Source organism: Bradyrhizobium sp. CAR08, from assembly GCF_052871955.1.
Window position 1 is genome coordinate 1 of sequence record NZ_JBIXJX010000003.1, and the last position, 455,986, is coordinate 455,986.

General features: G+C 64.3%; 419 protein-coding genes, 6 tRNA genes, 4 pseudogenes and 1 riboswitch (1 of these 430 cut by a window edge). Of the genes and pseudogenes, 203 read left to right on the forward strand and 226 right to left on the reverse strand.

The window, feature by feature from the left end:
• A partial coding sequence (locus tag ACIPUD_RS07435) for an OmpA family protein (RefSeq protein ID WP_446480328.1) occupies positions 1-1,846 on the forward strand: 1,846 nt, incomplete at its 5' end.
• Between the two features lie 143 nt (positions 1,847-1,989).
• On the opposite strand, the gene argG is transcribed toward ACIPUD_RS07435, so the two are convergent.
• From argG to ACIPUD_RS07465, 6 genes are all read right to left on the reverse strand, one after another.
• Entirely contained in the window at positions 1,990-3,327 is a 1,338-nt protein-coding gene (gene argG / locus ACIPUD_RS07440) for an argininosuccinate synthase (protein ID WP_446480329.1), read from the reverse strand.
• Between the two features lie 93 nt (positions 3,328-3,420).
• Positions 3,421-4,197 carry a phosphatase PAP2 family protein gene (locus ACIPUD_RS07445; protein WP_018459768.1) on the reverse strand — a complete coding sequence of 259 codons (777 nt, stop codon included), beginning with the start codon at positions 4,195-4,197 and terminating at the stop codon, positions 3,421-3,423.
• A 56-nt stretch (positions 4,198-4,253) separates the two neighbouring features.
• A complete protein-coding gene (locus ACIPUD_RS07450; RefSeq protein WP_018459767.1) occupies positions 4,254-4,748 on the reverse strand; it encodes a hypothetical protein in 495 nt (164 codons plus the stop codon).
• 157 nt (positions 4,749-4,905) lie between these two features.
• Positions 4,906-6,108, reverse strand: a complete 1,203-nt coding sequence (gene rlmN, locus ACIPUD_RS07455; RefSeq protein ID WP_018459766.1) for a 23S rRNA (adenine(2503)-C(2))-methyltransferase RlmN — start codon at positions 6,106-6,108, stop codon at positions 4,906-4,908.
• A 169-nt stretch (positions 6,109-6,277) separates the two neighbouring features.
• Positions 6,278-6,940 carry an invasion associated locus B family protein gene (locus ACIPUD_RS07460; RefSeq protein ID WP_018459765.1) on the reverse strand — a complete coding sequence of 221 codons (663 nt, stop codon included), beginning with the start codon at positions 6,938-6,940 and terminating at the stop codon, positions 6,278-6,280.
• Positions 6,941-7,057: 117 nt separating this feature from the next.
• The gene (locus ACIPUD_RS07465; protein WP_085359651.1) at positions 7,058-7,897 is read right to left on the reverse strand and encodes an SDR family oxidoreductase; all 840 of its coding nucleotides are present in this window, start codon (positions 7,895-7,897) and stop codon (positions 7,058-7,060) included.
• Between the two features lie 214 nt (positions 7,898-8,111).
• On the opposite strand from ACIPUD_RS07465, the gene ACIPUD_RS07470 reads away from it, so the two are divergent.
• From ACIPUD_RS07470 to ACIPUD_RS07480, 3 genes are all read left to right on the forward strand, one after another.
• Entirely contained in the window at positions 8,112-9,086 is a 975-nt protein-coding gene (locus tag ACIPUD_RS07470) for an NADPH:quinone oxidoreductase family protein (protein WP_018459762.1), read from the forward strand.
• 407 nt (positions 9,087-9,493) lie between these two features.
• On the forward strand, positions 9,494-10,336 hold the full coding sequence (locus ACIPUD_RS07475; RefSeq protein WP_247368305.1) for a hypothetical protein: 843 nt from the start codon (positions 9,494-9,496) through the stop codon (positions 10,334-10,336).
• A gap of 18 nt (positions 10,337-10,354) precedes the next feature.
• On the forward strand, positions 10,355-11,539 hold the full coding sequence (locus tag ACIPUD_RS07480) for a TAXI family TRAP transporter solute-binding subunit (protein WP_446480330.1): 1,185 nt from the start codon (positions 10,355-10,357) through the stop codon (positions 11,537-11,539).
• A gap of 144 nt (positions 11,540-11,683) precedes the next feature.
• Here the strand turns inward: ACIPUD_RS07480 and ACIPUD_RS07485 are convergent, their stop codons facing one another.
• Positions 11,684-12,073, reverse strand: coding sequence for a YkvA family protein (locus ACIPUD_RS07485; RefSeq protein ID WP_018459760.1), 390 nt, complete (start codon positions 12,071-12,073; stop codon positions 11,684-11,686).
• A gap of 91 nt (positions 12,074-12,164) precedes the next feature.
• Complete coding sequence (locus tag ACIPUD_RS07490; protein ID WP_018459759.1) at positions 12,165-12,467, reverse strand: 4a-hydroxytetrahydrobiopterin dehydratase; 303 nt, start codon at positions 12,465-12,467, stop codon at positions 12,165-12,167.
• Between the two features lie 154 nt (positions 12,468-12,621).
• Here ACIPUD_RS07490 and ACIPUD_RS07495 point away from each other — a divergent pair, with 154 nt between their 5' ends.
• Together ACIPUD_RS07495 and ACIPUD_RS07500 are read left to right on the forward strand one after the other, a co-directional pair.
• Positions 12,622-14,067, forward strand: coding sequence for a TAXI family TRAP transporter solute-binding subunit (locus tag ACIPUD_RS07495; RefSeq protein WP_085359645.1), 1,446 nt, complete (start codon positions 12,622-12,624; stop codon positions 14,065-14,067).
• Positions 14,068-14,169: 102 nt separating this feature from the next.
• Complete coding sequence (locus ACIPUD_RS07500) at positions 14,170-15,711, forward strand: alkaline phosphatase D family protein (protein ID WP_085359677.1); 1,542 nt, start codon at positions 14,170-14,172, stop codon at positions 15,709-15,711.
• 10 nt (positions 15,712-15,721) lie between these two features.
• Here the strand turns inward: ACIPUD_RS07500 and ACIPUD_RS07505 are convergent, their stop codons facing one another.
• Complete coding sequence (locus ACIPUD_RS07505; protein WP_085359643.1) at positions 15,722-16,123, reverse strand: response regulator; 402 nt, start codon at positions 16,121-16,123, stop codon at positions 15,722-15,724.
• A gap of 154 nt (positions 16,124-16,277) precedes the next feature.
• Between ACIPUD_RS07505 and ACIPUD_RS07510 the strand changes: the two genes are divergently transcribed.
• From ACIPUD_RS07510 to ACIPUD_RS07535, 6 genes and pseudogenes are all read left to right on the forward strand, one after another.
• Positions 16,278-17,042 carry a Crp/Fnr family transcriptional regulator gene (locus tag ACIPUD_RS07510; protein WP_018459755.1) on the forward strand — a complete coding sequence of 255 codons (765 nt, stop codon included), beginning with the start codon at positions 16,278-16,280 and terminating at the stop codon, positions 17,040-17,042.
• Between the two features lie 79 nt (positions 17,043-17,121).
• Positions 17,122-17,835, forward strand: a pseudogene (locus ACIPUD_RS07515) (prolipoprotein diacylglyceryl transferase); the annotation flags it as partial.
• Positions 17,819-19,249 (forward strand): radical SAM protein, encoded by a 1,431-nt coding sequence (locus ACIPUD_RS07520; protein ID WP_446480331.1) that lies wholly within the window; start codon positions 17,819-17,821, stop codon positions 19,247-19,249. The pseudogene ACIPUD_RS07515 and the gene ACIPUD_RS07520, both read left to right, overlap by 17 nt.
• On the forward strand, positions 19,246-19,515 hold the full coding sequence (locus ACIPUD_RS07525) for a hypothetical protein (protein ID WP_368508999.1): 270 nt from the start codon (positions 19,246-19,248) through the stop codon (positions 19,513-19,515). The genes ACIPUD_RS07520 and ACIPUD_RS07525 overlap by 4 nt, the downstream gene beginning before the upstream one ends.
• A 256-nt stretch (positions 19,516-19,771) precedes the next feature.
• Complete coding sequence (gene typA, locus ACIPUD_RS07530) at positions 19,772-21,598, forward strand: translational GTPase TypA (RefSeq protein ID WP_085348520.1); 1,827 nt, start codon at positions 19,772-19,774, stop codon at positions 21,596-21,598.
• A 125-nt stretch (positions 21,599-21,723) separates the two neighbouring features.
• Positions 21,724-22,968 carry a flavin monoamine oxidase family protein gene (locus ACIPUD_RS07535; RefSeq protein ID WP_446480468.1) on the forward strand — a complete coding sequence of 415 codons (1,245 nt, stop codon included), beginning with the start codon at positions 21,724-21,726 and terminating at the stop codon, positions 22,966-22,968.
• A gap of 88 nt (positions 22,969-23,056) precedes the next feature.
• Here ACIPUD_RS07535 and ACIPUD_RS07540 read toward each other — a convergent pair.
• From ACIPUD_RS07540 to ACIPUD_RS07555, 4 genes and pseudogenes are all read right to left on the reverse strand, one after another.
• Positions 23,057-23,468: pseudogene (locus ACIPUD_RS07540) on the reverse strand (thiol-disulfide oxidoreductase DCC family protein).
• A complete protein-coding gene (locus ACIPUD_RS07545; protein ID WP_446480332.1) occupies positions 23,468-24,787 on the reverse strand; it encodes a DoxX-like family protein in 1,320 nt (439 codons plus the stop codon). Before ACIPUD_RS07545 ends, ACIPUD_RS07540 begins: the two are co-directional and overlap by 1 nt.
• Before the next feature lie 8 nt (positions 24,788-24,795).
• On the reverse strand, positions 24,796-25,263 hold the full coding sequence (locus ACIPUD_RS07550; protein ID WP_446480333.1) for a DUF2269 family protein: 468 nt from the start codon (positions 25,261-25,263) through the stop codon (positions 24,796-24,798).
• Positions 25,260-26,159, reverse strand: a complete 900-nt coding sequence (locus tag ACIPUD_RS07555) for a dienelactone hydrolase family protein (protein WP_085359635.1) — start codon at positions 26,157-26,159, stop codon at positions 25,260-25,262. Before ACIPUD_RS07555 ends, ACIPUD_RS07550 begins: the two co-directional genes overlap by 4 nt.
• A gap of 262 nt (positions 26,160-26,421) precedes the next feature.
• On the opposite strand from ACIPUD_RS07555, the gene ACIPUD_RS07560 reads away from it, so the two are divergent.
• On the forward strand, positions 26,422-26,931 hold the full coding sequence (locus ACIPUD_RS07560; protein ID WP_007598725.1) for a GNAT family N-acetyltransferase: 510 nt from the start codon (positions 26,422-26,424) through the stop codon (positions 26,929-26,931).
• Between the two features lie 175 nt (positions 26,932-27,106).
• Complete coding sequence (gene ppa, locus ACIPUD_RS07565) at positions 27,107-27,643, forward strand: inorganic diphosphatase (RefSeq protein ID WP_007604168.1); 537 nt, start codon at positions 27,107-27,109, stop codon at positions 27,641-27,643.
• A 37-nt stretch (positions 27,644-27,680) separates the two neighbouring features.
• Here ppa and folD read toward each other — a convergent pair whose 3' ends face one another.
• The 3 genes from folD to ACIPUD_RS07580 are packed head-to-tail and all read right to left on the reverse strand — an operon-like array spanning position 27,681 to position 29,231.
• Positions 27,681-28,565: a bifunctional methylenetetrahydrofolate dehydrogenase/methenyltetrahydrofolate cyclohydrolase FolD gene (gene folD / locus ACIPUD_RS07570; protein WP_446480334.1), complete on the reverse strand. Its 885-nt coding sequence runs from the start codon at positions 28,563-28,565 to the stop codon at positions 27,681-27,683.
• A 10-nt stretch (positions 28,566-28,575) separates the two neighbouring features.
• Entirely contained in the window at positions 28,576-28,920 is a 345-nt protein-coding gene (locus ACIPUD_RS07575) for a DUF167 domain-containing protein (RefSeq protein ID WP_018459744.1), read from the reverse strand.
• A gap of 20 nt (positions 28,921-28,940) precedes the next feature.
• Positions 28,941-29,231, reverse strand: coding sequence for a YggT family protein (locus ACIPUD_RS07580; RefSeq protein WP_007598721.1), 291 nt, complete (start codon positions 29,229-29,231; stop codon positions 28,941-28,943).
• 204 nt (positions 29,232-29,435) lie between these two features.
• Between ACIPUD_RS07580 and ACIPUD_RS07585 the strand changes: the two genes are divergently transcribed.
• Positions 29,436-29,511, forward strand: a tRNA-Ala gene (locus tag ACIPUD_RS07585).
• Positions 29,512-29,619: 108 nt separating this feature from the next.
• Here the strand turns inward: ACIPUD_RS07585 and ACIPUD_RS07590 are convergent.
• From ACIPUD_RS07590 to ACIPUD_RS07620, 7 genes are all read right to left on the reverse strand, one after another.
• The gene (locus ACIPUD_RS07590; RefSeq protein ID WP_085359633.1) at positions 29,620-30,432 is read right to left on the reverse strand and encodes an enoyl-CoA hydratase; all 813 of its coding nucleotides are present in this window, start codon (positions 30,430-30,432) and stop codon (positions 29,620-29,622) included.
• A 109-nt stretch (positions 30,433-30,541) separates the two neighbouring features.
• Positions 30,542-31,336: a glutamine amidotransferase gene (locus tag ACIPUD_RS07595; protein ID WP_026233871.1), complete on the reverse strand. Its 795-nt coding sequence runs from the start codon at positions 31,334-31,336 to the stop codon at positions 30,542-30,544.
• A 127-nt stretch (positions 31,337-31,463) separates the two neighbouring features.
• Positions 31,464-32,243 (reverse strand): SDR family NAD(P)-dependent oxidoreductase, encoded by a 780-nt coding sequence (locus ACIPUD_RS07600; RefSeq protein ID WP_026233870.1) that lies wholly within the window; start codon positions 32,241-32,243, stop codon positions 31,464-31,466.
• A gap of 231 nt (positions 32,244-32,474) precedes the next feature.
• Positions 32,475-32,963: a tellurite resistance TerB family protein gene (locus ACIPUD_RS07605; protein WP_446480335.1), complete on the reverse strand. Its 489-nt coding sequence runs from the start codon at positions 32,961-32,963 to the stop codon at positions 32,475-32,477.
• A gap of 287 nt (positions 32,964-33,250) precedes the next feature.
• Positions 33,251-34,660, reverse strand: a complete 1,410-nt coding sequence (locus ACIPUD_RS07610; RefSeq protein ID WP_204512894.1) for an adenylate/guanylate cyclase domain-containing protein — start codon at positions 34,658-34,660, stop codon at positions 33,251-33,253.
• A gap of 50 nt (positions 34,661-34,710) precedes the next feature.
• On the reverse strand, positions 34,711-36,078 hold the full coding sequence (locus ACIPUD_RS07615; protein ID WP_018459738.1) for a cytochrome P450: 1,368 nt from the start codon (positions 36,076-36,078) through the stop codon (positions 34,711-34,713).
• A 34-nt stretch (positions 36,079-36,112) separates the two neighbouring features.
• Positions 36,113-37,480, reverse strand: coding sequence for a hydrolase (locus tag ACIPUD_RS07620; RefSeq protein ID WP_446480336.1), 1,368 nt, complete (start codon positions 37,478-37,480; stop codon positions 36,113-36,115).
• A gap of 150 nt (positions 37,481-37,630) precedes the next feature.
• On the opposite strand from ACIPUD_RS07620, the gene ACIPUD_RS07625 reads away from it, so the two are divergent.
• Positions 37,631-39,319, forward strand: coding sequence for an MFS transporter (locus tag ACIPUD_RS07625; protein WP_018459736.1), 1,689 nt, complete (start codon positions 37,631-37,633; stop codon positions 39,317-39,319).
• A 24-nt stretch (positions 39,320-39,343) separates the two neighbouring features.
• Here the strand turns inward: ACIPUD_RS07625 and ACIPUD_RS07630 are convergent, their stop codons facing one another.
• A complete protein-coding gene (locus ACIPUD_RS07630; protein ID WP_018459735.1) occupies positions 39,344-39,556 on the reverse strand; it encodes a hypothetical protein in 213 nt (70 codons plus the stop codon).
• Between the two features lie 180 nt (positions 39,557-39,736).
• Positions 39,737-40,048 (reverse strand): hypothetical protein, encoded by a 312-nt coding sequence (locus ACIPUD_RS07635; RefSeq protein ID WP_018459734.1) that lies wholly within the window; start codon positions 40,046-40,048, stop codon positions 39,737-39,739.
• Positions 40,049-40,303: 255 nt separating this feature from the next.
• Between ACIPUD_RS07635 and ACIPUD_RS07640 the strand changes: the two genes are divergently transcribed.
• A complete protein-coding gene (locus ACIPUD_RS07640) occupies positions 40,304-41,350 on the forward strand; it encodes a polysaccharide deacetylase family protein (protein WP_446480337.1) in 1,047 nt (348 codons plus the stop codon).
• 75 nt (positions 41,351-41,425) lie between these two features.
• On the opposite strand, the gene ACIPUD_RS07645 is transcribed toward ACIPUD_RS07640, so the two are convergent.
• Positions 41,426-41,809, reverse strand: coding sequence for a hypothetical protein (locus tag ACIPUD_RS07645; protein WP_085348532.1), 384 nt, complete (start codon positions 41,807-41,809; stop codon positions 41,426-41,428).
• 523 nt (positions 41,810-42,332) lie between these two features.
• Here ACIPUD_RS07645 and ACIPUD_RS07650 point away from each other — a divergent pair.
• On the forward strand, positions 42,333-44,351 hold the full coding sequence (locus ACIPUD_RS07650) for a hypothetical protein (RefSeq protein WP_157643122.1): 2,019 nt from the start codon (positions 42,333-42,335) through the stop codon (positions 44,349-44,351).
• A 194-nt stretch (positions 44,352-44,545) separates the two neighbouring features.
• Here the strand turns inward: ACIPUD_RS07650 and ACIPUD_RS07655 are convergent.
• From ACIPUD_RS07655 to ACIPUD_RS07670, 4 genes are all read right to left on the reverse strand, one after another.
• Positions 44,546-44,621: transfer RNA gene (locus tag ACIPUD_RS07655), tRNA-Thr, on the reverse strand.
• A 100-nt stretch (positions 44,622-44,721) separates the two neighbouring features.
• Complete coding sequence (locus ACIPUD_RS07660; RefSeq protein ID WP_446480338.1) at positions 44,722-46,521, reverse strand: heme biosynthesis HemY N-terminal domain-containing protein; 1,800 nt, start codon at positions 46,519-46,521, stop codon at positions 44,722-44,724.
• A gap of 36 nt (positions 46,522-46,557) precedes the next feature.
• Positions 46,558-47,820 carry a COG4223 family protein gene (locus ACIPUD_RS07665; RefSeq protein WP_446480339.1) on the reverse strand — a complete coding sequence of 421 codons (1,263 nt, stop codon included), beginning with the start codon at positions 47,818-47,820 and terminating at the stop codon, positions 46,558-46,560.
• A gap of 69 nt (positions 47,821-47,889) precedes the next feature.
• The gene (locus ACIPUD_RS07670) at positions 47,890-48,636 is read right to left on the reverse strand and encodes a uroporphyrinogen-III synthase (protein WP_085359617.1); all 747 of its coding nucleotides are present in this window, start codon (positions 48,634-48,636) and stop codon (positions 47,890-47,892) included.
• A gap of 163 nt (positions 48,637-48,799) precedes the next feature.
• On the opposite strand from ACIPUD_RS07670, the gene tsaD reads away from it, so the two are divergent.
• From tsaD to ACIPUD_RS07685, 3 genes are read left to right on the forward strand one after another with little or no spacing between them, the layout of a single operon-like run.
• Positions 48,800-49,873, forward strand: a complete 1,074-nt coding sequence (tsaD, locus tag ACIPUD_RS07675; RefSeq protein ID WP_018459700.1) for a tRNA (adenosine(37)-N6)-threonylcarbamoyltransferase complex transferase subunit TsaD — start codon at positions 48,800-48,802, stop codon at positions 49,871-49,873.
• 2 nt (positions 49,874-49,875) lie between these two features.
• Complete coding sequence (locus ACIPUD_RS07680) at positions 49,876-50,856, forward strand: NAD(P)H-dependent glycerol-3-phosphate dehydrogenase (protein ID WP_018459699.1); 981 nt, start codon at positions 49,876-49,878, stop codon at positions 50,854-50,856.
• A gap of 2 nt (positions 50,857-50,858) precedes the next feature.
• Entirely contained in the window at positions 50,859-51,272 is a 414-nt protein-coding gene (locus ACIPUD_RS07685) for an EVE domain-containing protein (RefSeq protein WP_026233864.1), read from the forward strand.
• An 81-nt stretch (positions 51,273-51,353) separates the two neighbouring features.
• On the opposite strand, the gene ACIPUD_RS07690 is transcribed toward ACIPUD_RS07685, so the two are convergent.
• A complete protein-coding gene (locus tag ACIPUD_RS07690) occupies positions 51,354-52,448 on the reverse strand; it encodes an adenylate/guanylate cyclase domain-containing protein (RefSeq protein ID WP_166520814.1) in 1,095 nt (364 codons plus the stop codon).
• 101 nt (positions 52,449-52,549) lie between these two features.
• Here ACIPUD_RS07690 and ACIPUD_RS07695 point away from each other — a divergent pair, with 101 nt between their 5' ends.
• A complete protein-coding gene (locus tag ACIPUD_RS07695) occupies positions 52,550-53,005 on the forward strand; it encodes an SRPBCC family protein (protein ID WP_018459696.1) in 456 nt (151 codons plus the stop codon).
• Between the two features lie 11 nt (positions 53,006-53,016).
• Here ACIPUD_RS07695 and ACIPUD_RS07700 read toward each other — a convergent pair whose 3' ends face one another.
• A complete protein-coding gene (locus ACIPUD_RS07700; protein WP_085349210.1) occupies positions 53,017-54,186 on the reverse strand; it encodes a DNA topoisomerase IB in 1,170 nt (389 codons plus the stop codon).
• A gap of 400 nt (positions 54,187-54,586) precedes the next feature.
• On the opposite strand from ACIPUD_RS07700, the gene acs reads away from it, so the two are divergent.
• On the forward strand, positions 54,587-56,533 hold the full coding sequence (gene acs, locus ACIPUD_RS07705; RefSeq protein WP_166517635.1) for an acetate--CoA ligase: 1,947 nt from the start codon (positions 54,587-54,589) through the stop codon (positions 56,531-56,533).
• Between the two features lie 434 nt (positions 56,534-56,967).
• Entirely contained in the window at positions 56,968-57,483 is a 516-nt protein-coding gene (locus tag ACIPUD_RS07710; RefSeq protein WP_446480340.1) for a L,D-transpeptidase, read from the forward strand.
• Positions 57,484-57,538: 55 nt separating this feature from the next.
• On the opposite strand, the gene ACIPUD_RS07715 is transcribed toward ACIPUD_RS07710, so the two are convergent.
• Together ACIPUD_RS07715 and ACIPUD_RS07720 are read right to left on the reverse strand one after the other, a co-directional pair.
• On the reverse strand, positions 57,539-58,129 hold the full coding sequence (locus ACIPUD_RS07715) for a thermonuclease family protein (RefSeq protein WP_446480341.1): 591 nt from the start codon (positions 58,127-58,129) through the stop codon (positions 57,539-57,541).
• Between the two features lie 57 nt (positions 58,130-58,186).
• Positions 58,187-58,396, reverse strand: a complete 210-nt coding sequence (locus ACIPUD_RS07720; protein ID WP_085359609.1) for a DUF1674 domain-containing protein — start codon at positions 58,394-58,396, stop codon at positions 58,187-58,189.
• 186 nt (positions 58,397-58,582) lie between these two features.
• Between ACIPUD_RS07720 and ACIPUD_RS07725 the strand changes: the two genes are divergently transcribed.
• The 3 genes from ACIPUD_RS07725 to purH all read left to right on the forward strand — a co-directional run bounded on the left by ACIPUD_RS07725 (position 58,583) and on the right by purH (position 63,560).
• Positions 58,583-59,929: an RsmB/NOP family class I SAM-dependent RNA methyltransferase gene (locus tag ACIPUD_RS07725; RefSeq protein ID WP_085384732.1), complete on the forward strand. Its 1,347-nt coding sequence runs from the start codon at positions 58,583-58,585 to the stop codon at positions 59,927-59,929.
• Positions 59,930-60,085: 156 nt separating this feature from the next.
• Positions 60,086-61,804 (forward strand): heparinase II/III family protein, encoded by a 1,719-nt coding sequence (locus ACIPUD_RS07730; RefSeq protein ID WP_446480469.1) that lies wholly within the window; start codon positions 60,086-60,088, stop codon positions 61,802-61,804.
• Positions 61,805-61,863: 59 nt separating this feature from the next.
• Positions 61,864-61,945: riboswitch (ZMP/ZTP riboswitch) on the forward strand.
• 22 nt (positions 61,946-61,967) lie between these two features.
• A complete protein-coding gene (gene purH / locus ACIPUD_RS07735; RefSeq protein WP_446480342.1) occupies positions 61,968-63,560 on the forward strand; it encodes a bifunctional phosphoribosylaminoimidazolecarboxamide formyltransferase/IMP cyclohydrolase in 1,593 nt (530 codons plus the stop codon).
• Positions 63,561-63,723: 163 nt separating this feature from the next.
• Here the strand turns inward: purH and ACIPUD_RS07740 are convergent, their stop codons facing one another.
• Positions 63,724-65,112, reverse strand: a complete 1,389-nt coding sequence (locus ACIPUD_RS07740) for an MFS transporter (protein ID WP_446480343.1) — start codon at positions 65,110-65,112, stop codon at positions 63,724-63,726.
• Between the two features lie 99 nt (positions 65,113-65,211).
• On the opposite strand from ACIPUD_RS07740, the gene ggt (ACIPUD_RS07745) reads away from it, so the two are divergent.
• Positions 65,212-66,963: a gamma-glutamyltransferase gene (ggt, locus tag ACIPUD_RS07745; RefSeq protein WP_018459686.1), complete on the forward strand. Its 1,752-nt coding sequence runs from the start codon at positions 65,212-65,214 to the stop codon at positions 66,961-66,963.
• Between the two features lie 111 nt (positions 66,964-67,074).
• Positions 67,075-68,370: an MFS transporter gene (locus ACIPUD_RS07750; RefSeq protein WP_018459685.1), complete on the forward strand. Its 1,296-nt coding sequence runs from the start codon at positions 67,075-67,077 to the stop codon at positions 68,368-68,370.
• A 10-nt stretch (positions 68,371-68,380) separates the two neighbouring features.
• Here the strand turns inward: ACIPUD_RS07750 and ACIPUD_RS07755 are convergent, their stop codons facing one another.
• The gene (locus ACIPUD_RS07755; RefSeq protein ID WP_018459684.1) at positions 68,381-69,046 is read right to left on the reverse strand and encodes a glutathione S-transferase family protein; all 666 of its coding nucleotides are present in this window, start codon (positions 69,044-69,046) and stop codon (positions 68,381-68,383) included.
• 151 nt (positions 69,047-69,197) lie between these two features.
• Here ACIPUD_RS07755 and ACIPUD_RS07760 point away from each other — a divergent pair, with 151 nt between their 5' ends.
• From ACIPUD_RS07760 to panE, 4 genes are all read left to right on the forward strand, one after another.
• The gene (locus ACIPUD_RS07760) at positions 69,198-69,794 is read left to right on the forward strand and encodes a DUF2239 family protein (RefSeq protein ID WP_018459683.1); all 597 of its coding nucleotides are present in this window, start codon (positions 69,198-69,200) and stop codon (positions 69,792-69,794) included.
• A gap of 86 nt (positions 69,795-69,880) precedes the next feature.
• On the forward strand, positions 69,881-71,230 hold the full coding sequence (locus tag ACIPUD_RS07765; protein WP_446480344.1) for an MATE family efflux transporter: 1,350 nt from the start codon (positions 69,881-69,883) through the stop codon (positions 71,228-71,230).
• Between the two features lie 89 nt (positions 71,231-71,319).
• Complete coding sequence (locus ACIPUD_RS07770) at positions 71,320-71,934, forward strand: 2-hydroxychromene-2-carboxylate isomerase (protein WP_247474952.1); 615 nt, start codon at positions 71,320-71,322, stop codon at positions 71,932-71,934.
• A 186-nt stretch (positions 71,935-72,120) separates the two neighbouring features.
• The gene (gene panE / locus ACIPUD_RS07775) at positions 72,121-73,044 is read left to right on the forward strand and encodes a 2-dehydropantoate 2-reductase (protein ID WP_446480345.1); all 924 of its coding nucleotides are present in this window, start codon (positions 72,121-72,123) and stop codon (positions 73,042-73,044) included.
• Between the two features lie 12 nt (positions 73,045-73,056).
• Here the strand turns inward: panE and ACIPUD_RS07780 are convergent, their stop codons facing one another.
• The 4 genes from ACIPUD_RS07780 to ACIPUD_RS07795 all read right to left on the reverse strand — a co-directional run bounded on the left by ACIPUD_RS07780 (position 73,057) and on the right by ACIPUD_RS07795 (position 76,662).
• Positions 73,057-73,650 carry a c-type cytochrome gene (locus ACIPUD_RS07780; protein WP_018459679.1) on the reverse strand — a complete coding sequence of 198 codons (594 nt, stop codon included), beginning with the start codon at positions 73,648-73,650 and terminating at the stop codon, positions 73,057-73,059.
• A gap of 216 nt (positions 73,651-73,866) precedes the next feature.
• Complete coding sequence (locus ACIPUD_RS07785; RefSeq protein WP_085349220.1) at positions 73,867-75,147, reverse strand: PQQ-dependent sugar dehydrogenase; 1,281 nt, start codon at positions 75,145-75,147, stop codon at positions 73,867-73,869.
• 378 nt (positions 75,148-75,525) lie between these two features.
• Entirely contained in the window at positions 75,526-76,512 is a 987-nt protein-coding gene (locus tag ACIPUD_RS07790) for an NAD-dependent epimerase/dehydratase family protein (protein ID WP_085349221.1), read from the reverse strand.
• Between the two features lie 75 nt (positions 76,513-76,587).
• A tRNA-Gly gene (locus tag ACIPUD_RS07795) sits at positions 76,588-76,662 on the reverse strand.
• Positions 76,663-76,938: 276 nt separating this feature from the next.
• Here ACIPUD_RS07795 and trxA (ACIPUD_RS07800) point away from each other — a divergent pair.
• The gene (gene trxA / locus ACIPUD_RS07800; protein WP_446480346.1) at positions 76,939-77,862 is read left to right on the forward strand and encodes a thioredoxin; all 924 of its coding nucleotides are present in this window, start codon (positions 76,939-76,941) and stop codon (positions 77,860-77,862) included.
• A 31-nt stretch (positions 77,863-77,893) separates the two neighbouring features.
• Positions 77,894-78,571, forward strand: a complete 678-nt coding sequence (locus tag ACIPUD_RS07805; RefSeq protein WP_018459676.1) for an LON peptidase substrate-binding domain-containing protein — start codon at positions 77,894-77,896, stop codon at positions 78,569-78,571.
• 12 nt (positions 78,572-78,583) lie between these two features.
• Here the strand turns inward: ACIPUD_RS07805 and ACIPUD_RS07810 are convergent, their stop codons facing one another.
• From ACIPUD_RS07810 to ACIPUD_RS07825, 4 genes are all read right to left on the reverse strand, one after another.
• Entirely contained in the window at positions 78,584-81,085 is a 2,502-nt protein-coding gene (locus ACIPUD_RS07810) for a bifunctional diguanylate cyclase/phosphodiesterase (RefSeq protein ID WP_446480347.1), read from the reverse strand.
• A gap of 291 nt (positions 81,086-81,376) precedes the next feature.
• Complete coding sequence (locus ACIPUD_RS07815) at positions 81,377-81,970, reverse strand: cytochrome b/b6 domain-containing protein (protein WP_198959232.1); 594 nt, start codon at positions 81,968-81,970, stop codon at positions 81,377-81,379.
• Between the two features lie 47 nt (positions 81,971-82,017).
• Positions 82,018-82,296 carry a PepSY domain-containing protein gene (locus ACIPUD_RS07820; RefSeq protein ID WP_377828659.1) on the reverse strand — a complete coding sequence of 93 codons (279 nt, stop codon included), beginning with the start codon at positions 82,294-82,296 and terminating at the stop codon, positions 82,018-82,020.
• Between the two features lie 221 nt (positions 82,297-82,517).
• Positions 82,518-82,868: a hypothetical protein gene (locus ACIPUD_RS07825; protein WP_018459672.1), complete on the reverse strand. Its 351-nt coding sequence runs from the start codon at positions 82,866-82,868 to the stop codon at positions 82,518-82,520.
• 106 nt (positions 82,869-82,974) lie between these two features.
• Between ACIPUD_RS07825 and ACIPUD_RS07830 the strand changes: the two genes are divergently transcribed.
• Together ACIPUD_RS07830 and ACIPUD_RS07835 are read left to right on the forward strand one after the other, a co-directional pair.
• On the forward strand, positions 82,975-83,505 hold the full coding sequence (locus ACIPUD_RS07830) for a TetR/AcrR family transcriptional regulator (protein WP_018459671.1): 531 nt from the start codon (positions 82,975-82,977) through the stop codon (positions 83,503-83,505).
• Between the two features lie 61 nt (positions 83,506-83,566).
• Positions 83,567-83,764 (forward strand): Trm112 family protein, encoded by a 198-nt coding sequence (locus ACIPUD_RS07835; protein ID WP_007598651.1) that lies wholly within the window; start codon positions 83,567-83,569, stop codon positions 83,762-83,764.
• A gap of 118 nt (positions 83,765-83,882) precedes the next feature.
• Here the strand turns inward: ACIPUD_RS07835 and ACIPUD_RS07840 are convergent, their stop codons facing one another.
• Positions 83,883-85,103 carry a ubiquinone biosynthesis hydroxylase gene (locus ACIPUD_RS07840; RefSeq protein ID WP_085349222.1) on the reverse strand — a complete coding sequence of 407 codons (1,221 nt, stop codon included), beginning with the start codon at positions 85,101-85,103 and terminating at the stop codon, positions 83,883-83,885.
• A gap of 139 nt (positions 85,104-85,242) precedes the next feature.
• Between ACIPUD_RS07840 and tesB the strand changes: the two genes are divergently transcribed.
• On the forward strand, positions 85,243-86,106 hold the full coding sequence (tesB, locus tag ACIPUD_RS07845) for an acyl-CoA thioesterase II (RefSeq protein WP_018459668.1): 864 nt from the start codon (positions 85,243-85,245) through the stop codon (positions 86,104-86,106).
• Between the two features lie 40 nt (positions 86,107-86,146).
• Here the strand turns inward: tesB and ACIPUD_RS07850 are convergent, their stop codons facing one another.
• Entirely contained in the window at positions 86,147-87,037 is an 891-nt protein-coding gene (locus tag ACIPUD_RS07850; RefSeq protein WP_018459667.1) for a DUF4339 domain-containing protein, read from the reverse strand.
• 238 nt (positions 87,038-87,275) lie between these two features.
• On the opposite strand from ACIPUD_RS07850, the gene ACIPUD_RS07855 reads away from it, so the two are divergent.
• The 13 genes from ACIPUD_RS07855 to ACIPUD_RS07915 all read left to right on the forward strand — a co-directional run bounded on the left by ACIPUD_RS07855 (position 87,276) and on the right by ACIPUD_RS07915 (position 100,887).
• On the forward strand, positions 87,276-87,614 hold the full coding sequence (locus tag ACIPUD_RS07855) for a P-II family nitrogen regulator (protein ID WP_007598647.1): 339 nt from the start codon (positions 87,276-87,278) through the stop codon (positions 87,612-87,614).
• Between the two features lie 125 nt (positions 87,615-87,739).
• The gene (locus ACIPUD_RS07860) at positions 87,740-89,041 is read left to right on the forward strand and encodes an ammonium transporter (protein WP_018459666.1); all 1,302 of its coding nucleotides are present in this window, start codon (positions 87,740-87,742) and stop codon (positions 89,039-89,041) included.
• A gap of 41 nt (positions 89,042-89,082) precedes the next feature.
• Positions 89,083-89,397 carry an ArsR/SmtB family transcription factor gene (locus ACIPUD_RS07865; RefSeq protein WP_018459665.1) on the forward strand — a complete coding sequence of 105 codons (315 nt, stop codon included), beginning with the start codon at positions 89,083-89,085 and terminating at the stop codon, positions 89,395-89,397.
• Positions 89,394-89,768, forward strand: coding sequence for an SRPBCC family protein (locus ACIPUD_RS07870; RefSeq protein WP_446480348.1), 375 nt, complete (start codon positions 89,394-89,396; stop codon positions 89,766-89,768). The genes ACIPUD_RS07865 and ACIPUD_RS07870 overlap by 4 nt, the downstream gene beginning before the upstream one ends.
• Positions 89,769-89,809: 41 nt before the next feature.
• A complete protein-coding gene (locus tag ACIPUD_RS07875; protein WP_018459663.1) occupies positions 89,810-90,412 on the forward strand; it encodes an ATP-dependent Clp protease proteolytic subunit in 603 nt (200 codons plus the stop codon).
• Positions 90,413-90,847: 435 nt separating this feature from the next.
• Entirely contained in the window at positions 90,848-91,186 is a 339-nt protein-coding gene (locus ACIPUD_RS07880) for a P-II family nitrogen regulator (protein ID WP_007598642.1), read from the forward strand.
• A 38-nt stretch (positions 91,187-91,224) separates the two neighbouring features.
• Positions 91,225-92,673, forward strand: coding sequence for an ammonium transporter (locus ACIPUD_RS07885; RefSeq protein ID WP_085349226.1), 1,449 nt, complete (start codon positions 91,225-91,227; stop codon positions 92,671-92,673).
• Positions 92,674-92,878: 205 nt separating this feature from the next.
• On the forward strand, positions 92,879-94,477 hold the full coding sequence (locus tag ACIPUD_RS07890) for a caspase family protein (protein ID WP_446480349.1): 1,599 nt from the start codon (positions 92,879-92,881) through the stop codon (positions 94,475-94,477).
• A 119-nt stretch (positions 94,478-94,596) separates the two neighbouring features.
• Positions 94,597-95,001 carry a GFA family protein gene (locus ACIPUD_RS07895; protein WP_018459659.1) on the forward strand — a complete coding sequence of 135 codons (405 nt, stop codon included), beginning with the start codon at positions 94,597-94,599 and terminating at the stop codon, positions 94,999-95,001.
• 321 nt (positions 95,002-95,322) lie between these two features.
• On the forward strand, positions 95,323-96,537 hold the full coding sequence (locus ACIPUD_RS07900; RefSeq protein ID WP_446480350.1) for an aminotransferase class I/II-fold pyridoxal phosphate-dependent enzyme: 1,215 nt from the start codon (positions 95,323-95,325) through the stop codon (positions 96,535-96,537).
• Between the two features lie 9 nt (positions 96,538-96,546).
• Positions 96,547-99,021 carry a DNA translocase FtsK gene (locus tag ACIPUD_RS07905; RefSeq protein WP_204512914.1) on the forward strand — a complete coding sequence of 825 codons (2,475 nt, stop codon included), beginning with the start codon at positions 96,547-96,549 and terminating at the stop codon, positions 99,019-99,021.
• A gap of 151 nt (positions 99,022-99,172) precedes the next feature.
• A complete protein-coding gene (locus tag ACIPUD_RS07910; RefSeq protein ID WP_018459655.1) occupies positions 99,173-99,928 on the forward strand; it encodes an outer membrane lipoprotein carrier protein LolA in 756 nt (251 codons plus the stop codon).
• A 143-nt stretch (positions 99,929-100,071) separates the two neighbouring features.
• The gene (locus ACIPUD_RS07915) at positions 100,072-100,887 is read left to right on the forward strand and encodes an exodeoxyribonuclease III (RefSeq protein ID WP_446480351.1); all 816 of its coding nucleotides are present in this window, start codon (positions 100,072-100,074) and stop codon (positions 100,885-100,887) included.
• Positions 100,888-101,008: 121 nt separating this feature from the next.
• Here the strand turns inward: ACIPUD_RS07915 and ACIPUD_RS07920 are convergent, their stop codons facing one another.
• Together ACIPUD_RS07920 and ACIPUD_RS07925 are read right to left on the reverse strand one after the other, a co-directional pair.
• The gene (locus ACIPUD_RS07920) at positions 101,009-101,452 is read right to left on the reverse strand and encodes a cyclic nucleotide-binding domain-containing protein (RefSeq protein WP_007598631.1); all 444 of its coding nucleotides are present in this window, start codon (positions 101,450-101,452) and stop codon (positions 101,009-101,011) included.
• A 58-nt stretch (positions 101,453-101,510) separates the two neighbouring features.
• Positions 101,511-102,197 (reverse strand): response regulator transcription factor, encoded by a 687-nt coding sequence (locus ACIPUD_RS07925; protein WP_007598630.1) that lies wholly within the window; start codon positions 102,195-102,197, stop codon positions 101,511-101,513.
• 202 nt (positions 102,198-102,399) lie between these two features.
• Here ACIPUD_RS07925 and ACIPUD_RS07930 point away from each other — a divergent pair, with 202 nt between their 5' ends.
• On the forward strand, positions 102,400-102,969 hold the full coding sequence (locus ACIPUD_RS07930) for a L,D-transpeptidase family protein (RefSeq protein WP_085384735.1): 570 nt from the start codon (positions 102,400-102,402) through the stop codon (positions 102,967-102,969).
• Between the two features lie 6 nt (positions 102,970-102,975).
• Entirely contained in the window at positions 102,976-103,749 is a 774-nt protein-coding gene (locus ACIPUD_RS07935; RefSeq protein WP_446480352.1) for a 2-keto-4-pentenoate hydratase, read from the forward strand.
• Between the two features lie 138 nt (positions 103,750-103,887).
• Here ACIPUD_RS07935 and ACIPUD_RS07940 read toward each other — a convergent pair whose 3' ends face one another.
• A complete protein-coding gene (locus ACIPUD_RS07940) occupies positions 103,888-104,577 on the reverse strand; it encodes a YggS family pyridoxal phosphate-dependent enzyme (protein ID WP_085349232.1) in 690 nt (229 codons plus the stop codon).
• Positions 104,578-104,685: 108 nt separating this feature from the next.
• Between ACIPUD_RS07940 and ACIPUD_RS07945 the strand changes: the two genes are divergently transcribed.
• The 4 genes from ACIPUD_RS07945 (at position 104,686) to holA (ending at position 110,819) form a co-directional block, all read left to right on the forward strand.
• Positions 104,686-106,383 carry a diguanylate cyclase domain-containing protein gene (locus ACIPUD_RS07945; protein WP_018459650.1) on the forward strand — a complete coding sequence of 566 codons (1,698 nt, stop codon included), beginning with the start codon at positions 104,686-104,688 and terminating at the stop codon, positions 106,381-106,383.
• A gap of 197 nt (positions 106,384-106,580) precedes the next feature.
• The gene (leuS, locus tag ACIPUD_RS07950; RefSeq protein ID WP_446480353.1) at positions 106,581-109,205 is read left to right on the forward strand and encodes a leucine--tRNA ligase; all 2,625 of its coding nucleotides are present in this window, start codon (positions 106,581-106,583) and stop codon (positions 109,203-109,205) included.
• Positions 109,192-109,743, forward strand: a complete 552-nt coding sequence (gene lptE, locus ACIPUD_RS07955; RefSeq protein ID WP_018459648.1) for an LPS assembly lipoprotein LptE — start codon at positions 109,192-109,194, stop codon at positions 109,741-109,743. The genes leuS and lptE overlap by 14 nt, the downstream gene beginning before the upstream one ends.
• 47 nt (positions 109,744-109,790) lie before the next feature.
• Positions 109,791-110,819 carry a DNA polymerase III subunit delta gene (holA, locus tag ACIPUD_RS07960; protein WP_085349236.1) on the forward strand — a complete coding sequence of 343 codons (1,029 nt, stop codon included), beginning with the start codon at positions 109,791-109,793 and terminating at the stop codon, positions 110,817-110,819.
• 154 nt (positions 110,820-110,973) lie between these two features.
• Here holA and ACIPUD_RS07965 read toward each other — a convergent pair whose 3' ends face one another.
• The 7 genes from ACIPUD_RS07965 to hemJ form a co-directional block, all read right to left on the reverse strand.
• Positions 110,974-111,858, reverse strand: a complete 885-nt coding sequence (locus tag ACIPUD_RS07965; RefSeq protein WP_085384736.1) for a ParB/RepB/Spo0J family partition protein — start codon at positions 111,856-111,858, stop codon at positions 110,974-110,976.
• A 76-nt stretch (positions 111,859-111,934) separates the two neighbouring features.
• A complete protein-coding gene (locus tag ACIPUD_RS07970; protein ID WP_018459645.1) occupies positions 111,935-112,789 on the reverse strand; it encodes a ParA family protein in 855 nt (284 codons plus the stop codon).
• Positions 112,790-112,819: 30 nt separating this feature from the next.
• Positions 112,820-113,593 (reverse strand): 16S rRNA (guanine(527)-N(7))-methyltransferase RsmG, encoded by a 774-nt coding sequence (gene rsmG / locus ACIPUD_RS07975; protein WP_446480354.1) that lies wholly within the window; start codon positions 113,591-113,593, stop codon positions 112,820-112,822.
• A 7-nt stretch (positions 113,594-113,600) separates the two neighbouring features.
• On the reverse strand, positions 113,601-115,481 hold the full coding sequence (gene mnmG, locus ACIPUD_RS07980) for a tRNA uridine-5-carboxymethylaminomethyl(34) synthesis enzyme MnmG (protein ID WP_446480355.1): 1,881 nt from the start codon (positions 115,479-115,481) through the stop codon (positions 113,601-113,603).
• 434 nt (positions 115,482-115,915) lie between these two features.
• On the reverse strand, positions 115,916-117,274 hold the full coding sequence (gene mnmE / locus ACIPUD_RS07985; RefSeq protein ID WP_446480356.1) for a tRNA uridine-5-carboxymethylaminomethyl(34) synthesis GTPase MnmE: 1,359 nt from the start codon (positions 117,272-117,274) through the stop codon (positions 115,916-115,918).
• Between the two features lie 309 nt (positions 117,275-117,583).
• Entirely contained in the window at positions 117,584-118,849 is a 1,266-nt protein-coding gene (gene rho, locus ACIPUD_RS07990; protein ID WP_007598612.1) for a transcription termination factor Rho, read from the reverse strand.
• A gap of 247 nt (positions 118,850-119,096) precedes the next feature.
• Positions 119,097-119,531, reverse strand: coding sequence for a protoporphyrinogen oxidase HemJ (gene hemJ, locus ACIPUD_RS07995; protein ID WP_018459641.1), 435 nt, complete (start codon positions 119,529-119,531; stop codon positions 119,097-119,099).
• A 461-nt stretch (positions 119,532-119,992) separates the two neighbouring features.
• Between hemJ and ACIPUD_RS08000 the strand changes: the two genes are divergently transcribed.
• From ACIPUD_RS08000 to dnaQ, 4 genes are read left to right on the forward strand one after another with little or no spacing between them, the layout of a single operon-like run.
• Positions 119,993-120,832 (forward strand): pyruvate, water dikinase regulatory protein, encoded by an 840-nt coding sequence (locus ACIPUD_RS08000; RefSeq protein ID WP_018459640.1) that lies wholly within the window; start codon positions 119,993-119,995, stop codon positions 120,830-120,832.
• A gap of 18 nt (positions 120,833-120,850) precedes the next feature.
• Entirely contained in the window at positions 120,851-121,459 is a 609-nt protein-coding gene (locus ACIPUD_RS08005) for a Maf family protein (RefSeq protein WP_204512922.1), read from the forward strand.
• Positions 121,460-121,482: 23 nt separating this feature from the next.
• On the forward strand, positions 121,483-122,082 hold the full coding sequence (gene coaE, locus ACIPUD_RS08010; protein ID WP_204512923.1) for a dephospho-CoA kinase: 600 nt from the start codon (positions 121,483-121,485) through the stop codon (positions 122,080-122,082).
• Between the two features lie 28 nt (positions 122,083-122,110).
• Entirely contained in the window at positions 122,111-122,827 is a 717-nt protein-coding gene (dnaQ, locus tag ACIPUD_RS08015) for a DNA polymerase III subunit epsilon (protein ID WP_204512924.1), read from the forward strand.
• Here dnaQ and secB read toward each other — a convergent pair.
• Complete coding sequence (gene secB, locus ACIPUD_RS08020) at positions 122,824-123,306, reverse strand: protein-export chaperone SecB (RefSeq protein ID WP_007598595.1); 483 nt, start codon at positions 123,304-123,306, stop codon at positions 122,824-122,826. The two genes, dnaQ and secB, sit on opposite strands and share 4 nt — an antisense overlap.
• A 415-nt stretch (positions 123,307-123,721) precedes the next feature.
• Here secB and ACIPUD_RS08025 point away from each other — a divergent pair, with 415 nt between their 5' ends.
• Genes ACIPUD_RS08025 through ACIPUD_RS08035 form a run of 3 tightly spaced genes read left to right on the forward strand, consistent with a single transcriptional unit; the run spans position 123,722 to position 126,505 of the window.
• Positions 123,722-124,417, forward strand: a complete 696-nt coding sequence (locus ACIPUD_RS08025; protein ID WP_085349245.1) for a Tim44/TimA family putative adaptor protein — start codon at positions 123,722-123,724, stop codon at positions 124,415-124,417.
• Positions 124,395-125,918, forward strand: coding sequence for a murein transglycosylase A (gene mltA / locus ACIPUD_RS08030; protein WP_018459636.1), 1,524 nt, complete (start codon positions 124,395-124,397; stop codon positions 125,916-125,918). Before ACIPUD_RS08025 ends, mltA begins: the two co-directional genes overlap by 23 nt.
• Entirely contained in the window at positions 125,915-126,505 is a 591-nt protein-coding gene (locus tag ACIPUD_RS08035; RefSeq protein WP_085349246.1) for a Smr/MutS family protein, read from the forward strand. Before mltA ends, ACIPUD_RS08035 begins: the two co-directional genes overlap by 4 nt.
• Here ACIPUD_RS08035 and ACIPUD_RS08040 read toward each other — a convergent pair.
• Genes ACIPUD_RS08040 through hslV form a run of 5 tightly spaced genes read right to left on the reverse strand, consistent with a single transcriptional unit; the run spans position 126,502 to position 130,676 of the window.
• Positions 126,502-127,626: a hypothetical protein gene (locus ACIPUD_RS08040; protein WP_446480357.1), complete on the reverse strand. Its 1,125-nt coding sequence runs from the start codon at positions 127,624-127,626 to the stop codon at positions 126,502-126,504. The genes ACIPUD_RS08035 and ACIPUD_RS08040 overlap by 4 nt on opposite strands.
• A 28-nt stretch (positions 127,627-127,654) precedes the next feature.
• Complete coding sequence (hslU, locus tag ACIPUD_RS08045; RefSeq protein WP_018459633.1) at positions 127,655-128,959, reverse strand: ATP-dependent protease ATPase subunit HslU; 1,305 nt, start codon at positions 128,957-128,959, stop codon at positions 127,655-127,657.
• A 53-nt stretch (positions 128,960-129,012) separates the two neighbouring features.
• Entirely contained in the window at positions 129,013-129,630 is a 618-nt protein-coding gene (locus ACIPUD_RS08050; RefSeq protein ID WP_446480358.1) for a DUF2585 domain-containing protein, read from the reverse strand.
• Positions 129,627-130,112 carry a GNAT family N-acetyltransferase gene (locus ACIPUD_RS08055; RefSeq protein WP_085359563.1) on the reverse strand — a complete coding sequence of 162 codons (486 nt, stop codon included), beginning with the start codon at positions 130,110-130,112 and terminating at the stop codon, positions 129,627-129,629. Before ACIPUD_RS08055 ends, ACIPUD_RS08050 begins: the two co-directional genes overlap by 4 nt.
• A 3-nt stretch (positions 130,113-130,115) precedes the next feature.
• Positions 130,116-130,676: an ATP-dependent protease subunit HslV gene (gene hslV, locus ACIPUD_RS08060; protein WP_018459630.1), complete on the reverse strand. Its 561-nt coding sequence runs from the start codon at positions 130,674-130,676 to the stop codon at positions 130,116-130,118.
• A 189-nt stretch (positions 130,677-130,865) separates the two neighbouring features.
• Here hslV and hisB point away from each other — a divergent pair, with 189 nt between their 5' ends.
• The 8 genes from hisB to ACIPUD_RS08100 all read left to right on the forward strand — a co-directional run bounded on the left by hisB (position 130,866) and on the right by ACIPUD_RS08100 (position 135,973).
• A complete protein-coding gene (gene hisB, locus ACIPUD_RS08065; protein ID WP_007604059.1) occupies positions 130,866-131,459 on the forward strand; it encodes an imidazoleglycerol-phosphate dehydratase HisB in 594 nt (197 codons plus the stop codon).
• A gap of 66 nt (positions 131,460-131,525) precedes the next feature.
• Complete coding sequence (locus tag ACIPUD_RS08070) at positions 131,526-132,056, forward strand: DUF2628 domain-containing protein (protein ID WP_377786764.1); 531 nt, start codon at positions 131,526-131,528, stop codon at positions 132,054-132,056.
• Positions 132,053-132,703: an imidazole glycerol phosphate synthase subunit HisH gene (hisH, locus tag ACIPUD_RS08075; protein WP_018459628.1), complete on the forward strand. Its 651-nt coding sequence runs from the start codon at positions 132,053-132,055 to the stop codon at positions 132,701-132,703. The genes ACIPUD_RS08070 and hisH overlap by 4 nt, the downstream gene beginning before the upstream one ends.
• Positions 132,691-133,437 (forward strand): 1-(5-phosphoribosyl)-5-[(5-phosphoribosylamino)methylideneamino]imidazole-4-carboxamide isomerase, encoded by a 747-nt coding sequence (gene hisA / locus ACIPUD_RS08080; protein ID WP_166517632.1) that lies wholly within the window; start codon positions 132,691-132,693, stop codon positions 133,435-133,437. Before hisH ends, hisA begins: the two co-directional genes overlap by 13 nt.
• 10 nt (positions 133,438-133,447) lie before the next feature.
• Positions 133,448-134,224: an imidazole glycerol phosphate synthase subunit HisF gene (gene hisF, locus ACIPUD_RS08085; protein WP_085349252.1), complete on the forward strand. Its 777-nt coding sequence runs from the start codon at positions 133,448-133,450 to the stop codon at positions 134,222-134,224.
• A gap of 100 nt (positions 134,225-134,324) precedes the next feature.
• Positions 134,325-134,651 (forward strand): phosphoribosyl-ATP diphosphatase, encoded by a 327-nt coding sequence (locus ACIPUD_RS08090; RefSeq protein ID WP_007598445.1) that lies wholly within the window; start codon positions 134,325-134,327, stop codon positions 134,649-134,651.
• Positions 134,652-134,671: 20 nt separating this feature from the next.
• Positions 134,672-135,628: a type I pantothenate kinase gene (coaA, locus tag ACIPUD_RS08095; protein ID WP_007598451.1), complete on the forward strand. Its 957-nt coding sequence runs from the start codon at positions 134,672-134,674 to the stop codon at positions 135,626-135,628.
• A 105-nt stretch (positions 135,629-135,733) separates the two neighbouring features.
• Entirely contained in the window at positions 135,734-135,973 is a 240-nt protein-coding gene (locus tag ACIPUD_RS08100) for a hypothetical protein (RefSeq protein ID WP_085349253.1), read from the forward strand.
• A gap of 61 nt (positions 135,974-136,034) precedes the next feature.
• Here ACIPUD_RS08100 and ACIPUD_RS08105 read toward each other — a convergent pair whose 3' ends face one another.
• From ACIPUD_RS08105 to ACIPUD_RS08130, 6 genes are all read right to left on the reverse strand, one after another.
• The gene (locus tag ACIPUD_RS08105) at positions 136,035-137,093 is read right to left on the reverse strand and encodes an AI-2E family transporter (protein ID WP_085349254.1); all 1,059 of its coding nucleotides are present in this window, start codon (positions 137,091-137,093) and stop codon (positions 136,035-136,037) included.
• Positions 137,094-137,145: 52 nt separating this feature from the next.
• The gene (locus ACIPUD_RS08110; RefSeq protein WP_085349255.1) at positions 137,146-137,775 is read right to left on the reverse strand and encodes a histidine phosphatase family protein; all 630 of its coding nucleotides are present in this window, start codon (positions 137,773-137,775) and stop codon (positions 137,146-137,148) included.
• A 101-nt stretch (positions 137,776-137,876) separates the two neighbouring features.
• A complete protein-coding gene (locus ACIPUD_RS08115) occupies positions 137,877-140,102 on the reverse strand; it encodes an ATP-binding protein (protein WP_446480470.1) in 2,226 nt (741 codons plus the stop codon).
• 140 nt (positions 140,103-140,242) lie between these two features.
• Positions 140,243-140,710 carry a hypothetical protein gene (locus ACIPUD_RS08120; protein ID WP_085349256.1) on the reverse strand — a complete coding sequence of 156 codons (468 nt, stop codon included), beginning with the start codon at positions 140,708-140,710 and terminating at the stop codon, positions 140,243-140,245.
• A 119-nt stretch (positions 140,711-140,829) separates the two neighbouring features.
• A complete protein-coding gene (locus ACIPUD_RS08125; protein ID WP_018459621.1) occupies positions 140,830-141,171 on the reverse strand; it encodes a hypothetical protein in 342 nt (113 codons plus the stop codon).
• Positions 141,172-141,226: 55 nt separating this feature from the next.
• A complete protein-coding gene (locus ACIPUD_RS08130; protein ID WP_446480359.1) occupies positions 141,227-142,765 on the reverse strand; it encodes a YifB family Mg chelatase-like AAA ATPase in 1,539 nt (512 codons plus the stop codon).
• A gap of 228 nt (positions 142,766-142,993) precedes the next feature.
• On the opposite strand from ACIPUD_RS08130, the gene ACIPUD_RS08135 reads away from it, so the two are divergent.
• Together ACIPUD_RS08135 and ACIPUD_RS08140 are read left to right on the forward strand one after the other, a co-directional pair.
• Positions 142,994-143,239: a PilZ domain-containing protein gene (locus ACIPUD_RS08135; protein WP_446480360.1), complete on the forward strand. Its 246-nt coding sequence runs from the start codon at positions 142,994-142,996 to the stop codon at positions 143,237-143,239.
• An 80-nt stretch (positions 143,240-143,319) separates the two neighbouring features.
• Positions 143,320-144,105: a tetratricopeptide repeat protein gene (locus tag ACIPUD_RS08140; RefSeq protein WP_018459619.1), complete on the forward strand. Its 786-nt coding sequence runs from the start codon at positions 143,320-143,322 to the stop codon at positions 144,103-144,105.
• 69 nt (positions 144,106-144,174) lie between these two features.
• On the opposite strand, the gene ACIPUD_RS08145 is transcribed toward ACIPUD_RS08140, so the two are convergent.
• From ACIPUD_RS08145 to rsmI, 7 genes are all read right to left on the reverse strand, one after another.
• Positions 144,175-145,464 carry an AAA family ATPase gene (locus ACIPUD_RS08145; RefSeq protein WP_085349264.1) on the reverse strand — a complete coding sequence of 430 codons (1,290 nt, stop codon included), beginning with the start codon at positions 145,462-145,464 and terminating at the stop codon, positions 144,175-144,177.
• Complete coding sequence (locus tag ACIPUD_RS08150) at positions 145,461-146,195, reverse strand: CpaD family pilus assembly protein (RefSeq protein WP_018459617.1); 735 nt, start codon at positions 146,193-146,195, stop codon at positions 145,461-145,463. Before ACIPUD_RS08150 ends, ACIPUD_RS08145 begins: the two co-directional genes overlap by 4 nt.
• A 57-nt stretch (positions 146,196-146,252) precedes the next feature.
• Positions 146,253-147,770 carry a type II and III secretion system protein family protein gene (locus ACIPUD_RS08155; RefSeq protein WP_377786887.1) on the reverse strand — a complete coding sequence of 506 codons (1,518 nt, stop codon included), beginning with the start codon at positions 147,768-147,770 and terminating at the stop codon, positions 146,253-146,255.
• A 10-nt stretch (positions 147,771-147,780) separates the two neighbouring features.
• Complete coding sequence (gene cpaB, locus ACIPUD_RS08160; protein ID WP_018459615.1) at positions 147,781-148,584, reverse strand: Flp pilus assembly protein CpaB; 804 nt, start codon at positions 148,582-148,584, stop codon at positions 147,781-147,783.
• 363 nt (positions 148,585-148,947) lie between these two features.
• Positions 148,948-149,892: a glutathione synthase gene (gene gshB / locus ACIPUD_RS08165; RefSeq protein ID WP_377786752.1), complete on the reverse strand. Its 945-nt coding sequence runs from the start codon at positions 149,890-149,892 to the stop codon at positions 148,948-148,950.
• A 10-nt stretch (positions 149,893-149,902) separates the two neighbouring features.
• Positions 149,903-150,304, reverse strand: coding sequence for a YraN family protein (locus tag ACIPUD_RS08170; protein WP_085349269.1), 402 nt, complete (start codon positions 150,302-150,304; stop codon positions 149,903-149,905).
• Positions 150,291-151,241 carry a 16S rRNA (cytidine(1402)-2'-O)-methyltransferase gene (rsmI, locus tag ACIPUD_RS08175; protein ID WP_085349270.1) on the reverse strand — a complete coding sequence of 317 codons (951 nt, stop codon included), beginning with the start codon at positions 151,239-151,241 and terminating at the stop codon, positions 150,291-150,293. The genes ACIPUD_RS08170 and rsmI overlap by 14 nt, the downstream gene beginning before the upstream one ends.
• Before the next feature lie 345 nt (positions 151,242-151,586).
• On the opposite strand from rsmI, the gene ACIPUD_RS08180 reads away from it, so the two are divergent.
• Positions 151,587-152,840 carry a penicillin-binding protein activator gene (locus tag ACIPUD_RS08180; protein ID WP_446480361.1) on the forward strand — a complete coding sequence of 418 codons (1,254 nt, stop codon included), beginning with the start codon at positions 151,587-151,589 and terminating at the stop codon, positions 152,838-152,840.
• A gap of 51 nt (positions 152,841-152,891) precedes the next feature.
• On the opposite strand, the gene hemW is transcribed toward ACIPUD_RS08180, so the two are convergent.
• The 3 genes from hemW to rph are packed head-to-tail and all read right to left on the reverse strand — an operon-like array spanning position 152,892 to position 155,393.
• Complete coding sequence (gene hemW / locus ACIPUD_RS08185) at positions 152,892-154,046, reverse strand: radical SAM family heme chaperone HemW (RefSeq protein ID WP_377786747.1); 1,155 nt, start codon at positions 154,044-154,046, stop codon at positions 152,892-152,894.
• Positions 154,033-154,668: an RdgB/HAM1 family non-canonical purine NTP pyrophosphatase gene (rdgB, locus tag ACIPUD_RS08190; protein WP_018459609.1), complete on the reverse strand. Its 636-nt coding sequence runs from the start codon at positions 154,666-154,668 to the stop codon at positions 154,033-154,035. Before rdgB ends, hemW begins: the two co-directional genes overlap by 14 nt.
• 11 nt (positions 154,669-154,679) lie before the next feature.
• Positions 154,680-155,393, reverse strand: coding sequence for a ribonuclease PH (gene rph, locus ACIPUD_RS08195; protein ID WP_007598482.1), 714 nt, complete (start codon positions 155,391-155,393; stop codon positions 154,680-154,682).
• A gap of 181 nt (positions 155,394-155,574) precedes the next feature.
• Between rph and hrcA the strand changes: the two genes are divergently transcribed.
• Entirely contained in the window at positions 155,575-156,663 is a 1,089-nt protein-coding gene (hrcA, locus tag ACIPUD_RS08200) for a heat-inducible transcriptional repressor HrcA (RefSeq protein ID WP_007598483.1), read from the forward strand.
• 96 nt (positions 156,664-156,759) lie between these two features.
• On the forward strand, positions 156,760-157,377 hold the full coding sequence (gene grpE / locus ACIPUD_RS08205; protein WP_085349936.1) for a nucleotide exchange factor GrpE: 618 nt from the start codon (positions 156,760-156,762) through the stop codon (positions 157,375-157,377).
• Between the two features lie 141 nt (positions 157,378-157,518).
• Here the strand turns inward: grpE and pncA are convergent, their stop codons facing one another.
• A complete protein-coding gene (gene pncA, locus ACIPUD_RS08210; RefSeq protein WP_026233851.1) occupies positions 157,519-158,241 on the reverse strand; it encodes a bifunctional nicotinamidase/pyrazinamidase in 723 nt (240 codons plus the stop codon).
• Positions 158,242-158,387: 146 nt separating this feature from the next.
• On the reverse strand, positions 158,388-159,329 hold the full coding sequence (locus ACIPUD_RS08215) for a hypothetical protein (RefSeq protein ID WP_018459606.1): 942 nt from the start codon (positions 159,327-159,329) through the stop codon (positions 158,388-158,390).
• Between the two features lie 394 nt (positions 159,330-159,723).
• Here ACIPUD_RS08215 and dnaK point away from each other — a divergent pair, with 394 nt between their 5' ends.
• From dnaK to ACIPUD_RS08255, 8 genes are all read left to right on the forward strand, one after another.
• Positions 159,724-161,625, forward strand: a complete 1,902-nt coding sequence (gene dnaK, locus ACIPUD_RS08220) for a molecular chaperone DnaK (protein WP_007598490.1) — start codon at positions 159,724-159,726, stop codon at positions 161,623-161,625.
• Positions 161,626-161,900: 275 nt separating this feature from the next.
• Positions 161,901-163,034 (forward strand): molecular chaperone DnaJ, encoded by a 1,134-nt coding sequence (dnaJ, locus tag ACIPUD_RS08225; protein WP_018459605.1) that lies wholly within the window; start codon positions 161,901-161,903, stop codon positions 163,032-163,034.
• Positions 163,035-163,122: 88 nt separating this feature from the next.
• Positions 163,123-163,722 (forward strand): class I SAM-dependent methyltransferase, encoded by a 600-nt coding sequence (locus tag ACIPUD_RS08230; RefSeq protein WP_007598495.1) that lies wholly within the window; start codon positions 163,123-163,125, stop codon positions 163,720-163,722.
• 57 nt (positions 163,723-163,779) lie between these two features.
• Positions 163,780-164,358, forward strand: coding sequence for an NADPH-dependent FMN reductase (locus tag ACIPUD_RS08235; RefSeq protein ID WP_446480362.1), 579 nt, complete (start codon positions 163,780-163,782; stop codon positions 164,356-164,358).
• Between the two features lie 6 nt (positions 164,359-164,364).
• Positions 164,365-165,075, forward strand: coding sequence for an orotidine-5'-phosphate decarboxylase (gene pyrF / locus ACIPUD_RS08240; protein ID WP_018459602.1), 711 nt, complete (start codon positions 164,365-164,367; stop codon positions 165,073-165,075).
• A gap of 23 nt (positions 165,076-165,098) precedes the next feature.
• Positions 165,099-165,410, forward strand: coding sequence for a DUF1330 domain-containing protein (locus tag ACIPUD_RS08245; protein WP_446480363.1), 312 nt, complete (start codon positions 165,099-165,101; stop codon positions 165,408-165,410).
• A gap of 257 nt (positions 165,411-165,667) precedes the next feature.
• Positions 165,668-166,483, forward strand: a complete 816-nt coding sequence (gene dapB, locus ACIPUD_RS08250; RefSeq protein WP_018459600.1) for a 4-hydroxy-tetrahydrodipicolinate reductase — start codon at positions 165,668-165,670, stop codon at positions 166,481-166,483.
• Positions 166,484-166,564: 81 nt separating this feature from the next.
• Positions 166,565-167,188, forward strand: a complete 624-nt coding sequence (locus tag ACIPUD_RS08255; RefSeq protein ID WP_018459599.1) for a 2,3-bisphosphoglycerate-dependent phosphoglycerate mutase — start codon at positions 166,565-166,567, stop codon at positions 167,186-167,188.
• 94 nt (positions 167,189-167,282) lie between these two features.
• On the opposite strand, the gene ACIPUD_RS08260 is transcribed toward ACIPUD_RS08255, so the two are convergent.
• Positions 167,283-168,179, reverse strand: a complete 897-nt coding sequence (locus ACIPUD_RS08260; protein ID WP_018459598.1) for a methylated-DNA--[protein]-cysteine S-methyltransferase — start codon at positions 168,177-168,179, stop codon at positions 167,283-167,285.
• Positions 168,180-168,235: 56 nt separating this feature from the next.
• Positions 168,236-168,769 (reverse strand): DUF2244 domain-containing protein, encoded by a 534-nt coding sequence (locus tag ACIPUD_RS08265; protein WP_446480364.1) that lies wholly within the window; start codon positions 168,767-168,769, stop codon positions 168,236-168,238.
• Positions 168,770-168,791: 22 nt separating this feature from the next.
• Here ACIPUD_RS08265 and nth point away from each other — a divergent pair, with 22 nt between their 5' ends.
• The 3 genes from nth to ACIPUD_RS08280 are packed head-to-tail and all read left to right on the forward strand — an operon-like array spanning position 168,792 to position 172,330.
• Positions 168,792-169,544 (forward strand): endonuclease III, encoded by a 753-nt coding sequence (gene nth / locus ACIPUD_RS08270; RefSeq protein ID WP_446480365.1) that lies wholly within the window; start codon positions 168,792-168,794, stop codon positions 169,542-169,544.
• A 34-nt stretch (positions 169,545-169,578) separates the two neighbouring features.
• Positions 169,579-170,715 (forward strand): HlyD family secretion protein, encoded by a 1,137-nt coding sequence (locus ACIPUD_RS08275; RefSeq protein WP_247474983.1) that lies wholly within the window; start codon positions 169,579-169,581, stop codon positions 170,713-170,715.
• Positions 170,702-172,330, forward strand: a complete 1,629-nt coding sequence (locus tag ACIPUD_RS08280) for an MFS transporter (protein ID WP_247474984.1) — start codon at positions 170,702-170,704, stop codon at positions 172,328-172,330. Before ACIPUD_RS08275 ends, ACIPUD_RS08280 begins: the two co-directional genes overlap by 14 nt.
• A 52-nt stretch (positions 172,331-172,382) precedes the next feature.
• On the opposite strand, the gene ACIPUD_RS08285 is transcribed toward ACIPUD_RS08280, so the two are convergent.
• Positions 172,383-173,174 carry a phytanoyl-CoA dioxygenase family protein gene (locus ACIPUD_RS08285; RefSeq protein WP_446480366.1) on the reverse strand — a complete coding sequence of 264 codons (792 nt, stop codon included), beginning with the start codon at positions 173,172-173,174 and terminating at the stop codon, positions 172,383-172,385.
• 224 nt (positions 173,175-173,398) lie between these two features.
• Positions 173,399-174,139 (reverse strand): sulfate transporter family protein, encoded by a 741-nt coding sequence (locus tag ACIPUD_RS08290; RefSeq protein WP_247474986.1) that lies wholly within the window; start codon positions 174,137-174,139, stop codon positions 173,399-173,401.
• Positions 174,140-174,331: 192 nt separating this feature from the next.
• Between ACIPUD_RS08290 and ACIPUD_RS08295 the strand changes: the two genes are divergently transcribed.
• Both ACIPUD_RS08295 and ACIPUD_RS08300 read left to right on the forward strand, forming a co-directional pair.
• Entirely contained in the window at positions 174,332-175,525 is a 1,194-nt protein-coding gene (locus ACIPUD_RS08295; protein WP_446480367.1) for a CoA transferase, read from the forward strand.
• The gene (locus ACIPUD_RS08300; RefSeq protein WP_247474988.1) at positions 175,522-176,469 is read left to right on the forward strand and encodes a hydroxymethylglutaryl-CoA lyase; all 948 of its coding nucleotides are present in this window, start codon (positions 175,522-175,524) and stop codon (positions 176,467-176,469) included. The genes ACIPUD_RS08295 and ACIPUD_RS08300 overlap by 4 nt, the downstream gene beginning before the upstream one ends.
• 300 nt (positions 176,470-176,769) lie before the next feature.
• On the opposite strand, the gene ACIPUD_RS08305 is transcribed toward ACIPUD_RS08300, so the two are convergent.
• Positions 176,770-179,205, reverse strand: coding sequence for a heavy metal translocating P-type ATPase (locus ACIPUD_RS08305; protein ID WP_446480368.1), 2,436 nt, complete (start codon positions 179,203-179,205; stop codon positions 176,770-176,772).
• A gap of 50 nt (positions 179,206-179,255) precedes the next feature.
• Between ACIPUD_RS08305 and ACIPUD_RS08310 the strand changes: the two genes are divergently transcribed.
• Entirely contained in the window at positions 179,256-179,531 is a 276-nt protein-coding gene (locus tag ACIPUD_RS08310) for a metal-sensitive transcriptional regulator (protein ID WP_007598521.1), read from the forward strand.
• A gap of 103 nt (positions 179,532-179,634) precedes the next feature.
• Here ACIPUD_RS08310 and ACIPUD_RS08315 read toward each other — a convergent pair whose 3' ends face one another.
• Positions 179,635-180,612 (reverse strand): YiiX/YebB-like N1pC/P60 family cysteine hydrolase, encoded by a 978-nt coding sequence (locus tag ACIPUD_RS08315; RefSeq protein WP_018459587.1) that lies wholly within the window; start codon positions 180,610-180,612, stop codon positions 179,635-179,637.
• 192 nt (positions 180,613-180,804) lie between these two features.
• Here ACIPUD_RS08315 and ACIPUD_RS08320 point away from each other — a divergent pair, with 192 nt between their 5' ends.
• Positions 180,805-182,193, forward strand: a complete 1,389-nt coding sequence (locus ACIPUD_RS08320; RefSeq protein WP_247474990.1) for a flavin monoamine oxidase family protein — start codon at positions 180,805-180,807, stop codon at positions 182,191-182,193.
• Positions 182,194-182,335: 142 nt separating this feature from the next.
• On the opposite strand, the gene ACIPUD_RS08325 is transcribed toward ACIPUD_RS08320, so the two are convergent.
• The 3 genes from ACIPUD_RS08325 to pheS are packed head-to-tail and all read right to left on the reverse strand — an operon-like array spanning position 182,336 to position 186,616.
• Positions 182,336-183,106, reverse strand: coding sequence for a sulfite exporter TauE/SafE family protein (locus ACIPUD_RS08325; RefSeq protein WP_018455726.1), 771 nt, complete (start codon positions 183,104-183,106; stop codon positions 182,336-182,338).
• 22 nt (positions 183,107-183,128) lie between these two features.
• Positions 183,129-185,537: a phenylalanine--tRNA ligase subunit beta gene (pheT, locus tag ACIPUD_RS08330; protein WP_377828638.1), complete on the reverse strand. Its 2,409-nt coding sequence runs from the start codon at positions 185,535-185,537 to the stop codon at positions 183,129-183,131.
• Positions 185,534-186,616 carry a phenylalanine--tRNA ligase subunit alpha gene (gene pheS, locus ACIPUD_RS08335; RefSeq protein ID WP_027514765.1) on the reverse strand — a complete coding sequence of 361 codons (1,083 nt, stop codon included), beginning with the start codon at positions 186,614-186,616 and terminating at the stop codon, positions 185,534-185,536. The genes pheT and pheS overlap by 4 nt, the downstream gene beginning before the upstream one ends.
• Positions 186,617-186,766: 150 nt before the next feature.
• Between pheS and ACIPUD_RS08340 the strand changes: the two genes are divergently transcribed.
• The gene (locus ACIPUD_RS08340) at positions 186,767-187,177 is read left to right on the forward strand and encodes a hypothetical protein (RefSeq protein WP_247474992.1); all 411 of its coding nucleotides are present in this window, start codon (positions 186,767-186,769) and stop codon (positions 187,175-187,177) included.
• Position 187,178: 1 nt separating this feature from the next.
• On the opposite strand, the gene rplT is transcribed toward ACIPUD_RS08340, so the two are convergent.
• Positions 187,179-187,538, reverse strand: coding sequence for a 50S ribosomal protein L20 (rplT, locus tag ACIPUD_RS08345; RefSeq protein ID WP_007598538.1), 360 nt, complete (start codon positions 187,536-187,538; stop codon positions 187,179-187,181).
• 81 nt (positions 187,539-187,619) lie between these two features.
• Positions 187,620-187,820, reverse strand: coding sequence for a 50S ribosomal protein L35 (rpmI, locus tag ACIPUD_RS08350; RefSeq protein ID WP_007598540.1), 201 nt, complete (start codon positions 187,818-187,820; stop codon positions 187,620-187,622).
• A 270-nt stretch (positions 187,821-188,090) separates the two neighbouring features.
• On the opposite strand from rpmI, the gene ACIPUD_RS08355 reads away from it, so the two are divergent.
• On the forward strand, positions 188,091-188,495 hold the full coding sequence (locus tag ACIPUD_RS08355; protein ID WP_026233012.1) for a hypothetical protein: 405 nt from the start codon (positions 188,091-188,093) through the stop codon (positions 188,493-188,495).
• Positions 188,496-188,612: 117 nt separating this feature from the next.
• Here ACIPUD_RS08355 and infC read toward each other — a convergent pair whose 3' ends face one another.
• Positions 188,613-189,152, reverse strand: coding sequence for a translation initiation factor IF-3 (infC, locus tag ACIPUD_RS08360; RefSeq protein WP_085349942.1), 540 nt, complete (start codon positions 189,150-189,152; stop codon positions 188,613-188,615).
• A gap of 249 nt (positions 189,153-189,401) precedes the next feature.
• Here infC and ACIPUD_RS08365 point away from each other — a divergent pair, with 249 nt between their 5' ends.
• On the forward strand, positions 189,402-190,214 hold the full coding sequence (locus ACIPUD_RS08365) for an alpha/beta hydrolase (RefSeq protein ID WP_247474994.1): 813 nt from the start codon (positions 189,402-189,404) through the stop codon (positions 190,212-190,214).
• 144 nt (positions 190,215-190,358) lie between these two features.
• Positions 190,359-190,826 carry a nuclear transport factor 2 family protein gene (locus ACIPUD_RS08370; protein WP_018455732.1) on the forward strand — a complete coding sequence of 156 codons (468 nt, stop codon included), beginning with the start codon at positions 190,359-190,361 and terminating at the stop codon, positions 190,824-190,826.
• A 17-nt stretch (positions 190,827-190,843) separates the two neighbouring features.
• On the opposite strand, the gene ACIPUD_RS08375 is transcribed toward ACIPUD_RS08370, so the two are convergent.
• The 3 genes from ACIPUD_RS08375 to ACIPUD_RS08385 all read right to left on the reverse strand — a co-directional run bounded on the left by ACIPUD_RS08375 (position 190,844) and on the right by ACIPUD_RS08385 (position 193,673).
• Positions 190,844-191,641 (reverse strand): acyl-CoA thioesterase domain-containing protein, encoded by a 798-nt coding sequence (locus ACIPUD_RS08375; RefSeq protein WP_085349918.1) that lies wholly within the window; start codon positions 191,639-191,641, stop codon positions 190,844-190,846.
• A 200-nt stretch (positions 191,642-191,841) separates the two neighbouring features.
• A complete protein-coding gene (gene queG, locus ACIPUD_RS08380) occupies positions 191,842-193,032 on the reverse strand; it encodes a tRNA epoxyqueuosine(34) reductase QueG (protein ID WP_018455734.1) in 1,191 nt (396 codons plus the stop codon).
• Positions 192,981-193,673: a glutathione S-transferase family protein gene (locus ACIPUD_RS08385; RefSeq protein ID WP_018455735.1), complete on the reverse strand. Its 693-nt coding sequence runs from the start codon at positions 193,671-193,673 to the stop codon at positions 192,981-192,983. The genes queG and ACIPUD_RS08385 overlap by 52 nt, the downstream gene beginning before the upstream one ends.
• Positions 193,674-193,843: 170 nt before the next feature.
• On the opposite strand from ACIPUD_RS08385, the gene ACIPUD_RS08390 reads away from it, so the two are divergent.
• Positions 193,844-194,650 (forward strand): undecaprenyl-diphosphate phosphatase, encoded by an 807-nt coding sequence (locus tag ACIPUD_RS08390; protein ID WP_026233013.1) that lies wholly within the window; start codon positions 193,844-193,846, stop codon positions 194,648-194,650.
• Positions 194,651-194,683: 33 nt separating this feature from the next.
• Here the strand turns inward: ACIPUD_RS08390 and ACIPUD_RS08395 are convergent, their stop codons facing one another.
• Positions 194,684-195,649, reverse strand: a complete 966-nt coding sequence (locus tag ACIPUD_RS08395; RefSeq protein ID WP_446480369.1) for a complex I NDUFA9 subunit family protein — start codon at positions 195,647-195,649, stop codon at positions 194,684-194,686.
• 163 nt (positions 195,650-195,812) lie between these two features.
• Here ACIPUD_RS08395 and ACIPUD_RS08400 point away from each other — a divergent pair.
• The 5 genes from ACIPUD_RS08400 (at position 195,813) to ACIPUD_RS08420 (ending at position 199,383) form a co-directional block, all read left to right on the forward strand.
• Positions 195,813-195,899: transfer RNA gene (locus tag ACIPUD_RS08400), tRNA-Leu, on the forward strand.
• Between the two features lie 88 nt (positions 195,900-195,987).
• Positions 195,988-197,646, forward strand: a complete 1,659-nt coding sequence (locus ACIPUD_RS08405) for a tyrosine-type recombinase/integrase (RefSeq protein ID WP_446480370.1) — start codon at positions 195,988-195,990, stop codon at positions 197,644-197,646.
• 537 nt (positions 197,647-198,183) lie between these two features.
• Positions 198,184-198,501: a PilZ domain-containing protein gene (locus tag ACIPUD_RS08410; RefSeq protein ID WP_446480371.1), complete on the forward strand. Its 318-nt coding sequence runs from the start codon at positions 198,184-198,186 to the stop codon at positions 198,499-198,501.
• A 78-nt stretch (positions 198,502-198,579) separates the two neighbouring features.
• Positions 198,580-198,975 (forward strand): response regulator, encoded by a 396-nt coding sequence (locus tag ACIPUD_RS08415; protein WP_446480372.1) that lies wholly within the window; start codon positions 198,580-198,582, stop codon positions 198,973-198,975.
• 9 nt (positions 198,976-198,984) lie between these two features.
• The gene (locus ACIPUD_RS08420; RefSeq protein ID WP_446480373.1) at positions 198,985-199,383 is read left to right on the forward strand and encodes a response regulator; all 399 of its coding nucleotides are present in this window, start codon (positions 198,985-198,987) and stop codon (positions 199,381-199,383) included.
• 200 nt (positions 199,384-199,583) lie between these two features.
• On the opposite strand, the gene ACIPUD_RS08425 is transcribed toward ACIPUD_RS08420, so the two are convergent.
• The gene (locus tag ACIPUD_RS08425; protein WP_446480374.1) at positions 199,584-200,009 is read right to left on the reverse strand and encodes a hypothetical protein; all 426 of its coding nucleotides are present in this window, start codon (positions 200,007-200,009) and stop codon (positions 199,584-199,586) included.
• Positions 200,010-200,128: 119 nt separating this feature from the next.
• On the opposite strand from ACIPUD_RS08425, the gene ACIPUD_RS08430 reads away from it, so the two are divergent.
• Positions 200,129-200,365 carry a helix-turn-helix domain-containing protein gene (locus tag ACIPUD_RS08430; protein ID WP_446480375.1) on the forward strand — a complete coding sequence of 79 codons (237 nt, stop codon included), beginning with the start codon at positions 200,129-200,131 and terminating at the stop codon, positions 200,363-200,365.
• 112 nt (positions 200,366-200,477) lie between these two features.
• Here the strand turns inward: ACIPUD_RS08430 and ACIPUD_RS08435 are convergent, their stop codons facing one another.
• A complete protein-coding gene (locus tag ACIPUD_RS08435; protein ID WP_446480376.1) occupies positions 200,478-200,783 on the reverse strand; it encodes a hypothetical protein in 306 nt (101 codons plus the stop codon).
• 960 nt (positions 200,784-201,743) lie between these two features.
• Positions 201,744-202,382 (reverse strand): recombinase family protein, encoded by a 639-nt coding sequence (locus tag ACIPUD_RS08440; RefSeq protein WP_446480377.1) that lies wholly within the window; start codon positions 202,380-202,382, stop codon positions 201,744-201,746.
• 240 nt (positions 202,383-202,622) lie between these two features.
• Between ACIPUD_RS08440 and ACIPUD_RS08445 the strand changes: the two genes are divergently transcribed.
• Positions 202,623-203,630, forward strand: a complete 1,008-nt coding sequence (locus ACIPUD_RS08445; protein ID WP_446480378.1) for a hypothetical protein — start codon at positions 202,623-202,625, stop codon at positions 203,628-203,630.
• 282 nt (positions 203,631-203,912) lie between these two features.
• Here ACIPUD_RS08445 and ACIPUD_RS08450 read toward each other — a convergent pair whose 3' ends face one another.
• Positions 203,913-204,362, reverse strand: coding sequence for a hypothetical protein (locus ACIPUD_RS08450; protein WP_446480379.1), 450 nt, complete (start codon positions 204,360-204,362; stop codon positions 203,913-203,915).
• Positions 204,363-204,994: 632 nt separating this feature from the next.
• Between ACIPUD_RS08450 and ACIPUD_RS08455 the strand changes: the two genes are divergently transcribed.
• A complete protein-coding gene (locus ACIPUD_RS08455; protein WP_446480380.1) occupies positions 204,995-205,654 on the forward strand; it encodes a hypothetical protein in 660 nt (219 codons plus the stop codon).
• A gap of 607 nt (positions 205,655-206,261) precedes the next feature.
• Here the strand turns inward: ACIPUD_RS08455 and ACIPUD_RS08460 are convergent.
• Positions 206,262-206,654 (reverse strand): lysozyme inhibitor LprI family protein, encoded by a 393-nt coding sequence (locus ACIPUD_RS08460; protein ID WP_247413098.1) that lies wholly within the window; start codon positions 206,652-206,654, stop codon positions 206,262-206,264.
• Positions 206,655-207,521: 867 nt separating this feature from the next.
• Here ACIPUD_RS08460 and ACIPUD_RS08465 point away from each other — a divergent pair.
• From ACIPUD_RS08465 to ACIPUD_RS08510, 10 genes and pseudogenes are all read left to right on the forward strand, one after another.
• Positions 207,522-209,045, forward strand: a complete 1,524-nt coding sequence (locus tag ACIPUD_RS08465) for a hypothetical protein (protein ID WP_085349912.1) — start codon at positions 207,522-207,524, stop codon at positions 209,043-209,045.
• 147 nt (positions 209,046-209,192) lie between these two features.
• Positions 209,193-209,807 (forward strand): ribonuclease D, encoded by a 615-nt coding sequence (locus ACIPUD_RS08470; RefSeq protein WP_007598566.1) that lies wholly within the window; start codon positions 209,193-209,195, stop codon positions 209,805-209,807.
• Positions 209,808-209,950: 143 nt separating this feature from the next.
• The gene (gene lptC, locus ACIPUD_RS08475) at positions 209,951-210,679 is read left to right on the forward strand and encodes an LPS export ABC transporter periplasmic protein LptC (RefSeq protein WP_085362035.1); all 729 of its coding nucleotides are present in this window, start codon (positions 209,951-209,953) and stop codon (positions 210,677-210,679) included.
• 5 nt (positions 210,680-210,684) lie between these two features.
• Positions 210,685-211,395, forward strand: coding sequence for an LptA/OstA family protein (locus ACIPUD_RS08480; RefSeq protein ID WP_166517706.1), 711 nt, complete (start codon positions 210,685-210,687; stop codon positions 211,393-211,395).
• A gap of 266 nt (positions 211,396-211,661) precedes the next feature.
• Positions 211,662-212,660 carry an LPS export ABC transporter ATP-binding protein gene (lptB, locus tag ACIPUD_RS08485; protein WP_085349909.1) on the forward strand — a complete coding sequence of 333 codons (999 nt, stop codon included), beginning with the start codon at positions 211,662-211,664 and terminating at the stop codon, positions 212,658-212,660.
• Positions 212,661-212,750: 90 nt separating this feature from the next.
• A complete protein-coding gene (gene rpoN / locus ACIPUD_RS08490) occupies positions 212,751-214,364 on the forward strand; it encodes an RNA polymerase factor sigma-54 (RefSeq protein ID WP_446480381.1) in 1,614 nt (537 codons plus the stop codon).
• An 81-nt stretch (positions 214,365-214,445) separates the two neighbouring features.
• A complete protein-coding gene (gene hpf / locus ACIPUD_RS08495) occupies positions 214,446-215,063 on the forward strand; it encodes a ribosome hibernation-promoting factor, HPF/YfiA family (protein WP_026233016.1) in 618 nt (205 codons plus the stop codon).
• A gap of 238 nt (positions 215,064-215,301) precedes the next feature.
• The gene (gene ptsN, locus ACIPUD_RS08500; RefSeq protein WP_018455745.1) at positions 215,302-215,763 is read left to right on the forward strand and encodes a PTS IIA-like nitrogen regulatory protein PtsN; all 462 of its coding nucleotides are present in this window, start codon (positions 215,302-215,304) and stop codon (positions 215,761-215,763) included.
• A gap of 450 nt (positions 215,764-216,213) precedes the next feature.
• Positions 216,214-217,348: pseudogene (locus ACIPUD_RS08505) on the forward strand (O-antigen ligase family protein).
• Positions 217,345-218,367, forward strand: coding sequence for a glycoside hydrolase family 5 protein (locus tag ACIPUD_RS08510; protein WP_446480382.1), 1,023 nt, complete (start codon positions 217,345-217,347; stop codon positions 218,365-218,367). The pseudogene ACIPUD_RS08505 and the gene ACIPUD_RS08510 overlap by 4 nt, the downstream one beginning before the upstream one ends.
• 165 nt (positions 218,368-218,532) lie before the next feature.
• Here ACIPUD_RS08510 and ACIPUD_RS08515 read toward each other — a convergent pair whose 3' ends face one another.
• From ACIPUD_RS08515 to ACIPUD_RS08550, 8 genes are all read right to left on the reverse strand, one after another.
• Positions 218,533-218,805, reverse strand: a complete 273-nt coding sequence (locus ACIPUD_RS08515; RefSeq protein WP_007598581.1) for a BQ00720 family protein — start codon at positions 218,803-218,805, stop codon at positions 218,533-218,535.
• A 51-nt stretch (positions 218,806-218,856) separates the two neighbouring features.
• Positions 218,857-219,282 (reverse strand): Hsp20 family protein, encoded by a 426-nt coding sequence (locus ACIPUD_RS08520; protein ID WP_007598583.1) that lies wholly within the window; start codon positions 219,280-219,282, stop codon positions 218,857-218,859.
• Positions 219,283-219,576: 294 nt separating this feature from the next.
• Entirely contained in the window at positions 219,577-220,656 is a 1,080-nt protein-coding gene (locus ACIPUD_RS08525; RefSeq protein WP_446480383.1) for a sn-glycerol-3-phosphate import ATP-binding protein UgpC, read from the reverse strand.
• A gap of 5 nt (positions 220,657-220,661) precedes the next feature.
• Positions 220,662-221,510 (reverse strand): sn-glycerol-3-phosphate ABC transporter permease UgpE, encoded by an 849-nt coding sequence (gene ugpE / locus ACIPUD_RS08530; RefSeq protein ID WP_027514732.1) that lies wholly within the window; start codon positions 221,508-221,510, stop codon positions 220,662-220,664.
• Positions 221,510-222,391, reverse strand: a complete 882-nt coding sequence (gene ugpA, locus ACIPUD_RS08535) for a sn-glycerol-3-phosphate ABC transporter permease UgpA (RefSeq protein ID WP_018455751.1) — start codon at positions 222,389-222,391, stop codon at positions 221,510-221,512. Before ugpA ends, ugpE begins: the two co-directional genes overlap by 1 nt.
• A gap of 47 nt (positions 222,392-222,438) precedes the next feature.
• Entirely contained in the window at positions 222,439-223,755 is a 1,317-nt protein-coding gene (gene ugpB / locus ACIPUD_RS08540; protein ID WP_085349940.1) for a sn-glycerol-3-phosphate ABC transporter substrate-binding protein UgpB, read from the reverse strand.
• A 220-nt stretch (positions 223,756-223,975) separates the two neighbouring features.
• Positions 223,976-225,193, reverse strand: coding sequence for a CaiB/BaiF CoA transferase family protein (locus ACIPUD_RS08545; protein ID WP_026233020.1), 1,218 nt, complete (start codon positions 225,191-225,193; stop codon positions 223,976-223,978).
• A 176-nt stretch (positions 225,194-225,369) separates the two neighbouring features.
• Positions 225,370-225,795 carry an organic hydroperoxide resistance protein gene (locus ACIPUD_RS08550; RefSeq protein ID WP_007598424.1) on the reverse strand — a complete coding sequence of 142 codons (426 nt, stop codon included), beginning with the start codon at positions 225,793-225,795 and terminating at the stop codon, positions 225,370-225,372.
• Positions 225,796-225,950: 155 nt separating this feature from the next.
• Between ACIPUD_RS08550 and ACIPUD_RS08555 the strand changes: the two genes are divergently transcribed.
• Positions 225,951-226,412: a MarR family winged helix-turn-helix transcriptional regulator gene (locus ACIPUD_RS08555; protein WP_377786704.1), complete on the forward strand. Its 462-nt coding sequence runs from the start codon at positions 225,951-225,953 to the stop codon at positions 226,410-226,412.
• Positions 226,413-226,414: 2 nt separating this feature from the next.
• Here ACIPUD_RS08555 and ACIPUD_RS08560 read toward each other — a convergent pair whose 3' ends face one another.
• From ACIPUD_RS08560 to ACIPUD_RS08570, 3 genes are all read right to left on the reverse strand, one after another.
• Positions 226,415-226,651 carry a GIY-YIG nuclease family protein gene (locus ACIPUD_RS08560; protein WP_446480384.1) on the reverse strand — a complete coding sequence of 79 codons (237 nt, stop codon included), beginning with the start codon at positions 226,649-226,651 and terminating at the stop codon, positions 226,415-226,417.
• Positions 226,652-226,809: 158 nt separating this feature from the next.
• Positions 226,810-226,885, reverse strand: a tRNA-Ala gene (locus ACIPUD_RS08565).
• Between the two features lie 66 nt (positions 226,886-226,951).
• Positions 226,952-227,362: a TIGR02300 family protein gene (locus ACIPUD_RS08570; protein WP_007598417.1), complete on the reverse strand. Its 411-nt coding sequence runs from the start codon at positions 227,360-227,362 to the stop codon at positions 226,952-226,954.
• Positions 227,363-227,533: 171 nt separating this feature from the next.
• On the opposite strand from ACIPUD_RS08570, the gene aroA reads away from it, so the two are divergent.
• The 12 genes from aroA to ACIPUD_RS08630 all read left to right on the forward strand — a co-directional run bounded on the left by aroA (position 227,534) and on the right by ACIPUD_RS08630 (position 239,645).
• A complete protein-coding gene (gene aroA, locus ACIPUD_RS08575; protein WP_446480385.1) occupies positions 227,534-228,871 on the forward strand; it encodes a 3-phosphoshikimate 1-carboxyvinyltransferase in 1,338 nt (445 codons plus the stop codon).
• The gene (gene cmk / locus ACIPUD_RS08580; protein WP_018455758.1) at positions 228,868-229,506 is read left to right on the forward strand and encodes a (d)CMP kinase; all 639 of its coding nucleotides are present in this window, start codon (positions 228,868-228,870) and stop codon (positions 229,504-229,506) included. The genes aroA and cmk overlap by 4 nt, the downstream gene beginning before the upstream one ends.
• 266 nt (positions 229,507-229,772) lie before the next feature.
• A complete protein-coding gene (gene rpsA / locus ACIPUD_RS08585) occupies positions 229,773-231,479 on the forward strand; it encodes a 30S ribosomal protein S1 (RefSeq protein ID WP_027566167.1) in 1,707 nt (568 codons plus the stop codon).
• A gap of 264 nt (positions 231,480-231,743) precedes the next feature.
• Complete coding sequence (sppA, locus tag ACIPUD_RS08590) at positions 231,744-232,724, forward strand: signal peptide peptidase SppA (protein ID WP_018455760.1); 981 nt, start codon at positions 231,744-231,746, stop codon at positions 232,722-232,724.
• A gap of 172 nt (positions 232,725-232,896) precedes the next feature.
• Positions 232,897-233,202 carry an integration host factor subunit beta gene (locus ACIPUD_RS08595; protein ID WP_007598410.1) on the forward strand — a complete coding sequence of 102 codons (306 nt, stop codon included), beginning with the start codon at positions 232,897-232,899 and terminating at the stop codon, positions 233,200-233,202.
• A gap of 71 nt (positions 233,203-233,273) precedes the next feature.
• Entirely contained in the window at positions 233,274-233,666 is a 393-nt protein-coding gene (locus ACIPUD_RS08600; protein WP_446480386.1) for a lipopolysaccharide assembly protein LapA domain-containing protein, read from the forward strand.
• An 82-nt stretch (positions 233,667-233,748) separates the two neighbouring features.
• On the forward strand, positions 233,749-234,420 hold the full coding sequence (locus ACIPUD_RS08605) for a phosphoribosylanthranilate isomerase (RefSeq protein ID WP_018455762.1): 672 nt from the start codon (positions 233,749-233,751) through the stop codon (positions 234,418-234,420).
• A complete protein-coding gene (trpB, locus tag ACIPUD_RS08610; protein WP_446480387.1) occupies positions 234,417-235,634 on the forward strand; it encodes a tryptophan synthase subunit beta in 1,218 nt (405 codons plus the stop codon). Before ACIPUD_RS08605 ends, trpB begins: the two co-directional genes overlap by 4 nt.
• Positions 235,631-236,467: a tryptophan synthase subunit alpha gene (gene trpA, locus ACIPUD_RS08615; RefSeq protein WP_085349901.1), complete on the forward strand. Its 837-nt coding sequence runs from the start codon at positions 235,631-235,633 to the stop codon at positions 236,465-236,467. The genes trpB and trpA overlap by 4 nt, the downstream gene beginning before the upstream one ends.
• 124 nt (positions 236,468-236,591) lie before the next feature.
• The gene (gene accD, locus ACIPUD_RS08620) at positions 236,592-237,533 is read left to right on the forward strand and encodes an acetyl-CoA carboxylase, carboxyltransferase subunit beta (protein ID WP_018455765.1); all 942 of its coding nucleotides are present in this window, start codon (positions 236,592-236,594) and stop codon (positions 237,531-237,533) included.
• Positions 237,530-238,873: a bifunctional folylpolyglutamate synthase/dihydrofolate synthase gene (locus tag ACIPUD_RS08625; RefSeq protein ID WP_204513029.1), complete on the forward strand. Its 1,344-nt coding sequence runs from the start codon at positions 237,530-237,532 to the stop codon at positions 238,871-238,873. Before accD ends, ACIPUD_RS08625 begins: the two co-directional genes overlap by 4 nt.
• A 31-nt stretch (positions 238,874-238,904) precedes the next feature.
• Positions 238,905-239,645: a metallophosphoesterase family protein gene (locus tag ACIPUD_RS08630; protein WP_083926409.1), complete on the forward strand. Its 741-nt coding sequence runs from the start codon at positions 238,905-238,907 to the stop codon at positions 239,643-239,645.
• A 9-nt stretch (positions 239,646-239,654) separates the two neighbouring features.
• On the opposite strand, the gene ACIPUD_RS08635 is transcribed toward ACIPUD_RS08630, so the two are convergent.
• The 12 genes from ACIPUD_RS08635 to ubiE all read right to left on the reverse strand — a co-directional run bounded on the left by ACIPUD_RS08635 (position 239,655) and on the right by ubiE (position 257,796).
• Positions 239,655-240,668 (reverse strand): ATP-dependent DNA ligase, encoded by a 1,014-nt coding sequence (locus ACIPUD_RS08635; RefSeq protein ID WP_018455767.1) that lies wholly within the window; start codon positions 240,666-240,668, stop codon positions 239,655-239,657.
• A gap of 145 nt (positions 240,669-240,813) precedes the next feature.
• Entirely contained in the window at positions 240,814-241,134 is a 321-nt protein-coding gene (gene trxA, locus ACIPUD_RS08640; protein ID WP_007598398.1) for a thioredoxin, read from the reverse strand.
• Positions 241,135-241,196: 62 nt separating this feature from the next.
• Positions 241,197-244,706 carry a double-strand break repair helicase AddA gene (gene addA, locus ACIPUD_RS08645; RefSeq protein ID WP_446480388.1) on the reverse strand — a complete coding sequence of 1,170 codons (3,510 nt, stop codon included), beginning with the start codon at positions 244,704-244,706 and terminating at the stop codon, positions 241,197-241,199.
• Positions 244,700-247,846, reverse strand: a complete 3,147-nt coding sequence (addB, locus tag ACIPUD_RS08650; protein WP_446480389.1) for a double-strand break repair protein AddB — start codon at positions 247,844-247,846, stop codon at positions 244,700-244,702. Before addB ends, addA begins: the two co-directional genes overlap by 7 nt.
• Positions 247,847-247,973: 127 nt before the next feature.
• The gene (locus ACIPUD_RS08655; protein WP_018455770.1) at positions 247,974-248,696 is read right to left on the reverse strand and encodes a nucleotidyltransferase family protein; all 723 of its coding nucleotides are present in this window, start codon (positions 248,694-248,696) and stop codon (positions 247,974-247,976) included.
• Positions 248,697-248,820: 124 nt separating this feature from the next.
• Positions 248,821-249,138: a PilZ domain-containing protein gene (locus ACIPUD_RS08660; protein WP_018455771.1), complete on the reverse strand. Its 318-nt coding sequence runs from the start codon at positions 249,136-249,138 to the stop codon at positions 248,821-248,823.
• Between the two features lie 129 nt (positions 249,139-249,267).
• Positions 249,268-250,812, reverse strand: a complete 1,545-nt coding sequence (gene tsaE / locus ACIPUD_RS08665; protein WP_446480390.1) for a tRNA (adenosine(37)-N6)-threonylcarbamoyltransferase complex ATPase subunit type 1 TsaE — start codon at positions 250,810-250,812, stop codon at positions 249,268-249,270.
• Positions 250,809-253,313: a sensor histidine kinase gene (locus tag ACIPUD_RS08670; RefSeq protein ID WP_018455773.1), complete on the reverse strand. Its 2,505-nt coding sequence runs from the start codon at positions 253,311-253,313 to the stop codon at positions 250,809-250,811. The genes tsaE and ACIPUD_RS08670 overlap by 4 nt, the downstream gene beginning before the upstream one ends.
• 178 nt (positions 253,314-253,491) lie before the next feature.
• Positions 253,492-253,950 (reverse strand): dUTP diphosphatase, encoded by a 459-nt coding sequence (dut, locus tag ACIPUD_RS08675; protein WP_018455774.1) that lies wholly within the window; start codon positions 253,948-253,950, stop codon positions 253,492-253,494.
• Positions 253,947-255,407: a bifunctional phosphopantothenoylcysteine decarboxylase/phosphopantothenate--cysteine ligase CoaBC gene (coaBC, locus tag ACIPUD_RS08680; protein WP_446480391.1), complete on the reverse strand. Its 1,461-nt coding sequence runs from the start codon at positions 255,405-255,407 to the stop codon at positions 253,947-253,949. The genes dut and coaBC overlap by 4 nt, the downstream gene beginning before the upstream one ends.
• 56 nt (positions 255,408-255,463) lie before the next feature.
• On the reverse strand, positions 255,464-257,038 hold the full coding sequence (gene ubiB / locus ACIPUD_RS08685; RefSeq protein ID WP_446480392.1) for a 2-polyprenylphenol 6-hydroxylase: 1,575 nt from the start codon (positions 257,036-257,038) through the stop codon (positions 255,464-255,466).
• Complete coding sequence (gene ubiE / locus ACIPUD_RS08690; RefSeq protein ID WP_085362017.1) at positions 257,035-257,796, reverse strand: bifunctional demethylmenaquinone methyltransferase/2-methoxy-6-polyprenyl-1,4-benzoquinol methylase UbiE; 762 nt, start codon at positions 257,794-257,796, stop codon at positions 257,035-257,037. The genes ubiB and ubiE overlap by 4 nt, the downstream gene beginning before the upstream one ends.
• An 81-nt stretch (positions 257,797-257,877) precedes the next feature.
• Here ubiE and mutM point away from each other — a divergent pair, with 81 nt between their 5' ends.
• Positions 257,878-258,783 carry a bifunctional DNA-formamidopyrimidine glycosylase/DNA-(apurinic or apyrimidinic site) lyase gene (gene mutM, locus ACIPUD_RS08695; RefSeq protein ID WP_446480393.1) on the forward strand — a complete coding sequence of 302 codons (906 nt, stop codon included), beginning with the start codon at positions 257,878-257,880 and terminating at the stop codon, positions 258,781-258,783.
• 216 nt (positions 258,784-258,999) lie between these two features.
• On the opposite strand, the gene ACIPUD_RS08700 is transcribed toward mutM, so the two are convergent.
• On the reverse strand, positions 259,000-259,743 hold the full coding sequence (locus ACIPUD_RS08700) for a nucleotide-binding protein (RefSeq protein ID WP_446480394.1): 744 nt from the start codon (positions 259,741-259,743) through the stop codon (positions 259,000-259,002).
• A gap of 239 nt (positions 259,744-259,982) precedes the next feature.
• On the opposite strand from ACIPUD_RS08700, the gene ggt (ACIPUD_RS08705) reads away from it, so the two are divergent.
• Positions 259,983-261,662 (forward strand): gamma-glutamyltransferase, encoded by a 1,680-nt coding sequence (gene ggt, locus ACIPUD_RS08705; protein WP_446480395.1) that lies wholly within the window; start codon positions 259,983-259,985, stop codon positions 261,660-261,662.
• A gap of 77 nt (positions 261,663-261,739) precedes the next feature.
• On the opposite strand, the gene ACIPUD_RS08710 is transcribed toward ggt (ACIPUD_RS08705), so the two are convergent.
• The gene (locus ACIPUD_RS08710) at positions 261,740-263,098 is read right to left on the reverse strand and encodes a serine protease (protein WP_026233023.1); all 1,359 of its coding nucleotides are present in this window, start codon (positions 263,096-263,098) and stop codon (positions 261,740-261,742) included.
• Between the two features lie 229 nt (positions 263,099-263,327).
• Here ACIPUD_RS08710 and ACIPUD_RS08715 point away from each other — a divergent pair, with 229 nt between their 5' ends.
• Positions 263,328-264,131, forward strand: a complete 804-nt coding sequence (locus tag ACIPUD_RS08715; RefSeq protein ID WP_018455782.1) for a HesA/MoeB/ThiF family protein — start codon at positions 263,328-263,330, stop codon at positions 264,129-264,131.
• A gap of 9 nt (positions 264,132-264,140) precedes the next feature.
• Here ACIPUD_RS08715 and ACIPUD_RS08720 read toward each other — a convergent pair whose 3' ends face one another.
• Entirely contained in the window at positions 264,141-265,148 is a 1,008-nt protein-coding gene (locus ACIPUD_RS08720; RefSeq protein WP_018455783.1) for an aldo/keto reductase, read from the reverse strand.
• Positions 265,149-265,263: 115 nt separating this feature from the next.
• On the opposite strand from ACIPUD_RS08720, the gene ACIPUD_RS08725 reads away from it, so the two are divergent.
• Positions 265,264-266,175: a LysR family transcriptional regulator gene (locus ACIPUD_RS08725; RefSeq protein WP_247295885.1), complete on the forward strand. Its 912-nt coding sequence runs from the start codon at positions 265,264-265,266 to the stop codon at positions 266,173-266,175.
• A gap of 3 nt (positions 266,176-266,178) precedes the next feature.
• On the opposite strand, the gene ACIPUD_RS08730 is transcribed toward ACIPUD_RS08725, so the two are convergent.
• The gene (locus tag ACIPUD_RS08730) at positions 266,179-267,180 is read right to left on the reverse strand and encodes a 2-hydroxyacid dehydrogenase (RefSeq protein WP_018455785.1); all 1,002 of its coding nucleotides are present in this window, start codon (positions 267,178-267,180) and stop codon (positions 266,179-266,181) included.
• A 326-nt stretch (positions 267,181-267,506) separates the two neighbouring features.
• On the opposite strand from ACIPUD_RS08730, the gene ACIPUD_RS08735 reads away from it, so the two are divergent.
• A complete protein-coding gene (locus ACIPUD_RS08735; RefSeq protein ID WP_026233024.1) occupies positions 267,507-268,037 on the forward strand; it encodes an SH3 domain-containing protein in 531 nt (176 codons plus the stop codon).
• Positions 268,038-268,170: 133 nt separating this feature from the next.
• On the opposite strand, the gene irrA is transcribed toward ACIPUD_RS08735, so the two are convergent.
• Positions 268,171-268,662: an iron response transcriptional regulator IrrA gene (irrA, locus tag ACIPUD_RS08740; protein WP_018455787.1), complete on the reverse strand. Its 492-nt coding sequence runs from the start codon at positions 268,660-268,662 to the stop codon at positions 268,171-268,173.
• Positions 268,663-269,017: 355 nt separating this feature from the next.
• On the opposite strand from irrA, the gene fabA reads away from it, so the two are divergent.
• From fabA to fabI, 3 genes are all read left to right on the forward strand, one after another.
• Positions 269,018-269,539, forward strand: a complete 522-nt coding sequence (gene fabA / locus ACIPUD_RS08745) for a bifunctional 3-hydroxydecanoyl-ACP dehydratase/trans-2-decenoyl-ACP isomerase (RefSeq protein WP_007603915.1) — start codon at positions 269,018-269,020, stop codon at positions 269,537-269,539.
• Between the two features lie 39 nt (positions 269,540-269,578).
• Entirely contained in the window at positions 269,579-270,802 is a 1,224-nt protein-coding gene (gene fabB, locus ACIPUD_RS08750) for a beta-ketoacyl-ACP synthase I (RefSeq protein WP_026233025.1), read from the forward strand.
• A 155-nt stretch (positions 270,803-270,957) separates the two neighbouring features.
• Positions 270,958-271,758 carry an enoyl-ACP reductase FabI gene (gene fabI / locus ACIPUD_RS08755; protein ID WP_026233026.1) on the forward strand — a complete coding sequence of 267 codons (801 nt, stop codon included), beginning with the start codon at positions 270,958-270,960 and terminating at the stop codon, positions 271,756-271,758.
• 88 nt (positions 271,759-271,846) lie between these two features.
• On the opposite strand, the gene ACIPUD_RS08760 is transcribed toward fabI, so the two are convergent.
• The 4 genes from ACIPUD_RS08760 to ACIPUD_RS08775 form a co-directional block, all read right to left on the reverse strand.
• Positions 271,847-272,734, reverse strand: a complete 888-nt coding sequence (locus ACIPUD_RS08760; protein WP_240550533.1) for a hypothetical protein — start codon at positions 272,732-272,734, stop codon at positions 271,847-271,849.
• 72 nt (positions 272,735-272,806) lie between these two features.
• Positions 272,807-273,763, reverse strand: a complete 957-nt coding sequence (locus ACIPUD_RS08765; protein ID WP_446480396.1) for a hypothetical protein — start codon at positions 273,761-273,763, stop codon at positions 272,807-272,809.
• Positions 273,736-274,200, reverse strand: a complete 465-nt coding sequence (locus ACIPUD_RS08770) for a GNAT family N-acetyltransferase (RefSeq protein WP_018455792.1) — start codon at positions 274,198-274,200, stop codon at positions 273,736-273,738. Before ACIPUD_RS08770 ends, ACIPUD_RS08765 begins: the two co-directional genes overlap by 28 nt.
• A 7-nt stretch (positions 274,201-274,207) precedes the next feature.
• Positions 274,208-275,134, reverse strand: coding sequence for a hydrogen peroxide-inducible genes activator (locus ACIPUD_RS08775; RefSeq protein ID WP_018455793.1), 927 nt, complete (start codon positions 275,132-275,134; stop codon positions 274,208-274,210).
• Positions 275,135-275,248: 114 nt separating this feature from the next.
• On the opposite strand from ACIPUD_RS08775, the gene katG reads away from it, so the two are divergent.
• A complete protein-coding gene (gene katG / locus ACIPUD_RS08780; RefSeq protein ID WP_446480397.1) occupies positions 275,249-277,417 on the forward strand; it encodes a catalase/peroxidase HPI in 2,169 nt (722 codons plus the stop codon).
• A gap of 76 nt (positions 277,418-277,493) precedes the next feature.
• Here the strand turns inward: katG and pnp are convergent, their stop codons facing one another.
• The 8 genes from pnp to rimP form a co-directional block, all read right to left on the reverse strand.
• Positions 277,494-279,647, reverse strand: coding sequence for a polyribonucleotide nucleotidyltransferase (gene pnp / locus ACIPUD_RS08785; RefSeq protein WP_018455795.1), 2,154 nt, complete (start codon positions 279,645-279,647; stop codon positions 277,494-277,496).
• 376 nt (positions 279,648-280,023) lie between these two features.
• On the reverse strand, positions 280,024-280,293 hold the full coding sequence (gene rpsO / locus ACIPUD_RS08790; protein WP_007598346.1) for a 30S ribosomal protein S15: 270 nt from the start codon (positions 280,291-280,293) through the stop codon (positions 280,024-280,026).
• Between the two features lie 3 nt (positions 280,294-280,296).
• Positions 280,297-281,415, reverse strand: a complete 1,119-nt coding sequence (gene truB, locus ACIPUD_RS08795) for a tRNA pseudouridine(55) synthase TruB (RefSeq protein ID WP_018455796.1) — start codon at positions 281,413-281,415, stop codon at positions 280,297-280,299.
• Positions 281,412-281,843 (reverse strand): 30S ribosome-binding factor RbfA, encoded by a 432-nt coding sequence (gene rbfA, locus ACIPUD_RS08800; protein WP_026233028.1) that lies wholly within the window; start codon positions 281,841-281,843, stop codon positions 281,412-281,414. The genes truB and rbfA overlap by 4 nt, the downstream gene beginning before the upstream one ends.
• Before the next feature lie 156 nt (positions 281,844-281,999).
• A complete protein-coding gene (gene infB, locus ACIPUD_RS08805; protein WP_018455798.1) occupies positions 282,000-284,702 on the reverse strand; it encodes a translation initiation factor IF-2 in 2,703 nt (900 codons plus the stop codon).
• Positions 284,703-284,772: 70 nt separating this feature from the next.
• Positions 284,773-285,456 carry an RNA-binding protein gene (locus tag ACIPUD_RS08810; protein ID WP_446480398.1) on the reverse strand — a complete coding sequence of 228 codons (684 nt, stop codon included), beginning with the start codon at positions 285,454-285,456 and terminating at the stop codon, positions 284,773-284,775.
• Positions 285,457-285,478: 22 nt separating this feature from the next.
• On the reverse strand, positions 285,479-287,089 hold the full coding sequence (gene nusA, locus ACIPUD_RS08815; RefSeq protein WP_007603900.1) for a transcription termination factor NusA: 1,611 nt from the start codon (positions 287,087-287,089) through the stop codon (positions 285,479-285,481).
• Positions 287,090-287,091: 2 nt separating this feature from the next.
• The gene (gene rimP / locus ACIPUD_RS08820) at positions 287,092-287,871 is read right to left on the reverse strand and encodes a ribosome maturation factor RimP (RefSeq protein WP_018455800.1); all 780 of its coding nucleotides are present in this window, start codon (positions 287,869-287,871) and stop codon (positions 287,092-287,094) included.
• 364 nt (positions 287,872-288,235) lie between these two features.
• Here rimP and ACIPUD_RS08825 point away from each other — a divergent pair, with 364 nt between their 5' ends.
• Positions 288,236-289,318 carry a DUF2336 domain-containing protein gene (locus ACIPUD_RS08825; RefSeq protein WP_085362006.1) on the forward strand — a complete coding sequence of 361 codons (1,083 nt, stop codon included), beginning with the start codon at positions 288,236-288,238 and terminating at the stop codon, positions 289,316-289,318.
• On the opposite strand, the gene ACIPUD_RS08830 is transcribed toward ACIPUD_RS08825, so the two are convergent.
• From ACIPUD_RS08830 to murJ, 16 genes are all read right to left on the reverse strand, one after another.
• Positions 289,315-290,025: a tRNA (guanine(46)-N(7))-methyltransferase TrmB gene (locus tag ACIPUD_RS08830; RefSeq protein ID WP_446480399.1), complete on the reverse strand. Its 711-nt coding sequence runs from the start codon at positions 290,023-290,025 to the stop codon at positions 289,315-289,317. The two genes, ACIPUD_RS08825 and ACIPUD_RS08830, sit on opposite strands and share 4 nt — an antisense overlap.
• The gene (locus ACIPUD_RS08835) at positions 290,022-291,179 is read right to left on the reverse strand and encodes a M20 family metallopeptidase (protein ID WP_085362004.1); all 1,158 of its coding nucleotides are present in this window, start codon (positions 291,177-291,179) and stop codon (positions 290,022-290,024) included. Before ACIPUD_RS08835 ends, ACIPUD_RS08830 begins: the two co-directional genes overlap by 4 nt.
• An 85-nt stretch (positions 291,180-291,264) precedes the next feature.
• Positions 291,265-291,678, reverse strand: coding sequence for a helix-turn-helix domain-containing protein (locus ACIPUD_RS08840; RefSeq protein WP_007598327.1), 414 nt, complete (start codon positions 291,676-291,678; stop codon positions 291,265-291,267).
• A gap of 210 nt (positions 291,679-291,888) precedes the next feature.
• Positions 291,889-293,502 (reverse strand): apolipoprotein N-acyltransferase, encoded by a 1,614-nt coding sequence (gene lnt, locus ACIPUD_RS08845; RefSeq protein ID WP_446480400.1) that lies wholly within the window; start codon positions 293,500-293,502, stop codon positions 291,889-291,891.
• Complete coding sequence (locus tag ACIPUD_RS08850; protein ID WP_231189577.1) at positions 293,499-294,617, reverse strand: hemolysin family protein; 1,119 nt, start codon at positions 294,615-294,617, stop codon at positions 293,499-293,501. The genes lnt and ACIPUD_RS08850 overlap by 4 nt, the downstream gene beginning before the upstream one ends.
• Before the next feature lies 1 nt (position 294,618).
• The gene (ybeY, locus tag ACIPUD_RS08855) at positions 294,619-295,128 is read right to left on the reverse strand and encodes an rRNA maturation RNase YbeY (RefSeq protein WP_204513050.1); all 510 of its coding nucleotides are present in this window, start codon (positions 295,126-295,128) and stop codon (positions 294,619-294,621) included.
• 61 nt (positions 295,129-295,189) lie between these two features.
• On the reverse strand, positions 295,190-296,248 hold the full coding sequence (locus ACIPUD_RS08860) for a PhoH family protein (protein WP_085385549.1): 1,059 nt from the start codon (positions 296,246-296,248) through the stop codon (positions 295,190-295,192).
• Between the two features lie 4 nt (positions 296,249-296,252).
• Complete coding sequence (miaB, locus tag ACIPUD_RS08865) at positions 296,253-297,641, reverse strand: tRNA (N6-isopentenyl adenosine(37)-C2)-methylthiotransferase MiaB (RefSeq protein WP_446480401.1); 1,389 nt, start codon at positions 297,639-297,641, stop codon at positions 296,253-296,255.
• A gap of 192 nt (positions 297,642-297,833) precedes the next feature.
• Positions 297,834-298,514, reverse strand: coding sequence for an HAD family hydrolase (locus ACIPUD_RS08870; protein WP_446480402.1), 681 nt, complete (start codon positions 298,512-298,514; stop codon positions 297,834-297,836).
• Positions 298,515-298,970, reverse strand: a complete 456-nt coding sequence (locus ACIPUD_RS08875; RefSeq protein ID WP_007598312.1) for a Fur family transcriptional regulator — start codon at positions 298,968-298,970, stop codon at positions 298,515-298,517.
• 38 nt (positions 298,971-299,008) lie between these two features.
• Positions 299,009-299,491: a ribosomal protein S18-alanine N-acetyltransferase gene (gene rimI, locus ACIPUD_RS08880; protein WP_018455811.1), complete on the reverse strand. Its 483-nt coding sequence runs from the start codon at positions 299,489-299,491 to the stop codon at positions 299,009-299,011.
• Positions 299,488-300,186 carry a tRNA (adenosine(37)-N6)-threonylcarbamoyltransferase complex dimerization subunit type 1 TsaB gene (tsaB, locus tag ACIPUD_RS08885; RefSeq protein WP_204513051.1) on the reverse strand — a complete coding sequence of 233 codons (699 nt, stop codon included), beginning with the start codon at positions 300,184-300,186 and terminating at the stop codon, positions 299,488-299,490. The genes rimI and tsaB overlap by 4 nt, the downstream gene beginning before the upstream one ends.
• Positions 300,187-300,271: 85 nt before the next feature.
• Positions 300,272-300,841 (reverse strand): NifU family protein, encoded by a 570-nt coding sequence (locus ACIPUD_RS08890; RefSeq protein ID WP_354170455.1) that lies wholly within the window; start codon positions 300,839-300,841, stop codon positions 300,272-300,274.
• Positions 300,842-301,015: 174 nt separating this feature from the next.
• Positions 301,016-301,510, reverse strand: a complete 495-nt coding sequence (locus ACIPUD_RS08895; protein ID WP_018455814.1) for a universal stress protein — start codon at positions 301,508-301,510, stop codon at positions 301,016-301,018.
• Between the two features lie 109 nt (positions 301,511-301,619).
• A complete protein-coding gene (gene trpS / locus ACIPUD_RS08900) occupies positions 301,620-302,672 on the reverse strand; it encodes a tryptophan--tRNA ligase (protein WP_446480403.1) in 1,053 nt (350 codons plus the stop codon).
• A gap of 73 nt (positions 302,673-302,745) precedes the next feature.
• Complete coding sequence (gene murJ / locus ACIPUD_RS08905) at positions 302,746-304,296, reverse strand: murein biosynthesis integral membrane protein MurJ (protein WP_446480404.1); 1,551 nt, start codon at positions 304,294-304,296, stop codon at positions 302,746-302,748.
• Positions 304,297-304,421: 125 nt separating this feature from the next.
• On the opposite strand from murJ, the gene ACIPUD_RS08910 reads away from it, so the two are divergent.
• The gene (locus ACIPUD_RS08910; protein WP_446480405.1) at positions 304,422-305,423 is read left to right on the forward strand and encodes an adenosine kinase; all 1,002 of its coding nucleotides are present in this window, start codon (positions 304,422-304,424) and stop codon (positions 305,421-305,423) included.
• A gap of 133 nt (positions 305,424-305,556) precedes the next feature.
• On the opposite strand, the gene ACIPUD_RS08915 is transcribed toward ACIPUD_RS08910, so the two are convergent.
• A complete protein-coding gene (locus ACIPUD_RS08915; protein ID WP_446480406.1) occupies positions 305,557-307,251 on the reverse strand; it encodes an AMP-binding protein in 1,695 nt (564 codons plus the stop codon).
• Positions 307,252-307,330: 79 nt separating this feature from the next.
• Complete coding sequence (locus ACIPUD_RS08920; protein WP_085385547.1) at positions 307,331-308,524, reverse strand: serine hydrolase domain-containing protein; 1,194 nt, start codon at positions 308,522-308,524, stop codon at positions 307,331-307,333.
• A 347-nt stretch (positions 308,525-308,871) separates the two neighbouring features.
• Here ACIPUD_RS08920 and ACIPUD_RS08925 point away from each other — a divergent pair, with 347 nt between their 5' ends.
• The 3 genes from ACIPUD_RS08925 to ACIPUD_RS08935 all read left to right on the forward strand — a co-directional run bounded on the left by ACIPUD_RS08925 (position 308,872) and on the right by ACIPUD_RS08935 (position 311,643).
• A complete protein-coding gene (locus ACIPUD_RS08925) occupies positions 308,872-309,192 on the forward strand; it encodes a hypothetical protein (protein ID WP_007603877.1) in 321 nt (106 codons plus the stop codon).
• A gap of 122 nt (positions 309,193-309,314) precedes the next feature.
• A complete protein-coding gene (locus ACIPUD_RS08930; RefSeq protein WP_018455820.1) occupies positions 309,315-310,808 on the forward strand; it encodes an NAD-dependent succinate-semialdehyde dehydrogenase in 1,494 nt (497 codons plus the stop codon).
• 115 nt (positions 310,809-310,923) lie between these two features.
• A complete protein-coding gene (locus ACIPUD_RS08935; RefSeq protein WP_446480407.1) occupies positions 310,924-311,643 on the forward strand; it encodes a hypothetical protein in 720 nt (239 codons plus the stop codon).
• 11 nt (positions 311,644-311,654) lie between these two features.
• Here the strand turns inward: ACIPUD_RS08935 and ACIPUD_RS08940 are convergent, their stop codons facing one another.
• Positions 311,655-312,596, reverse strand: a complete 942-nt coding sequence (locus tag ACIPUD_RS08940) for a GlxA family transcriptional regulator (RefSeq protein WP_018455822.1) — start codon at positions 312,594-312,596, stop codon at positions 311,655-311,657.
• A gap of 221 nt (positions 312,597-312,817) precedes the next feature.
• Between ACIPUD_RS08940 and ACIPUD_RS08945 the strand changes: the two genes are divergently transcribed.
• A complete protein-coding gene (locus ACIPUD_RS08945; protein WP_204514041.1) occupies positions 312,818-313,651 on the forward strand; it encodes an alpha/beta fold hydrolase in 834 nt (277 codons plus the stop codon).
• On the opposite strand, the gene ACIPUD_RS08950 is transcribed toward ACIPUD_RS08945, so the two are convergent.
• The 3 genes from ACIPUD_RS08950 to ACIPUD_RS08960 all read right to left on the reverse strand — a co-directional run bounded on the left by ACIPUD_RS08950 (position 313,641) and on the right by ACIPUD_RS08960 (position 318,100).
• Positions 313,641-315,857, reverse strand: a complete 2,217-nt coding sequence (locus tag ACIPUD_RS08950) for an SLC26A/SulP transporter family protein (protein ID WP_446480408.1) — start codon at positions 315,855-315,857, stop codon at positions 313,641-313,643. The genes ACIPUD_RS08945 and ACIPUD_RS08950 overlap by 11 nt on opposite strands.
• 333 nt (positions 315,858-316,190) lie before the next feature.
• Positions 316,191-317,105, reverse strand: a complete 915-nt coding sequence (locus tag ACIPUD_RS08955) for a phosphoribosylaminoimidazolesuccinocarboxamide synthase (protein ID WP_446480409.1) — start codon at positions 317,103-317,105, stop codon at positions 316,191-316,193.
• A gap of 77 nt (positions 317,106-317,182) precedes the next feature.
• Entirely contained in the window at positions 317,183-318,100 is a 918-nt protein-coding gene (locus ACIPUD_RS08960; RefSeq protein ID WP_204513057.1) for a pirin family protein, read from the reverse strand.
• A 264-nt stretch (positions 318,101-318,364) separates the two neighbouring features.
• Between ACIPUD_RS08960 and ACIPUD_RS08965 the strand changes: the two genes are divergently transcribed.
• Positions 318,365-319,426 carry a helix-turn-helix domain-containing protein gene (locus tag ACIPUD_RS08965; protein ID WP_446480410.1) on the forward strand — a complete coding sequence of 354 codons (1,062 nt, stop codon included), beginning with the start codon at positions 318,365-318,367 and terminating at the stop codon, positions 319,424-319,426.
• Between the two features lie 144 nt (positions 319,427-319,570).
• Entirely contained in the window at positions 319,571-320,998 is a 1,428-nt protein-coding gene (locus tag ACIPUD_RS08970) for a serine hydrolase domain-containing protein (protein WP_247475046.1), read from the forward strand.
• A gap of 5 nt (positions 320,999-321,003) precedes the next feature.
• Here the strand turns inward: ACIPUD_RS08970 and ACIPUD_RS08975 are convergent, their stop codons facing one another.
• On the reverse strand, positions 321,004-322,371 hold the full coding sequence (locus ACIPUD_RS08975) for an MmgE/PrpD family protein (protein WP_446480411.1): 1,368 nt from the start codon (positions 322,369-322,371) through the stop codon (positions 321,004-321,006).
• Positions 322,372-322,489: 118 nt separating this feature from the next.
• Here ACIPUD_RS08975 and ACIPUD_RS08980 point away from each other — a divergent pair, with 118 nt between their 5' ends.
• Complete coding sequence (locus tag ACIPUD_RS08980; RefSeq protein WP_446480412.1) at positions 322,490-323,605, forward strand: FUSC family protein; 1,116 nt, start codon at positions 322,490-322,492, stop codon at positions 323,603-323,605.
• Between the two features lies 1 nt (position 323,606).
• On the opposite strand, the pseudogene ACIPUD_RS08985 reads toward ACIPUD_RS08980, so the two are convergent.
• The 12 genes and pseudogenes from ACIPUD_RS08985 to rpsT form a co-directional block, all read right to left on the reverse strand.
• Positions 323,607-324,256, reverse strand: a pseudogene (locus ACIPUD_RS08985) (2-hydroxychromene-2-carboxylate isomerase).
• Positions 324,253-324,741, reverse strand: coding sequence for a DUF2867 domain-containing protein (locus tag ACIPUD_RS08990; protein WP_085361996.1), 489 nt, complete (start codon positions 324,739-324,741; stop codon positions 324,253-324,255). Before ACIPUD_RS08990 ends, ACIPUD_RS08985 begins: the two are co-directional and overlap by 4 nt.
• Complete coding sequence (locus tag ACIPUD_RS08995; protein ID WP_085349723.1) at positions 324,738-326,132, reverse strand: MATE family efflux transporter; 1,395 nt, start codon at positions 326,130-326,132, stop codon at positions 324,738-324,740. Before ACIPUD_RS08995 ends, ACIPUD_RS08990 begins: the two co-directional genes overlap by 4 nt.
• A 261-nt stretch (positions 326,133-326,393) precedes the next feature.
• The gene (murA, locus tag ACIPUD_RS09000) at positions 326,394-327,689 is read right to left on the reverse strand and encodes a UDP-N-acetylglucosamine 1-carboxyvinyltransferase (protein ID WP_018455833.1); all 1,296 of its coding nucleotides are present in this window, start codon (positions 327,687-327,689) and stop codon (positions 326,394-326,396) included.
• A gap of 227 nt (positions 327,690-327,916) precedes the next feature.
• Positions 327,917-330,352 carry a DNA topoisomerase (ATP-hydrolyzing) subunit B gene (gyrB, locus tag ACIPUD_RS09005; protein ID WP_018455834.1) on the reverse strand — a complete coding sequence of 812 codons (2,436 nt, stop codon included), beginning with the start codon at positions 330,350-330,352 and terminating at the stop codon, positions 327,917-327,919.
• Between the two features lie 279 nt (positions 330,353-330,631).
• Entirely contained in the window at positions 330,632-332,800 is a 2,169-nt protein-coding gene (locus tag ACIPUD_RS09010) for a hypothetical protein (RefSeq protein WP_446480413.1), read from the reverse strand.
• A gap of 125 nt (positions 332,801-332,925) precedes the next feature.
• Entirely contained in the window at positions 332,926-333,669 is a 744-nt protein-coding gene (locus tag ACIPUD_RS09015; RefSeq protein WP_085385545.1) for a hypothetical protein, read from the reverse strand.
• Positions 333,670-333,788: 119 nt separating this feature from the next.
• Entirely contained in the window at positions 333,789-334,925 is a 1,137-nt protein-coding gene (recF, locus tag ACIPUD_RS09020) for a DNA replication/repair protein RecF (RefSeq protein WP_446480414.1), read from the reverse strand.
• Between the two features lie 90 nt (positions 334,926-335,015).
• Positions 335,016-335,381, reverse strand: coding sequence for an endonuclease domain-containing protein (locus ACIPUD_RS09025; protein WP_085349727.1), 366 nt, complete (start codon positions 335,379-335,381; stop codon positions 335,016-335,018).
• Between the two features lie 210 nt (positions 335,382-335,591).
• Positions 335,592-336,710, reverse strand: coding sequence for a DNA polymerase III subunit beta (dnaN, locus tag ACIPUD_RS09030; RefSeq protein WP_446480415.1), 1,119 nt, complete (start codon positions 336,708-336,710; stop codon positions 335,592-335,594).
• Positions 336,711-337,090: 380 nt separating this feature from the next.
• On the reverse strand, positions 337,091-338,503 hold the full coding sequence (dnaA, locus tag ACIPUD_RS09035) for a chromosomal replication initiator protein DnaA (protein WP_026233035.1): 1,413 nt from the start codon (positions 338,501-338,503) through the stop codon (positions 337,091-337,093).
• Positions 338,504-339,780: 1,277 nt separating this feature from the next.
• On the reverse strand, positions 339,781-340,047 hold the full coding sequence (rpsT, locus tag ACIPUD_RS09040) for a 30S ribosomal protein S20 (protein WP_007598259.1): 267 nt from the start codon (positions 340,045-340,047) through the stop codon (positions 339,781-339,783).
• Positions 340,048-340,451: 404 nt separating this feature from the next.
• On the opposite strand from rpsT, the gene ACIPUD_RS09045 reads away from it, so the two are divergent.
• The 4 genes from ACIPUD_RS09045 (at position 340,452) to ACIPUD_RS09060 (ending at position 342,498) form a co-directional block, all read left to right on the forward strand.
• Entirely contained in the window at positions 340,452-340,769 is a 318-nt protein-coding gene (locus ACIPUD_RS09045) for a hypothetical protein (RefSeq protein ID WP_007616084.1), read from the forward strand.
• Between the two features lie 129 nt (positions 340,770-340,898).
• Positions 340,899-341,555, forward strand: a complete 657-nt coding sequence (gene msrA / locus ACIPUD_RS09050) for a peptide-methionine (S)-S-oxide reductase MsrA (RefSeq protein WP_446480416.1) — start codon at positions 340,899-340,901, stop codon at positions 341,553-341,555.
• A gap of 14 nt (positions 341,556-341,569) precedes the next feature.
• Positions 341,570-341,746 (forward strand): hypothetical protein, encoded by a 177-nt coding sequence (locus ACIPUD_RS09055; protein ID WP_446480417.1) that lies wholly within the window; start codon positions 341,570-341,572, stop codon positions 341,744-341,746.
• A 5-nt stretch (positions 341,747-341,751) separates the two neighbouring features.
• Positions 341,752-342,498 (forward strand): polysaccharide biosynthesis/export family protein, encoded by a 747-nt coding sequence (locus ACIPUD_RS09060; protein ID WP_446480418.1) that lies wholly within the window; start codon positions 341,752-341,754, stop codon positions 342,496-342,498.
• A gap of 100 nt (positions 342,499-342,598) precedes the next feature.
• On the opposite strand, the gene ACIPUD_RS09065 is transcribed toward ACIPUD_RS09060, so the two are convergent.
• From ACIPUD_RS09065 to ACIPUD_RS09085, 5 genes are all read right to left on the reverse strand, one after another.
• The gene (locus ACIPUD_RS09065) at positions 342,599-343,081 is read right to left on the reverse strand and encodes a hypothetical protein (protein ID WP_377830701.1); all 483 of its coding nucleotides are present in this window, start codon (positions 343,079-343,081) and stop codon (positions 342,599-342,601) included.
• Between the two features lie 136 nt (positions 343,082-343,217).
• Positions 343,218-343,892, reverse strand: coding sequence for a dienelactone hydrolase family protein (locus ACIPUD_RS09070; protein ID WP_446480419.1), 675 nt, complete (start codon positions 343,890-343,892; stop codon positions 343,218-343,220).
• A 56-nt stretch (positions 343,893-343,948) separates the two neighbouring features.
• Positions 343,949-344,119 (reverse strand): hypothetical protein, encoded by a 171-nt coding sequence (locus ACIPUD_RS09075; protein ID WP_158091539.1) that lies wholly within the window; start codon positions 344,117-344,119, stop codon positions 343,949-343,951.
• 12 nt (positions 344,120-344,131) lie between these two features.
• Complete coding sequence (locus tag ACIPUD_RS09080; protein WP_085349731.1) at positions 344,132-344,467, reverse strand: hypothetical protein; 336 nt, start codon at positions 344,465-344,467, stop codon at positions 344,132-344,134.
• Between the two features lie 20 nt (positions 344,468-344,487).
• On the reverse strand, positions 344,488-345,252 hold the full coding sequence (locus tag ACIPUD_RS09085) for an alpha/beta fold hydrolase (protein WP_446480420.1): 765 nt from the start codon (positions 345,250-345,252) through the stop codon (positions 344,488-344,490).
• A 304-nt stretch (positions 345,253-345,556) separates the two neighbouring features.
• Between ACIPUD_RS09085 and ACIPUD_RS09090 the strand changes: the two genes are divergently transcribed.
• The 3 genes from ACIPUD_RS09090 (at position 345,557) to ACIPUD_RS09100 (ending at position 349,686) form a co-directional block, all read left to right on the forward strand.
• Positions 345,557-346,048, forward strand: a complete 492-nt coding sequence (locus ACIPUD_RS09090; protein WP_007616069.1) for a (2Fe-2S)-binding protein — start codon at positions 345,557-345,559, stop codon at positions 346,046-346,048.
• Positions 346,045-348,327 carry a molybdopterin cofactor-binding domain-containing protein gene (locus tag ACIPUD_RS09095; RefSeq protein WP_446480421.1) on the forward strand — a complete coding sequence of 761 codons (2,283 nt, stop codon included), beginning with the start codon at positions 346,045-346,047 and terminating at the stop codon, positions 348,325-348,327. Before ACIPUD_RS09090 ends, ACIPUD_RS09095 begins: the two co-directional genes overlap by 4 nt.
• A 264-nt stretch (positions 348,328-348,591) precedes the next feature.
• Complete coding sequence (locus tag ACIPUD_RS09100) at positions 348,592-349,686, forward strand: HD domain-containing phosphohydrolase (protein WP_446480422.1); 1,095 nt, start codon at positions 348,592-348,594, stop codon at positions 349,684-349,686.
• A 53-nt stretch (positions 349,687-349,739) separates the two neighbouring features.
• On the opposite strand, the gene ACIPUD_RS09105 is transcribed toward ACIPUD_RS09100, so the two are convergent.
• Both ACIPUD_RS09105 and ACIPUD_RS09110 read right to left on the reverse strand, forming a co-directional pair.
• Entirely contained in the window at positions 349,740-351,320 is a 1,581-nt protein-coding gene (locus ACIPUD_RS09105; RefSeq protein ID WP_446480423.1) for an AMP-binding protein, read from the reverse strand.
• Positions 351,321-351,427: 107 nt separating this feature from the next.
• Positions 351,428-351,847, reverse strand: a complete 420-nt coding sequence (locus ACIPUD_RS09110) for a VOC family protein (RefSeq protein WP_204513070.1) — start codon at positions 351,845-351,847, stop codon at positions 351,428-351,430.
• A gap of 125 nt (positions 351,848-351,972) precedes the next feature.
• On the opposite strand from ACIPUD_RS09110, the gene ACIPUD_RS09115 reads away from it, so the two are divergent.
• Both ACIPUD_RS09115 and ACIPUD_RS09120 read left to right on the forward strand, forming a co-directional pair.
• Complete coding sequence (locus ACIPUD_RS09115) at positions 351,973-352,947, forward strand: Bug family tripartite tricarboxylate transporter substrate binding protein (protein WP_018455852.1); 975 nt, start codon at positions 351,973-351,975, stop codon at positions 352,945-352,947.
• A 146-nt stretch (positions 352,948-353,093) separates the two neighbouring features.
• A complete protein-coding gene (locus ACIPUD_RS09120; protein ID WP_083926408.1) occupies positions 353,094-353,372 on the forward strand; it encodes a DUF3551 domain-containing protein in 279 nt (92 codons plus the stop codon).
• A 72-nt stretch (positions 353,373-353,444) separates the two neighbouring features.
• On the opposite strand, the gene ACIPUD_RS09125 is transcribed toward ACIPUD_RS09120, so the two are convergent.
• The gene (locus tag ACIPUD_RS09125; RefSeq protein ID WP_446480424.1) at positions 353,445-354,692 is read right to left on the reverse strand and encodes a S1C family serine protease; all 1,248 of its coding nucleotides are present in this window, start codon (positions 354,690-354,692) and stop codon (positions 353,445-353,447) included.
• A gap of 198 nt (positions 354,693-354,890) precedes the next feature.
• Between ACIPUD_RS09125 and ACIPUD_RS09130 the strand changes: the two genes are divergently transcribed.
• The 6 genes from ACIPUD_RS09130 (at position 354,891) to ACIPUD_RS09155 (ending at position 358,622) form a co-directional block, all read left to right on the forward strand.
• The gene (locus ACIPUD_RS09130) at positions 354,891-355,508 is read left to right on the forward strand and encodes a hypothetical protein (protein WP_018455854.1); all 618 of its coding nucleotides are present in this window, start codon (positions 354,891-354,893) and stop codon (positions 355,506-355,508) included.
• Positions 355,495-355,869 (forward strand): winged helix-turn-helix domain-containing protein, encoded by a 375-nt coding sequence (locus tag ACIPUD_RS09135; RefSeq protein ID WP_007616058.1) that lies wholly within the window; start codon positions 355,495-355,497, stop codon positions 355,867-355,869. Before ACIPUD_RS09130 ends, ACIPUD_RS09135 begins: the two co-directional genes overlap by 14 nt.
• A 31-nt stretch (positions 355,870-355,900) precedes the next feature.
• Positions 355,901-356,641 (forward strand): di-trans,poly-cis-decaprenylcistransferase, encoded by a 741-nt coding sequence (locus ACIPUD_RS09140; protein WP_085361990.1) that lies wholly within the window; start codon positions 355,901-355,903, stop codon positions 356,639-356,641.
• 121 nt (positions 356,642-356,762) lie between these two features.
• Positions 356,763-357,290, forward strand: coding sequence for a GNAT family N-acetyltransferase (locus ACIPUD_RS09145; RefSeq protein WP_085385541.1), 528 nt, complete (start codon positions 356,763-356,765; stop codon positions 357,288-357,290).
• 111 nt (positions 357,291-357,401) lie between these two features.
• Positions 357,402-358,088, forward strand: coding sequence for a DNA-3-methyladenine glycosylase I (locus ACIPUD_RS09150; protein ID WP_446480425.1), 687 nt, complete (start codon positions 357,402-357,404; stop codon positions 358,086-358,088).
• A 240-nt stretch (positions 358,089-358,328) separates the two neighbouring features.
• Positions 358,329-358,622, forward strand: coding sequence for a hypothetical protein (locus ACIPUD_RS09155; protein ID WP_007598221.1), 294 nt, complete (start codon positions 358,329-358,331; stop codon positions 358,620-358,622).
• 115 nt (positions 358,623-358,737) lie between these two features.
• Here ACIPUD_RS09155 and dinB read toward each other — a convergent pair whose 3' ends face one another.
• Positions 358,738-359,841 (reverse strand): DNA polymerase IV, encoded by a 1,104-nt coding sequence (gene dinB / locus ACIPUD_RS09160; protein WP_377787762.1) that lies wholly within the window; start codon positions 359,839-359,841, stop codon positions 358,738-358,740.
• Positions 359,842-360,008: 167 nt separating this feature from the next.
• Here dinB and ACIPUD_RS09165 point away from each other — a divergent pair, with 167 nt between their 5' ends.
• Positions 360,009-360,218 (forward strand): hypothetical protein, encoded by a 210-nt coding sequence (locus ACIPUD_RS09165; protein ID WP_377828581.1) that lies wholly within the window; start codon positions 360,009-360,011, stop codon positions 360,216-360,218.
• Positions 360,219-360,309: 91 nt separating this feature from the next.
• Here the strand turns inward: ACIPUD_RS09165 and ACIPUD_RS09170 are convergent.
• From ACIPUD_RS09170 to ACIPUD_RS09215, 10 genes are all read right to left on the reverse strand, one after another.
• A tRNA-Arg gene (locus ACIPUD_RS09170) sits at positions 360,310-360,386 on the reverse strand.
• Positions 360,387-360,460: 74 nt separating this feature from the next.
• Entirely contained in the window at positions 360,461-361,516 is a 1,056-nt protein-coding gene (locus tag ACIPUD_RS09175) for a sensor domain-containing diguanylate cyclase (protein WP_446480426.1), read from the reverse strand.
• A 1-nt stretch (position 361,517) separates the two neighbouring features.
• Positions 361,518-364,628: a bifunctional diguanylate cyclase/phosphodiesterase gene (locus tag ACIPUD_RS09180; protein WP_446480427.1), complete on the reverse strand. Its 3,111-nt coding sequence runs from the start codon at positions 364,626-364,628 to the stop codon at positions 361,518-361,520.
• A gap of 135 nt (positions 364,629-364,763) precedes the next feature.
• Positions 364,764-365,849 carry a branched-chain amino acid ABC transporter permease gene (locus tag ACIPUD_RS09185; protein ID WP_198959237.1) on the reverse strand — a complete coding sequence of 362 codons (1,086 nt, stop codon included), beginning with the start codon at positions 365,847-365,849 and terminating at the stop codon, positions 364,764-364,766.
• Positions 365,846-366,856, reverse strand: coding sequence for a branched-chain amino acid ABC transporter permease (locus ACIPUD_RS09190; RefSeq protein ID WP_446480428.1), 1,011 nt, complete (start codon positions 366,854-366,856; stop codon positions 365,846-365,848). Before ACIPUD_RS09190 ends, ACIPUD_RS09185 begins: the two co-directional genes overlap by 4 nt.
• On the reverse strand, positions 366,853-367,575 hold the full coding sequence (locus ACIPUD_RS09195) for an ABC transporter ATP-binding protein (protein ID WP_085361960.1): 723 nt from the start codon (positions 367,573-367,575) through the stop codon (positions 366,853-366,855). The genes ACIPUD_RS09190 and ACIPUD_RS09195 overlap by 4 nt, the downstream gene beginning before the upstream one ends.
• Positions 367,572-368,363, reverse strand: coding sequence for an ABC transporter ATP-binding protein (locus tag ACIPUD_RS09200; RefSeq protein ID WP_446480429.1), 792 nt, complete (start codon positions 368,361-368,363; stop codon positions 367,572-367,574). Before ACIPUD_RS09200 ends, ACIPUD_RS09195 begins: the two co-directional genes overlap by 4 nt.
• Positions 368,364-368,584: 221 nt before the next feature.
• Positions 368,585-369,769: a substrate-binding domain-containing protein gene (locus ACIPUD_RS09205; protein ID WP_166517560.1), complete on the reverse strand. Its 1,185-nt coding sequence runs from the start codon at positions 369,767-369,769 to the stop codon at positions 368,585-368,587.
• 218 nt (positions 369,770-369,987) lie between these two features.
• Positions 369,988-371,724 (reverse strand): putative bifunctional diguanylate cyclase/phosphodiesterase, encoded by a 1,737-nt coding sequence (locus ACIPUD_RS09210; RefSeq protein WP_446480471.1) that lies wholly within the window; start codon positions 371,722-371,724, stop codon positions 369,988-369,990.
• Positions 371,725-371,932: 208 nt separating this feature from the next.
• Complete coding sequence (locus ACIPUD_RS09215) at positions 371,933-372,898, reverse strand: sensor histidine kinase (RefSeq protein WP_446480430.1); 966 nt, start codon at positions 372,896-372,898, stop codon at positions 371,933-371,935.
• A 195-nt stretch (positions 372,899-373,093) separates the two neighbouring features.
• Here ACIPUD_RS09215 and ACIPUD_RS09220 point away from each other — a divergent pair, with 195 nt between their 5' ends.
• The gene (locus ACIPUD_RS09220; protein ID WP_446480431.1) at positions 373,094-373,936 is read left to right on the forward strand and encodes an SDR family NAD(P)-dependent oxidoreductase; all 843 of its coding nucleotides are present in this window, start codon (positions 373,094-373,096) and stop codon (positions 373,934-373,936) included.
• 99 nt (positions 373,937-374,035) lie between these two features.
• On the opposite strand, the gene ACIPUD_RS09225 is transcribed toward ACIPUD_RS09220, so the two are convergent.
• The gene (locus ACIPUD_RS09225; RefSeq protein WP_446480432.1) at positions 374,036-375,412 is read right to left on the reverse strand and encodes a cytochrome P450; all 1,377 of its coding nucleotides are present in this window, start codon (positions 375,410-375,412) and stop codon (positions 374,036-374,038) included.
• A gap of 64 nt (positions 375,413-375,476) precedes the next feature.
• The gene (locus ACIPUD_RS09230) at positions 375,477-376,712 is read right to left on the reverse strand and encodes an LLM class flavin-dependent oxidoreductase (RefSeq protein ID WP_018455870.1); all 1,236 of its coding nucleotides are present in this window, start codon (positions 376,710-376,712) and stop codon (positions 375,477-375,479) included.
• A gap of 230 nt (positions 376,713-376,942) precedes the next feature.
• Between ACIPUD_RS09230 and ACIPUD_RS09235 the strand changes: the two genes are divergently transcribed.
• Positions 376,943-378,355 (forward strand): MFS transporter, encoded by a 1,413-nt coding sequence (locus ACIPUD_RS09235; protein WP_446480433.1) that lies wholly within the window; start codon positions 376,943-376,945, stop codon positions 378,353-378,355.
• 140 nt (positions 378,356-378,495) lie between these two features.
• Complete coding sequence (locus ACIPUD_RS09240; protein ID WP_085385574.1) at positions 378,496-379,662, forward strand: extracellular catalytic domain type 1 short-chain-length polyhydroxyalkanoate depolymerase; 1,167 nt, start codon at positions 378,496-378,498, stop codon at positions 379,660-379,662.
• Between the two features lie 118 nt (positions 379,663-379,780).
• On the opposite strand, the gene ACIPUD_RS09245 is transcribed toward ACIPUD_RS09240, so the two are convergent.
• The gene (locus ACIPUD_RS09245; RefSeq protein WP_446480434.1) at positions 379,781-380,461 is read right to left on the reverse strand and encodes an MBL fold metallo-hydrolase; all 681 of its coding nucleotides are present in this window, start codon (positions 380,459-380,461) and stop codon (positions 379,781-379,783) included.
• 171 nt (positions 380,462-380,632) lie between these two features.
• Here ACIPUD_RS09245 and ACIPUD_RS09250 point away from each other — a divergent pair, with 171 nt between their 5' ends.
• Complete coding sequence (locus ACIPUD_RS09250; RefSeq protein WP_377787777.1) at positions 380,633-382,231, forward strand: alpha-amylase family glycosyl hydrolase; 1,599 nt, start codon at positions 380,633-380,635, stop codon at positions 382,229-382,231.
• Positions 382,232-382,388: 157 nt separating this feature from the next.
• Here ACIPUD_RS09250 and ACIPUD_RS09255 read toward each other — a convergent pair whose 3' ends face one another.
• Positions 382,389-384,086, reverse strand: a complete 1,698-nt coding sequence (locus tag ACIPUD_RS09255) for an alpha-amylase family protein (protein WP_204513088.1) — start codon at positions 384,084-384,086, stop codon at positions 382,389-382,391.
• A 258-nt stretch (positions 384,087-384,344) separates the two neighbouring features.
• On the opposite strand from ACIPUD_RS09255, the gene ACIPUD_RS09260 reads away from it, so the two are divergent.
• Entirely contained in the window at positions 384,345-384,833 is a 489-nt protein-coding gene (locus tag ACIPUD_RS09260) for an MmcB family DNA repair protein (RefSeq protein WP_085361950.1), read from the forward strand.
• A 119-nt stretch (positions 384,834-384,952) separates the two neighbouring features.
• Here the strand turns inward: ACIPUD_RS09260 and ACIPUD_RS09265 are convergent, their stop codons facing one another.
• Complete coding sequence (locus ACIPUD_RS09265; protein ID WP_007598178.1) at positions 384,953-385,507, reverse strand: ActR/PrrA/RegA family redox response regulator transcription factor; 555 nt, start codon at positions 385,505-385,507, stop codon at positions 384,953-384,955.
• Between the two features lie 103 nt (positions 385,508-385,610).
• Positions 385,611-386,921 (reverse strand): ActS/PrrB/RegB family redox-sensitive histidine kinase, encoded by a 1,311-nt coding sequence (locus ACIPUD_RS09270; RefSeq protein ID WP_446480435.1) that lies wholly within the window; start codon positions 386,919-386,921, stop codon positions 385,611-385,613.
• Between the two features lie 105 nt (positions 386,922-387,026).
• Here ACIPUD_RS09270 and ACIPUD_RS09275 point away from each other — a divergent pair, with 105 nt between their 5' ends.
• From ACIPUD_RS09275 to ACIPUD_RS09290, 4 genes are all read left to right on the forward strand, one after another.
• On the forward strand, positions 387,027-387,830 hold the full coding sequence (locus ACIPUD_RS09275) for an ABC transporter ATP-binding protein (protein WP_085349757.1): 804 nt from the start codon (positions 387,027-387,029) through the stop codon (positions 387,828-387,830).
• A 109-nt stretch (positions 387,831-387,939) separates the two neighbouring features.
• Complete coding sequence (locus ACIPUD_RS09280; protein WP_204513090.1) at positions 387,940-388,758, forward strand: ABC transporter permease; 819 nt, start codon at positions 387,940-387,942, stop codon at positions 388,756-388,758.
• 121 nt (positions 388,759-388,879) lie between these two features.
• Positions 388,880-390,208 carry a polyhydroxyalkanoate depolymerase gene (locus ACIPUD_RS09285; protein ID WP_018455880.1) on the forward strand — a complete coding sequence of 443 codons (1,329 nt, stop codon included), beginning with the start codon at positions 388,880-388,882 and terminating at the stop codon, positions 390,206-390,208.
• A 217-nt stretch (positions 390,209-390,425) separates the two neighbouring features.
• A complete protein-coding gene (locus tag ACIPUD_RS09290) occupies positions 390,426-391,265 on the forward strand; it encodes a M48 family metallopeptidase (protein ID WP_026233044.1) in 840 nt (279 codons plus the stop codon).
• Positions 391,266-391,440: 175 nt separating this feature from the next.
• Here the strand turns inward: ACIPUD_RS09290 and ACIPUD_RS09295 are convergent, their stop codons facing one another.
• Both ACIPUD_RS09295 and ACIPUD_RS09300 read right to left on the reverse strand, forming a co-directional pair.
• Positions 391,441-392,100: a hypothetical protein gene (locus tag ACIPUD_RS09295; RefSeq protein ID WP_446480436.1), complete on the reverse strand. Its 660-nt coding sequence runs from the start codon at positions 392,098-392,100 to the stop codon at positions 391,441-391,443.
• A 355-nt stretch (positions 392,101-392,455) separates the two neighbouring features.
• Positions 392,456-394,669 carry a transglycosylase domain-containing protein gene (locus tag ACIPUD_RS09300; protein WP_085349760.1) on the reverse strand — a complete coding sequence of 738 codons (2,214 nt, stop codon included), beginning with the start codon at positions 394,667-394,669 and terminating at the stop codon, positions 392,456-392,458.
• Positions 394,670-394,836: 167 nt separating this feature from the next.
• Here ACIPUD_RS09300 and ACIPUD_RS09305 point away from each other — a divergent pair, with 167 nt between their 5' ends.
• Positions 394,837-395,262, forward strand: a complete 426-nt coding sequence (locus ACIPUD_RS09305) for a DUF1330 domain-containing protein (RefSeq protein ID WP_085349761.1) — start codon at positions 394,837-394,839, stop codon at positions 395,260-395,262.
• Positions 395,263-395,339: 77 nt separating this feature from the next.
• Here the strand turns inward: ACIPUD_RS09305 and ACIPUD_RS09310 are convergent, their stop codons facing one another.
• The 3 genes from ACIPUD_RS09310 to ACIPUD_RS09320 form a co-directional block, all read right to left on the reverse strand.
• Positions 395,340-396,566, reverse strand: a complete 1,227-nt coding sequence (locus ACIPUD_RS09310; protein WP_085385519.1) for an ABC transporter substrate-binding protein — start codon at positions 396,564-396,566, stop codon at positions 395,340-395,342.
• A gap of 231 nt (positions 396,567-396,797) precedes the next feature.
• Positions 396,798-398,024, reverse strand: a complete 1,227-nt coding sequence (locus tag ACIPUD_RS09315) for an ABC transporter substrate-binding protein (protein WP_026233046.1) — start codon at positions 398,022-398,024, stop codon at positions 396,798-396,800.
• 135 nt (positions 398,025-398,159) lie between these two features.
• A complete protein-coding gene (locus ACIPUD_RS09320; protein ID WP_231189569.1) occupies positions 398,160-398,522 on the reverse strand; it encodes a DUF1304 domain-containing protein in 363 nt (120 codons plus the stop codon).
• A 90-nt stretch (positions 398,523-398,612) separates the two neighbouring features.
• On the opposite strand from ACIPUD_RS09320, the gene ACIPUD_RS09325 reads away from it, so the two are divergent.
• The gene (locus ACIPUD_RS09325) at positions 398,613-399,143 is read left to right on the forward strand and encodes a methylated-DNA--[protein]-cysteine S-methyltransferase (RefSeq protein ID WP_018455889.1); all 531 of its coding nucleotides are present in this window, start codon (positions 398,613-398,615) and stop codon (positions 399,141-399,143) included.
• A 94-nt stretch (positions 399,144-399,237) separates the two neighbouring features.
• Here the strand turns inward: ACIPUD_RS09325 and ACIPUD_RS09330 are convergent, their stop codons facing one another.
• Entirely contained in the window at positions 399,238-399,606 is a 369-nt protein-coding gene (locus tag ACIPUD_RS09330; protein ID WP_446480437.1) for a nuclear transport factor 2 family protein, read from the reverse strand.
• A 189-nt stretch (positions 399,607-399,795) separates the two neighbouring features.
• Between ACIPUD_RS09330 and ACIPUD_RS09335 the strand changes: the two genes are divergently transcribed.
• The gene (locus ACIPUD_RS09335) at positions 399,796-400,695 is read left to right on the forward strand and encodes a LysR substrate-binding domain-containing protein (RefSeq protein WP_446480438.1); all 900 of its coding nucleotides are present in this window, start codon (positions 399,796-399,798) and stop codon (positions 400,693-400,695) included.
• Between the two features lie 24 nt (positions 400,696-400,719).
• Here ACIPUD_RS09335 and ACIPUD_RS09340 read toward each other — a convergent pair whose 3' ends face one another.
• Complete coding sequence (locus ACIPUD_RS09340; protein WP_085361945.1) at positions 400,720-403,509, reverse strand: [protein-PII] uridylyltransferase; 2,790 nt, start codon at positions 403,507-403,509, stop codon at positions 400,720-400,722.
• Between the two features lie 187 nt (positions 403,510-403,696).
• Here ACIPUD_RS09340 and ACIPUD_RS09345 point away from each other — a divergent pair, with 187 nt between their 5' ends.
• The 6 genes from ACIPUD_RS09345 to ACIPUD_RS09370 all read left to right on the forward strand — a co-directional run bounded on the left by ACIPUD_RS09345 (position 403,697) and on the right by ACIPUD_RS09370 (position 410,023).
• The gene (locus tag ACIPUD_RS09345) at positions 403,697-404,668 is read left to right on the forward strand and encodes an aliphatic sulfonate ABC transporter substrate-binding protein (RefSeq protein ID WP_446480439.1); all 972 of its coding nucleotides are present in this window, start codon (positions 403,697-403,699) and stop codon (positions 404,666-404,668) included.
• 231 nt (positions 404,669-404,899) lie between these two features.
• Complete coding sequence (locus tag ACIPUD_RS09350; RefSeq protein WP_204514043.1) at positions 404,900-405,742, forward strand: ABC transporter permease; 843 nt, start codon at positions 404,900-404,902, stop codon at positions 405,740-405,742.
• Positions 405,743-405,746: 4 nt separating this feature from the next.
• On the forward strand, positions 405,747-406,532 hold the full coding sequence (locus tag ACIPUD_RS09355) for an ABC transporter ATP-binding protein (RefSeq protein WP_446480440.1): 786 nt from the start codon (positions 405,747-405,749) through the stop codon (positions 406,530-406,532).
• 69 nt (positions 406,533-406,601) lie between these two features.
• A complete protein-coding gene (locus ACIPUD_RS09360) occupies positions 406,602-407,111 on the forward strand; it encodes an OsmC family protein (protein WP_027566043.1) in 510 nt (169 codons plus the stop codon).
• Between the two features lie 67 nt (positions 407,112-407,178).
• The gene (locus tag ACIPUD_RS09365; protein WP_018455898.1) at positions 407,179-407,988 is read left to right on the forward strand and encodes a hypothetical protein; all 810 of its coding nucleotides are present in this window, start codon (positions 407,179-407,181) and stop codon (positions 407,986-407,988) included.
• Positions 407,989-408,346: 358 nt separating this feature from the next.
• Positions 408,347-410,023, forward strand: a complete 1,677-nt coding sequence (locus ACIPUD_RS09370; protein WP_446480472.1) for a methyl-accepting chemotaxis protein — start codon at positions 408,347-408,349, stop codon at positions 410,021-410,023.
• A 103-nt stretch (positions 410,024-410,126) separates the two neighbouring features.
• Here ACIPUD_RS09370 and mutS read toward each other — a convergent pair whose 3' ends face one another.
• Positions 410,127-412,865 carry a DNA mismatch repair protein MutS gene (mutS, locus tag ACIPUD_RS09375; RefSeq protein ID WP_446480441.1) on the reverse strand — a complete coding sequence of 913 codons (2,739 nt, stop codon included), beginning with the start codon at positions 412,863-412,865 and terminating at the stop codon, positions 410,127-410,129.
• Between the two features lie 216 nt (positions 412,866-413,081).
• Between mutS and pcaF the strand changes: the two genes are divergently transcribed.
• The 6 genes from pcaF to ACIPUD_RS09405 all read left to right on the forward strand — a co-directional run bounded on the left by pcaF (position 413,082) and on the right by ACIPUD_RS09405 (position 419,800).
• On the forward strand, positions 413,082-414,290 hold the full coding sequence (pcaF, locus tag ACIPUD_RS09380; RefSeq protein ID WP_018455901.1) for a 3-oxoadipyl-CoA thiolase: 1,209 nt from the start codon (positions 413,082-413,084) through the stop codon (positions 414,288-414,290).
• Between the two features lie 192 nt (positions 414,291-414,482).
• Complete coding sequence (locus ACIPUD_RS09385; protein WP_446480442.1) at positions 414,483-415,376, forward strand: dioxygenase family protein; 894 nt, start codon at positions 414,483-414,485, stop codon at positions 415,374-415,376.
• Between the two features lie 90 nt (positions 415,377-415,466).
• Positions 415,467-416,168 (forward strand): protocatechuate 3,4-dioxygenase subunit beta, encoded by a 702-nt coding sequence (pcaH, locus tag ACIPUD_RS09390; RefSeq protein WP_377828565.1) that lies wholly within the window; start codon positions 415,467-415,469, stop codon positions 416,166-416,168.
• Positions 416,169-416,759: a protocatechuate 3,4-dioxygenase subunit alpha gene (pcaG, locus tag ACIPUD_RS09395; RefSeq protein WP_446480443.1), complete on the forward strand. Its 591-nt coding sequence runs from the start codon at positions 416,169-416,171 to the stop codon at positions 416,757-416,759. It abuts the gene before it with no gap.
• A gap of 208 nt (positions 416,760-416,967) precedes the next feature.
• Entirely contained in the window at positions 416,968-418,659 is a 1,692-nt protein-coding gene (locus ACIPUD_RS09400; protein WP_377787799.1) for a methyl-accepting chemotaxis protein, read from the forward strand.
• A gap of 76 nt (positions 418,660-418,735) precedes the next feature.
• Positions 418,736-419,800, forward strand: coding sequence for a phosphotransferase (locus tag ACIPUD_RS09405; RefSeq protein WP_446480444.1), 1,065 nt, complete (start codon positions 418,736-418,738; stop codon positions 419,798-419,800).
• A gap of 38 nt (positions 419,801-419,838) precedes the next feature.
• Here ACIPUD_RS09405 and ACIPUD_RS09410 read toward each other — a convergent pair whose 3' ends face one another.
• Genes ACIPUD_RS09410 through ACIPUD_RS09420 form a run of 3 tightly spaced genes read right to left on the reverse strand, consistent with a single transcriptional unit; the run spans position 419,839 to position 423,050 of the window.
• Complete coding sequence (locus tag ACIPUD_RS09410; RefSeq protein ID WP_018455907.1) at positions 419,839-421,395, reverse strand: MDR family MFS transporter; 1,557 nt, start codon at positions 421,393-421,395, stop codon at positions 419,839-419,841.
• 4 nt (positions 421,396-421,399) lie between these two features.
• Positions 421,400-422,575, reverse strand: a complete 1,176-nt coding sequence (locus ACIPUD_RS09415; protein ID WP_018455908.1) for an HlyD family secretion protein — start codon at positions 422,573-422,575, stop codon at positions 421,400-421,402.
• Positions 422,568-423,050, reverse strand: coding sequence for a MarR family winged helix-turn-helix transcriptional regulator (locus ACIPUD_RS09420; protein WP_026233050.1), 483 nt, complete (start codon positions 423,048-423,050; stop codon positions 422,568-422,570). Before ACIPUD_RS09420 ends, ACIPUD_RS09415 begins: the two co-directional genes overlap by 8 nt.
• Before the next feature lie 157 nt (positions 423,051-423,207).
• Here ACIPUD_RS09420 and ACIPUD_RS09425 point away from each other — a divergent pair, with 157 nt between their 5' ends.
• The 6 genes from ACIPUD_RS09425 (at position 423,208) to ACIPUD_RS09450 (ending at position 429,280) form a co-directional block, all read left to right on the forward strand.
• A complete protein-coding gene (locus tag ACIPUD_RS09425) occupies positions 423,208-423,702 on the forward strand; it encodes a Fur family transcriptional regulator (protein ID WP_018455910.1) in 495 nt (164 codons plus the stop codon).
• 35 nt (positions 423,703-423,737) lie between these two features.
• On the forward strand, positions 423,738-424,691 hold the full coding sequence (locus ACIPUD_RS09430; RefSeq protein ID WP_446480445.1) for a DMT family transporter: 954 nt from the start codon (positions 423,738-423,740) through the stop codon (positions 424,689-424,691).
• Positions 424,692-424,703: 12 nt separating this feature from the next.
• A complete protein-coding gene (gene ispG, locus ACIPUD_RS09435; RefSeq protein ID WP_018455912.1) occupies positions 424,704-425,987 on the forward strand; it encodes a flavodoxin-dependent (E)-4-hydroxy-3-methylbut-2-enyl-diphosphate synthase in 1,284 nt (427 codons plus the stop codon).
• Positions 425,988-426,134: 147 nt separating this feature from the next.
• Complete coding sequence (locus tag ACIPUD_RS09440; RefSeq protein WP_446480446.1) at positions 426,135-427,031, forward strand: TauD/TfdA dioxygenase family protein; 897 nt, start codon at positions 426,135-426,137, stop codon at positions 427,029-427,031.
• 86 nt (positions 427,032-427,117) lie between these two features.
• Positions 427,118-428,455, forward strand: a complete 1,338-nt coding sequence (locus ACIPUD_RS09445) for a Rieske 2Fe-2S domain-containing protein (protein WP_446480447.1) — start codon at positions 427,118-427,120, stop codon at positions 428,453-428,455.
• A gap of 3 nt (positions 428,456-428,458) precedes the next feature.
• Complete coding sequence (locus ACIPUD_RS09450) at positions 428,459-429,280, forward strand: N-acetylmuramoyl-L-alanine amidase (RefSeq protein ID WP_446480448.1); 822 nt, start codon at positions 428,459-428,461, stop codon at positions 429,278-429,280.
• 26 nt (positions 429,281-429,306) lie between these two features.
• On the opposite strand, the gene ACIPUD_RS09455 is transcribed toward ACIPUD_RS09450, so the two are convergent.
• From ACIPUD_RS09455 to ACIPUD_RS09465, 3 genes are all read right to left on the reverse strand, one after another.
• Complete coding sequence (locus ACIPUD_RS09455; RefSeq protein ID WP_204513104.1) at positions 429,307-430,914, reverse strand: Na+/H+ antiporter; 1,608 nt, start codon at positions 430,912-430,914, stop codon at positions 429,307-429,309.
• A gap of 48 nt (positions 430,915-430,962) precedes the next feature.
• Complete coding sequence (gene bla, locus ACIPUD_RS09460) at positions 430,963-431,832, reverse strand: class A beta-lactamase (RefSeq protein WP_377830699.1); 870 nt, start codon at positions 431,830-431,832, stop codon at positions 430,963-430,965.
• Between the two features lie 190 nt (positions 431,833-432,022).
• Positions 432,023-432,397, reverse strand: a complete 375-nt coding sequence (locus tag ACIPUD_RS09465; RefSeq protein WP_007598116.1) for a nuclear transport factor 2 family protein — start codon at positions 432,395-432,397, stop codon at positions 432,023-432,025.
• A 91-nt stretch (positions 432,398-432,488) separates the two neighbouring features.
• Here ACIPUD_RS09465 and ACIPUD_RS09470 point away from each other — a divergent pair, with 91 nt between their 5' ends.
• Together ACIPUD_RS09470 and ACIPUD_RS09475 are read left to right on the forward strand one after the other, a co-directional pair.
• Positions 432,489-432,917: a GFA family protein gene (locus ACIPUD_RS09470; protein WP_018455918.1), complete on the forward strand. Its 429-nt coding sequence runs from the start codon at positions 432,489-432,491 to the stop codon at positions 432,915-432,917.
• 179 nt (positions 432,918-433,096) lie between these two features.
• Positions 433,097-434,929, forward strand: coding sequence for a caspase family protein (locus ACIPUD_RS09475; RefSeq protein WP_446480449.1), 1,833 nt, complete (start codon positions 433,097-433,099; stop codon positions 434,927-434,929).
• Between the two features lie 16 nt (positions 434,930-434,945).
• Here ACIPUD_RS09475 and ACIPUD_RS09480 read toward each other — a convergent pair whose 3' ends face one another.
• Together ACIPUD_RS09480 and ACIPUD_RS09485 are read right to left on the reverse strand one after the other, a co-directional pair.
• Positions 434,946-435,638, reverse strand: a complete 693-nt coding sequence (locus ACIPUD_RS09480; protein WP_446480450.1) for a DUF1345 domain-containing protein — start codon at positions 435,636-435,638, stop codon at positions 434,946-434,948.
• A 7-nt stretch (positions 435,639-435,645) separates the two neighbouring features.
• Positions 435,646-436,569, reverse strand: a complete 924-nt coding sequence (locus ACIPUD_RS09485; protein WP_085361935.1) for a polyprenyl synthetase family protein — start codon at positions 436,567-436,569, stop codon at positions 435,646-435,648.
• A gap of 160 nt (positions 436,570-436,729) precedes the next feature.
• Here ACIPUD_RS09485 and mtgA point away from each other — a divergent pair, with 160 nt between their 5' ends.
• The 3 genes from mtgA (at position 436,730) to ACIPUD_RS09500 (ending at position 438,540) form a co-directional block, all read left to right on the forward strand.
• Positions 436,730-437,404 (forward strand): monofunctional biosynthetic peptidoglycan transglycosylase, encoded by a 675-nt coding sequence (mtgA, locus tag ACIPUD_RS09490; RefSeq protein ID WP_018455922.1) that lies wholly within the window; start codon positions 436,730-436,732, stop codon positions 437,402-437,404.
• A 168-nt stretch (positions 437,405-437,572) separates the two neighbouring features.
• Positions 437,573-437,755, forward strand: a complete 183-nt coding sequence (rpmF, locus tag ACIPUD_RS09495) for a 50S ribosomal protein L32 (protein WP_007598106.1) — start codon at positions 437,573-437,575, stop codon at positions 437,753-437,755.
• Positions 437,756-437,898: 143 nt separating this feature from the next.
• Positions 437,899-438,540, forward strand: coding sequence for a hypothetical protein (locus tag ACIPUD_RS09500; protein ID WP_446480451.1), 642 nt, complete (start codon positions 437,899-437,901; stop codon positions 438,538-438,540).
• Position 438,541: 1 nt separating this feature from the next.
• Here the strand turns inward: ACIPUD_RS09500 and ACIPUD_RS09505 are convergent, their stop codons facing one another.
• Positions 438,542-438,802 carry a hypothetical protein gene (locus ACIPUD_RS09505; protein ID WP_026233054.1) on the reverse strand — a complete coding sequence of 87 codons (261 nt, stop codon included), beginning with the start codon at positions 438,800-438,802 and terminating at the stop codon, positions 438,542-438,544.
• A gap of 220 nt (positions 438,803-439,022) precedes the next feature.
• Between ACIPUD_RS09505 and ACIPUD_RS09510 the strand changes: the two genes are divergently transcribed.
• On the forward strand, positions 439,023-440,714 hold the full coding sequence (locus ACIPUD_RS09510; RefSeq protein ID WP_446480452.1) for an EAL domain-containing protein: 1,692 nt from the start codon (positions 439,023-439,025) through the stop codon (positions 440,712-440,714).
• A 16-nt stretch (positions 440,715-440,730) separates the two neighbouring features.
• Here ACIPUD_RS09510 and ACIPUD_RS09515 read toward each other — a convergent pair whose 3' ends face one another.
• From ACIPUD_RS09515 to ACIPUD_RS09545, 7 genes are all read right to left on the reverse strand, one after another.
• The gene (locus ACIPUD_RS09515; RefSeq protein WP_085361932.1) at positions 440,731-442,239 is read right to left on the reverse strand and encodes a tripartite tricarboxylate transporter permease; all 1,509 of its coding nucleotides are present in this window, start codon (positions 442,237-442,239) and stop codon (positions 440,731-440,733) included.
• 4 nt (positions 442,240-442,243) lie between these two features.
• Positions 442,244-442,729 carry a tripartite tricarboxylate transporter TctB family protein gene (locus ACIPUD_RS09520; RefSeq protein ID WP_085349786.1) on the reverse strand — a complete coding sequence of 162 codons (486 nt, stop codon included), beginning with the start codon at positions 442,727-442,729 and terminating at the stop codon, positions 442,244-442,246.
• A 154-nt stretch (positions 442,730-442,883) separates the two neighbouring features.
• Positions 442,884-443,861 (reverse strand): tripartite tricarboxylate transporter substrate binding protein, encoded by a 978-nt coding sequence (locus ACIPUD_RS09525; protein WP_446480453.1) that lies wholly within the window; start codon positions 443,859-443,861, stop codon positions 442,884-442,886.
• Between the two features lie 205 nt (positions 443,862-444,066).
• The gene (locus tag ACIPUD_RS09530) at positions 444,067-446,934 is read right to left on the reverse strand and encodes a PAS-domain containing protein (protein WP_446480454.1); all 2,868 of its coding nucleotides are present in this window, start codon (positions 446,932-446,934) and stop codon (positions 444,067-444,069) included.
• A gap of 226 nt (positions 446,935-447,160) precedes the next feature.
• Entirely contained in the window at positions 447,161-448,036 is an 876-nt protein-coding gene (locus ACIPUD_RS09535) for a hypothetical protein (protein WP_026233056.1), read from the reverse strand.
• 37 nt (positions 448,037-448,073) lie between these two features.
• Entirely contained in the window at positions 448,074-449,054 is a 981-nt protein-coding gene (locus tag ACIPUD_RS09540; protein ID WP_368508899.1) for an amino acid--[acyl-carrier-protein] ligase, read from the reverse strand.
• 63 nt (positions 449,055-449,117) lie between these two features.
• Positions 449,118-450,335 (reverse strand): acyl-CoA dehydrogenase family protein, encoded by a 1,218-nt coding sequence (locus tag ACIPUD_RS09545; protein WP_446480455.1) that lies wholly within the window; start codon positions 450,333-450,335, stop codon positions 449,118-449,120.
• Between the two features lie 356 nt (positions 450,336-450,691).
• Here ACIPUD_RS09545 and ACIPUD_RS09550 point away from each other — a divergent pair, with 356 nt between their 5' ends.
• From ACIPUD_RS09550 to mtnA, 3 genes are all read left to right on the forward strand, one after another.
• Positions 450,692-450,964 (forward strand): phosphopantetheine-binding protein, encoded by a 273-nt coding sequence (locus ACIPUD_RS09550; RefSeq protein WP_368508898.1) that lies wholly within the window; start codon positions 450,692-450,694, stop codon positions 450,962-450,964.
• 124 nt (positions 450,965-451,088) lie between these two features.
• Positions 451,089-451,964, forward strand: a complete 876-nt coding sequence (locus ACIPUD_RS09555) for an S-methyl-5'-thioadenosine phosphorylase (RefSeq protein WP_368508897.1) — start codon at positions 451,089-451,091, stop codon at positions 451,962-451,964.
• A gap of 18 nt (positions 451,965-451,982) precedes the next feature.
• Positions 451,983-453,092, forward strand: a complete 1,110-nt coding sequence (gene mtnA / locus ACIPUD_RS09560; protein WP_018455935.1) for an S-methyl-5-thioribose-1-phosphate isomerase — start codon at positions 451,983-451,985, stop codon at positions 453,090-453,092.
• Positions 453,093-453,133: 41 nt separating this feature from the next.
• On the opposite strand, the gene ACIPUD_RS09565 is transcribed toward mtnA, so the two are convergent.
• Positions 453,134-453,769, reverse strand: a complete 636-nt coding sequence (locus ACIPUD_RS09565; protein ID WP_018455936.1) for an HAD-IA family hydrolase — start codon at positions 453,767-453,769, stop codon at positions 453,134-453,136.
• A 111-nt stretch (positions 453,770-453,880) separates the two neighbouring features.
• On the opposite strand from ACIPUD_RS09565, the gene ACIPUD_RS09570 reads away from it, so the two are divergent.
• Both ACIPUD_RS09570 and ACIPUD_RS09575 read left to right on the forward strand, forming a co-directional pair.
• Positions 453,881-454,639: a S1 family peptidase gene (locus ACIPUD_RS09570; protein WP_446480456.1), complete on the forward strand. Its 759-nt coding sequence runs from the start codon at positions 453,881-453,883 to the stop codon at positions 454,637-454,639.
• A 125-nt stretch (positions 454,640-454,764) separates the two neighbouring features.
• Positions 454,765-455,986 carry the 5' portion of a flavin-containing monooxygenase gene (locus tag ACIPUD_RS09575; RefSeq protein ID WP_446480457.1) on the forward strand. It continues 281 nt past the right edge of the window, so only the first 1,222 of its 1,503 coding nucleotides appear in the window; its start codon is at positions 454,765-454,767; the stop codon falls past the right edge of the window.

The window sequence follows — 455,986 nt, forward strand, 5'->3', positions numbered from 1 at the left end:
CGCCGCCCCGAAGCAACCTGCGCCGCCCCCGGCTGCGGCTCCGCAACAGCACGCGCCGACACCGCCGCCTCCGGCACCGCCTGCCGCGCGCCCGGCGCCCACGCCGCCAGCGCCGCCACCCGCCGCGGCTCCGCAGCAGCACGCACCCACGCCTCCGCCGCCCGCGGCTCACCCGACACCACCGCCGCCGCCTGCAGCAACTCCTCAGGGACGCCCAGCGCCGGCGCCCACGGCAACACCGTCGCCTGCGCCGGCCGCTCCGACCGCGCGACCGGGTGCACCCGCTCCGGCTGCACCTTCAGCCACACCGTCACCGACGGCGACTCCTGCGCCGACCGCGACGCCGGCTCCAGGCAGCACGCCGGGCACGCCGCCGACTGGCCGCCCCGGTACGCCGCCCCCCGGCGGACGTCCTGGTGCGCCCCCGGCTGCAGGGTCACCTGCTCCAGGCGCCACGCCCGCGCCGACGGCCACGCCGACCCCCGGTGGCACTCCGACGCCGCCGCCCGGCCGTCCAGGTTCGCCTCCTGCGCCTGGTGCAACTCCGGCTCCGACAACGACGCCGGCCCCCGGTGGCGCCGTGACACCGCCCCCTGGACGCCAGGGTGGTGCGCCTCCTGCTGGCGCACCCGCTGCTGGTGCGCCCGCTGCCGGAGCTCCGCCGACCCAGCCGCAGGCAGGCGCCCCGCCCCGGCCGCCGGCTCCCCCCGCCGGCGCCGCTGCACCGAGCACCGTGCCGGGCTCTGCGGCTGCGACCCCGCCGCCCAACAGGGCGCAATACGCGGCGCCCACGGTTGCGCCGGCGTTCCGCGCCGCGCCCACGACGACCACGCCCCTGCCGCCACCGCCGCGTCCGCCGCAGCGTGACCTGACGCCGCTCGCGATCGGTGCAGGTGTCGTCGCCGGTGCCGTGATCGGCGCCACCATCGCCGACTACCGCAACCAGCGCCGCGAGTCGGTCGAAGGCGGCCGCACCGTCTACACCGAGCCGGACCGCATCATCATCCGCGATCCGGGTGGGCAGACCTACGTCCGCGGCAACGATCTCTATCGCTTCCGCTATGGCGCCCGCGACATCCGCACCGAAACTGTCGGCGCCGATACCCGCACCGTGGTGATCCGTCCCGACGGCAGCGAGATCATTACCGTTGTAGGTCAGGACGGTCGGCTGCTGCGGCGAATCCGCAGGGACCCGGCCGGGCGCGAGCTCGTCATCATCGACAACAGCTACCGCGATCCTCAGTCGGTCGGCGGTTTCTATGTCGACGCGCCGCCGCCCGTCGTCAACATGCCCTACGATCGCTATATCGTCGACGCCCAGGAGGCCTCGCCGGACGTGATCTACGAGACGATGGTGGCGCCGCCGGTGCAGCGGATCAACCGTCGCTACACGCTCGACGAGATCCGCTACAGCCCGAATGTTCGCATGCAAATGCCGAGCATCGACCTCAACACGATCAACTTCGAGACCGGATCGTGGACCATCCCACCGGACCAGGCGGCGAAGCTGCAGTCGATCGCGGACGGTCTCAACCGTGCGATCCAGGCCAACCCGCGCGTGGTGTTCCTGATCGAAGGTCACACCGACGCGGTCGGCAACGACGTCGACAATTTGTCATTGTCGGACCGTCGTGCGCAGTCCGCGGCCGAATTGCTGACCCAGCAATTCGGTGTGCCGTCTGAAAACCTGACGTCGCAAGGCTATGGCGAGCAGTACCTGAAGGAGCAGACGCAAGGACCGAGCGCGATCAACCGGCGCGTCACCGTCCGCAACATCACGCCGTTGCTCAACGGCGGCCAGGCCTCGCTGCCGCCGCCCCCGCCCGGCACCGCGCCGCCGCGCTGAGGCGACACACAAATGCAAAATGGCCGGGAGCAATCCCGGCCATTTTTGTTTCGTAGCCCGATGGAGCGAAGCGTAATCCGGGTTCTATCGGCTTAGTTAGAGAATCCCGGATTTCGCTGCGCTCCATTCGGGCTACGGGCGCGTCAGCCCTTGTCCCTCTCCAGCCGGAAGATCTGCGAGCCTTCACTGCCCGACAACAGACCCGTGTCGCTGTAGAGCTTGAGCTTGGCGCGGGTATCGTTGATGTCGAGGTTGCGCATGGTGAGCTGACCAATGCGATCGGCCGGCGTGAACGCCGCGTCCTCGACCTTCTCCATGCTGAGCCGCTCCGGCGCATAGGTGAGGTTCGGGCTTTCGGTGTTGAGGATCGAGTAGTCGTTGCCACGGCGCAGCTCGAGCGAGACCTCGCCGGTGACGGCGCGCGCGACCCAGCGCTGCGCGGTCTCGCGCAACATCAGGGCCTGCGAATCGAACCAGCGGCCCTGGTAGAGCAGGCGTCCGAGGCGCATGCCGCTGATGCGGTACTGCTCGATGGTGTCTTCGTTGTGGATGCCGGTGACGAGGCGCTCATAGGCGATGTGCAGCAGCGCCATGCCGGGCGCTTCATAGATGCCGCGGCTCTTGGCCTCGATGATGCGGTTCTCGATCTGGTCGCTCATGCCGAGGCCGTGGCGGCCGCCGATGGCGTTAGCTTCGAGGAACAGCGCGACGGGATCAGAGAAGGTCTGGCCGTTCAGCGCGACCGGGTGGCCTTCCTCGAAACGCACCACAACCTTCTCGGCCTTGACGTTGCAGTCGTCACGCCAGAACGGCACGCCCATGATCGGGTTGACGATCTTGATGCCGCTGTCGAGACTTTCAAGATCCTTGGCCTCGTGCGTCGCGCCGAGCAGATTGCTGTCGGTCGAATACGCCTTCTCGGCGCTCATCTTGTAGGCAAAGCCCTGCGCCGTCATGAACGCCGACATCTCGGCGCGGCCGCCGAGCTCGTCAATGAACTGCTGGTCGAGCCAGGGCTTGTAGATGCGCAGGCCCGGATTGGTCAGGAGGCCGTAGCGATAGAAGCGCTCGATGTCGTTGCCCTTGAAGGTCGAGCCGTCGCCCCAGATGTTGACGCCGTCCTCCTTCATCGCCGCGACCAGCATCGTGCCGGTGACGGCGCGCCCGAGCGGCGTGGTGTTGAAATAGGTGATGCCGCCGGTCGAGATATGAAAGGCGCCGGACTGGATCGCGGCGATGCCTTCGTGGACGAGCTGCTTGCGGCAATCGACCAGCAGCGCTTTCTCCGCGCCGAACTCCATCGCCTTGCGCGGGATCTCGTTGTAATCGGCCTCATCCGGCTGGCCGAGATTGGCGGTATAGGCGTAGCAGCGCGCGCCCTTCTGCTTCATCCAGAGCAGCGCCGCGCTGGTATCGAGGCCGCCCGAAAAAGCGATGCCGACTTTCTCCCCCTTGGGCAGGCTTTTCAGGATCGTGGTCATGGGGCTTCCAATCGGTCTCGAAGGGCTGATGTCGTTTCACGGGTTGACCGCGCGAATATCAAATTTCGCGGGGCTCGGCACCCCTTTAATGGCTCAAACTGACGGCTCGGCACCCGTCTTGCGTCCGAACAGGCGCTGGCGGAGCCGGTAAGCGGGCATGTTCAGCCGAGTCAGGGCGGCATCGACCGCCTCGTCGGAAAACCGGGTCCGCGGCCAGCGGTAAATCAGCGCGTAGGCAAACCAGATCACGACGAAGGTGACGAGGCCGGCGATCGACACGTCGGTGAAGAAATGGCCACCAAAGGCCATCCGCAGCCCGCTGGTCACGAGGCCGAACACCACGGCTCCGGCATAAGCGAGCGGTCGCCACGCCGGCGGTGCCAGTGCGGCCGGCGCCAGCGTCCAGAACGCGGTCGCGCCCTCGCCCGAGAAGAACGAGCAGTTGCGCGCGCAGCCCCCGCGCGGATCCCACCACGGCACGAATTGCTGGTCGCCGGCGAACTGCGTCACCACCACCGGGCGCGGCCGGCCCCAATAGGACTTGAAGGCGAGATTGGTGAGGATGCCGGCCGACATGATGATCGTGACCAGCAGGAAGACGATCGCGCGACCGGATACCATCAGCGGGCGGTCGGGCCGGACCATCTTGACCACGAGCGCGATCAGCGCAGGCAGCACGAACGCCCAGGCGACCCACATCGCGGCGTCGCGCGCGAAGCCGGCCCAACCGTTCAGCTTGAGCGGAAACGTTTTCGTCTCAGGGTCGAAGAACAGCGCGGCGAGCTTGAGATCAAGCTCGGGATAGAGGCCGAAAACGACGCCGATCACGAGCCACAGCGCCAGGGCGATGAAGAGTCCAGTCCGGTTCATGGCGCGCGGTTTAGCCCAGTGGGAAAGGGATGAAAACCCCGTGACAAGTCAGAAAGTCACCGCGCATCCGGCCGCGAATTCGACGGCAGCGGCGGAGGCGGCTGGCGCGCAGGCGGCGGATTGCGCCAAGCGCCGGCATTGCGGCCGGCGATCAGCCAGTAGACGACGCCGGCGACGATGCCCGCGCCGGTCATGATCTCCAGATGCCGCCGCACAATGCCTTCGAATTGCAGCGTGTCGGAATGAAACGGGACCAGGCCGAGATAGCAGGCGAGCCCCACGACGCCTCCGCCCACGGCATAGGCGAGCGCGCTGCGGATGTAGAGCGCCTCGGTGATCGCCACGATCACCGCCGCCGGCACCAGCGCAAAGCCCGAGACGAAGATGAAGCCGAACCCGAGCAGGATATCGATCGTGCCCTGATCGACGGGACCGGCGCCGAGATCGGCGAACTCCGGAAACAACAGCGCGACGACAACGATCATGCCGCCGACGAAACAGGCGGCGAGGAAGCCGATGAAGATGACGACGAGGCGGCCGATCAGGGACATGATGGGAACGAATTGGTGACTGACGGCGTCGCCACATCCACAATCGTCATGCCCGGGCTTGACCCGGGCATCCACGACTTGCTCTCTCGTGGCTCGACGTGGATGGCCGGGTCAAGCCCGGCCATGACGGGCGTTGAGAGCGTCGCCATCATCAATATCAATCCGTCATCGCCATGGCCCGCAGCGTCTGGCGTTCACGGGCCGAGAGCTTTTCCGTCTCCGACTTGAGCTGGCCGCAGGCGGCGAGGATGTCGCGGCCGCGCGGAGTGCGCACCGGCGAGGAATAGCCGGCGTTGAAGACGTATTCGGAGAATTTTTCGATCTGGTCCCAGTCCGAGCACTCATAGGCGGTGCCGGGCCAGGGGTTGAACGGGATCAGATTGATCTTGGCGTGAATGCCCTTGAGCATCTTCACCAGCAGCTTGGCATCGTCGAGCGAATCGTTGACGCCCTTGAGCATCACATATTCGAAGGTGATGCGGCGCGCGTTCGAGGCGCCGGGATAGTCGCGGCAGGCCTGCAGCAATTCCTTGATCGGATATTTGCGGTTGAGCGGCACCAGCTCGTTACGCAGCTCGTCGCGCACCGCATGCAGCGAGATCGCGAGCATCACTCCAATCTCCTCGCCCGCGCGCACGATATTCGGGACCACACCCGAGGTCGACAGCGTGATGCGGCGGCGGGAGATGCCGATGCCTTCGTTGTCGCCGACGATCAGCAGCGCGTCGCGCACCGCGTCGAAATTGTAGAGCGGCTCGCCCATGCCCATCATCACGATGTTGGTGACGCGGCGCGTACCGTCTTCGCGATCGGCCCAATCATTCAGACGATCGCGCGCCACCATCACCTGTCCGACGATCTCCCCGGCGGTGAGATTGCGCACCAGGCGCTGCGTGCCGGTGTGGCAGAACGAGCAGTTCAGCGTGCAGCCGACCTGGGAGGACACACACAACGTGCCGCGATCGGTTTCGGGGATGTAGACGCACTCGACTTCATGCGCCCGCTCGACATTGTCGCCGCTCGGCAGCCGCAGCAGCCATTTGCGGGTGCCGTCGTTGGAGATCTGCTCGGCCACGACTTCGGGCCGGTCGACGGTGAAATGTTGCGCGAGCTCGGCACGAATGCCCTTCGAGACCGACGTCATCTCTTCGAAATTCTGGGCGCCACGGAAATACATCCAGTGCCACAGCTGCTGCACGCGCATCTTGCGCTGCGCCGGTGCAACGCCGATCTCGCCGAGGCGATCGGCAAGCTCGGTGCGCGACAGGCCGATCAGCGAGGGCCTCGCCGGCGGCACATAGGTCTCGAGCGGAGTCTTCTCCACCAGTGTTGCGTTGTGCGGCTCGGTCGTCGGTTGCATGGAATGGCCTGATTTAGGTGGTCGTTCTGGGATGGTCCAAAGGACTAAACCCGGAACCTCGAGATTCCGAGTTCGATGCTACGCATCGCCCCGGAATGACGGGAGAAAATCTGGAACGCGCCCTATATAGCAACCGGAACGGCCGATTGCGACCTTATCGACCGCAGGCTTAACGCCTGCAATCCTGCGCGATCTTGTCGAGCGCCTGGGCAAGGCCCTTCAGCGAAAAGGTGTCGGTGGTCTCGGTCCCCTTGGACGACATGCCCTTGACCACGAGATCGGCGGATTTGCGCATGGCCTCGACCATCCGCTCTTCCTCGGCCGCGTTCTTGATCCAGAGACCGTCGCCCTGCGAGTACATGGCGAAAGCGGCGCCGCCCACCTCGACCGAGGATTCAGAGCCCGGCTTCAGCGCATAGCCGATCATGACCGAGACTTCGTTGTTGACCTTCTCCGCCGGGCGGGTGGAGACGAAGGCATAGGCAGGATCGCGCGGCCGATTCGGCGGGTTGGTCTTCGACGACGACGGCTTGGCCAGCGCGAAGCAGACCTTTTTGCCGTTGGGCGCGGCCGAATAGGCGCCCCAGGTGCCGAACTGACCGATCAGGGTTGGCTCCGCGCCGCCGGCAACCGCCGCGTGCGGGGCCGCCGGCTTGCTCTCGGGCTTTGCAGCCGTCTTTCCGGTCGTATTGGCCGCCGGCGCGGCCGGTTTCGGCGCGGCCTCTTTCGGTGCAGTCTTGGGCGCAGGCTGCGCCGTCTGCGCCCGCGCGGAATCGATGATTCCACAGGCCGCCACGCCCGTCATCAAAGCTAAAATCAGCACCCGCCACATGCTGGAGTGGTTCCCTCAATATTGTGACTGGAAGATGGCCCGGTCGCGCATTGTCCCCGGGGCAGGGATAGCCGGGAAAGTCCAATTTGGGAAGGCAGTTAGCGAAGGTCGCGGCGACTAGGCCCTGGATCGCGCCGCGCGTTGCTCCGCCCATTGCGCATCGGTCCAGCGCAACAAATCCTCGACGCCGGAGCTGCGCAAATGCGCGCCACCGTCGATCACCACCATATCGCCGTTGATGTAGCCGGCACGGTCGGAGACCAGGAAGCTGGCGAGGTCGGCAAGCTCGGGGTGCTCGCCGGCTCGTCCCATCGGGTTGCGCGCGGCCCACCCTTCGTCGCGACCCTCGGGGCGGAGCTGGCCCGAGGCGCCGGCGGTCGGGAACGGTCCCGGCGCGATCGCGACGGTGCGGATTCCCTTCGGGCCCCATTCCACGGCGAGACTTTTGGTCATCGCCAACACGGCCGACTTCGCCATCGCCGACGGCACGGTGAAGGCGCGACCGGTGATGGTCGAGGTCGAGAGGATCGAGAGCACGACGCCGCCATGCTTGCCGTCGATCCAGCGCTTGCCGGCGGCAAGCGTGCAATACATCGCACCATGCAGGGTCGGCGCGAGAATCGCATCCGCGGCGCGGAATGAGAGATGCTCACTCTGCGCGATGAAAGTCGCAGCCGCATTGTTGACGAGAATATCGAGCGGCGCCCCGCGCCAGATCGCGTCCATCATGCTCTCGACGGCGGTGCCGTCTCGGATATCGCAGGCGATCGTGGTGACCTTGCCGCCGGTCTCTTCGCGCATCTTGCTCGCCGCCGCCTCGAGCCGATCGAGCTTGCGGCCGCAGATCACGAGCTCGGCGCCGAGCGCGAGGAAACGGTGCGCCATTGCAGCACCGAGGCCCGAACCGCCGCCGGTGACGAGGATGCGCTTGTCCTTGAGCAGGCCTGTTTCAAACATGGTTTGAATCCTTCTTGTTTCGTCGTTGCGCGCGCAGCGGGAAACCGTACCGCGGAAATAGGCTTCGCTACGCTCCCAATGACGGGAGGATAGGCTCCTGCGTTCCAACTGACAAAGAAACCGGATTGTCGCCCGCACCTAAATCCGGCAGAAACGGGCAAACTATAAATCCACTCGAAACGCCCAGTACTTCACTTCTCAAGAAGGTGCCGCCATGAAAGCCATCCTCTGCTCGCAATATTGCCAGCCCGACGATCTCGTTCTGGCCGACGTGCCGGATCCGGTGGCCGGTCCCGGCGAAGCCGTGATCGCGATCAAGGCTGCGGCGCTGAACTTCTTCGACATCCTGATGATTCAAGGCAAGTACCAGATCAAGCCGCCATTCCCGTTCTCGCCGGCCGCCGAAGTGGCTGGGGTGATCGAGAGCATCGGTCCCGGCGTGACTGATCTGAAGATCGGCGATCGCGTCGTCGCCTCCTGCGGCCACAACGGCGCGCGCGAAAAGATCGCGCTGCCGGCGGCATCGATCGTGAAGATCCCCGACAATCTCGATTATGACCGCGCGGCCGGCATCATCATCATCTACGGCACCGCGCTGCATGCGCTGGAAGATCGCGCGAGCCCGAAGCCGGGCGAGACGCTCGCGGTGCTCGGCGCCGCCGGCGGCACCGGACTTGCCGCGTGCGAGCTCGGCAAGCTGATGGGCCTGAAGGTGATCGCCTGCGCCTCGTCGGACGAGAAGCTCGAATTCGCGAAGGCGCACGGCGCAGAACTCGCGCTCAATTACGGCAAGGAAGATTTGAAGGAAGGCCTGCGAAAGCTTACGGGCGGCAAGGGCGTCGACATCATCTTCGATCCGGTTGGTGGCACCTATGCCGAGCAGGCCCTGCGCTCGATTGCCTGGGAAGGCCGCTTCCTCGTGATCGGCTTCGCCGCCGGCGACATTCCGAAGATGCCGCTGAACCTCGCGCTGCTGAAAGGCTGCGACATCCGCGGCGTGTTCTGGGGCGCATGGACCCGACTCAACCCGGAAAAGAACCGCGCCAATCTCGAGAAGCTCGTGAAGTGGACAGCGGAAGGAAAGATCTCCTCGCATGTCGATCGCGTCTTCCCGCTGGCGCAGACGGCGGATGCGCTCAAGGTGCTCGCCGGACGCCAGGCGATGGGCAAAGTGATCCTGCATCCGTGAGGCTATGCGGCGCGACGTGTGTCGGTACGGCCGCTCGCCACGAGCTCAACTGTCATCGCCCGGCTTGACCGGGCGACCAGTACTCCGAGACGTCAGTCATTGAATCGAGAAGCCGCGGCGTACTGGTTTCCCGCCTTCGCGGGGAATGACCGCGAGCGCGGGACAGGCAGTGTCCGCGCCGCCGCCGGGTCAATCCCCGTCAACCATTGTCGACAAAATTGCGGGGCATTCCTCCGCCTCGCCTCAATCAAACCCAAATATCTCCCGATTCGCGCAAGCCGCCGACCTTTTTTGGGCTGATTCAGACGGCGATTTACCGGCTCCAGTTTGCGGGGCATTTCTGGACAACAACAAAAAGACTGAAGCCGGGATGCCCCAGCGTTGCGTTAGTAGTGGGGAGCATCACCATGGAGACGACGGCGTACCGCCCGTCCAGGGAATCGAGATCGTTCGATTCCGATCAAGCTGCATCACATCCGGCCGTCGCGTCCTATATCCGTGCGCGCGCCGCGCGGCTCGATCTGTCACCGGAAGATCCAATTCCACTGTTCCTGTCCGATCCGCTCGGTGTGCCGGAGTCAGGCGAATATACGGCGCGGGCGTTGGGTCCCCGGCTCAGAATTGTCCCGCGTGTTCTCGCGGCGGTTCTCATCGCATCCACGCTGGCCGTTGCGGCCGCGCTGTATCAGCCCAGTCTCCGCAATCTCTTCGCCGCCGACGCTGCCGGCCCGACGGGTGCCGAGCTGGACCAGGCCATGGCGTCGGCCAACGTGCCGGACAGGCCTCAGACCGCGTACAAGGACCCGGCGCGCTTGAGCAACACAAGGCTGGCGAGCGCTGACGCGCAGGATCTCCCCGCAGCCTCAGCTCCGAGCCGCGAAGCGATTGCGACTGCCTATCAAACCGCGCTGCAAGCCCAGGCGCCCGGGCCAGTCGCGGCGCCGCCTGCGCCCCCACCGCCCGCTAAGACGCTCGATGCCGACACACTGGCTGGGCTGATGGCGCGCGCGAACGGTCTGTTGGCGGTCGGCGACATTGCCGCGGCGCGCCTGCTGCTCGAACGGGCCGCCAATGCACAGGATGCAACGGCTGCATTTCTGCTCGCGCAAACCTATGACCCGGCGGTGCTGGGCACGAGCGACGCGCGGCGCGTTGCTGCCGACGCGACCGCCGCGCGCGACTGGTACCAAAAGGCCGCAGGCCTTGGATCGGCGGAGGCGCGGCAACGCCTCGCCCAGCTTCAGAACTAGAACTCTTTAGGGGATATCATGCGTAACGCTTTGAGAATGGCGCTTGCCGCCATCATGATGATCTATGCTTTCGCGGCACGCGCGGAGCAGACCGAATATGATCCGGCCAAGGTCTCTGACAGCCTGAAAGCCATCTTCCAGTTCGGTTCGACCTCGACCAAGCAGTCGCTGAACGCCAACACCGTGACGTTGATCACCGGCACGATCGGCGGCACCTATGTGCAATTCGGCGCCGACCTCGCCTCCGTGCTCGACGACGGCAACAGGATTCGTGTGTTGCCAATCGTCGGCCGAGGTTCGGTGCAGAGCGTTGCCGACATCCTGTTCCTGCAAGGCGTCGATCTCGGAATCGTCCGCGCGGATACGCTCGACTATCTCGAGCGCAAAGGTTTTGCCAAGGACATCAAGAAGCAATTCACCTATGTGACGAAGCTCTACAACGAAGAGATGCAGGTGATCGCGCCAAAATCGGTCGCGACACTCAAGGATCTGGAAGGCAAAACTGTAAGCGTCGATCTGCCCAACGGCGGCACCTTCGTCACCGCGCTCACCGTGTTCGAGCGGCTCGGGATCAAGGCGAAATTCGTTTATGTCGAGCAGCGCATCGCGATGGAGAAACTGAAGGCCGGCGAGATCGACGCCGTCATCGTGGTCGGCGGCAAACCGTACAAGTCCGTTTCGACCTTCGGCAATGACGGCCGCTTCCACCTTGCGACCGTGGATTATGCAAAGCCCCTCCAGAGCGACTATCTGCCGGCGACGCTGACCGCCAAGGACTATCCGAACCTGGTCAAGGAGGGCGAGAGCGTGGACACCATCGCGGTGCCGGCCGTGCTCGCGGCCTACAACTGGGCGCCCAACACCGAGCGCTACCGCAAGCTTGCACTGTACGTGGACGCGTTCTTCACGAAATTCCCGACGCTGCAGAACCCGCCCTTCCATCCCAAGTGGAAGGAGGTCTCGCTCGCGGCGCCCCTGGCGGGCTGGAACAGATTGCCGGTGGCGCAGCAATGGCTCGACCGCCACGGCGTCGAACCAGTGACGCGGCAACGCTTCGAGGCGTTCCTGCGACAGAGCCCCTCGGCCGCAAAAGTGTCCGACGCGGACAAGGAAACGCTGTTCAAGCAATTCCAGGCGTGGGACGCCGAAAAGGCCCAGGCCCAGGCGCAGGCGCAGGCGCAGGCGGAGGCGGAGAAGAAGTAGCGAGCAGTCATCCACACATACAGCTGTCATCGCCCGCGAAGGCGGCGATCCAGCATTCCGAGACGGTTATGGTTCAATCGGAAGGCCGCGGCGTGCTGGATTCCGCACCTTCGCGAGGAATGACAGCGGAGTATGCGGCGACAGCTATTGCGCGGCTTCCGGCTCCACCTCATCCACCCCGCGCTTCAGCGCGGCGCGGGCGGCTTCGCGATGCTCGTTCGTGATGTGGCTGGCAACCATGCGGATCGCGGTGGCGAGTACGGCGGCGTCATCGGTGAAGCCGAGGATCGGCATCACGTCGGGAACGAAATCAAACGGCAGGATGAAATAGGCGATCGCCCCGAGCAGCGAGGCCTGGACATGGCGCGGCGTCTGTCGGTCGAAGGCGCAGTAATAGGCGGCGAGCAGATCCTCCGCGAACGGCAGATGCGCGGCGACACGCTTCAGCTTGCGCCAGAAGCGGCGGCGCACGCTCTCACGATCTTCCGCGAGCCGGTCGGCGGGCTCGAAACCGACGCTGTGTTCGGCAGCCATGTTCGACAAACTCCCCGTTCCAGCCTGGGTGGCAGATCGCCGCATCCCGTGCTGATCACAAGATGGGGACGCGGCCTTCCCCTGCAAGACGTCAGCCTGGTGTCAGCTTGGCGATGGCGTTCATCGCCTTGGCGAGCTCGATGTCGAGCGCGGTGACGCCGCCGGCGTCATGGGTCGACAGCACCACCTCCACCGTCTTGTAGACATTGCGCCATTCGGGGTGGTGGTCCATCTTCTCGGCGACCAGTGCCGCGCGGGTCATGAAGCCGAACGCCTCGTTGAAATCCTTGAAGACAAAGGTTTTCCCGATCGCCTCGCGTCCTTGAGCCTCGGTCCAGCCAGGTAGTTCGCCCAGCGCCTGCCTGCGTGCCTCCGCCGAGAGCCGTTCTGTCATCCTCGCCTCCGTCCTTTCAGGGGAACTTTACCCTAACACCGCACTGACGCCCCGGGTTCATACGGGATTGGACCCCATCCGCTAACCATGACGGAGATGTAACCCTGCCGGACAAGAAATTTGCTACACTTGCAGGCGTAAACCGCCGGCCAAGATGAAACTGAGCCTCAAGCGAATGTTCGGGAGATCGATGACCGGGGGATTGGACCTGGCCGAAGCGCCCACCCCGTCCTCGCCGCGATCATCGGCGCGGAAGACGGCGCTCGTGACTCTCGCGCTGGTGCTCGCGATCGTCGGCGCGCTCGCCGGCGGCTACTATTTCGCCATGCGGCCGGTGACGCTAAAGATCGCGGTCGGCCCCGCCAACAGCGACGACGTCAAGGTCGTGCAGGCACTGACCCAGGCCTTCGCGCAGCATAAGAGTTCTGTGCGGTTGCGCCCGATCCAGACCGACGGCGCCACCGCCAGCGCCAATCTGCTCGCGGAAGGCAAGGCCGATCTTGCCATTGTGCGCGGCGACGTCGACGTACCGAAGAACGCGCAAGCGGTTGCGACCCTGCGCAAGAACGTCGTGGCGCTATGGTCCGTGTCCGGCAAGGGCAAGAAGAAGGGCGCGAAGATCACCAAGATCGCGCAGCTCGCCGGACATCGGGTCGGCGTGGTCGGCCGCACCCAGGCCAACGTCAATTTGCTCAAGGTGATCCTGCAGCAATACGGCGTCGATCCCGCCAAGGTCGAGATCGTGCAATACCCGGCAACCGAAGCCGTCGAAGCGATCAAGGCGCAGAGGGCTGATGCCTATCTCGCGGCCGGTCCCGTCAACAGCAAGATCACGGCGGAGGCGATCGCCGCTTCCACCAAGGATTTCGGCACGCCGACCTTTCTCGCGATCGATTCCGCGGATGCGATCGCCCAGAACCATCCGGTCTATGAAGCGGCCGAGATTCCCGCGGGCACTTACGGCGGCTCGCCCGATCGTCCCGATGACGAGGTCAAGACCATCAGCTTCTCGCACCACATCGTGGCGCGCAAAGCAGTGTCCGAAACCACCATCGCGGCGTTCACGCGCCAGCTTTTCTCCGTACGCCAGCAATTGGTGACGGAATTCCCGCTGGCGGCGAAGATCGAAACGCCCGACACCGACAAGGATGCGGTGATTCCCGTGCATCCCGGCGCCGCCGCTTTCGTCGACGGCGAAGAAAAGACCTTCCTCGACAGATACAGCGATTACATCTGGTGGACCCTGATGGCGCTCTCGGCCATGGGCTCGATCGGCGCCTGGTTTGCGGGCTATTTGAAGAAGGACGAGCGCGACAACAACAGCCATCTGCGCGAGCGGCTGCTCGACATGATCACCGCCGCTCGAAAGAGCGAAACGACCGAAGATCTCGATCAGATGCAGACCGAGGCCGACGAGATCCTGCGCGACACGCTGCGCTGCTACGACCACGGCGCGATCGAGGAAGGTGCGCTCACCGCCTTCAACATCGCGCTCGACCAGTTCCATGCGGCGGTTGCCGACCGCAAGGCGGTGCTGTTCAGCCTGCCGCAGAACCTGCAGCGCGCCGGTGCCCAATTCCGGGCCGCTGGCAACGCGTAAGCGCTCGCGCGTTATCGCCGCGTCACATTGTCTCAATATAGCGTCTGCTTCACCATGGCGACCGCCCTGGCGATCGCCTCACGCGATATCGAGACCGTCTTCATGAACATCAAATTCTCCCGCCGCCGTTTCCTGACGACCAGTGCCGGCGCGCTCGGCGCGGTCGCAATGCCCCATCTCTCCCGCGCGGCCGACCGGCCGGCGGTGACCCATGGCGTGCAGTCGGGCGACGTCACCGTCGACAGCGGCGTGGTCTGGGCGCGCACCGACCGGCCCGCACAGATGCTGGTCGAGGTGGCGACGACGGAGTCGTTCAGGGATGCCCGCGCGCTGCCGCCGATCGCGGCGCTGCCCGAGAGCGACTTCACCGCGAAGATGCTGATCGAAAACCTGCCGGGCGGACAGGACATTTTTTATCGCGTCCGCTTCCGCGATCTTTCGCACACCGCGGTGGAGGGCGAGCCGGTGACCGGCCGCTTTCGCACCGCACCCGCCGACCGTCGCGACGTCAGCTTCGTCTGGGGCGGCGACGTCGCAGGACAAGGCTGGGGCATCAACCCTGATGACGGCGGCATGTTCACCTTCTCGGCGATGCGCAAGCACCGTCCGGATTTCTTCCTGCACTCCGGTGACACCATCTATGCCGACGGCCCTATCCAGTCCGAGGTGAAGCTCGTGGACGGCAAGATCTGGAAGAACGTCACGATTCCCGAGAAGGCCAAGGTCGCCGAGACGCTGGACGAGTACCGCGCCGCGCACAAATACAATTTCACCGACGACAATCTTCGCGCCTTCAATGCCGAAGTGCCGATCTTCGTGCAGTGGGACGACCATGAGGTGACCAACAACTGGTCGCTGTCGAAGGAGCTGCCGGCGACCTACAAGGAGCGCGACATCGCACTGCTTGCGGCCCGCGCAAGCCGTGCCTTCCACGAGATGTATCCGATGCGCGAGAGCATCGTCGAGCCCGGCCGCGTCTATCGCCAGATCTCCTATGGTCCCCATCTCGACGTGTTCGTGCTCGACGAGCGCAGCTATCGCGGCCCGAACGGCCCCAACCTCGAAACCGTTTACGGCCCGGCCAGCTATTTCCTCGGCCCGGACCAGATCGCCTGGCTCAAGCGCGGCCTGTTGAATTCTCGCGCGACCTGGAAGGTGATCGCCTCCGACATGCCGCTCAGCCTCGTCGTGTCAGATACGGCAAAGGGCGGATCGGAAGCCATTGCGCAGGGCGACGGCCCGGTGCGCGGCCGCGAGTTCGAGATCGCCGACATTCTGCGTTTCATCAAGATGGCGCCGATCAGCAACACCGTATGGCTGACCGCGGACGTGCATTACGCCGCCGCGCATTATTACGATCCGAACAAGGCGCAATTCCAGGATTTCGAGCCGTTCTGGGAGTTCGTGTCGGGGCCGCTTCACGCGGGCACATTCGGTCCGAACGCGCTCGACAATACGTTTGGGCCGGAGGTGCGTTTCGTCAAGGCGCCCGGGAAAGACAACCAGAACCTGCCGCCGTCCGCCGGCATGCAGTTCTTCGGTCACGTCAAGATCGACGGCGCCTCCGGCCAGATGACGGTGACCTTGCGCGACCGCGCCGACGTCGCGCTGTGGTTGACCACGCTCGATCCGAAGCCGGCCTGACGCCGTATCGCTAGTTCGCCGCGCGGACCTGGAGCGCCGCCTCCAGCGCGTCGCTCGAACACGGCTTCTGCAATCGCGGCTGGCCGGCGAATTCGGGCGGGATGCGCGCGTCAGCGCCGTAGCCGGTGACGAACACAAAGGGAATTTTCAGCGCCGCGAGCCGTTCGGCGACCGCAAAGCTGTTCTCGCGACTCAAACCGACGTCGAGCAAGGCGAATTCGGGGGCGTGCGCCGCGATTGCGGCCAGCGCCTGCGCGACTGAACCTACCGTGCGCACGCTCTTCACGCCAAATCCGAGCAGGCGATCCTCGAAGTCGATCGCGATGATCGGATCGTCCTCGACGATGAGGACATCGGCGGGACAGTTCGAATCATCGGAAACGGCGGGTGCCATCATCGTAACTTGGAGCATGAGGTTTCTCTGACTGGGATACCGCGTCACGACGCCTGTACCCGGCGCGGAGGTTCCCGGAACGAAACCACCACATCACAGTTGTTAGGTCTGTCTACTTGTGCACACAGACCTCGTCGGAACTCGCTAATGTGGAGGCGGATGGGAGTTTAAGATGGACGCGCGGACCAGCAACGCCACCGAGATCGATAGCCGGCCGACCAACAATCTGCTGCGGCGCTTGAGCCCGGCCGACTTCGCCCTGCTTGCGCCGCATGTCATGCTCGAAAGCGCCGCAGCGAATGAGCTGCTCTACAACCCCGGCGACGACGTCCAGGTCGTCCACTTCCCCTGCGGACCGTCGCTTGCAACCTTCCTCGTTCCCAATGAGGACGGCCGCGATGTCGAGACCATCCTGGTCGGCCGCGAAGGCGCGGTGGGCGGCATCGTCAGCGAGGGTTATCTGCCGGCCTATACCCGGATCTGCGTGAAATTCGGCGGGCCGTTTGCGCGAATTCACGTCAGCAAGCTGGAGGCCGCCAAGCAGCGCTCGCCCTCGTTGCGCCATGTCTTCGCTCGTTACGCCGACTGCATGCTGGCTCAGATCTTCCAGTCCACCGCCTGCAACGCCATTCACTCGATCGAGCAGCGCACCGCCAAATGGATGCTGGCCGCTATGGAGCGGACCGGCGACGAGAGCAGCGTGCCTCTGACGCACGAGCAACTCGCGACACTGCTCGGCGTCGGCCGCAGCTATGCCAGCCGCGTGCTCCAGTCGTTCAAGGCGGAGGGCGTGCTCGACACGCGACGCGGATCGATCCTGGTCCGCAACCGCGAGGGCCTGCGCCTGCGCTCCTGCCTGTGCAACGAGGCCGTGAAGATGCACTTCGAGGAGGTGCTGCGCGGCGTCTATCCGACCGAGGAGAGGCAGGCCGGCTAGCCGCCTGACTCGCTCCTCTTCGGGGATAAGAAGCGGCCGCACTATCCCGCCGCGGGGGAACCTGGGCTAATGTCCCCGCATGAGCGGGGCTTTCCTTCACACTCTCTTCGACATCGCGGCGTGGCTGGCTGCGGCCGTGGCGCTCTACGGGCTGTCGCGACAGGGCTTGCGGTTTCCGGCGCAATCCTTTGAGCGGTCCTACCTCGCCGCTTTGGTGTTCGGCGCGGGGCTCAGCGCCTATCTGTTCGGCTCCGCCAATCTGTGGCTGTCGGGCCAGAGCGGCATCGCGCGCTCCGTGGAAGGAGCGCTGGTCGGCGGCATCTTGGCGATCGAGCTCTACAAATGGTCCGCAGGGATCACGGTCCGAACCGGCGCCCGTTTTGCGCTGCCGCTGGCGCTCGGCATCGCGATCGGCCGGCTCGGCTGCTTTTTCGCGGGCCTCGACGATTTCACCTACGGCACGCCGACGGCATGGCCCTGGGGCCATGATTTCGGCGACGGCATCCCGCGCCATCCCGTGCAGCTCTACGAAAGCGCCGCGATGGGGGTGTTCGCGCTGCTCTACGTGGTGGCGGTCTTGAACCGGAGCGCGTTTGTGATCACCAATGGTTTCTACCTCGTCCTCGTCTACTATGGAGCACAGCGCTTCCTGTGGGAATTCCTCAAGCCCTACGGCACGCTGATCGGCCCCTTCACGCTGTTTCACCTGCTGTCGCTGTCCATCCTGCTCTACGCCGTCGTCATGCTGGCGAGGGCGCCCAATGCGAGACCCATGCATGAACGCGCCGTTGCGCAAGTCGCGTCCCTATATCTTCTGGGGCCAGACCCAATCTCTCTGCGAGACCTGCCTGAAGCTGGTGCCGGCCAAGATCCAGATCCTCGACAACGAGGTTTGGTACGAGAAGCGCTGCAAGGAGCATGGCGTCCAGTCCACGCTCGTGTCGACGGACGCCGCGTATTGGCGCCTGTGCAAGGATTTCATCAAGCCGGGCGACCGGCCGCTGGCCTTTCAACGGCATACCGAATTCGGCTGCCCCTATGATTGCGGCCTGTGCCCCGACCACGAGCAGCATTCCTGCCTCGCGCTGATCGAGATCACCGAGCATTGCAATCTGACCTGCCCGGTGTGCTTTGCCGATTCCTCGCCGGCGCGGACCAGCTTCACGCCGCTGGCCAAGGTCGAGCGAATGCTGGACGCGCTGGTCGCGAGCGAGGGCGAGCCTGATTTGGTGCAGATCTCCGGCGGCGAGCCGACGCTGCATCCCGACTTCTTCGCGATCCTCGATGCGGTGCGCGCCCGCCCGATCCGCCATGTCATGATCAACACCAACGGCCTGCGTATCGCCCGCGAAAAGGATTTCGTGGCGCGGCTCGCCGAGAACAAGCGCGGGCTCGAGGTCTATCTCCAGTTCGACTCGCTCGAACGCGACGCTTTGATCAATCTGCGCGGCGCGGATTTGCGCAAGATCCGTCAGCAGGCGCTGGAGAATCTCGAGCATTACGGCGTATCGACCACGCTGGTGGCGACCATCAAGCGCGGTGTCAACGATGCCGAGATCGGCGACATCGTCCGCCACGCGCTGACCTGGAAGTGCGTTCGCGGCGTCACGCTGCAGCCGGTGCAGGACGCCGGCCGCAACGAAAATTTCGACAAGAACACCGATCGCATCATGCTGTCCGAGATACGCAAGCGCGTGGTCGAAACCGGCGTGTTCGGCGACAAGGACATGATCCCGCTGCCCTGCAATCCCGAAAGCATCTCGATCGGTTACGGCCTGCGCAACGGCGAGAAAGTGCTGCCGCTGACCTCGCTGATCCCGCAGGAGCAACTCGTCGCATTGTTGCCCAATACGATAAGCCCGGAGAAGCATCCGGCGCTGAGGGAGAAATTCATCGATCTGTTCTCGCTGTCCTCGGGACCGCTGAACACGAGCGAGCGCGTCTGCGAATTGCTGTGCTGCCTGCCGAGCTTCGAGGTCCCGCAGGGTATCACTTACGAGAACGTATTCCGCGTCACCATCGTGCAGTTTCTCGACCGCTTCAATTTCTGCGTCGGCAACGTCAAGCGCAGCTGCATCCATTTCGTCACCGAGAACGGCGCGATCATCCCGTTCGACACCTACAATCTGTTCTACCGAAACGGAAAGATCGACGGCATCCGCGCCGAACTGGCGGCGCAGTCAACCGAAGGAGTCTTGCAGGCATGAGCATCAGCGACACGCCGCCGCCAGCCCCTCCGGGACCGCTTCCTGGACCGCCGAACAAGCGCGGCGGCTGCCTGACCGCGATCATGGCGATCTTCGGGATCCTCATGCTGCTACCCGGTGCCTGCGCATTGCTGTTCGGCGGAATGTCGGTGATCGAGGGCGGCCGGATGGGTTCCGACGTGGCACCGCTGGTGTTCGTAGGCCTGGTCGTGGGGCTGGGCGGGGTCGCCCTGATCTGGGCCGCGATCAAGGGGCGGCGCGGCTGAGCCCGGCTTTTCGCCTAACCCCCGGGAATTCCCGGACAAAATTCAATCAACCAACGGCCAAAGAACACATTGTTTTTTGGCGGTTTTTGCCTATATTGCGCCGCAACGCGTAGGGTGCCCGGTCGATATGCCGGGCTTTCCCTTTTGGGCGGAAAGCGCCCCGTTTCCAGTCTTCAAGCGTTGTTTCGAGAAGAGGTCCCGGTCTGACCGGCGAGATCGCGCTTAACCCATTGTCCGACCGCAAAGAAGCCCACTCATGAATCTTCGCAACATCGCCATCATCGCCCACGTCGACCACGGCAAGACGACCCTGGTCGACCGCCTCCTTCAGCAATCCGGCACCTATCGCGAGAACCAGAAGGTGACTGAGCGCGCCATGGACTCCAACGATCTGGAGCGCGAGCGCGGCATCACCATTCTGGCCAAGGCGGCCTCGGTGCAGTGGAAGGACACCCGCATCAACATCGTCGATACCCCAGGCCACGCCGATTTCGGCGGCGAGGTCGAGCGCATCCTCAACATGGTGGACGGCGCGCTGGTGCTGGTCGACGCCGCCGAGGGGCCGCTGCCGCAGACCAAATTCGTGGTCTCCAAGGCGCTCAAGGTCGGTTTGAAGCCGATCGTCGTGATCAACAAGGTTGACCGTCCCGACGCGCGGGCAACCGAAGTCATCAACGAGGTGTTCGACCTGTTCGCGGCGCTCGACGCCAGCGAGGAGCAGCTCGACTTCCCGATCCTCTACGGGTCGGCCAAGCAAGGCTGGATGGCCGAGAGCCCGGACGGGTCGCAGGAAGCCGGCATGCAGCCGCTGTTCGACCTGATCGTGCGCCATGTCGCGCCGCCGACCGTCGAGGAAGGCCCGTTCCGCATGATCGGCACCATTCTGGAAGCCAACCCCTATCTCGGCCGCATCATCACCGGCCGTATTTCCTCAGGCTCGATCAAGCCGAACCAGGCCGTGAAGGTGCTGGGCGCCGACGGCAAGATGATCGAGCAGGGCCGCATCACCAAGATCCTCGCCTTCCGCGGCATCGAGCGCACTCCTCTCGACGAAGCCGAGGCAGGCGACATCGTCGCCATCGCCGGCCTGACCAAGGGCACCGTCGCCGACACCTTCTGCGATCCGTCGGTCGACACCCCGCTGGTGGCGCAGCCGATCGACCCCCCGACCGTGTCGATGTCCTTCATCGTCAACAACTCGCCGCTCGCCGGCACCGAAGGCGACAAGGTCACCAGCCGCATGATCCGCGACCGCCTGCTGCGCGAGTCCGAGGGCAACGTTGCGCTGCGGGTCGTCGAAGCCTCCGACAAGGACGCGATGGAAGTTTCAGGCCGTGGCGAATTGCAGCTCGCGATCCTGATCGAGACCATGCGCCGCGAGGGCTTCGAGCTTTCGGTGTCGCGTCCGCGTGTCGTATTTCAGAAGGACGAGGCCACCGGCGCCACCCTCGAGCCGATCGAGGAAGTCGTCATCGACGTCGACGAGGAGCATTCCGGTGTCGTCGTGCAGAAGATGAGCGAGCGCAAGTCCGAGCTGATCGAGATGAAGCCGTCCGGCGGCAACCGTCTGCGGCTGGTGTTCTACGCGCCGACCCGCGGCCTGATCGGCTACCAGGGCGAGCTGCTCACCGATACCCGCGGCACCGCGATCATGAACCGTCTGTTCCACGGCTACGCGCCGTACAAGGGCGAGATCCAGGGCCGCCGCAACGGCGTGCTGATCTCCAACGACCAGGGCGAAGCGGTGGCTTACGCCATGTTCAAGCTGGAAGATCGCGGCCCGATGATGATCGAGCCGGGCTGGAAGGTCTACAAGGGCATGATCGTCGGCGAGCATACCCGCGACAACGACCTCGAGATCAACGTGCTCAAGGGCAAGCAGCTCACCAACATCCGAACCACGTCGAAGGACGAAGCGGTGCGCCTGACCCCGCCGATCCGCATGACGCTGGAAAAGGCGCTGGCCTATATCGAGGACGACGAGCTGGTGGAGATCACGCCGAAGTCGATCCGCCTGCGCAAGCGGCACCTCGACCCGAACGAGCGCAAGCGCGCGGAAAAATCCAAGGAAGCGGTGGCTTAAGGCCACTCGGACACACGACGAATGCGTCATGGCCGGGCTTGTCCCGGCCATCCACGTCTTCGATACTGGTGTCAATGACGTGGATGCCCGGGACAAGCCCGGGCATGACGATGAAATTGACCGCTATGTCCCTCCCCTCCTCCGTCGACGTCGCGATCATCGGTGCGGGCGCCGCCGGCCTCGGCGCGGCGCATGCGCTGGCAGGCTCCGGCCTCTCCGTGATCGTGCTCGAGGCGCGTAACCGGCTCGGTGGCCGGGCCTGGACGGTGCAGGCCTCGCCCGAAGTCACCTTCGACGTCGGCTGCGGTTGGCTGCATTCGGCGGACAACAACTCCTTCGTCGCGATTGCAAAGCAGCTCGATTTCGAGGTCAACAAGGACCTCCCGCCCTGGCGCGAGCGCGCCTATGGCGACGCGTTTCCGAAAGCCGAGCGCGATGATTTCATACACGCCATGGACGCCTTCTATCAGCGGCTGTGGGAGACCGCCCAGAAGGGCCAGGATGTCCCCGCGAGCTTCAGCCTGGAGCCCGGCAATCGCTGGAATCCCATGATCGACGCGATCTCGACCTACATTAACGGCTGCGAACTGAAGGACATGTCGACGCTGGACTGGGACGCCTACGAGGACAGCGACCTCAACTGGCGCGTCCGCCGCGGCTACGGCGCGCTGATCGCGGCCTATGGCGCGCCCTGCCTGGTGGCGCTGAACTGCAACGTCACGCTAATCGATCATTCCGGCCAGCGCATCCGCATCGAGACATCGCAGGGCACGCTGACCGCGGACAAGGTGATCGTCACCGTGCCGACCAATCTGATCGCCAATGAGGCGATCCGCTTCTCGCCACCTCTCCCCGCCAAGGTCGACGCCGCGGCCGGCCTGCCGCTCGGTGTCGATGACAAGGTGACGCTGGCGCTCGACGATGCCGAAGCCTTCCCGAAGGAAGGTAATTTGCGCGGCGCCACGATGCGCACTGACATGGGCACCTATCATATCCGCCCGTTCGGCCAGCCCTGCATCGAAGGCTTTTTCGGCGGCAGCTTTGCACGCGAACTGGAAGACGCGGGCGACGGCGCCATTGCCGCCCAAAGCATCGAGGAGATCGCAGGCTTCCTCGGCAACGACATCAGGCGAAAGCTGAAGCCGCTCTACGAGTCGCGCTGGGCCCACGACCCCTTCGCGAGAGGCTCCTACTCGCACGCCCTGCCCGGCCACGCCGGTGACCGCGCCGTGCTGGCGGCACCGACCGATGGGCGGCTGTTCTTTGCGGGAGAAGCGACGTCGCCGAACTTTTTCTCGACGGCGCATGGGGCGCGGGACTCAGGGGAGCGGGCGGCGAGGGAAGTGCTGGGCGTTCTGGGCAAACCGTAACCGCACGCTCGTCATTGCGAGCGCAGCGAAGCAATCCAGAATCTTTCCGCAGCGACACGGATCGCTTCGCTGCGCTCGCAATGACGAATTACTCGATCACCCGTGCTCGCAAATCGGCGTCAGGCACGAAGCACGCATCGTACTTGCCAAATATGCGGTAACGGTTGGGCGCAATGAGGCTATACACCGGGTCGCGCAACGCTTTCGGGACGGCAAACAACGCACGCACGCACCCAGCCCCAGCCGGGAAGCTGCGACAGCACCGTCAGCGCAGCGTCCGACTTCATGAACACCTCGCCGCCGTGAATGACGGCATTGGTGTCGGGATCAGCGGGATCGATGCCGAACGTGCGCGCGAGCCGGGCGCCATAGTCGGACTGGATCGGCGTGAAGCGAAACCTCTTCCCCGTGTCGCGCGCGGCGACGAAGCGGACCCAGCGCGAGCAAAAAATGCAGACGCCGTCGAAGAGGATCACGTCGTCGTCAGGCCATTTTGGCATCAGCGATTGTCCAACATCAAAAGCGCAACAAGCATCAGCACGATCGCCGGCCCCGTCTTCACCAGTGCGCCGAGCGGCTCGATCCAAAGGTCCGGCGTCAGGATCGCGGCACCCAACATATAGCCCAGCGAAGCCAGGATGCCTGCAACGAGCCCGAGCGCAGCGGTGCGACGGAACGCGATCAACACGCCGATGCTCATATCCATCAGGCTGGTGGCGATGGTGATGGGATCGACGAGCGCCGAGGGAAAGTTGTGCGCACTCAGGATGCCAGCAGCGGCGCGATAGGACACGAACAGCGCGATGAAACCGGAGACGCACCAGAACGCGACAAGGCTCGCGAAGATCAGCGTCTTCACCAAAAACAGCCGCGCGAACCATTTGTCCTGGATCGTGGCGGGGTGGCGCCCGACCGTCTGAGCCAGTGATTTCGGCACGATGCCCGTGGCGGCGATCCACGCCGAGGGATCGCCGGTGACGCCGCGGCGCAGCTCGGCGATGGCCGTGGAGCGCATCGGCGGTATCCAGCCGAGATAGTTGGCGACATCGCCGCCTTTCGCGCCGAGATCGAGCACGAAGGACGGCATCGCGACGCGCGACCAGCCGGCCGTACCGAACGCGATACGGAACTGCTTGATGACGCCAGCCATTGTAATCGGTTCGACCTGCATCAGGTCCCAGTTCACGGCCTTCACCGATGCGTCGTCGATATCGCGCGCGGCAAGCCAGGCAATGGTGGCGGAAATATCCTCGACAGCAACGGGCTGGAACGGCGTCGCCATCTCCTTCTCCGGCAGGTCGAGCGGGGAGGCCGCAAGCGTGCGGAGCATCGCGCTGCCGCCATAGGCCGACGGCGCGACCACGAAACCGGGCCGCAGGATGGCGTGGGGAGTGCCGGAAGCCACGATCAAACGTTCGGCCTCACGCTTCGTCGTTGCGAACGCGGTTCGATCCTCGCCGGCGGTCCCGGGAATCGAGATGTGCACAAACCGGATCGCACGGCCGCTGCCGCCAATCGCCTGAAGCAATCGTATGACGAGATCGCGATGCACCGCGTTGGTATCGCTGCCGGGGCCGTCCTGGAGCACGCCGAGGCAGTTCACGACGACATCGACCGCGTGCTCACCAAGGAGGCGCGTCAGAGCCGCCGCATCGAGGGAGAGGATCGGCAGCTCGATGTCCAGCGCGCTCATCTTCTGCGCCACCGACAGGCTGCGCGCCACCCCGATCACGCGAAATCCATGCGCGCGAAGATCGTCGGTGACGTAGCGGCCGATCAGGCCGGAGGCGCCGAGCACGAGAATGGTTCGCTGGCTCATGACCTTCCTCAAAACGGTTTTGCGATCATCAGCCAGAGGATCAGCATCGTGGCCCCGAAGCCGGGGAAACCGAACGCGAACCAGCGGCGAAACAGGACGAAATAGCGCTCCGGAAGCGCGCCACGCTGCTCGGCGGCCTTCCGCGCGAGATCGCGCATCTCGATCTGCATGAAGATCACGGGGATCCAGAACAAGCCAGCAATTGCATAGAGCGCAAGGGAGGCGAGCAGCCAGCGCTCGGCGACCGACGTTGCCGAGAGCATCATCAGCAGGCCGCCCGTGACCGGCTGGAGGATCACGGCGGACAACGTGAAGATCGCGTCGGCGATCACGACTGCCGAAGCGGTGCGCGCGATGAACGCCACGTCGTTCGTGCGATGTGCCATCAGCATGAAGGTGGCAATGCCGGTTCCGGTGCCGAGGATGACGATAGCTCCGAGCACGTGCAGATATTTGATGAGGAAATACAGCGTCATGGCTTCTTGGTCACCACGGGCTTGGGCAGGCTCAACCCACGCGCAAGCTCGGCACTCGCGGCTTTGACGCCTGCCTCGGTTTCGATCATCCAGTGGCCCTCGCTACCGACGGCCGGCGTCGTGCGGAAGTCGACCTTGCCACCGCCGCCGCGAAACGCATCGACCAACGCAAGCGAAAATGCCGGTGCAAAGTAGCTGTCATTGGCGGCAACGAGCCATGTGATGGGGATGCGCGCGGCCTTGCCGAATTCAGCCGCCGCGGCGAGAAGCGTATGCGGCGCGCAGATCCGGTTCGGCTCGTCATTGGCGTGGCCGCCGCGGCCCGGCGCAATGGCGATGATGGCGGAGATCGCCTTCGGATCGGCATTCGCGAGCGCCAGCGCGCCCCAACCGCCGGCGGAATGGCCGATCACGATCGCGGCGTCCTTGCGGATAAAATCCTGCTTTCGCACATAGTCCAGCGCGAGCGCGATTTCGTCGGCCGTTGCGCGGCCCGAGCGCACGTAGTCCGCCTCGTCGCAGCCACCCTGGTCCTCGACATAGCGGCCACCGGTCGCACCATGGCCGAGCCGTTCGGGCACCAGCACGGCGAAGCCGCGCGCGATGAGGAATGCCGTGAGTGCGCGATATTCCGGCTGTGGCGTTTGCGCGCGCCGCAAGCCATTTTGCGTCGAAGCATGCGCGATCACCGCAAGCCGGAACGGGCCGGCACCCGGCGGGCGAAACAGCTGGGCATGAGCGGAGATGTCGGTATCCGGCGACGGCACGCGCCATTGCTGACGGCGAAACGGATCGCCCTCCGCTCCGGACGAACCAAACGTGACCTGAGCGCACACGGGCGGCGCGGTCAGCAAGGCCAACAGAGCCAGGAGCACGAGAATGTTGGGGATCCGCATGAATTGCCGGAGGCGAGAACAGCGACAGTTAGACTAGTAGGAACGAATCAATATCGGCAGACTTTCTGCGTTGCCATTGCCGTTCATTCGTTGCCGCAAAGCAGTTTTGCACCGTCGCAGAGCACCCCGGTGCCATTCGAATCGGCGTCTTGTCTTTTTTCGGTACAACATGGTTCAAATACTGATGCAGAAAGTCCACACGTTAACCGATAATTAACGATAGGTCTTGCCGCCGGCGCGGCGACTTGGTTTGATCACGTCCATGAGCACAACCCTGATCGAGGTCCGGCCGGCCAAAGCCGCAGATGCAACTGCGGTGGCGTCCACCCATGACGAAGCCTGGCGCTCCGCCTATCAGGGCATCATTCCCGGCGCCGAACTGGAGAAGTTGATCAACCGCCGCGGTCCGCAATGGTGGGACAGCGCGATCCGCAAGGGCAGCCGCGTCAGCGTGCTGGTGTTCGGCGACAAGATCGCAGGCTACGCCAATTACGGCCGCAACCGCGCCCGCAGCCTGCATTTCGACGGTGAGGTCTACGAGCTCTATCTGCGTCCCGAATTCCAGGGCCTGGGCTTTGGTCGCCGCCTGTTCACCGCGGCCCGCCGCGACCTGATGCAGAGCGGCCTGAAGAGCATGGTGGTGTGGGCGCTCTCGGACAACGATCCGGCCACCGAGTTCTACCGCGCCTTGGGCGGCCGCATGGTGGCGCGGTCCTCGGAGCGTTTCGGGCCGAAGTCGCTCGACAAGGTTGCCTTCGCTTGGACCAATTGAGCTGCTGAAGTCCCGCCGGCAGCGTTTTCCTTCCGTCGATACCGCTGCCTTGAGCCGGTGATCGCCGGATTCATTATTTCACAAAAACGCGATGGATCAGCGGGCCAAGCCCGCGTATGACAGCGCCAAAATCGCTGCCGGGTGCGATTTAACCTCGGCAACAACGGAGCCTTGAATGCGTATCGATGCGGTCTCGATCGGGAAAAACGTCCCTCACGACGTCAACGTCATCATCGAAGTCCCCGTGGGCGGCGAACCGATCAAGTACGAGATGGACAAGGAAGCCGGCACGCTGGTGGTTGACCGCTTCCTCTACACGCCGATGCGTTACCCCGGGAACTACGGCTTCATTCCGCACACGCTGTCCGACGACGGCGATCCCTGCGACGTCCTCATCATCAACACCCGCGCCATCATTCCCGGCGCGGTCATGAGCGTGCGCCCGGTCGGCGTGCTGTTCATGGAAGACGAAGCCGGCGGCGACGAGAAGATTCTTGCGGTGCCGTCGTCGAAGCTGACGCAGCGCTATGACAAGGTGAAGTCGTATTCCGACCTGCCGGACATCACGCTCCAGCAGATCCAGCACTTCTTCGAGCACTACAAGGATCTCGAACCCGGCAAGTGGGTGAAGATCCTGCGCTGGGGCGGCCCCGAAGATGCGCACAAGCTGATCCTCGAAGGCATCGATCGCGAGAAAAAGAAGAAGGCCTGAGCTCTGCTCCCTCGCCCCGCTTGCGGGGCGAGGTGAACTACACCGCCGGCTTCGGCAGCCCTGCAATCGCGCAGGCCGCGCGCAACGTGTTCACGAGCAGGCAGGCGACTGTCATCTGACCGACGCCGCCCGGTACCGGCGTGATGGCGCCAGCCACGGCGAGCGCTTCCTGATAGGCAACATCGCCGACGAGACGCGTCTTGCCGTCGTCCCTCGGAATCCGGTTGATGCCGACGTCGATCACGGTCGCCCCCGGCTTCAGCCAGTCGCCGCGCACCATCTCGGACTTTCCGACGGCGGCATAGACGAGGTCTGCGCGCCTCACGAGCCCGGGCAGGTCACGCGAGCGCGAATGCGCGATGGTCACCGTGGCGTTCTCGTTCAGCAACAGCTGCACCAGCGGTCGGCCGACGAGGTTGGAGCGGCCGATGACGATGGCGTTCATGCCTTCAAGCGAAGCATGCACGCTCTTGGTCAAAATGATGCAGCCGAGCGGCGTGCAGGGCGACAGCGCCTCGAAACCGCCGGCGAGGCGGCCGGCATTGTTCGGATGCAGCCCGTCGACATCCTTGCCGGGGTCGATGGCATTGACGACCGCCGCGGTATTGAGGCCCTTGGGCAGCGGTAGTTGCACCAGAATACCGTGCACGGCGGGATCGCGGTTGAGTTTTGCGACCAGCGCCAGGAGATCTGCTTGCGAGACGTCGGCCGGCAGCTTGTGCTCGAACGAGGCCATGCCGGCGGCCTGGGTCTGGGTGTGTTTCGACCGGACATAGACCTCGCTCGCCGGGTCGCTTCCGACCAGGACCACCGCAAGGCCCGGAACCAGATTGTGCTCGCGCTTGACGCGTGCGACCTCGTCGGCGACGCGGGCGCGAAGTTCTGCGGCGATGACTTTTCCGTCGATGATCTTGGCGGTCATGTCAGTTCCCTCAGTCTGTCGATTTGGCTGATGCGAGCTGGCGCAGGGCTTCGCCGAGCCGCGCCGGATCGCCGTCGACCGCGATCTGCTTCAGCCGCGAGGTCGCTCCCGACAGGAGTTTGACGCTGGCCTTGGGCACGCCCAGCGATTTCGCCAGCAGCACCAGAACGGCCTTGTTGGCCTCGCCGCCATCTGCGATAGCGCGCACCCGCACCTTGAGCACGCTGCGGCCATCGGAGAGCTGCTCGATCCCGTCGATGTCGTCGCGGACGCCGCGCGGCGTCACCCGCAGCGCGATGCTGATACCTGCGGCCCCGTAACGCCAAGGTTCCTTGATGACAAGGTTCTTTGGCAACCCAGGGCGCTCCAGCTTGCTTAGATCACGTTCGGGTAGATGTAATACAGGATCACCCGCTCGATGAACATGATGAGCAGGATCAGGATGATCGGCGAGATGTCGAGGCCGCCGAGGCTGGGCAGGAAATTGCGAATCGGAGCCAGGACCGGCTCGGTGATTCGGTACAGGAACTCCGCCACCGCCGAAACGAACTGGTTGCGGGTGTTCACGACGTTGAAGGCGATCAGCCAGGACAGGATCGCGGACGCGATCAGCAGCCAGACGTAGAGGTCGAGCACGATGATGACGATGTCGAGAACGGCACGCATGGCTTTTGAAGACTCTGACTTTTGAAAATTCTGGCTGCGGTCGGGATTGACGCCTGCTGCTAGATATCGGTTCCCCCCGGTCCAAACAAGGGAAGTCGGTGCCGGGATGGCTAAAACCGGGTTACACCCGTCCTTGACTTGACCTTGGCGGGGACTTAAATGGCGCCCGGTTGTCGGCCGCATTGACCAGAGCGGCCTACAAAAGGGGCCATAGCTCAGCTGGGAGAGCGCGTCGTTCGCAATGACGAGGTCGGCGGTTCGATCCCGCCTGGCTCCACCACGCTTCGCCCTTCGGGCTACGCGTGGCGCAGCCGCGCGGAGCTCGAGGGGCGAAGCGTAGTGTCCGGCGTAGCCCGCAGGGCGAAGACGGACTGCCCCTTAAGCTTCCCTACTTCCCCGTAAACCTTGGCGGCCGCTTCTCCATGAAGCTCGCGACTCCCTCCCGGAAATCGCTGCCGTTCAGCGCCACCATCATGTCCCGATTGGCTTCGATCGTCGCCTCCGCCAGCGTCTGGAACGGCACCTCGTAGAGCTGCCGCTTGATCACGGCCATCGCGCTCGGCGAGACGAAATCGGCGAGGTCGCGCGCATAGGCATAGGTCTCCTCGCGCAGCTTCTCGGGCGAGCAGAGCCGATTCACCAGCCCCATCCGCAGCGCCTCGTCACTCGAAACGCGGCGCGCCGAGAGCAACAGATCCATCGCGTTGGCGTGGCCGACGATTCGCGGCAGCATCCAGCTGATGCCGTGCTCGGCGATCAGACCACGCCGGGCGAAGGCGGTGGTGAACACGGTGTTGTCGGCGGCAAAGCGCAGGTCGCAATAGAGCGCGTGGACGAGGCCGATGCCGGCGGTCGCTCCATTGAGCATGGCGATGACAGGCTTTCCGATCGACGGGTAGAAGCCATAGCGCGTCTGCCAGTCCGGCCGCCGGTTCATGTCGAAGGGCGGCAGGTTCGACGCACGCCTGACATCATCGGGGTCGAGCCCCTTCAATGCGTCCATGTCGGCACCGGCGCAGAAGGCGCGGCCCGCGCCGGTGATCACGATGACGCGGACATTGTCATCGGCGCTCGATGCTTCCATCGCATGGCGCACGTCGCGCTCCATGATCGGCGTCCACGCATTCATGCGATCGGGACGGTTGAGCGTGATGGTCGCGACCTTGTCGCTGACCTCATAGAGAATGTGTTCGTAAGCCATGGTGCTCTCCCTTTGTCTGCCGGCGCAGTTTCGCGCGCGCTCGTTGACATGAGCCTAGCATATCAAGGGATGAGACAAGGGCTTGTGCCAACGGCCTGGGAGGGCGCGATCACTCGGCGGCTTGCGCCAGCAACGGCCGACGCGCCAGCCAGCCGTCGATGAATTGATCAAGCCAGGCGCGTTCCGCGGCATCGTAGACGGCACGGTCCGCGAAATGATGATGCCGCTGCCGCGCGCCGGGCGCGCTGAGACCGTCATAGCCGCGCGTGGTCCAGCAATGCATCATGGCGTAGGTCACGTCAGGATGAAACTGCACGCCGAAAGCGTTGCCGGTGCGGAACGCCTGCACCGGAAAATCATCGCCTTCGGCAAGCAGTTCAGCGCCAACCGGCAGCTCGAAGCCTTCGCGATGCCAGTGATAGACCCGTGCCGGCCAATTCGGGCAGAGCCCGTGTCCCGCGGGTGTCGGGCGGATCGGGTAGTAGCCGATCTGGGTCAGCGCATCGGCATGCGGCGCGACGCGGGCCCCTAACTGCTTCGCGAGCATCTGCGCGCCGAGGCAGATGCCGAGGAACGGCCGCTGTTCGCGGAGCGGAATTTCGATCCAGTCGATCTCGCGGCGGATGTAGTCGTCGGGATCATTGGCGCTCATGGGACCGCCGAAGACCACAGCGCCGGCATGCTGGTCGAGGGTCTCAGGCAGCGGATCGCCGAGGCGGGGACGGCGGATGTCGAGGCGGTGGCCAAGGGCGCGCAGCGCATTGCCGACGCGGCCGGGCGTCGAGGATTCCTGATGCAGGATGATCAGAACCGGCAACCGGGTTTCGAAGGCGGCGACATCAGGCGTCCTTCTGGGGAAGGGCACCACATCTGCGCCACCAAATCTGTCCGTCCGGAACGACATGGTCTCTGCGACTGCTATCGGTTCTGACCGCCAGCATAACTAAGCGATCGTTAATTTCGTGTGAGTTTGCGCACACACACTCCCGATAGAAAGCAAGCTCCGGGCCACGACCGACCGAGAGCTCCCTCTAGCGTCTTTGTCTCTGAAACCGGCTGGTGGCGGACAGGATGAAGCCGCGCGGGAAGAAGCGCAGCGCGAATGGCACAATCTTGATGCCCAGACCGGGGAGCACGGCCCGCTTGTTGGCCATCAGGCCGCGATAGGCCTGTCGTGCGACCTCAGCGGCAGGAACATTGAGAAGGGCCGTATCATGTCCGGACCCAACGCCGGCGCGCGCCTGGAATTCGGTGGGCACCGGGCCCGGGCAAAGTACGGTGACGCGAACGCCGTGCGGTGCAAGCTCCGCCCGCAAGGCCTCGGTGAAGGAAATGACATAGGCCTTGGACGCGTAATAGACCGCCATGCCGGGGCCGGGCAGATAGCCGGCGACCGATCCGACGTTGAGGAGGCCACCCTTGTTCCTGATCAGCTGATCGGCAAAGCGCAGCGACAGATCCGTCAGAGCCCGGACATTGACATCGACTATGCCGACCTGCTCGACGCGGTCGCGCTCAATTGCGTCGCCGAACACGCCGAAGCCGGCATTGTTGACGAGATGATCGAGCTCGACGCCTTCGGCAGCGAGTGCGGCGGCGATCTTCTCGCCGGCATCCGCATCCTCAAGATCGCAGGCGATCACGATCGGCTTTTTGCCACCCTTGGCAGCGAGCTCGTTTGCGAGCGCCTCGAGCCGGTCCGCGCGTCGCGCCGTCAGCGCAAGACGGTGTCCGTTCGCGGCGAACACACGCGCTAGCTCCGTGCCGATGCCCGCCGAGGCACCGGTGATCAACGTTACCCGCTCAGTCACGATCAAGATCTCTTGAATTGAAGTTTTTTTGGCGCCGCAATGCTGGAACGAGAGCATAGGCCGTGCGCGACAGGCAAGCGGCGTCCACCGCATAGCCACCTGAGCGGGAAACGGGGGAAGCAGGAAAACCCCGTTTTTACAGGGGAAAACCGGAACCCGGGCAGCCCCGAGGCTACATTAAAGTTTCGTCATGTGGTCCGCACAACCGCCAATTGGCGGTATTGGCAATGATCACCCACCGACCGCGCTGTTCTTGACCTGACCACCGGCACGATCTGCGACCGCGTGCTTCAGGTCGATCCGGTCGCGTTGCGAAATCCCGAGCAGGTCGGAGGCACGCCAAACCACATTATCCTCGAACTCGGTAACCTGGCCATCGGCATAGACCAGCTCCCACATCATCTGGACGACCCGCTTGCGGCCCTCTTCGTCGAGCGAGCGCATCATGATGCTGGTGAAGTGATAGAGGTCGACCGCCTCGCCCTCGACCTCCGTCGCATCCGCGATCAGACGATCCGCGGTGCCGCGATCGAGCCCAAAGTGGGTTTCGATCAGGCTGTGCAATTTGCGCTGCTCGGCAGCCGTCGGCTGGCCGTCCAGCGAGATCACGTGAACCAGCAGCGCGGTCGCCGCCAGCCGGTAATCACTGTCACCGAAAGCACGGTCCTGGGCATGGGGAGCAACAATGTCGGCGATGAATTGGCGCAGGCCGTCGAGCATAAGATCCTACCGAAATCGATGAAGCCGCGGAGCGCGACCGCTACCAGCATTATATGAGTAGGAAATTCAACCGGCGCAACGTGCGTCAGTTCCGCGCGTCGCATTACGTTTCGGCAATCTGAGTCTGTGATTTTGGAGTAGGGCAAGGCAAGTGCGCACATGTGGTCCCGGCGAAGGCCGGGACCCATAACCACAGGCTGCGGTTTGGCGAAGGCTTTGGCAACGACCATCCAGCCTGTTTCGGAAATCACGCGGTATGGTCCCGGCCTTCGCCGGGACGACACCAGTCACGGTATCTCGTACACCACCATCTTGTCGGCGATGCCGCGCAGTGCGGCCTGCTTCTGGATCGGCCTGATTTCGCGCTGCTTGAGGACTTCGGCAACCGCCGGCGCATCCAGCACCGGGCCGGTGATGTGAATCTCCTGCGCGGTCGAGAGGCTCTGCACGCGGGCGGCGATGTTGACGGTCTGGCCGAAATAATCCTGCCGCTCGTTCAGCATCACCGCGAGGCACGGACCTTCGTGGATGCCGATCTTGACGATGAGATCGGCAGTACCGCGCTTTTTGTTGAGCTCGTCCATCGCCGCGCGCATCCGCAAACCCGCTGCGATCGCATGCTCGGGACGGACGAAGGTCGCCATCACGGCGTCGCCGATGGTCTTCACCACCGCGCCTTTCTCGGAGGAGATGATCTCGAGCAGCGCATGGAAATGCGCGCGCACGAGGTCGAAGGCGGCAAGATCGCCGACGCGCTCATAGAGCGCGGTCGATCCCTTCAGATCGGTGAACAGGAAGGTCAGCGAGGTGATCTGGAGCCGCTGGTCGAGACTGAGATTGTCCGCCTTGAACACATCACGAAACGTCTGGTTCGACAGCATCCGCTTGGCGGTCAGGAACGGCTTGCGCTTGCCGATGAGGTGATGGAGCGCCTCGGCCGCGATGAACACCGACGGCAGCACGCGTACGCCGGCCTGGTTCTCCAGCGACAGCCGCAGCGGGCCCGGCCGCATGGTCGTGGTTCCCGTCGGCGCCTGCACCCTGTTGTACATGATGGCGAGCTGCTGACGGTCCTTGGTGGGCTCGCCCTGCACGTCGATGAAATGCGCCGCGTGCGTCACCGGTTCGAAGATGATGATGAAATCGTCCGGCAGTTGCAGCGACATGGTCGCCTTCTCGCCGGCCGGGAGCTCCATCGTGTCCAGCGTCACCTCGTTGGCGAGCGTCGCAAACGATTCCTTGTTGAAGTCGACGCCGGAACTCCAGAACACCTGCTTGAAGTACTCCCACACCGGAAGCGTATCGGGATCATGCGCCGCAATGCGCCGGACACGTGAATTGACGGTGAAGGAGACTTCGACCTGATCATCGACGGAGGCCTTGTAGCCGCAGGCGCACAGCGCACAATGATAATCGTCTGGCTTGAGCGCCTTCAGGGTCGAGTGCGCACCCAACACGCCGCCGCAGCCCGGGCACAGCACATTCCAGCCCAGATCGAACAGGCCGAGCCGCGCCGAATGCAGGAATGCCGAGATCGCGTGCTCTTCATCGAGACCGTGCTGCTTCGCGAAATCGAGGACATTGACGCGGTTGAGCTCGTGATCTTCGCCGTCCTCGATGAGGCGCGCGATCGCGTCGACCACTTTCGCATCGGCGGTCTGCTTCAGAACGGAAAACTGGGCCTGGATATCGCTCATGGCGCAACTCTATCTGGAGTGGATCACGCCGTCGGCCAGGCGAACGCCTGTCACCGACGCGTGATGCGGAACAGCGGCGACCGGTCCGGCTGGGTCGTGACGACGCCGAGCGGAATGACAGGGCTGGTATCGGCAAGCTCGACACGGAACGCACCGATCAGCCGGGCCAGCGCCAGCACGGATTCGGCTTGCGCGAAGGGGGCGCCGACGCAGACGCGCGGACCCGCGCCAAAGGGCAGATACGCGAATCGATCGGGCGCTTCCGTGGACATGAAGCGTTTTGGAATGAACGCGTTCGGCTGATCCCACAGCTTCTCGTGCCGGTGCAGCAGCCACGGTGCGATCATGATGATGTCGCCCTTGCCGATGGCGACGCCGGCCGCGTTGTCCTTCTCGCGCGCGGCCCGGGCGATCAGGAAGGCCGGCGGATAAAGCCGCATGGTCTCCTCGATCACGGCGCGGGTGAACTTCTGCCGATCGATGTCGGCCATGCTGTCGAGGTGCTCGCCGCGGGTCTCGGAGGCGATCTCCTCCTGCGTATCGGGATCGAGCGCGAGCAGATAGAGCGCCCAGAACAGCGCGGTCGCCGTGGTCTCGTGACCCGCGAGGATCATAGTCGCGACTTCGTCGACCAGTTGTTCGTCCGAAAAGCCCTTGCCGGTTTCAGGGTCACGCGCCTCGTCCATGAGATCGAAAAGATCGCGCGGCGGCGCGCCGTCTTTCTTGCCCATCTCACGCCGCTCGGCGATCAGCATCGCGACGAATTCGGTCCAGCGCTTGCGGAAACGGGCGCGGGCAAAATCCATCGGACTCGGCCAGGACAGCGGCAGCACCATGTCGAGCAAGTACGGCCGTCCGAGCCGGGCTCCATACTCCATGACGAAGTTGCGCAAGGTCAGACCATGCCGGTCCATGCCGAACGAGAACATGGTGCGGCCGGCGATCTCCAGCGTCATGCGCTGCATGATCTCGCGCAGATCGACCGGCTCGCTCGTTCGCCCGTCGAGCTTTGCGATGGTCTCGTCGAGCACCGCCGTCATGTGCGGAACGAGATTTGCTGTCGCACGCGGCGTGAACGCCGGCGCGAGGGTGCGGCGCTGAAACGTCCACGAATGGCCCTCCGCAATCAGAAGACCGTCGCCGAGCACGGGACGAAGCATGCGGATGCCCGCCGGAGTACGCGAATAATTCTCGTAATTGCTGAGCAGGACATGCCGGATCGCATCCGGCCGGTTCAGGATGAAGCTGTTGCGGAAGAAGAAGCGGCCTTCAATGACGTCTTCCTCATAGGCGCGCTGCCCCCAGGTCGCGATCATATTCCGCTTGATCACGGCAAGCCGGCCGAGGAACGACATGTCGTCGGGCGCTCGCGGCGGCGTCGGAGGGACGATGGGCCGACGCACGCTGGCGATGTTCATGGCTCTCTCCCGGAGGGGTGGCGCAGGCAGTTAGCTAGTAAGTCAGCTCGGCAATCGCAATCCTGTTCTCGGAGGCAGGCCAGGCGCGTGCCACAATTCGTTCTTCGTTGAATTCGGCCACGATGTTACGCCCGACCTCGCCGGCCGGAAGGCGCAGTGTTGCTGTCGAATCCGTGGGCACACCCGATTTGACGTCCGCCGGCTCCTTGCCGTCGAGCAGCACCACGTCCCGCGGCAGGCCGAAATAGCCGCGCGGACGCGACATGATCACGACGGCCCCGGCGTCCTTGTCCGCGGGACCGAGCGGGCGCGCGGCGCGCAGGTGAACGACGTCGGACGAGCGCGGGAAGGGCGAGCGGTAGATGTGCGTCGTCGGCGCATCCGGCGCTGCGAGGGCGAATTCGAGCGACCAGGAAGGTTCGACCTGCGCCGGTCCCCAGCGGCCGTCGGCACCGGTCTTCGCGCTGTGCACGGCGCTGCCCTTGCGCTCACCGGTTTCAGGATCAACCCGAAAGATATCGACGGTTGCACCGGCCACCGGCCGATTGGTCGGCGCACCGCCCGGTGTGCCCGTCACGAGGCCGCTCAGCCTGACGCTCTGCTCCGGCACAATCGCGATTCGCGCGGGCTCGCGGCCGGCAATGAACTTATAGATCTCGCGGAAGGCTCGGGGGTGAAACGCCACCTCGCGATGATCGAGTGCGCCCAGCACGAGGTTGGTGGCCCCCTTCAACTCCGGACCTTCGACGCTGACGCCGGTCGGCGTGCCGGGCTTGCCGATGAAGCGGCCATCGGCCTGCGCGTATTTGTCCATGCCGTCGCTGCGCAAGGTCAGGAAGGCAACACCCGGCGTCACCTCACTCTCGCCCTCGTTCAGGCCGCGCAGGAACGCGCCGCGGCCGTTGAACTCGCTGTTGGGCTGGTCGTCAGTCGCGAACACGCCGTGATTGGGCGTGCCGCACAGCACGGCGTGGCTGACATCGCCGGCGCCGCCGTTCTTGATGACGTTGCGGATGGCATAGCCGCCGCGCGAGCTGCCGACCAGCGCCACGCGGGCGGCGCCGGTGCTGCGCTTCAATTCGGCTATGGCGGCGGCGAGCTCGCGGCGCTGGTCCTCGGTCGAGGAGCGGCCCGCCTGCTCGACCTTGTCGTCACTTCGCGCATTGGGATCGTTGAAATTGATCGCATGCATGCGATCGCGCGCAATGCCGTTGGATTCCATCCGCCACAAGGTCGTCATCCAGAGCGCGTCGTAGTCGCCATTGCCGTGGACGAACAGGATTGGCGGCACGTCGCTCGGCGCAGTGGGTGCGGATTGAGCCAATGCGCCCGTGCGCAAGCTCGCAATTGCGAAGGGCAAGCTGCCGGCACCTTGCAAGATCATCCGTCGTGACAGCTTCATCTGTTCCTCCCCGGCAAAAGCATCTCTGTGCACCGCTTATACCGGCCTAACCACTGGACAGCGAAGGACTTTCGCGGGCATCACTGAACTTGCCGAAATCGCCCAAAGACCACGCCGACGCCACTTCTGCCAGCCCATTTGGAAGGGGATATGACCGAGCAGACGAACCGTCAGAAAATTGACGCCGACGGCATCATGGCGCCGCTACGGTACACCGTGTTCCGGCGCATCTGGCTCGCCAGCCTGCTCTCCAATCTCGGCCTGCTGATCCAGGGCGTGGGCGCCGCCTGGGCGATGACGCAGATGGCGGCCTCGGCGGACAAGGTGGCGCTGGTACAGACCGCCCTGATGCTGCCGATCATGCTGATCTCGATGCCGGCGGGCGCCATCGCCGACATGTATGACCGCCGTATCGTCACCCTGATCGCGCTCATGATCGCGCTGACTGGCGCGACCGCACTCACGGTCCTGGCCTGGCTCAACTTCATTTCCCCGGAAACGCTGCTCGCCTTCTGCTTCGTGGTCGGCAGCGGCAACGCACTGTTCGGTCCGGCCTGGCAGTCCTCGGTCAGCGAGCAGGTGCCGCCCGATGCACTGCCGTCAGCCGTCGCGCTGAACGGCATCAGCTACAACATCGCCCGCAGCTTCGGCCCTGCGGTCGGCGGTGTCATCGTCGCCGCACTCGGTGCTGTCGCGGCGTTCGCGTGTAACGCGATCCTCTATTTGCCGCTGTTGGTGGTGCTGCTGCTCTGGCGGCGCAACACCGAACCCTCGCGCCTGCCGCGGGAGAAGCTCAACCGCGCCATGGTATCGGGCTTCCGCTACATCACCAATTCGCCGCCGATCAAGATCGTGCTGTTGCGCACGCTGGTGATGGGCCTGATTGGCGGTGCCATCATGGCGTTGATGCCGCTGGTCGCACGTGATCTGCTGCATGGCGGCGCGCAAACCTACGGCATCATGCTCGGCGCCTTCGGAATGGGCGCTGTGATCGGCGCGCTCAACATCCACGAATTGCGCAAGCGCATGAGCGGCGAAGCCGCGATCCGCGCCTGCACCATCTCGATGGCGTTTGCGATGGCCGCTCTCGCCGTGAGCACCGAGCCGGTGCTGACCGCGGCTGCGCTGGTGCTCGCCGGCGCGGTCTGGATGGCCGCCATCGCGCTGTTCAATATCGGCGTGCAGCTCTCGGCGCCGCGCTGGGTCGCCGGCCGCTCGCTCGCGGCGTTCCAAGCCTCGATTTCCGGCGGCATCGCGATCGGCGCCTGGGGCTGGGGCCATCTCACCGACTATGCCGGCGTCGAGGTCGCGCTGCTGACGGCCGCCGGCCTGATGCTGATCTCGCCGGTGCTCGGAATCTGGCTCACGATGCCGCGCGTCGGCGCCCGCAACGAAGACGCCGATCTGCTGGCCGATCCGGAAGTCAAATTGTCGCTCACGGCGCGCAGCGGGCCGCTGGTGGTCGAGATCGAATACCGCGTCGCCCAAGAGAACGCCCGCGCCTTTCACAACGTGATGCAGGACGTGCAGCTCTCTCGCCAGCGCAACGGCGCCTATGGCTGGTCGATCGCGCGCGACATCGCCGATCCCGAATTGTGGACCGAGCGCTATCATTGCCCGACCTGGCTCGACTATCTGCGCCAGCGCAACCGCTCGACCCAGTCCGAACGCGCGCTGCATCAGGAGGCGATCGATTTCCACATCGGCCCGGATCCGGTGCGGATCCGCCGCATGCTCGAGCGTCCGTTCGGCTCGGTGCGCTGGAAAGAGGAGACGCCGGACCAGGCAGCAAGTGAGGTGCTGCCCGTGGTCGCCACTGCGGCGGGAAGCAGCACTTAGGTTTTGCGAGTCCGTAGCGACGTCTTACTGCCCGTGATCCGTCAGCACCTTGTCGCAGCCCTTGGTGAGCCGCGTACGGTTCTGCTTGAGGCAGGCGAGCACGGCGCCATCGCCATTGTTCATCACCGGACGGCAGAAGCGCGTGACGTCGCGCGCGCAGGCGTCGTGACCGGGCTGCTGCGCTGACGCAGTCGATGCAAACAGGATCAATGGAATGATGCAAAGAAATCTGGTCATCGCGTAATGCCTCTTACCCGGAAGATGTGCGGGCGAAGCTAGAGCGACGATCCCGAAGCCGCAACGGCTTTATTGGCAGACGGGCTTGCGCCGCCGCGGCGCTCCGGCATCACGCCGGGGCACATCGCGAGGGGAGCTAACCGACGCAACGACGCTATCGTTGCTGTTACTGATCGACTCTTATTGACTGTCCTGGGCGTCAGCGACCTTGCGTGACGCGCCGCCCTTGGCGAGATCCTTGTCCATCACCGCACGGCAACCGGCGCTCAGATCCGAACGATGCTTCATCATGCACGCCGTGATCTTCGGGATGTTCGGGATTTCCGACGAGCACAGGCGGAAAGCGTCGCCGGTGCACTGCTGCTGCGCTTCGGACGAGAAGGCGAAGCTCGAGCCGGTCGAGGCGATCGAGAGGATGGCGGCAAAGCCCAGAGCCAGGCTGACGTCGCGGATCTTGCTACTTAAGGACTTGATGTTCAGCGAGTTGGTCATTTGAAGCTCCCATTGGCACCGCGGAAGCGGGCCCGCCGTTGTTGATGGGATTGACCATGCTCCAGCAAAACAGTTCCGACTGTGATGACGGTCACGGGAGGCTCACCCTCTGTGACCTCGGTCACGCTGGCGCACCTCGCTGAAATTCCTCCATATCCGCTGTCGTGTTGGTGTCACGTTAACTGTTCCTTCGCATTAATGGCTCGTCGAGCGGGAAATTCCGCCGGTTTGGTTGCGTAATTGGAAAGAATGGCGATGCGTAATGCGTTGGGCCTGATGCTGGCCAGTGTAGTTGCGGCGGTCGTGATTGCCGCCGGCGGTTGGTTTTATTATTCCTCGCGCGCCGACCAGGCCGCTCCCAAGACGATTGCCGCCCGTGCCGCCGATCCATTGCCGGCACAGGCGAAGCTCGCCGCCAAGGACGACGTCGCGACCACGGCCGCGATTGCGGCCAAGCCGGCGGCAGCCGCCCCGGCGCCCGCACCCGCGCCGATGCCGGTTCAGCAGAAATCGACCTGCGCCAATCCCAACGCGCTCGGCGTCTCCCGCGTGGTCGAGATCGACACCACCGGCGGTCCGGGCTTCGGCTTCGATCATTTCAAGCAGTTCGACTTCCTCACCGACAAGGAGGTCGTGCTGACGTTCGACGACGGCCCCTGGCCGGTCAACACGCCCGCCGTACTGAAGGCGCTCGCGGACGAATGCGCCAAGGGCCTGTTCTTCTCGGTCGGCAAGCATGCGACCTACCACCCGGAGATCCTGCGCCAGGTGCTGGCCCAGGGCCATACGGTCGGCACGCACACCTGGTCGCACGTCAATCTGAACGGCAAGAAGATGACCGAGCAGATGGCCAAGGACGAGGTCGAAAAGGGCATTAGCGCGGTGAAATACGCGCTCGGCACCAACCCGGCGCCGTTCTTCCGCTTCCCGCAGCTCCAGCACAATCCGGCGATCGTGAGCTATTTCGGCACCCGAAACGTCGCGATGTTCTCGACCGACATCGACTCCTTCGATTTCAGGAAGGGCGCCACGCCGGAGAAGATCATCGAGACCGTGATGACCAGGCTCGACAAGCTCGGCAAGGGCATCATCCTGATGCACGACTTCCAGAAGCACACCGGCGAAGCCATGCCCGCGCTGCTCGCGCGGCTGAAGGCCGGCGGCTACAAGATCGTGCAGATAAAGGCCAAGACGACCCTCCAGTCGCTGCCGGAATATGACGAGGCGCTGCTGAAGGACCTAAAGGTGCCGACCTCGAGCGCGCGTCCGATCGGGAGCGTGGTGCAGACGGTTTCGCAGTAGCGCGCCCGATCAGATTCAAAACTCTCGCGTGATGGCCGGGCTTGTCCCGGCCATATCCTTTTGAGAGCGGGCATCTTACCAGTAGATGCCATGGCGATGCAGCTCGCTGATGATGCGGCCTTCGGTCCAGCTGCGCTTGTGCTTCGGCTTGTCTGCCTTGGCCGTTGTCTTCGCGGCGGGTTGCGTCGTCGTCGCGGGCGCTGAGGCCGTCGTGGTCGTGGGTGTGGCAACCGCCGCGGGCGCATTGAGCGACACCGCCGGCGGGCGATCGAGATATTTCGGAGCCTCGGCGGCAGGCGCTGCTTCGCTCACCTGCGTCGGCGCGGCAGCAAGCGCCGGCGCCGTTTGCTGAACCGAAGCCGGCTCGCTCACCGCGGACAGCGACAGGCTGCGCGGGCCTCCGGCCTGGGCAGAGGCAGAGACCAGCACCATGGCGGTCACCAGAATGATCTTGCGCATATGAAATCTCCCCGTGTTTGGCGTGAGCTGGACACTAGGGGAGCCGATTGCGAGTTTATGTGATCACGATCACTCAGGGTGGCGCTCGATCCCGAACGCGTCCGTTGCGATGGAACGGCAGCTCTCTGTGCGATAGTTGTGGACGCTGCGAACGACAACTATAGTTGGCCGTCCTCGCTGATCTTCGAATTGTCTAATGCATAAGGTCTTTCCACATATGAAGGAAGGCGAGTCTACACCGTCTCGCCCGCAGTCAACTGCCGCTCGGGATGGTCATCGTGCGGAAGCACCCCGCTCTAGTCCGCTAGGGCGAACCTCTGAACCACCCACAAAGCTGAGCGACCCAATTAGCGAGTCGCGATGGCACAAATTCGGCCGCGTCGCCCTTGGGTACCGCCGTCGTGCCCATGCGACGTACATCAAAGCGCTACTGTCTACAGACCTGCGCCTGCAACGAACGATCCAGCAAGTCGCCTCCAAAGGATCAACGCTCCTCGCGACAATTGTGTCCGTGATAATCTCGGTGCTCTTCTACACCATCGCTGACAGCACGGATATCAAAGCAAGTGAGATGCACTTAGCCGCCGCCCAAATAATTGGCGCTGCGCTTGCGCTAGTTTTGTCTCTTTCAATTATTCCTGCGCAACGCGCCGCCGAATTATTTTCTATCTCTGTTTTGCAGCAGTTCGCTAAGGATCGTGCTCTTCTCGGCGTTTTTTTGATTTTGGTGGCGACTACGATGCTCTCGCTCTTGCTGGGGACGCGGTGGTCCGTCCGGCTCGATCCGAAGATGTCCCTGGTGCTGCAATTCCTTCTTCTTGGAATATCATTCGATGCTCTGCGCCGCTTCTACGTTTCAACACTTAACCTGCTTGCACCAGAGTCGGCCATCCGACAAATCGTACGGGTCAGCAGCGCGCAGATTCGCAGGATAGGACGAGCTGCTGAGAAGGTGGTCGCAATTCAAGTCGTTGCTAACGGCGCGCCGAGTAAGATGGATCAGACACTCCACGCACAAACAATTGTGCGCACGCGCTTACCTCAAGGACTCCAACACTCGATTGCGCAACTTGAGGAATTTGCGCACCGTTTCATTGCTCGCCGCGACTCGAATGCGACCATCGAAACCCTCGGCGCGCTTGAAACTATCGCTACCGAATACTCAGACCTACGAAAGAAGAGCATAACGCTTCATGTAGATCCCAAATTTCCATTTGCTGGATACCTAAGCGACGTATCGGACGTATTGAATCCCATCTACGAGAGCATACTGCACATCATAGAGGACGCGATTGCCGCCAAGAACGAGCGAGTTGTGCAACATTCAATCTCGTCAATGGGCCGGATGACATTGCAGGCTATGTCTGTTGTCGCGCCCGGCGCGGCAGAGCAGAGAGTAGCGCCGCTGGCCTATAGTGCTTGCTTTTACCTTCACCGCGCGGCGCGTTTGGTGCTTGCGGCCAACATGCCCGACGCAAAATTGCGTGCTATTTCCAGTTTCGGAGCCGTGCTTCAAAACCGCTCGACTGATGTGGGCTCTACGGAAACAACAATGGAGGCGAACGAGGCGCTCTTTGACATTGCTGTGGATGGATACGGTAAGTCGGATCAGATTTCGGTGTTCCGCTCGTTTGAAGCCATTCTTTTCGCGGTCCGTTTTGAAATCGAGAACGACTTGTTCGAAGTAGGGTCGCTAAAATCGACGTTAGACCAAATTTCCGAACTAATTCCGTCCGAGATATTGGCTGACGCCGCAGGTAAACGCCGTTTACACGTTTTCCCGGCTTACGCACTCGGCTTTGAAGCTAGCATCCCGGCGCTGGTCGAAAGCATCGCGGCAAAGATCAAGGTTGATCCAGAGCGGCCATGGAACGATCCCTTCGCCGATCTATCTGAGGCCGCGGAAGAAGTCCGCGGGCATTACCGACGCCTGTCGAGTATCGATTTTCAAGGCACCCTATTGGCCAAATGGGTGCTGGACTCCCTCGATGCGATTCTGAAAGTGCTCATGCGCCAGATCGCGCATCCACCTTCAGGTGCAGAGGAATTTATCTCGACGGTTGTGGATGACCTAAAGCCACTCATAACTTGGGTGGGAGGATTTTTTCCTGCTGATCGTCCTGCAAAGGGACACCACTTGTCCGACGCGACGGCCAATCTTGCGGTCTTTGGACTCGATGCGCTCGACAAAGGCTGGCCCGACATCGCGCAGACCTGCGCAGAAACAATCGAAAGAATTGCTGATAACGTCGGGGGAAAGATCAGCGCCTATAACTTGGCCGACATACATGTCGATCTAGAAGTTATTGCCCGAGCCGGTGAAAGGACAGCCGGAAAAGCGTTTGCTGCAAACGTTCGATCCATGATCTCTCTGCCCGCAAATCTCGACCAAGATAGTCAAAAGCATCACCTTGAAGCGCGGGCAACACGGTTTGCCCAATTGGACGAAGCTGTATCAAAGGCAGGCCGTCGGCCGTACTCAATGAAAGCCGATCCTGCCGAGCGCCTGCACGCGTTCTTTGAAATTCATCCGCAGCGATAGTGCATGCCCGGCGGTGATAGCGAGGATCGATGCAATGGCGACGGATGATGACCGCAAGCTAATAACCGCCGCGCGAGACGCGCTGCACCTGAAGCAGACGCCTGCAACCTCTCGACACCCGTTCGGCGCGAGGCTGTCACCCATGTCTTAGGTACGTTCCGTTACCCATGTCTTCGGGCCGGACACTGGGGCGCTGGTGCCGCAAGAGGGATTCGAACCCCCGACCCCGTCATTACGAATGACGTGCTCTACCAACTGAGCTATTGCGGCGAACCTTGCCGGGGCCCGCGCGAGGCCGGTCCCGTTACGCGCGCTCCTGATATCGGGCATGGCCCGAATTGGCAAGGTGGCGCCGGCTCCCAAATGCCGCTCACCCGCCCCAGCGAGACCAGAATCCGCGCCAGCCGCCGGCCTGGGCCTTTGCGTGGTCCCTGGGCGTGCCGATTTGTTCCGTAAATTCATCGCTCGGACCCTCGTCATCGATCCCGGGATCATCAGGCGCGCGGACGATCGGGATGACGGCGGGAATAGGCGCTGGTGCCGGCTTGCCGAGATCGGCGCGGGTCCGGAACACCGGCGTCGCCGCCGCGGACGATGATTCGGCGATCTCAGGGGCCGGTTTGACCGGCTCGGCGGGCGTGACGACCGGCTCTTCCTTGGCTGTTTCCTTGACAGTTTCCCCGGCGATTTCCTTTGAGATTTCCTCGTCCGCAAGGGGCGGCGAATTGTCCTGCGGAGCGGGCACCGGATCCGGCGCCATGACAGCCGGTTCCACCGGGCTCTCGCTCGGGGCCGCCGTCACCCGCTTCGGCGGCGGAGCCGCCAGCATCGCTTCCTCGAAGGCCGAGGATTCGATCATGGCGCCTTTGTCGGAAGGAAGACTCGCGACTGGCGTTTGCCACTGGAAGGCGTCAAGACGGCCGGTGACCGGGGAAACCGGACGCCAGCGGTCGCTGACATAACCGTCCGCAGTCCAGGCCGGATCATGGCGGGCGCGCACCGCGCGCAAGGTCCAGGCGCGGGCCCGGCCGCCGTCACCATGCTCGGTCCGCTCGATCTCGGCCATCAGCAACGCCACGCGCTGGGTGGGATCGTTGACGTAAGGCGCCAGCACCGCGCGCGCACGGGCAAACTCGGACGCATCGATCGCGGCGCGCGCGATCGCCAGCTGGCCCTCGATATAGCCAGCCTTGTCGGCAGAAATCTTGGCCGCAAGCGTCTCGACCCGCTGCAGGCGCTGCCGCGCGGAATCGCCGAGCTTCACATGCGCATAGGCATCCGCAAGATCAGGATGCGGATTGGCGAGCCAGGCGGTTTCCACCAGCTTCATGGCGCGGCGCACCTGATGCGCCTCGCTCTCGAATTTTGCAGCGAGCACTGCGGCCGGAACCAGGGTCGGCGCGAGCTTGACCGCCTGCATCACGCTCTCGCGCGCGACGTCGCGGTCCATTGTTTCCAATTCCAGGGCGCGGGCGGCGAGCAGCACGCCGCGCTGGCGGCGATAGGCCTGCTTGTCGATCAGGCCCGCGGACAGATTCGAATCGAGGATCGCGAGCGCGCCGCTCCAGTCGCCGCGCGCGCAGCGGAAGCCGAGCACCGCATGCGAGGCCCAGGTCGAGGACGGCGACAGCTTGATCGCTTCCTCGGCGATCATCACGGCGCCGACCGCATCGTCGGCGCGCTGCGCCTCGATGAACAGGCCGCGCAGGCCGAGCAGGCGCGTGTCCTCGCGCTCGGCCATGGCACGGAAGACGCGCTGGGCCTCGTCGCGATTGCCCTCGAGCTGCGCCGATTGCGCATGCAAGAGAAGCGCGAGCGGATCGTTTGCAGCCAGCCGCCGCGCGGTATCGGCGTGGCGACGGGCAAGCGCGGTGTCGCCATGGCCGATCGCAAGCAGGCCGTGGGTGATGGCGTGGCGGCCGCGAGCATGGCGCTTTTCGTGACGACGGCGGCGCAGACGCCCCGGAGCGCGCCAGGCCATCGTCAGCAGGCTCCAGACCAGCACGACTGCTGCGGCAAAGAGACCAAGCAAGAACACGAAGCGGGGAAGCGTCGTTGTGGCGCGGAAAGCGCCCGCAGTCAGGACGAGGTCGCCGGGCTGATCGGCAACCCAGGCCGCGCCGGCCGCCGCCAGTGCGATCAGAACGAGGAAGAGGACGATGCGAAGCATGACGATCCCTATACGCGCTGATTGTTGCGCGAACCTTTATTGACCAGGCTTGACGAGATCCGCCATGGCGGCGTCGGCGAATTTGCGTGACGCGGCGAGCGCGGCGTCACGGGCATCGGTCTTGTCGAGCCAGGCTTGCGCCGGTGCACGATCGGCCTCGGGCAGCGTTTTCAACTCGCGCCGCGCCTCGACGAAATCGTTGCGCAACGCAGCCGCCGTCACCCGCGCGACGATCGCGCCGCGATCGTTGCCGACCCCGTCGGTACGCTCGATGCGGACGAGTTTCGACGCCCCCGCCTGAAGGCGCTCGACGATTCCGGTGCCGCTGGCCGGAGCTTCCGCCGGCGGCGACAATTTTGGCACGATGTTGAGGAGCTCGCGACTCAAGGCGACCGGCGTCGGAATGCCTGACGACGCAAAGGTGTCGAGCGGCTTCAGCATCTCCGGCTTTGCTGCCAGCGACCGCGCGGCAGCGAGCTGCGACTCGTAGGCATCGCCGTGGCGAACGGCGACGTCGAGCAGGGCCGCCGCCACCACATGGCGCAGCGGCTTGTCGTCCATCGTTTTCGCGTCGGCGATCTTCTCGCTTTGCTGTGCGAGTTCCGCACGTTCGGTCTTGCTGGCACGTTCGAGCTGAGCGAGGCGGTCGTTGAGAGCGGCAAGATCGGGCGCGGCAGCGCGCGGCGCCGATGTCGCGTCGTTCAGGGCGCTCGTAGTCTTGTCGGATTGTGCGCGCAGATTGGCGATCTCGCTGCGCAGGCTCGTTGCGGATTTCTCCAGCGCATCGATCCGCGCCACCATGGCCGGATCGGCGGCCGGCTTGCCCGCCTTGGCTTCGACCGCGGCCACGCGCCCGCTCAGCGCCTCGACGGTTGCGCCCGTCACTTGCGGAGCAGCCGGCGGCGCCTGCACGGCAGGCCAGCCCAGCATCCAGCCGACCGCGATCACGATTGCGGCTGCGACGGCGCCGGAGAACGGAGCGATAACCCAGGGTGAAATCGACGGCGATACCGACGCGGACGCAACGGAAGACTCTTCTTCGGCAGGTTCGGGCTGCGGCGCGGCAATAGCTTCTTCGGACCTTACCTCTTGAGACTTTTCCTCTTGAGACTTGCCCTCTTCAGATTTGGCTTGCTCATGCGCGGCCTGTTCGGTCGCTGCCCCAGCCTCAGGCTCGCCCGTCACCTGCTGCGGCTGGGTCGAGACTTCCGTCGCCTCGAGGTCGATGGTGGGCGGGATGCGCTTGGCGCGGCCGGACTCGGGAGCCAATCCTGCGTCTTCAGGCTTGTCGTCGGCCATCGTGACGGTTCCTCACACTTACCTGCCCTGAACGAACGGACCCGATTGCGTCGGATTCGGCCCGACCTCTTACGCCAAACGGGTACGCAAAGCACGCTCCAAGGTGTCAAATAAGGCATTTTCGTCCGGCGTCGCCGCCACCAGAACCTGCGAGGCACCGGCCTCGCGCAGTACGCCTGCGACCGTCTCGGAAAGGCAGCACTGCGGGATCGCCAGAGCCGAGATTTCGACACCTTCCGCCCGCGCGGCCTCCAGGAAAGCCCGCGCGCTGCGCCGGGAGTAGTGCAGCACCGCCTCGATCCCATGGGCGGCAAAGCCCTCACAGACATCGCGCGGCAACAGCTTGACCGGCGCCATTCGATAGGTCGTCTGCGTGATGACGTTGAAGCCTTCGGCGCCCAGCTCCCCGCCGAGGTCGCGCGACAGATCCGCGCCCGCGAGATAGAGCAACGTGCTCTTTTTCTTCAGCCGCTTGTCGCGCGCGCTCTGCATCACCTTGTCGCGCAGGGCAGCGGCATCGCCACCGGCGACGATCACCTCGGCAAAACCGGCATCGCGCCCGGCGGCGGCGGTGTGCTCGCCGACGGCAAACAGCGGCAGCTCCAACAGACCAAGGTCCGGTAATTGCGATGCGACGCCACGAATCGCATTGGCCGATGTGACAATGACGGCGCTGTAGCTCGTTTCACTCTCGCCATGGAAGGCGACCGGCTCGAACTTGAGCACCGGCGCGAGCAGCACCACATGACCCCGTGCCCGCAGATTTTCCGACGTCGCCTCATTGTCGGGATGCGGCCGTGTGACAAGAATGGACATCGCTTGTGTTCCCGAACCACGTGGCGGTGGCGCTTTCACGAGGAACGGCCGCGCGTGACGATTGCGTTGGCCGACCCCAGAATGCTACCGGACGTACCAGAACTCTGCTTTGCGGATGAGCGCAAGGGGGCGGGAAGGGCGCAAATTGGATAACAATTCGCCAATGCTGGTACTGGGCATCGAAACCACCTGCGACGAGACCGCCGCGGCGGTGATCGAGCGTGCGCCTGACGGCAGCGGCAAGATCCTGTCCAATATCGTGTGGTCGCAGGTCGAGGAGCATGCCCGTTTCGGCGGCGTGGTACCGGAGATCGCGGCCCGCGCCCATGTCGACCTGCTCGACGGCATCATCGACCGCGCCATGACTGAGGCCGGCATCGACTTCGCCCAGCTCGACGGTGTCGCGGCCGCCGCGGGCCCGGGACTGATCGGCGGCGTCATCGTCGGGCTCACCACCGCGAAGGCGATCGCGATGGTGCACGACACGCCGCTGGTCGCGGTGAACCATCTGGAAGCGCATGCGCTGACACCGCGCCTGACCGACGCACTCGAATTTCCCTATTGCCTGTTTCTCGCCTCGGGCGGCCATACCCAGATCGTTGCCGTCACCGGCGTCGGACAGTATGTGCGGCTCGGCACCACCGTCGACGATGCGATCGGCGAAGCCTTCGACAAGGTGGCGAAGATGCTGGGGCTGCCCTATCCGGGTGGCCCGCAGGTCGAGCGCGCGGCAGCCAACGGCGATGCCGCGCGATTTGCGTTTCCGCGGCCGCTGCAGGGACGCCCCGACGCCAACTTCTCACTCTCGGGATTGAAGACAGCGGTGCGCAACGAAGCAAGCCGGTTGGCCGAGATCACACCGCAGGACGTCAACGATCTCTGCGCGAGCTTCCAGGCCGCCGTGCTCGACTCCACCGCCGACCGGCTGAGCGTCGGCCTGAAACTCTTCCGCGAGCAGTTCGGTGCACCGCGTGCGCTGGTGGCGGCCGGCGGTGTCGCCGCCAATCAGGCGATCCGCGGCGCGCTGCATGACGTTGCGAGGAAAGCCGGAACACAATTGATCATGCCGCCGCCGGCGCTCTGCACCGACAATGGTGCAATGATCGCCTGGGCCGGCGCGGAACGTCTCGCGCTCGGCATGACCGACACGATGGAAGCACAGCCTCGCGCGCGCTGGCTGCTCGATGCGAACGCGACGGCACCGGCCGGATACGGCAAGACACGCGCGGGATTCTAGCAATGACAGCGTTCCGATCTGTCGCGGTGATCGGCGCGGGCGCCTGGGGCACGGCGCTGGCGATGGTGGCGGCGCGGGCCGGACGGAACGTGACGCTGTGTGCGCGCAATTCCGAGCACGCGACGCGAATCGCATCGAGCCGCGACAATCCGCGGCTGCCGGGCGTGCGGCTTGCGCCGGAGATCATCGTCACGAGCGACCTGGCCCTCGCCGCACGCGCGGACATGCTGCTGATCGCAGTGCCCGCGCAGCATCTGCGCGGTGCTGTCAACATGCTCGCCTCGCACCTGGAAAAGCCGGTGCCGATCATTGCCTGCGCCAAGGGCATCGAGCACGGCACCCATAAATTCATGACCGACGTGATCGCCGAGGCCGCGCCTCACGCGCAGCCGGCGATCCTGTCGGGCCCGAGCTTTGCCGACGATGTCGCGCGTGGCCTGCCGACGGCGGTGACGCTGGCCGCAAAGGACGACGCCTTGGCGAGCCACCTGGTGCAGGCGCTGGGCTCGCCGACGTTCCGGCCCTATCACTCCACCGATGTCCGCGGCGTCGAGATCGGCGGCGCCGCCAAGAACGTGCTGGCGATCGCGGTCGGCATCGCGGTCGGGCGCAAGCTCGGCGCTTCCGCCCAGGCCGCACTTACCACCCGCGCCTTTGCCGAGCTGACACGCCTCGGCCGCGCGCTCGGCGCACGCAGCGAAACACTCACGGGCTTGTCTGGCCTCGGCGATCTGATCCTGACCTGCTCGAGCCCACAATCGCGCAATTTTGCGCTCGGCCTGTCGCTTGGCCGCAGCGAGCAGCCGCCCGCCGGCAAGCTTGCCGAAGGCGAATTCACCGCGCCGGTACTGATCGAGCTCGCGGCTTCGCAAAACATCGAAATGCCAGTATCGGAAGCCGTCGCATCGATCCTGACCGGCAGAAGCACGATCGACGCCGCGATCTCGGGGCTCATGACGCGACCTTTCAAGGCGGAGGAATGAACATGGCGTACTGGCTGGTGAAATCCGAACCATCGGTGTGGTCCTGGGACCAGCAGGTGGCGAAAGGCGCCAAGGGCGAAGCCTGGACCGGCGTGCGCAATTACACCGCGCGCCAGAACCTCGTCGCCATGAAGAAGGGCGACAAGGCGTTCTTCTATCATTCCAACGAGGGCAAGGAGATCGTCGGCATCGCGGAGATTATCAAGGAAGCCTACCCCGACCCGACCGACAAGACCGAGAAATTCGTCTGCGTCGACATCAAGGCCGACAAGCCGTTGAAGATTCCGGTGACGATGGCCGCGATCAAGGCCGAGAAGAAACTCGCCGACATGGCGCTGGTGAAATATTCGCGCCTTTCGGTGCAGCCGGTGACGGCCGAGGAATGGAAGCTCGTCTGCAAGATGGGCGGGATGTAGGCTTAGGTGCTGTAGCCCGGATGAGCGAAGCGATATCCAGGACTACTGCTGCTATCCCGCATGTCGCTACGCTCATGCGGGCTACGACATCGGAGCTTGCGTCTCCGGCAGCGCAAACACCTCGCATGGCGAGGCGATGCCCCGCAGCGAATGCGATCCGAGCGCGATCAGAGGCCTGTCGGTCTCGGCGGCGAGCGCGCCCGACACCAGCACGGTTCTGCCGAGCGGCTTGCACAATCCTTCGAGCCGGCTGGCGAGATTGACGGCGGGACCGATTGCGGTGAAATCCAGCCGATTGGCGGCACCGATATTGCCCCATAGCATCTCGCCGAGATGCAGCGCCGCGCCGAACGCGAGCGGCGGCAGACCTTGAGCACGGCGCTCCGCGTTGAGATACACCATCCCGGCTTCGGCTGCGCGCGCGGCACGCAGAGCTGCATCGGACGCTTGGCGCGGTGACGGCCCGACCACCGGAAAGATCGCGAGCACACCGTCGCCGATGAATTTCAGCACCTCGCCGCCGAAGGCGTGGACCGCGCCGGCGATGCGATCGAACCAGGCATCGAGCGCCGCGATGACCTCGGCAGGCGGATTGGTTTCCGACAGGAGCGTGAAGTTGCGCAAATCGGCATAGAGCAGCGCGGCCTGTATGGTCTCGCCGAGGTCGCGCCGCAGGGGTGCCGCCAGCACCCGCTCCGCACTGCGCTTGCCGAGATAGGCATCAAGCGTCGCGCGCAACGTTGCACGCGCGGCAAGCACCGCAAGAGGTGTCGCGGCAAAGCGCGCGGCCTGGCGCAGTTGCTCGGTCTCGTCCGCGGTGAACGGACGCGGCCCGATCCAACCGAGCAACGGCCCGTCGGGCCGTCCGACCAAATCCTCGTGCACTTCACCCTTCGCGATGTCGCGCAGCCAGCGGCGGCCGGCATCGTTAGGCGGGTCGGGCGCGAGGCCGCCTGGTGCGAAGCCGAGCGCTTCGATCACCCGGCCGTTCTCCGCGCGCCACAACCATGTCCGCTTCGCGATCAGCGGATGTGGCACCTCGAGTGTCACGCTGCCTGCCGCAAGCGGCACGCCGTCGGCGACCAGTTGTGCGCCGAGATCCGCGAGCAGGCGGTCGGCCCCGGTGCTATCGGCAGCGGCGTCGACAAGCCAGGCGAGCGTCGGCGAGAGGTGCATGGCCCGATCATGACGAACGCAGGCGGTCTTTGTCACGGGCAATCCTTGACGGGCCGCTCGAGCGCCGCCATGTCCCAGTGTCAGCCCAGGGGTGATCGTCGATGACCGAACCGTTCATAGTGCGACGCGAGACCCAGATCGCGGCCCCACGCGCCACCGTTTTCGCCTACCTGACCGACCCCGAGAAGATTTTGAGCTGGATGGGTTCCGACGCGACCACGGAGCCACATCCCGGCGGGCTGTATCTGCTCAAAGGCATCGGCCCCCGGGGCGGCGTTGCCCGCGGCGCATTCCGCGAAGTCGTGCCGGTGCATCGGCTCGCCTACACGTTCGGATGGGAGGGCGGCCAAGAAGTGCCGCCCGGCTCGAGCCTGATCGAGATCGACCTGATCGAACGCGACGGCGGCACATTGCTGCGCATGACCCATAGCGGGCTGCCGACCGAGGAACAGGCGGCCGCCCACGCGACGGGATGGGCGCACTATCTGGGACGGCTCACGGCGGCAGCCGCGGGCGGCGATCCCGGTCCCGACAACGGCGTTTCCAACAAGGCGTAACGACGCCGAGGTCAGACCGCCGCGGTCGCCACCACCTGCTGCAAAAGCTGCTCGCGCCTGGCCTGCGAGCGCTGGCCCTGCATGGTCGCGGCGAAGCGTTCCAGGATGCCGTCCTCGAACGCGGTGACGATGGTATCGTGAACATAGCTCTTGCGGCAGATCGCCGGCGTGTTGGAGAGCTGGTCGGCAGCGCCGCGGATCGCCTCCAGCACCTGCTTCTTGCGGCCGCGCTGGCTGGTCGCCGGCGTGATCCGCGACAGCGATTCCACGACGACGGCAGAGGCCATCAGCGTGCGGAAATCCTTCAGCGAGATCTTGATGCCGGCGATCTCGCGCAGAAACGCGTTCACCTGCGTGGTGCTGACCGCGCGCACGATGCCATAGGGATCGCGATACTGGAACATGCGCTTGCCGGGAACGCCCTGCAAGATCCCGATGGCGCGCACGAGCTTGGCCGCGTCGCACTCCTTGCGCACCGCCTTGCCGCCCTTCGCCTTGAAGGTCAGCACGAAGCTGTCGTCTTCCAGCGAGACGTTGGACTTCAGCAGCGTGGTGGCGCCGCGGGTGCCGTTGAGACGGGCATAGGATTCGTTGCCGGGGCGGATCGCGGTGCGCGCGATCAATTCGATGACGGCGGAGAGCGCGAACTCGCGGGTCGGCTCGTCGCCCGACAGGAACGCCGAGACCTTGCGCCGGATCTTGGGCAGCGCGCCGACGAGCTTTTCCAGGCGATGCGCCTTGCGTTGCTCGCGGACCTTCTCCCAATCGGCGTGATAGCGATATTGCAGCCGGCCCGCGGCATCGCGTCCCACTGCCTGGAGATGCGTACTCGGATCGGCCGAGTAGCGCACCTCGCGATAGGCCGGCGGCACCGCCATCGAATGCAGCCGCCGAATGGTGCGGGCATCGCGGATGTGGACGCCGTTAGGCCGCACGAACGAATAGCCCTTGCCGCGCCTGACGCGGCGGATGGTCAGCTCGTTCTGGTCGCCGAGCCGCAGGCCCAGTTCCTTGGCGAGGGCCTCGACCGTCGTTGCCGGCGCCGCGTCGAACACTTTCTTCGGGCTGGGACGGCCGGAACCGGCCGGTTTCGGCCATTGTCCGAGGGCTTTGGCCAGCGCGATGGCTGCAGGATCGGCTGAAGCGGGCCGTATCGTCCCGAGATTCTGCTGATCCATCATAGTCTTATGCCTTAGCCCTGTCTGTTGTCGGTCAATGCCGCTGTTCTGATTTTTGTTCCAAGGGGTCTCGTTGGACCCGGGTTGGCCATTTAGGGTGTTCCGAACCGCATTGCGAGTCCCGAATCAGTGAGAGGCGGTTTCTAAATACCTCTGCTGAATGCATGGCGCTCTGCGCGGGCCCATTCCGAGGATCTGGGTGAAGACCCGAAAGCCGCCAGTCGCCCTGTTTCAAAACTGCGACAGTCGCACGAAACGGCTTGATCCTCCGCATGGCAGGCTGCTCGCCGAAGGTCCAGCTTGTGCACCTTGTCGGGTCCGGTTAGCCCGACGCATAATCGGTTCAACGATCAAGTCGGCTCGCCAGTGGTCCGTGCTCGGCTCGCCGTATGTGGAGGGAAACATGTCCGAGAAGATCTACGACGTCCCCGCAGAATGGGCGAAGCGCGCCTGGGTCGACCAGGCCAAGTACAAGGACATGTACGCCCGCTCGATCTCGGACCCGAACGGTTTCTGGGCGGAGCAGGCCAAGCGCATCGACTGGATGCACGCGCCGACCAAGATCGAGAACGTCTCCTTCGCGCCCGGCAACATCTCCATCAAATGGTTCGAGGACGGCGTCCTCAACGTCGCCCATAATTGCATCGACCGGCATCTCCACAATCGTGCCAACCAGACCGCGATCATCTGGGAAGGCGACGATCCCGCGCAATCCCGGCACATCACCTACAAGGAGCTGCACGACGAGGTCTGCCGGATGGCCAACATCCTGCGTACCCGGAACGTCAAGAAGGGCGACCGCGTCACCATCTACCTGCCGATGATTCCGGAGGCGGCCTACGCGATGCTGGCCTGCGCGCGGATCGGCGCGGTTCACTCCGTGGTGTTCGCCGGCTTCTCGCCCGACAGCCTCGCCCAGCGCATCAACGACTGCCAGTCCAAGGTGATCATCACCGCCGATGAGGGCCTGCGCGGCGGCAAGAAGGTGCCGCTGAAGGCCAATGTCGACGCGGCGCTCGCCAAGGCAGACGGCGTCGACTGGGTCGTCGTGGTCAAGCGCACCGGCGGCGCGGTCGAAATGAATCCCTCGCGCGACCTCTGGTACCACGACGCCGCCAAGATGGTGACGACCGAGTGCCCGGTCGAGCACATGCACGCCGAGGATCCGCTGTTCATCCTCTACACCTCGGGCTCGACCGGCCAACCCAAGGGCGTGCTGCACACCTCCGCCGGCTATCTCGTGTTCGCCGCGATGACGCATCAATACGTCTTCGACTATCACGACGGCGACATCTACTGGTGCACCGCCGACGTCGGCTGGGTCACCGGCCACAGCTACATTCTGTACGGACCGCTCGCCAACGGCGCGACCACGCTGATGTTCGAAGGCGTGCCGAATTACCCGGATAATTCGCGATTCTGGAACGTCATCGACAAGCACAAGGTCAACATCTTCTACACCGCGCCGACCGCGATCCGCGCGCTGATGCAGAGCGGCGACGCGCCCGTGAAGAAGACCTCGCGCGCCAGCCTGCGCCTGCTCGGCTCGGTAGGCGAGCCGATCAATCCGGAAGCCTGGGAGTGGTATCACCGCGTCGTCGGCGACGACCGCTGCCCGATCGTCGATACGTGGTGGCAGACCGAGACCGGCGGCATTTTGATCACGCCGCTGCCCGGCGCCACGAAGCTCAAGCCGGGCTCGGCGACGCAGCCGTTCTTCGGCGTGGTGCCTGAGATCGTCGACGCCGACGGCAACGTGCTGGACGGCGAGACATCAGGCAATCTGTGCCTGACGCGGTCATGGCCGGGCCAGATGCGCACGGTCTATGGCGACCACGCCCGCTTCGAGCAGACTTATTTCTCGACCTACAAGGGCAAGTACTTCACCGGCGACGGCTGCCGGCGCGATGCGGACGGTTATTACTGGATCACCGGCCGCGTCGACGACGTCATCAACGTCTCCGGCCACCGCATGGGTACCGCCGAAGTCGAAAGCGCGCTGGTGGCGCATGAGAAGGTCTCGGAAGCCGCCGTGGTCGGTTACCCGCACGACATCAAGGGTCAGGGCATTTACGCATATGTGACCCTGATGGCCGGCATCGAGCCAACCGAGGATCTACGCAAGGAGCTCGTCACCTGGGTGCGCAAGGAGATCGGCCCGATCGCTGCGCCCGACCAGATCCAGTTCTCGCCCGGCCTGCCCAAGACCCGATCCGGCAAGATCATGCGCCGCATCCTGCGCAAGATCGCCGAGGACGAACCGGGCAGCCTGGGCGACACCTCGACCCTGGCCGATCCCGGCGTGGTCGACGACCTCGTCAAGAACCGTCAGAACAAAAAGGCGGTCTGAGCCACATCGTCCTGTGCCCCGGACGCAGCGTAGCGCGCACTTCGCGGTGCGCTGCAGAGTCGGGGCCGATGCAACGGCAGACTCTGTGGCTTTCTAGATTCCGGCTCTGCGTCGCACCGCTTCGCGCTGCGCCGCGTCCGGGACACGAGGTCGCATCCCCGCGTTAGCGATCCCCCGAACAACGGCCGTTCACATCCTCACGCACTTGTCAGGCCGCACCCCGGCGCTCGGGCATCTTTCCCGCCAAGTGTTGTTTTCAGGTCATTTACTTTGTTTCGAACATTTCCTTTGTTCCCCCTGCTGGCTGGCCCTTGGCGGCCGTGCGTGGAAACCATCCGGTTAACAGGCGCGGTTAAGAATGTCCCCTAACAAGGACTTGGCGAGCCGGCGATTGCCTAATCTTGGACGGTCCGTTCGGGGCAAGGGGAAAATCGATGTCGATGAGGATTGCTGTGGCGCTGGCCGCCACCGTCGTGACTGGGGTCTTGACGTCGACGGCGGCGCAGGCGCGGCCGGAAATGGTGGGGACGAACCTGGCTGACTATTCGCCGGGCACCATCGTGGTCAAAACCAACGAGCGTCGGCTCTATCTCGTCCTCGATAGCGGCCACGCCGTGCGCTACCCGGTCGGCGTCGGCAAGTCCGGCAAGCAGTGGGCCGGCACCACCCGCATCGACGGCAAGTACCGCAATCCGGCCTGGGCGCCGCCCGCCGAGGTGAAGCGCGACAAGCCCAGCATCCCGGACGTCATCCCGGGCGGCTCGCCGCGCAATCCGATGGGCGTCGCGGCGATGACGCTGTCCGGCGGTGAATACGCGATCCACGGCACCAACGTGCCGGGCTCGATCGGCGGCTTCGTCTCCTATGGCTGCATCCGCATGCTCAACGACGACATCACCGATCTCTACAGCCGCGTCTCGGTCGGCACGACGGTGGTCGTGACGCGCTGATCGCCGGCATCAGGACGAGACGGCAATAGCCGCGTCGTTCGACGCGGCTTTTTTGTCACCAGAAGCGCCAGCTCCGCGCGCACCAGCCGTCGCGATGGCCGCCATTGTAGCTCCGCGCGTAACCGCCCGCGAGCAACGCCGCCGAGACATTGGTCGTGCGTTTGGTCGCGACGTCGGCGAGAACGCGACCATATTTGTCGGCACCGAGGTTGGTGATCGTCACGCCACCCTGCGCGAGCAGATCGCGCAATGCGCGGGCCGCGGCTTCGGCCTTGTCCAGTTCCTCCTGGCAGGATGCTTTCATCTCGGGTGCGTCGATGCCGCGCAGGCGAACGCGCACGATCAGATCGCGGCCGTCGCGCTGACGAACGCGTGCGAGAAAGGTGTCGCCGTCAATGGTGCGAACGACATCGACCGGCTCGCGACGATCGGGATGGCCGCCTTGCTGGAGCACAATCTCGGCGTCTCGTGATTGACCGTCGGTCACGTGAGGGAACGGCCAGTTCATCCCGTGCCGGAACGTGAACACCACGGCCACCACGATTCCGACCACGAACATCCACGGCAACAGCCCTGAGAACCGGCGACCAAACGGCGAGCCGCTGTATGAAGGCCGATATGGATGGCTTGGATCGAAACGCGACATCCGCGCACGCTAGGGCTGAGTCGGGCAGTCCGGCAAGCGAGCCTCAAAAGACAAGCTTCAGAAGTCGGAAGCGATGCCCTTGCGCTCCCAATCGCCATAGCGGGTCGGTTCGGGTCCTTTTGGGCCCTGCAACTCCTTTGGCGCCGCCTGGCCGTCGTTTTTAGTTCCGACTGCCGCAGCCTGACGGCGCGCTTCGGCCTCGGCCAGCGCGCGCTGGGCGGCCGGCGTAAGCTGCTTGCGGTCGGGAACGGGAGGCTGGTCGCTCATCGCCGGCTTTCTAGCGCGGGACGGCCCGCGACGCGACGCCCAATAACGCATTCCTGAAATGGCTCCGAAAGGGCTGAAAAACCCGGAAGCGATTCTTACATTTGGCATATTCGCGTGCCAGAGATCGCCTTCTCAAGGCATGCGCCCATTACGGCGAACTGCCGCTGCTCAGAACCTTGTTTCCGCATGCCTTCTCAACGTTTCGCTCCTCCATCCGAAGTGCCCGGTCTCGCGGCGCGGCGGATTGCCGCCGACATCGTCGACGGCGTGCTGCAAAAGCACCGCACACTTGACGAGCAGCTCGACGGCAGCGGCGCCCATCCCGGACTGAAGACGCTCCCCGACCGCGACCGCGCGCTGATGCGCCGCCTGGTCGCCACCGTGCTGCGCCGGCTCGGCACGCTCGGCCATGTGCTGTCCCGCCTGCTCGACAAGGGCATTCCCTCCGACGCGCCGCGCGCGCAGAGCGCGCTGTTGATCGGCGCCGCCCAGATCCTCTGGATGGACGTGCCCGATCACGCGGCCGTCGATCTCTCCGTTCGCCTCGTGCAATCCGACCGGCGCGCCGCGCGCTATGCCGGCCTCGTCAACGCCGTGCTGCGCCGCTGCGCCCGCGAGGGCAAGGCGCTGGTGGACGAGGTTGCCGCGCAGTCGCTGGACCTGCCGCCCTGGATGGTCGCGCGCTGGAGCGCGCATTATGGCGAGACGGTCGCAAGGGACATGGCGCTCGCGCTCAGCCATGATCCGTCGCTGGATCTGACCGTGAAGTCGGACGCCGCGCAATGGGCGAGCCGGCTCCATGGCGAAGTGCTACCGACCGGATCGGTGCGCACGGTGCTGCACGGCGCGGTGACCATGCTTCCCGGCTTCGCCGAAGGACAATGGTGGGTGCAGGACGCCGCCGCTGCGTTGCCAGCCCGGCTGTTCGGCGACATCAAGGGCAAATCCATCGCCGATCTCTGCGCCGCTCCCGGCGGCAAGACCGCGCAACTGGCGCAGGCCGGCGCGCACGTCACCGCCATCGACCGCTCGCCTGCCCGGGTGGCACGGCTGCGCGAGAATCTGACGCGGTTGTCGCTGCAGGCCGAGACCGTCGTCGCCGACGCCGCGGAATGGGCCGGCCCTGCCGATGGCTTCGACGGCATCCTCATTGATGCGCCTTGCACATCGACCGGGACGATCCGCCGCCACCCCGATGTATCCTGGCTCCGGCAGGAATCCGACATCGCCGCAATGACCGCGCTCCAGCGGAGGCTGCTGCAAAAATCGGTCTCGCTACTCAAGCCCGGTGGGACGCTAGTTTATTGCACCTGTTCGCTGGAACCTGAAGAGGGCGAGCATGCGGTCGCCGCGCTGCTGACCGCGGAGCCCGGTCTTCGCCGGGTTCCGATCGATGCGTCCGAGGTGTCTGGGCTCAGCGAGATCATCACCGCCGAGGGCGATCTGCGCACCCTGCCCAGCCATCTGCCGAACGCCGATCCCAAGCTCGGCGGGCTCGACGGATTTTTCGCGGCCCGGCTCGTTAAATCCTGATTTTGCACTGGATTTTGCAAACACGGCACTGATTCGCGTCGTTCAAGGTGGTGTCGGCCGTCCGATTTTGGGATTAATAAGGATTCGTCGGAATCCTCTCCCCCATCAAGGCAAGGCGTGTCGGTCGCTCAACGCAGACGTATCTCGACGCTGGTGATGAACCGCTTCGCGCGGAACATGCTCGCGCGCGCGAGCGGCGGTTCCGTCGCCCTGTCGCGGGTCTGGCCCGGCCGCGCCGACCGGCTGATCATCGCGCCGCATGATCTACGCACCGCGGATGCGACCCGCGCCGCCGAGATCTATGCCGGCCGCTTCGTCTTCGCCGGCAAGATCGTCAATTGCCACGGCCGCTCGATCTTCGATCTCGAGCCGCCGTCGGAAGATTGGGAAGTTGCGCTGCTCGGCTTCGGCTGGCTGCGCCATTTGCGCGCCGCCGACACCGCGCTGACGCGCGCAAATGCGCGCTCGCTGATCGAGGACTGGATCGGCAACCCCGCCAGCAAGCGCCGTCCCGTCGCGCGACGCGCCGACGTGCTGGCGCGCCGCGTGATCTCCCTGCTGTCGCAGGCGCCGCTGGTGCTGAACGATACCGACAACAAATTCTATCGTCGGTATCTGCGCGCGCTGGCGCGCGAAATCCGCTTGCTGCGCTACGCCATGGTCAACATCCCCGACGGAGTGCCGAAGCTCCAGGTGCTGATCGCGCTGTGCTATGCGGCGTTGTGCCTTGCCAACCAGGCAAGTCACATCCGCAGCACCTCGAAAAAGCTCTCGGATGAATTGCAGCGGCAGATCCTGCCCGACGGCGGCCATGTCTCGCGCAACCCGGGCGCGCTGATCGAGCTCTTGATCGACCTGTTGCCGCTGCGGCAGACCTTTGCCGCGCGCAACATCGCGCCGCCGCCCGCGCTGCTCAACGCGATCGACCGCATGATGCCGATGCTGCGCTTCTTCCGCCACGGCGACGGCAATTTCGCGCTGTTCAACGGCATGAGCGCGACCCCGTCGGACCTGCTCGCGACGCTGCTTGCCTATGACGACACCCACGGCGCGCCGATGTCGAACATGCCGCATACCGGTTTCCAGCGCCTCGATGCCGGCCAGACCACTTTGATCATCGACACGGGCCCGCCGCCGGCGGCCAGCGTCAGCCACGACGCCCATGCCGGCTGCCTGTCGTTCGAACTCTCCTCCGGCATCAGCCGCATCGTCACCAATTGCGGCATGCCGGCCACGGGCCGCGACAATTGGCGGCCGTTCGCACGCGGCACGGCGGCGCATTCGACGCTGACCTATCACGACACCTCGTCATGCCAGTTCGTGGAGATGTCGGCTATGAAGCGGCTCTTGCACGGCGCTCCGGTCACCAGCGGCCCCGTCGAGGTTGAGAGCTATCGCGAAATCGTGCAGAACGGCACCCTGCTCACGACGTCGCATGACGGTTACCTGACAAAATTCGGCGCGATCCACCGCCGCGTACTGATGATCGCCAATGACGGCGCGCGCATCGACGGCGAGGACACGTTGTCGCCGCCGCAAGGCGGGCGCTTCAAGGGTCCGGATGCCGATTTCGCGCTGCGATTCCATCTGCACCCGGCGGTGAAGGCGAGCCGGCTGTCCGACGCCCGCGGCGTCATGCTGGTGCTCCCGAATCGCGACGTCTGGACCTTCGAGGCGCTCGACGACAAGGTGGAGCTGGAGGACAGCGTATCCCTGGCCGGCAATGACGGCCCGCGCCGCACCGCGCAGATCGTGATCCGCCAGGACGCGCGGCAGGCGCCCTCGATCCGCTGGAGTTTTGTGCGCTCCACCGCCTCGCCGGCGGTCACGAATGCCCGCAGAAATGCACGGCGGGAGCCGGAACTTCCGCTGTAGACGCATGCGATTCGGCACCATCTGGTCGTTGTGATAGCGACCGAAAACTGCTATCGAGCCCTCGCTCGCGCGACTGGCGACCTTGGATGGAGCACCATCGGGAAGCGCGGGACACAGCTGCCGCGCGCCTGGGCATTACTCCTTCAGACAGAGGATCTTGCTCATGACTGACCATCCCCGCCGCGTCACCCGCGCACTTCTCTCCGTTTCCGACAAGACCGGCCTGATCGACTTCGCAAAGGCGCTTGCCGCGCACGATGTCGAGCTGATCTCGACCGGCGGCACCGCGAAGGCGATCGCCGCGGCCGGCCTCGAGGTGAAGGACGTGTCCGAGCTGACCGGCTTCCCCGAGATGATGGATGGCCGCGTGAAGACGCTGCATCCGAAGGTGCACGGCGGTCTGCTCGCGATCCGCGACAACAAGGACCATGCGGATGCGATGACGGCGCATGGGATCGCGCCGATCGATCTCCTCGTCGTCAATCTCTATCCGTTCGAGGCGACCGTCGACAAAGGCGCGGGCTTCGAGGATTGCATCGAGAACATCGACATCGGCGGCCCCGCGATGATCCGCGCCGCCGCGAAGAATCATGACGACGTCGCCGTCGTGGTCGAGGCGCAGGACTATCAGGCCGTGCTCGATGAGCTCGCCGCCAACAGCGGTGCAACCACGCTGAAGTTGCGCCGGCGCCTTGCCGCCAAGGCTTACGCGCGCACTGCCGCCTATGACGCCGCGATCTCGAACTGGTTCAATCGCCAGCTCGAGATCGACGCGCCCGATTTCCGTGCCTTCGGCGGCCGGCTGATCCAGTCACTGCGCTATGGCGAGAATCCGCACCAGACCGCGGCGTTCTATGCGACGCCCGACAAGCGGCCGGGCGTCTCGACCGCGCGGCAGCTCCAGGGCAAGGAGCTCTCCTACAACAACATCAACGACACGGATGCGGCCTATGAATGCATCGGCGAGTTCGACGCCAAGCGCACCGCAGCCTGCGTCATCGTCAAGCATGCCAATCCCTGCGGCGTCGCGGAGGGCTCCGACCTCGTCGGCGCCTACAGCAAGGCGCTGGCCTGCGATTCCACCTCGGCGTTCGGCGGCATCATCGCGATGAACCGCGCACTCGATGCTGACACCGCGCGCGAGATCACGAAAATCTTCACCGAGGTGATCATCGCGCCTGACGCTAGCGAGGAAGCGATCGCCATCATCGGCGCGCGCAAGAACCTTCGGCTTCTGCTCGCCGGCAGCCTGCCCGACCCGCGCGCGCCGGGCCTCACCGCCAGGACGGTGGCGGGCGGTCTCCTCGTGCAGAGCCGCGACAACGCCGTCGTCGACGACATGACCTTCAAGGTTGTCACGAAGCGCGCGCCCACTGATGCCGAGATGCGCGACCTGAAGTTTGCTTTCCGTGTCGCAAAACACGTCAAGTCCAACACCATCATCTACGCCAAGGATCTCGCGACCGTCGGCATCGGCGCCGGCCAGATGAGCCGGGTCGATTCAGCGCGGATCGCGGCACGCAAGGCTCAGGATGCGGCCGCCGAGCTGAAGCTCGCCGAACCGCTCACCAAGGGCTCGGTGGTGGCGTCGGATGCGTTCTTCCCGTTCGCCGACGGCATGCTCGCCTGCATCGAGGCCGGCGCCACCGCCGTGGTGCAGCCCGGCGGCTCCATGCGCGACGACGAAGTGATCAAGGCCGCCGACGAGCATGGCATCGCCATGGTGTTCACCGGCACGCGGCACTTCAGGCACTAGATCTGTCGTGTACTAAACTCTCGACGGGTCGTCCCGGCGAAGGTCGGGACCCATAGCCCAGGAAGTAGTTTGGTGTGCGGTACTGGCCGTGTCGCGGCAACGAGCAATCACGCGGTATGGGTCCCGGTCCCCGTGCGCAATTGCGCACTAGGCCGGGACGACGCTAATTTTCCCGCACCCGCATCAACAGCGCCAGACCCGCGACGAAGAACACCACCAGCACGGCCATGCCGGCCTTCTGGCTCGCCGTCACCGCGGTGATCACGCCGATCAGCAGCGGGCCGATGAAGGACGTCACTTTCCCCGTCAGTGCGAACAGACCGAAATACTGCGCGATGCGGTCCTTCGGTGCGAGACGGATCAGAAGCGTACGTGAGGCCGCTTGCAGCGGACCACCGGCCGCACCGATCAGGCAGCCCAGCACCAGATAAGCGCGCTCTGACGCGGCGGCGAACAATCCGCCGCCGGGCGCGGGCGGCGCGACCTTGATGAAGAGGATCGAATCCTTGTCGACCAGCAGGATCGCCGCCAGCGCCAGCAGCAGGACCAGCATGCTGCCGGCGATCACGCGCTTCGGCCCGAAGCGATCGTCCAGCTTGCCACCAAACCACGCGCCAAACGCGCCGGCGATCGCGAGCATGATGCCAAACGTGCCGATCTGGATCGTGTGCCAGCCGAACGTACCCGCGGCATAGATGCCGCCGAAGGCAAACAGCGACACCAGACCGTCGGTGTAGATCATGTTGGCGAGTAGAAACGCCGCAAGCGATTTCTGCTGCGGCAGCCCCTTGATCGATTGCTTCAGCTCCGACAGCCCCTCGTGCAGCGCCTCGCGCACCGGACGCTTCGCCGGATAGTCCGGCGTGAACAGGAACATCGGCGTCACGAAAACGATGAACCAAAACCCGGTCAACGGTCCGGCGGCGCGGTCGCCCTGATGACTGACGGGATCGAGCCCGAACAGAGGCGTGAGACCGAGCAGCGTGCGACCGGTCTCGGGGTTCGCGGCGAGCAGGCCGAGCACGATGATCAGGCTGACGATGCCGCCGACATACCCCGTCGCCCAGCCGGTGCCGGAGAGCCGCCCGATGCGCTCCGGCGGCACCAGCGTCGGCATCATCGCATTGTTGAAGAGAGTGGCGAATTCCGCGCCAACGCTGGCGAGCGCGACCGCGGTGAGCAGCGGCGGAATGATCGAGGGATCGCCGGGCTTGCCGATCCACAGCGTGCAGGATGCCAGCACCAGCACTGCGCCGAATCCGGCGATCCACGGCTTCCTGCGGCCCGACGCATCGGCGATAGCCCCCAGCACCGGCGACATCAAGGCAATCGCGAGGCCCGCGGCAGCCATCGCAAAGCCCCACAACGATTGCCCGGTGGCGGGATTCGGCGCAATGCCGGTGGCGAAATAGGGCGCGAACACGAAGGTCGTGATCAGCGTAAAATAAGGCTGCGCGGCCCAGTCGAAGAAGATCCAGCTGACGACGGCGCTGCGCGGCGGATAGGTCCGCTGCGCGCCGGCGATCCGCGCATCCCGGGCGATCGTCGTCACTCCATAATCCTCATCACGAACAGTTTTGCCTCTGTCGGGGCAAACCGTATAGCATTGCAGCGCTGCATGTGAACTGCCCATGGCCATTGCGGAAGTTTGATGATGTCGTCTTTTTCGACACGGCGGACATTTTTCGCCTTCCTTGCCACTCTGGCGTTCGGACTTCCGACCGCGACCGCGCAGGATGCGCGGCGGGCCTATGTGCCGCCCGCGCTCGACACCGTGCACGCCGTTCCCGCCGAACACGGCATGGTAGTAGCGCAGGAGAAAATCTCCGCGCAGGTCGGCGCCGATATCCTGCGGCGCGGCGGCAATGCCGTCGATGCCGCGGTCGCGACCGGCTTTGCGATGGCCGTGACCTATCCGCGGGCCGGCAATATCGGCGGCGGCGGCTTCATGGTGATTCATTCCACCGAGCGCAACGAAGACATCACGATCGATTATCGCGAGACCGCGCCGGCTGCGACCACGCCGCAGATTTTCCTCGGCGCCGACGGCAAGCCCGATGCGGCGAAGTCGCGGGATTCTGCGCTCGGCGTCGGCGTGCCCGGCACCGTCGCGGGTCTTGCGCTCGCCCTGGAAAAATGTGGCTCGGGCCGGTTCACGCTGGCGCAACTGCTCGAGCCCGCGATCGTGCTCGCCCGCGACGGCTTCCTCGTCGGCGACGACATTGCCGACACGCTGCCGGGCTGGCACAAGCGGCTGGTGCGCTGGCCCTCCTCGGCCCGGATATTCTCGCGGCCTGATGGCACGCCGCTCAGCCAAGGCGACAGGCTGGTGCAGAGCGATCTCGCCGAAACGCTGTCGACTGTCGCCGTACAGGGCCCGCGCGGTTTTTATGAAGGGCCGGTCGCGGAAAAACTCGCCAAGGCCGTGACTGATGCGGGCGGCATCATGACGCCAGCGGATTTGAAATCCTATCAAGCGGTGATCCGCGCGCCAGTGCGCGGCACCTATCGCGGCTATGACATCGTGTCGATGCCGCTGCCGTCGTCGGGCGGCGTGGTGCTGGTGGAGACGCTCAATATTCTCGAAGGTTTTCAGCTCGCCGATCTGAAGCAGGGATCGCCGGCCTCGCTGCATCTGTTGATCGAGGCCATGAAGCGCGCCTATGCGGACCGGGCGCGCTATCTCGGCGATCCCGCCTTCGTCAACGCGCCGATCGGGACGCTCACCGGCAAGGACTATGCGGCCAAGCTGCGGGCAACCATCTCCGCGGATCGCGCCACGCCGTCGGAACAGCTCGTTTCCACTGCGACCTCACCGCATGAGGGCAGCAACACCACGCATTTTTCCGTCGTCGACGGCAGCGGCAACGCGGTCAGCAACACCTATACGCTGAACTTCAGCTACGGCGTCGGCCTCGTCGCCGACGGCACCGGCGTGCTGCTCAACAACGAGCTCGACGATTTCACCGCAGCGGTCGGCGCTTCCAATGCCTACGGCCTCGTCGGCTTCGAGGCCAATTTGCCCGGGCCGGGCAAGCGGCCGCTGTCCTCGATGTCGCCGACCATCGTCCTGAAGGGCGGCAAGCCGGTGCTGGTGACGGGCTCGCCGGGCGGCAGCCGCATCATCTCGGCCGTGCTCCAGGTGATCGTCAACGTCCTCGATTACAAGATGGACGTCGCGGCTGCCGTGGCCGCGCCGCGGCTGCATCACCAATGGTTGCCCGACGAGGTCCGGGTCGAGAGCGGCTTTCCCGATGATGTGCTGCTCGAGCTGAAGGCGATGGATCATCTCATCGTCACGCCGATGGGGCAGACATCGGCGAATTCGATCGCGGTGACCGCCAACGGGCCGCTCGGCGCGCCCGATCCACGCACCCGGGGCGCGGAAGCAGCGGGGCAGTAACTCTGTACTTGCATGGCGCGAAGGCCGGCGGCCGCCTTGCGCGCGCCCCCGCGCGTGCTACCACCGCCAGGCCAGAGAAACTGCCAAAGAAAACACTGTCGGGAATCGCGCATGACCACCGTTGATCCGAACCAGCGCATCGAACGCGCCGAGATCGAGGACACCAGCCTTCTTGCCTTCTATCGCGACATGAACGCGCCGGAGCGGCGGACGTTCTGGGCGTGCGCCGCAGGCTGGGCGCTCGACGGCATGGACTTCATGATCTATCCGCTGGTGATCGGCACCATCATCGCGCTGTGGAAGGTCGATGCGGGGTCGGCCGGGCTCGCCGGCACCGTGACGCTGCTGGCCTCCGCGATCGGCGGCTGGCTCGGCGGCTATCTCTCCGACCATATCGGCCGGGTCAGAACGCTCCAGATCACCATCATCTGGTTCTCGTTCTTCTCGCTGGTCTGCGCGGTCGTGCAGAATTTCGAACAGCTCCTGATCGCACGCGCGGTGCTGGGCCTCGGCTTCGGCGGGGAGTGGGCGGCGGGCGCCGTGCTGATGGGTGAAGCGATCCGGCCGCAATATCGCGGGCGTGCAGTCGGCTCGGTGCAGTCGGGCTGGGCCGTCGGCTGGGGCCTCGCGGTGCTGTCGCAGGCGATCCTGTTCTCGGCTTTGCCGGCGGAGACAGCGTGGCGCTGGATGTTCGTGATCGGCGCGTTGCCCGCGCTGCTGGTGTTCTACATCCGCCGCTCGGTGACCGAGCCGGAGATCGCGGCTGAGGCCCGCGCCAAGCAGGCCGCGAGCGGCAATCGCCCGGCGCTCTGGGAGATTTTCTCGGGCCCGATCCTGAAGACCACGATCCTGGCGTCGCTGATGGCCACGGGCTGCCAGGGCGGTTATTACGCCGTCACCTTCTGGGTGCCGCAGTTCTTGACCAAGGAGCGGCATCTGTCGATCGTCGGCTCGACCGGCTATCTCTCGACGCTGATCATCGGCTCCTTCATCGGCTATCTCACCGGCGCGTGGCTCGCCGACCGGATCGGACGGCGCAATCTCTTTCTGACCTTCTCGATCGGCGCGATAGCGGTTGTGCTGCTCTACACGCAGCTGCCGCTCACCAACGAGGTCCTGTGGGTGCTCGGCTTCCCGCTCGGCTTTTTCGCCTCGGGCTATTTCTCCGGCGTCGGCGCGTTCCTGACCGAGCTTTATCCAACGCGACTGCGCGGCTCGGGCCAGGGCTTTTGCTACAATTTCGGCCGCGGCATCGGCGCGCTGTTTCCGTTCCTGGTCGGAGCGCTATCGGCGACGACGTCGCTTGCGAATGCGATCGCCATCTTCGCGGTGGTGGCTTACGCGCTGTTCTTCATCGCCGCCTTCGCGCTCCCGGAGACGCGCGGGCGCGTGCTGCACGCGGACTGATGAAAGCTAACTATCGACCGACCTGATACGGCCCGCCCTTTTCGAGGGCGCGGCTGTACGCCGGCCGTGCATGAATGCGCTCCAGGAACGCCATCGCGTTGGGATGGCCGAGCTCCAGCCCGCCGCGCGCCTGGGCTGCCTCAAGCGGAAAGCTCATCTGAATGTCGGCGGCGGTGAACTCGTTGCCGGCGAACCACTCGCTCTTGCCGAGCTCGCCTTCCCAATAGTCCATGTGCTGCTTCAGCTGCGGATTGACCAGCGCAGTAAGCGCCTGGTTCGAGACCTTGCGCACCAGCGGGCGGAGCAACGCCGGCGCGCGCTTCGGCATCAGCGTGAACAGCAGCTTGAGCAGCAGCGGCTGCATCGCCGAGCCTTCCGCATAGTGCAGCCAGTAGGTGAAGCGCAGCCGCTCCGGCGTGTTCGGCGGCGGGACCAGCCGGCCGTTGCCATAGGTGGCGATGAGATATTCGATGATCGCGCCGGATTCGGCGATGGTGTTGCCGTTGTCCGTGATAACGGGCGACTTGCCGAGTGGATGGATGGCGCGGAGCTCCTTCGGCGCGCGCATGTCCGGCTGGCGCTGATAGCGCACGATCTCGTAAGGCACGCCCAACTCTTCGAGCAGCCACAGCACGCGCTGCGAGCGGGAATTGTTGAGGTGATGAACGGTCAGCATCGCGTGGTCCCCGGGGCTAGGCATGGTTCGATCGGCCGCGCGTTCGTGCCAGCCCGGGAACGCAATGTCGAGCCATCCGGTCGAGTATTTTAACCCGGGTATATTGACCTTAGCAATTTACCCGGGTATTAAAGCTGCCATCGCGACCAATATGGCAATGATTCCAATGCAGAAGACTTTCACCGCTTTCCAAGGGCATCGCCGTCTGGTCTCCGGGCCAGCAGGAGAGGTCGCGCTGGTCATCAAGAGGATGACGGAGCGGCCGGACGAGCCCATCATCATCTTCGAGGACGCCACGGGCAGATCGATCGACTTCGATCTGCGCGGCGGAGACCGGGAGGTGCTGGCGCGGCTGGCGAAGCTTGTGCCGCCCCCGGTTGAGGACACCGCATCGCCGAGCGAGCCGCGCGGTCGCGGCCGGCCGAAGCTCGGCGTGGTCGCGCGCGAGGTGACGCTGCTGCCGCGGCACTGGGAGTGGCTCAGCGCGCAAGCAGGCGGCGCCTCGGTCGCACTACGGAAACTTGTCGAAGAGGCGCGGCGTGCCAGCGGCGACAAGGACCGCGAGCGGCAGGCGCGCGATGCGGCCTATCACTTCATGTCGACCATGGCCGGCAATCTGCCGCAGTTCGAGGAAGCATCGCGCGCGCTGTTTGCGGATGATCGGCGGCGTTTCACCGGACTGATCGCAGATTGGCCCGCCGACATCCGCGACCACATTGTCAAGCTCGCCTACAGCGACCGCGCTTAGGTGCGCGCCTTCTCACAACCCCATCGACGGCCAGGCCACGCGCATTGCGCGTGGCGACGGTTTCGCAGGCCCTGAAAGGCCAATCCATGTCCGCAGCCAAGCCGCTCTGGAAAAGTTTCCTGCGCTTCCTCGCGCCGTTGATGCTGAGCAACGCGCTGCAATCACTGTTCGGCACCGTCAGCAACGTCTATCTCGGCCAGATGATCGGGATCGACGCGCTTGCATCGGTCTCGGTGTTCTTTCCGGTGATGTTCTTCCTTTTCGCCTTCGTCATGGGGCTGAGCACCGGCGCCACGGTGCTGATCGGCCAGGCCTATGGTGCGGGCGAGCAGGGCCGGATCAAGCTCATCGTCGGCACGACGCTCGCAATCGGCCTGCTGCTCTCGATTGCAATTGCACTGATCGGCGGCATCTTCAGCCGGCAATTGATGATGATGCTCGCAACGCCCGCAGACATTCTCGACCAGGCTAGCGCCTATGCCCGCATCATGCTGCTCACCATGCCGCTCGGCTTCGTCTTCCTGCTGATGACGGCGATGATCCGCGGCGTCGGTGACGCGCTGACGCCTTTGCTGGCGCTGGCCTTGTCGACCGCGATCGGCTTGATCCTGACGCCGATGCTGATCCGCGGGTCGTTCGGATTGCCGGCGGCCGGCATCACCAGCCCGGCCTGGGCGGCAGCGATCGCCAACGCGCTGACGCTGGTCGCGCTGGCGGCCTATCTGCTGCGGAGAAAACATGCCTTGGCACCGGACGCTGCACTGCTGCGCCATCTGCGGCTCAATCGTGTGGTGCTGGGACGGATCCTCGGCATTGGACTGCCGAGCGCGATCGGCATGGTGGTGATGGCGATCGCCGAGCTGGTGCTGCTCGGCCTCGTCAACGGCTTCGGCTCGAACGCAACCGCGGCCTATGGCGCGGTCAACCAGGTGATGGGCTACACGCAGTTCACGGCGATATCGATTTCAATCGCGGTCTCGATCCTCGGCGCGCAGGCGGTCGGCCGCGGCGACAGAGCGGGGCTCGACGGCATCGTACGCACCGGACTTGCGTTCAACATCGTCCTGACGGGCGGACTGGTGGCGCTGATCTATCTCGCGCCGCGCGCCGTGCTCGGCATCTTCATCACTGATGACACCGTGCTCGAGCTGGCGAAGAGCTTGCTCAACGTCGCACTGTGGAGCTCGGTGCCGTTCGGCCTGGCGACGGTGTTTTCCGGCGCGATGCGCGCTGCCGGCGTGGCACTGACGCCAATGCTGCTCGCGGTCTTCGCCATTATGGCGATCGAGCTGCCATCCGCAGTGATCCTGAGCCGCACGATTGGCCTTCAGGGTGTGTGGGCCGCCTATCCGATCGTGTTCTGCGCCATGTTCCTTTTGCAGATGGGCTATTACCTTCTGGTGTGGCGCAAGCGGACGATCCGGCGCCTGACCTGACCAAATCATCAAGAGATTATGACCGTCATTAAACGGTAGACCCGCGGCGCGCGCTGCGCCACAATGCGAAAAAAGCGACGTCAGGGAGCATGATTTTGACCCGCACAGCCCCGCAATTCCTGTTCGATTTCGGCAGTCCGAACGCCTATCTCAGCCATCTCGCGATCCCCGCCATCGAGCAGCGAATCGGCGTCAAATTCGAATATGTGCCGATCCTGCTCGGCGGCATCTTCAAATCGACCAACAACAAGTCCCCCGCCGAGACGCTTGCCGGCATCAAGAACAAGCGCGAATTCCACGCGGTCGAGACCGTGCGCTTCGTCAAGCGCTTCCAGGTGCAGCCCTATGTCATGAATCCGTTCTTCCCCGTCAACACGCTGAACCTGATGCGCGCAGCGATCGCGGCGCAGCTCGAGGGCGTGTTCGAAACATACGTCGAAGCCGCCTTCCACCACATGTGGCGCGAGCCGAAGAAGATGGACGATCCGGAAATCGCCGCGAAGGCGCTGGCGTCCTCCGGCCTCGACGCGCAAAAGCTGTTCGCTCGCGCCGGGGAACCGGAGGTGAAGGGCAGACTGATCAAGAACACCGAGGAGGCTGTCGCGCGGGGCGCGTTCGGCTCGCCGACCTTCTTCGTCGGCAACGAGATGTTCTTCGGCAAGGAGCAGTTGCGCGAGGTCGAGGAGATGGTGTCGGGGAAGTGATTTTCTCGAAGCAGGGAAACCGAACAATGTCCTCGACGTCATCCTGGCGAAAGCCAGGACCCATAACCACCGGATCGCATTTGGCGATAGGCGGGGGCTCCGACTTGTCCGACAAGAGGCAGTCGGGGTAATGGGTCCTGGCTTTCGCCAAGACGACGAAAAAGGACCAACAACAAGGACAATCCCATGCGTATCCTCGTGGTCGGCGCTGGCGCCATCGGCGGTTATTTTGGTGGCAGGCTGTTGCAGGCCGGCCGCGACGTCACCTTCCTGGTACGGCCGCGGCGCGCCAGCGAGCTCGCGAGCGCCGGCCTCGTCATCAAAAGCCCGAACGGCGACGTGACCTTGAAAAATCCGCCGACCATTCAGGCCGACGCGCTCAAGGACAAGTTCGACGTCGTGCTGCTGAGCTGCAAGGCCTTCGACCTCGACGACGCCATCAAGTCGTTCGCGGCAGCAGTCGGGCCCAATACGGCGATCATCCCGATGCTCAACGGCATGAAGCATCTCGATATCCTCGACGACAAGTTCGGCAAGGAGCGCGTGCTCGGTGGCCTCTGCGCCATCGCCGCGACGCTCAACGAGAAGCGCGAGGTGGTGCAGCTCCAGCCGATGCAGTCGATGAGTTACGGCGAGCGCGACGGCGAGCTGTCGGATCGCGTCAAGGCGATCGACGAGGCCTTCAAGAGCGGCATCGCTGGGGCCACCGCCAGCCAGAACATCATGCAAGACATGTGGGAAAAGTGGGTGTTCCTGTCCTCGCTGGCCGCGTCCACCAGCCTGATGCGCACCTCCGTCGGCAATATTCTCGCCGCTCCCGGCGGCAGGGATTTCCTGCTCGGCATGCTGGACGAGACCAGCGCGATCGCCACCGCGTCGGGCTACACGCCGGGCGGGCCGTTCTTCGAGCGCGTGAAGGGCAACCTCACCACCGAGGGTTCCCCGATGACGGCCTCGATGTTCCGCGACGTCAAGGCGGGCCTGCCGGTCGAGGCCGATCACGTCATCGGCGACCTCATCGCTCGCGCCGATGCCGCCAAGGTGCCGGTGCCGAAGCTGCGCATCGCCTACACGCATTTGAAAGCGTATGAGAAGCAGCGGGTGGGGTAGCCGCAGCTTCCGCTATTTGAAATACGCGAGATAGTGCGAGACGGCGGTGATTTCCTCATCGCTCATGTGATAGGCGACATCGGCCATCGCAGCGCCACCACCGCCGACGCGCTGGCTGCTCTTGTAGTCGTGCAGCGCCTTGACCAGGTATTCCTCGCGCTGGCCCGCCAGCCGCGCGACGGCCTTGGTGCCGGCAAAGCTATCCGTATGACATGAGGCGCAGCGGCGGCCGGCGGCAACTTGGGCGCCCTTTTTCGACAGGTCCGGATCCTTGTCCTCCGCCGCTGTGGGCGGCGTCAGCGCGGCAAAATAGGCGCCGAGATTGCGGACATCCTCGTTGGTGATTTCCTCGGCGATGGGTTGCATCTGGTCGTTCTTGCGCGAGCCGGCGCGGAAAAACACGAGCTGCCATTGCAGAAATTGATCGGGCTGGCCCGCGAGCGAAGGAATGTTCTCGGTCTGCGAGATGCCGTTCTCGCCGTGACAGCCGGCGCAGACGGCGGCCTTCTCCTTGATCGCGGCATTGTCGGCGGCGCTCGTGGGGAGAGAACCGAGCGCGAGGAGCGCGACCGCGCTGATTGCGTGCGAGATGAACTGCCGGCGCATGATTGGAATTCCGATCTATCGAACGCGTCATTCCGGGGCGAAGAAGCGCGAGCTATGATGCGCAATGACGCATCTGAGAATTCGATAACCCGCGTTCGTGGCCAAGGGTTCCGGACTTGCGCGCAAGCGGTGCGCGATCGGAAACGACAGCGTGCGAAATTGAAATGAGAAAGGCTGCGGCGCCCTCTCGGCACCGCAGCCTCGCGTCGTCTTACGCTACTTCTTGCTGTAGCTGATGCGGTAGATCGCGCCGGCCCAGTCGTCGGCGACCAGGATCGAGCCGTCCTTGGCGAGAATGATGTCGTCGGGACGGCCGAGATAGCCTTGGTCGCCCTCGATCCAGCCGGAGGCGAACACCTCCTGCTTGGCGTTCTTGCCGTCGGGACCGACGATCACGCGCATGATGCGGCCGCCCTGGTACTTGTGACGATTCCAGGAGCCGTGCTCGGCGATCAAGATGTTGTTCTTGTACTCGGCCGGGAATTGGTCGCCGGTATAGAACTTCATGCCCAGCGGAGCGACGTGAGCGCCGAGGTTCAGCACGGGCGGCGTGAACTCGGAGCATTTGTGGCCCATCGCGAACTTGGTATCCGGCAGATCACCCTGGTGACAGTAGGGATAACCGAAGTGCTCGCCGATCTTGCTGATCATGTTCAGCTTGTCTGAGGGCAGATCGTCGCTGATCCAGTCGCGGGCATTCTCGGTGAACCAGAACTTGCCGGTGCGCGGATCGACGTCGCCCCCGACCGAGTTGCGAACGCCGAGCGCATAGATTTCCGCATTGCCGGTCTTGGGATCGACGCGGCGGATCTGCGACACGCTGGTCGGGGGAATGCCGATGTTGAAGGGCGGTCCGAACGGAATGTAGAACCAGCCTTCCTTGTCGACCGCGATGTATTTCCAGCCATGCGCGGCATAGGACGGCATGTCGTCATAGACGACCTTGCCCTCGCCGGGATTGTCGAGCTTGTTTTCGATGTCGTCGTAGCGGATCAGCTTGTCGACCGCGATGACGTAGAGGGCACCGTCCTTGACGGCCAGACCCGTGGGCATGTTCAGGCCCTTGAGGATCGTCTTGACCTCTTTCTTTCCGTTGTTGTCCTTAATCGCATAGACGTTGCCGAGGCCGAATGAGCCGACGAACAGCGTGCCCTTGTCACCCCAGGCCATCTGCCGCGCGGCCAGCACGCCGGAGGCGTAGACCTCCATCTTGAAGCCCGGCGGCAGCTTGACCTTCTTGACGATATTGGCGAGCTCGGCGTCGGACGCGCCGGTGGGCGGACCCGACGGCGGCGCCAGGCCCTTCTGCGCCTCGGTCTCGTCGCCGAGGAACCAGTCGTCCGGCGGATGGGTCCAGAACTCCTTGGTGCCGGATTCGTATTTCTTGAGCGGCTTGTTCTTGTCCTGCTGCTGCGCGTGACCGACGCTTGTCCCCGCGAGAAGGGCAACCGCTGCAAGCGCCAGGACGGATTGAAAGACGGATCGATGGAATTTCATCGCGTCACTCCCCTAAGGCAGCCATCAGGGCTGCACATTTATTTTATTTTGCTATCGAGAGGCGAAGTTCGGACTCTGTCGAGAGGACAGACGCAGAAGGTTAGCACATCTGCGAGCGGTGAGAAGCGCGCCGCGTGCGCTGCGATAGCCCTCAGTAAAAATTGAGACGGAAAGGCAATGATCGCGAATGCCGCTACGACAACGCTCTCGCTGCAGCGCGGAATCGAGATCATGCGCGGCTAATTTGCAGGCAGCAGGAGGTCTGGAACAAAAAAACGCGAAAACAACCCCATGCAAAGTAGAACGGCTCCGGCCATCTTGCTGCCGGTGACTCCGGGTAGACATCTGACGGATCGAGCGAATTAGCAAAGGTGGCGGCTACGGGGCGACGGGGTAAGGACCATCGTCGAAAATCGTCTCATGATAGCCTTTCGACCCGACATCGCGCGCCAGCGTGCTGCGAAAATCGCGGTCATCGCGAAGGCATTTCAGGACATGCGCAAAGTCGAATTCGGGCCGCCAGCCGAGTTCGTGCCGCACGCGCTCGTTGACATAGACGCGGTCAATCGCGGGGAACAGCCGCCAACCTCGCGCCGCATAGAGCTCCGCACAATCCGGATAGAGCTCGCGCACCACACCGGCCGCATCGCGCGCCAGCGCGGCGAGGTGGCGCTGCTCGAACGGGCTCGTGGCCGACAGGATGTAGCGGGCAAACCGGATATCCGGCGCGCGCTCGGCGGCGAGCAGATGGGCGCTCACCGCGTCCGCGATATCCAGCCGGCGATAGAGCAGCTCGTTGGCCTGCGCATTCTCCGGCGCGTAAGCCGACCGCATCGCCGGATCGTCATCGTCTTCCGGGAAGAAGCGCGAGGTCCTCAAGACCACGACAGGCAGGCCGCGCTCGCGACAGAACAGCTCGCAGAGAGTCTCAGCCATCAGCTTGGTCGTGCCGTAGATGTTCTTCGGAATCGGCGGCAGGTCCTCGGTGACCCACACCGCGGCTTGGCCCGCCTCGGGGCGAAGCTGCGAGCCAAACGCGCTGGTGGTACTGGTAAAGACAAAACTGCGCACGCCGGCGGCCACGGCCGCTTCAAGCAGGTTGAGCGTGCCGGTGACGTTGGTGTCGACAAAGTCTTGCTTGCTGTGGGTCGCCACATGCGGCTTGTGCAGGGTCGCAGTGTGGATCACCGCGGTGACGCCGTCCATCTGGGCCCGGACGAAGTCGGAATCGACGATCGAGCCCACGGCATCGGTGAAGGGCGATGGCTTCAGGTCAATCCCACGCACAGACGAATCGCGCCCGCGGAGCGTGCGGAGAAGACCCTCGCCGAGATGGCCCGCGCTGCCTGTGACCAGAATTGTCATTCGAGACTCAAACGGCCGCCAGAGGCGTGGAAAACCACGTGCCCGTCCGGCTCACTGGATGCTTTGGGAGAAAATTGGAGCGGGCGAAGGGGCTCGAACCCTCGACCCCGACCTTGGCAAGGTCGTGCTCTACCACTGAGCTACACCCGCATCCTGTGTCGGTCGCATGACTGCGCCGGCAACGGCTGTCGTATGCCAAAAGCGGGAGGGGAATGCAACAGCTACCGGCGGCATAGATGCGCAATCGGAGGCCCGATATGGACCCGAACGCGGCCAAATGCCCCAAAAAAGGCGCCGGAACCGGCGAATCGGCCCACACGGATTGAAATTCGGCCGTCCCGGCCCAATTTAGGGCCAACAGCGAAGCATATGAATTGGCGACGTGCTAAAGACCCGCCAATTCCAGACATCAGACGAGGGGATCCCGTGACGATCATCGACCAGGGTAACGGAGCAGCGGGCCCGGCTGCCGCCGATCTGATCAAGGACACGACTACCCAGACCTTCGTGAACGACGTCATCGAGGAATCGAAGCGCCAGCCGGTGCTGATCGACTTCTGGGCGGAGTGGTGTGGCCCCTGCAAGCAGCTCACGCCCTTGCTGGAAAAAGCGGTCAAGGCCGCCAAGGGCAAGGTCAAGCTGGTCAAGATGAACATCGACCAGCACCCGGCGATCCCGGGCCAGATGGGCATCCAGTCGATTCCGGCGGTGATCGCCTTCGTCAACGGCCAGCCGGCCGACGGCTTCATGGGTGCGGTCCCGGAGAGCCAGCTCAACGCCTTCATCGAGAAGCTGACCAAGGGCGTGACCGCGCCGGGTGAGCCGAATATCGCGGAGATCCTCCAGGAAGCCGAGGCCGTGCTCGCAGAGGGCGATGCCGCCGCGGCCGCCCAGATCTACGCGGAGGTGTTGCAGCTCGAATCGACCAACATTGCGGCCCTCGCCGGGCTCGCGAAATGCTACGCCGTCTCCGGCGCGATGGAGCAGGCCAAGCAGACGCTGGCCATGGTCCCGGAATCCAAGCGCAACGACCCGGCTGTGAAAGCCGTGCAGACCGCGATCGATCTGGCCGAGCAGGCGGAACAGCTCGGGCCCGTCGCCGAGCTGGAACAGAAAGTCGCCGCAAACCCGCTCGATCATCAGGCCCGATTCGACCTCGCGATCGCGCTCAACGCGCAAGGCAACCGGGCAGCGGCCACCGAGCAGCTGCTCGCGATCGTCAAGCGCGACCGCAAATGGAACGACGACGGCGCCCGCAAGCAGCTGGTACAGTTCTTCGAGGCCTGGGGCGGCACGGACGATGCAACCGTCGAGGGACGCAAGCGCTTGTCGATCATCCTGTTTTCCTGACGCGCGCTGGCAAGGCCAGGGGACCCGGCAGATGCCGATCAACATCGAATATCGCGGGCCCGCCGACCTTCCGGAGATCCTTCCGGTGTTTCCGCTGCCGGGCGCGCTGCTGCTGCCGCGCGGGCAGATGCCGCTCAACATCTTCGAGCCGCGCTACCTCGCGATGATCGACGATGCCTTTCGCGACGGCCATCGCTTGATCGGCATGATCCAGCCCGACATCGCGCATTCGCCCAAGAATTCCGACAAGCCGGCGCTGTTCCGTGTCGGCTGTGTCGGCCGCATCACCCAGCTCGCGGAATCCGGCGACGGCCGCTACATCCTCGAGCTCACCGGTGTCTCGCGCTTCAAGGTCGTCGAGGAGCTTGAGGTTCTCACCGCCTACCGGCAGTGCAAGGTGGATTTCTTTGCCTTCGTCGACGACTTCACGCCGCGCATGGGCGAGGAGGAGGTCGATCGCGAAGCACTGCTGACGGTGCTGGCGGACTTTCTGAAGGCCAACAACCTCAAGGTTGACTGGGAGGGCGTCGAGACCGCTCCCAACGAAGCACTCGTCAACGCGCTGGCGATGATGTCGCCCTATGGCGTGGCCGAGAAGCAGGCGATGCTGGAAGCGCCCGACCTGAAGACCCGCGCCGAAATTTTGATCGCGGTGACCGAGATGGACCTCGCGAAGAAGCGCACCAGCGGCGATCCGCCGCTGCAGTGAGGGTAGGAATGCTCATGCAGCGTGGTAGGCCGCTTCGGCACCTCGCCGCAGCATGCTGGTGATGCTGGATGCAGGCATCGGCCGGCTGAAATAGTAGCCTTGTGTTTCGACGCAGCCTTCCTCACGGAGGATGTCCAGCTGCTCTTTCGTTTCGACGCCTTCGGCGGTCGTTATCTTGCCGAGGCTGACAGCAAAACGAACCACTGCTCGCGCAAGATGGTGCGCCTCTGCGCTCGGGCTGGATAGTTCGCTGACGAAACTGCGGTCGATCTTGATTTTGTCGAACGGGAATCTCTGCAGAAAGCTCAGAGACGAATAGCCGGTGCCGAAATCGTCCAGGGCAACTCGCACGCCAAGCTCGCGCAATTGTCCGAGCACCGCGAAAGCAGCCTCGCTATCGTGCATGATCACCGTCTCGGTGACCTCGAGCTCGAGCCTGTGTGGCGCCACTCCCGAACTCGCCAGCGCGCCGACAATGACAGCAACGAGTTCCTTGCTCCTGAATTGAGCGGGAGATAGGTTGATAGCGATCCTGACATGCGCAGGCCAATTGGCGGCTTCCGCACAGGCGGTCCGCAAGACCCATTCTCCCAGCGGCACGATAAGGCCTGTCTCCTCCGCAAGCGGGATGAATTCGCTCGGCGTGACCAGTCCTCGCTGTGGGTGATGCCAGCGGAGCAGGGCCTCGAAGCCGCGGGTCTCGCCGGTAGCGGCGCTGACGAACGGCTGATAGTGGAGCTCGAACTGACGATCGGCAAGGGCATCCCGCATATCGTGCTCCAGGTTGCGTCGCGCGTGCATGAGCTCGTCGAGTTCCGGCTCGAAGAAGCGGAATGCGCCACGTCCGCCACTTTTGGCGGAGTAGAGGGCGAGATCCGCGCTCTTCATGATCACGTCGGAATCGCTGCCATCGCGCGGCGCGATGGCGATTCCGATGCTGGTGCCGATCGTGACCCGGTGATCGCCGAGATCGAAGGGCTCGCAAAGCGCCCTTCCGATGCTCTCGGCCAGGCCGGCAGCCTCCACGGCTGGATTGGTGACGTAATCGATCACTGCGAACTCGTCGCCGCCCAGTCGAGCGATCAACGCGGTTTCGGTGGTGCATTCGCGCAGGCGCGCGGCGACGGCGCGGAGCAGGGAATCCCCCGCCGGATGTCCAAGCGTGTCGTTGACTTCCTTGAAGCGGTCGAGGTCGAGCATGAGCACGGCCAAGTCGACGCCGCCGTTGCGGGTAACTGCGATGGCATGCTCCATCCGCTCCCTGAGCAGCACGCGGTTGGGCAGATCGGTCAACGCGTCATGTTGCGCCATATGAGTGATTTTGGCCTCAGACCGGCGCTGCTCGGTCACATCGAGATGTGTGGCAACCCATCCGCCACCGGCCATTGGCTGCCGCGTCACGCAGATCAACCGGCCGTCGGCAAACTCGTCGATCCTGCTTGAGACCGCATCGAACGGCAGCGCGGCCAGCTTCGAGATGAATTGCTCGGCAGCCCCCTCGCTGAGATCGCCCTTGAGGATTCCGTTCACGATGCGATGCCTGATGATGTCGGTGTGCGACGTCCCCGTCCGCAGCAGTTCCGGCGGCAGCCGATAGAGTCGGGCGTAGCGCTCGTTGCAGACGACAAGCCGCTTCTCGGCATCAAACATGCAAAGGCCCTCAACCATGTGGTTGATCGCGGTGTCCAGCCTGAGCGTCTGATCCTGCAACTCTCTCTGCGAGCCTTCGAGCTGCTGCCGGGCGATCGAAAGCTGGCTGATGATCTCCTCGAATTTGCTGGTTCTACTTGCCAGGCGGCGGTCGGCGAGTACGCCGATCAGGCTCATCCCAAGTACAGATAGTGCCACGCCGGCGATGGCGAGAGCGAGGAAAGTCGGCGAAAGCGACAGACTATCGGTTGAACGCGTCGGATCTGGAACGATCTGCACGGCACCCATCGCCGTGAAGTGATGCGAGACGATAGCAAGGGTCAGCAGGACTGCCGCCAACAGTGCGCCCCAGGAGTTCTTGTACCTGACTGCAACAACGAGGGCGGCACAGCCGAGGCACATGCCCAGAATGACCGAGGCAAACACCAGATCCAGCGACCAGGTGACGCGGCCCGGCACTTCAAGTGCCCACATTCCGAGATAGTGCATGCTGGCGATGCCGCCGCCAATGACGACACCGCCTGCCGCGGCGCGCCACCGGCCGGAATAGCTGGCCGCAATGCCGAAGCCGCCGGACGTCAACAGCATTGCCGTAGCAAGCGAAAGCGCCGTCAGTACGATGCCGTAGCCGGTCGTAACGCCGGGTTCGTAGGCGAGCATCGCGATGAAATGCGTTGCCCAGATCCCATATCCGATGGCAGCGCCGGCAATCCCGATCCAGATCAACCGCGTTCTTGCGGGCGCCACGATCGCACGATGAAAGATACTGACCGCGACGCTACTCGCGAGCAAGCAGACCAGACCGGCGAGCAGGACAAGCCGCCAATCGTGCTCGACGGCAAGGCAAGCGAAAACCCGAAACATCCCAGCCGCTCCATCGTGGATATTGCCGATAGTGTCCGTGCTAATCCGCCTTCGCGTTAATTTTGTGCAACGCCTGATTGCATGCTTATTGGTTGCTTAACGTGGTCAGTGCAATTTGAAATCTGGCGGGCGCCCGCGCAGGACAATGCGCGCCACCGGTCGTAGAGCCAACCGAGAGCACTCTGGAACCGGCAGCGAGGCCTGGAGCGGAGGAAGGCGACACCGATTGGCGGGGGAGGAGACGCGCCGAACCGAAGCTTCGGTTCTGACACAATCAGAACCAATAGTGCTCTAGAGGTGATGACGGATGCGCTTACGTCCAGTGATCATCGCGCTGATCAGATTCTCGCGCTGGAGGCGTCCCATCATCAGCACGCCCAAGACGTGCAGCACGATCAGGACGATGACCGCATCCGATGAATAGTGGTGGGTGTCCTCGACCCACCAGACCCCGAAAAAGGTCACCGTCACCGACATCGCGCCCGTGATCGTCGAGACCGCCAGCGAGACCAGCAGCGCCACCAGCATCAACGTGCCGGCTGGATTGAGACCGATATAGCGGCCGGTGATGCCGCGGCGCAGATTCCAGAGATAACCCGGCGCGGCCCGAAGTCTGACGCCGACCATGCGAAAGCGCGAATAGCGGCTTCCCCAAAAACCCCAGACCAGACGGAACGCAAGAAGGCCGAGTACGGCATAACCGACGATGCGGTGAAGTCCGTCATAGACGGTCGGCGTGAACCACGCGGCCAGAACGCAAGCCGCGAGCGCCCAGTGCCAGAGCCGCAGCGGGAGGTCCCAGACCGCGACTGTCCGCGCGGCGGTTCGATCCGCGGGGGTCCGGTCGGACCCCCCGCGTGCGTGCGGCACCGTTTCTTCGATCAAGCGAGGACCACCCTCAGGCGTAGCATTGCGCAGACACTTCGCGCGGTCTACTTCGCAATCGTGTGCTTCAGGCTGAGATCTTCTGGGCTGTAGAACAGCTCGTAAAGCTTGCCTTCCTTGACGCCGTAGACCTCGTAGCACGAGCCTTCGATCTTGGAGCGCCGCACCTCGTAGCCGAGCGTCTTGGCCTTGGCTTCGGCGTCGCTCGCCGGCTTCCACGACGCCTTGTCGAGTTTGGTGCAGTCCTTGAAACCATCGGCCAAGGCTGCCGATCCCATGCCAATCCCGATCGTCAATGCAACGGCAACAACACGAATAACCTTCACGAACGTCTCCTCTTCTGTCGTGGGCGCTGCGCCGGCAGGCGAAGCGGGACCGAAGGAAGCAAAGCACATGATGAAGTCAATGCGGTTCGCGGCCAGTTCGCTTTAGAGTTATTCTAACGATCCGAAAAAGTTCAGCGCTCTCCGTATGCAGCGCGCATTTGAGACGACACTGCGGCCTTACGTCTCACGGTTTGACAGCAGGCTGATCCCGACGCGCAAGCTCAGTAGCCAGCAACCGCCATGACGACGACGGCGGTGAGCGCCATCCATCCAAAATGCCGGCCGCTTGTGGCCCATGCGTTGGCGAGAGCGGAGAAGCCGAACACACCGGCCATGGTGACGACGATCCAGTGACGCGCTGGCTCCGATTGCATCCAGGGCGCCGCGATCAGGAGCACACCGCCGCCGATCCAGGCGACGGTCGAGGCCTGCCAGACCAGGCGGATCAGGGTGCGGAGCCGCTCCGGCTCGATGCGGGCGCGGGCAAAGACCTTGGTCTCGCCGAGAATGCCATGAATGAGGGCCACGGCAATGGTCAAGACCCCGGCGCACTGGAGCAAGAGATCACGCATCGTCAAAGCTCCCTGCAAATATGGTCCATACAGTTATGTATGGTGGGATAGGCGCTGGCCTGCCGGCTGTCAATACACTAGTGTATGTTTGCATCCGGAACCCGACATGGCCGAACAGCTGACCGCCGACGACTGGATCAAACAGGGACTGAAGGCGCTCGCGCGAGACGGCTTCACCGCGCTGAAGGCCGATCCGCTGGCAAAAGCCATGGGGGTCTCGCGCGGCAGCTTCTATTGGCATTTCGCCGATCTCGGCGCATTCCATGCTGCTCTCTTGAAGCGCTGGCGCGAGATCGCGGCCGAGCAGATCATCGCCGATGTCGAGGCGGACAGCGACGAGCCGCTGAAAGCGCTGCTGCGCAGGACTTTTGGCGCGCGGCTCGACCTCGAGCGCGCGGTGCGGAACTGGGCGGCCTTCGATGCGGCGGCACAAACGGCGGTGCGTGCCATCGACCGGCGCAGGCTCGACTATATCGAGGAGCTGCTGAGGAAGCGCGGGTTCGAGGCGGCGACAGCGCGAGCCCGCGCGCAAATCCTGTACTGGACGTTTCTCGGCTTCGCCCTGTCGGGCCCGCCAGCGCCGGCCGCGCGGCTTGAGGGCCTGCTCGACGAGATTCTGCGGATGGTTGCCGCTTGAGGCGACGCGATGGGCTGCTACGATTTTTTATGCTAGAGGCAACCGACCGTCGGAGACCCCCATGAACGCGCCCACCGAACGCCCCGAAGCCAGCGTCGATCCCAAATTGCTGGAGATTCTGGTCTGCCCGCTGACCAAGGGTCCGCTGGAGTTCGATTCTGCAAAGCAGGAGCTGATTTCGCGCAGCGCCAAGCTCGCCTATCCGATCCGCGACGGCATCCCGATCATGCTGCCGGAAGAGGCCCGCAAGATCGATTGAGGGACTTGTGGTCCGATGAGAGACTTGTAGCCCGGATGGAGCGCAGGGAAATCCGGGGTTCCTCGTATGACGCAGCGGCCCCGGAATACGCTGCGCTCCATCCGGGCTACCGAAAATCCTACAGCGCCTCGCCCTTCAACAGCCGCGGTATCTCACCGGTCAACCCCGCGGCTTGGCGGATAAAAAGATTCTTCAGCGGCGGGGCGCGATCGACGAGGCCGAGGCCGATGTCGCGGACGGTGCGCAGCAAGGTGGACTGGTTGGAGAACAGGAAGTTCAGCGAGTTGGTGGCAACGCCCATGGCCATGGTGTCGAAGCGGCGCCAGCGCTGATAACGTTCGAGCACGTCGACGCCGCCGATATCCATGCCGAGCCGCGCGGCATCGACCACGACCTCGGCCAGCGCGGCGACGTCCTTCAGCCCCATGTTGAGACCCTGGCCCGCGATTGGGTGGATGACGTGGGCGGAATCGCCGACCAGCGCGAGGCGCTGGGCAATGAAGGAGCGTGCGACGAAATAGGACAGCGGAAACGCGCGCGGCTTGTCGAGCACCTTCACCTCGCCGAGATGCAGGCCGAAGCGCTGCTCGAGCTCGCCGTGAAATTCCTCATCCCTCAACGCAATGATACGCGCGGCTTCGCTGCGGCGCTCGGTCCATACCAGCGAGGAGCGCTTGCCCGAAAGCGGCAGGATAGCAAACGGACCCGCCGGCAGAAAATGCTCTTCGGCGCGGCCTTCGTGATCGCGCTCATGGCCGACAGTGACGACGATGCCGGATTGATCATATTCCCAGCCGTGGGTGGCGATGCCAGCGCGCTCGCGCAGTTTCGACTTCGCACCGTCGGCCGCAACCAGGAGGCTCGCTGCAATCACGCTGCCATCACCGAGCGTCACGTCGATACCTTCGGCCCGCGCGTCGTAAGACGACACTGTGGTCGCGCGGAGATCGATGCCCTCGGCCTCGGCGCGCACCACCAGCGCATCAATGAGGCGGCGGTTCTCGACCATATGCGCGAAGGGCTCGCCCGGCGCGACGTCGCCGGCAAAGTTGAGGAACGCCGGACGGGTGGCGTCTTCCAGCTTGGAATCGGTGACGATCATGTCGAGGATCGGCTGCGCCTCGCCCCTGACGTCGTCCCAGGCGCCGATCGCCTCGAACAGGCGGCGGCAGGCGGCCACGATCGCGGTCGCGCGCGGGTCCCGGCTCGGACGTGTGGAGAGCGCGGGGTCGGCGACGATGACGGGGATCTCGGGGCCGAGCCCCTGGCGCAGCGCCAGGGCCAGCGCCAGGCCCGCAAACGCGCCGCCACCGATGACAATGCTACCCTGTACCGACATACCCAATTCCCGGCTAAATCCTGGCCTTGCTAGCAGACTTGAGGTGGGCGAAACAGTGCGGTGAAACAAGGGCGGATAGCCCCCATTGTGTCGATCCGGAGCAGCGAACCCCGGGGCGGCAAGGCGAAAGCTGAAATCCATGTCCAAGAGCCTGATCGACCTCATCTCGATCCTCGACCTCGAACAACTCGAGGTGAATCTGTTCCGCGGCAACAGTCCGAAGACCAGCTGGCAGCGGGTGTTCGGCGGCCAGGTGATCGGACAGGCGATGGTTGCAGCGTGCCGCACCGTCGAGGGCAGGCTGCCGCATTCGCTGCATTGCTATTTCATCCTGCCGGGCGATCCGCAGATCCCGATCATCTATCAGGTCGAGCGCCTGCGCGACGGCAAGAGCTACTCGACGCGACGCGTCACCGCGATCCAGCATGGCAACGCGATCTTCTCGATCATGGTGTCGTTCCACGCGGAGGAAGAGAGCGCGTTCGATCATCAGGACAAGATGCCCGACGTGCCGCCGCCGGAAAAGCTGACGGCGGAGGAAGTCGCGAAGCAGCCGATGTTCAAGGAGATGCCGGAGTTCATCCGCCGCTATTATGAATCCGACCGTCCGATCGAGCTGCGCCCGGTCGAGCTCGGCCGTTATTTCGGTGAGAGGATCGAGGACGGCCGCATCCATGTCTGGATCAAGACCGCGGCAACGCTGCCGGACGATCCGGCGCTGCACATGTGCGCGCTGGCCTATGCGTCGGACTTCTCGCTGCTCGATGCGATTATGGCGCGCTACGGCCGCACCCTGTTCGACAAGCGCATGATGCCCGCGAGCCTCGACCACGCGATGTGGTTTCACCGCCCGTTCCGCGCCGACGAATGGCTGCTCTACGCACAGGATTCGCCGAGCGCGCGAAGCGGCCGCGGCTTGACCCGCGGCTCGATCTTCAAGCCTGACGGCACGCTGGTGGCCTCCGTCGCGCAGGAAGGCTCGGTGCGCGAACGGAGAGCCTAAGAGGCACAAGCACGATCGATCGCGCTTGTGCCTTTCGAGGTCAGGCCCGGAGCGATCCCCGCGGAGCCAGAACCGTCTCCGACGCGAACCAGTTCATGATCCAGCGATAGACCCACGGGATCGGGATGATGAAGCCGCACAGGAATGCGGCCACGATGCCCCGCCAGAGAATCCCGAGACCGCTGCCGTTGAACACGATCTCGCGCCGCGTGCCTTCGATGCTGCGGCAGAACCAGCGCATCTGAGCCGCGGCGACCCAGGCCCAGCCGATGATGGTGATGATGGAAATCGCGAACAGCAGGCTCCAGCCGACATAGGCCCAAACCGTGCCGGTGAAGCTCAGGCCGAGCGGCTGCCCATTGGAGGCGAGATTCGCGACCATCCATTTGATCAGGAGCCAGTACAGAACGAGCTGGGCGATGAACAGCAAATTGCTCAGCAAGGGAACGCCGATGTAGCCGATCACGACCGCCAGAACGATGAAGCCGAAATACCAGGGCACCAGCGCCATCGCATTGCCGGTGAAGCTGAGATTGGGCCGCCCGGGGACCTTCACGCAGGACACGATCCATTTCGTGTACCAGACGAACACCCACGGCACCGGGATGATGAAGCACATGCCGATCAGCATCACGATGCTGCGCCAGGTGAACTCGAGGATGCCGAAATCGACCGCCAGCGATCCTCCGGCGCCACCGCCGCCGTAGCCCCCGGAGCCCATCATCGGCGGGCCGCCAGCCGGCATCATCGGGGGCGCACCGCCCCCGCCGATCAGGCCGGGGATTTCGGCCGCCTTCTGCCAGCCGGCCATGCCGTCCGACCACACCAGCGTATCCGGACGCACGACTCCCTGGGCGACGAGGTCACGGAATTGCCCTTCCGGATAGGGCCCCTGCTGCTTGCCCTCGGATGCGTAGAACCAACTCGCCATGAAGCGTCCCCCTCGAACATAGTTTTGTACCGGCCGCGACGCTTGGGTTCATCGCATCCATGCCAAAAACGCATTGTGGAGGATGAACGGCTGCCCTGTACAGAGGCGGCCGTTCACATGGCCCAACGATTTTCCGCTTCAATCTGCAAGTTTTTTATGCCATTTGCCCGGAAAGATGCCAGATTGACGCTGCGCCGGGGACATACGGCGCGGCGCATCCCGGGGAATAGGCCTGACCATGAAACTCGTCGTCGCGATCATCAAACCCTTCAAGCTCGATGAGGTCCGTCAGGCCCTGACGGCGATCGGCGTCCACGGCATGACCGTGACCGAAGTGAAGGGCTATGGCCGCCAAAAGGGCCACACCGAGATCTATCGCGGCGCCGAATATGTCGTGAATTTCCTGCCGAAGCTGCGGATCGAGATCGCGGTTGCCTCCGATATCGCCGAGAAGGCCGTCGCGGTCATCACCGCGACCGCGCGCACCGGCCAGATCGGCGACGGCAAGATCTTCGTCACGCCGATCGATCACGCGACCCGCATTCGCACCGGCGAGACCGACAGCGACGCGCTCTAGATTTTTGCTTTGACGCGTTTTCTTTTCGCGAACCGGTAACCGCTTCGCTCGACAACGCTCTTCTTCGATCGCACCGGGCAACGGCGCCACGGCGTGCGACACAATCAATAGCTGGGGGAAACGACATGGCGGGATTGTTGCGCCGCGCGGCTGCTATCGCCGCGCCGATCGGGCTTGGGTCGATCATGGCTTCGCCGGCGCGTGCCGCGGGCTCCGAGATCAACACTGCCGACACCGCCTGGATGATCGTCGCCACCGCGCTGGTGCTGATGATGACGATCCCGGGGCTCGCGCTGTTCTATTCCGGCATGGTGCGCAAGAAGAACGTCCTCGCCACCATGGCGCAGAGCCTCGCCGCAGTGACGATCATCTCCATTCTCTGGGTCGCGTTCGGCTATTCGTTGTGCTTCGTCGGCGACGGCCCGTGGATCGGCACGCTCGACCGCTGGTTTCTCTCCGGTATGACCATGGACAGCGTCAACCCGGCGGCGAAGACGATCCCGGAAGCGCTGTTCATGCTGTACCAGATGACGTTTGCGATCATCACGGTGGCGCTGGTCGCGGGCGCGGTGGCCGACCGGATGCGGTTCTCCGCTTATCTCCTCTTTTCCGTGGCCTGGTTCATCTTCGTCTACATTCCACTCGCGCATTGGGTGTGGGGCGGCGGCTTCCTCGCCGGAATGGGCGTGCTGGATTTCGCCGGCGGCCTCGTGGTGCATCTGTCGGCCGGCACCGCCGGCCTCGTCGCGGCGAAGGTGATGGGACGCCGTCATGGCTACGGCACGGAAAATCTCTCGCCATTCGATCTGTCGCTCGCGGTGATGGGCACCGGCCTGTTGTGGGTCGGCTGGTTCGGCTTCAACGGCGGCTCGGCGGGCGCAGCCAATTCTCGCGCGGTGATGGCGATCATCGCGACCCATCTCGCAGCCTGCTCCGGCGCGCTGACCTGGGGCGCGATCGAATGGTCGACGCGGCGCAAGCCGTCCGTGCTCGGCATGATCTCCGGCGCGGTGGCCGGCCTCGGCACCATCACGCCGGCCTCGGGATTCGTGGCGCCCTGGCACGGCATCGTCATCGGCGTGATCGCAGGCCTCGTCTGCTACTGGGCCTGCACCTGGCTGAAGCACCGCTTCGACTATGACGATTCGCTCGACGTGTTCGGCGTCCACGGCATCGGCGGGATGACCGGGACCCTGCTGGCCGGCGTGTTCGCAACGAGCGCGATCGGCGGCACCGCCGGCCTGCTCGAAGGCCATCCGCAGCAGCTTCTTATCCAGCTCTACGGGGTCGCCGTCACCTTCGTCTGGTCGGCAGGCATGAGCTTCGTCCTGCTCAAGCTGGTCGGTCTGTTCGTGCCGTTGCGGGTCTCCCGCGAGCACGAACTCGAGGGGCTGGATATTTCGCAGCACGGCGAGGCGCTGCAGTAATTGGGCTTGCGCAACACATAAGCGTATGCTTATGTGTCGCCATGATCGAAGCCGACATCTTCAAAGCGCTGGCCGACCCGACCCGCCGCAAGGTCTTTGAGAAGCTTGCCGGCGGAAGCCTGAATGCCAGCGCCTTGCGCGACGGATTGGAGATCAGCCAACCGGCGATGTCGCAGCATCTCGCGGTGCTGCGCGGCGCGGGCCTGGTGCGCGAACAGCGGCAGGGCCGCTTTGTGAATTACGAAGTCGATCCCGAAGGAATCTCCGCGATCGGGGCCTGGCTTGCGCGCTACCGCGCCTATTGGCCGAAACGCATGGATGCCCTCGCCGATCTCTTGAAGGAGATGGATCAATGAGCGACGCCGTGAAGCCTGATCCCTCCGACGCAGACTTGGCGCTCAAAACAGACCTGGTGCTCGAATATGAATTCGATGCGCCGCCGGCCAAGGTCTGGCGCGCGGTGACCATTCCGGCTTTGCGCGAGCGCTGGTTGCCGGATTGCGATCTTGCGGGCGCCGAGCCGGAATCAGCGATCCCGGGCCAGGAGGTGCGCTACCGGCTTCGCGATTCCGAACCGCCGTTTCGCGAAAGCCATGTCATCTTCCGGATCGAGCCGAACGAGGACGGCGGCACCCGCTTCCGCATCATCCAGCAAGCCTGCGAGATCCGTATGAAGCTGCCGCAGCCGGCCAACAGCAATAGCTGCCTGATGCGCGCGGCCGCCTGACACCAACACCACTTCATCACCCGCAGACATGGAGGTCGCCGATGCGCGACATGCTTCAGCTCGTCCCTATGGTCGTCGAACAATCCGCCCGCGGCGAGCGATCCTTCGACATCTATTCGCGCCTGCTGCGCGAGCGCATCATCTTCCTCAACGGCGAGGTCAATGATGCGATGTCCGGACTGGTCTGCGCGCAGCTCCTGTTTCTGGAGGCGGAGAATCCGAACAAGCCGATCAATCTCTACATCAATTCCTATGGCGGCGTGGTCACCAGCGGCCTTGCGATGTACGACACCATGCAATTCATCAAGGCGCCGGTGCATACGCTGTGCATGGGCACCGCGCGCTCGATGGGCTCGTTCCTGCTGATGGCCGGCGAGCCCGGTCACCGCGCCGCCCTGCCCAATGCGAGCCTTCACGTGCATCAGCCGCTCGGCGGCTTTCAGGGCCAGGCGTCGGACATCCTGATCCACGCCACCGAAATGCAGGAAACCAAGCGGCGCATCATCCGGCTCTATGCCCAGCATTGCGGGCGCCCCGAACCGGACGTGGAACGGACCTTGGACCGCGACCATTTCATGACCGCGCAGCAGGCGGTCGACTGGGGCCTGATCGACCGGGTCTTCGCGGAACGCAGCGCCGCCTGACGGTCCCTGCCGGGGACCCGTCCGGCAAGCCTCGCCCGCTCAAGCAGGTTGGCCGGTTGCGCGCATTCCGTGAGCACAAGTGCGACGGGCCCGATATTTCGCGGCACGACAAGCCCTGCAATAGGCGTGCGCCTTACGGAAATACCTTTCTGCTGCCCTACGTGTGAGCACCAATGTGTCGACAGCCTGTCGTGCCTTTATTTTAATCAGGCATGGTCAGGTATTGAGCGCGGCGTAATGGCGCACTGCACCGCACTACGCGTCAAACGCGAAAACACCCGTTTTCATAGTCCGTTAGGCAACACGCCCGATCTGGCACGGCATTTGATTCTAAGGGTCCTGGCTGTGCCCGCGTAGTGAACTTTCTCCCTCGTGGCGAACCAGTCGAGAAGCGCCCGGCCACGTCCGGACCGGGCCCAAGCGGGGATAGGACCCATGAAAATTGTTATGGCGATTATTAAGCCATTCAAGCTGGAAGAAGTCCGTGACGCCCTGACCGCCATCGGCGTTCACGGTCTCACGGTGACGGAAGTCAAGGGATATGGCCGCCAGAAGGGCCATACGGAAATCTATCGCGGCGCCGAATATGCCGTGAGCTTCCTGCCCAAGATCAAGATCGAGGTCGCTGTCGCCTCCGACCAGGTCGACAAGACCATCGACGCCATCACGACCGCCGCGAAAACCGGACAGATCGGCGACGGCAAGATCTTCGTCATCAATCTCGACCATGCGGTTCGCATCCGCACCGGCGAGGCCGATGCTGCGGCCCTTTGATTTCGCGCTCAATCAAAATTCAATCAGGAGTAAATGAAATGACGTTTAAGCGTCCCTATGGCGCGGGATTGGCGGCTCTCGCAGTCGGCCTGTTCGCTGCGACCGCAGCCTACGCCGAGCCAACGGTCAACAAGGGAGACAACGCCTGGATGCTGACATCGACAGTGCTCGTGCTGTTGATGACGATCCCCGGCCTCGCGCTGTTCTACGGCGGCCTCGTCCGTTCCAAGAACATGCTCTCCGTCCTGATGCAGGTGTTCTACACCGTCTGCGTCGTCACCGTGATCTGGGCCGTGTACGGCTACAGCCTCACCTTCACCGGCGGTTCCGACTTCATCGGCGGCTTCTCCAAGGCCTTCATGATGGGCGTCACCACCGACTCGAAGGCCGCGACCTTCTCGGTCGACGCCAACATCTCGGAGCTCATCTATATGTGCTTCCAGATGACCTTCGCGGCGATCACGCCCGCCCTCATCGTCGGCGCCTTCGCCGAACGCATGAAGTTCGCGGCGCTCGCGCTCTTCGTCCCGCTCTGGGTCACGCTGATCTACTTCCCGATCGCGCACATGGTCTGGTACTGGCCCGGCCCGGACATGATCCAGGACGCAGCCAAGGCTCTGGCTGCTGCGGCTGATGGCGCGGCGAAGACCGCGGCGCAGGCCAAGCTCGACGAGATCAACGCCGACGCAGGCTGGATCTTCAAGAAGGGCGCGATCGACTTCGCGGGCGGCACCGTGGTGCACATCAACGCCGGCATCGCAGGCCTCGTCGGCGCCCTGCTGATCGGCAAGCGCGTCGGCTACGGCAAGGAGCTGATGGCTCCGCACTCGCTGACGATGTCGATGATCGGCGCCTCGCTGCTCTGGGTCGGCTGGTTCGGCTTCAACGCCGGCTCCAACCTCGAAGCCAACGGCGGCGCAGCCCTCGCCATGACCAACTCCTTCGTCGCCACCGCAGCCGCCGCGCTGTCATGGATGTTCGCGGAGTGGATCATCAAGGGTCACCCGTCGGTGCTCGGCGTCATCTCCGGCGCTGTCGCGGGCCTCGTGGCCGTCACGCCTGCCGCCGGCTTCTCCGGCGTGATGGGTGCGATCGTCCTCGGCCTCGTGGTCGGCGTGGTCTGCCTGTTCTTCTGCACGGTCGTGAAGAACGCGCTCGGCTACGATGACAGCCTCGATGTGTTCGGCGTGCACTGCGTCGGCGGCATTGTCGGCGCCCTCGGCACCGGCATCCTCGTCAATCCGGCGCTGGGTGGTGCGGGCATCATCGACTATACCGCGATCCCGCCGAAGGTAGCCGATTACGACTTTGCGGCGCAGATGGTCTCCCAGGTCTGGGGCGTCGGCACCACGCTGGTGTGGTCGGGTATCGGTTCGGCGATCCTCTACAAGGTCGTCGATGTGATCGTTGGCCTCCGCGCCAATGTCGAGAGCGAGCGTGAAGGCCTCGACATCACCGAGCACACCGAGCGCGCCTACAACATGTAAGTCTCCTCCCGGGCGCGGCCTCCCCGGAGGTCGCGCTCACAACTACGGTTTGGGGCACATACCCGGCAATGTCCCGACCGTTGAGGGGCTCCAGCGCAAGTTGGAGCCCCTTTCTTTTTGGTCCCGTGCCGCTGGGCCGTCATAAGTTAAATTGCGTTGCTGCGAGCTTGCTGAATATCATGCTCCCCGTTTGGAGCAGGATTTCATGCGTCTGCCCTATTGCCTGGTCTGGTGTTTCCTGTTGCTCGCTTTGTCGAGCCTCGAGGCCCGCGCGGACAAGCGCGTCGCGCTGGTGATCGGCAACGGCGCCTACCGAAACGTTCCCACGCTCGCCAATCCGACCAACGATGCGGCTGATGTCGGCGCGGCCCTCAAGCGATCGGGGTTCGATCCTGTGGTCGCGACCGACCTCGACCAGTCCGCCATGCAGGACACCATTCTTCGCTTCGCGCGCGAGGCCCGCGGCGCCGATGTCGCATTGTTCTATTACAGCGGGCACGCGCTCCAGTTCGCCGGCGTCAACTATCTGGTGCCTGTCGATGCCGTCGTCCGCGACGAGGTCGATCTGCGCCGTCTCGTGCGCGCCGACGAGATCCTGGCGGATCTGCAGCAGGCCAAGAACCTGCGCATCCTCGTGCTCGACGCCTGCCGCGACAATCCATTTGCCGACGAGTTGCGGCGAAACGTCGGACAGGGACGCGGCGTCACCGTCTCACGCGGCCTCGCCAAGATGGAAAGTCCCGAGGGCACTATCATTTCCTATGCGACACAGGCCGGCCGGACCGCCGACGACGGCAGCGGCCGCAACAGCCCCTATACCAGCGCGTTCCTGGAGCACATCGGCGACAAGGGCAACGTCAACACGGTATTTCAAACGATCAGCGCCGGCGTCTACCAGCGCTCCAAAGGCTCACAAGTGCCGGAGCTGTCGCTGTCGTTCTTCGGCGAGTTCTACCTGAACGGCAAGCCCGAAACGGCGGCGTTGTCGCCTGCGACGCCTCAGGTCGATCCCTGCGCGGAGGCCGGAGACCATTGGCGTAGCGCGGAAGCGCTGGGAACGCTCGCGGCATTCAAGGATCACCTCGCACGCTTCCCGGCCTGCGCGTTCGCAGATCTGGCGAAATCGCGCGTCGAGACCTTGGCGAAACCATCAGACACCGCCAAGCGCGTAACCGCATTCGATGGAACCTGGATCGCGAAGGAGACTTGCGAGAACAAGCCCCCATTTCCCGAGGCCTATTTCCAGTATGCCCTGCGCGTCAAGGATGGCGTGCTGCACACTCTCTCCGGGGAAGAGGGCAAGCCCGGTGCCACAATCTATGACGGGAAGATTGAAGCGGATGGCAGCGCGACTGTCACCGTCAACGGGCTGATTGGCGAGAAGGATCCGCTGCGCCGCACAGCCGGCGCGCCCTATCAGTACAAGCTCGCACTCGAGCTGAAAGGAACCACCGGCGCCGGCGTCCGCACCGATACCAGCCGACCGTGTCGGATGGAACTCTCCAAGCTGACGACACAGAGCCCCGCTGCAAGTCCGGGCCAACCTGGTTCGAAGCGGGCGCCCAAGCGCGAGGACAAGACGGCCGTGCTGCCGCCAGATCAGGCCGGAGCAGGGCAACCGCGGCAGACCGGAAGCGGCATGAGCTGTTCGTTCATGCGAAGCAGGTGCGCCACGGCATGCGTCGGTATGGGTGGCCGCGCGGATTGCGCTTCAACCGCTTGTCCACGGCTGGAAGCCGAGTGCATGAGCAGCGGGTGCTGGCGCGGCCGGGGATTCAACGGCTGCGGACTTGCCAAGAGATAGATGCACGAACCGGCTGCAGGAGGTCTGTCTTGGTCCGTCCAGGCGAAAGAAAAAGATTGCCATTCCACACCGCCCGCGCAGAAATATCGACCACAAGAAACAACAATCGGGAGGTCGTCATGCGTTTGGAAGGCGGATGCTATTGCGGCGAAGTGCGCTATGTCGCCGAGGGCGACCCGATGATGCAGGCGCAGTGTCATTGCCGCGAGTGCCAGTACATCTCGGGCGGCGCGCCCAACACCTTCATCGCGATGCCGGCGGCTGGCTTCAGCTACATCACCGGGCAACCCAAGCAATTCGCGCGCAAGGACCTCGAACGCGCCGTCACGCGCGAATTCTGCGCTCAATGCGGGACCCATCTGGTGACCAAGGTTCCCGGCCTGCCGGCGGCGATCCTGAAGGTCGGCACGCTGGACGAGCCTGCGCAGTTCCATCCGCAGATGGCGATCTACACCTGCGACAAGCAGGACTTCCACGCGATCCCCGCGGGCATGGCGACATTCGAGAAGCTGCCGGGGCATTAGGGCGCCTATCCGCCAAAGCCGTCATAAGCCGTCATGCCCGGGCTTGTCCCGGGCATCCACGTTCTTGGACGCCGTCGGAAAGGCCGTGGGTGGCCGGGACAGGCCCGGCCATGACATCGCCAAAACGTCCACCCCCTCGCAATGGCATGACCAACTCCGAGAGCCGCCCCAGCGCGCCCGTGGCCTCATTATTCCTGCTCTGGACCGAGGCGGCGACCGATGGTTAATCGCGTCTTAACCTCGCCCTATCTATGGTGAACTGAACCGCTTCCCGCCGGCGCCGTGCTGCGACCGGCTGTTCCAAGAGTGCTGGCGTCCAGAATGGCTATGACCGCTTCATCCCGTGCGCCGCAGGACAGTGGAAGCTCCGATAGCGAACGCTCTCCCTTCGTCCGGCTGAACGAGCTGCTGGCACCGCATCAGCCCGGCAAGCCTTTGATTTCGCTTGCCGTCGGCGAGCCGCAGCATCCGGTGCCTGATTTCGTCGGCCCGGTACTGGCCAAGCACATCGCCGATTTCGGCCGTTACCCCGCGAACAAGGGCACCGACCCGTTCCGCATGGCCGCGGGCGCCTGGCTGTCGTCGCGCTTCAGGCTGCCGCGACCGCTCAATCCCGAGAGCGAGATTCTCGTCCTCAATGGCAGCCGCGAGGGGCTGTTCCTCGCCGCCATAGCGGCTGCGCGCTATGTCGGCCCGCGTCCCGGCAAGCCCGCGATCCTGATGCCGAACCCGTTCTATCCGGTCTATGGCGCCGGCGCCCGCGCCGCTGCTTGCGAGCCGGTCTACCTGCCGACCACCGCCGAGAACGGCTTCCTGCCCGATCTCGACGCCATCGACGAGGCGACGCTGGCGCGCACGGTGGCGTTCTATCTGGCCTCGCCCGCCAACCCGCAGGGATCGGTGGCCTCGCGCGATTATTTCATTCGCCTGAAGCAGCTCGCCGACCGCTACGGCTTCGTGATCCTCAGCGACGAGTGCTATTCGGAGATCTACACCCGCGAAGCGCCCGGCAGCGCGCTCGAATGCGCTGGCCCTGATTTCACCCGCGTGGTCGCGTTCCAGTCGCTGTCCAAGCGCTCGAACCTGCCGGGCCTGCGCGTCGGCTTCGCCGCCGGCGACAAAAAACTCATCGGCATGTTCCTCGAATTGCGCAACATCGCGGCGCCGCAGGTGCCGGTCCCGTTGCAGCATGTCGCGACCGTTGCTTACGGCGACGAGGCGCATGTCGAAGAGAACCGCAGGCTCTACCGCATCAAGTTCGATCTCGCCGACCAGATCATCGGCAATCGTTACGGCTATCGCCGGCCCGATGCCGGCTTCTGCGTCTGGCTCAACACGTCCGAAATCGGCGACGATGTGTCTGTGTGCCTGAAACTCTTCAAGGAAGCAGGCGTGCGCGTGGTGCCCGGCAGCTATCTGGCGCGGCTCCAGCCCGACGGCTTCAATCCCGGCGCAGGCTACATTCGCCTTGCGCTGGTGCAGGATGGCGAGACCACGGCGCAGGCGCTGCACCGCCTGGTCGAGACTCTGGGTTAGGCGGGGCCCATGAGCATGTCGACAATCGAACGTGTCATTCCCTTGGTCAGCCATCTGCCGCCCTCGATCCGCGAGGGGCTGGCGCGGCGCGTGCGCGAGCTCAGCGGTCTCGGCCTGATCGCATTGTCGGGCGTCGCCTCGGCGGCGCTGATGACCTGGTCAGTGCAGGATCCCAGCCTCAGCCACGCAACGTCGCGGCCGATCCGCAATATTCTCGGCTATGCCGGCGCGATCGGCGCCGACCTTGCGATGCAGATCCTCGGGCTCGGCGCGATCATGCTGGTCCTGACCGTCGCGGTCTGGGGCTGGCGCATGCTGACCCATCGCCCGTTCGACCGCGAGGCGCTGCGGCTCGGCTGCTGGATTCTCTGCACGGTGATCGCGGCGGGCTTCGTCAGCTGCTGGCCACATGGCGGCGCCTGGCCGCTGCCGACAGGCCTCGGCGGCGTGGTCGGCGATGCCCTGGTTCGCGCGCCCGCGGTGATCTTCGGACCGCCGGGCATGATCTATCGCATCGTGCTCGGCACGATCCTGTTCGCCGCGATGGCGGCGACCTTCCTGATCGCCTGCGGCCTCGGCGCACGCGAGCATGACGACGAACTCGCTGAGATCGAGGACGATGACAAGCCGCTCGACCTGGACGAGGAGAGCGATCGCGGTTCGGTATCGCTGGGCTGGCTGTTCCACGCCTTGATGAGCACGAAGGCACGGCTGATCTGGTTGCTTGGCGCGGCCTACCGCTCGCTGGTCTCGAGCGGACCGAAGACCAAGGCCGTTGCCTTCAGCCGCCAGGAGCCGAAGCTCGGTGGCGGCCGCGCCGCGCCGCCGATCTCGCCGCAGTCCGAAGACGAGCACGACGAGGACGAGCACGAAGAAGACCACGAGGAGGAAGAGGAGGAGGAGCCCGCCGCGCGCGCGCCGCGCAAGAAGGCTGCTCCAAAGGCTGCTTCCAAGAAATCTTCCGACAAGTTCGAGCTTCCGTCCGTGTCGGTGCTGGCCGCGCCCAAGGCCGGCGATCGTCAGCCGCTCAGCAAGGCCGAGCTGGAAACCAATTCGCGCGCGCTCGAAGGCGTGCTGCAGGATTTCGGCGTTCGCGGCGAGATCGTGAAGGCCCATCCGGGTCCCGTGGTCACGCTGTACGAGCTGGAGCCGGCGCCGGGGATCAAATCGTCGCGCGTGATCGGACTTTCCGACGACATCGCCCGTTCGATGAGCGCGCTGTCGGCGCGCGTCGCCGTCGTGCCGGGCCGCAACGCCATCGGCATCGAGCTGCCGAACGCGCATCGCGAAAAGGTCTATCTGCGCGAGCTGCTGGTCGCCAAGGAGACTGTCGATTCGGTTGCGAAACTGCCGCTCTGCCTCGGCAAGACCATCGGCGGTGATCCCGTCATCATCGACCTCGCACGCACGCCGCACATGCTGATCGCCGGTACCACCGGCTCCGGCAAGTCGGTCGCCATCAACACCATGATCCTCAGCTTGGTCTATCGGCTGCGCCCGGACCAGTGCCGCCTGATCATGGTCGATCCGAAGATGCTCGAACTCTCCGTCTATGACGGCATTCCCCATCTGCTCACGCCCGTCGTGACCGACCCAAAGAAGGCGGTGGTCGCGCTGAAATGGGCCGTGCGCGAGATGGAAGAGCGCTACAAGAACATGGCCAAGCTCGGTGTGCGCAACATCGACGGTTACAACACGCGCTTGCTCGAATTGAAGGCCAAGGGCGAAGAGCCGACGCGCACGGTGCACACCGGCTTCGACAAGGAAACCGGCAAGGCGATCTACGAGGAAGAGAAGCTCTCGCTCGACCCGCTGCCCTACATCGTCATCATCGTCGACGAAATGGCCGACCTGATGATGGTTGCCGGCAAGGACATCGAAGGCGCGGTGCAGCGCCTCGCGCAGATGGCGCGCGCCGCCGGCCTGCACGTGATCCTCGCAACGCAGCGTCCATCGGTCGACGTCATCACCGGTACCATCAAGGCGAACTTCCCAACCCGCATCGCCTTCCAGGTGACGTCCAAGATCGACAGCCGCACGATTCTCGGCGAGATGGGTGCCGAGCAGCTGCTCGGCCAGGGCGACATGCTCTACATGGCCGGGGGCGGTCGCATCAGCCGCGTGCACGGACCTTTCGCGTCGGACGAGGAAGTCGAGAAGGTGGTGCGCCACCTCAAGACGCAGGGACAGCCGGAATATCTCGAAGCCGTCACGGCCGAAGAACCCAGCGAAGACGAGGACGGCGCGGTGTTCGACGCGTCCGCCATGGGCGCGGATGGCGGCGGCGATTTGTTCTCGCAGGCTGTTGCGATCGTCAAACGCGACCGTAAGGCCTCTACCAGCTATATCCAGCGCCGCCTGCAGATCGGCTATAACCGCGCCGCATCGCTGATGGAGCGCATGGAACTGGAGGGCATCGTCGGACCCGCCAACCACGCCGGCAAGCGCGAGATCCTGGTCGAGGAAGAAGACAGCCATATGTGAGGCGAGCCGCCTCAAACCATCATTCACGCAAAAACGTTATCTGCTTTTGGCCGAAATCACGCTAAAAGGGTGCCCAGCCACACAGGACGACGCGTTGATCAGACATCCGGACATTCGATTCGCTGCCATTGTCGCCGCGCGGAGCGCGCGCATGGCCGGCGTAATTCTCGTCACCGCCGCGATGGTGATCACGGCGTCGTTCGCGCAGACCGTTCCCGTGCCGAAGCCTGCACCGAAGGGCCGCGACGGCGGTCCGGCCGTTGGAGGGCCCGCGGTCACCGGCGCGACCCAGACGCCGCCCAATCCGGTGATTCCGGATCCACGCCGCAACGTGCCGAGCAGCATCTTCCAGACCTTCGATGCGAACCAGAAGGCCCAGGCCGCCAAGGTCAGCGCCTATTTGTCGTCATTGTCGACGCTGGTCGGGAATTTCGTCCAGGTCGGCCCCGACGGCAGCAAGACGCAAGGCGACTTCTACATCCAGAAGCCGGGCAAGGTGCGCTTCGAATATGACGCGCCGAGCCCGATCGACATCGTCGCCGACGGATCGTCGCTGGTGGTGCGCGACCGCAAGCTCGCGACGCAGGACGTCTATCCGCTGTCACAGACACCGCTGCGTTTCCTGCTGTCCGACCGCATCGACCTGATGAAGGACACCAACGTCGTCAACGTCTCGGCCGACGACGTCTTCGTCAGCGTCACCATCGAGGAGAAGCAGGCGCTGGTCGGCACCAGTCGCCTCTTGCTGATGTTCGGCGCCAAGGACGGCCAGTTGAAGCAGTGGACCGTCACCGACCCGCAGGGCTACGACACCACGATCGCGGTCTATAATCTGGATACGAGCAAGAAGCTCGATCCCGGCATGTTCAAGATCGATTTTACCAATTACGGCCCGTCGCCGGGCTGAGACTTACTCGCTGCTGCGATGATCGACATGCCCGGGCTTGTCCCGGGCATCCACGTTCTGGACCTACAATCTGGACCTACAAAAAGGCGTGGATGGCCGGGTCAAGCCCGGCCATGACGGATGGAGTTTGTTAGATCAATCTCATGCGTTTTTCCCTGACAACCTGGAACATCAATTCGGTTCGGCTGCGCATCGATCTGGTCGCAAAATTTCTCAAGAGCGCGCGGCCGGACGTGCTGTGTCTCCAGGAGACCAAGTGCATCGACGACGCTTTTCCGCTGAAGCGCTTCAAGCGGCTCGGCTACGAGCATGTCGCGTTGAACGGACAGAAGGGCTATCACGGCGTCGCCATCGTCTCGAGGATTCCGTTCGAGTCGAAGGACATCCGCACCTTCTGCGACAAGGTGGATTCACGCCACATCTCGGTATCGTTCGGTGAGAGGGCCGGGATCGCGAAACCCCTGGTGGTGCATAATTTCTACGTGCCCGCCGGCGGCGACATTCCCGATCCCGCGCTGAACGAGAAATTCGATCACAAGCTCCGCTTCCTCGACGAGATGAAGGCGTGCGAGCCGTTGCATCCGCGCGGCGAGGATCGCCACATCCTGGTCGGCGATCTCAACGTTGCCCCGCATGAGAATGACGTCTGGTCGCACAAGCAGCTTCTGAAAGTGGTGTCGCACACGCCCATCGAAACCGAGAAGCTGCAAGCCGCGCTCGCCGCCGGCGAATGGGTCGATGTCGCGCGCGATCGCATTCCGTTGTCGGAAAAGGTCTACACGTGGTGGAGCTACCGCTCCGCCGATTGGACTGTCGGCGACCGCGGCCGCAGGCTCGACCACATCTGGGTCTCGCGCGCGATGAAAGATGCGGTGAGTGATTTCAAGATTTTGCGCGATGCGCGGAGCTGGGAGCGTCCGTCGGATCATGTGCCGGTGACGGTGACGCTCGAGGTTTAATGTCGCTCTGGCGAAAGCCAGGCCCATTACCACCAATCTTCGTTGTTGCGCGAGGACATCGGCAATCGCACCAAGCCAGAAACATTTGGGATGACGGGTCCTGGCCTTCGCCAGGACGACATCACGACGTCAGCTTCGCACCCGCCATCAATATATCGCTGGCGATCTGGCTGGAGCGCACCGCGAATTCGTCGCGCAGGCGGACGGCGGCGGCGGGGTCGCTTTCGAGCACACGCTGAAACAGGCTGCGCGCGACGCGGATGACGGAGGCGTGCTCGATCGCGATCGCGCTCGACGGCCGCTTCATCGGCACGATCAACGCGAGCTCGCCGATCAGCGCACCGGGACTTGCGATCATCTCCGCGCCGGCGCCGTCGTCGACCCGGAAGGCGCCGCGCTGGACCACGAAGCCGGCATCGGCATCGTCGCCGAGATTGAACAAGACGTCGCCGCGGACGAAGTCACGCTGCTCGGAGCCGATCGCCAGCATGCGCAACGAAGCGTCTCCCAACAGGCGCAGTGTCGGGACACGCTCGAGAAGCGCTACATCATCGTCGATTGACATTCAGGTCCGGGGCTCAAGGGCACGCAATCTAAAACGATTCGCACGCCCCTGAAGCGTATCACGGCACCAGCTTGTAGCCACCGGCTTCCGTGACCAGGATTTCCGGGTTAGCGGCGTCCTTCTCGATCTTCTGGCGAAGCCGGTAGATGTGGGTTTCCAGCGTGTGGGTGGTGACGCCGGAATTGTAGCCCCAGACCTCCTGGAGCAGGGTCTCGCGCGAGACCGGCATCTGGCCGGCCCGGTAGAGGAAGCGGAGGATGGCGGTTTCCTTCTCCGTCAGCCGGACCTTGCGCGCATTGGCGGCGGTCAGCATCTTGGAGCCGGGTCGGAAAGAGTAGGGGCCGACCGAGAACACCGCGTCCTCGCTGGCTTCGTGCTGCCGGAGCTGGGCGCGGATGCGCGCCAGCAGTACGGCGAAGCGGAAGGGTTTTGCGACATAGTCGTTGGCGCCGGATTCCAGCCCCAAAATCGTGTCGGAATCGGTGTCATGCCCGGTGAGCATGATGATCGGAGCCTTGAACCCGCCCTTGCGTAAGGAGCGGACCACTTCGCGGCCGTCGGTGTCGGGCAGGCCAACATCCATCAGGACGAGATCGGGGGCATTGGCCTTCGCGGCGCTCGCGCCCTTGGCGCCGGTATCGACCGCGGAGGCTTCAAATTCTTCGTGCAGCGACAATTGCTCCACCAACGTATCGCGCAGATCGGTATCGTCATCCACGATCAGGATCTTGCGGGCATTGGCCATAGGGGGTCATCCTTTTGGGGTCCGGCGCGGCGCGCATCCATGCTGCACCCAGCCGAGAGGGAAGTTTAGGGGTCGCCGTTATTATTGTTGTTCGTCTTGAAGTAGTGGGCTGTTACCGATTCACAAGCCAGAACCACTCTAACCTAGAATAGCAGGCCGTTTTGATGAATGTCCTGTAATGAATTCGACATCGCACGTTCACATGAAAAATAAAGCTGCTTCAGCTAGTTACACCATGAACCGGAGCGCCGGACCGCTCTCGGTGATCCGCGTTAAGCCTGCCGCCGGGAAGCCGCGCCGGGGCTGGCTGACCGCCGGAGCGCTGACGATTCCAGTGGCGCTCGGACGCGGCGGCATTCTGGCGAACAAGCGCGAGGGCGATGGCGGCACCCCGCGGGGCAGCTTCCGCCCGAGGCGATTGTGGTGGCGGGGCGACCGGCACAGCCGCCCGCAGACCTTCCTGCCGGCCCGGATCATCACCGGCGAGGACGCCTGGTGCGAGGATCCCAAGGACCGTCATTACAATCAGGGAATCCGCCTCGGCGAGGGGCAGGGCGGCGACCGGCTCAAGCGGGCCGACCATCTCTATGACTTCATCATCGAAATCGACCACAATACGAGGCCGCGGATCGCCGGCCGGGGCAGCGCGGTGTTCTTGCATCTGGCCCGCGACAATTTCGGCCCCACCGCAGGCTGCGTCTCGATGACCGAAGCGGCGATGCGACAATTGCTGCGGCGGCTTGGACCAAAAACAAAAATCATCATCGGATGAGGACACATGCTCGACAAGGATCAGATCGCCGCCGCTTCGCAGGTCCTGATCAAACATTGGCGCGACGGCACCAAGCTTGACGCGCTGGAGCCAGAGTTGCGGCCTCAGAACCGCACCGAGGCTTACGCCGTGCAGGCTGCGCTCAGCGGGACTTTGTTCGGCTGGAAGATCGCGGCAACGAGCGAGTCCGGACAGAAGCACATCAATGTCGCGGGACCGTTGGCCGGTCGGATCATGAGCGACACCGTGATCGCCGATGGCGGCACCGCCTCGATGAAGGGCAACGCGATGCGCGTCGGCGAACCGGAGTTCGCTTTCGGCATGGGGCGCGATCTGCCGCCGCGCGCGGCGCCATATACTGTCGACGAGGTGCTCGCCGCCGTGGACAGCTTGCATCCCGCGATCGAGATTCCTGATTCGCGCTTTGCCGATTTCGCCAGCGCCGGCGAGGCGCAGCTCATCGCCGACAACGCCTGTGCGCATCTGTTCGTGCTGGGCGCAGCGACGAATGCGAACTGGCGTGCCATGGATCTCGTCGAAGAGCGGCCGCAGATCACGCGACGCGGCCAGCGCTATCTCGGCCACGGCAAGAACGTGCTCGGCGATCCCCGCATTGCCCTGGCCTGGCTGGCCAACGAGCTGCGTGGCCTCGGCATCACCTTGCGGGCAGGGGAGGTAGTGACCACGGGCACGTGCCATCCGCCGCTTCCGATCCAGGCGGGTGATCGGTTTGTCGCGGACTTTGGCGCGCTGGGGAAGGTGGCAGTGGGGTTTGAATAGGCCCCACATACACCACCGTCATTGCGAGCGCAGCGAAGCAATCCAGAATCTTTCCGCGGAGGGACTCTGGATTGCTTCGCTGTGCTCGCAATGACGAAATCGAGAGTTCGTATGGCGCTCTGCCGTCGCTAACGGCTCTCACCGGCGCCCGAAGATCGCACTGCCCACGCGCACATGGGTGGCGCCGAGCATGATCGCGGTCGCATAATCCGCGCTCATGCCCATCGAGAGCTTCTTCAATCCATTGCGCGCGGCGATCTTGGCGGTCAGCGCGAAATGCGCCGCCGGCGGCTCGTCTACCGGCGGGATGCACATCAACCCCGAGATCGTCAGCCCGTAGGTGTCGCGGCAGCTCGCGATGAAAGCATCGGCCTCGCCGGGCGCGATGCCCGCCTTCTGCGGCTCCTCACCGATATTGATCTGCACGAACAATTCCGGGTGCTTGTTCTGGGATTCGATTTCCTTGGCTAACGCCTGGCAAATGCTCGGGCGATCGACCGAATGGATGGCATCGAACAGCGCGACTGCCTCTTTCGCCTTGTTGGATTGCAGCGGGCCGATCAGATGCAGCGCGATATCGGGGTAAACAGAAGTTAACGCGGGCCACTTGCCTTTGGCCTCCTGCACGCGATTCTCCCCGAATACGCGCTGCCCGGCGTCGATGACCGGGGTAATTGCATCCGCGGCGAAAGTTTTCGACACCGCGATCAGCGTCACGGAGGCACGCTCGCGCCGCGCATCCTTGCAGGCGCGCGCGATTTCGGCTTCGACCGCGGCGAGCGCGTTTGGTGAATGGCCGGTTAGCGGCGCGGCGTTGGCTTCAGTCATGATGTCGCATCGGAGCTGGTTGTTGCGGAGCTAGTTCTAATTTTACCGAGTTCAAGAAAGAGTTTTTGAACCCCTCGCTTTACCTTAGCCGCGGGGTGGGCAGCGAAGATGTCAAACGTCAGTTTCAACCGCAAACGAGCGAAACTCAAGCAGGTTCTCGGAATCCGGGCGCGGCTTGCGTTGCTCGCGGTGATTCTGGTGACGCCTTTGATGTTCGAACGCATCCGATCGCTCGAAGACACGCGCACACGGCAGATCGCACAGGCCACAGCCGAATTCACCACCGTTGCAAGACACAGCGCCGATGCGCAGCGCGAGGTGATCTCGTCGGTCGAGACCATCCTGAAATCGGAAGCTTTCATCCGCGCCTCCGCCGGCGGCATCAGCAAGAGCTGTGACGTGCTGCGCGCGAGCCTGCCGTCGAATCTTCCCTGGATCCGCACGCTTCTGATCGCCGGCCAGGACGGGCGCATCCAGTGCGCCACCAACAACATGTATGTCGGCCTGGACCTCAGTGACCGGCCGTATTTCCAGCAGGCGCAGGAAACCGGCCGCTTCGTCCTGAGCGACTTCATCCTGTCGCGCCCGGTGCTGACACCGACCGTCATGGCGGTTTACCCGGTGTCCGCCTTCAGCGGCGTAGCGGATGCCGTCGTGCTCGCCACGGTCAACCTCGACTGGATGTCGAAGGTCATGAGCAATCTGGGGGGTCGCGCCGGCATCACGGCCGTGCTGGTCGACAGCACCGGCACCGTGTTGGCGGCACCGGCCGACCAGCATAGTGCGATCGGCCGTCCGCTCGACAACATGCCGCTGATGTCCGCGATCGCCGACAAGGCGCTGAGGTCTGACCAGGACGAAGGTTCACTCTCTTTCCTCGCTGCCGACGGCTCCCGTCGCGCGGTCAGCTATATCCGCATCGCCGGAACCAATGCCCGCCTGATCGCCAGCATCGACGAGGACAAGGTGTCCGCGGCCGTGAGCCGCGACATCCGCACCGCCTATCTCCAGCTCGGTTTCGTCGTCGTATTCGTGCTGCTCGGCGCGCTGATCGCAGCCGAGAAACTGGTGATCAAGCCGATCAGGATGCTCGCCGACATGGCCAAGCGTCTGGGCGAGGGCGATCTGTCGGCGCGTGCCGCGCGCAATCGCCTGCCGGCCGAGTTCGTGCCGCTCGCCCGCGCGTTCAACGCGATGGCCGCACAGCTCAGCCAGCGCGAACGCGAGCTGATGGCGAGCAATGACCGACTCACGGTGATGGCCTCGATCGACATGTTGTCGGGGCTTGCCAACCGCCGCGGCTTCCAGAGCCGCCTCGATTTCGAATGGATGCGCGCGCAGCAATATGGCAGCGACCTAGCGCTGTTGATGATCGACGTCGACCATTTCAAGCTGTTCAACGACACCTACGGCCATCTCGAAGGCGATTCTTGCCTGACCAGGCTCGGCGAATCGCTGTCCGGCATCGCCGCCGACACGATGGGCTTCGCGGCCCGCTACGGCGGCGAGGAATTCTGCCTGTTGCTGCCGAACACCGACGTGGCGCGCGCCGTCGAAATTGGCGAACAGGCGCGTGCGGCCGTGCTGAAGCTGGGCCTGCCGCACATCACCTCCGACCACATGATCGTCACCGTCTCGATCGGCGTTGCCGCGACCAAGCCCAACGAGAGCTTGCGTCCGGGCGATTTGATCGAAGCCGCCGACGCCGCGCTCTACGCCGCCAAGCACCGCGGTCGCAACAACGTCGTCGAGCATGGCATCACGGTGATCGACAACGGCGCGGCGGAAATGATGATGGCGGGCTGAGGGCTAACCCGCAGCCCGGACGCGATCGACCTCGCTCTCGGTGACCAGGCCCGGCGAGCCGAACAGGACTCTCCGTATTTTTGCGGAGCAGCCTTGCGGCGCCGCGCCGCCAGCGGCAACCCATTGACCCCCCGAGGACTTCTATGGCCTAGTCCGCCGTCTTTAGACGGCCAGATCCACGAAAACCCAACGATTCCATGACCTCCGAACGCTACAACGCCCGCGACGCCGAACCGCGCTGGCAAGCCGCCTGGGACCAACAGGCGATCTTCGTCTCCAAAAACGACGATCCGCGGCCGAAATACTATGTGCTTGAGATGTTCCCCTACCCGTCGGGGCGCATCCATATCGGCCATGTCCGCAATTACACGCTTGGCGACGTACTGGCCCGCTTCATGCGAGCCAAGGGTTTCAACGTGCTGCACCCGATGGGCTGGGACGCTTTCGGCCTGCCGGCCGAGAACGCCGCGATCGAGCGCAAGGTCGCACCGAAGGCCTGGACCTACGCCAACATCGCCGCGATGAAGAAGCAGCTCCGTTCGATCGGACTGTCGCTGGACTGGAGCCGCGAGATCGCGACCTGCGATCCCTCCTATTACAAGCACCAGCAGAAGATGTTTCTGGACTTCCTGCGCGAAGGCCTCGCCGAGCGCGAGAAGCGCAAGGTGAACTGGGACCCCGTCGACATGACCGTGCTCGCCAACGAGCAGGTGATCGACGGGAAGGGCTGGCGTTCGGGTGCCGTTGTCGAGCAACGGGAAATGAACCAGTGGGTCTTCAAGATCACGAAGTACTCGCAGGAGCTGCTGTCTGCACTGGATACGCTGGACCGCTGGCCCGACAAGGTGCGGCTGATGCAGCGCAACTGGATCGGCCGGTCCGAGGGCCTGCTGATCCGCTTCGCGCTCGACGCGGCGACGACGCCGGCCGGCGAGAGCGAGCTGAAGATTTTTACGACACGCCCCGACACGCTGTTCGGCGCGAAGTTCATGGCGATCTCGGCCGATCATCCGCTGGCGCAGGCAGCCGCGGCTAAGAATCCGAAGCTTGCCGAGTTCATCGGCGAGATCAAGCGGATGGGCACGGCGCAGGAGATCATCGACACCGCCGAGAAGCAGGGATTCGATACCGGCATCCGCGCGGTCCACCCGTTCGATCCGAGCTGGAAGCTGCCGGTCTATGTCGCCAACTTCGTGCTGATGGAATACGGCACCGGCGCCATTTTCGGCTGTCCCGCACACGACCAGCGCGACCTCGACTTCGTCAACAAGTACGCTCTCGGCAACACGCCGGTGGTGTGCCCCGAGGGCCAGGATCCGAAATCATTCGTCATCACCGATACCGCCTATGACGGTGACGGCCGCATGATCAATTCGCGTTTCCTTGACGGCATGACCATCGATCAGGCCAAGGACGAGGTGGCGAAGCGTCTCGAGACCGAGCTGCGCGGCAACGCGCCGGTCGGCGAGCGCCAGGTCAATTTCCGCCTGCGCGACTGGGGCATTTCGCGCCAGCGCTATTGGGGCTGCCCGATCCCCGTCATCCATTGCCCCAAATGCGATGTGGTGCCGGTGCCTGACCCAGACCTGCCGGTGAAGCTGCCGGATGATGCGACCTTCGACAAGCCGGGCAACGCGCTCGACCATCACCCGACCTGGAAGCACGTCAGCTGCCCCAAATGCGGCGGCAAGGCGCAGCGTGAAACCGACACCATGGACACCTTCGTCGATTCGTCCTGGTACTTTGCGCGCTTCACCGATCCCTGGAACGAGAACGCGCCGACGACGCCCGCGGTCGCCAACCGCATGCTGCCCGTCGACCAGTATATCGGCGGCGTCGAGCACGCGATCCTGCATCTGCTCTACAGCCGCTTCTTCACCCGCGCGATGAAGGCGACCGGGCACATCGCCCTGGACGAGCCGTTCGCGGGCATGTTCACGCAGGGCATGGTAGTGCACGAGACCTACCAGAAGGCCGACGGCACCTACGTCCAGCCGGTCGAGGTGAAGGTCGAGACCGGCGCCAACGGCCGCCGCGCCACGCTGCTAACGTCAGGCGAAGACATCCAGATCGGCCCGATCGAGAAGATGTCGAAGTCGAAGAAGAACACGGTCGATCCCGACGACATCATCGAGACCTATGGCGCCGACGTCGCCCGCTGGTTCATGCTGTCGGACTCCCCGCCCGAGCGCGACGTGATCTGGAGCGACGAGCGCGTCCAGGGCGCCTCGCGCTTCGTGCAGCGGCTGTGGCGGCTGGTGAACGATTCTGTGGAACCCGGCAAGGGCGCGCCGACGGCCCGGCCGGCCAGCTTCGGCCCGGACGCCACCGCCTTGCGCAAGGCTGCCCATGGCGCGCTGGACAAGGTCACCACCGGAATCGAGCGACTGCACTTCAACGTCTGCCTCGCCCATATCCGCGAATTCACCAATGCGTTTGCGGAGATCTTGCAACGTCCCGGCCAGCCGGCTCCAGATTTGGCCTGGGCGATCCGGGAGGCCAGCCAGATCCTGGTCCAGCTGTTCTCCCCGATGATGCCGCATTTGGCCGAGGAGTGTTGGCAGGTTCTGGGCCATAGCGGGCTGGTTTCCGAGGCCAATTGGCCCCAAATCGAACGCGATTTGCTGGTTGAAGACAGTGTGACCCTGGTGGTCCAGGTCAACGGTAAGAAGCGGGGCGAGGTCACAGTTGCAACAGCGGCCGAGAATCCGGAAATCGAGGCTGCCGTTTTGGCCCTCGATGCGGTAAAACTGGCCTTGGATGGCAAACCCGTCCGCAAGGTGATTATCGTCCCCAAGAGGATCGTGAATGTTGTCGGCTAGGATCCGCATCGCAGCCCGCTTGCTGGCGGTCGCCGCACTGGCGGCCATGACGGCCGGCTGCTTCCACCCGATGTATGCCGAGCACACCGACGGCACCCCCGGTCTGCGCGAGAAGCTGATGGGGGTCGATCTACCCCCGATCGCCAAAGCCAATGCCTCACGCGAGGCCCGGGTCGGCGTCGAGGTCCGCAACGCGCTGGCCTTCAAGCTCTATGGCAGCGCCACTGGCATGCCGCCAACCCACCGCCTCGAGATCCGCTTCGCAAGCAGCAAGACGTCGCTGATCGTCGATCCCAACACCGGCCTGCCCAGCAGCGAAAACTACGGCCTCGACGCCCAGTACAATCTGATCGAGGTCGTCAGCGGCAAGTCGGTGATGACAGGCACCACGTTCTCCCGCGTGTCCTACGACATGCCCGGCTCCTATCAGCGTTTCAGCCGCAACCGCGCGGTACGTGATGCCGAGGATCGTGCCGCCAACGAGATCGCCGAGAACATCACGACTCGACTCGCCTCGTTCTTCACCGCGGGCACTTAATTCATCCCGTCACCCCGGTTCGCCCGGAATGACGAGTCCCAGGCAACATGGTCGCGCTGCGCGGAAAAGAGATCGACGCCTTTCTCGCCCGCCCCGATGCGGGCCGTCCGATCATCCTGCTCTATGGTCCCGACGCCGGCCTGGTCCGCGAACGCGCGGATGCGCTGATCGCCTCGGCCGTCGACGATCCCAATGATCCCTTCTCGCTGGTCAAGGTCGATGGCGACGAGCTCTCCGCCGAGCCGTCGCGCCTCGTCGACGAGGCCATGACGGTGCCGCTGTTCGGCGGCCGCCGCGCCATCCGCGTGCGCGCCGGCTCGCGCAGCTTTGCCAGTGCTATCGACACACTGGCGGAGATGGGCGTCAGGGATTGCCGCATCGTGATCGAGGCCGGCGAGCTGCGTCCGGAATCGCCACTGCGCAAGGCCTGCGAACGCGCCAAGACGGCCGTCGCGATCGCCTGCTATCCCGATACCGAGCGCGATCTCGCCAAGCTGATGGAAGACGAGCTCCGCATCGCCAATTTGCGCATCGCGCAAGATGCCCGCGCGGCGCTGATGTCGTTCCTCGGCGGCGATCGCCAGGCCTCCCGCAACGAGCTGCGCAAGCTCACGCTCTATGCCCATGGCAAGGGCGAGATCACGCTGGATGACGTGATGGCTGTCGTCGCCGATGCGTCGGAACTGAAACTCGATCCGATCGTCGATGGCGCCTTCGCCGGCCGGCCCGAGATCGTCGAGAACGAGTTTGCCAAAGCCATGATCGCCGGCACCTACCCCGGCGTGATCATCTCCGCGGCGCAGCGTCAGGCGGCGTGGCTGCACAAATCGGCGCTCGCAATCGCCGACGGCACGCCCGCATCCGCGGTGCTCGACAGCGGCTATCCGCGCCTGCATTTTTCGCGGAAGCCCGCGGTCGAAACCGCATTGCGCAATTTCAGCGTGGCGCGGCTCGCCGTCATCATCGAGCAGCTCGCGACCGCCGCGCTCGATACCCGCAAGCAATCCACCCTCGCCGCCGCCATCGCCCAGCGCACGCTGATGGCGATCGCCGCAAACGCGAAGCGGCGGAGCTGAGCTTCCCGCACTGTCCCCTCGTCATTGCGAGGAGCCCTTGCGACGAAGCAATCCAGAATCTCTCCGCGGAAAGATTCTGGATGGCTTCGCTGCGCTCGCAATGACGTGTGGATCGGCATGAGGTCCTGGCTTTCGCCAGGACGACACCAAGCGGCTACAGCGCGCCCTTCGCCAGCCGCCGCATCACCTCGTCGAGCTGATCGAGGTTGCGGTAGTTGATCTGGACCGAGCCGCCGGGGTCTCGGTGGCTCACCGTGACCTTGAGCCCGAGCGCGTCGCTGACGCGCTTTTCGAGGTCGACCGTGTCAGGGTCTTTTTCCTTCGCCCCCGAGCGCGCCTTCTGCGGCTTGCGCTCCGGCACGCCCTCTTCATGCGCCAGCGCCTCGGCCTGGCGGACGTTGAGGCCCTCCTCGACGATGCGCTTGGCGGCCGCGAGCGGATCAGGCACGCCGATCAGCGCGCGGGCATGACCTGCGGTCAGCTCGCCGCTCGTGATCAGGGTTTGCACCTCGGCGGGAAGCTTCGTCAGCCGCATCATGTTGGCGATGTGGCTGCGGCTCTTGCCGACGACTTTGGCGATGTCGTCCTGGCTGCGTTTGAACTCGTTGGCGAGCGCGTGATACCCAAGCGCCTCTTCCATCGGGTTGAGGTCTTCGCGTTGCACGTTCTCGACGATCGCGAACTCCAGCGCATCGCTGTCGCTGATGTCGACGGGGACGATCGGCACTTCGTGCAGGCCGGCCATTTGCGAGGCGCGCCAGCGCCGTTCGCCGGCGATGATCTCGAAGCGGTCCTGCGCACCCTTCACCGGGCGCACCACGATCGGCTGGATCACGCCATGCTGCCTGATCGAATCGCTGAGCTCCCTGAGCTCGCTCTCCGAAAAGGTGCGGCGCGGGTTGCGCGGATTGGGCTTGATGAACTCGATCGGCACCTTGCGTTGCGCGCGCGGCCGATCGACATGCTGAGCCTCGCCGCCGACGTCACCGATCAGACTCGCAAGACCCCGGCCCAGTCGCGAACGCGCTTCGTCGGCCATCGCCAGCTCCCTTGGATTCACGCTGCACTCCAGAACTGAATTGTCGAAACTCGTAACTCGTAGCATCAACGCCGCTTCAATGCGTCGTCCGCAGCTCGCGCTCGCGCTGGATCACTTCGGTGGCGAGCCGCAGATAAGCTTCGCTGCCGACGCATTTGAGATCGTAGACGAGCACCGGCTTGCCGTAGGACGGCGCCTCCGAGATGCGCACGTTGCGCGGGATCATGGTCTTGTAGACCTTCTCGCCCATGAACTGCCGGACGTCGGCAACGACCTGGTTCGAGAGATTGTTGCGCGAGTCGAACATGGTCAGCACGATGCCGTGGATCGACAGGCTCGGATTGAGCGTCGAGCGCACCTGCTCCACCGTCTGCAGCAATTGCGACAGACCTTCGAGCGCGAAGAACTCGCACTGGAGCGGCACCAGGATTGCGTCGGAAGCCGCCATCGCGTTCACGGTGATCAAGTTGAGCGAGGGCGGACAGTCGATCAGCACGTAAGTGTAATCGGCGTCGGGCGAGACGTTGTTGTTGAGCGCGCTGATCGCATCGCGCAGCTTGTACGCACGACCCGGCGTGGTGCCGAGCTCGAGCTCAAGGCCGGAGAGATCCATGGTCGAGGGCGCGATATGCAGCCGCGGCACTGCCGTCGACACCACCGCTTCCCGCAGGCTCGCCTCGCCGATCAGAACGTCATAGGTCGAGCAGGAGCGGTTGCGGCGATCGATGCCGAGTCCGGTCGAGGCATTGCCCTGCGGATCGAGATCGACGATCAGGACGCGCTCGCCGATCGCAGCGAGCGCCGTGCCGAGATTGATCGCCGTGGTTGTTTTTCCCACGCCGCCCTTCTGATTCGCCAGCGCCAGGATGCGCGGATGGCCCTGCGGGACGGCGGCGGTCTGTTCTTGCTGCGGTTCGTCAATCACGCTCATCGCAAATTCCCCCACTCGGCCCCTGACGCCTCACCCGCGCCGTTCGACGGAAGCCAGCTCGACGATCCAACCGTCGCCTGTACGGCTGTGGTGGAGCTGCGGCTGAATATTCCAATATTTAGTGGCTTCGGTCAATTCAGACTCTACATCTTGACCCTTGAGAAACAACGCCTTTGCGCCCCGGCGCATCAGCGGCTCCGCAAAGCCGATGAGTTGATGTAGCGGAGCCAGCGCACGCGCGGTGACGCAATCGACCGGGCCGGTGATTCTATCCACATTATCCCCGATCTCAGCGAGATGTACGACTCCCGGAGATGTCGTGACGCGCACGGCTTCGCGCAGGAAGGCCGCCTTCTTGGCGATTCGCTCGACCAGATGGACGCTCGCCCCGGCCGTCCCGGCCATGGCGCAGGCCAGGACGATCCCGGGAAAGCCGCCACCGCTGCCGAGGTCGGCCCAACGTTTGGCCGATGGGGCGAGAGCGACGACCTGAAGAGAGTCGGCGATGTGCCGGGTCCAGAGGTACGGCAATGTCGAGGGCGCGACGAGGTTGGTCTTGGCCTGCCACTCCCGCAGCAGTGCGATGTAGCGATCGAGCCGGGCTTCCGTTTCATGTGAAACAGGCGCGAGGTTGAGCGCCGCAACCTTGTCGGCTGCAATGACGACGTCCCACGATCGATCGTTGGCGCTGGCCTTGTCGATCTTTGGCCGGGCAGGCGCCGGTTCGGAGCGAACACCGGCACCCTCACCCGCCGAGGGTTTTCCTGAAGACGATCTGCCGCCGCCCGGCCCGCGCTGTTTCACGTGAAACCTATGCGATTACTTTGGAAGTCTTCCGCGCTTCGCGGCGGAGATAGGCCGCAAGAATGCCGAGCGCGGCAGGCGTCATGCCGTCGATTCGGCCGGCCTGGCCAACGGTGAACGGCCGCGCGTTCTCCAGCTTGGCCCGCACCTCATTGGAGAGACCGGGGACCTGCTGGTAATCGACGTCCGACAACACCATCCCCTCGTCCCGCCTGAAGGCTTCGACGTCCGCGCTCTGGCGCTCCAGATAGACATCGTACTTCGCGTCGATCTCGAGATGGGTGGCAATGACGGGATCAATGCCGGACAGCTCGGGCCAGATCGCACGGACCTGGCTCCAGCCAATATCGGGATAGGCCATCAGTTCGAAAGCCGAGCGCCGCTGGCCGTCCCGGTTCAGGGTCAGACCCTGCTTAATGGCCTCGTTCGGGGTGATCGTCAGCGACTTCGAGAGCGCTCGTGCCGCATTCAAGGCGTCCATCTTGGCGCGGTGATGCACGGTCCGGGCGCTCCCGACGCATCCCAAGGCGATGCCCTTCTCGGTTAGACGCTGGTCGGCGTTGTCCGCACGCAGTGTCAGCCGGTACTCGGCCCTAGAGGTGAACATCCGATAGGGTTCGCTGATGCCGCGGGTGACGAGGTCGTCGATCATCACGCCGAGATAGCCATCAGCTCGGTCGAACACCGTCAGCGCGGCGCCGCTCGCAGCCAATGCCGCGTTCAGCCCGGCCACGATGCCCTGGCCGGCGGCTTCCTCGTATCCGGTCGTGCCGTTGATCTGGCCGGCCAGGAACAAGCCGCGCAGGCGCTTGGTCTGGAGGGTCGGATCGAGCTCACGCGGATCGATGTGGTCGTATTCGATGGCATAGCCCGGCCGGACCATCTTCACCCGCTCCAGGCCGGGAATGGTTGCTAGGATGGCGAGCTGAACGTCCTCCGGCAGCGAGGTCGAGATGCCGTTGGGATAGACAGTGCTGTCGTCGAGCCCTTCCGGCTCCAGGAAGATCTGGTGACCGTCGCGATCGCCGAAGCGAACGATCTTGTCCTCGATCGAGGGGCAATAGCGCGGTCCGGAGCTCTTGATCTGGCCGAAGTACATCGGAGAGCGATGAACATTGGCCCGGATCACCTCATGGGTGGCGGAATTGGTTCGGGTGATTCCGCACTGGATCTGCGGCGTCGTGATCCGCTCGGTCACCATCGAAAACGGCTCCGGAGGCTCGTCCCCCGGCTGCATCTCGACCGCCGACCAGTCGATCGTCGTGCCATCCAGACGCGGCGGAGTGCCCGTCTTGAGCCGTCCAAGGGTGAATCCGGCGCGCTCGAACGAGGTCGAAAGGCCCATCGCAGGCGCCTCGCCGACCCTGCCGGCGGGCCAATTCTTCTCTCCGAGATGGATCAGACCGCGAAGGAAGGTGCCGGTGGTGACGACGACAGCCCCTGCCCGAAGCTGGCGGCCATCTGCCAGGCGCAGGCCGATCACCCGTCCCTCGACCACGATCAGCTCGTCCGCTTCGCCTTCGACCACGGCAAGACCCTCGGTCTCCCGGATCGCCGCCTGCATCGCGGCCGCATAGAGCTTCCGGTCGGCCTGCGCGCGCGGACCACGGACCGCTGGGCCCTTACGGCGATTGAGAACGCGAAACTGAATACCGCCGGCGTCGCCGACCCGGCCCATCAGACCATCGAGCGCGTCGACCTCGCGAACCAGATGGCCCTTGCCGAGACCGCCAATGGCGGGATTGCAGGACATCGCGCCGACCGTGGAGAAGCGGTGCGTCACCAGAGCGGTCGCCGCGCCCATCCGGGCAGAGGCAGAAGCGGCCTCACAGCCGGCATGGCCGCCGCCAATCACAATGACGTCGAAGCTCTCTCGCTCTGTTCGCATGGACGGACTTCTAGCTCAGAGGCGGGGAAGCCGGAAGCGGAAACTGGAAAGGGCGGTTGTTTCACGTGAAACGGTGCAAGCGGAGCCCAGATGTTTTTCGCGAAAACAACCCCATGCACAGTAGAACCGCCCTTGGAAAGATTTATTTTCAGTGGGAGAAAACGGAGCTCCCGAAGCATAAAGTGTCTACTGAAGGGCCGTAACGTCCAGATGCGGCCCGGTCTCCGAAGCTCGATGGCAGCGGCATACTCCCATCATCGCGAGCGGAGTGATCCGGGATCTCTCCGCTCACCCGCTCCCTTAGCTGCCACGTTTGCCAGCAAATATGTGTAATGGAGTCACGTTTCACGTGAAACGTCTCGAAACGCGACCGCAGTGTTTCACGTGAAACGAAGAAGTGGAACAAAGGCTAGTTCTACAATGAAGAACTAGGGCTACTTCCCAACGCAGAACTTCTGAAAAATCGCCCCCAGGACGTCCTCGACATCCACCCGACCCAGCAGCCGGCCCAAGGCATAGGCCGCAGCGCGCAGCTCTTCGGCGGCAAGCTCCTCGCCGTCTTCTACAAGCTCCAGACTCCGCCGCAAGCTGTCCGACGCTCGGCGCAGCAAATCCCGCTGCCGGGCCCGGGTCACCAACGCGCCCTCAGTCGTTCCGAAGAAGTCGGCGGCGAATTTCACCATAGCATCGACCAGCTCGGGAATGCCGTCCCCCCGGCTGGCGGCGATTCCGAACTCACCGTACAGGCCGACGTCCTCGACCCCGCCGAGATCGATCTTGTTGCGCACGATCCAGACCGAACCGCCGGAGCGGCTGCCTGAGTTGCCGGACTTCCCCAGCAACGGCATTGCGGCCGGATCGACCGCGCGCCCCGCCTCCACCAGCCACAACACGAGGTCGGCGTCTTCGGCTCGGGCTCGCGCCCGGCGAACACCCTCCTGCTCCACCGGATCGTCGGTCTCGCGAATGCCGGCCGTGTCGATCACCGTGACGGGATAGCCATCAAGATCGAGCTGCACCTCGATCACATCGCGTGTCGTGCCAGCATGCGGCGAGACGATCGCGACGTCGCGGCGCGCGAGCTGGTTGATCAGCGTCGACTTGCCGACATTCGGCTCGCCCGCGATCGCAACCACCAGGCCGTCACGCAAGCGTTCAGCTTGTCCCTGTGCCGCAAGGACTTCTGCGATTTCGTCATGCAGCGCACTGATCGCCTTGACCGCAGGCGCTCTCAACTCGGCGGGCACATCGCCCTCGTCGGAGAAATCGATGCCGGCCTCGATCAAGGCCGAGGCGTCGATGATGCGCTCGCGCCAGTCGCGCGCGCGATTGCCGAGGAGACCCTGCAACTGCCGCAACGCCTGGCGGCGCTGGCGGTCGGTGTCGGCATGAATGAGATCGTCGAGGCCCTCCGCCCCGGTCAGGTCGAGCTTGCCGTTCTCGAAGGCGCGCCGGGTGAATTCGCCCGGTTCGGCGGCTCGCATATTCGGAATTACGGAAATTGCGGTAAACAGTGCGGCCAGCACCGCGCGGCCGCCATGGACGTGAAATTCGGCGACGTCCTCGCCGGTCGCGCTGCCGGGCCCCGGAAACCACAACACCACCGAATCGTCGATCGGCTGGCCCACGCCGTCATGAAGGAGCCGGCGGCTGGCCTGCCTCGGCGCCGGCAGCTTGCCCGCCAGCGTCGTCAGCACCAGGCTGGCGCCTGGCCCGGAGACACGCACCGCCGCAAGCGCACTTGGCGGACGGCCAGACGACAGTGCAAAGATGGTGTGGTCTCGCGGATACATAGCCTATTTGTCCGGCTGAAAGGGAAAAGGCAAACATCCGTTTCGGCTGACAAATCGAGCGATTATGCTGCTTGGATTCTCGCAGCAAAACCAATAGTGCGATGCAATAAATTCGCGAGCGTCTACTGCAAGAACCACTTGCAACGGAATGAGCGGCATCCCTCGATCCGCTATTCATAGATTATATCAACATCTTAGACGACGCCTACTCCAGACGACAACGCCCCGCCATGCTGCAGCTCGCTGCAACAAAGTCGCACAAAGAAAAAGGGCGCCCGAAGGCGCCCTTTGGATCATGTTGCACTGCAATCAGGTGTTCATCGAATCGAAGAACTCGGAATTGCTCTTGGTCGAGCGCAGCTTGTCGAGCAGGAAGTCGATGCCGTCCATCGTCCCCATCGGATTCAGGATGCGGCGGAGTACGTACATCTTCTTCAAGACCACCGGATCGGTGATCAGCTCTTCCTTACGGGTGCCGGAGCGCGAAATGTCGATCGCCGGGAAGGTCCGCTTGTCCGACACCTTGCGATCGAGGATCAGCTCGGAGTTGCCGGTGCCCTTGAACTCTTCGAAGATGACTTCGTCCATACGGCTGCCGGTATCAACCAGCGCAGTCGCGATGATCGTCAGCGAGCCGCCCTCTTCGATGTTGCGGGCGGCGCCGAAGAACCGCTTCGGCCGCTGCAGCGCGTTGGCATCGACACCGCCGGTCAGCACCTTGCCCGATGACGGCACCACGGTGTTGTAGGCGCGGCCGAGGCGCGTGATGGAGTCCAGCAGGATCACGACGTCGCGGCCATGCTCAACCAGACGCTTGGCCTTCTCGATCACCATCTCGGCGACCTGGACATGGCGCACCGCCGGCTCGTCGAAGGTCGAGGAGACGACCTCGCCCTTCACCGAGCGCTGCATGTCCGTGACTTCTTCCGGACGTTCGTCGATCAGGAGCACGATCAGATAGCACTCGGGATGATTATGCGCGATCGAGTGCGCGATGTTCTGCATCAGCACGGTCTTGCCCGTGCGCGGCGGCGCGACGATCAGCGCGCGCTGACCCTTGCCGATCGGCGCAACGATGTCGATCACCCTTGCAGACAGGTCTTTCCGCGTGGGGTCGTCGATTTCCATGCGGAAGCGCTGATTCGGAAACAGCGGCGTGAGGTTGTCGAAATTGACCTTGTGCTTGGCCTTTTCCGGGTCCTCGAAATTGAGCGTGTTGACCTTCAGCAGCGCGAAATAGCGCTCGCCCTCCTTCGGGCTGCGGATGTGGCCTTCGATAGTGTCGCCGGTGCGCAGGCCAAAACGGCGGATCTGCGAGGGCGAAACGTAGATGTCATCCGGGCCCGGCAGATAATTCGCATCGGGCGAGCGGAGGAAGCCGAAGCCGTCGGAGAGAACCTCGACGACGCCTTCGCCGACGATGTCGGTCTCGGCGAGCGCAAGCTGCTTGAGGATGGCGAACAGCAGCTCCTGCTTGCGCATGGTGCTGGCATTCTCGACCCCATTCTCTTCCGCGAACGAGACGAGCTCGGCCGGCGTCTTCGACTTGAGGTCCTGGAGTTTGATTTCCCGCATTGGGGTGGTCCTGTGGGGTAACCTGGGAGGGGCGTGCGAGGAGGCTCTGAAATGCGGACGCGAAAAGGTAAGGTCCGCAGGTCTGGCAAGGAGAGCGCCGGTGAGGCTTCAAACCTGATGGGGTGTCCGGCCTCTGGAAAGCTCAGACACGACCACATCCGCCTGCGTTGGGTGGGATATCGCTAATATAGAAAATCGCCTCACACTCCGCAAGCAGAAGCACTGAGCGATTGTTCGCGACCGCTGCCTAGAACGGCTTCACGATCACCATGATGACGATCAGAATCATCAAGGCAGTTGGTACCTCGTTGATAATCCGATAGAATTTCTGGCTCCGGGGGCGCCGGTCCGCCGCGAAATCCTTCAGCCAGCGCGAAAAAAAGCCGTGGACCGCGGACATCGCCAGGACCAGTGCCAGTTTTACGTGCAGCCAGCCGAAAGTGAACCAGTGTCCAGCCCAGGCGAGGTAGAGCCCGGCGAGCCAGGTCACGATCATAGCGGGGTTGATGATCGCCTTGAACAGCCGCCGTTCCATGATCTTGAACGTTTCCGACTGCTGCGAGCCGACTTCAGCCTCGCAATGATAAACGAACAGCCGTGGCAAATAGAGCATGCCCGCCATCCAGGAAATGACGGCGATCACATGCAGCGCCTTGATCCAGAGGTAGACGTCTTCAAACATGTCTGGGGGTCCGGATTCCTGCCCAGCCGAGGGGAAACGTTGGGGATAGTAAGAACTCGTTAAGGTCTTGCCTGCACACATATCCGTCCGTAGCGCCCTTCTCCAATAAGAATCTTAGATTCTTAAGGTTTGAGTCTATATGACGGTGAATTGGACTCACACATCTCCGTCCGCCCGTTCACACGCGCTTGTTCACATCCATCAACATATCCTCTGACAGCTCCGGCCGCTTTCGATAAGTCGGTCAGCTTCAAAGGCTTGCGCGTTTCTGTCGGCAGCTTATCAAGAGGGTTATCGACGCAATCCCGTTTCCCTTTCGGGAGGGCGTCGAAGTTGTTCTCAGGGGCAGCGGTGTGAAGAAAATCCGCCGTTGTCCCGCCCCCGGTGTCGCACATCCCTTTCCGGGAGGTTAAGCTCCACAGAAATCCACAAACCACACCGACTCCATACAAAGGGCTTTTGTGCCGACTTCGAACAATTATTTCCATCTGCACCTCGTCTCCGACTCCACCGGTGAGACGCTGATCACGGTCGCGCGCGCCGTTGCCGCCCAGTACGCCAACGTGACCCCGGTCGAGCACGTCTATCCGCTGGTGCGCAGCCAGAAACAGCTCGATCGCGTGCTCGACGAGATCGAGGAAGCGCCGGGAATCGTGCTGTTCACGCTGCTCGAGAAGGATCTGGTTTCGAGGCTCGAGGATAAGTGCAAGGGGATCAATGTTCCGAGCCTGTCGATCATCGGGCCGGTGATGCAGTTGTTCGAGGCCTATCTCGGAGCTGCCACGACCGGCCGGGTCGGCGCCCAGCACGTGCTCAATGCCGAATACTTCAAGCGTATCGACGCGTTGAACTACACGATGATCCACGATGACGGCCAGCATGTCGAAGGGCTCGACGACGCGGACGTGGTGCTCGTCGGCGTTTCCCGCACCTCCAAGACCCCGACGTCGATCTACCTTGCCAACCGAGGCATCCGCACTGCCAACGTGCCGCTGGTTCCAGGCATTCCGGTGCCCTCGCAACTGGAGACGTTGACGCGACCGCTGGTGGTGAGCTTGCATGCGACGCCGGAACGATTGATCCAGGTGCGCACGAACCGCCTGCTCTCCATGGGGGCCGATTCCAGCAGCGACACTTATACCGACAAGCAATCGGTCGCCGAGGAGGTCGCATTTGCCCGCAAGCTGAGCGCCAAGCACGATTGGCCGCTGCTCGACGTCACGCGGCGCTCGATCGAGGAAACCGCCGCGGCGATCATGAAACTTTACAGCGATCGTCAGCGTAACCGGCCTTCTGAATAGCTTTGGGATAGTTTCGCGATGGGTCTCTGGCTCGGCAAATCTTCGTTGATCCTGGCCTCGCAGAGCAGCGCGAGAAAGATGCTCCTGGCGAATGCCGGGCTCGAGTTCAAGGCGATCACGGCTGATATCGACGAGCGCGGCATCCAGGCCGCCTCCGGGCTTTCTGGTCCGCGCGAGATTGCCCTGCTGCTGGCGCGCGAAAAAGCCAAGGCAGTCTCGGCCCATCACGTTGGAAGCACCGTCATTGGTGCTGATCAAACGCTGGCGCTTGGCGATCGCCTCTTCAACAAGCCAGCGGGCCGCGCCCAGGCGCTGGCGCAGCTGCGCGATCTCTCCGGCCATAGCCATGAGCTGAATTCCGCCGTGGCGATCGCACGCGATGGCGAGATCATCTTCGAGGACGTCTCGGTTGCCCGCCTCACGATGCGGCAGATGACCGAGGCCGAGCTTTCGGCCTATCTCGACATCGCCGGCGGCGCCGTCAGCACCAGCGTCGGCGGCTATCAGCTCGAAAGCCTGGGGATCCATTTGTTCGAGCGTATCGAGGGCGACCACTTCACCATTCTAGGCTTGCCGCTGCTGCCGCTGCTTGCGTTCCTGCGGCGCGAGCGGCTAGTTGCGGTGTGACTGGCAGATATGGTTGGGCGCTGATGCGGATCCTGGGACTGACAGGCTCGATCGGGATGGGCAAATCCACCACCGCGAAATTATTCGCGGAGGCTGGCGTGCCTGTCTACGATGCCGATGCGGCCGTCCATCAGCTCTATGAGGGCGAGGCCGCACCCGCGATCGAGGCCGCCTTCCCCGGCACTACCGCGAACGGCAAGGTTGATCGGCCAAAACTCTCGGCGCGTGTGGTGCACGATCCTGCGGCCATCAAGCAGCTCGAGCAGATCGTCCATCCGATGCTCGGCGCTTCCCGGAAAAAATTCTTCGCCGACGCAAAAGCCGCCAACGCGCCGGTCGTGGTGCTGGACATTCCGCTGCTGTTCGAGACGGGTGGCGAGACGCGGGTCGATGCCGTAGTCGTCGTCACCACGTCTCCGGAACTGCAGCGCGAGCGGGTGCTGGCGCGCGGCACGATGGACGAGGCCAAGCTCGACGCCATCATCGCCAAGCAGACACCCGATGCGGAAAAGCGCAGGCGTGCCGATTTCGTGGTGGATACATCCCACGGACTCGAACCGGTGCGCGCCCAAATCGCGCACATCCTCGCCGACGTCGTTAAGATGCCGCAGCGGCGCGCCTGATTCGCCGCCTGACACGGCTTCCCAGATCATGCGCGAAATCGTTCTCGACACAGAAACCACCGGCCTTGACCCGTTGCGGGGAGATCGCCTGGTCGAAATCGGCTGCGTCGAGATGCTCAATCGCATGCCGACGGGGCAGAGTTTCCACGTCTACATCAATCCCGAAAGGGACATGCCGGCAGAAGCCTTTGCGGTGCACGGGCTGTCGGCCGAATTCCTGGCGACGAAGCAGCTGTTTCACGAGGTCGTCGACGATTTTCTGGAGTTCATCGGCGACGCGCCGCTGGTGATCCACAATGCCTCGTTCGACATCAGCTTCATCAATGCCGAGCTCGACCGGATCAAGCGCCCGGCGATCCCGCGCGAGCGGCTGGTCGATACGCTGCTGCTGGCTCGGCGCAAGCATCCCGGCGTGTCGAACCGGCTCGACGATCTCTGCTCACGCTATGCGATCGACAATTCACGCCGCACCAAGCACGGCGCATTGCTCGACGCCGAGCTGCTTGCGGAAGTCTATGTGGATCTGGTCGGGGCGCGGCAGTCGCAGCTGCTGCTTGCTTCGGAATCCGAAGAGACTCGCGCCAATGGGGCTGCCGATGCGCCTCGGCGGCAACGGCTGGCGCCGCTCACCCCGCGCATTTCGGACGCCGAGCGCGAGGCCCACCGGGCCTTCATCGCAACGCTCGGCGACAAGGCGATCTGGAACGAGTTCTTGCCCGCTCCAGCCGCCCCTTTGGCTGGTTAAGCCTGGCCGCTCGGCTGAGCGGCCATTTGCCGCTCCATGTTCTGGCGATAGAGGCCGACGAAGTCGACCGGATCCAGCATCAAAGGCGGGAACCCGCCGTCGCGCACGGCAGTGGCGATGATCTCACGGGCAAACGGGAACAGCAGGCGCGGGCATTCGATCATGACCAGCGGATGCAAATTGTCCTTCGGCACGTTGGAGATGCGGAAGACGCCGGCATAAGCGAGCTCGAACGAGAACATGATCTTGCCGGCGGTCTCGGCCTTGCCCTCGACCGACAGCGTCACCTCGAACTCCTGTTCGCTGAGATTGTTGGCGCTGACATTGATCTGGATGTTGATCTGGGGCGGCTGGCTCTGCTGCTGGAGCGAGCTGGGCGCATTCGGATTTTCGAACGAGAGGTCCTTGGTATATTGCGCCAGGACGTTGAGCTGGGGAGCCTGGGCCGCCTCGGGAGGGGTGCCGTTACCGTTGGTCATAAGAGTGTCTCCTTACCCGATTGGGCTGAATTTCGCGGCGGTTGGCTAACATAGGGCTACCTCGTTCCACAAGGACGAACGGTCCCGGATGGGGAAATCCGGCCACGCCCACAACTGTGGCGTTCACCCCGGCGATCCCGCGCAACTGCGCCTTAAACGATTGAAGATGCGCGATTTCCGGGCAGGATCGGGTTTCCCCTTAAGCATAAAACGCGCTACACTCGGTGCTGTGCCAAAAGGCGCCATTGGCCGGGCAAGATTTCGTGCCTACATCCCACGGACCTGACGCGCGGACCCAAAATGGTGATGTAGACTTGCCGTTCCGGTATGGAACGGTCTACTGGCCGGATCGATTTTCCCGGCACGATCCTTTCGAGACGGCCCCTTCTACAGACGACCAGAAAGCGAATACGACGTGGACATCTACACCATCATCTTCCTGGCGCTGGCGGTCTTCATCTTTCTGAGGCTGCGCAGCGTGCTGGGGCAGCGCACGGGCAACGAGCGGCCGCCGTTCGACCGCAACGCGCTCCAGGGCGCCCAGGACAAGAACGTCGTCACCATGCCGGGCAAGGTCATCGACCAGGCTCCCTTGGCGCCGGCGGCCGAGCCGACCCCGCCCTCCGACCGTTGGAAGGGCCTGACCGAGCCGGGCACCGTGCTTGCCCAGGGCCTCGACGCCATCGTCGAAAAGGATTCCACCTTCGATCCGCGGCATTTCATCTCCGGCGCCCGCGGCGCCTATGAGATGATCGTGCTGGCCTTTGCCAATGGCGACCGCCGCGCGCTGCGCGACCTGCTGTCGTCGGAGGTCTATGAAAGCTTCGATGCCGCGATCAAGGAGCGCGAGAAGAACGAGCAGAAGACCGAGACGCGTTTTGTCTCGATCGACAAGGCCGAGCTCGTCGGCGCCGAACTGCGCGACCGCACCGCCCAGCTCACGATCCGCTTCGTCTCGCAGATGATCTCGGCCACCCGGGACAAGGCCGGCAACATCGTCGACGGAAGCGCCGACACGGTCGCCGACATCACCGACATCTGGACTTTCGCCCGCGACATCACTTCTCGCGATCCGAACTGGAAGCTGGTTGGCACCGGAAGCGCGAATTAAGGTTTTCCTGAAGACCAGCGCGACGGCGCTTTGCGCAGGTGCCGTCGCGCTGTCGTCGTTTTCACTCGGCGCTGAGGCGGCGCGGCGCCACTATCGCAGCCATCACCATCATCTCCCGGAATTGCCTGCCGCGCCGCCGCGCGCCTTGCCATATCCGCAGCTTCCCCTGCCGCTCGAAATTCCCGGCGCCCAATATCTGCCGCTGGCCTGGGCCGACGTGAAGGGCTGGGGCGACGACAATCATCTCGCCGCCTACAAGACCTTTCGCGCGAGCTGCCGTCCGATCAACGCGCAGACCGGCGCTCCCGAACCGAAGGCTTTGGGCGCCTCGCTGGGCGAACCCTGCCGGGTCGCCAAATCGCTCGAGCTTACCGACGACGCTCGGGCCAAAACCTTCTTCGAGGAGAATTTTGCGCCGCTGCGGATCTCGCGCCTCGGCGAGCCCGATGGTTTCGTCACCGGCTATTACGAACCGGTGCTGGAGGGATCGCGCACGCAGACCGACGTCTACAATGTCCCGGTCTATCGCCGCCCCTCGAATCTCTTTGTGCGCGGTTACAAGCAGGATTCGGTCAGCCTGCCCAACAAGGGCCCGGTCTATCGCAAGATCGGCCGCCGCAAGCTCGTGCCTTATTACGACCGCGCCGAGATCGAGGACGGCAAGATCGCCGGCCGCGGACTCGAGATTGCCTGGCTGAAGGACCCGACCGATCTGCTGTTCGCCCAGATCCAGGGTTCGGCGCGGATCAAGTTCGACGACGGCGGCACGGTCCGGCTCAACTACGACGCCTATAACGGCTATCCCTATACGGCGGTCGGTCGCATCCTGATCGAGCGCGGCATCATTCCAAAGGAAGAGATGTCGATGCAGAAGATCAGGGAGTGGATGGCGCAGACCCCTGACGGTGCCAAGGAGCTGCGCCGCCAGAACCGCTCCTACATCTTCTTTCGCGAGGTCAATCTATCCGACAAGGAGGAGGCGGTCGGCGCGCAAGGCATTCCGTTGACGGCCGGCCGCTCGATCGCCGTCGACAAATCGCTCCACGTCTACGGCACCCCGTTTTTCATCGAAGGCGAGCTGCCGATCGATTCCGAACGCGCGAAGACGCCGTTCCATCGGTTGATGATCGCGCAGGACACGGGCTCGGCCATCATCGGTCCGGCGCGCGCCGATCTCTATTTCGGCGCGGGTCAGGATGCCGGCCGGGTCTCCGGACGGCTGCGCCATGCCATGCATTTCGTGATGCTGGTGCCGAAGAGCCTCGATCCCACAACGCGCGGCGCGCGGCTCCCGGTGCCGGACCCGCGGCCCTCGGAGAAGATCGCAAAGCTGTTTCCGCAAACGGAGCCTGCGAAGGACAAGCCGCCTGCCGAGCTGCAAAGCAAGAGCGAGACGGTCGCTGTCGCTGGTCCAGTCCCGCTGCCGGTGCCGCGTCCCGTGATCGAGCCAGTTCAGGAGCCGCGGCGGCCGGTGAAAAATCGCTCCCATCGGCAACAATGAAGCGATCGTCCCGTCCGCCCGTGCTGGAGCCTCGTCCCTCGCCGCGCCGTCGCGCGCTGAGTGAGGAAGAGCGCGCGCTGTGGGATACGGTCGCAAAGCAGGTCAAGCCGCTGAGAAAGCATCGTGCGGCGAAGGCGCAAGCTGCACCACGCACCGAGTCTTCGCCTGCAGCGCCCGCCCCCCGGCTTGCGCCGTCGCCACGTCCGATTGCCGCTGCCCCGGCACCGCGCGCAGCGAAGCCGGCGGTGCCGCCGCTGGCGCCGCTCGGCAAGCGCGAGCGCACAAAGCTGTCGCGCGGGCGCAGCGAGATCGAGGCGCGGCTCGATCTGCACGGCATGACCCAGATGCGTGCCCACCGCGCGCTGAGCGGCTTCCTGCACCGCGCCCATCATGACGGCCTGACCTTCGTGCTGGTCATCACCGGCAAGGGCCGAAGCGGCGGCGAAAGCGGCGTGCTGCGCCGTCAGGTGCCGGAATGGCTGAGCCTGCCGGAATTCCGGGCCTTCGTCGTCGGGTTCGAAGAGGCCGGTATCGGCCATGGCGGCGAGGGCGCGCTCTACGTGCGGATCAGGCGGGCGAGATACTAGAACGGCCGCACGATTCCGACGCGCGGGATCAATGTGACAATCAGGCCGAAGATATTTGTCGTCTGATCTTCCGCCGAAATCAGCGGCGTCTCGCGTGCGGCGGGCAGCATCTTCACCGCGTGCAGGATCAGGAACATGCAGACGGCCCAGTTCGAGATCCAGCGCGAATAGTCGAATACCATCACGAACATCACGACACAGGCGAGGCTGACGCCGATCAGCGCCGCAATGACGAGGCGGCGATGCGTGTCGCTTGCGAGCGCGCCGATCAAATTCGCAAAATAGCGCCACAGCGGTGTGTGCAGCCAGATCAGCAGCGCGAACACGGGCACGCCGAGGATGTTGTGCGGCAGGCGGCCCCAGGTGTCGGAAATCTCCTTCGCCAACGGCTGATACCAGATGTAGGCGAACTGCAGCAGGTCGGCCCGCGACGGATCGGCCATCCGGCTCTTCAGATCGGCGACGAAATCCGCCTCCGGGACCGGCATCGTTCCCCAAAATTGCGCGGCGAAGAACAGCGCGGAGACGGCAACCAAGGCAATGATGCCGAACGCGACATTGGTGCGATCGCAGCCGTGCGTCAGATAATGCCTGATCACGACGATGGTGATGACGGTCGGCACATACATCAGGAGATGGATGTGGTGGATCAGGACGAGAACGCTCGAGAACAGCGCAGCGAGCGCCACGAACAGCAGCGAGCCGGCCGGCACCAGCAGCAGGATGATCGCCAGCGCGCAGCCATAGATGTCGAAATGGCCGAGCGTGTGCATGAAGTTCTTGAGGAAGAACGGCGAGCCCGCGATGAAGACGAACAGCGGCAATGTCTTCACGGTGAAGCCGAACGTCCTCCCGAATAGTCTTACATAAAGCCCGAGCGTCGCCAGCCATGTCGCGCCGCCGAGCGCGAACACCAGCCATTGCGGCACCTTGTCGGTGAACAGCGCGACGATCGCCCCGATCAGCGCGCGCTTGATGAAGCCGAAATGATAGTCGACGAGGAGGTGGATGTAGGGGACGTAAGGCGGCAGCTGGATCTTGTGAACGAAGACGCCGACGATGACCGCCGCGTTGATCGCGAGCAGGAGACGCCAGGGGTTTTGCAGGATGCGTGCGGTCACGCCGCATCCATAGCGCGGCCGCCCGGATTTACAAAATGAACCGGCTCAGATCCGCGTTCTTGGCGAGGTCGCCGACGTGCTTTTGCACGAAATCGGCGTCGACCCTGACGGTCTCGCCGCTGCGGTCGGGGGCGGTGAAGGAGATCTCGTCCAGCACCCGCTCCATCACCGTCTGCAGCCGCCGCGCGCCGATGTTCTCGACGGTCGAATTCACGGCCACCGCGACGTCCGCAAGCGCATCGATGGCGTTGTCGGTGATGTCGAGCGTGACCCCCTCGGTCTGCATCAGCGCGACATATTGCTTGATCAACGAGGCCTCGGGCTCGGTCAGGATGCGGCGCATGTCGTCGCGGGTCAGCGCCTGCAGCTCGACGCGGATCGGCAGGCGGCCCTGCAGTTCCGGCAACAAATCGGACGGTTTGGCGACGTGGAAGGCGCCTGAGGCAATGAACAGGATGTGGTCGGTCTTCACCGCGCCGTGCTTGGTCGAGACGGTGGTGCCCTCGATCAGCGGCAGCAGGTCGCGCTGCACGCCCTCGCGCGAGACGTCGCCGCCGGCGCGGCCTTCGCGGGCGCAGATCTTGTCGATCTCGTCCAGGAATACGATGCCGTTGTTCTCGACCGCGCTGATCGCCTCCATCGTCAACTGATCGCTGTCGAGCAGCTTGTCGGATTCCTCGTTGATGAGGATCTCATGCGAGCTCTCCACCGTCAGCCGCCGCGTCTTGCTGCGGCCGCCGAGCTTGCCGAAGATATCGCCGATCGACACCGCGCCCATCTGCGCGCCAGGCATGCCCGGGATCTCGAACATCGGAAAGCCGCTGCCGCCGCCTTGCGTCTCGATCTCGATTTCCTTGTCGTTGAGCTCGCCCGCGCGCAGCTTCTTGCGGAAGGAGTCCCGCGTCGCGGCGCTGGAATTGGCGCCGACCAGGGCATCAAGTACGCGCTCCTCAGCGGCGAGCTGCGCACGTGCCTGCACGTCTTTGCGCTTGCGCTCGCGGACCTGGGAAATCGCGACCTCGACGAGATCGCGCACGATCTGCTCGACGTCGCGGCCGACATAGCCGACCTCGGTGAATTTCGTCGCCTCGACCTTCAGGAACGGCGCGTTGGCAAGCTTGGCGAGCCGCCGCGCGATCTCGGTCTTGCCGACCCCGGTCGGGCCGATCATCAGGATGTTCTTCGGCAGCACCTCTTCGCGCAAGGAGCCTTCGAGCTGCTGCCGCCGCCAGCGGTTGCGCAGCGCGATCGAGACGGCGCGCTTGGCATCGGCCTGGCCGACGATGAAACGGTCGAGTTCGGAAACGATTTCGCGGGGGGAGAAGTCTGTCATGGGACCTTAGCTAGGATCAGATGCGGGGCGGGACAAGCCGCTTTTTTTGGCCGTCAGATGATCGGCGGACCCGATTGCCATAGTTTCACGACCTCGATCGGATGGATCAGCATCAGGATATTGAGCGTCAGATTGTCGCGAATATGCAGCGCCAGCATGATTTCGAAGGCGAGCCCAAGCAGGATGGTCACTGATACAGGCAGCAGGCGCGCTACGAGGAAGCCCAGCATCATGGACAAATTGTCAGAGATCGAATTGACGATGCTGTCGCCGAAATAATCCAGCGAGATCGTGCCGGCGCGGTAGCGTTCGATGATGAAGGGCGAGTTCTCGACGATCTCCCAGGCACCTTCGATCAGCATGGCGATGATCAGGCGGGCGGGCCAGGACAGAGACACGAACGGCAGCCGCGCGAACAGCAGCCAGGTCAGCCCGTAAAACAGGAAGCCGTGCAGGATGTGCGAGAAGGTGTACCAGTCGGCGATGTGCTGCGAATTCTCCGAGCTGTTCACCACGCCATGCCACAGCTTGACATAGCCGCAGGTGCAGATCGGCACCCGGCCCATCGCAAGCAGGATCGAGGCCTGCATCGCCAGCAGCAGCAGCGCGATGCCGACCCAGGCGAGCGGCGGAAACGCGGCCCTGCTCTCATGCGTGGTTGCCAGCGTCATGGCTCGCGCACCATCAGGAGTGCGGGCCCGTCGGGCGTCTCGACCATGCGTTCCCGGACAAAGCCGGCCTTCTCATAGGCGCGCACGGCGCGCGCGTTGAGCGGATCAGGATCAGTAACGATGCGCGGCAGGCCCTGCCGCAACTGCGCGTCGGCGAATTGCCGGATGAATGCCGAACCGTGCCCGCGCGCGATCATGTCGCTTTCGCCGATGAACTGATCGATGCCACGGGTGGCCTCCGGTTGCGGCCCAAGACCCGTATTCCAGGCGGTCAGGCGGTAGCATTGAAGATAGCCGAACGGCTTGCCGTCGGCCAACACGATGAACTGGTCCATTGCCGGCTCGCCGAGATCGCCGCTCACGAGCGCGAACTGCTCGTCCGGATCGCCCCACCATTCCCGCACATGCGCTTCGCCCAGCCATCGCCGAATCAGCGGCAGAACGGCCGCGGTCATCGGGCGGAAGGTGTAGGCGAGGGCCATGGCCTACCCGGCCGACAGCGCTTCGATGGTCACATTGCGGTTGGTGTAGACGCAGATATCGGCGGCGATGTCGAGGGAGCGGCGGACGATGGTCTCGGCGTCCTTGTCGGTGTCGAGTAGGGCGCGGGCGGCCGCCAGCGCGTAATTCCCGCCGGAGCCGATCGCCATGACGCCGGCTTCGGGCTCCAACACGTCGCCGGTGCCTGTCAGCACCAGGGAGACGTCCTTGTCGGCGACGATCATCATGGCCTCCAGCCGCCGCAAATAACGGTCGGTGCGCCAGTCCTTGGCGAGCTCGACGGCGGCCCGGGTCAATTGCCCCGGATATTGCTCGAGTTTGGCTTCCAGACGCTCGAACAGCGTGAAGGCGTCGGCGGTGGCGCCGGCAAAGCCGCCGATGACGTCGCCCTTGCCGAGTTTCCGGACCTTCCTGGCGTTGTGCTTGATCACGGTCTGGCCGATCGAGACCTGGCCGTCGCCGCCGACCACCACCTTGCCGCCCTTGCGGACCGTCAAAATCGTGGTGCCGTGCCAGCCCGGCGAGCTGTTTGGGGAGTCCTGCATGAATGATCCTCGTTGACCGGGCTGATTTAGGCGGTCGGGAGCGGGGGCACAACGGGCCGCTCCGGGCCCAATTCGCTCACCATAGGCAGAAGTAGAGGCCCGGCCAGCCGTTGCCGCAGTAGCGAAGGCGTCATTTGGCTGTTAAAAGACCGGCGTTTTCGGCCCGAACTAGGATGGAAGCGTGTTTTGATGCGCACCGCGACGATCAAGCGCAAGACCAAGGAAACCGACATCGAGGTCACCGTGAACCTCGATGGCTCCGGCGTGTCCAATATCGCGACCGGCATCGGCTTTTTCGACCATATGCTCGATCTCCTCGCCCGCCATTCCCGCATTGACCTCACGGTCAAGGCGGTCGGCGATTTGCACATCGATCATCACCATACCACCGAAGACACCGGCATCGCGCTCGGCCAGGCCGTCAAGCAGGCGCTCGGCAACATGGCGGGCATCACCCGCTATGCCGGCGTGCACATGCCCATGGACGAGACGCTGTCACGCGTGGTCATCGACATCTCGGGCCGCCCGGTCCTGGTGTTCAAGGTCGACTTTCCCCGCGACAAGATCGGCGAGTTCGACACCGAGCTGGTGCGCGAGTGGTTCCAGGCCTTCGCCATGAACGCCGGCGTGACTCTTCACGTCGAGACCCTATATGGCGATAACAGCCACCATATCGCCGAGTCCTGCTTCAAGGGTCTGGCACGGGCGCTGCGCACCGCCGTCGCGATCGATCCGAAGGCGGTGGGCGAAATCCCGTCCACCAAGGGCTCGCTCGGCGGCTGACATCTTTCGGCCCGCGGCGCGCGCCGTTTGCGGTATCACTGAATTCCTAGGGAACGGGCCATCGCCATGTCCGTCTACACAGTTCATGCTCCCTCCCCCGCAGGAGCCGATCTGCGCGCGACCGACAAGTTCGTCTTCGTGCGCGACGGCTTCCATTTTTGGGCGATGATCTTCGGACCGCTCTGGCTGCTGTGGAATCGGCTGTGGCTGGCGCTGATCGGCTGGGTGATCTTCGTTGCCGCGTTCAACGTCGGGCTGTCCAGCCTTGGCGTCGGCCGGTCGTCGATCGTCTTCGCCGACGTCATCGTCGCGCTGCTGATGGGATTCGAGGCCTCCAGCCTGCGCCGCTGGACGCTCTCGCGCGGTAAATGGCGGCAGCTCGACGTGGTGATTTCCGACGACGAGGACACCGCCGAGCGCCGCTTCTTCGAGCGCTGGAGCCAGAAGCAGCGCGGCATCGTCAACGATCAATGGGCCGTCGATCGCGGTGGCCCGCCGCCGACCCGCAACGTGCCGGGTCAGCAATTCTCCAACCCGCCGCCAATGCCGGCAGGTGGCATCATTGGTTTGTTTCCAGAACCGGGAGGGTCAAGATGAGCGTCGCCATCATCGATTACGGTTCCGGCAATCTGCATTCGGCCGCCAAGGCGTTCGAGCGCGCCGCGCGCGGCATGGACAACCCGCAAAAGGTGTTCGTCACTAGCGATCCAGACCAGGCCTACAGCGCCGACCGTCTGGTACTGCCGGGCGTCGGTGCCTTCGCTGATTGCCGGCGCGGGCTCGATGCCGTCAACGGCATGGTCGAGGCGATCACCGAAGCGGTGCGCGTCAAGGCGCGGCCGATGTTCGGCATCTGCGTCGGCATGCAGCTGTTCGCCACCCGCGGCAAGGAGCATGTGATCACGCAAGGGCTGAACTGGATCGGCGGCGACGTCGAGAAGATCACGCCGAACGACGAGAGGCTGAAGATCCCGCACATGGGATGGAATACGCTCGATGTGCTGCGCGAGCATCCGGTGCTGGACAGGCTGCCGCTCGGCCCCAAGGGCCAGCACGCTTATTTCGTGCACTCCTACCACCTCAACGCCACCAACGAGGCGGACGTGCTCGCGCGCGCCGATTACGGCGGGCCCGTCACCGCGATCGTCGGCAAGGACACCGCGATCGGGACGCAGTTTCACCCCGAGAAGAGCCAGCGCTTCGGCCTCGCCCTGATCTCGAATTTTTTGCGATGGAAACCGTGATTCTCTTTCCCGCGATCGACCTCAAGAACGGCCAATGCGTGCGCCTCGAACAGGGCGACATGGCGCGCGCGACCGTGTTCAACCTCAATCCCGCTGCGCAGGCGGCGAGCTTCGTCGCGCAAGGCTTTGAGTATCTCCACGTCGTCGACCTCGACGGCGCGTTTGCCGGGAAGCCTGTGAACGCGCAGGCCGTCGAAGCGATGCTGAAGACGATCACGATTCCGGTGCAGCTCGGTGGCGGCATTCGCGATCTCGCGACTGTCGAAGCCTGGCTCGAAAAGGGCATCACCCGCGTCATCATCGGCACCGCCGCGGTGCGCGACCCCGAATTGGTGAAGGCTGCCGCCAGGAAATTCCCCGGCCGCGTCGCGGTCGGGCTCGATGCACGTGACGGCAAGGTCGCGGTCGAAGGCTGGGCCGAGACCTCGCAGGTGACGGTGCTGGAGATCGCACGGCGTTTCGAGGATGCCGGCGTTGCCGCCATCATCTTCACCGACATCGCGCGCGACGGCCTGCTCAAAGGCTTGAATCTCGATGCGACCATTGCGCTGGCGGATGCGATCTCGATTCCCGTGATCGCCTCCGGCGGCCTCGCCTCGATCGAGGACGTCAAGGCGATGCTGACGCCGCGCGCGAAAAAGCTCGCCGGCGCGATCGCCGGCCGCGCGCTCTATGACGGCCGGCTCGATCCTGCGTCCGCCCTCGCCCTGATCCGTAACGCAGGCGCTGCCTAGGAGACCTCCGATGTTCAAGGTGCGCGTGATCCCCTGCCTCGACGTCAAGGACGGCCGGGTCGTCAAGGGCGTCAACTTCGTCGATTTGCGCGATGCCGGTGACCCCGTCGAAGCGGCGATCGCCTATGACGCCGCCGGCGCGGACGAACTTACGTTTCTCGACATCACCGCGACCCATGAGAATCGCGGCATCATGCTGGACGTGGTCCGGCGCACCGCGGAAGCCTGCTTCATGCCCCTCACCGTCGGCGGCGGCGTGCGTGAGGTGAGCGACATCAAGACCCTGCTGCGCGCCGGTGCGGACAAGGTCTCGATCAACAGCGCCGCGGTGTCGCGGCGCGAGTTCGTCAAGGAAGCCGCCGAGAAATTCGGCGGGCAATGCGTGGTGGTCGCGATCGACGCAAAGCGGGTCAAGCGCGCCGGTGGCGGAGAGCGCTGGGAGATCTTCACCCATGGCGGCCGCAACTCGACCGGCATCGATGCCGTCGAATATGCCCAGGAGGTGGTCTCGCTCGGCGCCGGTGAAATCCTGCTCACCTCGATGGACCGCGACGGCACACGGCAGGGTTTTGACATCCCGCTGACCCGGGCGATCGCCGACAGCATTCCCGTTCCTGTGATCGCCTCGGGCGGCGTCGGCAATCTCGACCACCTCGTCGACGGTATTCGCGACGGCCACGCCACCGCCGTGCTGGCCGCCTCGATCTTCCATTTCGGGGAATTCACCATCCGCGAAGCCAAGGAGCACATGTCCCGGCGCGGGCTGCCCATGCGCCTCGATGCCTGACGACTCCCGTTCCTAAAAATGCTAAATCATCGGCGGGAACCGGCTTATCCCGTCAGAAACCGGCCAATCATCGGCCAAGGCGCGTTTTCCGAGTATTTGTATGCCGCGTTTCACCATCCACGATCTGGCCGAGACCATCGACGCCCGCGCGGCAGCGGGTGGCGAGGCGTCCTATACCCGCAAGCTCCTCGACAAGGGCGCCGAACATTGCGCCAAAAAGTTCGGTGAGGAGGCAGTCGAAACCGTAATCGCAGCAGTCGAAAACGATCGCGCGCATCTGATCGCCGAAGGCGCCGACCTGCTCTATCATTTCCTTGTGCTGCTCAAGGCCCGCGGCGTAAAGCTGGAAGAGGTCGAGGCCGCATTGGACAAGCGGACCAATATGTCAGGGTTGGAAGAAAAGGCGTCGCGTAAGGGCGGCAGCTAGCCGAGGTGGAGAGTCGCGTCATGGATATCCGCGCACCCGAGCAGCAGTATAATCCGTACCGCGTCTATACGCGCGAGGAGTGGTCGCGACTGCGCGACGACACGCCGATGACGCTGGAGCCGGGCGAGTTCGACCGGCTACGCTCGCTGCACGACCGCCTCGATTTGCAGGAGGTCGAGGACATCTACCTGCCGCTGTCGCGCCTGCTGTCGATTTATGTCGATGCGATGCAGCGGCTTTATTACGCGGAGCGCCAGTTCCTCAACATCCGCGACCGCAAGATGCCCTACATCATCGGCGTCGCCGGTTCGGTCGCGGTTGGAAAATCCACCACGGCCCGCGTGCTTCAGGCGCTGCTGGCGCGCTGGTCGCCGCGTCCCAAGGTCGAGCTGATCACCACCGACGGATTTCTGTATCCCAACGCCGTGCTGGAGCGGCAGGGCATCATGCAGAAGAAGGGTTTTCCGGAGAGCTACGACCTGCCGCTGCTGCTCAGCTTCCTCTCGGACATCAAGGCCGGCCGCCGCCATGTGCGCGCGCCGGTCTATTCGCATTTGACCTACGACATTGTGCCGAACCAGTGGGCCGAGATCGACCAGCCCGACATCCTGATCGTCGAGGGCGTCAACGTGCTGCAGACCGGCAAGCTGCCGCGTGACGGCAAGGCCGTGCCCGTGGTGTCCGACTTCTTCGATTTCTCGGTCTATATCGACGCCGACGAGGCCGCGCTGCGGCAGTGGTACATCAGGCGCTTCCTGTCGCTGCGCGACACCGCGTTCACCAATCCAAAATCCTACTTCAACCGCTACGCGCTGTTGTCGGACGAGGAAGCCACCGCCACCGCGATCGCGATCTGGGAACGCACCAACCTCGCCAATCTCGAGGACAACATCCTGCCGACCCGTCCCCGCGCGACCCTGATCCTGAAGAAGGGCGCCGATCACACGGTGGCGAGCGTGGCGCTCAGGCGGCTGTAGCAGCCTTGATGAACGCAGCCCTTGTTAAATTTCGGGCTGAGTATCTTTTGTTGCAGACCGGCGAGGGGTATTTGGTTATGGCTTTCGGAAACGCACACGGGCCCCATGGTTGATCGTCTCAGAAGCGCTGCCGAGCAGCTGGAAGCACCGACCTGCCCGGATTGCCATATCGAGATGAAGTGGTTCCGTTCCGAGCTGCTGGCGGACGAGCCGGCCCCGATCATCGCGCATCTTTTCGTGTGCCCGCATTGCAAGCGCGCGGCCCAGGCAGACACCAAATTCAAGGGCACGCCAGCGCCGCCGGCCAAGCTGTCCGCGCCGCGGTTTGCTGCTCACGCCGCGTAGCATTCGGGGGTGGCCGGATTCGGCGCTCGGCTGGCCGCCGGATAGTAACTCGACATGACGATCATTTCCGGGCCTCCTGTCGCGCTTTCGAGCCGATGAAGATGTGCCACGCCGTGAGAAACATCGCGGCGACGAGCGGGCCGATAACGAACCCGTTCGCTCCGAAAGCCGCAAGGCCGCCTACGGTAGCGAGCAGCACGACATAGCTCGGCATTTGGATCGACTGGCCGACCAGGATCGGACGGAGAAAATTGTCCGCAAGACCGATCACGAAGATCCCGAAGGCGAGCAGGATGATCCCTTTCGTGACTGAGCCTGCCACAAGCAGGTAGAGCGCGACCGGAACCCAAACTAGCGCAGAGCCGAGCACGGGCAGAAGCGAGAGCAGCGCCATCAGGGCGCCCGCCAGCAGCGGGGCAGTCAGGCCGAGCACCCAGAAAATCAGCCCGCCAAGCGCTCCCTGAATCAGCGCAACGAGAACGATCCCCTTGATCGTCCCGCGAACCGCGAGGGTGAATGCATTCAGAATCTCGGTGGTGTGGCTCGGCCGCAGCGGAAGCGCGTCGCGAATCCGCGCGTTGAGCTCGTCACCATCGCGGAGCAGGAAGAACAGCAGGTACAACATCACGAGCAAGCTTGCGACGAACTCCAGCGTCAACTGACCGATGTTGATGGCGTGCCCCGCCAGCTGTTGGCCGGCAGGTACGACCAGACTCGACAGACGTTCCTTCAGGGCCGAAAAATCGATGCCGGCCAGGCGATCCGACAGGGAAGCAGCCCAGGCGGGCAGCGCGGATTTCAGCTGCTGCAGGGGATGAGCGAAACTGATCTCTCCACTCTGAGCGCGCTGATACAGCTCCCCACCCTGGTCGATGAGCGAGGCGATGACGACCGCCACCGGGATGAGGACCATGACGATCACGACGACGACAGTGAACGATGCGACCAAGTTGCGCCTTCCCGGAAGCGTTTCCAGGGCCCGTCGATAGAGTGGCGCGAAGATGATCGCCAGAAGCGTGGCCCACAACAACGCGCCGGAGAACGGCCAAAGCACCCACCCGAAGGCAAGGGAGATCGCGGCAAGCAAGATGAGGAATGAGCGGTCTTCCGATGTTCTCACGTGTTCGCCAGCCCTTCTGTGGCCAGAGCATGTTCACCCGAATTCCGGGCCGTCACTTGTCTGCTTTCGCGGTCCAGTCGGCGAACTTGATGCGTCCTGCAAAGGTTGCAGGACCCGAGCCGCCGGCCTTGTAGACGAAAGCTTCGCCTTCCTGCACGTCCCCGGCTTCCTTGCCGAAGGCATCGGCGATGTTGGTCTTGTGGGTGACCAGGAAGGTGTTGGTGCCGGCCTTGGGCGGCGCGTCGACGAGCTGCCGCACGGCCTGGCCCGCCTTTGCATTTGCACCGGTCGGATTTGCCATGCCCGACGCACTCGCGTTACTGCTGTCCGTCAATGCGTCGACCGGCTTGATCTCGCGGCCGGAGATCAGTCTGCCGGCCTCGATCGCGCGGTTCAGCCGGCTGGTGTAGACGTCGCCGATCGGGATCGCGAGTTCCTTGATGGCCGTCCCGATCTGGCGCGCCATGTCCCGGCCCTTTTCACTGAGCTGACGCTGGGCGCTCATGTCGTCGAATTTGAAAGGGTAGACATCCTTTTGGCTGTCGTCGGTAGCGGTGTGGCGAAACACCAGCACGTAGCCGCCTTGCTTGAGCGAGGCGATCAGTTGCGAGCTATCGGCCGCGGCGGCTTGAGTGGAACCACAGAGAAGGATCACGAAAGCGAGGCGGCAAAGCACGTTCATGCGAAATCCTCTGTTTAAATGCCCCAGAGGATGGTGACGTGCGACGCGGTCGATTTCAATTGTCGATTACCGGCCGAGATCAGGTTCCCAAGAAATCCGAATCAAACCGCGAGCTGCCGCGCCGCCGCCAGTCCGGCCAGCGCCTCTTCCAGCTTCTCGCGATCGAGCGGCTTGATCAGAAACCCGTTCATGCCCGCTTCAAAGCAGGCGTAGCGATCTTCCACCAGCGTATTGGCGGTGAGCGCGAGGATCGGCGTGTGATGGCCGCCTCTAGCTGCCTCATGCGCACGGATTCGTTTTGTCGTTTCGATGCCGTCAAGCTGCGGCATCTGGATGTCCATCAGCACGAGATCATAGGGCGTGCCGGCCGATGCCGCGCCGAGCCAGGATTCCAGCGCGGCCTCGCCATTAATCGCGATGACGACGCGGTGGCCGAGTTTCGTCAGCAGCGAGCGCATCAACAGCGCGTTGATCTCGTTGTCCTCGGCGACGAGAACCGACAGGCCTTTCGCCGGTACCGCGGCGGTGGATGGGGCCGAGGGCTCCGGCGCGAGATCGGGCGAGGCGACCTCCGGGGGTAGCGTGAGGCGTGCGGCGAGCGAGGCCGCGCGCAGCGGCTTCACCAGGAAGCCCGTGAAGGCCGGCGAAAGTTTCTCGTGGCGCGAGCCGGACGTCAGCAGCACGAGGCGTTGCGTCGCATGACTGCGTGCGGCTTCGCCGAGGCGGTCGGCGGTGGCAGCGCCGAGCGCGCGATCGATCAGGACCGAATGCCATGAGCGTTCCGGCAGCAGCGCTTCCGCCACCGCGACGTCCGTCACCATGCAGGTCTGGCCGCCCCAGCGCTCCAGCCGGCGCGCGATCAAGGAGGCCTCGATGCCGTCGGCGATCAGCAGGATCGACTTGCCGGTGAGATCGGGGACGGGGAACGCCGTCTGTTCTGCGCCAGCGTGCGCTGGCGCGAGCGGAATCGCGACCTCGAAGGTCGAACCCTTGCCCGGCTCGCTCGTGAGCGTGATGCGGCCGCCCATGCGCTTGACGATGCGCTCGCTGATGGCGAGACCGAGGCCGGTGCCGCCATAGGTGCGGGCGACGCGTTCGTCGGCCTGCTCGAATTCGCGGAAGATGCGCTGTTGCGCGTCGGCTGCGATGCCGATGCCGGTGTCGCGCACCAGAAAACTGATCTCGTTCGGCCAGATGCCGGGCTCGACGATCAGCGCGACGCCGCCGCTCGCAGTGAACTTGATGGCGTTGCCGGCGAGGTTGAGCAGCACCTGGCGCAGCCGCGCGGCGTCGCCGACCACCTCGAGCGGCAGCCGCTCGTCGACATAGGCGGCGATCTCGAGCTGCTTCGCCTGCGCGCGCGGCGCGAGCAACTCGGTGATGTCCTCGATCAGGGCCGAGAGCGAAAAGGGACGCTGCTCGAGATCGAGCTTGCCGGCTTCGATCTTGGAATAGTCGAGCAACTCCTCGATCAGCGCCATCAGCGCTTCGCCGGAGGTCTTCACGGCCTTGGCGTAGGTCGACTGCTCAGGCGTCAGCGTGGTGTCGAGCAGCAGCCCGCCCATACCGATGATGCCGTTCAGCGGCGTGCGGATCTCGTGCGACGCCATCGCCAGGAAGCGCGATTTGGCCCGGTTGGCGGCGTCGGCCTGATCGCGGGCGTCGGACAGCGCGCGCTCGGTCTCGGTGCGGTCGGTGACGTCGCGTCCGACGCTCTGCAATTCGGCGGGCTCGCCGGCGTCGAGGCGGACATAGCCTTCGCGCCAGGCGATCCAGCGCGCGCCGAGCGGGGTTGCGATCTTCTGGTCGTGAATCCGCGTGCCGTTGCTCTCGCGAGCGCTGTCGCCCTGCTCCAGCACGGCGAAATCAAAGCGCGTGCCGACCAGCGCGCCGCGCGCCTGTCCGGCAAGCGCGCAATAGGCGTCGTTGGCGAAGGTGATGCGGCCGCTTGTGTCGCGCAGCACGATCAGATCGCCCTGCTGTTCGAACAGGCTGCGGGCGCGTTCTTCCGCTTCCTTCAACTCCCAATTGCGGTCGATCAGCGTTTCGTTGTGGGCAGCCAGCGCCCGCATCCGCTTGTTGACGAAGCGCAGGCGCATGCTGAGCGTGGCGAGGCCGAGGCAGGCGAGCGCGAACAGGAAGCTGACGCCGATCGCAAACGCATTGGGATCGTAGCCGGACGTCTCGGACCGGCTGCCGGAGACAAACCCATAGGCGCCGCCGAAGGTCGCCGAGAAGATCATGAAGGAGCGGATCGCAAAGGCGATTCGGGGGTGCTGTCGCCTGAAGCGGCGCATGCGCACCTTGATCCGGAACGTCCGACCCATCGCCACCGACCCGACTGTTTTCATAAAACGCTACGCTCGCTGTAAACGACGATGTGCCGCCGACCTTGCGAACAGTTTGAGGCCCTGCGACCGCCTCCAAACAGGGTTGACGAGGCGTTAACGGCGCAAAGCGACGCGGCTCAAAGCGAGGCGGCCTGGAGACGGCGGTGGCCGCCGCGGGCGCCGACGATCAGCGCCGCCGCCTCGCGCTGCGAGAAGGTTTTCGAGCGCACATAGACACGGTAATCCGCCGGCCCCTCGGTGGAGAGATAGATCACCTGACCGCCGTCGACGGGCTGCGCAGCAATCGAGATCAGGCGAGTCGAGGGGTTGGCCTGGCAGGACTCCGATTCCGAGCCGAGGCCGTCGTCGACGACGGCGAAGTCGGCCGCGTCCGCATCCTCGGTGATCTGAACCCGCACCGTGGCGCGCGCGGGATCATCGGTGAAGGCGACATGCACGCCGGCGGTCCAGAACAGCGACGTCAGCTCGACCGAGGTGTCGCCGAGGGCGATGCAGGGATGCGAGACCGATCCGATCTCGCTTCGGGCAAACACCGCGGCCGCCAACAGGGGAACAACCGACGCCAGGATCTTGAAACGCAACATGACACGCTACTCGCCGGGCCCGGTACGGGGAACTGATGGGCCTTATGGTTTGCAGAGCGTAAAGGAAACTCGTTACCGCCGGGTTGATGCCGGTATCCGGGGACGAGGATCTCAGTCGGTTAGGCGCTTCTGTTCGTTTTTCGCTCGACTTCAGTGAGAACCAAATAGCTGTTCTTCCCGAAGCTGATCGCCCACAGCGCCGCCCAGGCACCCCACCTGTTCCTGACCTCGATCTCGACGGTTTGGCCGGGAGTGGTGCGAACGACGAGCGGCTGGCTCCTGCCCCAATCAATGGTCGCCTCGATCGTGCAGGCGCCGGCCGGCAGCGTGATCTCCAACACGCCGTTGCGCGCAAGCTTCCCAACGCTGGTCCCGTTGACCCACAGCTCGTATGACCTCAGCCAATCAGCATATTGGGACGCACGAACAAATCTGATGGTGCAGGCATTGGCGTCGGTCATAGCTTCACTCTCGGGGAACGTGCTGTTCGTCAGGAAGATGCCGCGGGTGTATCGGTCAGGCGATCTGGCGCACATCCTCCGCGAGTGCGCGGTAGGACAAGGCCTCGGCGAGATGCAGCCGGCCGATCCTGTCCGCATGATCGAGATCGGCCAGCGTGCGCGCCACCCGCAACACGCGGTGATAGCCGCGCGCCGACAGCCGCATGGTCTCGGCGGCGTCGCGCAGCAGCTTCTGGCCTTGCGCATCCGGTTTGGCAATCTCCTCCAACACCGAGGCCGGCGCTTCGGCATTGGTGCGAACCTTCGGCAGGCCGGCGTCCGCGTAGCGGGCGAGCTGGATATCCCGCGCCGCCGCCACGCGCGCGGCGACTTCGGCCGAGCCCTCTGCGGGCGGCGGCAGGATCAAATCGGCCGCGGTCACCGCGGGAACCTCGATGCGCAAATCGATGCGGTCCATCAGCGGCCCCGAGATGCGGGCCTGGTAGTCGCCCGTGCAGCGATCGATGCGGCCGCGCTTGCAGGCATAGCCGGGCTCGAACGCATTGCCGCAGCGGCAGGGATTCATCGCCGCGACCAGCATGAAGCGTGCGGGATAGGTGACGCGGTGATTGGCGCGGGACACCGAGACCTCGCCGTTCTCCAGCGGCTGGCGCAGCGAATCCAGCACGCGCGGATCGAATTCGGGGAGCTCGTCGAGGAACAGCACGCCCTGATGCGCGAGCGAGATCTCGCCGGGCCGGGCGCGCATGCCGCCGCCGGTGAGCGCAGCCATGCTGGCGGAATGATGCGGCGAGCGAAACGGCCGCCGCGCCGTCAGTGCGCCGCCCTCGATCTCGCCGGCAACAGAGGCGATCATCGAGACCTCGAGCAACTCGCCCGGTGACAGCGGCGGCAGGATCGAGGGCAGGCGTGCCGCCAGCATCGATTTGCCGGCGCCGGGCGCGCCGATCATCAGCAGGTGATGGCCGCCGGCGGCCGCGATCTCCAGCGCCCGCTTGGCGCTCTCCTGGCCCTTGATGTCGCGCAGGTCGAGCGGCGAGCTTGCTGCTTCATGCACCTTCGGCACAGGCCGCGACAGCACCTGCGTTCCCTTGAAATGGTTGGCTATCTGGATCAGCGAACTTGCGGCGATGATCTGGATGTCCGGGCTCGCCCATGCCGCTTCCGAGCCGCAAGCCGCCGGACAGATCAGCCCCTCCTCGCGCACATTGGCCCCAATCGCGGCGGGAAGAACACCGGCCACCGGCGCGATCGATCCGTCGAGGCCAAGCTCGCCCAGAACGGTGAAGCCGGTCAGCGCATCCGGAGGGATCGCGCCGATCGCCCCCATCAGGCCGAGCGCGATCGGCAGGTCATAATGGCTGCCCTCCTTGGGCAAATCGGCGGGCGCGAGATTGACGGTGATCCGCCGCGCCGGCAGCGCCAGCCCTGAGGCGATCAGCGCCGAGCGGACCCGCTCGCGCGCCTCCGACACCGCCTTGTCCGGGAGACCGACGATCGCGAAGGCCGGCAGACCGGGCGCGACCTGCACCTGCACGTCGACCGCGCGGGCCTCGATCCCCTCAAAGGCGACGGTAGAAACCCGCTGAACCATGCCCGAACCAGCCTGCCCTTTTGCACAATTAGGGGTAGCAGAGCGGGCCAATTCTTGCAAGAACAATACAGGAACGCGTCGAAGGGCGCCGGAAGGTCCTAACCAATCGTAAACACGACGAAGACACTACGCCTCGAATGCAAGCTGCTCTGCTCAGCACATTCCAACGAATGTCCGCTACTCCTAGGGGTGCGGGATGGGCCGTGGTCTAACGGGTGAACAATTCAAATGCTTGCAAATCGCCGGAGAAGCGAACGACGGATGTGCACGCGGCTCGCGAAGATTCATTTTGGCGCGGGTTCGCTGCCGCGGGACTGCACGATCACGGATATTTCGGATGGCGGCGTGAAAGTCGTGGCGGAATTTCTGGAAGTGCCGCCGCAATTCACCATCATCTTCGCGCCCGACTATTCCCGGCACTGCCGCCTGCGCTGGCGCATCGGCTGCGAGTTCGGCGCTGAATTCACCGACTGAGCTTTCGGAAGCGCCCCGCCTTAACGGGACTTTAGCGTTAATCGGTAAGCATCTCTGATCAGTCGCCGAGTGATCAGAGTATGTCCAAGCGTTTGTCCGTCGCCTCTCTTCCGGCGAGATATCTGTTTTCCGCGCTTCTGATCCTGGCCCTCGGCGGCTGTCAGACAACCGGCATCGAGGACATCACCGGCGCGCTCGGCGGAAAGTCGGACACGGCTGGCAGGGCCGAGGCCAAGCCGGACGTGAAGCCGGACATGGATGCGCTGCGCGAGCGCTATCGCGCCAAGCCTGGCGATCCCAACGTCGCGCTCGAATACGGCAAGGCGTTGCGCCAGACCGGCCAGCGCGCGCAGGCGCTCGCGGTGCTGGAGCAGGCCGTGCTCGCCCATTCCAGCAACAAGGCGCTGCTCGCCGGCTACGGCCGTGCGCTCGCCGACAGCGGCAGTTTCCAGCAGGCGTTCGACGTCCTCGGCCGCGCGCATTCGCCCGAGGATCCCGACTGGCATATCCTGTCGGCGCAAGGCGCCGCGCTCGATCAGCTCGGTCGCAACGAGGAGGCGCAGCAATATTATGCCGCCGCGCTGAAGATCGTGCCGGACGAGCCGTCGGTGCTGTCCAATCTCGGACTGTCCTACATGCTGCAGAACAATCTGCCGCGGGCTGAGGAAACGATGCGCCGGGCGCACGAGCGCAATCCCGCCGATTTCCGCGTGCGCGCCAATCTCGCGCTCGTGCTGGGACTCGAAGGAAAGCAGGCCGAGGCCGAAGCCATCGTGAAGGCGGACCTGCCGCCGGATCAGGCGGCGGCCAAGGTCACGGCGCTGCGGCAGTTACTGGTGAAGAAGCAGCAGCGGGCGGAGAAGTAACTCGCTCGCGCGCGTCAGGATGCCGTGTCAGGAAGCCTTGGTCCGAACGCCTTGCTCAGAACGCCTTGCTCAGGATGCCTTGCGATGCGGGGCTGACCCGCGACCCGACCTGCCCTTCAGCTTCTTCAGCAGCGGCCCGAGCAGCGAGCGCTTCGGCTTCTTCACTTCGCCCCGCCCGGCGAGGCGGTTCGCCATGTTCTGGAACAGCTCGGTGGTGCGGTGGCTCTTGGAGACCTCCGCGATCATCTGGCCGTTGTTGGCCGCGGTCGAGAACAGCTTCGAATCGAACGGGATCACCGCGATCGGCTGGCTCTCCATGGTCTTGGCGAAGGCCTTGACCTCGATCTCCGCCCGCTTGGGCATGCCGACCTGGTTGATGCAGTAGAGCGGCGGCCGGTCGTTCGGCCGCGCCGCCTTCAAGACGTTCAGCATGTTCTTGGTGTTGCGCAGGTTCGCAAGATCGGGCTCGGCCACGATGACGATGTCGTCCGCGTTGACCAGCGCGCGACGGGTCCAGCCCGACCATTGATGGGGAACATCGAGCACGATGCAGGGCGTGGTCATGCGCAGCGTGTCGAACACCGCGTCAAAGGCCTCCGCGCCGAAATCGTAGACGCGGTCAAGGGTGGCGGGCGCAGCAAGCAGGCTGAGACGCTCGGTGCATTTGGAGAGCAGACGCTCTATCAGGGCCGTGTCCGGCCGATCCTGCGACAGCACCGCATTGGCGATGCCTTGCACCGGGTCCTGGTTGTAGTCGAGACCCGCGGTGCCGAAGGCGAGGTCGAGATCGATCACGACGGAATCGAGCGCGAGGTCGCGGGCGATGGTCCAGGCCACATTGTGCGCGACGGTGGAGGCACCGACACCGCCCTTGGCCCCGACCACCGCGATGACGCGGCCGGTGATGATGGTTTCGGACGCCGAGAACAGGCTGCAGATCGAGCGGACGACGTCGAGCGTTTCGACCGGTCCCACCACATAGTCGTTGACGCCGCGGCGGACCAACTCGCGATAGGGCGCGGTGTCGTTGGGATTGCCGATCACGACCACACGGGTGCCGGGATCGCAGACGCCGGCGAGGTCGTCGAGGCCCTCGAGGATGTCGCGGGTGCCGTCGGATTCGATCACGATGACGTTCGGCGTCGGCATCGTTTCATAGACTTCGATTGCCGCCGCGAGGCCACCGTCCTTGGCCGTGAGATGCGCCTTGGCGAGACGGCGATCCTGCCCGGCCGCGGTCACCGCGGCGAGCGTCTGCTCGGTCTCGCAAAAGGCTTGCACGGAGATGCGAGGAACCGGCGCAATGTGTTCCTCGGGGTGCTGCGGATCGTCCGCTTCTTCGTCGTGGACGCGTGTCATCTGCCTGTATCGCTGAGTTTGGCCTTGTCGGCGTCTGGATTGCTGCTCGCGATCGGCGTGCCCTTGCGATAGCGCTCGAAGGCCATGTCACGCCGTGCGTTATAGACCGGCGTCTCGGACCGCGGCTGCTCCAGGTCGGCCGGATTGTCGATCATGGCCGCGAGGTTGCGCTGGCTGGCGCAGCCCAGATTGAAATAGGGCCGGTTCTCGTTGTAGCCGGGGTCGAGGATGGAGGGGCCGATATCTTCCGGCCACAGCCCGCAGGGGCCGGCGACCGCGGCGATCCGGGAATAGCTCAGGCGGATGGTGGGCAGCAGCCCTGGATCCTCGGGCCGATAGGGATGCTGGACGATGGCACGCGATGGCACGCCGACGGATGCGAGCACGGAACGGATCTCGTGATAGGTCGCCGCCGCCGCGCGCGAATTCGCCGCGTTGACCGGGACGTCGACCACGACCGAGCCGGTGCCTTCGCGCACCCAGTCCCGGGCAATGCCGGCGACGTCCGCGTGCTGCGCGGCCGAGAGGCCGCCGCGAGCCTTGCCGACGAAGATCACGATCGACTTCTTGGCTTCCTCGACCGCGATCGGGTGACGCTGGCGATAGTCGGTCGGCACCGTCTGGGTGACGATCTCGCCGGTGGTGTTGCAGGCGCCCAGCATGACGGAGAGCCCCGTCAGTGCCAGCGCGACGCTCAACCCGCGACGTCGATCGGCCATGGTCTTCGTCATCGCTTCATCCCCTCGTGCCCCGTCTCTTGCCCCGTTCCTCAGGCTGTCCGTTCGTCGTCAGTCGATGATGAAGCCGAAATCGCCGGGCGTGCCCGCGATCGGATCGACGCGGCGCGCGACGCCATAGAGGCGGTTCATGCGACCGAGCAGCGCCGTCTGGGCGTCAGACGCCGGGGCGAAGCCGTCGTCGGGCCGGGACAGTTCCTTCTGAGCCACCGCGCGCACCACATAAGGCGTCACGATCACCATCAGCTCGGTCTCGTTGTTGACGAAGTCCTGGCTGCGGAACAGCGCGCCGATGATCGGTACCTGGTCGACGCCGGGCAGGCCGTTGATCGCCTGTTTGGTCTGCTGCTGGATCAGGCCGGCCATGGCCATCGAACCGCCCGAGGGAATTTCCAGCGTCGTTTCGGCGCGGCGGGTCTGGATCGAGGGGATGGTGATCGAGTTGGTCGAGCTCGACGACAGCGCCTGGGTCACCGTGATGGCGCTTTGGTTCGACAGCTCGGACACCTCGGTCATCACCCGCAGGCTGATCCGTCCCTCGCTCAGCACGACCGGGGTGAAGTTCAGGGAGATGCCGAACTTCTTGTAGGTGATCTGGGTGGTGCAAACGTGGGTGACGGGATCGCAGGCATAGCCCGAGGGAATGGGGAATTCGCCGCCGGCGATGAAGGTGGCGGATTCGCCGGAGATCGCGGTCAGGCTCGGCTCGGCGAGCGTGCGCATGACACCGGCACTTTCCATCGCGCGCATCGTGGCGCTGACGGTCGCGAAGCCTTTGGTGAGACCGGCGACACCTAGTCCGTTGTTGCTGACGATCGGTCCGCCGCTGACCGAGAACGGGTTGGAATTGTTGAAGTTCACCACCGCGGTGCCGGCGTTCAGACTGGCGCTGAGATCGACGCCCAACTGCTTGACGATATCGCGGCGCACTTCGCCGACGACGACCTTGAGCATCACCTGGTCGCGGCCGCGCACGATGATGTTATTGACCACCTTGTCGGAGCCGCCGACCAGTTTCGCGGCGACGTCGCCGGCCTGCTGGGCCTCGACGGGGCTCGACACCGAGCCTGTCAGCATCACGCTGTCGCCGACGCCTTCGATCTGCACGCCCGGCAGCGACTGGCGCAGCGCCGTGCGCATGCCGTTGAGATCGCGCTTCACCGCGATATCGTAGGCGGCGACCTGCTGGCCGTCGGCGGCGAAGAACACGACGTTGGTCTGGCCGACCTGTCCGCCGATGATATAGGCGCGTTGGGCCGAGCGGATCACGGCATTGGCGATCTTGGGATCGGCGACCAGCACGTCCTTGACGTCGCGCGGCAGGTCGATGACGGCGGACTTGCCGACGCCGAGCGACAGGAAGCGCGTCTTCGCCGGCGCGATCGTCCCGACCGGCGAAACATCGAGATCGGCTGCCTGCATCGGCGCCTGGTCGCCGACCGGCGCATCTGCGGCGCTGACGATATCGGGGGCTGCGAGGAGCCCCAGGGTCAGCATCGTCCCCGTCCAGAACGAGCGCCCCCGATTCCCCCGAATGCGCTTGCCCGTCCGATCATCCCCGTAGTTCATCATGTCCCCATCACTTCTGTGACGTCAGTTGCCGCGCCTGTACGCCGTAGCGGATCACGTTGACCCCGCCGGACCGCTTGCTCGCCTGGTCCTCGGGCGTGCTGTCGACCGAGTTGGCATCGACGATGCTGCGCAGCGCGAGTGTCAGCGTGCCGCCCTGGCGCGCTGCCGATAGCGCGGCGACCTGGTCGGGTTTAAGCTCGAGCGTGACGGTCCTGCCGACGACGGCGTTCTGGCCGTCCTTTTCCTTCGGCGCCTGGTCGATCGCGAGCACGCGGATATTGGTCAGGATCGCTTCGGATAGGATGAGGTCGTTACCGGCGGCCCCGTCAGGATTCTTCAGGCGGCGGGTCAGCATGATGTCGACGCGGTCATTCGGCAGGATGAAGCCGCCGGCGGCAGTCTCGGCTGAAATCTCGGTGGAGACGGCGCGCATGCCCGACGGCAGGATCGCGGCCATGAAGCCGGAGCCGTCGGCCCTGACCAGCTTCTGCTCGCGGATTGGCTCGCCCTGCATCAACGGCACGCGTGCGATCGAGCCTGCAATCTGGATCTGCGCCTCGGGCCTGTTGTCGCGGCGGATGAAGGCGCTGCTCGCGGTCGCCGCCGGCCAGAGCTGCCATTGCAGGTCCTCGGGCTTCACGGCTTGACCGAGCTGAATGTCATTCTTGGCGACCAGGACCTCGACCGTCGGCAGCTTCTCGGCGACGGGGAGAACGGGCGCGGGCTTATTGTCATAGCCGCTCGCCAGATACGCAGCGACGCCGCCGGCGCCCAGCGCGATGACGAGAACGACAATGCGTGCGGTGTTCATACGCCTCTACTCTTACGCAGGGTACTCGAACCGCACCTGGCGGGTCCCCGTGTCGATGAGTAGGCAGCAAAAGTATAAGTGGTGTTGCGAGGCCGAATGTGATCGACGGCCGCACTGTGGTCTTTCGGCAGATGGTGAACGTCGCGTTAGCCGGTCGGCCACTGGCCCCGTAGTTTCACGCAGTGCGGCCACTGCGTTCGAATGATGCGCGCGGCGTCATGGTAAATGGGTGGTTAGTGGTGTGTGGGGTGATGCCGCGCATGCATTACGTAGCCTGGATGGAGCGAAGCGCAATCCGGGGCCGCTGAACATGATGTGGCATCCCGGATTTCGCTGCGCTCCATCCGGGCTACGGGCCGGCGGCTACTTCGCGCGCTTTTGCTCGATCACGTCCCAGAGCTTTGCGGCAACGTCCGGTCCGCCGAGCCGCGCGATGGCGCGGATGCCGGTCGGCGAGGTCACGTTGATCTCGGTGAGGTTGCCGTTGATGACGTCGATGCCGACGAACAACAGCCCGCGCTCGCGCAGCGCCGGGCCGACGGTGGCGCAGATCTCGCGCTCGCGCGGCGTGAGCTCGGTCTCCTGCGCTGCGCCGCCGCGCACCATGTTGGAGCGGAGGTCGTCCGTGGCCGGCACGCGATTCACCGCGCCGGCGAACTCGCCGTTGATCAGGATGATGCGCTTGTCGCCGTGCTTTACCTCGGGGATGAACTGCTGGATCACCCAGGCTTCCTTGAACGTCACGGAGAACATGTCGAACAGCGAGCCGAAATTCATGTCCTGCGGCATCACGCGGAACACCGCAGCGCCGCCATGGCCGTGCAGCGGCTTCATGACGACGGCGCCATGCCTGTCGCGAAACGCGTTGATCTCGTCGAGGTCGCGCGAGATCAGCGTCGGTGGCATCAGCTGCGGGAAGTTCATCACGAACAGCTTCTCCGGCGCGTTGCGCACGGAGGCGGGATCGTTGACGACGAGCGTCTTCGGATGGATGCGTTCGAGAAGGTGCGTCGAGGTGATGTAGGCGAGGTCGAACGGCGGATCCTGGCGGAGCAGCACCACGTCGAACCCGTTGAGCGCCTCGCGCCTAGGTTCGCCCAGGGTGAAATGATTGCCCGGCTCATCGCGCACGGTGAGCAGCTGAACCGGAGCGACGATTTCCTCGCCGACCATCGAGAGCTTGTCGGGCGTGTAATAGGACAGGCCGTGGCCGCGCTTCTGCGCCTCCAGGAGCAGCGCAAAGGTGGAATCGCCCTTGATGTTGATGCGGGCGATGGGGTCCATCTGGACGGCGACGTTCAGTTTCATGGTCTGCCTTTCAGGTCGAGGCGTCGAATGCCGCCAACACATGGCGTGGAAGTCGTTTCGGCGCAATCAGCATGGCATCGAATCGCATTTCAAATTCCGCATGCTCGGGATGCGCGACGAGCCAGCCTTGCGCGGCATCGATGATGCGCTGCTGCTGGCGCGGCGTCACGGCGAAGGCGGCGTCGTCAAGCGTCGCGCGCGCCTTGACCTCGACGAAGGCGATCAAATTGCGGCGGCGCGCCACGATGTCGATCTCGCCATGCGGCGTGCGGTAACGTTTGGCGAGGATGCGGTAGCCCTTGGCCATGAGATAGGCCGCGGCGCGGCTTTCCGCGGAGATGCCGGTGCGAAACGCGGCGACGCGCTCGGGCGAGGCGATTTTCGGTTCCGCCGGGGCCTCATTCTTCGCCATCGCCGCCCCGCAGATCTTTGGCAAGCTCGAGCGCGCGGGCATAGACCTCGCGGCGCGGCCGGCCCGAGAGCGCGACCGCATGCGCCACCGCATCCTTGACGCTGTTCGCGGCGAGCTGCTCGCGCAGAAGGTCGTCGAGCGCGTCCGATGTCAGCATTCCGGCATCCGCCGCAGGTGGAGCGATCACCAGCACGAATTCGCCGCGCGTCTCCAGCGTATCGGCATCGCGCGCCAGCTCACGCAGCGTCGCGCGCGAAATCTGCTCGTGCAGTTTGGTCAGCTCGCGGCAAATCGCGGCTTCCCGGGTCCCCATGATCTCGGCGAGCTCGGCGAGCGTGTCCTGCACGCGGTTGCCGGAATCGAACATCACCAGCGTCGCATCGATGCGCGCAAGCTCGGCCACGCGCGACTTTCGCGCGGCGGATTTCGAAGGCAGAAAGCCTTCGAAGAAGAAGCGGTCGGTCGGCAGCGCTGCGACCGATAGCGCCGCCAGCACCGAGGACGGGCCGGGCAGCGCGTAGACCGCGTGGCCGGCGGCGCAGACCTCGCGCACCAGCTTGTAGCCGGGGTCCGAGATCAACGGCGTGCCGGCATCCGACACCAGCGCGATCGAGCCGCCCTGCGAAAGCCGCTCCAGGATCTTCGGACGGGCCGCTTCAGCGTTGTGCTCGTGATACTGCTTGAGCTGCGCAGAGATGTCGTAGCGCTCGGTCAGACGCCGCGTGATGCGGGTGTCCTCACAGGCGATGACATCGACCCCGGCGAGGGTCTGCAGCGCCCGCAGCGTGATGTCACCGAGATTGCCGATGGGGGTCGCGACCAGGTGCAGGCCAGGCGCGGCCTTCGGCGCGACAAGCCGATGGGCGTCGACGGAGAAACCGCGCGAGGCGGCCTCCGTCGTCTCAGGTGTGTTTGTCGGGGACGGCTTTGCGCGCATAATCAGACGAACTTAGGTATGATCCCCGGGGCTGGGAACCGGTCCCCGGAAAAAGATCGTGCCTGGGCGAGGCAAGGGGCGAGGCAGGACTGGAATGTGATCCATTCGGCATCACATTCCCCAGGGAATGAAGCGTCAGCGCCATATTCGCGGCGGAAACGCCGCCTTGATGCTGGGTGACGGACGGCGGACAGCTAGCCAGAACTTGAGCGGAAGCCGCGTTAAGCGGGCATTATCCTTTTGTTTGAGTTAACTATTTGCCGACGATATGCCTGAATCCATGGCCGGTGTCGTGGAAAGAATGTCGTGACCGGCTGGCGACGGTCGGTCGGAAGAGAAACTGTCATGACGGGCCCACGTGATCCCAGATCTTCCCTTTCGGAGGAGTCTCCCGTTCAGGGGCCCCTGATGTCAGGGGCGACCCGGCGAAGCGCGCTCGGCCTGTTGCTCGGCACGCCGCTGCTGTCGGCCTGCGCCGGCGTGCAGCAGAGCCTGAGCCAGTTCTCCAATCCGTTCAGCAGCTCCTCTCCGCCTCCGGCCCAGCCGGCCGGGCCGCCGCAGCAGGCGACGACCGCCGGCACCGGCGGGGTGAAGGTTGCCGTGATCCTGCCGCTGTCGGCATCCGGCAATGCCGGCCTCGCTGCGCAGTCGATGCGCAATGCCGCCGAGATGGCGTTGGCCGAGTTCCAGAATCCCAACATCCAGCTCCTGATCAAGGACGACAATGGCAGCCCGCAGGGCGCGCAGGCCAGTGCGCAGCAGGCGGTCGACGAGGGCGCCGAGATCATCCTCGGGCCGCTGTTCGCGCAATCGGTGCCTGCAGTGGCGCAGATCGCGCGCACGCGCGGCATCCCGGTGATGGCGTTCTCGACCGATTCCAGCATTGCCGGCCGCGGTGTCTATCTGCTGAGCTTCCTGCCGGAGTCGGACGTCAACCGCATCGTCGAATATTCTGCCAGCATCGGAAAGCGCTCCGTCGCCGTGCTCGTGCCCGACAATGCCTATGGCAATGTGGTCGAGGCCGCGGTGAAGGCGGCGGTGCCGCGCCGCGGAGGGCGCATCGTCGCGTTCGAGAAATACGGCGCCGATCGCGCCACGCCGGCCCGCACCGTGGCGCAGCAGCTCGGTAGCGCCGATGCGCTGTTCATCGCCGACGATGGCGATGCCGTCGTCTCGGTCGCCGATGCGATGAGTGCGGCGGGTGCGAATCTACGCAATATCCAGCTGCTCGGCACCGGCCTGTGGGACAGTCCGCGCGTCTATGCCAGCTCCAACTTGCAAGGCGGCCTCTACGCCGCGCCGGACCCGGCGGGCTTCCGCGCCTTCTCCGGCCGCTATCGCACCAAATACGGCGCCGAGCCCGTGCGCACCGCCACGCTTGCCTATGATGCGGTCGCCCTGGTGGCCGCGCTGGCGCGTACGCAGGGCACGACGCGCTTTTCGTCGGACGTGCTCACCAATCCCTCCGGCTTTGCCGGCATCGACGGCCTGTTCCGCTTTCGCGCCGACGGCACCAATGAGCGGGGCTTGGCGGTGATGAAGGTCACGACCGGCGGCGGCGTTGCGGTCGCGGGCTCGCCGAAGAGCTTTGGGGCGTAGCTGTTTCCTCGACGTCGTCCTGGCTTTCGCCAGGACGACGATGGAGAGACTTTACGCCGCGAGATCCGCGACCACCGCGTCCAGCACCGGAAAACCGCTGCTCGTCACGCGCAGCCGTCCCGTTGCATCCACCGTGATTGCACCTTCCTCGCTCAGCAGCGTGATGCGCTTGGGATCGAGTGAGCGGCCGGAGAGCGCTTTGTAACGGTCGGGGTCGATGCCCTCGGCGAGGCGCAATCCCATCAACAGGAATTCGTCGGCGCGCTCTTCGCTGTTGAGGAGATCGTCGGTGACGACGCCGTGGCCGTTGGTCTCGACCCGCATCAGCCAGGCTTCGGGGCGCTTCTCGGTGGCGGTCGCGTGCCTGATACCGTCGATGTCGAGGCGGCCATGGGCGCCGGGGCCGATGCCGGCATATTCTTCGCCGCGCCAGTAGACCAGATTGTGCCGGCACTCGGCGCCGCGCCGCGCGTGATTTGAAATCTCGTAGGCGGGCAGGCCGAGCCTGTCGCAGGTCTCCTGCGTGACGTCGTAGAGCGCGCGTGCGACCGCTTCATCCGGCGTCTTCAGCTTGCCGGCTTGATGTAGGCCGAAGAACGGCGTGCCTTCTTCGATCGTCAATTGATAGAGCGACAGATGCTCGGCCGCCTCGCCGATCGCGAGGCGCAATTCATCGGCCCACATCGCCGGCGTCTGGTCGGGACGGGCGTAGATCAGGTCGAACGAATAGCGATCGAACGAGCGGCGCGCGATAGCGACGGCATCGAGGGCCTCGCGCGCGCTGTGCATGCGGCCGAGCGCTTTCAGCGAGGCATCGTCGAGCGCCTGCACGCCGAGCGAGACGCGGTTGACGCCGGCGGCGCGATAGCCGGCGAAGCGCGTAGCCTCGACGCTGGTCGGGTTTGCCTCCAGCGTGACTTCGACGTCTTTCGCCACGGCCCAGTGCTTGCCGATGGCGTCGAGCACAGCGCCGACGGTTGCAGGCTGCATGAGCGAGGGCGTACCGCCGCCGAGAAAGATCGAGGTGACTTCGCGTCCGTGCGCGCGCTCGGCGGTCGCAGCGATTTCGCGCGCGAATGCTGACGCAAACCGCGGCTCGTCGATCGCGGCGTGGCGAACGTGGCTGTTGAAGTCGCAATAGGGGCACTTCGACAGGCAGAACGGCCAGTGCACGTAGACGCCGAAGGCTTCCTTAGCGCGGCTCAAGGCAGATCTCCGCCAGTTTCACGAAGGCGCGGGCACGATGCGACAGGCCGAGACCGAGCGGCGGCAGGCCGTGCTTCTCGATGCTCTCCATCTCGCCGAAGGTGCGGCTATGGCCGTCGGGCAAAAACATCGGGTCGTAGCCGAAGCCGGCGGTGCCGCGCGGCGGCCACACCAGCGTGCCGTCGACGCGCCCCTCGACCTCTTCGAGATGATCGTCGGGCCATGCAACGCAGAGCGCGGAAACGAAGTGCGCCTTGCGTTTGGCCGGCGTGGTCGCGCCGCGCTCCTGCAACAGACGCTCGATCTGCGCCATCGCTGCGGCAAAATCCTTGTTCGGGCCGGCCCAGCGCGCCGAGTAGATGCCGGGCGCGCCGTCGAGCGCGTCGACCACGATGCCGGAATCATCGGCGAAAGACGGAAGCTTCGTCGCCTGCGCCGCCGCGATCGCCTTGATCGCGGCATTGCTGCGGAAATCGTTTCCGGTTTCTTCCGGCTCGGGAAGGCCGAGCTCGCCGGCCGACACTGCTTCGATGCCGTAAGGCGCGAGTAGCTCCTTCATCTCGGCGAGCTTGCCGGGATTATGGGTCGCGATAACCAGCTTTCCGGTGATTCGGCGGTGCATCGGGCTATTGACTACGCTACCGCCAGTTTCTGCAAGTCCACGAGACGCGCGACGCCCTTGCGCGCCAGCGCCATCAACGCCAGGAACTCGGCTTCCGTGAACGGCTCGCGTTCCGCGGTGCCCTGGACCTCGATGATGCGGCCATCGCCGGTCATGACGAAATTGGCGTCGGTGTCGGCTTCGGAGTCCTCGGCATAGTCGAGGTCGAGCACGGGCGTGCCCTTGTAGATGCCGCAGGAGATCGCGGCGACGTTGTCGCGCAACACATTGGCCTTGACCATGTTGCGCGCCTTCATCCAGCTGACGCAATCGGCGAGCGCGACCCAGGCACCGGTGATCGAGGCGGTGCGGGTGCCGCCGTCGGCCTGGAGCACGTCGCAATCGACCGTGATCTGGCGCTCACCGAGCGCTTCGAGATTGATGATGGTGCGAAGCGAGCGGCCGATCAGGCGCTGGATTTCGACGGTGCGGCCGCTCTGCTTTCCGGCGGAGGCCTCGCGGCGGGTGCGTTCCGAGGTCGCGCGCGGCAGCATGCCGTATTCGGCGGTGACCCAGCCGCGGCCCTGGCCCTTCAGCCATGGCGGCAGGCGGTCTTCCAGCGTGGCGGTGACCAGCACGTGGGTGTCGCCGAATTTCACCAGGCACGAGCCTTCCGCATATTTGACCACGCCGCGCTCCAGCGTCACGGGGCGCAATTCGTCGGGCGCACGGCGGCTTGGCCGCATGGGAAATCCTCCAAAACTCTCGGAAAAGGGCTGTTGGCGGTGCTTGTAGGGGGGGTGAGGGTGGGCGGCAAGGGGGAAGATCGAGGCCTTCTTCACCCCCGATTTCCAATCCGCCAACGCCACGCTTGTCAGAAGCATCCGGGATAGACAAATTACCTGTGTCTTAGAGGAGTTACCGTCTGTGGCCCATCACGATCCGATCCATCTGATCGCGCCGCGCGCGGGCCTCGCCCAGCTCAACGAGCGTTCCCGCGACATCTTTCGTCAAATCGTCGAAAGCTATCTCGCGACCGGGGAGCCGGTGGGCTCGCGCAATATTTCGCGCCTGATTGCCATGCCGCTGTCGCCCGCCTCGGTCCGCAACGTCATGGCCGATCTGGAACAGCTCGGCCTGATCTACGCCCCGCACACCTCCGCCGGCCGATTGCCGACGGAACTCGGCCTGCGGTTCTTCGTCGATGCCCTGATGCAGGTCGGCGACCTCAATGACAGTGAACGGCAGGCGATCCAGAGCCAGTTGACCTCCGTCGGCCACGCGCAATCGGTGGAGGCTGCGCTCGAGGAGGCATTGACGCGGCTCTCCGGCCTGACCCGCGCGGCCGCGGTCGTGCTGACGCCGAAATCCAATGCGCGGCTGAAACATATCGAATTCGTCCGCTTGGAACCGGAAAAGGCATTGGTGATCCTGGTCGGTGAGGACGGGCAGGTCGAAAATCGCGTGTTGACGCTGCCGCCGGGAGTTCCATCCTCGGCGTTGACCGAAGCCGGCAACTTCCTCAATGCCCGCATCCGAGGCCGGACCTTGGCCGAGGCGCGGCTGGAGCTCGAGACCGCGCTCGGAGAGGCGCGCACCGAGCTCGATCAGCTGACGCACAAGGTGATCTCGGCCGGCATCGCCAGCTGGTCCGGCGGCGAGAACGAGGATCGTCAGCTCATCGTCCGCGGCCACGCCAATCTGCTCGAGGATTTGCATGCGCTGGAGGATCTCGAGCGCGTTCGCCTGCTGTTCGACGATCTCGAGACCAAGCGCGGCGTGATCGACCTGCTCGGCCGGGCCGAGACCGCGGAAGGCGTGCGGATCTTCATCGGCAGTGAGAACAAGCTGTTCTCGCTGTCGGGTTCGTCCACCATCATCTCGCCTTATCGGGACGCCGCCGGCCATATCGTCGGCGTTTTGGGCGTGATCGGGCCGACGCGGCTGAATTATGCCCGCGTGATCCCCACCGTGGACTACGCTGCCCGCATCGTCAGCCGGCTCTTGGGGGGCTGACCGGCGGCCGGGCCGATCACGGGCGCTTGATTTTCGCCGCCCGAAGCACGATATCCGGGCCAGAAACCCCCTGAGACGAATGCGAAAAGAGAGCCGATGACCGATCGAGACCGGCAACCCGAAGACACGAGTGCTGCGGCCGGCGAGCCCGTGGTGTCAAAACCGTACATCATGCCCGACGATCCCGAGCCCGGCTCGGTCGAGCTTCTGCAGAAGGAAGTCGCCGAGGCGCGCGACCGCATGCTGCGGACGCTGGCCGAGATGGAGAATCTGCGCAAGCGGACTACCAAGGAGGTCGCGGATGCCCGCCTCTACGGCATCACCGGCTTTGCCCGCGACGTGCTCGACATCGCCGACAACCTCCAGCGCGCGCTCGATGCCGTTCCGGCCGAAGCCCGTGCGGCGGCCGATGCAGGCCTCGCCTCGCTGATCGAGGGCGTCGAGCTGACCGAGCGCTCGCTGCTCAGCGCGCTGGAAAAACACGGCGTGAAGAAGTTCGACCCCTCGGGCCAGAAGTTCGACCCGAACTTCCAGCAGGCGATGTTCGAGGTGCCCGATGCGTCGGTGCCCGCGGGCACCGTCGTGCAGGTCATGCAGGCCGGCTACACCATCGGCGAGCGCGTGCTGCGTCCCGCCTTGGTCGGTGTCGCCAAGGGTGGCGCCAAGGCCGCGCCGGCTGCCAACAGCAACGAGCCGAACGGCGCGGCCAACTAGTTGATCCTCATGGGGAGGAGGCGCGTCAGCGCCGTCTCAAACCATGCAGGTCGCGCTGCTGCAGCGGGGCCTTCATCCTTCGAGACGCGCGCGGAGAAGCGCGCTCCTCAGGATGAGGGTCTTGCAGTTTTTTGACCGGGCCTAGGCGCTCGCCGCGATATCTGCGGACTGAATCCGCTTCACGCCGGCCTTGGCCATGTCGGCCCAGGCTTTTGCCAGCGAACCCTGATTGTCGATGCCGCGGCAGGCGTCTTCCACCACATAGACCTCGAAGCCCGCCTTGCGCGCGTCGAGCGCGGTCCAGGCGACGCAGAAATCCGTCGCCAGCCCCGCGACGAAGACGCGCTTGATCTTGCGCGCCTTCAGATAGCCGGCGAGACCGGTCGAGGTCTTGCCGTCGGCTTCGAGGAAGGCCGAATAGCTGTCGACGTCCTTGTGAAAACCCTTGCGGATGATGAGCTCGGCGTGCGGGATCGCAAGGTCTTTCGACAGCGCGGCGCCGTCGGTGCCCTGCACGCAATGGTCGGGCCACAGCACCTGCTTGCCGTAGGGAAGATCGACGGTCTCGAACGGCTTCTTGCCGGCGTGGACTGACGCAAAGGAAATATGGCCTTGCGTGTGCCAGTCCTGCGTCATCACCACATTCGAAAATGCTTTCGAGATCTTGTTGATGACGGGCACCACCTGCTCGCCTTCCTTCACGGCAAGGCTGCCGCCGGGCAGGAAGCAGTTCTGCACGTCGATCACGAGCAGCGCGGATGCATCGTCCGGCTTGATCGATGCCGCTGCCAGAATTGCCGTGGGCGCGAGCGCCACGAGCGCGCTCGTCCCGAGCGCCGCCAAGACTTGTCGCCGATCCAGCATCATTCGCCTCCCTCCAGGATGAACTCAACGGAGGGGGAGCCTAGTTCCGTTCGTATACGAACAGAAGCCCGAAAATGCAGCCGGCTTTGGTGAGTGGTTGGGCTTGAGCCGCGGGTTCGGTGCACCTCTCCCGCTTGCGGATGCTGCTAGCCCTTCGGCTGGATGCCGTCGCGGACCGCGCGGAAGCGGGTGAAGGCGGCCGGCCATTGCTCGCGCGGGGCGCTGGCGATGATGCGCAGCGAGGCGCCGCCGCTGCTGAAGCGGATCCACTGCACCACGGTCACCGGCGTCTTGTCCTTGCCGCTGACGCCGTCGATCCGGGTCTCGAAACCCTGCTGGCCGCTGATGCGGATCGGCTCGGACATGGTGACGCGCGACTCGCGCACGCCGGGAATCTGGAGCGCCGCCTCCTGGGCGAAGCGGGCGCGGTCGTCGGCGGCTTGCGGGGTGGCGCCAATCACGCCGAGGATGATAAACGGCTTCGATTCATAGCCGGAGCTCTCGTCGCCGTCGGCCAGGATGATACTCGAGCCCGGCGCCAGCGTGCGGACGTCCTTGAAGTCGGCGAGATCGGTGATCTTGAACGGCATCAGTGCGATCTGCTCTTCGGCCGAGACCTGCTTCCGGGTGACGACGCTCGCGAACATCTGCCGCACCGCCTCGTCGGTGTAGATCTTGATCGCATTCTCCGGAATCTGCACCGCGACGTAGCCGGAGAAGCCGGCGCCCGGCACGATCATCGAATAGCGCCGCACTGGCGTCTCGCCCGCCTTGCCGCTCTCCGTGGTGAAATAGGCCACGCCCGCGGGCGTCTCGATCTTGTCCTGCTTGACGCCGTTGGTGCCGGCCGGGTTGGAGTTGAAGGCGCTCACGACCTCGCCATAGGCGGCCGGCGGCAGCTCCGTGATCAGCACCTTGACGTTGCCGTCCTCGCTCTCGAAGCCGGGAAAGGTCTTGGCCGTGCTGAGGCCGACCAATGGCACCATGCCGAGGCGCAAGCCGGGTGGGAAAACGGCGTCGGCGGCCAGAGCCGGAAGCGTAGAGGCGACGAGGAGGGCGAGCGCGGCGAGGGGGCGGATCAGCTTCATGGGCACTCTGATTGGTTCACATTGAGGCCGTTCGATGGTGGCCAGCCGGCCGCTTTGTCGCGCGAGGCAGCCCGAGGACGAGCCCGGCCGGCTGCCCGCCTTTTAACGGTTTTGGTCTGGCCGCAACAGGGCGGGGCGGGATGCGGTAGCGGATGCCGGCCAATCGCGGACCTGTTAATAATTCCTCACCCGCAAGGGCGGTGCAGCCCGGATATGTTCTTCCAAAACCCAATGTTTTCACGGCCGAAACTTGCGTTCGGTCCTTGCAGGCACCTCCCCCCCTCCTATATGACCCCCAACCATCGCAATATCGCGAATGTTTGATCTTAGGGGGTTTCGGTTCGGGTGCCTTCTGGGCCCAGCCAGCCTGCCGCAAAAACAAGGATACAGGACCATGGGAAAGGTCATCGGGATCGACCTCGGCACCACGAATTCGTGCGTCGCCGTAATGGATGGCAAGAACGCCAAAGTCATCGAGAATTCCGAAGGCATGCGCACGACGCCTTCGATCGTCGCCGTGACGGACGACGGTGAGCGCCTCGTCGGCCAGCCGGCCAAGCGCCAGGCCGTCACCAATCCCGAGCGCACGTTCTTCGCAGTGAAGCGCTTGATCGGCCGCCGCTACGACGACCCGATGGTCGAGAAGGACAAGAAGCTCGTTCCGTACAAGATTGTTAAGGCTTCCAACGGCGACGCCTGGGTCGAGGCCGACGGCCAGACCTACTCGCCCTCGCAGGTCTCGGCGTTCATCCTGCAGAAGATGAAGGAGACCGCGGAAGCCCATCTCGGCCAGAAGGTCGACCAGGCCGTCATCACCGTGCCCGCCTACTTCAACGACGCCCAGCGCCAGGCGACCAAGGACGCCGGCAAGATCGCGGGCCTTGAAGTGCTGCGCATCATCAACGAGCCGACCGCGGCCGCGCTCGCCTACGGCCTCGACAAGACCAAGGCCGGCACGATCGCCGTGTACGATCTCGGCGGCGGCACGTTCGATATCTCGATTCTCGAAATCGGCGACGGCGTGTTCGAGGTGAAGTCGACCAACGGCGACACCTTCCTCGGCGGCGAAGACTTCGACATGCGCCTGGTCGGCTATCTCGCCGACGAATTCCAGAAGGAGCAGGGCATCAACCTGCGCAACGACAAGCTCGCGTTGCAGCGCCTGAAGGAAGCCGCCGAAAAGGCCAAGATCGAGCTGTCGTCGACGACGCAGACCGAGATCAACCTGCCCTTCATCACCGCGGACCAGACCGGCCCGAAGCATCTGACGATGAAGCTCACCCGCGCCAAGTTCGAGGCGCTGGTCGATGACCTCGTTCAGAAGACCGTCGAGCCCTGCCGCAAGGCGCTGAAGGATGCCGGCCTCACCGCCGCCGAGATCGGCGAAGTGGTGCTGGTCGGCGGCATGTCGCGCATGCCGAAGGTCCAGGAAGTCGTGAAGCAGCTGTTCGGCAAGGAGCCGCACAAGGGCGTCAACCCAGACGAAGTCGTGGCGATCGGCGCCGCGATCCAGGCCGGCGTGCTTCAGGGCGACGTCAAGGACGTGCTGCTGCTCGACGTGACCCCGCTGTCGCTGGGCATCGAGACTCTGGGCGGCGTGTTCACCCGCATCATCGACCGCAACACCACGATCCCGACCAAGAAGAGCCAGGTGTTCTCGACCGCCGAGGACAGCCAGAACGCGGTCACCATCCGCGTCTTCCAGGGCGAGCGTGAAATGGCGGCCGACAACAAGATGCTCGGCCAGTTCGACCTGATGGGCATTCCGCCGGCCCCGCGCGGCATGCCGCAGATCGAGGTGACCTTCGACATCGACGCCAACGGTATCGTCAACGTCTCGGCCAAGGACAAGGCCACGTCCAAGGAGCAGCAGATCCGCATCCAGGCCTCCGGCGGTCTGTCGGAAGCCGACATCGAGAAGATGGTCAAGGACGCCGAGGCCAATGCCGAGGCGGACAAGAAGCGCCGCGAGGCCGTGACTGCCAAGAACGACGCGGATGGACTGGTGCATTCGACTGAGAAGGCACTGGCCGAGCACGGTTCGAAGGTCGCCGAGACCGAGCGCCGCGCCATCGAGGATGCCGTCAGCGACCTCAAGGAAGCGCTGAAGGGCGACGATGCCGAAGCGATCAAGGCCAAGACCCAAACGCTGGCCCAGGCTTCGATGAAGCTCGGCGAGGCCATGTACAAGCAGCAGGCCGAGGCCGACGCCAAGAAGGATGCGGCCAAGGACGACGTCGTCGACGCGGAATTCACCGAAGTCGACGACGACAAGACCAACAAGAAGTCCGCCTGAACCCCGCGAGGGTGATGATGCGGACGGCTTGGACCCTCCACACGCCAACGGCCTCCTCCCTCGCGGGGGAGGCCATCGTGTCGGGCTCGACAAGCCAAGGCACTGATAAAATCGGCACTGATAAAATCGGGGCCGTTACGATCGATCAATTCCCAGCCGTTATTCTGAACACTGCCGTGCAATCCTCTGCCGCGAGGCGGAAGGGTGCTTATATCGCTGCATGGCGACGTTGCTTCGCTCCGACTTGAATCGCGATCGGATAGACCGAGCTCATCATGTCCACGTCCACCAAGCGCTGCTACTACGAAACCCTCGAAGTCGAACGCGATGCCGACGATTCCGCGCTGAAATCGTCGTTCCGCAAGCTGGCGATGAAGTTTCACCCCGACCGTAATCCCGGGGACAACACCAGCGAAGTCAAGTTCAAGGAAATCAACGAGGCCTACGAGGTCCTGAAAGACAAGGACAAGCGCGCCGCCTATGACCGTTACGGCCATGCCGCCTTCGAGCAGGGCGGCGGTGGCGGCGCCGGTTTCGGCGCGGGCTTCGCCTCCTCCTTTTCCGACATTTTCGAAGATTTGTTCGGCATGGCCGGACAGCGCGGGGGCCGTGGCGGCCGCGAGCGCGGCGCCGACCTGCGCTACAACATGGAAATCACGCTCGAGGAAGCTTTTGGCGGCAAGACCGCGCAGATCGAGATCCCGGTCTCGGTCACTTGCGAAGCCTGCTCGGGCATCGGAGCCAAGGCCGGTACCAAGCCGAAGACCTGCTCGACCTGCGGCGGCGCCGGACGCGTACGGCAGTCGCAGGGCTTCTTCACGCTGGAGCGAACCTGTCCGGGCTGCCAAGGCCGCGGCCAGATGATCGAGGACGCCTGCCCGTCCTGCTCGGGTCAGGGGCGCGTCACCCGCGAGCGGACGCTGTCGGTCAACATTCCCCCTGGAGTCGAGGACGGCACCAGGATCAGGCTTGCCGGCGAGGGCGAGGCCGGGGTCCGCGGCGGCCCGCCCGGCGACCTCTACATCTTCCTGTCGCTGGCCCAGCACCAGTTCTTCCAGCGCGACGGCGCCGATCTGCATTGCCGCGTGCCGATCTCGATGGTGACGGCGGCGCTTGGCGGCGAGTTCGAGGTGCCGACCATCGAGAAGGGCAAGACCAAGGTGAAGGTCCCTGCGGGGACCCAGTCCAGCCGTCGATTCCGCATCGCATCAAAAGGCATGCCGGTGCTGCGCTCGCGCCAGATGGGCGACATGTACGTTCAGGTCGTGGTCGAGACCCCGCAAAATCTCACCAAAAAGCAGCAGGAATTGCTGGCCGAGTTCGACAAACTCTCCTCCGGCAACACCCAGCCGGAATCCGAGGGTTTCTTCACCAAGGTCAAGGATTTCTTCGGTAATCGGGCGAGTTGACGCGTCTTGACCGTGCCGCTTTCGGCCTATACGTCTTTATGACCATTTTCTGACACGCCGCGGTCCCGCGGTCCCGGCCGGTCCCGACATGCCATTGCCATCGTCCGCGCGTGCGTTGAAGAAGCCCCGTCTCGATGACGAGGTGCGTTTTCTCCGGTCATGGATCGAAAAGCCCCTGCACATGGGTGCGGTGATGCCGTCGGGCAAGCTGCTGGCCCGGACCATGGCCCATTACGTCGACGTCAATTCGGACGCACCGGTGGTCGAGCTTGGGCCCGGCACCGGCGCCATCACCTCGGCCCTGGTCGAGCGCGGCGTCGATCAGAAACGTCTCGTCCTCGTCGAATACAATCCGGGCTTCTGCGCCCTGCTGCGCGACCGCTATCCGCAAGCCAAGGTGGTGCAGGGCGACGCCTATCGCCTGCGCGACACGCTGTGGAATGTGCTGAGCGCGCCGGCCTCTGCGGTTGTCTCCGGCCTGCCGCTGGTCACAAAACCGATGCTGACGCGGCTGCGGCTCATCCGCGACGCCTTCACGGCCTTGGCCCCCGGTGCGCCCTTCGTCCAGTTCACCTATGCGGTGGTGCCGCCGATTCCGAAATCGCTGCCCGGCGTGTCCACAGAGGCCTCCGAACGGATCTGGATGAACCTTCCGCCGGCCCGCGTCTGGGTGTATCGCAAGGACTAATTCCGCCGGCATTCCTGTTTGCGTGGCGGTCTCGTTTCGCCGAACGCATGGAAGCGGATGTCCGCACCGAAAATTCTGATCATTCCCGGCTCCCTGCGCACCGGCTCGCACAATGCGAAGCTGGCAGCGGTCGCTGCCTATGCATTCGATCAGGCCGGTGTCGACGTCACCCGGATCTCGCTCGGCGACTTTCCGCTGCCGATTTATGACGGCGACCTGCAGGCCAAATCCGGTGTGCCCAAGCACGCGATCAATCTCAAGCGCATGATCGGCGCGCATCATGGCGTGTTGATCGTCTCGCCCGAATACAACGCCTCGGTGCCGCCGCTGCTGAAGAACGCGATCGACTGGGTCAGCCGCGTGCATGAGCTGCACGAGCCGCGCGGCGAGGTGTTCCGCAACCGCGTCTTCGCGCTCGCCGGCGCATCGCAGAGCCGGCTTGGCGCGGCTCGCGCGCTGCAGGCGTTGCGGCTGATCCTGACCTCCTGCCACGCCAATGTGATTGCCAGCCAGCTGACGCTCGCCTTTGCCGACCAGGCCTATGACGATATGGACAGGCTGAAGCACGAGGGCGATATCGCCGCGTTGAAGGAACTGGTGCGGCAGTTGATCGACGTTTCCCAACGCATGATGTGAGGTGACATGACGCCAGCCGAGATTGCCCCGAAAGACCGCCTGATCGTCGCGCTCGATCTGCCCAGCGTTGATGCCGCGGAAGCTATGGTCAACCGGCTCGGCGACAGCGTCACCTTCTACAAGATCGGCTATCGGCTCGCTTATGCCGGCGGCTTGCCGCTGGTCGGCAAGCTCGCCGATCAGGGCAAGAAGGTCTTTCTCGATCTCAAGCTGCACGACATCGGCAACACCGTGGCGCAGGGCGTCGACAGCATCACAAGGCTCGGCGCGACCTTCCTCACCGTGCACGCTTATCCGCAGACCATGAAGGGTGCCGTCGAAGGTCGCGGCAGCTCGAACCTGAAGATCCTCGCCGTCACTGTTCTGACGTCCTACAACGAGGACGATCTGCACGCGGCAGGCTTCCGGCTCGGCGTCTCCGAGCTCGTCGAAGCGCGCGCGCAGCAGGCGCAGGTGCTCGGCATCGACGGGCTGGTATCGTCGCCCGAGGAAGTCGGAGCCTTGCGCAAGATCGTCGGCCACCAGATGAGCCTCGTCACCCCCGGCATCCGGCCGGCGGGCGCCGCGAGCGGCGACCAGAAACGCATCATGACGCCGGGCCGCGCGATTGCGGCCGGCGCGGATTATCTCGTGGTCGGGCGGCCGGTGGTGGAAGCCACGGACTCCAGGGCGATCGCCGAGGCCATCCAGGCCGAGATCGCGCAAGCGCTCGGCTAACTAACAACACAGGGAGAAGAACAATGGCAAAAGGCTACTGGATCGGACGCGTCGACGTGAGCAGTGACGAGGGCTACAGGCCCTATGCCGTCGCCAATGGTCCGATCTTCAAGAAATGGGGTGGCCGCTTCGTCGTCCGCGCCGGCAAGTTCACCACCGTCGAAGGCGCCAGCCGCACCCGCAATGTCGTGATCGAATTCCCGGACTACGAGACCGCGATCGCCTGCTACAACTCGCCGGAATACCAGGCCAACATCAAGGTGCGCCAGCCGCACTCCGTCGCCGACCTCATCATCGTCGAGGGCTATGACGGCCCGCAGCCGTCAGACGGCTGAGGCGCGAACTCCTCTTATTACTCTTGTCGAAATGCTCGGCCTGCATGGTTCGCCCGGCGATGCAGAGCATCGTCCGGAACGCCGCCTTGCGGGCTCCTCACCATGAGGGTCTGATATCTTGCCGCAAGACGCGACCTCATCCTGAGGGCCGCCACAGGCGGGCGTCTCGAAGGATGGCCGCAGGCGACCTGCCCCTAATCCCCCTCGGTTGCCGGAACTGCATCCCCCCGCTACAACGGCCGTGAGAGGATCGCACCATGTCCGATATGCGCTTGATCGTTGCTGGAGCCGGCGGCCGGATGGGCCGGGCGCTGACGCGGGCGATTGCCGAGACCAAAGGCGCGGTGCTGGCCGGCGCGCTGGAGGCGCCGGGCTCGGAGCTGCTCGGCAAGGATGCCGGCGTGCTGGCAGGTCTGCCGGCCAATGGCATCAAACTCTCCGGCGATCTCTGGGCGATGTCGAAGGACGCCGACGGCATTCTGGATTTCACCGTGCCCGCGGCGACCCTCGCCAATGTCGCGATCGCCGCCGAGCGCGGCCTCGTGCACGTAGTCGGAACGACCGGCCTGTCGGGCTCCGACAACGCCGTGATCAAGAGCGTCACCAACCGCGCCGTCGTGGTGCAGTCCGGCAATATGAGCCTGGGTGTCAATCTGCTTGCCGCTGTGGTCAAGCGAGTCGCCAAGGCGCTCGACGAGAGCTTCGACATCGAGATCGTCGAGACCCATCACCGCATGAAGATCGACGCGCCCTCGGGCACGGCACTGATGCTGGGCCAGGCCGCAGCTAGCGGCCGCGGCATCGCGCTCGACGAGCATGCAGACCGCGGCCGCGACGGCATCACCGGCGCACGCAAGCCCGGCGACATCGGCTTTGCGTCGTTGCGCGGCGGCACCGCGGCCGGCGATCACAGCGTGAGCTTCCTCGGCGCGTTCGAGCGCCTGACGCTGTCGCATCACGCGGAGGATCGCATGCTGTTCGCCCACGGCGCGCTGAAAGCCGCGCTCTGGGCGCATGGCAAGAAGCCGGGGCACTACTCCATGGCCGACGTACTCGGCCTGTCCGACATCTGAACGAAGCATGATCCGGAAAAGTGTGAAGCGGTTTTCCGACAAGATCATGCTTAAACAACGAACGAAACGGAAAAGCAGTCGATGAGCGAACGTCTTCTCGTGCTGGTGCGGCACGGCCAGAGCGAATGGAATCTGAAGAACCTCTTCACGGGCTGGAAGGATCCTGATCTCACCGAGCTCGGCGTCAAGGAAGCCTCGGAAGCCGGCCGCAAGCTGAAGGCGCAGGGTCTCGTGTTCGACGTTGCATACACCTCGGTCTTGACGCGCGCACAGCACACGCTCGATCTCATTCTCGGCGAGCTCGACCAGAAGGGCCTGTCGACGACGAAGAACCTCGCGCTGAACGAGCGCGACTATGGCGATCTCTCCGGTCTCAACAAGGATGACGCCCGCAAGAAATGGGGCGAGGACCAGGTGCTGATCTGGCGCCGCTCCTACGACGTGCCGCCGCCCGGTGGCGAAAGCCTGAAGGACACGCTGGCGCGCGCGCTGCCGTATTACGTGCAGGAGATCCTGCCCGGCGTGCTCAACGGCAAGCGCACATTGGTCGCGGCTCACGGCAATTCGCTGCGCGCGCTGATCATGGTGCTGGAAAAGCTCTCGCCCGAAGGCATTTTGAAGCGCGAGCTCGCCACCGGCGTGCCGATCATCTACCGGCTCAATGCGGATTCGACGGTGGCATCGAAGCTGGATCTGGCGGGTTAAAGACGTTCGCGCGCGACTGAGTCCCGCCAAGCACTCGGTGTCGTCCTGGCTTTCGCCAGGACGACTAAGTGGGGCAGTTTACGCGTGGCAACTCTTACTGCAGCCCCAGCTGCCCGGCCTCCCAGCCCAGCATCGCCTGCTTGCGAGTGATGCCCCAGTGGTAGCCGGTGAGCGTGCCGCTCTTGCCGAGCGCGCGGTGGCAGGGCACGACGAAGGACACCGGGTTCTTGCCGACGGCGGCGCCTACGGCGCGTGACGCTTTCGGGCTGTTGATGTTGCAGGCGATGTCCGAATAGGACACCGCGCGGCCCATCGGGATCTTCAGCAAGGTCTCCCACACCCGCACCTCGAAATCGGTACCGATCATCACCACGCGCAGCGGCTGGTCCGGCCGCCAGAGTTTTGTGTCGAAGATGCGCTGCGCCAATGGTGCGGTACCTTCGTGATCCTCGACGTAAGTTGCGTTCCGCCATCGCCGCGTCATGTCGGCAAGCGCCACCTGTTCCTCACCGGGATCGGCGAAAGCGAGTCCCGACAATCCGCGATCGGTCGCGATCACGATCGCGGTGCCGAACGGTGAGTGATGGAAGCCGTAGCGCAAGGTGAGGCCGGCGCCGCCGTTCTTCCATTCGCCCGGCGACATCGCCTCATGGGTGACGAAGAGATCGTGCAGCCGGCCCGGACCCGAAAGCCCGGAGTCGAGTGCCGCATCGAGGATGCTCGCGGAGTCCCGTAGCAGGCCCTTGGCGTGATCGAGCGTGAGCGCCTGCATGAAGGCCTTCGGCGTGATCGAGGCCCAGCGGCGGAACAGATGGTGCAGCTCGTCCGGGGTGACGCCGGCCGCATCCGCCATCGCCTCGATGGTCGGCTGCGTGCGCCATTTTTCGGAGATGAAGGCGATCGCCCGGCGCACGGAATCATAGTCGCGCATCGCGGCGTTCTGGGAGCCCGGCCCGGCCAGGCGCTGGTCATGTATCGCGAGTGTCATCATGCCTGGAAATGTAGGAGAGGGCGGGGTGCGAAACCACCCGATTTCCGATCCGCAAATCAGGTCACCGGATTGTAGGTCGGACCGCGCCTGGCGGCATTTAAGGCCTCAACCAAACCCTTGTAAAAACTTGCCTTTTCGTCGGGCCCCAGGAAGCGGGCGATCTGGATCTGGTGACCTCGCGAGATCAGATAGAGATGCTGGATGCCAAAATCCTCGTCGATTTCCATGTCGAGTCGAACCCAGAGCGGATTGAAGGTCCATTCGACGACCTGGCCATGCTGGCTGACGCGCCGCACGCGCAATTCAGATGGCGTGACCACGATCTCCTCGCTGGCCCGCGCCGCACGGAAATTGGCCTTGAAAGCCCACCAGATCACCAGCACGTCGAGGCCGAAAAAGCCGAACACCGGCCAGGCGCCCATCATCAGGAAGACGAGGCCGGTGACGAAGCTGACGGCGCTCAGGAACAGCATCACGGCGAGGAAGCCGGTGCGGTTCAGCGAGCGGTGCGGCGTCAGGCGCGCGGAAAAGATCTGAGGCTCAGCCTCGCTTGCAGATCGTTCGCGCTCAATTTCATTGCCTGTGCTCATCGTCCCTCAGTATATCCCGATCATGGCGAAAATCACCCGCAAGCCGGCCCCCCGCAAAACGTCCGTGCCGAAGAAAAAGGCGAAGGCGGCCGCCGCGAAGCCTAAGGCCACCGGCAAGAAATCCCTCAAGGCCACGAAACCCTGGACGCCGCCCGAGGTCCACGAGGTCTTCAGCCGTTTCCGCAAGGCCAACCCGGAGCCAAAGGGGGAGCTCGAGCACGTCAATCCCTTCACGCTGCTGGTCGCCGTGGTGCTGTCGGCACAGGCGACTGACGCCGGCGTCAACAAGGCGACGCGTGCGCTGTTTGCGATCGCCGACACGCCGCAGAAGATGCTCGACCTCGGCGAGGAACGCCTGCGCGAGTACATCAAGACCATCGGCCTCTACCGCACCAAGGCGAAAAACGTGATCGCGCTGTCGGCAAAGGTGCTCAGCGAGTTCGGCGGCGAGGTGCCGCGCACGCGCGCCGGGATCGAGTCGTTGCCCGGCGCCGGGCGCAAGACCGCCAATGTCGTGCTCAACATGGCCTTCGGCGAGCACACCATGGCGGTCGACACGCATGTCTTCCGCGTCGGCAACCGGACCGGACTTGCGCCCGGCAAGACGCCGCTGGAGGTCGAGCTTGGTCTCGAAAAGGTGATCCCGGCCGAGTTCATGCTGCATGCCCATCATTGGCTGATCCTGCATGGCCGCTATACTTGCCTCGCGCGCAAGCCGCGCTGCGAGGTTTGCCTGATCAACGATCTCTGCCGGTGGCCGGAAAAGACGGTCTGAAAATAGCGTTCGGGAAAGTGGTTTGGAGTCTAGCGTGAGTCAGCAGGAACAAATCTCGCCATCGCCACCTCCTGCTACACCGGCGCCGCCACCGAAGCCAACGCAGCCACCGGCGAGTTCGCTCTGGAGCCGGCTCGCGATTCCGCTGTTCGCGGTGATCGTCGCGCTCGGCTTCGTCGCGCTTGCAACGCAGCGCTTCGACGAATGGGTCGGCAATTCGGTGGTCCAGACCACCAACGACGCCTATGTGCGCGCCGAGCTGACGCGGCTCGCCAGTCGCGTCTCCGGCGAAGTGCTGACCGTCGGGGTCACCGACTTCCAGCGCGTCAAGGCCGGCGATCTCCTGATCCAGATCGATCCTGCCGACTATGAGACGCAAGTCGCCCAGGCCGAAGCGGCGGTCGCCGCTGCGCAGGCCGTGCTCGACAATCTGGCGAACCAGATCGAGCTGCAATATGCGACGATCGCGCAGGCGCAAGCCGCGCGGCTCTCGGCCGAAGCCGTGGAGGTCGAGGCGCGGCAGGAGCAGGAGCGTCAGCAGTCGCTGTCGCAGACCGAATCCGGTACGCGGCAGCGCTTCGAACAGGCGGTCGCAGGCTATGCCAAGGCGCAGGCCGACGTGCGCGCGAGCCGCGCCGTGATCGCGGCCCAGCAGCACCAGCTCGAAGTCCTGCAAGGCACCAGGAAGCAGCGCGCGGCCGATCTAGAAGCGACCAAGGCGACGCTGGCGAGCGCGAAGCTAAAGCTCGGCTACACCAAGATATCCGCGCCGTTCGATGGCGTCGTCGGCGAGCGACAGGTCCAGCCCGGCGACTACGTCAACATCGGCACCAACCTCATCAACGTCGTGCCGTTGCCGAAGGTCTATGTGATCGCGAATTACAAGGAGACCCAGCTTACCCACGTCGCACCGGGTCAGCCGGTCGAGATCACCGTCGACAGTTTCCCGCGCGAGAAGCTGCGCGGCCGGGTCGAGCGCATTGCGCCCGCGACCGGCGCGCAGGTCGCGCTGCTGCCGCCGGACAACGCAACCGGCAATTTCACCAAGGTCGTGCAGCGCATTCCCGTGCGCATCCAGTTCGACGACAACCAGCCGCTGCTGGCGCGGCTGGTGCCGGGCATGTCGGTCGTCACCAGCATCGACACCAAGGCCGGCAATGGCGGAAAATGACGATTCCAGTCGCGGACCGCTCTCGCGCGGCGGCGTCGCCCCGCAGCCGCTGTTTGCGGTGGCGGCGGTGCTGCTCGGCTCGTTCCTCGCCAATTTTGACAGCCGGCTGACCACGATTGGCCTGCCGGACCTGCGCGGCGCGTTCTCGCTCTCGTTCGACGAGGGCGCATGGCTCTCCACGGCGGGCATCGGCTCGCAGATCTTCATCGCGCCCGCGGTGGCCTGGCTTGCCACCGTATTCGGCCTGCGTCGCGTGCTGGGTATCCCCAGCCTCGTCTATGCCGCGGTCTCGCTGATCATCCCGTTCGTGCACGACTATCCGACATTGCTCGCGCTCAGCGTCGTGCATGGCCTCCTGCTCGGCACCTTCGTGCCGGCGACGCTGATGATCGTGTTCCGCAATTTACCGATCCGCTGGTGGCTTCCGGCGATCTCGATCTATTCGATCCGCGTCGGCTTCGCGCTCGATACATCGAGCTCGCTGGTCGGCTTCTATGTCGACCATCTCGGCTGGCAATGGCTGTACTGGCAGAGCGTCCTGATCGCGCCGCTGATGGGCCTGATGGTCTATTGGGGCACGCCGAACGAGCCGGTGAATCGCGCTTTGCTGCGCGACGCCGATTGGGGCGGCATGCTGCTGCTCGGCGCCGGCGTCTCGATGATCTATGCCGGGCTCGACCAGGGCAACCGTCTGGACTGGCTGGGGTCGGGGACTGTGATGGCGTTGATCATTGCCGGCGCGGTGCTGGTCGCGGGCTTCCTCGTCAACGAGTCCCTGGTGCGGCAGCCCTGGGCGCATGTGAACGTCTTGTTCTCGCGCAATATCGGCCTGGGGCTGGTCCTGATCCTGCTCTACACGCTGACCAGCCTCTCCAACGCGTCGCTGGTGCCGAATTTCCTCGCCACCATCGCCCTGCTCAGGCCGGAGCAGAGTGGCTTGCTGCTGCTCACCTGTGGCGCCTTGCCAATGTTCGTGCTGGTGCCGCTCTCGATCTGGCTGCTGCGGCATTTCGATACGCGCACGGTGGTGGTCGTGGGATTTGCCTGTTTCGCCGCCGCCAATCTCTGGGGCACGCAGCTCAGCCATGATTGGGCGCGCGAGGATTTCGCGGGCATCGTGCTGCTCCAGGCGATCGGGCAGTCGCTGACCTTGCTGCCGCTGATCATCACGCTGCTGTCCAACTCCGATCCGAGCCGTGCGACCTCGTTTGCCGCCTATATCCAGATCATGCGGCTCGGTGGCGCCGAGATCGGCGTCGCGTTGATGGGGACGTGGCTGCGCGTCCGCGAGCAGATCCATTCCTTCTATCTCGGCCAGAATCTCGGTGTCGGCGACGTCGACGTGGTCCGCATGCTGAAACAGCTCGCCGACCATTTTGCGGCCCATGGTGCCGGCTCGGCACAGGCACGCGCGGTCGGTACGCTCGCCGGCCTCGTCCAGCGCGAGGCCAATGTGCTCGCCTATATCGACGGCTTCTGGCTGTGCTTCTGGGTCGCGATGGCGGCGCTCGGCGTCGTCGCCCTAGTCACCCGTGCCCCGCCCGGCCCGTTCACGCCGGCGCCGTTCGGCTTCGCCAGGATGCTGTTGCGCAGATGCGGAGTGCCCCTGACGTAGGTTCAGGATCCAGACGACCCACGCGCCGAGCGACGGTCCGGGTTGGCTCTGACTATAACGTCAGACCACAAGCCCGACGGATGGCGATCTGAACCGGCGAGGGTGGCAACGCCGGGTCGAACTCGCCTGTTGGCAGCAGCGGCGGCTGTGCCATGAAACGCGGGCGCTTCCCCCGGTGAGGTTGCGCGGCGTGAACCAGGAATGGATGGCAGAGATAAACGGTCCCTGCCGCACCGATTGCCAGTTCAACGTCGCAATCTTCCGTAGAAGCGTAACCGTTGGCAGAGATCTGCTCCAGCGTTGCGCCTGCATCGCCATAGGGCAGCAGCTCCCGGGCGATGGTGGCGTGCGAACCTTTCCGTATCTTCGTTGGCGCATCCTCAGGGCCTACGCCCGAGAACAGGAAGAGCATCAGCAATGCGCGTCCGCTGCTCTTCACATTGAGGCGCCACTGCATGAAATCCGGATTATCGAAGCCGAAACTCATGTCCACATGCCAGCCAACATCACCAGGGGATTCCGGTGAGGGAAAGCGGACCGGAAAAGTTCCGAGCGCATTGGGCGCGATCCAGCGGCGGTCACCCGCGAGTTGGTCATAGGCTTCGTGCAGGATCGGCCTGTTGGCGGCTTCAATGAATGGTGGCGAGGTCTTGGATCCCACCCGAATGACCGGCTGGGTCCAGCTTTCGGGCTCGTGTGGCGATAGACCAATATCCGCCCACAATTCGTCCCTGCATTGTTCCGAAAGGTGCGTGCTGAAAGCGTTCTCGATCTTGATGAAACCGTCGTCGATGAAGTTTAGGACCCGATGAGAGGTCACGCCGATGCGCTCGGTTTTGGGCATTGCACATTTCTCCGTTCGGCCACCGCGTCAGCGCAGCCGTCTTGATCTGATTGGCGCGATACGCCGGAACGACTTGGTCGCTCAGATCAGCGGGAAGAATGTGGACATGAAAATCATGCTGCGTACCTTACGGCGGCGGAGAGCAAAATCAAGATAAGCAGGACGCAGAGCGCCTCTACGAGGGGGCGTCGTATGAGCGCGCCGCGCCGCCAAGTCCGCTTGACCTACCGCATCTGCCGCGCCGGCTCGATCAGCTCGGGCCGCGGACCTGACAGCCGCTTGTGCATGTGAACCATGAAGGCCATGGCGAAGATCGGCGTCGCCAGATTGACGATCGGGATCGAGACGAAGGCTGCGATGAACAGGCCCGCGGTGAAGATGGTGACGGCATTGTCGCGCCGCATCGCCTTGGCTTCCTCCGGCGAGCGAAACCGCATCGCCGCGAGCTCGAAATATTCGCGGCCGAGCAGCCAGGCCGTGGCGAGGAAGAAGACCAGGAAACCGGCGCCGGCGAAAAGCACCAGCGGCAACGCGACCAGATAGACCAGGATCGTCAGCAGCGCGGTCTTGACGCCCTCGTAGATCGCCTGGCTGAACGGCAGCGCGATCCCCGGCCGCTCCGCCGGATAGTGCTCGCGCTCGACGATGTCGGCGACGTCGTCGACGAACACGCTCGCGACCAGCGAGGTGATCGCGGGCATCAGGAACACAGCCCCGAACACGACGCCGAGGCCCGCGGCGATCGAAATGATCCAGGACAACACCTCGAGCGATGAGTGCCAACCCGGACCGAGCAGGCCTTCCAGCCACGCCTCGCCATAGGTGGCAAACCAGCTCAGCAGCCGCTGCAAGCCGATCGCCAGCACGATGATCAGCACCAGTGCGACGCCGATCGACCGCCACAGGATCGAGCGCATCGGCGGCGAGATCATTTGTGACAGCGCCTTGACGGCGGCATCCAGCATGGGAGTTCCTCTCACGAAATCACCCGCGAGAGGTAGACACCCCGGGCCACTTCGGCAAGGGAGATCGCCGGCACCGCTTATGGCCGGATTGACCGCTGGCATCAACGAAGCCACGATGAATTCGGCAAGACCGTTGCTCCACCAACCCGCTTGACAACAAGCGGAACCAGCGCGGCAAAGGAACAGGCGCATATGGCGATGGAAGAATCGGCGGACGGATTGCCGCTTGCAGGCGTGCGCGTGGTCGAGATGACCCACATGGTCATGGGCCCGACCTGCGGCATGATCCTGGCGCAGCTCGGAGCCGACGTGATCAAGGTCGAGCCGCCTGCGGGCGACAAGACCCGGAGCTTGGGGGGCATGGGGACCGCCTTTTTCCCATTGTTCAACCGCGGCAAGCGCAGCGTGGTGCTGGATTTCGAGAAGACTGAGGATCGCGACACCATGCACCGGCTGCTGGCGACCGCCGACGTGTTCCTTGAGAATTTTCGCGACGGCCAGCTCGGTAAGCAGGGGCTTGGCGCGGACGAATTGCGCCGCCGGCATCCGGGTCTGATCATTGCCGGCCACAAGGGATTCCTCTCCGGTCCCTACGAGCACCGCCCCGCGCTCGACGAGGTGGTGCAGATGATGGCGGGCCTCGCCGCCATGACCGGCACCAGCGAAAAGCCTCAGCGCGTCGGCTCGTCCGCCAACGACATCATGGGCGGCATGTTCGGTGTGATCGCGATCCTCGCGGCGCTCTATCAGAAGCGCAGAGGAAAACGCGACGGCGCCGACATCCGCATCGGCCTGTTCGAGAACTGCCTGTTCCTGGTTGCCCAGCACATGGTCGAATACGAGATGACCGGCAACAAGCCGCGCTCGATGCCGGAGCGCGAGCATGCCTGGCCAATCTATGACATCTTCGAGACCGCCGGCGGCGAGCGCATCTTCATCGGCGTCGTCACCGAAGGCCATTGGCAGAGCTTTTGCCGCGAGTTCGGGCTGACTGAATTCCTCGATGATCCCGCCTTGCGCACCACGACCGATCGCATCCTGGCGCGCGGGCGGATCATTCCGCGCGCGGCCGGGATCATCAGGCAGTGGGACGTGGCAAAACTGTCGCAGAGGCTGGATGCGCTCAACATCTGCTTTTCGCCGATCAACCGGCCCGACGATCTCTTCACCGATCCGCATGTGCTGCGGCCGGGCGGGCTCGTCAACAATGTCACCGCCGACGGCAAGCCGTTCCGGGTGCCGGCGCTGCCGATCGAATGGAACGGCAGCCATATCGGCGAAGGCCTGAAGGTCGCGCCGCTCGGCGCCGACACTGCGGCCGTTCGCGCCGAGATCGACCATGAAAATGAAGATGTCACGTCAAAAACAACAGGGAGGCGCGGATGAGCCGGATTCAGGAGATTTACCCCTCAGGGCGCGTCAGCCTGCGCGAAGTCGGCCTGCGCGACGGGCTCCAGCTCGTGAAGAAAATTCCGTCGACCGACGCCAAGCAACGCTGGGTGCGCGAGGAATATGCCGCCGGCGTGCGGCATTTCGAGGTCGGCTCGTTCCTGCCGGCGAAGACTTTTCCGCAATTCGTCGATGTTCGTGATGTCGTCGCGACCGTCGCTTCATTGTCCGGCGCGCATGGCATCGCGCTTGCGCTCAACGAACGCGGCGTGAACGAGGCGCTGGAATCCGGCGTCGGCGAAATCGCCTCCGTGATCTCGGCGACGGAAGAGCACAGCCAGGCCAATGCGCACCGTTCGCGCGAGTCCGCCATCGTCAATCTGAAACGCCTGTGCGAGATGCGCGATGCCACCAGCCACAAGCCGCTCGTCAACGCGGCGATCTCGATGGCGCTGGGCTGCTCGATCACCGGGGCGGTCGACCCTGCAGAAGTGCTGCGGCTGGTCGACAAATGCCTCGAAGCCGGTGTCGATTTCGTCGGCATCGCCGACACCGTGGGCTATGCCGGGCCGAAGCAGGTGGCGGAGCTGACGCGCGCCGCGGTGAAGCTCGCAGGGTCGAAGCCGATCTGCATCCATCTCCACGATACCCGCGGCATGGGCATCGCGAACGCGGCCGCGGCGCTCGACGAAGGCGCGCGGATCCTCGACGGCTCGCTCGGCGGCCTCGGTGGCTGCCCCTTCGCCCCCGGTGCGACCGGCAATGTCGTGTTCGACGATCTCGTGTTCCTGTGCGAGAGCAAGGGCTTTGCGACCGGCATCGATTTGGAGAAGCTGATCACGGTGCGCAGGATCCTGCGCGAGGAGATGCCGAACGAGCAGCTCTACGGCGGCCTCGCTCGGGCGGGATTGCCGGGTGGGAGCGCGGCGAAGGCGGCTTAAATCCGCAAGCGGAACGCCCTTCCCTTCTCCCCCTTGCGGGAGAAGGTGGCGCGAAGCGCCGGATGAGGGGTCTCTCTCCGCAAGCTCGAAGGAAAGTAGTCGCGGAGACATACCCCTCACCCGTCTCGCCGCTTCGCGGCGAGCCACCCTTTCCCACAAGGGGAGAGGGGAACCCACCGCCTGCGCGGCAAATCTACTCATGCCGGTGCGCGTGCTGGCGTGCCTTCGTCGGCTCCGCTTCGTCCAGGCTACGCGCATCTTACCGCGTTTCGTGAACGGTGCGAGAGAGAAGGCGCTCGCTCACAGCCGCGTTGCCCGTAGCCGCAGCGCGTTTCCAACGACGCTGACCGAGGACAGCGCCATCGCGGCCGCGGCGATGATCGGCGACAGCAGCACGCCGAACGTTGGATAAAGGATTCCGGCCGCGATCGGAATGCCTGCGGCGTTGTAGATGAAGGCAAAGAACAGGTTTTGCCGGATGTTGCTCATCGTCGCCTGCGACAGTTTTCGCGCACGCACGATGCCGGTCAGATCGCCCTTCAGCAAGGTGACGCCGGCGCTCTCCATCGCCACGTCCGTGCCGGTGCCCATGGCGATGCCGACTTCGGCTGCGGCCAGCGCTGGCGCGTCGTTGACGCCGTCGCCAGCCATCGCGACGCTGCGGCCGGCCTTCTGCAGCTTTGTCACCACCGCGCTCTTCTGATCCGGCAGCACCTCGGCCTCGACATCGGCGATGCCGAGCCTGCGCGCGACAGCCTCCGCCGTGGTGCGGTTGTCGCCGGTCAGCATGATGACCTTGATGCCTTCGGCCGCGAGTGCCTTCAGCGCCTCCGGCGTGGAAGCCTTGACCGGATCGGCGATCGCGAACAGGCCGGCGAGCCGGCCGTCGACGGCCATGTTGATCACGGTCGCGCCATCGCCGCGCAGCCGTTCGGCCTCGCCATCGAGCGTTTTGGTGTCGATGCCGATCGACATCAGATATTTGGCATTGCCGAGCACGATGGTTTTGGCGTCGACCTTGCCGGTGGCGCCCTTGCCTGTCGGCGAATCGAATTGCTCGACCTGGCCCAGCGCGAGCTGCTTCTCCTTCGCCGCGCGCATGATCGCGTCGGCCAGAGGATGCTCGCTGGCGCGCTCCACGCTGGCGGCCAAGCGGAGGATGTCATCTTCCGCAAAGCCGGCCGCCGGCACGATCGCGACCACCTTCGGCTTGCCCTCGGTCAGCGTGCCGGTCTTGTCGACCACCAGTGTGTCGATCTTCTCCATCCGTTCCAACGCCTCGGCGTTCTTGATCAGCACGCCTGCCTGCGCGCCGCGGCCGACGCCGACCATGATCGACATCGGAGTCGCCAGGCCAAGCGCGCAGGGGCAGGCGATGATCAGCACGCTGACGGCGGCGACGAGGCCGAAGGCCAGCCGCGGCTCCGGTCCGAACCAGGCCCAGGCTGCGAACGCGATGACGGCAACGGCGATCACCGCCGGCACGAACCAGCCCGCGACCTGGTCGGCGAGACGCTGGATCGGCGCGCGCGAGCGCTGCGCGTCCGCGACCATCTGCACGATCTGCGACAGCAGCGTCTCACGCCCGACCTTCTCGGCGCGCATGATGAAGCTGCCGGACTGGTTGAGCGTGCCGGCGATCACCTTCGCGCCCGTCTCCTTGGTGACCGGCATGGATTCGCCTGTTACCAGCGACTCGTCGAGCGAGGAGCGGCCTTCCAGAATGACGCCGTCGACCGGCACTTTTTCGCCCGGCCGCACGCGCAGGCTGTCACCGGCATGAAGGGCGTCGATTTCGACCTCATGCTCGCTACCGTCGGCATCGACGCGGCGCGCGGTCTTCGGAGCGAGCTGCAGCAGCGCCTTGATCGCACCTGAGGTCGCGTCGCGTGCGCGCAGCTCCAGCACCTGCCCGAGCAGCACCAGCACGGTGATGACCGCCGCGGCCTCGAAATAAACCGCGACCGCGCCTTCATGGCCGCGGAAGGTGGCCGGGAAAATCTGCGGCGCGATGGTGCCGATCAGGCTGTAGACATAGGCAACGCCGGTACCCATCGCGATCAGCGTGAACATGTTGAGGTTGCGCGTCAGCAGCGACTGCCAGCCGCGGACGAAGAACGGCCAGCCGGCCCACAGCACCACTGGCGTTGCAAAGACGAGCTGGATCCGATTCGACAGCGTCGCATCGATCCAATTGTGCGGGCCCGCGAGATGGCCGCCCATCTCCAGCACGACGGCCGGCAAAGCCAGCGCGCCGCCGATCCAGAACCGCCGCGTCATGTCGGCAAGCTCGGGATTGGGACCGGTCTCCAGGCTCGCCACTTCCGGCTCCAGCGCCATGCCGCAGATCGGGCAGGTGCCGGGTCCGGCCTGGCGGATCTGCGGATGCATCGGGCAGGTGTAGATCGTGCCTGCGGGCATCTCGGGTTGGGGTGTCTTCTCCTTGGCGAGATATTTTGCGGGGTCGGCAGCGAATTTGGTGCGGCAGCCGGCCGAGCAGAAATGGAAGGTCTCGCCGTGATGGTCGAACCGGTGTTTTGAGGTCGCAGGATCGACCGTCATGCCGCAGACGGGATCGCGGACTGTTGCCGCGGCGCCGTGGTCATGCGCGTGATCGCCGTGCCCGCCGCAGCAGGAGGAGGCCGCGGGCTTGGCGAGCGGCGGAGCTTTGCTGCCACAGCCGCATCCGGAACGTGTTTCCGCGTTGTGACGGTGCTCGAGTTCGGCGTCGTTCATTGCCACGCTCCGGCCTTGCAAGTCATACCCTGGGGGGGTATATAGTCCGCATGCGCAAGGACATCAAGGCATCTGTCGGAAAACGTCTCGGCCGGATCGAGGGGCAGGTTCGCGGCCTCTCGAAAATGGTCGAGGAAGACCGCTATTGCATCGACATCGTCACGCAGATCTCGGCGGTGCGCGCCGCGCTGCGCCGGGTCGAGGAAGAGGTTCTGAAAGATCACGTCGCCCATTGCGTCGAGCATGCGATCGCGAGCGGCGACAAGGCGGACCAGCGCGAGAAGATCGCGGAGCTGATGGCGGTGATTGGGCGGGCGGAGCGGTAGATCGCCGTCATTGTGAGGAGCGTAGCGACGAAGCAATCCAGACTGCTCAGGCAGAGACCTGGATTGCTTCGCTGCGCTCGCAATGACGATAGTGGAGCGACGGCTACGCCGCCCGTTCGCGCGCCCGACCGCGCCGCCTTGGGCGGTCCATGGCCAGCTTCTTCAGCCGCCGGAAGCGCTCCGAGACGGTGACGCGATCGACCGTCTCCGCTGGGTGCGCGCTCACTTCTTCAGCCGGAATCGGCGCCTCTTCGTCAATCGTTTCAGGAACGAGCGGCGGCGCACGGAACGTTTCTGGAAACACACCGAAGGTGCCGGCTACCTCCTCGAGCGGCTTCTGCTTGTCGGCCCAGTGCAAGGCGGTGTAGTCGAAGCCGTGCACGATGGTGGGTTTGACGACTTCGAAATAGGGCGAGATGTCGAAGTCGCGGGGCATGTAGAGCGAGGAATCGCGGATGTGCAGGATCTCGCGGCGGGCAGCACGGCTGCCGGCCTTGGTGATCTTGGGCAGGATCGGGTAACGCACGGCGTCGAACGCTTGCGCGATCAGGGCCGAGCAGATGATCTTGGTGGGATCGCCCGAGCCGATCGAGATCATGCGCCGCCGCCAGCGCTGCGGGATCGGCAGCGGAAACAGAAAGCGCATCAGGTCGACGATGTTCTTGGTGTCGTAGCCGAAGCCGATGCGGTTGATTGCATAGCGGCAGACCGTGGTGCGGTCCTCATAGGACAGCCCGACCGGGCGGCAGACGCGGGTGTGATAGGGAAAATATTTCGACAGCGGCGCGGAGGTGACGCCTTCGCCGATATTGGCCTCGATCAGCACGTGCGGCTCGCCGTCGGGCTCTTCCGCACCCTCGATCGGGCCGACATAGAGTGCGCCGTGGGACCAGGTCGACTGCGTCAGATATTTGATGATGCCCGAGATGCGGTTGTTGCCCTCGACCAGCAGCACGTCGCCGGGCTCGATGACGCCGCGCAGATGCTCCGGGTCGCTCGGCGTGAACGGCTCATAGCCCGGCACCTCCTTCGAGAGGTACGCGGCAATCAGCTTGCCGACTGAGTCCAGGACCGTCCCCATTTCAAAACTCCCCCACGGCCTTTTCCGGCCGTCTTTTTCTCTTCTCTACCATGGTCGGAACGTGTTGCAATTCGGTTCATCGATTTGTGACATCAAGCACGATTGATTCACCATGATGGTTGCCGCGCAACATCAGATACGGCAAGGTTCGCTAGCTGTTCCCGTTTGCCGCAAGTCTCCGGAAACCATGACATGACAATCACGCGCCGCAGCTTCCTATCGGCGTCGGCGGGCCTTGCCGCGATGCCGGTCCTGCGCGCAACCGCCGCGACCCTGCCGCGCGAGGCTGACATTGTCGTGATCGGCGCGGGCGCGGCGGGAATTGCCGCGGCGCGGCGTATCATGGCGGCCAATCGCAAGGTCGTGGTGGTGGAGGCTGCGTCGCAGATCGGCGGCCGCTGCATCACGGATACGACCACCTTCGACACGCCGTTCGATCGCGGCGCGCGCTGGATGCACAATCCCGACACCAATCCGATGATCCGGCTGGCGCGCAGTGCCGGGCTCGACGTTCTGCCGGCGCCCTCAGGCCAGAAGATGCGCATCGGCCGCCGCAACGCACGGGCCGGCGAGACCGAGGAGTTCCTGGCGGCGTTGGTCCGGGCCAACCGCGCCATCGACGAGGCCGCGCGCGGCAAGCTCGATACCGCCTGCGCCTCGGTGCTGCCGAAGGATCTCGGCGACTGGGCCGGGGCGGCCGAGTTCATGTTGGGTGCGAGCTTCGCCGGCAAGGACCTGAAGGAGCTGTCTGTGATCGACAAGGCGCGTGCACAGGATCGCAACGCCGCGATCGCCTGCCGCCAGGGCCTGGGGACCCTGATCACCAAACTGGGTGAGCAGGCGCCGGTCGCACTGTCGACACCGGCGAGCCGGATCGTCTGGAGCAATCGCGACGTCAGCGTGGAGACACAGGCCGGCAGGATCGCCGCCCGCGCGGCCATCATTACGGTCTCGACTAATGTCCTGACCTCGGGCGCGATCAAGTTCGGGCCTGACATTCCGAAGCGCACGCTCGATGCCGCATCAAAGCTCACGCTCGGGAGCTACGATCACATCGTGCTGCAGCTACCGGGCAATCCGCTCGGCCTGTCGCGCGACGACATCCTGATCGAGCAGAGCAACTCGACGCGCACGGCGCTGATGTTCGCCAATATCGGCGGCTCCTCGCTGTGCTCGATCGATGTCGGCGGCTCGTTCGGCCGTGATCTCACCCAGCAAGGCGAGAAGGCGATGACGGCCTTCGCCAGAGAATGGATCACGAAGCTGTTCGGCAGCGAAGTCGCCGCAGCCGTGCAGAAAGCCAGCGTGACGCGCTGGAATGCCTCGCCGTTCGTGATGGGTGCGATGTCGGCGGCCTCGCCCGGCGGTCAGTTCTCGCGAAAAATCCTGACCGAGCCGATCGGCAACATGTTCCTCGCCGGCGAAGCCACGCACGAGACGCTCTGGGGCACCGTCGACGGCGCCTGGGAAAGCGGCGAGCGCGCCGCGGACGCGGCCTTGCGCAAGATCGGCGCGCTCAAGGACGAGCCGGCCGATGTCCCGACGCAGTCCACGAAGAAGCGGCGAGCGCCGCGGCAATAGGCAATTGACCTGGACAAGCGCAGCGCAGATCCAGGACCCATGACCCCAGAAGTCGTTTGGCGAAGACTTTTGGTGGCCAGCTCGCGGTACAAACGCTGGGGTAATGGGTCCTGGCTTTCGCCAGGACGACTCGCGGAGAGACTTACCGTAACACCCCGTCCAGCAGCGGCAGTCCCGCGATCACCGCGAGCGCGATCAGCGCGTAGCAGATGGCGCGAAACACTTTCTCGCTGGCACGGCCGAACAGCGACGCACCGAAGGCGACGCCGATCGCATAGACCGGCCCGACGATGAGCGATAGCACAAGCGATTCGCGTGAGATCAGGCCTGTGGTCGCGTAACTGATCATCGAGAAGAAATCCGACGCGCCGAAGAACAGCAAGATGTTGGCGCGCGCGACGATCGATGCGACCGGGCGGCCGAGCCAGTAGCCGACGATCGGCGGGCCGCCGGTCTGGGCGAGGCCGCTACAGAAGCCGGAGAGGCTGCCGATGCCGACCGAGAGCCACGCGTGGTCCTTGCCGCGATAGCGCCAGCCCGACAGCAGCAAGAGCAACAGCGCGGCGACGAAGCAGGAGATGATCCACCGCGTCGTAACGGGTTCGAGCACGCTGAGGAAATAGGTGCCGACGGGCACGCCGACCAGCGCGCCCAGCACGATCACGGCGGTGGCCTTGCGGTCGGCCTTGCGCCAGGCGTCAGGCAGCAGCGGCGCGGCCGCGACGAAATCGATCACGAGGAGCAGCGCGGCAACCAGACGCGGCGCCGCGATGCTGCTCGCCAACGGCATGAAGATCAGCGCCGAGCCGAAGCCGGAGAAGCCGCGCGCGGTGCCCGAAACGAAAGCGACGGCGCAGAGCGCCATCGCAATGGTGAGGCTGACGTCCTTTGGAAGAAAGTCAGTGAGATTCATGCTCTATGATTCTCGAGCATGATCATGCTCTCAAAGTGCCGCCGGTCTTCTTCGTCACCTCCGCCACGATTTTCGCGGCGACGGCCTCGATCTCCTGGTCGGTCAGGGTCTTTTCGCGCGGCTGAATCGTCACCGCGATCGCGATCGACTTCTTGCCGTCGTCGATGCCCTTACCTTCGTAGACGTCGAACACGTTCACAGCGGTGATCAGCTTCTTGTCGACGCTCTGAGCCGCGCGCACGATGTCGCCGCCCTTCACGGTGCGGTCGACGATAAAGGCGAAGTCACGCGACACAGGCTGGAATGCCGACAGCTCGATCACGGGCTTGGCACGGGTCGGCTTTTTCTTCGCCTCGGGGATGCGGTCGAGGATCACCTCGAACACCATCAGCGGGCCGCCGGCACCGAGCGCCTCGAGCGCGCGCGGATTCATCTCGCCGAAATAGCCGAGCACGTTTTGCGGCCCGATCTGGATCGTACCGGAGCGCCCGGGATGCAGCCAGGACGGGCCGCCCGCGACGATCTGAAGGGCCTGCATTGGTGCGCCGGCGGCGGCGAGTACCGCGAGCGCATCGGCCTTGGCATCGAACACGTCAGCCTGCGCCGAACCCGACCAGTGTCGTCCCAGACCTTGCGACGACGCAAAGCCGCGGCGGAGGCCGCTTGCCGCCATGAACTGATCCTGCGGGCGATCGCCCTTGAACACCTGCCCGACCTCGAATAGCGCGACATCGCTCAAGCCGCGATCGGCATTGGCCTGCGCCGCCGCGATCAGGCCGGCCAACAGGGTCGGACGCATGTCGGACAAATCCGACGCGATCGGGTTGGCGACCTCGAGTTCGCGCTGGCCACCGCCGAACAGCTCTGCGGCTGACTTGGTGATGAAGGACCAGGTCACCGCTTCGATGATGCCGCGGCTCGCCAGCGCGCGCCTGGCGCGGCGGGTGCGGAGCTGGAGCGGGGTCAGCACGGATTTGCGTGCGTCCTCGCCGCGCTCGAACGGCGTCATCGGCACCTTGTCGACGCCGTAGATGCGGACGACTTCCTCGACGATGTCGGCCTTGCCGTGCACGTCGGTCCGCCATGACGGCACCGCGACCTTCACGACGGGCCCCGGGCCCGCCATCATGAAGCCGAGATGAGTCAGGATGCGCTTGATCTCCGGCATCGGTACCTCGATGCCCGAGAGGCGCTTGACCTCGGTCACCGGAAAATCGATCACGCGGTCGTCGCCGAAGCTCTTGCCGACCACGACGTTCTCGGATGGCGTGCCGCCGCACATCTCCAGCACGAGTTTTGTCGCGAGCTCCAGCCCCGGCACCATGAAAGCCGGATCGACACCGCGCTCGAAGCGGTAGCGCGCGTCCGAATTGATGCCGAGCTTGCGGCCGGTCTGGGCGATGTTGATCTCGTTCCAAAGCGCCGATTCGATCAGCACGTCGGTGGTAGTCTCGTCGCAGCCCGAGGCCTCGCCGCCCATGATGCCGGCGAGCGATTCGACGCCGTGCTCGTCCGCGATGACGCAAATCGCGGGATCGAGATTGTAGCTGCGGCCGTCAAGCGCGAGCAGCGTCTCGCCGTCGCGGGCGCGGCGCACCACGAGATTGCCCTTCACTTTCTTCGCGTCGAACACGTGCAATGGCCGTGCGCGGTCGTAGGTCATGAAGTTGGTGATGTCGACCAGCGCGTTGATCGGGCGCAGCCCGATGGCGGTCAGTCGCTTCTGCAGCCATTCCGGCGACGGCCCGTTCTTCACGCCACGCACGAGCCGCAGCGCGAAGCCTGGGCACAGCGCCGCGTCCTCGACCGTGACCTTCACCGGGCAGGGGAATTCGCCCTTGATCGGCTTGATTGTGGGGTCCTTGAACTTGCCCATGTCGGCGGCGGCAAGGTCGCGCGCGATGCCGTGCACGCCGGTGCAGTCCTGCCGGTTCGGCGTCAGGTTGATCTCGACTACGGGATCGCCGAGGCCGGCCCATGCGGCGTAGGCAGCGCCGATCGGCGCATCCGCGGGCAATTCCATGATGCCGTCATGGTCGTTGGAAATCTGCAACTCAGCCGCCGAGCACAGCATGCCGCGGCTCTCGACGCCGCGGATGGTGCCGACACCGAGCGTGATGTCCTTGCCGGGAATATAGGTGCCGGGCGGGGAGAACACGCTGACGAGACCCGCACGCGCATTCGGCGCGCCGCACACCACCTGCACGGGTGCGCCGCCATCACCGGTGTCGACCATGCAGACGCGCAGCCGATCCGCATTCGGATGCTGCTCGGCGGATATCACCTTCGCGATGGTGAAAGGCTTCAGCGCCTTCGCCTTGTCCTCGATGTTCTCGACCTCGAGCCCGATCATGGTGAGCTTCTCGGCGAGCTTGTCCAAGGGCTCGTCGGTGTCGAGATGTTCCTTCAGCCAGGAGAGAGTGAATTTCACGAGCTCAGCCCTCCCGCGAGGGTCGGTACTTCGAGCGGCTTGAAGCCGTAATGGGACAGCCAGCGGACGTCGCTGTCGAACAGCTGGCGCAAATCGGCGATGCCGTATTTCAGCATGGCGATGCGGTCGATGCCCATGCCCCAGGCAAAGCCCTGGTACTCGTCGGGATCGATGCCGCAGGCGCGCAGCACGTTCGGATGCACCATGCCGCAGCCGAGAATCTCGAGCCAGTCCTCGCCCTCGCCGAAGCGGATCTCGCCCTTGTCGCGGCGGCACTGGATGTCGACTTCCAGCGACGGCTCCGTGAACGGGAAGAACGAGGGCCGAAAGCGCATGTTGATGTGGTCCACCTCGAAGAACGCCTTGCAGAACTCGTGCAGGATCCATTTGAGATGGCCGAGATGGGAGTGCTTGTCGATGACGAGGCCTTCGACCTGGTGGAATTGCGGCGTGTGGGTCGCGTCCGAATCGATGCGATAGGTGCGGCCCGGGCAGATCACGCGGATCGGCGGCTTCTGGCTCAGCATGGTGCGCACCTGCACCGGCGAGGTGTGGGTGCGCAACAGCATGCGGGAGCCGTCCTCCTTCGGGTGGAAGAAGAACGTGTCGTGCATCTCGCGCGCGGGATGGCCTTCCGGAAAATTCAGCTTGGTGAAGTTGTAGTCGTCGGTTTCGATATCGGGGCCTTCGGCAACCGAGAATCCCATGTCGGCGAAGATCGTGGTCAGCTCGTCCCAGACCTGGCTCAGCGGATGGATGCGGCCGGCCTCGGCGGGCGCATCGCGCAGCGGCAGGGTGACGTCGATGGTTTCCGACGCAAGCCGCGCGTCGAGCGCCGCCGATTTCAAGACGTCGCGCCGCGCGGCGAGCGCCTCGGTGACCTTGTCCTTGGCCTGGTTGATCGCGGCGCCTTGCGTCTTGCGCTCGTCCGGGGACATTTTTCCGAGCGTGGCAAGCAGCGCCGAGATCGAACCCTTCTTGCCGAGGGCTGCGACGCGCACCGCTTCGAGGGCGGCCTCGTCGCCGGCGGCGGCGATCTGGTCGAGGATGGATGTTTCGAGCATTGCGAGGTCGGACACGGTCAAATCCCTGCTGCCAAATTCGGCTGGGTTGTCGCCGCCCGAAGGCCGTAACGTCAAGCGAAAAGCCGGTCATTCGGGCTGACGAGCGGCTGGGTTGAACCTCGCGCGGGAGGCTGGCACCAAGGAGGATACGAGGAGACTTTCGCGATGCTCTCAAGATCCGGTCTGGCTGCTCTCGCCGTCGTTCTCTTGGTCGCGAGCACCCCGGCGCGCGCCATGGTCTGCATGGAGAAGTCCATGACGCTGGACGAGGTCGTCGACACCATCGGTGCCCAGAAGGGCTGCGAAAGCGCGATGAAGGTGTTTCAGGATTGCCAATTGACCGCGAGCGGCGATGTCCAGCTCGGCGCCGCCGTCGAGAAGAAATGCGAGGCGGACTTCATGCCCGGCCTCAACACGGTGCGGAAACAGGCTTACCAACGCGAGATGCGCGTGTGCGACCGGAAGTACCGGAATAAATCCGGCACCATGTATCTGTCGTTCACGGCATTCTGCCGGGCGGAGGTCGCCCGGCGCTACTCGCAACGCGCGCTGAAGGCCGGCGGAGCCGGCCGCTAGCTCAGGCCGCCAGAGCGGCCTTGGCCTTCTCGGCGATCGCCTGGAACGACGCGGGCTCGTTGATCGCGAGATCCGACAGCACCTTGCGGTCCACGGTGATCCCGGACTTGGCCATGCCATCGATAAAGCGGCTGTAGGTCAGGCCGAACGGACGCACGGCGGCGTTGATGCGCTGGATCCAGAGGGCGCGGAACGTCCGCTTCTTGCGCTTGCGATCACGGAAGGCATAGACGAGAGCCTTCTCGACCGCCGGCTTGGCGGTGCGGATCGTGTTCTTGCGGCGGCCGCGGAAACCCTTGGCGGCCTTGTAGACTTTCTTGTGCTTGGCGTGGGCGGTCACACCGCGTTTGACGCGAGCCATGACAAAAATCCTTCGAAAGATGACTTGATGTTCGGATCGCCGCGAAAGCTGCGGCGCGGGTGGCAATGATCGTGGACGCGATCAGGCGTTCGGCAAGAAGTACTTCTTGACGTTGTCGCCGTCGGTCTTGAACAGCACGGCGGTGCCGCGCAGCTGCCGGATCTGCTTCTTCGTCCGCTTGATCATGCCGTGACGCTTGCTGCGATGAGCGAACATCACTTTGCCGGTGGCAGTCACCTTGAAGCGCTTTTTAGCGCCCGATTTGGTCTTCAGCTTGGGCATTTGGCTCTCCTAATGGCCATAGAAATCCGCCCGCAAAGGCGGCTGGCCGTCAAAATGCTCGTTAGAGCGTTGATTGTGCTCAGGTTTTACGAACAAGCGCGAAACCCGCACGGACACCGCCACGGCAGCCCTTAATCAGCCGGGCAATGAAGGCTGGGCTTATGACAGAGGACGGGCGAATTGGCAACGATGAACCGGTGGAACCTAGCCGGCGACTATCCGGAATTGCTAACCTCATGTCCGAGCCGTGTGACCCGGAGCAGGACCAGAATGCCCCCTTTTTCCCAAACGCTGTCGTCCTTGACTGATGTCGCTCGTCCGCGCTGCCTGGCGCTGTTGGCCGTGCTCGCCATGGCCGCGTTTCCGTCGAGTGCCAATGCGCGCATCCGCGGCTATGACGGCGTCTGGAACGTCACCTTCGCCACCACCCGCGGCAATTGCAGCTCGGGCTACAGCGTCCCCTTCACCGTCACCGGCAGCCGAGTGTCGTCCGCCGGCGGCGGTCGGGTCTCCGGCAGGGTCAATCGCAGCGGTACCGTCGCGGTCCAGGTCTCGGTCGGGGCCTCCCATGCCAGCGGCGGCGGCCGCCTCGCTGGCGTGAACGGCGCCGGTTCGTGGAGGGGTATCATCTCCGGCGATCAGTGCAGCGGCACCTGGCATGCGACGAGGACGTAATTATCGCCTCCAGAGGACGGTGCGCTCTCTCTTGCGCAAGCGGGAGAGGCAAAAAAACAAACCGGCCCGCCGGAGATCCGGACGGGTCGTTGAATTCTTCAGCCTAAAGAACCAGCGTCAGCGCGGCGCCAGCACCATGACGACCTGACGGCCCTCGAACCGCGCGTCCTGCTCCACCTTGGCGAGCTCGGCGACGTCGGTCTTGATCTTGTCGAGCAGCTTGGTGCCGATCTCCTGGTGCGCCATTTCGCGGCCACGATAGCGCAGGGTGATCTTGACCTTGTCGCCTTCTTCGAAGAACCGCTGCATGGCGCGCATCTTCACTTCGTAATCGTGGTCGTCGATCATCGGGCGGAGCTTGATCTCCTTGATCTCGACGATCTTCTGCCGCTTGCGGGCTTCGGCGGCTTTTTTCTGCGCGGAATACTTATACTTCCCGTAGTCCATGATCTTGCAGACGGGAGGGCTGACGTTCGGCGAGATCTCGACCAAATCCATGCCGGCTTCCTGGGCCAAGCGGATAGCCGCGACGGTCTCGATGGTGCCCTTGTTGTCACCGGTCTGATCGATCAGCTGGATCTGCGCATTGCGAATATCGTCATTGATGCGCGGCCCGTCTTTGGCGGCAGTGGGCGGGGCTTTATTTGGACGGCGAATGGGTGGTTCTCCAAAGTTATGAAAAGAGGCGGCTATTTTGCAGGAAGATACGGTTGCCGGCAAGCAATCGCTCGTGCGGCGGTCGAAAAAGCCTCAAATGCGAGGCATTTTGGCCACGGCGGGGCACGCAGAGGGACATAGACACCTTGCTTCTGTTCCGCAAGCGTCCCAAAGGGCCAATGACGACGTCCGGCTGCGCTGCGGAGCACGTCCGGACAGCTCAAACCGCACAGCCAGAGTAAACGTTCCATGAATCACCCAATTCCCGATGCCGTGCTCGACTTCATCGATGTGGGCGAAGGCCCGTCCGCACGCCGGATCGCGGTGCGCCGCCGCGCGGCCCAAGAATCAAGTCAAGGACCTGGGCTGGTCTGGCTCGGCGGTTTCAAGTCGGACATGCAGGGCAGCAAGGCCGTGGCGCTGGACGAATGGGCCCGGGATCACGGCCGCGCCGTGGTCCGGTTCGATTATTCCGGCCACGGCGAATCCGGTGGCGATTTCGTCGACGGAACCATCGGGCGCTGGCTCGAGGAAAGCGTCGCGGTATTCGAGCGGTTCTGCGACGGCCCGCAAATCCTGATCGGCTCGTCCATGGGCGGCTGGATGGCGCTGCTGCTCGCGCGCGAGATCAAAAAGCGGCAAAAGAAACTGCAAGCCAAAGCCTCGCTGGCGGGCCTGGTGCTGATCGCGCCGGCGCCCGATTTCACCGAGGAGCTGATGTGGAAGAATTTTCCGGCCGCGGTGAAGAAAGAAATCGAGACCAAAGGCGTCTGGCTGAGACCCTCGAACTATGGCGACGGCTTGCCCTATCCGATCACGCGGAATCTAATCGAGGAGGGACGCAACCACCTCCTGCTCGGCAGCGCCATCGATCTCGGCTGTCCCGTCCGCATCCTGCAAGGTGCGCAGGATCCTGACGTGCCCTGGCAGCACGCGTTCGCCCTGACCCATCGCCTGCCGGCCGACGACGTCGTGCTGACCATGATCCAGGACGGCGATCACCGCCTCTCGCGCCCGCAGGACATCGCCCGCATTCTTGCCGCCGTGGCCGAGATCGGGTGAAATCGTCACCTAGCACTCGGTGTCATCGCCCGACTTGATCGGGCGATGCAGTATTCCAGAGGCGCTCGTGCTCAAGCCGAGAAGCCGCGGCGTACTGGATGCCCCGGTCGGGGCATGACTGAGAATGGGAGGGGAGAATCGCCGATGACCACCACCGCCATGCTGCGCGCCTTCTGCGACGCCGTCGAACAACGCAACGGAAAAGCCTTTGCGGATCTCTTCACCGAGGACGGCGTCTATCACGACGTGTTCTATGGCGCCTTCGCCGGCCGCGAGAAGATCGCCGCGATGATCGACGACTGGTTCTATCGCACGGCGACCGACTTTCGCTGGGACATGCACGACCCGGTGTCGAACGGCACCACGCTCTATGCGCGCTACACGTTCAGCTATCGCTCGATCTTGCCGGAGGCTGATGGCGCGCGGGCGATGTTCGAGGGCGTGGCGATCATGACGCTCCGGGACGGAAGGATCGTCAGCTATCACGAGGTCGCCAACACCGCGCCGGCGTTTGTCGATTTGAAGTTTGCGCCGGAACGGATTGCGAAGATCGTCGCCAGACAGGGCGCGGAGCTCAAGGCGCGGCCGGAGATGAAGCGACATTTGGGTTAGCCGTCGTTCTTGCGCACCTACCGCTTCGACGGATTTACCATCGGCTTGCGCTGCGCCAGCGCCGCGACAGTGGCGGTGCCGATCGGGCCCTGCTCGTCATAGAGCCAGCATTCGCCGATCGCCACACCGTCGGTGGCCTGGTGGTTCACCACCTCGAAGCCGATCCAGTTCGTCACCGGCAGGCGGTGCAGATAGATCGTGACGTCGCTGTTGATGTAGCCGAGCCCCTTGTCGCCGGCGTTCGCGAACGGACTGGCGAAGTCCGCGCCGGTGGCGACATGGACGAACGGCGTCATCGGCACGCCCGCGACCAGCTCGCGCACCTCGCTCATCCAGAGCTTTCGTGGCCCGAGCGAGCCCATGTGACCGACGATCGGTCGCGTGGTCCATTTGCCGTTCATGCCGAGCCTGGGATCGGTCGGCTTGGGAATGTCGGCCGGCTTCGGCACGTCCCAGTTCGGCGGCGACCAGACATTGCCGTCGGGATTCTGCGTTCGCCGTAACAGCTGGGACGAGGCGCGCGCCATGCCGATGCCGCCGGAAAAGAACTCTGCTTCCACGACGCGGATGCGCATCCCGTCGCGCACCAGCCGTGTCGTCACCTCGATCGGCTTGTCGATGGTGGGCAGCCGAAACATATCGACGGTCAGCCGCGCCGGCACGAATTCAGGACCGGAATGGCGCTCCTCGATGGCGAAGCCGAGCAGGCCGACGATGACGCGTCCGTGCAGCGATGTCGGATCCCACGGCCCATTGGCGACTTCCGTCGGGTGGAATGTGTCGCCGTCGCGGGTGAAGAAAGGCATGTTTGTCATGACGCGCGAGCTTGGAGGAACGTGCGGGGAAATCAAGATGCTCAATCCTCGTGGTGAGGAGGCGCGAAGCGCTCTTACCACAACAACGGTGTCATCGTCCGGCTTGACCGGGCGATCCAGTACTCCGCGGCGCTCGTGATTGAATCGATAGGCCGCGGCGTACTGGATGCCCCGGTCAAGCCGGGGCATGACACCGAGGATTAGGAAGCGAGCTCCCACTCCTCGCGCACGCCGTCATCACGCTCGCGCGCTATGGCGGTTGCTCTCATCGTTTCGAACTCATCCCGCGGCACCAACTGCCCCAGCGCCCATACCGCAGCCCCGCGTACCAGCGCGCTCTCATCCTCCAGCAATCGCCGCGCCTCGTCCGCCAGTGCCGCATCACCGGAGTTGCCGATCGCGATCAGCACGTTGCGCAAAAAGCGGTCGCGGCCGATGCGTTTCACCGGCGATTTGGTGAACAGCGCGCGAAACGCAGCGTCGTCGAGCCGTGCGAGCTCGGCAAGACCTGGCGCGCGCAAAGCGTCACGTGCGGCGAGCTTGGCCTCACGGCCCTCCTGCGCGAACTTGTTCCAGGGACAGGCGGCGAGGCAATCGTCGCAACCATAGATGCGGTTGCCGATGCTTTTACGAAATTCGCGCGGGATCGGGCCCTTGTTCTCGATGGTGAGATACGAGATGCAGCGCCGCGCATCGAGCCTGTAGGGCGCGGGAAAGGCCGCGGTCGGGCAGATGTCGAGGCACGCCCGGCACGAGCCGCAATGATCGATCTCGGCGTCGTCGCGCGGCAGTTCCAGCGTGGTGTAGATCGCGCCGAGAAACAGCCATGAGCCGAATTCGCGCGAGACCAGATTGGTATGCTTGCCCTGCCAGCCCAGATGCGCGGCTTGCGCCAGCGGTTTCTCCATCACGGCCGCAGTGTCGACGAATACTTTCACTTCGCAAGGCTTCACCTCACAAGTTGCGGTCGCGACCAGCCATCGCGCCAGTGCCTTCAGGCGCTTCTTGATGAGGTCGTGATAGTCGTCGCCCTGCGCATAGACCGAGATCGCCGCGCGCGTGCGCTGTTGCAGGATCGCGAGCGGATCCTGGTCGGGGCCGTAATTGACGCCGAGCATGATGACGCTGCGCACGTCCTGCCACAGCCCGCGGGGATCGACCCGGCGCTCCGGCTGCGCGGCGAGCCAGTCCATGTCGCCATGGCCGCCGGATGCGATGAATTCGAGAAAGTGTTTTCCGGCGCTTTCGATCGTGCCGGGCTCCGTAATGCCGATGCAGTCGAAGCCGAGCGCACGTGCTTCGTTTGCCAGCGCCGTCTTCAGTTCGGTCGGATCGGAGTTCAGAAGTCCAGGTCCACGTAGGTCCGCGACGCCGGCACGCCCGCCAGCCATTCGCTCAACAGCGGACGGAACGACGGGCGGGATTTCACCCGTGCGTACCAGGCCTTTGCCGCGTCGTCCTCGCTCCATGGCACGTCGCCCAGATAGTCGATCGCCGAGAGGTGCGCCGCGGCGGCGAGATCCGCGTAGGTGAGCCGGTCGCCGGCGAGGAAATTACGCGTCTGCGCCAGCCAGCCGATATAGGCCAGATGATAGCGCACGTTTGCCTTGGCGGCGCGCATCACGTCGGCCGAGGGCGGGCCCCCGCCGTTGTCCTCGCTCATGAAGCGCTTGTAGATGCGCTCGGTGACGAGCGGGTGGGAGACTTCCTCGAAAAACTTTTCGTTGAACCAGGCCATCAGCCGGCGGACCTCGACGCGCTCGCCGATCGTGTCCGGCATCAGGCGCTTAAGTCCCATCTCGGAGCCATAGGCCTCGTCGACATATTCGGCGACGATCGCCGCGCCCGGGATCGGCGGCTGCTCGTCGTCCACCAGGACGGGCGTCGTGCCCGCCGCATTGAGCAGCAGAAATGCTTCGCGCCGCTCCCAGCTGCGCTCTTCGATCAGCTTCAGCTCAAGCCCGTATTCTCCCGCGATCAGGCGGATGAACCGCGAATGCGGACAGAACGGATGATGAAACAGCGTAAACATGAAGCCTTTGACTATGTGATGGTGCTTAAGAATCCATCAATGTTTTGTGCGGCGCCACACTAGTCATTCAAAACCGCGAAGCAAGGGCGCGACGCCGCATTTTGCGATTGCAGCAAGGGAGCGGATGGGCGAGAAGAGCCCCGCTTTTCCAGCCGAAATGGACCGTAAATATGTCAGATGCAATACGGGCAGTGATCCTCGGCATCATCGAGGGTGTGACCGAGTTCCTTCCCGTGTCCTCGACCGGCCATTTGCTGCTTGCTGAGCGCTTTTTCCATCTCGGCGAAGGCGCGTTCTGGGATTCGTTTACGGTCCTGATCCAGCTCGGCGCGATCCTCGCGATCGTCGTGTTGTACTTCAAGAAATTGTGGGACGTCGCGATCGGGATGTTCACGGGTGACGTCTATGCACGCCGCTTCGTGATCGGCGTGCTGGTGGCGTTCCTTCCCGCCGTCATCGTCGGTCTCGTCGGCGGCAAATACATCAAGAGTCTGCTGTTCAATCCCTGGGTGGTGTGCTTCTCGCTGATCGTCGGCGGCGCCATCCTGCTCTGGGTCGACAAGCTCGATCTCAAGGCGCGCGAGCATGACGCCACCCGGTTTCCGCTGCTGATGTATCTTTACATCGGTATCGCGCAGTGTCTGGCGATGATCCCGGGCGTGTCGCGCTCCGGCGCAACCATTGTCTCCGCCATGCTGCTCGGGGCCGATAAGCGCGCGGCGGCGGAGTTCTCGTTCTTCCTCGCCATTCCCACCATGATCGGCGCGTTCGCCTACGATTTCTACAAGAACCGCTCCGAGATGACGATGGACCACATGGGCATCGTCGCGATCGGCTTCGTGGTGTCGTTCGTCACCGCCATCATCGTGGTGAAGACGTTCCTGGAATACGTCACCCGCCACGGCTTCGTGGTGTTCGCCTGGTGGCGCGTGATCGTCGGCACCCTCGGCCTGATCGCGCTGGCACTGGGGCGGTAACCCCGAACTTCAAACAATTGACTGCGGGGATGGTTACGCGCTCTTGCGCTGGAATTGCCCGGCGGCGCGGAAACGCCAGAGATATTGCGGGGCGATCGCTTCAAGCGAGTCGGGCGCGATGCCGAGGCCTTCCAGCGTTAGCCCAGCGGCCTTCGCCGCGTCCGACACGACATTGTCGCGCGCGAGCAGCGTGACCTGGTCCGGCGTCAGCTTCAGCGCGCCCGGCGCGAATTGCAGGAAGTTGGCCTTGAAGCGGGCGAGGCCAAACGGCAGCGGCATCAGCATCGGCTTGCGATCGGCAATCGCGAGAATGGCCTCGATGATCTCGCGCATGGTCAGGACTTCCGGGCCGCCGAGCTCGTAGGTCGCGCCCGCCTTGGCCTTGCCGTCGACGGCATCCGCGACCGCGGTGGCGACGTCGCCGACATAGACCGGCTGCATCTTCGTGTCGCCGCCGATCAGCGGCAGCACCGGCGACATCCGCGCCAGCGCCGCGAAGCGGTTGGTGAATTGGTCCTCGGGGCCGAACATCACGGAGGGGCGGAAGATCGTCGCCGACGGCACCGCGGCCAGGACCGCGGCTTCTCCGGCCGCCTTGGCCCTGGCATAGCGCGAGGGCGATTCCGCGTCGGCGCCGATCGCCGAGACATGGATCAGCTGTGCCCCGGCGGCCGCGGCCGCCTTGGCGACGGTCTCGGCGCCCTTGGCCTGGACGGCGTCAAAACTCTGCGCGCCACCCTCGGCGAGGATGCCGACCAGATTGATCACGATCTGCGAATCACGCAGTGCCGCCTCAATCGAGGCCGGATAACGGACATTCGCCTGCACGGTGTGGACCTGCCCGACCTTGCCGGAGGGCTGGAGGTACCCGGCCAGCTCCGGCCGCCGCACCGCGACCCGGACCCGGTAGTCGCGCCGGCACAGCGCGCGGACGACATTCCGGCCCAAAAACCCCGATCCGCCGAAAACCGTGACGAGCGTGTCCAGATTCGATGCCATGGGATCCATTCCTGGGGTCCATATCCTGCGGGAAGAGTGCGTCTCGTCAGGCTTGTATCGGGCCGGTTTGCGATGCGCAATCCGCATCCCGAAGCGGGGTTCAAGCATGAATTGACAACCGCGTCACCGAACCGTAGTAACCGCCTCCGTGCCTAACCGGCATGCCCAGGTGGTGGAATTGGTAGACGCGCTGGCTTCAGGTGCCAGTGGCTTAACGGCCGTGAAGGTTCGAGTCCTTTCCTGGGCACCATACAGTTCTGGATATCAAACAAATCCAGATAGATAAGCCCAATCAGAGTGTTGCGTTGGCCCCGACTGTGTAACAATGGGGTGTAACATTGCTGTTCAGGGTTGTTCGGCCGATGCGCCGGGACGGGTCTCGCTTTCCTCTTTTCGTGCAGCGCATTCCAGCCGACGTTCGCGACGAGGCGATAGGCAATACGCTCGCCATTCCTCTCGGTGATGGCTTCGTGTTTGTGACCCCGGGCGAGGGCGCACAGACGATTAGATTCTCGCTCCGCACCACAGACCCCAGCGAAATAAAGACTCGTCAGGCGGCTGCTGCGGCCTTTCTAGAGTCGGTGTGGAAGTCGCTCCGGAGTGACGCTCCCGCGCATCTGACCCACCGGCAGGCCACGGCCTTGGCAGGCGAACTCTATCGCGTTTGGGCGGATAGCGAGAACCGCGCCCGGAGTGTTGCCATGGTCCACACGCCCGGTGTCGGCTGGGCGCCGGACAGTGAGAGCCACGACGAACACGAAGCTCACTGGGCGGCCGTGACGGAAATGTGGGAGGGGGTCGGCGGTGATGGTGAGGCCAAGAAGTTAGAGAAGGCGCTCGGGCCCATTGTAGACCGCCTCTTGCTGACCAAAGGCATCCGCCGAGTGGCCAGCGAATCGCGCGCTCTCTTGCTCACTGCCTTCTGGATCGCACTGCGCGACGCCTTCGCAAGCCGGCACCGCAATGCTGGCGGAGACTATTCGCCCGACCCCAAAGCCGCTCGCTTCCCAGAATGGCAGACGGCCGGAGATGTACCGAAGGAAAAGCAAAAGCGGGGCGCCTCCAAGAATTCCCTCACCGGGTTAGTCGAGGATTGGTGGGAGGAAGCGAAACGGGCCGGTCGCAAGCAGAGCACCTATGAGAGTTATCGCAACTCGATGGGCCGCCTCGTGACATTCCTAAAGCATGACACTGCGAGCCGGGTGACGCCTGAAGACATCGTTCGCTTCAAGGACTATCGCGTGCAGAGCGGTGTGAGCCCGAAGACGGTGAAGGATAGCGACCTCGCCGGGATGAAGACGGTGTTTGGATGGGCGGTGGTCAATCGTCGGCTGCCCAGCAATCCGGCCGAAGGGATCACCATTAAGATCGGCAAGTCCCGCAAGCTCCGGTCCAAGGGGTTTTACGATTCGGAAGCTACCGCCATCCTGAAGCATGCCCGCGAGTTCGTGCCCGGCCGGGAAGCCCCGAAGCTAGCGGCAGCCAAGCGGTGGGTGCCCTGGCTGTGTGCCTTCACGGGAGCCCGCGTGGGCGAGATGATCCAGATTCGCAAGGAGGACATTCGGCGCGAGGGGAAGCTCTGGGTGCTGCATGTGACGCCCGAGGCTGGGCCGGTGAAGACGGATGAAGCGCGTGATGTCGTGCTCCATCGGCAGGTCATTGAGGAAGGCTTCTTGGAATTCTTTGAGAAGTCGAAGGGCGGTCATCTCTTCATCGATCCCAAGGCCGGTGAGTTAGGCGTGCGCAACGCGGTGAAAACGGCGCGGAACAAGGTCAATGAATTCGTGCGAGAGGTGGTGAAGGATAAGAACGTTGATCCTAGCCACGGCTGGCGGCACCGCTTCAAGACGGTCGGCATCGATCAAGGCGTCGAGATGCGCGTGCTAGATGCTATACAGGGGCATGCGCCACGCAATGTCTCGGAGGGCTACGGAGACGTGACTATTAAGGCGAAGGCGAACGCTATTGCCAAGTTTCCCACCATCGAGGTCGCATAAGGTACCGTTAGCCGACAAAAACCGTAACGGTCCCGGGGACTGCTTCGGGTCAGGCGGTGACAGCCGAACCGTCAAGTTATGGCCGTCTCAAGTGAATGATATTGGACGAGTTGGTTGGATGAGGTGGCGACGCTTCTCGGACCTGCGCACGGTAGGCCTTGTCGAAATAGTCCAAGGCGAGGATATGCATGGCCCTCGCTTTTTCAGAGTCGGGTTCTGACAGTGCCATCCGAGACGCAATTTCGGCTTGCTTCAAATAGTACTCAGCGGTCGGCACGATGATTCCCCCAGCAACGCCCCTTAACACCCCAAATTGCAACTTGTTCCCGCGATAAATTTCCGCGTGGCGGGCTTACCTATTCCGCGAGCAGTCTTAGGGAGTCGTCGGCGCAACAGCATTCAAGTGGGCCGAAAGCAATTAAGACTTTGCGGAGATGCTCCGGTTCGGGGGCGGTGTTTGCTTTTTTTTCCCGAATTTGGTTACGAGCTCTTAGTCGATTTCATATTAGGACTACGAAAACGATCTGAGTACCGGCAATGACAAAAGAAACGGAACAGGAGGGACGACGCGTCACCTTCGAGCATGCGCTCCCCGCGCATATGATGGCGATCGACGGCACTTGGCGGCGCTCATGCACCATCAAGGATGTGTCAGAAGCCAACGCGACACTTCAAGTTGATACTTCGATCGAAGGCTTGGCTCTTTCCGAGTTCTTCTTGCTGCTGTCCTGCACGGGCCTTGCCTATCGTCGTTGTCAGCTCGACCGCGTCAACGGCGAGGAGATTTCGGTGAGTTTCCTGCGGCAGAAAGCCAAGGGGAACAAAAAACGGGCGCCATCGACTGGGCCAACATAATCTTCTGTTCCCTTGCGGAACTTTTTCCCTCTGTCCACTTTGTAACGTCCAGGCAGAGTGGGAGTTTGGAAGGGGGAGTTGGTGGAATTACCGACTGTACTTGTCGTCGAGGACGATGAAGCAGTTCAAGGTGTGGTCGCGGACGTGTTGAACGAGGGCGGCTTCGAGCCAGCGACTGCGCGAACGGGCGAGGAAGCGGTTACACTGCTGAAAGGGCGTCAGACCCACTACAGCGCCCTCGTCACAGATATCAATTTGCTAGGTCGGTTTAATGGTTGGGACGTCGCTCGCGCCGCCCGCGAAGTCGATCCAAATTTCCCGGTGGTGTACATGACAGACGCTGCGGCGGACGAGTGGGCCATCCAAGGCGTTCCGAACAGCATCCTTCTTCGAAAGCCCTTTGCGCCCGCGCAAATCGTAACAGCCGTCTCGCAGCTTTTGAATGTCGGCTCAATGCCGGTGTCCGGCAACTGAGAGCCCACCGTGGACCGTCCAGCATCGATACTCCTGGTCGAAGATGAAGCGATAATTCGCATGATGCTCGTCGAGATGATCGAGGAGCTTGGACACAAGGTTGTCGTCGAAGCGGGGCATCTGGATCAGGCGCGATCGTTCGCTGAAACCGAGCAATACGATTTTGCCATTCTCGACATCAATTTGCAGGGCTTCAATGTTCAACCAGTTGCCGAGGCGATTGCGGCCCGGGGACGCCCGTTCTTTTTTCTGAGCGGTTATGGTTCGGGTGGCGTGCCGGAGCAATTCAAGGACAGACCCGTGTTGCATAAGCCCTGCGCGATCGAAATGCTAAACCGGACCATCGACGCGGTCTGGCCGAAGCGGCAGTCTGATGAGGCTCAAGACAAAGGCGGCGAAGAGTTGTAAATGCATCGAGCCTAGAGGCGGCTTGCCGCCCAAGCCGTTGCGGGCACGGGGCTCGGTGTGGTTTTCACGCCGGGCCTCGATTTCCGTTTGCTGCTCAGCCCGCGTGGGCAGTGTTTGGTCCGCTTTGGGTTACAAGCGGCTTTGTCACATTGAGCAGAGATGCTCCAGTTTGTCCCCGCAAGCCAGTATCGATTTAGCTCCTAACGCGTGTTGGCATATTCCGTTGCTGCCGTTTTGCAGGCCGCCATCTTTGAGCAGGCCAGCACGGCGCCATCACGGAGGGCGCCCTCGTACGAATCGTCTTTGTGGTTCGCGTGAAGATAGGCCCCGAGCAAAGCCGCAGCGGCTAGGATCACAACATAACGAATTTGCTCAACGAACCGATGCACTCGTTGGTCCTTCTTGAGGCGCTCACCAGCGTAGATGAACAGGGCAATCGCGCTGACACCCGCGAGCGTTATCCGAGGCGTCTCCGGGACACCCAGCGCTGCCATCGCCTCGCACTCGGCCCAGACGCTCAGCGCGACAAATCCCCAGAGCGTCGCGTAGAAGCTAAGGATATCGAAAAGGTCCTTGATGGGCTCGGGCTCGCGGTCGCTCGGGGCCGTGGTCTCAGTGCTTGTCATTCTTGCATTCCCTCCTGAAAGGACGGTCGCAATTGTAGACGATAGTCCTCATGCCTCAATGGAAAAATGGGACTCATAGTCCGTAGACCAGGAGTCATCATGACGGCCTTCTCCCATGGATGGACGACGAGACAGGCATCGTTGACGTGGTGGCGGCGGCCGTGCGGAAGGCCCGCAAGGGGCTCGGGCTGTCCCAGGAGGATCTAGCCTTAGAGGCCGGCTTAGACCGCACCTATGTCAGTCAGGTCGAGCGTGGCACCCGTAACTGCACCATCATCGTCCTGGCCCGCTTGGCGCGTGCTCTGAAGACTACCCCGGACCGACTGCTCGTCCCCCATAAGAGGGCCCGGGGGTAGTATCAACCTTGCCCGGAATCAGGTCGATCATATTGAGCACTGATCCCGGGTGCTTGGTGGTGGCCTCCTAGGGTCGGCGATCCGCTTGCGCAGTCCCCGCCTCATTGCGTCTTTAGGAGGGGGGCTTCAGGGGGCGCCCGTCGAGGAGAGCGAATGCCTGGGCTATACGGCGACGTAGCTCCTCGGGTGTCACATTGAAGTCGACCTTATCGGCATTCTGGCAGAGCAGCCGGCATGCGAGATCGATGGCGTCATCACGGTCCAAGTAGGGAGACTTCGTTGGCTTGCCTTCCAGGGTAAGGTCGGAGCTTGGCCGGTGCGCCTCGCGGTCGGGTATGTCCGCACGCCGCAGGTAGTAGTGGTTCTCCCCGCCAGAGGTCTGATAGCCAGCTTGGGTGTCAGCGATCAGGCGCAGCAAGGGCACTTTGTAGTCCTGCCCAGCGATGCACCACCGGAGGTGCGGGTAATCCTTCCGGCTCGGTTGATCCATGTTCTTACGGTTCAGCCCGAACGAGCCCCCTGGGAGGAGTAGCAGGCGGGCTGCGACTACCGTCTCGGGGTCTACATGCCGGGGACTCCGGAGGACGCCTTCGGGCCCGGTGTCTTTCACCTGAATCCCTAGCTCCGGCGTAAGCGCTAAGATGGACCCCTGCGGCAGGCCAACCCAAAGTAAGGCGGGGTCGGGCCTGGGCCTCGATGGGTCCGCCCAATGAGCTTGGGCTTGGTCGAGATAGGTGCACAGCGCCTCATATCCCTCCTTCGACATCGGCGGATAGGCAGGCATGCGGGGTCGTTCCGGCGGGGGCTTCGCCATTGTGGTTCTCCTTTGGCTGATGTTGGGTGGCTTGGTGGCCGCTAAGGGGGCCGTAGGGGTGTTTTCGAGAAGTGCACGACAGAGGTGGTGCCGCACGGCACCCCTGTGGGCTGCTAAATGCACCGGGCTCTATAGGGACTGACCCGCAGGCTGTTGCGATCGCTGAGGAATTTAGCCGGGCAGTTCCCGTAAAGCTACTTAGGGCCTATCCTCGGGTCTATAGTGGCCATAGCGCAGGGTATTGGAAGTACTGAGGAATTCTCCCAAGTTTCAGGTCCTCTACCTCGCTGGGTGTCACGAGGGCCCTAGAGGCTGCGAGATGCTCCGAATCTACCGCTCAGTGCCCACCTAAGGGCACATAAGCAGCCCGGACGCCTGAGGCTCCCTGACACTAGGGGTCTTCAATAGTGAAGTACCCGCAATTAGTTGAAATCACGCGCCTTTTTCGGCTCAAATCTCAGTTTTTTCGCTGCCTTAAGTTGCATATCCCTTCATAGTACAACGAGGCGATGTTTAGCCCGATCCGGAATGCAGCGGCCGGAGAGGAATCATTGAACACACCTTCTAACCTTGCCATCGCATCAAGGCACCCGCCGCCGCCGCCCGGTCGTCGCGGATACGGTAGATCGTTTGCCGGCTAAGGCCCGTTGCGCTGACGATTTCCCCGATGCCCGCTGAAAGGTCCAACATATCGCAGGCGATTGAGAACTGCTCTTTGCTAAAGCTCGGCTTTCGGCCGCGGTACTTGATCTCGCCCTCCGTCGAGCGAGCCAATGCTATTCCGCCGCGCTGCGCCTCCTTCATCGCCTCCGCATTTGCCTGCGCGGTCGCTGCCATGAAAGCGATGAGGGCGTCCCTGACGGCCTGCTGCATGGGGTCTCTCGTCGCCCCGTCGAAGGTCAGACCGTTGATCACCGTTCGGATAACGACGCCCTGTCGCATGAACTGCCGAATGGTATCGCACACATCTGCGTAGTTGCGACCGAGACGGTCAACCCAGCGTACGACCAGCGTGTCCCCGCTGCGGAGAATGTCGAAGAGGCGCCTTCCTTCTGGCCGGTCTGCGAGAGACGTAGTGATGCCCGAGACGCCATGATCGGCAACTATCCGGTCTATTTTGAAGCCAGCCGCCTCCGCCTGTTGGCGCTGGTGTTCGATTGTCTGCTCAGCAGTCGAAACGCGAGCGTAGAAGATCACAGCCATGGGCACGGCTCCCTGTTGTCCATTAGGGTGGTGTCCGTTGAATATCATGTCCGTTGAGTAAAATCAATCCTAACGGACTCGCCTGAGGCCCTGACCCAAATGACCGTAAGGGTATACCTCAACGGACAGATAATCAGCCGAAAAGTGTAGCGAAGCACCTCTGCACGCGGCTAGACTCAGCGCAGAACCACTGGGGCTACTTCTATATCTATATAAAACCCCCTCACCCTGGCTGAGGCCGTGCCAAAACTGTCTCGCGCTGACCGCGATCTCCTCGCAGAGAAGCGGCTGCTGGTGAACCTCAGGGCGCACGGGGTCGCTATCGCTCGAACGCTTGAGCAGAAAATTGGCGATGGCGGCCCGTACAATCAGCGCATCGACCCGCACATCCTGACCCCCGTCCGAAATCGACTAATCCAAGAGGGGACGATCAGAGAACACGAGCACGGCGGCGTCACTTGGTACTTCCCAGCCGATATCACTCAAGCCAAGCTCGACGAGAGGTACCACGCGCAACTGCCGGTCTATCAGCAACTGCATGCGGGTAGCCTACCGAAGCGACTGGGCCAGACGCTAGAAATCGCCACCTACAAAGCCCTGCTCGACGGGCCTCTTGAGGAATTCTCCGGCCGGTACTTCGATCTGACCTCGCATGACGACAGCGCTATGTATCGGAAAGAAGAGCCCCCACAACACATCGGTCGCCGCACATTATCCGGAAACCAAAATCTCGATTTCCTGATACGACATCCGACTGCTGGCTATCTCGGTGTCGAGTGTAAGAACGTTCGCGTGTGGCTATACCCGCAGGACGACGACATCACGGAGGCACTGCAAAAGTGCCTGGCTCTAAATGCCGTTCCAGTCATCATCGCCCGGCGCATTCCTTACGCCACGTTTGCCGTGCTCTCACGCTGCGGGGTCATTATTCACCAGACTTACAATCAGCTGCTGCCCTCCGCGGATGCCGAAATTGCCGCACTTGCGAAACAAAAAGACTTGCTAGGGTTTCATGACATCCGGCTGGGAAATGAGCCAGATGGCCGCATGGTCAAGTTCATTACGAAAAACCTGCCGCTTATCGCCGACGAAGCTCGTCGCAAATTCGACCAACACAGTGACCTGCTCGACGGCTTCGTGAACGGACATATGAGCTACGCCGAGTTTGCTGGCCGATCGGGGCGTCGGTCGCGAGGTGAGCCGGAAGATTTCGACGAAGATCTGCACCCACCGTTCGAAGAGCCCTAATCATTCGGGCCTCCGCAGGAGAAAGAAGCGGACTTGCTTCGGCCTTCGTGTCGATTGCCCCCGTCCCGTCTCAGGGCTTCAATCCAATAGATGACTAGGCGAGTAACCGTTCGGCGGCGCTTCACCTTTTGAAAACGTGGCAAGCATTGAGGAGAGGAGTGGGTTCTCGCAGAGCCGACGCCCGCACCGGCGCAAGCTTCCCGTCCCGCTTTGGGCAATGGACCCTGTGATCATGGTTACGGTGATCTTGGTTGGAGCCGGAGGGGAATTAGGGGTTCGAGCCTAGCTTTGAGCCGAGCCCGACGGCGGATAGTACAAGCCGGGGAGAGGCTTATCGGCCAGCCAGTAGCCGAGCTTGGGTAAGTTCACGAAGCGTCCTTTTTGGCGCCAGAGGATGGTTCCGACGTTCTTGTTGACGTCACTCCCCACAAGCAGCACGCCTCTTTCTTTAAGCATCTCAACGATTTGGCTGCGCGTCAACGGTCGCCCAGCCTCTTCAATCAGCCGCGCCGCCTGGTCAGCAATCTCATGAGGAGGTGTGGCGTTGCGCACACGTGAAGTGGCGCTCGGCCAGTCCGTCGGTACGTCGAACAGCGTGGGCTCGGTCAGACGCCCGATGCGCTCTTGGATTTTCTCAAGCTGAGCAATCGTCTGATCCGTCTCGTTGAGTCGTGCCACAAGTTGACTCCTGAGCGCACGAAGTCTCTTGAGTGCTGCATCAACGTCTGACATGCCCAGCTCGCAAATCGGCGGTTATCCCCGCAAATCTATTATGACCCCGGTTTGAACGCATCGCAACTCTTTCGGCGGAATCGTGGTTAACGGATTCTTAACAGGGCATCAAAAAGGCCGACGCAAAGTTGTGTGCCGGCCTGAGTTATGCTACATACGAGTCGGTAAATCGAAAAAGCCCCGGGGACGGGGGTCCCCAGGGCCTTAACTCGATTTCCAGTGCCGCCGGGAAGCCGACAACCCGAAGGTACTCGACTGGACGGCAGGCGCATTCGACTGTGAGAAGTCAATTGATACTCGCCTTTCTGCTTGGTCGCAACACGAACGTCGGAGAAAGGAGAACGAACATGCGAAGAAAACCAAACAAGCCACATCGCCAAGTCATCTTCAGGCGCTATCGCACTCTCGCCGACGGCACCGTGTTAGATGCTCGCGACTACGGCTTCAAAGCGTGGCCAATGCACCTCAAGTAGCTGCCGCCACGAAAGACGCGAATAGTTTTTCGCCCGGGGGCAACTCCGGGCGAAATCCAAAGGGCAAGCAGTCGCCCGGCTTTGACCCCAGTAAGCCGAATTACATCGGCACCAACCTCACCGCGTTCCCATACTTTCTATAGTTATAGTGGCCGCGACATGCCCAAAATCCAGAGGGCTACAACCCACATCAGCCGAAAGATGACACAAAACATCTTCAGGGCATTCGACTACGCGAAGGCTCGCGATGTGCCTCTAAACCGGTACGTAGTCCTGCACCTCCGAGAGAGTGCCGAACTATCCGCAACGACTATCTTCGAACGCATCCGACACAAATACCGGGACTGGCTGGCCTATCATGCACGCAAGCTGGGACATCCGTTACCTCCGATGTACGTCTTCAGCTTCGAGGCTCCCGGGTCTCCTCACGTGAACTGGGTCCTCCGCGTCCCCCCTCGTCTCGATAAGGAGTTCATTGCGAAACTGCCTCACTGGATCGCGAAGGTGCAGGGCCCGCTCTCCCCGTTTGACCTCGATGTAAGCTCAGTGAAACCGAGCGCTGGAGATGCTTACAAGGCCCTCGCCAACTACGTCGCAAAGGGATGCGACCCCGCTTACCTCGCCCACTTCTACCTAACGGGACTTCATGCGGTGCACGGTCCTCAAGGCACGTTTTGGGGGAAGCGTGCGGGCGTCAGCCCCTCTCTAAACAAGACTGCTCGCGGTGCATCCGGCTACAACGCTCGACTGCGGCGAGTCGAGCCAATTCGATCTGACGATGCTCTGGCGACAGCTGCAAAAGCGAAAGCATATCTCTAAGTGACGGTGCACCCAGTGAGAGCTAGCCGCGCCTGATTCATTGCGAGCCAAGCACCAGCCCCCTAGGGGGGAAACGCCGTTGTTGCGGGGTAGGTATCACCTCTCGCGTACGACACCCTACTTCGAAGATCGGCCGGAGCCAGCGCTCCTCAATGCCCGCTGGCGCCCCTAGTCATCCTGGAGATGAGTCACTCGGCGGGGTTCCGCCCGGCACAAACCTGTGTAACAATGATCCGACTGAATGTTAAAACACTAACGAAATCAGTCGACTTGCCGACCGCCGTCGCATTCCTTTCCTGGGCACCATCTCCTACTCAAGCGATTGAAATCGCTTTTGCAGGGAATTTGAGCTGCTGACCGGTACTCAAAACCGAGGCACGGCGCTCATGGCGTACCGAATGGCCTACATCGCTCGTCGGGTCGGCTCGGATCGCAGGCGATCTGGAGGCGGCTGGCTTCAGTCGCTCAGGGAAGCGCTACGCGCCGACAGCCGTTGCCCGGATACCAGGTGAGCTATGAACGACGTCCACCGCGCTCGCGGCCGAAGCCGTCATCGCTATGTGGGAAAAGGTCGGCAAAGCTGATGACCCCAAGCGCCTAAGAGGTCTCAATGCTCGTTGACCGCGGCGCCGAGCTTGATCAGGCTCAGCGAGCGGTTCGCGGTCTCGCGCAGGCGGCAGTAGCTCGCGCTGCCCCGGTACATGCCGGGATCGACCTTGTCGAAGACCGCGCAGAAGCCATCACGCGACGCGGCGAAAGTTTTCTGCGAGTCATTGACCGCCTTGATCGCGTCGGCGAACCCGCCGGCCTGAACCTTCTTTAGCGCCTCATTGGTTTTCTGCGTCCAAATGGCGAGTTCGCGCGCCGCGCAGGCTTTCCATTTGGCGACATCGTCATTCGCGCCCTCTGCCGCTTTGATGCAGGGGTCGGCGACGAGCCCAACGCACGCGCCGCCGAAACCGCCGGTTTTCTCCGCGGTCTTCAGGCAGCCATCGATCACCGCAAGTTCGGCTGGCGCGATGCCTTGGGCGAAAGCCATCGATGCGATCGGGAGGCTTGCTGCGAGCATCGCGACGGCAAGCTTGAGCTTCATTGGAGATCTCCGTTCGACGCATCGAAAATATGGAACAGAACACCACTGCGAGCGCATGAAGCTCAGAGAGACGGTAGACCGGCGGCTGTGGCGGAAGGGCCGGACGTCGAGGGCGAAGGGAAAACGAGGGGGTATGCGGCTTCGGCTACGCCTCTCCAATCAATGCCTTTGATGTGCCTTGACCTGACTTACGGGATTTTCGACCAATAGGTGATACATGCAACTTTGGTCATCGAAGGCCCAGCGTTGGTTCACCTGAATGTGGAACAGGAGCTACGCTGACGAATAATGACGGCGGGACCGCTTAAGGCACGCACTGGCGATCTCCACGCTGCGCGGTCGCGGTCTCGCGGGCCTCCATTTGGACAACTGAAGGTGACGATCGAGTCTTTTCCTGGGCACCACACCCAACCCAAGTCGTTGAATTGCTCCCGCCGGTGACACCACCTCCGCCCCCGAAGCCGGTGACAGCGCCGCCGCCGCTGCCGAAACCGGTAGCTGAAGCGATTTCGGGCATTTTCCAGCAATGCGATTAATAACAGCTCGGGGATGAGACGATGCAGGTCCGCTTTGAAGATTTCCAAGTGTAAACAGCTGCTTGGGAGGCCTCGGAAGCCCGCCGTTGAGCGGAATTTCATTCCGCCAATCCCCCCTCGGTTGCATAGTCCGAATTTACCCCACTTTAGACAAACTAGCTCTAAGTCAGCGGGCAGGCTCGCATCCGGCCGTCGGCGAGCGCGGAGCCATCGGGCTCGCTTTGTCGTGGGGGAAGCGGTGGATCAGCATCAGGTCTGGCACGAGCCGGCATTCGACAAGGCTGCGAACGCGATCAGCCCGTTTCTCCTAAGATCGGGAATTTATCTGTTCCTGATCTCGTTCATCTGCCTGTTCTACGTCTTGAACGCGCCGCTTCTGCTCGGCCATTACGATCTGGGCTGGCATCTGGCGGCCGGAGATATCATCCGGGAGCGCAACGCCATCCCGCTCCGCGACCCCTGGTCGTTCACCCACGGCGACAAGCCATGGCTCAACCTGTCCTGGCTCTGGGACGCGCTTGCCAGTGCGACGTTTCAATACGCAGGCTTTGGCGGCCTCGTCCTGCTGACGGTGGCCTGCGGCGCAGCGATCGTCGGCATCCTGACCGCGATCTCTCTCGGCTATGGCGCGTCGGCGATCGCGGTCTGCGTCTCGGTCTTCTTGGCCTGCCTGCTCTATCCCGCTTACGAAGCTTCGCCGAACATGTATCTCGCGGTCTCGCCGAATGCATGCACGATGTTGTTCTGCGTCGTCTTCTATCGCGAATGCCTGCGACGAACGCGATGGTTCGTGCTTCCCGTGTTGATGGTGCTCTGGGCCAATCTGCACGGCGGTTTTCTGCTCGGCTTTTTCGTGATCGGCGTCTTCTGCGGCGGCGCCGTGCTCAGAGCGGCCTGGGCCGACCTCAGGATTCTTGCTCTCGCGGGGATCGGGTGCCTTGCCGCGACCTTCGTCAATCCGCTTGGCTGGAATATCTATGCCGGTGCCGCCGCGACTATGGGGCACTTCGTCCAGGGCAATATCGGCGAATGGCTGTCCTACTATCACAACATGGAAATGCCGGGCAGCATTCCCGGCATACTGTACATGTTGGCCTTCGTCGCGCTCGAGCTTCGCTACAGAAACTCCAGACCGATCCCGCTCGAGCCGAGATTGATGTCCTGGCTGTTCCTGATTCTGGGGCTGTATCAGTTCAGGTACATCGCTTTTTTCTTCATCTTCTCGACCGCGCCGATGGCGCTTCACCTCAGCCGCTTGCTGCCTGAGCGTCTCACCGGTCGGGACGTGAGGGGAGCGTTGCTGGCCGCCGGCATCGTCGGTCTCGGCACCCTGCCGATGGCCTATTTGAACGTTGCGCCGGCGCTCGCACTTCCGCCGATGCTGTCGAGCGAAGATGCCGGCTATCTGCAAAAGCATCTCGCAGGTCGGCGGGTCCTGAACAATTGGAACGTCGGTGGCTACCTGATCTTCGCGACGCACGGCACCGTCCCCCCATTCGTCGATGGTCGCGCCGCGACCGCCTATCCGGACGATTTGCTGCGCGACTATTTCAAGCTGGTGAGCTGGGAGATCGACGAAGCCGCGTGGGACATGGTGCTCGACAAATACCGGATCGACGCCGTGCTGTGGGTGAAGGCGCACGAACAGCTGCGGCGATTTCTGGTGGAGCGGCGAGGCTGGCGCGAGCAATACACCGGCGCTTACGAGACCGTTTACGTCAGGCCGCAATCCGGTTTGGCCGGCGAAGCCAAAAGACAATGACGACTGGCGCCGCGGCTCTGTATGACCAGCCGCGCCTGATGCTTGCGCCGGCGGCTGCCAGCGGATACATCGCGGCCGGCCCTCGCCAGCATCTGTCCCGGGGATTAGCCTGCAAAGCGCACCGATTCGATTGAGGTTTGAAACGCCATGACCGTACGCCTGCACCGCGGCGACCTGCCCGATCTGTCCCGCTATACCGGAGCGGTGGCGATCGACACCGAGACCATGGGCCTGAACCCGCATCGCGACCGGCTCTGCGTGGTGCAGCTCTCGCCCGGCGACGGCAGCGCGGACGTGGTGCAGATCCCCAAAGGTCATACCGACGCGCCGAACTTGAAGGCGCTTTTGGCCAATCCCGCGAACACGAAAATCTTCCATTTTGCGCGGTTCGACGTCGCGGTGCTGTACCAGACGTTTGGTGTCATGACCGGGCCGATCTACTGCACCAAGATCGCCTCCCGCCTGATCCGCACCTATACCGACCGCCATGGCCTCAAGGACCTCGTGCGCGAGGTACTCAATGTCGACCTCTCCAAGCAGCAGCAATCGAGCGATTGGGGTTCCGACAGCCTGACCGAGCCGCAGCTCGCCTACGCCGCCTCCGATGTGCTGCATCTGCACGGCTTGCGCGAGCGGCTCGATGCCATGCTGGCGCGGGAAGGCCGCACGGCGCTGGCCAAAGCCTGTTTCGACTTCCTGCCGACCCGCGCTTTGCTCGATCTCCAGGGCTGGGCCGAAGAGGACATTTTCGCGCATTCCTAGAGTTTAGCGCGGCGGCAAGCTGGGCGGTCGCCCCGTTTCAGACACTTTCGTAACGGCCTGTCGCGGGCTGCATATTTTGGCGTTGCCGGCTACAATGGGGCGCCCGCCAGCCGGACCAGGCGAGCGACACCTCAGGAGCCCAGGTGAATTCGGCCCATAATCCCACCTACGACGCCGCACTTGCGGCGAAGTTCGCCAGCGCGGCGCGCCACAGCCGCCTGGTGCGGATTCTGCGCATCGCGGTGCCGACGACAGTGGCCGCGGCCATGGGTCTGCTCGTCCTCATCTCGACCATTTTCAACCCGTTCCAGATCCCCGTGAAGCTCGACTCCGGAAATCTCGTGGTCACTGGCACGAAGATCACGATGGAATCGCCGCACATGTCCGGCTTCACGCCGGACCAGCGGCCCTACGAGCTCTGGGCCAAGACCGCGACCCAGGACATCACCGATCCCGATCATGTCGATCTCCATGATTTGCGCGCGAAGGTGCTGATGGAAGACCAATCGACCCTGTTCCTCGATGCCCGCACTGGACGGTTCGACAACAAGCAGCAGCAGCTCGACCTGCACAAGGACATCTTCCTGCGCACCTCGACCGGCTACGAGGCGCGGCTGAACTCGGCCTTCGTCGACATGGGCAAGGGCACGGTCTCCTCGGACGAGCATGTCGACGTCAAGCTGACCAACGGAACGCTGACGGCCGATCGGCTGCGGATCACGGAAGGCGGCGACGTCATCCGCTTCGAAGGGAATGTGGTGATGCACCTCGACAAGCTGGACGATCCTGCCGCCGCTCAGCCCGCGCCGACTGAACCCGCGCCGGCTGCGAAGACACGTACGCCCCAGAACAAGTCCGCCAATTCAAAGTGATTTTCATGATCAGGTTTTTTCCGCGCAACGACGGCAAGCGGCGCGTCATCCCGGGTGCGGCCGCGCTCGCCGTCGGCATCGCACTGGTCGCAACGGGTGCGGCGATCGCGCAGAGCACGATGCAAGGCGTGCCCAACGCGATGCAGGGCTTCTCGCAGAACCGCGATCAGCCGATCCAGATCGAAGCCGCCTCGCTCGAGATGCGCGACAAGAAGAAGGAAGCGACGTTTTCCGGCAATGTGAAGGTCATTCAGGGCGACACCACCATGACCTCGAAGACGCTGGTGGTGTTTTACGATTCGGGCGGCGACAAGCCGACCGCGCCGCAGCCTGCGGCAAAGGCGGCAAAGGGGGCGCCGATGCAGTCGGCGACGCCGGGACCGGGCGGCAACTCCTCGATCAAGCGACTGGAGGCGCGCGGCAATGTCGTCGTCACCCAGAAGGACCAGGTGGTCACGGGCGAGACCGCCGTGTTCGACACCCGCACCAACCTCATCACCATGCTCGGGGGCGTCGTCCTGACGCAGTGCAAGAACGTGCTGCGCGGCGACCGGCTGGCGGTCGACATGACCACGGGCGTGTCGCGTGTGGAATCCGATAGCGGCCGGGTGCAGGCGCTGCTGCCGCAGGGCGGCGGCAATGATTGCGGATCCGGAGGCGCGGGCAAGCCCGGCGCGGGACCTCTGCAATTGCCTGGCGCAACCAAACCCAAATAAGTCAGCGTAGACCCAAGCCCGTCAAAGTAAATTTGAAGAATGATTTCAGACGCTTGGGTCGATCATCGCCGATCCGAGGTTGAAGCTTGCGTGCCGAGACTGTATCTAGCGCGAGGGGCTTTCGAAGCGGGGTTCGCCGCTTTTCGGGCGTGTTTCACTGGGCATGAGACATCCCTTCATTCATGCTGCGTCGGCGAATCCTGAAGCCGGCGCGGCAGATCGCGCGAAGACCGCGCAGGATCGTCGCGAAAGGCTAGAAGGCGGGGATGGTCGATCTCTTCAGCATGTTCCGTCGGCGCCCCGCCAAACGCGGCCGGCCAGGATTTGCGCGCCAGGACATCACCGCGCTCGGTGACAGCGTCGGCGGCCTCGTGGCCAGCCCTGTCAGGGACGCGCCGCCGATCGCCCGTAACCAGCCGATGCACGCACCCGATCAGTTCCAAGGGGACTATCAAGCCGAGCAGCCCCGGGCCCAGGCGGTTCATCCCGTGAGGGCTGCCGGCAGGCCCAACGGGTCCGGCGGGCCTCAGCTCTTGAAGCGGCCGGGCTTCCTGGCTGTGCATAGCGTGGAAAAGAGTTTTGGCAGCCGCCAGGTCGTGCGCGGCGTCAGCATCTATGTGCGCCGTGGCGAAGCGGTAGGCCTGCTCGGCCCCAACGGCGCCGGCAAAACCACCGTGTTCTACATGATCACCGGCCTGATCAAGGCCGATCGCGGCGCGATCGAGCTCGACGGCCACGACGTCACCAAGCTGCCGATGTATCAGCGCGCGCGGCTCGGGATCGGCTATCTGCCGCAGGAGGCCTCGATCTTCCGCGGTCTCACCGTCGAGCAGAACATCCGCGCCGTGCTCGAAGTGGTCGAGCCGTCGCGCAAGAAGCGCGAGCAGCAGCTCGACTCGCTGCTCGACGAATTCAACATCACGCGCCTAAGGAAATCGCCGTCGATTGCGTTGTCCGGCGGTGAGCGGCGCCGCGTCGAGATCGCGCGCGCACTAGCGACGCGTCCGAACTACATGCTGCTCGACGAGCCCTTTGCCGGCATCGATCCGATCGCGGTCGGCGACATCCAGGACCTCGTCCGCCATCTGACCAACCGCGGCATCGGCGTGCTGATCACCGACCACAATGTGCGCGAGACGCTCGGACTTACCGATCGCGCCTACATCGTCTATGCAGGTGAAATCCTGACCGAGGGGAGCCCGGATGAGATCGTCGCCGATCCGGACGTGCGCCGCCTTTACCTTGGCGAGGAATTCCGCCTCTAGCCCGTTTTTCCAATTCGTCAAGACGTGTACATCGGGCTTGGACTAGGATAAGCAAAAATCGGACCAACTTTTGGGATCGGTTCTTGCTTCATGGCGCTTTCGCAGAGATTAGAGTTCCGGCAATCGCAGTCGCTGGTCATGACGCCGCAGTTGATGCAGGCGATCAAGCTGCTGCAATTGTCCAATCTCGATCTCACGACGTTCGTCGAAGAGGAACTCGAGCGTAATCCCCTGCTGGAACGGGCCAATGACGAGCCGCCCGCGGGCGAGGGCCCGGCCGAGACCGGCCAGTTCAATGACAGCGACGGCGGCCACAACGACGAGCCGGGCGGCGGCCCGGGCGAAGCCTTCGAGCCCGGCCAGGAAGAGTGGATGAGCAAGGATCTCGGCACCCGCGCCGAGATCGAGCAGACCATGGACACCGGGCTGGACAACGTCTTCTCCGAGGAACCCGCCGAGGCGGCCGCGCGCAACGCCCAGGATGCGGCGCCGACCACCTATACCGAATGGGGCGGCGGCGCCTCCGGTGACGAGGACTACAATCTCGAAGCCTTTGTCGCCGCGGAGACCACGCTCGGCGACCATCTCGCCGAGCAGCTCTCGGTTGCCTTCACCGGGGCCGCGCAGCGCATGATCGGCCAGTATCTGATCGACCTCGTCGACGAAGCCGGCTATCTGCCGCCGGATCTCGGCCAGGCCGCCGAACGGCTGGGCGCATCGCAACAGGACGTCGAGAATGTTCTTGCCGTACTGCAGAAATTCGATCCGCCCGGCGTCTGCGCGCGCAATTTGAGCGAATGCCTGGCGATCCAGCTCCGCGAGCTCGACCGTTACGATCCCGCGATGCAGGCCCTGGTCGAGCATCTCGACCTCCTCGCCAAGCGCGACATCGGAGCCTTGCGCAAGGTTTGCGGCGTCGACGATGAGGACATCGCCGACATGATCGGCGAGATCCGCCGGCTCAATCCCAAGCCCGGCATGAAGTTCGGCACGGCCCGGCTCCAGACCATGGTGCCCGATGTCTATGTCCGCCCGGGACCCGATGGCGGCTGGCATGTCGAGCTCAACAGCGACACCTTGCCGCGCGTGCTGGTCAACCAGACCTACTATTCGCAGCTCTCGAAGAAGATCGGCAAGGACGGCGACAAATCGTATTTCACCGATGCGCTTCAGAACGCGACCTGGCTGGTGCGTGCGCTCGACCAGCGCGCCCGCACCATCCTGAAAGTCGCAACCGAAATCGTGCGCCAGCAGGACGGCTTCTTCACCCATGGTGTGGCGCATCTGCGACCGCTGAATCTGAAGGCCGTCGCCGACGCCATTCAGATGCATGAATCCACGGTGTCGCGCGTCACCGCCAACAAATACATGGCGACCAATCGCGGCACGTTTGAGCTGAAATATTTCTTCACGGCCTCGATTGCCTCGGCCGATGGCGGCGAGGCTCATTCGGCCGAAGCCGTGCGCCACCACATCAAGCAGCTGATCGATGCGGAGGCGCCCTCCGCGATCCTGTCCGACGACACCATCGTGGAACGCTTGCGCGTCTCGGGCATTGATATCGCCCGCCGCACGGTCGCGAAGTACCGCGAAGCCATGCGCATTCCTTCCTCGGTGCAACGCCGTCGCGACAAGCAGAGCGCTCTTGGTAACGTCGTCTCCACCGCCATGGCCGATCGCTCCCGCAATCCCGAACCGGCCTGATTGCGCCGGCGCGAAATCGCGCTACTCTCGATCTGCTATCGGGCCCAAATCCAGGCCAGGCACGAACCAAGTGAGGTTCACATGACTCTCCGCATCTCGGGAAAGAGCGTCAACGTCGGCGAGGCCCTGCGCGGCCGCGTCAACGACCGGACTGAAGAGGTCCTGCGCAAATATTTCGACGGCAATTACTCTGGTCACATCACGCTGAGCAAGGACGGCTTCGGCTTCCGCACCGACTGTGCGCTGCATCTTGATTCGGGAATCACGCTCGAGGCCGATTCCAACGCACCGGACGCCTATGCCAGTGCCGACCAGGCGCTGGTGATGATCGAGAAGCGGCTCAAGCGCTACAAGAGCCGGCTCAAGGATCGCTCCGCCCGCAAGGCCCATGTCGCCTCCGCGGCGCTGGCCGCGATGGATGCCACCAGCTACGTGCTGGAGGCACCGGGCGAGGGTGAGGATGAGGACGAGATCACCGGCTACAGCCCCGTCATCATCGCCGAGGCCACCACCTCGCTGAAGCCGCTGTCCGTGAGCGAAGCGGTCATGGAACTCGACCTCAGCGGGGCGCCCTGCCTGGTGTTTCAGCACGGCTCCTCCGGCCGGGTGAACATCATTTACCGCCGGGCCGACGGCAATGTCGGCTGGATAGACCCCCCGGGGGTCAAGACGGACGGCAAGGTGGGTGGCAAGGCGTGAGGCCGTCGGGCGACGCTCTGGGGGCCCCGCACCGGGGCCCCTTTCCGCCTTAACAATGACCGGGGCAAAGCTGCACGCGGGAGTTGGCACCGGGATTGCGTTGGAGTAGAAGCCCCCCACATCAGGGGCGAGCTAAGTCCGCCTCCTGCTTCATCTTCTTGACGTCGGCCCGCCCAGGTTCTTTGTCCAGGCTGGCCAATTCGGAACCTGACGTTTTCATTCACCTCGGAAAACTTCCATGCCGATTACCGATCTGGTCGCGCCCGAGGCGATTCTCCCGGCATTGAAGGTCAACAGCAAGAAGCAGGCGCTTCAGGAACTCGCGGCCAAGGCCGCCGAGTTGACCGGGCAGAACGAGCGTTCCGTGTTCGAGGTACTCCTGCAACGCGAGAAGCTCGGCACCACTGCGGTCGGCTACGGCGTCGCCATTCCCCACGGCAAGCTGCCCAAGCTGGAAAAGATCTTCGGCATGTTCGCCCGCCTCGATCGCCCGATCGATTTCGAATCGATGGACGGCCAGCCGGTCGATCTCGTCTTCCTGCTGCTCGCCCCCGAAGGCGCCGGTGCCGATCACCTCAAGGCGCTGGCCCGCATCGCCCGCCTGCTCCGCGACCAGGACATCGCCAAGAAGCTCCGCGCCTCGCGCGATGCCCAGGCGATCTATTCGGTGCTCGCGCTGCCGCCGGCGACCGCGGCGTAACTCCCCTCCTTCTTGCAGGATAAGGCCCGATCGATTCTGGCACCTGGATTGCGCGGCGCGCAGCAATCTCGTCATGCTCATCTTGATCTCGAAGGTAGAAGACGCGAATATCTTCCCGTTTGAGACGTAGGGCATAGGGGGCGGCCCTCACATCGTTAAGGGCCGTTCGCCGTTATGGACTGAGTGCACGTGACTGGGAATGGAAGGGCGCCGCTGCACGTCGGTGCCGGGGCGGAAGAGCGGCCCGCGGCCGTGCTTCAGGGTGGTCAGCTTGGCGCCGGACTGCATACCGCAGCGGACTCCGATGCATATGAAAGCGCGATCTGGAAAGCGCCAAGCGCCGGCGTGGAACGGCTGGCGAGAAACGTGATCCGCAGCTCGATCACCCTCAACGTGATCGCATCAATGGGTGTTCTTCACCCCGCATTACTACCTTCAGAGTGGAGCTATGTGCAGCAGGCGGTCGCGCTGCTGATGTGGATCGTCTCGATCTATGCCAGTGTCTTCGTACGGCCGCGGGTCCGGATCCAGCCCAATCCAGATCTCATCGCGTTGGTCACATTTTATGCCCTCGCGGCCGTTTCCGTTCTCTGGACCACGCTTTCCATCGCAGCGATCATGAAGAGCGTTGCACTTGTGGTGACGACTTTCGGTGCGTATTGCCTCATCACGCGTATCGACATCGACGAGATCGTCGGATCCACGGCGCTTGGGCTGTTCGTTCTGGTCGCCGCCTCGGCGTTGTGCGCCGTCTTCGTGCCCGAGATCGGCGTCGACCAGAGCTGGATGCACAACGGCCAGTGGCAAGGAATCTACGAATCGAAGCAGACGCTCGGCTTTATCAGCGCATATCTGATGTTCTTTGCCTGTTATCAGAAGATCACGGGGCAGGGATGGATTGCATTCCTCGTGTCGCTTGTTCTGGCATCGACCTGCGTCATCGCCTCGGAGTCGCGTGGTGCCGGCGCTGTCGCATTCGCGGCAGGCGGGCTGCTCGTGACTTCCATGTGGTCGATCCGCTGCATGAAAATCTATGCGGTGTTGCCATTCATCATGTGCATCCTGGCCGCTCTGCTGATGCTGTATTTTTACGTGACGGGGTACGATTCCATCCATCTCGGCGAGGCGACCGTCGATTTGACCGAGCGGACCTTCATTTGGCAGTACGCCATCGGCCATTTCAACGATGCGCCGCTGCTGGGCTTCGGCATCAACGGATTCTGGACGCGCCCCGCGATCTACGACTATTTCAACCAGAATCATGGCTGGGTGCTCGACAATTATCATAGCCGGTTACATCGCGGTCGCGATTGAAACTGGATTTCTGGGATATTTGCTGTTCGTCACGAGCGTTTATCTGTTCTCGGAAAAGGTCCTCTATTTGATCGCCACCCGGTCGATCGATCGGTATCACTGCGCGCTGATCATCGGCTTCGTCGTCCTGAGCTTTCAATCGAACTTCACGGAGACGATGTTTCTTCGCTCGACAATGTTCACGTCGGTGCTGCTCGTCGCATTCTCCTTCGCAGTGTGCAGGCCGGTGCCCCAGCAGGGGCCTGCAGCGATGACGGGGCAAACAGGATGAATGCCATCCGCGTCCGCTGGACGATAGCCTTTCGTCTTGTCTTGGCACTATCCGTGCTTCCGATCTGCTTCCGGACCGAGGCAGCCGGACAGGCCAACACGCCCCCTGCTCCAAAATTGGGGCGCGGCATCAACATCCTCGGCTACGACGGCGTCTGGGAGGGAGGCCGAAACGCGCCATTTCGTCTGGACAACCTCACTGCGATCAGACGCGCCGGGTTCTCGCACGTTCGGATCAATTTCTTCGGCTTTAAATTCATGAATCCGGAGAAGGTAATGGATGAAGTCGTCTTGAGGCGGCTCGATGGCGTCATCGAGGAAGTGCTCGCCCGAAATCTCATCCCCATCCTGGACGAGCACGATACCCATGTTTGTCAGCGCGACATCTCCGAGTGCACAGACAAGCTGAAATCGTTCTGGACCCAAATCGCCGCGCGCTATGCCGGGAAATATCCAGCACTTGTCTTCGAGGTCCTCAACGAGCCGGGCGGGCAGATGTCGTCCACCGGCTGGAACGGCCTTCTGAACGAGTGCCTCAGCATCGTCCGCGCCACCAATCCCCGGCGGACGGTCATCGCTTCGGTTCTCAACGTCGACGAGATGCCGGTTGAGGACCTGGTCCTGCCGTCGGATGACCGGAATCTGATCGTCACGTTTCACTATTACGCGCCGATCCGTTTCACCCATCAGGGCGCACCGTGGTCGCCCACATTCTCGAGAATCGGCCCGGTCGACTGGGGTACCCCGGAGGATAAACAGAAGGCCCGCGCCGATTTCGAGAAGATTCGGTCCTGGTCCCAAAGAGAAAAGCGCCCGATCTATCTCGGCGAGTTCGGCGTGTACGAGGCCGCTCCAGCCGAAGCACGGACCAGATATCTGTCATTCGTGGCGCGGAGCGCAGAGCGGCTTGGCTGGGCTTGGGCATATTGGCAGTTCGATCATGATTTCGCGGCCTTCGACAGCGCGCGTCAAGCCTGGAAGCCGGACATCCTGCGGGCACTGCTTCCGGCCGGGCGTTGAGGTGCATCCGGGACGCGAGCCATCGCCGCACACTGCGTCATTGCGAGCGAGCGAAGCAATCCAAAATCTTGCCACGGAAAGATTCTGGATCCCCCAAAGCAAACGGGCACGCCTTCCTGCGAAGGCATGCCCGCTTGAAACCCTATTCGTGCGACGCGCGCGTGCTCAGTGCACGCTCACCGCTTGCAGCTCGTTGCTCCAGGCGTTGGCGATCGCGGCTTCGCGGCTGTCGGTCAGCATGATCGGCGTGCCGTCGGCGGCGTGGAGCGCGAAGAGCTTGAGGCCCGGCGCGATCTTCGGCGCTTCGGGAAACAGGCCCGGCACATCCTCAGAGCGGATCTGCTTCACATAGGCGATATGGCCTTCGCCGAGGGTTGCCAGCGTCTCCGGCGAGACGTTCTTGGCTTCGTATTCGAACGCAACGTGACCTTCACTCATGGTCTCGACTCCTCTCTCGAAACTAAGCGGTCGAGTCCGCTACTCGTTCCATTATTCGTGCTCATTGATAGCGATTGTCTTAACGATCCTCTCCGGTTCCGGCCGGGCAAGATCGATCGCCAGCAATCCGTTCTTCAGATCCGCACCCAGCACCAGCATCCCCTCCGCCAGCACGAAAGTGCGCTGGAAGTGGCGCGCGGCGATGCCGCGATGGATGTATTGCCGGGTCTTGTCGTCCTGCTGCCGCCCGCGAATGACGAGCTGGTTTTCCTCAATGGTTACATCGAGTTGGTCGCGGGTGAATCCGGCGACCGCCAGCGTGATCCGCAGACGCTCGGGCTGGCCCTCCGACCGGTCGCACCTCTCGATATTGTAGGGAGGGTAACCGTCGGCGCCTTTGACGACCCGATCGAGCACGCGCTCGATCTCGTCGAAGCCCAGAAGGAAGGGACTGGAAAGCGTGGGAACACGAGACATAGTTTACAAAGTCCTCTCGAAGCGACTTTGGTGCATCAGGGCCCGTACAGGCACCCCTTGATCAGCAATATGGGCATATCCGCGTGTGGGTTCAAGGACGTAGCCGGGGCTGTGGACTGGCAGCTCACCCGCTCTGCCATGCACAAAAGCTGACTTGTCGCCATGGCGCGAAACGCCTGCCACAAGCCGGCCCGACGAAATTGCGGTGTGATTTTTCTCAACAAAAACAAACCCCCTTCTACTGTGCATGGGGTTGTTTTCGCGTTTTTTAATCGACGGCCCAGCGGAACCCGGTCAGGCCTCGATCCGCGTCCGCCCATCGCCGCTGAACAGATGCAGCTTTTGGCGCATTGCTGCGACGCGGATCTTCTCGCCGATCGGCGGCGCCTCTGAGCCGGGAATGCGGACGATGACCTCGCCGGGCGGCAGTTCGCCGGGGTTGGCGGCGATGCGCTGCTCGTCCTGGGCCCGCATGCCGTAAACGAAGGTTTCGGCGCCGACGCGCTCGATCGCTTCCACGGTGAGCGGAAGGGCGACGCCGCCGGCCGGGGTCTGGTCGGTGATGACGAAATCCTCCGGGCGAATGCCGAGGATGCCGGCGTCGGTGCTGCCGAGCTGCGACTTGATCTCGTCGGCGCGAATCGACATCAGATTCATCGGTGGCGCGCCGATGAAGGAGGCGACGAAAGTCGTCGCCGGCTTCTCGTATATCGCCAAGGGATTGCCGACCTGCTCGACCTGGCCGCCATTCATCACCACGAGAATGTCGGCGAGCGTCATCGCCTCGAGCTGGTCGTGGGTGACGTAGATCGACGTGGTGTTGAGCCGGCGCTGCAATTTGCGGATCTCGACCCGCATCGCGATGCGGAGCTTTGCGTCGAGGTTGGACAGCGGCTCGTCGAACAGAAACACCTTCGGCTGGCGCACGATGGCGCGGCCCATGGCGACGCGCTGGCGCTGGCCGCCGGAGAGCTGGCGCGGCTTGCGCTCCAGCATCGACGTGAGCTCGAGCACGCGCGCAGCTTCGTCGACGCGGGTCTTGACCTCAGCCTCCTTCATGCCGCGGTTGCGCAGGCCGTAAGCCATGTTGTTGAAGACGCTCATATGCGGATAGAGCGCGTAGTTCTGGAACACCATCGCGATGTCGCGGTCGGCGGGCTCGATCTGGTTGACGATGCGGCCGCCGATGTCGATCTCGCCGCCGGTGACGGTTTCGAGGCCTGCGACCATGCGCAGCAATGTCGACTTGCCGCAGCCGGAGGGACCGACCAGCACGCAGAACTGGCCGTCGCCGACATCGACGTTGACGCCCTTGATGGCCTCGAAGCCGCCGGGATAGGTTTTGCGGACGTTGCGCAGGGTGACGTTAGCCATGGGATTTACTTTTCCGTCTCCACGAGTCCGCGCACGAACAGTTTCTGCATCACGACGACGACGAACACCGGCGGCAGCATCGCGAGCACGGCCGTCGCCATCACGATCGGCCATTCGGTCAGCGCGTCGGTGGTGGTGATCATCTTGCGGATGCCGACCTGGATGGTCTGCATGTCGTCGCGGGTGGTGATCAGCAGCGGCCAGAGATATTGATTCCAGCCGAGGATGAAGAGGATCACGAACAGCGCCGCCATGTTGGTGCGCGACAGCGGCAGCAGCGTATCCCAGAAGAAGCGCAGGGGACCGGCGCCGTCGATGCGCGAGGCCTCCAGCAGCTCGTCCGGCACCGTCATGAAGAACTGGCGAAACAGCAGCGTCGCGGTGGCGGAGGCGATCAGCGGCAGTGACAGGCCCGCATAGCTGTCGAGCATGTGCAGATCGGCGACGATCTTGTAGGTCGGATAGATGCGCACCTCGACCGGCAGCATCAGCGTGATGAAGATGATCCAGAAGATCGGCATCCGGAAGGGAAAGCGGAAATAGACGATCGCGTAGGCCGAGATGATCGAGATCGCGATCTTGCCGACCGCGATCAGCAGCGCCATCACCAGCGAGTTCAGCATCATGTTGCCGACGGGCTCGCGGGTCGATCCGCTCGTGCCGACGAAAATGGTCTGGTAGTAGACCTCGAAGAAATGGCCGCCCGGCAGCAGCGACATTTGCCCGTTGGCGATCAGCGCGTTGTCCTGGGTCGAGGCGACGAACGCGATGTAGACGGGGAAGGCGACGACCGCGATCCCGATCCAGAGGATGATGTGGGCGATGTAGCGCCGGAAGCCCTCTTCCTCGACCATCAGTAGGTCACCTTGCGTTCGACGAACCGGAACTGGATTCCGGTGAGCACGATGACCATGACCATCAGGATCACCGACTGCGCCGCCGAGCTGCCGAGATTGCCGCCGAGCAGGCCGTCGGAATAGACCTTGTAGACCAGCGTGACCGTCGACGTTCCGGGGCCGCCGCGGGTCATCGTGTCGATGATGCCGAACGTGTCGAAGAAGGCGTAGACGATGTTGACCACCAGCAGGAAGAAGATGGTCGGCGACAGCAGCGGGAAGGTCACGGTCCAGAACCGCCGCATCGGACGGGCGCCGTCGATCGCGGCGGCTTCGAACACGCTCTTTGGGATCGCTTGCAGGCCGGCGAGGAAGAACAGGAAATTATAGGAGATCTGCTTCCACGCGGCGGCGAGGATGATCAGCGCCGCGGCCTGGTCGCCGTCGAGCAGCGGATTCCAGTCGACGCCCATATTGCGCAGATAGCGCGAGAGCACGCCGAGCGAGGGATGCAGCATGAAGATCCAGAGCACGCCGACCACGGGCGGTGCCACCGCATAGGGCCAGATCAGGAGCGTGCGGTAGAGCATCGAGCCACGCAGCGGCTTGTCCGCCATCACGGCGAGCAGCAGCGCAAAGGACAGCGACGAGACGGCAATGGCGAACGAGAACAAGAAGGTCCGGACGATCGCCTCGAAATAGGCTGCGTCCTTGAACAGCTCGACGTAATTCTCGAACCAGACAAAGGTGGTCGACAGACCGAACGCATCCTGGAGCAGGAAGGACTGGATCACCGCCTGCAGGGCCGGCCAATAGAAGAAAATCAGGACGATCGCGAGCTGCGGCGCAACCAGCGCGTACGGTAACAGTCTTGACTGGAAGATGGCTTGCTTTTGCATGATGCCAGCAGAGCGGCAGGCCGGGTCGCGGCCTGCCGCTCATTGCCTCACTTGACGGCGGTCTTTTCGAACTGCCGCAGCATCGTGTTGCCGCGCTCGACGGCGGCATCGAGCGCCTGCTTGGCGGTCTTCTTGCCGGCCAGCGCCTGCTCAATCTCTTCCGACCAGACGTCACGCAGCTGCACCATGTTGCCGAGGCGCAGACCGCGCGAATTCTCGGTCGGCTCCTTGTTGGTCAGCTCGAGCAGCGGGGTCTCGAGATAGGGCTGATCCTTGTAGAAGCCTTCTTCCTTCGCCTTGGCGTAGGCCGCCTTGGTGATCGGCAGGTAGCCGGAGGCCTTGTGGATGTAGACCTGGCGATCGGTGTCGGAGAGGAAGGTCAGGAATTTCGCGACGCCCTTGTATTCCTCGGCCGACTTGCCGCCCATCACCCACAGCGAAGCGCCGCCGATGATCGAGTTCTGCGGTGCGCCCTTGACGTCGGGATAATACGGCATCGGCACGGCGGTGAAGTTGAACTTGGCCTGCGCCTTGACGTTGCCGAAGAAGGCCGACGAGGTCAGGTAGATCGGGCACTCGCCCGAAGTGAAGCGGCCTTCGCCGGTGTTGGTGCGGCCGGCGTAGTCATAGGTCTTGGTCTTCTGCAGCTCGACCAGGGTTTCGAGATGCTTGACCTGAAGCGGTCCGTTGAACTCGAGCACGGTGTCGAAGCCGTCGAGGCCGTTGGCCTTGCTGGCGAGCGGCACGTTGTGCCACGCCGAGAGCTGCTCGAGATTGACCCAGGTGATCCAGGAGCCCGAGAAGCCGCAGGTGTCATGACCGGCAGCCTTCAGCTTCTTGGCGGCCTCGAACGTTTCGGGCCAGGTCTTCGGGATCTCTACGTTCGCCTTCTTCAGCTCGTCGAGGTTCACCCACATCACGGTCGAGGACGAGTTGAAAGGGAAGGACAGCATCTCGCCCTTCGACGTCGAATAATAACCGGTGATGGCGGGCAGGTAGATCTTGGGGTCGAACTTCTCGCCGGCGTCGGCCATCAGCTTGTAGACGGGCTTCACGGCGCCGGTCGCGGCCATCATGGTCGCGGTGCCGACTTCGAACACCTGCATGATGTGCGGGGCGTTGCCGGCGCGGAACGCCGCGATGCCGGCGTTCATCGTATCGGGATAGTTGCCCTTGTAGGTCGGGATCACCTTGTAGTCGCTCTGCGACGCGTTGAAGTCGGTGGCGAGCTTGACGATGACGTCGTTGTTGGCGCCGGTCATCGCGTGCCACCACTGGATTTCGGTCACGGCCAAGGCCGGCGAGGCCGACAGTCCAATCGTGAGTGCAATAGCGGCAGCCGCTCCAAAATGTCGAAGAGCCATCAAGTAAACCTCCCTTGGGCCGTCAAAAATGATCGCTTGCGCTAGCAGCGCCATATGACGTTCACATGACTGTGTAAGCGGCCGAAACGAAAGCGGCAAGCGCTGGAAAAGGGAAGCCGTCAAATAGGCGAATGCCGCGCGCGCAGCGTCCTCCGTTCGCGGTGCACAGAGCGCCCGCACCGCACTGCGGCATTGCCGTGGGATGTGGAAGGCGAGGGCGCTAGCGCTTGCGCTCGGGGCCGCAGACAGTGCCCTGCTCGACCATCGCGTCGATCTCGGACCTGGAGTAGCCGAATTCGCCCAGCACCTCGGCGGCGTGCTCGCTGAATTTCGGCGGCAGGCGCCGCAGGCTCGGCTTGCTGCGGTCGAGCCGGATCGGCGACGCCACGCCCTTGTACCAATCCTTCTCGATAATATCGCCGCGCGCGATCGTGTGCGGGTTGGTCAATGCCTGGTCGATCTTCTGCACGGGGCCGGCGGGCAGGCCCGCGGCGAGCAGGCGATTGCACAGCGGCTCGGCCTCGTGCTGGCTGAACACGGCGGCAAGCTCGGCCCGCAGCGCCTCGCGATTGCCGATGCGATCCTTGTTGCGCGCAAAGCGCGGATCGGTGCCGAGCTCGGGCTTGCCGATCTCCTTGGCGAGCTTGCGGAAGGTGCCGTCATTGCCGACGCCGATGAAGATGTCGTCGGTCTTGGTCGGGAAGATCGCATAGGGCACGAGGTTGGGATGCTCGTTGCCGGTGAGCGACGGCGGCTTGCCATGCATGAAATAATTCGCGGTGTGCGGATGCATGATGGCGAGACCGGTCTCGTACAGCGTGGTCTCCAGGAACTGGCCCTGGCCCGAGCGCTGCCGCTCCGACAGCGCCATCAAGATGCCGATCGCCGCATAGAGGCCGGTGCCGATGTCGACCAGCGGCACGCCGATCCGCATCGGTCCGCTCTCGGGCGAGCCGGTCGCCGCGATCATGCCGGTCATGGCCTGGATGATGGCGTCATAGCCGGGATTGCCGCCGCGCGGCCCGTCGGCGCCGAAGCCGCAGATCCGGCAATGCACGAGGCGCGGGAATTTTTCCCGCAACACCTCGTTGCCGATGCCCCATTTCTCCAGCGTGCCCGGCTTGAAGTTCTCGATCAGGACGTCGGCGCTCTCCAGCATCTTGAGCAGCACGGTCCGGCCGCCCTCGGAGGCGAGGTCGAGGCCGATCGAGCGCTTGTTGCGGTTGATGCCGATGAAATAGGCCGCGTCTTCCTCGTGGAAGGGAGGGCCCCAGTCGCGTACCTCGTCGCCTGCGGGCGGCTCGACCTTGATCACGTCGGCGCCATGGTCGGCGAGGATCTGGGTGCAATAGGGGCCGCCGAGCACGCGCGTCAGATCGATGACGCGCAGGCCGCTCATTGCACCCATGGCAGCTCCAGAACTGGCGGCTTCAGTCATGCCTTCGCGTCCCCTGTGTCGGTATTGATCACAGGCCTAACGAGGTTCGTCCGAGCCGGCAATGGCTTCGCGCGTAGGGCGTCATGCAGGCCGCTCGCCGCAATCCCGCGAGATGGCAAATCAAGGGAGGCGGCCGGCCCGGGGGTATCCCGGGCCAGCCGCTTCACCGAAACCGGTCAGACCACCGTCAGGCGGACGTCGACATTGCCGCGCGTCGCGTTGGAATACGGACACACCTGGTGCGCCTTCTCGACCAGCGCCTCGGCTTCCGCGCGGGCGAGGCCTGGCAGCGAGACGGCAAGGTCGATGTCGAGACCGAAGCCGCCGGCCGCGCGCGGGCCGATGCCGACGGTCGAAGTCACGGAGGCGTCGGCCGGAACCTTGGGGCCGCCCTGCGAGGACACGAACTTCATCGCGCCGATGAAGCAGGCGGCATAGCCCGCAGCAAACAGCTGCTCGGGATTGTTGCCGGCGCCGCCTCCGCCGCCGAGCTCCTTCGGCGTGGTGAGCTTGACGTCGAGCGCGCCGTCGAGGGTCGCGGCATGGCCGTCGCGGCCGCCGGTGGCCTTTGCGCTGGTCTTGTAGAGGACGTTCACTGACATTTTTGTCTCCCTGTGTTTTCGGGGTGGGGGCGCCATCTTTATCGCAGGCAATTAGATTGCGCGCAATTGAAATTATAGCGTCTCACATTTAATTGTTCGCAATTGAATGTAGCGACGGCCGGCCCCAGAATGGAGCAAGTCCTGTGAGATTCTCGATGCCCCGGAAACATTCGGCAGCGGACGCGCCGCTGCGCCTCGACAACCAGATCTGCTTCGCGGTCTATTCCGCCGCGCATGCCTTCAACCGCGTCTACAAGCCGCTGCTGGACCGGCTCGGCCTGACCTATCCGCAATATCTGGTGATGCTGGTGCTGTGGGAGCGCGACGACGTGCCGGTCAAGAGCATCGGCGAAAAGCTGCACCTGGATTCGGGCACGCTGACACCGCTGCTCAAGCGGCTCGAGGCGGCCCACCTCGTCAAGCGCACGCGCTCCAGCGAGGACGAACGTCAGGTGCTGATCGCGTTGACCGCGCAGGGCCAGGCCCTGAAGGACAAGGCGCGGGCCGTGCCGCAATCGATCCTGGCGGCATCGGACTGCTCGGTCTCGGAACTTGTCGCGATGAAGGACGAGATTGTGGCGTTGCGCGATCGGTTGAATGCGGTGATCGGGGAGTAGGGTTAGAGCCGTTTCTTGGCGAAGGCGCGACCGGACGCTGACTTCAGGTACTTCTCGAATGCTACGGCCTGCTTCTCGTTGCTGAACGCGACGTAAGTCTTGATCCGCCAAGGTCCGTATTTCGAGGTGTGGGGCACCTCACCAGCATTGTGCTTTGTCAGTCGGGCGCGCAGATCTTCGGTAATCCCGACGTAGAAGTGGAGCGAATTAAGGCTTTCAAGGATGTAGACGTACTTCACAGCACACTCCCCAGTTGTCGAGGGAGAGCTTACATCCGCTTTTGATCTGCTGAAGCCCGGCTTCGCCCTTCGGGCTACGCCGCGGCAGCCTTCGCTAGCTTCGCTACATTGGAGCGGAGCTGGCTTGCCGAGCCGTAGCTGGCGAAGCCAGCGAAGGCTGGTGGAGCCAGGCGGGATCGAACCGCCGACCTCTTGCATGCCATGCAAGCGCTCTCCCAGCTGAGCTATGGCCCCTTAACCGTCCGACGCGCCTTGGGCGACGCGTCGGGAAAGACCCAGAACCACAGTTCTGGAATTATCTCAAGTCTCTTCGTCACCGCCGACATCACCAATGATGTCGGTGACGTCCTCATCGCCTTCTTCGTCGTCGGCGATAAAGGTCGAATCATCGTCGTCATCGTCCTCGATAGTTTCATCGACTTCGATGTCGTCCTCGGATTCGGGCACGACGGCCTTGACCTTGCCGGTGTTCTCCTCGGCATCGGCCTCCTCGAGCGAGACCTCCTCGACCTCCGCCGGCTCTGGCGTGGCGTCGGCGGCAGCGGCTGCGTGACGGGCTTCGGCACCGCGGGGTGCGCGAGCCGGCGCGATGGGCGCGATCGGCACGACTTCACCGGTATAGGGCGAGATCACCGGATTCTTGTTGAGGTCATAGAACTTTTTGCCCGTGGTCGGGCAAATACGTTTAGTTCCGAGTTCGGACTTGGCCACGGCAGAGGAATCCTGGAAATGTCTGAAAAGCGGTGCTTCACTTGGCTAGTTGGCGGCCCGCTGTCAATAGCGCATTGCGGGAGAACGACATGCCCGTGACGGCGGGGAGACCATGTGGTACCTGCCCCGCGAGTCCCACAGGGACGTTTCGGGCCTACCAAGGACACAAACTTGACCGATTCCGACAAGCCGACGCCGCTCCAGTCGCGCGCCAGCGGTCCCCTGACCGGGAAAGTAAGGGTGCCCGGAGACAAGTCGATCTCCCACCGTGCCCTCATCCTCGGCGCGCTCGCGGTCGGAGAGACACGGATTTCGGGCCTCCTGGAGGGCGAGGACGTCCTTAACACCGCCAAATCGATGCAGGCGCTCGGCGCCGCGGTCGAGCGCACCGGAGATTTCGCCTGGAAGGTGAACGGCGTGGGTGTCGCAGGCTTTGCGGAGCCCAAAGCGCCGCTGGATTTCGGCAATTCCGGCACCGGCTGCCGGCTCGTCATGGGCGCCGTCGCCGGCTGCCCGATCTCTGCGGTTTTCGACGGCGATGCCTCGCTGCGCAGCCGGCCCATGCGCCGGATCCTGAATCCGCTGGAAAAGATGGGTGCGAAGGTCGTCTCCGGCGGCGAGGGCGGCCGTCTGCCGCTGACCGTCCAGGGTGCGCGCGATCCGCTGCCGATCACCTACAAGACGCCTGTCGCCTCCGCCCAGATCAAATCCGCCGTCCTGCTCGCGGGCCTGGCCGCGCCGGGCACCACGACCGTCATCGAGACCGAGGCCAGTCGCGACCACACCGAGCTGATGCTCAAGCATTTCGGCGCCGAGATCACCTCGGTGCAGGAAGGTCAGCACGGCCGCCGTATCACGCTCGTGGGGCAGCCTGAGCTGCATGGCGCCAATGTCGTCGTGCCCGCCGATCCCTCGTCGGCGGCGTTCCCCATCGTTGCTGCGCTGATCGTCGAAGGCTCCGAGATCGTCCTGTCCGATGTCATGACCAATCCGCTGCGGACCGGTCTTTTCACCACGCTGCGCGAAATGGGGGCCTCGATCGAGGAAAGCGAAGTTCGCGGCGACGCCGGCGAGCCGATGGCAAAGCTGCGGGTGCGCGCCTCGAAACTGCGCGGTGTCGAAGTGCCGCCGGAGCGCGCACCGTCGATGATCGACGAATATCTGGTGCTTGCGGTGGCGGCCGCCTTCGCCGAGGGCACGACCATCATGCGCGGCCTGCAGGAGCTGCGCGTCAAGGAATCCGACCGTTTGGAGGCAACCGCCGCCATGCTCCGCGTCAACGGTGTCAAGGTCGAGATCTCCGGCGACGATTTGATCGTCGAAGGCCACGGCCACGTTCCCGGCGGCGGCGTCGTGGCCACCCACATGGATCATCGCATCGCGATGTCCGCGCTGGTGATGGGCTGCGCCTCCGATCAGCCGGTAACCGTCGATGACACCGCCTTCATCGCCACCAGTTTTCCGGATTTCATCCCGATGATGCGTTCGCTTGGGGCCGATTTTTCATGATCATTGCCATCGACGGGCCCGCGGCGTCGGGCAAGGGCACCCTCGGCAAGCGCCTTGCCCACCATTACGGCTACCGTCACCTTGATACCGGCGTGATCTATCGCGCGGTGGCCTATTCCCTCATGCAGTCCGGTCATGATCTCCGGGACGAGGCGGCGGCGGTCGCTGCGGCGCTGGAACTCGATCCCGAAAAGTTCGGCAATCCCGCCCTGAAGACCCAGAAGGCCGGCGAGGGCGCCTCGATCGTCTCGGCGATCCCCAAGGTGCGCGAGGCCCTCATCAACTTTCAGCGGCAATTCGCCGCCGATCCGCCCGGCGCCGTGCTCGATGGGCGGGATATTGGAACCGTGATCTGCCCCCATGCCGACGTGAAGATCTTCGTCGTCGCCGACCCCAAGGTCCGTGCCCGCCGCCGGACCATGGAGGCCAAGGCGCGGGGCGAGGAGGCCGACGAGGCGGCCGTGCTCGCCGATATCATCCAGCGCGACGAACGCGACAAGAACCGGGCGATCGCGCCCCTGAAGCCGGCCCCGGATGCTTACTTGCTAGATAACTCCCAACTGGATATAGAAGGCGGCGTCCGGGCCGCCATCGACATTATCGAGGCCGTCCGAGCGGGCCGGTCGCGGGGTTAAGCCGCTGCCGTCATTGGAGGAAGCGCCCGCTCCCGCTCTTTGAGGTCGATACTCTCGGTCCCTGCTTGGGCCGACGCGATCCAGGCTCCGGACAAAAGATTTCCACGTATCGAACGCGCGGGCCTCAGCCGGCCCGCTTCCGCTGTTCCGCCCTCCAGGTCGGAGCAGCGAGCGGTCGCTCGAAGGTTCTGCGGACCTTCCGACACTGCGCGTACGGTGCGCCCAAGAACCCAACGGCCGGCATGACATCCGCAACTGGAGAACAAATGGCTTCGACTTCTGCTGATACCTATAGCCCGTCGCGCGACGATTTCGCCGCGATGCTCGACGAGTCCTTCGCAGGCGGCAACCTGCAGGAAAGCTCAGTCATCAAGGGCAAGGTTGTTGCAATCGAAAAGGACATGGCCGTCATCGACGTCGGCCTGAAGACCGAGGGCCGCGTTGCCCTGCGCGAATTTTCCGGCCCCGGCCGTGACAGCGAGCTCAAGGTCGGCGACGAGGTGGAAGTGTTCCTCGATCGGATCGAGAACGCCCTCGGCGAAGCCGTGCTGTCGCGCGACAAGGCGCGCCGCGAAGAGAGCTGGGGCAAGCTCGAGAAGGCCTTCCAGAACAACGAGAAGGTCAACGGCGTCATCTTCAACCAGGTCAAGGGCGGCTTCACCGTCGACCTCGACGGTGCCGTGGCCTTCCTGCCGCGTTCGCAGGTCGACATCCGTCCGATCCGCGACGTTGCGCCGCTGATGAACAACTCGCAGCCGTTCCAGATCCTCAAGATGGACCGTCGCCGCGGCAACATCGTCGTGTCCCGCCGCACGGTTCTCGAAGAGACCCGCGCCGAGCAGCGCCAGGAACTGGTGCAGAACCTCGAAGAGGGTCAGGTCATCGACGGCGTGGTCAAGAACATCACCGATTACGGTGCGTTCGTTGATCTCGGCGGCATCGACGGTCTGCTGCACGTCACCGATATCGCGTGGCGCCGCGTCAACCATCCGACCGAGGTGCTCTCGATCGGCCAGACCGTGAAGGTCAAGATCATCAAGATCAACCACGAGACGCACCGCATCTCGCTGGGCATGAAGCAGCTGTTGGACGATCCGTGGCAGGGCATCGAAGCCAAGTACCCGCTGGGTGCCCGCTTCACCGGTCGCGTCACCAACATCACCGACTACGGCGCGTTCGTCGAGCTCGAGCCGGGCATCGAAGGCCTGATCCACGTCTCCGAGATGTCGTGGACCAAGAAGAACATGCACCCCGGCAAGATCGTTTCGACCTCGCAGGAAGTCGAAGTGCAGGTGCTGGAAGTGGATTCCGTCAAGCGCCGCATCTCGCTCGGCCTCAAGCAGACCATGCGCAACCCGTGGGAGGTCTTCGTCGAAGGTCACCCGACCGGTTCGACGGTCGAGGGCGAGGTCAAGAACAAGACCGAATTCGGTTTGTTCCTGGGCCTCGAGGGCGACGTCGACGGCATGGTCCATCTCTCCGACCTCGACTGGAAGCAGCCGGGCGAGCAGGTGATCGACAACTACAAGAAGGGCGACATGGTGAAGGCCGTGGTGCTCGATGTGGACGTCGAGAAGGAGCGCATTTCTCTTGGAATCAAACAGCTTGAAGGCGACCCCTTCGCCGAGCCGGGCGATGTCAAGAAGGGCGCGGTCGTGACCTGCGAAGTGATCGAAGTGAAGGAGAGCGGCATCGAGGTGAAGATCACCGGTACCGACTTCACCACGTTCGTGAAGCGCTCGGAGCTCGCTCGTGACCGCAACGATCAGCGCGCCGAACGCTTCGCCGTCGGCGAGAAGGTCGATGCCCGCGTGATCCAGTTCGACAAGAAGGCCCGCAAGGTCCAGGTGTCAATCAAGGCGCTCGAAGTCGCCGAAGAGAAGGAAGCCATCGCGCAGTACGGCTCTTCCGATTCGGGAGCAACGCTCGGCGACATCCTCGGCACCGCGCTCAAGAACCGCGACACCAAGTAAGCGAAACGCAGGTTTCACTGCATCAAAGCCCCGGCGCGAGCCGGGGCTTTTTTGTAGTGAGGTCGTCGCCCGGATGGGGCGAAGTGAAATCCGGGAAAGCCTCTCCGTGAGGCGAGAACCCCGGATTACGCTTGCGCTCCATCCGGGCTACGCGGCAGCCGGCCTTGTTTTCTTCTAATTGCGCCGCAATTGATGTATCCAGATAAGCCAATGGCGACGCTGCGACGGCACAACGCGCCTGGCCTTTCATTTGGAGATATTGAGATGTCACTCGATTCGGACATCATCGTCGATCGCCGCAGGATCCGCCGCAAGCTGACGTTCTGGCGCGTATTGGCCGCGCTGATCGCGATCGCGGCGATCGCAGGCTTCGCGCTGGTCGCGACGCCTGGTGCGCGCGGCACGTTCGCGTCCGCCGGCTCGATCGCGCGGGTCCAGATCGAGGGCCTGATCCGCAGCGATTCCGATCGGACCCAGGCGCTCGAGCGGCTGGAGAATTCGCAGGCCGCCGCCGTCATCGTTCACATCAATTCGCCGGGCGGCACCACCGCCGGCTCCGAGCAGCTCTATGATTCGCTTGTACGGTTGAAGGCAAAGAAGCCGCTCGTTGTCGTCGTCGAAGGCCTCGCCGCCTCCGGCGGCTACATCACCGCGATCGCCAGCGATCACATCATCGCCCAGCAGAGCTCGCTGGTCGGCTCGATCGGCGTGCTGTTCCAGTTTCCGAACGTCTCGGAGCTGTTGAAGACCGTCGGCGTCAAGGTCGAGGAGGTAAAGTCCACGCCGCTGAAGGCCGCGCCCAACGGTTTCGAGCCAACCAGCCCTGAGGCACGGGCGGCGCTCGATGCGTTGGTGAAGGATTCCTATGCCTGGTTCAAGGGATTGGTGAAGGAACGGCGTGGCATGGATGACACGCAGCTCGAGAAAGTGGTTGATGGCCGTGTCTTCACCGGACGCCAGGCCATCGATCTCAAGCTGATCGATCAGATCGGCGACGAGAAGACCGCCGTGACCTGGCTGGTCGAGCAGAAGGGCGTCAAGAAGGGGCTCTCCGTGCGCGATTACAAGCTGCAGCCGCGCTTCAGCGATCTGCCGTTCCTCAAGACGGCGGCCGCAGTAACGCTGGAAGCACTGGGTTTAGGCTCGATTGCGCATCAAATCGGACAAACCGGCGTCGCACAGGCGGTCGATCGGCTCGGAATGGATGGAATGCTCGCCTTGTGGCAGCCGGCGGCGTCGAACTGACCGGAACCGGGCGAGCTACAGAGGTTTTTCCCGTTCGGCGCGTGTAGGTCCAGCCCGCTTTTTCGGCATTTGTCACGTGTTTTCACGACGCTCAACCCTCATTTAGCGTCTTGACAGATCACGGTATTTTCACGGAAATGGTCGTCCGCACGCTCCCGGGTCCTATCTCTCGATGATCAAATCCGAACTTGTTCAGCGTATCGCCGAGCACAACCCGCATCTGTACCAGCGGGATGTCGAGAACATTGTGAATGCGATTCTCGAAGAGATCGTAGCGGCTCTCGCGCGCGGTGATCGCGTCGAGTTGCGCGGCTTCGGTGCCTTCTCGGTCAAGCATCGCCCTGCACGCGCAGGGCGCAATCCGCGCACCGGCGCCCATGTGCCTGTCGATCAGAAGAGCGTTCCGTTCTTCAAGACCGGCAAGGAAATGCGCGAACGGCTGAATCGCGACCATCCGGATCCAGGCGCGCCAGACTGAGGTCCACCTCAGGGTTTCCCGCGGTCGCCAGTGATGCGGCCGCAACCTCGATTCAAGGCGAGCGAGCCGAGATGCGAAAATTCCTGACCGCGCTGGTCGTGATTCCGCTGGGCCTGGTCCTGATGGTCTTTGCCGTCGCCAACCGGCATTTCGTCACGGTCTCGTTCGATCCCTTCGTTTCCAACGACCCGTCATTCTCGGTCACGCTGCCGCTGTTCCTGCTCCTGATCGTGGTGGCTGCGCTCGGGGTGGTCGCGGGTGGTTGTGCCGTCTGGTTGGGCCAGCGGCACTGGCGGCGTGCGGCGCGCCGGCATGACGCGGATGCCCGGGCCGCGCGAGGCGAGCTGGCTGATCTGCGGGCCCAGTCTGCCGCAGCAAGGCCTGAGTCCCAGCGCCTCCCCGTTCCCTCCGGTGTGGGGCTTTACGGGCCCGTCGGGCGAGACAAGCAGCGCGCGACGTTGTAGAAGCGGCCGCAACCGAAAAGCCCGTTTTCCGGCCGCGGACCCGCGGCCCTCCATTTGCTTTGAGCCCATATCCGTCGAGAACATGTCCTTGCTCGTCAAAATCTGCGGCCTGTCCACGCCCGAGACGCTCGAAACGGCGCTCGAGGCGGGTGCCGACATGGTGGGCTTTGTTTTCTTCCCGCCGTCGCCTCGACATTTGTCGCTGGAAGCCGGCCGGGAGCTCGGCCGGCAGGTGAAGCGGCGCGCGCTCAAGGTCGCGCTCACCGTCGATGCCGACGATGCCACGCTCGACAACATCATGGACGCGCTGTCGCCGGACATTTTCCAGCTTCATGGCACGGAGAGCGTGGCCCGGCTGCGCGACATCAGGCAACGGGTCGGTCGTCCGGTGATGAAGGTCGTGCCGGTCGCAACGTCAGCCGATCTCGCCGTGCTGCCCGGTTACGCCGAGATAGCCGAACGCATCCTGTTCGATGCGCGCGCACCGAAGGACGCAACGCGGCCAGGCGGCCTCGGCGCACCATTCGATTGGCATCTGCTCGGAAACCTGGAGCTCGCGTTGCCGTATATGGTCTCGGGCGGCCTCAGCGCCGACAACGTCGCCGAAGCCGTTCGCGTCACCCGGGCCGGTGGCGTCGACGTCTCCTCCGGTGTCGAGAGCGCCCCGGGCGTGAAGGACCCCGAGATGATCAAGGCCTTCATTCGCGCCGCGCGCGCAAGCCAAGATGCAAGTCAAGAGTTGAGCGTCCGATGAATGTTGCAAAACCCAATTCCTATCGCAGCGGCCCCGACGAGCGCGGCCATTTCGGCATCTTCGGCGGACGCTTCGTTGCCGAAACCCTGATGCCGCTGATCCTCGATCTGGAGAAAGCCTACACCGAGGCCAAGGCCGATCCGGCCTTCCAGATCGAGATGAACGGCTATCTCAAGAATTATGTCGGCCGGCCCTCGCCGCTCTATTTCGCCGAGCGTCTGACCGAGCATCTGGGCGGCGCCAAGATCTACCTCAAGCGCGAAGAGCTCAACCACACCGGCTCGCACAAGGTGAACAACGTGCTCGGCCAGATCATGCTGGCGCGACGCATGGGCAAGAAGCGCATCATCGCCGAGACCGGCGCCGGCCAGCACGGTGTCGCCACCGCGACGCTGTGTGCGCGCTTCGGCCTGGAATGCATCGTCTATATGGGCGCCGTCGACGTCGAGCGGCAGCAGCCCAACGTCATCCGCATGGAGATGTTGGGCGCAACGGTCATTCCAGTGCAGTCGGGCACGCGCACGCTGAAGGATGCCATGAACGAGGCGCTGCGCGACTGGGTCACCAACGTGCACAACACCTTCTACTGCATCGGCACGGTCGCGGGTCCGCATCCCTATCCGACGCTGGTCCGCGACTTCCAGTCGATCATCGGCAACGAGACCAAGGTGCAGATGCAGGAGATCGAAGGCCGCCTGCCGGATTCGCTGGTCGCCTGTATCGGCGGCGGCTCCAACGCGATGGGCCTGTTTCATCCCTTCCTCGACGATTCCACCGTCGAGATCTTCGGCGTCGAAGCTGCCGGCCACGGGCTGACGCAACTGCATGCGGCATCGATTGCGGGCGGTCGTCCCGGCGTGCTGCACGGCAACCGCACCTATCTCCTGATGGACGCCGACGGCCAGATCCAGGACGCGCATTCGATCTCCGCCGGGCTCGACTATCCCGGCATCGGCCCCGAGCACTCCTGGCTGCACGAGATCGGCCGCGTGAACTATCTCTCCGCGACCGACGACGAGGCCCTCGCAGCGTTCCAGTTGCTGTCAAAGCTGGAAGGCATCATCCCCGCGCTCGAACCGGCACATGCCATCGCCAAGGTGATGGAGCTCGCGCCGAAGCGGACCAAAGATCACCTGATGGTCGTCAACCTCTCCGGCCGCGGCGACAAGGACGTCCCGCAGGTCGGCGACATCCTGAGGGGCAAGAGCAAGTGACCACGCGTATCGACACCCGTTTCGCCGAGCTGAAGAAAGCCGGCCGCGCGGCCTTCGTCACTTTCGTGATGGCCGGCGATCCCGATCCGGCCACCTCGCTCGAGATCATCAAGGCGCTGCCGAAGGCGGGCGCCGATGTGATCGAGCTCGGTATGCCCTTCACCGATCCGATGGCCGACGGTCCGTCGATCCAGGCGGCAGGCCTGCGCGCGCTTAAGGCCGGCATGACGCTGAAGAAGACGCTCGATCTCGTGCGCGGCTTCCGCAAGGACGACAATGCCACGCCGATCGTGCTGATGGGCTACTACAACCCGATCTACATCTATGGCGTCGACAAGTTCTTAGGTGATGCGAAGAGTGCCGGCATCGACGGCCTCATCATCGTCGACCTGCCGCCGGAAGAGGACGACGAGCTCTGCCTGCCCGCGATGAAGGCCGGCCTCAATTTCATCCGCCTCGCGACCCCGACCACCGACGACAAGCGCCTGCCGGCCGTGCTCGCGAACACGTCAGGCTTTGTCTACTATGTCTCTATCGCCGGCATCACCGGTGCAGCGGAGGCGGACGCCAATGCCGTCGGCGACGCGGTCGCGCGCATCAAGCGGCATACCAAGCTCCCGATATGCGTCGGTTTCGGCATCCGCACGCCGGAGGCGGCGCGCGCCATTGCCGAAAAGGCCAATGGCTCGGTAGTCGGCACCGCGCTGGTCGATGCGCTCAAGAACAGCCTCGATGCGGAAGGGCGCGCGACGGCCAAAACCGTCAACGCCGTCGCCGAGCTGACGGCGGCACTGGCCCAGGGCGTCAAGGGCGCGCAACAGGCGGCGGAATAGGCCTTAATTCCGCTGCCAAGTCCGACGAGCAAGGCGGACGATACGGCGGCTTGCCGGGCCGGGTCCCGGCCGCCATATATCCCTTCAGGTGGTCCCCAGGCGGGATCGCACATCGGAGCAAACCATGAACTGGCTTACCAATGTGGTCCGGCCGAAGATCCGCAACATGCTGCGGCGGGAGACGCCGGAGAATCTGTGGATCAAGTGCCCGGATTCCGGACAGCTCGTGTTCTACAAGGACGTCGAGGCCAACCAGTTCGTCATCCCCGGCTCGAACTATCATATGCGCATGAATGCGGTGGCGCGTCTGAAGTCGATTTTCGACAATGAGACCTGGTACGACGTCGCGCTGCCTGACGTCACGCCCGATCCGCTCAAGTTCCGTGACGAGAAGAAGTACGTCGATCGCATCAAGGATGCCCGCGCGCGGACCAATCTGAACGACGCGATCAAGGTCGGCTACGGCAAGCTCGAAGGTGCCGCCGTCGTCGTCGCGGTGCAGGATTTCGACTTCATGGGCGGCTCGCTCGGCATGGCCGCGGGCGAAGCCATCGTGCGCGGGCTCGAGCTCGCGGTCGAGAAGAAGTCACCCTTCATCGTGTTCGCCGCCAGTGGTGGCGCGCGCATGCAGGAAGGCATCTTGTCGCTGATGCAGATGCCGCGCACCACGGTCGCGGTGCAGATGCTGCGTGAAGCAAAACAGCCCTACATCGTCGTGCTGACCAACCCGACCACCGGCGGCGTCACTGCGTCCTATGCGATGCTCGGCGACGTGCAGATTGCCGAGCCCGGTGCGCTGATCGGTTTTGCCGGCGCGCGCGTGATCGAGCAGACCATCCGCGAAAAACTCCCCGAGGGGTTTCAGCGCGCCGAATACCTCAAGGAGCACGGCATGATCGACATGGTCGTGCATCGCCACGAATTGCGCCCGACCCTGGCGCGGCTCTGCCGACTGTTGACCAGGGCGCCGGCGCTTGAGACCGCGTCAAAGCCGGTGCAGCCGGTCGTCAGTCCGGCGCAGATTGTATCGGCTCCCGAAACGGCGCCGGCCGCGCCGCACGCGTGAACGCTTCCTCCGACCGCGCAAAGCCGCCGCTCGACGAATTGATCGGGCGGCTGTCGGCCCTGCACCAGAAACGCATCGATCTCGGGCTGGAGCGGATGCACCGCCTGTTCGAGCGGCTCGGTCATCCCGAGCGCAAGCTGCCGCCGGTGATCCACATCGCCGGTACCAACGGCAAGGGCTCGACGCTCGCTTATCTGCGCGCGACGCTGGAGGCAGCTAACCTGCGCGTCCACGCTTACACTTCACCCTATCTCGTTCGCATCAACGAATGCTTCCGGCTCGGCCGCGTCGGGGGCGGCGTGCTGGTCGGCGACGACGAGTTGCGCGCGGCACTGGAAGAGGTCGAGCGTGTCAATGCCGGCGAGCCGGCCACCGTGTTCGAGCTCAAGACGGCGGCTGCATTTCATCTGTTCGCGCGGAACCCGGCCGATGTGGTTCTGCTGGAGGTCGGCCTTGGCGGTCGGCTTGATTCAACCAATGTGGTTGACGCGCCGGCGGCCTGCGTGATCACGCCTGTCAGCATGGACCACATGGATTTCCTCGGTGACACCTTGACGTCGATCGCGGGCGAAAAGGCTGGGATCATCAAGCGTGGCGTGCCCGTGGTTTGCGCCGAGCAGCCGGCTGAGGCGATGGCCGTGATCGAGGCGCAGGCCAGGCGCATGCGCGCGCCGTTGTTTGCCGCGGGCGAGAGCTGGCATGTCAATGTCGAGAACGGGCGGCTGGTTTATTCCGATGAGCGCGGCTTGATGGATCTCACAGCGCCGCGCCTGTTCGGCCGGCACCAGTTCGACAATGCCGGTCTCGCCATCGCGACGTTGCGGGCCACCAACGCCTTCAAGATCAACCAGGCGGCGTTCGAGGCGGGGATCGTCGGTGCGGAATGGCCGGCGCGGATGCAGCGCATCGCTTCGGGCGAGCTGCTCGCTCTCGGCCCGCAGGGCTCGGAGATCTGGCTCGACGGCGGCCACAATGCGGAAGGCGGCCGCGTCGCGGCGGCCGCGCTCGGCGATCTCGAAGAGCGGGTGTCGCGGCCGCTGGTCGTGATCGTGGGCATGATGGCCAACAAGGACGCGAAAGGCTTTCTCGCCAATTTCGCCGGTCTGACCCGTCACATCATCGCAGTGCCGATTCCCGACACCGACAACGCGATGCCGGTCGACCGCCTTACGGATGCCGCCCGCAGCCTCGGCATGCGCGTCGAGCCCGCGCCCGGCGTGGAGGCCGCACTGCGCGCCTTGGCGAAGCTCGCCTACGAAGTGCCGCCGCGCATTCTGATCACCGGCTCGCTCTATCTCGCCGGCCACGTGCTCGCCATCAACGGCACGCCTCCTGTATAGTCTTCGCTCCATCCGAGCTACGGGAAGACCCATGCGTTTTGCCGCGATTGCCGACGTCCACGGAAATTACCTGGCGCTGGAAGCTGTGCTCGCCGACATCCGCGCGCAAGGCGTCTCCGAGATCGTCAATCTCGGCGACATGCTGAGCGGCCCGCTCGATGCGCGCCGGACCATCGAAATCCTGATGCAGCTCGATGCCGTGCACGTGCTCGGCAATCATGACCGCTATCTGCTCGACCGTCCGCCCGAGAAGATGGGCTCGTGGGATCGCCCGGCCCATGCCGCGCTCAATGCCGCGCAACTCGACTGGCTGCGCGCGCAGCCGATGACGCGCGTCTTTCGCGATCAGGTGTTCCTCTGCCACGCGACGCCCGACAATGACGAAGTCTATTGGCTCGATACCGTGCATCCCGACGGCGCGGTGGCGCTGTCGCCGCTCGATCGCATCGAGAAATTTGCGCAAGGCATCACGCAATCGCTGATCCTGTGCGCCCACACCCATCTCGCCCGTGCCGTGCGACTTCGCGACGGAAGGCTGATCGTCAATCCCGGCAGCGTGGGCGGCCCGGGCTTCCGTGACAAGCATCCGTTCCCGCATGTCGTCGAGGCCGGCACGCCGCACGCGCGCTATGCGATCCTTGAGCTAACCGATGGTGCCTGGCAGGTCACGTTCCGCCATGTGGTCTATGATCACGAGGCGATGGCCACGCTCGCTCGCCGCAACGGCCAGCCGGAGTTGGCGAACGCGCTGGCGACGGGATGGCTTGCCTAGCGGCTACGGCTACGGCTGTTTTAGCAGCTTCATCGGATCCACCGCCTTCTGCTTCAGCTGCTCGAAGCTGCATTGCCGCGGGGCCTTGTCGAGGCGCCAGCGCAGGATCGAGGTGCCGTGGCGAAAGCGGTCGCCGCTGAAATGGTCATAGCAGACCTCGATCACCAGCTTCGGCTTGAGCGGACACCACTTCGCCGAGCGCTCGGTGGACCAGCGGCTGGGGCCGCCCGGCGCGTTGCCGGTGAAGCCGGGCTCGCCGATCAATGCCTCAAGCCGATCGGTCAGGTCAGGCTTTTCCGCCGCTTTGATCGCCGAGGTGAAGCCGACATGGTGCAGGAGACCATCGTCATCGTAAAGCCCGAGCAGCAGCGAACCGACCACGCTCCGGCCGGCGATCTTGTTGGTCGCATAGCGGAAACCGCCGACCACGCAATCGGCGCTGCGGAATTTCTTGATCTTCTGCATGCCGTCGCGATTTCCCGCCTGGTAGGGCAGGTCGACGCGCTTGGCGATGACGCCGTCCGAGCCGCCGCCGGATTGCGCCAGCCACTTTTTCGCAAGGGCGTAGCTCGTCGTCGCCGGTGAGAGGCGGAAGATGCTGCTTTTCAGATTCGCCTTGGCAAACGCTTCCAGCGCCGGTCGCCGCTCCCTCAGCGGTTGCCCGGCAAGCTGCTTCTCCCTGGCCGTCGCAAGCAGATCGAAGGCGAGATAGAGCGCCGGCGTCTCCTCCGAGAGTTTCTTCACGCGGCTCGCCGCAGGGTGAATGCGTTGCAGCAGCGCGTCGAAGGAAAACCCCTTGCCGTGCGGCACGACGATCTCGCCGTCGAGGGTGAAGCGATCCGCCTTCAGCTTCAGCGCCGCGGCGACGATCTCGGGGAAATAACGCGCAAGGTCTTCACCGGATTTCGAGCGCAGATCAATGCTGCCGCCGTTGCGCGAGAGCAGGCAACGAAAGCCATCCCATTTCGGCTCGTATTGCCACTCCTTGCCGCGCGGGATCGCGTCGACCGAGCGCGCCTCCATCGCCACGAGGGGGTCCGACTTTCGCGCGCGTTTTGCGGGAGGAGGAGGCAACAGGCGGGACTCATCATACGCTGGACATGTCCCATCAACGCGAAACGGCCGACTTTCGCCGGCCGTTTCCAAAAATAATCTTGCGCGCGGCGGATCAGACCGCGGAAGTGATCCACTGCTGCAGCTTCGCCTTCGGCGCCGCGCCGACCTGGCGGGAGGCCATCTCGCCGCCCTTGAAGATCATCAGGGTCGGGATCGACATCACGCCATATTTCGACGCGGTCTTCGGGCTCTCGTCGACGTTGAGCTTCACGATCTTGACCTTGTCGCCCATCGCGCCGGCGATCTCGTCGAGCGCGGGTGCGATCATGCGGCAGGGGCCGCACCATTCGGCCCAGAAATCGACGACCACGGGGCCGTTTGCCTTGAGCACTTCGGCTTCGAAATCGGTGTCAGAAACCTTACCAACGGCCATGGGAGTACCTCGTACCTGAGAGAACGGCGCGACGGGAATCGCGCCAAGATCATGGCGTCAACCTATGAATGGCTCCTTGCCGGGTCAAGGACGCTCACACCGAGATGAAGAGATGCCAGCGCCGCGTCCAGCGCGGGAGCCGAAATCTCCATATATTCAAGGGCCTCGGTCCAAAGCAGGACGGCGCGGACAGGCTTTTGGGGATAAAGCCGCGATAGCACCGCCCGATAGAGCGCAAGCTGCCGGACATAGGCGGCGGGCGCCGCATCGGCGCTCCTGGGAGCCGCCTGATTGGTCTTGAAATCGACGATCAGGACCTCATCCGGCCGAACGACCAACCGGTCGATCTGCCCCGACACCAGCGCCCGGGCGTGGCCCGGCCGTTCCAGCCGGCCGACGATCGCGACCTCCGCCCGGCTGCCGGCCGCAAACACGGGCGCAAACCGTGGCTCGGCGATCAAGCCGAGCACCTTGTCGGCCAGCGCGGTCCGGTCGGCCTCCGCCCAATCCGCCGCGTTGCGCGCCATGAAGCCGAGCGCGGCCTCGCGTCGGCGCTCAGTGGCGATGTCGGGGAGCGATTGCAATAGCCGGTGCACCAGCGTGCCGCGTTGCAGCGCGAGCGCGCGGGACTGCACTGATTCGCCCGACGGCACGGCGCGGCCGTCCCCGGACGGCTGGCCGGAGGGGCGCACCGGATCGTCGTCGATGGTGTCGCGCGGTGCCGGCGTCCGCAGCCAGTCCGGGAGCGCGGTCGCCTGGTCCAACGAGGCCGCGGGCGTGCCCAGCGCCACGACATCCTCCGGCCGGGAGAAGCGCGTCGCCTTTCCCAGCGGCGTCTCGATCGTCTCTTTCGTCAGGCCCGAGCCGGCGAGCCCGGTGTCGACCAGATCGTACCAGCTCAGCTTGCGAACCGTCTTCATGTTGCCGGGCATGCAGCCGCCGACGATGAGCCGGTCGGCGGCGCGCGTCATCGCGACGTAGAGCAGGCGGCGATATTCGTCCTCGGTCTCCTCGAGCATCGCCTTGCGCGCCTCGACGACGGGTTTGGGATCATCCGCCTTGCGTCCGGCCCAGACCACCACCTCGCCGCCATTGCCGCGCGGGACATGGATCAGCCGCAGCCGCTGCGAATCCGCTGGCGACGATGTAGTGTCGACCATGAACACGACCGAGGCCTCCAGGCCCTTGGCGCCGTGCACGGTCATCACCCGCACCTCATCGCGGGAGATCTCCATGTCGCGCTTCACCTCGGTATCGGCCGAGCGCAGCCAGGCCATGAAACCCTGCAGCGAGGCGGGCGCCTTGCGCTCGTAGTTCAGCGCCAGCTCCAGGAACTCATCGAGCGCGTCATTGGCCTCATGACCGAGCCGGCGCAGCATGCGCGCGCGTCCGCCGTCTCCCCCGAGCAACCAGGCGTAAAAGGCGAACGGCGTCTCCTCGCGCGCCCGCGTTTCGCAGGCTTCGAGGCCTCGCAACGCCGCAGCGAATGTCTCGCTTGTCGTGGCATGCTCGCCAAGCGCGCGGCGCAGCGATCCCTTGCGGTCATGGGCCAGCTGGAACAGATCGTCGTCATCGAGCCCGAACAGCGGGCTCTTCAGCGCGACCGCGAGCGCGAGATCGTCCTGCGGCAGCAGCAGCGCATCGGCAAGGTTCATCAGGTCGATGATTCCGATGTGCTCGGTGAGCTTGAGCCGATCGGCGCCCGCGACCGGAACGTTGGCATGCTTCAGCGCCTGGATCACGGCATCGAACGCATTGCCGCGCCGGCGCACCAGGATCAGCATGTCGCCATAGCGCAAGGGACGCCGCTCGCCTTCGTGCCCGGTCAGCGTGCCGCTCTCGACCAGCCGCTTGATCTCGGTTTGGATCCGGCGCGCGAGCTTCACCTCGGGGCTGGTGGCGGCGACGCCGTCGAACGGCGCGCGCCAGCCCTCGATTTCCTGCCTGTCGTCGGCTTCCGCAAGGTCCCACAGCTCGATCACGCTGGGGCCGGCATCGCCGAGTGCATTGTGCAGGGGATGACCGGTCTCGAGCGAATGGATGCTCTTGTAGATCGCGGGCTCGCGGAAGACGTGGTCGACCGAATGCAGGATCGCGGCGCCGGAGCGGAACGAATAGGTGAAGGCGACCGGATCGAATTTCAGTCCGGCCGCCGTGAACTTGCGGTGCAGTTCGCGCCGGCGTGCATCGAATTCCCGGGGCTGGGCGCCCTGGAACGAGAAGATCGACTGCTTCTCGTCGCCGACAGCGAAGACGGTGCGGTTCAGGCCCTCGCGCGCACCTTCGCCGGCGGTGAACTCCGAGATGATGTGCGCGACGATGTCCCACTGCCGCGGACTTGTGTCCTGGGCTTCGTCGATCAGCACGTGATCGACGCCGCGGTCGAGCTTGTAATGCACCCAGCCCGAGGAAACGCGATCGAGCATCGCCAGCGTCTTGTCGATGAGGTCGTCATAGTCAAGCAGCCCGCGCTCCTGCTTCTCGCGGCGGTAGTTTGCGGCAGCCGCGGTCGCGATATGCAGCAGGGCCGCGGTGCGGTCGCGCATGGTCACCGCACGGCGCGTCTCGACCAATCCGGCGACGCGCTGCGCCTCGTTCTCGAACAGGCGGGCGACGGACGGGTTGTGATCGCAAAACTTCTTGGTCAGCACCGCCTTGCGCGGCAGCTTTTCGTCGGTGAGGAAAACGCTGAGATAGGCATCGACCTGCGCGGCGCCGGAAAAGACCTTTGCCTCGCGAAGCCGGCAGGCCTGGTCGTTGTCGGACTTGCTGCCGTCCTCCAGCGCAAAGGCGATCTCGTTCCAGCGCGATCGCGGCAGGAACGGACCGTCGACAATCTCCGTCTCGACGTCCTCGATGCGATCGTTCGCGTCCACCCCCAGCGCCGCTGCCATCTGCACGGCAGCCAGCTCCGCGCTGCCGGCTTCATCGGTCCAGGCCATGAAGTGATCGCGGCTCAGGCAAGCCTCGCGCACCACCTCCTTGAAGGTGACATCGGCGGCGCTCGCCATCGCGGTCAGCAGCGCGCGGCCGGTCACGCTGTCTGGGTCGCGCGCGGCCTCCAGCAGCACCTTCAGATTGGCGCGTTCCATCATGTCGGTCTGGTCGCGCTCGTCGATCACGGCGAAGCGCGCGGGGACATTGGCCTCGAACGGAAACTGCTGGAGCAAACGCGTGCACAGCGCGTGGATGGTCTGCACCTTGAGCCCGCCCGGCGTCTCCAGCGCACAGGCGAACAGCTTTCGTGCGTCGCGCCGCAATTTTGCAGTGGGATGCGGGATGCCGACCGCGCGGATCGCCGCATCGAGTGCCGTGTCGTCGAGCGTCACCCAATGCCCGAGCGTGGTGAACACGCGCTCGGCCATGTTGGCGGCAGCCGCCTTGGTGAAGGTAATGCAGAGGATCTTTTCCGGCGGCACGCCCGCGAGCAGCAGGCGGATCACGCGCTGCACCAGCACATGCGTCTTGCCCGAGCCGGCATTGGCCGACACGAAGGCCGACGCGGACGGGTCCGATGCGCGCGCTTGCCTGGCGCGCACCTCATCCGGGATGGGGCGCGGTGCCTTCACCATTCCTCGATCCCCAATCCACCGGCCGCGGACCATTCCTTGATCCGGGCGAGATCGTCATAGGCGCCGTAGCGATTGGTCCACATCGGCAGGTTCAACGAGGTATAGGGCTGGTTCTCGTCCTCGAAGGCGCGGATCAGCGCCTCGAGCTTGGCCCTGGCCTCGGCAGCCGCGGTGTCCGGCGGCTGCGGCTCGTCGCCCTGCTTGAACTTGAGTTCGAGAATGCGTTCTTCGCCCGGCGGATTGTTGCCGCTCAGGCGAACATAGACGAGCTGGCTCACGGACGCGCCGGCATCGATGTCGGGAAAACCACCCTCGCGCAGGATCGCGGCTTCCAGCGTGAGCTGCGGCGACAGGCCCATGCGGACCTGCTTGCCGGTCGGTGGCTGGCCGGTCTTGTAGTCGAGGATGGCGTAGCCGCCGCCCCGGCGCCGTTCGATGCGGTCGGCGCGCGCGGAGAGACGGAAGCTGCGCCCATGGTCGAGCGGGATCGAGATCTCGCCGCGAGTTTCCGCGGCGATCGCCTCGATCGCGTCGCGCCGCGCCGTCTCCCATTCGCCGAACCAGCGTGCGATGCGCTGGAAGCGCGGCCACCACAGCGCCCGCGCCTCGGGTCGCTCCATCAGCGGCTCAAAGTATTTTTCGCCGATCGCGCGCAGCACGCGCGCCGGATCGTCGGGCAGATCGGTGGCGTAGCGTTCCGTGAACTCTCCGAGCGCATCGTGGATCGCCGAGCCGCGGTCGGCGGCCGACAGCGGCATGTCGACCGGATCGAGCGCGTCGAGCCGCAAAATGTGTTTTGCGTAGATCGTATAGGGATCGCGCAGCCAGTCCTCGATCCCAGTCACAGACATCCTGAGCGGCCGGGTCGCGCGTGGCGGTCGCGGCTCGGGCTGCTTGATCGGCCTCACCTCGTCGGGCTGGTCCAGCGCGGCTGCGAACTGCACGTATTTCTCGCCCGCGCGAATCGCGGCCTTCCAGTGCGCATCGCCCGCGACCGCCTCCAACCGGTGCAGGAAGCGCGAGGCAACCGCCGGGGCACCGCCAGCCTTGGCGGAGTGGGTGAGGATGACCTCGTCGCCGCCCAGCAGTTGCGCAAAATCATGCGCGGAGAGGCCGATACGGCGTTCCGGCAGATCGAGGCCCAGCTGGTGCCGCATCGGCCGGCTCAGCCACGGATCGATGCGCGGCGCCGGTGGCCAGACCCCCTCGATCAGCCCGCCGACGATGATGCGGTCGGCCTGCATCAGGCGTGATTCCAGCGGTCCGTAGATCTGGAGCCGCGCGCCTGGCCTGTCCCGCCGCCGCACCGCGCGATCGCTGAACGCGGTCTGGAACACGTCTGCGTAGTCGGGCAGCGTGACCATCAGTCCGCTGGTCGTGCCGCCGCGCAGGAGATCGTCGAAGGCGCTCGCGAGCGCGAGGCCCTCGCGGTCCTCGAAGGCCACGGAAATGCCCTGCTCGTCGCGCGACAGCTCGATCATGATCTCGCGATGCCGATGCGCGAGTTCGGCGAAGTCATACGGTTTTGATGACGCAAGACTCTCGATCGGCGCCAAGGCTTGTCGTAAGGCATCGATCAGCGCCTGGATGCGATCGAGGTCTTCCGCCTTGAGACGTGCGCGCGGCTCGGCCTTATGCAGCGCGGAGACTTCGCTGCGCCACAGCTTGGCCAGCTCCTCGCGAAAGCGATTGAATTCGCGCAAGAGGCCGGCGGTGCCTGCAGGCGGGCGCGTGCCGCGCAACAAGGCGAGCTCCAGGCCTTCGATCGCAGCCTTCCATGCGCCAGGGGCCCGGCCGAGCCGGCATAGCGGATGCTTCAACATTGCGAGCAGCGTCGGCGGCTCCAGTCCCTTGGTCGCAGCCTCAGCTGTCAGTCGGGCAAAGACGCCGGCGGAGGTTTCCATCAGGACGTCGCCGCCGGAATCGTCGAATGCGAGATCCCACCGGGTCAGCGCGGCCATCACCCGCCGCGCCAGGGCGCGATCGGGCGTGACAAGTGCGGCGGATTTGTCGAGGTGCCGCGCCTCGCGCATCGCAATGGCGATGGCGAGCGCTTCCATTTCAGGGTTGGGAGCTTCGACAACCGCGAGGTTCTTCATACCGCCGGTGATCTTTAAGGCCACATCCGGCTGCTTCAACCGATCGTGCCAGATCTCGGTCTTGGCCGATGGCCGCATCGATTCGGAGGCGAGCAGATCGCGACCGCCTTCCGCCGGAGGCTTGAGGATATCGACGTCGCTGCGCTTGATGCCAAAGCGATCCAGCAGCGCGTGCATGGCATATTGCGGATGGTTCGAGACCGGATGCTCCGCGAACTTGCCGAGCGCATCGCGGACGCCGCCGATGCTGCGCCAGGCATCGTCATCGAGATCAGTGTCGAGGCCGGGCAGCACCACGGCGCCATGCGGCAGCGAAGCGACTGCGTGGAGAAATCTTGCCGTGGCCGGCATCGAGCCGGTCGAACCGGCCGCGATCACGGGGCCATGGCGATGCACGGTCAGCCGCCTGGCTTCGGCATTGATCAGGAGGTCGCGGCGGGCAGCGGGTTCGATGCGTTTGATTTCGGCGAGATGACCGGGCCAGGCGATGCGCGCGATGCGCAGGAATTCGAGCGAATGCTGCCAGTAGCGGTCGAGCATATCGGGCACGAGGCCATCGAGCGCGCTCCAGTCGACGCCGCGCGTGACCATGTCGTCGATCAGCCGCGCGAGATCGGACGCCAGTGCCAGCGTCGACGCGGGGCCGCCGACGACCAGCGGAGACAGCACCGGACCCTTGGCCCAGGCCGCGACGAGTGGCGCCAGTGTCAGCCGCCGTTCGAGCTCGCCGAGCCGCGGCGGAATGTCGAGCGGCGTTGCGCCGGAAAACTGTTCGCCCTCATCGGCGAAAGCGAGCTCATCCTCGTCGATGTCGCCGAGCGCGACGATCCGCGGCAGCACGACAGCCTCCGCCTTCATCTCGTCGAGGAAGATCTCGCGGACGACGCGCATGGCGCGCCGTGTCGGCAGGTACAGCGTGGCATCCGCCAGCCGTGCCGGCTCCTTGCGTGCCTCAAAGCCCTCGACCAGCCGGCCGTCGAGCAAGCCTGAGACGACGGTGCGCAGGAACGGAACTGAGATGGGAACGCTGAAAACGCGCATGAGCTGCCTGATTCGGGAATCAGGCGCCAATATAGGGAGGCGGAGTCAAATGGTCATGGGCGGAGGTGGGATAGTCCCCGCTGTTTGCCGGACCAGAACAGGTGCCGTAGGGGACAATGGCGCAGCCCTACGCCACGCTCTCCAGAAACGCCTCTTCCGCCGCGTGCACGGCATCAGGCGTGCCGACATGCATCCAGACGCCGTCGAGGCGAAGGCCGAACAGCCGCTCCTGCTCGTTGGCACGATCGAACATCTTGGTCAGCGAGAACTCGCCCGCGGGGGCATCGGCGAAGATCGACGGCGACAAAATCGCAGCGCCGGCATAGACGAACGGAACGACCTCTTTTTCCTTGCGCTTGCGCAGGGCACCGTCGGCCAGCATGCCGTAATCGCCGCGGCCGCTATAGCCGATGCTGGTCGCCGTCGGCGCCATCAGCAGCAAAATGTCCATCCGCGCGGGATCAAAGTTTTCGGCGAGCCGCGTCAGGTTGGAGCGTACGCCGTCGATCCACAGCGTGTCGGAATTGACGTGAAAGAACGGTGCGTCCCCGAGCAGCGGCAGTGCCTTGACCACGCCGCCGCCGGTGCCGAGCACCTGGTCGCGCTCGTCCGAGATGGTCACGCGCGGATGCTGGCGGGATGCGGTGTGATCGATGATCTGGTCCGGCAGGTAATGCACGTTGACCACCGCCTCGCTCACGCCGGCCCGACCGAGCTTGTCGAGCACATGGTCGAGCAGCGGCTGGCCGGCCACCGGAACCATCGGTTTCGGCATCTTGTCCGTCAACGGACGCATGCGCAGGCCGAACCCTGCGGCGAGCACCATGGCTTTGGTCGGTTTGACGGGCATCCTTCGCTTTCTCAGACCTACTGATCTCGCGTTCGCAGCAATCCTAACATGAGGTTCGACCGACCGCACCGCGTCTTAACCGCCTTAACCACCTGCCGTGACGCTTGTACGACAGGTGTTGCCGTTACGCCCCGATGGACGTTGACCGCGCCTTTTTCTTCTTGTCACCGAGCTTGAGAAAGTTGACGCCGATCTGGTCACCATTCACCCAGGCGAGCTCGCAGCGTCGGTACGCAAGTCCGGTGGACGACAGCAGCAGAAAAAACTCCTTCAGATGCAGGCCTTCGACTGAGCCGTCGATGGTCAATTTGGCGCCGCTGTCGGAGACGTCCTCCATGGTGCAATCGCGCCGCCAGGTGCCGTCGATACCCATCATCTGGGCCGCGATCCCGCGCTCGAAAACAACCCGGCTGTTGCCGCGCTGGTCCGTCTTCACCGCCATCTGCCCTGCTCCAGCCCCGTAATCATCCGGCTGCTCCGCCGCCAGGTTACCGGCGTCTTGGCTAACAGCCGGTAAATCGAGCCCTGAATCAGCCTTTTCAGCCCCTACTAGCCTTTTCCGCCTTGGGCCTCAGCCTTGGGCCGGGCCTTGGGCCTGCCTTTGGGGCGGCGGGACGTTGGCGAGATACCAGTCGCGCAGATGGGCGAGCGTGGGATGCGCCAGGGAGCGCTGGAGATAGGTCCAGATCCGCGGCTGGTGACGCAGATAATGCGGCTTGCCGTCGCGGCGGTTGAGGCGGGCAAAGGTGCCGAGCAGACGCGTGTTCCGCTGCGCCGACATGATGGCGTAGAGCTCGGCGAAGCCGGCCGCATCGAAGCTCGCCTCGCTGGCGCGGCGCGCCTTGATGTAGCGCGACAGCAGCGTCAGCTCGATCGCCTCGGGCACGTCGATGCGGGCGTCCTGGAGCAGCGACACCACGTCGTAGGATTGCGGCCCCAGCACGGTGTCCTGGAAATCGATCACGCCGACGCGTTCGATGCCGGTGCGATTGCTGAGCCAGATCAGATTCGGCGAGTGATAATCGCGGATGATCCAGGTCTTCGGCGCGGCCTGCGCCTTCTGCAGCAACTCGCGCCACATGGCGAAAAATTCGGCGCGCTTCGCGTCGTCCAGCGGCGCGTTGCGATCAGGCAGGTACCATTCCGGCATCAAGCCGATTTCGATCAGCAGCGCCTCGATATCGAAGACGGGAATGGCGTAGGTCTGCCGCCCGAGCGGCAGCGTTTGCGGCAGCGTCTTGCCGTGCAGCACGGCCAGCAGATCGGCCGCGGCTTGGTAGCGTTCGGCGATCGGGCGCGGCGGATCGCCCTCGATCACGCCTTCGGTGCCGAAGTCTTCGCTGATCAGGAACCCGTGGTCGAGGTCGGAATGATGGATCGCGGGCGCCGAGATTCCCTGCGCGCGCAGGCCCTCGTCGATGGCGACGAAGGGTTTGATGTTTTCGGCGAGATGCACCGCGGCGCTGTAGGATTTTCCGTTGTACATCGCAGCACCATCGGGGCGCTGCGGCGAATTCATGAGGATGACGATCTCGTCGTCGCGCTGCAGCCGCGCATAGGAGCGCGTCGAGGCGTCGCCCGCCATGCGTTTGCGCGTTGCCTCCATGTAGCCGGATGCATCGAGGAATTCGCGCAGCGCCTGCAGCCGCGCGACGATGGCGGCAGCCTTGCCATGGCCGGTGATGTCGGCGGCGCGTGCATTCGAGCCCAGCGCCGGCCGGTGCGTCAGCGCGATGTCGATGCGGTCTTGAGGCATCGCCGACGGCGCGCGCTCCGGCCATTCGATCAGGACGAGGGTTGCTTCCGGCAGCGGCGACAGCCCGATCTCTTCGAGCTCGCTCTCGTCCTCGACGCGGTAGAGGTCGGCATGCATCACCGGGAACGGTGGCAGCTCGTAGCCCTGCACCAGCGTGAAGGTCGGGCTCGGCACTTCCAGTGCATCGTCGCCGGCGAGGTAGCGGATCATGGCCCGCGCCGCCGCGGTCTTGCCGGCCCCGAGATCGCCGGTGAGCGTGATGACATCGCCGGGGCCGACCAGCAGCGCGAGGTCGGCCACTAGTTGCGCAGTGGCTGTCTCGTTGCGGAGCGCGACGGCGAATGTGGTTGGCGCAGTCATTCGGCGGCGTCGCGATGCGCCGCCTGGTCGGTCGGGAAGTCACAGATCACGACCGTGCCCCTGCCCACGATCGAATCCACCCGGATATTGCCGCCATGCAACTCGACGAAGGAGCGCACCAGCGACAGGCCGAGCCCGGCGCCGCGATGACGCGAGCCTTGCGAGCGGCTCTCGAACCAGTTGAACACCTTGTCCTTCATGTCGGCAGGTATTCCAGGCCCGGAATCTGTCACAGTGAAGACCACACTGCGTTCGGTGCGGCGGGCGCTGATGCCGACGGTGGAATCCGGTGGAGAAAACCCGACGGCGTTGGCGAGGAGATTATAGAGCACCTGCACCACGCGCTTCTCGTCGCCGGTGAAGCTGCCGACATCGGGCGCGATCTCGACCTTGAGGCGGATGCGGTCGGTGGCGAGCCGGTCCTGAAGACCCTCGGCGGCGAGCTCGATGGTCTTGCTGACGTCGACCGGGCCGAGTTCCAGCTTCATGGCACCGGCGTCGATGGTGGCGAGATCCAGGATGTTGTTGGTCAGCGCCAGCAGCGCATTGGTCGATTTGGTGACGTAGTCGAGATATTCGGCCTGTTTCGGGGTCAGCGGCCCGGTCGAGGGATCGCTGAGGAAATGCGCAAAGCCGATGATGGTGGTGAGCGGCGAGCGCAGCTCGTAGGAGACGTGGTGGACGAAATCCACCTTCATCTGGTCGGCCGCCTCCAGCGCCTCGTTGCGCTCGCGCAGAGCGCGCTCGACGTTCTCGGTGTCGGTGATGTCCTGGAACGTCAGCATCGTGGCGCCGTCGTGCAGCGGCCGGATCATGCCGTCGAGCACGCTGCCGTCCTTGCGCTCAAGCTTCAGCGGAATGTCGGCGCGGCTCTCGATCGAGGTGACGGCCTCGCGGATCTGCCGCCAAACGATCGCGTCGTCGAACAGCTGATGGCACCAGCCCTCGACCGTCTGGATGTGCGGCTCGTCGCGCATGGCGTCAGCGGACAGCTTCCACATCCGGACGAACGCCGGGTTGAACAGCTGCGCCCTGCCATTGCTGCCGAACACCGCAACGCCCTCGGCGAGGCTATCCAGCGTCTCACGCTGGACCCGGATCATGCCGTCGAAGCGGCGGGCGAGCTCCAGGCTCTCGGTGACGTCGTCGAACAGATAGGTGACGCCGCCCTCGGGATTCGGCGTGGTGACGACGGAGAGCGCGCGCCCATCGGGCAGATACCAGGTGTCCTTGGCGGCCTCGACCGCCCGATAAGCCTCGTGCAGCTTGGCCTTCCAGGCGCGGAAGTCCGGCTGCTCCGGCAATTTGCGCGCGGCGCGAAGCTTGTCGAGCACGCTGGAATCATCGGGGTTGGCGTCGAGAAAGGTGCGGTCGAGGTCCCACAGCTGGCGGTAGGAATCATTGTAGAAGGCAAGCCGGCGCTGGCCATCGAACACGGCAACGCCCGAGGAGAGCTGGTCCAGCGTACGGCGATGCGCCTCCGCCATCCGCACCAGCGCCGAGCTCAAGGCATCCGCCTCGCTGGCATCGATGGCAACGCCGACATTGCCGCCACCGACATTGACGGCGCGCACATCATAGATGCGCCGCTCGCCGCCGATCACGATCGGCAGCCGCGAGGTGAAATTGGCCGCTTCCTTCAGTCCCCGCTCCATCGCGGTGCGGTCGGCGCTGTCGAGCAGCTCGAGCTTGCGCTCCTGGGCGTCGGTGATGCTCGCCGCCTCGGTCGCACGGACATAGGCGGGATTGGCATAAGCCAGCGCGCCGTTCTCGCCCTTGGCCCAGATCGGCCAGGGGGCGGCGGTCGCGAAGCCGCGCAACATCTCCGTCTCGTCGGAAAGTGCCTTGTAACGCAGATTGGTCTCGGCCAGATCGCGGCGGAGCCCCGAGAGTTCGCGAATCCTGACGATGGCTTGGCCACCGATGGCGCGGCCGATAGCCTCCAGCGTGTGGCCATGCGCGGTGGTGAGCGTCAGCTGGAACCCGTCGCCGCGGTCGCGCAGCGCATCGACGGCGTGATCCATCTGCAGCGCCGGTTCCGGCGGCAACCAGGTTCCAAACGCGAGCACGCGCTGCGGAGAGGAGTCGCGCGGCAGCACCATGGAGATGTCACCGGAGATCTGCGCGCGATTGTCGCCGGCCGGCCAAGAGATCAGGATCTGCGGCTCGGCGAACAGCAATGCGCCGAAGCGGTCGGCCTGGAGCTGGAGTTCCCCGATCCGGGCGCGCAGCCGCGCCTCGTTCTTCGCCGTGCGCACGCGCGTGCGCATCAGGAGGATCGCGGCGACCACCGAGAAGCCGAGCAAGGCCAGCGCGGTGGCCAGCACCGCGAGCTCCTGCCGGTTGAAATCCAGCAACGTTGAGAGTGTGTCGACGAGGTCGGCGGCCTCAGCCGGCGCAGCCGGCAGCAGCGCCGCGAGAGCGCTTCCCAACAAGCCGTTGCGCACCAGCGATGTGCACGACAGCAGCGTCCGACGCATCGACACGATCACGCCTGACATAGTTGCCCCAAGATCGCACGAATTTGCGCGCGGCGACCCCCGTCGCGCGCGAATCAAACGACAATACCCTCACCGTGACTCCACCGGTAAGAGTCCAGATCGTGAACGCAACGGCGGTCCCAAAAAAATGCCGAAGGCGGTGTTCCAATTCGCGTAATTCCTCGGGTGATTCGGTGTGTTAGCGGCCGGTCGAGCCGAATCCGCTGGTCCCGCGATCGGTCGCGGACAATGTCGACACGGGAACCAGCGCGGCCTGCACCATTGGCGCAATCACCATCTGCGCGATGCGCTCGCCGCGCTTGACCACGAAGGCGGTCTGGCCGTGGTTGATCAGGATCACCTTGATCTCGCCGCGATAGTCCGCGTCGATCGTGCCCGGTGAGTTCAGCACGGTGACGCCGTGCTTGGCCGCAAGCCCGGAGCGCGGCCGCACCTGCGCCTCGTAGCCGGGCGGCAACGCGATCGCGAGTCCCGTCGGCACCAGCGCGTATTGGCCGGACGCGAGCGTCAGCGGCTCGTTCTCGGGCACCGCCGCCATCAGGTCGAGACCGGCGGCATCATTGGTCTGATAGGCCGGCAGCGGCAGCCCCTCCGCATGGGGCAGGCGTTGCAGTTCGACGGTGACTTTGGTGCTCAAGATGCGGGCTCCCGGGATTTGCCGGTCACGCTCTTTGCGATATGCGCGACCAATCGAATGGCGACCTGTTCCTTGGTCATCGCCGGCCAGGAATCAACTGCAATCTCGCCATCCTTCTCATCGTTCTTCTCACCGCTCTTGCTGATGAGGTGCACGGTGTTGCGGTCTCCGCCCATCACCCCGGTTGCGGGGGAGACGTCGTTGGCGACAATCCAGTCGCAGCCCTTGCGGGCAAGCTTCGACTTGGCGTTGTCGATGAGGTGCTCGGTCTCGGCGGCAAAGCCGATCACCAGTGGCGGCCGCTGGTCGGTCAGCTTGGAGATCGTCGCGAGGATGTCGGGGTTTTCGACCAGCTGGAGCGGCGGCATGCCGGCCGAAGTCTTCTTCAGCTTCTGCTCGCCTTCATTGGCGACCCGCCAGTCGGCGACGGCGGCGGCGAAGATCGCGATGTCAGCGGGGAGCGCGGCCCGCACCTGCTCCAGCATCTGCCGTGCCGATTCCACATGCTTGACTGTCACGCCCTGGGGATCGCTGAGATCGACCGGGCCGCTGACCAGGATTACCTCGGCGCCCGCGGCCTGTGCCGCGGCGGCGATCGCAAAGCCCTGCTTACCGGAGGATCGGTTGGCGATGTAGCGCACCGGATCGATCGGCTCGTGGGTCGGACCAGCCGTGATCAGCACGCGCTTGCCGGCGAGGGGGCGCGGCACCGGCGGCCGCAGCAGTCGCTCGGTGGCAGCCGCAATTTCGATCGCCTCGGACATGCGACCGATGCCGGCTTCACCGGCTTCCGCCATCTCGCCGGAATTCGGCCCGATCAGCATCACGCCGTCGCGTTGAAGTTGCGCGACGTTGCGCCGCGTCGCCGCGTTGTTCCACATCAGCGGGTTCATCGCCGGCGCGAGCAGGACCTTGCGGTTGGTCGCAAGCAGGATGGCGCTGGCGAGATCGTCGGCATGGCCGTTGGCCATCTTGGCCATCAAATCCGCGGTCGCAGGCGCCACCACGATCAGGTCGCACTCGCGCGCCAGCCGGATATGACCGGCGTCGAACTCGCTCTCGGGATCGAACAGGTCGGTGTGGACGCGCTCATGCGAGAGCGCGCTCACGGCCAATGCCGTGACGAATTGTTGCGCCGCCTTGGTCAGCACGCAGCGGACCTCGATCCGCCGCTCCTTGAGCCTGCGGATCAGGTCGAGCGATTTGTAGGCCGCGATCCCGCCGCCGATGATCAGGGTGACGTTGGCCTCGGGGAGGGCGCCGCTGCGCTGGGGCGTGGGGGTGGCGGAAGCCGCGGGCGGCGCCGTGAACGGCGTCAGGGGCTCCTCGCGGCCCTCGATCAGCTCGCCGAGGATGACCCGGACCTCTTCCTCGACCGACCTGCGGTTCCTGGCCGAGCGCAGCCTAAGGTAAGTTTTGATGCCTTCATCGAGCTTGCGAATGGTCAGGCTCGCCATGACGCCCCTCCAGCACAAATGATGGCGATGCTATCATTCGCATGATTGCACTGCAATCAAAGATTCCGGACGGCGATCAGGATGCCGATGAAGGTCGCGGCGATGATCCAGAGCGCCACGGTGCGCCAACGGTTCTTGCGGCCTTCGCTGCGGCCCATCGCCGCGATGCTCTCCGGCGACAGCCGGATGCCCTCCCGGGTCATGGTCTCCAGCTGTTCGAGCACCGTAATCGAGCGCGCGGCGATATCAGGCAGGCGCATCAGGATGCGCGCGAGATCGCCGGTGCCGGAGATCGCGCCCTGGACCCGGCGGATCGGACCGAGATTGCGCTCGATCCATTCCCGCACCACGGGGTCGGCGACCTTCCAGATGTCGAGCTTGGGATCGAAGCCGCGTGCCACGCCCTCGACCACCACCATTGTTTTCTGGAGCAGGATCAGCTCGGGCCGCGTGGTCATGTCGAACAGGCCGGTGACCTCGAGCAGCAGCGTCAGCAGCCGCGCCATCGAGATCTCTTCCGCCGTGCGGTTATGAATGGGCTCGCCGATGGCGCGGATCGCTTGCGCGAAGTTCTCGACCGAGTGATGCGCCGGGACGTAGCCTGCCTCGAAATGCACTTCCGCGACACGACGATAGTCGCGGGTGATGAAGCCGAGCAGGATTTCGGCAAGGAAGCGCCGCTCCTTCATGCCCAGCCGGCCCATGATGCCGAAATCAACCGCGACGAGGCGACCGGCGTCATCCAGGAACAGATTGCCCGGATGCATGTCGGCGTGGAAGAAGCCGTCGCGCAGCGCGTGGCGCAGGAAACTCTGAATCACCTTGCGGCCGAGATCGGGCAGGTCGACCTGCGACTCGGCCAGGCGCTTGTGATCGTTCAGCGCGATGCCGTCGATCCACTCCATCGTCAGCACGTTGTGCGTGGTGCGGTCCCAGTCCACGGTCGGTACGCGGAAATCAGGATCGTCGCGCGTGTTCTCCGCCATCTCCGACAGCGCCGCGGCCTCGAGGCGCAGGTCCATCTCCATCGCGACCGAGCGCGACATGGTGTTGATGACCTCGATGAGACGCAGGCGCCGCGCTTCGGACGAATAGGACTCGGCCTTGTATGCGACGAAGAAGAAGTCGGAGAGGTCGCGGCGGAAGCGTGCGGCCACGTTGGGGCGCAGCACTTTCACGGCGACTGCCTTGCGGATGCCATCGCGCAAGACTTCGCCCCGATGCACCTGTGCGATCGAGGCCGCTGCGACCGGCGCACTGAGGCTCGCGAATACGTCCGTCAGCGGGCGCTCCAGCGACGTCGCGATCACGGCTTCCGCTTCGACTTGCGAAAACGGCGGCAGGCGATCCTGCAGGCTTTCCAGATCACGCGCCATGGCAACGCCGACCACATCGGGGCGCGTCGCCAGAAATTGCCCGAGCTTGAGATAGGCCGGGCCCATCCGGGTCAGCGCGCGCGACAGCCGGGGCCCGTCCTTAGGGCCGCCCCGTTCGACGATGCGCGCAAGCTTCAGCGCGAGCTGTCCGGGCGGCGGCACCAGGCTGGGATCGACGGCGCCGAACACGCCCTCGCGCGCGAATACGAACGCGGCGCGCATCAGGCGCGCACTATGGGTTATGGCAGAGATCACAAACGCCAGCCCGAATGCAGTGCGACGATGCCGCCGGACAATATCTGCCAGTTCACGCGGGCGAAGCCGGCATTACGGATCATATCGGCGAAGGCGTTGGGTCTTGGGAACTTGCGGATCGACTCGACCAAATATTGGTAGGACTCGGCGTCACCCGTGATCATGCGGCCGAGCGGCGGGATGACCTTGAACGAGAACAGGTCATAAAGACGATCGAGTCCGGGCATCTCGACGGTGGAGAATTCCAGACAGAGGAAGCGGCTGCCCGGCTTGAGCACGCGATAGGCCTCGGCCAGCGCGAGATCGATCCGAGGCACGTTGCGAATGCCGAAAGCGATCGTATATGCGTCGAAGCTGCGGTCGGCGAAGGCGAGCGCTTCCGCATTGCCCTCGACGAAATCGACCTGGGTCTTGAGATGCCGCTTTGCGGCGCGCTCGCGGCCTACCTCCAGCATCCCGGAATTGATGTCGCAGACGGTGGCATGGAAGCCGGGGCCTGCGGCCTTGGCGGCGCGGAACGAGATGTCGCCGGTGCCGCCGGCAACGTCGAGCAGCGCGAACCGCCGGTCGCCTCGCGGCGGGTCGAGCGCGGTGATCATGATGTCCTTCCAGACCCGATGCAGCCCACCGGACATCAAATCGTTCATCAAATCATAGCGCGACGCCACGCTGTGAAACACATCGTTCACCAGCGTCTGCTTGTCGCCCAGGGGGACGTCCCTGAAGCCAAAATGCGTGGTTTCGCCCGGCCGATCCATTACTCTACTCCACGAGGCGGACCATAGCGCGCCCGCCGCAATGGCGCTATCACACCGCCCTCATAAGGTGAATGCCTGACCATGCCCGAATTGCCCGAAGTCGAGACCGTCCGCCGCGGCCTTCAGCCTGTCATGGAGGGTGCGAAAATCCTGGTCGCGGAGACCCGCAGGCCTGATTTGCGCTTTCCTTTCCAGCCGGACTTCGTGGCCCGACTGAAGGGGCAGGTCGTCACGGGGCTCGGCCGCCGTGCAAAATATCTCATGGCCGATCTCACCTCCGGCGACGTGCTGTTGATGCATCTGGGCATGTCGGGTTCGTTTCGCGTCATCAAGCCGGACAACGAGGCGGCGCCGGGCGAGTTTCACTATCCGCGAGCCAAGGACTCCGCGCACGATCACGTGCTGTTTCGGATGTCCTCCGGCGCCGACATCATCTTCAACGATCCGCGCCGCTTCGGTTACATGAAAGTGATCGCGCGCAGCGCGCTCGACGAGGAGCCGCTGCTGCGCGGGCTCGGGCCCGAGCCGCTTGGCAACGAATTTGACGCCGCGATGCTGGCGCGATCCTGCGCCGGCAAGACCACGAGCCTGAAAGCCGCGCTGCTCGATCAGCGCGTGGTCGCCGGGCTCGGCAATATCTATGTCTGCGAAGCCCTGCATCGCTCGCATCTGTCGCCGCGCCGGATCGCCGCGACGTTGTCGACCAAGGCCGGACAACGCAAGGGCGTTGCCGGGGGCGAGCCGACCGACCATGCAAAGCGACTGGTCGGCGCGATCCACACCGTGCTGAACGACGCCATCAAAGCCGGCGGCTCCAGCTTGCGCGACCATCGCCAGACCTCGGGTGAGCTCGGCTATTTCCAGCACTCCTTCAAGGTCTACGACCGTGAAGGCGAGAAATGCACCACGCCGCGCTGCGGCGGCACCGTGAAGCGTTTTACGCAGAACGGCCGATCGACGTTCTGGTGTCCGAAATGTCAGAAGTGAGCGTCATTGCGAGGAGCCCTTGCGACGAAGCAACCCAGAATTCCTCCGCGGAAAGATTCTGGATTGCTTCGCTACGCTCGCAATGACGGCGGGGATAGCGCCTTCACAAAAAAACGCGAAGCGAAGCAATCCGGCCGGGCTGGTGGCCGGATTGCTTCGTCGCTAAGGCCCTTCCGGATGGTGAAGGTCCGGCTGCCATCCGAGCGATACCCCCGCTCAGGACGCCAGTATCGCAGTTTCATCGGCGGCCAGCTCGGCGGCGACGTGCAACGTTCCGTCCGCGGCCGCGATGACCTGGTCGATCAAGACATTGGTGGTGAGGTCGAGCTCGAGCCGGGTCTCAATCCAATGCCAGAGGCCGCGGATCTCCTCGGTCGACTTGCCGTTCGGCGCGAATTCGCTCACCGCAAGGCCGCTGGCGAGCGAGTCCTGGTGATCGTTGCGCATCACGATCAGGGGACGCGCGAGCACCTCGGCGAGATCAAGCGCTGCTTCCTCGGCGAGCGTGTTGGCGGCGTTGTCGATGCGCTGGCCGCGGATCGGGGTTTGGTTCAGCACGAAGCTGTAAGGCCGCTTCCAGGCGCGCGCGACGCTCAGCGTCGAAACGGTGGCTTCGATGTCGGCGACGCTCGGACGGGCCGGGATCAGGCAGAGGTCAGAATGGCGGATCGCGGCGGTGGTCGCTGCGCTGAGGCCGGCGGCGGTATCGACGATCGCGAGCTGGAGGCCGCTGTCGGCCAGCATCTTTAGGCGCGGTTCGATGTCGGCGGCGTGATAGATCGGCTCGACGACGAGATCATCGGTGGTGCGGCGGCGCTGCCAGTTGGACAGTGTGCCCTGCGGGTCGGTTTCGATCAGGCGAACGGTGAAGCCAGCATGCTTGGCTGCCAGCGCGAGGCCGATGGCGAGCGTGCTCTTGCCGCTGCCACCCTTTTGGGTGGCCAGTGCGATCGTGTGCATTGAAGATCAATCCTTTGGAGTGCTTGGGTCTCGGGAAACGCCACGCGAACGTGCATCGATCTCGATGCTGAGCTCTTCTCGCTCAGGACGTGCCGGCCCGATCCAAAGGGGATCGCGGAGGTCCGAATCAGCAGTCACGATGATGGCGGAATCGGGAATGCCAACGAATCCGTACCATTACTGGACCCGTACTCGTACGTGTGCTGTGCTTGCAGCCGTGAATAATAAGGACAAGCGGCATGGGCGGAAACTGGCGCGACCGGACGGCGACGAATTTCGAATGCCAGAAGATGCCCGCGGTATCGAGCCGCGGCATGGTGGTCAGCAACCATCCACTGGCCTCCAGCGCCGGCGCGGAGATGCTGGCCGCCGGCGGCAACGCCATCGACGCCGCGATAGCGACCCTGTTCACGCTGACCGTGGTCGAGCCGATGATGGTGGGCATCATCGGCGGTGGCATGGCGCACATCCGGCTTGCCGACGGCAGCCACCGTTTCATCGACGGACAGAGCACCGTGCCCGCGGCGGTGCTTGACACCAGCTACACCCCCACGCCGGGTTCCGCGCATGATGTGTTCGACACCGTCGGCAATGAAAATCTCAACGGACCAAAGGCGGTCGCCACGCCGGGCTCGCTGAAAGCCTGGTGCGAGACGCTGCGCTGCTTCGGCACCATGAGCCTTGCCGACGTCATGCAGCCCGCGATCAAGCACGCCGCGCGCGGCTATGCGACGACACCCTATCTGCACGAATGCATCACCGAGAGCGCCGCCGAGATGCGCAAGGACAAGCCGATCGCGGCGATCTATCTGCCAGACGGCGAGCCGCTCAAGGTCGGCGAGCGCGTGGTACAGGCCGAGTATGCCGAGACGTTGCGGCATATCGCCGACCACGGCGAAAAGGCGCTCTATGAGGGGCCGCTTGGCGATATCCTGGTCGACTATATGGAAAAGGCCGGCGGCTTCATCCGGCGCAACGATCTCACCAGCTACAAGACCGACGAACGGCAGCCGATCCGCGCCGATTACCGCGGCTGGACTATCTTTGGCCCGCCGCCGCCCGCGGCTTCCGGCGTGCATATCGCACAGATGCTGAACATCCTGGAAGGCTACGACATCCAAGGCCTCGGCTTCGGTACGCCCGAGACCATCCACTATCTTGCCGAGGTCCTGAAGATCGCATTCGCCGACCGCGCCGCGGCCAGCGGCGATCCTGATTATGTCGGCGTCCCCGTGGAGCGGCTGACCTCGAAGGCCTACGCCGAGGAGCGCCGCGCTGCGATCGATCCGGCACGGGCGCAGAGCTGGGGCGCCGGCGTGTCGCAGCTTGAAGGCGCTCACACCACGCACATGACGGCGGCGGATGCGTTCGGCAACGTGGTTGCGACCACGCAGACCATCAACAATCTGTTCGGCGCCAAGATCATGATCCCGGGCCTGGGCGCCATCGCCAACAACTACATGAACCTGTTCGATCCGCGTCCAGGCCACGCCCTGTCGCTGGCGCCGGGCAAGCGGGTGACGACCTCGATGTCGCCGATGATGGCACTCCGTGATGGAAAGTTGCGCTATGCGCTCGGCTTGCCCGGCGGAAAACGAATCTTCCCGAGCGCGATGCAGGCGCTGCTCAATCTGATCGACCACGGTATGAGCTTGCAGGAAGCAGTCGAGGCGCCGCGGGTCTGGACCGAAGGCAATGCGCTTGAGGTCGAGCAGAGGGTGCCGGAGAGCGTGCGCGCGAAGCTCGCGGAGCTCGGCCACAAGGTGCAGCCTGTCGCGGCAGTCGCCGGCGGCATGAATGGTATCGCCTTCCACGACGACGGCACCATGAGTGGCGCCGCTTGCTGGCGTGCGGACGGCACGCCGGTCGGGATCTCGGGTGGTCTTGCGAAGGCCGGGATCAGGTTCAGGCTGAGCTAGGTCTCATGCCCCGGACGCAGCGCAGCGCTTCTTCAGCGGCGCGCATTTCATGCCGCACCGCGCCCGGGACACGAGAGCTACTTGCGCACGCAGATCACGCGCACGACAGCGGCTTTCGCATCTGTGGACGTTCCGTTCGCCGCGACACCGTTCGCCTTCAGGAAATCGCGCACCGTCTCCGCGGAGACCATCACCGCCTGCGACGCCGGCACCGACGTCGCGGGGCCCGCAACCATCGCCGGCTTCAATAGTGCGATGCCGGCGAACTTGCCGTCGCCGTCGATGGCGGGGCTGCCGGAGAAGCCGACAGACGGTGGCGGTGAGAGTGGGGAATCGCCACCACCGACGGATGCCAGCGTAGCCTTGAGGCTCGACACACCCGCGGCTCCGCCCTGGCTCTGCGGATCCGCGATACCGATGACATCGACACTCGTCTTCGCTGCGCCGGCCGCGAGGTTGAGGGGCTCCAGGCCGCGGGCGCCGTAAATATGCAGCAGCGCGAGGTCGTGTTCCCGGTCCTCGGCGAGACGGTCGGCGCTGCCATAGCCGGCGATCGTGATCGCGAGGCAGCTATCAGTGACGAGGCGGTCCGTGAGGATCGCGCCATCGTCGCTGACGACAATGCCGGTGCCATATTCGACGGTCTTGCGTGGCGGCGGCCCCGCCTGTGGCCCCGACGGAAACGCGTTGAAGGCGCTCGACATCGCGATCACGACCGGCTCGACCGTGTTCTCGGTCGCCTGATCGTAGAGGATCGTCATGATGCGGACCTCGTCACCCCTGGAGGTGCCGCGCAAATAGAATTTCTTCAGGCCCTGCAGACCCGACAGCACGAAGAAGTCGGGCTTTACCACGGTGTAGTCGACCTTGCGACCCGGCTCTTTCTTCTCCGCTTCGGCAAGCTTGGCTGTGGTCGGGTTCGCCTCCTTGCGGCGGCTGAGCAGAACCTGCACCGTGCCAGTGGGCGAGGTCCATTTCGAGCCGTTGGCGTCGGTCGCCTGCTGCGGCACCAGCTTTGAGGGAATGCCGAGCCGCGCGCCGCTGGTCATTTCCGTCACGATCTTCCAGCCGACGCTGTCCTGTTTGCGGCGCGCGGTCTCGGCGAGCGCTGCGCGTTCCTGCGGATTGAGCACGCCGGTCGCCTTGCCGCCCTTGGCCTTCTGATACTCCTTGATGGCCTCGACCAGGCGCGCGCTGACGTCGCCGGTGATGGCGCCGTTATACTGGCCGACCCAGGCGAGGTCGGACTGCAGCGACAGCCGCTCCGCCTGCGCCATGGCATCGGCCGTCGCAGCCGGCGTCTGCAATGCAGGAGGCCGGATCGGAACGGTCTGGACCGGCTTCGGCTTGGTGCCGGGAAGCTGCGGTGTCGTCATCTGGGCGTTCGCGCCTGTCGCAGCCGCAAACATCAGTGTTGCCGCAAGCATCGATCTCATGACAAATCCAGCCCGCCCATTGAACGCAATGCCATTGAAGCACATCTCGTTGGTCGCGAACAATGTTGCGGTGGTTCAGACCGGCAGGAGAGGTCTAGCTCCTCATCCTGAGGAGCCGCGTAAGCGGCGTCTCGAAGGATGAAGGCCGTGCAGCCGCAGCGGGGCCTGCATGGTTCGAGACGGCGCTTCGCGCCTCCTCACCATGAGGAGAGGATCTGGAAGGATAACGATGCTGAGCCCGGACGAACTCGAACGTTATGCCCGCCATATCGTGCTGCGCGATGTCGGTGGCCCCGGCCAGGCTGCGCTGAAGCGGGCCTCCGTGCTGGTGATCGGCGCCGGCGGGCTCGGTGCGCCCGCTTTGATGTATCTGGCGGCCGCCGGCATCGGTACGCTCGGCGTGGTCGATGACGACGTGGTGTCGCTGTCGAACCTCCAGCGCCAGGTCATTCACACCACGCCCGATATCGGCCGGCACAAGGTCGAGAGCGCGGCCGAACGGATCTCGGCGCTCAACCCGCATGTCCGCTTCGTCGGTCACGCCACCTGGCTCAATGCCGACAATGCGCTGTCGCTGATCGGGGACTATGACCTCGTGCTCGACGGCTCCGACAATTTCTCGACCCGCTATCTGGCCTCGGACGCCTGCTTCTTCGCCAAGAGGCCGCTGATCACGGCGGCGCTCGGCACCTTCGATGGCTCGCTGACCACCATCCGCGCGCATGAGACAAACGAGCAGGGCGAATTCAATCCGACCTATCGCTGCCTATTCCCGGAAGCGCCGCCGCCCGGGACCGTGCCGGCGTGCGCGGAAGCCGGCGTCATGGGCGCGCTCGCGGGCGTGATGGGCTCGATGATGGCGCTGGAGGCGATCCGCGAGATCGTCGGCTTTGGCGACGGCCTCGTCGGCCGCCTCCTGATGATCGATGCGCGCGCGATGCGCTTCGAGACGCTGCGTTACGCGCGCGATCCCGCCAATCCGCTCAATGGCGATGGGCCTGTGATCACCGATCTCAGCGCCCATCGCACTTGATTGCAGACGTTATGCTGTGGCCGGCTTCTCGCTGTCGAGATGCGCCATCTGCTCAGCGGCGTAACGCGTGCCGGCAGCGACATCGGGCGGGAAGGCCGTTGCCAGCACGGCGAGATGAGCCGGCGTCAGCGTGACCTTGGCCGCGCCGAGTGCTTCGGTGAGGCGGTTGCGGGTGCGGGCGCCGACCAGCGGCACGATCTGCTTGCCTTGCGCCGCCACCCAGGCGATCGCGACCTGTGCCGGCGTCGCGCCAATCTCAGCGGAGATGGCGCGCAGCTGCTCCACCAATGCGAGATTGGCATCGAGATTCGATCCCTGGAAGCGCGGCGTCATCAGCCGGTAGTCCTTGCCTGTCTTGCCGGAGTCCTTCGACCAATGGCCGCTGATGAGGCCGCGCGCCAACACGCCGTAAGCCGTGATGCCGATGCCGAGCTCGCGGCAGGTCGTCAGGATGTCGCGTTCGATGCCACGCTCGATCAGCGAATATTCGATCTGGAGATCGGCGATCGGGTGCACGGCATGCGCGCGGCGGATGGTGGCGGAGCCGACCTCGGACAGGCCGATATGTTTGATGTAGCCGGCCTTCACGAGATCGGCGATGCCGCCGATGGTCTCCTCGATCGGAATGTTGGGATCGAGCCGCGCCGGACGGTAGACGTCGATGTAGTCGGTGCCGAGCCGCTGCAGCGAATAGGCTAGGAAGTTCCTCGTTGCGGCCGGCCTCGTGTCCATGCCGGTGAATTCGCCGGCAGGACCGCGCAGCGCACCGAACTTGACACTGATCTGCACCTTGTCGCGCGGCACCTCCTTGAGCGCTTCGCGCACCAGCATTTCATTGTGGCCCATGGCGTAGAAATCGCCGGTGTCGACCAGGGTAATGCCGGCATCCAGTGCGGCGTGGATCGTGGCGATGCTCTCGCCGCGATCGGCGGGGCCGTAGACCTCGGACATGCCCATGCACCCGAGACCGAGAGCGGAGACGGTGGGACCGGTCGAACCGAGTTTGCGCTGTTCCATGATGGCTCTCCTCGAAAAGGCGCTGACTGCGCCGCGTGACGAGGCCTGATATGCGCTTGATCGATTGCGCCGATAAGCTGGACAATCGAGAATGGCTTGTTCACATTAACGAACAATGGCTGAGCCCGACCTGCGTGATCTCGACGTCTTCATGGCGGTCGCCCGCACCCGCAATTTCCGGCGCGCGGCGATCGATATTCGCGTGTCGGTGTCGAGCCTTAGCCAGCGATTGCGGGACCTGGAGGAGCGCCTCGGCGTCCGCCTGATGAACCGCACCACCCGCAGCGTCGCCCTGACCGAGGCGGGCGAGCTGCTGCTGTCGCGCGTGGCTCCGGCGCTGCGCGATGTCGGCGAGGCCCTCGATCAGGTCCGGGGCCTGCGCGAGATGGCCTCGGGCCGGCTGCGCATTAACGCGCCGCCACCCGCGGTCGATCTCGTGCTGGCCCCCATGATCGGGCCGTTCCTTAAGGCCTATCCGCAGGTCGACCTCGAGATCGTTTCCGAGAGCGGGTTTGTCGATATCGTCAGCGCGGGCTTCGATGCCGGCGTACGTTATGGCGAGCATCTCGCGCAGGACATGGTGGCGATCTCGCTCAGCGGCCCGCAGAGCTATGTCGTAGTCGCTTCGCCCGATTACCTCGCGCGCCGCGGCAAGCCGGAGCATCCGAAGGATCTGCTCGACCATAATTGCATCCGCGCCCGCTACTCCAGCGGTGTCATGCACGATTGGGAGTTCGAGAAGGCCGGCCAGCTGGTGAAGGTCGATCCGCCGGCAAAGCTGATCTCGACCAACATGGGCCTTTCCATGCGCGCCGCGCTCGACGGCGCCGGCATCTGGGCGACGCTTGATGGTTATGTCGGCGAAGCCCTGAAGTCCGGCGCGCTCGTCAGTCTGATTCAGGATTGGTGCGAGCCGTTTCCCGGGCCGTTCCTGTACTATCCAAGCCGGCGACAAACGCCGCCGGCGCTGCGGGCCTTTATCGATTTCGTTGCCGACTGGCGCAAGCGCGAAACACGCAGCAAATAGACCTCACAGCATGCTCGGCAGCACGCGATCCGGCGGCTTGTGCGCATCGAGGAAGGTTCGGATGTTGATGATCACCTTCTCGCCCATCTCGACGCGGCCCTCGATCGTGGCCGAGCCCATATGCGGCAGCAACGTCACCTTGCCGGCCTTGGCGAGCCGCACCAGCTTCGGGTTCACCGCGGGCTCGTGCTCATAGACATCGAGGCCGGCGCCGCCGATCTCGCCGCCTTCGATCAGCTTGATCAGCGTGTCCTCGTCGGTGACCCCGCCGCGCGCGGTGTTGACGATGTAGGCGTCCTTGCGAATAAGCTTCAGCCGGCGCGCCGACAGCAGATGGTAGGTCGCCGGCGTGTGCGGACAGTTCACCGAGATGATGTCCATCCGTGCCAGCATCTGGTCGAGGCTTTCCCAATAGGTCGCGCCCAGCTCTTCGGCGATCTTCGGCGCCACCGGCCGACGATTGTGGTAGTGGATCTGCAAGCCGAAGGCGCGGGCGCGGCGTGCGACCGCCTGGCCGATGCGGCCCATGCCGATGATGCCAAGGCGCTTTCCGCCGATGCGATGGCCGAGCATCCAGGTCGGCGACCAGCCCGGCCAGGGTTTTCCTTCCGTCAGGATCGAGGCGCCTTCGATCATCCGCCTGGGCACGGCGAGGATCAGCGCCATGGTCATGTCGGCGGTGTCTTCGGTCAGAACTTTCGGCGTGTTGGTGACGGTGATGCCGCGGGCATGCGCGGCCTCGACATCGATGTTGTCGACGCCGTTGCCGAAATTCGCGATCAGTTTCAACCTGCAGTCGGGCTGGTTGACGATGTCGGCGGAGATGTGGTCGGTCACGGTTGGGACCAGCACGTCGGCGGTACGGGCGGCTTCCGCGATCTGCTCGGGCGACATCGGCGTGTCGTCGAGATTGATCCGCGCGTCGAACAGCTCGCGCATCCGGGTCTCGATCGAGTCCGGAAGCTTGCGCGTCACCACGACGAGGGGCTTTTTCTTCACCGACATGTCCTGCCCTCATGAGGCGTTGCGAGCCGCCTCTGTCGCCAAAGGCCGGCCGTTGAGGCCTCATTAACCCGGTTGTTCGACACTGCGCTTGCCGTGTCGTCCCCGGCGTTTCCTTCAAGCTCTCCCGACATTTCCGGCCGGAAAATCGGGACAAACCGGTTGTTCAGATGTCCGTCCTCTCTAGCAGAAGGCCGGGCCAAGACAAGAACCACGGGTAAAGGGCTCGGGAACACCCGCGTGGGGCGGGGTCAGGGGCGACAGCGGCCTGGTTTGGGAATTTAGGGCGAGGGACCGGCTCGGCCGGACCTTCGACAGGAGACGGGTTGATGGCGTTGGGGCGTTTTTGTTCGGTGATGGCGCTCGTTTGCACCTGGTTGAGCGCTTCGGTCAGTCCCGGGCATTCGGCAAAGGACAACACCCCTCAGACGGCCTCAGGCCTCCCGGTGCCGCGCTACGTCAGCCTGAAATCGGATCACGTCAACGTCCGCGCCGGCCCGACCAAGGACAACGACGTCGCCTGGGTCTACACCCGTTCCGGCCTGCCGGTCGAAATCACCGCCGAGTTCGAGAACTGGCGCCGGGTCCGCGATTCCGAGGGCGCCGAGGGTTGGGTCTATCACTCGCTGCTGTCGGGCCGCCGTACTGCTGTCGTCACCATGAAGCACAAGGACGAGCTCGCGCCGATCTACGACCGCGCCGATCCCGAGAGCGCGGTTGCGGCCAGGCTCCAGGCCGGTGTCGTCACCCAGGTGAAGAAGTGCACTGCAAACTGGTGCCGCGTCAGCGGTAACGGCTTTGACGGCTGGATCCAGCAGGAGCGCCTCTGGGGCGTCTACTCGGACGAGCAGGTGAATTGATCTGGGCGGGAGCGGAACTGTTGCTCCACCGTCATGCCCGGGCATCCACGCATTTTTCGACGCCTGACCGAATAACGTGGATAGCCGGGACAAGCCCGGCCATGACGATCAAATCAGCAGTTCAGGATAGATCTCAGCGCTTCTTGCGCAACCGTACGACCATGTCGATGCGGGCGATCTCGTAACCCGCGGGCACCTCAGGCATCTTGGACAGCGCCAGATGCGGATCCTCGATGTCGACCAGCTCATGGCTGTTCTCGAGGTAGTAGTGATGGTGGGTCGTGACGTTGGTGTCGAAATAGGTCTTGGTGCCGTCGACGCTGACCTGACGCAGCAGACCGGCATCGGTGAGCTGGTTCAGCGTGTTGTAGACGGTCGCCAGCGAGACCGGCACCTTGGCCAGCGTCGCTTCCTCGTAAAGCATTTCAGCCGTGAGGTGACGTGCACCCTTGCCGAACAGGAGCCAGCCGAGCGCCATGCGCTGGCGCGTGGGGCGAAGCCCTGCGGACTGGAGCATTTCGTTGACGTCGTGCCACGGGCAGCCGGTCAACGCCGGCTGGCGGCCGGACATAAGAGCCGCCGCATGGGCCTCTTCGTCGCGATGGGGCGCGTTATTTTCGTTCATTTCCAGCTTCGGGCACGCGTGAACACTGTCGTTGCCCAACATATATGGAGAGATAGATGCAGATGCAAGTTTCTCGCAACTAGAGTGGTTCTAATCAGGCAGGGAACCGGGGTGGCGGCCCGTCATTTTACCTTCATGAGAGCGCTTTGCTACCCGAAATGGCCTGTGTTAGAGAGCCCGCGGTTCCGCTTAACCCATTTTGGCGCGACCCGGCATTGAGGGCCGCTCGCTATCCATCCAGGGTCCTTCGGTATTCTCGTCTGACAATGGCAACAGATGTCGCCTTTCGAACAGGATGGGGCCCATTTTCGCCGGAAACGCCGCTCAATCGGGGTTTGAACACAAAGGCTTCCGCATGCTGAACAGGCGCAACGGTTACGAATATGAAGATCTGCTGGCATGTGCCCGCGGCGAGATGTTCGGCCCTGGCAATGCGCAATTGCCGCTGCCGCCGATGCTGATGTTCGACCGCATCACGGACATCAGCGAGACCGGCGGCGAATTCGGCAAGGGGGTGGTGCGCGCCGAGCTCGACGTGAAGCCCGACCTCTGGTTCTTCGGCTGCCACTTCAAGAACGATCCGGTGATGCCCGGCTGCCTCGGGCTCGATGCGCTGTGGCAAATGGTCGGCTTTTATCTGGGCTGGAGCGGCGGTGAAGGTCGCGGTCGCGCGCTTGGCCTGAACGAGCTGAAGTTCAGCGGCCAGGTGCTGCCGGAGGCCCGCAAGGTTGTGTACAACATCGATATCAAGCGCGTGATGCGTTCAAAGCTGGTGCTCGGTATCGCCGACGGATGGCTTTCGGTGGATGACCAGATTATCTATCGCGCAAAGGATTTGAAGGTCGGCCTGTTCAAGCAGGGCACGAGCCTGGGCTGAGCGCATCACCACGAAGACAACGATTGAGGCGAGGCTGTCATGAGGCGGGTTGTGGTCACCGGGATGGGCATTGTCTCCTCCATCGGAAACAACACCCAGGAGGTGCTTGCGAGCCTTCACGAGGCGAAGTCGGGCATTTCGCGGGCTGAAAAATATGCCGAGCTCGGCTTCCGCTCCCAGGTGCAGGGTGCGCCGACGCTCGATCCTTCGACGGTGGTCGACCGCCGCGCCATGCGTTTCCTCGGTCAGGGCGCGGCGTGGAATCACGTCGCGATGGAACAGGCGATCCAGGATTCCGGTCTTTCGCCCGACGAAATTTCCAATATTCGCACCGGCATCATCATGGGCTCCGGCGGTCCGTCGGCGCGCACCATCGTCGAAGCCGCCGACATCACCCGCACCAAGGGACCGAAGCGTGTCGGGCCGTTTGCAGTGCCGAAGGCGATGTCCTCCACGGCCTCCGCAACGCTTGCGACCTGGTTCAAGATCAAGGGCGTGAACTATTCTATCTCGTCGGCCTGCGCGACGTCGAACCATTGCGTCGGCAATGCCTATGAAACGATCCAGATCGGCAAGCAGGACGTCATCTTCGCCGGCGGCTGCGAGGAGCTGGACTGGTCGCTGTCGGTGCTGTTCGACGCCATGGGCGCGATGTCCTCGAAGTACAACGACACGCCTGCGACGGCCTCCCGTCCCTACGACGTCAACCGCGACGGCTTCGTGATTGCCGGCGGAGCCGGCGTGCTGGTGCTGGAAGAGCTCGAGCATGCCAAGGCGCGGGGCGCACGCATTTACGGCGAGATCGTCGGCTATGGCGCGACGTCCGACGGCTACGACATGGTCGCACCATCAGGTGAGGGCGCCGAGCGCTGCATGCGCATGGCGATGTCGACCGTGAAGACCAAGGTCGACTACATCAATCCGCACGCGACATCGACCCCGGCCGGCGATCCGCCGGAGATCGACGCACTCCGCAGGGTGTTCGGAAGCGGCGAGAAGTGCCCGCCGATCTCGGCGACCAAGGCGCTGACCGGTCACTCCCTGGGCGCAACCGGCGTGCAGGAAGCGATCTATTCGCTGCTGATGATGAACAATGGTTTCATCTGCGAGAGCGCCCACATCCAGGAGCTCGACCCCGTGTTCGCCGACATGCCGATCGTGCGCAAGCGCATCGACAACGTCAAAATCGGCACCGTGCTGTCGAACTCCTTCGGCTTCGGCGGCACCAACGCCACGCTGGTGTTCAGCCGGCTGGATGCGTAATTTTGGCACGCTGTCATGCCCCGCGAAGGCGGGCATCCAGCACGCCGCAACTTCTCGATTTGCAGTAATCGCCTCGAAATACTGGATCGCCTGCCCCAGTGCGCAAGTGCGCGCAAGGCGGGCGATGACGCCGGAATAATGGGAGCTATCAGGCAATGGAAGGTTTAATGAAAGGCAAGCGCGGTCTGATCATGGGCATCGCCAATGATCATTCGATCGCCTGGGGCATGGCGAAGACGCTGCATGCCCACGGCGCCGAGCTTGCCTTCACCTTCCAGGGCGAGGCGCTGGGCAAGCGTGTTAAGCCGCTGGCGGAGCAGCTTGGCGTCGACATGGTGCTGCCCTGCGACGTCGAGGACATCGCCAGCGTCGACGCCACATTCACGGCCTTGCGCGAAAAGTGGGGCCGGCTGGATTTCGTGATCCACGCGATCGGCTTCGCCGACAAGAACGAGCTCAAGGGTCGCTACGCCGACACCAGCCGCGAGAATTTTTCGCGCACCATGGTGATCTCCTGCTTCTCCTTCACGGAAGTGGCAAAACGCGCCGCCGAGCTGATGACGGAGGGCGGCAGCATGATCACGCTGACCTTCGGCGCCTCGGAACGCGCGATGCCGAACTACAACGTGATGGGCGTGGCCAAGGCGGCGCTGGAAGCCTCGGTGCGCTATCTCGCCTCGGATTTCGGACCGCGCGGCATCCGCGTCAACGCGATCTCCGCCGGCCCGATCCGCACGCTCGCCGGCTCCGGCATCGGCGAGGCGCGCGCGATGTTCGCCTTCATGCAAAAACATTCGCCGCTCCGCCGGGGCGTGACGCTCGACGAGCTCGGCGGCTCGGCGCTGTATCTGTTGTCGGATCTCTCCGGCGGCGTGACCGGCGAGATCCACTATGTCGATTCCGGCTACAACACCGTCCTGATGCCGCGGCCGGACGATTTGAAGGCGCAGGATTAGCTCTCGTAGAGTGGGCAAAGGCGCGCAAGCGACGTGCCCACGATTTCTCAATAATCGAGACCAGTTCCTGCTGCGAAGGACGTGTCGATCAGCGCGCGTCGCTGTTGCGCGCCGCTCGTTGAACCCCGATCAGCAGCGGCAGCGTCTTGTCGAGGCTTTCCGTCAGCATGGCACGCACGTCGTCGCGCAGTGCGGGATTGTCGGCGGCATCTTCAGGGCGGGTTGGAAACGATTCTGCGGGTAGTTCGCGATAGGGGCCGCCGATTTGCACGCCCAGGAGCCTCTGCACCATAAGGGAATGATGCGTGTTGATCAGCGCAGAACTCTGTCTGACAACGGAGAAGTCGCGCCCATCGAAGATGCGGACAAACGCCAGGGCGTAGAGATAGATGCGACGCCCGAGCACCACATCATGGTTGAGGATGCCGAAGCCGCGGACCGTATAGTTGGATGACCCGAAAGGGCTGATTGAATTGAGGATCTGGATGTAGTGCCGGCAATTCGTTCCTTTCACGACGTCGCGCATGTATTGGGCCAGCTCCGCATTGAGATCGCGGAACAACCTGTCCTTCAATGTGTCCTTGGACTCATCGCGGGGAGGAAATTTCGCCGGGTTGTAGGGGATTCTCAGAACGGACACGCCGGCAGGGATCGTGGCGCGAATCCGCGCGAAGATCAGATCATTGAGTCCCCAGCCCGGGATCGGGACGACCGTCTTCTTGTGCTGAAATACGGTCAGGCCGGTCGTCAGCACGGTGAACTCATCGCCGGTGGTGACGACGACACCGAAGTCGCACGGGCCGCCGACCACGGGAGCGGGTTTGCCCGTCGCTTCACGCCGCGTGGTCGTCTTGTTGTTGCTTTGCTTGACGGCTGATCCTGCCGTTTCCGCCCCTGGTGGTACCAATTTGGTCTGCGCCCAAGCAGATGTCGAAAAGCACCACGCGACGGCCGCAAGGACGACGAGCCGGGCCAAAACGTCAAATGCAGCCCAGCCGCAGGAAGCGGACGAGCGATAGTCTTTGTCGCGTCCCCTCGGCAAAGGCGCTTACTCGCCCTTGATATACGCGGGTAGATACCTGTCCAGCTGGGCCGTGAGCAGGCTGCGTGTGCTGTCACGCAGCAATGCACTGCTGGTCACCTGTTCAGGGGTCTTGGGAAATTCGAGATTGTTGAGGATTTGCATATTGTCGTTCTTGTTGGAGAAACTCGAAGCAATCACATCGCCGAAGCTGCGGGTAGGCGCCCGATGGATGTCGAAAGTCCGTCCGTCAAAAACGTTTATGCGGAAATAGGAAACCACGACGCCGCGCCCGGAAGGGCTCGCCCAATTCTTGTAGACCCCGAGGCCCTCGATTGATTGATTGGTGCCATCCACCGAAACGCGGGCTTTCGTGGCTACGACGTAGCGTTCGCAATTTGCAGCTCCGGCGATCTGCCGCACCAGCGCCGTCAGGTCGTCGCGGTCATTGCGGAACAGTTTCGCTTCCGGATGATAGTACGGCCTGAAGGCTCCGCTTGCGTAAGCGACCCTTCGGACAGCCGTGCCGGGAGCCGTGGCGCGAACCCTCGCGACGAACAGATCATCGATACCCCACGTCTCGATCGGCGCCTCCATATACTCGTTGCCGAACATCGTGAGGCCGACATGTTGCACCGAGAACTGGTCTCCGATCGCGGAAATGACGCCGATCTGACAGGGGCCGCTCTCCGCCGCAACTGGCTGTTGTGCAGCCGGTTTGGCCTTCGGCGCCGCCTTCTTGACTGCCTTCTTGGCTGGCGCCGCCGTCTGAGCGGGAGGCGCGGTGGTTGCGGGAGGGGTTTGCGCGGCTGCCGTGGTGAGCAGGGACAGCAACGCGATCAGCGAGACAGCAATTCGAAGCATCGATTCCGGGAGATCAGGGGGCAGGAGGACGGCGGATACGCCACAGTAAATTGGAACCGTGACAACCGCAAGCTGCACCAGGCGACCACTGCCTATCCGGCGGGTCGCTGCCGCCGCCACCGATAATACTTCATCATGAATCCGTTCGACGGCTCGACCTCTTCTTTCTCGAACACAAAGCCCTCGCGCTCGTACCAGCGCCAGGCTTTTTCGTTCTCGCGGATGCAGCGCAGAGACATCTCGTCGGGCATTTGTGTGCGCGTGAAGCCAAGCAATTGGCGGCCGAGCGATTGGCCCTGATAGGCGGGCGCGACGAACAGCATGTCGAGATAGAGTTTTGGCAAATGCAGCGCCAGCATCGCGGCGATCGTGCCGTCGTCGTCGGCGACGAACAGGCTCCAGCCGTCCTCGGTCTCGCGCCGGATCCGTGCACGCAGGTTTGCCAGCAGGAAGTCGCTCGTCTCGCCGAGGCCGGTCGAGACCCAGCTCTCCATCCAGATACGGCCGATCTCGTCGTATTCGTCCGCGCGGGCTGGGCGAATGATGGGATGCGACATCGAGGCCTCAGGTTGGCTTGCTGCGCACGGATGGACGTGCGCGCACCTTGCCCGCCGACAGGCACACCACCTCGGAGATTTGCAGGAGTTGCCGCGCCAGCGGGCTGGTCTTGCGCCAGACCATGCCGATGGTGCGCGACGGCTGCGGGTCGCGGAAGCGCGCGAGCGAGACCGAGGCCGATCGCGTCTCAACTGACACCGCCATCTCGGGGATCAACGTGACGCCGATGCCGGCGCTGACCATCTGGACCAGCGTCGACAGCGAATTGGCATCCAGCATCTCGCGTGGCGGCGCCGATTGCATGTTGCAGAATGACAGCGCCTGATCGCGGAAGCAGTGCCCCTCTTCGAGCAACAGCAGCCGCATCTCGCGCATCATCTCCCGCGACGGTGCCGGCGTTCCCTCATCCGCACTCGGCCGCACCAGCAGGAATTTTTCCTCGAACAGGGCGACCTCGGTGAGCGAGGGCTCGGACACCGGCAGCGCCACGATGGCGGTATCGAGCCGACCCTCCACCAGTTCCTGAATCAGCCGCGGCGTCATCGTCTCGCGCACGCGGATGTCGAGCTCCGGATGCATGCGCGTCAGATTCTTGGTGATCGTCGGCAGCAGATAGGGCGCGATCGTCGGAATCATGCCGATGCGCAGCCGTCCGGAGAACCGGTCCTGCGAGGCGCGGGCGAAATCGCCGAGCTCGTCGACCGAGCGCAAGATGTCGCGGACGCGCTGCGCGAGCTCCTCGCCAAATCGGGTCAGCGCCACCTGCCGGGCGCTGCGCTCCAGCAGCAGACCGCCGAGCGCCTCCTCAAGTTCCTTGATTTGCATCGACAGGGCAGGCTGCGAGATCGAGCAAGACTCAGCCGCGCGCCCGAAATGACTGTGACGCGCCAGGGCGTCGAAATAACGGAGCTGGCGCAGCGTGAGGTTTAGCATCAGAAAATCTTATCGCTGCGATCATTAAAGTCAACTTCCCCTGATCGAACGTGAAGCTTAGAGTGCCTCTACCTGGTCAAAGGCGCGAGTTCGACGCCACCAGAGGAGGTATTCATGGACGACACTTCAAAGTGCCCGTTTTCGGGTGGAAAACGTGTGCCGGCGAACCGCGATTGGTGGCCAACCCAGCTCAGCATCGAGATGCTGCACAAGAATTCTCCCAAGTCCGACCCGATGGACAAGGACTTCGACTACGCCAAGGAATTCAAGTCGCTCGACCTGAACGCGGTCATCAAGGACCTGACCGCTCTGATGACGGAATCGCAGGAATGGTGGCCCGCCGACTTCGGTCACTACGGCGGCCTCATGATCCGCATGGCCTGGCACAGCGCGGGCACCTACCGCACCACCGACGGTCGCGGTGGCGCCGGCGCCGGACAGCAGCGTTTCGCGCCGCTCAACAGCTGGCCCGATAACGCCAATCTCGACAAGGCACGCCGTCTGCTCTGGCCGATCAAGCAGAAATACGGCCGCAAGATTTCCTGGGCCGATCTGATGGTGCTGGCGGGCAACGTCGCGCTGGAGTCGATGGGCTTCAAGACCTTTGGCTTTGCCGGCGGCCGCGTCGACGTCTGGGAGCCGGAAGAGCTCTATTGGGGTCCCGAAGGCACGTGGCTGGGCGATGAGCGCTACAGCGGCGAACGCCAGCTCGCCGAGCCGCTCGGCGCGGTGCAGATGGGCCTCATCTACGTCAATCCCGAAGGCCCGAACGGCAAGCCGGATCCAATCGCTGCCGCCAAGGACATTCGCGAGACCTTTTTCCGCATGGCGATGAACGACGAGGAAACCGTCGCACTGATCGCCGGCGGCCACACCTTTGGCAAGACCCACGGTGCCGGCGATCCGTCGCTGGTCGGACCGGAGCCGGAAGCGGGCGCGCTCGAAGATCAGGGCCTCGGCTGGAAGAGCAAGCACGCTTCCGGCATTGGCGGCGATTCCATCACCAGCGGTCTCGAGGTGACTTGGACAACGACGCCGACGAAGTGGAGCAACAACTTCTTCGAGCACCTGTTCAAGTACGAATGGGAGCTGACTAAGAGCCCGGGCGGTGCGCAGCAGTGGACGGCCAAGGGCGCCGAGGCGATCATTCCCGATGCCTTCGACAAGTCCAAGAAGCATCGGCCGACGATGCTGACGACCGACCTCTCGCTGCGTATGGATCCGGCCTATGAGAAGATCTCGCGCCGCTTCCTCGAGAATCCCGATCAGTTCGCGGACGCCTTCGCCCGTGCCTGGTTCAAGCTCACCCATCGCGACATGGGTCCGGTGGTGCGCTATCTCGGTCCGCTGGTGCCGAAGGAAACCCTGATCTGGCAGGATCCGATCCCTGCTGTGAATCACGAGCTGGCCAGCGAGCAGGATATCGCCTCGCTGAAGACCAAGATCCTGGCCTCGGGTCTGTCGGTCTCGGAACTGGTCTCGACCGCCTGGGCGTCGGCCTCGACGTTCCGCGGCTCGGACAAGCGCGGCGGCGCCAACGGCGCGCGTATCCGCCTCGCCCCGCAGAAGGATTGGGAAGTGAACGAGCCGGCTCAGCTCTCGAAGGTCCTGGGCAAGCTCGAAGCGATCCAGAAAGACTTCAACGCGTCATCCGGTGCGAAGAAGGTCTCGCTGGCGGACCTCATCGTGCTCGGCGGCACCGCCGCGGTCGAGAAGGCCGCCAAGGATGCCGGCGTCGACGTCAAGGTCGGCTTCACGCCGGGCCGCATGGATGCCTCGCAGGAGCAGACCGACGCCGCTTCGTTTGCTCCGCTGGAGCCGCGGGCCGATGGCTTCCGCAACTTCATCGGCAAGCGGCAGCAGTTCATGATGCCCGAGGAGGCTCTGGTCGATCGTGCGCAGCTGCTCCGGCTTACCGGCCCGGAGATGACGGTGCTCGTCGGCGGTCTGCGCGTGCTCGGTGCCAATGCGAACGGTTCGAAGAACGGCGTCCTCACCTCGAAGGTGGGAACGCTGAGCAACGACTTCTTCGTCAACCTGCTCGACATGAGCACGCAGTGGACGCCGGCCGGCACCGACGGCACCTATGAGGCCCGCGACCGCAAGACCAACGCGGTCAAGTGGACCGGCACGCGCGTCGACCTGATCTTCGGCGCACACTCGCAGCTTCGCGCCTACGCAGAGGTCTATGCCACGTCGGATTCCAAGGAGCAGTTCGTCAAGGACTTCGCCAAGGCCTGGACCAAGGTGATGAACCTCGATCGCTACGACATCGCGGCCTGATTCCAAAGTTCGGCAAGCGACAAACAAAAAGGGCGGCCGCGAGGCCGCCCTTCGTGTTTCTGGCAGGTAGCGAGATTTACTCGCCGGCCGCTTCGCGCGCGGGCTGCTGGCTCTCGCCCTTGCCCTCGAGGTCTTCGCCGGTCTCCTGGTCGACCACCTTCATCGACAGGCGGGTCTTGCCGCGGTCGTCGAAGCCGAGCAGCTTGACCTTGACCTTGTCGCCTTCCTTGACGACGTCGGAGGTCTTCTGCACTCGCGCCGAGGCGAGCTGGCTGATGTGGACAAGGCCGTCCTTGGAGCCGAAGAAGTTCACGAAAGCGCCGAACTCCATCACCTTGACGACGGTGCCGTCATAGATCTGGCCGACTTCCGGATCGGAGGCGATCGACTTGATCCACTTGATCGCGGCCTTCATCGCCTCGCCGTCGCTGGAGGCGACCTTCACGGTGCCGTCGTCCTCGATGTTGACCTTGGCGCCGGTCTTCTCGACGATCTCGCGGATCACCTTGCCGCCGGTGCCGATCACTTCGCGGATCTTGTCGGTGGCGATCTTGAAGGTCTCGATGCGCGGCGCGTATTCGCCGAGCTCGGCGCGGGCGTTGGTGAGCGCCTTCGACATCTCGCCGAGAATGTAGATACGCCCATCCTTGGCCTGACCGAGCGCGACCTTCATGATCTCCTCGGTGATGCCCTCGATCTTGATGTCCATCTGGAGCGAGGTGATGCCCTGCTCGGTACCGGCGACCTTGAAGTCCATGTCGCCGAGATGGTCCTCGTCACCGAGGATGTCCGAGAGAACCGCGAAGCGCTTGTCTTCGAGGATCAGGCCCATTGCGATGCCCGCGGTCGGCCGCTTCAACGGCACGCCGGCGTCCATCAGCGCGAGCGAGGCGCCGCAGACCGATGCCATCGACGAGGAGCCGTTGGATTCGGTGATCTCCGACACCACGCGCGTGGTGTAGGGGAATTCGTGGTGCGGCGGCAGCACCGGGTGGATCGCACGCCAGGCGAGCTTGCCGTGGCCGATCTCGCGGCGCTTGGTACCGCCGAGGCGGCCGGTCTCACCGACCGAGTAGGGAGGGAAATTGTAGTGCAGCAGGAACGTCTCTTTGTACGTTCCCGACAGCGCGTCGATGTACTGCTCGTCCTCGCCGGTGCCGAGCGTGGTCACGACCAGCGCCTGGGTCTCGCCGCGGGTGAACAGCGCCGAACCGTGGGCGCGGGGCAGCACGCCGACTTCGGCGACGATGTTGCGCACGGTCTTGGAATCGCGGCCGTCGATGCGCTTGCCGGTGTCGAGAATGTTCCAGCGAACGATCTTGGCTTCGAGCTCCTTGAACACGCCGCCGATGCGCAGCTTGTCGTATTTCGGCTCTTGGCCTTCCGGGAAGTAGTGCGCGATCACCTTTTCCTTGACCTTGCCGACCGCGGCGTAGCGATCCTGCTTGACCGGAATGGCGTAGGCGGCGCGCAGTTCCTGCTCGACCATGCCGAGCATTTCCTTTTCGAGCGCCGAATTGTCGATCGCGGTGACCTCGCGCGGCTCCTTCGCGGCCTTTTCGGCGAGCTCGATGATCGCGTTGATCACCGGCTGGAAGTGGCGGTGACCGAACATCACGGCGCCGAGCATGATCTCTTCGTTCAGCTCCTTGGCTTCCGATTCCACCATCAGCACGGCGTCCGCAGTGCCGGCGACGACGAGGTCGAGCTGAGTGTCGACCATCTCGTCGAGCGTCGGGTTGAGGATGAACTCGTCATTGGCGAAGCCGACGCGCGCGGCGCCGATCGGGCCCTTGAAGGGAGCGCCCGACAGGGTCAGCGCAGCCGATGAGGCCACCAGCGCGACGATATCGGGATCGTTCTCCATATCGTGCGAGAGCACGGTCACGATCACCTGGGTCTCGTTGCGCCAGCCGTCGACGAACAGCGGACGGATCGGACGGTCGATCAGGCGGGAGACCAGCGTTTCCTTCTCGGTCGGACGACCCTCGCGCTTGAAATAGCCGCCGGGAATGCGGCCGGCTGCGTAGGTCTTCTCTTGGTAGTCGACGGTCAGCGGCAGGAAGTCAACGCCTTCGCGCGGCGACTTCGCGGCTACGACGGTCGCGAGCACCACGGTCTCGCCGTAGGTCGCGACGACGGCACCGTCGGCCTGACGCGCGATCTTGCCGGTTTCAAGCTTGAGAGGGCGTCCACCCCAGTCGATCTCGACTGAATGCTTATTGAACATAGAGGTCTTCTTTCATGGGTTCTCGAAAGAAGGACGGGTCGAAAAACAAAAACCATGCGCAAGATTGCGGGACGTTGATCGAAGCGGGCGATCAGCGTCCTGCGATCCTGCCATGGTTTTTGGATTTCGGATGGCGTCCATCCCTTCGGGTCATACGGGCGCCTTGCCCGTTGTGCCCAGCCGCCGGATTGCTGCTGGACTGTCAGTCGGCACGAACGCGAACACCGAAGCGCGGTGTTCGCCCATCATGCCCGGATGCTCGCCGTCAACGGCTCGCATCCGACGCGCACGCAGCCTCGACGAAAAACCTTTAAACAAACGCTTTCGTTCGAAATCACGCGCGAAAACGCGCGCCGGTTGGCGCGCGCAAGAACTCTTAACGACGAATGTTGTGCTTCTCGAGCAGCGCCTTGTAGCGCGCCTCGTCCTTCTTCTTCACATAGTCGAGGAGCGAGCGGCGGGTCGAGACCAGCTTCAAGAGACCGCGACGCGAATGGTTGTCCTTCACGTGGGTCTTGAAATGGTTCGTGAGGTTGGCGATGCGTTCCGACAGGATCGCGACCTGAACCTCTGGCGAGCCGGTATCACCGGCCTTGTTGGCATTCGTCTTGATGACTTCCGCTTTGCGTTCTGCGGCAATCGACATCGGTCAATTTCTCTCGTTGCGATCGGCGCTGGCAGTCAGGCCGGTCAGGTTGAACACACGCTTGGGGATGATTTCGCCATTGCCGACTTCGGCAAGCGCGAGAAGCCGGCCTGCCACCGTGACATAGACTGTGCCGCTACAAGTGGGCGCATCCCGTCCGCGCAACAAAACGGCCTGGCCCCGATGGAGCCTTGCCGCATCAGCCCGAGTGACGGCCAGTGCCGGGATGTCGTCCAGCGCGGTCTCAACGGGCATAAGCGCGTCGGCGAGGCTACCCTCGCCGGACGCGGCTCTATCGCACAAAGCCTCCAGCTGATCCAGCGGAATCATGTCGTTCTCGCCAAATGGGCCGACCAGGGTCCGCCGCAGTGCGCAGATATGGCCGTAAGTGCCGAGAATCCGGCCCATATCGCGGGCCAGCGCGCGGACATAGGTGCCCTTGCCGCACTCGGCCTCGAACACGGCCCGGTCGCTATCCGGTTGATCTACAAGGCTTAATCGGTGAATCTCGACCGGGCGCGAGGCCAGTTCCACGATCTCGCCGTCGCGGGCGAGGTCGTAGGCGCGCTCGCCCTGGACCTTGATCGCGGAATAGCGCGGCGGGATCTGCTGGATCACCCCGGTGAAACGGGGCAGCAGGGCCTCGATGGCCTCCCGAGTCGGGCGCTGGTCCGAGGTTGCGGTCGCCCGGCCCTCGATGTCGTCGGTGTCGCGCTCCTCGCCCCAGCACACCGTGAACCGGTAGCGCTTGCGGCCGTCCATGACGAAGGGGACGGTCTTGGTGGCCTCGCCGAGCGCGATCGGCAGGCCGCCGGAGGCCAGCGGATCGAGCGTGCCGGCATGGCCGGCGCGCTTGGCGTTGAACAGGCGCTTGAGCACGGCAACGGCCTGCGTCGAGGTCATGCCGATCGGCTTGTCGAGCACGACCCAGCCGTGCACGTCGCGGCGGTCGCGGCGCGGCTGGTTGCCCTTCTGCTTGTTGGCGCGCGGATCGTTGTTGACGCGGCGCGGCTCTTGAGCGGGCTGAGAATTGCCGCTCATGTCCGCAAAATTATTCTTCTGCACGTCGAGCTGATCGGCCTCTTCGCCGCCGATCGTGCCGTGAGCCGGGTCCATCGTCATCGTTCTTCTTCCCGATCCGTATCCGGATCCTGTTCCAGGTCCTTCTGCACCGCGGGTGTTCGCAAAAGCTTCTCGATCCGTTCCGCTTCGTCGAATCGTTCGTCGACGCGGAAGCGAAGGTCAGGTGCAAATTTCAGGTTAACGCGCCGCGCGACCTCGCCGCGCAGGAATTTCTTGTTGCGCTCGAGCGCAGCGAGGACGATCTCGGTGTCGCGGCCACCGAGCGGCATCACGTAGACTGTTGCGAGCTTCAGGTCCGGCGACATCCGCACCTCCGGCACGGTGATGATGTGACCTTCGAGGTCAGCATCATGCACGCTGCCTTGCGCCAGAATCTCGGCTATCGCATGGCGAACCTGCTCGCCGACCCGCAACTGACGTTGCGAGCCGCCAGACGCGGAACTCTTTTTTTGATGATGGCGGGGCATGGTCTGAAAATCACCTCGTCATGCTCGCTTTTGGGACACGGGCATTGTCATTTGTCTTGCTGAAACGAAGAGGGGTGGATGGCCGGAAAAAATCCGGCCATCGCACTCCCGCAATTCAGTTCAAAAAAGATCCAGGCGCTTCGGTAAGATTTGGACTTACAGGGAGCGCTGGATCGTCTCCACGCGGTAACACTCGATGACGTCACCGGCGCGCATGTCGTGATAGTTCTCGAAGGCCATGCCGCATTCCTGACCGGACTGGACTTCCTTCACTTCGTCCTTGAAGCGCTTCAGCGTCGACAGCTTGCCTTCGTGCACGACGACGTTGTCGCGGATCAGGCGCACGTTGGCGCCGCGTTCCACGGTGCCGTCGGTGACGCGGCAGCCGGCGACCTTGCCGACCTTGGAGATGTTGAAGATCTCCAGGATCGCGGCATTGCCGAGCATTGTTTCCCGCAGGGTCGGCGCGAGCAGGCCGCTCATGGCCTTCTTCACGTCGTCCACGAGGTCGTAGATGATGTTGTAGTAGCGGATCTCGATGCCGTTGCGCTTGGCGGCCGCAGCGGCCTCCTTGTTCGCACGAACCGAGAAGCCGATGATCGCGGCGTTGAAGCCCTCCGCGAGCGTCACGTCCGATTCCGAGATGCCGCCGACACCCGCATGCAGGATGCGCGCGGCGACTTCGTCGGTGCCGAGCTTCTCCAGCGAGCCGAGGATCGCTTCCAGCGAGCCCTGCACGTCGGCCTTGATGATCAGCGGGAATTCCTTGCGGCCCGCCGTCTTCAACTGCGACATCATCTGCTCGAGCGAGCCGCGCATGCCGGAGATCGAGGCAGCCGCGTTCTCGCGCTTCTGGTGCGCGCGGTAGCTGGTGACCTGGCGGGCGCGGGCTTCGTTCTCGACCACGGCGAGACGATCGCCGGCTTCCGGCGGACCGTTGAAGCCGAGCACCTCGACCGGCACGGATGGACCTGCCTCCTGCACCGTCTCGCCCTGATCCGAGATCAGCGCGCGGACGCGGCCCATTTCGGCGCCGGCGACGATGATGTCACCGACACGGAGCGTGCCGCGCTGGACCAGAACGGTCGCGACCGGACCGCGGCCACGGTCGAGCTTGGCTTCGATCACGGTGCCTTCGGCCGGACGATCCGAATTGGTCTTGAGGTCGAGGATGTCGGCCTGGAGCGCGATCATCTCGAGCAGCTTGTCGAGATTCGTCTTGTTCTTCGCCGACACTTCGACATCGACGACTTCGCCGCCGAAGGATTCGACCTGCACCTCGTGCTGGAGCAGCTCGGTGCGCACGCGCTCGGGCTTGGCGTCGGGCTTGTCGATCTTGTTGATGGCAACAATGATCGGCACCCGCGCCGCCTTGGCGTGGTTGATGGCTTCGATCGTCTGCGGCATCACGCCGTCGTCGGCCGCAACCACCAGCACGACGATGTCGGTCACCTTGGCGCCGCGCGCGCGCATCGCGGTGAACGCGGCGTGGCCGGGCGTGTCGATGAAGGTGATCTTCTTGCCGCTTTCGGGCGACAGCACCTGATAGGCGCCGATATGCTGGGTGATGCCGCCGGCTTCGCCGGAGACCACGTTGGCATGACGGAGCGCATCGAGCAGCGAGGTCTTGCCGTGGTCGACGTGACCCATCACGGTCACCACCGGCGAGCGCGGCTCGGTGTCGGTCGAATCGTCGATGGCGTCGAACAGGCCTTCTTCAACGTCGGACGCGGCAACGCGCTTGACGGTGTGACCAAGCTCCTCGGCGATCAGCTGCGCAGTGTCGGCATCGATGACGTCGGTGATCTTGTGGATCGCGCCCTGCTTCATCAGCATGCGGATGATTTCCACCGCGCGCTCCGACATGCGGTTGGCGAGCTCCTGGATGGTGATCGCTTCCGGAATGACCACCTCGCGGATGAGCTTTTCCTTCGGCTCGTTCGCGGCATGGCCCTTCAGGCGCTGGGTGCGGCGGCGGAACGAGGCGATCGAGCGCTCGCGGACGTCGTCGGCATTGAAGGCGGTGACGACCGTCAGGCGGCCGCGCTCCTTCTGCGGGCCGGGCTTGTGGGTGGGCTTGGGAGCGACCACAGGCCGCGCAGCGCCGCCGGGGCCGCGACGGATCTGGCGCGGACCGTCGTCCTCGTCCGGTCCGGCTGCGACGGCGGGGGCGCGGCCCACCGGGCCTCCCGGCCGCTGCGTGGTCGTTCCGGGTCGCGCGGTCGTTGTTCCCGGGCGTGCCGTGGTGGTTGTGCCGGGTCGCGCCATCGGCGCTCCGGGCCGCGCTGCAGGAGCGGCCGAGGTCCCCGTTGCAGGGCGCGCCACAGATTGCGGCTGCTCGCCTTCGCCAAAACGCTTCTTGGCCTCGGTTTCGGCCTTCCGCTTGGCTTCCTCCTCGTGACGGTGACGCTCCTCCTCGGCCTTGCGGCGGGCTTCGGCGGCCTCACGATCAGCACGCTCGGCGCTTTCGCGGACCGCGCGGCGCTGGGCCTCTTCCTCGGCATGGCGGCGCTCTTCGACTTCGCGCACCTTGGCATCGGCCAGCGCGCTGGCGCGGGCGGAACGTTCGTCCTCGGTCAGCGTGCGCAGCACCACGCCGGAGCCGGCGTTGCGCGGCGGCGCGGGGCGTGCCGGGGCAGGCTTGGGCGCGGCGGCCGGCGCGGGCTTCGCCACTTCGGCCACCTGCGGTTCAGGGCTGCCGTCGACACGGCGCTTGCCACGCTTCTCGACCACGACCTGCTTGCTACGGCCATGACTGAAGCTCTGGCGCACGGTGCCCGTTTCGACGCGCGGCTTGAGCGATAGCGTCTTGCTCGGAACGCTCAGCTTCTTGTCGCCAGGGGTCTTGGTATCAACCATTAAGCAGTCCTAATCCTGATCTTGTTGTCTTGTGCGTTGCCGCACCGTGCTATCGGGTGGTCGTTGTCTCTCAGAAATCCTGGCCGGGCTTTTCGGCAGTCCTGTCAGCGTCCGCCATCCGGTATCGGACCAGCATCTGGCTACGTGACAGGAATGACTTGCTCGCCGGGCCCGCGAGCAGGGCAGCATGTATCACATTTGACCGGGTAAGTGCCAAATCCAATTCTGTCGATTTTAGTGCAGTGACGACGGGAATCTCCGGCTTGGCGCCGCGATTTCCCTCATTTTGACGCGCCAGCATGTCCAATTTGCGGATTCCGTCCGCGGCCCCGTCGCTGGCATGGATCAGGACCTCGACCGTACCCTCCCGAAGCGCGCTTTCGACCTTGCCGAAACCGGCGACGATCTGGCGCGCCTTGGCCGCAATCCCAAGGGCTTCGACCACGCTCCGGACCAGGAGCGCCTCGAGGTCGGCGGGAAACGTCTGAGGGATGAGCAGCTCGCGCTTGAAGGCTTTCGTAAAATGGTGACGCCGAACGGCTTCCGCAACCACCTCGCGCGAGGCGGTGACCCACATGCCGCGTCCGGGCAGCTTGCGCTTGAGATCGGGAACTATGTGCCCTTGCGGCGAGACGACGAAGCGGATCAGCTCGTCGATCGGCCGGACCTCGCGGCTGACCGCACACATCCGCACGGTCGCGGACCTTTCGGTCCGCGGTCCATGGTCGAGTTCGGGGTCAGTGTCGGCGAGCATCCGGGTGACATCCTCCTTCGCCCTAAGCCGGCTGATCTTCGGTCGCCTCGGCCTCTTCAGCAGGCTTGGCGAGATCGGCCTCGGTGATCCATCCGGCCTTGACGCGGGCCTGCATGATCATCGCTTCAGCATCGTCACGGGAGATCTCCAGGCCATCGAGCGCGCCCGGATATTTGGTCTGCTCGCCGCCTTCCTTGCGCTCGGTCCAGCCGACCAGATCGTCCGTGGCGCAACCGGCGAGGTCGTCGACCGTCTTGATGTCGTTCTCGCCGAACTTCACCAGCATCTTCGAGGTGACGCCGGGCACGTCCTTCACGGCGTCCTCGACGCCGAGTTCCTTGCGCCTGGCCTCGAGCTCGGCTTCCAGCTGTTCGAGATATTCCCGGGCGCGGTTCTGGAGTTCCTGCGCGGTCTCCTCGTCGAAACCTTCGATGCCGGCGAGTTCCTTGACGTCCACCATCGCGAGTTCCTCGACCGACGTGAAGCCTTCGGACGCCAGCAACTGGCCGACCACTTCGTCGACATTGAGCGATTCCATGAAGACGCGGGTGGAGTTCTCGAAGTCGGCCTGGCGGCGCTCCGATTCCTCCTGCTCGGTCAGGATGTCGATGTCCCAGCCGGTGAGCTGCGAGGCCAGACGCACATTCTGGCCGCGGCGGCCGATCGCCAGCGAGAGCTGGTTGTTGGTGTCGGGCACGACGACCTCGATGCGCTCGCGGTCTTCGTCGATGACGACCTTGGAGACTTCGGCCGGCGCCAGCGCGTTGACCACGAAGGTCGCGATGTCGGGCGACCAGGGGATGATGTCGATCTTCTCGCCCTGCAATTCGTTCACCACCGCCTGCACGCGCGAACCGCGCATACCGACGCAGGCGCCGACCGGATCGACCGAGGAATCACGAGAAATCACGCCGATTTTTGCGCGCGAGCCGGGATCGCGGGCGACCGCCTTGATCTCGACGATGCCGTCATAGATCTCGGGCACTTCCTGCGCGAACAGCTTTGCCATGAACTGCGGATGGGTGCGGGAGAGGAAGATCTGCGGCCCGCGGGTCTCGCGGCGGACATCGAAGATGTAGGCGCGGACGCGGTCGCCGTTGCGGAACACTTCGCGCGGCAGCATCTCGTCGCGGCGGATGATGGCCTCGCCGCGGCCGAGATCGACGATCACACTGCCATATTCGACGCGCTTGACGACGCCGTTGACGATGTCGCCGATGCGGTCCTTGAATTCCATATATTGCCGGTCGCGCTCGGCTTCGCGCACCTTTTGCACGATCACCTGCTTGGCGGATTGCGCGGCGATGCGGCCATATTCCAGCGGCGGCAGGGTGTCGGCGATGGTGTCGCCGACCTGGGCACCGGGATTGGCGCGCTGCGCATCCACCAGCGAAATCTGGTTGGAATGGTTTTCGACCGTCTCGACCACCAGCATGTGGCGCGACAGCCGCAGCTCGCCCTTCTTCGGGTCGATCTCGGCGTGAACGTCGGTCTCGCTGCCGTAGCGAGCCCGCGCCGCCTTGGCGATGGCATCCTCCATCGCCGCGATGACGATGCCGCGGTCGATCGATTTCTCGCGCGCAACGGCGTCGGCGATCTGAAGCAATTCAAGTCGATTGGCGCTGACTGCCATGGCTAGTCTCCTTCGTCAGGATCGATTTCGCCCCGTCGCGCGCGTTCGGCGGCCAGGCGATGTTTCTTGGTATTGGTCGGAGCCGGCTTCTTCGTCGCGGCCGGCGTCGGTTTCTTAGTCGGCTTGGTGTTCTTGGTCGTTTTTTCGCTGATGCTGGCGTGCGGCGCCGCCGGCGGCTCGAGGCCGAGATTGCGGCGCATTTCGCGGGCCTGGGCCTTGCCGCGGCGCATGGATTCCGCGATCAACTCGTCCGTCAGCACCAGCCGTGCCTCGGCGATGTCTTCCATCGTCAGGAGAACGTCGGCAGCCTCGCCCGCCTTGATGTCGTCGCGATGCAGATGCACGCGGTCGCCTTCGACGGGGCCGATCGTGCCGCGGAACCGCTTCCGCCCCTCATGGGCGACAGCCATTTCGACCTTCACCAGATGGCCGGCATAACGCTCGAAATCGGAGCGGCGCACCAGCGGGCGGTCGATCCCCGGTGAGGAGATTTCCAGCCGATAGGCGCGATCGACGGGATCGGCGACGTCGAGCACGGGCGACAGTGCCCGCGAGATCGCCTCGCAATCCTCGATCTGCATGGAGCCGTCCGGCCGCTCTGCCATAACCTGCACGGTGCAGCCGGATTCCCCGGAAATGCGGATCCGCACCAGGCGGTAGCCCATGCCTTCGAGCACCGGCCCCGCGACCGCGGACACCCGCGCCGCGACGCCCGGCTCGACCACGAGCCTCGGCTCGGCCAGCAATTCGGCATCCGTGGAACCAGGGTTCGGTTCGGTCATGTCAGAGGTCAAGGCGCTCGGTATGGTTAAGGCTTGGTTAAGCTTTCAAGCCCGCTTCGGAACTCTCCCGACAGATCGGCGGGCCGCACATCTTCCACCAGGCCGCGTTCAGGTAATAAAAAAGAGCGGGTCCTTTCGGGCCCACTCTCACTACGCGGATCGTATGAGAAGATGAATTGCCGGTGATATAGCCCTTTCCGCCCTCTCGGACAAGGCCCATTGCACGGCGCGCGAGGCTTTTTGCGCCCGCTGTGCGGCCCGCTGGCGCAACGCTTCCTTCACCTCCAAGGCCTAGATTCCCTGATTGTGGGGCGGCTTGGACCAGGGCGTACCCGCGGCGTGCCCCCTACGAGTTTGCGTTTTCATGACCGTTGCCACGTCGCTCATTCCCGGACTGGACGATATCGTCAAACGCGGCGACCCGCGGCGTCGCGGCGAGATCGCGCATGCCATTTCCCAATTGTTCTTTCAGGACGCCGAGAACCTCCGTCCCGATGTCATCGATCTCTTCGACAATCTGCTGATCGATCTCGTCCCGCATGCCGAGCTCGCCTCGCGCGTCGATCTCGCCGAACGCTTCTCGCGCCTGAACAACGCGCCGCGGCGTCTCGTGAGCGAGCTCGCGCGCGAAAACGAAATCGCGGTGGCGGGCCCCGTGCTGCGCCATTCGCCCGTGCTCGACGACGCCGCTCTCGTCGAAATCGCGCGACTGAAGGGCCAGGGACATCTGCTGGCGATGAGCGAACGCCCCACGCTGTCGGCTGTCATCACCGACGTGCTGGTCGAGCGCGGCGATCGCGACGTGGTGCGCCGCGCCGCGGGCAATGCCGGCGCGGTGTTCTCGCCTGGCAGCTATTCGGAGCTGATCAAGCGTGCCGCGCAGGATGGCGTGCTGACGCTCAGGATCGGCCAGCGCAGCGATCTTTCGGGTGAGAACCTGAAACAGCTTCTCGACGGTACGCTCGACGTCATCCGCCGTCGCCTCTCGAGCGTGGTCAATCCCGTGCGCCAGGTCGAGATCACGCGCGCCATGGCGGCCATCGAGGAAGCCACGCTGCCGCCGGGCCCGCGTCGCGATTTCTCGGGAGCGCAACGTACGGTGCTGGCCTTGCATCGCGGGGGCCATCTTGGCGAGAGCGCGCTGTTTGGCTTCGCGAAGGCCTACAAATACGAGGAGGCGATCGCTTCGCTCTCGGCGATGTCCGGAGTCCGCCTCTCGGTCCTCGACCGCCTGATCACGGGCGACCGCTACGATCCAATCCTGGTTCTGGGGCGTGTGCTGAATGTCAGCTGGCCGACGGTGCGGGCGCTGATCCTGATGTGGTACGGCCCGAATCGCACGCCAGCCGATGCCGATCTTGAGCAGGCGCGCGCGAATTTCACGCGCTTGATGCCGACGACCGCCGAGCGCGTCGTGAATTTCTGGCGCAACCGGCAGACGATCTAGACCCGCCTGAACCGCAGATACGCCGCCTTGCGCCCCTCGCGCGTGGCCTTTCGGCCGTAGCGCGTCATCGTGTATCCGGCCCACGGCAGGCGAAAATCATCGGCGCGCTCCGCGAGCCAGACAAAGTCCTGCGAGCGCGACAGATGCGACAGCGTCCAGGCGCAGTAATCGTCGATGTCGCAGACGAAACGAAATTCGCCGCCGGCTTTCAACACGCGCGCCATCGCGGCGATGGTCCGGTCCTGGACGAAGCGCCGCTTCCAGTGCCGCCGTTTCGGCCAGGGATCGGGATGGATCAGGTCAATCCGCGACAGCGAAGCTTCCGGCAGCCAGGCCAGGAGCTCGGCGGCATCGCCTGCGAACAGGCGGATGTTGCCGATCTCGGCGGCCTCGATCTGCGCGAGGATCTTCGCCATGCCGTTGACGTAAGGCTCGCAGCCAATGAAGCCGGTTGTGGCGAAGGTCTGCGCTTCCGCCGCAAGATGCTCGCCGCCGCCGAAGCCGATCTCGAGCCGCAAATCGTCGGTTGCGGGGGCGAAGATCTCGCGGGCATCCGCCGGTGCTGCGCGGTCGATGGCGAGCGCAAGACGCGGCAGCAGATGATCGATCAGCTCGGCTTGGTGCTGCCTGAGCTTGTGGCCCTTGCGGCGTCCGAAGAAGGCGCGCTCGCTGTCCTCGCGATCCGGATCTGATTTGCGCTCACTCATCGTAGCGTCTGGTAGAGGCGGTGGAGCAGCCGCGCGCGCGGTGCGAGCGACGAGACATAGAGCTGCTCATAATGGGTGTGCGCGCCCTTGCCGTCGACGCCGAGCCCGTCGAGCGTCGCGGTGTGGGCGGCGGTGAAATTGCCGTCCGAGCCGCCGCCGGTGTGAACGTCCACCAGATCGAAGCCGATCTCCGTGGCAACCGTCTTTGCATGTTCGTACAGCGAAGCGCCTGCATTGCTCTTCTCGTAAGGCGGACGATTGAGCCCGCCCGTGACCTTGACGGTGACGCCATCTGTCTTCGATGTCAAAGCGAGGATCTTGCCGACGAATTCATCCGCGTCCTTGAAGCTCGGCACGCGCAGATCGATTTCAGCATAGGCTTCTTCCGGGGTCACGTTGGGCCGCGTGCCGCCGCGCACCACGCCGACATTGACGGTGACGCCGCGCGCCAGATCGTTCATCGCCTCCAGCGCCAGGATGACGTTGGCAAGCTCGCGGATCGCGCTGCGGCCATCCTGGGGCCGCGTGCCGGCATGCGCGGGCACGCCCTTGATGAACACTTCGAATCGCCCGACGCCCTTGCGACCGGTGACGATCTTGCCGCCCTCGCGCGCCGGCTCCGTCACCAGCACGTATTTCGCCTTGCGCCCTTCGGTCTCGATGAGTGCGCGAGAGGTGGGGCTGCCGATCTCCTCGTCCGAAGTGAACAGATGGATGATGCCGAGCGGCGGGCGATCGGCCGTGGCGCAAAGCGCGCGAAAGGCGTGGTGGGCGATGTAGGCGCCGCCCTTCATGTCGTAGATGCCGGGACCGAACGCGCTGTCGCCTTCGACCTTGAACGGCAGGCGCTCGATGAATCCCATGGGGTGAACGGTATCGAGGTGGCTCAGCACCAGGATACCCGGCCGGTCCTGGCCCCAGGTCGAGCGCGCCACGAGATGATCGCCGCAACCATCGACACCGGCGATGCGCTCGAGCGTAACAGGGAGATCGCGGTATTGCTCCGCGACCATCGAGACGAGCTTGTTGACCTGTTCAGGCGTGTCCGTTGGCGTCTCGACCTCCACCCAGCGGCGGATGCCATCGAGAATAGTTTGAGAATCGAACCAATTGGAGCTGGCCATGGGCGCATCTGTGCCTTTGAATCGCATCATCAAGGAGGACGCGCATCAAAGCGCGGCCACAAATGACGACATAGGCCAGATTTGACGCAGTCTCAAATCGGATTGAGATGGCGCGTCAGCGCTTGTCGGGGCCTTCGCGGGCCGCAATCTGCTCGACGAGATCGACGATCGAGCGGCGCATCTTCGAATCGGTGATTCGGGTGAACGCCTTGGTCAAAGCGAGTCCTTCGGAAGTCGCGAGGAAATCCGAGACGTAAGACGGCGATGCGCCTTCTGCGAAGCCGTCCGGCCCCGCCACGCCGCTCGGACCGCCCTCGAACAGGAAGGACACCGGCACCTGGAGAATTTCGGCAATTTGCTGGATGCGGCTCGCGCCGACCCGGTTTGTGCCCTTCTCGTATTTCTGAACTTGTTGGAAAGTCAGGCCCAAAGCTTCACCGAGCTTTTCCTGGCTCATGCCCAACATGATGCGGCGCATCCGCACGCGACTGCCGACATATTTGTCAACAGGGTTGGGCGCTTTCGACATTTCCTCAGCCCTCCAAACATCACCTTCGGCGCAATCAGGAATGCCTGAGGTGTAAGCAACGTCAAAATCAGACCCTGTTATTGGGAAACATTGCGGAGAAATTTAGCAATACCCACTGTCTTTTGCAGCCGGTGCAGAATGAGGAGGCCGCGTGCAGTCTGTCAACCGTGGGACTACGGTTGTCAAAAGCTATCGGCCGCGGCTGCGTGATCAGGGATGCCGTTTGGCAACACGTCGGCGGACCGCCAGAAACACGGCGAGCGCGACAAACATGGCCGCGGGTACATCGCCCACGCGCGCATAGATGGTCGGCGGGATCGCGGCGGGCAGATTTGCATCCAAAATGCCTTCGATCCCGAGACCGAGGCTGGCGACGATGCGTCCCACCGGATCGATCACTGCGGAAACGCCGGTATTGGCGGAGCGAACCAGCGGCAATCCGAGCTCGATCGCGCGCATCCGCGCCTGTTCGAGGTGTTGGTAGGGACCGGTCGAAATTCCGAACCAGCCGTCATTGGTGAGATTCACGATCCAGCCCGGACGTTCATTGCGTCCGGCCACCTCGCCGGGAAAGATTGCTTCGTAGCAGATCAGCGGCAGCGCGGACGGCGCGCCGGGGACCGGCAGCGCATGCCGCACGGTGCCGGCAATGAAGCCGCCGCGCACACGCGTGAGTTGCTCGAAACCGAGCTTCTCCATCAGACCCTGGTAGGGAAGAAACTCGCCGAACGGCACCAAATGCAGCTTGTCGTACATAGAGAGCACGCTGCCATCGTGGTCGATCACGTAGATCGAATTGTAGGCGCGTGTGATCGGCGTGCCCCGCGGCAGGTCGGGCGCGCGGACCGAGCCCGTGATCAGCACCGTGCCCTTGGGCAGAAGCTCCGCGATTTGCGCCATCGCATCGGCTTCGCGAGTCAGGAAGAACGGAAAGGCGGATTCCGGCCAGATCAGGATGGTGGCATCGCGCACGCCGGTCGATTGCGGTCCGGAGGCGCGGTCCGACAAGGCCAGATATTTCTTCATCACCTCCGCCTTGGCGGCGTAGTTGAATTTCGCGTCCTGCTGGAGATCCGGCTGCATCAGGCGCAATTTGGTGCCGGCGACCATCGTGGTCGGATGCAGCGACAGGCGGATCGCGCCGAAGATACTCATGACCAGCAGGACTGCCACGGCTGCGGCCGGCGCGCGCCACGCCAGGCGGCGATCGGGCGTGCGGTCGATCAGCGCCGCGGGGCTTGCGAAGATCGCAACCGTCAGGAACGTCATGCCCCACAGGCCGATCAGCGACGCCGTTTGTGCCAGCGGCAGCGGCTCGGACAGCGCATAGCCGAACGCGTTCCAGGGAAAGCCGGTCAGCGCATGACCGCGCAGCCATTCCGTGATGGTGAGGCTTGCCGCGAGCGCAAGCACGCGCGTCGCGTTCTTGGTCCAGAGCAGGCGGGCGAGCGCAAAGCCCATCGCCGTGAAGATGGACAGATAGGCCGGCAGGCCCAGCACGGCGAACGGCGTCAGCCAGGCGAACACATCGGCATCGACGAAGAAGGCGTAGCCGATCCAGTAGAGGCCGGGCACGAAATAGCCGAGGCCGAACCAGTAGCCGGTCAGCGCCGCGGCGGGGACGCCGCGATATCGTCCGGCGCCGGCGCCGTCGATCAGCCAGACCAGCACCGGGAAGGTGACGAATAGTACCGGGAATACATTGAACGGCGCCAGTGCGAGCACCGAGAGCGCGCCGGCAGCCATTGCGACGAGCGCGCGCTTCCATCCCCAGGTCAGGATGATGGCAAGCGCGATCTGGCGAAATCGCTGGAAAGGGCTCACTGCGGACCGGTCCCGTCGCTCGGCGGCGGGGTGGGCGTGTCGCTGGCCGCCGGCTGGCTGCCATCCGGCGCAGCCTCGCGGCGCCGGCTCTCGCGCTGGGTGCGCGGCGCGGGGCGCTCCTTTCGCGTCGAGATCCGCAGTCGCTTGACCCGGCGCGGATCGGCATCGAGCACCTCGATCTCGTAATGGCCGGGGCCCGAGATCACCTCGCCGCGCACCGGCAGGCGCCCGACGAAGCTGACGAGATAGCCGCCCAGCGTCTCCACTTCCTCGCCGGCCTCGCCGGTGACGAAGTCCTCGCCGATCACGGTGCGGACGTCGTCGAGGCTGGCGCGGGCGTCGGCGATGAAGGCGTTGTCGGGCAGCCGCACGATCGAGGGCGGCTCGTCGCTGTCATGCTCGTCGTCGATCTCGCCGACGATCTGCTCGACGATGTCCTCGAGCGAGACCAGGCCGTCGCTGCCGCCATATTCGTCGACCACCAGCGCCAGATGGATGCGGGTGGCCTGCATCTGCGCAAGCAGGTCGATCGCCCGCATCGACGGCGGCACGTAGAGCAGCTTGCGGATGATGCGCGCTTCCTCGAGCGGCAGCGCGAGATCGACCGTACGCAGATCGAGCCCGGCCGGCAGCGGTTTCTTGCGCTTGGTTTTCGTGACCCCCGACACGCGCGCACGCGCGGTCATGAAGGCGAGCAGATCGCGGATATGGACGATGCCGACAGGATCGTCGAGCGTCTCGTTGTAGACCACGAGGCGCGAATGGCCGGCGCTCTCGAAACGGTCCATCAACTCGCCGAGCGGGATGTCGCGCTTGACCGCGACGATGTCGGCGCGATGCACCATGACGTCGGCGATGCGACGCTCGTGCAGGCCGAGGATGTTGCGCAGCATGGTGCGCTCGACCGTTGAGAAGCCGGTGTCGTCGGGCGTCGTGGCGTCGAGTACGACCTGGAGGTCGTCGCGCACCGAACCTGCCTTCCAGCCGAACAGGCTGCGAATGGCACGCAGCAGCCAGCCCTCCGCGGTCGGGCGCATCACCTCGCCTGAGGTCACCACGACCGGTAAATTGGCCGTGTTGCGCGGATTGTCGTGAGTCGGGTCCGAATCCGGCATCTCAATGCGTCCCTGGGCGGTCGGCATAGGGGTCGGGAATGCCGAGATGAGCCAGGATCTCTCGTTCGAGCGCTTCCATTTCCTCGGCGTCGTCTTCGTTTTCGTGGTCGTAGCCGACCAGATGCAGGAAACCGTGCACGGCGAGATGGCTCAAATGATGATCGAACGGCTTTTGTTCCTCGTCCGCCTCACGCCGCGTGGTCTCGTAGGCGATCGCGATGTCGCCCAGCATGCGCGGCGCATCGCCAGGCTTCCAGTCGCCTTCCGGCTGCAGCGCGGGAAACGACAGCACGTTGGTCGGCTTGTCGATGCCGCGCCAGTTGCTGTTCAGGGTGCGGATGCCGGCATCATCGGTCAGCATCACCGCCACTTCCGCCTCCGCAACGTCTTCGTCGACATTCTCGGCGGCGGCCGCCACGGCGCGCTGGATCACGGCTTCGGATTCGGGCTCCCGCTGCCAGCAATCGGCGACGACGAGGACCTCGGTGATGGGAAGGTTGGGGTGTGACATTGTCCTTGTTCCGAACGAAGGGGCGCCGTGTCCGCGCCCATATGGTCCGGTTGCTGTCTCGTCAGGATTTACCGGCGGCCGGCCGCTGCGGCGACCCTTCGTAGGCGGAGACGATCCGCGCCACGAGCTCGTGGCGGATCACGTCTTCGGCCTTGAAATGAACTTGCGCAATGCCTTCGACGCCGCTCAGCAGGCGCGTCGCCTCGGCGAGGCCCGAGGTCTGGCCGTTCGGCAAGTCGATCTGCGAGGGATCGCCGGTGACGATCATGCGGCTGTTCTCGCCAAGGCGGGTCAAGAACATCTTCATCTGCATGGACGTGGTGTTTTGCGCCTCGTCCAGGATGATGGCCGCGTTGGTCAGCGTGCGACCGCGCATGAAGGCGAGTGGCGCGATCTCGATCTCGCCGGTCTGCAGCGCGCGCTCGACAATGCGCGCGTCCATCAGGTCATAGAGCGCGTCGTAGATCGGGCGGAGATAAGGATCGACCTTCTCGCGGAGATCGCCGGGCAAAAAGCCGAGCCGCTCGCCGGCTTCCACCGCCGGGCGCGACAGGATGATCTTGTCGACTTCCTTGCGCTCGAATAGCTGCGCGGCATGCGCGACCGCGAGCCAGGTCTTGCCGGTGCCGGCGGGGCCGATGCCGAACACCAGCTCGTGGCGCTTCAGCGCGCGGATGTAGGAATCCTGCGCCGCCGTGCGCGCACGCACCGGGCGCTTGCGCAGATTGATGCTGTCGAAGCTGGATTTGGCCGACTTGGCATCGAACTCGAACAGCGAGCCCTGCGCGATCACGGCTCGGATCGCGCCCTCGACCTCGCCCTGGTCGAGATCCTGTCCCTTCACGGCCTGGGCGTAGAGCGTCTCCAGCACCCGGCGCGCGGCATCGCAGCCGTCGCGCGAGCCGCCAATCGTGATGTGGTTGCCCTTGGAATCGACGACGACGCCGAGCCGCCGTTCGATCTGCGCCAGATGCTGGCCGTAAGGACCGACCAGCGCCGACGCGGCGCGGTTGTCGTCGAAATCGATGACGACCTGGGTCTCGGGCGGAACCTGCATGTCGCGGTCAAATTTGCGGCTGGGAGCGATGGAAGAAGACGAATCCGATGCGCTTTTGGGCAAGGGTTCAGGCTCCAGTGGCGATGGGCGATAAAGCGGGCTCGTGCGCCATGGCGAGCTCACCGAGGAAGCTGTAGCGTTCGAGGCTGTCGATCCGGACCGGCAGGATTTGTCCGATGATGTCGGGCGAGGCCATCACATGCGCAGGCTGGAGGAAGGCGGTGCGGCCGACGATCTGGCCGTCCTTGCGGGCCGGGCGCTCGAACAGCACATCGACCGTTGAGCCAATCGCAGCCTTATTGAAGGCCGATTGCTGGCTGTCGATCAGTTCCTGGAGCCGCTCCAATCGCTGGTCCATCTCGGAGGGGGACACCGTCTCCTGCATGTCCGCGGCCGGCGTTCCCGGCCGGGCGGAGTATTTGAACGAATATGCCGCAGCGTAGCCGATTTGCGTGACAAGCGCGAGGGTCGCGAGAAAATCTTGCTCGCTCTCGCCGGGGAAGCCGACAATAAAATCTGATGAGAAAGCAATGTCTTGGCGTGCGGACCGGAAACGGTCGACGACACGCCGATAATCATCGGCGGTATGTTTCCGGTTCATGGCAGCCAGAATCCGGTCCGAGCCCGACTGCACCGGCAGGTGCACGAACGGCATCAAGGCATCGAGATCGCGATGGGCTGCAATCAGACTGTCATCGACATCGCGCGGATGGCTGGTCGAATAACGCAGCCGCGCGACGCCCGGGAGCGCCGCGAGGTGCTCCAGCAGCCTGCCGAGCGGCCAGCTTTTTCCGTCCGGTCCCTCGCCGTGATAGGCGTTGACGTTCTGTCCGATCAGCGTGAGCTCGCGCACGCCGTTCTCGGTGAGCCGCTTCACGTCGTCGACGATCTTTGTCACCGGCCGCGAGACTTCCGAGCCACGCGTGTAAGGCACGACGCAGAAGGTGCAGAACTTGTCGCAGCCTTCCTGCACCGTGACGAAAGCGGAAATGCCGCGGGCGCGGATCGCGCCGGGCTTGGGTTGGGCCAGGAAGCCGAACTTGTCCTGAGCCGGGAATTCGGTCTCGATGGCGCGGCCTTCATTGCCGGCGCGCTTCAACAGCTGCGGCAAATGATGATAGCTCTGCGGTCCCACCACGACGTCGACCGCGGGTGCACGGCGCACGATCTCCTCGCCCTCGGCCTGTGCCACGCAGCCTGCGACCGCGATCTGCATGGTACGCCCGCCGCGCGCGGCGGCGTCCTTGGCGACGCGCAGGCGGCCGAGCTCCGAATAGACCTTTTCCGAGGCCTTCTCGCGGATATGGCAGGTGTTGAGGATGACGAGGTCGGCGTCATCAGCGCTGGCCGTCTCCACGAATCCTTCCGGGGCCAGCGTGTCCACCATGCGCTGGGCATCGTAGACGTTCATCTGGCAGCCATATGATTTGATGTGCAGCTTGCGCGGCGGCGTCATGGAATCCGGAATTGAGGTGGAGGACCGCCCTCAGATATAGGCTGGGGAGGCGAAAATCCAGCGATTGGCGCCCTTTGGGCTGTCATTCCGGGGTGAGCGCTGGCGGGAAGTGCGGAATCCCGCCAAAACCTCGGGATTCCGGGCGTGTGCGTGTCCCGGCAGCCGCCAGCTGCACTCAGAAAATACCCTGAATCAGCCCGCCAGGGTGTCCGCCGCGACCCGCCGGACCAGCTCCGGCAATTGCCGCATATCGTCGAACGTCAATCCGGCCCCGGCGGCCCGGAGCCTTTCAGCGTGGCCCGGCGGGCAATGGCTGCCACCGTGAAAGCCCAGCACGGTCATCCCGGCGGCATGCGCGCCGGTCACCCCGGGGACGCTGTCCTCGATCGCGAGGCACCGCTCCGGCGCGACTTTCATCTGCGCGGCGGCGAACAGAAAAAGATCGGGCGCGGGCTTGCCGCGCGCGACCTGGCTCGCGGAAAAGATGTTCGGCGCAAGCAGATCGTAGAGACCGGCGCAGGTCAGGCCATGATGGATCTTCTCCGGCGTGCCGCTCGACGCAACGCATTTGGGCAAATCGATTGCGCCAATCGCTGCGGCCACATGGGTGATCGGCTGCAAATCGCTGGCATAAAATTGCAGCGTCGCAGCATTCACTTGGCTTTCGAGATCATCGGGAAGATTGCGGCCGATCTCCTGTTCGACCATTCGCCGTGCATCTTTCTCGGATACGCCGAGGAAGCGGACCAGCACCTGCTCCGATGTGATCGGATAGCCGTGCCTCGACAGCACATCTGCATGCGCGCGACAGGAGATCACCTCGCTGTCCACGAGCACGCCGTCGCAATCGAAGATGACGAGATCGATCGCCACTTAACTTGTGGGTTTGTCGTCGTCGAGCGGGACGCAATAGAGTTCGAGCCGATGATCGACCAGCTTGTAGCCGAGCTTGCGGGCGATCTCCGCCTGGAGCTTCTCGATCTCCTCGGAGGTGAACTCGATCACCTTGCCGTCGCGCAGGTTGATGAGGTGGTCGTGATGGCTGTCGCGCATCTGCTCGTAGCGCGCGCGGCCTTCGCGGAAATCATGGCGCTCGATGATGCCCGCATCTTCGAACAGCTTGACGGTCCGATACACGGTCGAGATCGAGATCTTGTCGTCGACCGCGACACAGCGGCGATATAGTTCCTCCACATCGGGATGATCGACCGCCTCCGCGAGCACGCGGGCGATGACACGACGCTGCTCGGTCATGCGCATGCCTGTGGCGGCACAGCGCGCCTCGATGCCGGACGCCTTGGAAGCGGGGGAAGGTTTAAGACCAGTCATGTGATGTCCGCCTGACGGGACGCTTTCTGCCATCAATGTTACGACAAGTCACGTCGCATCAGAAGTGCGTTCAATTGTTCCCCGTTCGGCTGCTTATAGTAGCGTTCGCGGCGTCCGACCACCATGAATCCGGCTCGGTCGTAGAGCCGCCGCGCCGGCTGGTTATTTTCCTCGACCTCAAGAAATATTGTGCGCACGCCGCGTCCTGCCAGGTGGCCGAGATGGGTCATCAGCAGCGTGCGAGAGAGGCCGCGGCCGCGATGGGCCTGATCGACCGCGATCGAGAGAATCTCTGCTTCGTCTGCGCCGATCCGCGACACCGCGAAGCCCACGGTCTTGCGGCCGAGGCGCAACCGGTGCACCAGCGTGTTGCGCTCGCTGAGCATGCTCTCGAACTCGCCTTCGCCCCAACCGCGCGCGAAGGAGGCGCCGTGGAGTTGCGCAAGCCGTGCGACGTCGCGCGCGACAGCCGGCTCGACGACGGCCGTACCGCCGCGCCACCATTCCGACAACCATTTCATCGTGAGCTTGCGGCTTGTGCTGCAAGCGGCAGTTGTGCGGGCGGCTTTGCGTCGGGCGCCCGCAGATAGAACGGCCGCGCCGGATTTGTCGCGGGATCGGCGGCGGCGCCAAGCCATGCGACCCAGCCGATGTCGGGCGCGGGCTGCGCGTCGACCGCGACCGGCTGCGGCATATCTTTCGGCCAGCGCTCGGCGAGGATCTTCGCGGCATTGCCGACCAGATGCGGCGCGCCGAATTGCGACGCCGCGATCGCCTCGTCGATGGGAGCGACGCCCGGCCGCACCAGCTGACTGCCGTCACCGGCCACGATCTGGAAATAGACGTGGTCGTGCCGCGCGTCGATCGCCGCGATCACCGGCGCCGCTCCGCTCTGGCCGACGACGGCGGCGGCATAGGCCGACAAGGTGGTCAGGCCGACGGCGGGCCGCTTCGCAGCAAGCGCAAGGCCGCGGGCGGCCGAAATGCCGACGCGCAGGCCGGTGAAACTTCCGGGGCCCATGGTGACCGCGATGCGCTCGAGCGCTGTGAAGGCGAGGTTGGCTGACTGCATCACGCGCGCGATCATCGGCATCAGCGCTTCGGCGTGGCCGCGCTTCATCAGAAGCTGCTCCTGCGCGAGGAGCTGGCCGGCATCGGTGTCGAGAACGGCAACCGCGCACGCTTCCAGCGCGGTATCGATGGCAAGGATCAGCATGGAACGATGGTAGCACCATCCGTCATGGAATGCTCGTCATCATGGCCGGGCTTGTCCCGGCCATCCACGCCTTTGCGGCCCCAGCCTACATCGGCCGGACTTCGACCACGTCGGGGACGAAGTGCTTGAGCAGGTTCTGGATGCCGTGCTGGAGCGTCGCGGTCGATGACGGGCAGCCGGCGCAGGAGCCCTTCATGTTGAGATAGACGATACCGTCCTTGAAGCCGCGGAAAGTGATGTCGCCGCCGTCATTGGCGACCGCTGGCCGCACGCGGGTCTCGATCAGATCCTTGATCATGTCGACCGTCTCGGCATCGGCTTCGTCAAAGAACTCGTCCTCGTCGTCGAGATCGACATCGCTCGCGGCCGCACCGTCGGCGAGCAGCGGCGCGCCGGACATGTAGTGCTCCATGATGGCGCCGAGGATCGCGGGCTTGAGCTGTTGCCATTCACCGTTCGCCTTGGTCACGGTGATGAAGTCCGAGCCGTAGAACACGCCGGTGACGCCGGGGACTTCGAACAGCTTTTCGGCGAGCGGCGAGCGTGCGGCCGATTCGCGGTTGGCAAATTCCATCGGTCCGCCGTCGACCACGACGCGGCCGGGAATGAACTTCAGCGTGGCGGGATTGGGGGTGGCTTCGGTTTGAATGAACATGGTTTTCTCCAGACGTCGCCGGTTCAAGGCCGGCGCGTGCTCTATCCACTAGCAGATGGCGACGGCGAACGCACGGTCAAGGGGTAAGCTGGCCGTTCACCTGTTATATCAGCGGGTTAGGGTACCCGCTTCTTCCCTCTGCCGGCTAACGAGGCGAGGCGAACGAGCAGCAGTCTAGGACAGCGAATCCACGCTCTGGTCGCTGAGCGCGCCGGAAATGACCGTCACCGGCACCGGGAACGTGCCCAGCGCGTGCGCGAGCAGCGCGACTAATGGCCCCGGGCCTTCCGCGCCGGGGTTCGCGGCGAGCACCAGCATGGCGATGTCGGGGTCCTCGTCGATCACCGCCAGCAGCTGTTCCATCGCAGCGCCTTCGCGGATCACCCGTTCCGGCGTGATCGCGGCGATGCCGTTGGCGCGGCCGGCGGCACGGTCGAGCGCGGCTTCGGCCGCCTCATGCGCTTCGGCGCGCATGATGTCGGCGACCCCCAGCCATTCCTGGCTCTGCTGTTCGGGCTCGATGATGCGGAGCATCACCACGCCGCCACCGGCCCGAATCGCCCAGCGGCTGGCGTAATAGACCGCGCGATCCCATTCGGCGGTGTCGTCGACGATGACGAGGCATTTGGGCTTGTGACCCGGCTCGAAGCAAAGTCGCTTGCTGGTCATGCATGTCCCGGAATGTGCACGGCTGACATGCTGCCACACTCCGTCGTACTTGGGGAGAGCAGAAGCGAGCCGGCGCCGTGGCGTCGGCCGCGTTTTCGCGAACTTATTATCAGCGCCGACGGATGAAGCCGACGATGTCCTTCGAGAGCTTCATGGTCTCGTCGGCAATCGCGCGCGCGCGGTCGGCGCCATCGTTCAGGATCGCGTCGATATGGCCGGGGTCGGCGACGAGGCGCTTCATCTCGCCGGCAATCGGCGCGAGGTTCGTGACGCACAAATCCACCAGCGCGTTCTTGAAGCTGGAGAACTGGCCGCCGCCGAAATCCCTGAGCACGTCGGCCTTGGAGCGGCCGGAGAGCGCGGCGAAGATACCGACGAGATTGTCGGCCTCGGGACGCGCTTCCAGACCCTTCTCCTCGGTCGGCAGCGGCTCCGGGTCGGTCTTGGCCTTGCGGACCTTCTGCGCGATGGTGTCGGCGTCGTCGGTCAGATTGATGCGCGAATTATCCGACGCATCCGACTTCGACATCTTCTTGGTGCCGTCGCGCAAGCTCATCACGCGCGTCGCCGGGCCCGTGATCAAGGGCTCCGGCAGCGGGAAGAACTGGCCGTCATTGGCGCCGAGGTTGCGGATCGACTCAGCGAAGTCGTTGTTGAACTTCTGCGCGATGTCGCGCGACAGCTCGAGATGCTGCTTCTGGTCCTCGCCGACCGGCACGTGGGTGGCGCGGTAGAGCAGAATGTCAGCCGCCATCAGCACGGGATAGTCGAACAGACCGACGGAGGCGTTCTCGCGGTCCTTGCCGGCCTTCTCCTTGAACTGGGTCATACGGCCGAGCCAGCCCATGCGCGCGACGCAGTTGAAGATCCAGGCGAGCTCGGCGTGACCCGAGACCTGGCTCTGGTTGAACACGATGTGCTTGCTCGGATCGATGCCGCTGGCGATGAACGCCGCGGTCACCTCGCGGGTGTTGCGCGCGAGCTCGACCGGTCCGCCCCAGACGTCCACGCCCTGCGTGATCGCGTGCATGTCGACGACGCAATAGATGCAGTTGTGGGTTTCCTGCATCTTCACGAAGTTGACGATTGCGCCGAGATAATTGCCGAGGTGCAGATTGCCCGTCGGCTGGACGCCCGAAAAAACCCGTTCAACGAATGGCATGGCAGCTTCCCTGCAAGATACGGGGCGTCGTTTCCAACAGCGGCGCTGCCCCGTCAAGGGAATTTCGCTGACTTCAGGCGCCGGGATCGGGCTGGGCGGGGCGCTTCAAGGCACCGGCCGCCTCGCGCCAGGACGCGACGCGGAGGATTTGCAGGAGCAAGCCATAGACGACGATTCCGGCGGCGATCTGTGATCCCAGCGCAATGAAGCGGATGAGCCCATGGGCCTGTGAAGGCAAGAGGCCCGCGGTCAGCCACAGCAGGCCGCCCATGGCGAGCGCGGCGAGCACGATTCGCGGCAGCCGCTTGCGGGCGGCGGCGTCGACCGAGAAGCCGAATTCACGCGTGCCTTTCCGGAGCAGCGAGATCGCACTGCTCCAGGCGCCGGCGGCGATGCTGGCGGCGATCCCGCTCGCGCCGAAGAAGTGACCGAGCAGGATCGCGAGCGCGACCGCGACCACGAACCCTTTGGCAGTCGCAAGCAGCGGCGTCATCGTGTCGCTGCGGGCAAAATAGGCCGGGGACAGCGCCTTGATCAGCACGTGCGCTGGCAGTCCCAGCGCCAGCCACATCAGGGCGCGCGCCGTGGCCGCGCTGTCCTCCGCGCCAAAGGCGCCGTGTTCGAACAGCAGCCGCACGATCGGCTCGGCCAGCACGATCAGGCCGAGCGTCGCCGGCAATGCCAGCCCGGTCGCGAGTTCCAGCGCGCGCGATTCCGCATGCGCAACCGCGTCACGGTCACCGCTCCTCGCCGCGCGCGTCAGCTCCGGCACCAGCACTGTACCCATGGCGACGCCGACAATACCGAGCGGCAGCTCGATCAAGCGGTTGGCGAAATAGAGCCAGGAGACCGCGGCCGGCGTGGCGGAGGCGATGATCGCGCCGGCAACCATCAGCCATTGCGGGCCGGAGCTCGCGATCATGCCCGGGATCGCCTTGGCGAAGAAGCCGCGCATGTCCTTGTCGAAGCTCACGCGCAGAGGGTTCGCCAGACGCGCGCTTCGCTGCGACAGCAGCATCAGGAGCTGCAACAGGCCGGCGATGCCGATGGTGGCCGCCAGCATCCACGCGGCGAAGGTCGCATCGGCGTGCCCCAGCAGGAGTGCCGCGATCGCGGCGATCAGGGCGATGTTGAACAGCAGCGGCGAGAAGGCGGTGAGTGCAAAGCGCCCCTGCGCGTTGAGCAGGCCCATCAGCACCGTGACGGGTCCCGCGAAGGCGAGATAAGGCAGCATCAGCCTCGCATTCTGGACGGCGAGATCGAGCGATGCGCTGCCGACGAAGCCCGGCGCGATGATCATGATGATCAGCGGCATCAGCAGTGCAATCACGATTGAGATTGCGATCAGGCCCGCGCTCGCGGTGCCGAGCACGCGTCCCGCGAACGCCGCGGCAGCCGCCTCGCCGTCGCGGTCACGAACGCGCAGCCAGGCCGGGATCAGCGCCGCATTCAGGGCCCCCTCGCTGAGCAGGCGCCGCACCACATTGACGAGCTGAAATGCCGCCAGAAACGCGTCCGCCACGGCGCCGGTGCCGAGCAGCGCCGCGATCAGGGAATCGCGTGCAAAGCCCAGCAGCCGTGAAGCCAGTGTCCCCGTCGAGACGGTCAGGAAGGAGCGGATCATCGGAACTGCATAATACCGTTGCTTGCCCGCGAAGGGCCGGCCGTGATAGGCCGCGAGCCAGATTTCAGACCGACAGGAAGCGGATTTCCGCGGGTATCGCAATCCGCCAAACAGGATCAAGGTGAATGGCTGACGTGAAATATGACGTTCTCGGCATCGGCAACGCGCTGTTCGACGTGCTGGTCAAGACCGACGAAGCCTTTCTGGGCAAGCACGGCATGACCAAGGGCAGCATGTCCCTGATCGACGAGGCGCGGGCCGCCGCCATCTACAAGGACATGGGCCCGGCGACGGAAGTTTCCGGCGGTTCGGCTGCCAACACCATCGTCGGCATCGGCAGCCTCGGGGCGCGCGCCGCCTATGTCGGCAAGGTCAAGGACGACCAGATCGGCAAGCTCTACGTGCACGACATCCGCGCGGCCGGCGTCGCCTTCAACACGCCCGCGGCGAAGGACGGTCCTGCGACCGGCTGCTCCTACATCCTGGTGACTGACGACGGCGAGCGCACCATGAACACCTATCTCGGCGCCGCGCAGGACCTGTCGCCCGCCGACATCGACCCGGCCGAGATCGCCGCGGCCGGCATCGTCTACCTCGAGGGCTATCTCTGGGACCCCAAGAACGCCAAGGACGCCTTCGTCAAGGCGGCCAAGATCGCTCATGATGCCAAGCGCAAGGTGGCGCTGACGTTGTCGGATTCCTTCTGCGTCGATCGTTATCGCGACGAGTTCCTGGGGCTGATGCGCAACGGCATCGTCGATATCGTGTTCGCGAACGAGTCCGAGCTGCATTCGCTCTACCAGACCTCGGACTTCGACACCGCGCTCAAGCAGCTGCGCAACGAGGTCAATCTCGGCGTGGTCACCCGCAGCGAGAAAGGCTGCGTGGTGGTGACGCCAACTGACGCAGTCGCAGCCCCGGCGTCTCCGATCGCGAAACTCGTGGACACCACCGGGGCCGGCGATCTCTTCGCCGCCGGCTTCCTGTTCGGTCTGGCGCGCAACCTGCCCCACAAGCAGTGCGGCGAACTCGGCGCGCTCGCGGCCGCCGAAGTGATCCAGCACATCGGCGCGCGTCCACAGGTGTCGCTGAAGGAGCTCGCCGGGCAGCGCGGGCTGACGGCTTAAGGTGGAATAGCCTCATCCTCGCTGTCATCGCCCGGCTTGGCCGGGCGATCCAGTACTCCGAGACGGTCGTGGTTCTATCGAGAGGCTCCGGCGTATTGGATTCCCCGCCTTCGCGGGGAATGACAGCTGCGGCTCACGCCGTCTTCGCGGCTTTCAGTCCAAGCCGTTGCTCCACGTCGTCGCGCATCAGGAATTTCTGGACCTTTCCGGTCACGGTCATCGGAAACTCGTCGACGAATTCCACGTACCGCGGAATCTTGTTGTGGGCGATCTGGCCGTCGCAGAAGGTGCGCACCTCTTCCTTCGTCAGCGTCTCGCCGGGCCTGACGCGGATCCAGGCGCAGAGCTCCTCGCCGTAGCGGGTATCCGCAACGCCAAAGATCTGCACGTCCTGAATCTTGGGATGGCGGTAGAGAAATTCCTCGATCTCGCGGGGATAGAGGTTCTCGCCGCCGCGGATCACCATGTCCTTGATGCGGCCGACGATGTTGCAATAACCCTGGTCGTCGATGATGGCGATGTCGCCGGTATGCATCCAGCCTTTGGCGTCGAGCACATCCGCGGTCTTCTCCGGCTCCTCCCAGTAGCCCAGCATCACGCTGTAGCCGCGGGTGCAGAGCTCGCCCCGTTCGCCGCGCTTGACGATCTTGCCCTCGAGATCGACGACCTTGACCTCGACATGCGGATGGATTCGCCCGACCGTCGAGACGCGGCGATCGAGCGGGTCGTCGACGGCGCTTTGGAAGCTGACCGGGCTTGTCTCGGTCATGCCATAGGCGATCGTGACCTCGCCCATGTTCATCTCGCTGTTGACGCGCTTCATCACCTCGATCGGGCAGGGTGCACCGGCCATGATGCCGGTGCGCAGCGATGTCAGATCGAAGTTTGAGAATTCGCCGTGGTCGAGTTCGGCGATGAACATGGTCGGCACACCGTACAGCGCGGTGCATTTTTCCTGCTCGATCGTCCGCAGCGTTGCGAGCGGATCAAACCCCTCGCCGGGATAGACCATCGTTGCGCCGAGCGTGACGGAGGCGAGGTTGCCCATCACCATGCCGAAGCAATGATAGAGCGGCACCGGAATGCAGATGCGGTCCTGTTCGGTCAGGCGCATGGCGCGGCCGACGAAATAGCCGTTGTTGAGAATGTTGTGATGGGTCAGCGTCACGCCCTTGGGCGATCCCGTCGTTCCGCTGGTGAACTGGATGTTGACGGCATCGTCGAATTGCAGCGAGGCACTGAGCGCGGCGAGCTGTTCGCGATGCAGGGTACCGCCCATGCCGGCGACCTCGTCGAACGGGATCGTGCCCGGGCAGGCGGGGCCGCCGATCTGGATCACGATGCGCAAGGCCGGCAGCCGCGCCGCGCGCAATTGCCCGGGCTTGGCGCTCGCGAGCTCCGGCAACAGCGTGTTGAGCATGTCCATGTAGTTGCTGGTCTTGAATGCCGTCGCGGTGACGATGGCGCTGCATCCGACCTTGTGAAGCGCGAATTCCAGCTCGCTCAGCCGGTAGGCCGGATTGATCGTCACCAGGATGAGGCCGGCCTTGGCGGCGGCAAACTGGGTCAGTGTCCATTCCGGCCGGTTCAGCGACCAGATGCCGATCCGCGCGCCGCGTTCGAGGCCGAGCGCGACAAAGCCGGCGGCGAGCGCGTCGACCCGCTGGGCAAACTCTCCCCATTTCCATCTCACGCCGTGGCTGGGCGAGACCAGCGCCTCACGATCGCTCCAGCGCCGCGCGGCCTGATCGAGGCTGCGCCCGATGGTGTCGCCGAGCAGCGGCGTGTCGGAGGTGCCGCAAACGTAACTGTCGGCTTTGTCTGCCAAGATCGTGTCCTCCAGTCAGGTGCGTGCACGGCCGGGACAACAAGCCCGGCCGTGACGCGTCGTGAGAGTCAGGCGCGCCTCACGCCGCCTTCTGCCCGCTTCCCGCATCGAGCCCGGCATAGACGCCGCGCTCGAAGCCGGCAAAAGCCTCGAGACACTTTGCGTCGGCGAATGGCAGCAGCTGCATCAGGATCACGCCGGTGACGTCGCGCGCCGGGTCGATCCAGTAATAGGTGTTGGCGAGGCCCGCCCAGGCGAGGCTGCCCGCGCTGCGGCCCTCGGCGGTCTTGGCGGTGTTGATCATGAAGCTGAGGCCCCACTTCTTCACCTGCTCCGGATAGAGATCGACGTCATTGGTGTACATCGGCGCCGCCGTGGTCATCTTGCCCATGGCGAGGTCGCCGATGTGGTTCTGCCCCATCGTCGCGATGGTCTCGGCCTTCAGCACCTGATTGCCGTTGCCGCGGCCCTTGTTCAAGATCATCTGGGTAAACCTGATATAGTCGGCCGCGGTCGAATAAAGGCCGCCGCCGCCCATGTGGAATTCCGGCTCCTGCTCGAGCTCGAACGGGATCGCGGCGAGCTGGCCATCCTCGCCGCGCGCATGCATGCCGACCAGACGCTTGCGCATGTCGTCGGTGATCTTGAAAGCGGTATCGCTCATGCCGAGCGGTGCGAACAGATTGTCGCGCAGATAGGCATCGAGGCGCTTGCCGCTGACGGCTTCCACCGCCTTGCCGACGAAATCGATATTGGTGCCGTATTCCCAGCGCGTGCCGGGGTCGGTCATAACCGGCGTCTTCAACGCCGCGTTCTGGCAGGTGGTGATGGCGGGGATGCCGGATTTCTCGAGATGGATCGCGAGATCGCCGTTCCACATGTTGTAGGCAAAGCCGGCGGTGTGGGTCATGAGTTGGCGCAGCGTGATCGGCCCCTTGGCCGGCCGCAGCTTGGCTTCGCCCTTGGCATCGAAACCTTCGAGCACCTGCGGCTTGGCGAGATCGGGCAACACCTCGCCGATCGGCGCATCCAGCGACAGCTTGCCTTGCTCGACGAGCTGCATCGCGCCCGCTGATGTCACCGCCTTCGTCATCGATGCGATCCAGAACACGCTGTCGGCGGTCATCGCATCCGGCTTGGACAGGTCGCGTTTGCCGAACGCGCCCTGATACAGCACCTCGGTACCGCTGGCGGCGATGGCGACGACGCCGGGAATCTCCCTGGCCTCGCTCTTCTGGCGCAGAATCTGGTCGATCTCAGCTTTGCCTTGCATCCGCGTTTCCTCCGGTTTGATTATTGTTGGAAGCGATCGATTGTCCTCCCGCGTGCGCCGCGCGGCAAGCACATCCGCGTACCTGCCGCGGTCGCGATGTCGTGACTTGACGGTCGGCTCCCCTCGCACGACGACAAGGCGGTTGACCTGCAACACTCCGTCACAATCTGTGGTGGATGGCCGCAACCAGCCGTGACCGTGGATGGGTGCTGGCGAGATGTTTCGACTGTTTGAAGCACTTGAAACATTTTGTGAGCTGCGGCGTTCAGCTCTCGGCCGATCGACGGTCAACGTTAAGACTTGATGCAAATTGGCGGCCGCCCACCGGCCGCGAGGGGGGACCTCAGATGATTTCGACCTGGAGCGAATGGAAGCGCTATCCCCGTCCCGGACGGGGCGAGAATCTCGAAGCGCCGATCGCGCCCGGCATCTACGAGGTCCGCATCGCCGGCACCGGCGCACTTTATTCCTTCGGCGCTGTCGACAATCTGGCACAGGCGCTGGCGCTGCTGCCGGTCGGTTCAAAGTCCTGGTTCGGCCGCCGCAACGCGTCCGACGTTCCTGATCTCGAATACCGGACCTGCGCAACCTCCTCGAAGGCCGACGCCAAGGCCGCCGCCGAGCGCATGATCGGGCGGCGCGAGACCTATCTGAGCGGCGCGGCGTAACTCCGCCGCTCCGAGCCTGGCTCCCAGCAGATGTGCGTTGCGGGACGGTGCATTGCGCGCCGCGTCTCCCTATATTCCGGCCGAACCGGAACAGCCCGCAAAAGCCCCGCAGGAGCAACGCCATGACCCCGACCGCCGCCGCACGTGCCCAGCACGCCACGTCCAATCTGCGCGACCGGTTGAAGGACCCGTCGCTGCTGAAGGAGGCCTGCTACATCGACGGCACCTGGGTCGGCTCGCCGGTCTTCGCCGTCAACAATCCCGCAACCGGCATCGAGCTTGCAAAGGTTCCGCAGCTTTCGGCCGATGACGCCACCAGGGCGGTCGAGGCCGCCGAGCGCGCGTTCCCGGGCTGGGCCAAGCACACCGCCAAGCAGCGCTCCAATATTTTGCGCAAATGGTTCGAGCTGATCATCGCCAATCGCGAGGACCTCGCGCTGATCCTCACCTCCGAGCAGGGCAAGCCGCTCGCCGAAGCGCTCGGCGAGGTCGACATCGGCGGCGCCTATGTCGAATTTTTCGCCGAGGAGGCCCGCCGCGTCTATGGCGAGACGATTCCGACGCAGCGGCCGGATGCGCGCTTGCTCGCGATCAAGCAGCCGATCGGCGTCTGCGGCGCGATCACGCCGTGGAATTTCCCGAACTCGATGATCACACGAAAGGTTTCGCCGGCGCTTGCGGCCGGGTGCACCGTGGTGCTGAAGCCCGCCAATGAAACGCCGCTGTCGGCGCTGGCGCTTGCCGCGCTCGCGGAGAGAGCCGGCGTGCCCAAGGGTGTGTTCAACATCGTCACGGGCGATGCAGCGCCGATCGGCAAGGTGTTGTGCGAGCATCCGGCCGTGCGTTTCGTCGGCTTCACCGGCTCGACCGCGGTCGGCAAGATTCTCTACCGGCAGGCCTCCGTCGGCGTGAAGCGGCTCGGCCTCGAGCTCGGCGGCAACGCGCCGTTCGTGGTGTTCGACGACGCCGACATCGATGCGGCGGTCGACGGCGCGATCGTCTCGAAATACCGCAACATGGGCCAGACCTGCGTCTGCGCCAACCGCATCTACGCCCAGGACAAGATCTACGACGAGTTCGTGCAGAAGCTGTCGAAGAAAGTCGCGGCGATGAAGATCGGTGACGGTACCGAGAACGGCGTCACGCAGGGCCCACTGATCAATTTGAAAGCGGTCGACAAGGTCGAGCGCCATATCGCGGACGCCGTCAAGCGCGGCGCCAGGATCGTCACCGGCGGCAAGCGCAGCGAGCTCGGGCGTTCGTTCTTCGAGCCGACGGTGCTTGCCGACGTCGAGCCGGACTCGCTGGTGGCGCAGGAGGAAACCTTCGGCCCGCTCGCACCGGTGATCCGCTTCAAGGACGAGGCCGACGTCATCGCGATGTGCAACGCCTCGCCGTTCGGGCTCGCCTCCTACTTCTACTCCCGCGATCTCGGCCGCGTCTGGCGTGTCGCCGAGGCGCTGGAATCCGGCATGGTCGGCGTCAACACCGGCCTGATCACCACCGAAGTGGCGCCCTTCGGCGGCGTCAAGGAAAGCGGCCTCGGCCGCGAAGGCTCGCATCACGGCATGGAAGAATATGTCGAGATCAAATATGTGATGATGGCGGGGGTTTAGCTGCTGGTCGCCGTGGCCTGAAACGCGGCATCTACGGCGTTCGCCGTCCTCCCGTGAGGGCCTAACGTTCTCTGCAGCAGGGCTCAATGCAACGGCCTCTACGCAGGAGAACGTGATGACCAAACTAAGTGAGCTGGCGATCGAAGCCCATGGTGGGCTTCAGCGCTGGAACCAGTTCGAGCAGGTCGCGGCCGACCTTCAGCAGAGGGGCGTGTTGTGGTCCTTGAAAGGGCAGCCCGAGACGCTTCAGCAGACCACCGTGACGGTTGGTCTGCGCCAGGAATGGGCGTCCCACTCGCCCTTCGGCGCCGAGCGCCGCCGTTCGCGGTTCGAGCCGGGGCGGGTCGCCCTCGAAGCGGCCGACGGCACGGTGCTCGACGAGCTTCGTGACCCGCGCAGCAGCTTTGCAGGTCATACTCTGCAAACGCCGTGGACCGATCTCCAGCTCGCCTATTTCGCCGGCTGCGCCATGTGGACTTACCTCAACACCCCGTTCGTGCTCGCCTGGCCGGGAGTCGAGGCAGAAGAGCTGGAGCCGGTGCGTACGAATGACGGGCTGTGGCGCCGTCTTGCGGTCCGTTTTCCAAATGACATCGCAACGCACAGCGCGGTGCAGACGCTCTATTTCGATGCGGACGGACTCTTGAAGCGGCACGATTACGACGTGGAGATCGCCGGCAATACGCCCGGCGCGCATCTGATCGATGGCTATGTCGAGGTCTCGGGCATCCGGTTTCCGACCAAGCGTCGCATTTATGCACGGCAACTCGACGGCAGCTTCAGCACCGAGCCGCTGGTCGTCTCGATCGATCTGTCCAATATCCGGCTGAGCTGATTTGAGGCACGTCAGAGCATGGCGAGTGGCCCAGCCTCCTTGCGGAAGGTCCGCGGCGCCTCGCCATGCACGCGGACAAAAGCCTGTCGCATGCGCTCACGGGTCGCAAAGCCGGTCTCGCGCGCCACGACCTCGATCGGCAAACGAGTCTGCTCCAGCATCAGCTTCGCGGATTCGAGGCGCAAGGCTTCGACGGCCTTGGCCGGCGTCGTGCCGGTCGCCGAGCGGAAGAGTCGCGTGAATTGCCGCGGGCTGAGACAGGCGGCGCGGGCCAAATCCTCGATCGTGAGGCTCTCGCGCAGGTTTTGCCGGGCGTAGTTCAGGGCCTTCTGGATCCTGTCTTCGCTCGTTCCGACCTCCAGCAAAACCGAATGCTGCGATTGTCCGCCGGGGCGGCTGTGGTACATGACCATGCCTTTGGCCACGGAGCGAGCCCTCTCGGCACCGAGGTCTCGTTCGATCATGCCGACGACCATGTCGGTGCCGGCGCTCATGCCGGCAGACGTCCAGATCTGGCCGTCGGCAATGAAGATCTTGTCGGCGTCCACATTGCAACCCGGGAATCTGGCCTGCATCTCCTGTGCGTAGCGCCAATGCGTGGTCGCTCGCCGCCCGTTCAACAGCCCGGCGTCACCGAGCACGAACGAGCCGAGACAGATCGACGAAACCCGCCGCGCATTCCGGGCCGCTGCGCGAAGCAGCCGGACGAGGCCGGGTGATGAGGTTGGAATGTCGAGGCCCGCCGCGACGATGAGGGTGTCGAAAGCGGCCTGATCGAAAGGCTCCGTCATGACTTGCATCCCAGCAGACGAGGTGACCAGCCCGCCGTCTTCCGAGAACGCACGAACATCGTAGATTTTTTCTCCAGCCTGCTTGTTCGCCACGTCGAAAGCGGCGACGGCGCCGAAACAGACGGCCTGGAAGCTCGGAGACAGAACCAAGCCGATTCTCATGATGACTCCTGGATGCGACGGACCACCTGTTTGTGCGCCTGCTCCCCTCGCCAATTGGATGGCCGAAATGATGGCATCTACGTCCTGTCGATGCCGTAAGCCGGCTGATACGTCTCCACCCTCGAGCGCGGGAAGACCACATACATATGGCGAGCGTCATATATGGAGTGCTCGCCGTCGTGCCAGCAGCCATCCGTGCACTTCAAGAAAAAGGAAAAGGCATGTCCCTTGAAACGGCGCGAACGGAATTCATCGAGGCCGGCGGTATGCGCTTTGCCTTCAGGCGCCTCGGCCCGGCAAAGGGTATGCCACTGGTCCTGCTTCAGCATTTCACAGGCAACATGGATTCCTGGGATCCGGCCGTGGTGAACCAGCTCGCGGAAACCAGGCCGGTCATCGTTTTCAACAATGCGGGCGTCGGCACGAGCTCCGGCGCGACGCCGGACAACGTCGAGCAGATGGCGGCGGATGCCGAAACTTTCATCAGGGCGCTCGATCTCGGTGAGGTCGATCTTCTCGGCTTCTCGCTCGGTGGCATGATCGCTCAGGTGCTCGCTGCCCGGGGGACGGGGCTCGTCCGCAAGATGATCGTGGCGGGAGCGGCGCCGCGCGGCGGCGAGGAGCATCTGATGGCCGTCGTCAACGACGCCTTTGCCCGTGGGGCTGCCGATGTCAGGCTGCCGCTGTTCTTTACGCCCTCCGAGGCCAGCCAGCGCGCCGGTAGGGGCTTTATCGCGCGAGCGACTGCGCGCGCACAGGACCGGGATCCCGAAAGCGGAGACAGTGTGAGCGAACCTCAGGCGAAGGCGATCATCACCTGGTGTGCCCGCAAGGACGAGGCGTCCATCCTCCGCGCAATCGCGCAGCCCACCTTGATTGTTCACGGCAGCGACGATTCAATGTTCCCGAGCATCAACGCCTACAACATGTTCAAGGCGATGAGTGATGCGCAGCTCATCCTGTATCCCGACTCCGGACACGGCGCACCTTTCCAATACCCGGATTTGTTCGTAGCACATTGCAGAACGTTTCTGGATGCGAGGGCTACCGCCTGAGCACCGCGATCGTGCGGTTCGCAAAGGTCAGCCGCTCCGCCATGACCGACACGAAATAGGTCAGCAGCTTGTGGCTGAGCGCTGGATCCTCGGTCTTGATGGCGTCGAACTGGTGCGTATTCAGCACGTAGAGCACGCTGTCGACCTCGGCCTGGATGGTCGCGCTGCGCGGTGTCTGTGACACCAGCCCCATCTCGCCGATCGTGGTGTAACGGCCGAGGCTGCGCACGCGTGTGGTGCGGTCGTGATCGGCCGGGATCATGATGCCGACGCGGCCGTCGAGGATGAAATGCATGGAATCGGCGGGGGCGCCGGCCTGCACGATGACCTCGCCGGCTTCGACCTCGATGCGCTGGCAGCGGCGGATCAGCTCGTCGGCGCCGTCTTCGCTGCCGAGCATTCGCGTGAACCAGTCACGCAGGCTGGCTTCTTCCTGCGCCAGCTCCTGATGCTGCGAGATGAGCTCGTTCTCGCACCATTCCAGCGCGCGATCGAGCTCGGGGATGATGGTGACGCCCTCGCCGACGAAGTCGCTGGAGCGCAGCACCTTCTCGGCCGCAGCCGACAGATGCACCAGGATCAGCTCGACTCCGAGATCGCCGGCGCTGCGCTTGATCTGGGCGAAACTATAGGCAGCCGATGAATCCACGCCGGTGACGAGCTTGAAGTCAAACAGCAGATAGCGGCACTCGGGGCGTTCCTGCAGCAGCTGCTTGACGTGCTGGTAGAGCCGGTTGGCGGAGCCGAAGAAGAGATAGCTCTGGAGATTGAGGCCCTGGATCTTGCCCCCGTGGGCAAGCAGCACGTCCTGGTCGTCGCGCGAGCGGTCGAGCGAGGAGCGGTACTCCGAGCCGTCGAAACTGTATTTGATCGACTCGACCCGCGCGGCGCTGAACGCAAACGTCGCGCAGCCGATGATGACGCCGATCAGGATGCCCGGAACGAAACCCCAGGCCACGATGATCGCGATGATGGCGATCAGCGAGAGATATTCGAGCTTCGACAGCCGCTTGCGCGACTCGATGATCCATTTGTGCAACTGGTCGGCGCCGAGATAGAGCAACAGCCCGCCGAGCACGCATTTGGGGATGAAGCCGAGCAGCTCGGGTGCGACGGCAAGCACCAGCAGCGACAGCGCTGCGGCGGTGAGGCCGGACAGTCGCCCGCGGCCGCCGCTGCTGAAATTGAGCATCGAGCGGCTGGTCGAGCTGCAACCGGGGTAGCCGCCCAGCATGCCGGTCAGGATGTTGGCGGCGCCGGTGACGTTCAGCTCACACTCCAGATTGGCTTCGCGATGCGTGGCCACCTCGATGCCGGTGGTGTTGAACAGCGTGCTGGAGGCCGTGACGAAGATGACGGCGACGACATTGCCAAGCAGGTCCGGTATGGCAAACCACGGATAGCGGGCGAGATCGTCGGTATGCCAGGGCAGCATGAACACCGCTTGCGGCGGGGGCTGAAAGGTCCAGCCCAACGCCCGCGCCTCATCGAAGGAAACGCCGGTGATCCAGAACGCCAGATGCGCGGTGAGCACGCCGCCGACCAGGATGATCGGCAGTCCGAACGGGCTGCGCGAGCGGTGCCAGGTGAGATACAGCACCAGCGCCATCGCGCAGGCGGCACCGAGCTCCAGCAGGATGGTGCGGTCGGCGAAGTGCGACAGCGTCGTGAACTGCAGCGGATGGTCGGTGATCACCCGGACCGCACCCATGACGATGAGAAGTCCGGTGGCGCCGAGGAAGCCGCCGACCACCGGATAAGGCACGTAACGGATGGCGCGGCCAAGCCGCGTCAGGCCCAGTCCACACAGCACCAATCCTGTCAGCATCGTCGACAGGCCGAGCGTGATCAGGATCGGGGACAGCAACGGCGTCGACAGGTTCGCCGTCTCGATGCGTTCGACCACCGAGGCCGCCAGGATACCCGTCACCGCGGCGGTCGAGCTGTCGGGGGCTGCAATCGCGAAGGGCAGCGAGCTGCCGAGCCCGACGACGGCCGCAAGCACCGCGGAGCTGACGAAAGTGGCCGTGATGCCGTAGGACAGATAGGGCGACAACGGCCCCGCGAAGATCAGCAGCGCGTAGGACAGTCCGAACGTGACGGTCAGGACGCTGGCGGCGCTCCCGCCCAATATATCGTTCAGCGCGCGCTTGAGGGCCGGATTGAGCCCGGTCGACGGAGTGAAGCCAATCGCTGGATCTGTCACGCCGTGCCACTCGCTGAGTATTCCCCTCCGAGAGGTAGACGACTGGAGACTTAGCGCAACAAGATTCTTTCGAATGTGAAGTACCCGACAGTTTCCGGGGGCATCCGGCGAGGGATGCGGTCCACGGCGTGCGAACGGCCAATCATGCGCAGCAGGTGGATGGAGAGCAGCCGAGCTGGAACACATACTGGTTGTCGTCCCGGCGAAGGCCGGGACCCATACCCCCAGGGAGATGTGTGGCGAAGATTGGTTGTTCGGGATTAGAACCGTCAGCGATCGATAGAGCTCGCGGTATGGGTCCCGGCCTGCGCCGGGACGACGCTAAGGCCTGCACTAGATCTTGAGTTCGCTTCCCGTCACGCGGCGATATGCTTCCAGATAGCGCTTGCTGGTCGCGTCCACCACGCTTGCGGGCAAAGGCGGCGGCGGGGCGTCGCCGTTCCAGCGGCCGGCGCGGCGCTCGACATCGAGATAGTCGCGCAAGGGCTGCTTGTCGAAGCTCGCCTGCGGCTGGCCGGGTTTGTAGGCATCGACGGCCCAGAAGCGCGAACTATCCGGCGTCATGACTTCGTCGATCAGGATGATGCGGCCGTCCGTGTCGCGGCCGAATTCGAACTTGGTGTCGGCGATGATAATGCCCTGCTCGCGGGCGAGCTCCTCGCCGAGCGTGTAGATCGCGCGCGTCATGCTCTCGAGCGTGTAGGCCGTCTCGTCGCCGACGACCTCGCGCATTCTTGCGATGGTAATGTTCTCGTCATGGCCGGTCTCGGCCTTGGTCGCCGGGCTGAAGATCGAGGGCTCCAGCTTCTCGCTCTCGACAAGTCCCGCCTTCAGCTTCTCGCCGGCCAGCGTTCCGCTTGCTGCATATTCCTTCCAGGCCGAGCCCGAGAGATAACCGCGGATCACGCATTCGATCGGAAACACCGTGGTCCGGCGGCACAGCATGGCGCGGCCGAGAATCTCGGCACGATGCGGCTTCAAGGCCGGCACGGCGGCGATGATCTCGTCGGTGTCGGCGCTGATCATGTGATGCGGCACCACGCCTTCGAGCTCGTTGAACCAGAAGGCGCTGATTTGCGTCAGTACCGCGCCCTTCATCGGGATGGTCTCGCCCATCACGACATCGAAGGCGCTGATGCGGTCCGTGGTGACGAGCAGCAGGCGGTCGTCGTCGACGGCGTAGATATCGCGCACCTTGCCGCGCCCGATCTTGGGCAGGGGCAGGTCGCTGGAGAGCATGGTGGTCATCGGCAGAACTTTCGGAGCAAGGCCTTGCGACGGGACATCCGGCCGCGCCTGATCGCGCGACCGGAAACTGGGATAGCCTATTCCGGCAGCGGAATGAACTCATGTTCCTGCGGAACCGCAGCGAAGCGGCCGGTTTTCCAGTCCTGCTTGGCCTGCTCGATCCGCTCCTTGCTGGAGGAGACGAAATTCCACCAGATGTGGCGCGGGCCCTCCAGCGCGTCGCCGCCCAGAAACATCATCCGCGTGGCTTTGAGCGCCTTCACCGTGATGCGGTCGCCCGGCCGGAAGATCAGGAGCCGCGGCCCCTCGTAGCGCTCGTTCGCGATCTCGACCTCGCCGTCGACGACATAGATGGCGCGCTCCTCGTGATCGGGGTCGAGCGGCACGATTGCGCCCGCGACCGCGGTGACCTCGGTGTAGAACCAGGGCGAGACCATCGAAACAGGGGAAGTGACGCCGAAGGCCGAGCCCGCAATCACCTTCGCGGTGAAGTCGCGCTCGGAGACCATCGGCAGGTCACCCGCGCCGTAGTGCTGAAACGACGGTGCGATCTCTTCCGATCCCGCCGGCAGCGCGATCCAGCTTTGCAGGCCCAACATCTTCTGCCCCGAGGCGCGCTGCACATCCGGCGTGCGCTCGGAATGCGCGATGCCACGGCCTGCCGTCATCAAATTCATCGCGCCGGGCTGGATCTCCTGGATGTTGCCCTCGCTGTCACGATGCATGATCGCGCCGTCGAACAGATAGGTGACGGTGGCAAGCCCGATATGCGGGTGCGGCCGCACGTCCATGCCCTTGCCTGAGACGAACTGCACCGGCCCGAAATGGTCGAAGAAGATGAAGGGGCCGACCATCTGCCGCTTGCCGTGCGGCAACGCGCGGCGTACCGCGAAGCCGTCGCCGAGATCGCGCGTGCGCGGCACGATGACGAGATCGAGCGCATCGCAGGACATGGGATCGCCGAGCACGGGATCGTTCGAGGGTTGCCAGCTCATGGTAAAACTCCGTCTAAATTGCTTGGGCTCGATACTAGCAGGATTCCGCGCCAGCGTCGCGGCTAAGCCCGCTGTCATGCCCCGCGAAGGCGGGGCATCCAGTACGCGGCGGCCTATCCGTTCAATCATGGCCGTCTCGGAGTACTGGATCGTCCGGTCAAGCCGGGCGATGACAGAGTGCGCGCGGCGAGCGATGGTGCTTGAAAAAACAGGCGCTACGAAGGATGTTCGGCCGATGTCAACCGCGACCCATCGCAGCACCCGATGACCCCAGCCGCAACCGAACTCGCCTTTCGCGCCGCCGCCGTGGCGCTGCTGCTGGTGCTGGCAGCGTCATTGCTCTCGGATTTCCGCAATGTGCTGGCAGCCCGGCTCGGTGCGGCCTTTGCGCTCGGCTCGGCCGCGCATGCTGTGAGCTATTCTGTCGGAACATCATCGCTGGTACCGGCATGGCATGCGCCGCTGATCGCGTTGTCGACCGGCAATATCGTGGTGTTCTGGCTGTTCACGCGGGCGCTGTTCGACGATGAGTTTCGCCTGCGCCGGTGGCACGGATTGACCTGGGGGCTGGTGACAGCCTTCAGCTTCGTCAGCTGTCTCTGGATCGCACCCGGCGGACATGTCCGGGTCGCCGTCACCGCGGTGAACCTGATCGTGCTCGGCTTCATTGCGCTCGCGATCGTGCAGACGATCGGCTCATGGTCGGCCGATCTGGTCGAGCGCCGCCGCCGCGTCCGTGTCTTCATCGTCTGTGCTGCCGCGCTCTATGGCGGATTGAACGCGCTGCTCCAGATCCTCGCCGGCAGCGACGTCGGCGATGTTGCCAACACCGTCAATACCGGCGTGCTCGCCAGCATCGTCGCGGCCATCGCCTATGCGATGATGCGCGTCGATGGCGCCGACCTGTTTCCGGCTGCCGCGGAGGCTGCGCCCGCGATCGCGGCGAGCCAGCCTATCATCGGCGAGGATGCCGCCGACCAAAAGCTCATCGACGCCCTGATGCGGCTGATGGCGGACGAACGGATCTATCGCCAGGAGAACATCAGCATCGGCGTGCTGGCGGGCCGGCTGAAGATTCCCGAATACCGGCTGCGCCGGCTGATCAACCAGGGGCTCGGCTACCGCAATTTCAATGTGTTCCTGAACAACCACCGGATCGAAGAGGCCAAGGCAGCCCTCGCCGATCCCGCCCAGGCCAAGGTCCCCGTCATCACCATCGCGATGGATTCTGGCTTCCAGTCGCTAGGCCCCTTCAACCGCGCCTTCAAGGCCGTGACCGGCGTGACGCCGACGGAGTACCGGCGGCTGAAGGTGAATGCCGTCTAATCTTTAGCACGCTGTAATATCAAGGTCATTTTGGAATCGGCGAGCGTCTTCCGGTTTCGGTTACGCCGTTTTTCAAATCCGGCGAGCGGGCATCGCGTGAATGCCGCTTCGTCTCCGGCACACGCCTCAAGCCGGAGCAAGCCCGTGACCCGCCGCCGCAAGATCGTCCTTCTCACCACCGCCATCGTCTTTGCCGGCCTCGCGCTCGGCACGGTTCGCGCCCATGACGTGCCCAAGGTCGCCACCGGCTTCATCGCCGACGTGATCTGCGCGGAGACGTTTGTCTCGAGCCTCGATATCAGGCCTAACCTGACGGAGACCATTGATGCGATGCCGGGCGCAAGTCTGTTCGCCTGGGCGATGGACTATCGGGTCGATCGCGCGCGCAAGGACGTCACGGTGACGCTGTTCGGCATTGGCCGCAGCCATGCCATCTATCGCGAGGGCATCGGCTGCACACTCGAGCACGGTGCTGAGATCGCCGACGTCAGGCTGCCGCCTGATGACAGGAAGCCGGCGTTGCTGCCCGAGATCGCCGGCCCCGCGGTCGTGTCGCCGCAAAGCCCGGAACTGTCAGCCGCGCTCGATCGCGCCTTCGCCGAGCCGACATCGCCGCCATTCCGCCGCACCCGCGCAATTGTCGTCATGAAGTCGGGCCGCATCATCGCGGAGCGCTATGCGGACGGCATCGGACCGGAGACGCCGCTGCTCGGCTTCTCCATGACCAAGTCCGTGATCTCGGCTCTCACCGGGATCCTCGTGCGCCAGGGCCGACTGAAGCTCGACGGGCCCGCGCCGGTCGCCGCCTGGACAAATCCGGACGATCCGCGTCACGCCATCACCGTCGATCAATTGCTGCGCCACACCGCGGGCCTGGCGCTCGGCAGCTCGCTTCAGGCCTCGCTTGGCTCCGCCTTCGAGCCGGTCAATCGCATGAAATTCATCGAAGACGACATGGCCGCCTATGCCGCGAGCATGCCGTTGGAAGCCGCGCCGGGCACCGTGTGGAATTATCACGATGGCAACACCATCATGCTCGCGCATCTGATCCGCAACGCCGCCGGCGGCAATCCCGCCGATGCGCTTGCCTTCGCGCGCCGCGAATTGTTCGCGCCGCTCGGCATGCGACACGTCACGCTCCAGCTCGACGGCGCCGGCACGATCGAGGGGTCGAGCGAGATGCTCGCATCCGCGCGCGACTGGGCGCGTTTCGGCCAGCTCTATCTCGACGACGGCGTCGCCGGCGGCCGGCGCATCCTGCCCGCGGGCTGGGTGAATTACTCGGCGTCGGCGACGCCCAATGCCTGGGTCGGTATCGGCGCCGGATTCTGGACCAACCAGGGCGACAGCTTTGGCGCGACCTTTCGCGTCGATCACGGCTGGCCGCGCGATGCCTTCTTCGCCAAGGGCACGATCGGGCAATACACGATTGTGATTCCCTCGGAGCGTCTGGTGATCGTGCGGTTAGGCCGTTCGCCGAACGCACCGCCGGAAGCGGATGGTGTGTTTGATCTGGTGCGGGATGTCGTGGCAGCAGCGGGCGACAAAGGGAAGGTGGCGGGGGTGGATTAGGAGCTTTACCTTCCCAGCTCCGTCGCCTTTGCCACGCGATCGAACCGCTCCAGCGTCATGATCGCGTCTGCGAATTTCTCCGCGCGCGCATTCAGCACCGGGCGTGCCAGCGTCAAGAATTTTTGCTGCATCGCCTGTGCATCCGGGAACGAGGTCGGCTCTCCCGAGGGATCGGCGTAGAGCCGCTCATGCACGCCGTCGTCCGTCGTGATACTCACGCGCGCGCCAAAGGGGTGGGTGCGGCCGATTTCGAGGCGATCGTCCTGCACTACGTCGAACTTGTCGGCGAGTGCGTCGATGGCGGCGTCGCCAAGACGATTGTAGTCGTCCCAGCCAAATGAGCCCTGGTCGAGCGCGAGCGCGCCGGTGAAGAACATCGAGAACTGGCCGCCGACGATCGAGGTCGGGTGGCGCTTGGTCGCGGCGTCGCCGGTGAGCGTGATGCCGTTGCGATGCAGGCCGATTTCGACCCGCTTGACCTGATCGGGCGTCAGATTGTGCTCGCGCCGCATTGCGATCAGCGCGTCGATCGCGGCGTGAGTGTAGCGGCAGCTCGGATACGGTTTGACGCCGATCTTCATGGTCTCGTAGGTCTTGCCGAGCTCGGCGACCGCCTTGTCGGGATGCGCATCGTCGGTGTAGCCGGCGAGCAGGCCATGTTTGCCCTCCACGGATTCCGTCGCCCCGACGAAGTCGTTGCGCGCCAGCGTCGCGGCGATCACGCCATTCATCGCGGCGGCTCCGACCTGGTAGCGCTTGTTCCAGGCGCCATTGACCAGGAATTGCAGCGAGCCCGCGGCCTGGCTGCCGGCGACGCCGAAGGCGGCGACGAGCTGTTGCTCGGACAGGCCGAACAGTTTTCCGGCGGCCGCTGCTGCGCCATAGGTGCCAGCGGTGGCGGTCGGATGGAAGCCGCGCGCATAATGCGAGGTCGGGTCGAGCGCGTTGCCGAGCCGGCAGCAGACCTCATAGCCCGCAACGATCGCGGTCAGCACGTCGCGGCCCGACGCGCCGACCATCTCGCCGATGGCGAAGGCGGCCGGAACCACCGGCGCGCTCGGGTGCAGCGAGGAGTCCGCATGGGTGTCGTCGAAGTCGAGGGAATGGCCGAGCGCGCCGTTGAGCAGCGCCGCGACCGCCGGTGTCCAGGTCTTGCTGTCGCCGAACACGGTGGATTCGCCCCTGGTGTCGAGCGCGAGCGCCTCCAGCATCTTCAGGATCGAGGGGGTCGATTCCGCTTCGCTGCGGGCGCGGATGGCGCTGCCCAGGAAGTCCAGCGTCAGCACCTTTGCGCGATCCAGCACTTCCGCCGGAATATCCCCGTATTTCAGATTGAAGACATAGGCAGCGAGCGTTGCGGTTTCGTGGGCCATCGTGTTTCCTCGTTTTGGCGCGCAAGTTAGGCGGGCTGATTTGGGCTTTCAAGCGGCCATGGGCTGCGGGCATCAGCTATGCTTTTGGCAGGCTCCAAGAGGATCGGGATATTCCACGATGGGACTTCCAAAAGATGTGTTCGACCGGGTCCGGGCGCGGCGAACGCAACTGGGCTTGGCGATCCGGGTCACGGTCGCGGCCACCGCGGCCTACGCGATCGCCACCGCGCTGCATCTGCTGCTGCCGCTCTGGGCGGTCCTGACCTCGCTGATCGTGACCCAGTTGAGCGTCGGGCGCTCGCTGAAGGCGACGCGCGATTACGTGCTCGGCACCATCGGCGGCGCCATCTATGGGGGCGCCATCGCGATCCTGATCCCTTATTCGACCGAGGCCGGCCTGTTGGGGCTGCTGGTGCTGGCGGTCGCGCCACTCGCCTTCGTCGCCGCGATCAACCCGAGCCTCAATGCGGCGACGGTCACCGCGATCATCGTGCTGCTGGTTCCGACGATGCATCATTCCGATCCCATGACATCGGCGATCGATCGGGTCAGCGAGGTCGGGGTCGGCGCGATCACGGGATTGCTGGTCTCGTTCCTGGTGCTGCCCTCTCGCGCGGTGCGACAGATCCGCGCCAGCGCGGCAAAACTGCTCGAACTCATCGCGGATGCTTTCACGGAATTGCTCGCGGGTCTCACGCGCGGCCGCGACAACGATGCGCTGCACCGGATCCAGGACGGCATCGGCACCGCGATGGTGGGCATGAATGCGATCGGTGCCGAAGCCGAGCGCGAGCGGGCCGCGCGCCTGTCAAGCGGGCCCGACACCGGTCCCTTGCTGCGAACGATCCTACGGCTGCGCCACGACGTCGTGATGATCGGCCGCTCGACCGTGGTGCCGTTGCCGGCCGAGGTGCAGATGCGGCTCGCCGCGCCGCTGGCGGAGGTCAGTGCGGCGATCGTGCGCTTTCTGCGCTCGGCGGCCGAAGCGTTGCGGGCTGGTGCCGGCGCGCCGCCGATTCATCCCGTGCACGTCGCGCTCCAGCATTACGCCGAGGCGGTTGCCGCCGTTCGCCAGGACGGCCTGATCCGCGGCCAGCCGAGCGACACCGCCGAGCGCTTCTTCGCGATCGGCTTCTCGCTGGAGCAGATGCACCAGAATCTCTGCGATCTCGATCGCGTTGTCGGCGAGTGGTCGGAAGCCTCGTCGGACAAGTCAGCGCGCTTGGCCGAGTGAGCTAGCGCCGCATCAGGTCCTTGCCCTGCATGCGCCAGACCAGCAAATCGATGCGGTCCTGGCCGAAGAACGGCTCGTTGTCGAACACGAAGGTCGGCACGCCCCAATGGCCGGAGGCGGCGTGGTCCTTCTCGTTCTCCGTGATCACCTGCTCGTAGCGATCAGGGTCCGCGGTGATTGCGGCATCCATCGCGGCGAGATCGAAGCCGGCCTTTTCGGCGCCGCGCCCGAGATGATCGCCTTCGTTCCAGCCCGACACCGAGCCGTCCCACAGCACGCGGGCGATTGCATCGGTGAATGCGAGCGAGCGTCCCTCGAGCTGCGCCATGGCACCAAGCCGGGTCAGACGGTGGATGTAGGGCTGCTCCGCCGCGACCTCGAACGTCACCTTGTCCTGCACGATCGGATCGGGCCTGGGAAAGCGGAACGGAATGCCTTCGTGCTGCGCCACGCGCGTGCTGTCGAGCACCACATAGCGAATGAAGTTCGGGCTGGCCTTCTTGAAAACCCGGGCACACGGACTGCGAGCGGATAGACCGGCCGCAAATTCACCGTCAGATCGTAGGTTTCGACCAGGTTGAGCGTTTTCGGCAACGCCAGATAGCTGAACGGGCTGCGAAAGGAGTAGAAGAGGTCGACGGAGAGCGTCATCGGGCCGGCTCCGCGAGCCGCCCCATCATGCTGCGGGCGACGAGCTTGTGGAAGGGCGTGATGAACGCGAGATAGGCGCGGCCCAGCCGATTGTTGGTCCGCACCAGCGTGGTCAGGGTGACGTGGCGCAGCACCGCTTCGCCGGCGACATCGACCACGATGCGGAAGTCGAGATGATAATCATTGAAGCCGGCGACCAGCTGCTCCGGCGTTTCGCTCAGCACCGGAAACAAGCCGATCAGGCCGCCCGGCGCTGGTGCGCCTTCACCCGATGTCTTCAATCCAAAGGGCCTCACGAGGATGTTGCGCAGGCGTGTCAGTGCACCGATCCAGCGCGGTCCGTGCAACACCATCCTGGTGCAGGCCTCGCGGGCATTCACCGGTGCTGTGCCGATCTCCACGCGAAAGGCGTCGATGAATTGCGCACCGGCCAGCAGCGTGCCGGCGTCGACATCGGGGATGACTTCGCGGACGGTCCCGTTCATCCCGCCAGTTTGCGCGTCAGCATCCGGAAGCGCAAGATCAGAAGTCCGGCATAGACGAACGATCCGATCGACAGTCCGATCCAGACACCGACCGCGCCGAAATCAGCGTGAAAAGCGAGCAACCAGGCGATGGGAAAGCCCACGCACCAGTAGCCGATCGCGGCGAATACCAACGTCATTCTGGTGTCATTGATGCCGCGCAGTGCGCCGCCCATGATGGTCTGGATGGCATCGGCGATGAAGAAGGTCGCGCCGACCAGCAGCAGCGTTGCAGTCAGCTCGACGGTCGCCATGCTCGCCTCGCCGCTGCCGAAGAACAGCCGTCCGAGCTCATAGCGGCCGAGAATGATTGCGACGGTGAGGGCCGAGACGAACGCGATCCCGATCACGGCTGCCACGAGACCTGCGCGCCTCACCGCAGCCGGGTCGCCCCGGCCGAAGGCGTGGCCGACCCGCACCGTGGCTGCCATGCCGATGCCGAGCGGGACCATGAACAGCACGGCGGTGACCTGGAGCGCGATCTGATGCGCCGCGAGCGCCGTGGTCGAGATCAACCCCATCAGCAGCGCCGCCGAAGAGAACAGGCCATATTCCAGCAGCAGCGAGAACGAGATCGGGGCGCCGATCGCGATGAGCTTGTGCATCAGGGGCCAGTCGATCCGCCAGAGATGGGCAAGCGGACGATATTCCGCGAACGGCTTGCGCAGCCCCGCAATGGCGAGCGTGGCGACGAACGTGCCGAGATTGACGATGGTGGTCGCAAGCCCTGCGCCGAACAGACCGAGCTCCGGCAGGCCGAACAGGCCGTGGATCAGGGCGTAGACCAGCGCGGCATTGACGGGGATCGCCGCGAGCGTGATCCATAGCGGGGCCTGCGGCCGGTTCACCGCGCTCATCATGCTGCGCAGCGCGATGAAGCCGAGTGCCGGCGCGATGCCCCAGGCCAGCCCATTCAGATAGCGCTGGGCGAGCGCGGCCGAGTGCGGCGCCTGACCGAGTGCGACCAGGATGTGCTCGCCATAGAGCGGGGAGGCCATCATCGGCAGCGAGATCAGCAAGGCGACCCACAAGCCGACGCGCAGAGAGCGGCGGATGCGCCTGACATCGCCGGCGCCGAAGGCTTGCGCGACCAGCGGCGACACCGCCGCCATCAATCCGAGCCCGAAGGTGAAGCTGACGAAATAGACCGTGTGCGCCAGCGCTGCTGCTGCGACCGCGCTCTCGCCGAGCCGCCCGATCAGCGCGAGATCGGTCGTGATCATCGCGATCTGCCCGAGCTGCGTCAGCATCATCGGCACGGCCAGCCGCAGCGTCGCGACGAATTCGTCGGCGAGAGGATTTGGCGGCACGCCGGCTTGCGGCTGCGAACGAGGCTGGACGGTGTCGAGCATGGCCGGGTCAATAGCACAGCCGGGCGACGAAAACAAGGCTTGGTCTTCTCCCTCTCCCCTTGCGGGAGAGGGTGGCTCGCCGCAGCAGCGGCGAGACGGGTGAGGGGGATCTCTCCGCGGACGGCCCTCAAGCAGCAGGACTCGCTGAAGCAACCCCTCATCCGGCGCTATAGCCGATGCGAAGCTTCGGCGTTCTCAAAAACGGCGGCCAAAGGCCGCCTACGCCACCTTCTCCCACAAGGGGAGAAGGGAAGAAGCGCCTCAGCCCTTCCGTTCAGGCACGCGCCTGATCTTCGCGCCGAGCGCGTTGAGGCGCTCGTCGATGCGCTCGTAGCCGCGCTCGATCTGGTCGGCGTTGTTGATCGTGGAGGTGCCCTCGGCGCAGACGGCCGCGAGCAGCATGGCCATGCCGGCGCGAATGTCGGGCGAGATCATCGATGCACCGCGCAGGCGGCTGGGGCCGGCGATGATGGCGCGATGGGGGTCACAGAGCACGATACGCGCGCCCATCGCGATCAGCTTGTCGACGAAGAACATCCGCGATTCGAACATCTTCTCAAACATCAGGATCACGCCCTCGCATTGCGTGGCGGTGACGATCGCGATCGACATCAGATCGGCCGGGAAGGCCGGCCAGGGCTGGTCTTCCAGCTTCGGCACGTGGCCGCCAAAATCGTCCTGGATCTTCAGCGTCTGGTTTGATGGCACGATGAGATCGTCGCCCTCGATGCGGCAGACGATGCCGAGCCGTTCGAATCCCATGCGGATCGAGCGCAGATGCTCGACGCCCGCGCGCACGATGCGAAGCGGCGACCGCGTCACGGCCGCGAGTCCGATCAGCGAGCCGACCTCGATATGGTCGGGCTGGATCCGGTAGGTCGCGCCGCCCAGCGTCGCCGGACCGTGCACGATCATGGTGTTGGTGCCGATGCCCTCGATCCCTGCGCCGAGCGCGACCAGGAAGTTGGCGAGGTCCTGCACATGCGGCTCGGACGCGGCGTTGCGCAAATAGGTGGTGCCTTGGGCGGCGACGGCTGCGACCAGCGCGTTCTCGGTCGCGGTCACGCTGGGCTCGTCCAGGAACACGTCGGCGCCGGTCAGTTTCGAAGCGCGGAATTCGAGCCGGTCGGTCGCGGTGACCTTGGCTCCCAACTGCTCGAGTGCGAGCACATGCGTGTCGAGCCTTCGGCGGCCGATGACGTCGCCGCCGGGCGGCGGTAGCATCACTTCGCCGCAGCGGGCGAGCAGGGGGCCGGCGAGCAGGATCGAGGCGCGGATGCGAACGCACAAGTCCGGATCGAGATCGGCGGCGCGGATGCTCTTGGCGTGAATATGAAGCGTGTTGCGGGCGGTCCATTCCGCCGCCGCGCCGACCGAGCGGATCAGCTCGACCAGCGTCTCGGTGTCGCGGATCCGCGGCACGTTCTCCAGCGTCACCGGATGCTCGGTGAGCAGGGCTGCCGCGATGATCGGCAGGGCCGCATTCTTGTTGCCGGAAGGCTCGATCGAGCCCGAGAGCCGGTGACCGCCCTCGACAATGTACTGGATGGGCGCCACGGGGTCTCTCGCTGTCGTGTTGAGTGGGGGGCGGGTTTTCGAGGCGGAAACTACCGAGAATTGAGCGCGGGAGCAATTCTGCACTTGTCGCGAGGGCGGGGGAGGTTCAGCCGTGTCTCTACGTCATGGCCGGGCTTGTCCCGGCCATCCACGCCTTTGCCAGATGCACGGAGAACGTAGATGCCCGGGACAAGTCCGGGCATGACGACCGTCCAAGCCATCCGATCTCAGATATCGATCGTCGCGCTCAGCGAATGTTCCTGGATGAAGTCGCGGCGCGGCTCGACCACGTCGCCCATCAGCTTGGTGAAGATGTCGTCGGCCTCGTCGACCTCCTTGACCTTCACCTGGAGCAGTGATCGCGCATTGACGTCCAGCGTGGTCTGCCAGAGCTGCTCCGGATTCATCTCGCCCAGCCCTTTGTAGCGCTGCAGCGAGACGCCCTTGCGGCCGGCGTCGGTGACGGCTTCGAACAGATCGACCGGGCCGTAGACCATGTGCTCGGTGTCCTTGCGCCGCAGCTTGCCGGGGCGGGCGTAAACGTCCTGAAGCTTGACCGTGTACTCGTCGAGCTTGCGGGCTTCGACCGAGCCCAGGAACGCGTCATCGATGAGGGCGACGTCCTTGACGCCGCGCACGGTGCGCTCGAACTGGAAACCATGGCCTTCGACGTATTGACCGATCCAGCCGCGCTCGACCTCGTCGGCGAGCGTGTCGAGGCGGGCGGCGATGTATTGGGCTGCCGCGGCGGCTTTCTCCGGATCGCCGTAGATCGCCTTGTTGAGCACGCCGGTGATGGCGGCCTGCTCGATCACCTTGCGATTGTAGCGGGTGTGCAGGCTGCGCAGGACGCCGCGGACGGCGCGGGCGTCATCGACCAGCGAGCGCAGGTCGCGGCCGGTGCGATCGCCGCCGGTGCCGGGAATATAGACGCAATCGTCCAGCCCGGTATCGATCAGATAATCTTCCAGCGCCCGCTCGTCCTTCAGATATTGCTCGGACTTGCCGCGGTTGACCTTATAGAGCGGCGGCTGGGCGATATAGAGATAGCCGCCGTCGATGATCTCGCGCATCTGCCGGTAGAAGAAAGTGAGCAGCAGCGTGCGGATGTGGGCGCCGTCGACGTCGGCGTCCGTCATCACGATGATCTTGTGATAGCGCAGCTTCTCGATCGAGAATTCGTCGCTGATGCCGGTGCCGAGCGCGGTGATCAGCGTGCCGATCTGCTCGCTGTGCAGCATCTTGTCGGGACGCACGCGTTCGACATTGAGGATCTTGCCGCGCAGCGGCAGCACGGCCTGGAATTCGCGGTTGCGGCCCTGCTTGGCGCTGCCGCCTGCCGAGTCACCCTCGACGATGAAGAGCTCGGATTTCGCCGGGTCCTTCTCCTGGCAGTCGGCGAGCTTGCCGGGCAGCGAAGAGACCGAGAGCGGGCTCTTGCGCGTCAGCTCGCGCGCCTTTCGCGCGGCTTCGCGGGCAGCCGCCGCCTGGATCACCTTGCCGACGATCATCTTGGCTTCGGAGGGATGCTCCTCGAACCAGGCCTGCAGCGCCTCGTTGAGCACGTTCTCGACCACGGGGCGCACTTCCGAGGACACCAGCTTGTCCTTGGTCTGCGACGAAAATTTTGGGTCCGGCACCTTCACCGACAGCACCGCAGTGAGGCCTTCGCGGCAGTCGTCGCCGGTGAGCGCGATCTTTTCCTTTTTCGCGTTGGCCTCGGCATAGCCGTTGACCTGGCGCGTCAGCGCGCCGCGGAAGCCGGCGAGATGGGTGCCGCCGTCGCGCTGCGGGATGTTGTTGGTGAAGCACAGCACGTTCTCGTGGTAGCTGTCGTTCCACCACAACGCGGCCTCGACACCGATGCCGTTGGATTCCGCGCGCACCATGATCGGCGCCGGAACGATCGCCTTCTTGTTGCGGTCGAGATATTTGACGAATTCCTCGACGCCGCCGGAATAGTGCATCTCCTCGCGCTTCTCGACGGCGTGACGCATGTCGGAGAGGGCGATGTTGACGCCGGAATTGAGGAAGGCGAGCTCGCGCAGCCGGTGCTCCAGCGTGGCGAAATCATACTCGATGTTCTTGAAGGTTTCCGTCGAAGCCTGGAACGTCACCTCAGTGCCGCGCCTGCCGGGCGCGTCGCCGACCACCTTGAGCGGCGCGACCGCATCGCCATGGGCGAATTCGATGTAGTGTTCCTTGTTGTCGCGCCAGATGCGCAAGCCGAGCTTGCTTGACAGCGCGTTGACGACGGAGACGCCGACGCCGTGCAGACCGCCGGAAACTTTGTAGGAATTCTGGTCGAACTTACCGCCGGCATGGAGCTGGGTCATGATGACCTCGGCTGCCGAGATGCCTTCGCCCTTGTGGATGTCGACGGGAATGCCGCGGCCGTCGTCGCGCACGGTGACGGAATTGTCGGCGTTGAGGATCACGTCCACGCGCGTGGCGTGGCCCGCGAGCGCCTCGTCGATCGCGTTATCCACGACCTCGTACACCATGTGATGCAGGCCCGAGCCGTCATCGGTGTCGCCGATATACATGCCGGGACGCTTGCGGACGGCGTCGAGACCCTTGAGCACGCGGATCGATTCCGCCCCGTAATCGCTCGGATTTGAGGGTTCGTTTTCGGCAGGCGTCTGCCGAGCAGGTTCTGTCATGAGAGGCCTTCGAGATGTCGCCCGAATCAGCGGCGCAAAAGGCGCTGATATGCGGGCTATTTGTGCCACGAAAGACGGATTGCGCCTAGCGCAAAGTATCCCCCGGCAAGTCTTTGATTAAATAGAATTTTTTGGCCGATTTTCAAGGCCTTCGAAGCCCGATTCGGCGGCTTGGAAAAAGCGCGATTCGGGAAGCCGTTTCGGGCCGTGGAAGGCGTGGATTTTGCGGGGACGAGGGCGTTCCGAGGCGCCTGGAACGCCCCGGAACGGCCTTGCAGCTCAATACATCTGAAGCGGCAGCACATCTCCGTTTGGCCCCACCAGGAGGCCCCAGGCATCGCCGGCGGCCACTGTGAGAATCTCGGTGCGAGTGGGGCGTCCCGGCAGACGCAGCGCGTACTGGTACTTGCCTGGCGGCAGATCGAGCATCGGGCCTTTCGGCGATTGCGGACCGCCGGCGCCGGCCGCGATCTTTACGGTCTGATTGTTGATCGTCAGCGATGCTTCTTTCGGCCCCATATTGCCGAGCATCAGCCTGGCCTGTCCGGCCTTCGGCATGATGTCGGCCTTGGCCGCGGCCTGCGGATTTCGCTGCATCAGGCTGACCGTGGTCTCGTCTCGGGCGCGGCCAAGCTTCAGCACGGCCGGCCCCTGCGGCGAGGTGAACGCGAGCTCCGCCCGCTCGGCCGTCACGATCGCGCCGTCGGCCTTCTCTTGCCAGCCCCGATTGGTCAGCTCCGCGCGATAGAAGGCGAGGACCTCGCCAAGCTCGGCGGGGATGCTGGCTTCGAGCTCGGTCCGGAACGACTGGTCGCTGCCGGGAAATTTCGTGGAGCTGATGCCGGTCGAGCTGTGCTGCGTCGGCACCGGCAGGGCCGAATCGGGATCGGGCGTGAGCGGCTCCTTCGATTTGGTCTGGACCGCCTTGGCTTGGGTCGATTTGGCCTCGACGGGCTTCGCCGCGGCGACGACCAGACCGGAGCCGTTGGCGCTAACGTTCACCTTCGGTCCCATCTGCATCACGGTCATCGAGATCGACTTGCCGCTCTTTGCGAACTCCATCACCGCCATGTTGGGCTGATTGATGACGGAGGGCTGCTCTTTCCAGCCCGCTGGCTTGAGCAATGCGCGATAGAACGCAGTGAGCGCCTTCACGCTCGAGGTCGAGGAGAACTCGAGCCTGCCCTCGTCGCTCTCGAACTTCACACCCTCGGCGTTTTCAGGCAGCGGCACCGGAATCTTGCTGTCGGCCTGCGCGTTGAGCGGCGCGTCGGACAATGCGGCCGCCTGCACCTTGCGCCTGGCTTCGTCGGCGGTGATGAGCTGCTTGGCCGCACCTAACGCATCCCCAAGGAACTTGTCGTCCGCCTCTTTCTTCGCCTTGGCACGGGCGGCAAGCGCGGAGTCCTTCACCTGCGCGGTCAGGCTGACCATGGTGAAATCATATTTGCGGCCAAGCCGCAGCACGCCGGTTTCCTCCGCCGAAGAGATCTTGATCGCGACCTCGTCACCGGGTGCGAGCTGCGCGCTGCCGTCCTCCTGCCAGCCGCGCGCGGCGAACTCGCGGTGATAGAAGGCGAGCACGGCCGGCAGCTCGGCCATCGCGGCGGCCGACATTTCGCGCTTGTTGTCGCTCGCGCCGCCGAGCCCCCTGGCCGTCTTGGTCGGGCTCGGCCGCGGCAGGCCGGCCAGATCGCTATCGGCTTTGAGCTCGCTCGGCAGCGCGAAGGGGGCGACCCGGATATCGACATTGGTGCGGCCATCGTCGCGGCGCGTCAGCGTCAGCATCACGGGCTTCTGCTGATAGAAGCCGGTCTCCTTGCTATCGGCATGCGCGTAGAACGCGCGCAGGCCGTTGGGAACGGTTTCATTCAGGCTGGTGGTCCAGCGTGCGGCGGTTTCCGGCGTGAGCTTCTGCCAGCCGATCGCAGCCATCTGGCTGCTGTAGAAATCCGACGTTGCATCGAGCGGCGTCGGCGCGATGCAGCCGAGATAGGGCCGGGTCCCGTCGAACACGATGTCACTTGCGCCTTCCGGAAATGGCACGTTCCCGTAGATCCGGTCGGTGGTGTAGTAAACCACGGACTGGTCTGGCCGGCCGAGCGCCTGCGTGAAATGAACGGAAAGGCCCTGTCGTCCCTTCCTGAACTTCAGCAGGCTGCTTTTCTCCTCAAGCGGCATCACATAGGGCACCCATCCGTTGTCGCGCAGGAGCTTTTGGACCGCGGGCAGCGTCACGGCCTGCCGCATCGGTACGCGATATTCGACGCTATAGGGATCGGGGCGCGAAATGTCTTCCACCGCACCTTCGAGCTGGGGCAGCGCGTGGACGTCGACGATGCCCTCGTCGGCGCCGGCCGCGATCGAGCAGCTCGCCATCAGGAAGAGACCGCATGCAAGCAGCTGCCATCGTGCCGGGACTTGCATCCCGCGCGGGATCATCGCCATCGTTACGTCTCCAGGATGCCGCGCGGCGCTTGGGCGCGCGCGATTGCAACGGCTGCGACACCGTCGGCGGGGCCTCAGACCAGAAGTCGCGGCAGGAACCGGGCAGGTTCAAAGATTCGGACGGCTCAATACAGCTGGAGCGGCGACCATGCCTCGCCGTCGCGCCCGACGGTGAGCTCCCAGGCGTCGCCGGCCGCGACGGTGAGGATGTTGCTGTGGGCCGGACGGCCGGGCACGCCCAGTTCGTAGGAATATCTGCCGGGCGCCAGATCCAGCGAGACGGCGTTAGCGCCGGCGGAGCGCTTGATGATCTGCGCGTTGATCCCGAGCACGGCTTCCGTCTCGCCGATGTTGCTGAACACCAGCTTCGCCTGGCCCGGCTCGGGCATGACGTTCGCCCGGGTTGCAGTATCCGAGTTCTTCTGCACGAGATGAACCAAGGTGCTGCTGCCCTTGCGGCCGAGCTCCAGCATCGCCGGACCGAGCGGAGATGCGAACGCGAGCTGGACGTGATCGGCGGAGACGACGGCGCCATCGTGCTGCTCCTGCCACCCGAGCTTTCCGAGCTCCCTGCGGTAGAAGGCTAGGACGTCGCCGAGTTCGGCGGGCACGGTGGCTTCGAGCTTGACCCGAAGCGGCGCTTCGACGCCCCGCATCAGGGTGGTGTGGATTCCTCGAAAGCTGTAGCGGGTCGGTGCGAGCAGCCTGGCATCGGGATCCGGCGTGAGATCGGCGGAAAACAGCGCCGCGAGATGCGGCATCCCGGCGCCGGCGCTTGCAGCGAGCATGCAGATCGCGAGCAGGACGAGGCCGCACGCAAACGCCCGCCATCGTGCCGGAGCTTGCGCCCCGGACCTTGCCGTCCGCATCTCACTCTCCAGGGGTCTCGCGCGGCATGTCATTGCGCGATTGCAAAATGGCTGCGACGCGTCGGCGCGGCCTCCGGCAACTAGTCGCGGCAGAAATGGGGCCGGTTCAACGGCGGCGACTAGCGCCGGGCCGATACCTGGCCGCTTTCGACGTCAAAGATCTCGCCCCCGGCGCCGATCTCGGCGAAGGCGGCAGGGTCTGCGCCGGTCAACCACACCTGCGCGCCGAGCTTGCGCAGCTCGTCGAACAGCGCCGCGCGCCTGCCGGGATCGAGATGCGCGACGACCTCGTCGAGTAGCAGCAGCGGCACGATGCCGGTCATCTCGGCGACCAGGCTCGCATGCGCCAGCACCAGCCCGATCAGCAACGCCTTCTGCTCGCCGGTCGAGGCATCGCGCGCCGGCATGCTTTTCAGCGCGTAGATCACCTGCAGATCGGTGAGATGCGGACCATCCGTGGTACGGCCGGCGATGGCGTCACGCGGACGGTTGTCGCGCAGGATCTGGCGGTAGCGGTCCTCGATCGACGTCGCGGTCTCCGTCAGCAGCGCGTTCTCCATCCAGCCGTCGAGCGCGATCTGCGCCGAAGGGAAGGCGGAGGCCTGCGCGCGTGCATTCAGCATGCCGGTCAGACGCGCCGCGGTCTGGCCGCGCGTTGCGGCGACCGCGACCGCAAGCTCCGCGGTCTCGCGCTCGATCGCGTCACACCAATGGTCGTCGTAATTGCGCGTCTCGAGCAGGCGGTTGCGCGAACGCAGCGAACGTTCGAGCGCGGAGATGCGGCTGGAATGGTCGCTGTCGATAGCTAGTACCAGGCGGTCGAAGAAGCGCCGCCGCTCGGACGCCGCTCCCATGAACAGCCCGTCCATCGCCGGCGTCAGCCATACCATGCGGATGTGGTCGCCGAACGCCGCCGCCGAATTGACCGGTTCGCGGTCGATGCGGCAGCGCCGGCTCACCGCGGCGTCTACGCGCGGCGGATCGATGCCGGTGCCGAGCGTGGCAAGGCCCAGCGCGCCCTCGACCTGTGCCGACACCGCCCAGGAGCCGTCGCCCTGGTTGTCGGCGACGTCGTCCAGCGTCGCACGCCGCAGGCCGCGTCCCGGCGACAGGAACGAGATCGCCTCGATGCAATTGGTCTTGCCCGCTCCGTTCGGCCCGACCAGGACCACCATGTCGGCCGCCGTCTCGAGCCCCGCCGCCCGGTAATTACGAAAATGCGTCAGCGTCAGGCGATGAATGCGGGAGGGGGTCATCAGATCTTTGTCGTGGCCGCGATTCTTCCCCCTCTCCCCTTGTGGGAGAGGGTGGCGCCTCACAAAGTGAGGCGACGGGTGAGGGGTATCTTACCGCTCGGCGAGCTTTGCAAGGATGTCCTCCAATACAGAAGTGGGTCGCTGGAGCACGTCGTTGTTCCAGTAGCGCGCGATGACAAAGCCTTCGGCGGAGAGAGCTGCGTCACGCGCTGCATCGCGTCGTGATTCTCCGTGCTGACCGCCGTCGATCTCGATCACCAGGCGCTTCTCAAAGCAGACGAAGTCGAGAATGTAGGTGTTGAACGGGACCTGCCGGCGAAACTTGAAAGCGGAGAGTTGCCGGTGCCTGAGCAGGCGCCACATTGCCGCTTCCGCATCCGTCGGTTCGTGCCGCATATTCTTCGCGAATTGGCGAAGACGTTTGGAGACTGGCCGATGGGATGGTTCCTGCGGCACGAACCCCTCACCCGACTGAGTATGTATCCGCCCGTGGAGATGCCCTCTCCCACAAGGGGAGAGGGCGCAGCAACGTGCATTGCGCTTGTTTCGGCAGGCGAAGCTGTAGCTTCCCCCTCTCCCCTTGTGGGAGAGGGGGGCTTCGCGCAGCGAGGCCGGGTGAGGGGTTGTCTCTGCATAAAAGGTGTCGCGAGAGGAGGACCACGTCCCTCACACCCGCATCGGCATCAGCACGTAGAGCGCGCTCTTGTCGTCGCGGTCTTGCACCAGAGTCGGTGAGCCCGGGTCGGCGAGCCGGAGCGTTGCGACGTCGCCTTCGATCTGGGCGGCGATGTCGAGCAGATAGCGGGAGTTGAAGCCGATATCGAGGGCGTCGGAGGCGTATTCGACTTCGAGCTCTTCGGTCGCGCTGCCGGAATCCGGATTGGTCACCGACAGCACCAGCTTGCCCGGCGACAGCGAGAGTTTCACGGCTCGCCCGCGCTCGCTGGAAATCGTCGAGACGCGGTCGACCGCGTTCTCGAAATCCTTCTTGTCGACGACGAGCTCCTTGTCGTTGCCCTGCGGGATCACGCGGCCGTAATCGGGGAAGGTGCCGTCGATCAGCTTCGAGGTCAGCACCACATTGCCGATGGTGAAGCGGATCTTGGCCTGCGACAGCTCGATCGTGACCTCGGCCTCGTTGTCCTCGATCAGGCGCTGCACCTCGCCGACCGTCTTGCGCGGCACGATCACGCCGGGCATGCCCTCGGCACCCGTGGGCTGCACCAGGTCGAGCTGGGCGAGGCGGTGGCCGTCGGTGGCGACGCCGCGCAGGGTGGCGGCTTTGGCGGAGCCCGCGGCATGCAGGTAGATGCCGTTGAGATAATAGCGGGTCTCCTCCGTGGAGATCGCGAACTGGGTGCGATCGATCAGCCGCTTGACGTCCTTGGCGGCGAGGCTGAACGAATGCGACATGTCGCCGGCGGCGAGATCCGGGAAATCGTTTTCCGGCAGGGTCTGCAGCGTGAAGCGGGAGCGCCCGGCACGGATCGCCAGCACGGCGCGGTCGCCGTCGGCTTCGAGCACGATCTGCGAACCATCCGGCAGCTTGCGCACGATGTCGTAGAACATGTGCGCCGGCACGGTGGTCGAGCCCGCGGTCGCGGTTTCCGCCGCGAGCGTTTCCGTGACCTCGAGGTCGAGGTCGGTCGCCTTCAGCGACAATTTCGCGTTTTCGGCCCTAACAAGCACGTTGCCGAGGATCGGAATCGTGTTGCGGCGTTCGACCACGCGGTGGACGTGGCCCAGCGACTTCAGGAGTTGCGCGCGTTCGACCGTAACCTTCATTGCACTACTCGCCCGATCCCCAAGGAAACACAAATCTGGAAAAGCCGGGCGGCGGGACGCGCGCCACGGCACCGAAGACCCCGGAAAGCCGGATCATCCAGCCGATATGACCAAAGCCGTCAGGGTCGCGCAAGGTGGCGCGGATGGCCCCCGGATTCAAGGGATTGCGGGCAGTTCCCCACGATTTACCTATGTTTCCGCAACGCGCTGAACGCCTCGCCGGCCAGGGACGTCTCTGCGCCCGTCACGGCCGGGCTTGTCCCGGCCATCCACGTCTGGGTTCGCGGTCCTAAGAACGTGGATGCCCGGGACAGGCCCGGGCATGACGACCTCCGATGCAGCTTGGATGTGGTCGCACCCGCGCAGAAGCAAATAGGCGTTTATTCCTGAAGCTGGCGCTTGAGCGATTCGACCTCGTCCGACAGCGCCGTGTCCTTGGAAACCAGGGCCTCGATCTTGCGCACGGCGTGCAGCACCGTGGTGTGGTCGCGCCCACCGAAGCGGCGGCCGATCTCGGGGAGCGATCGCAAGGTCAGCGTCTTGGCGAGATACATCGCCACCTGGCGCGGACGGACCACGTTGGCGGTCCGGCGCGAGGACAGGAGATCGGAGCGGCTGACATTATACTGCCGTGCCACCACGCGCTGGATGTCCTCGATCTTGATCCGCTTCGGTTCCTGCGGCCGGATCAGGTCGCGCACCTCGTGCTCCGCCATCTCCAGCGTCACCGGCCGATTGTTGAGCTTCGAATGCGCGAGCAGGCGGTTGATCGCGCCTTCGAGATCCCGGCCGTTATGGGTGATGGCGCGGGCCAGATAGGTCAGCACCTCCTCCGGCACCTCGAAGGTCGCATGATGGGCGCGGGCGGCTGCGACGCGCGACTTGAGAATACCGTGCCGCAGCTCCTCGCCGAGCGAGGCCATCTCGACCACGAGGCCGCCGGCCAGCCGCGAGCGCACGCGGTCGTCGAGGCTTTCGAGGTCGGACGGCGGACGGTCGGCCGCGATCACGACCTGGCGGCCGGCATCGATCAGCGCGTTCAGCGTGTGGCAGAACTCGGCCTGGGTCGACTTGCCCTGCAGGAACTGGAGATCGTCGATCACGAGCACGTCGATGCCGCGCAACGCTTCCTTGAAGGCGAGCGCCGTCTGCGTCTTCAGCGCGGCGACGAAGCCGTACATGAATTTCTCGGCGGTGAGATAAAGCACCTTGCGCTCGTTGCCGGAATTGCCGGCCCAGGTCACCGCCTGCAAGAGATGCGTCTTGCCGAGGCCGACACCCGCATGGATGTAGAGCGGATTGAACATGACGGGATCGCCGCGACGACCCTCGGCGACCTGACGCGCAGCCGCATGCGCCAGCGTGTTGGAACGGCCGACGACGAAGCTCGCAAACGTCAGGCGCGGATCGAGCGGCGAGCCGCCGAGTGCATCATGATTGGCCGAGACCGGCGCGGTCGCGGTCGAGCGCAGCTCCGGCGCAGGCGAGCGGCGCGTTTCGACCGGCGCGGGCGCTTCCTTCTGCTGCACCACGGGGCGCACGGCCGAGCGCACGGTGAGATCGATGCGATGCACTTCCGGCATCTCGGCCTGCCAGCACGACAGCACGCGCTCGGCATAATGGGCCTGGATCCAGCTCTTCAGGAAGCGGGTTGGCACCGACAGACGCACGCTCTCGTCCTGGACGCCTTCCAGATCCATGCGCGCGAACCAGCTCGTATAGACGTCCTCGCCTACGTTCGAGCGCAGCCGACTCTTCACGCGTGACCAGCGATCCTGTTCCGGGGTTGTCATCATTTGAGAACTTTTCTTGAGAGATAAGGTTGCGTGGTGAGCGCCATGCTGAGTTCCTGCCAGGGATACCTGCTCAGGGATATTTGCGATGGCGGGACCTCAAGCGATTTCACCTGCAGGCATGGCTCGACCGTTCGGCGGAAACGCCGCGTCCGATCAGCAATGTCTAGAGATGGAGGGGTCGCGAGGTCAGCGCGTACTCGGCGCTCCGTTACACGCGGGAGGCTTGATGTCCGACGGATCTAAAACGGCATCGCTGGAAGTCGAAATGCTGGAAGTCGAAATGTGTTTCAATACCGCGTTGAGTTCGTAAGACATGATACCTCCCCGTCCTGCCGTGATTGCTCACGACAAGGTCCTGCGTGTCCAAACGACACCCGCTTCGTAGTCGGATGCCTGCCCGTGTACTCGTCGTCCGCTCGGCTTCGCCATCATGCCTGTCGGGGCAGCTTTCAAGATGTCTCTTAAGCGCGAGAGAAAGATCCCGCTTGGAGACATTCAGACAAAGAGCTACCGTTCCCACATTGCTGTGGGTTTTAATCCGACAATCGCTTGTTGAAGCGTCGCCTACGTGCACACCGCCGCCGATTTGCACGCTCGCCCCGTTTCCGATACCGCGCTGGTCTCAAGATCGTGGGCGCCGCTGACGTCTTAAGGAATACACTATGCGGAAAGACTCGCAACGGAATTGATTCACACTTGAGGCATCAAAAATCTTGATCTGCGTTAACGCCACGCGGCACTTGTGCACAGGCTTCAGAGCAAGTTTTTGGATTCGTGCACAGAATCGAAGATGCCGCGTCCGATGTGACAATTCTCCGCCACCGCCAAAAATTTTTTACAAAAGCGTCACGCGCGCGACGCGCGGGTGAATTTTCCAAATGCTTGGCCTCACTATGTCGATAAGTTGTTAGCGAGCCATCGTTTTTTGAGTCTCGTTTCACAGGGTAACTCCATCGCGTGACGCGATCCGGGGAAACTACGGTGTGCAGAACTCGCAGGCCCGCGAATTCAACTTGCGCCCGCCTCGCAGGGGCTTTTTGCACCGCGGTGCAAGTTTCCGCTGTTGCAAAACCATTCGCAGGTAAAACTACGGACGCGTCATGGTGCAAACGCCGCAATCCTCCGTTCGAAGGTCGTTCGACGCGTGACTGCTTGCGTGAATATGAGGGCAACAAAAAAGCCCGGCGCGATGCCGGGCTGTTTGACGCGTGTGATGTGCGATGTGATCGCCCGATCGAACGACTCGATCGGACGGCGGCAGAGCGCTCGCGAGTTTACTTGGCGAGCTTGGCGATCTGCGCGGTGAGCCGCGAGACTTTGCGGCTGGCGTTGTTCTTGTGAATGATGTTTCGCTGCGCGGCGCGCATCAAGGCGGGCTCGGCATTCGCCAGCGCCGTCACGGCGGCGGCGCGGTCGCCGGTCTTGATCGCTTCTTCGACGTTACGCACGGCACCGCGCATCTGGGTGCGGCGCGACTTGTTGACGGCGGTGCGGCGGGCGATCTTGCGCGTCGCTTTCTTGGCGGAAGTGGTATTGGCCATGGTCTCAATGTCCTTTGCGGGTACCGGTCGCGTCTTGGTCGGGTAGCGCCGGCTTTGCTTGACCGCGTAATCGACGCTCGGAATTAGGGTGTTCGGTTGCTAGGCTGTTCCCGGAACATGAGCGACGGCCTTGCGGCTGCCTCTGAGGCCCAAGGAGCCTCTAAGCCCAAAGAGCCTGCATCTGCTCAAAGAACAGCGGCGGCAGGATTGCGCCCGCCGCCAGTTGGCGCCCTTATAGAGAGGGTCTTCGGCACCGTCAACGCTTTCCCGGGCTGCAAAAGCAGCCCCTCAGAGCCGGGATGAGTGCCGTAACGCCCTGAAGAGGTTGAATTTCTGCCGTCTCCCTTGTATTGGCTGGCGGCGTTCCGAGGGTCGTCCGATCGGACGACTATATAGGGTGAGGCATGATCCGCGGCTTTTTCCGACTGATTGGGCTGTTGCTGCTCGCCGGCGGGTTCATCTTCATGGTCTATGATGGCGCCCGCTGGGTGGCCGACCAGACCCTGCGGTTCACCCGCTTCGGCCAGTTCTGGAACGACATCAATCAGGCCAGCCAGACGGCATTCCGGACCTGGGTTGAGGCCAAGGCGCCCTGGCTGTGGACCTCGGTGATCCGCCTGGTGCTGGATCAGCCGGTTTTCGCCGTCCTCGGCATTCTCGGCATCCTCCTGATGATCCTGTTCCGCCCGCGCAAGCCGTTGATCGGCTATTCCCGGGATTGAGCTTTCGAGCATGCGGCGCTGTAACAGGGCTGCCGCTCCGTGCGTAAAGACCTATATTCCCACCTGATCGCGAGCACGCCGCCTGAGTAATTAACCCAGGCGATGCACGGCTCGTTCGGAGATCCGTCCATGCTGTTCATGCGCAAGACCACCGCATTGCCGAGTGCCGCGGAAGCGCTGCCGGGCCGTGCGCAAGCCATTCCGACCGCGACCACCCATTTCGTCAACGGCGCGAAGTTGCAGCCGCCTTATCCCGCCGGTCTCGAGCAGGCGGTGTTCGGGCTCGGCTGCTTCTGGGGCGCCGAGCGCAAGTTCTGGGAGCTCGGCGACGGCGTTTACACGACTGCTGTCGGCTATGCCGGCGGCCACACGCCGAACCCGACCTATGAAGAGACCTGCTCGGGCCGCACCGGTCACACCGAAGGGGTGCTGGTCGTGTTCGATCCGAACAAGGTGTCGTACGAGAAGCTATTGAAGACGTTCTGGGAGAGCCACAACCCGACGCAGGGCATGCGTCAGGGCAACGACGTCGGCACGCAGTACCGGAGCGCGATCTACACCTATTCAGACGCGCAGAAGAAAGCGGCCGATCAATCGAAGGCGCTCTATCAGAAGGCGCTTGCTGCAAAAGGTCTCGGCACCATCACCACCGAGATCGCACCCGCCGGCGAATTCTACTTTGCCGAGGACTATCATCAGCAATATCTGGCCAAGAATCCCGGCGGCTATTGCGGCCTGGGCGGCACCGGCGTGTCCTGCCCGATCGGCGTCGGTGTGAGCGCGTAAGCTGGTCCCTCGTCATGGCCGGGCTTGTCCCGGCCATCCACGATATTTCGTGCGGCACCAAGAACGTGGATGCCCTGGACAAGCCCGGGCATGATGGAGTGTTTGGTACCATTGCCAAGCCACCCGCCCCCCTCAACGCTTTATTAACCATAACCGGTGCATCACTGGATCTGTCTCGTTTCGAGGGATAAGTCCGGTGCCGGTTGCACGCGCGTTTCGATGGTCGATCTCGGCAGCATCCCTGGCAGCGTCCGCCGCGCTGACCCTTGGCGGCTGCATGCAAACCGCTGGTCCCGTCGCCTATGTGCAGCCGCGCGCCGATCTCGATTCGATGGCCTATGGCCAGCCGTACAACGCGCCGCAGCCCGTCGTCGTCGGCAGTGGCGGCGGTGCCATCGCAGCACTCAGCAATTCCTTTGCCTCCTCGCCTGCGCCGATGCCGGTCGGTTACGCCGCGCCGATGGCGGCGCCGGTGCGCTACGATTCCTCCTACCATCTCGACGCCGGCGACAGGCTGCGCGTGGTTGTCTACGGCCAGGAAGGTCTCACCAACAGCTACGCAATCGACGCCGGCGGCTCCATCACCATGCCGCTGATCGGCGGCGTGCCGGCACGCGGCCGCACCCCCGCGGGTCTTGCCGGCGAGATCGCCGCAAGGCTGCGCAACGGCTACATCCGCGAGCCCTCGGTCGCCGTCGAGATCGAGGCCTATCGTCCGTTCTTCATTCTCGGCGAAGTCTCCGCGCCCGGCCAGTATCCTTACGTGCCGAACATGACGGTCGAAAGCGCCGTCGCGATCGCCGGCGGCTTCTCGCCCCGCGCCAAGCGCGACGTGGTCACCGTCACGCACACCGAAGCCGGCGGCGCCATGCGCGCCGTGGTGCCGCTCGGCACCCCCTTGAGCCCCGGCGACACCGTGTTCGTCGGCGAGCGCTGGTTCTAGAGCGTTTTTGAGCGAAGTGGATGCCGGTTCACGTAAAGAAAGCGCGTCAGAAAAGAATCTAGAGCCTCGGTTCTGATGCAATCAGAACCGAAGCTCTAGCTCACCGCCTGAAATCCAGACGCCCGTTCGGAAAACATCCGTCGATCCTGGTGGCGTCGACCACCAGTCCAACCCATGGCCGTGTGATCGCCGGGTTGGTCAGGTTGATATATTTCCCGACCAGGCGACCCGCGCGATCACGCGCCGTATCGATCAGCCCGTGCCGGCGGCCGTGGTCCCAGTCGAAGCGCAGGAAGATGCGCTCGCCTGTGACCCGCACCTCCGCGCGTCCTTCTTTCCAGGCTTGTGGCGTATCGCCGGCAATGGTTGCATCTGCGCCGCCATTCCAGCGGCTGGCCCAGATGCCGTCGAGCGGGTCTGACTGTGCCGCGATAATTGCCCATGCCGCCGCGTTGACGTCAGCCGCATCGCCGGCAAGCGCGGCGGTTGCGGCATAGTCCATGACGTCGCGATCATCAGGCGCGGGCACGTCCATGGTGCCGAACGGATTGCGGATGACGATGTTCGTATTGGCCTGCTGCATCATGATCTCCCGGCGCGAATTGGCTTGATCAGTCAGCTCTATCGCCGGGCAGCAGGATGCAGCCACCCGATTCCTGCTCGTCATCCGGGGCGCGCGAAGCGCGAGCCCCGAATGACAGCGAAGACAGCCGCGCGCGCTACGATTTCAAATGCTTCGCGAAAAATTCCATGCTGCGCGGCCAGGCGATGTCGGCGCTGGCCTTGTCGTAGCTCGCCCGCTCGTCGCAATGGAAGCCGTGCTGCGCGCCCGGATAGACGAAGACCTCCACGTCCGGCCGCTTCGTCTTGATGGTCTCGACGTCGGTCAGGGGAATGCCGGCATCGTTTTCGCCAAAATGCAGCTGTGTCGGAACTTTTGGTGTCTCGTCGGCAAAGCGTACGACGGCGCCGCCGTAATAGCCGATCGCGGCCTTCAGGCCCGACAGCCGCGTCGCCGCGACGAAGGCGACGCTGCCGCCCAGGCAAAAGCCGATGATACCGACCGGGCCGACGCTCTTCACCGCATCGATCGCCGCCTGCGTGTCGCGCAGCATCGCGTCCCAATCTGGACTGGAGACGAACTTGCGCGCTTCCGCGATCTCGTCGGGCGAGTAGCCGGACTGGAAGCCCGGCGAGGTCCGGTCGAAGATCGACGGCGCGATCGCGACATAGCCTTCCCCGGCGAGGCGATCGCAGACCGAGCGGATGTGATGGTTGACCCCAAAAATCTCCTGGATCACCACCACCGCGCCCTTCGCCGTGCCGGCGGGGTCAGCGCGATAGGCACTGAGCTGGAATTTGTCGGAGGCCGTCAGCTTGATGTCCTGTCCCACGCGGGTTGTCCTTTTGGTTAGCTTCGATTGCGGGTTCCGCTCGTTCCACAAACTCGTCATGCCCGGGCGTAGCCGTCCGAAGGACGGCGTCGCTTCCGCTCGCCTATGTCCCGGGCATCCACGTTCTTGGTGCGGTAGGAAAGATCGTGGATGGCCGGGACAAGCCCGGCCATGACGATGTGGCAGCTCCAACGCATGATGGCGCAGAGACGATTGCTCTGCGTCATGAAAAACCACTCTCACTCCCACATCCAGTTCTCGCCATAATCCTCCTTCCAGCCCGCCAGCCGTCCGTGGCGGAATTGCAGGAACAGGCGGTGACGGGTGGGGATCAGTCTGCTGCCGCCGATGTTGCGAAGGGCGAGATAGATCTCGTTGCCGGGGCGTCCCCGCACATATTGCAGCGGTTGCCCCAGCGCCCGCGCAGTCTGGTCGGCATCCATGCCGAAAGCGAGCGGCGTGTTGTTCGACAAGGTCGCGACGAAGGGCAGGCGGGGCAATGTCCCGCCGAATTGCTCGGCTTGCGCGGATGCTGACAGCAACACCGCGCCCGCAGCCAATATAGCTCGCTTCATCGCCACTGTTCCTGTCCGACCTATTCCGGCAAGTTCTTCAGGAAAGGCAGCACCGCGTCAACAAAAGCCTGTGGCTGGTCGATGTTGACGGCGTGTCCGGCGGCGGGGATCACGACTTTTTGTGCGCCGGGAATTTTCGCGGCCATGTAGTCCGAGGCAGCGAGGAACGGCGTGTCGTCGGCGCCGACTACGATCAGGCTGGGCACCTTGATCTCCGGCAGCAGCTCAATCACCTTGGCATCGCGCTGGGTCAGCATGCCGCGTGCGGCGAGCGCCAATCCCCTGGCATCGCGATGGCTCGCGGTGGCGCGCTCGCGCGTCGCCGCCTTCAGTACGTCGAGCCCTTCGCGGTCGAACTTGTCGGCAGTGGCGAGCGCGCGCGCATTCCAGGCCTCGCGTGCATCGTCCTTCTTGAAGCCGGGGCCGGTGTCGATGATCAGCAGCGCGCGGACGCGCTTTGGATGCGCGCGAGCGAACGCAAGCGACATGTAGCCGCCGAGCGAGAGCCCGCCAATGATGGCGCGCTCCGTGCCGACCACATCGAGGATCGCGGCGATGTCGCCGACGGTGAGTGCTTCGCTGTAAGCGGCGGGATCGTCGGGATAGTCGGACTGGCCGTGACCGCGCATGTCCCACAAGATCAGCTTGTGATCCCGGGCAAGTGCCTCGACCTGCCCATGCCACATTGCCGAAGTCGATGAGTAGCCGTGGGTGAGCAGCAGCGGCGGGCCCTCGCCATGAACCTCGTAATGGATTCCGACGCCGTCCCGATCGATCTTAGGCATTGCATCCACCTTATTATCTTGTCTTCCCCCATCCTAACGCGCCGGGTTACTCGGAGGAAACTGCCTGAATGCGATGGCCTGCCTGCTTGGCGTGCACTCTGTTGCGTTCAGCCGCTGCATCACCGCTGTTCTCGCAACGCACAAGATGCGCGCGCCTCGTTTGTTTCGATCGATTCCAAATTGCATTTGCCTCCGCGCCTGAACGCGATCATTCTTGCGATCAAGGCTGGCGCCGGCCCGGTGGGCGTCCGCTACTCAAGTTGCCGCCGTAAGCGGCTTCATGCACCGGCAGGGGAAGACGCCTATGCCAACTCTCACCATCAACGGGCGGAGTCTGTCCGTGGATGCGGCGAACGACACGCCGCTCCTCTGGGCGATCCGCGAGCAATTGCAGATGACCGGCACCAAATTCGGCTGCGGTGCCGGCCTGTGCGGGGCCTGCACCGTGCACGTCAACGGTGAAGCCGTGCGTTCGTGCCAGACCATGGTCGGCGATGTCGCCGGCAAGAAGATCACCACCATCGAAGGCCTCGCCGCCAAGGGCGACCATCCCTTGCAGAAGGCATGGATCGCCGAACAGGTGCCGCAATGCGGCTACTGTCAGTCCGGTCAGATCATGCAGGCGGCCTCGCTGCTAGCGAAGAATCCGAACCCGACCAAGGAAGAGGTCGTGGCGCATATGGACGGCAATCTCTGCCGTTGCATGACCTATTCGCGGATCCAGAAGGCAATCATGCGCGCCGCAACCGAGATGCGCACCGCATCCGCCTCCGGCAACGAACGGAGGCCCACATGAACAAGCACGTGAACAACGTTACGCCCGAGGCGACCGATCTCAGCCGCCGCTCCTTCCTGGTCGGCACAGCGGCCACCGGCCTCGTGCTCGGCTATGCCGGCGTGCCCGGCATCGGTGAGGCGCTTGCGGCGCCTTCGAACTTCGAGCCGAGCGTTTGGTACGCGATCGCGCCCGATGGTCTCGTCACCGTCACCTGCGGCAAGGCCGACATGGGCCAGCACATCGCCTCCACCATGGCGCAGATCGTGGCCGAAGAGCTGGGCGCGAAGTGGAGCGACATGCGCATACAGCTTGCCTCCAACGATCCGAAGTTCAACGATCCCGTGTTGGGCGCTCAGATCACCGGCGGCAGCTGGTCGACCATGATGAACTTCGAGGCCATGAGCCGCGCCGGCGCTGCCGGGCGGATGGCGTTGACAGAAGGCGCGGCCGCCGCGATGGGCGTGCCGGCGTCGGAGCTCGTGGTGCGCGATTCCATGATCTCGCACCCGAAGTCGAAGAAGGCGATGTCCTTCGCCGATGTCGTCAAGAGCGGCAAGGCGACAAAAACCTTCACGCCGGACGAGCTGAAGGCGATCAAGCTGAAGACGCCGGATCAATACACCATGATCGGCGTGTCGGTGCCGCAGCTCGACATTCCCTCCAAGACCAACGGCACGGCCAAATACGGCATCGACGTGATGCTGCCAGGCATGGCCTATGGCGCGGTCGTGACGCCGCCCGTGCGCTTCGGCGCCACGGTGAAATCGGTCGACGACAGTGCCGCCAAGAAAGTGCCGGGCTTCATCAAGGCCGTCACCCTCGACGACAAGACCGGAACGACCTCGGGCTGGGTCGTCGCGGTCGCCGGCACCTATGCCAACGCCAAGAAGGCGGCGCAGGCGCTCAAGATCGCCTATGACGGCGGTCCAAACGCGAAGGTGTCGAGCCAGTCGCTGCTCGACGAGGCCATGCGGCTTCAGAAGCAGGAGGATTCCGGCCAGTTCTTCGTCAAGGACGGCGATCCCGCGGCGGCGTTCGGCACGGCGGCCAAGGTGCTGGAGGCGGAGTACACCACCAGCATCAATATCCATGCGCCGATGGAGCCGATGAACGCCACTGCGGAGTTCAAGGGCGAGATCCTGCACATCTATTCCGGCAACCAGTTCGCAACGCGCTCCGGCGCGATCGCGGCGGGTGCGGCCGGGATCGATCCGAAGTTCGTGGTCATGCATCAGATGTGGCTCGGCGGCGGCTTTGGCCGCAGGCTCGATGCCGACATGATGATTCCGGCGGTGCAGGCGGCGAAGGCCATCGGCAAGCCGGTAAAGGTGATCTACACGCGCGAGAACGACATGACGATGGATTTCTCGCGTCCGCTCACCTATCAAAAAGTAAAGGCGGGCGTGGACGGCGACGGTAAGCTCGTCGCGCTCAGCCACGACGTGGTTTCGGCGTGGCCGACCCAGCGCTGGGGAATCCCTGATTTCCTGACGCCGTCGGTGGACAAGAAGGGTCCGCTCGACTCCTTCACGGTGAACGGGGCCGACTTCTTCTACACCGTGCCCAACCATCATGTGCGCGCGATCAAGAACGAGATGGCGCACAACGCCACGCCGTCCGGCCAGCTCCGCTCGGTCGCGCCGGGTTGGACCTTCTGGGCGGTCGAGAGCATGATCGACGAGATCGCGGCGGCGGCGGGCAAGGACCCCGCGCAGTTCCGCATCTCGCTGCTCGACGGCGCCGGCAAGAACGACGGCGGCGCGCAGCGGCTGCGCAACACGCTGCTCGCCGCGATGGGCCTTGCCGGCTACGGCAGCAGGAAGCTGCCGAAAGGTGAGGGCATGGGCGTGGCCTGCGTCTCCTCGCAGGAACGCGCGACCGCGAGCTGGACGGCCTGCGTCGCCCATGTCGCCGTTGCGCCCTCGGGCGAGGTGACCGTGAAGAAGCTCACGGTCGCCACCGACGTCGGCACGCAGGTGCATCCCGACAACATCCGCGCCCAGGTCGAGGGTGCGGCGCTGTGGGGCCTGTCGCTGGCGATGTACGAGAAGGCGACGCTGAAGGACGGTGGCATCGAACAGACCAATTTCGACAGCTACACGCCCTTGCGCATGAGCCAGGTGCCGGAGGTCGCGATCGCCGTGATCGCCAATGGCGAAAAGGCCACTGGCGTCGGCGAACCCGCGGTTACAGTGATCGCACCCGCGATCGGCAATGCCATCTTCAACGCCTCGGGCGCCCGCGTCCGGGCCCTGCCGATCACGGCCGAAGCCGTGAAGGGCGCGATGAAGGCGTAAGGCTGGTTGCGATTGTTGACCTGACATGATCCGCCGGGGGCAGCCCCCGGCGGATTCGTCGTTAAAAAAGCCCTGTGTTTGCAACCACATCTCTACTGTGCATGGGGTTGTTTTCGAGGTTTTTGATTGGAGCCGCCGGGGACGCGAATTCCGTAAAATTGTCCCAGATTCCGCAGGGTTCCATTGAGCACGCCTCTTAAGGGCCGGAGAACCTGATCCGGCTTAGGCTTTTGCCCGAAACACGCCCGTGCTCTTGGGGAAGCCATGAACGCCTCAGCCAAACCCGCCGCCAAACGCCGGCTTCTGCTCGCCTCCGACCGGAGCGACGAGAGCACCCAGCTCGCCAGCATTCTCAAGGCGGTCGGCGACGTTGCCACGGTAACGACGCAGGAGCTCCCCGAGCAGCCCTCGCGCGATCTCTCCGGCCTCGTGGTCGACATCAATCTGCGCTCGCCCGACAGCGTGCAGCGGGTGCGCAACAAGCTGCGCGGCGACGCCTATCGCGCCATGCCTCGTCTGTTCGTGCTTGCGGACGCCCTGCATCACGGCACCATGCAGGCCTGGGCGCTGGGCGCCACCGACACCATCTCGCGGCCGCTTCAGCCCGAGGACATCCTGCAGCGCATCCGTGCGGCCTTCCCCGACACCGCCGTCTATGACGCGACCGATCGCGGCAAGACGCTCAATCGCGGCGTCGAGGCCGCGCACGCGGTACTGAAGAAGATGTTCGAGAAGCTGCCGCTCGGCGTACCCCTGACCTTCGACGACATCATCGCCGCCGAAAGCAAGATCCTGAAGGCGATCAAGCACTCCTCGCTGCGCGAGTGGCTCACCACGGTGGGCTGCCACCATGTCGGCAGCTACCGGCATTGCCTGTTCGTGACCGGATTTGCGGTCTCCTTCGCCCAGCACCTCGGCATGCGCGAGGACGACCAGCGCCGGCTGACCCGTGCCGCGCTGCTGCACGATGTCGGCAAGGCCTTCGTTCCCTCCGCGCTGCTCGACAAGCCCGGCAAGCTCACCGACGAGGAGATGGCTGAAGTCCGCCAGCATCCGCGCCGCGGCTATGACGCGCTCGCGGCTCAAGGCGGCTTCCCGCCGGAGATGCTGGACGTCGTGCTGCATCACCACGAATTCCTCGACGGCTCCGGCTATCCCAACAATCTCTCGTCGAACCAGATCAGCGATATCGTGCGGGTCACGACCATCGTCGACATCTACGCGGCACTCGTGGAGAAGCGCGCCTATCGCATGCCTTTCACCCACTCGCGCGCGTTTGCGATGATGGAAGGCATGGGCGGCAAGCTGGACCAGCAGCTGTTGCAAGCGTTCCGCCCAGTGGCGCTGGGATCGTTCTGAACTCCGGTGTCGTCCTGGCGAAAGCCAGGACGACATTGTGGTAATCGCTCGTGCTACCCCACCATCTTCCTCAGCTCCGCCTTCGCCACCTTCTCCAGCGTCGAGCGCGGCATGTCGTCGACGAAGCGGATCTCGCGCGGCATCTTGAAGTCGGCAAGGCCGGCGCGGCAGGCGGCCATCACGGCGTCGTGCAGATCAGGCCGGGCACCGGCGACGCCACCCTGCGGGATGATGAAGACGACCGGCACCTCGTCCAGCATTGGATGCGTCTTCGCCACCACGGCGGCCTCGCGCACGCCGGGGACCAGTGCGACCACCTGCTCGATCTCCGACGCCGCGACGTTCTCGCCGCCGACCTTCAGCATGTCCTTGCTGCGGTCTGCGAAGCGAATGTAGCCGTTCTCCAGCCGCCCCACGCGGTCGCCGGTGAGAAAGAAGCCGTGCTCGTCGAAGCTCTCGCGCGTCGCCTTTTCGTTGTGCAGATATTCGGCGAACAGCGACAGGCCGACAATGCCCTTGATCGAGAGATTTCCGGTGCCGTCGATTTCGGTCGGCCGCCCGTCGTCGTCGGTGATGCGGATTTCATATTCCGGCGCGGCGCGGCCGATCGACATCGGGATGTTGGGCTGGTCGATCTCGCCGACGATGCCGTGGGTGATGGTCTCGGTCATGCCCCACCAGCCGATGATCTTGACTCCGAAGGCGGCGAAGGCCGGCGGCTCGTTGATCGCGGTGCCCCACAGACGGAATTTGTGATCGCGCGGGATGTCCTGTTCGAGCAGCGCCTTCATGCAGAACGGGATCGTCGAGGTCCAGGTCGAGCCGTGCTCGCGCGCAGCGCCCCAGAACCGGCTGGCGGAAAAGCGCGGCTGGATCACGCAGGTGGCGCCGACCCATAGCGTCGCCAGCATCGAATAGGCCAGCGCGTTGGTGTGGAACAGCGGCAGATAGGCCTGATGCACGTCGCTTGCGTGCAGGTCTTCGTGCGCGGCGTTGATCTTGGCGCCCCACAGCGCGTTGGCGTGGGTCCACAGCACCGCCTTGGGGCGCGATGTCGTGCCCGAGGTGTATTGCACGCTGCACGGCGCGAGCGGATCGATCGCGCGCCTGGGACGGTCGGCGCTATCGGCGAACAGCTCCTCAAAGCTGTCGCCGCGTGAGACCGGGTTCCCGGGCGGCGCGCCCGCATCGTGCGAAGTCACCGCCATCCAGCGGATGTTGCGGCAATTCTGCGCGACGATCTCGGCATAGGCCGGCTGTGTGATCGCGGCGACCGCGCCGCAATGATCGGCAAAATAGTCGAGTTCGGCCGGCGCCGAGCGCGTGTTGGTGGTCACCGCGATGGCGCCGAGTTCGACACAGGCGAACCAGGCCAGCAGCGCCTCGATGCAATTGTCGAGGTGAATGAGCACATATTCGCCCGGCTTCACGCCGCGCTTCGTCAGTCCCGCCGCGAGCGCGCCGACCCGCTCGTGAAACTCGCCATAGCTCCAGCGCCGCGCAGGCGCGTCGAACGGCGCCCAGATCAGGAACGGATGTGAGCTGCGCACGTCAGCCCGCATCTTCAGCAGCCAAGGCACATCGAGCCCGTCGAATGGGCCGACGATTCCGGCGGCGGCTTGCGAAGTCGGCATATGTCCTCCCGTGCAGCCTGCATCTTGCCGGCGGCCGCGTTTTGATGATTGCGTCTTCCTGCTCTCTCAGCCCTCATGCGACGGTGCGTGGGGCAGGCGGCTTGGCCTTACCGGCCGCCGTCCTCGTATGACGAAATCTCGATCAGGCTGCCATCCGGATCCCTGCAATAGACCGAGCGCAGCGTGCCGCGGGCGCCCTGCTTGGGAACCGGGCCCTCTTCGATCGCAACGCCATGTGCCTTCAAATGCGCCACCACCTCGTCGGGGCTGGCGGAGGTGAGGAAGCACAGATCCTCGCTGCCGGCGGTCTGGTGGTCCGCGGTGAACCACTCCACCTTGTCGGCATCGCGCGGCCGGACGTTGATCTTCTGGTTACCGAATTGTAGCGACGTCCGCGGCGCTTTGCCGCCGCCGGGGTCGAACACCTTGACTTCCATGCCGAGAATCTTGCCGTACCACTCGGCGGTCACTGCGACGTCCGCGACGTTGATCACGAGATGATCGAGGGCTTCGACCTTGACCGCCATGCCTTATCCTTTCGTCGTGATGCGCCCCGTGTACTTTCCGCCTGCGGCAAGCTTTGTTACAACCGCGCCGACGCCATTTTCAAGCTATCTGGCTTCAAGAACAACACGTTGGGAGAACCCTTGAGATGATCACACGCCGTACCGCGCTGAGCCTGCTCGCCGCCAGTCCGCTTGCAGCCAGCCCGCTGTCGAAGGCCCTTGCCGCCGATTACCCGACCCATCCGGTGAAATGGGTGGTCGGCTATCCGCCGGGCGGAGCCACCGACATCCTGGCGCGCCTGATCGGCCAGCGGTTGTCGGAGAAGTTCGGCCAGCAATTCGTGATCGAAAACAAGCCGGGTGCCGGCAACAATATCGCCACCGAATCGGTCGTCAACGCCGAACCCGACGGCTACACGCTGCAACTGGTCAATCCGGCCAACTTCATCAACGCCTCGCTCTACACCAACCTGAAATTCAACTTCGTGCGCGATATCGCGCCGGTCGCCTCGTTCCAGCGCGTGCCGAACGTGATGACCGTCAACAAGGACGTGCCGGCCAAGACCGTCGCCGAGTTCATCGAATACGTGAAGGCCAACCCCGGCAAGGTCAACATGGCCTCCTCGGGCAACGGCACCTCGGTGCATCTGTCCGGCGAGATGTTCATGGCGCTGACGGGCTGCAAGATGCAGCACGTGCCCTATCGCGGCGCCGCACCCGCGATCACCGACATGCTCGGCGGCCAGGTGCAGGTGATCTTCGACAACATGCCCTCGATCATCCAGCACATCCGCTCCGGCTCGCTCCGCGCCATCGGCGTCACCACGGCGGAGCGCTCGCCGCAGCTGCCCGACGTGCCGGCGATCGGCGAGACCGTGAAGGGCTACGAGGCGAGCGCGCTGTTCGGCATGGGGGCGCCGAAGAACACGCCCAAGGAGATCATCGCCAAGCTCAACAGCGAGATCAACACGCTGATAAAGGAGCCGGACATGGCCAAGCGCCTGGTCGAGCTCGGCGGCGAGCCGCGGGCGCAGACGCCCGAGGCGTTCGGCGACGAGATCAAGGCCGAGACCGAGAAATGGAAGAAGGTGGTCGAGTTCGCCGGCCTGAAGGTCGAGTAGCGATCTTGTGATGTCCGGGAATGGAGCCCTGCCGTTCGGCAGGGCTTTTTTCTTGGATGCCGTGCCATTGAGCTGGAATAAAGCGGCTTCGTGAAACCTGATGGGTATATGGCGCGTATGATGCGCTGTGAAGAGAGGAGTAGATCATGCGTAAGACGCAATTGGTGCTGGTGGCACTCGGCGTGACAGCCCTTGCCGGCTTCGCGACGGTTACGCCGGCAGCGGCGCGCGACTATCCTTGGTGTGCCCAGGGCGGTGAGTATGATTATCCGGGGGAATGCTCCTACAGCAGCTATGAACAATGCCAAGCCAGCGTGTCCGGCCGGCTGCTGTACTGCGATCGCAATCCCCGCTTTGCCTACAGCCAGGTTTCTCCGGCGCAACCGCGATCGCACCGGCGGCCGCGCCCCGTCGCGCCGTACTAGCGAGCTGGCTGACTTCAGCCCGGTTGGAGCGCCTCGTATAGGCTCGACGCCTCCAGCCGGCCCGCGTTGCCGCTACCGCTTCGCGTCGGCCTGCTCGATTCCGTTGCATGAGATCAGCATCGTGTAGGGCCGCGCATTGCCCGCGATGTCTGTGGTCTTGATCTCGCCTTTCGGTTCGGCAGTCTGGTAAGGCACCACGGAGTTGTCGAGGAAGTCGCGCAACGCGCCGGTCTTGATCGCGAAGTTGATGTTTTCGGGGATGTTGCCGGTCGCAGCGGCCATCCGTAATCCGTCCAGCTTTCCCGTAACGACGCCAACGATCTGCCCGGTGGTGTCGAACAGCGGGCCGCCGCTATTGCCGGGCTGCACCGGCGCACTGATTTGCAGGAAACGCGAATCGTTGCGCATGCCGCTGAGCGAGCTGACGATGCCGGTCGTGACGGTGAAGTCCGAAGTTAGCAGCCCATGGAAGGGAAAGCCGATCGCGACGACGGAATCGCCGGAGCGGATCGAGCGGTCGCGGATCCGGGCGAACTCCTTGAACATGGTCGTCGACGGCGCCTGCAGCAACGCGAGGTCGTTGTTGGCGTCGCTCGACACCACGCGCAAAACCATTCCGGCTTCGCCCGTGAGATTGCCCTTGATGTCGCCGATGCAGCCATTGATCACATGGTTATTGGTGACGACGTGTCCGCTGGCACTCACGACGAACCCGGTGCCGCTCTTGGCTCTGGCAGGTTTGCTGCCGTTGGCTGGCGGTCCCTGCTTGTCCGGCGCTGGCTGCGGCTTGGCGGCGATCTTGGTGAAGTCGCCGGCCTTGTCGAGCCCGTCGGCTTTCACCTTGGTGACGCAATTGGCCAGTGCCGCAATCACGGGCCTGGCCGAGGTCAGGTCGAAATTCAGCACGGTGCGGCCGCTCGTCGCGACCATCAGGCTTGCCTTCTGAAACGTTCGTACCACGTTGGCAGGCATGACGGAGCTGAGCATGTTCGTCTGGTTGGCCGTGGCGAACAGTCTGGCCTGCTCCTGTCCGTCAAAGATGACGTCGATCGCGGCGTTCTCGCCCTGCTTGAAGCGGTAGCTGGGACTGGCAAAGCTCAAGATCCACGAGCCCCCGGCATTCTGGCCGACGACGAGAATGACGCCGTTGGCATAAGGCGCCGTCGCGGCACAATGCGAGAAGGCTCCCGTTTCGTCATTGCTGAACGCGCCGCCGACCCAGTTGCCGATTTTGACGCTGCCGAATGGGCCGGCTGCCTGTGCTGCGGTGACGACGCTCACCTGCAACAATGACGCAACGATGAATGACTTAAGCCACATACTCTCCCCCCAGCGCGTTCGCGCGCATCTTATCTGCGGGAGGACGTCTCGCGCAACCGGCAGTTGTCTGTTGAGGACGGATCCTCTCGGGCGACTTCGGGACTTGCCTTTACTTTGCAATCCGATATACTTTGCGGTACAAAGTAACGGACCGATAGACCCGGCAGGGATAGGCGGAGCGAGGTTTTGGCGTTGCCAATGCGCGATCTCGACAAGGCACTGGCCGACATCGTGGCGATCCGCAGCCAGATTGCGGCAGGCACGGCATTTCGCGGTTACGGCCCGGCGACGATGGCCGCGACCGGCGCGGTCGCGCTTCTCACCGCGATCCTGGAATTCTGGCTGCTTGGTGATGCCACCAGCGAACCGCTCGGCTTCTTCTTCGGCTGGTTCATTGCCGCCGCGCTCTCCGGCCTGATCATCGGCATCGAGATGCGCGCGCGTTCGCGCCGCCATCATTCGGGCCTCGCTGATGCCATGATCCACCAGGCTGTCGAGCAATTCCTGCCCGCTGGCGTTGCCGGTGTGCTGCTTGCGGTGGTGATGTGGAAGTTCGCGGGCGAAACGCTGTGGCTGCTGCCGGGCCTGTGGCAGATCCTGGTGTCGCTCGGCATTTTTGCCTCCGTCCGTTCGCTGCCGCGCACCGTGGCGCTCGCCGGCGCCTGGTATTTCATATCCGGCTTTGCGGTGGTGGTGCTCGCGAGCCAGACCCATACGCTGTCGCCATGGACCATGGGCCTGCCCTTCGTGATCGGGCAATCGGTGATGGCGGGCATTCTGTATTTCGCATCGGGAGACCATGATGTCGAAGATTGACAGCGCACCGTTCTCTTATGAAGGACTGGACCGCGTGATCCACGAGAAGGCGAGGCTCGGACTTCTGACCTCGCTGATGGCGCATCCGAAAGGTCTGGCGTTCGCCGATCTCAAGCAGCTCTGCGGCCTCACCGACGGCAATCTCAGCCGGCATCTCGCCGTGCTCCAGGAAGCCGGCCTCGTCGAGGTGACCAAGGGCTATGAGGGCAATCGCCCGCACACGACCTGTCGCCTGACCAAGGCCGGCCGCCGCCGCTTCCTCGACTATCTCGCCGTGCTCGAACGCCTGGTGCGCGACGCAGCCAAGGCTGCCGGCCGCGAGGCGGCGCCGCTCGGCCGTCTCGGTATCGTCTCGACCTGATCCTCCCCCTTTTTTGACCGGAGACTTTGCAATGCAAAGTGACCTTGTGTCCCGCAACGAGAAGCTTCACGTCGGCATCATCATGGATGGCAACGGCAGATGGGCGACGCGGCGCGGCCTGTCGCGCGTGCGCGGCCATGAGGCCGGCGTCGAGGCGATCCGCCGCATCGTCGAGGCCGCGCCCAAGCAGGGCATCGGCACGCTGACGCTCTACGCCTTCTCGACCGACAATTGGCGAAGGCCGAAGGCCGAGGTCGCCGCGCTGATGACGCTTCTGAGATTCTACCTCGGCAACGAGGTGCAGAGCCTGGTCAAGAACGGCGTGCGCCTCACCGTGATCGGCCGGCGAGACCGCCTGCCCGACGGTATCGCCAATGCGATCGCGCGCGCGGAAGATGCCACCGCGCACGGCGGCACGCTTCATCTGCGCATCGCCGTCGACTATTCCGCCCGCGACGCCATCCTCAACGCGGCGGCGAAGGCGGCGGCGCTGACGAGTCTCACCCGCGAGGCGTTCTCGCAGCTCGTCACCGGCGAGGCCGGTTTGCGCGACGTCGACCTCATCATCCGCACCTCGGGTGAGAAACGGCTGTCGGACTTCCTGCTCTGGGAAGGTGCCTATGCCGAGCTGCACTTCACCGAGCGGATGTGGCCCGAATTCGACGCGGGCGATCTCGCTGCGGCCCTGGCCTCCTTCCACGGCCGCGAGCGTCGCTTCGGCGGCCTCCAGGCGATCGTGCCGGAGGAGGTGCCTTCACTCTCTCGCGTGTGACGCCCGGCACCGAGCAACGAACTGTTCGTTTTCGGCCGCAAGATTGGCAGCACCGTCCAAGCGGTAAGCGCGCCGTCTCGGCTAGGTCTGCATTCGATGCAACCTGCCGAGAGCCGCGCGCATGTCACAGCCGTTGCTGGATGCCATTGTCGAGTCAGCCGAAGGCAACGCCACGCTTCGTATCAGGCCGGCCAGCGCGTCCGATGTCGAGATCCTCTCGATCTATTTCACGAGCCTCTCCACGACATCGCGCAACAAGCGCTTCATGGGCGCGCGGGCGGACTTTGCAATGATCGCGGCCGAATGCGTCGCCAAGACCAGCAATCCCGGTCATTTCACCCTGCTCGCCGAGATCAGGCACGAAGGGCAGGGCACGATCATCGGCGAAACCAGATACGCCTACGATGCGGCTGCACGGCATGGTGATTTCGCCATCTCTGTTGCCGATGGCTTTCAGCGCCAGGGCGTCGGCCTCCAGATGATGACGGCGATGGAGAGGCACGCGAGCGATCTCGGTCACGAGATGATTGCAGCCGAGACCGCGCGCGTGAACGCCGAGATGCGCGGTCTTGCGAAGAAAGCGGGGTTCGAGGACACCGGTCTCGGAGACTGGCAGTCGGTCCATCTCGCGAAGCGTCTGTCGCGATAGCCGGGCTTGCCGCGAACCGAGCAAGCGCGACCGAAGTCGGCGGACGTGGCGGAGCTGGACCCGAGCGTCGAATTCTGGTGTCGTGGCACACCCTCAATCGCGTGTCTCCCAATGACCTCCTTCAAGACCATTCGTGCGCGCGCCGAAAAACGCAAGGGCGGGCCCAAGGCGCTCGAAAAGCTGATGCCGGAAAAGCCCGACCTGAAGGGCCTCGCCAAACGCGGCGACGACCGCATCCTCGCAGAGATGACGAAGCGTGTGTTTTGCGCGGGCTTTGCCTGGAGCGTGATCGAGACGAAATGGGACGGGTTTGAAGACGCCTTCCTGCGTTTCCAACCGGCCAAGCTCACCTTCCAGCCGGAGGATTATTGGGAGGACCTGCTGCGCGACGCGCGCATCGTGCGCAACGGTGCCAAGATCATGTCGGTGCGCGACAACGCGGCCTTCGTCCAGGAGATCGCAAGAGAGCACGGCAGCTTCGGCAGGTTTCTGACGAAGTGGCCGCCGTCCGACCAGATCGGCCTGCTCGAGCTTCTAAGCAAGCGCGGCAGCCGTTTGGGTGGCAATACCGGCCAGATGCTGCTGCGGTTCGTCGGCTGGGACGGCTTTGTGACGTCCAGGGACGTCGTGGCCTGCCTGCGCGATGCCGGTCTCGACATTGCCGAAGAGGTGAAGTCGAAGGGCGATCTCGCCAAGGTGCAGGCGCAGTTCAACGCCTGGGCCGAGGAGACCGGGTTGTCCTACACATATCTGTCACGCATCTGCGCGCACTCTGTTGGCGAGAACAGAAGCGAGTAACGAATTCGGCTCTTGAAATCAGCTCTTGGAATTTGGCTCTTGGGATGTTGAATCATGTGCATCCTGTGGCGATCTGGTGCCGCAAGCGCGGCAGACGCGACGCGCGATCACGAAATGCATTTCTCCGGAACATTTGTGCGTAGCACCTGTTCGGGAGATTGGGCCAGGCGAACATCAGCGCAGGGAACGCCCGCTCTGGCTCAGCTCAGTGAAACCGACGTGACAGAAACGGAGCAGCTCATGAAGCTCACATCCGAACAGGTGAAGCAGACCGTCAACCAGCTCGGCGCTCAAGTGCTGCCCGACGAGCATCCCGCGATGCCGCAGCTCAACAGCATGTTCGGCGAGCACACTTTCTTCGTCGATGAGACGGGGCTGAAGGTCGTCGAGCCCACGGCGCCGCCCGGCACCGAGCGTCAGAGCGGCGAAGTCGTCAGCCTCGCCGATTGGGGCGATTCCGAGCTGACCCGCCTGATGGCACACGAGCCCGAACCGACGGGCGTGATCGTCGTGTTCGAGCACGTGAGGCATTGATCGGGCCCAGCGGATCGTCCTTCGGCGGCGAGTCTGAAAACCCGCCACCGTAGATTCGCGTTGCGAGCGCGCTCGACGTGGCTCTCTGCGTCCGCCGAAAGCCCGTCGGTTTGGTTCAGATGCCGAGAGTCAGCTGCGGCGGCTCCGCATCGTCCCCGGCCTGGAGGGAAGACAGCGAGACCCCCAGCAGCCTGACGCTCTTGGGCAGCGGAATCTCGACTTCGAGCAGGCCGCAAGCCAGCCGCTCAAGATCGTCCCGGCCTGCAACCGGCGAAAGAGCGGACCTGCTGCGCGTGATGATCTCGAAGTCGGCAAACTTGATCTTCAAGGTGACGGTGCGGCCACGGCTGCCCGTCGCCTCGCAATGGCGCCACACCTTGTCGACGAGCGGCTTGAGCTCGGCGACCAGCGCGTCGAATTCGGTGAGATCGCTTGAGAACGTGGTCTCCGCGCCGATGGACTTGCGGACCCGGTTGGCCCGGACCGGCCGTTCGTCGACACCGCGCGAAATCCAGTAGTAATAGGCGCCCGACTTGCCGAAATTGGCATTCATGAACTCCAGCGTCTGACGACGAATATCGAGACCGGTGAACATGCCGAGCGCGTTCATCTTCGCACCCGTGGCCGGGCCTATCCCATGGAATTTTCCGACCGGCAGGGTCTCGACGAAGGCGGGTCCCATCTCCGGTGAAATCACGAACTGACCGTTGGGCTTGCGATGATCGGAGGCGAGCTTGGCCAGGAACTTGTTGTAGGAGATGCCGGCCGAAGCGTTGAGGCCCGTCTCGGCCTTGATCCTCTCGCGGATCCTGAGCGCAACATCACGCGCCAGCGGGATGCCCTGCAGGTTTTCCGTCACGTCGAGATAGGCCTCGTCGAGCGACAACGGCTCGATGAGCGGGGTATGCTCCGCGAAGATGTCGCGGATCTGCCTAGAGATCGCCTTGTAGACCTCGAAGCGCGGCTTGACGAAGATCAGATCGGGACATTGTCGCTTCGCCGTCACGGATGGCATGGCAGAGCGAACGCCGAACTCGCGGGCCTCATAACTGGCGGCCGCGACGACGCCACGTTCCGCGGAGCCTCCGACGGCGACCGGCTTTCCGCGCAGCTCCGGATGATCGCGTTGTTCCACGGACGCGTAGAAGGCATCCATGTCGATATGGATGATCTTGCGGACGGGCGAAGCTTCGCCGGTCGCCGTGTCGGATTCGCTCATGGCAAGATGATACAATCGAGCGATGAGAAGCGCGAGGTGGGTGTGGTTCAGCGCTCGAGACAGGCTGGCCGCCGCTCCGGGATGTCCCACTTCATCAAAAACAATCTCAGGCTTGTGAGTGGCCAGCATGGCCACGCGCTCTAATATGAGCCTGCGGAGGACAGCCCATGCAATACAGCTCCGAACTCATTCGAACGATGCGTCAGGCGCTGGAGGCCGTGATGGCCAGCGTGCCGCCCGATCAGTCGGTGTTCGGCCTGAAGGCGGCGGTCGCCGAATGCATCCTGAAGGCGGCCGCACACGGTCAGACGTCGTACGCCGGACTGGTCACGTCGGCTTCCGACCAGGTTCAGGCGATCATCTCGATGCTGAATTGAGGTGGGCTTGCGCCGAGCAGGCGATGACCTGAGCGGGCGGGGTAACAACGCAAATCGGGTGAGGGTGCCTCCAACGCGCACTGGAGGAGACTGGCGCACCCGACACGATTCGAACGTGTGACCTTTGCCTTCGGAGGGCAACGCTCTATCCAGCTGAGCTACGGGTGCTAGTCGAGGTTCATTTAGCCGATTGGCGGAGGGTGGGCAACCGCTTCCGCCGGCTTCGTCCAGGCTGATTTGGGCTAGGCTGATTTACGAGTCGCGCGGTCAGGAACCGGCACGCCGTCCCGCCCGAGCTTGGCGAACTCGGCGAGCAGCCGTTCGGAGCACATGACGCGGTTGCGGCCGAGCCGTTTGGCCGCATAGAGCGCCTGGTCGGCCGCGCCCAGCAGCCGTTGGGGGCTGTCGTCGGTTTCGTCCGGAATGTGGCTGGCGACGCCGACACTCAGGGTGACGTGCTCGCCGGCCCCGATGGCGCCGTGGGTGACCCGCAAGGCCATCACCGCGCAGCGGATTTCGTCGGCGATGGCGCAGGCGGCATCGCAACCCATGTCCGGCAGGATCAGCGCGAATTCCTCGCCGCCATAACGGCTGGCGAGATCGAGCGGGCGCACGGCATACCGGCTGACGACGGACGCGACCGCGCGCAGGCATTCGTCGCCGCTCTGGTGGCCGTGGCGGTCGTTGAACAGCTTGAAATGATCGACATCGACGAACAGCAGCGCCATGGGCTTCTGCGTCCGCTGGGCGCGGGCCCATTCACTCATCAGCATCTGGTCGAACGCGCGGCGGTTCGACAGGCCGGTCAGCCCGTCCTTGGTGGCAAGCTCCTTCAGGGCCATCTCGGCGCGCTTCTGGTCGGTAAGGTCGCGCAAAGTCTCCACCACCGCGATCAGATGGCCGGCCTCGTCGTGAATGGGGCCGGCGTCGATGGCGAGATAGAGCTGGCTGCCGAGCTTCGGCATCACGCACCAGTTTTCGGCGCTGAAGCCGAGCCCGTTATGACCGCGCGCGGCATATTCCGAATAGAACGCCGGCAGCTGTTCCGGGCGGTCGAGCGCGACGAGGTCGGCGAGGCAAGGGCGCCTGCTCTCGTAGAAGGCCTGCCAGTGCTTATTGGTGCCGATCACTTCGGAGGCGGCGACACCGGTCAGCCGCTCGCAGGCTCTGTTCCAGATCACGACGCGGCGCTTGGGGTCGATCACGAAGGTCGGCACCACCAGATGCTGCATCAGCCGCACGGCATAGGAATCCGCAACGTCGACCGTCTTGGCTGGCGTTTTCCCCGGCTTCGCCATCTCAGGCCACCGCCGCCACCGGCAAGGCATGGCTCGGACCGAACAGCTTTCGCACTTCGCCGGCCGGCTTCGGTCTGCTGAAGAGATAACCCTGCATCTCCGTGCAGCCGAGCGCACGCAGCATCTCGCGCTGCGCCTCGGTCTCGACGCCCTCCGCGACCGTGGTCATGTTGCTGGCGGCGGCGATGTTCACCACCGCCTGCACGATCACGGGCGCGCCGCTCGTCTCGGCGATATCAGCGACGAAACAGCGGTCGATCTTGATCTTGTCGAACGGGAAGCGCTTCAGATAGCTGAGCGAGGAATAGCCGGTGCCGAAATCGTCGAGCGCGATGCGCACGCCGATGGCGCGGAGCTGGTGCAGGATCGAGAGCGCCGCCTCGTCGTCGCGGATCAGCACGGCCTCGGTGATCTCGAGCTCGAGCCGGGAGGGGGCAAGTCCGGAAGCGGCGAGCGCGCCGGCGATCCGCAGTGCCAGCGTGTCGCATTTGAGCTGCACCGGCGAGACGTTGACCGCGACACGCACATGCGCCGGCCAGGTCGCGGCCTCGTTGCAGGCCATGCGCAGCACCCAGTCGCCGAGCTCGTTGATCAGGCCGGTGTCCTCGGCAATCGGAATGAACTCCGCCGGCGACACCATGCCGCGCTCGGGATGCCGCCAGCGCAGCAGCGCCTCGCAGCCTGTGACCTCATTGGTGCGCAAGTCGACCAGCGGCTGATAGTGGATCTCGAAACCGCCGTTCACCAGGGCCTGCCGCAGATCCTGCTCCAGGCTCAGGCGCGCCTTGGCGCTCGCATCCATCTCCGGCTCGAAGAAGCGGTGAGTGCGGCGTCCTCCGGCCTTGGCGCCGTACATCGCGAGATCGGCATTCTTGATGAGCTGGTCGAGATCGGTGCCGTCCTGCGGCGCCATCGCGATGCCGATGCTGGCGTCGGTGGAGAGCTGATGGCCGAAGCAGTGATAGGGCCGGCGGATCGCCTCGAAGATCCGCGTCACGAATGACACCACGTCGGCGGACGACTTGATGCCGGTCTGGATCACCGCGAATTCGTCGCCGCCGAGCCGCGCGATCAGGTCGTCCTGTCCGAGGCAGCCGCGGATGCGGGCGGCGATTCCCTTCAACAGCTCGTCGCCGACGTGATGGCCGAGCGAATCGTTGATGCCCTTGAACTCGTCGACGTCGATATAGAGCAGCGCGAACTGACTGCCGCCGCCGACCTTCTCAAGTTCGCGCTCGATCTGCTCGCGGAATAGCGTCCGGTTGGGTAGGTCGGTGAGCGCATCGTAATGCGCCATATGCGCGATCTTTTCGTCGGCGCGCCGTCGTTCGGTGACGTCCTCGACCACGTTGATGAGGTAACGCGGCTCGCCGGAATTGTCGCGGATCCCGATCCGGGTCGAGGTGATGTAGCGCATCCCCTTGGCCTGGCTCTGCCAGGCATGTTCGTCTTTGAACAATCCCTCGGTCATCTGCAGCGCCTTGCTGTCGTCGTCGGTGACGACTCTGGCGGAGGCATCCGGGTAAATGTCGAAGGGAGTCTTGCCAACGATGTTTTCACTCGATTGGCCGAATTGCTCTTCGGCGGTCCGGTTGACGAGCAGATATTGCCGCGTTTGAGCATCCTTCACCGTGATCTGCGATGGGATGTGGTCGATGATCTCGCGTAGGAACATGTAGTTGCGGTCGCGTTCCTGCTCCAGATTGCGGCGTTCGGTGATGTCTTCGATCGTGGCCACCCACCCGCCCTGCGCGAGTGGGGTGTTGATGACCTGGAAAGCGCGGCCGCTCGGCAAGTGATGGCTTCTGGTGGAGACCGTGCCCTCCGCGACGATCCTCATGACGTCGGCGCAAAATGCCTCGACATCGCCTTCGAACGCGCTGCGCTCCTTGCGATGATACATCGCCTCGCGGATGTGACAGCCGGGCTTGATGACGTCGTGGGAGAGGCCGAACATGTCGGCGTAGCGGCGGTTGCAGGTGACGATGTATCCGGCTGCATCGTACAGGATCAACCCTTGCGACATGTTGTTCAAGGCGGTGTCGAGCCGCCCTCGCTCCGCTTCCAGCCGCTGCTGCGCCTCCCGATTCTGCCGGCTGATCTGGCGAACGATCAGGAACAGGATCAGCGCAATCACAGTCGCCGAAAGCGCGGCGGTGGTGACCATGAAACCGGTCTGCTGCCGCCAGTCGGCCAGCGCCGCGCTCGTGGTGTTGGTCGCGACGATGACCAGCGGGAAATGCGAAAGCGAGGCGCCGGAGCCGAGGCGCTCGTCGCCGTCGATCGGGCCCCTGACGCGCAGGGTGTGCCGGCCACCTTCGGCCAGCATCTTGCGCATCAGCGGCGCGTCCTTGAAGTCCCTGCCGATCAGCTCTTCGACATGCGGGTAGCGCGACAGCATCTTGCCATTGCGGTCGAACAGCGAGATCGCCGTGCCCTCCGCAAGCGCAACGGATGCGAAATAGTTCTGGTAGCTGTCCGGATCGATCCGGCGGACCATCGTGCCGAGGAAGCTGCCGTCCACGCCGTTCAGCCGACGCGCGACAATCGTGGTCCATTTGCCGATGATGAAACTGCGGACCGACTCCAGAATTACCGGTTCGGCCATCGGATCGGATTTGAAGGTCTGGAAGTAGGCGCGCGAGGAGATGTTGATCTTGGGCAGCGGCTGGGCTCGCGACCAGTTGATCAGTTCGCCATCGGCATCGTAGATCGCGATGTCGCCGAGATAAGACACCGAGCTGATCTTGCTCCGCAGCATCTGGTTCGTCGCAGGTCCGGACATGCGCTCGCGGAACATCGCGGCGGAACTGATCTCCGGCAGGTTCATCTGCCCGATCACATCGGCGGCGACGACGTCCGCATCTTCGAATTGCTGATCGAAGTGCCGCGCGATCAGCTGCACGGTATTTTCCAGCTCGCGCTCGCGGTTGGCCAGGGTACGTTCGCGAAATTCGCCGACGGCCATGGCGGTCACGGCGAAGATCCCGGCGACCAGCAACACGCCGCACAAAGTGAGCCACAGCACCGGTCCGCGCCGAATGGCTGCCTCCCAGCCGTGCTTCGCGGCTAGGAGCATTCGTGACGCAATCTCTGCAAAGACCTGGCGCATTCCCTCCCCCTGGAAGGACAGGAATACACCGCACAAATGGCGTAAAGCTTAGGAAAGCCAGTTACCTGGGCGTTAATCTCGTTGCGCGAATCGGTTGCGCCGAGCGAGCCGCCGCGCTGCATCATGAATCGCGCGTTAATGCGCGCTGCCCGCACTCTTGTGGTCGCCGGCACTGCGCAGCCGTCCCACCACGCCGGTCGGAAAGAAGTAGACGCTGGCGATGAAGAGCAGCCCGAGCCACAGCAGCCAGCGATCGGGATGCAGCAGCCCTGGCAGCAGCGGCAGGCCGGCTTCCGACGCCGCCTTGGAGGCGACGCCCATCAGCGCCTGCAGATAGTTCTGGGCGAGGATGAAGATGGTGGCGCCGATGATCGCGCCGTAGATCGTGCCCATGCCGCCGATCACGACCATCAGCAGGATGTCCAGCATGATCGAGAAGCTGAGCGAGGTATCGGGGCCGGCATAGCGCAGCCACAGTGCATTGAGAATGCCGGCGCCGGCGGCGACCAGTGCGGCGATGCAGTTGGCGTAGCTCAGGTGGAAAACGGTGCGGAAGCCGAGCGCCTCGGCGCGGAAGCGGTTTTCGCGGATCGCCTGCAGCACGCGCCCGAACGGCGAGTTCACCACCCGCAGCAAAGCGAGGATCATCAGGGCGGAGACGGCGAACACCAGATAGTAGGTCAGGATGCGGCCGTTGACCTCAAATCCCAGCACGTTCTTCGAGATCAGCACCGTGCCGGGCCTGAGCAGCTCGGGCAGCTGAAAGCTGCGCCCGTCCTCGCCGCCGGTCAGCCAGGACAGCTGCGAGGCCAGCACCTGGAAGGCGGATGCGACCGCGAGCGTGATCATGGCAAAGAAGATCGCGGCGACCCGCAGCGAGAACAGTCCGATTGCAAGCGCAAGCAGCGCGGCAAGCGGCAGGCCGACCACGATGCCGGTTGCGACCGCGCCCCAATTCGGGCCCATCCCGTACAGCGCGATCGCGATCGCGTAGCTGCCGATCCCGTAGAACATGGTGTGTGCGAATGACACCGAGCCGGTATAGCCGAGCAGGAGGTCGTAGGAGGCGACCAGCGCGGCGAAGACGCAGATCTTGGCCGCGACGTTCAGCGCCTTCGCCCCGGGAAACAGGAACGGCGTCGCCACCAGCGCCAGGATGATGAGGACGAGAACGAGCGTGAGCACGCGGCTGCGCGGCGGATCGCCTGACAGGATCATCATCGGCTGGTCACCGCATAGAGGCCGCGCGGCCGCCACATCAGAATGGCGACCATCAGCAGGATGTTGGAGACGAGGGCGAGCTTCGGCACCAGGAAGCCGCCGTAATTGGCAATCATTGCCACCAGGATCGCTCCGATGAAGCAGCCGCCGATCGAGCCGAGGCCCCCGATGATGACGACGATGAAGATCAGGACGGTGAGGTCGTCGCTCATGGAGGCGTGGACCTGCTCGCGATACAGCGCCCACATCACACCGCCGAGGCCGGCGAGCGCCGATCCCGTCATGAACACGCGGAGGAACAGACGGCGGATGCGATAGCCGAGCGCCTCGACCATCTCGCGATTCTCGACGCCGGCGCGGATCAGAAGCCCGAGCTTGGTCCGGTTGAGCACGAGCTGGATCGCGATGAAGACGGTGAGGCCGATCAGCGTCGCCAGCACGCGGTATTTCGCGATCGCGACGTCGCCGAGGATGAAGGAGCCGCGCAGCGACGTCGGCAGCGGCGCCGGGATGATCTGTGGCCCCCACACTGCATAGAGCGTCTGCTCGGCGACGATCAGGCCGCCCGTCGTCATCAGGATCTGCTTCAGATGCTGGCCGTAGACGGGCAGGATCAGCACCCGCTCGACGATCAGGCCGAGCGCGCCGGATACCGCCATCGACAGCAATGCCGCCGGCGCCAGCACCGCGAGGTTGATCCACAGCGAATCGACCTGGAGCGAGGCCGCGAACGGCGCCAGCACCAGGGTCGCGACATAGGCCCCGACCGCGATGAAGGCGCCATGGCCGAAATTGAGCACGTCCATCAGGCCGAACACGAGCGTCAGTCCGGAGGCCATGATGAAGATCATCATGCCCATCGCGAGGCTCGCGGCCGTCAGCGTCAGCCAGGTGCTGGGCGAGCCGATCAGCGGGATCATCACGAGGGCGACCGCGATCGGCAGCAGGATCGGCGCGATGTCGCGCTTCGGCTTCGGCAGCGGATCGGTTGCGGCGAGCTCGGTCATTGATGCGTCTCCAGGCTCAGGCCCAGCAGCCGCTCCTGCAGTGGCACGTCGGCGGCCAAGGCCGCCATCTCGCCGCGATGAACGATGGTGCCGTTGTCCATCACCAGCACGTCGTCGCCGAGCTCGCGGGCGGCAAAGAAATTCTGCTCGACCATCAGGATCGTGGCGCCCTTGCGCTTGATCTCCTTCAGACACTCGATCAGCGCCATCACGATTGCTGGGGCCAGCCCCTTGGTCGGCTCGTCGATCAGCAGGAGCTTGCGCGGTTCGATGATGGCGCGGGCAATCGACAACATCTGCTTCTGTCCGCCCGAGAGACTTCCCGCGCGCGACAGCCAGAACCGGCGCAGCGCGGGGAAGAAGCCAAAAATCCAGTCCAGCTGGGCGTCGTCGAGTGGTCCGTCGCGCGCCGCCAGCACCAGATTTTCCTTCACCGTGAGGTCCGAAAACACCGCCATGCTCTCCGGCACGTAGCCGACGCCGAGCCGCGCGATGTCGGGCGTCGCACGGCTCTCGATGCGCTCGCCGGCGAGGCTGATCTCGCCGGAGGAGGCCTGCCAGAGGCCCATGATGGTGCGCAACGTCGTGGTCTTGCCGGCGCCGTTGCGGCCGAGCAGCATCGTGGTCTGCCCCTGCGCGACAGCGAGATCGATGCCCTGGAGGATGTGATAGCGGCCGATATGAGTGTGAACACCGGAGAGCCTCAACAGATCGGTCATGCTGCGCTCCCTCCAGCCGTCTTCCCTTCAACGTTCTTTGGCGCGACGCCGAGATAGGCTTCCTGCACGATCGGTGACGCAATCACCTCGGCAGGCCTGCCGTCCGCAACAAGCTGCCCGTTATGCAACACGATGATGCGGTCGGCGAGCGATCGCACCACGTCCATCTTGTGTTCGACCAGGAGAATGATCCTGCTTTTGTCCTGCTTGAGCTGCGCGATCAGGTTCAGCACGACCGGCACCTCGTCGATGCTCATGCCCGCGGTCGGCTCGTCGAACATGAACACCTTTGGCTCGAGCGCCATCATCAGCGCGACCTCGAGCTTACGCTGATCGCCATGCGACAGTGCGGTCGCGGCGACGCCACGGCGGCCGCCGAGCGCGACCTGATCCAGGATAGCATCGGCGCGGGCGATCAGATCACGGCGGACCATCCAGGGCCGCAACATGTCGTAGTGAGTGCCGTTGGCGGCCTGCACCGCGAGGCGGACGTTTTCCTCCACCGACAGATTCGGAAAGAGGTTGGTGAGCTGGAAGGCGCGCCCCAGGCCTGCGCGCGTCCGCATCGGCGCGGAATGCTGGGTGATGTCGGTGCCGTCGAACAGAATGCTGCCGCCCGATGCGCGGAGCTGGCCGGAGATCAGGTTGAAATAAGTGGTCTTGCCGGCGCCGTTCGGGCCGACGATCGCGGTGAGTTCGCCCGGGCGGAAGCTGCAAGTGACGCTGTTGACCGCGACATGGCCGCCGAAGCGGATGGTGAGGTCGCGGGTTTCGAGGGTCAGCGTCATGAGAGATTTCGATCGGGTTTGGTTGGGAGTGCATCCGCGACCACACTGGGCTCGCTCCCCCGCTTGCGGGGGAGGCACAGGCGGCCTACGGCCGCCGTTCTTGAAAGAACGCCGATGCGTAGCATCGGCTACGGGAGAGGGTGTCTCCTCAGGCAAGAACCCCCAAAGAGGACAGAGCCTTCTCCCGGCCTCTCCCGCACGCGGGAGAGGTGAAGAAGCAGCTACCGCTTGTTCTTGACCGGAACGTCCATGTCCTCGATCTTCAGCTCGCGCACCGGCTCGAGCACGGCCCAGGCGACATTCGGATCGACCTTGACCTTGAAGTGATACATGCTCTGCAGCGCCTGATGGTCTTCCTTGCGGAACATCATCTTGCCCTTCGGCGTGTCGAACTCCAGGCCTTCCATGGCCGTGATCAGCTTCTCGGTGTCGGTCGACTTCGCCTTGGTGACGGCGGCGACGACGGACATCGCCGCAGCGAATCCGCCCGCGGTGAAGAAGTCCGGCGGCGCGTTGAAGCGCTTCTGGTGCTCGGCGACGAGCCAGTCATTTACCGGGTTCTTCGGGATCGCGTAGAAATAATAGGTCGCGCCTTCCATGCCGGGCAGGCCCTTATAGGCAGCGAGCGCCGGCAGGATGTTGCCGCCGGTGGACAGTTCGATGCCGTAGCGCTTCGGATCCATGTCCTGGAGTTTCGCCAGCGGATTGCCGGCGCCGGCCCAGATCACCCAGATCACCTTGCGGCCCGGCTTGTCCTTCAGCGCGTCGAACAGGCGCTGGCCGACCGCGGTGAAGTCGGTGGTCGAGGTCGGGGCATATTCTTCGGCGGCGAGCGTCGCGCCGGTCTTGCCGAGCGCCTCCTTGAAGGCGGCGACGCCGTCGCGGCCGAAGGCGTAGTCCTGCGCCAGCGTCGCGACGGTGACGCCCTGCTTGCCGATCGCGACCGCGTTCGAGATCGCGTCCTGCGACGAGTTGCGCGCGGTGCGGAAGATGTAGCGATTCCACTTCTCGCCGGTAATCTGATCCGCGACCGCGGGCTCGACGATCAGGATCTTCTTGTTTTCCTCGGCGACGGGCAGGATCGCGAGTGCCGCGGCCGACGAGGTCGTGCCGATCGCGATGTCAACCTTGTCGTCCTGATAGGCTTCCGCGAGCGCGGCCTTGGAGAGATCCGGCTTGCCCTGGTCGTCCTTGGTGATGACGACGATCTTGCGCCCGTCGAGCGTCATGGTGCCCTTGGTGGCGTATTCAAACCCCATCTGCAGGCCGGTCTCGGTCTGCTTGGCATAGGCCTCGAGCGGGCCGGTCTTGCCATAGATCAGCGCGATCTTGAGATCGTCGGCCTGTGCGGAGGTGCCCGCGGCGAGGGCGAGGATGGTTGTTGTTAAGATGAGCGATCGGCGCACGATGGTCCCTCCTGATGAGTTCTTTGGCCATAGCGATTTGCACAACCGTGCGGACATTGCAATTCCACCTTCCGGCGGACCACGCGACGGGCATGTGTGATATTGTCCGGCCCGGCCGCGCCGGATCGCTTCTGCCGAGGAAATCGGCAGATGCAATTGTTGACCTCACCCGTGGAACGGGTCGCTCAGGCTTTGCAAAGTAACGATCAGGCCGGGGGTTACCGTCGGTATCCGTTCGCGCGGGAATAGCCCTGCCGGTTCTGCTGCGTCGAGCGGTTTGTGACGCTGGCGCGTGCTTCGCTGGAGACGGGCGTTGCGAGCTTCAGCTCCTCCAGGAAGATCGGCCGGGAGAAATAATAGCCCTGCGCGTAACGGATCTTGGTCGCAGCCTGGAGGTAGGCGAGCTCCTCGTAGGATTCGATGCCTTCGGCAATCACGGTCATGCCGAGCGCTTCGCTCAGGGATTCGATCGCGCGCAGGATGCCCTGGTTGCGCGGACGCTTATGGATATCGGTGATGAAGGAGCGGTCGATCTTGATCTCGTCCGCGGTGATGTCGGCCAGCGCCGAGAGCGAGGAATAGCCGGTGCCGAAATCGTCGATCGAGATGGCGACGCCGAGCTTGCGGAACATCGGCAGGATCTCGGCCTGGAAATGATTCTTGGCGACGAAGGCGTCTTCCGTCACCTCGATCATGAAGCGCTGCGGAAAGCCGGTGTCGTCGAGCGCTTGGGCAAAGCTGCGCATGAACTCCGGGTTGCCGGCCTGCTTGGCCGCGACGTTGATGCTGATGTTCGCTTCCGCACCGAACGTCTCGTTGATGAGGTCGATCGACTTGACGATCTCGGCGAGCACGAGATGGGTCAGCTCGTCGATCAGCCCGAGCTCGGTGGCAAGATTGATGAACGAGCCGGGCGCCTGGATCACGCCCTCGTCGTCGCGCAGCCGCACCAGGGCTTCGATGCCCTTCACGTCCTGCGTGCGGATGTCGACCTTGGACTGGAAGGCGCAGCAGAAGCGCTTCTCCAGGATGGCCTGCCGCAGCGACTGCTCGATCTTCATCCGCGCCAGCGCCTCGCGTTCCATGCTGGAATCGAAGAAGGCCGCCGATCCCTTGCCGTCATTCTTGATGCGGTACATCGCGATGTCGGCGTTCTGGCGCAGTGTCTCGAAGCTGCTTCCGTGATCGGGGTAGAGGCTGATGCCGACGGAGGTTGAGGCGAACACTTCCGAATTGTCGATGAAGAACGGCGCCGTCAGCCGCTCCAGCGTCGACTGCATGAATTCGGCGACTTCCTCCTGGTTCTGGATCGGCGATAGCAGCAGCAGGAATTCGTCCCCGGAGATGCGCGACAGCATGTCCGAGTCGCGCAAGCCGCGTCCAAGCCGCTTCGACAGCTCGACCAGCAGGGCGTCGCCCACGGCGTGGCCGTAATAGTCGTTGATGTGCTTGAAATTGTCGACGTCGAGAAAGGCGAGCGCAAAGCGATCGCCGGTGCGACCCTGCGCGAGCAGGCTGGTGGCGCGATGCTCGATCACGCGTCGCGAGGGCAGGCCGGTCAGATCGTCGAAATAGGCCGAGCGGAACAGCTGGTCCTCGAAATTCTTCTGCTCGGTGATGTCGGAGGAGGCCGAGATCAGCAGCTCGCGTCCGTCGAGGCGGACCGGACGATGGGTGGTCAGCAGCACCTGGCGTGCGGCTCCGTCGTGGAGCGCTTCCTCGGCGACGACCGCCTGGCCGGAGCTCAGGGCCTGCCGGCAGGCTTCGAGGCGCGACGCGAGATCGCGCGAGGGGCGGCTGCCGTCCATGCCGAGCTGGGCAGCCGCGACATCGTTGACCAGGAGAAGTTCGCCTTGCGCGTCCTGCACGGTCAGGCCGGCAGGCAGCATTCTAACGATTTCCTTGAGAAATCCGAGTTCGGCTTCGCTCGCGCCGGAATATTTGTTGTCGTTCATAGAAGTCATGAATCTTGTTGTTTCAGTGCGCCTTTGCAATGGCCGCGATCTTGCGCGGTTCCCTCTTAAGTTTGGTTAAGGGGCCCGGAGAATTACGGTGGTGTTTTGCGGCGATGCGACGCGCGCAGCCTATCGTCATTAACAGGGCGTCAACGCGTCCGGTGAAACCGCGAACGACGCGCGCGAACGGGTTTCGTTGGCGCCGCGTCTAACCGTCCTTGGGGATACGGCATTGCATGGTGCAATGAAGTCCGGTCCTGAGATAGGAGACCTCCGTCTTGCCGTCGAAGGCCGACAGCGCCGACTTCAACAGCTTGGTGCCGAAACCCGGCTCGGAGATCTTGTCGACGCTCGGACCCTCGGTTTCATCCCAGGTCACGGTCAGGCGATCGTCGTTGACGGTCCATGACACCTGCAACAGCCCGCGCGGCGCGGAGAACGCGCCATATTTGCCTGCGTTGGTGGCGAGTTCGTGAAACATCAGGGACAGCGTGACCGCAAGTTTCGGCGGCAGGAACAGCCGGTCGCCGTTGAGCGTGAAGCGGACATGGCCGTAAGGGCCGAGCTCGGAGATCAGGAGGTCGCGAATGTCGCAGCCGGCCTTGTCGATCCGTGAGATCAAATCGTCGGTCGCGGCAAGCGACCGCAGCCGCGGATCGATCCGGGCCCAGATCTGCGGCTGATCGTGCAGCACCTGATGCAGCACGGCATGCACCGTCGACAGCTTGTTCTTCAGCCGGTGCTGGAGCTCGTCGACCAGCAGCTTGCGGTAGTCTTCTTCCTCGATCAGGCGTCTGGAAATCCGCCGCTGCTCGACGAGGAGCGAGCGATAGTGCTCGACGCCCCAGATGGTGAGCGCGCAGACCGCCCAATATAGCGCCAGCAGGGCGAATCGCGCGTTATCGGCAAAGGCATCGCCGAAATTCACGACGACGCCGAGCACGCCGCCCACCAGCGCCGTGATGATGCCGATGCGGAAGCCGCCGAACGCGGCTGCAAAGAACACGGCCGGGAAATACGGCGTGAAATAGACGTCGGGCCGCACATGGGCGAGGGCCCAGCGCGCCAGCGTCGCAACCAGCAGGCAGGCGACCGCAAACGCAAGGCTCAGGCCGAGCGACGGCGGTGCCACGCCCTGCCAGCCCTTGCGGAATTCGTCGATCAGCTTCCCCATGCGCAGTCCGGTCGCGATATGCGTTCGACAATCGAGCGATCGCCAGGAATGTTACGCATGTCGCCGGCCCCAAGCAAAGCTTGCCTTGTCGGAAGCTGGCAGGAATAGTGCCTGCCGCGGCGCCGACCGTCGCGGCGCCGTCGTCGATCGGTGTCCGCCATTTGGCGTCAAGAGGTTCGAAAACAGGGACATTCCATGGGCAGGCTGGATGGCAAGGTCGCGGTGATCACGGGCGCGACGAGCGGGATCGGGTTGCGGACCGCAGAAGTCTTCGTTGCCGAAGGTGCCAAAATTGTGATCGCGGGCCGGCGCATACCGGAAGGCGAGGCCCTGGCGAAGCAGCTCGGGGCGAATTGCGTCTTCCGCCAGACGGATGTGACGGCCGAAGCGCAGATGCAGGCGCTGATCGCGCTCGCGGTGGACAAATTCGGCCGCATCGACTGCCTGTTCAACAATGCCGGCGGTCCGGCGCAGACCGGCGGCATCGAAGGCCTCGAGGTCGAGCGCTTTGACGCGGCGATGGCGACCCTGCTGCGCAGCGTCATGCTCGGCATGAAGCACGCCGCGCCGCACATGAAGAAGCAGGGATTTGGCAGCATCATCAACAATGGCAGCATCGCCGGCCGTCTTGCCGGCTTCTCGTCATCGATGGTCTATGGTGCAGCCAAAGCGGCGGTGATCCATCTCACCAAATGCGTGGCGATGGAGCTCGGCGAATCCAACGTCCGCGTCAACTCGATCTCGCCCGGCGCCATCGCGACCGGCATTTTCGGCAAGGCGCTCGGGCTTTCGACCGACGCGGCGGAGAAGACGCCGGCCGTGATGCGCGAGGTCTACAAGACCGCGCAGCCGATCCCGCGCGCCGGCCTTCCCGATGACATCGCCCATGCTGCGGTGTTCCTGGCCAGCGACGAATCCAGCTTCATCAACGGCCATGACCTCGTCATCGACGGCGCGATGACCGGCGGCCGCAACTGGAGCCAGCAGCAGCAGGGCTACGTGGCCCTGCGCAAGGCGTTCGATCAGGGGGGCGGATAGTTTCGTCATTGCGAGGAGCGAAGCGACGAAGCAGTCCAGGCCGCTTCCGCGGACGCAGTCTGGATTGCTTCGCTTCGCTCGCAATGACGACTGCGATGCTCAAACCGCCTTCACCCGCACCCGCAATCCGTCGCGCGGCTTCGGGATCGGCCACATCTGCCAGTCGGGCTTGTAGCCGGGCTCCAGCGACACCTCGATGTTCTGCAGGAAGTGCCGCGCGAAGCATTTGGCCTGCATGTAGGCGAAGTGCAGGCCGAGGCACATATGCGCGCCGCCGCCGAACGGCACCCAGGCGAAGCGGTGGCGGTTGCGCTGGGCCTCTTCGGTGAAGCGCAGCGGATCGAAGCGATCCGGCTCCGGCCAGATGTCCTTCATGTGGTGGGTGTAGAGCGGATTGACGCCGATCGCAGTGCCGGCCGGAATCGAAAAACCCTTGAAGCTGAAATCGCGCATGGCGCGGCGCGGCATCGAGGGCACCGGCGGCTTGATCCGCAGCGCTTCCTTGAACGCCATCTCCGACAGCGGCATCTTTTCGAGATCGTCGAAGCTGCTTGGCGCGTCAGGGGCGAGCCCCAGCGCCATGACTTCCGCGCGAAGCTTGTCCTGCCAGCCGGGATTTGCCGCGAGCTCGCCAATGAACGACGTCAGCGACGAGGTCAGCGTGTCGTGCGCCGCCATCATCAGGAAGCTCATGTGGTCGATGATGTCCTGTTCCGAGAGCAGCGCGCCGTCCTCGTGGGTTGCGCGGCAGAGCTGCGAGAACAGATCATCGCCGCCGAGATTGCCGCGTCGCAGCGGAATCTGCTCGCGGAAATAAGCCACGATGCGCTTGCGTCCCCTGACGCCGGCCGCCATCTGCGTGCCGGGCAGCGGTCGGCGGATCGGGGCGACGGCAGCGGCGACCATGTCGACGAAGGCCCGGTTGATCTCGTCGACCTCCGGCCCGATATCGGCGCCGAGAAAGGACGCGGCGGCGAGATCGAGCGTGAGCTGCTTCATCGCCGGATAAAGCTGCATCTCGCCGGGCTTGGCCTTCCACTGCGCGACGCGGGCGGCGATGCCGCGGTCGAGATCGCTCAGATACGACTTCATCGGGCCGGACTTGAATGCGACCGACAGCGCCTTGCGGTGCAGCCGGTGCTCCTCGAAATCCAGCAGCATCAATCCCCGCGGAAACAACAGGCCGAGCACCTTGTTCCAGCCATGGGTCGAGGAGAACAGCTTTTGCTGGTCGAACAGCACGAGCTCGTTGGCCTCGGGGCCGAGCAGCACGATATTGGTCTCGCCGAAGAAATGCGTGCGATAGACGAGGCCGTATTTGGCGCCGTTCGCCTCGATATGCCCTTTGGGGTCCGCGAGCACCTGGAAGGTCTTGCCGATGATCGGCCAGCCTTCGTCGCCGGGGATGTGGGTCAGCTCGTTGCGCTTGGGCGGAGTGAAGCCGTGCGCAGGGGCGGCCACATTCTGCATCGACATGACGATTGCTCCGGTTGGCTAGACCCGGCCAACATAACACAATCCAGCTGCGATGACTCCGCGCCTACCGCTTCGCCGCTTCCTTCTGCAAATCCGGCGCATTGACGGCCGGAATCGCAACGCGGCCGGCGCCGGTCACCTTCAGCGCCTCGGCGGCCTTTTCGTTTTCCATGATCTTGGCCATCACGGCCTGTCCCGCGCGCTCGAAGATCGCGCGGTTCTCGATCACGAATTTTTGCGACTTGCGCAAGCCGTCGATGTAGCCGTTGATCTCGGGCACCACGTAGCGCGCGACCATGTCCCAGCTCCGGCGCGTGTTCTCCGGATTGGCCCAGTCGTGCACGAAGCCGATGACGGCGCCGATTCCGCCGGAGACCTGCATCACGTTCTTGATCATCTTGACGAGGTCGTCCGGCGTGCCGATGACGGAGGCTGCGCCGTCGACGAAGGCGGTCTTGTCCACCGCCTCGTCGGGTGAGGCGAACGCGGTGAGCCCGGGCCGTTGCAGCGTGCCGACATTATATTCATTGTGCCAGCGCATTAGGCCGGGGCCGGCCTCGCGGCGCGCCTGCTCGCGGGTCTCGGCGATGTGCCAGGTCAGCAGCACGCGCCAGTTCGCGCGATCGACTTTGGTGCCGTGCTTTTTCGCCGCGTCCTCGGCGAACTGCCATTGCTGCTGCAGCGACATCAGCCCCTGCGTCGTCATCGAGCCCAGCGAAATGATGCCGATGCCGTATTTGCCGGCGAGCGTCATGCCGGAGGGCGAGATCTGCGAGGCCACGACGAACGGCATCTCCTCCTGCAGCGGCAGGAGCTGCAGCGCAGCGTCGTTCATGGTGAACCAGTCGCTCTTCGCCGTGACGCGCTCGCCGCTGAAGAGGCGGCGGATCACGCCGATCGCTTCGTCCTGGCGGTCGCGCTGCGTCATCGGATCGATGCCGAGCGTATGCGCGTCGGAGGCGAGCGCGCCGGGACCCGAGCCGAAGATGGCGCGGCCGCCGGTCATGTGGTCGAGCTGCACCATGCGCTGCGCGACGTTGTAGGGATGATGGTAGGGCAGCGACACCACGCCGGTGCCGAGCCTGATCCGCTTGGTGCGCTCGCCGGCCGCCGCCAGGAACATCTCCGGCGAGGCGATCATCTCCCAGCCGGAGGAATGATGCTCGCCGCACCAGAACTCGTCATAACCGAGGCTATCTAACTGCTCGACCAGGTCGAGATCGCGCCGGAACTGGAGCATCGGATGCTCCCCGATCGGATGATGCGGGGCAAGGAAGGCTCCGAACTTCAGGCGCGCCATGGCGTTCTCTCCGGCTTACATTTTTTTGTTTGTGGCGCGAAGCTACGTGCTGGAGACAGCGAACGCAATCGCGCGATGTCCCGCGCGGCGGAATGCAGCCATGCGTATGTCGTCTTCCTCTCCCGGCACGCTGAGAGAGGCGGAACGCGCGAGGATCCTACCTTCGAGGTAATCGCGGCGCCGCATGCGGTCTGAGATGATCGGCAAGGACATCCGAGGATCACGCGCCGATGCATCAAACCGTCACAAAGCAGGTCGACACGTCGCGTCGCTGGTGGGTGCTGGCGATCGTCGTGGCCGCCCAGTTCATGTTCGGCGTCGATGCCTTCGTGGTCAACGTCGCCATTCCGACCATCGCGGTCGAGTTGAAGGCGTCGCCGGCTCAGATCGAATCCGTCATCGCGATCTACCTGATCGCCTATGCCACGCTGGTCGTCACCGGCGGCCGGCTTGGCGACATTCACGGCACCAGGAACGTGTTCCTGGCTGGCCTGCTCGGTTTCACCCTGACGTCGCTGTGGTGCGGACTGGCGCGATCCGGTTCGGAGTTGATCGTCGCGCGATTGACGCAGGGTGCCTCCGCCGCGCTGATGGTGCCGCAGGTGCTGGCGACGCTGCATCTCCTGTTCACCGACGAACAGCGCAACCGCGCCTTCGCCATCTACGGCATTGTGCTGGGGCTCGCGGGTGCCGCGGGCTTTCTGCTCGGCGGTCTCCTGGTCACGATCGATCTCGCCGGCACCGGCTGGCGCTCGGTGTTCTTCGTCAATGTGCCGTGCGGTCTCGTGATCGCGGTGGCGGCCTGGCGCATCATGCCCTCGGCACCGCATCGCGCCGGCACGCGGCTTGACATCACGGGCAGCATCGTCCTGTTCGCCGGATTGCTGTGCATGATCGGTCCGCTGCTGCTGGGTCACGATGTCGGCTGGGCACCGTGGCTGTGGCTGGTGATGGCGGTCGGCGCCGCGATCCTCCTGGCGTTCCCGAAGCTGGAGCATGCGGTGACACGCGCCGGCGGCATGCCGCTGATTGATCTCTCGCTGCTGGCGGACGCCGCTTTCCTGCGCGGCCTTGGCGCGGCGTTCTTTTTCTTCTCCGCCAATCTCTCGTTCTATCTGGTCATGACGCTGTTCATGCAGCGAGGGCTGAAAATCCCGCCGCTCGCGGCCGGCATGGCCTTCATTCCGCTCGCGCTCGCTTTCGTCGTGGCCTCGCGCCACAGCGGCGCACGGGCGCGCCATCGCGGCACCAGGGTCTTGATCGAAGGCTGCGCGCTTCAGATCGCGGGCCTCGCGGCCCTTGCGCTGGTCGCGTTCTCTGTCGACGCGCCGTCCGCGCTCCTGCTCGCGCTCACCATGATCGTGTTCGGCTACGGTCAGGGGCTGGTGATGGCGCCGCTCTCCGGCGCGGTGCTCTCGACGGTGAAGCCTGTGGCCGCAGGTTCTGCCTCCGGCATGTACGGCACCACGGCGCAGATCGGAAATGCGGCCGGAGTGGCCGCAATCGGCGCCGTGTTTTTCGCCGTCGAAGCGGTGCAATCAGCGCGCGCAGGATTTCTCGTCTCGCTCGCGCTGTTCGTGACATTAATCATGATCTGCACCGCGTTCCTGGCGTGGATGCGCGTTGTATCTGCACGAAGTTGAGGCATTGCGGTCAATACGTGCTGATTTCTGCAGGTTTTCCTGAGATTTAGCACCGCATCGACAGCACACGGTCTTTTTATTTTGCGCTGCAGCAACTATTTGGTTTGGGTGGACGTTGAACGTCGCCTGTAGGAGCTGCCGTGTCGTTAACCAGAAATGTCGATCTCTTGAGACGTCTGCCAAAGCTGGACGGATTGCGCTTCGCCGAGTTTGGCCGGAGCGCCGATGCGTCCAGTCCGTTGCAAGAGGTCACGGGCTTCGGCGACAATCCCGGCAATCTGCGCCTGTTCGCGTTCGTGCCGCCGCAACTGCAGAAGCCGCGCGCGCTCGTCGTCGTGCTGCACGGCTGCGGCCAGACGGCGGCAAGCTACGACCTCGGTGCCGGATGGTCGACGCTCGCCGAGCACTACGGCTTCGCGCTGTTGATGCCCGAGCAGCAGCGCATCAACAACAGCAACACCTGCTTTAACTGGTTCAATCCGGAAGACACGGCGCGGGACAGTGGCGAGGCCTGTTCGATTCGCGAGATGATCGCGCATATGACGGAAACCCATCGCGTCGATCCCAAGCGCATCTTCATCACGGGCCTGTCGGCCGGCGGCGGCATGACGTCGGTGATGCTCGCGACCTACCCTGAAGTCTTCGCGGCCGGTGCGGTGATCGCGGGACTTCCCTACGGCATCGCGACCAATCTGCGCGAGGCGCTCGACGGCATGTTTCATTCCCCGGAGCGGCCGGCGCGTGAACTTGGCGATCTGGTGCGGCGGGCCTCGAATCATCGCGGGCCCTGGCCGAGGATCTCGGTGTGGCACGGCAGCGCCGATCGCACCGTCAATCCCGGCAATGCCAACGAGATCGTCAAGCAATGGCTCGACCTGCACGATCTGCCCGAGGCGCCGATGGCGGAAACTGACATCGACGGCTATCCGCGCCAGGCCTGGTGGAACAAGGACGGCGAGACGCTCGTCGAGTCCTACGCCATCACCGACATGGCCCACGGCACGCCGCTCGGCCTTGCCGACAACGACCAGCGCTATGGCGTGGAAGGCGCGTTCCTGATCGAGGCCGGCATCTCCTCGTCTTATCACATCGCCAAATTCTTCGGCCTCACCGGCTGGATTCCCGACGCTGCGAAGAAGGCGGAGGCAAAGCCGACGCCGGCCCGCTCGCCCGCGCCGCATCTGGCGCGCTCGATCCGCGCCGCGATCGCCGAAGAGCCGGCCGAGCCGAAGCGCGAGGAGGCCCGCGGCTTCGATCTCGGCCAGATCATCACGCGCGCGCTCACGGCCGCGGGATTGATGAAGTAACTCAGGCCGTCGCGCCGATAAGGCAGGAGTTTTGTGCCCGTCGTCGCTGCGATCCGCGAATGGGGTGACCGCAACCTGAGCCAGCCCGCGGCGTTCGCAGACGCCGCGGAATAGGCGCTCACATCTCGCCGGTGATGAACGGATTTGTCATCCGCTCCTGGCCGATGCTCGAGCCGGCGCCATGGCCGCAGATGAAGCCGACATCGTCGCCGAGCGGCAGCAGCTTGGTCTTGATCGAGTCGATCAGCGTCGCGTGACTGCCGCCGGGCAGATCGGTGCGACCGACCGAGCCCGCCAACAGGACGTCGCCGACATGGGCGAAGCGCAAGTCCTTGTTGAAGAACACCACGCTGCCGGGCGAGTGGCCGGGGCAATGATAGATCTCGAACTGGAGATCGCCGATGGCCACGCTGTCGCCTTCGTCGAGCCAGCGGTCCGGCTCGAAATTGCGCACCCCCGTCATGCCGAAGCGCGCGCCGCTCTCGACCACGTTGTCGAGCAGGAATTTGTCCGCGACGTGCGGGCCCTCGATCGGCACCTTCAGCGCGTCGCGCAGTTCGGCCGCGCCGCCGACATGGTCGATATGGCCGTGGGTGAGCCAGATCTTCTGCACGGTGACGCCGGTCTGCTTGATGGCGTCCAGGATCTTCGGCACGTCGCCGCCGGGATCGATCACCACGGCCTTCTTGGAAGGCTCGTCCCAGATGATGGTGCAATTCTGCTCGAACAGCGTCACGGGGACGATGATCGCGCCTGCCTTCGCGCTGGCCTCAGCTTGTGTCTCGTTTTGCTCGGTCATGGCGCCACAATGCCGATTTTTGCCATGCCGCCAAGCAAAAGATTTCTCCCCGGGGCCTGGGAACAACCGCAGACATCGTCACACGGCCGTCCCAATTCGCCTGCTGGTTTGAACCGGAGCGCTCCTTCCGCGTTCTCCCGCGCAACAAGCAGTTTTGGATGGATTTCCCGCATGGCTCAGGGCGGCAGCGATTGGTGGCGCGACGGCATCTTCTATCAGGTCTATCCGCGCTCCTTTCAGGATTCAAACGGCGACGGTGTCGGCGATCTCGCCGGCATTTTGCAGCGGCTACCTTATGTGAAATCGCTCGGCGTCGACGCGATCTGGCTGTCGCCGATCTTCCCCTCGCCGATGGCCGATTTCGGCTACGACATCTCCGACTACACGGGCATCGAGCCGCTGTTCGGCACGATGGCGGATTTCGATGCGCTTCTCGCCGCCGCGCACGACAACGGCCTTAAGCTGATCCTCGACCTCGTGCCGAACCACACCTCGGACCAGCATCCCTGGTTCGTCGAGAGCCGTTCCTCGCGCGACAATCCCAAACGCGACTGGTACATCTGGCGCGACCCGGACGAGGGTGGCGGCGTGCCGAATAATTGGCTGTCCGAGTTCGGCGGCAGCGCGTGGCAGTTCGACGAGACCACCGGCCAATACTACTATCACGCCTTCCTCGCCCAGCAGCCGGATCTCAACTGGCGCAATCCCGATGTCCGCGCGGCAATCTACGACGTGATGCGGTTCTGGCTGGAGAAAGGCGTCGACGGCTTTCGCGTCGACGTGATCTGGCATCTGATCAAGGACGCCGAGTTCCGCGACAACCCGCCCAATCCGCATTATGCCGAGGGCCGGCCGCCGAACGAAAAGATAATGACGCAATATTCCACCGACCAGCCGGAGGTGCACGACGTCATCGCCGAGATGCGCCGCGTCACGGATGCCTATGATGCCCGCGTCCTGATCGGCGAGATCTATCTGCCGCTGCATCGCCTCATGGCCTATTACGGCAACGATCTCACCGGCGCGCAGATGCCGTTCAACTTCGCGCTGCTCTCGACCTTCTGGAGCGCGCGCTCGATCGAGAAAATCGTCGAGGATTACGAGAAGGCGCTGCCGAAGGGCGCCTGGCCGAACTGGGTGCTCGGCAATCATGACCGTCCACGCGTCGCAAGCCGCGTCGGGCCGGAGCAGGCCCGCGTCGCCGCCATGCTGCTGCTGACGCTGCGCGGCACGCCGACGCTCTACTATGGCGACGAGATCGGCATGCATCAGCTCGCGATCGCGCCCGAGGACGTGCGCGACCCCTTCGAGAAGAACGTGCCCGGCATCGGTGTCGGCCGCGACGGCTGCCGCACACCGATGCAGTGGGATTCTTCCAACTTCGCCGGCTTCTCGGACGTCAGGCCATGGCTGCCGCTGCCGGAGGATCACATCCGCAACAACGTCGTCGATCTCGAGGCCGATTCACGTTCGATCCTGACGCTCTATAAGCGTCTGATCGCGTTGCGGCAGGGCTGTCCGCCGCTGGTCGCGGGCGACTATCATCCGCTTGCCGCGCAAGGCGATCTCCTGATCTATCGCCGCGAGGCCGAGGGCAGGGCGGTGACCGTGGTGCTCAATCTCGGCCCTGAGCCGATCGCGGTCACCACCAGCGCGATCAGGTTCGGCAGCGAGATTCTGCTGTCGACATTCCTGGATCGCGAGCGAGAGCGGATCGAAGGCGTGCTGGATCTGCGCGGCAACGAGGGCGTGATCATCACGCCACCCTGACCGTCGTCCTGGACAAGCGAAGCGCAGATCCAGGACCCATTGCCCCAGGGAGTGGTTTGACGAAGGTTCGTGGTGATAGCTTCGTACAACAATCACCTATTGGGGTAATGGGTCCTGGCTTTCGCCAGGACGACAACGGAGTGCGTGGTCGCACTGACTACCCCGGATGCTTGTTCCCTCGCACCGTCCCGTCGATATCGCTCCGCTTCAACAGATAGTCCAATCCGCCGACGCGGTACCAGCGATAGCCATAGGGCTCCAGCACGACGCGGTGCTGGCCGCGCTTGTCGGCGTGGCTGTGGTCCTCCGCGAGCAGATTGATCAGGTGCGCGCCGGCCTCGCCTGGCAGCCCCGCCGAGAACGCGATCTCGCGCGGCTTCTCGTCGAGATTGTGCACGAACAGCACGGAATTGTTGCGCCAGTCATAGCGCATGATGAACACGGCGGGATCGCGCGTCGCGATGATCGAAAAATCGCCCCAGCCGATCTCCGGCACCTCCTTGCGCATGCGGACGATGCGCTCGGTCCAGTTCAGCATCGAGTTCGGATCGCGCCGCTGCTTGGCGACGTTGACGTGCGGATAGCCGTACGGTCCTTCGTCGATGACGGGCAAGGCCGGCTTGTCGCTGGTGGTGAAGCCGCCATGCGGCTCCGTCGACCATTGCATCGGCGTGCGCGCGCAATTGCGCTCGGGGAGCGAAAGATCATCGCCCATCGCGATCTCGTCGCCGTAGCGGATCACGGGCGTTCCCGGCAGCGTGCACATCAGGCTGTAGGCGAGCTCAAGCCGCCGGCGGTCGCCACCCAGCATCGGTGCCAGGCGGCGGCGAATGCCGCGGTCGTAGAGCTGCATGTCCTTGTCGGGACCTAAGCGCTTGAAAACAAGGTCGCGCTGCGCCTTGGTCAATCGCCCGAGATCGAGCTCGTCGTGATTGCGCAGGAACAGGCCCCATTGCGCCGAGGCGGGTCGCGGCTTGGTCGCCTTCAGCGCTTTCCCCAGCGGGCGGGAATCGGACGAGGCCAGCGCATAGAACAGATGCTGGTTGACCTGGAAATTGAACATCATATGCATGCGGTCGGCATCACGGCCGAAATATTCCATGTCCGTCTTCGGCAGCACGTTGGCCTCGGCGAGGATGATGGCATCGCCCTGCCGCCATTGCAGGAATTCACGGAACGTCCGCAGCATGTCGTATTGTTCGGCCGGCTTTTTCACTTTGGCGCCTTTGGTCGCGATGACGAAAGGCACGGCATCCATCCGAAAGCCTGAGACGCCGAGTTGGATCCAGAAGCCCATGATCTTCAAAATCTCGGCCTGCACGCGCGGGTTCGAGGTGTTGAGGTCGGGCTGGAAATCGTAGAAGCGGTGGAAGTACCAGGCGCCGGCTTCCTTGTCGCGCGTCCATGTCGATTTCTGAACGCCGGGAAAGACCATGCCCTGATTGGCGTTGGCCGGCTTCTTGTCGGACCAGACATACCAATCGCGGTAGGGCGAATTCCTGTCGCTCCGCGCCGCCTTGAACCAGGGATGCTGGTCGGAGGTGTGGTTGACGACGAGATCGATGATGACGCGAATGCCGCGTTGCTTGCAGCCATGAGTGAACTCGACGAAATCGCCGAGCGTGCCGTAGCGGGCATCGACGCTGTAATAATCCGCGACATCGTAGCCGTCGTCGCGGCCGGGCGAGGTCTGGAACGGCATCAGCCAGATCGTGGTGATGCCGAGGCCGTGCAGATAATCGAGCCGGCGCAACAGGCCCTTGAAATCGCCGATGCCATCGCCGTTGGCGTCCATATAGGTGCCGACGGACAGGCAATAGATGATGGCGTTCTTGTACCAGAGATCGTCGATCATGCGCGCGCAGCCTCGGTGGTTCCGCCGAGGTGCGGCGGCTGCGTGATAAGTGTTAAGAGCGAGAGCGGTTCCGTACCCCGCCGTCGTCCTGGACAAGCGAAGCGCAGATCCAGGACCAATACCACAGGCCGAAATTTGACGAGGACTGGTGGTGATCCCCTCGTGCACCAACGATCCCTTGGAGTCATGGTCCTGGCTCCCGTGCGCAATTGCGCACTAGGCCAGGACGACGACGGAGGAATCGGCTATCCTCCCCCGATGGACAACACCGCCCGCATTGCCCTCGTGCCGCCGCCGGACCGCCGTCAATCCGAGACGGCGCTGGCGATCGCGCGCGGCACGGCGCGATTGTTGCGCTCGCTCGGCTTCACCTGCATCAGCGAATTACCGCTGCCCTCGGGGCGACGCGCCGATCTCGTCGCGCTGAACGAGCGGGGCGAGATCTGGATCGTCGAGATCAAATCGTCGGTGGAGGATTTGCGCGCCGATCAGAAATGGCACGAATACCGGGCGCATTGCGACCGGCTGTTCTTCGCCTTCACGCAGGACCTGCCTTGCGAGATCTTTCCGCAAGATACCGGCTTGATCATCGCGGATGCCTATGGTGCGCACCTGCAATGCGAGGCGCCCGAGCACAAGCTCGCTGCGGCCACGCGCAAGCAGATGACGGTGCGGTTCGCCATGGCGGCGGCGTTGCGGATCAACCGGCTGGTCGATCCGCAGGGGCATGCGGAGTTTTGGGAATAGCGCGCCGCGAGCGCGATGCCGTAGGGTGGGCAAAGCGGAGCGTGCCCACCATCCAGGTCAAAGATTGAAGCAGACATGGTGGGCACGGCGCTTTGCGCCTTGCCCACCCTACGGCACCGTTATCGCGGCGCGCGCTTGGCCAAAATCCGCTGCAACGTGCGCCGATGCATGTTGAGCCTGCGTGCCGTCTCCGAGACGTTGCGGTTGCACATCTCGTAAATGCGCTGGATGTGTTCCCAGCGCACGCGGTCGGCCGACATCGGGTTCGCCGGCAACTCGGACTTGTCCGAGCCGGTCGACAGCAGCGCCGCGACGACGTCGTCGGCGTCCGCGGGTTTCGAGAGATAATCGACCGCGCCCATCTTCACCGCGGTGACGGCGGTGGCGATGTTGCCATAGCCGGTCAGCACGATCGCGCGGGCGTCGGGGCGCTTCTTCTTCAGCGCCGAGACCACGTCGAGACCATTGCCATCACCGAGCCGCAGATCGACCACGGCGAATGCCGGCGCCGCCTTGCCGATCTGCGCCAGACCGTCCGAGACGGTGTCGCATGACGTCACCGCAAAGCCGCGCGTTTCCATGGCGCGCGACAGCCGCTCCAGAAACGGCTTGTCGTCCTCCACGATCAGCAGCGAGCGGTCGGTCTGTTCGTTCAGTTCGGCGATGGCGTTCAAGGTTTCGTCCTCTCTCCAGCGCGTCTACATATGGCGGCGCAATCGGGCGGTGCCAAGGGCGCCAATGGTCGATCGGCCCCGTTGTGCGACGCAAGGTCGCGGCCTATCCTATTGTTTCTTCGAAGGTCTCGATAGCCTCAAAACGGTCTCGCGGCCACGTGATCTGGACCACTGCGCCATGGTCCGGAAAGGTCTGGTTGGTAAACGAGACCTTGGCGCCGGTGCGCTCCAGCAAGGTGCGCGCGATGAACACGCCGAGCCCGAGGCCGCCGCCTTCGTCCTTGCTGCGCCGCCGCGACAAATAGGGCTCGCCGATCCGGTTCAGGATGTCAGGCGGAATGCCGGGACCATCGTCGGAGATCACGAGCTCGATTGTGTCCTTGTTCCACCACGCATTCACCTCGACGGTGGTGCGGGCGAAATCGACCGCGTTCTCGACGATATTGCCGACGCCGTAGAGGATCGCCGGATTGCGCGAGCCGACCGGTTCGGCCACGATGGCGACGGCGATGCGCACCTTGATATCGACGCCGAAATCGCGGTGCGGCGCCACCACCTCCTCGATCAGCTCCGACAGCTTCATGCGGTCGAACGGCGCGCCGGTGGAGGAGAGCTGGGTGATCTTGCTCAATATGTCGCGGCAACGCTGCGTCTGCTCGCGCAGGGTCTTCAGGTCGGCGGCAAAGTTCGGCTCCTTCACCGTCTTCTCCAGCTCGCGCGAGATCAGGAAGATCGTCGCGAGGGGCGTGCCGAGCTCGTGCGCTGCGGCTGCGGCCAGGCCGTCGAGCTGGGTCAGATGCTGCTCGCGCGTCAGCACCAGCTCGGTCGCGGCCAGCGCGTCGGCGAGCTTGCGCGCCTCCTCGGTGACCTGGAACGAGTAGAGGCTGGTGACGCCGATCGCGAGCGCGATCGAGAGCCAGACGCCGACGAGATAGATCGGCGGCAGCACCAGCGGATCATCAGAATCCCAGGGCAGCGGCAGATGGAAGAAGAACAGGACCGAGGCGCAGGCGACAGCCAGCACGCCGAGGCCGAAGGTGAAGCGGGCCGGCAGCGCCGTCGCGGAGATCAGCACGGGCGCGAGGAACAGGAACGAGAACGGGTTCTGGAGTCCGCCGGTGAAGAACAGGAGACCCGCCAGCTCCACGATGTTGAGCGCGAGCAGTCCGGCCGCCTGCATCGGCTCCAGCCGCTGCAGCGGATTGGACACGGTCTGGAGCGCCAGATTGAGCGCCGCCGACAGGGCGATGATGCTGACGCAGGGAACGATCTCGACATTGAATTCCAGCCCCTGCGCCACGATGAAGATCGCGGCGAGCTGGCCGAGCACCGCGAGCCAGCGCAGTCGCAGGATCGTATCCAGGCGGATATGCCGCTGCGCGGGGCGAAAGTCGGAAGCGGCAAGTTCGGTCATTTCGGCCAATGGGGCGGTGCCTTCTCGATCACAAGCGCGCGGCTCACGGAACCGCCGGATTACAAGCCTTGCGCTCTCCGCTGCAATAGCAGAAGAACGCCCAGCATGACGGAGAATGACAAGGCTTCAAGCTGGCCGACTGTCGCGGATCGCAGCCTCTCCGCGGCAATCGCGGTCGATCACCTGGTCAAGGTCTACAAGCAGACCCGCGCCGTCGACGACATCTCCTTTTCGCTTCCGCGCGGCAGCATCACGGGGCTGCTGGGCGGCAACGGCGCCGGCAAGACCACGACCATCGCGACGATCATGGGCCTCGTGCTGCCGACCTCCGGCCGCGTGCAGGTGCTCGGGCATCGGATGCCGGAGGACAGCGCGTCCGTGCTGGGTCGGATGAACTTCGAGAGCCCCTATGTCGACATGCCGATGCGGCTCACGGTGCGTCAGAACCTCACGGTGTTCGGCAAGCTCTATGCGGTGAAGAACCTCTCCGATCGCATCGCTGAGCTCGCCGACGATCTCGATCTCACCGAGTTCATCGACCGCGCCAACGGCAAGCTCTCCGCAGGACAAAAGACGCGCGTTGCGCTTGCCAAGGCGCTGATCAACCAGCCCGAGCTGCTGTTGCTGGACGAGCCGACCGCCTCGCTCGATCCCGACACCGCCGACTGGGTCCGGGGGCATCTGGAGCGTTATCGCATGGCGAACAACGCCACCATCCTCTTGGCGTCGCACAACATGCTCGAGGTCGAGCGGCTCTGCGATCGCGTCATCATCATGAAGCGCGGCCGTATCGAGGACGACGATACGCCCGAAGCCATCATGGCCCGCTACAACCGCACCACGCTGGAAGAGGTGTTTCTGGACGTCGCGCGCGGAAGGGTGAACGGCGCGCAGGAGGTGGCACGATGAGCCAGGCCGTATGTTGCGACCGTAGCCCGGGTGAGCGAAGCGATACCCGGGAACGCCGCCAGCAAGGTCCCGGATATCGCTTCGCTCATTCGGGCTACGCGGTGCCGCAATGACCGAACTCTCCCTCCACCGCGGCATCTCCGTCCACCGCATTGGCGCGATGATCCTGCGCTATTGGTACCTGTTGCTGTCGTCCTGGCCGCGGCTGCTCGAGCTGCTCTACTGGCCGGCGCTGCAGGTCATCACCTGGGGCTTTCTGCAGCTTTACATCGCGCAGAATGCCAACTTCTTCGCGCGTGCCGGCGGCACCCTGATCGGCGCCGTCATTCTCTGGGACATCCTGTTTCGCGGGCAGCTCGGCTTTTCGATCTCGTTCCTGGAAGAGATGTGGGCGCGCAACCTCGGCAATCTCATGATGAGCCCGTTGAAGCCGCTCGAATTTCTGCTGTCCCTGATGATCATGAGCCTGATCCGGCTCGCGATCGGCGTCATCCCCATGACGCTGCTCGCGTTATTCCTGTTTCACTTCAATGTTTATGCGCTCGGCGTGCCGCTGATCGCGTTCTTCTGCAATCTGATCTTCACGAGCTGGTCGGTCGGCATTTTCGTCTCCGGACTGGTGCTGCGAAACGGCCTCGGCGCCGAGAGCATCGTCTGGACCTTGATGTTCGGCATCATGCCGCTCGCCTGCGTCTACTATCCCGTCAGCGTGCTGCCGGTCTGGTTGCAATACATCGCCTGGACGCTGCCGCCGACCTACGTGTTCGAAGGGATGCGCGCGCTGCTGATCGAAAACACCTTCAGGACCGATCTGATGCTGAGCGCGTTGGCCATCAACGCGGTGCTGTTGCTTGCATCTTTTGGGGCATTCCTTGCCCTTTTGCGCAGCGCCAGGATGCAGGGCTCGCTGCTGTCAGGCGGCGAATAACGTCACTTTCTCGTGGATTCTGCCCGGTTTGGGCACCTCGGCCACGTAGATGTACGGAACCATGCATTGACGCAATATTACGCATTCGGCAGTATGCTGCGATGCGAAGAGGAATATAGCGATGCCGATTGGTGAGTTTGGCGGCGCGCCGCCCCTGGTGGCCGAAGGCAGTCCTGTCCTGACGACGCCGATGTACTGGATGTACGAGATGGGGCAAGCCTCTCTCAATCCGGCGCGTGCGATCACGGACGCGACCAAGCTCCTGTTTCAGAATCCGCTGAACCCCTGGGCACGCACCGAGGTTGGCAAGTCCGTTGCCGCGGCCTGCGAATTGTTCGAACGCACCACCCGCCGCTACGGCAAGCCGGAATGGGGCCTCAACGACACCGAGGTCAACGGCATCCGCGTTCCCGTCGAGGTCCGCTCGGTCTGGGAAAAGCCGTTCTGCCGCCTGCTCTACTTCGATCGCAAGTTCGCCCGTCCACTGCGCAGTCCGCATCCACGCGTGCTGATCGTCGCTCCGATGTCCGGCCATTACGCGACGCTCCTCCGCGGTACCGTCGAGGCTTTCCTGCCGGCGCATGAGGTCTACATCACCGATTGGGCCGATGCCCGCATGGTGCCGCTCAGCGACGGCCGCTTCGATCTTGACGACTACATCGACTACGTCATCGAGATGCTGCATGTCCTCGGCGGCAACACGCATGTGCTGGCGGTGTGCCAGCCCTCGGTTCCCGTCGTCGCTGCCGTTTCGATTATGGAAGCGCTACGCGATCCCTTTGTGCCGACCTCGATGACGCTGATGGGCGGCCCGATCGACACCCGGCGCAATCCGACTGCGGTGAACAACCTGGCCCAGGAGCGCGGCATCGACTGGTTCCGCAACCACGTCATCACCAAGGTGCCGTTCCCGCATCCGGGTATGATGCGCGACGTCTATCCGGGCTTCTTGCAGCTCAACGGCTTCATCAGCATGAATCTCGACCGGCATATGGATGCCCACAAGCAGCTATTCGCCAACCTGGTGAAGGGCGACGGCGACCTCGTCGACAAGCATCGTGACTTCTACGACGAATATCTCGCGGTGATGGATCTCTCCGCCGAGTATTACCTGCAGACCGTCGACACCGTGTTCGTGAAGCATTCGCTGCCGAAGGGCGAGATGACCCATCGTGGAACACGCGTCGATCCCTCCAAGGTCACGCGCGTCGCGTTGATGACCGTCGAAGGCGAGAACGACGACATCTCCGGCATCGGTCAGACCGAAGCAACGCACACATTGTGCAGCTCGATTCCCGATCACCGCCGCGTTCATTACGTCCAGAAGGGCGTCGGACATTACGGCGTGTTCAATGGCTCGCGCTTCAAATCGGAAATCGTGCCGCGCATCCACGACTTCATGGTCTCGGCGGCGAATCCGAGCTCATTGCAGGCTCTCGCGGCCGAATAATCGCGTTTTTCGGCTTTCCCGCTGAAAATCGACGCCCTGTCGGAGGCTCCGACAGGGGCGAGTTCCCGCTAGATTCGCGGTATTTAGGTAGCTTTGTAGGAGTGAGTCCAACCTCACCCCTTGGGGGTGCCACATGCGCCGAACGGGGGCGAAAAAAGCCGGTTCCAACCCCAGTCTGTAGGGTCTCCCGGACGCCAGACCCCTGTATATTGGGCAAATGATTTGTTTTTGCGCCGAGCGCTTTCCCTGGCGGCGGTTATGGCAGAATCCGGGCGCTCTCCTGCCCCCCGGACTGACAGACATGGCCACTCGCGCACTCCTCTATCGGCGGCCCCACGAGCCGAAGACCCTCCTGATCACCCATGGATCGCAATATTTTGCGATTCGACTGCGCCGGCATCGCCGCGCGCGCCGTTACACGCTCAGAATTCATCCGAGCGATCGCGAAGCCATCCTCACCATGCCGCCGCGCGGCACGCTCGCCGAAGCAAAAGACTTCGCGCAGCGCCACGGCGCGTGGATCGCGGCACGTCTCGGCCGTTTGCCGAAGGCCGCGCCGTTCCAGCCTGGCACAGTGATACCACTTCGCGGCACGGCCCATCGCATCGTTCATCGCGCCGGCACGCGCGGTACGGTGTGGACGGAAGTGCGCGACAGCGGGGAGCGCATTCTCTGCGTCGCCGGCGGCGTCGAGCATGCGGACCGTCGCATCAGCGACTTCCTCAAGCGCGAGGCTCGCCGCGACCTTCAGCGTGCGGCGGAATCCTATGCCGCCGAGCTCGGCGTCAAGGTCAAGCGGCTCTCGATCCGCGATCAATCCAGTCGTTGGGGCTCCTGCACCTCGGCCGGCTCGCTGTCGTTCTCCTGGCGCCTGATCCTCGCGCCGCCCTACGTGCTCGACTATCTCGCCGCCCACGAGGTCGCCCATCTCGTTGAGATGAACCACTCGGCGCGGTTCTGGCGCGTCTGCGGCAAGGTCTGCCCGTCGATGGAGCGCGCCAAGAAGTGGCTCGATACGTACGGCAACGACCTGCACCGCTACGGGGTCGAGGATTAGGCCCTCGCTGCCAACCTCCATCTGACGCTGTCATCGCCCGGCTCGACCGGGCGATCCAGTGTTCCGAGGCGGTTGTTATTGAACCGAGAGGCCGCGGCGTACTGGATTCCCGCGTTCGCGGGAATGACAGTTGAGAATGCAGCGACGTCCGCGCGTACTCAATTCATCCCTCTGCTCAGGCGCTGACATCCGCGCTTGTCCCCGGCTGCGTGCGCGAGGCGAGATAGGATGACTGCAATTGCACGCCGGCCTTCTGGCCCTCGGCCAGCATCGCCTGGAAGGCTGCGTCGAGTTGATCGCGGCTATAGGTTGCGGAGCTGCTTTCACGCGGCGTCCATTGTGATTGCGTGATCGCGGTGGAAGCTTTTTCAACGGTGCCACCGAGCCGCTCGGCGTATCTGTCGGCCCGCCACTGCGCCAGATCTGGTCCACTCAGATCGGGTGGATCCTCCAGCTTGCCGATCTTTCCAGCCGCCTCGTTGGTCATCGTTGAGGACCCGCCATTGTACAGGGTGGCGACCACCTTGCCGTCGACCTTCACCTGAGCATAGGTGTTCTCAGTGGCATCGTCCGAGACGACCGACTGAGTTGCGCTCGTGTCATGGGTCATCAGCCAGTTCGTTGCCATGAGGTCGCGCAGGTGAGGATTGTCCGCCGCCGATATCGACTTGGCGCCTGTCAGGGGCTTGACCTGCGAGACGTCAATCCGAAAGCCTTCGGTCGCAGCATCAGTCGCATCCGGTCCCGCCGGCTGAAGACTCGATGTCCTATTCGAAGCGGACGTTGATGCGGGTCGCAGATGAGGCAACGCCGCGCTGGATACACCCGACATCATGGAACGCTCTCCGATACTTGCTCAACCTGTGAGAGCAAATCCCGGGCCGCCGACCGGAGCTTGAAGAGACTGGTGTTTTTGCGTTCCGGGAGCTGCGGGGATCGGCCGATTTTGCCATGGTAGGCAGGACTTGCCGAAGACGACACCGGTGGCGAACCGGGAGAGCCGAGATAGCGGCCGCGTTCGGGATGATGGCGGAACGGTTCTGTTTTGCCCGAGGTGTCAAATGGCTTTGCTGTCAGAATCAGCCGTCTTGCGACTCACGCAAGCCGTTGATTTCGTTATCCTCGGCTACTGTGCATGGGGTTGTTTTCGCTTGTTTTTGTTTTGAGGTCACCCGGACCTCAGGTCGGCGCTAGCGATTCCCGCCGAACAGCCGGTCCATCAGCCAGCCATCGAGTCCTGCGGCTGCCTCCGGTCGCGCATTGGCGCGCGTGGGGGGTGGGCGATAGCCGCCGTTGCTGGCCGGTGCGGGTCCGGGCGCTGCCGCTGTTGGCGGCGACACCTGCGACGTCGCCTGCGCCAGGTTCGACAGGCCCCAGCCACCTGGAGAGCTCGGCAAGGCTGCTACCGGCACGCCCTCGTGCGCTGTGCGCATGAAGCGCGACCAGACTTCGACCGGCAAGCCGCCGCCGGTGGCCTTCTTGGTCGGCGAGTTGTCGTCATTGCCGAGCCACACGCCGGTGACGAGGTTGGCGGTGTAGCCGATGAACCAGGCGTCGCGGTAGTCCTGGCTGGTGCCGGTCTTGCCGGCCGCTGGCCAGCCCGGGATCTCCGCCTTCTTGGCGGTGCCGCTGATCAGCGTTTCCCGCATCATCGCGTTCATCATGCCGACATAGCGCGGGTCGACCACCTGGTTGTGCTCGTCCGCCTGGCGCATGTAGAGCAGCTTGCCACTGAGCGTCCTGATCCGCGTGACGACATGCGGCGTCGCCGTGAAGCCGCCATTGGCGAAGGGTGCATAGGCGCCGACCAGCTCGACCATCGAGACTTCGGAGGTGCCGAGCGCGATCGAGGCGTTGGGCTCGAGTTTCGAGGAGATGCCGAGCCGGTGCGCGGTGCGCACCACGTTCTTCGGCCCGACCTCGAGGCCGAGGCGAATGGCGACCGTGTTGAGCGACATCGCGAGCGCCTGGGTCAGCGTCACCGCGCCGAAATATTCGTGGGTGTAGTTCTCAGGCCTCCAGCCCTTGACCTCGATCGGCGCGTCCTGGCGGACCGTGTCGGGCGTCAGCCCCTGCTCGAGCGCGGTCAGGTACACGAACGGCTTGAACGAGGAGCCCGGCTGGCGCCTGGCGGTGACCGCGCGGTTGTACTGGCTCTCGGAATAGTTCCGCCCGCCCACCATGGCGCGAACCGCGCCGTCGGGCGTCATCGCCACCAGTGCGCCCTGGCTGACATTGAATTTCACGCTCTTGGCCGCGAGCTCGTCGATGATGGCGGCTTCCGCCACGCTCTGGAGCTTCGGATCGATCGTGGTCTCGACCTTGATGCTCTCGTCGATCTGGCCGACCAGATCGTCCAGCACCTCGCCGATCCAGTCGGCGACGTAATTGACCGTGCCGGCGCCGACCGGCTTCACATTGTAGGAGGGTTGGCCGATCGAGGCCTGCGCCTGCGCTTCGGTGATGAATTTGGCATCCGCCATCGCCGTGAGCACGATTTTCGCGCGCGCTTCTGCGCCCTCGGGGTTGCGGTTAGGCGCGAGCCGCGAGGGCGATTTGACGAGACCGGCCAGCATCGCCGCTTCCGCGACGGTGACGTTCTTGGCCGATTTGCCGAAATAGCGCTGCGCGGCGGCCTCGACGCCGTAGGCGCCGGAGCCGAAATAGACGCGGTTGAGATAGAGCTCCAAGATCTCGTTCTTGGAATGCTTGCGCTCCAGCCAGATCGCGAGCTCCGCTTCCTGCAGCTTGCGCGCCATGGTGCGCTCCTGGGTCAGGAACAGGTTTTTCGCCAATTGCTGCGTCAGCGTCGAGCCGCCCTGCGACACGCCGCGATGGAGCACGTTGGTGACGAGCGCGCGCAGGATGCCCACGGGATCGATGCCGAAATGCGAATAGAAGCGTCGATCCTCGATGGCGATGAACGCCTTGGGCAGATATTGCGGCAGATCCTTCAGCGAGACGTTGGCGCCGGCCATCTCGCCGCGTTGCGCCAGCATGCTGCCGTCCATGCCGACGATCTGGATCGTCGGCGGCCGCTTGGGGATTTCCAGCGACTGGATCGGCGGCAGATGAGCGCCGACATAGATCACGACGCCGATCACGGCGATCGCGCCCCACAGGCCCAGCACCGCGCCCCAATAGACCAGGCGGCCGAGGCTCGCGCCGATGCGTGACTTGGATCGGCGCTTGGCACTGCCGCGGCCGGCTGGCGCCTTCCGCTCGCGCGGCGGCTCGTCGCCGGCATCCTCGCTCTTGCGCTTGGCAGATGATTTCGTTGATTTCTTCGGCTTCTCATCGCCGCCAGGAATGCGGTCGGCCGCGGTCAGGCGCAGATCGGCGAGTGCCGCAGGCAAGCCGAACAACGGCTCCTTCCGCCCACCCTTTTTCTTTCCCAACCCCATACGCAAACGCCCGGTAAGCCCGCCCCGCCGCACGCTAGCGGTCGCTGTTTAAGGCCCGGTTACCCAGAGCTTAACGCGCGATTAGGAGGTGCGGCATTCGCTGGCCGCAGTTCCGCTGGGAGGTCGGCAGAGCTAGGATCGCCGGCATAAAAGAAAAGGAAACTCAGATGGGCCACATCGATCCAACCAAGGAGATTTTCGCGCAGTTCCGGGACAACGACCGTCCCGGCCCGATCCACATGCTCAACCTGGTGCGCTTACGCAAGGAGGCAGCCTATCCAGATGGCCGCAAGGCGAGCGGCGCGGAAGCCTATGCGGCCTATGGCCGCGAGAGCGGCCCGGTGTTCGAACGCCTCGGCGGCCGCATCGTCTGGCAGGGCAAATTCGAGCTGATGCTGATCGGCCCGGAGACTGAGCGCTGGGACCACTGCTTCATCGCCGAATACCCAAGCGTCTCCGCCTTCGTCGAGATGATCCGCGATCCCGTCTACCGCGAAGCGGTGAAACACCGACAGGCCGCCGTGGAGGATTCACGGCTCATTCGGCACGCGGTGCTGCCGGTGGGCAAGAACTTTGGCGAGGTGCCGGCCTGAGCGGCGAACTCCCTCCTCAAGGTGGATGGCCGGGCTTGACTCGGCCATCCACGCCTCACCTGCTTGCTCCGAGAGAACTAACCCGCCGGACCCGCATCTTCCAGGAGCGGGCCGAACAGCTCCCAGCGTTCGCCGTTGAACTTCATCATCTGAAGCTGCTTGTTGACGCGGTAGTCGGTCGCCGAGGTGTTGGCCTTGATGCCGGGCAGGGCGATATCGCTGGTCACGTCCTTCAGCGAAGCCGCCTGCTTCATGACGTTTTCGCGCGTCAGGTTGTCGCCGCACTGCTGCAGCACGTGGGCCAAAAGCTGGGCGGTACCGTAGCCGTAGGTATTGAAGTTCGAATCCTTGTCGCCGTCCGGATAGTACTTCGCCATGAAGTCGAAATACTTCTTCAGGCCGGCATCGTCCTTCCAGGTCGGATCGAGCGGATCCTTGCCGTAATTGACGCTGATCACGCCCTTGGCGGCGTCGAGACCGGCAGGCTTCATCACCGCGCCGACCGAGGTGGCGTTGATGTCGACGATCTGCACCGGCTTCCAGCCGATCTCGCCGATCTTCTTGATCGCCTGCGCCGCTTGCTTCGGCGTGCTGGCGCTGAAGAACAGATCGGCGCCGGCATCCTTGATCTTGAGGATCTGCGAATCGACGGTCGGGTCCGAGACTTCGTAGGAGGACTCGTTGACGATCATCTTGGCGGCCTTGTCGCCGAGCCCGGCCTTGATGCCGTTCAGATAGTCCTTGCCGAGATCATCGTTCTGATAGAGCACGCCGACTTTGGCGTTTGGATATTCCTTCAGGATGTACTGGCCGTAGATGCGGCCCTCGACGAAATAGTTAGGGTTGTAGCCCATCGTCCACGGAAAGTTCTTCGGGTCCGTGAACTTCGAGGCGCCGGTGGCCGCGAACAGCTGCGGCACTTTCTTGGAGTTGAGATATTTTTGCACGGCCGCATTCGATGGCGTGCCGATGATCTGGAAGGTCAAGAGCACCTCGTCGCTCTCGACCAGCTTGCGCACCTGCTCCACTGCTTTTGGCGGCGAGTAAGCGTCGTCATACTGGATCAGATTGATCTTGCGGCCGTTGATGCCGCCCTGGTCGTTGATCATTTTGAAATAGGCGGCCTGGGTCTTGCCGATCGACGCGTAGGCCGATGCCGGTCCCGAGAACGGCACGGTCTGGCCGACTTTGATCTCGGTATCGCTGGCCCCCGGATCATATTTCTTCTGGGCATTGGCCGCCGAGACCGATAGCGCCAGGGTCAGCGCCGTTGCCGTGGCCAGATGCAGCATTCCATTCCTCATTCGCATTTCCTCAATGTTTGTTGCCGGTGATCAATCAGGTGCGCCTGTGCGCACCTGATGTCACCGCTGACGGCGATAGTGGATGAGGCGTTGTTGCAACGCAAGTTTGGGCGTGCGCCCGCAGTTCGTAGCATGCGCGGCTGCGCAGCAGGTTTGTAAGGTGGGCAGCGCCGGCGGATGCGCGAAGTGCAGTCCGCCGGGCGTAACCCGCCCTATGAGATATCCGAGAGGCTAACCCGCTGGACCCGCATCCTCCATGATCGGGCCGAACAGCTCCCAGCGTTCGCCGTTGAACTTCATCATCTGCATCTGCTTGTTGACGCGGTAGTCGTTCGGCCCGGTGTTGATCTTGATGCCGGGTAGCGCGAAGCTCGGGGTGAAGTCCTTGATGTTAGCGACCTGCTTCATCACGTTCTCACGCGACAGGTCGTCGCCGCACTGTTTCAGCACCTGCGTCAGCAATTCGGCGACTGAATAAGCATAGGTGTTGACGGTATTGAGCTTGTCCCCTTCGGGGAAATACTTGTCCATGAAGGCAAAGAACGCTTTCACGCCCGGATCGTCCTTCCACTGCGGATCGCCGGGCTCCTTGCCGTATTGGGTGGAGATGATGCCCTTGGAGATGTCGAGACCGGCCGGCTTCAACGTCGCCGAGATCGGGCTCGCGTTGATGTCGAGAATGTGCACCGGCGTCCAGCCGAGCTCGGCGACCTTCTTGATCGCCTGCGCCGCGAATTTGGGTGTCGAGGCATCATAGAAAAGATCGGCGCCCAACGACTTCAGTTTGACCACCTGCGAGTCCACCGTCGGATCGGTGACCTCGTAGGACACCTCGCCGACGATCATGCTGGCGGCCTTGTCGCCGAGACCGCTCTTGAGGCCGGCGAGATAGTCGCGGCCCATGTCGTCGTTCTGGTAGAGCACGCCGATCTTGGCGTTCGGATGCTCCTTGAGGATGTACTTGGCGTAGATGCGTCCCTCGGACACGTAGTTGGGATTATAGGCGATGGTCCAGGGATAGTTCTGCGGATCGTTGAAGCGCGCGGCGCCGGTCGAGGCCAGCAGTTGCGGGATCTTCTTGCCGTTGAGATATTTTTGCACGGCAGCGTTCGCGGCCGTGCCGATGATCTGGAAGGTGAACAGCACCTCGTCGCCTTCGACGAGCTTGCGCACCTGCTCGACCGTCTTCGGCGGCGAATAGGCGTCGTCATACTGGATCAGATTGATCTTGCGGCCGTTGATGCCGCCCTGATCGTTGATCATCTTGAAGTAGGCGGCCTGGGTCTTGCCGATATTGGCGTAGACGGAATAGGGCCCGGAGAACGGCACGGTCTGGCCGATCTTGATCTCGGTGTCGCTCGCGCCGGTGTCGTATTTCTTCTGGGCGAGAGCTTGGTTGGCGGAGAACGCGAAGGCGAGCGCCGCCGTGGCGGTGATGAAGGCTCTGCGATTGCTCATGTGGGCTTGTTCCTCCTGACGGAATTTCCGACCGACGGTCTTGTCCCGTTGATTGCCAACGGTCGCCATCGCTGTCGGAGATTGTGGAGGAACGGCAGGCGCCGCGCAAGGATCGCGGTGCCGCGCTATGGCATCTCAGGTCAGGAACAAGGCCAACAGCGCGAGCGCCGCCGGCAGCGCCTGCACGATCAGGATCCGCGTGCTGACGGTCGCCGCGCCATAAGCGCCGGCCACGATCACGCAGAGCAGGAAGAACGCCTTGATCTGGAACGCGAAGGCCGGATTGCCGTGCACCAGCCCCCAGACCAGGCCGGCGGCCAGGAAACCGTTATAGAGTCCCTGGTTCGCGGCCAGCACCTTGGTGATCGCTGCCTTCTCCGGCGTGTTGCGGAAAACCTTCAAGCCCTGCGGCTTGTCCCAGAGCAACATCTCCAGGATCAGGAAGTACGCGTGCAGTGCGGCGACCAGCGCCACCAGGATATTCGCGATCCAGATCAAGTTGAGCTCCCCCAGCGTCAGCTTTCGGGTGGACGCTAGCACGGCTGGCGTGGCAAGTGCGATGGCGTGTTTCGATGCAATGGTGCCGCAATGCCCGCGCGACCGACCAAACCGCCTGTAAGCTTCGGCCTCGATCGGCTGGCGACGCCGATCGGGATCGCGCTGCTGATCACCGACGCTGAGGGCGCCTTGCGCGCGCTCGACTGGGAGGATTACGAGCACCGCATGCGCGAGCTCTTGCGCCTGCATTACGGTCTGGTGGACCTGAGTGACCAGCCCGCGCCCGCGGCCATGCGGACTGCGCTGTCGGACTATTTCGACGGCGATCTCGGCCAGCTCTCAGACATCGCCTGGCGCATCGCCGGCACGCCGTTCCAGCAGAAGGTCTGGAATGCATTGGCGCAAATCCCTGCCGGCACCACAATGAGTTACGGCGCGCTCGCCGCAAGGATCGACACGCCCAAAGCCATTCGCGCCGTCGGCCATGCCAACGGCTCCAATCCGATCAGCGTGGTGCTGCCGTGCCACCGCCTGATCGGCGCCGATGGTTCTCTGGTGAAGTATGGCGGCGGCCTCGAGCGCAAGCGCTGGCTGCTGCGGCATGAAGGCGTGGCGGTCTAAGCGCCTGTTTGTCAACGGTTGAGCGATTGGCGGCGGCCGGCGATGGGCCGTCGAGCGAGCCTTCGGCCGCTCTCCCCCGCCGTGACCGAATCCATCAGACGTTCGACGTCATTACTTTCTGCACGATCTTCCAGGTCCCGTTCACCTTCAAGCACGACAACAGGTCTGTGAAGTAACGCGGCGGGATGCGCAATTTCACCTTCAAAAGCGCGAGCTCTCCTTCAACATCCGTCGACAGGATCTGATCGTCTCGCTCGAAGCCCTGTTGCTTTGGAGCTTTCATGTCGCGGACCGCTGCCAGCCAGGTCGCAATCGGCGTCACGCCCACGTTGCCGTCCTCGGCGACATTCGTCACGGAACTCAAGGGGTGAAATAAGGATGCAAATTTCTCGGCATCCATTTCATAGGCAGCATCGAAATAGGTTTGCGCAAGGGAGTGCAAGGCGGGAACGTCCGTATTCATTGTCATCCTCAAAGCCGTTACACCGGGCATTCATGCGGCCCGGCCCGGCCAGCCGTGCCGGGCGTCAGCCTGGCGCCCGTGCAGAAAAGCACCGTAGGTCGTCGAATTGCGGGTGGGAGCCTACGGCATAGTTGTTTATGAAGCCAGCCGACTTGCACGGCATGGGCTTATGATCGATATTCATAGACGATGACAAACGAATTGAACGAGCTCGCGACGTTCGCAATCGTGGCCAGTGAACGAAGCTTTACGCGCGCTGCGATAAAGCTGGGTGTGTCTCAGTCTGCCTTGAGTCACACAATCCGGAGGCTTGAGCAACGGCTTGAGCTGCAGCTGCTCGCTCGAACAACCAAGAGCGTTGCGCCAACCGCTGCGGGGGCAGCTCTTTTGGAAGACTTGTCTCCGGCGCTTGAGCAAATTCGTCGCGCCCTCGACAAGACCCGAAGTGTTCGGCAGCGACCCGAAGGTCGTCTCCGAATCGTAATGTCACGATCAGCTGCCGTGATGGTGTTGTTGCCGCGGTTGAGAGCTTTCGCTGAGTCCTACCCGGACATCGTTCTGGACGTTGTTACCGTCACTGGCCCCGTGGACCTTGTTGCAGGCGAGTTCGATGCCGGTATCCAGCTTGGCGAGTACATTCAAAAGGATATGATCGCGGTTCGCCTCACGCCCGAACTGCGATTGGCGGTAGTGGGCTCGCCAAGCTATTTCGCTTCACGAAGCATCCCCAAGAAACCAAAGGATCTGAACGATCATCGGTGCATTACGCTGCGTCTTGCGGGTGGACCATATCGGTGGGAGTTTCAGCAGGGACGAAAGTCGGTCACGATCAACGTGAACGGCCCACTCATCATTGACGATACCCACCTGGTGATCCAGGCGGCGCTCGCCGGGGTTGGTGTGGGACTCGCTTATGAAGAGCAGGTCGCCGAATATGTTGCGAAGCGCCGCCTTGTCCGGGTGCTGGAGGATTGGACTCCGCCAATTCCGGGCTTCTTCATGTATTATCCCAGTCGTCGGCATCAACCGGCGACGCTGTCTGCGCTGGTGAACGCGCTGCGATTCTCCGAACAAAAGTCGGCGCGATGATTCAGCGGGGAATGACGAGAGAAGTCAGGCCGCTGGCTGAACCGCCTTGTCGCCGGCCATCACGTGGGTCAGCGCGCTCTTGATCGCGGCCTGACGTGTCGGCGCGCTGATCTGTGCGCCCAGGAGATCGGTGACGTAGAACACGTCGCGCGCGCGCTCGCCGAAGGTCGCGACATGGGCCGAGGCGATGTTGAGGTTGAGCTTCGAGATCGCGGTGGTCAGCTCGTAGAGCAGCCCGGGGCGGTCGAGGCCGGACATTTCGATCACTGTGTAGCGGTCGGACCATTGGTTGTTGATGGTCACTTCCGGCTCGATCACGAACGGCCGCGCCTTGCCGCGCACGGTGCGCCGGGCCACCACTTCGGGCAGACGCAGCTTGCCTTCCAGCACGTCCTCGATCATCTCGCCGATGCGTGTGGCGCGCCGTCCCTCGTCCTCGTCGCGGTCGTATTCCCTGGAAATCGAGATGGTGTCGAGCGCGCGACCGTCGGTGGTGGTGTAGATCTGGGCATCGACGATGTTGGCACCGGCCGAGGCACAGGCGCCTGCGATGATCGACAGCAGCCAGGGATGGTCGGCGGCGAAGATGGTCAGCTCGGTGACGCCACGCACCTCGTCGAAGCCGACATTGATCGCGAGCTTGTGGCCCGCCTGCTCGCTGGCACGGACGAAGCGCGCGTGGCGGATCTTGCGCGGCAGCTCGACCTTGAGCCAATAGGCCGGATAGTGCCGGGCGATATAGGCGTCGAGCTCTTCCGCCGGCCATTCCGCGAAGGCGTTACGGAATTCGGCATACGCGGCCGTGAGCCGCTTGCCGCGGTCTACCTCCGAGAAGCCACCCGTCAGCACCGGTTCGGTCTCGTAGTACAGCGAGCGCAAGAGCTGCGCCTTCCAGCCGTTCCACACGCCTGGGCCGACGCCGCGGATGTCGGCGGTGGTCAGGATCGTCAAGAGCTTCATCTGCTCGACCGACTGCACCACGGCGGCGAAATTCTCGATGGTCTTGCGGTCGGAGAGATCGCGCGACTGTGCGACCGTGGACATCGTCAGATGCTCCTCGATCAGCCAGGCCACGAGCTCGGTGTCGGCCGGACTGAAGCCGAGCCGCGGGCAGAGCCGTCGCGCCACCTTGGCGCCGGCGATCGAGTGATCCTCGGGCCGGCCCTTGGCGACGTCGTGCAGCAGCGTCGCAATGTAGATCACGGAGCGATGCTCCGGCCGGATCTTGCGCATCAGGTCGCTCGCCACCGCGAATTCCTCGATGCCGCCGCGTTCGATGTCCTGGAGGAACCCGACGCAGCGGATCAAATGCTCGTCGACGGTGTAGTGATGATACATGTTGAACTGCATCATCGAGACGATCTTGCCGAAGGCACGGATGAAATGGCCGAGCACGCCGGTCTCGTTCATCCGCCGCAGCACGATTTCCGCGTTGTCGGATGTCAGGATCTCCATCAACAGCCGGTTGGCTTCGGGATTCTCGCGCATCTGCGCGTTGATCAGGCCGAGCGAACGCGTCACGTCGCGCATCGCGTCCGGGTGGAAGGCGAGATTGTTCTTCTGCGCCAGGCGGAAGATGCGGATCAAATTGACCGGATCATGCTTGAATACGTCGGGCGCGGCGACGTTGATGCGGTTGTTGTCGACGATGAAGTCGTCGCTGTCGGGCACTCGCCGCTTCACCGCGGTGGGGCGCAGCCGCGCCATCATCCGGCTCAGCACCGGCGCGGGCTTGGCCTGCTGGTCCTCGAGCTTGGCGCAGAGGATGGCGGTGAGGTTGCCGACTTCCTTGGCGACCAGGAAGTAGTGCTTCATGAAGCGTTCGACGTCCTGCATGCCGGGATGCGAGGTGTAGCCGAGCCGGACCGCGATCTCGCGCTGGAGGTCGAAGGAGAGGCGCTCTTCAGGGCGACCGGAGTAAAAGTGAAGATTGCAGCGCACCGACCAGAGGAAGTCGGCGCAGCGGCGGAACGTGCGGTATTCCTGCGCGTCGAACACGCCGCGGTCGACCAGTTCGTCGGTGTCGCTCACGCGGTAGACGTACTTCGCGATCCAGAACAGCGTGTGCAGGTCGCGGAGCGCACCCTTGCCGTCCTTGACGTTGGGTTCGACCAGATAACGCGATTGGCCGCCGCGGCGATGCCGCTCCTCACGCTCGGCGAGTTTCGCGGTGACGAACTCGGACGCGGTGCCTTGCACGACCTCCTTGTCGAAGCGGGCAACCAGCTCGTCATACAGCGGCCGGTCTCCGGTAAGGAAGCGCGTCTCCAGGATCGCGGTGCGGATGGTCATGTCGCCGCGCGCCTGCCGGATCGACTCGTCGACCGAGCGCGTGGCGTGACCGACCTTCAGCCCCATGTCCCAGAGGCAATAGAGAATGGCCTCGGCGACCTGCTCGCCCCAGGCGGTCTGCTTGTAGGGCAGGATGAAGAGCAGATCGATGTCGGACTCGGGGGCCATCAGGCCGCGGCCATAGCCGCCGGTCGCCACCACTGCCATGCGCTCGGCACCGCTCGGAATCGGCGAGCGGTAGAGATGGCGGGTCGCGGCCGAATACAGGATGCGGATGATCTCGTCCTGCACGTGGCACAGTCGCTCGGCGCAGCGCCGGCCGTGACGGTCCTTCAGCAGGATCGTCTGTGCCGCAGCGCGCGAGGCAATCAGCTCGGCCTTGAGCAGTTGCGCCATGGCCGTGCGGAACGCGTCCTCGCGTCCCTGGTGCTTCTCGGCAAGCGCATCGACCGCGGCGGTGATCCGCGCGGTGTCGAAGCGATCGTCCACCTCGGCCTTGTGTTCAGTCGCGACGCTGTCCATGTCTCACCGGATATAAGAGGCGGCCGGCGCTGTCACCCGCCATTCTCTCGCAATAGTCGTTCCATGCTGGAAAGGTGCGGCTTTGGGCAAAGCTGTTCTCAGCCGGCGCGCTTTCGAGGGATGGATTTTCTCGTTGATTTCTAGATCTAACTCATTGAAAAACAATGAAGTTTTGAGGAGGTCGGGCATGACCAGGATTACACGACGCATACTGTTGGCGGGAGCGGTCGCTCTTGCCATGTCCCCCGCGGCGCGGGCGGCGGATCCGCTCAAGCAAATCCGTATCGACTGGGCGACCTATAATCCGGTGTCGATGGTCCTGAAGCAGAAGGGGCTCCTGGAAAAGGAGTTCGCCAAGGACGGCATCACCGTCACCTGGGTGCAGTCGGCCGGCTCCAACAAGGCGCTCGAATTCCTCAATGCGGGCTCGATCGACTTCGGCTCGACCGCGGGCTCGGCGGCGCTGGTCGCGCGTATCAACGGCAACCCGATCAAGTCGATCTACGTCTATTCGCGTCCCGAATGGACGGCGTTGGTGACATCAAAGGATTCCAAGATTGCTAGTGTCGCCGATCTCAAGGGCAAGCGGGTCGCGGTGACGCGCGGCACCGATCCGCACATCTTCCTGGTGCGCGCATTGCTTGGCGCAGGTCTCACCGAAAAGGACATCACGCCGGTGCTGCTCCAGCACGCCGACGGCAAGACCGCGCTGATCCGCGGCGACGTCGATGCGTGGGCCGGGCTCGATCCGATGATGGCGCAGGCCGAGGTCGAGGACGGCGCGAAACTGTTCTATCGCAAGGCCGACGCCAACACTTGGGGCATCCTCAATGTGCGCGAGCAGTTTTTGAAAGACTATCCGGACGCCGCCCGCCGCGTGCTCGCGGTGTACGAAGAGGCGCGCAAATATTCGCTCGCGAATTACGACGAGCTCAAGAAGACCTTCATCGCCGTGACCAAGCTGCCGGAGCCTGTCGTCGATAAGCAACTCAAGGAGCGCACCGAGCTGACCCACAGCCGCATCGGCGCGCCCCAGCGCGAATCGATCCTCGCCGCGGGCCTCGCCCTGCAACAGGCCGGCGTCGTCGACGCCAAGGTCGACGTGAAGGCGACGCTGGATGGGCTGATCGACGATCAGGTGCCGCTGCCGACGAATTAAAGGTAGGCGCGCGGCAAACTCGGTCGTCGTCCCGGGGCGCGAAGCGAGCCCGGGACCCATAACCACAGGAAGTGGTTTGGCGCCAAAGGGGCAACTCCAAGCCCCCGTAGCCACGCCTTCCCGTGGTTATGGGTCCCGGATCTGCGCTCGGCTTCGCTGCGCTTGTCCGGGACGACGCCGAGAATGCCGCGCGCCCTTGCAATCCCGCACAAGACGCGCTTCCTGCCGGCCATGATCTCTGACGCGCCAGTGCTGCAACAGACTACGGAACCGGCCGAGAGCGCCGCGCCCTCGCGGCTGTCGCGCTATGCGGGGCCGACGCTGGGATTGCTGTTGCCACTGACCCTCGCGCTTGGCTGGGAACTCGTGGTCTGGTCCGGCTGGTCCAACGGCCGGCTGGTGCCGCCGCCCTCGCGCGTGTTCGCCACCGTCGTTGATCTTGCGCGCTCCGGCGAACTGTTCCGTCACATCGCCGCAACGCTGTGGCGTGTCGGCCTCGGCTTCGCGTTCGGGGTGGTCGCGGGCACCTTGCTCGGCGCCATATCCGGCTATTGGTCGCTGGCGCGGCGGCTGCTCGACCCGACCGTGCAAGCGCTGCGCGCGATCCCGTCGCTGGCCTGGGTGCCGCTGTTCATCCTCTGGCTCGGCATTTTCGAGACCTCGAAGATCGCGCTGATCGCGGTCGGCGTGTTCTTTCCGGTCTATCTCGGCGTGATGGGCGCGATCCTCATCGTCGATCGCAAGATCGTCGAGGTCGGTCGCACATTCCGTCTCTCCGGGCCTGCCATGATCCGCCGTATCCTGCTGCCCGCGGTGCTGCCGGCCTATGTCGTGTCCTTGCGCGTCGGTCTTGGTCTGGGCTGGATGTTCGTGGTGGCGGCCGAGCTGATCGGCGCGTCCGAAGGCCTCGGCTATCTCCTGCTCGACGGCCAGCAGCTCGGCAAGCCCGCGCAGATCCTCGCCGCCATCGTGATCTTCGCGATCCTCGGCAAGCTCACGGATTGGTTGATCGAGATCGCGGCTGCGCCCTTCCTGCGCTGGCAGGACGCCTTTGGGCGTACAACGGGAGCATAAGGCGATGCTGGCGCTCGACCGGGTCAGCAAGACCTATCCCAACGGCGTGCAGGCGCTGGCGCGCTTCTCCGCCGAGATCAGGCAAGGCGAGATCGTCGCCATCATTGGCGGCTCGGGCTGCGGCAAGTCCACGCTGCTGCGCGCCATCGCGGGCCTCGACCGCGCAAGCTCGGGCACGGTGACGCTGGACAACGAGGCGATCGCCGCGCCGCATGCCAAGATCGGCATCATCTTCCAGGAGCCGCGGCTGCTGCCCTGGCTCAGCGTCGCCGACAATATCGGCTTTGGTCTTGCCGATGGGCCCGCGACCGAGCGGCGTGAAAAGGTGGCGCGTGCGCTCGAGCGTGTCGGGCTCGCCGAGAAGGCGCAGGCCTGGCCGCGCGAGCTCTCGGGCGGGCAGGCACAGCGCGTCGCGATCGCCCGCGCGCTGGTGCCGCAGCCCGAGGTGCTCTTGCTCGACGAGCCGTTCTCGGCGCTCGACGCTTTCACCCGCAGGGACCTCCAGGATCATCTGCTCGATCTCTGGGCCGACACGCGGCCGACGCTCATCCTCGTCACCCATGACGTCGACGAGGCCGTGGTGCTGGCTGACCGCGTGCTGGTGATGCGGCCGCGGCCGGGCCGGCTGTTCGACCAGATCGAGATCAACCTGGGCAGGCCACGCGACCGCAATTCGCCGCTGTTCGAGAATTTCAAGCGAAGTGTGCTGACGTCACTCGACCGTTCGCTCGACCGCAACGTGCCCGACCGTGACGCAACCCAGGGTCCCGGTCAGGCCATGTGGTGGTGACAATTTCGCTCCGAGCCGGTACATCGCAAGCCGGTACTTCGTAGAGACGATTTTCCCGGGAGAGACAAAATGGACGCCGCAGCACTGCGCCAGATGCAGGCCCCGATCAAGGAGCGCTACAAGACCGACCCCAAGACCGCGATGATCACGTTGAAGGCCAAGGGCTCGACCGACAGCGAGGGCATCGCCTGCAAGGTCGAGACCGGCCGCGCCATCGCGATGGCCGGCCTGCATCCCGCGACTGGCGGCTCCGGCCTGGAGCTCTGCTCGGGCGACATGCTGCTCGAGGCGCTGGTCGCCTGCGCCGGCGTCACGCTGAAATCGGTCGCGACCGCGATCGAGGTGCCCTTGAAGACCGGCAACGTCTACGCCGAGGGCGATCTCGATTTCCGCGGCACGCTCGGCGTCGACAAGGAGACGCCGGTCGGCTTCGCCGAGATACGTCTGCGCTTCGACGTCGATACTGATGCGCCGCAAGACAAGCTCGACCTGCTGCTCAAGCTCACCGAGCGCTATTGCGTGGTCTATCAGACCATCAAGAACGGCCCGAAGGTCTCGGTGTCGATGCAGCGGATGTAGCGAGCGAAGGCCGCTCGCCCAACAATTCGTGTCGTCTCGGCGAAGCCCGGGACGACAAAAGAAAAAAATGTCCCCCGAGCTCCACCTCATCCTCATCCTCGTTCTGCGCATGATGGTCGCGGCGGCGTTCGTCGTGACGGCGTCGATCATCACCGAGCGCTCAGGGCCGGTGATCGGCGCGCTGGTCGCGACCTTGCCGGTTTCGGCCGGGCCATCCTACGTCTTCCTTGCGCTCGACCACGATGCCGCCTTCATCGCGCAGGGCGCGCTGTCGAGCTTGCCGGTCAATGCCGCGACGATCTTCATGTGTCTCACCTATGTGGTGCTGGCGCAGCGGCGCAGCCTTCTGGTGAGTTGCGGAAGCGCGGTCGCGGTCTGGATCGTGTTCGCCTCGATCATCAAGCAGTTCGACTGGCCGCTCACCGCCGGGCTCGCCGCCAATCTGATCGCGTTCGGCATCTGCATTCCGCTGCTCGCGGGCTATCGCCATGTAAAGATGCCGCTGGTGACGCGGCGCTGGTATGACGTGCCGATGCGGGCCGCGCTGGTCGCGACCCTCGTCGCAATCGTCGTCTCGACCTCGGGCTGGGTCGGTCCCCGGATCAGCGGCATCATCGCGCTGTATCCGGTGGTGTTTTCCAGCATCATGGTGATCCTGCATCCGCGAATCGGCGGTCCGCCGACCGCCGCGGTGCTGGCCAATTCGGCCTGGGGGCTGCTCGGATTCGGAATGGCGATCGCGGTGTTGCACGTGGCGGTGGCGTGGTTCGGCTCCGCCGTCGGTCTTGGGCTTGCACTCGCCACCTGCATTGTTTGGAATCTGACGCTGTGGGGGATCGGGCGGCGTACGCAGCACAAGGCGCGGCAAGCGCCGTGACACTACGGACATGCGGCGCGGCGTCGCCGGATACTTCCGTAGCAAAACTCGCCATGACCGATCGCGAGACGCTTTCCTTCAAACTCCTGAAGGACCAAGCATTCAAGTGACAGCGCCGACCGAGCAGCGTGTAAGGCCTACCGTCGTGCAGCTTTAGGCTGCTCTGTCGGCGATCGCTTTTCCCAGAATTCGTTAGCACTTTATTCGAATCTTATGGGTACTGAATCATCTTGCGTATCCGCCTTGGTCTTCGCAACGCGAGTTTTACCGGCGGAATTCGATTGGAATTCAGCGCGTGTGCCGCGCCGTCACGTCACCTGATCCCGTCTCGCAATTTAATGATTTTGGAGATTCAATGATGTTTGGCCGCAAGTCCCGCAACGACGCGGATGCTAAGCTCGCCGCCATCGGCCGCTCGCAGGCCATGATCGAGTTTGCCATGGACGGCACGATCCTGAGCGCCAACCAGAATTTCTTGAACGCCCTCGGCTATTCCCTCGACGAAATCAAGGGAAAGAAGCACGCCATGTTCATGCCGGCCGACCAGCGCGACGGCGCCGAGTACAAGGCGTTCTGGGCTGCATTGAACCGCGGCGAGTATCAGGCAAGCGAGTTCAAGCGGATCGCGAAGGGCGGCCGTGAGATCTGGATCGAAGCATCCTACAATCCGGTGCTCGACGGCAACGGCAAGACGGTGATGGTCGCCAAGATTGCGACCGAAATCACCGAGAAGAAGATCCGGAGCATGACGGAGTCTTCGAAGATCGCCGCTATCGGCCGCGCCCAGGCCGTGATCGAGTTCAAGCTCGACGGCACCATCGTCACGGCCAACGAGAATTTCTGCAACGCGCTTGGCTATTCGCTGACCGAGATCCAGGGCAAGCATCACAGCCTCTTCATGCCCCAGGCCGAGCGCGACGGCGCGGCCTATCGCGAGTTCTGGGCCAAGCTCAACCGCGGCGAATACCAGGCTGGCGAGTTCAAGCGCATCGGCAAGGGCGGCCGCGAGGTCTGGATTCTCGCCTCCTACAATCCGCTACTCGATGAGAACGGCAAGCCCTTCGGCGTCGCCAAGTTCGCGACCGACGTCACGGCGGAGAAGCTGAAGAATGCCGTCCTTGCGGGCCAGATCACGGCGATCGAGAAGGCGCAGGCGGTGATCGAGTTCAACATGGACGGCACGATCATCACCGCCAACGCCAATTTCCTCGGCGCCCTCGGCTATTCGCTGGCTGAGATCAAGGGCAAGCACCACAGCATGTTTGTCGAGCCCTCGGAGCGCGATGGCAATGGCTATCGCGAGTTCTGGGCGGTGCTCAACCGCGGCCAGTATCAGGCGGCCGAATACAAGCGCATCGGCAAGGGCGGCAGGGAGGTCTATATCCAGGCCTCCTACAATCCGATCATGGATCTCAACGACAAGCCGTTCAAGGTCGTGAAATATGCGACCGACGTCACGAAGCAGGTGCTGGTCCGCATGGGCAACGAGCGCGTCCGCGGCATGATGGAATCGGTCGCCGCCGGATCGGAAGAGCTGAACGCCTCGGTGCGGGAGATTTCCGAGGCCATGACCAAATCGCGCGAGACGGCGATGAGCGCGGTGGAGCAGGTCGCGTCCGCTGATGCCCAGGCCCAGCGCCTCACAGAAGCGGCGCTAGCGATGAGCGGGATCGTCGAGCTCATCAACAACATCACCGGGCAGATCAACCTCCTGGCACTTAACGCCACCATCGAATCCGCCCGCGCCGGCGAAGCCGGTCGGGGCTTTGCGGTGGTGGCCTCGGAGGTTAAGAGCCTCGCCAACCAAGCCAAGCAGGCCACTGACAAGATCGGCGCTGAGATCGGTAGCCTCAACGGCATCTCTGGAGACGTCGTCACCGCCCTGGCTTCGATCAAGACGGCCATCAGCAACGTCAGCGAATATGTGACGTCGACGGCCGCGGCGATCGAAGAGCAGAGCACGGTGACCAACGAGATGTCGACCAGCATGCAGCGCGCCGCAGCGGAAGCGGCGGCGATCGCGGCGAGGGCGTAGCGTTCAGAAGCATAGGGTTGGTTAGCGAAGCGTAACCCACCACTTCTCGCGCGCTGACAAAGGTGGTGGGTTACGCCTTCGGCTCACCCACCCTGCGGCACCGTCACTGCTTCGGCAGCTTGGCCTTCAACGCATACAGCGCATCGAGCGCTTCGCGTGGCGACATCTCGTCCGGATGCAGCGCCTTCAGCGCGTCGATCAGCAGTTCGGCCTCGCTCGGCGGTGTGGCTTCTGCGGCGGCGCGCGAGGGCACTGCGAACAGCGGCAGATCGTCAGCAAGCGCGCGCGCGGTCTGGCCGCGGTCCTGGGCTTCCAGCTTCGCCAGTACCGATTTGGCGCGCGTGATCACGGCCGGCGGCAGGCCCGCGAGCTTGGCGACCTGGATGCCGTAAGAGCGGTCGGCCGAACCCGGCAACACCTCGTGCAGGAACACGACATCGCCCTGCCATTCCTTCACCCGCACGGTCGCGTTGAACATCCGCGGCAGCTTGGCGGAGAGCGCCGTCAGCTCGTGGTAATGCGTCGCGAACAGCGTGCGGCAGCGGTTGCTCTCGTGCAGGTGCTCGATTGCGGCCCAGGCGATCGAGAGGCCGTCGAAGGTCGCAGTGCCGCGGCCGATTTCATCAAGGATCACGAGCGCACGCTCGCCGGCCTGGTTGAGGATCGCGGCGGTCTCGACCATCTCGACCATGAAGGTGGAACGGCCGCGGGCGAGATCGTCGGCGGCGCCGACACGCGAGAACAGGCGGTCGATGATGCCGATCCGCGCGCGTGTCGCCGGCACGAAACTTCCGATCTGGGCGAGCAACGCAATCAGCGCGTTCTGGCGCAGGAAGGTCGACTTACCCGCCATGTTCGGACCGGTCAGCAACCAGAGCTGGCCGGATTTTTGCGCAGGGCCCGGCGAGAGATCGCAGGCATTGGCGATGAACGGCTGGCCATTGCGCTTCAAGGCCTGCTCGACCACGGGATGGCGGCCCGCCTCGATCGCAAAGCCGAGAGACGAGTCCACCTCGGGCCGCACATAGTTCTCGTCGATCGCCAGCTTGGCAAGCGACGTCGCGACGTCGAGCAGCGCAAAGGCGTGGGCGGCGGCGCGCAGCTCCTCGCTGATTGCCAAAGCCTTGGCGCAGAGCCGCTCGAAAATCTCGAGCTCGAGCCCGAGTGCGCGGTCGCCGGCATTGGCGATCTTGGCTTCGATCTCCCCGAGCTCGGAGGTGGTGAAGCGGACCTGGCCGGCCAGCGTCTGGCGGTGGATGAACGTGGCGTTCAGCGGCGCCGACATCAGCTTGTCGCCGTGCTGCGCGGTGACCTCGACGAAGTAGCCGAGCACGTTGTTGTGCCGGATCTTGAGCCCCTTCACACCCGTGTTGTCGGCGTAGCGCGCCTGCATCGAGGCCACCACCAGGCGCGAGGCGTCGCGCAGATTTCGCGTTTCGTCCAGCGCAGGCTCATAGCCCTGGCGAACGAACCCGCCGTCGCGCTTGATCAGCGGCAGTTGATCGTCGAGCGCCCTGGCGAATTCCGCCGCGAGCTCGCGCGATGGCTTTTGCAGCGCCGCCATCACGACGGCGATCTCCTGCGGCGGCTGGTCGAGTTCGTCAAGCCGCGTCAGCACCTGGTCGGCGGCGATGATGCCATCGCGCAGGCCGGCGAGGTCACGCGGACCGCCGCGGCCGACGGATATACGGGCCAGCGCCCGCGACATGTCCGGGGCGCCGCGCAGGATGCTGCGGATGTCCTCGCGCGCGGCCGAGTCGGCAACGAAGCTGCCGACGGCATCGAGCCGCCGCGCAATCGCCGCCGCATCGGTCAGCGGCGCGGCAAGCCGCTGCGCCAGCAGGCGCGAGCCGGCCGAGGTCACCGTGCAGTCGATCGCGTCGAGCAGCGAGCCGCGGCGTTCGCCGGCGAGTGTCCGCGTCAGTTCGAGATTGGCGCGGGTGGCGGGATCGATCGCCATGGTCGCGCCCGAGGCTTCGCGCGCGGGCGGCGACAGCGGCGGATGCTTGCCGACCTGGGTGCGGTCAACATAGGTGACGGCGGCGGCGGCGGCAGTGGCTTCCAGCCGCGTGAGCTGGGACAGTCCGTCCATGGTCGCGACGGCAAAATAGTCGCACAGCCGCTTCTCGGCAGTGGCGCCGTCGAAGACGTCGCGGGTCAGCGGCGTCACCGCCGGCAGCTCGCGCAGGGTCTGTCCGAGCTCGCTGTCGTTATAGAGCGCGTCGGTGACGATCACCTCGTTCGGATTGATCCGGGCCAGCGTGGCGGCGAGTTCGCCGCCCGAACATTCCGTCACCGTGAATTCGGCGGTCGAGATGTCGATCCAGGCGAGGCCAAAGCGGTCACCGCCCGCCGATGAGCGCGCGCGCGCGAGCGCCAGCAGGTAATTGTTGGCGCGCGCGTCGAGCAGCGTGTCCTCGGTCAGCGTGCCCGGCGTGACCAGGCGCACCACGCCGCGGCGCACGACGCTCTTGTTGCCGCGTGCTTTCGCCGCCGCGGGATCCTCGGTCTGCTCGCACACCGCGACCCGGTGCCCGGCGGTGATCAGCCGGTGCAAATAGTCCTCGGAGCGCTCGACTGGCACGCCGCACATCGGGATATCGGCGCCTTGATGCTTGCCGCGCTTGGTCAGGACGATGCCGAGTGTCCTGGAGGCGATCTCGGCGTCCTCAAAGAACAGCTCGTAAAAGTCGCCCATCCGGTAGAACAGCAGGAGGCCCTGATGTGCCGCCTTGATTTCAAGGTACTGTTCCATCATCGGCGTGACGCGCGCGGCAGCTTCCGCCTGCGGCGCGGGCGTATCGTCGGGAGGCGGTGCAGGGATCGGTTGTTGCATTGTCATGGGCGGCGCAACCTACAAAATTTCGCCCCGCGCTCCTATCGCTTTGGCCGGAGAGGGGAGGTTTTCCACGTTGTCCGCACTGCGGCATGCGCAACTCGCGTGCACACCCCTCGGAACACGCGCGTATCGGTCAATTGACCTGCCGCGGGCGCCCTCCTAAAACTCCGTCGACATTGAAGAATTTAGGCCGGATCGCGGCATTCAGGGAGAACAACCATGCGTGACGTCTTTATCTGCGATGCCGTGCGGACCCCGATCGGCCGTTTTGGCGGGTCGCTCGCCAAGGTGCGTGCCGACGACCTGGCGGCGGCCCCGATCAAGGCGCTGATGGCCAAGCACCCCAATCTCGATTGGGCACAGGTTGACGAGGTCTTCTTCGGCTGTGCCAACCAGGCCGGCGAGGACAACCGCAACGTGGCACGCATGGCGCTCCTGCTTGCGGGCCTGCCGGATTCCGTTCCAGGCCAGACCCTGAACCGGCTCTGTGCCTCCGGTCTCGATGCGGTCGGTGCCGCCGGCCGCGCCATCCGCTCCGGCGAGATCGAGCTTGCGATTGCCGGCGGCGTCGAATCCATGACGCGCGCGCCCTTCGTGATGGGCAAGGCGCAGGAAGCGTTCTCGCGCTCGGCTGAGATCTTCGACACCACGATCGGCTGGCGCTTCATCAATCCGCTGCTGAAGGCGCAGTATGGCGTCGACGCGATGCCCGAGACCGGCGAGAACGTCGCCGAGGAATTCCAGGTCTCGCGCGCCGATCAGGACGCCTTCGCGATCCGCTCGCAGCAGCGCGCGGGCGCCGCGATTGCGGCCGGCTATTTCGCCGAAGAAATCACCCCGATCACCATTCCCGGCGGCAAGGCCGGCCCTGTCACCGTCGACAAGGATGAGCATCCGCGTCCCGAGACCACGCTGGAAGCCCTGACGAAGCTCAGGCCGATCGTGCGCAATCCCGGCACGGTGACCGCGGGCAACGCCTCCGGCGTCAATGACGGCGCCGCCGCGATGATCCTGGCGTCCGAGGCTGCCGTGAAGAAGCACGGCCTGACGCCGCGCGCGCGCATCCTCGGCCTCGCCTCCGCCGGCGTGCCGCCGCGCATCATGGGCATCGGCCCGGTGCCGGCCACCCGCAAGCTGATGGAACGTCTCGGCAAGAAAATCGGCGATTTCGACCTGATCGAGCTCAACGAAGCCTTTGCCTCGCAGGGTATCGCCTGCATGCGCCAGCTCGGCGTTGCCGACGATGCCGATTTCGTCAATCCGCATGGCGGCGCGATTGCGCTCGGTCATCCCCTCGGCATGAGTGGCGCGCGCCTCGCGCTCACCGCGGTGCACGGCATGGAGAAGCGCGGCGGCAAGCTCGCGCTCGCCACCATGTGCGTCGGCGTCGGCCAGGGCGTTGCGGTCGCCATCGAGAAGCTGAACTGACGGGACGCGCAGCGTGCCGTCATCCCGGAGCCGGGTGCCCCAGACTCGTCATGCCCGGGCTTGTCCCGCCTGCGAGGCCGAAGCCTCTTCGGCGAGGCGAAGGCCCGGGCATCCACGTTCTTGGTGCCGCGAGAAGAAGGTCGTGGATGGCCGGGACAAGCCCGGCCATGACGCAAGGTGAGGGAGCATCCCATGATCATCGCGCGGGAGCAGGACGTCACGGCCGCGGCCTTGGCGGTGATGGAGCAGACATGCGATCCACGGCTACGCCAGATCATGGTCTCCCTGGTCAAGCATCTGCACGGTTTTGTTCGCGACGTTCGCCTGACCGAGAAGGAATTCCGCGACGCCACGGCTGTTATCGCCGAACTCGGCAAGCTCTCGACCGACACGCATAACGAGGTCGTGCTGATGGCGGGCTCGCTCGGCGTCTCGCCGCTGGTGTGCCTGCTGAACAATGGCGATGAGGGCAACACGGAGACCGACCAGTCGCTGCTCGGACCATTCTGGCGGCTGAACTCGCCGCGGGTGGAAAATGGCGGATCGATCGTCCGCTCCGAGACCCCAGGCGCGCCGCTGTTCGTCAACGGCCGCGTCGTGGACAAGGACGGCCGTCCCGTCGCCGGCGCCGAGGTCGACATCTGGCACGCGTCGCCGGTTGGTCTTTATGAAAACCAGGACCCCGAGCAGGCCGACATGAACCTGCGCGGCAAGTTTACGACCGACCAGGACGGAGCCTTCTCGTTCCGCTCCGTGATGATGGTCGGCTATCCCATTCCGACCGACGGCGTGGTCGGCCGCCTCTTGGAGGCGCAGAACCGGCATCCCTATCGTCCCGCGCACCTGCACGCGTTGGTCTTCAAGCCCGGATTCAAGGTGCTGATCTCGCAGGTCTACGACCCCGCCGACCCGCATATCGATAGTGACGTGCAGTTCGGCGTGACCAAAGCGCTGATCGGCAAGTTCCTGCGCCATGACACGCCACATCCGACCGAGCGCGACGTCGCGACGCCCTGGTATTCGCTGGACCATGTCTATCGGCTCGAAGCCGGCGAGGCCGTCCTGCCGCGTCCGCCGATCAAATAGGGCTCAAAGCCGCTTCCCCCAATTAGTTATATCCTATAATGATTGGTGGAAGCGTTGACCGGTCGGAAAAGGGCCGGGAGGAGTTCGCCAATGACATTCATCTATCCCGTCGACAGCAACGCGGCGCATCCGCTGCCGCTGTCGCCCGAGTACAAAAGCTCGATCAAGCGGGCGCCGAACAAGCCCTTGATCCCGATGCGCCATACACTGTCGGAGCTGACCGGCCCGGTCTACGGCCACGAGACCGTTCGCGAGGGCGACAATGATCTCACCACCCAACACACCGGCGAGCCGCTCGGGGAACGCATTATTGTGCACGGCCATGTGCGCGACGAGGACGGCCGCGGCGTGCCGAACTCGCTGGTCGAGATCTGGCAGGCCAATTCCTGCGGCCGTTACGTTCACGTCCGCGACCAGCATCCGGCGCCGCTCGATCCGAACTTTACGGGCGCCGGCCGCACCGTGAGCGACGTCTCCGGTTACTACCGCTTTGTCACCATCAAGCCTGGCGCCTATCCCTGGGGCAACCATCATAACGCCTGGCGTCCCGCACACATCCATCTCTCTGTGTTCGGCCATTCCTTCGTCACGCGTCTCGTGACGCAGATGTACTTCCCGGCCGATCCGCTGTTCCCGTTCGATCCGATCTTCAATTCGGTGCCGGACGAGAAGGCGCGGGCGCGGATGGTGTCGTCATTTGATCTCGAGAACACCCAGCCCGAATGGGCGCTGTGTTACCGCTTTGACATCGTGCTGCGCGGCAAGAACGCTACCCCTATGGAGAACCATTAAGTGCAGGACAATGGGATCACGCCGTCGCAGACCGTCGGCCCGTTCTTCAAATACGGCCTGACGCCGACCGGCGAGTATGCCTGGAATGATGCGTTCACCAACTCGACGCTGACGCCCGACGTCACCAGCGATCGCGTCCGGATCGAGGGCCGCGTGTTCGACGGCGACGGAGTCGTTGTGCCCGATGCCATGCTGGAGATCTGGCAGGCCGACGCGCAGGGGCGCTTCGCGGATCCGCAGGACAAGCGCGCGCTGCCGAATGCGAGCTTCCGCGGCTTTGCCCGTTGCGGCACCGACAAGGACGGCAATTATTCCTTTGAAACCATCAAGCCGGGCGTGGTGCCCGATCCCGACGGCAAGCCGCAGGCACCGCATGTCCTGCTTGCGGTGTTTGGTCGCGGCATGCTGCGGCATCTCTATACCCGCATCTATTTCAGTGACGAGGCCGGCAATGCCGCCGATCCCGTGCTGGCGGTGGTGCCTGCCGACCGTCGCGCCACGCTGACGGCCGTGCGCGAGGCCGGCAAGCCGGTGTACCGGCTCGACCTGCGGCTCCAGGGCGACAACGAAACGGTATTTTTCGACGTGTGACCCCCAGCGCCGTCCCGGACAGGCGGAGCCCCGATCCGGGACGACAGCGGAGGACGGGCCCAAGCTTCGCTGCCCGAAACCGTTGACCTGACGCCATTTCCCGTATTTTTCCGGAGTTCGCGCGATGCAATTTCCGCGCGATGCAATCCCGTGTTTACCGTAATCCTTTAGGGTCCGTGGGATTCAGCGCGGCCCATTGGATTTTTCCATGAAAATTCGTCTTTCGCTTTCTTCCGCAATCATTGCTTTCGGCATCGTTCTGGCCATCGGCTTTACCGCCGTGGTCTCGACCAGCCTCTACGCCTTGAAAGAGCTCAAGGTCGGCGGTCCGCTCTATTCTGATATCAAGCTCGGAAACGATCTCATCGCCGACATCCTGCCGCCGCCGGAATATGTGATCGAGGCCTACCTCGAGGCCACGCTCGCCATGCGCGAGCCCGACCAGCTGGCGGCCCATGCCGAACGCCTGGCCCAGCTCCGCAAGGATTACGACGAGCGCAAGGCATTCTGGGTCACCTCCAGCCTCTCGGCCGACCTGAAGACGACCCTGGTGTCGAAATCCGACGCCGAGGTGCAGAAGTTCTGGAAGCTGTTGTCCGACCAGCTCCTCCCCGCCCTCAAGGCCAAGGATACGGCCGTCTCCGAGCGGGCCTACGCGCAGCTCAAGGAGGCCTATACCGCGCATCGCGCCGTCATCGACAGCATCGTCGAGAGCGCCAACAAGCAGAATGCCGACATGGAGAAGCTGGCCGCGGACCGCGACAGCTCGATGCTTTACATCCTCCTCGGCGTCTCCGCCGCCGTCCTCGCCTTCATTGCGGCGGGCCTGCTCGGCGTCGCCTTCGGCGTGATGCGCCCGATCGTGCGCATGACCAGCGCGATGCAAAAGCTCGCGACCGGCGATCTCGCCGCCGACATTCCTTTCGCGCACCGGCAGGACGAGGTCGGCTCGATGGCGGGTGCGCTCTTGGTGTTCAAGCAGTCCGCGGTCGAGAATTTCCGCCTGCGCGAGGAGCAGTTGCAGAAGGAGCAGGAGGCGACGCTCGCCAAGCGTGAGGCCCTGCATCAGATGGCCGAAACCGTCGAGCGCGAGACCGGCCGCTCGGTCGACACCGCGAGCGCGGCGACGCAAGGCGTGGAGCGTGCCGCCTCCAGTCTGTCCGAGATCGCAAGGTCGCTCTCGACACAATCGCAGGCGGTCGCAGCCGCCTCCACCCAGGCCCTCGGCAGCTCGCAGACCGTCTCGGCCGCAGCTGAAGAACTCAGTGCTTCGATCCGCGAGATCGCAACCCAGGTCGCGCGGACCAGCACGGTTACAAAATCGGCGGTCGCCGGTCGGGAACAGGCGCGCTCGACCATCCAGACGCTGGCTGGATCGGTGAAGAAGATCGCCGAGGTCTCCGACCTCATCGGCGGCATCGCCGGCCAGACCAATCTGCTGGCACTCAACGCCACGATCGAGGCGGCGCGCGCCGGGGAGGCCGGCCGTGGCTTCGCGGTGGTCGCCGCCGAAGTGAAATCCCTCTCCGACCAGACCGCCAAATCCACCGAGGAGATCGCGCGGCTGATCGCCGAGATCCAGGCCTCGACGCAAGCCGCCGTCGACGCCGTCGAAACCATGGGAGGCCACATCGTCGAGATCGACGGCGTCGCCACCTCGGTTGCCGCCGCGATGGAAGAGCAGGACGCCGCGACCCGCGAGATCACGCGGTCGATTTCCGAATCGACTTCCGCGGCGAAGGAGGTCTCGGCCAAGATCGGTGATGTCAGCCGCGACGCCGCCTCCGTGAACGAGCGCGCCGCGGAGGTCAGGCAGGCGATCGCCGGCATGGCGGCCAATCTCGAGCAGCTCCGGTCGATTGTCGTCAGGACCGTGCGTGACTCGACCGCTGCGGCTTGAGCCGGGCGGCTGATGCCGCTGGCGCCCGGCAGCGCGGTTGTACAGAATGGAGCAACGCGACGGGGGTCGGGCGCGCATGAAAGATACACGATTGCCGGCGGTGGCGGACGCGGCAAATCTAACCGCGGCGCTGCGCAAGGCTGGCGCACTGGACGCCGGTGCCGTGCGCGAAGTCAAGGTCCTGCATGAGCGCGATACGGTCGTGTCGCATATCACCCGACTCGGCCTGCGCTATGTCGGGGAATCCGCCGGCTCGCCGCAGTCACTGATTCTCAAGACGCCCCATGCCGCGTTTGCCAAGCCGCTGGCGAATGCCGGTCGCCATGAGGTGGCCTACTACACACAGCTTGCACCCAGAACGCCCGAGCTGCTGGTGCCGCGCTGCTTTGACGGGAATTTCGACGAGGAGAGCCTCGCCTGGCATCTCCTGCTTGAGGATCTCACTGATAGTCACGAGATAGCGACCCAATGGCCGCTGCCGCCATCGCGCGCTCAGGCGATGGCCATCGTCGCCGCGCTCGCGCGCTGGCACGCGGCGTGGTGGGACCATGCTGGTCTCGGCGAGACCGTCGGGGTCTGGGCGAGCACCGACGATACGGCGGGGCATATGGAAACGTTCGCATCCCATTACGACCGATTTGCTGATCAGCTCGGCGATCGTCTCAGTGAAGAGCGCCGCACGCTCTACCGCCGCTTCATCGATCGGTCCGACAGGATGTCACTGCGCTACCATTCGCATCGCCACCTCACCATCACCCATGGCGATGCCCACATCTGGAATTTTCTGCTGCCGCGCGCCGGCGTGTCCGACACTGTCCGCATCTTCGACTTCGACTTGTGGGACATCAACGTGTCGACTCACGACCTCGCCTACATGATGGCGCTGCACTGGTATCCGGAACGCCGGCAGGCGTTCGAACGCCTTCTGCTCAATCATTACCACGACACGCTGATGGCGCACGGTGTCAGCGGCTATACGCGCGGCGCGCTCGACCAGGACTATCGGCGGTCGGTGCTGTGGCACATCACCAAGCCAGTCTGGCAGTGGAGCATCAACATCCCACCGGTGATCTGGTGGAATAATCTGGAGCGGGTGATGATGGCGGTCGAGGATCTGGGCTGCGAGGAGATTTTGGGGTAGAGGCGCGCAACATCATCGGTGTCGTCCCGGCGAAGGCATCACTCCATCACCGCATGTTCCGGCCCCGCCGCCTGCTTGCGCAGGGTGGCCTTGGTCGAGCCGATCAGCAGGGCGAGCGGGATGGTGCAGAGGATGAAGAACATCACCAGCTCGTAGTCGTGCGCGAAGGCGATGATCTGCGCCTGCACGCTGACCATGCGATCGGCCATGGCGCGACCGGCGTCGGTGGAGAGATTGATCATGCCGCTGACGCTGGGCATCTGGAGCGCATGGTTGAACGGGTTGATGTGTTCGGACAGGATCGCGTAGGTCCGCCGCGTGCCTTGTGTCAGCTGGGCGATGACGACGGAAATGCCCACCGAGCTCGCGACGTTGCGCATCAAGGTCAGCATCGCGGTGCCGTCGGTGCGCAGCTCATTCGACAAGGTCAGGAACGCCACCGTCGATAGCGGCACGAAGACGAGGCCGAAGCCGAAGCCCTGGATGACGCTGACGGTCACGATCTCCGGCACCTGGGTCAAATCGGTCCAGCCGGTCATCTGGAACAGCGAGCCCGCGGTCAGCGTCAGGCCGGTGATGATCAGTGTGCGGGCTTCGATGTAACGCATCATGCGGCCGACCAGCATCATGGCGAAGAAGGTGCCGAAGCCGCGGCTCGCCAGCAGCAGGCCCGCGGTGATGATGGGATAGCCGATCACGTTCTGCATATAGGGGGAGGCCAGCGCCATGGTCGAGAACAGCACGAGGCCCATCACGACCATGAACACGCAGCCGGTGACGAAATTGCGGTCCTTGAAGAGCCCGAAGCGGATGAACGGTGTCGAGGTCGTGAAGGAATGCGCGATGAAGAAGTAGAAGGCGACGGCCGAGACGATGAACTCCGCAAGGATCTCACCCGATTCGAGCCAGCCCAATTGCTCGCCGCGGTCGAGCGCGAGCTGAAGCGACCCGATCGCGACCGCCAGCGCCGCGAAGCCGAACCAGTCGAACTTGAGACTGAGATCCTTCCGGGTCTCGTCCATGAAGATGATCAGCCCGATCACGGTGATGGCGCCGAACGGCAAATTGACGAAGAACACCCAGTGCCAGGAATAAGTCTCGGTCAGCCAGGCGCCGAGCGAGGGACCCATGATCGGCCCCATCATCACGCCCATGCCCCAGATCGACATCGCCTTGGCGCGTTCCTGGAGCGTGTAATAGTCGAGCATCACCGATTGCGACAACGGCACCAGGGCCGCGCCGAACACGCCCTGCAGCAGGCGGAAAATCACCATCTGGTTGATGTCCTGCGCAAGCCCGCACAGCACCGATGCCATGGTGAAGCCGGCCGAGCAGATGATGAAGATGCGCTTGCGGCCGAAGCGGTTGGCGATCCAGCCCACCGGTGCCGTCATGATCGCGGCGGCGACGATGTAGGAGGTCAGCACCCAGTTGATCTGGTCCTGCGAAGCCGACAGCGTGCCCTGCATGTAGGGCAGGGCGACGTTGGCGATGGTGGTGTCCAGCGCCTGCATGATGGTTGCCGTCATGGCGCAGATCGTCACCATGTTCCGGCGCAGGCCGGGGACCATAAGGGCGGGATTGGACTCCGCCATAGGATTAGTCCTTGTCCTGATCTTTGTCTTGGCTCGCGGTCGCCGACAGGCCGAGCAGACCGGCGAGCGAGCGCTGGTGGCCGGTGTCGATGGTGGCGTAAACGCTCATGCCGGCCTTCAGCTTGCGTACGTATTTGTCGGTCTCGTCGAAATAGATGCGGATCGGCACGCGCTGCACCACCTTGACGAAATTGCCGCTGGCGTTCTGCGGCGGCAGGATCGCGAATTGCGCGCCGGTGCCGGGCGAGAGCGAGCCGATCTTGCCCTTGAAGGTATGGTTCGGGAACGCGTCGACCTCGAGCGTGACCGGCTGTCCTTCGGTGACGTAGGTGAGGTCGCTCTCCTTCGGATTGGCGTCGACCCAGGGATGGGCCACGTCGATGATGGAGAACACCGGCGTGCCGGCGGCGACGTAGCGGCCGAGCTGGATCTGTTCGACCTGTGTTGCCACGCCATCCATCGGCGCGCGCAGCACGGTGTGGTCGAGGTTGCGCTGGGCATCGTCCAGCTTGGCTTTCGCTTGCGCGTAGGCGGGGAATTGCTCCAGCGGCAACTCGGGATTCCCCAGCAATTGGGTCTTGGCATTGGAGAGTTGCTGCTTGATGTATTGCGCCTGCGCGCCGGCGGTAACCAGTGCATTGGACGCGTTGTCGAGATCGAGCTGCGAGCCGTAATTGTTCTTCACCAGCGACTGCTTGCGTTCGACGTCGCGCTGCTTCAGGTCCATGCCCTGCTGGGCAAGATTGAGCATGTCACCGTAGATCTTGATGTTGGCAACAAGATTGTCATAGGTGATGCGGGCTTGGGCGAGTTGCGCTTTGGCTTCTTCCAACGCATGACGGAACGGAGCGGGGTCGATCTCGAACAACTCGTCGCCGTGCTTGACGACCTGACCTTCCTTGACGACGACCTTCTGGATTTTGCCGGAGATATCAGGGGTCACCAGCACTTTCTGCGCGCCGACATAGGCGTCATCAGTGCCGACGTAACGGCCGCCATTGAGATAGAAGGTGAAGCCGGCAACCGCGACGACGAGCGGCAGCACAACCAGGAGCAGCACGCGGCGATAGCGGCGCAGGCCCGCCACCAGGCGGCGGCGCGGATCGGTGCCGGCTTTCTTGGTGGGCTTGCCGCCGTCGATTTTCTGCTCGGGCTGGAACTTGAGAACCTGATCAGCCATAGCGTTGCTCCTTACGCGCTTGTTCCGCTCCGCTGCTCTGGATCGCGGACCGCACGTTTTCCTTGATTGTTTCGAGTTGGGTGAGGAGGCGATGGGCGTCCGCCGGAGTGATGCCGTCGAGCGCGTTGGCCGTGAGCTCGGACTTCAGCCCGCTCATCCGCCCGAGCAACTGCCGCCCGGCCTTCTTCAGGTACAGCCGCTTGACGCGGCGATCCGAAGGATCGTTGCGTCGCTCGATCCAGTCGCTGTCACAGAGTTTGTCGATCAGGCGCGTCAGCGTGATCGGCTGCACCTCGAGAAGCTCGGCGAGTTCCGACTGCTTCATGCCTTCGCTGCGCTCGACCTTGGCCAGCACCGCCCATTGCGCGCGGGTGATGCCGAAGCGCGAGGCTTCCTTGTCGGCATAGACCCGGAGCAGGCGATAGAGCTCGGCGAGCGTAAACAGGAAGTTCTGGTCCACGGGCCCTGGGCTCATGAGCTTGGTCTCCAATAAGCTTGCAATATAATAAGCAAGCTTATCATTATTTCATGGCGGGTTTGCGGGACGCTGTCCCGCAGGCCGAGCATGGCTGCTGGCCGCATCGCCGGTCCTGCTTTGGGTTCCCCTTTCGAAATGCTAGAACGCCGGTCGCATGACCCTCGCAAAACCGGCATTTCCCGCGCCCGATCACGATCACGGCCGCTGCACCGCGGATGCGCTGGCGCATGCCGAGGCCGTTTGCGGAGAGCGCGCGCAGAAATTCACGCCTATACGCCGCCATGTATTGGGGGCGCTGCTCTCGAGCCACCGGCCGCTCGGCGCCTATGAGGTCATCGACGAACTGGCGAAGTCGATGTCGCGGCCGGCGCCGATCACGGTCTATCGTGCTCTCGATTTCCTGATGGCCAACGGCCTCGTGCACCGGATCGAAAGCCGCAACGCCTATCTCGCCTGCGCCGCTCACGACCACGACGCGATCTCGGCGGTGACGTTCCTGATCTGCGAGCGCTGCGGCCTGGTCGGTGAGATTCCGTCGGCATCCTTCGCCAAGGACCTCAACGCCGCCGCGCGCAGCTCAGGCTTCGCTCCCAAATTGTCGGTGGTGGAAATCACGGGCGTTTGTGCGCATTGTCAGAAAGCCGCATAGAGCAACAACGGCGCAAAGCCGGTTTTTAGGAAGAAATGTCCTCACCTCAAGCCATACCGTCCGCCGGTCGTCCCCTCAGTGCCGGCGCCATCGCCCTGATGCTCATGCTGTGCCTGACCTGGGGGTTCAACCAGATCGCCGTGAAGCTGGTGCTGCCGGACATTCCGCCGATGCTTCAGGCCACGTTCCGCTCGATGGGCGCGCTGCCGGTGCTGTTCATCATCGGCAGCTTGCGCGGCGTTAAATTCTTCGAGCGCGACGGCACCTGGAAGCCCGGCGTCATCGCCGGACTGATGTTCGGCATCGAGTTCGTGCTGATCTTCCAGGGCCTGCGGTTCACACCAGCATCGCGGGCGGTCGTGTTCCTCTACACCGCGCCGTTCTTCGTCGCGCTCGGCTCCTACCAGGTGCTCGGCGAGCGACTTGGTGGGACGCAATGGCTGGGGCTCGCCATCAGCTTTGCCGGTGTCGCGCTCGCGATCGGCGTGCCGCAGCCCAACGTCGATTCGCATGTCCTGCTCGGCGATCTCATGATCGTCGGCGGCGCCGCGCTGTGGGCGGCGACCACGCTAGTTGCCAAGGGCACGCGGCTGCGCTTCGCGGCGCCCGAGAAGGCTCTGGGCTATCAGGTCGCGACCTCGATCCCGATCCTGGGGCTGGCCGCCTGGCTGTTCGGGGAGACCATCTCCCACACGCCGTCGCCGCTGTCGCTGGGCCTGATGGCCTTCCAGGCGATCTGGGTCGTGGGAACCACGTTCACGCTTTGGTTCGCGCTGGTGAAGACCTATTCGGCCAGCAAATTGTCGGCTTTTACCTTCATCACCCCTTTGTTTGGCGTGGTGGGTAGCTATTTCATCATGCACGACACGCTGAACCTGACATTCGGGGCTGCCGCCCTCCTTGTCATTGCTGGGCTTTTTCTGGTTAACCGTCCCAGTCAATCCGCTGCGGCGCCGCGCGATGCATTGCTGAACGTCACCAAAACCTGATATTTGGACGCCATGAACAAGCTCGAAAAAACCATCGATTCCGACGTCGCGGGCCCCGCGCCCCGGCACAAGACCACCCAGGTCAAGGTCGGCGACGTTGCCGTCGGCGGCGGTGCCCCGATCGTCGTGCAGTCAATGACCAACACCGACACCGCCGATATCGACGGCACCATTGCCCAGGTCGCAGCGCTCGCCCGCGCGGGCTCCGAAATGGTCCGCATCACCGTGGACCGCGAGGAGGCCGCCGCTGCCGTCCCGCACATCCGCGACGGCCTGCTCAAGCGCGGCATCACCACGCCGCTGATCGGCGACTTTCACTATATCGGCCACAAGCTGCTCGCCGCCTATCCGGCCTGCGCCGAGGCGCTCGCCAAATATCGCATCAATCCCGGCAATGTCGGCTTCAAGGACAAGCGCGACACCCAGTTCGCCGACATCATCGAGATCGCCAACAAGAACAACAAGCCGGTGCGCATCGGCGCCAATTGGGGCTCGCTCGACCAGGAGCTCTTGACCAAGCTGATGGACGAGAACGCCGCCTCCCCCGATCCGCGCGACGTGCGCGCGGTGACGCGCGAGGCCATGGTGCAATCCGCGCTGCTCTCGGCCGCGCGCGCCGAGGAACTCGGCATGCCGAAGAATCGCATCATCCTCTCGGCCAAAGTCTCGGCCGTGCAGGATCTGATCGCGGTCTATCAGGATCTCGCCAGCCGTTCCGACTACGCGATCCATCTCGGCCTGACCGAGGCCGGCATGGGCACCAAGGGCATCGTGGCGTCCTCGGCCGCGCTCGGCATCCTGTTGCAGCAGGGCATCGGCGACACCATCCGCATCTCGCTGACGCCGGAGCCCGGCGGCGACCGCACCCGCGAGGTGCAGGTCGGCCAGGAGCTCTTGCAGACCATGGGTTTCCGCACATTCGTGCCGCTGGTTGCGGCGTGCCCCGGCTGTGGCCGCACCACCTCGACCACATTCCAGGAACTGGCCAGCTCGATCCAAGGTTTCATCCGCGACGAGATGCCGACCTGGAAGACGAAATATCCCGGCGTGGAAGAGCTCAACGTCGCGGTGATGGGCTGCATCGTCAACGGCCCCGGCGAATCCAAGCACGCCAATATCGGCATCTCGCTGCCGGGCACGGGCGAGGCGCCGGCTGCCCCGGTGTTCGTCGACGGCAAGAAGTTCCGCACCCTGCGCGGCCCGACCATCTCCGCCGACTTCAAAGCACTCGTGATCGACTACATCGAGCAGCGCTACGGCCAGGGCGCCAAGGTGCCGGTGACCGCGGCGGAATAGTTCTGCTCCAGATCAGGAATCGTAGGGCGGGTTAGCGAAAGCGTAACCCGCCTTATTTTTGCAGGCGCGAAGTGGCGGGTTACGCTTCGCTAAGCCGCCCTACATTGCTACGATGCTCCCAAGCAAGAATGCATCGGGAGACACGCCATGAGCTCACTCGCCGGCAAGCAGGGCCCGCGCTATCGCCACGCGACGGACGACGGCGCGCCTTACGAGACCATCGCGGTCGAAAAGCTGACCCCGATCATCGGCGCGGAAATCTCGGGCGTCGACATCGGCAAGCTCGTCTCCGACGATGCGCGCTCCAGCCGGCAGATGGACGAGGTCCACCGCGCGCTTGCCGAAAACCTCGTCATCTTCTTCCGCGACCAGCACATCACGCCACAACAGCATCTCGCCTTCGGCCGCAAGTTCGGTGAGCTGCATTTCCATCCCGCCGCGCCGCATGAGGATGAAGACCCGGCCCTGATGAAGATCTATGCGGATGCGAATTCGCCGCGGGCCAATGGCGAGGGCTGGCATTCCGACGTGTCCTGCGATCACGAGCCGCCGATGGGCTCGATCCTCTACGTCAAGCAGTGCCCGCCGCGCGGCGGCGACACGTTGTTCGCCAACATGTATGCGGCCTACGAGGCGCTGTCGGACCGGATGAAGGCCTATCTCGACGGGCTGACTGCGTTGCATGACGGCGAGCCGATCTATCGCGGGCTCTACGCCAATTACGGCGTCGCCGACCGCCCGTCCTATCCGAGTGCCGAGCATCCCGTGGTGCGCACGCATCCGGTCACCGGCAAGAAGGCGCTCTACGTCAACCGCGGCTTCACCCGCCACATCAACGGCATCCCGCGCGACGAGAGCGAGGCGATGCTCGCCTATCTCTACCAGCACGCCGAGAATCCGCTGTTCCAGTGCCGCTTTCGCTGGACAGAGAATGCCATCGCCTTCTGGGACAACCGCTGCACCCAGCACCGCGCGATGTGGGATTACTGGCCGCACACGCGCTCCGGCACGCGCGTGACGGTGAAGGGGGAGCGGCCGGTTTAACCGGCCTGCGCGCCGCGTTCCGCGTTGACGTCTTCCCGCGTCCGCGCCAATCTTGCCGGCAACAACGACCGTCGGGAGGATTTTCCATGCTCCGCGCCGAGGACAACAAATTCCTGACCGAGTCGGGCTCTGGTACGGGCATGGGCGAATTGTTGCGCCGGTTCTGGATTCCTGTGCTGCTGTCCGAAGAACTCCCTGAACCCGACGGCGAGCCGAAGAAGATCATCGTTCTCGGCGAGGAGCTGCTCGCCTTCCGCGATACGCGCGGCGTTGTCGGAATCATCGATCAATACTGCCCGCATCGCGGCGCCAATCTCTGGCTCGGGCGCAACGAGGAATGCGGCATCCGCTGTGTCTATCACGGCTGGAAGTTCGACACCGACGGCCGCTGCGTCGACATGCCGACCTCCTATCCCGACCTCAACGCCAAGGATCTCATCCGCATCAAATCCTATCCGGCGCGCGAATGGGGCGAGATGATCTGGGCCTATATGGGTCGCGCGGATGCGATGCCCGAGCTGCCCGATCTCGAAATGGCACTGCTGCCGGCCTCGCACCGCTATGTCAGCAAGAAATGGCAGGACTGCGACTGGGTGCAGGCGCTGGAAGGCTCGATCGACACCGCGCATTTCACCTTCGCCCATCTCTCCTTCGACAAGGAGGAGAACGAGATCCTGGACATCAAGAAGCATTTCGTGAATCCGATCCCGCGGATGTCGAGCGATCACATGCGCTGGATCGCGGAGGATCCGCGCCCTGTGATCAAGATCGCCGCGCACGCAGCGGGCCTCACCATCGCCGGCGGGCGGCTCACCGGCGGCGACAACATCTACTGGCGCATTGCGCAGTTTCTGATGCCGTTCCACGCCTATGCCCCGAGCGCGATGCTGGGTGAGAACATCTTTGGCCAGACTTTCGTGCCCGTCACCGACACCAATTGCTGGATCTACACCTATGCCTGGAATCCGGAGCGGCCGCTGACGCAAGCCGAGCGCGACGCCTTCGACCGCGGCAACGGCGTGATCGCGGAGGTCGGCGACAATTACGTGCCGCTGCGCCACAAGGGCAACGACTATCTGATCGACCGCAAGCTGCAGAAGACCAGGAGCTACACCGGCATCAAGGGTGTCTCCGAACAGGATGCGGCCGTGCAGGACAGCCAGGGCCCGATCGCCGACCGCACCCGCGAGCATCTCGGTCCGACCGATCTCGGTATCATGCATTTCCGGAAAGTCGTGATGGAGCTGGCGCGGGCGCTTCAGCAGGGCGAGCCGCCGCCGCACGCCGCGCATCAGGATCGCTATGCCGTGCGCTCGGGCGCCTGCGTCACCAGCAAGGCCAAGGACCTTTCCGCGGTGATGCTGGAGCGATTCGGTGACGTCACGGGCTTTGTCGGCCGACCGCGAATCGCGGCAGCGGAGTAGCGCTTGCGGCAGCCGCGCAGCATCATCGCAAGTCTCGTCTCGACGCTGGTCGCGTCGATCTTGCTATGGTCGCTGGCGCCTGCAGGCTCTGGTCATGCTGCTATCGCGCGGAAAATCGCGAAACCCAAGCCGCCGCACGCGCCGGTCAAGTGTGAGATGTCGAAATTCCGGATCCTCGTGGATGTCGGGCACACCCCGGACTCCTACGGCGCGTTGAGCGCGCGCAACGACACGGAGTTCGGCTTCAACTTCCGGCTTGCAAGTCTGATTGCGGCGAGGCTCAAGGCCGAAGGCTTTGCCGCGACCCGGCTGCTCGTCACGGACGGCAAGGCGCGGCCGAGCCTGTTCAAGCGCGTCAGCACCGCGAATGACGCCCGGGCCGATCTCTTCCTGTCGATCCATCACGATTCGGTGCCGGACAAGCTGCTCGGGAGCTGGGAGTTCGACGGCGCGAACAGCTATTTCAGCGACCGCTTTTCGGGCCACTCTCTGTTCGTGTCGCAGCGGAATCCGCACTTCGCCGCCAGCCTGATGCTGGCCCGGATGATCGGCAGGCAGCTGAAGCAGCAGGACCTGCACTATGCCAGCCAGTACACCCTGCCGGTGATGGGCCGCTACCGGCGCCAATTGCTCGACAAAGATGTCGGCGTCTACCGCTATGACGGGCTCGTTGTGCTCTCGCAGACCCGCAGCGCCGCAGTGCTGCTCGAAGCGGGCTCCATCATCAACCGCGACGAGGAGATGGCGATGAACTCCCCGGAGCGGCAGGAGATCATTGCGGGCGCCGTGGCGGTGGCGATGAGGGAATTTTGCGAGAGGCGGTAGTTCGCGCCCCTAGCAATGACGGGAATCTATAGCGGCCCTCCCCGGTACTCCCGGTTTGCCAAGCTTGCCTCCTCCAGGTCCAGATCGCGCTCGATCCGCCGCCGCGTCTCGTCGGTGATCTGGCCCTCGCGCAGCAGCTCGTGGATGAACTTGCGCTCGGCGGCGATCAGACCGCGGGTCAGGGCGGTGCCGGCGGCGGAGACGTCGTGGTGGGTGGGATCGAGCGAGTCCGGCAGCTGGTTGACCCGGATCTCGTGGCGGGCGCGCAGGAGCCGCATCACCTCGTCGGACACGTCCTTTTCCTCGGTCAGCGCGTCGAGCGACTTTAGCGCCGCGTCGAGGGCCTGGCGCCGTGCCGCGATCTCGGCCTCGTGCTCGGCGGCATGCTCGTTGCGACCGGCTTCCGCGACACCGAGCCAACGAACCACGGGGGGCAGCGTCAGGCCGACGCCGATCAGTGTGATGAAGATGACGCCGAACGCGACGAACAGGATCAGGTCGCGAAACGGGAAGGCCTCGCCGCCCGGCAGCGTGAACGGCAGCGCCAGTGCTGCCGCCAGCGACACCGCGCCGCGCACGCCGGTGAACGCAAGCACGAACGGCCATTGCCATGGTGGTGACGGATCGCGCGCACGCAGCGACTTGCTGAGCATTCGTGGCAGATAGGTCGCGGGATAGAGCCAGGCGAAGCGCGCGATCACGACCACCGCCAGCACCACGGCAGTCGCAATCATGATGTCGTCGAGCGGGAACGCCTTCGATTTCTCGTAGAGTGCGCGCATCTGGAATCCGGTGAGCAGGAACAGCAAGCCCTCGATCAGATAGATCACGAGGTCCCAGAAGAAGATGCCTTGCAGGCGCGTCGATGCCGAGATCAGCAGCGGGCCATTCCAGCTCACATAGAGGCCACAGGCGACGGTGGCGATCACGCCGGAGCCGCCGAGATGCTCGGGCAGCCAGTAGGACACGTAGGGCGTGATCAGCGACAGTGTCAGCTCGACCTGCGGGTCTCCCGACCATTTGCGGAACCGCAGGGAGAGCCAACCGACGCCGATGCCGAAGGCGATCTCGCCGGCGACGATGAGCAAGAACTCGCCGCCTGCCAGAGGCAGCGAGAATTGCCCGACCATGATTGCGGCGAGCGCGAAGCGGTAGAGGATCAGAGCGGTGGCATCATTCGCGAGCCCTTCGCCTTCGAGGATGACCATCAGCCTGCGCGGCAGATGCAGCCGGCGCGCGATCGCGAGCGGCGCCACCACGTCGGGCGGCGCGACGATGGCGCCGAGCAGGAAGCCGATCGTCCAGGGCAGGCCGATGAAATAATGCGTGGCGGTTGCGACCAACGCCGCGGTGAAGATCACCGCACCGACCGCCAGCAGCACGATCGGGCGAAGATTCTTTTTGAACTCGCGCCAGCTCATCGCGACGCTCGCCGAGTAGATCAGCGGCGGCAGCACCATCAGCAGCACCAGTTCCGGCGGCAGTTCGACCGCTGGCATGCCCGGCACGAAGGCAAGGCCGACACCTGAGAGCATCAGCAGAATGGCGGGCGCGATGTTGAAGCGGCGCGCGACAAGCGCGGTGCCCGCCAGCACGGCGAGCAGGATGAGAAAGGTCTGAAATTTCGCTTCCATGATGGTCTGTCTTCACCCGGAAGCGGCCGCAAGGTCAATGCGTGCGGCTCACGCCAGCCGCTCGGCCACCATGCGGCCGATGCGTGCGAACACGGCTTCGATCTGCGCCGCGCTCGGCGTGCCGCCCTGGGTATAGGTCGCGATCAGGATCGGTGCATCGGGCTTCGTATCGGGCTTGGGCCAGGCCACCGCGATGTCGCCCGAGGCGTCCTTGCCGTTGTTGCCGGTCTTGTCGCCGATCTTCCAGCTTGCGGGGAGCCCGCCACGCAGCCGGTTTGCACCGGTCTTGCAGCCCACTAGCCACTCCGTGAGCTGCGCACGCGAGGTGGCCGACAGCGCCTCGCCCGTGAGCAGCCGGCGCAGATTGCCTGCCATCGCCGCCGGCGTCGTGGTGTCGCGGGGATCGCCGGGCGGTGAGCGGTTGAGCTCGGGCTCGTTGTGGTCGAGCCGCGAGGTGGTGTCGCCGAGCGACCGCCAGAACGCGGTGAGTGCGGCGGGACCGCCGATCCGCGCCAGCAATAAATTGGCGCAGGTGTTGTCGCTGAGCTCGACGATCGCCTTGCACATCTCGGTGACCGACATTGCGCCGGCGGCAATGTTCTGCTTGGCAACCGGTGCGTACTCCAGCAGGTCGGCCTTGCCGTACGGGATCATGGCCGCAAGCTGATCCTCGCCACGATCGACCCGCGCCAGGACGCAAGCCGCCAGCGAAGCCTTGAATGTCGAGCACATGACGAACCGTTCGTCGGCGCGCCAGGCGAGCCTTGCGCCGGTCGCGAGGTTCTCGGCATAGACCCCGATCCGGCCGCCACTCTCGCGCTCATAGGTTTCGAGCTCAGGCTGCGCGTCTGCGGCGAGCGCGGGGGAGGCGGCGATCCAGTACAGCGAGGCGAGCAGCGAACGGCGGTCGAGAAGCATGGTGGACCTTTTGAGCGAGACGGGGCGGAGGAGAGATGCGGCATGCACTCCATCCGCATCGTCATTGCGAGCGCAGCGAAGCAATCCGGTCTTCCTCCGCGGAAAGACTCTGGCTAGCTTCGCTGCGCTCGCAATGACGGAGGATGTGGGACGAGTGTGCCCGATTTCGGGCAGCGGAAGATTAGGCCCCTCACTCTCGCAGATCATACCGGTAAGACTTCGATACGATCTGCCAGCCATCGGCGAGCTTCATAGCCACCAGATAGTCCGTGAAAAAACGCGGCGGCAGTTGGCATCGGACCTTGATGAAGGCGGTCTTGTCGTCCGAACGGTCAATCGTGACGATGAAATCCTCGCGCGGCTTGCCTTCGGCCTTGCCGGAGGGGCGCTTGCGCACGCGGTCGAGCCAGTCCGGCACGGTCAGCACCTGCAGCTCGCCCTTCTCGACCCAGCGCAAATCGGCGGAGGGATGGAAGATGGCGCCGAGCTTTTCGGCATCACCCTCGTAAAGTCCGTCGAAGTAAGATTGCACGACGGCTTCGACGCTCGAACGGTTCTGGCTCATGGGTCATCCCTTTGAATGATGGCTCAGGGCGAACTTAGTCGTACACGTCAAAATGCGCTATGGTGTCCGTACCATTTGCTGGGACGCTGTGATGACCGGATCAGAGAATTCGAACGCTCCCTTCCTGATCGGCGAATGCTGCTGCCGCGCCGTGCGCTACGAGGTAGCGGACGCGTTCTCCTATGCGATGAACTGCCATTGCTCGAATTGCCGCCGCACCACCGGCGCTGCCTTCAAGCCGTTCGCCGGCATCGAGCAGGGCAAGCTCCGCATCGTCAGAGGCGAGAACCAGCTCACCATCTACGGTGACGAAACCACCCACGACGCCCACTGCGCCCGCTGCGGCTCGTTGCTTTATTCCCGGGTGCGCGACGGAAAATGGGTCCACGTCGCCATGGGAACCCTGGTCGATGCCCCCTCGATCCGACCGAGCGCCCACATTTTCGTGGGGTCGAAGGCGCCCTGGCACGAGATTACGGATAATCTGCCGCAATATCGGGGCCACATCGGGGATGTCTGAGGGAACCTGCTGCGCACCTGTTTGGCGGCGAACCGCGGCCGGACTGGCGCGACGAACAAAGGGGACCTTTCGGCTTGCCGCCGGCGCCATCTTCGTGACCTCCGTTACAAGCGTCCGCGACGGACCCTGCTAAAGCCGTCCCAAAGGGCGCGAACCGCCCCGAAATCGGAAGTCGTGTCATGCGCAAATTGCTCAGACTTTGCCCAGTCCTCCTCGCCGTCGCGCTGCTATTCGGCGCCGGGCCTGCTTTCGCCGGAAAGCGCGTCGCGCTCGTGATCGCCAACTCCGCCTATCAGCATGCGCCGTCGCTGACGAACCCCGTCAATGACGGTTCGGTGATGGCCCGGACGCTGAAGGAGGCCGGGTTCGACATCGTCGATTCCCGGCACGACCTGACGGCGCAGGAAACCCGGCGTGTGCTGCGCGAATTCGCCGACCGGACCCGCGATGCCGATATCGCCGTGGTCTATTATGCCGGCCACGGCCTCGAGGTCGAAGGCTCGAACTATCTGATCCCTGTCGACGCCAAGCTGGAGCGTGACACCGACGTCTTTGACGAGGCGCTCTCCCTCGACCGCGTCCTGGTCGCGGTCGAACCGGCTAAGCAGCTTCGCCTGGTGATCCTGGATGCCTGCCGTGACAATCCGTTCGGCAAGACCATGAAGCGCACGATCGCCTCGCGCGGCGTCGGCCGCGGCCTCGCCCAGGTCGAGCCGACCAGCTCGAACACGCTGATCGCCTATTCGGCCAAGGCCGGTTTCACGGCGCAGGATGGCGACGGTGCGAACAGCCCCTTTACGGTGGCGCTGTCGAAGCATCTGACGAGGCCCGGCCTCGACGTCCGCCGTGCCTTCGGCTTCGTGCGCGACGACGTGCTCAAGTCGACAGGTAATAAGCAGGAGCCGTTCGTCTATGGCTCGCTCGGCGGCGAGGACGTGCCGCTGGTGCCGGTCAAGGTGACCGCTGCGGCTGCCGCTGCGCCCGCGCCCAACCCTCAGGCCGACATCCGCCGCGATTACGAGCTCGCGCTCCAGGTCGGCAACCGGCCGGCGTGGGAGGCCTTTCTCGCCCAACATCCCGACGGCTTCTATGCGAGCCTTGCCAAGCTGCAACTCGAGAAAATCGGCGCCGAGCAGGCTCATGCGGCGGCCACCGAGAAGGCGAAACAGGCCGAGGCCGAGCGCGATCGTCTTGCCGCACTTGGCGCGCAGAAGGATACGCAGGCCAAGGCAGCCGCCGATGCGGAGGCCGCCGAGCAGATACAGCTTGCGGCGCAAAAGGCCAAGGAGCAGGCGCAGCAGCAGGCGGCCGCTGCCGAGCAGCAGCGCGTCAATCTCGCCGCCGCGGCGCCGAGTGCAGCGCCCGCCAGCACGGCGGGCCCCGCCGGCACCAACGTCGCCTCGCTGACGCCGGCCATCGCGCCGGCCGATCTCAGCCGCTCGGTACAGACCGAGCTCGGCCGCGTCGGCTGCTTCTCCGGCGCCGCCGACGGCAACTGGACGACATCCGCGCAGCGGTCGTTATCGCAGTTCAACCGTTATGCCGGCACCAAGCTCGACGTGAAGGTGGCGAGCACCGATGCACTCGACACGGTCAAGTCGAAACAGTCGCGCGTCTGTCCGCTGGTTTGCGAGCACGGCTTCAAGACCGACGGCGACAAATGCACCAAGATCGTCTGCCGTGATGGCTATGCGCTCAACGACGACAACGAGTGCGAGAAGCAGCGTGCCGCCAAGCCTGCGACCGCCAAGCCTGCGACCGCCAAGCGGGACGACGGCGACGAGCGTCCCGCACGGCAGCGTCGTCAGGCCGGCGGTGAGGCTGCCGGAGCGGCCGGCGGCTTTGGTGGCGCTGCGGGCATCGCTGCTGCCGCTGGCGCCAGCCGCCGCTCGAGTGGCGGACAGCTATTCTGCAACAACAGTGGCTGTCGTGCGGTCAACCGCGGCTGCCATCTCGAATATCGCGGCGGCGGCGGCCCGGGCAACGATGGCAATGCCGAGGTCTGTAACTAGGATTGCGGAAATGAGTTCAGGTCGAGATCGCGCTCGCCGCGATGTTGACCGTCAGCGCCAGCAAGGCCGTGTTGTAGATGAATGAGACGATGCCGTGCGCGGTGGCGGTGCGGCGGATGGTCTTGTCGGAGATGCCGACATCGGAGACCTGCGCGGTCATGCCGATCACGAACGAGAAATAGACGAAGTCCCAGTAATCTGCGTGGTCTTCCTTGTCGCCGCTGGGAAACTGAAGGCCGCCCGGCGTGGCGTGCCGGTAATAATCATGCGCGTAATGCAGAGCGAAGATTGTGTGCACGGCGGCCCATGACAATACGATGGTGGCGATTGCGATGCTCAGCTCCAGGCCGCCGCGATGCGGCGTTCCAAGCTCGGAGACGATCGCGGCGATGCTGGCGAAGGCGCCGATCGCCGTCACCAGCAGGATCACGAAGCGACCGTCGTCCTGCATCGCTGCGGCGCGGCGGATGTGCTGGTGGTCGTTGCACAGCATCATCGCGTAGACCAGCACCAGATAAACGGCGATCAACGCATCCCAGCCGAACAGAAGCCGCGTGACCAGCCGGTGCGAACCCGGGATGAGCAGGCAGACGAGAATACCAACGGCAAGCGACATGAACGTCCGCGGACGCGCATAAATCAGCCGCATCGGCCGCGACATCTTGCGAAAGCGGGCGAGGGCGGGGTCTTCCTTGCTGCCGCCCGCCATCGCGCTATCAGCTCTTCCGTTCGGCCACGAACCGCGCAGCCGCTTGCAGCACGGCGGCCCGTTCGCCGAAGATCGACACGGCGCTGTCGGCGCGCGCGAGCAGATCGCGCACGCGCTGCTTGGCGCCTTCGATGCCGAGCTGGGTGACGAAGGTGGTCTTGCCGAGCGCTGCATCAGCGCCGGCAGGCTTGCCGAGCGCGGCGGCATCGCCTTCGACGTCGAGCAGGTCGTCGGCGATCTGGAAGGCTTCGCCGAGCGCGCGGCCGTAATCGTCGAGCGCCTGATATTCCTTTTGCGAGGCCTGGCCGAGGATCGCGCCGGCGATGCAGCCGTAGCGCAGCAGCGCGCCGGTCTTCATCTGCTGAATGCGGGCGACGTCGATCGGCTCGTTGCCGCCAAAGCGGCCTTCGCCGGCGAGGTCGAGAATCTGGCCGCCGACCATGCCGCCGATGCCGGCGCAGCGCGCGAGTGCGCGGGTCAGCAAAAGCCTCACATTGGCGTCGCGATGAATCTCGTCGCGGGTGATGATGTCGAAGGCGAGTGTCAGGAGGCCGTCGCCGGCGAGGATCGCGGTCGCGTCGTCGGTCTTCTTGTGCAGGGTCGGGCGGCCGCGGCGCAGGTCCGAATTGTCCATCGCCGGCAGATCGTCATGGATCAGCGAATAGCAGTGGATGCATTCGAGCGCCGCACCGACGAGCAGCGCGGCTTCGCGGGACACGCCGAACACGGCCGCGCTCTCGACCACCAGGAAGGGCCGGAGGCGCTTGCCACCGTTGAGGCTCGAATAGCGCATTGCGTCCATCAGTCGCTTGGGCCGGGCGATCTCATCGGGCAGGATGTCGTCCGACAGCAGGCGCCCGAGCAGGGCCTCGGTGTCATCAGCGGTCTTGTCCAGACGTTTGGCGAAATCGGACGGGGACGTGCCGGTCATCAAGAAGGGCTCCAGAACTAAAATTCGGCGGGACAATCCTTTATGCGCCCGCCTCAGTCAATCGTTTGGAAGGCCTAAAAAGTGCTGGAAAAGGCCCGAATTATCACAGACTTAATGCCGGGCCCGTGGCCGCGTTTCGTTCTGCGCCGGAAAGGTTGATTTGCGCGTCGTCAAAACCCTTCTCCTGGTGCTCGCGGTCGCGGCTCTCGCGCCCTATGTCGTCGCGCCGTTCTACCGTGCCGGCCATCCCGTTTCGACGCTGATGATCTGGCGCTCGCTGCGGGGTGCGCCGATGCAGCGGGAATGGATCGATCTGGCGGCGATGTCGCCCTCGCTGCCACGCTCGGTGGTGGCGGCCGAGGACGCCCATTTCTGCAAGCATCACGGCATTGACTGGGGTGCGCTGCGTGAGGCGATCGACGATGCGAAGGAGGACGGCACCCCGTTCCGGGGCGCTTCCACCATCACCCAGCAGGTGGCGAAAAACCTGTTCCTCTGGCAGGGGCGGGACTTCGTCCGGAAGGCGCTGGAATTCCCGTTGGCGCTGTGGATCGATCTCGTCCTGCCCAAGGCACGGATCCTGGAGATTTACCTCAACATCGCCGAGCTCGGCCCGCAGAGCCAGTTTGGGGCCGAGGCCGCCAGCGCCTATGCCTTCGGCAAGTCGGCGGCGAACCTCTCCCCCCGGGAGGCCGCGCTTCTAGCCTCTATCCTGCCGAATCCGGTCAAACGCAGCGCCAGGACGCCGGGACCGGGTGTCCGGCGGCTGGCCGGGACCTATGTGGCGCGAGCGCAGGCGAGTTCACTTTCGACCTGCTGGCGGGAGAATCGCTGATTTCCGGTCCTTTTCGGGCGCATTTTCCGGCCCAGAGCCCTAGATTTAAGGCAGGCCTTCCTCTATAAGCCCGGCCTTGACCGGCATTCAGCTCGCCTCGGTTTGCGGGTGCTGAGCCGTCCCCTCGCGGACGATGCCCCAAAACACCAATCCCTAGAGGATATTGAAATGGCCGTTCCGAGAAGAAAAACCTCGCCGTCCCGTCGTGGCATGCGCCGCTCGGCAGACGCCATCAAGAAGCCGACCTATGTGGAAGACAAGGATTCCGGCGAACTGCGTCGTCCGCACCATCTCGACCTCAAGACCGGCATGTACAAGGGCCGTCAGGTCCTGAAGAAGAAAGAGTCCTGAGTTCGGGACCTTTCTGTGGGCAGGACGATCGGGCCTGCCTGATTTCGGTCCACCCATGAGATATGACAGTGATGGCGGCGGAGCGAATGCATCGCCGCCGCATTGTCCTGTCTGGATATCTTGATCGAGAAGGCATTTCGCCGATGGTCGGTTTCCCGCTGCTCCTGATCCCGCTCGCGGTCTACAACATCATCGCATTCCTGATGCCGAGCGTGTCCTTTGCGGACGTGCTGTTCAAAGTGCCGATGATCACGGGCGAGGCCTGGCCGGTCACGCTCGCCGACGTGATGCTCGCGCTAGGCATCGTGCTGCTGCTGCTCGAAGTGGTCAAGGGCGCGCGGCCCGGCTCGAAATTCCTGATGGATCATCTGCTGTCGCTGATCGTGTTCGGCGCGGCTGCGGCCGAATTCGTGATGTGGCCGAAATTCGGCAACTCCACCTATTTCCTTCTGGTGCTGCTCGCGATGGCCGATTTCCTCGGCGGCATCGCCCAGCGCACCCGCCGCCGCGTCGCTTATGTCGCTGAATCGACGGTGCCGGCGCCCCGCAAGACCAAGCGCCAGGCCGAGACGCCAGCGGATGAGTTCGAGCCCAAGTTCGAGCCAGTGTCCGCTCCGCGACCAGCTCCGGCGGAGCCGCCCGCGCCCACGGCACAATCGGTCGCCGAATCCGTGCTGATGGATCACCCGGCGCCGAAGCCTGTGAGTGCGCCCTCGCCGGAAATTCCCTCGCCGCATTTGCAGCCGGGCAACGGCACCCAGCCGTCTCCCGACGCGCCGCGCTGATTCAAGCCACCTGCCGCGTGCGCGCGCTAACGCTCGGAAGCGGGCGCTTGCTGCCATAGGCGACCTGCGCATCCTCGGAAGACGCGCGGCGGAGCCGGCTCGCCTGGGGCAGATGCTCGGCATTGGCGATGAGCTGGGCGACGAAGCTGGGATCGGGGCGTGGCAGCGGGGCCTTGTGGACCCACTGCAAAACCGGCATCAGCGGCACCAGGGCCGAGCCTGTGCCGTTGTCCGCCACGTCCAGTTGACCAGTACTCAACATCGCAATCACCGTTGACCGGCCTAGATTGTCGCGTTTCGAGACGCTGGCGCCGGTGCGTGTCATGTACTCGCAAGGCCTATGCCGGGTGAGCCGCTTCGGTTCCTGCGAGCGAGGAAACGTGGTTTCCAAATTGTTTATCAACTTTGCCTAGGGTCAATGGCGAATCTGGCTTTATCCTGTGCCGGCTCAGGACTCCCCGCTGTCCCGAAACGAGGCGATTTTGACCCCCGCATTGCCGCAAGCCTCCGACATCCTGGCTGCCCTCGGCCAGGCCGTGTTCGCCTGGGACATCGCCAGCGATGCCATCGTCTGGGGTGAGCAGGTCAGCGCCATCTTTCCCGGAATTCCCGCCGAACGGCTGGCCACCGGCGCCGAATTCGCCAGGCTGATCGAGCCCGCGCAAATGCGGACCGCCGCGCTGGCGCAGACCTCAGCCGTGCATGGCGCCGACGGCACGCCCTACCGGGTCGAGTACGGCGTGCGCATGAGCGCCGCCGATCCCATGGTCTGGATCGAGGAGACCGGCCGCTGGTTCGCCGGCCCCGACGGTCGCCCGGTGCGTGCGATCGGCTCCGTCCGCATCAACAATGAACGCCATGCCCGCGACGAGGAACTGACGAAGCTGGCCCGGCTCGATCCGCTGACCGGCGAGCTCAATCGCTCGCATCTGATCGCCGCGCTGGCCGAGGCCATCGAGGAGACGACCCGTTTCCGCTCGACCGCGGCCTTCATGCTGGTCGGCATCGATCATCTCGCGCGTGTCAACGAGGCCTTCGGCTTCGACGTTGCCGACGCCGTGATCCTCGACGTCGCCACGCGCATTCGCGCGCGCTTGCGCGGCGGCGACGTGCTCGGCCGCTTCTCCGGCAACAAGTTCGGCCTGATCCTGAAGAACTGCACCGTCGATGACATGAACGTGGCTGCCGAACGTTTCCTCGCCGGCATTCGCGACGAGGTGGTGCCGACCAAATCCGGACCGGTGTCGGTCACCGCCTCGATCGGCGCGGTCAGCGTGCCGCGCTATGCCCGCAACGCCGATGAAGCCGTCAATCGCGCCCACGAGACCCTGGACACCGCGAAACAACGCCGCGTCGGCTCGTTCGCAGCCTGGCGCCCGGATGCCGCGCGCGACGCCCAGCGCCGCGTCAACATCCGCGTCACCGACGAGATCGTCACCGCACTGAATGAGCGCCGCATCAAGCTTGCCTATGAGCCGGTAGTTGCCGCCCTTTCGCGCGACTGCGCCTTTCACGAATGCCTGGTGCGGATGGACCAGGGCGACGGCCAGGTGCTGCTCGCGCCCGACATCGTGCCGGTTGCGGAACGCCTCGGCCTGATCCGCCTGGTCGATCACCGGGTGCTCGAGCTCGTGGTCGCCGAGCTCGCGGCCGCGCCGGACATCTGCCTCAGCCTCAACATCTCGCCCGACACCACCATGGATCCGGATTGGTGGGCGGGAATCGAATCGCTGATGCGTGCCCATCCCGGCGTCGCCGAGCGGCTGATCGTCGAGATCACCGAAACCGTCGCGATCCAGGACATCGACGATGTGCGCGGCTTCGTCACCCGGCTGAAGAATTTCGGCAGCCGCATCGCCATCGACGATTTCGGCGCCGGCTACACCTCGTTCCGCAATCTGCGCAAGCTGGGCGTGGACATCGTGAAGATCGACGGTGCCTTCGTGCAGAACATCACCCGTTCCGCCGACGACCGCGCCTTCGTGCAGACCCTGATCGACCTCGCCCGCCGCCTCGACATCAAGACGGTGGCCGAATGGGTGCAGGACGAAGAAGCTGCGAACATGCTGCGCGACTGGGGCTGCGACTACATCCAGGGCCGCCTGATCGGGCTCGCCTCAGCCGACCGCCCCTGGGGCGCGCCGCCGGATAACGTGCTGCCCGCGGCAGGCTGAGACACCTGCCAATCCCTCACGCGCCCTCATCCAGCGCCACGAGCTCGCGCTTCTTACGCAGCGCGGGTAATAGCGGCGCCATCAGCAGCACCAGCGCGAGCGCAAGACACGCTGCCGAGATCGGCCGCTGCACGAAGGTCCAGAGGTCGCCCTGCGACAGGATCAGCGACTTGCGCAGATTGTTCTCCATCATCGGTCCCAGCACGAACGCCAGCACCAGCGGCGCGGGCTCGAAGCCGAGCTTGCGCATGAAATAGCCGACGATGCCGAATGCGATCATCACGTAGACGTCGAACACATTGTTGCTGGAGCAGTAGACGCCCAGGATCGTGAACAGGATGATCAGCGGGAACAGGATGTTGTAGGGCAGCTTGAGCAGCTGCACCCACATGCCGATCAGCGGCAGATTGAGGATCAGCAGCATGACGTTGCCGATATACATGCTGGCGACGATGCCCCAGAACAGGCCCGGGTTTTGCGTGATCAGCAGCGGTCCCGGTTGCAGGCCGTGGATGACGAAGGCGCCGAGCAGCAGCGCCATCACCACATTTGGGGGGATGCCCAAGGTCATCAGCGGAATGAACGCGCCGCCGGCCGCCGCGTTGTTGGCGGATTCGGGACCCGCTACGCCCTCGATTGCGCCATAGCCGAAGCGCTCCGGCGTCTTCGACAGCCGCTTCTCCAGCGCATAGGACGCGAACGAGGCCACTACCGCGCCGCCGCCCGGGAGAATGCCGAGCAGGAAGCCAAGTAACGTGCCGCGCGCCACCGGGCCGGCGCTCGCCTGCCAATCGGCCTTGTTGGGCAGCAGCTGCGTGATTTTGGCGTTGATGATGTCGCGTTTGATCACCTGCTCGGTATTGAGCAGCACCTCGGCGACGCCGAACAGGCCCATCACGACGGGGACCAGTCCTATGCCGTCGATCAGCTCCATGCGGCCGAATGTCAGCCGCGGCTGCGCGGTGATGCTGTCGAGCCCGATCAGTCCGAGCACGACGCCGATACATGCCATCAGAAGCGCTTTCGGCATCGATCCCTGCGTGAGGAAGGTGAGCACGACGAGGCCGAGCACCATCAGGCTGAAATATTCGGCAGGGCCGAACGCGATGGCGATGTTGGCGAGCCGAGGCGCCACCAGCATCAGTGCAACGAGTGAAAATGTGCCGGCGATGAACGAGCCGAAGGCTGAGATGCCCAGCGCGGGGCCGGCACGACCCTGCTTCGCCATCTGGTGGCCGTCAATACAGGTCACGACGGAAGCCGCCTCGCCGGGAATGTTGACCAGGATTGAGGTCGTCGAGCCGCCATACATCGAGCCGTAATAGATTCCCGCCATCATGATGATGCCGGATTCCGGCGTTCCTGACAGTGTCACCGGAAGCAACAGAGACATCGCCGAGATCGGCCCGATGCCCGGCAGCACGCCGACCAACGTGCCGATGAAGACGCCGATGAAGCAGTAGAGCAGGTTGATCGGCAGGAGAGCGACGCCAAACCCATGCGCGACGTTGAGAAGCGTATCCATGCGATCAGCCGATCCCGAATAGGCCGGAGGGTAACTGGATCAGCAGCAGTCGCTTGAGCATCCACCACATGCCGAGCGGTGCCAGAGCGGCGATCGGCATCGCCAATGTCCACCGCAAGGGATCGATCAAGCGCAACAAAAGCAGCATGAGCGGGATCGATGACAGTAGGAATCCCAGCGGCTCAAGGGCAAAGGAAAACGCGGTAAGGCAGACGATGACGAGTAACGGCTTGCTCCAGCTCACGTTCTGCCAGCGCGAAGCCAGCGTTGGTCCGCCCTCGGTGATGGCCGAGATGATAATGCTGGCCGCGAACACGCACATCAGGATGCCCGTGTAGAAAAGCACGTAGCCGGAGCCAGGGTCGTTGATGGTGCCGAGCTTGAGCTTTAAGCCTTGCCAGATCACGAAGCCGCCGAGTGCGAGCCCGATCAACCCACCCCAGAGTTCGGAGTTGTTGAGGCGGAGTTTGACGGTGGTTTGGTCGTTCATCAATACCTCTCGGCCGTGCCGGGACGCTATGCGGCGCGAAGCGGTGCGCTGCAGATCCGGGATCGATAGATGCGTGGCAAAGGTAGATCCCGGCTCTGTGGTGCAGCGCTGGAGAAGCGCTGCACCACGCCCGGAACACGAAAGTGGCTCAATACTACTTCTTCGCAAGCCCGAGCGTATCGATCACCTTGCGCTCCGATTCCGTGACCTCGACGACGAACTTCTTGTAGTCCTCGGTATTCTTGTAGCTCGGCACCATGTCGTATTTGGCGAGCGTGGCAATCACTGCGGGATCCTCGACTGCCTTCTTGAAGGCGTCGTGCAGCTTGGTGACGATCTTGGGATCCATGCCCTTGGGGCCGGCGATGCCGAACGGGGAATCATAGACCATGGGATAGCCGAGTTCCTTCAGCGTCGGCACGTCAGGATAGTTCGGTGATCGCGCGCCGGTCCACACCATGAGAAGCTTCAGCTTGCCGGCGTCGACCAAGGGTCGCCAACCTGTGGAGTCGGCCTGCAGCATGGTGTGCTGGCCGAGTACCGCGGCGTTGGTCTCTGCCCCGCCCTTGAACGGCACCTGCGTGAGCTTGATGCCGGACATCGCGGCGATCTGCTCCATGCCGATATGAAGCGAGGTGCCGGTGCCGGGCGTCGCGTAGGTCACCTTGCCCGGATTTGCCTTCGCGAACTCGACCACGTCTTTCCAGGACTTGAATTGCGACTCCGCGCTGGTGGTTACGCCAAAGGTGTAGCCGGTGAGATGTATGATGTAGGTAAAATCCTTTGCCGGATCCCACGAGACCTCCTGCATCAGGGGCAGGCGGAAGACGGTGATCGGAAGCTGTGAGATGGTGTAGCCGTCCGGCTTCGCAGCCGCGGCCATGGTGGCCGGTCCAACCGTACCGCCGCCACCGGCTTTGTTGTCGATCACGATGGGCTGCCCCAGGACCTTGGACGCGCTGTCGGCGATCGCGCGCATCGAGATGTCGGTCGATCCGCCGGCCGGCCATGGAACGATCAGCGTCACCGGTTTGGTGGGATAATCCTGTGCACCCGCGGCGGTTGCGAGCAGCGCGCTCACGAAGGCATGCATGGCGGCAATGGCAAAGGTCTTCAGCCCGTATCGCGACATCGAAACTCCTCCCTCGCGGTGGCCTCGTTCGGACCGCGGTTTCTCATTGTTATGACGGGATTGTCCCCGAAATCATGGGAGAAGAAAAGCGCATTGCGCGGCGGCCCCGCAGGGGCGATACGGTGATCCCGCCGAAAAGCGCACATGCGACAATTGGTCGTTTGGAGGCGTGCCGAGATACGGAATTTGGCTCTCGGCTGAGCCCTTACGCCACACGGCGGACTGCGCTCAGCGTCTCGATCATGCGTCCGACCTCCGCGGCCGGCGAGGGCTTGCCGAAATAATATCCCTGCACGGCGGTGCAGCCGCATTCGCGGACGAAGTCGAGTTGTTCGATCGTCTCGACGCCTTCCGCCGTGGTCTCGACGCCGAGCACCGAGCCGAGGCTGGCGATGGTGCGGACGATCGCCACGCTCTCCGGGCTTTCGCCGAGCGTGCCGACGAAGGAGCGGTCGATCTTGATGCGATCGAACGGAAACTTGCGCAAATAGCTCAGAGAAGAATAGCCGACCCCGAAATCGTCGAGGCTGACGCGCACCCCCAACGCGCGCAGCTGGTGCAGGATCTCGATCGTCGCCTCGCTGTCGTCGAGCAGCGCCGTCTCGGTGACCTCGAGCTCGAGCCGATGCGGCGGCAGGCCGGCCTCCGCAAGCGCGCTCGTCACCATCGTCACCAGCCCGCGCGATCGGAACTGCACCGGCGACAGGTTCACCGCGACCGTGAGATCGGGCCAGGTCGCGGCGGTCGCGCAGGCTGTGCGCAGCACCCACTCTCCGATCGGAACGATCAGCCCGTTCTCTTCCGCAATCGGAATGAATTCGGCCGGCGGGACGAGGCCGCGCGAGGGATCTTTCCAGCGCAGCAGCGCCTCGAAGCCGGTAAGTTCGGTGGTGTCGAGCCGCACCTGCGGTTGGAACGCCAGGTGGAATTCACGGGCCTCCAGCGCGCCGCGCAGATCGTGCTCGAGCGCGTGCCGGCTGCGCGCCTCTTCCTCCATTTTGGGCTCGAACAGCTGATAGGCGCCGCGCCCCTTGGCCTTGGCCTCGTACAGCGCGAGGTCGGCGCATTTCATCAGCTCGTCGGCATCGAGCCCGTGATCGGGAGCGATTGCGATGCCGACGGAGACGCCGACATGGATCGACTGGTTCTCCAGCGGCGGCGGGTGACCGATGATCTCCACCAGGCGGCGTGCGAGCCTTTCCGCCGATTGCGGCTGCGGTCCGCGCTGGAGAACCGCGAACTCGTCGCCACCGAGCCGCGCGACGGTGTCGTGCTCGCCGACATTCTCCTGCAGCCGCGCCGCGACCCAGCGCAACAGCCGGTCGCCGGCCGCGTGTCCGAGGCGGTCGTTGACGGTCTTGAAATTGTCGAGATCGAAGCACAGCACGGCCATCGCGCCACCTGCGATTGCGACCTGGTTCAGCCCCTCGCCCATCTTCTCGCGGAACAGCGTGCGGTTGGGCAGGTCGGTGAGCGAATCGTGCCGCGCCATATGCGCAACGCGGGCCTGGGCCTTGTGGCGCTCGGTAACGTCCTCATAGGTGACGACCCAGCCGCCATGCTCCATTCGCTTGTGATTGAGCTTGATGATGCGGCCGTCGCCCAAATAGCGGTGCAGTGTGTGCTCGCCCTCGCGCAGCCTCTCGACATAGTCGGCATAGAGCCGCGCGGCGGTGGTGTTTGGATGGATGCCGAGCTCGCAGCTGTGCTCCATGATCTCGCGCATCGACACACCCGGCTTCACCAATTCGGGTGACAGTCCGTACATCTCGATGTAGCGCCGATTGCAGACAATGACGCGCAAGCTCGAATCGAGCATGCACAGGCCCTGGCTCATGTTGTTCAGGGCCGCGTCGAAGCGCCGATACTGCTCGCTCAGCTCCTCGACTGCGTGCTCGCGCTCGGTGATGTCCTCGTAGGTGGCCACAAAACCACCCTCGGCCAGGGCGCAATAGCGCACGGAGATCGTGGTGCCGTTCGACATCCGTCGGCGTATCGGCGAGGAGTTGCGGTCGGCGATCCTTGCGCTGGCGGCCTCCAGGAGGTGTCGCGGGCTATACTCGGAAGAGAACGCGCCGTTTGCCATCGAGCGTTCGATCAGTTCGCCGAGATGCGTGCCCGGCTTGGCTTCCTCCGGCGAGAGCCGATAGATCTTCCGGTAGGTGGTGTTGCAGACGCGCAGGCGCATCTCGCTGTCGTAGAAGGCGAGTCCGTGCGCCATGTTCTCCAACGCCGCATCGAGCATGAAGTTCTGCTGCCTCAGCATCTCCTCGTATTGCAGCCGCTCGGTGACGTCTTCGTGCACCGTCACCCAGCCGCCGTCGGGCAGAAAACGGGAAACCACCTGCACCATCCGTCCGTCATAGCGCATCACCAGCAGGGTTTTCTCCTTCCTGGTGCGCACGTCCTCCAGCCTGGTGTCGTGGAATTCCTCGCCCGGCATGCCCGGCAGGTTGCCGCGCGACATCCAATGCTCGATGACCGTACAATGCGAGACGCCCGGCTTCACGATTTCCGGGTCGAGGTTATAGAGATTCAGGAAACGTTCGTTGCAGACGACGACGCGGCTGTCGGCATCGTACATGATCAAGCCGTGCGCCATGTTGGCGAGCGCGTGCTGGCTGCGCTCGGTCTGCACGCGCAGCTCCGCCTCGAGCCGGGCGAGGCGGCTGACGTCGTCGCAGATCGTCATCCAGCCGCCGCCGGGAAGCGGCTTCAGCTCGAGCGCCATGACGAGGCCGCTCGCGAGTGTCTGTTGAGTCCGGAACGGCTGGCCGGCTGCGATCCGCGCCATGCGCGCGGCATAGAGTGCGTCGACTTCCCCCGCGGGGATGTTGCCGAGGGCCACACTGTGGGCGAGCACGTCGCGGTAGCTCGTGCCGACCCGCACGATTTCGGCCGACATGTTGAACAGGCTGAGATAGCGCTGATTGACCAGCACGATCCGGTTGCCGGCATCGTAGACGCAGACACCCTGTTCCATGTGGTCGAGTGCAAGCTGGCTCAGCCCGACCAGGGCCTTCGGGCCCTGCTCGCGGCGTGCATCAAGCTCGTTGTCGCGGATCGACGTCATGGGGCGGCGGGGTCTCGGCGGGCAATAGACTTAACGCAGGGCAATTCAGCCGCCGAGGCTAGCGAACAGGCGGGAAAATTCCCTTAAGCGCCGTAGTTTACGGAGGGTGACCGTGATGCAGAGATGCTGCCAATGTGGAGGGGGGTGCAAGGTAGCGTCGCGCCGGTCGGCCTGCGCAATTGCGCCTTAGGCCCGGATGGACATCGAATGTCTGGTCCAAACGGGCCTACGGCCCGTACAGCACGAGTTCCGTATCCGTGAGATCGGCGAGCTGCGGCCGGTGCGGGCCCTTGAAATATTTGCGGCCGCGACGCTCGGTGTAGATGCCGACGAGGCCGGGAACGGAGCCGTTGGAATCGACGGCGACCGCGATCTTGCCGAGCCGCAGCAGCAGCCGGCCGATGCGGCCCGCGCATTCGGTGTACTCGGCCGCGTTGCGGCAGTAGATCAGCTTCATCGCGGGCGGCGCAATGATGCCACGGCGGATGCGCACCGGTTGCAGGATGAAGGGGAACGCTCCCTTCGGCGTGCGGCAGACGAGGCTGAGGCAATTGTAGCGCGCATGCCGCGTCAAGAGCTCGGTCTCGGCATCGGAAAGCCCGTCGATCGTTTTGGCGTGCTGCGAGATGACCTCGATCTTGCTCCAGCGTGGGACGCGCGCCAGCGCAGGCACGGAGAAGAATATACCCCTGCAATAGGCGCGAAAGCCCTGCGTCTCGATGATCGGCCAGGTCCACGGCGCCGGGCTGATGTTGAGATAGGTGACGTCCTTGTGCCGCTGCGCGATCTTGGTCAGGAGCGGGGCGTAGTTGCGGTAGGCCGGATCGACGTACCAGCTCGACAAATTGCACTGGATGGCGGTCTCATCGCCGTCCCTCCGCGCCGTGTAGATCAGCAGCAGCACGCCGACCGGCGTGCCGTCATTGTCGAGCATGTAGCCGAAGCGCGGGTAGCCATCCGGTACCGGTCGGAAGGCTTGCCGGCGCAGGCCTTGGATCCAATAGCCGCGCGAGCGCCCGACGAAGCCGCGCGTCAGCAAGTCCGCGACCGCATCGACGTCGGACTCGGTGATCTCGCGGCATCGGACCTTGGTGTGGATCACGCTCGTCTTTCCCGTGGAAATGACCGGCCTCGTTCCGTTAGCGCCAGCCTTCGCCGTGGGCATCGGCCGCGATCTGCGGCTGCAGGCCCATGATCTCCCGCACCTTGGCGGGCCAGGCGGAAGGGTCGGTGCCGTGGGTGTGGAACATGGCGACCGCCAGCCGGTCCATGCCGAAAGCGACGCAGCCGGTGTGGGCCGGCTCGCCATTGGCGTCCTTGATGTCCCACGTCGTGCCGAAATGCTCGCGGTGATAATTGAAGCTCATGCAGGCGGTCGGCTGCTCTTCCGAGCGCAGCGGGATCAGCAGTTCGAACTTGAGCTGCTGCTGCTTCTGGCTCACGGCCTTCATCTGACCGACGCGGCCGAAGAACGGATCGCTGGCATAGTCGACGCGGAAGGTGAGACCGAGATCGGTCGCAATCGCCTGCGCGCGCACCATCCAGCGCTCGCGGAAATCGGCCACGTCATCGGGGCTTCCGATGCAGACATATTCCCGCATCCGGAACGATTGCAGCCGGTCGAGATGTTTTGACGGTTCACGGCGGAAGCAGTCGGCGGCGACGTCGAAGCGCAGGCCACCCTTCGGCAACTGGCCGCGGCTCGCCGCGATCGGATAGACGGGATAGCAGGCCGCCGGCGACAGCACGAGGTCTGCCGGCGAGAGCGAGCTGGTCCAGTCACCGCCGGCGTCGAAGCGGCTTACCGCGGCGTTGATCTCGCGCTCGGTGCCGTGCAGGCTGCAGACGCAGCCGAGCAGGTTCGGAAAGCTCTTCAGGTAGCCGGATTTTTCCAGCTGGGACCGGCTCATCACCGGCGGGAAGCGCATCACCTCGGTGCCGGCCTCGCGATGGCTCGTGATCAGCGCGGCGAGCTTTTCGACGATGCCTTCATAAAGAGCGGTGCGGGCATAGACGCCGTCCGAGCCCATCGGATGAAAGAGCTTGTCGGCGAGATGATCCAGCGGATCCGCGATCTGCGGCACGGTCTCGGGCGAGTTGGGGAGAACAGCAATGTTCATGTCGGCTTCCTGCTATCTGAAATTGTTCTTATTGAACGAAGGCACGTCAGTCTCGAAAGCTCGTCAGTCCCGAAGGCTTGTCGGCACGCCGCTCATCAGGGTCGACGTCGCGGCATTGGCCAGAATGCGGTCGTTGTTGATCATGATCGGCGACGACAGCACGTCGCGCAGGTGGCGGCCCATCGTGAACTCGCCGTCGTTGCGGTAGCCGGAAAGGCCTGCGGTGCGCATCGCATGCATCACGGTCTCGACCGCGAGCTCCGAGGCCTGCACCTTCAGAAGCGTGATCGAAGACTGGAAGTCGAGCGAGCCGAGCGCGCGTTCATCGTGCTCGGCGCGAGCAAAGGCGTCGATATTGGCCGATATCAGCGCCCGCAGCTTGGCCAGCGACATCTTGGCGGCGGTGAAATGTGCGGCTGCCGGGGGCATCTGGCCCCCTGAGGTGCGGGCCGCCTTACGGACGAAGGCCTGCGCACGGGTGACGGCGGCTGCAGCGATACCAGCCCAGGCCGAGGACCAGCACAGATGCGCGAACGGCGTCATGGTCTGGGCGTGGATCTTGTCGTAGGATTCCGGGAAGACGCGATCGGTCGGGCAGTCGACCTTCAGCTCGAAACCGGTCGAGCAGGTGCCGCGCATGCCGAGCGTTTCCCAGCCCAGCGTCCGCTTCAGCGAATAATCGTCCCTGGCGAGCGCCAGCAGCACCTGGTCGGACGCAGAAGCGTCGGTGGCGCGGCGGGCGATGGTCACGAGGCCGTCGGCCTCGGCGCCGTAGGAGATCACGGTGGCGTCGCGCAGCAGCGAGACGGTGTCGCCTGCGACGTCGACGGCGGCGGCGCTGGCGCGGATGTTGCCGCCGTTCTGGCCTTCGGTGGTGGAGGAGGCGAGCAGCCACTGGTCGCGCGCGACCCGGCGCATCATGGTTTCCATCCGGGGGATGCCGTGGCCGTGCCTGACGACGCAGGCGACCTTCGTCGTGTGCATGGCGTAGATCATCGCCGTGGAGGCGCAGGCGCGTCCGAGCGTGTAGCAGACGTCGGTGACGTCGTGGATCGAGGCACCGAAGCCGCCGAACTCGGCCGGGATCATGACGCCGAGTAGCTTCTGCTCACGCGCAACCTCGAAAGCCTTGTGAGGGAAGCGGGCATCGCGATCGACCCCGTCGGCGTCCGCTGCCGCCACGGCGGCGGTGCGGGCGGCGCGTTCGATGAGGGAGGGACCATGCTCGAGAAAGCTCGTCTGCGTCTCGTCGACAGTGAGGACTGCTTCACGCACGTTCATACTCGTCCGCCTCCGGTTTGCCGTTCAGGATCGCCGGCATCATTCGCGATGCCGCTTGAGCGATCCTTCGACCATCTTTGCTTATGAGATGAGGCTACGGATTTAATTCAAATTCGTCGATGAAATAGAGGGTAAACAAAGCCCAATTCCGAACGAACAGTTAAGTTCGGGTTGTTTGCATCGCCCGGATTTCCGCGGTCGCGTTAGGGATCTGTAAGAAGCCGGATTCCAGACAATCTGAGTCATCGTTTACTAAGAAAAGCGAAGTAATGGTGGCGTCCATTGCGGGATCGGCCCGCCGTGCCCATCGTAGCCGGCAACCGGTCCGACCTTTGTCGACAGATGGGAATTTACCGATGCAGGCTTTCGATACCGAGTTGCGCAATCGCATCATCAAGCTGGTGAAGGGCATCCTCGCCCAGAACTCGCTCTCCGCTGAGGTCACGCCGCAGGCCAAGCTCGTCGACGTCGGCCTGACCTCGATGGACATGGTCAATCTGATGCTGGGCGTCGAAGCCGAGTTCGACTTCACGATTCCCCAGGCCGAGATCACACCGGAGAACTTCCAGTCCGTCGAGACGCTGGAGCGCATGGTCGCGACCCAGCTGCAGTCGGCCGCCGCAGCATAATCAGGCGCGCTGGCGCGCATCCTCCTGACGGCACTTCTTGCCCCCATCACCCGTTCCAAAACCGACGTAAAACTGGCATAGCTTCTCCACGGAATCGCGATGGCGCGAACGGGGTGGAGCAGGCATGACGCAGGCCGTATTGGGCATCATCGGCGGCTCCGGCATTTACGATCTGCCGGGGCTGGAGGGCGCTCGCGAAGAGGTGATCAGGAGCCCCTGGGGCGAACCGTCGGCGCCCCTGCGGCGCGGCTCGATTGCCGGCCTGCAGATCGTGTTCCTGCCGCGCCACGACAAGGGCCACCGACTGTCGCCCTCCGACATCAATTATCGCGCCAATATCGACGTCCTCAAGCGCGCCGGCGTCACCGACCTGATCTCGCTGTCGGCCTGCGGCTCGTTCAGAGAGGAACTGCCACCGGGAACCTTCGTTCTCGTCGACCAGTTCGTCGATCGCACCCACAAACGCGAGAGCTCGTTCTTCGGCCGGGGATGCGTCGCGCATGTCTCAATGGCGCACCCGGTCTCGCCGCGGCTGCGCATCCATCTTGCCACGGCGGCCGAAGCCGAGGGCATCGCGTTTGCGCGCGGCGGCACCTATGTCTGCATGGAAGGACCGCAATTCTCGACCTATGCGGAAAGCATGACCTACAAGACGCTTGGCTATTCCGTCATCGGCATGACCAACATGCCCGAGGCGAAACTCGCGCGCGAGGCGGAGCTTTGCTACGCCACCGTCGCGATGGTGACGGATTTCGATTGCTGGCATCCTGATCACGACGCCGTCACCGTGCAGGACATCATCCGCGTTCTGAGCTCGAACGCCGACAAGGCAAAAGCGCTGGTGGCGCGGCTGGCGAAAGACTTCCCGCGCGAGCATGAGCCGTGCCCGATCGGCTCGGACCGCGCGCTCGATACCGCGCTGATCACCGCGCCCGAGGCGCGCGATCCCGAGCTCTTGAAGAAGCTCGACGCGGTGGCCGGGCGCATCCTGCGAACGTGATACGAAAGGCAGAATCCCATGAAGGTCGACGGCAAGCATTTCCGCAGCATCTGGCGTGAGCGCGACGGCTGGTCGGTCGGAGCGATCGACCAGCGCCGGCTGCCGCATGAGTTCATCGTTGCGAAGCTGACCTCATGCGAGGACGCGGCCCTCGCCATCCGCGACATGCTGGTGCGCGGTGCGCCACTGATCGGCGCGACCGCAGCTTACGGCATGGCGCTGGCGATGCGCGAGGACGCTTCCGACGCCGGCCTGAAGCGCGCCTACGACACGCTCGTGGTGGCGCGGCCGACCGCGATCAATCTGAAATGGGCCCTGGACGAGATGCGCGCGAGCCTCGCGCCGATCGATGCACTGGAGCGCGCGGAGGCCGCCTATGCGCGCGCCGACGAGATCGTCGAGCAGGACGTCGAGATCAACCGCGGCATCGCCGGCAACGGCCTGAAACTCATCGAGGCGATCGTCGCAAGGAAGAAGCCGGGCGAGACCGTCAATGTGCTGACCCATTGCAATGCCGGCTGGCTTGCGACCGTCGACTGGGGCACGGCGACGGCGCCGATCTATCTGGCGCACGAGCGCGGCATCAAGATCCACGTCTGGGTCGACGAGACGCGGCCGCGCAACCAGGGCGCCTCGCTCACGGCCTGGGAGCTTGGCCATCACGGCGTGGCGCATACGGTGATTCCGGACAACACCGGCGGGCATCTGATGCAGCACGGCATGGTCGATCTCGCCATCGTCGGCACCGATCGCGTTGCCGCCAATGGCGATGTCTGCAACAAGATCGGCACATATTTGAAGGCGCTCGCCGCTCACGACAATAATGTGCCGTTCTATGTCGCGCTGCCGTCGCCGACGATCGATTTCGCCGTTGATGACGGCATCCGCGACATCCCGATCGAGCAGCGCAGCGGCACGGAAGTCACCGACATGACCGGCCGCACCGCGGACGGAAGGCTTGAGACCGTGCGCATCGTGCCGGAGGGCTCGCCGGTCGCGAACTATGCCTTCGACGTGACCCCGGCACGGCTCATCACCGGCCTCATCACCGAGCGCGGCGTGCTGAAGCCCGATCGCGCCTCACTTGCCGCGGCGTTTCCGGAGCGGATCGCAGCTGCGGCGGAGTAGTTCTGGCTCGGCGATAGCTCGCAATGACGGAGAATGACGCTCTAGCTCAGCTTCAATCCCGTCGCGGCCTCGAGCCCGGCGATCGCCTGGGCGCCGCTGGTGACCTTGATCGTCGTCATGCCCATCTCGCGTGCCGGCTTCAGATTGACGCCGAGATCGTCGAGATAGACGCAATTCTTCGGATCGACCTTCAGCGTTTCGACCATCAGCTGATAGATGCGCGGGTCGGGCTTGCGCAGGCCGATTTTGGCGGACTCGATGACATGGTCGAACAGCACCATCACCTCGGCGACATAGAGTGAGCGCCCGGTCATGCTGCCGATCGCATTGGCCGGCAGATTGTTGGTAATGCAGCCGGTCTTGAATTGCGCCTTGATGCGCTTCAACGCTTCGACCATCTCGGGGCGCAGATCGCCCTGAAGCAGCGGCAGCACGTCGCGGCCGCGCACCTCCGCGCCGAGCGCCAGCGATTCCGTCGCGAACAGTCTGTCGAACGTGTCGATATCGACCTCGGCGCGCTCGAACTTGGCCCAGGCATTTTCCAGATGATTGGCGGCATTGGTGCGCCGGATGATGTCGATGGGCAGGCCACGCTCTGTCTCGAATCGCGTGAACGCTTCAAACGGCGAACTCGTCAGCACGCCACCAAAATCAAAGATCACAGCCTCGATCGTCAAGATCCCGCCCTCGTCAATTCCTTTCCAAGAGCGCTAGCATGCGCTATCGGCAAGGGCCAGTCCGAAGCCATCCTAATGCTGTCACCGACGCCAACACCAAAGCGTGTTCCCATGAAGAAGCTCGTAAGCCTCATTGCGACCGCGCTGCCGCTCGCCACGCCCGCTTATGCCATCGTTGGTGGCGGCACGCCCCAGGCCGATGGCGTCGCGCGCGCCGTCGTCACGATCGTCGGCTCGCGCGGCAATTTCTGTACCGGCACCCTCGTTGCGCCAAAGCTGGTGCTTACCGTCGCCCACTGCGTGCAACCCGGCGCGGACTACAAGATCGTCGATCGCGGCACCGACGGGCAGCCGCAACTGCTGAATGTCCGCACCGTCGCGATCCATCCGAATTTCAACATGCAGGCAATGCAAGCGCATCGCGCTACCGCCGACGTGGCGCTGCTGCAGCTGGAAATTCCACTCAAGGGAAAATCGACGGTGCCCGTCGGCGCGCCGAATATTCCGATCCAAGTCGGCAGCCGCTTCGTCATCGCCGGTATCGGCGTCACCGTGCGTGGCGAGGGCAAGAGTGGCGGCGCGACGCGTGTTGCCGGCCTCGTCGCGACGGGTCAGCCCGGCACGCTCCAGATCCGGCTGGTCGACCCCGTAACCAACGGTGTTCGCGACGGAATTGGCGCCTGCACCGGCGATTCCGGCGGTCCCGTGTTCGAGGACAAGCCGACCGGATCCGTGCTCGTCGGCGTCATCAGCTGGTCCACGGGGCCGAACGGAGCCGCCGGCTGCGGCGGGCTGACCGGTGTTACGCCGCTCACGCTCTATCGCGACTGGATCTTGCAGACCGCGCGGAGCTGGGGTGCGGCGCTGTGATTTGACCGCGACCCGATCTATGTCATCTTGAAGCGGAAGCGCGATGGGCGACCATGTCCGTCGCGGAGGAAACGCGCCGCCCAACCAAGGGCGGCCACAAAAACAAGCAAGGCATAGAAGCAACAATGAATGTCGCTGTTCGCAGTCACGCCACGGCCAAACAGACTTCTGAACATTTCGACGTGCTGATCGTCGGCGCCGGTATCTCGGGCGTCGGTAGCGCCTATCACATCACCAAGCAGCTTCCGGATGCGAGCTTCGTCGTTCTGGAAACGCAGGCGACGTTCGGCGGCACATGGACGACACATCGCTATCCCGGCATCCGCTCCGACAGCGACCTCCACACCTTCGGGTATAGCTTCAAGCCCTGGGTCGGGCCACCGATCGCGACTGCCGAGGAAATCCTCGCCTACATGAACGAGGTGATCGACGAAAACGACATCGCGCGGCATATCCGCTACAAGCACAAGATCAATTCGGCGAGCTGGTCGAGCGAGCAAAACCTCTGGACCATCGAGGCGGTGACGACCGACACTGGCGAAGCGAAAACCTTCACGGCGAACTTCCTCTGGATGTGCCAGGGCTATTACCGCCATTCGGAAGGCTATACGCCGGAATGGAAGGGTACGGATCGCTTCAAGGGCCGCATCGTTCATCCACAGACATGGCCTGATGATATCGAGCTCGCGAACAAGAAGGTCGTCGTGATCGGCTCCGGCGCGACGGCGGCGACGCTGGTGCCGAACATCGCCGACAAATGCGCGCATGTCACGATGCTGCAGCGTTCGCCGACCTATTTCCGTCTCGGGCGCAACGCCATCGAGATCGCGGAGGAGCTGCGCCGGCTGCAGGTTGACGAGGCCTGGATCCACGAGATCGTCCGCCGCAAGATCCTGTTCGAGCAGGACGCCTTCACGAAACTGTGCATCTCCAAGCCCGAGCAGGTGAAGCAAGAGCTGATCGGCCAGATCAGCGCAGTGCTCGGTCCGGAGTACGATGTTGACACCCATTTCACGCCGAGCTACCGGCCGTGGCGGCAGCGCATCGCCTTCGTTCCCGATGCCGATCTGTTCAAGGGGATCGCCAGCGGCAAGGCGTCCGTCGTCACCGACGAGATCGAATGTTTCGTCGAGAACGGCATCCAGCTCAAATCCGGCAAGCTGCTTGAGGCCGACGTCATCGTCACCGCAACCGGCTTCAATCTCGCGGCGCTCGGCGACATCGCCTTCGAGGTCGACGGCAAGCCGCTCGCCTTCGGCGACACCGTCACCTATCGCGGCATGATGTTCACGGGCGTGCCGAACATGGTCTGGGTGTTCGGCTATTTCCGCGCCAGCTGGACGCTGC

Coding starts and splice junctions, on each gene's coding strand:
- argG (WP_446480329.1), bottom strand. CDS start 3,327: ATGACCACGATCCTGAAAAGCCTGCCCAAGGGGGAGAAAGTCGGCATC.
- ACIPUD_RS07445 (WP_018459768.1), bottom strand. CDS start 4,197: ATGAACCGGACTGGACTCTTCATCGCCCTGGCGCTGTGGCTCGTGATC.
- ACIPUD_RS07450 (WP_018459767.1), bottom strand. CDS start 4,748: ATGTCCCTGATCGGCCGCCTCGTCGTCATCTTCATCGGCTTCCTCGCC.
- rlmN (WP_018459766.1), bottom strand. CDS start 6,108: ATGCAACCGACGACCGAGCCGCACAACGCAACACTGGTGGAGAAGACT.
- ACIPUD_RS07460 (WP_018459765.1), bottom strand. CDS start 6,940: ATGTGGCGGGTGCTGATTTTAGCTTTGATGACGGGCGTGGCGGCCTGT.
- ACIPUD_RS07465 (WP_085359651.1), bottom strand. CDS start 7,897: ATGTTTGAAACAGGCCTGCTCAAGGACAAGCGCATCCTCGTCACCGGC.
- ACIPUD_RS07470 (WP_018459762.1), top strand. CDS start 8,112: ATGAAAGCCATCCTCTGCTCGCAATATTGCCAGCCCGACGATCTCGTT.
- ACIPUD_RS07475 (WP_247368305.1), top strand. CDS start 9,494: ATGGAGACGACGGCGTACCGCCCGTCCAGGGAATCGAGATCGTTCGAT.
- ACIPUD_RS07480 (WP_446480330.1), top strand. CDS start 10,355: ATGCGTAACGCTTTGAGAATGGCGCTTGCCGCCATCATGATGATCTAT.
- ACIPUD_RS07485 (WP_018459760.1), bottom strand. CDS start 12,073: ATGGCTGCCGAACACAGCGTCGGTTTCGAGCCCGCCGACCGGCTCGCG.
- ACIPUD_RS07490 (WP_018459759.1), bottom strand. CDS start 12,467: ATGACAGAACGGCTCTCGGCGGAGGCACGCAGGCAGGCGCTGGGCGAA.
- ACIPUD_RS07495 (WP_085359645.1), top strand. CDS start 12,622: ATGAAACTGAGCCTCAAGCGAATGTTCGGGAGATCGATGACCGGGGGA.
- ACIPUD_RS07500 (WP_085359677.1), top strand. CDS start 14,170: ATGAACATCAAATTCTCCCGCCGCCGTTTCCTGACGACCAGTGCCGGC.
- ACIPUD_RS07505 (WP_085359643.1), bottom strand. CDS start 16,123: ATGCTCCAAGTTACGATGATGGCACCCGCCGTTTCCGATGATTCGAAC.
- ACIPUD_RS07510 (WP_018459755.1), top strand. CDS start 16,278: ATGGACGCGCGGACCAGCAACGCCACCGAGATCGATAGCCGGCCGACC.
- ACIPUD_RS07520 (WP_446480331.1), top strand. CDS start 17,819: ATGAACGCGCCGTTGCGCAAGTCGCGTCCCTATATCTTCTGGGGCCAG.
- ACIPUD_RS07525 (WP_368508999.1), top strand. CDS start 19,246: ATGAGCATCAGCGACACGCCGCCGCCAGCCCCTCCGGGACCGCTTCCT.
- typA (WP_085348520.1), top strand. CDS start 19,772: ATGAATCTTCGCAACATCGCCATCATCGCCCACGTCGACCACGGCAAG.
- ACIPUD_RS07535 (WP_446480468.1), top strand. CDS start 21,724: ATGTCCCTCCCCTCCTCCGTCGACGTCGCGATCATCGGTGCGGGCGCC.
- ACIPUD_RS07545 (WP_446480332.1), bottom strand. CDS start 24,787: ATGAGCCAGCGAACCATTCTCGTGCTCGGCGCCTCCGGCCTGATCGGC.
- ACIPUD_RS07550 (WP_446480333.1), bottom strand. CDS start 25,263: ATGACGCTGTATTTCCTCATCAAATATCTGCACGTGCTCGGAGCTATC.
- ACIPUD_RS07555 (WP_085359635.1), bottom strand. CDS start 26,159: ATGCGGATCCCCAACATTCTCGTGCTCCTGGCTCTGTTGGCCTTGCTG.
- ACIPUD_RS07560 (WP_007598725.1), top strand. CDS start 26,422: ATGAGCACAACCCTGATCGAGGTCCGGCCGGCCAAAGCCGCAGATGCA.
- ppa (WP_007604168.1), top strand. CDS start 27,107: ATGCGTATCGATGCGGTCTCGATCGGGAAAAACGTCCCTCACGACGTC.
- folD (WP_446480334.1), bottom strand. CDS start 28,565: ATGACCGCCAAGATCATCGACGGAAAAGTCATCGCCGCAGAACTTCGC.
- ACIPUD_RS07580 (WP_007598721.1), bottom strand. CDS start 29,231: ATGCGTGCCGTTCTCGACATCGTCATCATCGTGCTCGACCTCTACGTC.
- ACIPUD_RS07590 (WP_085359633.1), bottom strand. CDS start 30,432: ATGGCTTACGAACACATTCTCTATGAGGTCAGCGACAAGGTCGCGACC.
- ACIPUD_RS07595 (WP_026233871.1), bottom strand. CDS start 31,336: ATGTCGTTCCGGACGGACAGATTTGGTGGCGCAGATGTGGTGCCCTTC.
- ACIPUD_RS07605 (WP_446480335.1), bottom strand. CDS start 32,963: ATGCTCGACGGCCTGCGCCAATTCATCGCCGACATTGTTGCTCCCCAT.
- ACIPUD_RS07610 (WP_204512894.1), bottom strand. CDS start 34,660: ATGAGCGATATCCAGGCCCAGTTTTCCGTTCTGAAGCAGACCGCCGAT.
- ACIPUD_RS07615 (WP_018459738.1), bottom strand. CDS start 36,078: ATGAACATCGCCAGCGTGCGTCGGCCCATCGTCCCTCCGACGCCGCCG.
- ACIPUD_RS07620 (WP_446480336.1), bottom strand. CDS start 37,480: ATGAAGCTGTCACGACGGATGATCTTGCAAGGTGCCGGCAGCTTGCCC.
- ACIPUD_RS07625 (WP_018459736.1), top strand. CDS start 37,631: ATGACCGAGCAGACGAACCGTCAGAAAATTGACGCCGACGGCATCATG.
- ACIPUD_RS07630 (WP_018459735.1), bottom strand. CDS start 39,556: ATGACCAGATTTCTTTGCATCATTCCATTGATCCTGTTTGCATCGACT.
- ACIPUD_RS07635 (WP_018459734.1), bottom strand. CDS start 40,048: ATGACCAACTCGCTGAACATCAAGTCCTTAAGTAGCAAGATCCGCGAC.
- ACIPUD_RS07640 (WP_446480337.1), top strand. CDS start 40,304: ATGCGTAATGCGTTGGGCCTGATGCTGGCCAGTGTAGTTGCGGCGGTC.
- ACIPUD_RS07645 (WP_085348532.1), bottom strand. CDS start 41,809: ATGCGCAAGATCATTCTGGTGACCGCCATGGTGCTGGTCTCTGCCTCT.
- ACIPUD_RS07660 (WP_446480338.1), bottom strand. CDS start 46,521: ATGCTTCGCATCGTCCTCTTCCTCGTTCTGATCGCACTGGCGGCGGCC.
- ACIPUD_RS07665 (WP_446480339.1), bottom strand. CDS start 47,820: ATGGCCGACGACAAGCCTGAAGACGCAGGATTGGCTCCCGAGTCCGGC.
- ACIPUD_RS07670 (WP_085359617.1), bottom strand. CDS start 48,636: ATGTCCATTCTTGTCACACGGCCGCATCCCGACAATGAGGCGACGTCG.
- tsaD (WP_018459700.1), top strand. CDS start 48,800: ATGCTGGTACTGGGCATCGAAACCACCTGCGACGAGACCGCCGCGGCG.
- ACIPUD_RS07680 (WP_018459699.1), top strand. CDS start 49,876: ATGACAGCGTTCCGATCTGTCGCGGTGATCGGCGCGGGCGCCTGGGGC.
- ACIPUD_RS07685 (WP_026233864.1), top strand. CDS start 50,859: ATGGCGTACTGGCTGGTGAAATCCGAACCATCGGTGTGGTCCTGGGAC.
- ACIPUD_RS07690 (WP_166520814.1), bottom strand. CDS start 52,448: ATGCACCTCTCGCCGACGCTCGCCTGGCTTGTCGACGCCGCTGCCGAT.
- ACIPUD_RS07695 (WP_018459696.1), top strand. CDS start 52,550: ATGACCGAACCGTTCATAGTGCGACGCGAGACCCAGATCGCGGCCCCA.
- ACIPUD_RS07700 (WP_085349210.1), bottom strand. CDS start 54,186: ATGATGGATCAGCAGAATCTCGGGACGATACGGCCCGCTTCAGCCGAT.
- acs (WP_166517635.1), top strand. CDS start 54,587: ATGTCCGAGAAGATCTACGACGTCCCCGCAGAATGGGCGAAGCGCGCC.
- ACIPUD_RS07710 (WP_446480340.1), top strand. CDS start 56,968: ATGTCGATGAGGATTGCTGTGGCGCTGGCCGCCACCGTCGTGACTGGG.
- ACIPUD_RS07715 (WP_446480341.1), bottom strand. CDS start 58,129: ATGTCGCGTTTCGATCCAAGCCATCCATATCGGCCTTCATACAGCGGC.
- ACIPUD_RS07720 (WP_085359609.1), bottom strand. CDS start 58,396: ATGAGCGACCAGCCTCCCGTTCCCGACCGCAAGCAGCTTACGCCGGCC.
- ACIPUD_RS07725 (WP_085384732.1), top strand. CDS start 58,583: ATGCCTTCTCAACGTTTCGCTCCTCCATCCGAAGTGCCCGGTCTCGCG.
- ACIPUD_RS07730 (WP_446480469.1), top strand. CDS start 60,086: ATGAACCGCTTCGCGCGGAACATGCTCGCGCGCGCGAGCGGCGGTTCC.
- purH (WP_446480342.1), top strand. CDS start 61,968: ATGACTGACCATCCCCGCCGCGTCACCCGCGCACTTCTCTCCGTTTCC.
- ggt (WP_018459686.1), top strand. CDS start 65,212: ATGATGTCGTCTTTTTCGACACGGCGGACATTTTTCGCCTTCCTTGCC.
- ACIPUD_RS07750 (WP_018459685.1), top strand. CDS start 67,075: ATGACCACCGTTGATCCGAACCAGCGCATCGAACGCGCCGAGATCGAG.
- ACIPUD_RS07755 (WP_018459684.1), bottom strand. CDS start 69,046: ATGCTGACCGTTCATCACCTCAACAATTCCCGCTCGCAGCGCGTGCTG.
- ACIPUD_RS07760 (WP_018459683.1), top strand. CDS start 69,198: ATGGCAATGATTCCAATGCAGAAGACTTTCACCGCTTTCCAAGGGCAT.
- ACIPUD_RS07765 (WP_446480344.1), top strand. CDS start 69,881: ATGTCCGCAGCCAAGCCGCTCTGGAAAAGTTTCCTGCGCTTCCTCGCG.
- ACIPUD_RS07770 (WP_247474952.1), top strand. CDS start 71,320: ATGATTTTGACCCGCACAGCCCCGCAATTCCTGTTCGATTTCGGCAGT.
- panE (WP_446480345.1), top strand. CDS start 72,121: ATGCGTATCCTCGTGGTCGGCGCTGGCGCCATCGGCGGTTATTTTGGT.
- ACIPUD_RS07780 (WP_018459679.1), bottom strand. CDS start 73,650: ATGCGCCGGCAGTTCATCTCGCACGCAATCAGCGCGGTCGCGCTCCTC.
- ACIPUD_RS07785 (WP_085349220.1), bottom strand. CDS start 75,147: ATGAAATTCCATCGATCCGTCTTTCAATCCGTCCTGGCGCTTGCAGCG.
- ACIPUD_RS07790 (WP_085349221.1), bottom strand. CDS start 76,512: ATGACAATTCTGGTCACAGGCAGCGCGGGCCATCTCGGCGAGGGTCTT.
- ACIPUD_RS07805 (WP_018459676.1), top strand. CDS start 77,894: ATGCCGATCAACATCGAATATCGCGGGCCCGCCGACCTTCCGGAGATC.
- ACIPUD_RS07810 (WP_446480347.1), bottom strand. CDS start 81,085: ATGTTTCGGGTTTTCGCTTGCCTTGCCGTCGAGCACGATTGGCGGCTT.
- ACIPUD_RS07825 (WP_018459672.1), bottom strand. CDS start 82,868: ATGCGTGATCTCTTGCTCCAGTGCGCCGGGGTCTTGACCATTGCCGTG.
- ACIPUD_RS07830 (WP_018459671.1), top strand. CDS start 82,975: ATGGCCGAACAGCTGACCGCCGACGACTGGATCAAACAGGGACTGAAG.
- ACIPUD_RS07835 (WP_007598651.1), top strand. CDS start 83,567: ATGAACGCGCCCACCGAACGCCCCGAAGCCAGCGTCGATCCCAAATTG.
- ACIPUD_RS07840 (WP_085349222.1), bottom strand. CDS start 85,103: ATGTCGGTACAGGGTAGCATTGTCATCGGTGGCGGCGCGTTTGCGGGC.
- tesB (WP_018459668.1), top strand. CDS start 85,243: ATGTCCAAGAGCCTGATCGACCTCATCTCGATCCTCGACCTCGAACAA.
- ACIPUD_RS07850 (WP_018459667.1), bottom strand. CDS start 87,037: ATGGCGAGTTGGTTCTACGCATCCGAGGGCAAGCAGCAGGGGCCCTAT.
- ACIPUD_RS07855 (WP_007598647.1), top strand. CDS start 87,276: ATGAAACTCGTCGTCGCGATCATCAAACCCTTCAAGCTCGATGAGGTC.
- ACIPUD_RS07860 (WP_018459666.1), top strand. CDS start 87,740: ATGGCGGGATTGTTGCGCCGCGCGGCTGCTATCGCCGCGCCGATCGGG.
- ACIPUD_RS07865 (WP_018459665.1), top strand. CDS start 89,083: ATGATCGAAGCCGACATCTTCAAAGCGCTGGCCGACCCGACCCGCCGC.
- ACIPUD_RS07870 (WP_446480348.1), top strand. CDS start 89,394: ATGAGCGACGCCGTGAAGCCTGATCCCTCCGACGCAGACTTGGCGCTC.
- ACIPUD_RS07875 (WP_018459663.1), top strand. CDS start 89,810: ATGCGCGACATGCTTCAGCTCGTCCCTATGGTCGTCGAACAATCCGCC.
- ACIPUD_RS07880 (WP_007598642.1), top strand. CDS start 90,848: ATGAAAATTGTTATGGCGATTATTAAGCCATTCAAGCTGGAAGAAGTC.
- ACIPUD_RS07885 (WP_085349226.1), top strand. CDS start 91,225: ATGACGTTTAAGCGTCCCTATGGCGCGGGATTGGCGGCTCTCGCAGTC.
- ACIPUD_RS07890 (WP_446480349.1), top strand. CDS start 92,879: ATGCGTCTGCCCTATTGCCTGGTCTGGTGTTTCCTGTTGCTCGCTTTG.
- ACIPUD_RS07895 (WP_018459659.1), top strand. CDS start 94,597: ATGCGTTTGGAAGGCGGATGCTATTGCGGCGAAGTGCGCTATGTCGCC.
- ACIPUD_RS07900 (WP_446480350.1), top strand. CDS start 95,323: ATGGCTATGACCGCTTCATCCCGTGCGCCGCAGGACAGTGGAAGCTCC.
- ACIPUD_RS07905 (WP_204512914.1), top strand. CDS start 96,547: ATGAGCATGTCGACAATCGAACGTGTCATTCCCTTGGTCAGCCATCTG.
- ACIPUD_RS07910 (WP_018459655.1), top strand. CDS start 99,173: ATGGCCGGCGTAATTCTCGTCACCGCCGCGATGGTGATCACGGCGTCG.
- ACIPUD_RS07915 (WP_446480351.1), top strand. CDS start 100,072: ATGCGTTTTTCCCTGACAACCTGGAACATCAATTCGGTTCGGCTGCGC.
- ACIPUD_RS07920 (WP_007598631.1), bottom strand. CDS start 101,452: ATGTCAATCGACGATGATGTAGCGCTTCTCGAGCGTGTCCCGACACTG.
- ACIPUD_RS07925 (WP_007598630.1), bottom strand. CDS start 102,197: ATGGCCAATGCCCGCAAGATCCTGATCGTGGATGACGATACCGATCTG.
- ACIPUD_RS07930 (WP_085384735.1), top strand. CDS start 102,400: ATGAAAAATAAAGCTGCTTCAGCTAGTTACACCATGAACCGGAGCGCC.
- ACIPUD_RS07935 (WP_446480352.1), top strand. CDS start 102,976: ATGCTCGACAAGGATCAGATCGCCGCCGCTTCGCAGGTCCTGATCAAA.
- ACIPUD_RS07940 (WP_085349232.1), bottom strand. CDS start 104,577: ATGACTGAAGCCAACGCCGCGCCGCTAACCGGCCATTCACCAAACGCG.
- ACIPUD_RS07945 (WP_018459650.1), top strand. CDS start 104,686: ATGTCAAACGTCAGTTTCAACCGCAAACGAGCGAAACTCAAGCAGGTT.
- leuS (WP_446480353.1), top strand. CDS start 106,581: ATGACCTCCGAACGCTACAACGCCCGCGACGCCGAACCGCGCTGGCAA.
- lptE (WP_018459648.1), top strand. CDS start 109,192: ATGTTGTCGGCTAGGATCCGCATCGCAGCCCGCTTGCTGGCGGTCGCC.
- holA (WP_085349236.1), top strand. CDS start 109,791: ATGGTCGCGCTGCGCGGAAAAGAGATCGACGCCTTTCTCGCCCGCCCC.
- ACIPUD_RS07965 (WP_085384736.1), bottom strand. CDS start 111,858: ATGGCCGACGAAGCGCGTTCGCGACTGGGCCGGGGTCTTGCGAGTCTG.
- ACIPUD_RS07970 (WP_018459645.1), bottom strand. CDS start 112,789: ATGAGCGTGATTGACGAACCGCAGCAAGAACAGACCGCCGCCGTCCCG.
- mnmG (WP_446480355.1), bottom strand. CDS start 115,481: ATGCGAACAGAGCGAGAGAGCTTCGACGTCATTGTGATTGGCGGCGGC.
- mnmE (WP_446480356.1), bottom strand. CDS start 117,274: ATGTATCCGCGAGACCACACCATCTTTGCACTGTCGTCTGGCCGTCCG.
- rho (WP_007598612.1), bottom strand. CDS start 118,849: ATGCGGGAAATCAAACTCCAGGACCTCAAGTCGAAGACGCCGGCCGAG.
- hemJ (WP_018459641.1), bottom strand. CDS start 119,531: ATGTTTGAAGACGTCTACCTCTGGATCAAGGCGCTGCATGTGATCGCC.
- ACIPUD_RS08005 (WP_204512922.1), top strand. CDS start 120,851: ATGGGTCTCTGGCTCGGCAAATCTTCGTTGATCCTGGCCTCGCAGAGC.
- coaE (WP_204512923.1), top strand. CDS start 121,483: ATGCGGATCCTGGGACTGACAGGCTCGATCGGGATGGGCAAATCCACC.
- dnaQ (WP_204512924.1), top strand. CDS start 122,111: ATGCGCGAAATCGTTCTCGACACAGAAACCACCGGCCTTGACCCGTTG.
- secB (WP_007598595.1), bottom strand. CDS start 123,306: ATGACCAACGGTAACGGCACCCCTCCCGAGGCGGCCCAGGCTCCCCAG.
- ACIPUD_RS08035 (WP_085349246.1), top strand. CDS start 125,915: ATGAAGCGATCGTCCCGTCCGCCCGTGCTGGAGCCTCGTCCCTCGCCG.
- hslU (WP_018459633.1), bottom strand. CDS start 128,959: ATGACAGACTTCTCCCCCCGCGAAATCGTTTCCGAACTCGACCGTTTC.
- ACIPUD_RS08050 (WP_446480358.1), bottom strand. CDS start 129,630: ATGACGCTGGCAACCACGCATGAGAGCAGGGCCGCGTTTCCGCCGCTC.
- ACIPUD_RS08055 (WP_085359563.1), bottom strand. CDS start 130,112: ATGGCCCTCGCCTACACCTTCCGCCCGATGACCGCGGCCGTTCTGCCG.
- hslV (WP_018459630.1), bottom strand. CDS start 130,676: ATGCAGGACTCCCCAAACAGCTCGCCGGGCTGGCACGGCACCACGATT.
- hisB (WP_007604059.1), top strand. CDS start 130,866: ATGCGCACCGCGACGATCAAGCGCAAGACCAAGGAAACCGACATCGAG.
- ACIPUD_RS08070 (WP_377786764.1), top strand. CDS start 131,526: ATGTCCGTCTACACAGTTCATGCTCCCTCCCCCGCAGGAGCCGATCTG.
- hisH (WP_018459628.1), top strand. CDS start 132,053: ATGAGCGTCGCCATCATCGATTACGGTTCCGGCAATCTGCATTCGGCC.
- hisA (WP_166517632.1), top strand. CDS start 132,691: ATGGAAACCGTGATTCTCTTTCCCGCGATCGACCTCAAGAACGGCCAA.
- hisF (WP_085349252.1), top strand. CDS start 133,448: ATGTTCAAGGTGCGCGTGATCCCCTGCCTCGACGTCAAGGACGGCCGG.
- ACIPUD_RS08090 (WP_007598445.1), top strand. CDS start 134,325: ATGCCGCGTTTCACCATCCACGATCTGGCCGAGACCATCGACGCCCGC.
- coaA (WP_007598451.1), top strand. CDS start 134,672: ATGGATATCCGCGCACCCGAGCAGCAGTATAATCCGTACCGCGTCTAT.
- ACIPUD_RS08100 (WP_085349253.1), top strand. CDS start 135,734: ATGGTTGATCGTCTCAGAAGCGCTGCCGAGCAGCTGGAAGCACCGACC.
- ACIPUD_RS08110 (WP_085349255.1), bottom strand. CDS start 137,775: ATGAACGTGCTTTGCCGCCTCGCTTTCGTGATCCTTCTCTGTGGTTCC.
- ACIPUD_RS08115 (WP_446480470.1), bottom strand. CDS start 140,102: ATGGGTCGGACGTTCCGGATCAAGGTGCGCATGCGCCGCTTCAGGCGA.
- ACIPUD_RS08120 (WP_085349256.1), bottom strand. CDS start 140,710: ATGTTGCGTTTCAAGATCCTGGCGTCGGTTGTTCCCCTGTTGGCGGCC.
- ACIPUD_RS08125 (WP_018459621.1), bottom strand. CDS start 141,171: ATGACCGACGCCAATGCCTGCACCATCAGATTTGTTCGTGCGTCCCAA.
- ACIPUD_RS08130 (WP_446480359.1), bottom strand. CDS start 142,765: ATGGTTCAGCGGGTTTCTACCGTCGCCTTTGAGGGGATCGAGGCCCGC.
- ACIPUD_RS08135 (WP_446480360.1), top strand. CDS start 142,994: ATGCTTGCAAATCGCCGGAGAAGCGAACGACGGATGTGCACGCGGCTC.
- ACIPUD_RS08140 (WP_018459619.1), top strand. CDS start 143,320: ATGTCCAAGCGTTTGTCCGTCGCCTCTCTTCCGGCGAGATATCTGTTT.
- ACIPUD_RS08145 (WP_085349264.1), bottom strand. CDS start 145,464: ATGACACGCGTCCACGACGAAGAAGCGGACGATCCGCAGCACCCCGAG.
- ACIPUD_RS08150 (WP_018459617.1), bottom strand. CDS start 146,195: ATGACGAAGACCATGGCCGATCGACGTCGCGGGTTGAGCGTCGCGCTG.
- ACIPUD_RS08155 (WP_377786887.1), bottom strand. CDS start 147,770: ATGAACTACGGGGATGATCGGACGGGCAAGCGCATTCGGGGGAATCGG.
- cpaB (WP_018459615.1), bottom strand. CDS start 148,584: ATGAACACCGCACGCATTGTCGTTCTCGTCATCGCGCTGGGCGCCGGC.
- gshB (WP_377786752.1), bottom strand. CDS start 149,892: ATGAAACTGAACGTCGCCGTCCAGATGGACCCCATCGCCCGCATCAAC.
- ACIPUD_RS08170 (WP_085349269.1), bottom strand. CDS start 150,304: ATGGCGAAGAATGAGGCCCCGGCGGAACCGAAAATCGCCTCGCCCGAG.
- rsmI (WP_085349270.1), bottom strand. CDS start 151,241: ATGCGCGCAAAGCCGTCCCCGACAAACACACCTGAGACGACGGAGGCC.
- ACIPUD_RS08180 (WP_446480361.1), top strand. CDS start 151,587: ATGACGGGCCCACGTGATCCCAGATCTTCCCTTTCGGAGGAGTCTCCC.
- rdgB (WP_018459609.1), bottom strand. CDS start 154,668: ATGCACCGCCGAATCACCGGAAAGCTGGTTATCGCGACCCATAATCCC.
- rph (WP_007598482.1), bottom strand. CDS start 155,393: ATGCGGCCAAGCCGCCGTGCGCCCGACGAATTGCGCCCCGTGACGCTG.
- grpE (WP_085349936.1), top strand. CDS start 156,760: ATGACCGATCGAGACCGGCAACCCGAAGACACGAGTGCTGCGGCCGGC.
- pncA (WP_026233851.1), bottom strand. CDS start 158,241: ATGCTGGATCGGCGACAAGTCTTGGCGGCGCTCGGGACGAGCGCGCTC.
- ACIPUD_RS08215 (WP_018459606.1), bottom strand. CDS start 159,329: ATGAAGCTGATCCGCCCCCTCGCCGCGCTCGCCCTCCTCGTCGCCTCT.
- dnaK (WP_007598490.1), top strand. CDS start 159,724: ATGGGAAAGGTCATCGGGATCGACCTCGGCACCACGAATTCGTGCGTC.
- dnaJ (WP_018459605.1), top strand. CDS start 161,901: ATGTCCACGTCCACCAAGCGCTGCTACTACGAAACCCTCGAAGTCGAA.
- ACIPUD_RS08230 (WP_007598495.1), top strand. CDS start 163,123: ATGCCATTGCCATCGTCCGCGCGTGCGTTGAAGAAGCCCCGTCTCGAT.
- ACIPUD_RS08235 (WP_446480362.1), top strand. CDS start 163,780: ATGTCCGCACCGAAAATTCTGATCATTCCCGGCTCCCTGCGCACCGGC.
- pyrF (WP_018459602.1), top strand. CDS start 164,365: ATGACGCCAGCCGAGATTGCCCCGAAAGACCGCCTGATCGTCGCGCTC.
- ACIPUD_RS08245 (WP_446480363.1), top strand. CDS start 165,099: ATGGCAAAAGGCTACTGGATCGGACGCGTCGACGTGAGCAGTGACGAG.
- dapB (WP_018459600.1), top strand. CDS start 165,668: ATGTCCGATATGCGCTTGATCGTTGCTGGAGCCGGCGGCCGGATGGGC.
- ACIPUD_RS08255 (WP_018459599.1), top strand. CDS start 166,565: ATGAGCGAACGTCTTCTCGTGCTGGTGCGGCACGGCCAGAGCGAATGG.
- ACIPUD_RS08260 (WP_018459598.1), bottom strand. CDS start 168,179: ATGATGACACTCGCGATACATGACCAGCGCCTGGCCGGGCCGGGCTCC.
- ACIPUD_RS08265 (WP_446480364.1), bottom strand. CDS start 168,769: ATGAGCACAGGCAATGAAATTGAGCGCGAACGATCTGCAAGCGAGGCT.
- nth (WP_446480365.1), top strand. CDS start 168,792: ATGGCGAAAATCACCCGCAAGCCGGCCCCCCGCAAAACGTCCGTGCCG.
- ACIPUD_RS08280 (WP_247474984.1), top strand. CDS start 170,702: ATGGCGGAAAATGACGATTCCAGTCGCGGACCGCTCTCGCGCGGCGGC.
- ACIPUD_RS08285 (WP_446480366.1), bottom strand. CDS start 173,174: ATGCCCAAAACCGAGCGCATCGGCGTGACCTCTCATCGGGTCCTAAAC.
- ACIPUD_RS08290 (WP_247474986.1), bottom strand. CDS start 174,139: ATGCTGGATGCCGCCGTCAAGGCGCTGTCACAAATGATCTCGCCGCCG.
- ACIPUD_RS08295 (WP_446480367.1), top strand. CDS start 174,332: ATGGCGATGGAAGAATCGGCGGACGGATTGCCGCTTGCAGGCGTGCGC.
- ACIPUD_RS08300 (WP_247474988.1), top strand. CDS start 175,522: ATGAGCCGGATTCAGGAGATTTACCCCTCAGGGCGCGTCAGCCTGCGC.
- ACIPUD_RS08305 (WP_446480368.1), bottom strand. CDS start 179,205: ATGAACGACGCCGAACTCGAGCACCGTCACAACGCGGAAACACGTTCC.
- ACIPUD_RS08310 (WP_007598521.1), top strand. CDS start 179,256: ATGCGCAAGGACATCAAGGCATCTGTCGGAAAACGTCTCGGCCGGATC.
- ACIPUD_RS08315 (WP_018459587.1), bottom strand. CDS start 180,612: ATGGGGACGGTCCTGGACTCAGTCGGCAAGCTGATTGCCGCGTACCTC.
- ACIPUD_RS08320 (WP_247474990.1), top strand. CDS start 180,805: ATGACAATCACGCGCCGCAGCTTCCTATCGGCGTCGGCGGGCCTTGCC.
- ACIPUD_RS08325 (WP_018455726.1), bottom strand. CDS start 183,106: ATGAATCTCACTGACTTTCTTCCAAAGGACGTCAGCCTCACCATTGCG.
- ACIPUD_RS08340 (WP_247474992.1), top strand. CDS start 186,767: ATGCTCTCAAGATCCGGTCTGGCTGCTCTCGCCGTCGTTCTCTTGGTC.
- rplT (WP_007598538.1), bottom strand. CDS start 187,538: ATGGCTCGCGTCAAACGCGGTGTGACCGCCCACGCCAAGCACAAGAAA.
- rpmI (WP_007598540.1), bottom strand. CDS start 187,820: ATGCCCAAGCTGAAGACCAAATCGGGCGCTAAAAAGCGCTTCAAGGTG.
- ACIPUD_RS08355 (WP_026233012.1), top strand. CDS start 188,091: ATGCCCCCTTTTTCCCAAACGCTGTCGTCCTTGACTGATGTCGCTCGT.
- ACIPUD_RS08365 (WP_247474994.1), top strand. CDS start 189,402: ATGAATCACCCAATTCCCGATGCCGTGCTCGACTTCATCGATGTGGGC.
- ACIPUD_RS08370 (WP_018455732.1), top strand. CDS start 190,359: ATGACCACCACCGCCATGCTGCGCGCCTTCTGCGACGCCGTCGAACAA.
- ACIPUD_RS08375 (WP_085349918.1), bottom strand. CDS start 191,641: ATGACAAACATGCCTTTCTTCACCCGCGACGGCGACACATTCCACCCG.
- queG (WP_018455734.1), bottom strand. CDS start 193,032: ATGGCTGGCGGGCGTGCCGGCGTCGCGGACCTACGTGGACCTGGACTT.
- ACIPUD_RS08385 (WP_018455735.1), bottom strand. CDS start 193,673: ATGTTTACGCTGTTTCATCATCCGTTCTGTCCGCATTCGCGGTTCATC.
- ACIPUD_RS08390 (WP_026233013.1), top strand. CDS start 193,844: ATGTCAGATGCAATACGGGCAGTGATCCTCGGCATCATCGAGGGTGTG.
- ACIPUD_RS08395 (WP_446480369.1), bottom strand. CDS start 195,649: ATGGCATCGAATCTGGACACGCTCGTCACGGTTTTCGGCGGATCGGGG.
- ACIPUD_RS08410 (WP_446480371.1), top strand. CDS start 198,184: ATGACAAAAGAAACGGAACAGGAGGGACGACGCGTCACCTTCGAGCAT.
- ACIPUD_RS08425 (WP_446480374.1), bottom strand. CDS start 200,009: ATGACAAGCACTGAGACCACGGCCCCGAGCGACCGCGAGCCCGAGCCC.
- ACIPUD_RS08430 (WP_446480375.1), top strand. CDS start 200,129: ATGGACGACGAGACAGGCATCGTTGACGTGGTGGCGGCGGCCGTGCGG.
- ACIPUD_RS08440 (WP_446480377.1), bottom strand. CDS start 202,382: ATGGCTGTGATCTTCTACGCTCGCGTTTCGACTGCTGAGCAGACAATC.
- ACIPUD_RS08450 (WP_446480379.1), bottom strand. CDS start 204,362: ATGTCAGACGTTGATGCAGCACTCAAGAGACTTCGTGCGCTCAGGAGT.
- ACIPUD_RS08455 (WP_446480380.1), top strand. CDS start 204,995: ATGCCCAAAATCCAGAGGGCTACAACCCACATCAGCCGAAAGATGACA.
- ACIPUD_RS08470 (WP_007598566.1), top strand. CDS start 209,193: ATGACCGTACGCCTGCACCGCGGCGACCTGCCCGATCTGTCCCGCTAT.
- ACIPUD_RS08480 (WP_166517706.1), top strand. CDS start 210,685: ATGATCAGGTTTTTTCCGCGCAACGACGGCAAGCGGCGCGTCATCCCG.
- lptB (WP_085349909.1), top strand. CDS start 211,662: ATGGTCGATCTCTTCAGCATGTTCCGTCGGCGCCCCGCCAAACGCGGC.
- rpoN (WP_446480381.1), top strand. CDS start 212,751: ATGGCGCTTTCGCAGAGATTAGAGTTCCGGCAATCGCAGTCGCTGGTC.
- hpf (WP_026233016.1), top strand. CDS start 214,446: ATGACTCTCCGCATCTCGGGAAAGAGCGTCAACGTCGGCGAGGCCCTG.
- ptsN (WP_018455745.1), top strand. CDS start 215,302: ATGCCGATTACCGATCTGGTCGCGCCCGAGGCGATTCTCCCGGCATTG.
- ACIPUD_RS08510 (WP_446480382.1), top strand. CDS start 217,345: ATGAATGCCATCCGCGTCCGCTGGACGATAGCCTTTCGTCTTGTCTTG.
- ACIPUD_RS08515 (WP_007598581.1), bottom strand. CDS start 218,805: ATGAGTGAAGGTCACGTTGCGTTCGAATACGAAGCCAAGAACGTCTCG.
- ACIPUD_RS08520 (WP_007598583.1), bottom strand. CDS start 219,282: ATGTCTCGTGTTCCCACGCTTTCCAGTCCCTTCCTTCTGGGCTTCGAC.
- ACIPUD_RS08525 (WP_446480383.1), bottom strand. CDS start 220,656: ATGGCTAACGTCACCCTGCGCAACGTCCGCAAAACCTATCCCGGCGGC.
- ugpE (WP_027514732.1), bottom strand. CDS start 221,510: ATGGTCGAGGAAGAGGGCTTCCGGCGCTACATCGCCCACATCATCCTC.
- ugpA (WP_018455751.1), bottom strand. CDS start 222,391: ATGCAAAAGCAAGCCATCTTCCAGTCAAGACTGTTACCGTACGCGCTG.
- ugpB (WP_085349940.1), bottom strand. CDS start 223,755: ATGGCTCTTCGACATTTTGGAGCGGCTGCCGCTATTGCACTCACGATT.
- ACIPUD_RS08545 (WP_026233020.1), bottom strand. CDS start 225,193: ATGACTGAAGCCGCCAGTTCTGGAGCTGCCATGGGTGCAATGAGCGGC.
- ACIPUD_RS08550 (WP_007598424.1), bottom strand. CDS start 225,795: ATGTCAGTGAACGTCCTCTACAAGACCAGCGCAAAGGCCACCGGCGGC.
- ACIPUD_RS08555 (WP_377786704.1), top strand. CDS start 225,951: ATGCCCCGGAAACATTCGGCAGCGGACGCGCCGCTGCGCCTCGACAAC.
- cmk (WP_018455758.1), top strand. CDS start 228,868: ATGATCATTGCCATCGACGGGCCCGCGGCGTCGGGCAAGGGCACCCTC.
- rpsA (WP_027566167.1), top strand. CDS start 229,773: ATGGCTTCGACTTCTGCTGATACCTATAGCCCGTCGCGCGACGATTTC.
- sppA (WP_018455760.1), top strand. CDS start 231,744: ATGTCACTCGATTCGGACATCATCGTCGATCGCCGCAGGATCCGCCGC.
- ACIPUD_RS08595 (WP_007598410.1), top strand. CDS start 232,897: ATGATCAAATCCGAACTTGTTCAGCGTATCGCCGAGCACAACCCGCAT.
- ACIPUD_RS08600 (WP_446480386.1), top strand. CDS start 233,274: ATGCGAAAATTCCTGACCGCGCTGGTCGTGATTCCGCTGGGCCTGGTC.
- ACIPUD_RS08605 (WP_018455762.1), top strand. CDS start 233,749: ATGTCCTTGCTCGTCAAAATCTGCGGCCTGTCCACGCCCGAGACGCTC.
- trpB (WP_446480387.1), top strand. CDS start 234,417: ATGAATGTTGCAAAACCCAATTCCTATCGCAGCGGCCCCGACGAGCGC.
- accD (WP_018455765.1), top strand. CDS start 236,592: ATGAACTGGCTTACCAATGTGGTCCGGCCGAAGATCCGCAACATGCTG.
- ACIPUD_RS08630 (WP_083926409.1), top strand. CDS start 238,905: ATGCGTTTTGCCGCGATTGCCGACGTCCACGGAAATTACCTGGCGCTG.
- ACIPUD_RS08635 (WP_018455767.1), bottom strand. CDS start 240,668: ATGGAGGCGCGCTCGGTCGACGCGATCCCGCGCGGCAAGGAGTGGCAA.
- trxA (WP_007598398.1), bottom strand. CDS start 241,134: ATGGCCGTTGGTAAGGTTTCTGACACCGATTTCGAAGCCGAAGTGCTC.
- addA (WP_446480388.1), bottom strand. CDS start 244,706: ATGGTGAAGGCACCGCGCCCCATCCCGGATGAGGTGCGCGCCAGGCAA.
- addB (WP_446480389.1), bottom strand. CDS start 247,846: ATGCGCGTTTTCAGCGTTCCCATCTCAGTTCCGTTCCTGCGCACCGTC.
- ACIPUD_RS08655 (WP_018455770.1), bottom strand. CDS start 248,696: ATGCCCGTCAAACCGACCAAAGCCATGGTGCTCGCCGCAGGGTTCGGC.
- ACIPUD_RS08660 (WP_018455771.1), bottom strand. CDS start 249,138: ATGGCGGTGAAGACGGACCAGCGCGGCAACAGCCGGGTTGTTTTCGAG.
- tsaE (WP_446480390.1), bottom strand. CDS start 250,812: ATGACTGCGCCAACCACATTCGCCGTCGCGCTCCGCAACGAGACAGCC.
- ACIPUD_RS08670 (WP_018455773.1), bottom strand. CDS start 253,313: ATGTCAGGCGTGATCGTGTCGATGCGTCGGACGCTGCTGTCGTGCACA.
- coaBC (WP_446480391.1), bottom strand. CDS start 255,407: ATGGCGAGCCTGACCATTCGCAAGCTCGATGAAGGCATCAAAACTTAC.
- ubiE (WP_085362017.1), bottom strand. CDS start 257,796: ATGGATCGGCCGGGCGAAACCACGCATTTTGGCTTCAGGGACGTCCCC.
- mutM (WP_446480393.1), top strand. CDS start 257,878: ATGCCCGAATTGCCCGAAGTCGAGACCGTCCGCCGCGGCCTTCAGCCT.
- ACIPUD_RS08700 (WP_446480394.1), bottom strand. CDS start 259,743: ATGCACACGATCGCACTGGCCACCCAAAAGGGTGGCAGCGGCAAGAGC.
- ggt (WP_446480395.1), top strand. CDS start 259,983: ATGGGCGGAAACTGGCGCGACCGGACGGCGACGAATTTCGAATGCCAG.
- ACIPUD_RS08710 (WP_026233023.1), bottom strand. CDS start 263,098: ATGAGATCGATGCTTGCGGCAACACTGATGTTTGCGGCTGCGACAGGC.
- ACIPUD_RS08715 (WP_018455782.1), top strand. CDS start 263,328: ATGCTGAGCCCGGACGAACTCGAACGTTATGCCCGCCATATCGTGCTG.
- ACIPUD_RS08720 (WP_018455783.1), bottom strand. CDS start 265,148: ATGGAACAGCGCAAACTCGGTTCGACCGGTCCCACCGTCTCCGCTCTC.
- ACIPUD_RS08725 (WP_247295885.1), top strand. CDS start 265,264: ATGGCTGAGCCCGACCTGCGTGATCTCGACGTCTTCATGGCGGTCGCC.
- ACIPUD_RS08730 (WP_018455785.1), bottom strand. CDS start 267,180: ATGTCGGTGAAGAAAAAGCCCCTCGTCGTGGTGACGCGCAAGCTTCCG.
- ACIPUD_RS08735 (WP_026233024.1), top strand. CDS start 267,507: ATGGCGTTGGGGCGTTTTTGTTCGGTGATGGCGCTCGTTTGCACCTGG.
- irrA (WP_018455787.1), bottom strand. CDS start 268,662: ATGAACGAAAATAACGCGCCCCATCGCGACGAAGAGGCCCATGCGGCG.
- fabA (WP_007603915.1), top strand. CDS start 269,018: ATGCTGAACAGGCGCAACGGTTACGAATATGAAGATCTGCTGGCATGT.
- fabB (WP_026233025.1), top strand. CDS start 269,579: ATGAGGCGGGTTGTGGTCACCGGGATGGGCATTGTCTCCTCCATCGGA.
- fabI (WP_026233026.1), top strand. CDS start 270,958: ATGGAAGGTTTAATGAAAGGCAAGCGCGGTCTGATCATGGGCATCGCC.
- ACIPUD_RS08770 (WP_018455792.1), bottom strand. CDS start 274,200: ATGTCGCATCCCATCATTCGCCCAGCCCGCGCGGACGAATACGACGAG.
- ACIPUD_RS08775 (WP_018455793.1), bottom strand. CDS start 275,134: ATGCTAAACCTCACGCTGCGCCAGCTCCGTTATTTCGACGCCCTGGCG.
- katG (WP_446480397.1), top strand. CDS start 275,249: ATGGACGACACTTCAAAGTGCCCGTTTTCGGGTGGAAAACGTGTGCCG.
- pnp (WP_018455795.1), bottom strand. CDS start 279,647: ATGTTCAATAAGCATTCAGTCGAGATCGACTGGGGTGGACGCCCTCTC.
- rpsO (WP_007598346.1), bottom strand. CDS start 280,293: ATGTCGATTGCCGCAGAACGCAAAGCGGAAGTCATCAAGACGAATGCC.
- truB (WP_018455796.1), bottom strand. CDS start 281,415: ATGACGATGGACCCGGCTCACGGCACGATCGGCGGCGAAGAGGCCGAT.
- rbfA (WP_026233028.1), bottom strand. CDS start 281,843: ATGCCCCGCCATCATCAAAAAAAGAGTTCCGCGTCTGGCGGCTCGCAA.
- infB (WP_018455798.1), bottom strand. CDS start 284,702: ATGGTTGATACCAAGACCCCTGGCGACAAGAAGCTGAGCGTTCCGAGC.
- ACIPUD_RS08810 (WP_446480398.1), bottom strand. CDS start 285,456: ATGCTCGCCGACACTGACCCCGAACTCGACCATGGACCGCGGACCGAA.
- nusA (WP_007603900.1), bottom strand. CDS start 287,089: ATGGCAGTCAGCGCCAATCGACTTGAATTGCTTCAGATCGCCGACGCC.
- rimP (WP_018455800.1), bottom strand. CDS start 287,871: ATGACCGAACCGAACCCTGGTTCCACGGATGCCGAATTGCTGGCCGAG.
- ACIPUD_RS08825 (WP_085362006.1), top strand. CDS start 288,236: ATGACCGTTGCCACGTCGCTCATTCCCGGACTGGACGATATCGTCAAA.
- ACIPUD_RS08830 (WP_446480399.1), bottom strand. CDS start 290,025: ATGAGTGAGCGCAAATCAGATCCGGATCGCGAGGACAGCGAGCGCGCC.
- ACIPUD_RS08835 (WP_085362004.1), bottom strand. CDS start 291,179: ATGATGCGATTCAAAGGCACAGATGCGCCCATGGCCAGCTCCAATTGG.
- ACIPUD_RS08840 (WP_007598327.1), bottom strand. CDS start 291,678: ATGTCGAAAGCGCCCAACCCTGTTGACAAATATGTCGGCAGTCGCGTG.
- ACIPUD_RS08850 (WP_231189577.1), bottom strand. CDS start 294,617: ATGCCGGATTCGGACCCGACTCACGACAATCCGCGCAACACGGCCAAT.
- ybeY (WP_204513050.1), bottom strand. CDS start 295,128: ATGTCACACCCCAACCTTCCCATCACCGAGGTCCTCGTCGTCGCCGAT.
- miaB (WP_446480401.1), bottom strand. CDS start 297,641: ATGACGCCGCCGCGCAAGCTGCACATCAAATCATATGGCTGCCAGATG.
- ACIPUD_RS08875 (WP_007598312.1), bottom strand. CDS start 298,970: ATGACTGGTCTTAAACCTTCCCCCGCTTCCAAGGCGTCCGGCATCGAG.
- rimI (WP_018455811.1), bottom strand. CDS start 299,491: ATGAAATGGTTGTCGGAATGGTGGCGCGGCGGTACGGCCGTCGTCGAG.
- tsaB (WP_204513051.1), bottom strand. CDS start 300,186: ATGCTGATCCTTGCCATCGATACCGCGCTGGAAGCGTGCGCGGTTGCC.
- ACIPUD_RS08890 (WP_354170455.1), bottom strand. CDS start 300,841: ATGTTCATTCAAACCGAAGCCACCCCCAATCCCGCCACGCTGAAGTTC.
- ACIPUD_RS08895 (WP_018455814.1), bottom strand. CDS start 301,510: ATGACCAGCAAGCGACTTTGCTTCGAGCCGGGTCACAAGCCCAAATGC.
- trpS (WP_446480403.1), bottom strand. CDS start 302,672: ATGCCATTCGTTGAACGGGTTTTTTCGGGCGTCCAGCCGACGGGCAAT.
- murJ (WP_446480404.1), bottom strand. CDS start 304,296: ATGATCCGCTCCTTCCTGACCGTCTCGACGGGGACACTGGCTTCACGG.
- ACIPUD_RS08910 (WP_446480405.1), top strand. CDS start 304,422: ATGGCTGACGTGAAATATGACGTTCTCGGCATCGGCAACGCGCTGTTC.
- ACIPUD_RS08920 (WP_085385547.1), bottom strand. CDS start 308,524: ATGCAAGGCAAAGCTGAGATCGACCAGATTCTGCGCCAGAAGAGCGAG.
- ACIPUD_RS08925 (WP_007603877.1), top strand. CDS start 308,872: ATGATTTCGACCTGGAGCGAATGGAAGCGCTATCCCCGTCCCGGACGG.
- ACIPUD_RS08930 (WP_018455820.1), top strand. CDS start 309,315: ATGACCCCGACCGCCGCCGCACGTGCCCAGCACGCCACGTCCAATCTG.
- ACIPUD_RS08935 (WP_446480407.1), top strand. CDS start 310,924: ATGACCAAACTAAGTGAGCTGGCGATCGAAGCCCATGGTGGGCTTCAG.
- ACIPUD_RS08940 (WP_018455822.1), bottom strand. CDS start 312,596: ATGAGAATCGGCTTGGTTCTGTCTCCGAGCTTCCAGGCCGTCTGTTTC.
- ACIPUD_RS08945 (WP_204514041.1), top strand. CDS start 312,818: ATGTCCCTTGAAACGGCGCGAACGGAATTCATCGAGGCCGGCGGTATG.
- ACIPUD_RS08955 (WP_446480409.1), bottom strand. CDS start 317,105: ATGACCACCATGCTCTCCAGCGACCTGCCCCTGCCCAAGATCGGGCGC.
- ACIPUD_RS08960 (WP_204513057.1), bottom strand. CDS start 318,100: ATGAGCTGGCAACCCTCGAACGATCCCGTGCTCGGCGATCCCATGTCC.
- ACIPUD_RS08965 (WP_446480410.1), top strand. CDS start 318,365: ATGACCCCAGCCGCAACCGAACTCGCCTTTCGCGCCGCCGCCGTGGCG.
- ACIPUD_RS08975 (WP_446480411.1), bottom strand. CDS start 322,371: ATGGCCCACGAAACCGCAACGCTCGCTGCCTATGTCTTCAATCTGAAA.
- ACIPUD_RS08980 (WP_446480412.1), top strand. CDS start 322,490: ATGGGACTTCCAAAAGATGTGTTCGACCGGGTCCGGGCGCGGCGAACG.
- ACIPUD_RS08990 (WP_085361996.1), bottom strand. CDS start 324,741: ATGAACGGGACCGTCCGCGAAGTCATCCCCGATGTCGACGCCGGCACG.
- ACIPUD_RS08995 (WP_085349723.1), bottom strand. CDS start 326,132: ATGCTCGACACCGTCCAGCCTCGTTCGCAGCCGCAAGCCGGCGTGCCG.
- gyrB (WP_018455834.1), bottom strand. CDS start 330,352: ATGACAGAACCTGCTCGGCAGACGCCTGCCGAAAACGAACCCTCAAAT.
- ACIPUD_RS09010 (WP_446480413.1), bottom strand. CDS start 332,800: ATGGCGATGATCCCGCGCGGGATGCAAGTCCCGGCACGATGGCAGCTG.
- ACIPUD_RS09015 (WP_085385545.1), bottom strand. CDS start 333,669: ATGCGGACGGCAAGGTCCGGGGCGCAAGCTCCGGCACGATGGCGGGCG.
- recF (WP_446480414.1), bottom strand. CDS start 334,925: ATGACCCCCTCCCGCATTCATCGCCTGACGCTGACGCATTTTCGTAAT.
- dnaN (WP_446480415.1), bottom strand. CDS start 336,710: ATGAAGGTTACGGTCGAACGCGCGCAACTCCTGAAGTCGCTGGGCCAC.
- dnaA (WP_026233035.1), bottom strand. CDS start 338,503: ATGACAACCCCGGAACAGGATCGCTGGTCACGCGTGAAGAGTCGGCTG.
- rpsT (WP_007598259.1), bottom strand. CDS start 340,047: ATGGCCAATACCACTTCCGCCAAGAAAGCGACGCGCAAGATCGCCCGC.
- ACIPUD_RS09045 (WP_007616084.1), top strand. CDS start 340,452: ATGATCCGCGGCTTTTTCCGACTGATTGGGCTGTTGCTGCTCGCCGGC.
- msrA (WP_446480416.1), top strand. CDS start 340,899: ATGCTGTTCATGCGCAAGACCACCGCATTGCCGAGTGCCGCGGAAGCG.
- ACIPUD_RS09055 (WP_446480417.1), top strand. CDS start 341,570: ATGGCCGGGCTTGTCCCGGCCATCCACGATATTTCGTGCGGCACCAAG.
- ACIPUD_RS09065 (WP_377830701.1), bottom strand. CDS start 343,081: ATGCAGCAGGCCAATACGAACATCGTCATCCGCAATCCGTTCGGCACC.
- ACIPUD_RS09075 (WP_158091539.1), bottom strand. CDS start 344,119: ATGACGCAGAGCAATCGTCTCTGCGCCATCATGCGTTGGAGCTGCCAC.
- ACIPUD_RS09080 (WP_085349731.1), bottom strand. CDS start 344,467: ATGAAGCGAGCTATATTGGCTGCGGGCGCGGTGTTGCTGTCAGCATCC.
- ACIPUD_RS09085 (WP_446480420.1), bottom strand. CDS start 345,252: ATGCCTAAGATCGATCGGGACGGCGTCGGAATCCATTACGAGGTTCAT.
- ACIPUD_RS09090 (WP_007616069.1), top strand. CDS start 345,557: ATGCCAACTCTCACCATCAACGGGCGGAGTCTGTCCGTGGATGCGGCG.
- ACIPUD_RS09095 (WP_446480421.1), top strand. CDS start 346,045: ATGAACAAGCACGTGAACAACGTTACGCCCGAGGCGACCGATCTCAGC.
- ACIPUD_RS09100 (WP_446480422.1), top strand. CDS start 348,592: ATGAACGCCTCAGCCAAACCCGCCGCCAAACGCCGGCTTCTGCTCGCC.
- ACIPUD_RS09105 (WP_446480423.1), bottom strand. CDS start 351,320: ATGCCGACTTCGCAAGCCGCCGCCGGAATCGTCGGCCCATTCGACGGG.
- ACIPUD_RS09110 (WP_204513070.1), bottom strand. CDS start 351,847: ATGGCGGTCAAGGTCGAAGCCCTCGATCATCTCGTGATCAACGTCGCG.
- ACIPUD_RS09115 (WP_018455852.1), top strand. CDS start 351,973: ATGATCACACGCCGTACCGCGCTGAGCCTGCTCGCCGCCAGTCCGCTT.
- ACIPUD_RS09120 (WP_083926408.1), top strand. CDS start 353,094: ATGCGTAAGACGCAATTGGTGCTGGTGGCACTCGGCGTGACAGCCCTT.
- ACIPUD_RS09125 (WP_446480424.1), bottom strand. CDS start 354,692: ATGTGGCTTAAGTCATTCATCGTTGCGTCATTGTTGCAGGTGAGCGTC.
- ACIPUD_RS09130 (WP_018455854.1), top strand. CDS start 354,891: ATGCGCGATCTCGACAAGGCACTGGCCGACATCGTGGCGATCCGCAGC.
- ACIPUD_RS09135 (WP_007616058.1), top strand. CDS start 355,495: ATGTCGAAGATTGACAGCGCACCGTTCTCTTATGAAGGACTGGACCGC.
- ACIPUD_RS09140 (WP_085361990.1), top strand. CDS start 355,901: ATGCAAAGTGACCTTGTGTCCCGCAACGAGAAGCTTCACGTCGGCATC.
- ACIPUD_RS09145 (WP_085385541.1), top strand. CDS start 356,763: ATGTCACAGCCGTTGCTGGATGCCATTGTCGAGTCAGCCGAAGGCAAC.
- ACIPUD_RS09150 (WP_446480425.1), top strand. CDS start 357,402: ATGACCTCCTTCAAGACCATTCGTGCGCGCGCCGAAAAACGCAAGGGC.
- ACIPUD_RS09155 (WP_007598221.1), top strand. CDS start 358,329: ATGAAGCTCACATCCGAACAGGTGAAGCAGACCGTCAACCAGCTCGGC.
- dinB (WP_377787762.1), bottom strand. CDS start 359,841: ATGAGCGAATCCGACACGGCGACCGGCGAAGCTTCGCCCGTCCGCAAG.
- ACIPUD_RS09165 (WP_377828581.1), top strand. CDS start 360,009: ATGCAATACAGCTCCGAACTCATTCGAACGATGCGTCAGGCGCTGGAG.
- ACIPUD_RS09175 (WP_446480426.1), bottom strand. CDS start 361,516: ATGGCGAAGCCGGGGAAAACGCCAGCCAAGACGGTCGACGTTGCGGAT.
- ACIPUD_RS09180 (WP_446480427.1), bottom strand. CDS start 364,628: ATGCGCCAGGTCTTTGCAGAGATTGCGTCACGAATGCTCCTAGCCGCG.
- ACIPUD_RS09185 (WP_198959237.1), bottom strand. CDS start 365,849: ATGATGATCCTGTCAGGCGATCCGCCGCGCAGCCGCGTGCTCACGCTC.
- ACIPUD_RS09190 (WP_446480428.1), bottom strand. CDS start 366,856: ATGACCGAGCTCGCCGCAACCGATCCGCTGCCGAAGCCGAAGCGCGAC.
- ACIPUD_RS09195 (WP_085361960.1), bottom strand. CDS start 367,575: ATGACCGATCTGTTGAGGCTCTCCGGTGTTCACACTCATATCGGCCGC.
- ACIPUD_RS09200 (WP_446480429.1), bottom strand. CDS start 368,363: ATGACGCTGACCCTCGAAACCCGCGACCTCACCATCCGCTTCGGCGGC.
- ACIPUD_RS09210 (WP_446480471.1), bottom strand. CDS start 371,724: ATGAACGACAACAAATATTCCGGCGCGAGCGAAGCCGAACTCGGATTT.
- ACIPUD_RS09215 (WP_446480430.1), bottom strand. CDS start 372,898: ATGGGGAAGCTGATCGACGAATTCCGCAAGGGCTGGCAGGGCGTGGCA.
- ACIPUD_RS09220 (WP_446480431.1), top strand. CDS start 373,094: ATGGGCAGGCTGGATGGCAAGGTCGCGGTGATCACGGGCGCGACGAGC.
- ACIPUD_RS09225 (WP_446480432.1), bottom strand. CDS start 375,412: ATGTCGATGCAGAATGTGGCCGCCCCTGCGCACGGCTTCACTCCGCCC.
- ACIPUD_RS09230 (WP_018455870.1), bottom strand. CDS start 376,712: ATGGCGCGCCTGAAGTTCGGAGCCTTCCTTGCCCCGCATCATCCGATC.
- ACIPUD_RS09235 (WP_446480433.1), top strand. CDS start 376,943: ATGCATCAAACCGTCACAAAGCAGGTCGACACGTCGCGTCGCTGGTGG.
- ACIPUD_RS09245 (WP_446480434.1), bottom strand. CDS start 380,461: ATGACCGAGCAAAACGAGACACAAGCTGAGGCCAGCGCGAAGGCAGGC.
- ACIPUD_RS09250 (WP_377787777.1), top strand. CDS start 380,633: ATGGCTCAGGGCGGCAGCGATTGGTGGCGCGACGGCATCTTCTATCAG.
- ACIPUD_RS09255 (WP_204513088.1), bottom strand. CDS start 384,086: ATGATCGACGATCTCTGGTACAAGAACGCCATCATCTATTGCCTGTCC.
- ACIPUD_RS09260 (WP_085361950.1), top strand. CDS start 384,345: ATGGACAACACCGCCCGCATTGCCCTCGTGCCGCCGCCGGACCGCCGT.
- ACIPUD_RS09270 (WP_446480435.1), bottom strand. CDS start 386,921: ATGACCGAACTTGCCGCTTCCGACTTTCGCCCCGCGCAGCGGCATATC.
- ACIPUD_RS09275 (WP_085349757.1), top strand. CDS start 387,027: ATGACGGAGAATGACAAGGCTTCAAGCTGGCCGACTGTCGCGGATCGC.
- ACIPUD_RS09280 (WP_204513090.1), top strand. CDS start 387,940: ATGACCGAACTCTCCCTCCACCGCGGCATCTCCGTCCACCGCATTGGC.
- ACIPUD_RS09285 (WP_018455880.1), top strand. CDS start 388,880: ATGCCGATTGGTGAGTTTGGCGGCGCGCCGCCCCTGGTGGCCGAAGGC.
- ACIPUD_RS09290 (WP_026233044.1), top strand. CDS start 390,426: ATGATTTGTTTTTGCGCCGAGCGCTTTCCCTGGCGGCGGTTATGGCAG.
- ACIPUD_RS09295 (WP_446480436.1), bottom strand. CDS start 392,100: ATGATGTCGGGTGTATCCAGCGCGGCGTTGCCTCATCTGCGACCCGCA.
- ACIPUD_RS09300 (WP_085349760.1), bottom strand. CDS start 394,669: ATGGGGTTGGGAAAGAAAAAGGGTGGGCGGAAGGAGCCGTTGTTCGGC.
- ACIPUD_RS09305 (WP_085349761.1), top strand. CDS start 394,837: ATGGGCCACATCGATCCAACCAAGGAGATTTTCGCGCAGTTCCGGGAC.
- ACIPUD_RS09310 (WP_085385519.1), bottom strand. CDS start 396,566: ATGAGGAATGGAATGCTGCATCTGGCCACGGCAACGGCGCTGACCCTG.
- ACIPUD_RS09315 (WP_026233046.1), bottom strand. CDS start 398,024: ATGAGCAATCGCAGAGCCTTCATCACCGCCACGGCGGCGCTCGCCTTC.
- ACIPUD_RS09325 (WP_018455889.1), top strand. CDS start 398,613: ATGCCCGCGCGACCGACCAAACCGCCTGTAAGCTTCGGCCTCGATCGG.
- ACIPUD_RS09330 (WP_446480437.1), bottom strand. CDS start 399,606: ATGAATACGGACGTTCCCGCCTTGCACTCCCTTGCGCAAACCTATTTC.
- ACIPUD_RS09335 (WP_446480438.1), top strand. CDS start 399,796: ATGACAAACGAATTGAACGAGCTCGCGACGTTCGCAATCGTGGCCAGT.
- ACIPUD_RS09340 (WP_085361945.1), bottom strand. CDS start 403,509: ATGGACAGCGTCGCGACTGAACACAAGGCCGAGGTGGACGATCGCTTC.
- ACIPUD_RS09345 (WP_446480439.1), top strand. CDS start 403,697: ATGACCAGGATTACACGACGCATACTGTTGGCGGGAGCGGTCGCTCTT.
- ACIPUD_RS09350 (WP_204514043.1), top strand. CDS start 404,900: ATGATCTCTGACGCGCCAGTGCTGCAACAGACTACGGAACCGGCCGAG.
- ACIPUD_RS09355 (WP_446480440.1), top strand. CDS start 405,747: ATGCTGGCGCTCGACCGGGTCAGCAAGACCTATCCCAACGGCGTGCAG.
- ACIPUD_RS09360 (WP_027566043.1), top strand. CDS start 406,602: ATGGACGCCGCAGCACTGCGCCAGATGCAGGCCCCGATCAAGGAGCGC.
- ACIPUD_RS09365 (WP_018455898.1), top strand. CDS start 407,179: ATGTCCCCCGAGCTCCACCTCATCCTCATCCTCGTTCTGCGCATGATG.
- ACIPUD_RS09370 (WP_446480472.1), top strand. CDS start 408,347: ATGTTTGGCCGCAAGTCCCGCAACGACGCGGATGCTAAGCTCGCCGCC.
- mutS (WP_446480441.1), bottom strand. CDS start 412,865: ATGACAATGCAACAACCGATCCCTGCACCGCCTCCCGACGATACGCCC.
- pcaF (WP_018455901.1), top strand. CDS start 413,082: ATGCGTGACGTCTTTATCTGCGATGCCGTGCGGACCCCGATCGGCCGT.
- ACIPUD_RS09385 (WP_446480442.1), top strand. CDS start 414,483: ATGATCATCGCGCGGGAGCAGGACGTCACGGCCGCGGCCTTGGCGGTG.
- pcaH (WP_377828565.1), top strand. CDS start 415,467: ATGACATTCATCTATCCCGTCGACAGCAACGCGGCGCATCCGCTGCCG.
- ACIPUD_RS09400 (WP_377787799.1), top strand. CDS start 416,968: ATGAAAATTCGTCTTTCGCTTTCTTCCGCAATCATTGCTTTCGGCATC.
- ACIPUD_RS09405 (WP_446480444.1), top strand. CDS start 418,736: ATGAAAGATACACGATTGCCGGCGGTGGCGGACGCGGCAAATCTAACC.
- ACIPUD_RS09410 (WP_018455907.1), bottom strand. CDS start 421,395: ATGGCGGAGTCCAATCCCGCCCTTATGGTCCCCGGCCTGCGCCGGAAC.
- ACIPUD_RS09415 (WP_018455908.1), bottom strand. CDS start 422,575: ATGGCTGATCAGGTTCTCAAGTTCCAGCCCGAGCAGAAAATCGACGGC.
- ACIPUD_RS09420 (WP_026233050.1), bottom strand. CDS start 423,050: ATGAGCCCAGGGCCCGTGGACCAGAACTTCCTGTTTACGCTCGCCGAG.
- ACIPUD_RS09425 (WP_018455910.1), top strand. CDS start 423,208: ATGACCCTCGCAAAACCGGCATTTCCCGCGCCCGATCACGATCACGGC.
- ACIPUD_RS09430 (WP_446480445.1), top strand. CDS start 423,738: ATGTCCTCACCTCAAGCCATACCGTCCGCCGGTCGTCCCCTCAGTGCC.
- ispG (WP_018455912.1), top strand. CDS start 424,704: ATGAACAAGCTCGAAAAAACCATCGATTCCGACGTCGCGGGCCCCGCG.
- ACIPUD_RS09440 (WP_446480446.1), top strand. CDS start 426,135: ATGAGCTCACTCGCCGGCAAGCAGGGCCCGCGCTATCGCCACGCGACG.
- ACIPUD_RS09445 (WP_446480447.1), top strand. CDS start 427,118: ATGCTCCGCGCCGAGGACAACAAATTCCTGACCGAGTCGGGCTCTGGT.
- ACIPUD_RS09455 (WP_204513104.1), bottom strand. CDS start 430,914: ATGGAAGCGAAATTTCAGACCTTTCTCATCCTGCTCGCCGTGCTGGCG.
- bla (WP_377830699.1), bottom strand. CDS start 431,832: ATGCTTCTCGACCGCCGTTCGCTGCTCGCCTCGCTGTACTGGATCGCC.
- ACIPUD_RS09465 (WP_007598116.1), bottom strand. CDS start 432,397: ATGAGCCAGAACCGTTCGAGCGTCGAAGCCGTCGTGCAATCTTACTTC.
- ACIPUD_RS09470 (WP_018455918.1), top strand. CDS start 432,489: ATGACCGGATCAGAGAATTCGAACGCTCCCTTCCTGATCGGCGAATGC.
- ACIPUD_RS09475 (WP_446480449.1), top strand. CDS start 433,097: ATGCGCAAATTGCTCAGACTTTGCCCAGTCCTCCTCGCCGTCGCGCTG.
- ACIPUD_RS09480 (WP_446480450.1), bottom strand. CDS start 435,638: ATGGCGGGCGGCAGCAAGGAAGACCCCGCCCTCGCCCGCTTTCGCAAG.
- ACIPUD_RS09485 (WP_085361935.1), bottom strand. CDS start 436,569: ATGACCGGCACGTCCCCGTCCGATTTCGCCAAACGTCTGGACAAGACC.
- rpmF (WP_007598106.1), top strand. CDS start 437,573: ATGGCCGTTCCGAGAAGAAAAACCTCGCCGTCCCGTCGTGGCATGCGC.
- ACIPUD_RS09500 (WP_446480451.1), top strand. CDS start 437,899: ATGGTCGGTTTCCCGCTGCTCCTGATCCCGCTCGCGGTCTACAACATC.
- ACIPUD_RS09505 (WP_026233054.1), bottom strand. CDS start 438,802: ATGTTGAGTACTGGTCAACTGGACGTGGCGGACAACGGCACAGGCTCG.
- ACIPUD_RS09515 (WP_085361932.1), bottom strand. CDS start 442,239: ATGGATACGCTTCTCAACGTCGCGCATGGGTTTGGCGTCGCTCTCCTG.
- ACIPUD_RS09520 (WP_085349786.1), bottom strand. CDS start 442,729: ATGAACGACCAAACCACCGTCAAACTCCGCCTCAACAACTCCGAACTC.
- ACIPUD_RS09525 (WP_446480453.1), bottom strand. CDS start 443,861: ATGTCGCGATACGGGCTGAAGACCTTTGCCATTGCCGCCATGCATGCC.
- ACIPUD_RS09530 (WP_446480454.1), bottom strand. CDS start 446,934: ATGACGTCGATCCGCGACAACGAGCTTGATGCACGCCGCGAGCAGGGC.
- ACIPUD_RS09540 (WP_368508899.1), bottom strand. CDS start 449,054: ATGAACATTGCTGTTCTCCCCAACTCGCCCGAGACCGTGCCGCAGATC.
- ACIPUD_RS09545 (WP_446480455.1), bottom strand. CDS start 450,335: ATGAACGTGCGTGAAGCAGTCCTCACTGTCGACGAGACGCAGACGAGC.
- ACIPUD_RS09550 (WP_368508898.1), top strand. CDS start 450,692: ATGCAGGCTTTCGATACCGAGTTGCGCAATCGCATCATCAAGCTGGTG.
- ACIPUD_RS09555 (WP_368508897.1), top strand. CDS start 451,089: ATGACGCAGGCCGTATTGGGCATCATCGGCGGCTCCGGCATTTACGAT.
- mtnA (WP_018455935.1), top strand. CDS start 451,983: ATGAAGGTCGACGGCAAGCATTTCCGCAGCATCTGGCGTGAGCGCGAC.
- ACIPUD_RS09570 (WP_446480456.1), top strand. CDS start 453,881: ATGAAGAAGCTCGTAAGCCTCATTGCGACCGCGCTGCCGCTCGCCACG.